This is a genomic window from Stenotrophomonas sp. KH_052, assembly GCF_057838755.1.
Map to the genome: position 1 here is coordinate 1,658,021 of NZ_CM174475.1, position 445,092 is coordinate 2,103,112.

Sequence of the window (445,092 nt, forward strand, 5' to 3'; positions counted from 1 at the left end):
CAGGCGCGCCTGCCCGAAGACGCTGGGCGTGGCGTGGCCAAGGTGGTGGAGTGCGTGCTGGAGTTCGACGGCGCGGCCAAGGCGCGGTTCGGCCAGCATGTGCGGGTGGAGTTCCGGAAGTAGGCGCTGGCCTCAGTTCCCGAGCCAGCGTCGCAGGCGAGGCCAGAGTGAGGCCGGCACAACCACGAGCAGTGCCAGCAGCAGGATGGCGCTCATGCCGAGCAGCCAGTTCGAATGGACGTCGCGCACGGGGGATTGATGCATGGCAGCCAAGCCCCATAGGACGTTCCACCCCAGCCATGGAATGAGGCTGATCAGGATCCGCAGCCACAGGCGGCGGAACCGCCATGGCCGCACAGCCAGGCCCAGCGCTGTCATTTCCACGAGGACGATCAGCGCGAACGTGATCACCGAGCCGATGGGATAGGGCAGTGTCCCGGACTCGGTGTGACGCAGTTGCCAGTAGTCTGGCTTGAAGCCGGCATGGATGAGTGCGCAGACGAGCAGCAGCCACACAACCAGTGCGAACTGCCAGAAGCCTCTTGATGCTGCAGGGGGCTGGGAAGAGGATTTCATCTACTGGGCCAGGTAACCCTGCCGCTTCCAGAAGTTCATCGCGAACGCATCATCTCTCGCGAAGTAGGGGGCTTCTCCGCTCAGCAGGTCAGCATTCGCACTGCGCATTTCCCTCGCGCCACGCTTGTAGATACGCAGTGCGCCTGCCAGTTCAGCCCCTCCAACGGGGTCCAGCTGAGCCGGAGAGTCCTCCAGATCCTGGTCGGCCTTGTAGCGGATTCGGACGCGCTCACTGCCATCCATGCAGGTTTCAACGTCGAAGTAATAGCTCTCGATCACGCTTGTGCCGTCAGGCTGATTCAGTTCGCGAGACAGGCGAAGTGTGGGCTCCACTGGATCTGGTCCCTGCTCCTGTTGGCGAAATGCCGCATGACAGTGACCGATCCAGAATCCGCAACGGTCATCATCGTCATAGTTGTCGTAGGGCTTGCAGATCTCCAGCGCAAGAAGATCCTTGATCTCGCTCGCTGGAATAATCTCCGCGGTCCAATGGCGGCTGGACGCCCCTTCCTGCAGAAATTGCCAGGCTTTTAGGACGAGTGAAACGTGGGCGGGCGGGATCTCATGCGCTTCCACTCGCGCCCATTCGCTCTGGTCGCTATTGACATCACTGCAGATGTAATTCCAGAGACCCCAGCCAGTCTCGGGCCTTCGTCCCTTGAGGCGATCAATTATTCCGACAGATGTCTCAACCCGCTCCATGACGAAGCGTGCGGCGATATTCCTTGATGGGTCTTCCATCTGCATGATGTAAGAGGGGGCACCAGCATCATCGATGTCCGCTCGTACTTGAAGTGAGAGGCCGTCACGATGGAAATCATAGCCGCAGATATTCATCGGAAGCATGTCCTCGGCGCAGATCCGCAGGAAGTTGTCTGGACTGATAGTGCCGTCGCCAAAAAGATTCACTGTGCATAGCAGCGGGTCCGGCGCTGACAGGCCCTCCGCACGGATGACGCTCTTTCCGGCAGTGAGCCTTTCCAGCATGGCTCCCGCGTCCAATGACCAGAAGCTGTCCGGATCCTCGGATTCGCGTGACAGACAGTCGGGTTCGATGATCTGCTCAATTCCGTCGTCAGTGATGGCTTCGTCGTCCATCCGACGCACGCAGTGAACCGAGCCATCGAATTGCATGGAGTAGTCGGTTTGAATGAGAACCGCCGCCTCGGTGTTCCCAACGACGTGCAGTTCCCCGTGGTTGTAGTCGCCCCAGAACAGCTCGCGGACCCGTAGGTTGCCGCCTACGCGGATTTCCTGCCCGCCGACGATGGCATTGGTTGTCGTCAGGTCGCCCGAGACAAGCAGTCCGCATGCGCCGTCGGTTTCAAGGCTATGAACATGGCGTGCGATCTCTGCATTGCCGCGAACCAGGATGAAACGGATGTAGGCACCAAGGTCCTCTTCCCGCCACGGGCCCAGCGGGTCGTCGAGATCCAGTGTGTCCAGCTTGAGGTCGCCATCAACCAGGAGAACCAACTCATCGGGATCATCCCAGACGTAGTGCTCTGGTGCGTATGTTGAGTCCTGCGGTACCTCAGCCTTTATGTCGGCGTATCGGGCGACCTGAAAGGGGCACTCCGGAGAAAGGTGAGCAACGATTTCCTCAGGTGTCGGTACGGGCGGTTGTCGCATGACGGCGACGAGTTCGCCATGCGACGCTTCACGGAAAAGCTGGAACTCGACAAGCTGGGCCAGTATCGAGAAGTGCACTGGTGCCTCAACCACCTGCAATGAGTCCAGTTGCGCAATGCCTCCCAAACCGAGTGCAGGGAAGAATCCGTAGCAATGTCCCACACCCAACAGACCATGCTTCAGCACTGCTGCATCGAACATTGGATGGCCGTCGTGGCCGATCAAGTCCAACCTCTCGTCAGGGAGCCGGAAGACAGAAGTTGCGCCTCCGCCGATATCACCCGGCGAGAATCTGCCCTCCGTCAATCGCCTGCAGAGGATTGAGCCGCTCAAGAGATCGATCTGGCCCGGACCGTACTGTGCATGCACGAAGTAGATGGTGCCGAACGCAGAGTAAGCGTAGGCGAGTGTGTCCTCTGGAGCGAGATCCGGATCGTGCCGTAGCACCAGCTCCATCACCATTGCGAGATCCTGCGGATGGCAGAGCTGGATTCGGCCGCTTCTGAAGACTGATCGGCCGCGTCGGATCAGAAGGTCGTGAAGTGCTGCTGGCAGTGCATTCTCGAGTGCGTCTGCTTCTGCGTTGCTGAGGGGTCGAGAAATCAGGTGGTTCGACTGCTGCATGGACGGTCCTGGATCGACAGGAGGTCATTGCGGGCGTGTAGATAGGAACGTTGCCGGCGCTGTAGACCTCGGGTCAGGTACTGTCCGTCACCGATCTACTGCGAGGCCATACAACTAGTCTGAAAACTGCGGAACGGGCGGATGTGCCTTCAGCGTTCGGGGCTGAACGTCATTGGCTACTTTGATCCAGCACTGTTGGCAGGCGACCGCCGAAGTCTTCGCCACGCACTCAGCAGCGACACCACGCACAGTGCCAGCAGCAGCCCCACGTCCAACAGCAGCAACCACAGCAGGTGCATTCCCTGCACCGGTGGTTGGTGCATCGCCGACAGCAGCCATGGTACCGACCAGGCCAGCAGCAGCAAGAAGGCGATCAGCAGGCGCAGCCACAGTCGCCCCAGTTTCCAGGGCTGCACGATCAGTGCAGCAACCACCAGCTCGACGGTGCTCAGCAGCGCGAACACGATCACGGTGCTGGTCGGGTAGGGCAGTGTGCCGCCTTCCAGGTGGCGCAGCAGCCAGTAGTCCGGCGTGAAGCCGGCATTGACCAGTGCGGCGATCAGCGCCAACCAGGTCAGTGCGACCAGCAGCCAGAACAGGCGGATGTAGCGCTCAGGCATGAGGGGCGTCCGGTGCAGGAAGTGCTGTGCCGCGTGATGCAAAGCGCAGGGTGGCGAAGATCGCGGCCAGTGTCAGCAGGCCTGGCCCGACGGTGAAGTACGCCATGCGCAGCGGGTGGTTGTGCATCAGCGTCCAGGTCGCGAACGCCAGCGGAACCGCCAGCACCAGCAGCTTGGCGAAGAGCGGCCGCAGCACCGCGATCATTGGCTGGGCGCCAAGGAACATCCAGAACAGGTAGAACTGCGCGATGCCCAGGCTGATGTCGCGATGGGAGGTGAAGCCGAAATGGTCGCGATACCAGTTCATTCCCAGTGGAATCAGCGCCCAGTACAGCAGGGCCACCAGCAGATGCAGCAGCAGGGCGATCAGCAGGGGCTTGCCACGAAGGAACATGGGCGTACCGGACCGGGCGGGGCAGCGTACCCCAGTGCGGGCGCCGCTGACTGCGTCGCGTGAAGACTGTTGACGACGTGAAGGAATTTGGACACAATAGCGCTCCTTCGACGCAGGTCGGAGAATCTGCGGGAATAGCTCAGTTGGTAGAGCGCAACCTTGCCAAGGTTGAGGTCGCGAGTTCGAGTCTCGTTTCCCGCTCCAGATTCTACAGGGCCCCGTCAGGGGCCTTGTTTTTCTCCCGCCACGGCAAGGCGGGGCCCGTTGAGCCACAAGGCTTTTCGCGCAGTCAGAAATGTGAAATCGCTGGTGTGTGTTCTGGATTTCCGGTACCATGTCGGCTTATGCGGGAATAGCTCAGTTGGTAGAGCGCAACCTTGCCAAGGTTGAGGTCGCGAGTTCGAGTCTCGTTTCCCGCTCCATGTTCCGACAGGCCCCATCGCGGGGTTTTGTCATGTCAGGGACTTCGTTCCTGGCGCGCAGTACGTTGGCCTCATGGCAGAGTGGCTATGCACCGGATTGCAAATCCGTTTACAGCGGTTCGATTCCGCTTGAGGCCTCCATATTGAAAAGCCCTGACTCCGGTCAGGGCTTTTTCTTTGGGCGCTTTCTGGCCGGTTCCGGTCGAGCCCTCCCATTCATGGGCATGTCACTAGAATCCGCCAACTTCTTCCCTGCCCGTGCTGGCGGCCGGCAGGTCCTTGTCGCCTGGCTCGGCAGCCGTACTCCCCCCACTTCTTGCATCCCGCCGCCATGCATCCTGCCCATCGCCGCCTTCTGGCCCTCGTTCTGAGCACCTGTCCACTGCTGCCCCTGGCCGCATGCGCGTCTGGATCCAACACAGGTCGTCCAGTGGAAGCAGCCCCCGCGGAAGGCCGCTTCATCGCCATCCATGAGAAGGCATCCACCAGGGAAAATCAGGCAGAGGCCCGGCTGTGGAAGGAACGGAAACTGCTCGAGGACTTCGTTGACGCGATGAACAGCTACATCCGCATCCCGCGTGACATCAAGGTCATCGCGAAGGAGTGCGGAGAGTCCAATGCCTACTTCGATCCGGAAACCAGCAGCATCGAGATGTGCTACGAGATGTCCGCGGAGGAGCGTGCGCGCTTTGAGGCGGCGGGCGATGCTGCTGAAGATATCGACAACGCGCTGTACCAGAGCGCGGTGGGTACGCTCTACCACGAGCTGGGCCATGCGCTGATCAGCGAACTGGAGCTGAAGATCACCGGCCGCGAGGAAGACGTTGCGGATCAGTTGGCCGCCTACATACTGACCGCAGACGATGAGTCCAGGGCGTTCCTGGTCACGGTTGCTGATACCTATGTGCTGTCCGCGCAGGAGCAGACCCGTATCGAGGATCTGCCCACGGCGGGCACCCATTCGCTGGACTTCCAGCGCGCCGTGAATTTCCTGTGCTACCTGTACGGCTCGGACGCGGGCACCTTCGGTTATCTGGTGAAGGACGGCACGCTGCCCGAGGAGCGTGCGGAGAACTGTGAGCACGAGTATGGGCAGCTGGTCGATGCCTGGGAGTCGCTGCTGAAGCCGTACCTCAAGCCGGAGTAGAGGGCTGTGCGGCTGGCCTTGCCTTGGCCCGGGTGAGCGGCCGCGGTAACGCATCGCCAGCCACCCCACAGATCGAGGTGCTGGCCGACGCGCTATACGCGCGCAATCGGGCCGCATTCAACACTGCTTGAGGTGGCCGCCAGCGCTGGCGTCTCCGCACGGAAGTTGCGCGCGACCGGTTCGCCCACGCCGGTGTAGTGGCGGAACAGGTAGATCAGCGGCTTCCAGCGGGTCACGTCGATGTGCTGGCTGCCCGCAACGGTGATGTCCTCGTGTGCATGCACGCAGCGGATGCGGCCTTCGGCAATCACGAAGCCCTGGCCATCGTCATCGCTGGGTGCATGCATCGCCATCATCGTGACTTCCACCTGCAGCGGGCATTCGGCAATCGTTGCCGGTGCCACCTGCGCTGAGGGCATGGCACTGAACCCGGCCAGCGCGAACTTGTCGCGCACATGCACATAGCCCATGGCCCGCTTGGCCTCGGGCACCGGATCGCGCCCGGTCGCGCGCGCGATGGCTTCCACCTGCTCGGCTTGTGTGGCTGCTGGGAAGTTCAGCACGCACTCGTTGCGCAGCTGCAGGTTGCGGTAGCCTTGGCCCTGCGTTCCCAGGCCCAGCACGACCCGGTTGCCTAGTGCCCAGAACGAAGACAACGGGCTGATGTTGCTGCTGCCATCGGGATTGAGCGTGGTCATCAGCACCACCGGGGTGCCCGGGTACATGACGGTCGGGGCGATGCGCCGGCGCGGGAAGGAAGGGATCGTCACTGCGGGTCTCACGATTGCGGGACGGCCACTGTGCGGGGTAGCTGCCGGTGGATGCTTCGGCCCGCATCGAACTGTCCGCGTGCCACTGCATGCCACAATGCCGGCATGGTCCATACCTCCGGTTCCCTTGTCAGCGTCGGTGCCCTGGTTGGCGACCAGGCACGCGCGGCCATGCTGCTGCAGCTGATGGATGGGCGGGCCTACACGGCGATGGAGCTGGCCCGCGTGGCAGGAGTGACGCCGCAGACGGCGAGCTCACACCTGCGCAGGTTGGTCGAGGGCGATCTGCTGGTGGCCGTCGCGCAGGGGCGCCATCGCTACCATCGGCTGGCCTCGCACGAGGTTGCCGATATGCTGGAGGGCATCCTGCGCGTTGCCGACCGCACGCCGTCCTGCACCGCTGCGGCATCACGCAGCATGCCGGCGCTGCGCAAGGCGCGCTCCTGCTACCGGCATCTGGCCGGCGTGCATGCGGTGGCCATCGCCGATCATCTGTTGCAGGTGGGGCATGTGCTTCCGTGCGAGGGGCATTGGCAGGTGAGCGCGGGTGGTGCCGACTTCCTGCGAGGGCTTGGCCAGCCGCTGGCCGATGTGTTTCAGCAGCCGCTGGCGGTCAAGCCGGCCCGCTACTGCCGGGGATGCCTGGACTGCACCGAGCGGCGCCCACACCTGGCGGGCGTGGTCGGCGAGGCGATGCTGGACAGCTTCGTGAAGAACGATTGGCTGCGGCGCGTCGAGGCACGGCGAGAGCTGCAGTTGACACCGCCCGGGCGCGAGGCCTTCTGGAGGTTGTTCGGTCTGGCGACCTGAGTCGCGCGATCAATCTCATCCGCCCGCGACATGGCAAGGCGCTATGGTCGAGGTCCAAGCCTCAGGGAGCAGCAATGTCGAGCAGGGACAAGATGGATCGCGGCATGCAGGCAGCAGGCCGACAATGAACAAATCTACTGCGGAAGTCCGCTGGCTGACGTTCCGGTTGATGAACGGCCAGTCGATCGGGCCGGATCAACTGAAGGATGGCTGGGTGACCGCTTCGGAAACCCGCCATTGTGGTGTGCGTCGCGAGTCCATTGAAGGCGCGGGCATGGTCTATGCGCTGTATGGGCCTGCCAACCTGGCCTCACCGCGACGCGCGGAAATGCGCATGCGCGAGTTTCTGATGAGCTCCGGCTACACCTTCACCATGGGCACGCTGGGCGGCTGACGCCGCCCGTCATCGTGGTCACGGACGTACCGTCAATGCCTGGGCGAGCGTCCCGATCGGGCCGCGCGCATCGTGCAGCACCGTGCTGGTCAGGCCCAGGCCCTGGCGGCCGAACGACACAGAAGTGTCAAAACCCAGCCACTCGCCTTCGGGCATGCCGAACAGGTGCGCGGTCAGGTCGAGGTTGGGGAAGGCGATTTCCTTGGGATCGGCGCGCACGGCCATGCCATTGGACAGATCGAACAGGGTGGCTGCACGGGCCAGCGGACTGACCGGTTCGCCGTCCAGCAGTGCGTGCTTTGCGCGCGCCCAGTAGCTGGCGCGTCCAGGCCCTTGGTCGTGTCGGCGGATCTCTACGCTTTGGATGAATCCCCCTGGCCAGACCGTGCCCGGATCCCACGCCGGCATCGACTCCGGTGGTGCAATGGTTGCTAGCGGTGTGCCGGCGATGGTCTCGGTATCGTTCGGACGCATCAGCCAGGCGCGCACGCGCAGTGCCGGCCGGCCGCCATGCTGCAGCGTGGCTTCGACCAGCTCGATGGTGCGACCGCTGCGCAGTACCTGCACGACGGCTTCCATCGCTTCGATAGGGATGGTGCCGAGAATGTCGTAGGACAGGCGCGCGATCAGGAAGCCGTGGCCACGTGCGGTGGCATCGCGCTCCAGATGATGCGCCAACAGGCCGATCGCAGGCGCGATATGTTGTTCGCGGATGTTCCAGGCGCCGCCGGTATGTTCGGTCGGCAGGTAGCGGGTGTCGCTGAGTCGTTCGAAGAAGGCCATCGTGCGCGTTGCTTCAGCAGGAAGGGAGGCGGCAGGTGCTGCACCGGTCCTTGCATCGTAAGCGTTTGGCAACGTGGCGGGCTGAGCCGGCTCCCGCAGGAGCCGGCCGGACGCCGGTCAGGGAGACGGGCAGTCCATTTCGCGGCACATCTTGTACTCGGCCAGACACTGCTCAGAGGTCTTGCCCAGCGGTCCATGTGACGTGCGCAGGCACTGCTCGTACTTCAGCGTGCAGAACTCGCAGGATCCTGCTGCGAAGGCCAGGCCGGTCACGGCCATGCCAAGGAACATCATGGTCTTCAAGGTCGTCTTGATCATCACGTCAGTCCTTTGTTCGCCCTTCATTGGGCCAGGCCACCATAGCAGTCCTCATGGCACGCCCCTGATGCGCTGCGGCACGCGATGGGCTCAGTGCTGCACCGCCTTCAAGGCCTCGACCACCTGCGCCTCAGAGAAGCCACAGTGACCTTCGCCCGCCGGCTGCAACACCCGTGGCCGTGGCCGTGCGCCGGCCCGTGCCGCCAACTGCGGGTACACCGCCTGCATGTGCGGCACGATGGTCGGGTCATTGTGGTTGAACTGGATCACCAGCGGTCGCTTCAATGCGCCGGTCAATGCCAGCGTGTTGCGAACGTGCGCCTGCGCCGCAGGCGCGGCAGCGATACGCTGCACGCCGGCGTTGAACGCGGCGTCGTCGCCGAAGCCGCTGTAGATCACGTCGATGTTGCCGACCGGCATGCCGTCGCTGCGCGTGACCAGTTCGTGCAGGACCAGCGCGTGCAGGCTGATCGTGCCGGCCAGTACATCAGGGGAGACCTGCAGCCGCCGCGCCAGCAATGCGGCGTGCGACGGATCGTGCTGCAGTGCAGTGGCAATGCCCTGGTACAACTCGCCCTGCGGCAGCGCCGCCGCCTCGCGCGATACCAGTCCTGCGCCCTGCAGGCCCTCGGCCTTGGGAAAGAAGTAATCGAACGCGACCAGTGTAGTCAGCAGTTCGGTCGCGATCTGTTCGCCACTGAGATTGGCGCCGCAGAGCGAAACACCGCCCGTGTAGTGCTGCGGGAAGCGTTCAAGGGTACTGATGGCGACAGTACCCCCCATCGAGAATCCGAGCATCCAGGTGTGGCGTACATGCTTGAGTTCAATCAGGGCATGTTGGCGCAGGTGTTCCATGTCGGTGATCGCATCGGCCACCGCCCAGCCCTGGCTTGCATAGGCACTCTGCGCGACCGCGTAGCCCGCAGCCAACAGTGGCGCGGTGCTGTCATTGGCGGCCATCGGCGTAGTGCGAGGCACACCCACCGGTTCGTAGCCATGGGCCAGCATCACCAGGTCGCCGTTCCAGGCTGCCGGCACATCCAGCCGCCAGGGCGCGCCCTGCAGCTCGCCACTGAGCGTGCGTGCCGCCGTGGGCGGTGCACCCAGCAAGACCGTCGATGGCAACAGCAGGCCGAGGGCGAGGGCACATCGAAGCAAGGGGCGCATCGGGGTCGTTCCATGCAGGAATGGCGCCGAGCATAGATGCCAGCGAAACGTTGCGCGCGCTGCACTGCCGCAGGCATTGCCGGTCGACCGTGCTGCGCTCTACGCTGGCGACATGGTCCTGCACACTTCCGCGTCGATTATCCGCATTCCCCTCGGGAAGGCGGGATAGCGCGCGGTCGTCACGGCCATGCAACCCGCCCGGGAAGGCGGGCTGCGCACAGCTCTCTCTCCCGGATATTGGAAACCAGCCTGGAGAGCGTAGATGCACCATCCTTCATCGATCGGCGATGCCCCGATCCTGCACCTGATGTGCGGCAAGATCGGCGCCGGCAAATCCACCTTGTCGCAGCAGTTGGCTGCACAGCCACGCAGCGTGCTGATCAGCGAAGACGCGTGGCTGGCGGCGCTGTATCCCGACCAGATCCATTCCATCGCCGATTACCTGCAGTGCGCGGCAGCCCTGCGCGACGTGCTGACGCAGCATGTACGCGCGATCCTGAAGGCAGGTGTTTCGGTCGTGCTCGATTTTCCGTTCAATACGCCGGCCAGCCGTGAATGGGGCCGCGAATTATTCGACTCGGCCGGCGTTGCCCATCAGCTCCATTTTCTCGACGTTCCCGACCCCATCTGCAAGGCGCGGCTGCGCGCACGCAACGCACGCGGTGAACACCCATTCCAGGCCAGCGACGAAGCGTTCGAGCAGATCACCCGCCACTTCGTGGCGCCTGCGGCGACGGAGGGCTTCGTGGTGATCCGCCATTTGCAGGATGGGTGAGAGTCCGGGGCGGACAGCGCTCAATTGTCCATCACAGGGGCGATTCCGATACGATCTGACGTATTGAACCCTTTCTGCTTGATCCGGAGTGCCGTCATGGTCGACCGTCTCGCCATTCTGCTTGAGCGCTTTTCGGTCACCGCTTCGGTGTTCCATGCGGGTGCGCTGTGCGGCATCAACAGCCTGGAGAGCGAAGATGAGGCCGGCCAGCTGCACCTGGTGCGGCGCGGGCCGGTGCAGGTCAGCCACGGCCAGCAGACCGTGCAGATCGAGGTGCCCAGCCTGCTGCTGTATCCGCGACCGACGCCGCACCGCTTCAGCACCGATCCACAGCATGGCGCCGACATGGCCTGTGCCAACCTGCATTTCGAAGGGGGCCGGCTGAATCCGATCAGCGCTGCGCTGCCCGATTTCATCTGCCTGCCCTTGGCGGATCTGTATGGCGGCCACGCGGCGCTGGAACTGCTGTTCGACGAGGCCTTCGAGCAGCGTTGTGGCCGTGCGGCCATGGTCAACCGCCTGTTCGAGGTGGTGATGATCCAGGTGCTGCGCCAGCTGATGGAAGGTGGCGAGATGCGTGGTGGCCTGTTTGCCGGGCTCGGCCATCCGCGGCTGCGGCTGGCGCTGGTGGCCATGCACGAAGCACCGGCACAGGCGTGGACGCTGGAAGATCTGGCCGACGTCGCCGGGATGTCGCGCAGTGTGTTCGCGGCCAGTTTCCGCGAGGCCATGGGAATCACTCCGGGCCAGTACCTGCAGGGCTGGCGGGTGGGCCTGGCGCAGCAGGCACTACGCCAGGGCAGGCCGCTGAAGCGGATTGCCGACGACGTGGGCTATGGCAGCGAAGCGGCGTTGTCGCGCGCGTTCAAGGCGCACACCGGGCAGTCGCCACGGCAGTGGCGCGGGCAGGCCCGTGCCACTGCGGCCTGAGCCTCAGCCCAGCACCAGCCTGGCCAGCTTCATCCCGCCGAACAGGCCAGCCAGGCCCAGTGCCACCGAGCCGCCGGCATACAACGCCGCCAGTCCGTGCTGGCCCCGCTGCAGCAGCAGGCCGATTTCCAGCGCGTAGGTGGAAAATGTGGTGTAGCCGCCGAGGATGCCGGTGGCCAGCAGCAGGCGAAGCTGCGGTGAGGCGCCATTGCGCATCGCGAAGACCTCGACCACCACGCCCATCAGCAGTGCGCCGCTGATGTTGATGAGGAAGGTCGACCACGGCCACGGGCTGCCGACTGCCACCCGTGCGCCGATCAAGTTGCAGGCATGGCGCAGGCAGGCACCGAGACCGCCGCCAATGAAGACCAGGAAGTAATTGTTCAGAGCTTGCATCGCGTGCCTCGAGTGCGGATTCGCAGGTTCGATGGCGAACGGCGAGGGCAGGCACGACCTGCCCTCGACGAACGCCGGGTTCGTCTTGGCAGGAGCCATCAGCCTTCTCAGGCGGTTATCGGGGGAGCCCCATCCCCATCGTCGCCCATGCTACCAGCGGCGGTGCGCTCACGTCATCGAGGTCATCAGCACGCGGGCGACCTTGCTGCGGCTGAAGCCATCCATCAGCAGCTCGAACGCGAGCAGGTCCAGCGCCGCGTGACGGCGGTGATCGATCTCCAGTCCGTTCTCGGCAACCAGGTGACTGACCAGTTCGTAGGCGTCCTGCCAGACGTCCAGGTGGGCCTGGCTGGGGATGTAGGCATTGCCGGGCTCACCTACGCCGAGCCCGCTGATGCCGTACAGCAGTTCACGCGCGTCCAGCTTGGCCGCATCGGCGATGCGGAACAGCTGTTCGGCCTTCACATGCGAGGGACTGACATGGTCGTTGAGCCAGTTGCTGATGGTTGCCGTCGTCGAATGCGCGGCGCGGGCCAGGTCGGCCGGGCGTGGATGCCCGGCTTTCTTCATGGCGGTGGCGAGTCGTTGGCCGAGAGTATTCATCTATGCAAGCCAGCTTAACGCGTGGAATGCGAAGAATCCTTGTCGCAAGAATAAGGCTGGTTAACAGAAGGACCGGCCATGACCGAATTCTGGAGCAAGGGACAGGTACGTAACCGGTTGGGCTTCCGGACCGACGCCGAACTGGCGCGTTTCTTCGGCATAAGCCGATCCGCAGTGTCGCAATGGCCCAGGGACTTTCCAATCCCGGCATTGCGGCAATACATCCTGCACCAGCGCTATCCGAATCTGTTCCCTGCAACTGAGGCGGCGGAAGGTAAATCCATCTGATCTGCGCCGCATTCTGTCGCATCTAGCACTCTAAGCACTTTTTGTTAAGTATGCTTAGCAACATAGGCAGATTCGATCAATCCGGGTTTGCCGATCAGTGATGTCTACTGGCGAGCGGAGCGGTCGAGGCAGGTCGCGTGTCGGCTTCGGACCATCCGGCGACCCCGTGGGCCCGTATGCAGTTTCGTGAACGATTAATAATTTCGATCACGAATGTCGCCGCATGTAATTGACCTGTCGTGAAATCTATGACTAATTGGCATCAACTGGGCGTGAAGCCCGGGAGTCTTTCAGTAGCACGCAAGTGAGTCGGTAGACCGTCAACAATGCAGAACAAGTCCAACGGAGGTCGTATGGAATACGGCATGCATGGCTTGGCTGAACGGGTACGCCGCGAACTGGAAGCCAGCTATCACAAACACGGATGCGGTCCGGCGTTCTGGGATACCTACCAGCAGGTGCTGGACCGCCTGGTCCCGCAGGGGACCGAGCGTACTGAAGTCACCAATGAAATGGCGTTGATCATCGAGCAGCTGGGCATCGTCCGACGAGCGCAGCTGGTCCCGCCGAACGCCAGCGGGCCGCGTTGATTCAGAGCAGGCGCCAGGCGCCGCAGGCAAGCAGCGCCAGCAGCATTGAAAGCAGGCCCAGGGTCCGCGGTCGCCACCAGCGCCGCGGTTGCCCGGCCATCGACTGTGGACTGCAGTAGCGCACCAGCCCCGGACCGAAGCCGGCCCGGTGCTGTTGCTGTGCGCAGGCTTCCAGGCAGGCGCCGCAGGCCAGGCAATCGGCCTGCGGCCCGTGGCGGATGTCCAGTTGCATCGGGCAGGCGCTGACGCAGGCAGCGCAGTCGGTACAGTCGCCCAGGCGGTTGGCGCTGAAGACGGGCATCGGCCCGGCCAGCAACGGATGCGCAGCACGGAACACGTAGTCCTGCGCAGTTGTTGGATCGAGCAGGCCACGACCGCGGCCGAGCACGCCGCCCAGGCCGGAGGGGCGCGAACCGCGTGGTTCACCCCGACGCGCGTCGTACATCATGCGCGGCGTGTGGGGATCGGTCAGCAACGGCTGCATGCGTGCGAACGGGCACAGCGAGCGGCAGACCTGCTCGCGCAGGAAGCCGGCATTGCCCCAGGTAGCGGCTGCATAGAACAGCACCCAGAACGTTTCCCAACGGCTCCAGCCCGCGTGCGGCAGCGCCGACACCAGTTCGCCGATTGGACTGAACAGTCCGACGAAGGTCATGCCGGTCCACAGTGACAACAGTCCCCAGGCCACCTGCGTGGCGGGGCGCGCCATTGATGCCGGCAGCACGCGGGCCACGGCGCGTGCGATCCAGTCGAAGGCGCGGCGCCACAGTGTCTGCGGGCAGGCGTGGCCGCACCAGATGCGCCCGGCAAGATGGGTGAGCAGCGCAAGGCCCACCGCCAGCGCTGCCAATAGTCCGATCAGTACGCCGACGTCGCCAGGCCACAGCGTCCAGCCGAACAGGTCGAAGCGTCGCGCATTGATGTCCAGCAGCAGGGCCTGGCGACCGTCCCAGCGCAGCCACGGCAGTGCGTAGAACAGCACCAGCAGGGCGGCGCTGAGCGGGCCGCGCCAGTGCCAGTGCCAGGGGCCGGGTGTCGTGGTGCAGTTCGTGCTCATCCCAGCGGCAGCTCGTCGTCGTCGTCGCTCGGCATCGGTCGTTGCAGGTACCAGGTGACTGCACTGGACAGCGCCGTCACTGCCCAGAACATGAAGAAGCCAGCGCTATAGCCAAGCTCGCGGCTGATCGCCGTGCCGGGGAAACTGATCGCCTGCAGGCGCAGCGGGTCGACGAAGGCGAAGAACACCACGCTGGCCACGCCGGCGGCAATGAAGCTGGGCCAGAGAATGGCGCCCCATTGCTGGATCAGTCGCTGGCGGCGGCTGGGAGAGGGTCTGTTCATGCTGTCCCGGTTCGAAAAGTGGGCGGCGCGTATACTTCGCCGGCTGGCGCAGCATCCGCAGGGCATGCTTCCTGCAAGCGTGCCAGCCTAGGTGCAGCGGACTGCGCCGACATTGATCTGGATCAACGGTGGTGATGGCCGGCTGCGGCACACTGCCGGCAAGCTTTGGGTACCCCGATGACCGCAATACCTCCGCCAGCCCTTCCCGTCGCCTCGCCGGAGTTGTGCACCGAGCAGGAAGTCACCCGCCTGGTCCACGACTTCTATGCCCGCGTGCGCGAGGAAGAACGGCTGGGGCCGGTGTTCGGCGCGCACGTCCATGATTGGCCGGAGCATCTGGCGCAGCTGGTCGACTTCTGGTCGGCGATGCTGCGTGGCACCCGCCGCTTCAAGGGCTCGCCGATGTCCAAGCACATGGCCATTGAACTGGACAAGGATCTGTTCGACCGCTGGCTGGTGCTGTTCCGGATCACCACTGCCGAATGCAACAACCCGCCGATGCAGGAACTGGCCAACGATGTGGCCGCACGCATCGGAGACACCTTCTGGAAGCGCTACCAGATGCTGCGCTGGCCGCAGGTCGGCCTGCCGGTGCTGGGGATCCCCGCCAAGGATTGATCTGGGTCAAGGCGGCGCAGGCCGCCCGGCGCGATGCTGGCGCCATGGACACGTTCTCTCCCGCCGCTGGCGGCCTGGCCTGGAATTTCGACCCCGACCTGCTGCGTCGGCACGACCGCCCGGGGCCGCGCTACACCTCGTATCCGACCGCGCCGCATTTCCATGATGGCTTCGACGCACCGGCGTTGCGCCAGGCAATCGCTGACAGCAACCAGCTGGCCCGCGCGCTGTCGCTGTACGTGCACGTGCCGTTCTGTTCCAGCCCGTGCTTCTACTGCGGCTGCAACCGGGTGATCAGCCGCGATCGCGGCCGCGGCCACAGCTATGTCTCGCGCGTGTTGGCCGAGGCCGACCTGCTGGCGCCGCAGTTCGAGGATGGTCGTGAAGTCATCCAGCTGCATCTGGGCGGCGGCACGCCGAACTTCCTCGATGCCGAGGCGATGACCACGCTGATCGAAGGGCTGCGCCGGCGTTTCGACTTCAGCGATTCGTCACAGCGCGATTTCTCCATCGAGCTCGATCCGCGCTTCATCGATACCCGCGACGTAGCGATGCTGGCCCGGCTGGGGTTCAACCGCGCAAGCCTGGGTGTGCAGGATTTCGACCCGCAGGTGCAGGAATCGATCAACCGCGTACAGGGCGTGCAGCAGACGCTGGACATCCTGCGCGCCTGCCGCGACAGCGGCATGCGCTCGGTCAACGTCGACCTGATCTATGGCCTGCCGGGGCAGAGTCTGGAGGGCTTCGGGCGCACATTGGAACTGGTGCTGGCGCTGCGCCCGGATCGTTTGGCGGTCTACGGATATGCGCACCTGCCGCATCTGTTCCGCGCGCAGAAGCAGATCGACGAAAGCCGGTTGCCGTCGCCGGAAGACAAGCTGGCGCTGCTGGGTCTGGCGGTGGAGAGGCTGTCGGCCGCCGGTTACCAGTACATCGGCATGGATCACTTCGCGTTGCCGGAAGAGGACCTGTCGCGCGCGCAGCGTGCCGGCCAGCTGCATCGCAACTTCATGGGCTACACCACCCACGCCGATACCGATCTGCTCGGCCTGGGCGTGAGTGCGATCAGCCACATCGGGGCGACCTACAGCCAGAATCCGCGTGACCTGCCGTCCTGGGAGGATGCGGTGGATCACGGCCAACTGCCAGTCTGGCGTGGCGTGGCACTGAGTGCCGACGATCAACTGCGCGCGGAACTGATCCAGCAGCTGATGTGCCAGGGCGAGGTGGATGGTGCCGTGCTGGGCCAGCGCCATGGTGTCGACTTCGAACAGTACTTCGCCGAAGACCTGCGTTCGGTGCAACGCCTGCAGGACGACGGTCTGGCCGAGTACCGTGAGGGTGTGGTGCGCGCCAGTGAACCGGGACGGCCGCTGCTGCGGCTGCTGGCAATGTGCTTCGATCCGTACCTGCGCGCGGCGCATGAGCAGCCGCGTTATTCGCGCGCGATCTGACGGCTCGCTGCGCTGTGCGTGTGTGGTGCCCGGAGCCGGAATCGAACCGGCATGGGGTTGCCCCCGGCGGATTTTAAGTCCGATGCGTCTACCAGTTTCGCCATCCGGGCCTGCAGCGCGGCGCCGATTGTAGCCCACCTGCCGCACGACGGCTGGATTGCACCGGAGCAGTGACCTGCGGGGACGTGCTTAACTGTTGTGCCTGTTCATGTCATAGTCCCAACCATCGTTCCCAGGGGGGGAGCCACCTGATGTCGCTGCACGCGATTGCCTATGCCAGTGAGGCCCGCGCCGATCTGCAGACAACCGATCTTGACCGCCTGCTGGCCGATGCCACGGCATTCAATCGTGTAGCCGGCGTCACCGGCGTGCTGATGTTCGACGGCACGCGCTTCCTGCAGTACCTGGAGGGTCCGGAAGATGGCATCGATTCGGTGTTCCCGCGCATCCTCAACGCGCGCAGTCATGGGCAGCTGAAGGTGTTGTGCCGCGCCCCGGTTGCGCAGCGTGCGTTCCCGCGCTGGTCGATGGGCACGCGCCGGATCGAAGCGGACCTGCTTGCGCAGATCATCGACGCCGCCTGGCCGGGCTTCCTGCTGGGCAGCGGTGGCTTCGAACGCCTGCGCCAGGCCTGGACCGGTGCTGATGGCGAGCTCGAACCGGCAGCGGTGGCACTGGGGTCCTGAACCGCCTTGGCGGCGGGGGGGCGAGGCCGTTACGCTGTAGTCTTTCCGGCGTGGGTTCCTCCGAGTGGTACAGCGAATGAGCGTATTGGCCGAAGCCATGGCTGCGAACGTGAAGCCTTGCCTGTTGCACAGGGCGTGCCGATGAGTGTGCCTGTTGCAGCGGCCGACGCACCCCGTTTTGCGGTGATCGGCCTGGGCTATGTCGGCCTGCCGCTGGCGGTGGCCTTCGGCCGGCACTGGCCGACGCTGGGTTTCGACATCGATGCCGGGCGCATCGCCGAGCTGCGCAACGGCGTGGATCACACGCTGGAAATGGAAGCCGACGAGCTGGTCACTGCGCAGCTGTTGGAGTACGGCAGTGATCCGGATCTGCTTGACGCGTGCAACGTCTACATCGTGACCGTGCCGACGCCGATCGATGCCTACGAGCAGCCCGACCTGGAGCCGCTGCGCTCGGCGACGCGGCTGATCGCCAGCCACCTGCGTGCCGGCGACCTGGTGATCTACGAATCCACGGTGTATCCAGGCACCACCGAAGAAGTGTGCGTGCCGCTGCTGGAGCAGGGCTCCGGCCTGCGCTTCAACGAAGATTTCTATTGCGGCTACAGCCCGGAACGGGTCAGCCCCGGTGATCGCCAGCGACGCCTGGCCGACATCCGCAAGATCACCTCCGGCTCGACCCCGGGCGTCGCTGCGGTGATCGACGGCCTGTACCAGCGCATCATCGCTGCCGGTACGTTCCCGGCGCCGTCGATGCGCGTGGCCGAAGCGGCCAAGGTGGTCGAGAACATCCAGCGTGACGTCAACATCGCGCTGGTCAACGAGCTGGCACTGATCTTCGACCGGCTCGGCATCGATACCCAGGACGTGCTCGACGCGGCGGGCAGCAAGTGGAACTTCCTGCCGTTCCGACCGGGCCTGGTTGGCGGCCACTGCATCGGCGTGGATCCGTATTACCTGCTGCACAAGTCCGAGAGCGTGGGTTTCCACCCGGACCTGATCCATACCGCGCGGCAGGTCAACAACCGCGTGGGTGAACACGTGGCGACGCGGGTGCTGGCAATGCTGGCCGAACGCGACCGCGCACCGGCGCAGGCGCGCATCCTGGTGCTGGGCGTGACCTTCAAGGAAGACTGCCCGGACCTGCGTAACAGCCGCGCGCTGGAACTTGCGCAGCGCCTGAGTGATGCCGGTGCCCAGGTCGAGGTCAGCGACCCATGGGTGGGTCCCGCCGCATTGGCCGACGAAGGCGTGCAGTGGCTGGCCGAGCCGGCAGCAGGCTGCTACGACGCGGTGGTGCTGGCCGTGGCCCATGCCCACTTCAGGGCGATGGATGAAGCACGGATCCGCAGCCTGCTGGCGCCCGGTGGCCTGGTCTACGACGTGAAATCGGCCTGGCCGCGCAACGTGGTTGATGATCGACTGTAAACCCTGCGGGCAGGCGGCGCGGTAGACTCGGGGGCAGTTGCAACCGAGGAAAGCCATGCACCGGTATATCGTCTACCTGCTCGCCATCCTGATGTTCCCGATCTGCCTGTGGCTGGCCGTGATATGGCCGGCCTGGTACTGGGGCGTCGGCCTGACTGCCGCGATGGTGGCGCTGGGGACCTGGGACCTGCTGCAGAAGCGCAGCACGCTGCGCCGCAATTATCCGGTGATGGCGCACTTCCGCTACGGCCTGGAATCGATCGGCCCGGAGATCCGCCAGTACTTCGTGCAGAGCGACCTGGAGGACGTGCCGTTCTCGCGGCAGCAGCGCGCGCTGATCTACCAGCGCGCCAAGAATGAGATGGACACGGTGCCGTTCGGTACCCTGCGCAGTACGTACGCTGTGGACTACGAGTGGATCAACCATTCGCTGGCGCCGACCGCCATCGCCAAGCATGATTTCCGAGTACTGATCGGTGCTGGCTGCGCCAAGCCCTATTCGGCCAGCGTGTTCAATATCTCGGCGATGAGCTTTGGCTCGTTGTCGGCCAATGCAATCCGTGCGCTGAACGAAGGCGCGCGCCGCGGCGGCTTCTACCACGACACCGGCGAAGGCTCGATTTCACCCTATCACCGCGAAATGGGGGGTGACCTGGTGTGGGAGATCGGCTCGGGCTACTTCGGTTGCCGCGACGAGAAGGGCGGTTTCAGCGAAGAGCGCTTCGTTGCCAACGCCACCCATGACCAGGTCAAGATGATCGAGATCAAGCTGTCGCAGGGTGCCAAGCCCGGCCACGGCGGCGTGCTGCCGGCGCCGAAGGTGACCGCCGAGATTTCGGTGACCCGTGGCGTCCCGATGGGCGTGGATTGCGTGTCGCCGTCGCGTCACTCGGCATTCTCCACGCCGGTCGAGCTGCTGCAGTTCGTCGCCCGCCTGCGCGAGTTGTCAGGCGGAAAGCCGGTCGGCTTCAAGCTGGCCATTGGCCATCCGTGGGAGTGGTTCGGCATCGCCAAGGCGATGCAGGAGACCGGCCTGCTGCCGGACTTCATCGTGGTCGATGGTGCCGAGGGTGGTACCGGCGCAGCCCCGGCCGAGTTCGTCGACCATGTCGGCGTGCCGATGCATGAAGCCCTTTTGCTGGTGCACAACACTCTGGTCGGTCTGGACCTGCGTGACCGCATCCGCATCGGCGCGGCGGGCAAGATCACCAGTGCCTTCGACATCGCGCGCACCATCGCGCTCGGGGCCGACTGGTGCAATGCCGGCCGTGGCTTCATGTTCGCGCTGGGCTGCATCCAGTCGCTGAGCTGCCACACCGACAAGTGCCCGACCGGCATCGCCACGCAGGACCCGGCACGCTGGAAGCACCTTGATGCGCCGGACAAGTCAACGCGTGTGTACAGCTACCACGAGCACACGTTGCACGCCTTGAAAGAGCTGCTCTGCGCTGCAGGCTTGAATGACCCGGCGGAGCTGGGCCCGGAGCACATCCTGCGTCGAGTTTCGCCGGTTGAGATCCGTTCGCTGGCGTCGCTGTACCGTTATCTGGAACCGGGCGAGCTGTTGCACAAGGTGCCGGACCACGCGGTGTTCCATGCGTTCTGGGCTGATGCACGCAGCGACTCGTTCCAGCCACCGCCGAAGATCCAGGCGTTGCGCGCCAGCAAGTCGCGGTAGCGCTTCGATAGAGTCGAGCCATGCTCGACTGCCTTTCGATCAGGCATCGCGATGTTGGAACGAAGAACAGCCGAGCATGGGCTTGGCTCTACAAGGAGATGTCATGCAGTTCAGGACCGGCACCATGGATGATGTGGCCAGGCTGTGGGCCCTGCGTACGCGCTGCGTGCGCGAGACCTGCAGTAGCCATTACCCACCCGAGGTCATCGCGCCCTGGTCTGCCTCGCCGCCACCGTCGCAGTACGCGCGGTTGTTGTCGCAGGGGGGCTGCGTGGTGGCCGAGGACGGGCAGGGTGTCCTGCTCGGGTTCGGCGTGTTTGATACCGATGCCAACGAGGTCGATGCGTTGTTCGTCGATCCGGATCGCGGCGGAAAGGGCATCGGCCAGGCGCTGATGCAGCGCCTGCTGGCGATGGCCGATCGTGATCGTGAGGTCGTGCTGTCGGCCTCGCTCAATGCCGTGCCGTTCTACCAGCGGCAGGGTTTCGTCAGCGTGCGCGAAGAGGCCTACCCGCATCCCAGCGGTGTGGCGCTGGCCTCGGTGAGCATGCGCCGGTCGTGGTGACCAGCGTGTAGAGCCGAGCCCACGCTCGGCTGCTTTTGTAGAGTCGAGCCATGCTCGACTGCTTTTGATTCAATCCGAGCATGGGCTCGGCTCTACAACGCAGTGCAGTCGAGCATGGCTCGACTCTACAACGCAGGTGTCACCGCCCGGCCAGCCACCCGATCACGCCCTCGGCGGCGCGCAGGCCACTGGCGTAGCACGCAGTCAGCAGGTAGCCACCCGTCGGCGCCTCCCAGTCCAGCATTTCGCCGGCACAGAACACGCCGGGCACTGCCCGCAGCATCAAGCCCTCATCCATCGCATCCAGGCGCACGCCACCGGCTGTGCTGATCACTTCGGCCATCGGCCGCGGGCGCAGCAGCCGCAGCGGCAGACGCTTGAGCGTGGCAACCACGGCGGTCAGATCGTTGCCCGCTTCCTTGCCGAGGAGCTCGAACACCAGCGCGGCCTTCACCGCATCCAGACCGGCCTGACGGCGCAGGTGTTCGCCGAAACTGCGACCCTTGCGCGGGCGCGACAGGTCGGCCAGCAGGCGTGCCTCGTCGCGTCCCGGCACAAGGTCCAGCCACAGCATGGCGTGGCCATCGCGGTTGATGGTCTCGCGCAGATCAGCCGCCAACGCGTAGACCAGGCTGCCTTCGATGCCGTACTCGCTGGCCACGCATTCGCCCTGCAGCGACCGCGGCTGGCCGGCCAGGTCGATCCAGTGCGCAACGACCGGCTTCAGCGGCGCGCCGGCGTTGCGCTGGGCAAAGAACGGCGTCCAGTCGACGTCGAAGCCGCAGTTGGCTGACTGCAGCGGCGCAATCTCCACACCCTGTGCCTGCAATGGTGTGACCCAGGCGCCGTCACTGCCGAGCTGCGGCCAGCTGCCACCACCGACGGCCAGCACGGTGGCATCGGCGTGGACCGCGATCTCACCCTCTTCCGTTGTGAAGCGCAGGGCGCCGTCGTCACTCCAGCCGATCCAGCGATGGTTGGCATGCAGGCGCACGCCCTGTTCCTTCAACCGGCGCACCCAGCCGCGCAGCAGCGGTGCCGCCTTGCGGTCGACCGGGAACACGCGCCCGGAGCTGCCGACGTAGGTTTCCACGCCGAAATCGGCGGCCCAATCGCGCAGCGCCTGCGCATCGAAGCTGTCCAGCCATCGACCGACCGTGGCCGCCTGCTCGCGGTAGCGGCTGTCGAACAACGGGCGCGGCTCGGAGTGGGTGAGGTTGAGCCCACCCTTGCCGGCGATCAGGAACTTGCGGCCGGGCGAACCCTTGGCCTCGTACAGGTCGACCTGCAGCCCGGCCGCGCGCAGGCGCTCGGCGGCGAACAGGCCGGCCGGACCACCGCCGACGACGGCGACCCGGGGTGGCATTGCGGTATTACGGTTTGACATCGAGCAGCTCGACATCGAACACCAGCGACGAGCCAGCCGGGATCGGGCCGACGCGACGGTCGCCGTAGCCGTAGTCCGGCGGAATCATCAGGGTGCGCTTGCCACCGACCTTCATGCCGGCCACGCCCTCATCCCAGCCGCGGATGACCTGGCCGGCGCCGAGCGCGAAGGTGAACGGTTCGCCACGGCTGACCGAGCTGTCGAAGGTCTTGCCGTGCTTGGTTTCGGTGCGGTTGTCGTAGATCCAGCCGGTGTAGTGCACGGTGACCTTGTTGCCGGCAACGGCTTCGGTGCCAGTGCCCGGGACGGTATCGATGCGCTCGAAGGTGGTCAGGGTGCCACCCGGCGGTGGGCCGGACGGTTCTGTCGAGCAGCCAACGGCGGCGAGGGACAGCAGCAGGGGAAGCAGCAGGCGGCGCATCGGGCGTCTCCGGAAGGGCGCAGGGCGAGGGCGGCAAGGGTAGCGCATCGGCGCCGGGTATCATGGGGCATGGCAAAACTCCTGCTCAATCTGCGCAATGTCGGCAACGACGAATATGCCGATGTCTGCACGCTGCTCGACCAGCACGGCATCGCCTGGTATCGCACCGAACCCAGCCCGTGGGGCATCTCCAACGGTGGCCTGTGGCTGCGCGAGGACGCCGATCATCCGCGCGCCAAGGCGCTGATGGCCGAGTACCAGGCCGAACGCGGGCCGCGCATCCGTGCCGAGCGCGAGCAGGCCCTGCGCGATGGCACCGCCGAGACTTTCGGCAGCCTGCTGCGGCGGCGGCCTGTGTATGTGGTACTGGTGCTGCTGGCGATGGCCGGTGCGGCGGCGCTGGTGCTGCTGCCGTTCGTGCTGCTGCGGGGATAAGGGGTTTCGGCCGGGTTGCACCCGGCACCCGCCGATGCCAGGGCAACTACAACAGCAACAGCAACAGCAGGCAATCCGTGGTGGGCAGGGCGGTGCGGGCAGGCGGGACACGCCGTAAACCCGTCCATGGGGGCTCGATGGCGCCATCCATGGCGCCAACGGTCCCGCCTGCCCACACCGCCCCGCCTCTGACAGATTCCGGGTATCTGCGGGGTCGGATCCCTCTGCCGCGCAGAGGGCTCTGACCCCCTGAATCTGTCCGTGCGGGCGGGAGGCGCTAAAATGGCAGGATGATCGCCAATACCGCTGCCTACCATTTCGCCGTCATCGACGCCCCCCAGGCCTTGTGCGACCAATTGCTGGCGCGCGCCGAGGCGGCGCAGCTGCGTGGCACGATCCTGGTGGCGGGCGAGGGGCTGAACCTGTTCCTGGCCGGTGCGCCGGAGGCGGTCGAAAGTTTCTATGCGGTGCTGCGTACCGATGCGCGCTTTGCCGATATGCGGGTCAAGACCAGTTTCAGCGAGCACCAGCCGTTCGTGCGGCTGAAGGCCAAGGTGAAGAACGAGATCATCAGCTTCCGTCGCGATGACGGCCAGCCGCTGGATTACCCGCGCGCACCTGCGGTCGACCCGGCCACCGTGCAGCGCTGGTTGCGCCAGGGTCATGACGACGCCGGTAAGCCGGTGGTGATGCTCGATACGCGCAATCTGCAGGAAGTGGAGTACGGCACCTTCAAGGATGCGCTGGTCTTGCCCATCGACAAGTTCACCGACCTGCCCGAGGCGTTGGCGCCGCACCGCGAAGCGTTGAAGGACAGCACGGTGGTCAGTTTCTGCACCGGCGGCATCCGTTGCGAGAAGGCGGCGCTGTGGATGGTCAACGACGGCATGGACAACGTGCTGCAGCTCGACGGCGGCATCCTCGGCTATTTCGAGGAGGTGGGGGGCGAAGGCTATGAAGGCCGCTGTTTCGTGTTCGACGAGCGCGTGGCGCTGGATGCCGAACTGAAGCCGATGGTCGACCAGCCGCTGCCGGAGCCGCGCCCCAGCGCGTTCTGATCCGCTCCGCTGTCGCGCCGGGCCATGCCTGGCGGAAATGTTGATTTCCGGGTAGAGCCGGCCGCTGGCCGGCTGCAAAGCGCTCTGCCTGCCGGCCAGCGGCCGGCACTACCGGATCAAGTGCGGTCAGCCCTGAACCCGCCCCACGGGAATCAGCATCCCGCTACCGTCACTGGCCGCCGCGCCTGACCGACCCCATGCATGGGGAATCCTGTGACGGAAAACCGCCTGATGATCCCGTTGTCGATTCTCGACCTGGCCCCGGTCTGCGAGGGCAGTGACACCACCGCTGCCTTCGCCAACATGCTGGAGCTGGCCCAGCATGCCGATGCGCTGGGCTACCGCCGCTACTGGCTGGCCGAACACCACAACATGCCCGGCATCGCCAGCGCCGCCACCGCAGTGCTGATCGGCCATGTCGCCGGTGGAACAAAGCGCATCCGCGTCGGTGCTGGCGGCATCATGCTACCCAATCATGCGCCGCTGCAGGTGGCCGAGCAGTTCGGCACGCTCGCCTCGTTGTATCCGGACCGCATCGATCTCGGCCTGGGCCGTGCGCCGGGCACCGATCAGCCGACCGCGCGTGCATTGCGCCGCTACTTCGACAGCGCTGACCAGTTCCCACAGGACGTGCGCGAGCTGCTGCACTACTTCGAGCCGGTGCAGCCCGGGCAGGCGGTGCAGGCCGTTCCGGGTGGTGGCCTGCGGGTGCCGACCTGGATCCTCGGTTCCAGCCTGTTCGGTGCGCGCATGGCCGCGTCGATGGGCCTGCCATACGCGTTTGCCTCGCACTTCGCACCGGATGTGATGGACGAAGCGCTGGCGGTGTACCGCCGCGAATTCCGCCCCTCGGGCACGCTGAAGCAGCCGCACGCGATGCTGGCCCTGAACGTCGTTGCCAGCGACAGCGAAGCCGAATCGCGGCGCCTGTTCACCAGCCAGCAGCAGAGTTTCGTGAACCTGCGTCGTGGCCGACCGGGCAAGATTCCGGCACCCATCGACGACATCGAGTCCTTCTGGGAGCCGCACGAAAAAGTGGGCGTGGAGCGGGCACTGGCCTGCACCGTGCTGGGGGATCCGCAGCAGGTGGCGGAAGGCATCGCCGCGTTTGTCGAGCGCCACAAGCCGGACGAGCTGATGCTCACCGCCAACCTGTACGACCACCGCGCGCGCCTGCGCTCGTTCGAACTGGCGATGCAGGCCTGGCACGCCCGCCACGCCGGCTGAACAATTGCGTCACGAGCTGTTGCAGCGATGCACGGTCTGATGGGGCTCCCACTCACGGAGCCCCACATGTCCAACGCCCGCACTGAACACATCGCCCAGCTGGCTGAATTGATCAGGGACGTGGAGGTGGCGATGTTCACCACCACCGGTGTCGATGGTCGCCTCTACAGCCGGCCGCTGGCCACCCAGCAGGTCGCCTTCGATGGTGACCTGTGGTTCGTCATTACCGCCGACAGTCCGAAGGTGGCTGAAATCGCGCTCGATCCGCACGTCAACGTGGCCTATGCCTCGCCGTCGAAGAACACCTACGTGTCGGTGGCGGGGCGTGCGCGCGTGGTCGACGACCGCGCGAAGGTCGATGAACTGTGGTCGCCGGCGATGAAGCTGTTCTTCCCCGGTGGCAAGGATGATCCCAACCTGCGCCTGATCCATGTGCGTGCCGATTCGGCCGAGTACTGGGATGGCCCGGGTACGTTGCTGGGCAAGGCGTTGACGTTCGTGTTGTCGGCAGTGCAGGACGAGCCCGGGCAGTTGGCCGACAACGGATTCATTGACCTTCGATGATGGCCGATGTCCGGTATTGGTAGTGCCGGCCGCTGGCCGGCAAACCTGGAAACGTGGCAGCCGGCCAGCGGCCGGCTCTACCGGATTCCGGCTCAGAACCAGCGCTGGAACAACTCCACCGTATAGCCCACCAGCTGCCCCGAACTGAAACCGAAGAAGGCGATCGCCGCCAATGCCGCGATCCAGTTGAACAGCATCAGTGCGCCATCGCGTTCCAGCAGCGCCAGCGCGAACAGCAGCAGCTGGAAGCCGAACAGGAAGTTGGTGAAGGGGATCGGCAACGACAGCAGCAGGCCCAGCAACACCAGCAGCAGGCCGCTGAAGGCGTGCGCCGGCAGCGGTGTCAGCAGCTGCGGCAGGCGCGGTTTCAGCATCTTGTCCAGGCGCCGCAGCGGGCGATCGATGCGGTCCAGGAAACGGTGCATGGTGCCGCGCTTGGGCCCGCGACGGGCGATGAAGCCGGGCAGCCACGGTCGGCGCAGGCAGAACAGCATCTGCAGGCCGATCAGGATCACCAGCGGGCCGCTGACCGCGCCGCCCATGCCCGGGATCGGGATGAACGACGGCAGGATCGCCACGAACAGGAACACGCCGAACGCGCTTTGCTGCAGGTTGCACAGGATCTGGCCGAGCGGCATGTGCTCGGCCGGGTCGCCGGAGGCGAACATCTCCAGCAGGGTGCGGATGCCCTCGTTGCGGTAGACCGGGCGCTCAGGGCCCGGTCCCTGGCCGGCCTCAGGCGGTGAGCTCATCGGCCTGCTCGTCCGACAGCGTGCGCAGCAGCAGCTTGTCCACGCGGGCACCGTCCAGGTCGACCACCTCGAAGCGCCAGCCAGCCCAGTCGAAGTATTCGCCCGCATGCGGGATGCGGCCGAAGTAGTGGATGCACATGCCGGCCAGGGTGTAGTAGTCGCCATCCTCGGCATCGGGCAGGTCGTTGCTGCCGATCAGCTCGCGCAGGTCCTCGATCGGCAACGAACCATCCACCAACAGCGAACCATCTTCGCGGGTCACCACCAGCGCATCTTCGTCGGCATTTTCGGTGGCCTGCAGACGGCCAACCACCGCGCCCATCAGATCGCTGATGGTCACCAGGCCCTGGATCTCGCCGTATTCGTCCACCACCAGCGCCATCGACTGCTGTTCCTCGCGGAAGATCTCCAGCAGCTTCATCGCGTGGGTGGATTCAGACACGTAAAGCGGCTCGCGCAGGGTCTGGAACAGCGCGTTGTCACCGCGCGCCATGCGCGTGGCCAGCGACTTCAGTTCCAGCACACCGACCACGTCCATGTCGTTGTCGCGGTACACCGGGTACCGCGAAAACTCATGCTCGGCCATGATCTCCAGGTTCTTGTCCAGACCGCCCTGCGTGTCCAGCCAGGCAATCCGGTTGCGCGGGGTCATCAGACTGTCGGCGGTACGATCGCCCAGGCGCATGACGCGGTTCATCATGTCGCGCTCGTGGGCGTCGATCACGCCGGCCTCGTGGCTTTCGGCCACCAGCATGCGGATCTCTTCTTCAGTTACCGAGGCGACTTCATCCTTGCCCAGGCCGAACAGGCGCAGCACCAGCTGGGTGGTCTTGGACAGCAGCCAGACGAAAGGCAGGGCCAGTTTGGCCAGCCAGCTCATCGGCATTGCCACCAGGCTGGCAATGGCCTCCGAACGGGTCAGCGCCAGTCGCTTGGGCACCAGTTCGCCGAAGATCAGCGTGATGAAGGTGATCAGGCTGACCGCCAGCGCGGTACCGACATTGCCGGCGTAGGCAAAGCCGGGCATCAGGCCCTGGATCCAGCCGGCGAAGGCCTCGCCCAGCGCTTCACCGCCGAGGTAGCCGGTCAGCACACCGATCACGGTGATGCCGATCTGCACGGTGGACAGGAAGCTTTCCGGCTTCTCCGACAGCTCCAGTGCCTTGGCGGCGCGCTTGGAGGTGCCGGCCATCTGCTTCAGGCGGCTCTTTCGCGAGGTCATGACCGACATCTCGGACATGGCGAAGAAGCCGTTCAACAGAACCAGCGCGAAGACAATCAGGATCATTTCAAACACGGGCATCGTCCCCGGTTGGTGGCAGGGAGGGCGGGTGCTTGCGATGGCGGCAGGCGCTCAGGAACCGGGTCCGGCGCGGCGCAGGGGGATAAGGGTCGTCGTCCATAAGGTGCGCCCGAGGGCGCGCTGGCATCTTAGCAAAGGGCCGTGGCAGGGTGGCAACTGCCTGTTCAGGTTGAGGGTCTCCAGGCCCCGAAAGGAGGCGGGGATACCCGAGATGGTCATCTAGCCGTCATAATTCCGTCTGGTGCCGTCCTTCCCGCGACGGCTGACAGGTTTCTCAATGTTCTCTCTGCAGACCATTTTCGGTTCCGGCAAACAGTTCTACACCCTGCTCGATGAGGCTGCCGTCGCGGCGTCCGACGCCGCCAAGGCGCTGCACTCCATGCTGCGCGAGGCCGACCGCCAGCCCGCGCTGGACGCTTTCAAGCTGGCCCGCCTGCGCGAACGCGCGGCCTCGGACAAGATCAGCCAGGCGCTGGTGGACAGCTTCATGACCCCGATCGAGCGCGAGGACATCGAGGCGCTGGGCTCGGCGCTGTACAAGATTCCCAAGCAGATCGAGAAGTTCGCCGATCGCTATTCGCTGGCCACGACCCACCTGGAGCACATCGACTTCGCGCCGCGCGCGGCGATGCTGGAGCAGGCTGCCGGCGTGGTGGTGGAGATGGTGGCCGACCTGCGCCACATGAACCTGGACCGGATGACCGCGCTCAACGAGAAGCTGCGCTCGCTGGAGAACGAGGCCGACCGCCTGATGCTCGAGCTGTACCGCGACATCTATTCGGGCCGCCTGGACAACCTGCAGATGTTCCTGCTGAAGGAATTCTTCGAGATCCTGGAAAAGGCCATCGACCGCTGCCGCGAGGCCGGCGTCGTGGCATACCAGATCGTGTTGAAGAACAGCTGACGGACGCCGCCGCATGTTGACCCTTGTCCTGGTGGTGATCCTGGCCGCACTCGTCTTCGAGTTCATCAACGGCTTCCACGACACCGCCAACTCCATTGCCACCGTGGTGGCGACCAAAGTGCTCTCGCCCGGCTGGGCGGTGATGCTGGCCGCTTTCATGAACCTCATCGGTGCACTGACCGGTACCGCGGTGGCGCTGACCATCGCTTCGGGCCTGCTCAACACCAACGTGGTCGACGTGACCCCGCAGGTGATCCTGTGCGCGCTGCTGGGCGGCATCATCTGGAACCTGATCACCTGGTGGAAGGGGCTGCCGTCCTCGTCCTCGCACGCGCTGATCGGCGGCCTCTGCGGCGCCGGCCTCGCGGCGGCCCACAACAACTGGGACGCGCTGATCTGGTCCGAGCGCCTGGGCAGCTGGGCGCAGAACAAGGGCCTGCTGTGGAAGGTGTTCGTGCCGATGATCACCTCGCCGATCGCCGGCTTCCTGCTCGGCATCGTGGTGATGGTGCTGCTGTGGGGCTTGATCGCCGGCCTGGCCAAGATCGGTGGTGCCATCGGCCGCCTGGCCCGTCCGCGCATCGTCAACGCCTTCTTCGGCAAGGCACAGATCGCCTCGGCGGCCTACATGGGCTTTGCCCACGGCCACAATGACGCGCAGAAGACCATGGGCATCATCGCGATGACCCTGATCGGTGCCGAAGCGACCGGCGCACTGAACGACCTGCCGTCGTGGCTGGCCTTCATGCACCCGGACGCGCATGCCGGCGACGGCATCGCCATGTGGATCGTGCTGACCTGCGCGGTGGTGATGGCTGCCGGTACCGCTTCGGGCGGCTGGAAGATCATCAAGACCCTGGGTCACAAGATGGTCAAGCTGCACCCCATCCATGGCTTCGCCGCAGAGACCAGCTCGGCAACCATCCTGACCCTGGCGGCCCACTTCGGCATGCCGGTCTCGACCACGCACAGCATCTCCACCGCGATCATGGGCGTCGGCTTCGCCAAGAACCCGCGTTCGCTGAAGTTCGGCGTGATCGAACGCATCGTCTGGGCCTGGATCCTGACCATTCCGGCAGCAGGTGGTTGTGCGTACCTGATCCTGAAGCTGTTCGAACTGTTCGGCTGGGCCTGATCGCCGCGCCAAGGTGCACACGAAAAAGCCCGCCGGATACCGGCGGGCTTTTTTCATGGGCAGAGCATTCTTCCGGACACATCGTGTCGACCAAGGTCGACACCTACCAGAGCAGAACCAGGGTCAGAGCCCGTTGCCAAGCAATGGGATCCGCCCCCGTGCCGACCAACGGTCGGCACCCACCAACAGCCGCAGGAATCTGTCAGCGGCGGGGTGGGGTGGGGTTGCAGGACCGTTGGCGCCATGGATGGCGCCATCGAGCCCCCATGGATGGGTTCACGGCGTGTCCTGCAACCCCACCCCACCTCGCCAGCCCACGGAAACCCGGCTTTTGACGCTGCCGTTGCCGTTGCCGTTGATCCGGCGGGTGCCGGGCCGCAGGCCCGGCCGAACCCCCTCAATTGCGCTGGAACAACGCCTGCACATCCTTCCGGAATGCCGCCTGGCTGTCCGCCCGGCTGTAGAACATGTGCCCGCCCGGATAACTGCGTACCTGCACCCGGTCCGGATTGCTGCCCATCGCCGGCATCTGGTCCACCGTCAGGATCGACCCCATGAACGGGCACGACAGGTCGTTCCAGCCATGCACGATCAAGACCTGAAGGTGCGGATCGATCGCCACCGCCTGGCGCAGCTGGGTCACCGCTCCCTGGCGCAGATCACTGTTGCGGTCCCACAACCGGTTCACCTCGTAGTTCAGCGCCTGGTAGCGGGAATCCACCTTCCAGCCGACCACGCGCGTGACGAAGTCGACCATCGCCGTGGTGGTCGGCGCGATGATGCTGTCCAGCAGCGGATCGTTGGCGCGCTGCTCCGGATCGTTCGGGAACGGATCGAACGCGGTCACGTTGGAATCGTAGCGGCTGCCCAGCGTGCCCTTGTCGCGGAACACCTCGCGCAGGTACGCCTGGGTTTCCAGACGACCACCGGCACGGCGCACGAACTGCGGATCCAGGCCGGTCAGCTCGGTCACCCGGCGCAGCATCGCCTCGGTGGCCTGCGGATCGCTGCGGCCCTTCATCAGCGCGGTGGCGTAGTCGCCGCGGGTGTACTCGACCACGTCACGCATCGCCGCGTCGGTCAGCTTGCCCTGGCGCTCCAGGTGCGCGGCGGCGATGGAGGGCAGCGTCTGCATCCACGCCATCGGCGAGACATCGGCGTTGTCTTCCAGGGTCGGGCTCAGGTACGGCGACACCAGCACCAGGCCGTTCATCGCCACGCCCAGCCGGGTCTGCAGGTAGTGGGTGATGCGCGGGCCGCGGTAGCCACCGTAGCTTTCGCCGGTCAGGTACTTGCGCGAGGCCATGCGCTGGTTGCGCAGCAACCAGTCGTAGATCGAACGTGACAGGTACTCGATGTCGGCGTTGGGGTTGTACAGCTGCTTCTTGGCCTCGTCATCGCCGATGCGCGTGCGGCTGAAGCCGGTGCCGACCGGATCGATGAATACCAGGTCGGTGAAGTCCAGCCAGGTGCCCGGGTTGTCGTGCAGGGTGGCCGGCGCCGAGGCGCTGTCGCCTTCCGAACCGAAGGTCACCACCTTGGGGCCGATCGCGCCCATGTTGAGGTAGACCGACGAAGCGCCGGGGCCGCCATTGAGCGCGAAGGTCACAGGCCGGTCCTTGCCGGGCATCGTGTAGGCGGTGAACACCACGTCGGCGATCACCTTGCCCTTCTCATCGCGCACCGGCAGGGTGCCGACGGTGGCCGTGTAGTCGAGGGTGCGGCCGGCCAGGCGGATGCTCTGGCGGGCGGACGCATCGGCCGGCAGCGCAGGTGCTTCGGTCTTGTCGTCCTTGGCATCGGACTTGGATTCGGCGGCGGGCGCGGCCAGTACGCTGGCAGGAGCAATGAGCAGGCCGACGCAGAGCGCGGCAGTGTGCAGCAGGGACTTCATGGCACCGGATCGGCAGCGGAAGGGGGTTCCGATGCTAGGCCGCTACGGTGCCGCACCGTATGTGTCCAAAGCCATGGACAGGCGTTGTCGCCCGTTGCAGCCAGATTGGGTCAAGCGGGCAGGGCAGCGGCGGCTTCGTCGTCGGCCAGCAGACCGTACACCGCCGAGTCGGCCAGTTCACCCTGGATGCGCCAGCGCTGGCGCAGCAGGCCCTCACGATGGAAGCCGAGGCGTTCAAGCACGTGCGCGGAGGCCGCGTTGCGCGGATCGATCTCGGCTTCCACGCGATGCAGGCGCAAGGTGCGGAACAGGTAGGCCAGCACCTGCTGCAACGCTTCGTGCATGTAACCCTGGCCCTGCAGGTCAGGTGCCAGCAGGTAGCCGATCTCGGCACGGGCAGCGTCACGGTCGACGGCAAACACCACGCAGATGCCCAGCAGCGGCCCCTCCAGCGACTCGCGCACGGCCAGCTTGAGCTGGGTGCCGATGGCGTGCGCGGCGAGGTCGTCGTCGATCTGTTCGCGGGCGTCGGCCGGTCGTTTCCACGCCGGATGGTTCCACCAGCGCATCACCGCCGGATTGGATTGCAGCGTGAACAACGCAGCCGCGTCATCACGGCGGATCGGGCTCAGGACCAGGCGCGCGCTGTGCAGCGGCAGGCCGGGGAACAGCAGCGAGTGGCTGGGCAATGCGGTGGTCCGCGCGGGTAGGCGCGCATTATGGACCCGCAGGGTTTGCCGATGGGGGTGTAATGCCGATGGGGGTGTAATGCCAATGGGGGTGTAATGCCAATGGGGGTGTAATGCCAAGGGCACATGAACCGGTAGTGCCGGCCGCTGGCCGGCAGATCTGCCTGAATCACGCTGATGTCGAGGGTGCCGGCCAGCGGCCGGCACTACCGGGCGATGGGGTCAGAGCCTTTTCCCGCTGGGAAACGGATCCGACCCCGGTCAGGGATCAGGCTTCCAACGAAGCGAGGTCGCCCTTGGTCTCCAGCCAGCCCTTGCGGTCAGACGCCCGCTTCTTGGCCAGCAGCATGTCCATCAAGGAACTGGTCTGCTCGCGATCGTCCACGGTCAGCTGCACCAGCCGGCGGGTATCCGGGTGGATGGTGGACTCACGCAGCTGCGGCGGGTTCATTTCGCCCAGGCCCTTGAAGCGGGTCACGTTGACCGCGCCCTTGATCTTTTCGCGTTCGATCTTGTCCAGCATCGAGCGCTTTTCTTCCTCGTCCAGGGCGTAGAACACCTGCTTGCCCACGTCGATGCGGAACAGCGGCGGCATTGCCACGAACACGTGGCCGGCATCGACCAGCGCCGGGAAGTGCTTCAGGAACAATGCGGTCAGCAGGGTGGCGATATGCAGGCCGTCCGAGTCGGCGTCGGCCAGGATGATCACCTTGCCGTAGCGCAGGCCGCTGATGTCATCCTTGCCCGGGTCGCAACCGATGGCGACGGCCAGGTTGTGCACTTCTTCCGAGGCCAGCACGCTGTTGGAGGACACTTCCCAGGTGTTCAGGATCTTGCCGCGCAACGGCAGGATCGCTTGGAAATCCTTGTCGCGGGCCTGCTTGGCGCTGCCACCTGCGGAGTCACCCTCCACCAGGAACAGCTCGGTACGGGAAAGATCCTGGCTGATGCAGTCGGCCAGCTTGCCTGGCAGGGCAGGGCCCTGGGTGACCTTCTTGCGGACGACCAGCTTTTCGGTCTTCAGGCGCGCGCTGGCGCGCTCGATGGCGATCTGCGCGATCTTCTCGCCCAGTTCCACGTTCTGGTTCAACAGCAGGCTGAACGCATCGTGCGCGGCGCCTTCGACGAAGCCGGCGGCCTGGCGCGAGGACAGGCGTTCCTTGGTCTGGCCGCTGAACTGCGGGTCGGTCATCTTCAGCGACAGCACGAACGACACACGGTCCCAGACGTCTTCCGGGGCCAGCTTGACGCCGCGCGGGAGCAGGTTGCGGAAGTCGCAGAACTCGCGCAGCGCTTCGGTCAGGCCGGTGCGCAGGCCATTGGCATGGGTGCCGTGCTGTGCGGTCGGGATCAGGTTGACGTAGCTTTCCTGCACCAGCTCGCCTTCCGGCAGCCACGCCACGGCCCAGTCGACGATCTCGGTATCCTTCTTCAGGTTGCCGACGAACAGATCGGCCGGCAGCGACTCACGATCGCCGAGCTCCAGCTTCAGGTAATCGCGCAGGCCGTCTTCGTAGTACCAGGTGTCGACGTCGCCCGTGGCTTCGTCGGTCAGCTTGACGGTCAGGCCCGGGCACAGCACGGCCTTGGCACGCAGCAGGTGCTTGAGCGCACGCACCGCGAACTTGGGCGTGTCGAAATACTTGGGGTCGGGCCAGAAGCGCAGGCGGGTGCCGGTGTTCTTCTTGCCAACGCTGCCAACCACTTCCAGCGGCGAGGCGCGGTCGCCGTTGCGGAAGGTGATGCGGTGCTCGGCACCTTCGCGCTTGATGTGGATTTCGACCAGGGTGGACAGCGCGTTGACCACGCTGACGCCGACGCCATGCAGGCCGCCGGAGAAGGTGTAGTTGTTGTTGTTGAACTTGCCGCCGGCATGCAGGCGGGTGAGGATCAGCTCGACGCCCGGGATCTTCTCTTCCGGATGGATGTCCACCGGCATGCCGCGGCCGTCATCGCTGACCTCTACGCTGCCGTCCTTGAACAGGGTGATCTCGATCGAACGGGCGTGGCCGGCGAGGGCCTCGTCCACCGAGTTGTCGATCACTTCCTGCGCCAGGTGGTTCGGGCGCGCGGTGTCGGTATACATGCCGGGGCGGCGCTTGACCGGGTCAAGGCCGGACAGGACTTCAATATCGGCGGCGTTATAGCGGGCGTTCATCTGTCTTCGAAAGCTTGGAGCGACGCGCAAGTGTGCGGTCTGGCCCGTGATTTTGCACGCCTGCGGTTCAGCCTCGGAGCGCGCAAGGGGGTAAAATGGCAGCCGCTGGAATCTGAACGCCGGCGCCCCTAGTTGGACCGATATGTCCAAGCCATACCGCGAGGAGGACTCCATGAAGAAGTTGCTGACCATTGCGATCCTGGCCGCCGCTGCCGTTGCAGTGCCGCTGGTGCTGGCGCAGAACGCCGGCCAGCCGGCCCCGCAGCAGGGCGACCAGGCCGACAAGGCGCAGTCCGAGGCCGACGCCAAGGCCAAGCGCCGCGCCCAGGCCAATGCCGAGATGAAGGCCAAGGGCCAGCCGGTCCCGCAGCAGGAAGAAGAGGAAGAAGCGCGGAAGAAGCGCTGATCCCACAACCTGCCAGGCGCCCTTGCGACAAGGGTTGCGCTCCAGAACGCCCCGCCCAGCGGGGCGTTTTTTGTTGGATGGGACGCACAAGCCCCTTGGGTTGGCGGCCATCAATCTGTAAACTATGGCTTTCCGGGAGTAAGTGCGTGTCCACCATTTGCGAATGGGCTGGAGCGGCCAAGCGTGGCTTCCAGCATGGCGGGTCGCAGGTGACGGTCGATTTGACCGGCACGGCCACCCCGACCTCGCACGGTGGTCCCCGTCCGGCGCCTGCCGCCGCACGGATCAGCACCTCCCTCGCTGTCCCAGCGGACCGGAAAACCCCCTCTGAGCACCATGCCCGCCCTCCGGGTGCGCGTGGTGCTGCCGTTTTCCATTTCCAGACAGGATGCTTGCAGCCATGACTCCCTTGATTTTCGTAACCGGCGGCGTGGTGTCCTCGCTCGGCAAAGGCATTGCCGCCGCGTCGCTGGCCGCCATTCTCGAAGCCCGTGGCCTCAAGGTCACGATGATGAAGCTCGACCCGTACATCAACGTCGACCCGGGCACCATGAGCCCGTTCCAGCACGGTGAGGTCTATGTCACCGACGATGGCGCCGAGACCGACCTCGACCTGGGCCACTACGAGCGCTTCGTGCGCACCCGCCTGAGCCGCAAGAACTCGGTTACCACCGGTCGCATCTACGAGAACGTGATCCGCAAGGAACGCCGCGGCGACTATCTGGGTGCGACCGTGCAGGTCATCCCGCACATCACCGACGAGATCCGTCGCTGCATCGATGAAGCCACCGAAGGCTACGACGTGGCCCTGGTCGAGATCGGCGGCACCGTCGGCGACATTGAATCGCTGCCGTTCCTGGAAGCGATCCGCCAGGTGCGCACCGAGCGCGGTCCGGAGAAGGCGCTGTTCATGCACCTCACCCTGGTGCCGTACATCGGCGCCGCCGGTGAGCTGAAGACCAAGCCGACCCAGCACTCGGTGAAGGAGCTGCGCTCGATCGGCATCCAGCCGGACGTGCTGCTGTGCCGCTCCGAGCAGGCCGTGCCGGATTCGGAGCGCCGCAAGATCGCCCAGTTCACCAACGTTTCCGAGCGCGCGGTGATCAGCGTGCCGGACGTGGACGTGCTGTACCGCATTCCGTCGGGCCTGCATGCGCAGGGCCTGGACGAGATCGTCGTCAACCAGCTGAAGCTGGCCGACAAGGTCGGTCCGGTCGACCTGTCGATGTGGGAAGACGCGGTCGACGCGACCCTGCACCCGCTGGATGAAGTGACCATCGCCGTGGTCGGCAAGTACGTCGACCACCAGGACGCCTACAAGTCGGTCGGCGAGGCACTCAAGCACGGCGGCCTGCGCCAGCGCACCAAGGTCAACCTGAAGTGGCTGGAAGCGCAGGATCTGGAAGGCACCGACATGGCCGCGCTGGCCGATGTCGATGGCATCCTGGTGCCGGGTGGTTTCGGCGACCGTGGTTTCGAAGGCAAGGTGCTGACCTCGAAGTTCGCCCGCGAGCAGCAGGTGCCGTACTTCGGCATCTGCTACGGCATGCAGGCGGCGGTCGTTGATTACGCCCGCAACGTGGTTGGCCTGGAAGGCGCCAACAGCACCGAAAACGACCGCCAGTCGCCGAACCCGGTGATCGGCCTGATCACCGAATGGCGCACCGCCACCGGCGACGTCGAGAAGCGTGACGACAAGAGCGACCTGGGCGGCACCATGCGCCTGGGCCTGCAGGAACAGCGCCTGAAGCCGGGCACGCTGGCGCGTGAGCTGTATGGCAAGGATGTGGTGGCCGAGCGCCATCGTCATCGCTACGAGTTCAACAACCGCTACCGTACCCAGCTGGAAGATGCGGGCCTGGTGTTCGCCGGCAAGTCGATGGACGACACCCTGGTGGAAGTGGTCGAGCTGCCGCGCGATGCGCACCCCTGGTTCCTGGCCTGCCAGGCGCACCCGGAATTCCTGTCCACGCCGCGTGATGGCCACCCGCTGTTCATCGGCTTCATCCGTGCCGCGCGCGAGCGCAAGGCCGGCGGCAAGCTGCTGCAGGAAGTCCGCGCCTGACTTGTGATGGGGGCCGTGAGCCCCCATCTTGCTCGCTTCAACCCCAGTGCATCGGCCCGGCCGATGCCGTGGACAACCAAGGAAATGCCATGAAACTGTGTGGATTCGAGGTCGGGCTGGATCAGCCCCTGTTCCTGATCGCCGGCCCCTGCGTGATCGAGTCGATGCAGCTGCAGCTCGATACCGCCGGCAAGTTGAAGGAAGTCACCGACAGGCTCGGTGTCAACTTCATCTTCAAGTCCAGCTTCGACAAGGCCAACCGCACCTCGGGCACCGCGTTCCGCGGCCCGGGCATGGAAGAGGGCCTGAAGGTCCTGGCCGAGGTCAAGAAGCAGATCGGCGTGCCGGTGCTGACCGACGTCCACGAATACACCCCGATGGATGAAGTGGCCTCGGTGGTGGACGTGCTGCAGACCCCGGCGTTCCTGGTCCGCCAGACCGACTTCATCCGCAAGGTGTGCTCGGCCGGCAAGCCGGTCAACATCAAGAAGGGCCAGTTCCTGGCGCCGTGGGACATGAAGCCGGTCGTGGAAAAGGCCAAGGCCACCGGCAACGAGCAGATCATGGTCTGCGAGCGCGGTGCCAGCTTCGGCTACAACAACCTGGTCAGCGACATGCGTTCGCTGGCGGTGATGCGCGATACCGGTTGCCCGGTGGTGTTCGACGCCACCCACTCCGTGCAGCTGCCGGGCGGGCAGGGCACCAGTTCCGGTGGCCAGCGTGAGCATGTGCCGGTGCTGGCGCGTGCCGCCGTGGCGGTGGGCATCTCCGGCCTGTTCGCCGAAACCCATCCGGACCCGTCCAAGGCGCTGTCCGATGGCCCCAATGCATGGCCGCTGGACCAGATGGAAGCCCTGCTCGAGACCCTGATGGAGCTCGATGCGGTGACCAAGAAGCACGGCTTCTCGCGCTTCGCGTGAGTCGTGACCCGCGGGCGGCGCTGGCAACCCAGCGTCGTCGCCGGCACTGGAAGCAGTGGCCGTGGGGCCTGATCGCACTTGGCCTGGCATTGCTGTCGCTGTCGGGTGCGTTCTTCATCTTCATGCTGGTGGGCGCGGCGATGCGCCCGCCCGGTGACGGCGCGGGCGTCAACCTGAAGCCCTATGTCATCGCCCTCGCCGTGGCCGAACTGTTCACTGTTTGCGCCGGCATCGTTGCGTCGGTGCTGGGCTGGCGACTGAACCGGGGCAGGGCGGCTGCGGCACTGGCGATGGTCCTGCTCTCGCTGTGGCTCGGCGTCCTGCTGCACGACCTGCTCTGATGAATGCGACGACGCCGCCACGAAGCTGGCCCTGGGGTCTGGTTGCCCTGGGATTGTCGGTGCTTGCCTGGAGCAGCCTGTTTACCGCCGTAGTGGCCTTTGCGGCCAGCTTCCGTCCCCCGGGGGACGGCGACAACGGCGTGCAGGCGATGCAGTGGTGGGTGCTGGGCGCGCTGGTCACGCTGGTACTGTCCTTTCTGGGCAGTCTGGTGGCGATGGTGCTGGCCTGGCGGCGGCAGCGAGGACCCATCTGGGCGGCGATTGCCGGTGCCCTGCTGGTGATGCTGGTGTCGCTGGTGCTGATCGTGATCGGGTCCAGCTGGGGCTGACGCCGATCAGGCCATTTGGCAAGCGGCGGGTAGCCGGGGATAATCACGCGGCATTCGTTTTTGTCGCCCCCTCTCCATACAGGTAACCGGCCCGACCATGAGTACGATCCGCAGCATCCATGCCCGTGAAATCCTCGACAGCCGTGGCAACCCCACGCTGGAAGCCGAAGTCACCCTGGAGGACGGTTCGTTCGGTCGCGCCGCAGTTCCCTCTGGTGCCTCCACCGGCACCAAGGAAGCGGTGGAGCTGCGCGACGGCGACAAGACCCGTTACCTGGGCAAGGGCGTGCGCAAGGCGGTCGACAACGTCAACACCACCATCGCCAACGCGCTGAAGGGCGTTGAAGCCTCCGACCAGGAAGGCCTCGACCGTCGCCTGATCGACCTCGACGGCACCGAGAACAAGGGCCGCCTCGGCGCCAACGCGCTGCTGGGTGTTTCGATGGCCGCCGCGCATGCCGCCGCTGCATCGAGCAAGCAGGCGCTGTGGCAGTACCTGGCCGCCAAGACCGGCGTGACCCCGTCGCTGCCGGTGCCGATGATGAACATCATCAACGGCGGCGCACATGCCGACAACAACGTCGACTTCCAGGAGTTCATGGTGCTGCCGGTCGGCTTCACCTCGTTCTCCGAAGCGCTGCGTGCCGGTACCGAGATCTTCCACTCGCTGAAGTCGGTGCTGAAGGGCCACGGCCTGAGCACGGCGGTTGGCGACGAAGGCGGCTTCGCGCCGGACTTCCGCAGCAACGTCGAGGCGCTGGACACCATCCTCGAAGCGATCGGCAAGGCCGGCTACACCGCCGGTGAAGATGTGCTGCTGGGCCTGGACGTGGCCTCCAGCGAATTCTTCGAGAACGGCAAGTACAACCTGGTCGGCGAGAACAAGCGCCTGACCTCCGAGCAGTTCGTCGACTTCCTCGCCGACTGGGCCGCGCAGTACCCGATCATCACCATCGAAGACGGCCTGGCCGAGAACGACTGGGCCGGCTGGAAGCTGCTGACCGACCGCATCGGCAAGAAGGTGCAGCTGGTGGGTGACGACCTGTTCGTGACCAACCCGAAGATCTTCCAGGAAGGCATCGACTCGGGCACCGCCAACGCGATCCTGATCAAGGTCAACCAGATCGGCACGCTCAGCGAGACCCTGGAAGCCATCGCGATGGCCGACCGCGCCGGTTATGCCGCCGTGGTCTCGCACCGCTCGGGCGAAACCGAAGACACCACCATTGCCGATATCTCGGTGGCCACCACCGCCACCCAGATCAAGACCGGCTCGCTGTGCCGCAGCGATCGCGTGGCCAAGTACAACCAGCTGCTGCGCATCGAGGAAGCTCTCGGCGCCGGCGCGCGTTACGCTGGTCGTGACGCGTTCGTTTCGCTGAAGCGCTGATCCGATGCGCGACTGGCGCTGGATGCTGCTGGTGCTGGCCCTGTTGCTGGGCTGGCTGCAGTATCGCTTCTGGTTTGGTCCGGGCAATTCGGGTGAAGTGATGATGCTCGAAGCCCAGGTCACCAACCAGGAGCGCGACAATGAGGGCCTGCAGCAGCGCAATGATGCGCTGGCTGCCGAAGTGAAGGACCTCAAGGAAGGCCAGTCCGCCATCGAAGAGCGCGCACGCAGCGAGCTGGGCATGATCAAGCCTGGCGAGAAGTTCTACCGCGTGGTCGAGGATGCACCGGTGCATCCGGTGCAGCCTGCGGCTGGGGTCAGCGCGCAGGTGGGCGAACACCCGGCGGACGTGCCATGAGCGCGGCGATCTGGGTGGTGGTTCCGGCCGCCGGTCGTGGCGCCCGTTTCGGTGCGCCGATGCCCAAGCAGTACCTGCAGGCGGGTGGGCAGATCCTGCTCGCCCATACCCTGGACGCACTGCTGGCACATCCGGCGGTGGCCGGAGCGATGGTGGTGATCGGCCCGGACGATGCCGACTGGCCGGGCTGGAGCGAATGGGCCGGCAAGCCGGTGCTGACCTGTATCGGTGGCGCTACCCGTGCGGCCTCGGTGCTGGCCGGGTTGCAGGCGCTGCCGGAGACGGTGCGCGCCGATGAATTCGTGCTGGTCCACGACGCGGCGCGCCCGAACCTGTCGCCGGCCGATCTCGGCCGCCTGCTCGAAGTTGGTCGTGCCGACCCGGTCGGCGCGATTCTCGCCGCACCGGTGCGTGACACCCTCAAGCGCGCTGGCGACGATGGTGGCATCGATGGTACCGAGCCGCGCGAGCGCCTGTGGCGCGCATTGACGCCGCAACTGTTCCGCCGCCATCAGCTCAGCCGCGCGCTGTCCGAAGCCGCCACCGCCGGTGTGGAAGTCACCGACGAGGCCATGGCCATGGAGCGCCAGGGCCAGCGCCCGCTGCTGGTCGAAGGCAGCGAGGACAACTTCAAGGTCACCACCCCGGCCGATCTGGACCGGTTTGAATTCGTACTTTCCCGCCGCGCCGGCTGATCGCCCGCGCGGCCCTGCTGCAAGGGCTGTATCCATGAGCACCGCACCGTTCCCGCCCGTCCGCATCGGCCAGGGCTACGACGTCCACGCCTTCGGTGAAGGCGACCACATCATGCTCGGCGGAGTGAACGTGCCGCACAGCTGCGGCGTGCTCGCACACAGCGATGGCGACGTGATCCTGCATGCGCTGTGCGATGCCATGCTGGGTGCGATCGCGCTGGGTGACATCGGCCAGCATTTCCCGCCCAGCGATGATCGCTGGAAGGGCGCCGACAGCAGCGATTTCGTGCGCCACTGCGACAGCCTGCTGCGCGAGCGCGGCTGGCGCGTCGGCAACACCGACATCACCGTGATCTGCGAGCGGCCGAAGGTCGGCCCGCACGCGTTGGCCATGCGCGAACGCATCGGCGAGCTGCTGCAGCTGCCGCTCGACGCGGTCAGCGTCAAGGCCACCACCTCGGAGAAGCTGGGCTTCACTGGCCGTGGCGAAGGCATCGCCGCGCAGGCGGTAGTGCTGCTGGTGGCGGCATGATTCCGCTGCCGCTCGCGTTCGGCGCGCCGCTGCTGAGCGCACGCATCCGCACCACGCCGGAAGATTTCCAGGTTGACGAACTGCCGGCCTTCGAGGCCACCGGCGAAGGCGAGCACCTGCTGCTGCACATCCGCAAGCGTGGAGCCAACACTGTGCACGTGGCCAAGTTGCTGGCCACATGGGCCGGCCTGCCGGAAATGGCGGTGAGCTATGCCGGCATGAAGGATCGGCACGCGGTCACCACCCAGCGCTTCAGCGTGCACCTGCCCAAGCGCGTGGCACCTGACCTGGCCACGCTGGCCAGTGATGAAATCGAAGTGATCGAATCCACCTGGCACAACCGCAAGCTGCAGCGTGGCGCGCTGGCCGGCAACCGCTTCAAGCTGGTGCTGCGCGACGTGCAGGGTGATGCCGCGGCGATCAGCGAGCGCCTGCAGCAGATCGCAGAGCGGGGCCTGCCGAACTGGTTCGGCGAGCAGCGTTTTGGCCGCGACGGTGGCAACGTGCCGGCGGCGCTGGCGATGTTCGGTGGCCGCCGCATGCGCAAGGACCAGCGTTCACTGCTGCTGTCGGCGGCCCGCTCGGCGCTGTTCAACCGCGTGCTGGCCGCGCGCGTGGAGCAGGGCAACTGGGACCAGCCGCTGGATGGCGAAGTGTGGATGCTCGATGGCAGCCGCAGCGTGTTCGGCCCCGAGCCGTATACCGACGTGCTGGCCGAGCGCCTGGCGCGCTTCGACATCCACCCCAGCGCACCGCTGTGGGGCGAGGGTGAACTGCGCAGCACCGAAGCGGCACACGCGCTGGAGCTGGCGGCGCTGGATGACGACGAATCCAGGGCGCTGCGTGCAGGTCTGGAAGACGCGCGCCTGAAGCAGGAGCGCCGCGCACTGCGCCTGCGTCCAGCGTTGCTGCAGCACCAGTGGCTGGCCGACGACGTGCTGGAACTATCGTTCGCGCTGCCGCCGGGCTGCTACGCCACCGCCGTGCTGCACGAACTCGGCCCCGTCGAAGACGCCTCGCAGGCCTGACAGAAAAAGGGGACGGAGGGAATTAAGTCGTTTGTGCCACAAACGACTTAATTCCCTCCGTCCCCTTTTTCATCTACGCGCCAGCAGCACCAGCACTGCGCCGGTGCCGCCTTGTCCGGTCGGCGCCGAATGGAATGCCAGCACGTCGTTGCGCAGCCGCAGCAGGCGATCGACCAGGTTTTTCAGTACCGGCGCGCCGCCATCGGATTGCAGGCCCTTCCCATGGATGATGCGCACGCAGCCGTATTCGTGCGCATGCGCTTCCAGCAGGAACTGGCGCAGCAACGCCTCTGCCTGCGACGCAGTGGCGCCATGCAGGTCCAGCTCGTCCTGCACCGAGTACTGGCCACGCTTGAGGCGCTGGAACACCCGCGGTGGCAGGTTGTCGCGTCGATAGCTGGCCACGTCGCCGGCTTCCAGCGGTGTACTGTCGCGCAGCAGCCGGGCGAACTCGCCGGCGGCTTCCGCCTCGTCGCGCTCTGCCATGCGCGCGCGCGGTTTCGGCCGCGGCGCGGCGGGTGCCGGCTCGACTTCCTTGCGCAGCGGCGTCACTTCGCCGATGGCCGCACGGAACAATGCGGCCGGATCTTCGTCTTCAGGGTGCGACATGCGCACAGGGTAAACCGCCGGCGCGAGCCTGCCTATGACGATTCGATGTCGGCCGTGACCGCCGGCAGGGTAGGACCGGCGGCTCGCATGCGGCACAATAGACGATGCCCTTGCAGGGTCGACCGCTTCCGCAGGGAAGCGCGACGGTCCCGCCCACACTGCACGGTGATGGAATCGAATTCTTGGAAAATCAAGCGGTTAAATCGAAGATGCGAATCCTGGTCAGCAATGACGATGGTGTCGACGCCGCAGGCATCCGGATGCTTGCCTCGGTCCTGCGCGAAGCCGGCCACGAAGTGACGGTGGTCGCACCCGATCGCGACCGTTCCGGCGCCAGCAACTCGTTGACCCTGGACCTGCCGATCCGCCTCAAGCGCATCGACCACTACACCGTCTCGGTAGCCGGCACGCCGACCGATTGCGTGCATCTGGCGCTGACCGGACTGCTTGAATTCGAACCCGACATTGTCGTGTCCGGCATCAACAACGCCGCCAACCTCGGCGACGACGTGATCTATTCCGGAACCGTCTCGGCGGCGATGGAAGGTCGCTTCCTCGGCCTGCCGGCAGTAGCGGTCTCACTGGTCAGCCGCAATCACGATCCGAAGCACTTCGAGACCGCCGCGCGTGCCGCAGTCGAGATCGTTGCCCGGCTCAAGGCCGACCCGCTGCCTGCCGACACCATCCTCAACGTCAACGTGCCGGATCTGCCGTGGAACGAGGTCAAGGGCTTCGAGGTCACCCGCCTCGGCAACCGCCATCGCGCCGAAGGCTGCATCGCGCAGAAAGACCCGCGCGGCAATGAGGTGTACTGGATCGGTCCGGCTGGCCGCGAGCAGGACTCCGGCCCCGGCACCGATTTCCATGCGGTGCGCACCGGCCACATCTCGATCACGCCGATCCAGGTTGACCTGACCCGCTACCAGGCGCTGGAGAAGGTGGCCAGCTGGGTCGGCGGCCTCAGTGCTGCGCTGGACCAGCCGGCATGAGCCCGCGCCTGCGCCTGCAACCGGAAGCCGTCGGTATCGGCATGACCTCGCAACGTGTGCGCGACCGTCTGGTCGACCGCCTGCGTGAAGCAGGCATCGTCGACGAATCAACCTTGAATGCGATCCGGGTGGTGCCGCGCCATCTGTTCATCGATGAGGCGCTGGCGTCACGCGCCTACGAAGACACCGCACTGCCGATCGGCCATGGCCAGACCATTTCGCAACCCTGGGTGGTGGCGCGGATGACCGAGGCCGTGCTGCAGGTGGCACCCAAGCGGGTGCTGGAAGTGGGTACCGGTTCGGGCTACCAGGCCGCCGTGCTCGGTGCACTGGGCCTGGAGGTGTACACCGTCGAGCGCATCGGCGACCTGCTGCGCCAGGCGCGCAAGCGCTTTCGTGCGCTGGGCATGAACATCCGTACCAAGCATGATGACGGCCGCGTCGGTTGGGCCGAGCACGGTCCGTTCGATGCCATCGTGGTCACTGCAGCGGCGCCGGCGCTGGTCGATGTTCTGATCGAGCAGCTCGCTGAAGGCGGCCGCCTGGTGGCCCCGGTCGGCGGCCCCAGTGCGCAGTCGCTGGTGCAGCTGGACCGCAGGGCCGACGGCAGCATCGAACAACACGTGCTGGCGCCGGTCACCTTCGTACCGCTGCTGTCTGGCATGCTGGACTAATCCACGGAGCAGGGTTGCATGAAGATTTTCGGGCCGCTGTACGAGCGGGCGATGAAGTGGGCGGCGCACGAACGCGCGCCGACCTATCTGACGGTATTGAGTTTCTTCGAGGCGATCATTTTTCCGGTGATGCCGGAAGTGATGCTGGCGCCGATGTGCGTGGCCCAGCCCAAGCGCGGCTGGTGGTTCGCGACTCTCAGCCTGGCCGGTTCAATGGTCGGTGCGGTGGTCGGCTATGCGCTGGGTCATTTCGCCTTCGAGGCGATCAAGCCACTATTCGAAGCACTGGGCATGCTGCCGGCGATCGAGCAGGGCATCACCACCGTGCAGGCCAAGATGGCCGAGTCGCCGTGGGCGGTGTTCACCTTCCTGGTGCTGGGCGGCTTCATGCCCATCCCGATGAAGGTCTTCACGTGGGCATCGGGTATCGTCGGCGTACCGATGCCGCAGTACCTGTTGAGCATGCTGATCGGTCGTGGCAAGCGCGTGTTTGTGCTGGCCGCGGTCATCCGTATCGGTGGTGCGCGTGCCGAAGCGGCGCTGCGCCGCTGGATTGAACCGCTGGGCTGGATCGCCACCGCGTTGGTGGTGGTGCTGATCGCCTGGCTTGTATGGAGGTCGAAGTTCGCATGAATCCTGATCGTCTGAGCAAGGGAGTGCGCATCGGCGCGCTGGCGTTGCTGGTTTCCACCCTGGCCGCCTGCGGCACCGCTACCGTGGTTCGTCCTGGTGGTGGCAGCACCGGTGGCGGCGTGAGCACGCCGAAGACCTCGGTGCCCAAGCCGGGGCAGACCGTGGTCGTGCGCAAGGGTGACACCATCTATGCGCTGGCCCGCATCCACGACATCACCCCGGCCGACCTGATTGCCTGGAACAGCCTGGACAACCCCTCGTCGATCCATCCGGGGCAGGTGATCCGGCTGTATCCGGCGGGTGCCAGCGGTGGCCGCGCACCGACCACGGTGGTGACCCCGCCACGTTCCGGCGGCAGCACCGCAGGCAGTACTGCACCGACCACGGCGCCGGCCGGTCCGGTGAAGAGCAACATCGCATGGCGCTGGCCGGCCGATGGCGCCGTCGTGGGCCGCTATGTGGCGGGTGATGCGACCAAGCAGGGCGTGGATATCGCGGGCACCAGCGGCCAGGCGGTCAAGGCCACTGCCAATGGCGTGGTGGTGTATTCCGGTGCCGGCCTGGTCGGCTACGGCGAGCTGATCATCATCAAGCACAGCGATCAGTGGTTGTCGGCCTACGGTCATAACCGCAAGCGACTGGTGAATGAAGGCCAGAGCGTGAAGGCCGGTGAGCAGATCGCGGAGATGGGCCGTACCGGCGCGAACCGCGACATGGTCCACTTCGAGATCCGCTACAACGGCAAGCCGGTCGACCCGCAGCAGTACCTGCCGGCGCGCTGATCAGCGCGCTACGAGTTGCCGCATTCACTGTAGAGCCGAGCCTAGGCTCGGCTGCCTGTCGTCGCCATGCGGCGCCGCCCGAGCATGGGCTCGGGCGCTGGGTGTCGCGTTTCAACCTTCCCGGCGAGCCGGGGACGCGGCATGCTTCTGCGTATCCCAACCGAGCCCGTTGCCGCGTATGAGTCGTCTTGCCTCCACTCTGCTGCTGCTCATCGTCGCGCCGCTGGCTGCCGCAGCCAGTGATCCGCGTGACGTGGTCACCCGCCTCTACGCCACAGTCCAGGCCCCTGCTTCGAGTGAAGAGGTCATCAGACCGTTGCTCGGCGATGCCCTGAGCGCGGCCATCAATGCGCAACGCGCATACGAGAGGGCTTGCACCGTGCTGGCCGCGCACGACGAGAAGCCGCATATGCTCGACCAGAGTCCCTACCTGATGGCCCCAGATCGACCGGAGACGGTGAGGGTGGGAAGGCCAGGGCCGATTGGCAGCGCGACGTGGGTCCAGGTCGACATGGCCGTGGGCGACTATCGCTGGACCGACCGGGTCCTGCTGCAAAGGCAGGGCCAGGACTGGAAGGTCATGGACATCCGCTGGGGCCAGGGCGGTAACCTGATCGGGCGGCTGAAGCAGTTCTCCGCCTTCCGATGCACCGCTTCTGGCAGCTAGCGCCGGGGTGCACCCGGCGGCTCGAAATCAGCCTTCCAGAATGAAGGCGGCCGCGACCTTGCGGCCTTCGCCGGCCAGGATGTTGAAGGTGCGCGCGGCGGCCGGGTTGTTCATCACTTCCAGACCGATGCCACGGCTCAGGCACGCAGCCATCACCACCGCCGGCGGGAACACCTGGCGGTCGCCGGTGCCCAACACGATCAGCGCCGGATTCAGCGCCAGGATCGGCTCAAGGTCAGCCAGCTGCAGCGCGGTGGCGCTCACTACCGGCCATTGCGTGACCAGCTGGTCCGGGGTCAGGAAGAAACTGCTGCCCAGCACCTGGTCATTCACCTTGGCCGAGCGGCCATCGGCGGCACGCAGGCTGTAGGCGTAATCGGGCGGTTCGTGGTTCAGCTGCATGGCAGTAAGGCGATCAGCCGCGCGGCAGCACGATCTGGCGCTGTTCCTTGCTCGGGCGATACAGCACGGCGACATGGCCGATGCGCTGCACCAATGCGCTCTCGGTGGCTTCGACGATCTCGCCGATCATCACGTCACGGGCGTCGCGGTCTTCGGCAGCGACCTTCACCTTGACCAGCTCGTGGCGCTCCAGCACTTCGTTCAGCTCAGCGATGAAGGCCGGGGTCACGCCCTTGCCGCCGGTCTGCAGCAGCGCCTTCAGGTCGTGGGCTTGGCCGCGCAGGAAACGGGTCTGGGAAGCGGTCAGGGCGATGGACATGCAGGAAAACACGGTTGAATGGGGCGATCAGGGTATCATGAGGACCCCATCAGCCCCTATTTTCAATGGCTACCCGCAGCAAAAGCAGCCAGCGCTGGCTCAAGGAACACTTCTCCGACCCCTTCGTGAAGAAGGCCCAGGCCGAAGGCATGCGCTCACGCGCCGCCTACAAGCTCGAAGAGCTGCTGGAACGTGACCGGTTGCTGAAGCCGCACATGGTGGTGGTCGACCTCGGCGCAGCCCCGGGCGGCTGGTCTCAGCAGGTTCGGAGACAGATCGGCGACACCGGCCGCGTCCTGGCATTGGACATCCTGGACATGCCGCCGCTGGCCGGCGTGGAGTTCCTTCATGGTGACTTCAGGGAAGAAACCGTTCTATCGCAGTTTGAAGCCATGCTCGGGGATCAGCCGGTAGACCTTGTGCTGTCGGACATGGCCCCCAATAAGAGTGGTGTAGGCGCGGTCGACCAGCCGCGGATGATGCACCTGGCGGAGCTGGCCCTGGATTTTGCCGACAACCACCTGAAGACCGGTGGGGCGTTCCTGATCAAGCTGTTCCAGGGTGAAGGCTTTGACGACTACGTGCGTGACATGCGCCGCCGGTACGACAAGGTCTCCATCCGCAAGCCGGAAGCGTCGCGCAAGCGCTCCCCCGAGGTGTATGCCTTGGGTCAGGGAAAACGCGCCCACATGAAGTAAGCTCGCAACGTACGCAAGTTCGACCCCAACGCAACGCCAGCACTGAGAGGAACACCGGAGCCAATGAGGATGAACGACTTGACCAAGAACCTCCTGCTATGGGTGGTCGTCGCCGTCGTGCTGATGGTGGTCTTCCAGAGCTTCTCGCCCAAGACCTCCGGGGCCGGGGCGCAGGGCGCGTCGTATTCGCAGTTCCTGGACCAGGTGGACAGCGGCAACGTGCAGAAGGTCGCCTTCGGCGGCGACATGCGCGGCGGCACCAGCCAGCTCACCTACACCACCCGCGGCGGCCAGTCGGCCACCATCACCGCACCGTTCGATCGTGACCTGATCAACGTGCTGCGTACCAAGAACGTGGAAATCGTGCAGGAAGAGCCGTCCAGTGGCATCTCCCTCGGCGCGATCCTGATGAATTTCCTGCCGGTCATCCTGATCATCGGCTTCTGGCTGTTCATCATGCGCCAGATGCAGGGCGGTGGCGGCGGCGCCAAGGGCGCGATGTCCTTCGGCAAGTCGCGCGCCAAGCTGCAGGGCGAGGACCAGATCAAGGTCACCTTCGCCGACGTCGCTGGCTGCGACGAGGCCAAGGAAGAAGTGGGCGAGCTGGTCGACTTCCTGCGCGACCCGTCCAAGTTCACCAAGCTGGGCGGCAAGATTCCGCGCGGCGTGCTGATGGTGGGCCCGCCGGGTACCGGCAAGACGCTGCTTGCCAAGGCCATCGCCGGCGAAGCCAAGGTGCCGTTCTTCTCGATCTCCGGTTCGGACTTCGTGGAAATGTTCGTCGGCGTCGGCGCCAGCCGCGTGCGCGACATGTTCGAGCAGGCCAAGAAGCACGCGCCGTGCATCATCTTCATCGACGAAATCGACGCTGTCGGCCGCCACCGTGGCGCCGGCCTGGGCGGCGGTCATGACGAGCGCGAGCAGACCCTGAACCAGCTGCTGGTCGAGATGGACGGTTTTGAAGGCGGCGAAGGCGTGATCGTGATCGCCGCGACCAACCGTCCGGACGTGCTGGACCCGGCGCTGCTGCGTCCCGGCCGTTTCGACCGCCAGGTGGTGGTCGGCCTGCCGGACGTGAAGGGCCGCGAGCACATCCTGAAGGTGCACATGCGCAAGCTGCCGCTGGCCGACGATGTCGAGCCGATGGTGATCGCGCGTGGTACCCCGGGCTTCTCCGGCGCCGACCTGGCCAACCTCTGCAACGAGGCCGCCCTGTTCGCCGCGCGTGGCAACGAGAAGGAAGTCCGCATGGACCACTTCGACCGTGCCCGCGACAAGATCCTGATGGGTGCCGAGCGCCGCTCGATGGCCATGAGCGAAGAAGAGAAGACACTCACCGCCTACCACGAAGCCGGTCATGCCATCGTCGGCCGCCTGGTGCCCGAGCATGACCCGGTCTACAAGGTCACCATCATCCCGCGCGGCCGTGCGCTGGGTGTGACCATGTACCTGCCGGAAGGCGACAAGTACTCGATGAACCGCGTGGCGATCAAGTCGCAGCTGTGCTCGCTGTACGGTGGCCGCGTGGCCGAGGAGCTGATCTTCGGTGCCGACAAGGTCACCACCGGCGCCTCCAACGACATCGAGCGCGCCACCAAGATGGCTCGCAACATGGTCACCAAGTGGGGCCTGTCCGACCAGCTCGGCCCGATCGCCTATGGCGAGGAGGACGACGAGGTGTTCCTGGGCCGTTCGGTCACCCAGCACAAGAGCGTGTCCAACGACACCGCGCGCCGCATTGACGAGGAAGTGCGCAACATCCTCGACGAGGCTTACGCACGCACCACCGAACTGATGACGGCTAACCTGGACAAGCTGCACGCGATGTCCCAGCTGCTGCTGCAGTACGAGACCATCGACGCGCCGCAGATCGACGCCATCATGGAAGGCCGCGATCCGCCGCCGCCGGCCGGCTGGAACAAGTCGAACAAGGACGGCGGCAACGACAAGGGCGGCGACGCCCGTCCGCTGCCGCCGATCGCAGGCCCGGCCGAATCGCACTGACGGCCCGCTGCAGGTAACACCAGACGAGGCCGGGGCAACCCGGCTTCGTCGTTTCCGGGCCACTGGCCCATCCCGAAGACCCGATCTGACGCTGGAGCCCGCATGTCCACCCCGAAGCCCGAACCGATTTCCCACACTGTCGAAATGGTCATCGCCACCGTGGTCGGCGTGGGTGTAGGCCTGGGTGCCGACAACCTGTTGCTGGGCTGTGTGGTGGGTATCGGTGTCGGCATCGTGCTGAGCATTGCCAAGACCCTGTACGTGGACCGCAAGCGCCGCCGTCGTTGAGGGGTATCGGCAGGGCTGCGCCCTGCACCTGCTACGAGCCGGAGCAACAGCAACAGCAGCATCAGGTTTCTGGGGATGGTGGGGCGGTGTGGGTTGGCAGGACACGCCGTAAACCCGTCCCTGGGGGCTCGATGGCGCCATCCATGGCGCCAACGGTCCTGCCAACCCACACCGCCCCACCTCTGACAGATTCCGGCAGCTGTTGGTAGGTGTCGACCTTGGTCGACACATCTGTCAGATATCGATGTACAAGAATGGGGTCAGATCCGTTTTCCGCAGGAAAACGGATCTGACGCCAAGAGCTGCTCCGAAAGATCGCAGAAATCTGTCGAAGGCGGGGTGGGTCCGGTTGCGGGAGTGTCCGCGGCACGGATGCCGCGGCCAAGCCCCCATGGATGGGTTTACGGCGTCTCCCGCAACCGGACCCACCCCGGCTACCCTCAGGAAACCAGCTTCTGCTGTTGCTTGGGCTCTTGCTGTGGCCGTTGCCTCTGCGGGTGCAGGGCGCCGCCCTGCCGAACTAAACTACCCGCCGTTGTCCCTGCAGGATTGCCCATGTTCGATACCTCGCCCCAGCTCGATTGCGCCGGCCGCATCCTGCGCCTCGACCGTGCCCGGGTCATGGGCATCGTCAACGTCACCCCGGACTCGTTCTCCGATGGCGGCGCGCACGACACCACCGAAGCGGCGGTCTCGCATGGCCTGAGGCTGGTCGAGGAGGGCGCTGACCTGCTCGACATCGGCGGCGAATCCACGCGCCCGGGCGCCGCGCCGGTCTCGATTGAAGAAGAACTGCGCCGCGTGATCCCGGTGATCGAGCAGTTGGCCGCCCGAACCCAGGTGCCGATCAGCATCGACACCTTCAAACCCGACGTGATGCGGGCGGCAGTGGCGGCCGGCGCCGGCATGATCAACGACATCTTTGGCCTGCGCCAGGAAGGTGCGTTGGACGCGGCTGCCGAGGCAGGCGTGCCGGTGGTGCTGATGCACATGCAGGGCGAGCCGGGCCACATGCAGGCCGATCCGCACTACGACGACGTGGTCGGCGAGGTGCATGGCTTCCTGGTGCAGCGCCTGTTCGCCGCGGAAATGGCCGGCATCGCAAAGAAGAACCTGCTGATCGACCTCGGTTTCGGCTTCGGCAAGACCACTGTCCACAACATGACCCTGCTGGCGCGTTCGGAGCGCTTCCTGGAACTGGGTGTGCCGATGCTGGCTGGCCTGTCCCGCAAGCGCAGCCTGGGAGAACTCACCGGCCGCGATACGCCCTCCGAACGGGTGGCGGCGTCGGTAGCCGCGCACCTGATTGCGGTCCAGCGTGGCGCGCGCATCGTGCGCGTGCATGACGTGGCCGCCACGGTCGACGCACTGAAGATCTGGCAGGCAGTGCAGGCCGTACCGACGCCGCGCGCCGACGCCACGCCGACGATCCGCTGGCCGGACGAAGACTGATGGGGATCGACCAGCGGCCGCTGGCGATCGCCGTGATGGGACCGACCGCCAGTGGCAAGACCGCGACTGCGATCGCCCTGGCCCGGCAGCTGGATGGCGAGATCGTGAGCGTCGATTCGGCACTGGTCTATCGCCACCTGGACATCGGCTCGGCCAAGCCCGACGCGGCTGAGCGCGCACAGGCACCCCACCACCTGCTGGACCTGCGCGATCCCTGGCAGACCTATTCGGCGGCCGAGTTCGCGGCCGATGCCAGTCGCGTCGTGGTCGACATCGTGGCGCGCGGCAAAATGCCGATCCTGGCCGGTGGCACGGGCCTTTATTTCCGCGCCCTGCTGCAGGGCCTCTCGCCGATGCCCGAAGCCGACCCGGCCATGCGTGCGGCACTGGCTGCCGAAGCCGCCGAACGTGGTTGGGCGGCGCTGCATGCTGAACTGGCACAGATCGACCCCGCCGCCGCTACGCGTATCCACGCGACCGACCCGCAACGTATCCAGCGCGCACTGGAGGTCTATCGCCTGACCGGCACGCCCATCACTGAATGGCAGCGTCGGCCGGGCGTAGCGCCGTTGCCGGTGCGCACCCTCAAGCTGATCCTGGCGCCGCATGATCGCGCGGTGCTGCACCAGCGTATCGAGGCGCGCTTCGACGCCATGCTGGCGCAGGGCTTTCTGGATGAGGTGCGGGCATTGCGCGCGATGCCGGAAATGGCCGCCGTGGAGGCGCCACTGGACCTGCCGGCGGTGCGCGCGGTCGGCTATCGGCAGGCCTGGGAGTACCTGGACGGGGAGGGCGATGCCGCCCGCTTCCGTGACAAGGCGATCTTCGCCACGCGCCAGCTGGCCAAGCGCCAGCTGACCTGGCTGCGCGGCGAGCTTGATGCGCGCTGGTTCGACCCCCATATCGACCAAGAGCGCCTGGCCGGCGCGGTGTCGACCTTCGTCGCACGCTGAACCCCCGCCAGCCGTGTAACATCATCGGTCGGCGGGCGGCTCGGGGGCCGTGGCAATCGTCGGCAACCCAATAAGAACAATAATCAGGAGTGTGCAATGTCCAAGGGGCAATCGCTGCAGGATCCTTTCTTGAACGCACTGCGGCGCGAACGCGTGCCGGTTTCGGTGTACCTGGTGAACGGCATCAAGCTGCAGGGCACGATCGAGTCGTTCGACCAGTTCGTGGTCCTGCTGCGCAACACGGTCAGTCAGATGGTCTACAAGCACGCCATTTCCACGGTCGTTCCAGCACGCAACGTGAAGGTCGGTCCGGGCGGTGGTTACGTGCAGTCGGGTGAAGGTGGTCAGGCAGGTGATGAAGCAGACGAGTAATACCGGAGCGGTGAATGTTTGACCGCTCGAAGAAGGGCGAACACGCCCTGTTGATCCAGCCCCATTTCGGCAAGCTGGAAGACGATGTGCTGGAAGAATTCGGTGATCTGGCCCGCTCGGCTGGGGCCAGCATCGCCGCGACGATCACCGCGCGCCTGGATCGTCCGAATCCGTCGACCCTGATCGGCAGCGGCAAGCTGGACGAGATCAAGGCTGCGGCCGATGCCAGCGGTGCCGACCTGATCCTGGTCAACCATGCGTTGAGCCCGGGCCAGGAGCGCAACCTGGAACGCTTCCTCGAGCGCCGGGTGATCGACCGTACCGGCCTGATCCTGGACATCTTCGCCCAGCGTGCGCACAGCCACGAAGGCAAGCTGCAGGTCGAGCTGGCGCAGCTGCGTCACCTGGCCACGCGGCTGGTGCGCGGCTGGACCCATCTGGAGCGCCAGCGCGGCGGTTCGATCGGCCTGCGTGGTCCGGGTGAAACCCAGCTGGAAACCGACCGCCGCCTGTTGCAGAAGCGGGTCGAGCAGCTGCAGAAGCGGCTGGAAAAGGTCGAGGTGCAGCGCACCCAGATGCGCCGTGCGCGCGTGCGCAGCGAGCTGCCGCGCGTGGCCCTGGTGGGCTACACCAACGCCGGCAAGTCGACGCTGTTCAACGCCATGACCGGCGCCGAGGCTTATGCCGCCGACCAGCTGTTTGCCACGCTGGACCCGACCGTGCGCCGCATCGCGGTGCCGGGCGGCAACGTGGTGCTGGCCGACACCGTCGGCTTCGTCCGCGACCTGCCGCATGACCTGGTCGCCGCGTTCCGCTCGACCTTGTCCGAGGCGCGCGAGGCCGACTTCCTGCTGCACGTGGTTGACGCCGCCGATCCGCACCGCGAGGAGCGCATCGCCCAGGTGGACGAGGTGCTGACCGCAGTCGGTGCCGGTGACCTGCCGCAGTTGCTGGTGTTCAACAAGATCGACCGGATCGAGGGCGCCGACGTCCGCCACGATGGCCAGGACGGTATCCCGGACGAGTCGCGCCGCGAGCGGGTGTGGATTTCCGCACGCGATGGGCAGGGCCTGGAGCTGCTGCAGAGCGTGCTGGGCAAGCGCCTGGGCCTGCAGCACGTGACCGGTGAGCTGCGCCTGCCGCCGGATGCCGGCCGCCTGCGTGCGCGCCTGCACCAGCTGGAAGTGATTCGCAGCGAGCAGGCCGATGAAGACGGCTGGCTGCTGCAGGTCGACCTGCCGATCGCCGAAGCCGAAAAGCTGGCCGCCAGTGTCGACGGCGCGCCGATCAGGGCGCTGCTGCCGGAGAAACTGCCGGAGTGGTGAGGTAGCGCCGGGCCAGGCCCGGCTGCTGTCATTGCGGTGGCCCGCGACATCCGGCTGTCATCTGCGGTACAACGTGCAGGTTCTTCACCCCACCGTCATGCCGATGTCCATTCCCACCGACGCTGAACTCAATGCCCAGTCCGCCGCGCTCGGGCAGCGCCTGCAGCAGGCCTCGCTGCAGCTGGTGACCGCTGAAAGCTGCAGTGGCGGCTGGATCGCCAAGTGCATGACCGACATCGCCGGTTCCTCGGCGTTCTTCGACTGCGGCATGGTGGTCTACAGCTACGAGGCCAAGCAGCGCCTGCTTGGCGTGCGCGCGCAGACGCTGGAGCAGTTTGGTGCGGTCAGCCGCGAAACCGTGCTGGAGATGGTGTCCGGTGCGCTGGTCAACTCTGGCGCCGGCATTGCCGTGGCGGTGACCGGTATCGCTGGCCCTGGTGGCGGCAGCCCTGACAAGCCGGTCGGCAGCGTCTGGATCGGCTGGAAGCGCCGTGGTGGTTACGCCCGCGCCGAATTGTTCCAGCTCGATGGCGACCGCGAAGCCATCCGCCGGCAAACCGTGGCCGCGGCATTGCGCGGTATCGACGCCCAGCTGTGACATGCTGCTCCGGTAATCGTCCGGAGCACGCATGATGTGGGAAACGCTGGGCACGGTCCGTGACCTGGGCCGACTGCAGGAAATCGCCGTCGTCCTGATCCGCTATGGCTTCGGCGACGTGGTGCGGCGCATCGGCCTGGCCACGGTGCTGGAACGGGCAGGGCGCCTGCTGCACTGGAACGAAGAGCGCCAGGAACTGCTGCGGATGACCGCACCGGTGCGCGTGCGCAGCGCAATGCAGGATCTCGGCCCGACCTTCGTCAAGCTTGGCCAGGTGCTGGCGACGCGCGTCGACCTGCTGCCGCCGGAATGGATCGCCGAGCTGTCCGAACTGCAGAACGCAGTGCCGGCGTTGCCGTACGCGGAAATCCGCGAGCAGCTCGAGTCCGACCTCGGTGCGTCGCCGCAGGAGGTGTTCGCCTTCCTTGATGAAACGCCCATGGCTGCGGCTTCGCTGGCGCAAGCCCATCGCGCGCGACTGCAGGACGGCCGGGAGGTGGTGCTGAAGGTGCGTCGCCCCGGCATCCGCGATGTGGTCGAGGCCGATCTGCGTCTGCTTGCCCGCCTTGCCGAGATCGTTGAAGCCCGCCTGCCGGACCTGCGCCGCTATCGTCCGGCCGAGGTCGTGCAGCAGTTCACCGTTTCATTGCGCCGCGAGCTGGATTTCGCCGCCGAGTGCCGCAACGCCGAACGCATCGCGCGCAACTTCAAAGGACGCGACGACATCCTGATCCCCAGCGTGCACTGGCAGTGGACCTGTGAAAGCCTGAACGTGCAGGACTTCGTTGATGGCATTCCCGGCCGCGACCTGGCCGGCGTCGATGCGGCGGGGCTGGATCGGCGCGAACTGGCGCGGCGTGGTGCTGACATCGTGCTGAAGATGGTGTTGGAGGACGGCAGCTTCCACGCCGATCCGCATCCGGGAAACATCATCTACCTGCGCGACGGCCGCATCGGCGTGATCGATTTCGGCATGGTCGGTGCGCTGTCGGAAGTGCGTCGTTTCCAGGTCGCGCAGCTGCTGCACGGGCTGGTCGAGCAGGACCCGCAGGGCGTGGCCGACGTGCTGCTGGACTGGGCCGGCGGCGTGGAAGTGGACGAAAACCGGCTGCAGCACGACATCAGCCAGTTCGTCGACCAGTACCGGGGCGTGCCGTTGAAGGACCTGCGCATCGGCCTGATGCTGGGCGACATCACCCAGTTGCTGCGCAGCTACAGCCTGACCCTGCCGGCCGATCTGGCGCTGATGATCAAGGCGTTCCTGACCCTGGAAGGCATGGGCCGGCAGTTGGACCCGGATTTCGACATGGCCAGCGCCGCGCGCCCGTTCCTGGAGCGGGTGGTGCTGCAGCGTTATGCGCCCAAGGCGCTGCTCAAGCGTGGCCGGCGCAGCCTGCTGGGCCTGGTCGATTTCGCCGGTGAACTGCCGCGCGACCTGCGCAAGCTGGTCCAGGCCGCGCGCCGTGGGCGCCTGCAGCTGAAGGTGGAAACCACGGCGTTGCAGGGCTTCGGCGAACAGGTCAACCGCGCCGCCAACCGGCTGGTGATGGGCATCGTTACCGCCGCTCTGATCATCGGCTCATCCATCGTGATGCACAGTGTAGGTGGCGTCTCCAGCCGCTGGCTGCTGGCGCTGGGCGTGTGCGGCTTCATCGGCGCCGGCTTCTGCGGCGTCTGGATCCTGTTTTCGATCTGGAGAAGCGGCAAGCACACATAGTGTGCTTGCCGCAGCGGTTCCCAACGGGAACCGCGGAATCGCCCAGCGATTCCTGTAGAGCCGACCGCTGGTCGGCTGCTTTTGCTCTCGCCTTTGCCTCTGCCTCTGCCAGCCGGGCCAATCCCGGCGACGATCGCCGAGCATGGCTCGGCACCACAGATGCCGCCGTGTCGCCCACGGCACTTGCAGTCCCGCCAGTTAGTAGTAATACTACTAATCATGGACCTGACCGACACCCAGCAGGCGATCCTGCAGTTGATCGCCGAGCGTATCGAGAGCGAAGGCGCACCGCCGTCGCAGACTGAAATCGCGCGTGCATTCGGCTTCAAGGGCGTCCGCGCGGCCCAGTACCACCTGGAAGCCCTGGAGCAGGCCGGTGCGATCCGTCGCATTCCGGGCCAGGCCCGTGGCATCCGCCTGGTGCAGGCGCCACCACTGGAGAAGCTGGCCGGGCCGGGCCTGCCCGACAACGTCCTGCGCCTGCCGGTGCTCGGCCGGGTCGCAGCTGGCCTGCCGATCGGTGCGGACATCGGCTCGGATGATTTCGTGGTGCTGGACCGGGTGTTCTTCTCGCCGGCGCCGGATTACCTGCTCAAGGTGCAGGGCGATTCGATGATCGACGAGGGCATCTTCGACGGTGACCTGATCGGCGTGCATCGCACCCGCGACGCCCATTCCGGGCAGATCGTAGTGGCCCGCATCGATGACGAGATCACCGTCAAGCTGCTGAAGATCGCCAAGGACCGTATCCGCCTGCTGCCACGCAACCCCGACTACAAGCCGATCGAGGTGCTGCCGGACCAGGACTTCTCGATCGAAGGCCTCTATTGCGGCCTGCTGCGGCCCAACCGTTGACCTGTTCCATAGCGCATTACCCCGCGGTCTTTTGTGGCGATTCTCTGGTTCCACTGAGGTTGGTACGGATGTCCGATAATTCTTTTCAGAGCGCCGGGCAGAATCTCAGCCTGTGCGATACGTCCGACTTAAAGTGAGCCCATGGCAAAGAAGACCCCCAAAGACAGCACCTCCAACGACACGACCTCTGCAAGGACCAATCCGATGGACGAGAACAAGAAGCGCGCCCTCGCTGCAGCTCTGGGCCAGATCGAAAAGCAGTTCGGCAAGGGCTCGGTGATGCGCATGGGCGACCGTGTGGTCGAACCCGTCGAAGCCATCCCGACCGGTTCGCTGATGCTCGACATCGCGCTCGGCATTGGTGGTCTGCCGAAGGGCCGTGTCGTTGAGATCTATGGTCCGGAGTCGTCGGGCAAGACCACCTTGACCCTGCAGGCCATCGCCGAGTGCCAGAAGCTGGGCGGCACCGCAGCCTTCATCGACGCCGAGCATGCGCTGGATCCGATCTACGCCGCCAAGCTGGGCGTCAACGTGGACGACCTGCTGCTGTCGCAGCCGGACACCGGCGAGCAGGCGCTGGAAATCGCCGACATGCTGGTCCGTTCGGGCTCGGTGGACATCCTGGTGGTCGACTCGGTTGCCGCGCTGACCCCGAAGGCCGAAATCGAAGGCGAGATGGGCGACCAGCTGCCGGGTCTGCAGGCCCGCCTGATGAGCCAGGCGCTGCGCAAGCTGACCGGCAACATCAAGCGCTCCAACACCCTGGTGGTCTTCATCAACCAGCTGCGCATGAAGATCGGCGTGATGATGCCGGGCCAGAGCCCGGAAGTGACCACTGGCGGCAACGCGCTGAAGTTCTATGCCTCGGTGCGCCTGGATATCCGTCGTATCGGCGCGATCAAGAAGGGCGACGAGATCATCGGCAACCAGACCAAGATCAAGGTCGTCAAGAACAAGCTGGCGCCGCCGTTCAAGCAGGTCATCACCGAGATCCTGTACGGCGAAGGCATCAGCCGCGAAGGCGAACTGATCGACATGGGCGTGGATGCCAAGCTGGTCGAGAAGGCCGGCGCCTGGTACAGCTACGGCGAAGAGCGTATCGGCCAGGGCAAGGACAATGCCCGTGGCTACCTGCGCGACAACCCGACCGTCGCCGCCAAGCTCGAAGCCGAGCTGCGCGAGAAGTTCCAGCCGTCTGAAGCTGCCCGCGAAGAAGGCGATGACGAAGGCGACGACGAATAAGGCTTGCTGTGGGGCAGGGTGGCGCCGTCAGTGACGTCGCCCTGCTCCGCAGGTTCGAATCGCCCATGGACGGGCAGGGCGCCACGGATGGCGCCACCCCTGGAGCACCGATGTCCGACGCCGAAGACATTCCCACCGGCCGCAAGCGCCGGCCGCGTGAGCAGACCCCGGTACAACGGGCGCTGGGCCTGCTGGTCCGCCGCGAACACTCGCGCAAAGAGCTGACCCGCAAGCTGACCGCCCGTGGCATCGAGGATGAGGCCGCGCAGGCCGCTGTTGCCAAGCTGACCGAGGCGGGCTGGCAGGATGACACCCGCTTTGCCGAGAACCTGGTGCGGATGCGTGCCAATACCGGCTACGGGCCGATCCACGTGCGCGCCGAGCTCGGCACCCATGGCCTGGACAGCGAGGCGATCGCCGCGGCAATGGACAGCTATGAAGGCGACTGGCAGGAGAACGCCCGCGACCTGGTCCGCCGCCGCTTCGGCGAAACCGGCCCGCAGGACCTGGCGCAGCGTCGCAAGGCTGCGGACCTGCTGGCCCGACGGGGCTTCGACGGTGACAGTATCCGCCGCGCGACCCGCTACGAGCCGGATGACTGAGACTGGCGGCGCCGGGCCTGATACCCTTTAGGTTTTCGGCGGTCCCGCGCGACCCTGGCCATTGCGGCCGGTGGTCCGGGTCCGCCGGCCCGCCGACTGCCAGCCCCCAATGAACGCATCCGCCAAATTCACGACTTCCCAGATCCGCAGCGACTTCCTTGAATTCTTCAAGGGCAAAGGCCACACCATCGTGCCGTCGGCGCCGCTGGTGCCGGGCAATGATCCGACCCTGCTGTTCACCAATTCCGGCATGGTGCAGTTCAAGGACGTGTTCCTTGGCGCGGAGAAGCGCAGCTACGTGCGCGCGGCCGACGTCCAGCGCTGCCTGCGCGCCGGCGGCAAGCACAACGACCTTGACCAGGTCGGCTACACCGCACGTCACCATACTTTCTTCGAAATGCTGGGCAACTGGTCCTTCGGCGACTACTTCAAGAAGGACGCGATCGCCTGGGCATGGGAGCTGCTGACCCAGGTCTGGAAACTGCCGGCCGAACGCCTGCTGGTCACCGTCTACCAGACCGACGACGAAGCGTATGCGCTGTGGCGCGACATGGTCGGCATCCCCGAGGAGCGCATCGTGCGCATCGGTGACAACAAGGGTGCGCCGTTCGCCTCGGACAATTTCTGGCAGATGGCCGATACCGGCCCGTGCGGCCCGTGCACCGAGATCTTCTACGACCACGGCGACCACATCGCCGGTGGCCCCCCGGGTTCCCCGGATGAAGACGGCGACCGCTTCATCGAAATCTGGAACCTGGTGTTCATGCAGTTCGATCGCCAGCCCGACGGCACCCTGGTGCCGCTGCCGGCACCGTGCGTGGATACCGGCATGGGCCTGGAGCGCCTGGCGGCGATCCTGCAGCACGTGCACACCAATTACGAGATCGACCTGTTCCAGGCGCTGATCCGCAAGGCGTCCGAACTGACCGGCACCGCCGATCTGGAGAACAAGTCGCTGCGGGTGATCGCCGATCACATCCGTGCCTGCTCGTTCCTGATCGTCGACGGCGTGCTGCCGTCCAACGAAGGCCGCGGCTACGTGCTGCGCCGTATCATCCGCCGCGCCCTGCGCCACGGCTGGATGCTGGGTGTGCGCCAGCCGTTCTTCAGCAAGCTGGTGCCGACTTTGGTCGAGCAGATGGGCGAGGCCTATCCGGAACTGCCGGCGGCGGTCGATACCGTCACCCGTGCGCTGCAGGCCGAAGAAGAGCGTTTCGCTGAAACCCTCGACGCCGGCATGAAGATCTTCGAAGACGTTGCCGGCAAGGCCAGCGATGGCGTGATTCCCGGCGTTGATGCGTTCCGCCTGTACGACACCTATGGCTTCCCGCTCGACCTGACCCAGGACATCGCCCGCGAGCGCGACCTGACCGTCGACATCGCCGGCTTCGATGCGGCGATGGAGCAGCAGCGCGAAACCGCGCGCGCGGCCGGCAAGTTCGGCGGTGGCGTGACCCTGCCGGCCGAGCTGGTGGCGACCCTCAGCCCGACCCGCTTCCTCGGCTACGACCGCCTGCAGGCCGATGACCTGACCGTGCTGGCCGTGCTCAAGGACGGCCGTCCGGTGCAGTCGGCCAATGCCGGTGATGCGGTCATCGTGATCACCAACCAGACCCCGTTCTACGCCGAGTCCGGCGGCCAGGTCGGTGACACCGGCGTGCTGACCGGCAACGGCGTGCGCCTGGCGGTGGACGACACCCAGAAGTTCGCCGGCCAGTTCCATGGCCACGTCGGCATCCTGTCCGAAGGCGGCCTGAAGGTTGGTGACGTGCTGTCCGGCCAGGTCGATGGCGAGCGCCGTGGCGCCACCATCCTCAACCACTCCGCCACCCACCTGCTGCATGCCGCCCTGCGCGAAGTGCTGGGTACCCACGTGCAGCAGAAGGGCTCGCTGGTGGCGCCGGATCGCCTGCGCTTCGACTTCTCGCACTTCCAGCCGATCAGCGCGGAAGAGCTGGCCGTGATCGAGCGCAAGGTCAACCAGCAGGTGCGTGCCAACAACGCTGCCGAAGTGCACAACATGGGCATGCAGGAAGCGCTGGACTTCGGCGCGATGGCCCTGTTCGGCGAGAAGTACGGTGAGCACGTGCGCGTGCTGAAGATGGGTGACTACTCCACCGAGCTGTGCGGCGGTACCCACGTCAACCGTACCGGCGACATCGGCCTGTTCAAGATCACCTCCGAGGGCGGCGTCTCCGCTGGCGTGCGCCGCATCGAGGCCGTTACCGGCCAGGGTGCCCTGGACTACGTGGATGCCGAAGAGGCCCGCCTGGCCGAGGCCGCCGACCTGCTCGGCGGCAGCGCTGCCGACGTGGTCGAGAAGATCCGCGCCCTTGGCCAGCGCCAGAAGCAGCTGGAACGCGAGCTGGAGTCCGTGAAGGCCAAGGTTGCCGCTGGCGCCACCGCCGACCTGTCCGGCCAGGCCGTCGAGGTTGCCGGTGTGAAGGTGCTGGCGGCGCGCCTGGAAGGCTTCGACGCCAAGGCCCTGCGTGACGCCATGGACCGCCTGAAGCAGCAGCTGGGCGACGCGGTGATCGTGCTGGCCGGTGCCCAGGACGGCAAGGCCGCCCTGGTCGCGGGTGTGAACGGCAGCGCAATGGGCAAGGTCAAGGCCGGGGAACTGTTGTCCCATATCGCCGGTCAGATCGGGGGCAAGGGCGGCGGACGCCCGGACCTCGCCCAGGGTGGTGGCGAGGACGGGCCCGCCCTTGCCACCGCGCTGGCTGCCGTCGTCGAATGGGTCAGCCCCCGCCTGTGATGAACCGCGCCGTCCCCCTCCTTGTAGGAGCGGGACGGCTGACGGTACCATTGCGAATCTTTTCCCTTTGTCGTGGTAGCGCTTCTTGACGGAGCGTCAAGCCGGTGGGGGATACCCTTCCACACGGTTCCATGGAGACTTACAAAAATGTTGATCCTGACTCGCCGCGTCGGCGAAACCCTGATGATCGGTGACTCGGTGAGCGTCACCGTGCTTGGCGTCAAGGGTAACCAGGTGCGTATCGGCATCACTGCGCCGAAGGACGTCGCTGTGCATCGCGAAGAGATCTACCAGCGCATCCAGCGTGGTGACGAAGCCGGTGGCACCGGCAGTGAAAATTCTGCCGAATAACGCTTTACCTTCGCACTCGATTAACGTTATGATTCACGCCCCGCTGAGGTGCAACGCACCAGACGCGGAGAAAACCCCGGAGTGATGCCCGAGCGGCTGAAGGGGCTCCCCTGCTAAGGGAGTATAGGGTCAAAAGCTCTATCGAGGGTTCGAATCCCTCTCACTCCGCCAGATACAAAGAAGCGCCTGCAGATCCTCGATCTGCAGGCGTTTTTCTTTGCTCCAATACTCATCCCTGAAGCACCATCCACCGATCATGGATCAGTGGATGGTGGCGGATCCATTCTCCGCTCAGAGCCTCACCGTCACCCCCACCTGGAAGCCACGCCCGGGCAACGGTGCGATGTACTTCAACGGCGAGTTGTGCGGACGTGCTTCTTCATTGAGCAGATTGCTGCCGTTGACGAACACCTCCATGCCGGCGATGTAGCTGTTGCGCACCGGCAGTTCGCGGCTGACCTGCAGGTCGACCATGTTGAACGCATCCAGTGGCACTTCCTCGCTGACATTGCGGCCGAGGTACTTCTGAGTGTCGTAGTAGGTGCTGGACAGCTGCGCCTTCCAGCCCTCGCGCTGCCACTGCAGGTTGGCGCCGTAGCGGTTGGTCGGCATGTTCGGCAGATACTCGCCGTCATTGTGGGCGCGCAGCGAATCGGGATGGTCGGCCTTGTTCTTCACCAGGTCGGCGAAGGCGGAGACGTTCAAAGAACCATAGCGGCCCAGGTCCACGGCCTGCGACACGTCGATCTCGAAGCCCTTCACCGTGGTGTCGGTCTGCTTCCAGTACTTCAGCGGCAGGCGGTTGGCGGTCTGCAGGCCGGAGTAGCCGAGGTAGAGATAATTCTCGTACTTCATCCGGTACGCGGTTGCCGACAGTTTGAAACCGTCGAGATGGAACAGGCCGGTCAGCTCCAGGTTCTTCGCGCGTTCCGGTTCCAGGTTCTGGTTGCCTTCTTCCTGGGTCATCACCGAGTAGTGCGCGTTGCTGGCATACAGCTCGTTGATCTCCGGGGCACGCTGTGAAGACGAGTAACGCACCTTGGCCGCGAACATCGGCCCCAGCTCGACATACGAACCCAGGCTGTAGCTGTTGAGCCGGTAGTCGCGGTCCTGCAGTTTCGTGTTGGAAGCATTGCGCGCGGTCTTGAAGCGGCTGGGCTGCAGCTCGTGATCCACGCGTTCGTGGCGCACGCCTGCGTCGAAGCTGGCCCAGCCGAAGTCCAGCGTTTCCTTCAGGAACACCGCGTTACTGCGGGTGTCGACGTCAGGCAGGTAGCGCAGCGAGCCGCTGCCGGTGACATCACGCGACTGATGGCTGAAACCGAGCTGGCCGCTGAGCGGGCCAACCCGCTGGTGGCTCAGCAGCAGCTCGGCCTGGGTGCTCTCGAAGTCGTAGTCGTTGGCTTTCTTTGCGCCCAGCCGCTCACCGGAGGTGTTGTCCAGCTTCGAGACCCGCAGCTCGGCGCGTTCAACGTAGGGCAGCGGATCGCGCAGCAGGGCTTCCAGTGCGTAGCGCTGCTGCTTGATCACCACGCCCACCGGCAGGCCGTCGGCATAGTTGGAGCCGAACGACAGGTTCTGCATCGAAAAGCCCGGCACGCCGTACTCGCTGTCCTTTGCATCGATGCTGACACCGATGTAGCCGCGGTCGAAGAACAGCGTCGAACCGAAGGCCACCTGCGAATTGCGTGCATAGCTGTTGCCCAGCCGGTGGTGGTAGTCGGGGGTGACATCGTTGTTGATCTGCTTCTGCACGTATGAAGGCGTGCCTGCAACGTAGGCCGGGTTGACCGGATTGACGTAGGTACGGCGCTGCCAGACCGATGTCGGATTGTTGGTGTAGAAGGAGAAATCACCATCGGCCCAGTCCGGGTTCTCGGTCATGAACTGGTCGATGTAGGGTTGCGAGGCCTTGTTGTAGATCTGCTGGACGCGCGCCTCTTTCTGGCAGGCGTCGGCCAGCGCCGAGTTGACGCCCCCGCCGGCCGGGAACAGTCCGGTGTTGCAGGCGCTGGCCTTGCTGTTGCCGGGGATGTCGTAGTGCGAGATGCGCTGCCGCGACACCTGCAGATTGGTGGAGATGTTGCGCTGGTTGTTGAAGTTCATGCGGAAGCCCTGCGCGTCGGCCGCGTTGAAGCCCTTGCGCAGGACCAGTTCCATCGACTGATCCTTGTCTTCCATGCTGCGCGAGATCAGGCCCGAGTCGATCTCCACGCTGCCGCCGATCGCATTGCCCCCATAGCGCACGGTGTCGGAGGACTTGTTGACGGTGACGCTTCGCACGAACAGCGGATCGAACGGGATGTTGATGTCACCGCTGATCGCGTTCATGCCCAGGATGGACTGGCCGTCCTGCAGGATCTGCACGCGGTTGCCGCTGAGGCTGCGGATGACCGGGGCGCCCGCATTCGGCCCGAAGGCGCTGCTCTGCACACCGGAGACGTGTTCGAGCAGGCCGCCGAGGGTGCGGTTCTGCGCCTGCGGGTTGTCCACGGTGACCCGGCTGTCGATGCGGGAGGGCTGCGAGGCCTGCACCTGGAGGGTGGGAAGGGTAGGTTCGTCCGCAGCCTGGGCGTTGTGAACGACGAACAGAATGGCGGCAGCAAGCAGGTGGCGACGCATGGAACGCTCCGTGAAAAAGATGTGAAATGTTATAACGTAACTATTTGTATCGGCAAGGGCAGATCGGGCCTTGCCACGAAGGCTGGAGATGAGAGCGGTTCTCATATGACAATGGCACTGGATTTCCCTCAGGCGCCCCATGCACACCCTTACCCTTGCCGACCTGGACCGCTTGGGCCGCAGCAGTGGTTTCCGCTATCGGCTGCCAGCACTCGCGTCCGCCGCCGATTCGGGCGCGCTGTGCGTGGTCGAGGGCAGGGTGGAACAGCGCTGCTTGCGCCCTGGCATCAGCCTGGCGCTGTCGGACGTGGTCGCGCACCAGCCGTTCGAGGCGACTTCGGAGGCCCCCCCGCCGTTCGCTGCGATCGTGATGCTGGAAGGTCGTGCCGGAGCACGCCTGGCAGGGCAGGCCGTGATCGGCATGAACCGCGGCGCCGGCGCGATGGTGTTGGCCGATGCCGCGCCGATGACTGCGATCCATCCGGCCGGCCAACGGATGCGCAGTCTGAATGTCTCGCTGGATGCACCGGCCGAGATGGATGATCCGGTGATCAGCGATCTGTTGTTGCAGGCTCGTCGCCATGGTCGGCGGCGGCTGCACAGTTGGCAGGTACCCGCGCATCTTGAACACGCCGCCGAACAGTTGCTGTCGGGGACCTGGCAAGGCGCGATGCATGCGCTGCTGTGCGAGGGTGTGGGACTGCAGATGCTGGCGATGGCGTTGGGTGCGTCTGCACAGGACGCGCTGCCGGATCTGCGTGTTTCACCGCGCGACCGCCGCATGCTGCAACGGGTGATCGACTGCCTGCAGGCATCACCTGCGGCTGACCACCGGCTGGAGGATCTGGCCCGCGTGGCCTGCATGAGCCCGAGCAGCCTGCGCCTGAAATTCCAGCAGGTGCACCACTGTTCGGTATTCGCGTGGCTGCGCGAGCGACGCCTGCAGTTGGCCTGCGAGCAGCTGCGGCAGGGCTGCAGCGTGCAGCAGGCCGCGCATTTCGTCGGCTATCGGCATGCCACCAATTTCGCAACCGCGTTCCGAACGCGCTACGGCATCGCCCCCAGCCAGATCCGCTGAATCCGGATCGCGGCTGGCAGTGCGCATACGCGTGCTGCGTGGGCGCATACGTGCGCTCACGCTCAAATGACAATAATTCTCATCCAGCCTTTCCCTCCCGCTGGATCTCCCATGCCTGCCTGTTTCCGCCCGTGTGCCCTGGCCACCGCCATCGGCACGACCCTGGCGCTGTTCAACGCTGCCCACGCCGCCGAACGCATTCCCTCCGTAACGCCTTCCCAGCTCCCAACCGTGCAGGTCACGGCCGACCTCGATGGCAGCACCGAAAGCTCGCGCTCCTACACCACCGATTCCATGGGCACGGCGACGGGGCTGTCGCTGACCTCGCGACAGACGCCGCAGTCGGTCAGCGTGGTCACCCGCCAACAGATCGAGGACCGCGGGCTGCTGAGCACCGCCGACGCCTTGTCGACCGCCCCGGGCATCTCGGTCACACGCAGCGATGCCAACCGCTATTCGTTCTCGGCGCGCGGCTTCGACATCGACAACTACCAGTTCGATGGCGTGGTGATGCCGGTGCTGTCGCCATGGAATTTCGGCGAGAACAATCTGGACATGGTGGTGTACGACCGTATCGAGATCGTGCGCGGTGCCAACGGCCTGATGACCGGTGCCGGTAATCCCTCGGCGGCGGTGAACTACGTGCGCAAGCGCCCGCTGCGTGAATTCGCTGCCAGTGGTGGCATCAGCCTCGGCAGCTGGGACGCGCGCCGTGCCTGGGTGGATGTGTCCAGTCCGTTGAGCCGGGAAGGACGTGTGCGCGGGCGCGTGGTTGCTGCGCAGGCAGAGGGCGACAGCTACACCGCTGGCCTGGACAGCACCGCGAAGACGCTCTACGGCGTGGTCAGCGTGGACCTGGGCGAGGACACCGGATTGATCGCCGGTATCTCCTACCAGGGCAACGACAACCGTGGCTTCGGCAGCGGCTTCGCGCTGTTCAACGCCGATGGCACGCGTACCCGTTTCGACCGCTCGGTATCAGCCACCGCGCCGTGGGCACGGATGACCACCGACACCCGCAACGGCTTCTTCGACTTCAACCATCGTTTCAGCAACGACTGGCAAGCGCGCGTGTCCTACAGCCGCTCGCATACCGACATGGAAATGAAGCATCTCTATCGCGGTGGCTACCCCGATCCGGCTACCGGCGCCATGCCCAATGGCAACAGCTTCACCCGCTACGACGGTCCGGTGCGCCGCGAAGCGATCAGTGCCAGCCTGTCCGGTCCGTTCCAGCTGTTCGGTCGCCAGCACACTGCGTCCATCGGCTGGTCGCGCTCACGCGATGAAATCGCGCTGGGGCAGTACCGCGCACTGGCACCGCTGCCGCCGTTGGCCAGCTATCTGGACTGGCACGGGCCGGGCACGCCGGAGCCGATCTGGGCCAGCAGCAAGACCCAGGCCGATGACCTGGACAACCAGCAGAGCGGTGCCTATGCCGTCGCGCGGCTGTCGTTGGCCGATTCGCTGCACGTGATCGTCGGTGGCCGCCTGAGCAACTGGGAGACCGACCAGGTGTACTTCGGAGCCAAGCGCAAGTACCGCTACCGCAACGAGTTCGTACCCTATGCTGGCGTGGTCTGGGACATCAACAACTACAGCAGCGTGTACGCCAGCTACACCGGTATCTTCAAGCCGCAGAACAACCGCAATGAATCCGGGCAGATCCTCGATCCGGTCCGCGGCCGCAGCTACGAGCTGGGCCTCAAGGGCAGCTGGCTGCAGGAGCGTTTGAACGCCTCAGCGGCGTTGTTCCGCACCCAGCAGGACAACCTGGCCGAAGCCACCGGCGGGCTGGTCGAAGGCAGCACGCAGGCGGCCTACCGCGCGGTGAAGGGCGCAACCGTGGACGGTCTGGAACTGGAACTGGCCGGCGAGCCGCTGCCGGGCTGGAGCCTGGGCACCAGCTTCACCACCTTCATCGCGCAGGACGCGCAGGGCCGGGCGATCAATACCGCCAAGCCGCGCAGCCTGTTCAAGCTGTTCACCACCTGGCGCCTGCCAGGTGCCTGGGACCAGCTGACGATCGGCGGTGGCGTGGACTGGCAGAACCGCATGTACCAGACCGCCACCGCGCCCGGAAATCGCCGGGTGCCCGTGGAGCAGCCCAGCTACGCACTGGTGAACCTGATGGCGCGCTACCAGTTCAGTTCCAACGTGTCGGCGGCGGTCAACATCAACAATCTGTTCGACCGCCACTATTACTCGCAGATCGGCTTCTACAACCAGGGCTGGTACGGTGCACCGCGAAACGTGATGCTCACGCTGAAGGTCGGCTACTGAGGATGACGTCGCGCCTTTCAGGGATCCAATGGATCCATCGGATCGATGCGCAGCGATTCGGGCGCTGGCACGAAGGTGATCGCGTACGGCGAAATGCGTGAACCGACCTTGCCTGGAACGTAGCCCAGCTCACGACGGTTGCGCTCGCTGAATCCGCTGCTGGCGACCGAATCGATATGCGATGGGCTGCTGACCACCAGTGCCGGTTGTCGTGGCGGTGCCTGCAGGGCCGCCAGCAACCGGGCTGCGTTGCGCAGGTTGGTGGTGGTGTGGCGGGCATAGGGCTCGATGAGGATCGCCTCTGCGGGAATGCCGAAGCGCGCGATCAGCGCTTCGCGCATCTGCACGGCTTCGACGCTGCGGGTGCCGCGCGGATGCACGGCGCCGCCGGAGACGATGATGAAAGGCGCATCGCCCGCTGCATAGCGCTGCGCAGCGGCTTTCAGGCGCAGCTTGCTGCCGGCGCTGAGCGGGGTGGTCAGCTCGTCTGGGCCCTGCCCAAGCACGATGATCGATGTGTATGGATGCGCGGTCCAATCCAGCTGCCGCGCGCGTGCGAATGGCGCGGCGTTCATTCCCGCGCTGATGGGCTCGAAGCGGATCGCATCGAGGCGGTCATTGGCATCAAGCAGGCCCACCGCCACCGCGATGCTGCGATCGAATGCGGTGTAGGCCGCGGCGGCGTCCACCTCGCTCATCTGCATGGCAATGGCAGCATCGCCAGCCAGGCGCGTGCTGCCCGCCGCGCCGACCGGGCCGTCGACGGCGTCGTAGCGGGGCGGCTGGCCGTGGCCGTAGACGGAGAGGATGTTGTTGAGGCCCGCCAGCTCCCTTTCGATGGCTGCAGCGCGCGCCGGAACCGCGGCGCTCAACAGGCCCGCCTGCGCGGGCGTCCAGCGTGCGGCCTCGAGTGTGCAGGCAGTGGTCCGGCAGGCCGACAGCTGCTGCATGCGTTCGGCCAGGGCGGCGCGCGCACGATCGGGCAACGTATCGTGATTCAGCTGCACGAGGGTCGGAAACAAGCGCGAGGCGAGGGCCGCGCTGTCGCGGTCGTCGGCGGCTGCCGCAAGCGGCAGCACAGCCGTGGCCAGCAGGGCGAGGGACAAGCTCAATCGTCGGTGCATCACCAGCTCCTGCTCACCATCAGGCGGACGTTGCGGCCGAACAGCGGCCGTCCATAGATTGCCTCGGCCGAACCCTGGCCAGCCAGTGCATCGGTACGGGTGTTGCCCTCGGTGAGCCCCTTTTCATTGGTCAGGTTGTCGCCCACCAGCTGTGCGCCCCAGTTGCCGCGCTTCCATGAAATGCCCAGGCCCAGGGTCTGGTAGGCCGGCAACGCGGTCTGGTTGAACAGATCGACATACGATTTGCCGACCACGTCATAGCGCAGCCAGGTCTCGAACTGGTCCTGGCCGTGCTGGAAGCTGAAGGTCGGCCGCAGGTTGCCGTAGAGCTTGGGCTCGCGGACGATCTGCTTGCCGTTGACCGCGGCCGGATCGGCGCCGGAATCGTTCTGCAGGCTGTCGTACTGCGGATCGCTGACCGTGATCGAGCCGGCGATGCTGAACCAGTCCAGCGGCCGGAACATGCCATCCAGCTCGATGCCCTTGGAGACGGCGGTGCCGATGAAGGGCACCGACTGGTCATTGCGGCCGGTCGTTGGATTGAAGGCGACGAAGGACGCATTGAGTGGATCGAACTTGGTGTAGAACGCGGTCAGGTAGAGATAGGACCGGCCGAACCCGGCCTTCAGGCCCAGCTCGTACTGGTCCAGCTGGGTCTGCACGATGGTGGGGTCGATCGAGCGCGCCACCGACGAATTGGGAACGATCTCCATGTGCGAGACGCGGGCGTAAGCACCCACTGAAGTGGTGAAATCGAAGTTCGCACCCACGGTCCAGTTGGTCGCGGACGGATTCAGGCGATGGTTCTGGACGACGCCGGTGAACCGGCGCGTGGTGTTGTCGGCCAGTGTGTTGCGGTCGCCGAGGTCGACCTGGGCAGTCTGCTCGGCATAGCCCTCGTAGCGGTAGCGCTCATGGCGGATGCCGGCATCAAGCTTGAAGCGGTCCGACAGTGCCCAGGTGTCATTGGCATACACCGCGAACATGCGGGCATCGACCTTGCCGCGATTGAGAGTGGTGGTGTAACGCAGCGTGCCCTTGTCGGTGACATAGCCCAGTGGGGCGCCATCGTTACCGTAGGCCACCAGATCAAGCAGGCGTGGCTTGCCGCGCATCTCCATCAGCATGTCCTGGTACAGGCTGAAGGACGTGGTGCCGAAGAAGGCGGTGTAAGCGCCGATGTTCAGATCGTGATTGCCCCAGGCCGTTTCAAACAGCCGCGTCGCACTCAAATCGGCCTGACCGGAGTAGAAGTCCGAATCAGCAGCACGGTACTGGGCTGAGATCACCAGGCCGGAGTCGGCGTAGGGATCGTAGGCAGTGGCGCCGTTGCTGCCGGCCAGCGCGTAGCCCATCCGCGCGACACCGGCACCGAAGGCGGTACGGGCAGCGCCCAGATAGCCGTTGGCGAAGCTGCGTGCGTCGACCGGATTGGTGGTCGAGTACAGCGCGTCGAAGGTATTACGGCCCTTGGTGTAGCCGGATTTCAGCGAGATCGTCCAATCGCTGGCGGTGTTCTCGTACTGGAAGCCGATGTTGCCGAAGCGCATGTGGCGTCCATCGGCCAGATCGCGGTTCATGCCCTGCAGGACACCGCCGCCATCGAGGTACTTCAGGTTGACACTGCGCAGCGAGGGCGAGTTCAGGGTGCCGTCGAAATAGTCGATGTACGGGTCCAGCGGAACGCTGGGATTGCGCGGATCGGCGACCGGGATCGGCAGGTAGAACGTATTGTGGTCATCAACGAAGGTACCGCTGACCTTGAACCAGCTGGTGTCGTCGAAGTAGTGCTTGATGTTGCCCCTGATCTGCCCGCCCTTGTCATTGGGGAAGCCGTTGTCGCGGTAGCCATCGTGCTGACGCAGGAATCCACCGACCGCATAGAAGGTGTCCTTGCCCAGCGCGCCCGACTGGTACATCTCACCGCGGTACAGGCCGGTATCGCCGATGGTCAGCTGCGCCTTGCCGTGGGTGTCTTCGGAACCCTCGGCCAGGATGTTGTTGACGATGGCACCACCGCTGCTCGCATAGATCGGTGCGGGGCCACCACGTACGATCTCTACCCGCTGGTTCATCACGTCGAACCGGTTCATGCCGTCGCCGGAATTGAAGAAGTGGCCGTCCAGCTCCTGGTAGAGCGGCAGGCCGTCCTGCTGGAAGGCAATGAAGCCGCGGTCAGTGGGAATGCCACGCAGCCGGGTGATGTTCTGTACTTCACCACCGGTGGCCTCGACATGGATGCCGGGCACCGACCCGAGCAGGTCGGCGTAGCTTTTCGGTGCGAGCTTCTGCACGTCTTCGCGGCTGAGTGAATTGACCGCGAAGGATGCATCGAAGCGACGCTGGGTGCGTGCCGCACCGGTAACCACCACCGCATCCAGTGTTGCTGCGTCGGCCGTGTCTTGCTTCTGCACCGGCGCGTCCTGCGCGGATGCAGTGCCGTGCAGGGATATCAGGACCAGGGAGATGCCCAGGACCAGGGGGCTGATGTTCATCGTAGGGCGGCCATGCAGGGAAGGGGGACCGCTGCACGGTAGGTCCGGGCGATGACGGAATTGTTTACTTCGGCGGAAATAAACAATTAAGCGGCGGCATCGGCACCCAGCTGGTGGATCGGCAGCAGGGCCGCGCCCACCGATACCGCAGACCCTCCCAGCCGCGACACATGCACCTGCGGCAGGCGCAGGCTGTCCAGCGCACTGCTCCAGCGTGCAGGCTGCTGCAGGTGTTGCCCCAACACTTCCAGCACCTGCCTCGGCAGTGAGCCGGACAGGATCACGGCGCCAGGATCGAGCCACGCCACACCGGTATTGGCGGCCGCGCCCAACTGGTTCCCCGCGCGTTCGGCCCAGGCGCTGATGATGCCGGCATGGGTTTCCAGGCAGGACTCCAGTTCGAACAGTGAGGGAATGCCGGCGCCGGCCTCGCGCAACGTGGCCAGCAGGTCGATGCCCGAGGGACGCGGTGCGTCCATGCGGAACAAGCGACCGATATCCCCGGCATTGCCGAACTCACCGCGCATCACGTCGCGCCGATGGATCACGCCGCCGCCCACGCCGTGGCCGACATACAGCAGCAGCGCCGAGGCGCAGTCCCGGATCAGTCCGCTGTCGTAGTACTCCGCCAGCGCCGCCAGGGTCGCATCGTTCTCCACCCAGACCGGGAAACCGAAGTAGTCTTCGAAGAACTGGTCGTTGTCGATATCGCGCCAACCGTGCAGCCAGTCCACCGCGTGCCTGCGCGCCGGCCCGGTTTCGACCACGGGCCCGGGAACCGCCACGCCGAGGCCCAGGAAGCGCGCGCGCATGAGCCCAGTGCGGCTGGTAAGGCTGCGCAGGCGCTGGTCCACTGCGTGCACGAAGTCGTAGGGATCTGCGCTGTCGAATGCGGTTGCATCGCGGGCGATGAGCTGGCCGGCAAAATCCACCAGCGCGATCTCCAGCCAACCGGGATGTACCGTGGCACCGGCGGCATAGCCGCCCCGCCCGGACAGCGCCAGTGGCACCGAGGGTCGGCCGCGCTGGCCATCGGACAGTTGCCCCTGTTCCTCGATCACCTCCAGCATCAGCAGTTCACGCGCCAGGCGGGTCAACGCGCCGTTGTGCATGCCCAGCTGGTGGGCAATGGTGATGCGGGGAACGGCGCCCATCGTGCGCAACAGCCAGATGATGCGCTTGTGGTCGGCATCCAGCGCGATCAGCGGTTTGCGGCGCAGCCGCGATGTGGGAGCCAGGTTCATGGGTGCAGGCCCTCGGTACGTGGCAGCGCGACCGGCCAGGCCAATGCGGCCAGCGACAGCAGGCTGCCGACGGCAACCAGCGAGACCAGTGCGGCAGAGGTGACCGGATCACCGGCCTGTATGCCGGGCAGCAGCTGGCCCAGCAGCAACGAGGAGGCGGCAATGGACAGTTTCATGGTTCCAGTGAGCAGGGCAAAACAGCTCAGGTCATCCTCACGTCCGCTGCGGGCGGCATGGCGACGGGCGATCAGCGCGGTGCGCCGCCACAGGACCAGGCCGACACTGGCCACCGCCGCCCCATGGACAGCGGCACACGCAATCGCTACAGGCAGGGAGGGCTTGGCCTGGTAAACGCAGACGGCAGCGATGGCCAGCACCGACATCAGCGCAATGAGGCCTGTCTCGCTGCACAGTGGGGGGCGCAGGCGCAGATGGAGCCAAGGCGCGACCACCATGCCCGCGACCATGGCGAAGGTCAGCGCTGCACCCTGGTCGGCAAAGGGAAACAAGCGCCCGGCCAGGCCCACCAGCGCCGTTTCTGCCGCTGCAGCCAGCAGAACCGGCAGCAGTGCCGGCAGCGGCAGGGCGCCGGCAAAGGGCCTGATGGCTGTGGCCGGCTGTGCGGGCGTGGCGACGCAGGCCAGGGGAAGCGCGGCGGCCACGATCAGGATGCCGATGATCATGCAGATCAGCAGCGCGCTGCCACTGCCTGCGGATGCAGGTGAACCGACCACGCCGAACAGTGCTGCAGCGATGCACAGCTTGGAGATCGGTACCACCACAGCGCGGGCGGAAACGTAGCGCATGGCCTCGTTCTCGTCGCGGGGCAACAGCGACGTCAGTGCATTCTGGGCTACGTCGTAAACCGCGTAGCAGGTACGGAACAACAGCGAGGCGGCCAGCAGCGGCAGGAAGGCGGGCTCGGTCGCGCTGCTCGGGCTGAACAGCAGGCAAGCGCTGGCGGCGGTGCCGAGCCCGCCGATGAGCTGCAGGCGCAGGGCGAGGCGCTGCTGGTTGCGAAGGCGGGTGAATACGGCGGCCAGCAGCAGGTCGAGAACGCTGCTGTAGGCCAGGGAGATCGCCAGCAGTTGGCCGGTGTGGGCAGCAGACAGTCCCAGCCGGACGTGCAGGTAGTAGCCCAGCGCCAGGTCCACGAACGACCAGGACAGAGTGCGGGCGAAGTGGCCGGCGGCATAGAGCTGCCGCGGCGATGGCTGCGCGTTCAACGCTGTTTTGGGGGGGAGGAAGCCGGAGATCCGGGATCGTTCTACTACCCCTGTGTGACAGCGGCCTGACATGGCGCGAGGTCGGCCATTCAGCGAGTGGCTTGCAGCACACGCCGTGGGCGAGCAGCATTGACCGTGCTGCGCCCCACAACGCCTCACGCAGAGCCTTCTTCGCCGAATGGAGCAACGTATGAAGCTGTTGTCCGCTGTGTTGTTGTCTGCGCTTTCACTCCCCGCCGTTCCGGCGCTGGCAGTGGAGGCGTCTCCTTCGCCGCTGTTGGGGCGCTGGTCGCTGGATATCGCTACGTCTGCGTTGCCCGAGGCGCAGCGCCCGAAGCAGGTGGTGCTGGAGTTCAAGGACGCCGGTGCGGGGCGTTGGAGTTCACATGTGGACATCGTCCTGCACGATGGCAATACCATGAAGTCCGACGGCACGCTGGCGCTGGATGGCACCCCAGGTCCCCTGTCCGGCACCTACGGTGCGGACAAGGCCAACCTGAAGCTGCCAGCGCCGAACACCCTGGTGATGCAGCTGGTGGACCACGGTACGCCGGCCTCCACCCGCATCTACACCGTGGCGGCCGATCGCTCGACGATGACCGAGACCAAGGCGTTCTACGGCCACGACGGTACGCCGATCCTGCAGACCAATCTGTTCAAGCGGATGCCCTAGCGTTGCCGCCGGCACCACGCCCGCAGAACGGACGTGGTGAACGCCGCAGCTTTACACAGCGGCCGGATCGCGCTTGCCGGTATCGATGCCGTACTTGTCGATGGCCTCCTGCATCCGCGAACGCTCGATGCGGCCCTCATCGGCCAGTGATTTCAAGGCCGCCAGCACGATGAAGTGGCGATCCACCTCGAAGAACGTACGCAGCGATTCACGCGTGTCGGAGCGGCCGAAACCATCGGTGCCCAACGCGGTGAAGCGGCGGTCGTTGATGAAGGGACGGATCTGGTCGCCGACGATCTTCATGTAGTCGGTGGCCACCACCAGGGGCCCTTCGTGGCCCTGCAGGCACTGCTGCACGTAGGGTACGCGCGGCTCCTCGGCCGGATGCAGCAGGTTCCGGCGTTCGGCGGCCAGGCCGTCGCGGCGCAGTTCGGTCAGGCTGGTCGCGCTCCACACATCGCTGGCGACGCCGAAGTCCTGCTGCAGCAGTTCCGCCGCGGCTTCCACTTCGCGCAGGATCGAGCCGCTGCCCATCAGCTGCACGCGTGGCTGCGAGGCGGCATCGGCGGCTGCCGGGCGCAGCAGGTACAGGCCCTTCAGGATCCCAGCCTCGGCGCCCTCGGGCAGTGCCGGTTGCGGGTAGTTCTCGTTGAGTACGGTGATGTAGTAGTAGATGTCTTCCTGCTCGACGTACATGCGGCGCAGGCCGTCGTGGATGATCACCGCGAGCTCGTAGTTGTAGGTCGGGTCGTAGGACACGCAGCTCGGGATCACCGACGACAGCACGTGGCTGTGGCCGTCATCGTGCTGCAGGCCTTCGCCCATCAGCGTGGTACGGCCGGAGGTGGCGCCGAGCAGGAAGCCGCGGGTGCGCGCATCGGCGGCGGCCCAGGCCAGGTCGCCGACGCGCTGCAGGCCGAACATCGAGTAGAAGATGTAGAACGGAATCGTCGCCAGCCCGTGGTTGCTGTAGGCGGTACCGGCGGCGATCCACGAACAGATCGCACCGGATTCGTTGATGCCTTCCTGCAGGATCTGGCCGTCCTTGGCTTCCTTGTAGTAGCTCAGCTGGCCGGCATCCTGCGGGGTGTACAGCTGGCCCAGGTACGAATGGATGCCGATCTGGCGGAACAGGCCTTCCATGCCGAAGGTGCGCGATTCATCGGGCACGATCGGAATCACCAGCTTGCCCAGTTCCGGGTCCTTCAGCAGGCTGGTGAGGATGCGCACGAAGCCCATGGTGGTGGACTGGCCGCGATCGCCGCTGCCCTGCAGCTGGGTGTTGAAGATCGACAGCGGCGGCAGCGGCAGCGGATCGACCTTGGCCAGGCGCGCCGGCAGCTGCCCGCCTTGGATGCGGCGGCGTTCGGCGAAGTAGGTCGCCTCGGCGCTGCCCGGCTCCGGACGCAGGTACGGCATTTCCTCCAGCTGCTCATCGCTGACCGGCAGGTTGAAACGGTCGCGGAACGCACGCACCGCGTCGGCGCTCATCTTCTTCAGCTGGTGGTTGATGTTCTGGCCTTCGCCGGCTTCGCCCATGCCGAAACCCTTGACCGTCTTGGCCAGGATCACGGTCGGCCGGCCGCTGGTATTCACGGCCTGCTGGTAGGCGGCGAACACCTTCTGCGGATCATGGCCACCACGTGCCAGCGCCCAGATGTCGTTGTCGCTCATGTGCGCGACCAGCTCCAGCAGCTCGGGATAGCGGCCGAAGAAATGCTCGCGCACGTAGGCACCGTTCTGTGACTTGAAGGTCTGGTAGTCGCCGTCCACGCATTCCATCATGCGCTGGCGCAGCAGGCCGCTGTGGTCGCGGGCCAGCAGCTCATCCCAGCCACTCCCCCAGATCAGCTTGATCACGTTCCAGCCGGCCGCGCGGAAGGTGCCTTCCAGTTCCTGGATCACCTTGGCGTTGCCGCGTACCGGTCCGTCCAGGCGCTGCAGGTTGCAGTTCACCACGAACACGATGTTGTCCAGCCGCTCGCGGCCGGCCAGCGAGATCGCCGCCAGCGATTCGGGCTGGTCCATCTCGCCGTCGCCGAGGAAGGCCCAGACTTTGCGGCCCTGGTGTTCTTTCAGGCCGCGGTATTCCAGGTAACGCATGTAGCGCGCCTGGTAGGCGGCGGTCAGCGGGCCCAGCCCCATCGACACGGTGGGGAACTGCCAGAACTCCGGCATCAGGCGAGGGTGCGGATACGAGGACAGGCCTTCGCGGCCCGCTTCGCGACGGAAGTTGTCCATGCGCGCCGGATCGATGCGGCCTTCCACATAGGCGCGTCCGTAGATGCCTGGCGCGGAGTGGCCCTGGATGTAGATCATGTCGCCGTCGAAGGTGTCGGTGCGGCCTCGGAAGAAATGATCGAAACCCACGTCGTACAGCACTGCCGCCGACTGGTAGGTGGCGATGTGGCCGCCGACGTTGGAATGCTTGCCGGCACGCAGCACCATCACCATCGCATTCCAGCGGATCATCGCGTTCAGGCGGCGCTCGATGGCCAGGTCACCTGGATAGGCCGGCTGGCGCTCGGGCGGAATGGTGTTGACGTAGGCGGTCCAGGCACGGGTATGCAGGTCGCCGTGCTGCTGTGCATCCAGCTCGCTGAGCTGGTCGATCAGGTAGTGCGCGCGCGGCCGGCCACCGGCCTGCATCACCGCTTCCAGTGATTCACGCCACTCGCGGGTTTCCAGTGGATCGGTATCGAAGGGAATGAGCGCTTGGTTCATGACTGTCTCCAGAGGGCGCCGGTCGGACTTCTGCCTGGGCGACAACACCGGCAGGGCGCACAGCTCTGGAGCGGGGTCGCAACGGCGGGGCCGTGACGCGAAGGGCGACCGTGGCGGCCGCCGAGAAGACAAGCGTAGGCCCGGCCACCCGGCTTCGATAGGCGGGCCCGGCTTGGGTCTCTGGCAAGCAAGGGTTGGCACGGCGCGCCGTATCATGGGCGGGCGTGCTGGGTGCGGCCGCTGATCAGGCCGGTGACAGGCCCGGGAAGAACATCGGGATGACCGCCACACCAATGCCCAGCAGGCACCAGGCCACGATCGGCAGCCAGCCCGAGAGCTGCTGGCAGCGTTCCGGCAAGCGGCGTCCTCCGATCCACAGCAGCAGGGTGAGCAGGCCCAGCGCGTAGGCGAGGGCGACGACCACCGGATGCACGTGGACGACACGGCTGGGCGGCCACATCTGCTGCTGGTAGGCGGTGGTGTGGGCGACCAGCAGCAGGAACAGCAGGCTGCTGAGGGTGTTGATGGCGGTGCGGGCGTTCATTGCGGGGCACTCCTTGTGCCGGCTGCTGGGAACTGCAGGGGCGGCATTCTAGCGGCTGCGTGCCGGCAGTTGAAACGCCACTGTCATCGATGGCCGTCACCCTGCGGGGCTTTCCAGCCTTGGGGTGGTTGGCCGGCCGTGAACAGCGTGAGGATCTGGGAGAAGAGCTATGCGCTGCGGCGGCGGCTGCTGCGCGGCTTCTTCCTGCGCCGGGGTTCTGCCAGCGAAGATGCCGAGGATCTGGCGCAGGAGGTTTACCTGCGGCTGCTGCACAGCACCGGCGAGAATGCCGCAGCGATCGAGAATCCGGAAGCCTACCTGTTCGCCGTCGCGGCCAACCTGGCGCGCGAGCATGCACGCTCACGTTCGTCGCTGCCGCCGCTGGAAGACGTTGATCTACTGGCGGAAGTGCTGAAAAGCGAAGAAGACATCGAAGGCGAGTTCGAGCGCGCGCAGCGCTGGAACGGTATCCGCAGCACCATCGCTCGGCTGCCTGCGACGACGCGGCGGGTGATGGAGCTGCATTACCGCGACGGGCTGGACTGCCCGGCAATCAGCCAGCAGCTGCAGGTGTCGGTGCATATGGTGCGCAAGCATATCGGCAAGGGGCTGGAGGCCTGCAGGAAGGCGCTGGGCGCCAGGGAGATCAGATGAACTGGCATCCATTGCGTGCGGCCGACGATGAGATCGCCCGTGAGGCCGAGGACTGGTTCCTGCGCAATCGAGAGGGGAGTATGGGCGAGGCCGAGCGCGCTGCGTTCCTGCACTGGATGAAGCGTTCGCCCGAACACGTGCGCGCCTATATGCACGCTCTCACGCTGCACCGGCAGGTCGGTGCAGCGCTGCAATCGCCATTGCCTGAAGAGGCGCAGGCGCCGCCACGGCAGGCGGCCGCCAAGGTGGTGCCGCTGTTCGGTAGCGCGCCCGCCGCGTCGCGCGCTGCACCGCGTCGCGGCCGCGCGCGCTGGTGGGCGGTGGCTGCCGCAGCCTGTGTCGCCCTGCTCGGCGTGGGCCTGGTTCCGCAGTTGATGCCCACCGAACAGCTATACAGCGCCGACCACGGTGAACTGCGCGACCTGGTGCTGCCTGACCAGACCCAGGTGCGGCTCAACGCGGACAGCCGCCTGCGGGTACGCATGAGCTGGTTCAGCCGCAAAGTGGAGCTGCTGCAGGGCGAGGCCACGTTCGACATCGCCCGCGACCGCCGTCCGTTCGAAGTGCAGGTGAACGGGCTGCAGATCCGTGACATCGGCACCGTATTCGACGTCTCGCGACGCCTGCAGGGCACGCGCATCGGCGTGGTCTCCGGCGAAGTGGAGGTGTGGAGCCAGGGCAGGGATGCAACGCGTCTTGCGCAGCTGGGCGAAGGCCGGGTGGTGCAGGTCGACGCGCGCAGCCATGCGGTGGAGTCGCTGGATGTGCCGCTGTCGATGCTGCTGGACTGGCAGCAGCGCAAGGTGTCCTTCCTTGATGAGCGGCTGGATGAAGTGGCTGCCGCCTTCAACCGTCACAACCAGGTGCAGGTGCGCGTGCTGGACGAGGGCGCGGCAGCGGCACGGCTTTCCGGCAGCCTGGATGCACATCGCATTGGGGCGCTGCAGGCGTTCCTCGAACGCGATCCGCGCTTCGTCGTCCGCCGCGAGGGTGACACGATGCGGGTCGGCAGCCGCTGAGGCCGGCGTGGCCGTGCGCTGTCAGAAAAGATTCATCGAATCCGCGTTCTCCACTTCGGTGGAAGCGGGCTCTTACATGGGAGAAGCCGCTGTCGAATCGCTCAGCGGCACCTGCTGCCTTCTCTCTTCCAAGGACCCGTGATGCGCAACACGCTCTACCTGTCGATCATCCTCGCCCTGTCTCCCTGCAGCGTACCGCTGGCAGCCGCGGCCACTGCCGATGGCCTCGAGGCGCGCGTGCCGGCTCCGATCGCGGCGCAGCCGCTGGCGCGTGCGCTGGAGCAGTTGTCGCGCAGTTCCGGCGTGCAGTTCCTGTACTCGGGCAGCGGTGAAGCACGCATGGCCGGGGCGGTGCCGCGTGGTGCGACCGTCAAGCAGGCACTGGACGCGCTGCTGGCAGGAACCGGCCTGGGCTACACCGTGGTGGACGGCAACGTCATCGCCATCGATCCGGCGCCCGCACGCAACGAACCGAAGCCGGCCGCGCCGAAGCCGCGCGAGGCCGAGGCGGTGGTGGCGCCGACCCTGGACACGGTGAAGGTGATTGCCGCGCATGAGGTGATCGACCAGAAAAAGACCTCGCCGGTGATCAAGGATTCGGTGGTCTACGACGAGATGGACAGCTACGGCGACGAAACCCTGGCCGAGAGCCTGATGGCCGCGCCGGGGCTGAGCGCGGTGGAAGACGCCGGCGAGCCGCGTTACGTGACGGTGCGTGGTGTGCAGGCCAACCTCAACTACACGACGATCGATGGCATCGCGATTGCCAGTGTCGGTGGCAGTGGCTCGGGTGAGCGCATGAACAACCTGCAGCTGATTCCCAGCGACATCGGTACCCGCACCGATATCTACAAGAGCTTCAGTGCCGAGCAGGCGCCGGATGCCATCGGCGGCGTGATCGACATCATCAGCCGCAGCGCGTTCGACCGGTCCGGCAAGTACGTGTTCGCCGATATCGCCGGCATCTATTCCACCGCTGAAACCAACGTCGAGCGCAGCGCCGGTGGCAACCACCAGACCCTCGGCCACTTCGGCAAGAGCGCCAAGATGGTGTTCTCCAACCAGTTCGGCGCCGACCAGGAATTCGGCATCGTTGCGGTGGCCCGCTATGAGCAGCGTTCGCGCAACAGCGTCAAGCGCTGGGTGGAGTCGAACTACTACTACAACGACGCCGGCAAGTACCTCACCGACGGCACCACTGGGCCGGACGAGGCCAAGGGCTGGAACGGGCTGCGTGCGCCCGGCAATTTCAGTACCGGTACCTACACCAACTTCATCACCAATTTCGGTGGATCGGCCAAGCTGGAATGGAAACCGTCGGACGATCCGTTCTACGCGTCGCTGCTGCTGTACTCGTACCGGTTCTACGAGAACTCGACGATGAACAAGACCGATCTGTATGGCAACGCCAAGTTTCCGATCCGCAACCAGACCGATGACAGCGGCACCACTCAGATAAACAGCATCTACATCAAGAACCGGCATGATCGCTGGGATCGCAGCAATCGCGGCGCCATCGCCAGCTTCAACTGGGACATCGGCGACCGTTCGCGGTTGACCCTGCGTGGCGGCCACACCGAAGAAACCTTCCACAACAGCCAGGTCTACTGGGGTGTACGCGCTTACCCGAGCAACCTGTTCGTCGACTTCGAGAACGACAGTCACGGCTTCCCCAACGCGGTGGCGGTGTCCGATTCCAGCCTGTTGACCAGCTCCGCGTTCAAGCTCAACCCGGCACAGGCCTATGTCTCGCCGCGTGATGCCAAGGAGAGCATCGACAACCTGCGCGCCGACTTCAGCTACAACATTGATGCCGATGCGCGCGGCTTCGGCCTGGCTGCCGGTGCCGAATACCGCCACCTGAAGATCTGGCAGGACATCGACTTCGACTACTTCAAGAGCAGCGCGACGCTGAACGACTATCTGTACCCCGGCTCGACACTGCTGGGCAGCGTGCCGGGCTTTCCGCTGATCGACAATAGCAAATGGAATGACGAACTCGCGCCCACGCTTGGCGGCAACGACGCGGCCTATCCGAATGCCGATTTCACCAGTGACTACAAGTACGTTGAGGACATCACCAATGCCTATGTCTCCGCGCACTATGCCTGGGATCGGCTGTTGCTGATCGGTGGCCTGCGCTACGACCACACCACCTTCGATGCATTCAGCCCTTTCAGTGATGATGGCGGTGCCACCTATACCTCCGCGTTCCGCAGGACCAGTGGTGGCTACAACAACCTGCTGCCGTCGTTGAACGCAACCTTCAAGCTGACCGACGACCAGCGCCTGCGCTTCTCCGCCAGCCGCACCCTGGGCCGGCCGACGCCAAGCAACATCGCCCAGGCCACCAGCACCAGCTGTGGCGATGACGAGGAGGGCAGGGGCTTCTGCACGATCAAACAGGGCAACGCCAACCTGCAGCCGCGCCGTTCCACCAACATCGACCTGGCCTGGGACCTGTATTTCAACGACAACAACGGACTGGTCTCGGTCGCGCTGTTCGACAAAGTGATCAAGGACGACATCTACACCCTGACCACGTTCGAGAACGTGGGTGATACCCGCTACCGGGTCACCCAGCCGATGAACACCGACGCGTCCAAGCTGCGCGGCGTCGAGTTCGCGGTGGCCAACCGCAACCTGCAGTGGGGCCGCCAGCGCTTTGATATGTATTTCAACGCCACGCGGCTGGAAGGCCAGACCAACTACCGCATCAGTGATGGCAGCGAGCGCCGCCTGGACCGCCTGCTGTACCAGCCGGACTGGTCGCTCAATGGGTCGGTGATCTGGCGCATGCCGTGGAAGAGCGCACAGCTGCGCATGTCCGGCACCTACCGCAGCCGGATGCTGGTCGACTTCGGTGATACCCAGTGGCTGGACTCGTACTACGACCCGTACATGACCTTCAACATGGCCTTCAGCCACAAGGTCAGCAAGCACGTGACGCTGAAGTACGAGGCCAAGAACCTGTTCAACACGCAGCCGACCTACAGCACTGGTCCCAACGGTCGCTTCCGCACCGAGATCGACGACTACGGCCGCTTCTTCTACTTCCACATCATCTACAACTGAGGGCGCACCCGTGGATACGATCAATCGCAGGCGATTCCTGGCCCTGGCCGGTCTGTCCGCCGCCGGCGCCTGGATGGGCACGGCACGGGCGCTGGCCGCGCAGACTGATGCCACCGCGCTGAACCCGCGCAACCTGCTGGCCTCGCCGCGGTTCGCCAGTACACCGTTCACCCTGGGCGTGGCCTCGGGTGATCCCTCGGCCGATGGCATGGTGCTGTGGACACGCCTGGCAACGGAGCCGCTGGTGTTCGGTGGTGGCATGCCGACACAACCGATGGCGGTCCAGTGGCAGCTGGCGGCCGACGATGGCATGCGCAAGGTGGTGCGCCAGGGTTCGGCGATGGCCCACCCCGAGCTTGGCCATGCCGTGCACGTGGAGCTGGACGGGCTGGCACCGGGCCGTCCGTACTGGTATCGCTTCAGCGTGGGCGGCCACGCCAGTGCGGTGGGCCACACCCGCACGCTGCCGGCAGCAAGCGCTGCGGTTGATCGTGTCCGTTTCGCCGTGGCCGGTTGCCAGCACTATGAGGAGGGCCATTACACCGCGTGGCGGCGCATCGCCGAGGAGCCGCTGGACTTCGTCTTCCACTACGGCGACTACATCTACGAGGGCGCAAGCCAACCGGGCGCGCGCCGGATGAACGGCCAGCCGTTCACCAACCTGCGCAACCATGTGGGCCCGCAGATCTATACGCTGGACGATTACCGTCGCCGCTACGCCCAGTACAAGAGCGATTCCGACCTGCAGGCCGCGCATGCATCGGCACCGTGGTTCGTCACCTTCGATGACCATGAAGTGGACAACAACTGGGCCGGTGCCGAAGACCAGGACGACACCCCCAGCGAAGTGTTCCTGCTGCGCCGCGCACAGGCCTTCCAGGCTTACTACGAGAACATGCCGCTGCGTCGATCGGCGCTTCCCCGCAACGGCCACATGCAGATGTATCGGCGTGCCAGCTATGGCACGCTGATGGACCTGCACCTGCTCGACACCCGCCAGTACCGCAGCAAGCAGGTGAACATGGCGCTGCGTGAGGAAGTGGAATCACCGGCGCGCAGCATCGTCGGTGCGAAGCAGGAGCGCTGGCTGTTCGACGGACTGGCCGATGCCACGCCACGTTGGCACACCATCGCCCACCAAGTGGCACTGGGCAACTACATGCGCGAGAAGGATGGTGTGGTGCAGTCGTCCGACGACCAGTGGTCGGGCTATCTGGACAGCCGCCGGCGCCTGCTTGACCACATCCAGAAGGTTGGCTTCGGCAATGTAGTGACCGCCTGCGGCGACGCGCATCGGCACTACGCCAGCGACCTGGTGCAGGACCATCGTGATTCAGGCGTGGTCTCCAGCGAATTCCTCGCCACCTCGATCACCTCCGGTGCCGACGGCCAGGGCGTGGATGCATATGCCGAGAACCAGCTTGCGCACAGCCCTTACTTGAAGGCGACCACCGACAAGCGTGGCTATGTGCTGTGCGATGTCACCCGTGATGCGTGGATCGGCGACATGAAGACGCTGGATACCGTGATGCAGCCGAACGGAACGGTGCAGAGCTGGAAGCGCTACGCGGTGGAACACGGCCGGCCGGGGTTGCAGGAGGCCTGAATCTACCGGTCTACCCTGTAGAGCCGAGCCCATGCTCGGCTGCTCTTCGATAACTGACCGGAAAAGCAGCCGAGCATGGGCTCGGCTCTACAGAGATCCTTCAATCGTGCTCGAACCGCAATGGCTCGTTGCCCATCGCCGGGTCGCTGGTGCCTGGGCGTCCGTCCTCGGCACGCCCGGCCAGACGCAGCATGCTCTCACCCGCGCCGACCTGCAGGTCATACCAGCCCGCGGTAGGCGCTGCATCCCACGCCAGTGCGGTCTCTGCATGCGCCGGCAGCGCCAGCGTCTGTTCCGGCATGTGCCCGGCATAGGCGCCGGCATGCACGCGCAGCTGCTGTGCGGCATCGCTGAGATTGCGCAGGTGCAGCCGCAGCTGGCCGTCGACGCGCTCGACCGACGCCTGCACGACGGGCCCTTTGGCAGCACCCTGGAAGTGACGGTGGAAGCCGTTCGGGCCAAGCAGCCACAGGTCGTAACGCCCCTGTGCATCCAGCGCCCAGCGTTCGCGCAGCGGCGTGCCCGGTACCAGCGTATAGCGGCGTGGCACCGCACCCAGCCGCAGTCGGTCGTACACATGCAGCACCGCCGCTGCACCTTCGCAGGACAACGTCAGATCCACGCCCGATGCGTCGAGGGCGGCGATCGATGCCTGCGGCCGATAGGGCAGGGCACGCGCCGGGCGTACGCCGCTTTCCTGTTTCGCCGGCTTCAGTCCCTCCGGCAATGCCGGCACGGTGCGTCCAGGCAGGGCGGCAGCACGTGCGGCAACGGCGCTCACGTCGGGCAGGCCGCGTACGAACGGGCGGGTATCACGCTGGGCGAAGTCGAAGGCATTGCTGAGGTCACCGCAGACCGCGCGGCGCCATGGCGAGATGTCCGCGGCGGCCACGCCGAAGCGGCGTTCGATCAGGCGTATGACCGAGGTGTGGTCGTACACCTGCGAATCGACCCAGCCACCGCGGCTCCAGGGCGAGATCACGTACAGCGGCACGCGCGGCCCCAGCCCATACGGGCGACCGCGCAGTTCTGCGGCGTCGTACTTCTCATCCCCCGGTGCCGGATGACGGTGATACTCGCCTTCGGTACTGACCGAAGACACACCCGCCCAGCCACCGTTTTCCGGTGAAGGCGGTGCCGGTGGCGGCATGTGGTCGAAGAAGCCGTCGTTCTCGTCGAACATCAGCAGCAGGGCGGTGCGGCTCCAGACCTCCGGATCGGCGGTCAGTGCATCCAGCACGCGAGCGGTATAGGCCGCGCCCTGGGCCGGGCTGGAAGGGCCGGGATGCTCGCTGCCGGCCGCGTCGGCGATGATGAAGCTGACCTGCGGCAGGCGCCCATCGACCACGTCCTGGCGCAGGTGTGCCAGCCCACGCGTGCTGACCCCACGCGCGCGCAGCTGCGGGTCATGCCCCGGCGCAGCACGGTAGGCCTGGCGGAAAGACTCGAAGCCGGCCAGTGGGTTGTCGGTGAAGTTGTCAGCCATGTCCTGGTAGATCTGCCAGGACACCCCGGCCTTCTGCAGGCGTTCGACATAGCTGCTCCATCGGTACGACGCCGGATGCCCGCCATGTTCCGGGAAGTTGTCGTGCGAGTTGGCGATCACCGGGCCACCGGCGCGCGCGGCCGCATCGTTGTGGCCCGTCCACAGGAACACCCGGTTCGGGTTGGTCCCGGCCTGCATCGCGCAGTGGTAGGCGTCGCAGATCGTGAAGGCATCGGCCAGGGCAAACTGGAAGGGCAGGTCGCTGCGCTGGAAGTAGCCCATCGAGTGGTTCTGCTTGGCTTTCGGCCATTGCCCCATGCGTCCATGGTCCCAGGCGCGCTGTGCATCGGGCCAGGTATGCGGCGTGCCCTCCACCCGCATGTAGCCGAAGTGCGCAGCGGTATCCAGCGGGAACGGTGCGATCGCGCGCTGGCCGCTGGCATCGGGCTGCAGCCACAGGCTGCGCGCGCGGCCACCGGCCTGCAGCGCAGCGGCCGGGGCCACGAAGCGGTCGCCGAAGCCACGTACCCCCGGCAGCGTGCCGAAGTAGTGGTCGAACGAACGGTTCTCCTGCATGAACACCACGATGTGCTGCAGGTCTTCCAGGCTGCGTGTCTGCGCGGCAGGTGCGATCGCAGCAGCCCGGGCGATGCTGGGCAGCAGCGGGGAAAGGCCGGCGGCAGCGCCGGCCTGCAACAACCGGCGTCGGCCGATATCGGTCACGGGTTCACTCACAGGTCCACACGGAAGGAGATGCCGACGGTACGCGGTGCGCCGATGAAGGCGTTGTCGCGGCCATCCACCCCTGCAAGATACCGCTTGTCGGTGAGGTTGCTCACCACCAGGTTGGCACCCATGCCCTTCAGGCGCGGCGACAGGCCCTGCAGGTCGAAGCCGATATTGGCGTTGAACACGGTGGCCGAGGGCAGCTTGTTGACGTTGGCGGCATCGAGGTAGCGCGTGCCCAGGTAGCGGCCGGACAGGCCGAAGTTCCAGTTTTCGCCCTGCCAGTCGGCCGACAGCACCAGGGTCTGTTCGGGCTGTCCGATCACCTTGGCGCCGTCGACGATGCCCAGCTGGGTATCGCGCGCGGCATCGCCGCTGCCCAGGTACTTGGAGCGGTTGTAAGTGTAGGCAGCGTTGAGTCGCCAGCCATTGTCCCAGCCGTAGCCGAAGGCGGCTTCCAGGCCGTTGCTCTCAACGCCGCCGAAGTTCTCGTAGACGCCGTCGGTCTCGCCCAGGTAGTCGATGCCGCTGACAAAGCCGGCCGGCAGGTAGACGATGCGATTGTCGAACTTGATGTTGTACAGGGTGACCGACGCGGTCAGCGGCCAGCGGCTGATGCGCATGCCGACTTCGATGTTGTCGGCGGTTTCCGGTTCCACATTGCGGAAGCGCTGCGGATCGGTCTCGCCGAGCACGCCGGAAGGAATGGCGGCGAAGTTCTGCGAGAAGCCGGCAAACAATTCCATGCCTTCCACGCCCGGTGCCCAGGTGAAGCCGGTGGACAGCAGCGGATCGGACTTGGAATCGGATTTCACGTGCTCATTGGCACCGATCACGCGGCGGCGCGACTGGTCGACGAAGAACTGCTTCACGCCCAGGCGCGCGCTGAACGGGCCGAAGCGCGCGACATCCTCGACGTAGTACATCTGCTCATCAACCTTGTACTTGTCCTCGAACTGCACCCAGTACGGCTGGTGGTCGAAGGCGATGTCCTGGCCGACGTTGAGCAGGCGGTGCCAGTCGCGGCGCGCCGAGCGGTCCAGCTTCTCCACCCACAGGCCGCCACGGATCGTGTTGTCGACGGCACCGAAGGTCTGCCGCCACTCGACGTCGGCGGTCACGCCCTTGCGGTTGTTGTCGTAGTGGGTGTGGCGGTAGGACTGCGCGCCCAGCACGTTGCCGGCGTAGCAGTTCGGGTCGTACTCGGCAGTGAAGCCCAGCCGTGGGGTGCAGCTGGCCAGGCGCTGTGCGGCGCTGCCATCGGGATTGACGAAGAAGATCTGGCCGCGGTTGCTGCCGCCGTACACGGTCTTTCCACCGATGTACTCCGACTCCGGGCGACCGGCACCATCATCGCTGACCTGGGCCAGGTAGGGTGGCAGCCAGTCGCCACGACCCTCCATGCGGTGCCCGTAAGCCGCCACCGAGGCCTTGAAGCCGTTGCCGCCGTCGAAGGCCGCGCGCAGGTAGCCGAAGGTGTTCTCGCGCAGCGCACGCGAGCCGGAACGGTAGTTCTGGTCCAGGTACGGAATGCCGGTGAGGGTGCCGACCAGGTTGTCGCGGTCCGGGTTGGTGGCGAAGCCCTTCGGCGAGACGCTGGTGTACTCCGGCTCGTCGGCATCGTTGTAGGACAGGTAGCCGGTCAGGGTCCAACGGTCCAGTTCGGTGATGAACTTGCCGGCGATGTGGTCGTTGCTGGTCTTGCCGCTGCCGTCGATCCAGTCGTGCACGCGCGCGGAGGAAGCGCTGACCCAGGCGCGGGTATGGCCACCAAGCAGGCCGGTGTCGTAGCGCACGTAGTACTTGCGGGCCTCGTTGTCACCGGCGCCCACCACGAAACGCAGGCGGCTGTCCTGCAGCGGATCGCTGGTGAGGAAGTTGAGGGTGCCGCCGAGGGCCTCGTTCGAGCGCGAGGAGATGTCGGCGGTGCCCTGGCTGACTTCCACCGTTTCCAGATCGAGGGTGTCGATGTAGCGGTTGGCCAGCGAGCCGCCGCCGTAGCCCGAGCCGCCATTGGGCAGGCCATCGATGGTGGTGCCGATCTGCTGCGTATCGCGATTGGTGACGAAACCGCGCATGCTGATCTGCGTGCCCCACACCGACGAACCGGTGGCGTCGGCTTCACTGACCACCACCCCGGGTACTTCATTGAGTGCGTCGTTGACGCTGCTCATCACGGTCTGCCGGTTCAACGTTTCCGCACGTACCGAGGTCTTGGCGTAGCTGGTGGCCTGGCCGATCACCTGCACCTGGTCCAGGGTACGGGCATCGCTGCTGCGCGATTCGGCCGCGTCGCCCTGCGGTGCTTCGGCCAGGGCATCCAGTGCGGGGGCGATCAGCAGGGCAAGCAGGGAGACACGGGGAAAGCGCGCAATCGTTCGCATCGAGACCGGACCTTGAGGGGAGTGAAGCCCCGGAGTGTCGGCAGCGCCAATGACATCGGCATGACGCGCAGATGCAGGAACCGTGTTGTGTGACGGCCGGTGCCTGCGGCCGCCTGCCTCAGTAGCGCGCGTCCTTGGGTTTCGGGTCACGCGGCCAGTCCTTGGCCTTGTTGGCGAAATCCGGACGCGGCTGGTTGATGAAGTAGCTGGCGATGTCCACCGCATCCTGGTCGGGCATCACCTGCTGCCCCAGCGGGGGCTCGCGGGTCACCGCCGGTGGCATGTTGTGCTTGACGAAACCGGCGGCCTTGTACAGGCGCGCCATGCCGGCGCCGATGTTGAAGCTGTGGTCACCCCACAGCGGCGGGAAGGCGATATCACCGCTGGCATCACGTCGGCCTTCGCCGTTGTCACCATGACAGGAGGCGCATTGCGCGGCGTACAGCGCCTGGCCGCGGATCGGATCAGGTGTCAGTGAGCTGTCGATCGGCCCTTCGCTGGGTGCCGCCACGCGCGCGCCTTCGGGAACGGGGCGGTTCAACCAGGTCATGTATTCCAGCATGGCGCGCATTTCCGGCGCGTCCTTGGCCAGCGGCTTGCCGTTCATCGAGCGCTGCAGGCAGCCGTTGATGCGCTCGGTCAGCCCGATCACCTTGCCCGGCCGTGGCATGTAGCGTGGGTAGGCACCACCACCCGTGTTGAAGTAGTGGTTGCCGAACGGCCGCTTGCCCTCGGCCATGTGGCACGAATTGCAGTTCAGATCGTTGCCGACGTTGTCCGGCAGCAGCCGCGCGGTCTCGTTGAGGAGGCGGCGGCCGAGCATCACCGACCCGGCATTGCCCAGCCCGGCAATTTCTTCGGCACTGGGGGCGTGGTACTGGCCGACCACCGTGCCCTGCGCATCGAGAATGTCGATCGTGCTGGCCACGGCGGCATCCAGGTCCGGGTACAGATGGCGATAGGCGAGGGTGCCGGCACCGGCCAGCAGCACGACAACGATCGCACTGCCGAGCAGCAGGCGGGAACGTTTGCGCGAACGCTTCATCGTGCAGCCTCCTGCGGAACGTAATGCACCGGCTTGTCACGCACCACCCGGCGCATCCTCGCCACGTCGACCTCGCTGACCGCGCTGGCCTGGTTGCCCCAGCTGTTGCGGATGAAGGTCAGGATCTGTGCCAGTTGTGCATTCGGCAGCTGCTCGAAACCGGGCATGGTGAACGCCATGCGGTCGTGCGGGGTATGCGGGGTGCGGCCCCCGATCAGGGTCACCTGCACCAGCGAACTGGGATCATCGGCGAACACGATCGAGTTGCCGGCCAGCGCCGGGTAGACCCGTGGCATGCCGCGGCCGTCGGCGCGATGGCAGGCCTGGCAATGCTCGGCATAGGCCAGCGAGCCGGCCACGCGATAGTCACCACTGCGCAGCGCGGCGGTGGTGGTGTTGGTACCCGGCGACCACTGTGCGCTGCGGCCCTCGCGCGCCGGCAGCTGTTTCAGGTAGCGGGCCATCGCCAACAGGTCGGCGTCGGACAGGTACTGGGTGCTGTGCTCGACCACATCGGCCATGCCACCGAAGGCCGCCGAGCGATCAGTGCGGCCGGTGCGCAGGAAGTCGACGATCTCGCCCTCGCTCCAACTGGCCAGGCCGGTCGATTCGTTGCGCAGGTTCTTCGCATACCAGCCTTCCAGCACCGAGCCGGACAAGTACTGGCGGCTGCCATCATCGGCCATCGCCTTTTCCTGGAACGCCAGGCCGCGTGGCGTGTGGCAGGCGCCGCAGTGGGCCAGGCCTTCCACCAGTTCGGCGCCGCGCTGCTGGCTGGCATCCAGCGACGGATCCGGGTTGAACGTACGCGGGCGTGCAAACAGCAGCTGCCACCAGGCCAGTGGCCAGCGCATGTTGGCCGGCCACGGAATCGTGCTGTCGGCGTTGTCCTGCTTCACCGGCTGCACCGAGCCCATGAAATAGGCGTACAGCGCCTTGATCTCGGCGTCGCTGGCGATCACGTACGAGGCGTATGGCATCGCCGGATACAGCGGCTGGCCATCGTGGCGGATGCCCCGGCGCACCGCGCGTTCGAAGTCGGCGTAATCGTAGGCACCGATGCCGGTGTCCGCATCGGGCGTGATGTTGGTCGAGTAGATCGTGCCCATCGGCGTCTGTATGCCCAGGCCACCGGCGAACGGCTTGCCGCCCGGCGCTGTGTGGCAGGCCGCGCAGTCGGCAGCACGCGACAGGTATTGCCCCTGCGCGATCAGCGCCGGATCGTGGATGTCGACCTGCGCCGCCTGTCGCGGTGCGAACCAGTAGGGCGTGGTGCGGGCGATGCCGTAGGCGGCGGCCACGGTGGCGGCCAGGGCAATGGCGAGCTTGAACGAGGTGCGCATGGCGGCACTGTGGGCAATCGCGCACGCGCGTTCATTGATCCGGATCAATGACTGAACGGATACAGCTTGTACACCAAGCTGAATCGTTCCTGCGTTGTCATCAAGCCGTCATCCGCGCGCGATAGATGGCCGGTCTATTGGGGCGTTAACGTCACAACTTGTCTGATTCACCCCTACGACGTGATATGAAGCGCCTGCTGCTGTTGCTGCTGGCGTGCGCCGGCCTGTGGCTGGCTGCATGCTCATCCTCGATCAATGCCTCGTCCACCTCGCTTGCCGATCGGCTGATCGCGCCGGGTGGCGTGTCGACCCTGCTTGATCGCCCGCGCATAGCCGCGGCCATCGCCGAACTGCCGAACCGCCATGGCTTCGCGCCGGGGCGCGATGGCGTGCCGATCTTCTGGCGCGTGTTCGATCCGGGCAACTATGGTGCGCGCTATCACTACCTGCCGCAGCGCCACGAGAATGGCCTGCCGCTGGATACCGGCTTGAGCCTGGCCGTGCCACAGCCCTTCCACGCGCAGGCACCGCGCGGCACCGTGGTGCTGCTGCACGGCTGGATGATGAATGGTGATTCGATGCTGCCGTGGTCGCTGCAGCTGGCGGAGTCCGGCTACCGCGTGGTCACCCTCGACCTGCGCAACCACGGCCAGTCCGGTGCCGGTCCGTCCGGCTATGGCACCTATGAATCGGATGACGTGGTCGATGTGATCAGCGAGCTGCGTGCACGTGGTGAAGTGACCGGCCCGCTGTACCTGTTCGGCGTGTCCTATGGCGCCGCCACAGCGGTATTCACCGCCGACAAGCTCGGCGACCAGGTGGAAGGCGTGGTAGCGATGGAGTCGTTCGCCAATGCCGGCGTGGCCATCCGCACGATGATCCCGCACCTGATGGGACTGCAGCCGGAAGGGTTGAAGGCGCAGGCGGTAGCCTCCTACGCGCGCTGGCGTTACGGTGGCCAGGACATCGACCAGGTGGTCGCCGCGGCAAGCCGCCGCATCGACGTCGATCTCGACCGTGTGGATGTGGCGCGCGCGCTGGCCGATACCCGCGCCTGCGTACTGCTGCTGCACGGGCAGGGCGACCAGCACATCCCGGTCAGCCAGGGCCGCGAACTGGCGCAGGCCAATCCGCGCGCGCACTACATCGAGATGCGCGGCGAGGACCACATCACCCTGCCGTTGCGGCTGGACCTGCTGGCCGGTGTGGTCGACGACTGGATGGCGCGCGACGAGCACCATCCGCAGAGTGCCTGCCCGGCTCCCCAGCTGCCGGCCCAGGCCGAGTGGCTGACGCGCAGCTGAAAAAAGGGGACGGAGGGGATTAAGTCGTTTGCAGCACACCCAGGGCAGAAACGACTTAATCCCCTCCGTCCCCTTTTTCTGTCAGGGCAGGCGCCGTGCCAGTGAGCGCGCCGACGCGGCTACACCGAGCAGCAGCGCGGCCACGCACAGGAAGGCGAAGCCGAGGCTGGTGGCGTGTGCCAGTGCACCGATCGCTGCCGGGCCGGCGAGGATGCCGGCGTACCCCAGCGTGGTAACCGCAGTGATGGCGATGCTCTCCGGCATCACCCGCTGCTGGCCCGCCATGGAAAACAGCGCTGGCACGATGTTGGCGCAGCCCAGCCCGACCAGCACGTAGCCGGCCAGCGCCACCGGGAATGACGGCACCAACGTGGCCAGGGTGAAACCGGCCGCAGCGGTGATGCCGCCGAAGACCATGGTGCGGGTGCGGCCGAGGCGTTCGACGATACCGTCGCCGAACAGGCGCATCGCGGTCATCGCCAGGGTGAACAGCGCGAAGCCGGCGCCAGCCTGGTCGCGTGGCACCTGCCGTACTTCGGCCAGGAACACCGCGCTCCAGTCCAGCATCGAACCTTCGCCGAGGAACACCACGAAGGCCAGCACGCCGATGAACAGCACCACGCCATGTGGCAGTGCCAGCAGCGGCCCTTCGTGCAGGATCCGCTGTGGGCGCCAGTGAGGCGCCGACAGCGCCGCGACCAGCAGCAGTGCCGCCACCGACACCAGCGCGGCCAGCCACAGCGGCGTACCCAGGATCAGCAGGCCGGTCATGCAGCCGGCACCGATAAAACCACCGATGCTGTAGAAGGCGTGGAAGCCGGACATCATCGCGCGCCCGGCGTCGCGTTCGACCGCCACCGCCTGCATGTTCACCGTGCAGTCCATCGCGCCCACGCCGGCACCGAATACGAACAGAGCAGCGCCCAGCGCGAAAGGCGAGGGCGCAAGCGCCAGCAGTGGCAATGCCAGCAGCACCATCGCGCAGGTCACCATCAGCAGCCGCCGGCAGCCGAGGCGGCCGGTCAGCGCACCGGCCAACGGCATCGCCAGCAACGAGCCCAGGCCGAGGCACAGCAGTACCGCGCCTAGGCTGGCATCGGACAACCCGGCCTTGGCTTTGGCATAGGGCACCATCGGCGCCCAGGCGGCGGTGGCGAATCCGGGAATGAAGAAGGCGGCACGGGTGGCGTGCTGCTGGGCACGTGGGGATGAGGGCGTCATGCGCGGTGCGAAGCTCCAAGGATCATCCATGAAAACGTTTTCAGACTGGTTCGGCAAGTGCCCTGCATGACATCGAGCGACGCATACGATTGCAGTGACCCGAATGCGTCACCGCTGATTAACGCCCTGCGCGGACAGTGGCGACACGGTCGGCATTCCGCCGGCCGCTGCCGGAGATCCGTACATGAGCACGACACCGACCATCCTCCTCGTCCATGGTTTCTGGGGCGGGGCCGCACACTGGGCCAAAGTGATCCTGGAGCTGCATCGCAACGGCCATGACCGCGTGCAGGCGGTGGAATTGCCACTCACCTCGCTGGCCGATGATGCCGGCCGTACCCAGAAAATGATCCGGCAGATCGACGGGCCGGTGCTGCTGGTCGGCCACTCCTACGGCGGCGCGGTGATCAGCCAGGCCGGCAACGAGGCCAACGTGAAGGGCCTGGTCTACATCGCGGCGTTCGCCCCGGATGCTGGCGAAAGCCCCGGTGGCATCACCCAGCAGCATCTGCCGGAAGCGGCACCGAACCTGGCGCCGGACAGTGATGGTTACCTGTGGCTGCGTGCCGACACGTTCCATGAAAGCTTCTGCCAGGACCTGAGCGACGACGAAGGCTGGGTGATGGCGGTGACCCAGAAGGCGCCGCTGGCCAGCACTTTCGGTGATGCAGTGAGCGACCCGGCGTGGAAGCACAAGCCGAGCTGGTACCAGCTGTCCCGCCACGACCGGATGATCGCGCCGGAGAACCAGAAGACCATGGCCGGACGGATGCAGCCCAAGCGTCTTCTGGAACTGGATGCCAGCCATGCCTCGCTGGCCTCGAAGCCTGCCGAGGTGACTGCGTTGATTCTCGAGGCCTGTGCCGCCGTAGGCGGCTGATCCGGCGCCTTCGCGACGCGCGACAGCACACCTCACGACAGCCGGGGCGCAGGGGAGTAAACTCCTGCGCCTGCGGCCATCCGGCCTCATTCCCATCCCGCCTCCAGCCGCCGCCAGAGGATCCCACCCGATCGTGGAGGTCCCGTCGTGTCGTCTGTGCCTGTCCGTTTTCCGCTCCCGTTTCCACGTCGCCTGCCGCTGTCGCGTGCGCTGGCCCAGGGCCTGCTGCTGCTTGCGCTGAGCGGCGGCACCGCGGCCGCCCAGTCCTCCCAGGACGAGGACAAGGCCAAGCCGGCGCCCGCCTCGCAGACCCTGCAGACCGTACAGGTCACCGCCAACCAGCTCGGCACCATCACCGAAGGCAGCGGCGCCTACACGCCGGGCACCATCGCCACCGCCACCCGGCTGGTGCTGACCCCGCGGCAGACCCCGCAGACCATCAGCGTGATCACCCGCGCACAGATGGACGACTTCGGCCTGGACGGCATCGATGACGTGATGCGGGTGACCCCGGGCATCAGCATCGTGACCTACGACAGCGAGCGCACTGAGTACTACGCACGCGGATTCGCCGTGCAGAACTTCCAGTACGACGGCATCCCGATGTCGCGCGACTCGGCCTACTCGGCCGGCAATACGCTCAGCGACACCGCCATCTACGACCGCATTGAAGTGCTCAAGGGCGCGACCGGCCTGCTCACCGGCATGGGCGATCCCGGCGCGACCATCAACCTGGTACGCAAGAAGCCGGGCAAGGACTTCGCAGGCAGTGCGACGCTGGGTGTGGGCCGCTGGGACGACTATCGTGCCGAGATCGATGTTGGCGGCCCGTTGACCGCCGATGGACGCGTGCGCGGTCGTGCGGTGGGCGCCTGGCAGGACAAGCATTCCAATCTCGACTTCTACCAGCGCACCAGCAAGGTGGGCTACGCGGTGCTGGAAGCAGATCTGGGCGAGCGCACGCTGCTGACCGTGGGTGGCGATGCGATGGACAGCGACCCGAAGGGCTCGACCTGGGGTGGCATCCCTCTTCTGGACAGTGCCGGCAACTTCAATGACATGCCGCGTTCGTTCAACAACGGCACGCGCTGGAGTGGCTGGCGCCAGTATGTGCGCACCGGCTTCGCCACGCTCGAGCACACCTTCGCCAGCGACTGGGTGGCCAAGCTGCAGCTCAACCACCAGGTCAACGGCTATGACGCGGCACTGGCCGGTGCCGCCGCCGGCAATCCCGATCCGTTGACCGGCGAGGGCGTCAGCCTGTGGCTCGGCAAGTACGTTGGCAAGACCGTCAGCAATGCGGCCGACTTCTACCTGAGCGGTCATTTCGGCCTGTTCGGCCGCGAGCATGAGCTGGTCGTCGGTGGCAGCGCCTCGCGCAAGCGCTGGACCAACACCGGCTACGGCCCGCAGGCGGGGTTCCCGGATACCGTGCCGGACTACAGAACCTGGAATGGCGACATTCCCGAGCCGGAGTGGCAGCGCAGCTACAGCAACAACGAAGTGACGCGTGAGAACGGCCTGTACGTGGTCGGCCGCTTCGACGTGGCCGATCCGTTGAAGGTGATCGTCGGCAGCCGCCTGGCCAGCTACCGCTCGCCGCAGACGCGCGAAACCGGCGTGTTCGTACCGTATGCCGGCGTGGTCTACGACCTCGGTGAGCACTATTCGGTGTATGCCAGCTACAGCACCATCTTCAAGCCGCACAGCGAACGCGACGAGCAGGGCAAGGCGCTGGATCCGCTGGAAGGCCGCAGCTACGAGGTGGGCCTGAAGGCCGAGTTCCTCGATGGGCGCTTCAACGCCAGTGCGGCGCTGTTCCAGCTAGATCAGGACAACTTCGCCCAGCCCACCGGCGGCAAGACGCCGGACGGGCAGGATGCCTATCGCGCGCTGATGGGCGTGCGTACCAAGGGCTACGAGCTTGAAATGTCGGGCCAGCTGGCGGAAGGCTGGCAGGTGCAGGGTGGGTTCTCGCACAAGATCGCCCGCCAGGCTGGTGCCAAGGTCACCACGCTGGAGCCGGAAAACCAGTTCAGCCTGCACACCAGCTATCGCCTGCGTGGCGACTGGAAGGGCCTGACGCTGGGCGGTGGTGCGCGCTGGCAGGATTCCACTTTCGGCGAGATCACCAACCCGGCCACGCAGGCCAAGGTGGTGCATCGTACCCAACCCTACTGGCTGCTCGATGCAATGGCGCGCTATGAATTCAACGATCGCCTGTCGGCTACGCTCAACGTCAACAACCTGCTGGACAAGCGGTACTACACGATCTTCAGCTGGTACAGCACCTATACCTGGGGTGAGCCGCGCAACGTGCGCCTGGCGATGACGTACAAGTTCTGACGTCGGTGGTGCTGTAGAGCCGAGCCCGCGCTCGGCTGGCTGTCAAACCGCAGCCGAGCATGGCTCGGCTCTACAAATACGCCCGCGATGCTTTTCGGCATCGCGGGCGTTGTCGTTACAGCGGCAGGTCGAACACCAGCACTTCGGCGTCGTTGCCGTTTTCCAGGGTCAGCTGCGCTTCGTCGCTGATCTGCAGTGCATCACCGGCTTCCAGTGTGATGCCATTGACCTGCAGCTGGCCTCGGGCCACCTGCACATAGGCGCCACGACCGTTGCCGAGGGCGTGGTGCAGCTTCTGGCCGCCATCGAGGATGGTGGCGAAGATGCGGGCATCCTGGTGGATGCGCAGCGAACCGTCGGCACCGTCCGGCGAGGCGATCAGGCGCAGCTGGCCGCGCTTGGTTTCCGGGGCGAAGTGGGTCTCTTCGTAGGACGGCGTGATGTTCTCCGCGTCCGGGAAGACCCAGATCTGCAGGAAGTGCACGGTCTCGTCGGCGGAGTGATTGAACTCGCTGTGGCTGACACCGCTGCCGGCACTCATGCGCTGCACGTCGCCGTAACGCAGCACCGAACCGGTGCCCATCGAGTCCTTGTGCTCCAGCGCGCCGCCCAGCACATAGGAAACGATCTCCATGTTGCTGTGGCTGTGGGTGCCGAAGCCCTGGCCGCCGATCACCTTGTCTTCGTTGATCACCCGCAGCGGGCCGAAGCTGACGTAGCGGGGGTCGTAGTAGTTGGCAAAGGAGAAGGTATGGCGCGAGGACAGCCAGCCATGCTCGGCCAGGCCACGGGTAGCGCTCTTGCGGATCTGCAGCATGATGGAATCTCCTTGTTCGATGGTTTCGATGGGGCGGGGTGGGCTGGTAGCCGCTGTGTTTCCCCGTTGGAGAGAAGTATCCGCTTGCGCCCGGGGTTTGAAAAACGGATAGTTTTGACAGCCATCATCGAAAAATTCGAATGCTCAAACTCAGTCTCGATGCCCTGCAGATCCTGGACGCCATCGACCGCCGCGGCTCGTTCGCCGGCGCCGGCAAGGCTCTGCACAAAGTGCCTTCGACCATCTCCTACACCGTGGCCAAGCTGGAGGAGGACCTGGGTGTACAGCTGTTCGACCGGGTCGGCCCGCGCGCCGAGCCGACCGAGGCTGGCCGCGCGCTGCTGGACGAAGGACGGCACCTGCTGCGCGCGGCCCGGGAGCTGGAACTGCGGGTGCGCCGGGTGGCGTCGGGCTGGGAGACCGAACTGACCCTGGCGGTGGACTCGGTGTTCCCGACCTGGCTGCTCGGCCCGGACATCGCCGCGTTTCGTGAGGCCGAGGCACCGACCCGGCTGCGGTTGATCGGCGAAGCCCTGTCCGGTACCTGGGAGGCCTTGCTGGACCGCCGTGCCGACCTGCTGGTCGGTGCGCCGGGCGAGGGTCCCAGCGGCGGCGGTTACGTGGTCGAGCCGCTGGGCACGGTGGAGTTCGTGTTCGCGGTCGCCCCCGACCATCCGTTGGCTGCAGTGCCGGGTGTGCTCGGTCGCGAGCAGCTGGTCGAACACTGCGCGATCGCGGTCTCCGATTCGGCGCGACGGCTGCTGCCGCGCACGGTCGGCCTGTTGATGGGACAGGAAATGCTCACGGTGCCGGACATGGCCAGCAAGCTGAAGCTGCAATGCGAGGGTGTGGGCTTCGGATTCCTGCCCGAGCCGTGCGCACGCGCTGCGGTGGCGCGTGGTCAGCTGGTGATCCGTGAGGTGGAGGAGCACAAGCCGGAAGAGACCTTCTGGCTGGCCTGGCGCACCGGTGAGGATGGCGCCGCACTGCGCTGGTGGCGCGAGCGCCTGCGCAGGCCGGAGCTGCTGTCGCAGTGGTGGCAGTCAATGGCACGGGGTTAGGGGTACGGCAGGGCTGCGCCCTGCACCCGCTACGAGCTGGAGCAACAGCAACAGCAACAGCAGAAGCTGGTTTCCTGAGGGATGGCGGGGTGGGTCCGGTTGCGGGGGCGTGAGCCGCATGGATGCGGCGACCCAGCTTACATGGACGTACTTGCAGCGTCCCCCGCAACCGGACCCACCCCGCCTTCGACAGATTTCCGCGATCTGTCGGAACGGCATGGACCGCTGTTGGTAGGTGTCGACCTTGGTCGACACAGTAGATCCACGCCATGCGTGGATGCTTTTCGATCTCGATTCGAAATATTCGATTCCGATGAAGATTCATCCACGCATGGCGTTGATCCATCAGATCGCGGAAATCTGTCAGAGGTGGGGCGGTGTCGGAGTGCGGGGTGTCCGCGGCATGGATGCCGCGGCCAAGCCTCCATGGACGGGTTCACGGCGTCCCCGCACTCCGACACCGCCCCGCCATCCCACGGAACACCAGCTTCTGCTGTTGCCGTTGCCTTGGCTTGAAGCATCTGCGGGTGCAGGGCGCAGCCCTGCCGAAAAACACACATAAAAAAACAGCAGGCCGAGGCCTGCTGTTTCGGTGTAATGGTGCGCCCGGAGAGATTCGAACTCCCGACCGCCTGGTTCGTAGCCAGGTACTCTATCCAACTGAGCTACGGGCGCCAATTACATAAACTTGTTGTGCTGACTGTGTGTGGTGCGCCCGGAGAGATTCGAACTCCCGACCGCCTGGTTCGTAGCCAGGTACTCTATCCAACTGAGCTACGGGCGCGCGGTACACAATCAACTTACTGCCTAATTTTACTGCATTTCCAGCGGCGGATGCTGGAAACCTGTCGAGTGGTGCGCCCGGAGAGATTCGAACTCCCGACCGCCTGGTTCGTAGCCAGGTACTCTATCCAACTGAGCTACGGGCGCCCTGCGACAGGAGCGGAATTATGCGGATCTCGGCGCGGACCGTCAACAGTTTTGTGAAAATTTTCACCCAACTGAATGAAAAAGCTGTCAGCCACGGCGTCCGGTGCCTTCAGCCAGGCGAAATGATCGGCACGCGTGCCCAGTTCCTGCGCGGAAAGCACGCGCAGCTGCGCGGCCACATTCGGCAGCTTCGCCAGCAACGTCTGCATCGATCCGGTCGGTGCCAACCAGTCGTGTTCCATCAGCACCGCCTGTGCGCTGCCATGCACGCGTGCCATCTGTGCGTCGAGGTCTTCGGCCATGCCCGCGGCGGCGTAGTGATTGTTCAGGCCCACGCGCGCCCAGTCGGCGATCAGCCCACGTGCTTCGGTGCCACCGAAGCCGAGGCGACGGCCATGCAGCACGCCTTGGCGTTGTGCGATCCACGGCAGGAAGCGATAGACCAGCGGCAGCAGCCAGCCGCGTGGCGGCGGGAAGCTGCGCCAGAACGGTGAGCCACTGGCGGCCAGCCACAGCCGATTGAAGTGCTGCGGATGTCGACCGGCGTGTACGCAGGCCAGCTGCCCACCCAGGCTGTGGCCACCGATGATCCAGGGCAGGGCGCCCGTTTCGTGGTCCGCTGCGGCCAATACGCCCTGGCTGCTCGGCAGATCCTGATCGAGTACTTCGCGATAGCCCCAATCCTGGGTGCGTGACGGACGCAGCGAGCTGCTGCCGTTGCCACGCCACTCGTGCAGGTACACCGCCACCCCCTTGGCCGCCAGCGCCTGTGCCAGCGGCAGGTAATGGCGTGCGGCCACGCCCAGCGCCGGCAGCCACAGCAGGCGTGCGATCGGCTGTGCCGGAACGCATGCGATCACTTCATATCGATGGCCATCACCGCACTGCACGGCAACAACCTGCGGTGTCACGCTCATGCGTGTGGTGCCGCGCCGAAGTGGTCGAGCACCAGTACCTCGCTGCGGCCCGGTGCGTAGCCTTTCTGCAGCCCGCGTGCGACGTAGTCGATGCCGGCTTCGCAGGCGTTGGCCAGGCTCAGGCCATTGCACAGCTGCGCGGCAATGGCCGAGGCCAGCGTGCAGCCAGTGCCGTGCGCATCCAGCGGCAGGCGGGCATGGATGAACTCTTCGCTGCTGACGCCGTCGAAGTAACGGTCGATCACCCGGTTGCCTTCATGCAGGTGCCCGCCCTTGAGCAGCACCGCGCCAGCGCCGAGGTCGAGCAGGGCCGAGGCGGCGCGTTCTGCATCTTCGGCATTGCCGATGCGGCGGCCGATCAGCAGCTCGGCTTCCGGGGTATTCGGGGTGACCAGCGTCGCCAACGGCAGCAACCGTTCGCGCATTGCGTTCAGGGCACTTTCTTCGAGCAGGCGCGCGCCACTGGTGGCCACCATCACCGGGTCCAGCACCACATGCGGCGGGCGGTGCTTCTCCAGTGCGTCGGCAACGGCGTTGATCACTTCGGCATTGGCCAGCATGCCGAGTTTCACGGCGTGGATGTCGAAGTCGTCGAAGCAGGCTTCGATCTGTGCACGCAGGAATTCGACCGGCGGCACGTGCACGGCGGTGACGCCGCGGGTGTTCTGCGCGGTCAGTGCAGCGAACACGGCCAGGCCATGCACGCGATGTGCGGCGAAGGCCTTGAGATCGGCAGGGACGCCGGCGCCACCGCCTGAGTCGGAGCCGGCGATGGTGAGGGCGGAAACGGGAGTGGTCGGGCTCATCAGGTGATTGTGCCGTGGTCGCCGTCAAGGCGGTAGCGTCGATCCGGTAGACGGGGTCAGATCCCGTTTCCGCGGGAAAAGGGATCTGAGCCCAAGCGCGGACGGTTCAATGCCGCCAGCGCGCCCACTGCTGGTACAGCACATAGCCCAGCCCGGTCAGGCCGGTCAGCAGGGCGGGCGCGAGCAGGGCGTCGTACTGCCAGCGCATGAACAGCCAGGCGCCGAGGATGCCGCCGGCGAGGAAGCCGCTGATGATCAGGCCGCTGAGGGTCAGCCGTCGTACCTGCAGCGGCAGCCCGCGGAGCAGGTGGCCGAGGCCGATGCCGAGGTCGGTGAACATGCCGCTGAGGTGGGTGGTGCGCACCACCGCGCCACTGAAGGTGGTGGCCATCGCGTTCTGCAGGCCGCAGGCCATGGCGGCGGCCAGTGCACCCCATATCTGATGCTGTTCGAACAGGGGGATGGCGACCAGCAGCAGTGCTGATTCCAGTGCCAGCGCCACGCCGTAGCGGCGGCCCAGCTGCAGGGCGCTGTCCTGGATCAGCAGGCCGCTGAGCATCGCGCCCAGCGAGAACGCGATCAGCAGCCCCCACAGGTGGCCGACCGCACGCCAGTCGCCCTGTGCCAGGGCCATGCCCAGCTGGCTGGTGCTGCCGGTCATGTGGCTGACGGCCTGGTGTTCGAAACCGAGGAAGCCGACCACATTGACCATGCCAGCCACGCACGAAAGCGCGACCGCGCCGATCCAGACCCAGGTGGGCAGGCGTATTCCCATCGGCGGGGCCCCTCAGGGCCCGCCGAAGCCGCCGTTGAACTGCAGCTCGCTGAAGGTGTTGCTGGCGGGATCGAACACGGCGCCCCAGAACTGCGCGCCGCCATCGCAGACGCGGATCGCTTCACGGGCCGGATTGATGCTGCCATCGTCAGGCAGGTGGAAGGCGTTGATGTAGATCAGCCGCTTGCCGGCGCTTTCGATGCCGACGTACTGGCGATCGAAATCCAGCACCTTGGGAACCTGTGCTTCCAGCGAAGGCAGCTTCGCCTCCAGCTGGTCGATCTGCTGCCGGCTGGGCGCCCAGTAGCCGCTGACCCGCCCGGCCTCGCGGCCGGGGCTGGCGCGCGAGCAGGTGTCGAGCACCTGCGCGGCGATGATCGGGCGGGTGACCACCCAGGACTGGCCGGTACGCTCGGCGGTCGGCACGCTGGCCGGGCCGCGCGTGGTGGTGCAGGCGCCGAGCACGGCTGCGAGGGTGATCGCAGCCGTGGGCAGCAGCAGGCGGGTGCAGCGGTTCACAACACCTCCGAGGCGTAGTCGGCCAGGCGCGAGCGCTCGCCACGACGCAGCGTGATGTGCGCGCTGTGCGGCCAGTTCTTGAAACGGTCCACCGCGTAGGTCAGGCCCGAGGTGGTCTCGGTCAGGTACGGGGTGTCGATTTGCTCGACGTTGCCCAGGCAGACGATCTTGGTGCCGGGGCCGGCACGGGTGATCAGCGTCTTCATCTGCTTCGGGGTGAGGTTCTGCGCCTCGTCCAGGATCAGGTAGCGCGACAGGAAGGTGCGGCCGCGCATGAAGTTCATCGAGCGGATCTTGATGCGGCTGGCGAGCAGGTCGTTGGTGGCCTGGCGGCCCCAGGTGCCGCCTTCCTGGTTGTGGGTGAGCACTTCCAGGTTGTCGGTCAACGCGCCCATCCACGGCGTCATTTTCTCTTCCTCGGTGCCGGGCAGGAAGCCGATGTCTTCGCCGACGCTGACCGTGGCGCGGGTCATGATGATCTCGCGATAGCGCTGCTGGTCCATCGTCTGCGCCAGGCCAGCCGCCAACGCGAGCAGGGTCTTGCCGGTGCCAGCGGTGCCAAGCAGGGTGACGAAGTCGATTTCCGGATCCATCAGCGCATTGAGCGCGAAGTTCTGTTCGCGGTTGCGCGCGCTGATGCCCCACACGGCGTGGCTGCCGTGGCGGAAATCATCGACCAGCGACAGCACCACCTTGCCATCGCCGACCACGCGGCTGACACGCAGCTCGACTTCGTCTTCGCCGGGCAGGTAGACGTACTGGTTCGGGTACCACTCCTCGCCATCCTGCGCCAGGATTTCGTAATGCGTGCGGCCCTTGTCGCTCCAGCTGCGCAGGTCATCGCCGTGGCGCTTCCAGAAGTCTTCCGGCAGCTCGGTGGCGCCGGTGTAGAGCAGGCTGAAATCATCCAGCGCGCGGTCGTTCTCGTAGTCCTCGGACACGATGCCGGCGATCGCTGCCTTGATCCGCAGGTTGATGTCCTTGGATACGAACACCACCGGGATCTCCGGGGTCTCTTCCTTCAGGGCCAGGATCGCGCCGAGGATGGCGTTGTCCGGGATCACCTTGCCGAAGCTCTTGCCGGCATCGAAATGGCTGGTCTGGAAGCGCAGCAGGCCCACGCTCTGCTTGCCGCGCAGCTGCAGGCCCTGCGGCCGCTGCAGCGGAATGCCGTCGGCCAGGTTGTCCAGGCCCGACGCCTGCACCAGCTCGTTGAGGAAGCGGCTGACCTGGCGGGCGTTGCGGCTCGCCTCGGTGGTGCCCTTCTTGCCGTTGTCCAGCTCTTCGATCACCTGCATCGGCAGGTAGACGTCGTGCTCCTCGAATTTGAACAGCGCGGTGGGATCGTGCATCAGCACGTTGGTATCCAGCACGTAGATGCGCTTGCCTCGGGTCATCGTCGATTCCTGGTTACGGACAGGGAAAAACCATCACGGCCTGCTGCGGGGCAGGGTGATGGCAGACACAGTAGGCAGTGGGACTCACTTGGACTGGGAGGCCTTCAGTTCGGCGAGAACGGCATCGGCATGGCCGGCGACCTTGACCTTGCGCCAGGACTGCACGATGCGGCTGTCGGGGGAAATCAGGAAGGTGCTGCGCTCGATACCACGTACCTGCTTGCCGTACATGTTCTTCATCTTGATCACGTCGAAGGCGCTGCACAGCGCTTCGTCGCCATCGCTGACCAGCGGGAAGCTGAACCCCTGCTTGGCACAGAAGTTGTCGTGCGACTTCACCGAATCACGCGACACGCCCAGCACGACGGCACCGGCCTTCCTGAATTTCGGCAGCAGCGCGTTGAAGTCGATGCCTTCGGTGGTGCAGCCGGGGGTGCTGTCTTTCGGGTAGAAGTACAGCACCAGCCATTGGCCGGCGTAGTCGCCGAGGGTGGCCTGTTCGCCGCCGGACAGTGCCAGCGGCAGGGAAAGAGTGGTGCTGTCCAGGGTGTCGCCGTTGTTCATGAGGTCCTTCTGTCGAGCCTGGGTTCTTTCCAAGACAATTGCATGAAACGCCACGCGCCTGTGAGAGGCGCGCGAAATTCAGAACTTCATCGGGTCCATGATCGCGTCCAGGTTCAAGTGGTCGCAGAACTCGAGGAAATCGTCGCGCAGTGCGGCGATGTGCATGTTGGCTGGCACGCCGATGGTGACCTGCGCGCTGAACATTTCCGCACCGGTCTGCATGGCGCGGTAACGCGTGCTCTGCAGGCTCTCGATGGTGATGCCCTGGCGGTCGAAGAAGTCGGCCAGCTGGAACAGAATGCCCGGCTTGTCGGCGGCGATCACCTCCACGATGTACGGCAGCAGGTTGGACTGCGCCTGCTTGGCCGCGGTGCGGTACCAGACCAGCTTCAGGCCTTCTTCGCGCTCGAGCCGGGTCAGCATCGCTTCCAGCTTGGCCACCGAATCCCAGGAGCCAGTGGCCAGGGCGGTGACCGAGACATCGCGGCCGACCGTGGCCAGGCGTGCGTCCACCAGATTGCAGCCGCTGTCGGCAATGCGGCGGGTGACGGACAGCAGGGGGGACTCCGGATGCGTCGTATAGGCGTTGATCAGGAGGTGGTTTTCGCTCGGCGCGGGGCGCGGGGTGGTGTCGGTCAAGGCGATTCCGGGTAATGCATGCGTTAGTCTGAATGCCCGCCAGAGGCGGGGATCCACCGGTGTCCAGCATACTTGCCCGTGGTTTCGCGCCGCAAGTAACATTCAGGTCGCCCCCGGCCTTTCGTGGCGGGCGTTTTCCCTTTCCAGCCAAGAGCAGCACGTCCTTGTCCCTTTCCGGCCTCATCACCGCGCTGGCGACCCCGTTCCGGGCCGACGGCGCCCTCGACCCCGACGGTTGGCAGCGCCTGCTGCATCTGCAACTGGAAGGTGGTGTCCATGGCGTTGTCGTTGCCGGCTCGACCGGTGAAGCGGCAACCCTCACCGATGCCGAGTACGACCAGCTGCTGGCCAGCGCGGTCGAGCGCATCGGCGGCCGCATCCCGGTCATGGCCGGTACCGGCCTGTCGGGTACCGCCAAAACCATCGAACAGACCCGCCGCGCCGCCGCGCTCGGTGCCAGCCACGCGCTGGTGGTCACCCCGCCGTATGTACGGCCGACCCAGGCCGGCCTGATCGCGCACTACCGCGCCGTCGCCGACCAGGGCGGGCTGCCGGTCGTGCTGTACAACGTGCCCGGACGTACCGGTTGCGACATGCAGCCGGAGACCGTGGCCGAGCTGGCCAGCCATCCCAACATCGTCGGCATCAAGGAAGCCGTGGGTGACACCGGCCGGGTGCAGGCGCTGCTGGCGTTGCGCAGCGCGCAGTTCGCCGTGCTCAGCGGCGATGACGGTACCGCTGCGCGTTCGATCCGGGCTGGCATCGATGGCCTGATCTCGGTCGGTTCCAACGTGCTGCCGGGCGCCTATCGCCGGATGTGCGAGCTGGCGGCCGCCCACGACCACGAAGCCACCGAATCATGGGATGGGCGCCTGCAGCCGTTCCATGAGTTCTGTGGCGTCGAACCGAACCCGATTCCGGTCAAGGCGCTGCTGCGCCGCATCGGCATCGGCCACGACCTGCGCCTGCCGCTGCTGCCGTTGTCGGCAGTGCATCATCCGGCTGCCGATCACCTTGCCGGCGACATCGCCGCCCTCGAAGCCCTTTCCAGCCACTGACCTTTCGTCTTGGTCTGACCCAGGAGATTCACATGCGTCAATCCGTTTCCACTGTCCGCGTGCTGTCCTACGCCCTGCTTGCTGTGGCCGTCGCCGCCGGCACCACCGGTTGCTTCAAGCGTGGCGTCAAGGGCGACTACGCCTTGGCGCCGGAAATGCGTCCGCTGGAAGTGCCGCCGGACCTGAACCTGCCGGCCACCACCGGTGACAACAAGCTGCCGGCTGCGGCTTCGGTGACCAAGCCGGCTGCGCCGGTTGCGGCGGCTCCGGCCGTGGGCAACACCGGCTTCACCATTGCCGGAGGCAAGGATGAAGCCTTTGCCAAGGTGGGTACCGCGCTGGAAGGCGTGGAAGGCGTGACCATCGCCAGCCGCGCGCAGCTGCTGGGCTCGTACGACGTGGCCTACGAAGGCAGCAACTTCCTGGTGCGTGTGGTTGCCGTCGACGCCGGTGCTTACATCTCCGCGGTCGACCCGCGTGGCCTGCCGGCCACCGCCGAGGCCCCGGTGAAGCTGATTGCCGCGCTGAAGGCGAAGCTGGCGCAGTAAGCGCGGGTCGGGTGGGGGCGGGCCCAGGTCCGCACCTGCCTTGGGTAGCGCCGGGCCATGCCCGGCGAGCGTGAAGCGCGGCCCAGGATCCGCCGGGCATGGCCCGGCGCTATCGAAAAAAAGGGCGCCGATGGCGCCCTTTTCCTTGCCGCAACAAGCGCTTCTCAGCGCTTCAGCAGCTTCAGCTTGTCCGGCTTGCCGTCCCATTCGCCGGCGTCGGCAGGTGGGTCCTTGCGCACGGTCAGCACCGGCCATTCTTTGGCCAGTTCGGCATTGAGGGCGACGAAGCTTTCCTGGCCGGCGGGGACATCGTCCTCCGGGAAGATCGCATTGACCGGGCACTCCGGTTCGCAGAGGGTGCAGTCGATGCACTCATCCGGGTCGATCACCAGGAAGTTCGGGCCTTCGTGGAAACAATCCACGGGGCACACTTCCACGCAATCGGTGTGTTTGCACTTGATGCAGTTTTCGGTGACGACAAAGGGCATGGGCTGGGGGTGGATCGATTCCTGAACCCGACAATTCTAGAACAGGTTGGCCCCCGGTGTCGGCGCAGGGCGGAAAACGGGCGTCTGGCAGGCCCGGCCATGGCTGGTTGGCGGCAGGGCAACGCCCATGCGACGCTGTGGCGCAGCCGGTCATCCGCGATGGCCGGCGCCCCTTCCCAGCAGGAACGTCCATGTCCCAGATCCAGACCGGATCCGCCTTGCACCGCGGTGAGAACACCGCGTTCATCGTCCTGATCAGCTGCGTGGCCACCCTCGGTGGATTCCTGTTCGGCTTCGACAGTGGTGTCATCAACGGCACGGTTGATGGCCTGCGCCAGGCCTTCAATTCCAGTGAGGCGGCGCTGGGCTTCGAAGTCGCCTCGATGCTGCTGGGCTGCGCGATCGGTGCATTCCTGGCCGGTTGGCTGGGCGACCGCCTGGGCCGTCGCGGCGTGCTGATCGTGTCCGCGCTGTTGTTCCTGGTCTCGGCGCTGGGTGCCGGTGCTGCGCATGCCTCCTGGCTGTTCATCGCCGCACGCGTGCTCGGCGGATTCGCAGTGGGCGCGGCCAGTGTGATGTCGCCGGCCTACATCGCCGAAGTGGCGTCGGCACGCTATCGCGGTCGCCTGGCCACGGTGCAGCAGATGGCGATCATCTGCGGCCTGTTTGCCGCCTTCCTCAGCAATTACCTGCTGGCCCGTGCCGCCGGGGCCTCCACCGAGCCATTGTGGCTGGGGCATGAGGCCTGGCGCTGGATGTTCTGGATGCAGGCGCTGCCGTCGGGCCTGTTCCTGCTGCTGTTGCTGGTGATCCCGGAGAGCCCGCGCTTCCTGGTGCTGAAGGGCCGGCAGGCGCAGGCGAGGGCGGTGCTGGCACGGTTGTATGGCGAGGACGCGGCGGTGGCCAAGCAGGCCGAGATCGAGGCCAGCCTGGCCCAGGACCAGCACAAGCCTCGCTTCGGCGATCTGCTCGACAAGGCCACCGGCAAACTGCGCCCGATCCTCTGGGTGGGTATCGGCCTGGCGATGTTCCAGCAACTGGTTGGCATCAACGTGGTGTTCTACTACGGCGCGGTGCTGTGGCAGGCGGTGGGCTTCTCGGAAAGCGACGCGCTGCTGATCAATGTGTTGTCCGGTGGGCTGAGCATCGGTGCCTGCCTGCTGACCGTGCTGCTGATCGACCGCATCGGGCGCAAGCCGCTGCTGTGGATCGGCTCGGTCGGCATGTCGGTGGCGCTGGTGCTGATGGTGGTCGCCTTCGCCAGCGGCAGCCTGGTCGACGGTCGCCTGCAGCTGTCCGATGGCATGGGCCGGCTGGCCCTGGTTGCGGCCAATGCCTACGTGGTGTTCTTCAACATGTCCTGGGGCCCGGTGATGTGGGTGATGCTGGGTGAGATGTTCCCCAACCAGATCCGCGGCCCGGCGCTGGCGGTGGCCGGCGCGGCGCAATGGACCTCGAACTTCGCCATCACCGTGACCTTCCCGATGCTGCTGGCTGGCATCGGCCTGGCCGGTGCCTACGGCATCTATATGGTCGTGGCGATCCTTTCGATCTTCTTCGTGGTCCGCTACGTGCGCGAGACCAAGGGCAAGGAACTGGAGCAGATGGAAGGCTGACGAGTTACAGCTTCGGTTGCATCCAGTTGGCGCCTGGTTGTCCCGAGTTTGAGGGGGCAGGCCGCCCTCTCCAGGACACGCAAAAGCCCATCCATGGTGCTCGGTGGCGCCATCCATGGCGCCAACGGTCCTGGAGAGGGCGGCCTGCCCCCTCCTGACAGTTTCATGGTGCGTGCGGACGCGGCGAAGCGCTGGTCGGTTGTTGCCGGGGTTCGCGGGAAACCGTCCAGAGCCGGTGGGGTCACCCAGGGCGGGACCGTTGGCGCCATGGGTTGGGCGCATGCGCCCGACGGGTTGGGCAGGAGCCCAACCCCGGTCTTGCGGTGTGCGCAGGACAGCGCACGCGAGCAAGGCGCCATCGAGCCCCCATGGATGGGTTCACGGCGTGTCCTGCCCTGGGTGACCCCACCGGCTCAAGCCGATTGCAGGGAAGCGCCGATGCGACCAACCCGACCGCAGTCACTGCAATCCCGGAAAACAGAAAAGCCCGCACAAGGGCGGGCTTTCTCGGTTCCTGCTGCGGCGACTGGTGCTCCCTAGGGGACTCGAACCCCTGTTTTAGCCTTGAGAGGGCCACGTCCTAACCACTAGACGAAGGGAGCAGTGTGTCGCTGCCGATGCAGGAGCGCTAGTATATGCACCTCGATGCCATTGGGCAATCCCGAAACTTCAACCGGAAGCGCCAACATCATTTCCTCTGCTCCATCACCGTTCAGCCTGCGCGTCATCCCGCGCGACCAGCACACGATCTCCCGCAAGGACATCAGCCCGAACGCCCTGCGCGTGCTTTATCGCCTGCGCGATGCCGGCTTCGGCGCCTACCTTGTGGGTGGCGCGGTGCGCGATCTGCTGGTCAATGGCCAACCCAAGGATTTCGACGTGGCCACCGATGCCACGCCCGAGCAGGTCAAGCAGTTGTTCCGCAACTGCCGCCTGATCGGCCGCCGATTCCGCCTGGCCCATGTTGTGTTCGGCCGCGAGATCATCGAAGTGGCCACGTTCCGTGCCAACAGCGATGACGGCAGCGGCGACCGCGAGATGGAAAACGGCATGCTCGTGCGCGACAACGTGTACGGCACCATCGAAGACGACGCCATCCGCCGCGACTTCACCTGCAACGCCCTGTATTACGCCATCGAGGACTTCTCGGTGCGTGACTACACCGGCGGCTTCGAAGACGTGCAGGCACGCCTGATGAAGTTGATCGGCGACCCGGTGCAGCGCTACCAGGAAGATCCGGTGCGCATGCTGCGTGCGGTGCGCCTGGCGGCCAAGCTTGGTTTCCAGATCGAAGAGGGCACCGCCGCACCGATCCCGCAGCTGGCCGGCCTGCTCAATGAGGCCGCGCCGGCGCGCCTGTTCGAGGAAGTGCTCAAGCTGTTCCTGTCCGGGCACGGCGTGGCCAGCTTCGAAGGCCTGGAGCGTTACGGCCTGCTGGATGTGCTGTTCCCGGAAAGTGCCAAAGCCCTCAAGTCCAACCGCACCGGCGCGCTGCGCCGCATGCTGGTGGAAGGCCTGGCCAACACCGATGCGCGTGTGGCCAATGACGAGCCGGTCTCGCCGGCATTCCTGTTCGCGCTGTTGCTGTGGCCGGCGTACTGCCGTGCGCAGGCGACCCTGCTCAAGCAGGGCGTGGCGCCGGAAGAGGCGCAGCGTCGCGCCGCCGACCGCGTCACCGTGCAGCAGCTGAGCACCATCGCATTGCCGCGCCGCTTCTCGCTGCCGATGCAGGAGATCTGGCTGCTGCAGTCGCGCTTCGGTTCGCGCCAGCGCAAGCGCGTGTTCCGCACCCTGACCCACCCGCGCTTCCGCGCCGCGTTCGATTTCCTGGCCCTGCGCCAGGTGGCCTCGGCCGAGCACGAGGCCGATGTCGCGTTCTGGCGCGAAGCGCAGGCGCAATCCGGGCATGAGCTGGAATCGTCGCTGGATTCGCTGCACCACGAGGGGGTTGACGAAGAGGGTGGGGTGCCGCGCAAGCGCCGCCGTCGCCGTCGCCGTCCGGGTGCCCCGGCTGGTGCTGCGGGCGAGTAAGCGATGACCCTTGCCTGGATCGGCCTCGGCGCCAACCTTGGCGACGCGGCTGCAACCGTCCGCGCAGCGATTGCTGCGCTGGATGGCCTGCCCGGCACCCGCGTGGACAGGGCGTCGCGCCTGTACGCCACGCCGGCCTGGGGTAATGAAGACCAGCCGCCGTTCGTCAACGCGGTGGCTGCGGTCGAAACCGATCTGTCGGCCGACGAACTGCTGCAGGCGATGCTGTCGCTGGAGCGGCACTTCGGCCGCGTGCGCGATCCGCAGGTGCACTGGGGGCCGCGCGCGCTGGATCTGGACCTGCTGCTGCATGGCGCGCAGGTGATCGATCAGCCCGGCCTGCAGGTGCCGCATCCCTATATGCACGAGCGCGCCTTCGTATTGGTGCCACTGGCCGAAATCGCGCCGGATCTGGCCATTCCCGGCCACGGCCGCGTGCAGGATGCAGTGATGCGGGTGGATGCCTGCGGGATCGCGCCGATAGGGTGATAATGCCCGGGTTATCTCCCCCGGTTATCAGCACATGAGCACCCACGCAGACAGCAAGCCCTGGACCGTTCCCGCCCTGGCCGAGGCCAAGCGCAATGGCCAGAAGCTGGTCATGTTGACCGCCTACGACGCCGGCTTCGCCCGCACTTTCGATGCCAACGGCGTCGACCTGATCCTGATCGGCGATTCGCTGGGCATGGTCGTGCAGGGTCATGACTCCACCTTGCCGGTGACCGTGGCCGACATGGTCTACCACACCCGCGCCGTGGCCCGCGTGCTGCAGCGTGCGCTGCTGGTGGCCGACCTGCCGTTCGGCGCCGATGCCACCCCGGAGCGCGCGCTGGATGCCTCGCTGCAGCTGCTGCAGGCCGGCGCGGAGATGGTCAAGATCGAAGGTGCCGGCTTCAAGGTCGACATCATCCGCTACCTGGTCGAACGCGAGATTCCGGTCTGCGCGCATCTGGGCCTGACCCCGCAGTCGGTGCTGCGCCTGGGCGGCTTCAAGATCCAGGGCCGTGGCGATGCTGCGCGCCAGCTGGTGGAAGATGCCAGGGCCGTGGCTGCTGCCGGCGCCAGCATCATGGTGCTCGAATGCGTGCCGACTCCGGTCGCCGCCGAAGTCACCGCTGCGGTGGACGTGCCGACCATCGGCATCGGTGCCGGCCCGCAGTGCGATGGCCAGGTACTGGTGCTGCACGATTTCCTCGGCCTGGACAGCGGCCATCGCCGTCCGAAGTTCGTCAAGGACTTCCTCGCCGAAGGCGGTTCGGTGGCCGGTGCCACCCGCGCCTATGCCGACGCCGTGCGCGACGGCAGCTTCCCCGACGAACAGCACGCCTACGCCCAATGATCCAGACCTTCAACGAGCTCGGCGCACTGCGCGGGCAGATCGCCGAGTGGAAGCGCGAAGGCCTGCGCGTTGCGCTGGTGCCGACCATGGGCAACCTGCACGGGGGCCACCACTCGCTGGTGACCCTGGCCCGCCAGTACGCCGACAAGGTGGTGGCAAGCATCTTCGTCAACCCGACCCAGTTCGGCCCCAACGAGGATTTCAGCCGCTACCCGCGCACGCCCGAGGCCGACGTGGCCGGGTTGGAGCAGGCCGGCTGCGATGCGGTGTGGCTGCCCAGCGTCGAGGCGATGTACCCGCTGGGCGTGGACAAGACCACGCGCATGCACGCGCCGGGTGTCAGTGAAGTGCTGGAGGGCGCCAGCCGCCCGGGTCACTTCGATGGCGTCTGCACGGTGGTCGCGCGCCTGTTCCTGCAGGTGCAGCCGGACGTGGCCGTGTTTGGTCGCAAGGACTACCAGCAGCTGGCCGTCATCAAGCAGATGGTGGCCGAGCTGTCGTTCCCGATCCAGATCGTCGGCGCGGACATCGTGCGTGACGACGATGGCTTGGCCAAGAGCTCGCGCAACCAGTACCTGAGCGCCGAACAGCGCCCGGTCGCGACCAGCATCCATCGCACCCTGCTGGGCATGCGCGAGGGCTACGTGGCTGGCCAGTCGCGCGCGCAGATCGAGGCCGACGCAACGGCCGCGCTGCAGGCGGATGGTTTCCAGGTCGACTACGCCGTGTTGCGCACACCGGAACTGGCCGAGCCGACCTTCGATGGCGGCGGCCGTGTAGCGCTGATCGCCGCGCGCCTGGGTACGACCCGGTTGATCGACAACCTGGAATTTTGAGCCGCCAAGCGCAGCATGGGAGGGCGCCCGCAACGGGCGCCTTTCACCTTCCCACGGACGGGAGATCGGAAATGAAGACCCCCACCACTGATACCGGCCGCCTTGCCCAAGCCTCGATCCTGGCGGTGCTGGCGGCCGGCATGCTGCCGGCCCAGCTGTTTGGCGGCCTGTTGTTCGCGCTCGAATTCCGGCGCACGCCGGTGCCCGCGCTCACCGGGGGTGGGCTGATGTTCGTGCTGGCCGCCTGCAACGCGATCGCCGTGCTGCTGCCGATGGCGCTGATCCTGCAGTCTCAGCAGCGCCTGCGCCGGATCGGCTTCGTCCTGGTCGGGTTTGGGCTGGGCGCGTTGGCCATGGCCACGTGCGCCTGGCCGGGCGCGGATAGCGGCCCGCTGCTGCAGCGCCTGCGCTATGTCGACACCTTCGACGTGATCAGCTACGGCCTGACGGTGCTGGCCGCAGGGGGCTTCGGCGTGGTCGCCGGGCTGGCCTTCCACACGGTCTTCCGCCTGTCGCTGCACGGCACTTCCGGCGCTGTCCCGGCAGTCCCGCCGGGCGAGGGCGCCTGAACGGCCTTCAGCGTCCTGCCGCAGGCCCCTGACGACAGCCAAGCGGGTGCTAGAATCCGCTCTTTCCTTTGCCGTTGCAGCGCCCCCATGCACCTGTCCCTGCTCAAGACCAAGATCCACCGCGCCACCGTCACCCATTCCGAGCTGAACTACGAAGGCTCGATCGCCATCGATGACAACCTGCTGGCTGCCACCGGCATCCGCGAGTTCGAGCAGGTGCACATCTGGGACGTGACCAACGGTGCGCGCTTCTCGACCTATGCCATCCGCGCCGAAGCCGGCAGCGGCGTTGTCTCGCTCAACGGTGGTGCCGCGCGCCACGTGCAGGTCGGTGACATCATCATCATCGCCGCGTTCGCCAGCATGACCGAGCAGGAAGCTGACAGCTTCAAGCCGAAGCTGGTGTACGTTGATGGCAACAACCAGATCTCCCACACCAACGACACGATCCCGACACAGGCCGCATGACAACGAACAACGGATTCGACTCGCTGCATTCCCACGCCCAGCGCCTGAAAGGCGCAAGCATTCCCAGCCTGCTCGCCGCCGAACCCGGCCGCGTCCAGGAGCTGGCGCTGCGGGTCGGTCCGTTGTATGTCAATTTCGCCCGGCAGACGTACGATGCCGCGGCGCTGCAGGCGTTGCTGGCGCTGGCTGCCGAACGTGATGTCGGCACTGCCATCACCCGCCTGTTCCGTGGCGAACAGGTCAACCTGACCGAAGGTCGCGCGGCGCTGCATACCGCGCTGCGTGGCGATGTGGTCGATGCGCCGGTGGCGGCCGAGGCCTATGCCACTGCGCGCGACATCCGCCAGCGCATGGGCGTGCTGGTACGTGCGCTGGAAGACAGCGGCGTCACCGACGTGGTCAGTGTCGGCATCGGTGGTTCCGATCTCGGTCCGCGGCTGGTCGCCGATGCACTGCGCCCGGTCACCGGTGCGCGCCTGCGCGTGCATTTCGTGTCGAACGTGGATGGCGCCGCCATGCAGCGCACGCTGGCTACGCTGGATCCGGCGAAGACTGCCGGCATCCTGATCTCCAAGACCTTCGGCACGCAGGAAACCCTGCTCAACGGTCAGATCCTGCACGACTGGCTGGGTGGCAGCGAGCGCCTGTATGCAGTCAGCGCCAATCCGGAACGCGCCGCCAAGGCCTTCGCCATCGCCGCCGATCGCGTGCTGCCGATGTGGGACTGGGTCGGTGGCCGCTATTCGCTGTGGTCGGCGGTCGGTTTCCCGATCGCGCTGGCAATCGGCTTCGAGCGCTTCGAACAGCTGCTGGAAGGTGCCGCGCAGATGGACGCGCACGCACTGGACGCGCCGCTGGAGCGCAACCTGCCGGTGCTGCATGCCCTGACCGACATCTGGAACCGCAACCTGCTGGGCTATGCCACGCATGCGGTGATGACCTACGACCAGCGCCTGGCGCTGCTGCCGGCCTACCTGCAGCAGCTGGTGATGGAAAGCCTGGGCAAGCGCGTGCAGCGCGACGGTCAGCCGGTTACCACCGATACCGTGCCGGTGTGGTGGGGTGGGGCAGGCACCGACGTGCAGCACAGTTTCTTCCAGGCGCTGCACCAGGGCACCAGCATCATCCCGGCCGATTTCATCGGCTGCGTGCACAACGATGATCCGTACACGATCAATCACCAGGCACTGCTGGCCAACCTGCTGGCGCAGACCGAGGCGCTGGCCAATGGCCAGAGCAGCGACGACCCGCATCGCGATTACCCGGGCGGTCGCCCGAGCACGCTGATCCTGCTGGATGCGCTGACTCCGCAGGCGCTGGGCGCGCTGATCGCGATGTACGAACACGCGGTGTACGTGCAGTCGGTGATCTGGAACATCAATGCCTTCGACCAGTTTGGTGTCGAGCTGGGCAAGCAGCTGGCCAGCGGCCTGCTGCCGGCGCTGCAGGGCGAGGACGTGGCGGTTGCCGATCCGATGACCCGCGAGATCCTGGCGCAGCTGAAGCGCTGAGGTTCTGGTGCCGGCCAGCGGCCGGCACTACCGGTGGTCCTGCCTTCTGGTAGTGCCGGCCGCTGGCCGGCATTCTGGCGATGCCTTCACCGTTCATGAGGTTGCCGGCCAGCGGCCGGCACTACCGCGTCACCGGCTCGGATCGCGCTCCGGGCTCGGCCGCTTGGCCAGCTTGCGCTGCAGCGAACGCCGGTGCATGCCGAGCAGGCGCGCGGCCGCCGACACATTGCCGCCGGTCTCGTGCATCGCCTGCTGGATGTGTTCCCACTGCAGGCGGCTGATCGGCGTCATCGCGTCGGGCACTTCCATTTCGCCATCGTCAGCCGGACCATCGTCTTCCTCGCCGAGTGCGCGCAGGATCATCGGCACTGTGGCCGGCTTCGGCAGGTAGTCGTCCGCGCCCAGCTTGATCGCTTCCACGGCGGTGGCGATGCTGGCGTAGCCGGTTACCAGCAGGATCCGCATGTCCGCGCGCAGGGCGCGCAGCGGTTGGATCAGGGCCAGGCCGGAATCGCTGCCCAGCTTCAGGTCGATCAGCGCGAACGCCGGCGGGTGCTGGCGAGCCAGTGCAAGCGCGCTGGCGGCATCCTGTGCGGTCTGCGTTTCCAGCCCCTTGCGGGCCAGGCTGCGCTGCAGCGTGCGCAGGTACAGTTCGTCATCGTCGACCAGCAGGCCGAGGGTGGAGTGGTGAAGGCTCATGGGGTGTCCTCGCGTGGGGCCAGCGGCAGGCGGAAGCCGACGCGGCTGCCGGCCCCCTGGGCCGGGCGCATCCACATCTCGCCGTCGAGGCGTTCGATGGTGGCATGGGACAGGGCCAGGCCGACGCCCATGCCCTCGCTCTTGCTGCTGCCGAACAGCTTGCCCGGCAGGACGGCGGCACGGGCGTCGAAGCCATGGCCGTAGTCGCGTACTTCGCCGATCAGGTCGTCGCCTTCGATGCGCAGGTCCAGGTCCACGCGCGGCCGGCCGGCCTGTTCGCCGGCATCGGCGGCATTGTTGAGCAGGACCATCAGCAGATGGCCCACGCCCGGATCCAGCGGCAGCCGCAACGGCGCATCGTCGTTGCGGTGCAGGTCGATGGTCGGACGCACCAAACGCCACTGCTCCAGCACCTGCTGGGCGCTGGAATGGCTGCGCCCCGGTGCATCAGCCGAGGCCGGCGCGGCCAGCGCCAGCACCCGTTCACGGCATTGCACCAGCAGCTCGCGCAGGGTTTCCATGTCTTCGCGTACTTCCGGCTCTTCGCTGCGCTCGGCGACGTCATCGGCGAGCAGGGTCATGGTCGCCAGCGGCGTGTTCAGTTCATGCGCCACCGAGGCGGCATGGGTGGCCAGGGCGACGATGCCCTCGTTGCGGGCGAAGCGCTCGCGCAGTGCCGACAGTTCAAGCTCACGCTGGCGCAGCGCCAACGCCAGGCGGGTGGAGAAGGTCAGCACGACCGCAGCGGAAATCAGGAAATTGGCGACCACGCCCCAGCGGTTGAGGTCCTGCGCGCGGAAATAACCGTCCGGCAACGGCTGCCCGAAGATGCCGCTGGCGGCATAGCCGAGCAGGCAGGCCAGTGCCACCGCCAGCGCCCAGCGCAGGGGCAGGGCGAACGCGGCCAGCGCGATCAGGATCAGGAACAGCGAGCTGAACGGGTTGGCCATGCCGCCGCTCCAGCCCACCATCCAGGTCAGGATGATCACGTCCACCAGGATGTGACCGAATGCGGTCAGCGGTGCTGTGTCAGCCGCTTCCGGGCGCAGCTGGGTGTAGATGTTGAACAGGGTCAGTACGGCCACGCCGGCCCACAGCGGCAGCTGCGGCAACGGCAGGCCCAGCACCCAGGTGGCAACCAGGATGGTGGCGGCCTGGCCACCTACGGCAAGCCAGCGCAGGCTGCACAGGGTTCGGAGAAACGGGGCGTCGGGACCGGTCATTCACGCTCATCGTATGCGTTCACGCGTGACCGTGCCTGCGACAATCGGCCGCAGCCGTGCCGCCGACTGAATGCGAGTCACCCGGAATGCGGAGGCGGGCGGTAGAATGCGCCCATGCACGACGCCGTTACCCGCCCGACGCCCCCTTCCGATGCCACTGCCTGGCCCCGCCGCCAGACCCATGCCGTCCAGATCGGCGGGGTCACCGTAGGCGGAGGCAAGCCGGTCGTGGTGCAGTCGATGACCAACACCGATACCTCCGACGTGGCCTCCAGCGTGAAGCAGGTGGCCGAGTTGTGGCGTGCGGGTTCGGAAATGGTGCGGCTGACCGTCAATACCGTGGAAGCCGCTGCGGCGATCCCGCGCATTGTCGACAAGCTGGCGATGATGGGCATCGACGTGCCGCTGATCGGTGACTTCCATTACAACGGCCACCAGCTGCTGACCGCCGAGCCGGCGTGTGCCGAAGCGCTGGCCAAGTACCGCATCAACCCGGGCAACGTCGGCTTCGGCAAGAAGAAGGACCTGCAGTTCGCCCAGCTGATCGAGTTCGCGATCCGCTACAACAAGCCGGTGCGCATCGGCGCCAACTGGGGCTCGCTGGACCAGGCCCTGGCGGCAAGGCTGATGGACGAGAACAACCTGCGTGAGCAGCCGTGGGACGCCGGCCGCGTGCTGCGCGAGGCGCTGATCCGCTCGGCGCTGGATTCGGCAGAGCAGGCGGTGGAGCTCGGCCTGCCGCGCGACCGCATCGTGCTGTCGGCCAAGGTCAGTGGCGTGCAGGAGCTGATCGCGGTGTACCGCGACCTGGCCCAGCGCTCGGATTTCGCCCTGCACCTGGGCCTGACCGAGGCCGGTATCGGCAGCAAGGGCATCGTCGCCTCGTCCGCGGCGCTGAGCGTGCTGCTGCAGGAGGGCATCGGTGACACCATCCGCATCTCGCTGACCCCGGAACCGGGCCAGTCGCGTACGCAGGAAGTGATCGTCGCCCAGGAGCTGCTGCAGACCACCGGCCAGCGCGCCTTCACGCCGCTGGTCACGGCCTGCCCGGGCTGCGGCCGCACCACCTCCGAGTTCTTCCAGGAGCTGGCCAAGGTGGTACAGAACCACGTGCGCGAGAAGATGCCGCTGTGGAAGATCCACCACCCGGGTGCGGAGAACATGACCCTGGCGGTGATGGGCTGCATCGTCAACGGGCCGGGTGAGTCGCGCCATGCCAATATCGGCATCTCGCTGCCCGGCACGGGTGAAACACCTGCAGCGCCGGTGTTCGTCGATGGCGAAAAGAAGGTGACCCTGCGTGGCGAGAACATCGCCCAGGAATTCGTCGCCCTGATCGACGATTACGTCGAACGCACCTATGTCCGAAGCGCCGGATAAGCCTGCGATCCTCGCTGCACCGGAGTCCGCCTCCGGCTTCCGCCACTGGATGGCGCGCAATGCCTGGCGCCTGGTCCTGTTGTTCGGTGGCGTGCTGCTGCCGCTGGCCGGCTTCGTCGCCCTGGCTGACGAGGTGCACGAGTTTGAATCGTTCCATTTCGATGCGCCGCTGCTGTGGCAGATGCATGGCCTGCATTCGCCGCTGCTGGACCGCTTCTTCGTGCTCATCTCCAAGCTGGGCTACGAGTGGTTCCTGATTCCGGCCGACGTGCTGATCATCGGCGTGCTGCTGGGCTACCGGCGATGGCGCGAAGCCACCTTCGTGGCGGTCAGCTTCGTGGGCTCGGCGCTGTTGAACATGGGCAGCAAGCACTTCTTCCAGCGCCAGCGGCCCAGCCTGTGGGAATCGATCGCGCCGGAATCGACGTTCAGCTTCCCCAGCGGCCATGCGATGGGCTCGATGACCCTGGCGGTGACCCTGGTGCTGCTGGCCTGGAACACCCGCTGGCGCTGGCCGGTGCTGCTGCTGGCACCGGCGTTCAGCCTGCTGGTCAGCGTGTCCCGGGTCTACCTGGGGGTGCATTACCCCTCCGACATCCTGGCCGGATGGTGTGCCGCGCTGGTTTGGGTGGTAGGGTGCTATCTGGTCATGTTCAGTCGCCGGCACCCATGGCGACGTCACTGCTCGCCGCCAGCGAAGGCCAGCGAAGCATCATCACAGGGGGATTGACGTGGATGGCCCCTCCGGGACGTCTACGTAATAGATCAGTTGTTTCGTTGCAGCAGGTTCTGCAAGACAGGGGGCAAGCACAACGCGCGGTAATGTGATGCGCAAGGCAGATCGCCAGCGCCGCATTCCGGACGCACTTGCAGGGTATCGGCACCCTGCCTAGCTTGACCTGCAATGGCCGCATTCGAAGAGGTACGTGAATGACGATTCGAGTCTACCTGGTGGATGACCACGCGCTGGTCCGCACCGGGATGAAGATGATTCTGTCGGGGGAAACCGACATCGAGGTGGTGGGCGAAGCCGAGACCGGTGAAGACGCGCTGCGTGAGGTCCGCCAGCTGCTGCCGGACGTGGTGTTGTGCGATCTGCACCTGCCGGGCGTGAGCGGCATGGAAGTGACCGAGCGCATCGTCCGCAGCCACCGCAACACCCGCGTGGTGATCGTGTCGGTGCTGGAAGACGGCCCGCTGCCGAAGCGCCTGCTGGAAGCTGGTGCTGCCGGGTACATCGGCAAGGGCTGCGATGCGCAGGAACTGCTGCGCGCGGTGCGCGACGTGGCCGGTGGCCGCCGCTACCTGGGCACCAGCATCGCGCAGAACCTGGCGTTGTCGACGGTGGAGGGCAACGGTTCGCCGTTCGACAGCCTGTCACCGCGCGAGCTGGTAGTGGCACTGCTGCTGACCCAGGGCCTGCGTCAGGAAGACATCGCGCGGCGCCTGAGCCTGAGTGCGAAGACGGTGAACACGCACAAGGCGCGGTTGTTCGAGAAGATGGGGATCCACGACAACATCGCGCTGGCGCGGATGGCCAGCCAGTATGGGCTGGTGGATCCGGCACGGCCGCTGTAAGGGTTTCGGCCAACGGCTGAGCCCCTCGCGGTGTGCGGCAGGATTCGTGGGGTTGGCCCTGCGGAGGGATTGCGCAGGGGACGCCGTGAATCCATCCCTGGAGGCTCGGGCGCGCCATCCATGGCGCTTACGCCCCTGCGCAATCCCTCCGCAGGGCCATGGACAGGTTCCGTGCTCGTCCACCGCGGAATGAAGAAGGAAGAGCAGGAGCGGGTCGCGCGCTGTGCGCGCTCGTCGCCTGGGGTCGGATCCCTTTCCCGGTGGGAAAGGGCTCTGACCCTTGATGATGCCGGAGCCGAGCGTCGGCTCGGCTCTTGTGTCTTGGATCGTGCCCTGATCAGGCACAATCCCCCGGTGACCCGGGAGGCTCCGATGACGCTGCCTCGGCTCTTAAGCCTTCGAGCTTGCAAAGTAGATTCAGCGCGTCGGCGGCCTGACACCGCCATGGAACTTGAACGGTATCTTAGGCCCGCCATCGGGTGAGAGCCTGTACTCACAAGGGCAAGTCTGGCGGCTTCCGATCACGATCGTAAGTTCAAGCTGGAGCGAAATCATGCAATTTATCGGCATCGACGCAGCCAAGGCGACTTTTGACATCGCCCTGCCTCTATCTCACGGCAAGTATCGAACCAAGGCCAAACTCCCCAATACGCCAAAGGGTTTTGATGAGCTTCTGGCCTGGCGCGCCAAACATGCGCCGAACGCGGCGGTAGGTATGGAGGCTACAGGCATCTATCACGAGGCCTTGGCTCAAGCACTGGTGGAAGCGGGGGTAGTGGTTCATGTGGCCAATCCCGCCCGAGTAAAGGCGTTTGGGCAGGCGGAGGGGATGCGGACCAAGACTGACCGCAGCGACGCCAAGCTGATTGCCCGGTTTTTTGAGGCACAACGCTCGGAAAAGCTGTATCCCTACGTTCCACCGACGCCCTCGGAGGTGAAGCTGCGCGCCTTGGTACGGCGTCGAGATGACCTCCAGGAAATGCTGCAGATGGAGCACAACCGCCTGGACGTTGCCGATATCTCGGTCCAGCAAGGGATCAAGGATGTGATCCGGACGTTGGAAGAGCAGATCAAGCAGGTCCAGAAGGCGATTGAGGACCATATCGATAACGATCCGGACCTGCGCCGGCGTCATCAACTGCTTACCAGCATCCCCGGTGTAGGCAACACCAGCAGTGCCCAGCTGTTGGCCATGCTGGGGGATCTAAGCAAATACAGCGACGTGCGCCAGGTGGTTGCCCACGCGGGCCTGAATCCGGCCCAGCGTCAATCAGGAAACTACGAAGGCAAATGCCGGATATCACGCGTCGGCGACGCCAATTTCCGCAAAAAGCTGTACATGCCGGCGCTGACCGGGAAGACCCACAACCCCACACTGAAGTCCTTTGCAGACCGGCTCAGCGCGAAAGGCAAGCCCTTCAAGGTCGTCATGTGCGCAGTGATGCGCAAGCTCATCCATCTGATTTGGGGCGTACTGAGAAGTGGCCGACCCTTTGAGCCTGACGTCGCCCTTGCCTAGGCGAGGGCGACACGGTATCTACACCTTGATCTGCTCAGTGGCCGCGCACGCGCTTGATGATCTTGGCGGCGTCGGCGGCGCTGGCGCGCACCTTGTCCCATTCGCCGTTGGCGATCCAGTTGCCCGGCACCATCCACGAACCGCCGATGCAGACCACGTTCTTCTGCTCCAGGTATTCGGCGGCGGTGTTTTCGGTGATGCCACCGGTCGGGCACAGCTTCAGGTCCGCCACCGGGCCGGCCAGGCCCTTGATCATCGCCAGCCCACCCACGGCGGTGGCCGGGAACAGCTTGCACACACGGAAGCCACGCGCATACAGCGACAGCAGCTCGGTCGGCGTCGCCGCACCCGGCACTACCGGCAGCGGTGCCGCCGCCAGTGCATCGGCCAGCGCCGGTGGCGTACCCGGCGTCACCAGGAAGTCCGCGCCCGCATCGATCGACTGCTGCATCTGCTCCACGGTCAGCACCGTACCGGCACCCACCACCACGTCCGGCAGCTCACGCTTGAGCATCGCCAGCGCTTCCATCGCCACCGGCGTACGCAGCGTCAACTCGATCGCCGGCAGGCCACCTTCCAGCAACGCCGCACTGACCGCACGCGCCTGGTCCAGCGTATGAATCGTCACCACCGGCAGGATGCCCGCCGCACGCAACAGCTCCGCCGCCTTCACCTGATGTTGTTCGATACCCATAGCTCTGCTTCTGCCTTTGCTTCTGCTTTTGAATTTGATTTTCAGTGATCACTTCGCGGCGTCGATGCGCCGCAGAGTGTCAGGAGGGCGCGGGTAGCCCCAGCCGGGACCGTGAGCGGCATGGATGCCGCGACCGAGCCCCCATGGAAGGGTTTACGGCGTGTCCCGGCTGGGGCTACCCGCGCCCTCAACCAGGAAACTCACCGCCACATAGAACCCGCAACGCTCCTCAACCCTCAGGCGTCTTTCGCCTCATGCGGCGCCGCCGCCGCCGCTGCGTCATGCCCCAGCTCGTACTCCGCATCGTAGTCCCACGGCCCGCCATCGGCCGCCGCCGGTCCGCACGAAATCGAAATCGCACCCTGGTCGGCCGGCCCCACCACGCGACGGTTGATCGCGAACAGGTTGCGGCCCAGGTCGTGCGCTGCCGGCGCGGTGTTCGGCGCCAGCGAACGTGCGGCCCATTCGGCCGCGTCCACCAGCACTTCCAGCGTGCCGGCCTCACCATCAAGGCGGATGATGTCGCCCTCGCGCACCTTGCCCAGCGGACCACCGCGCGCCGCTTCCGGCGTCACATGGATCGCCGCCGGAATCTTGCCCGAGGCACCGGACAGGCGGCCGTCGGTGACCAGCGCCACGCGCCGGCCCTGGTTCTGCAGCAGGCCCAGCAGCGGCGCCAGCGAATGCAGTTCCGGCATGCCGTTGGCGCGCGGGCCCTGGTAGCGCACCACCGCCACGAAATGCTCCGGCAGCATGCCAGCGGCGTGCAGCTTGTTCAGCACCTGCGGCGCATCGACCACTACCGCCGGTGCTTCAATCGTGCGGTACTGCGGCTTCACCGCCGACAGCTTGATCAGTGATTTGCCAAGGTTGCCGCGCAACAGGCGCAGGCCCCCCTGATGTTCGAATGGATTGTCTACGCCACGCACCACCTCTTCGTCGGCGCTGCGTTCCAGGCCCGGCAGGTAGACCAGCTTGCCGTCGCGCAGCTGCGGCTCGCGCGCATAGTCGGCCATGCCGCCGCGCGCCACGCTGACCAGGTCGCCGTGCATCAGGCCGGCCTTGATCAGTTCGCCGAACACAAAGGCCGGGCCGCCTGCTGCGGCGAAGCGGTTTACATCGGCTTCGCCGTTCGGATAGACGCGGGCCAGCAGCGGAATCAGCTGCGACAGCTCGTCGAAGTCGTCCCAGGTCAGCACGATGCCGGCCGCGCGTGCCACCGCGATCCAGTGGATGGTGTGGTTGGTCGAGCCGCCGGTCGCCATCAGCGCAATGACCGCGTTGATGATCGCGCGCTCGTCGATGATCCGGCCGAGCGGACGGAAATCGTCGCCCAGTGCGGTGATGTCCAGCGCGCGTTCGGTGGCTTCGCGGGTCAGGGCATCGCGCAGCGGCGTGTCCGGGTTGACGAACGAGGCGCCCGGCAGCTGCACGCCCATCGCTTCCAGCAGCACCTGGTTGGAATTGGCGGTGCCGTAGAAGGTACAGGTGCCCGCACCGTGGTAAGAGGCCGATTCCGCTTCCAGCAGTTCCTCGCGGGTGGCCTCGCCGGCGGCGTAGCGCTCGCGCACTTCGGCCTTCTGCTTGTTCGGAATTCCCGGCGTCATCGGGCCGGCCGGCACGAACACCGCCGGCAGGTGGCCGAAGGCCAGCGCACCGATCAGCAGGCCGGGCACGATCTTGTCGCACACGCCGAGATGGATGGTGGTGTCGAACATGTCGTGGCTGAGGCCGATGGCGGTCGCCTGCGCGATCACATCGCGCGAGAACAGCGACAGCTCCATGCCGCCGCGGCCCTGGGTGACGCCGTCACACATCGCCGGTACCGCGCCGGCCACCTGTGCCGTTGCGCCCAGCTCACGGGCCATCGCGCGGATCTGATCGGGATAGGTTTCGAACGGCTGGTGCGCCGACAGCATGTCGTTGTAGGCGGTGATGATGCCGAGGTTCGGCGTCACGCCACCGCGCAGGCGGCTCTTGTCAGTGCCACCGCAGGCGGCGAAACCGTGGGCGAGGTTGCCGCAGCTCAGGCGGCTGCGGAACGGGCCATCGCGCAGTGCGGCGTCGATCGCGGCCAGATAGGCGGCGCGCGAGGCGGCGCTGCGGCGGATGACACGTTCGGTGATGGCTTGCAGTTGCGGATGGAGGCTCATTGGCTACCGGCGTTCGTGGTGGCGAGAGGCAAGCGGCGGCAGAGCGCCGCCGCCAACATCAATCAGCCCAGTGGACGCGCAGGCGCGCGCCTTCCAGGTTGATCGCATTGAGGATCGGGTACTGCTGGGCATCGTTGCTGTCCAGCGCCTGGCGCAGCACCTGCAGCTTCTGCTTGCCGCGCAGCAGCAGCAGGCGCTGGCGGCACTGGCGCAGGCCATGCGGGGTCAGGGTGATGCGCAGCGGCCACTGGTTGGCACCCGGGCAGCCGGTGGCGTCCAGCGCGGCATAGGGCAGGGTGCTTTCCAGTGCACGGGCCAGGTCCTTCGAGCCGGGGAACAGCGAGGCGGTGTGGCCGTCGTTGCCCATGCCCAGCGCCACCAGGCTCGGCGGCTGGCTGTGCTGCGCCTGCAGGTTGGCGGTGTACACGCATTCCGGAAGCGGCTTGCCGATCCGCACCAGCGGATCGAAATGCGCACCTTCGGCGCGCTTGAGCAGATTCTCGCGCACCAGCCAGGCATTGCTGTCGCGATCCTGCGGCGACAGCCAGCGCTCATCGGCCAGGCTCACTTCCACCCGGTCCCAGTGCACGTCCAGCTCGGCCAGTGCCTGGTATACCGGTGCCGGCGTGGTGCCGCCAGACAACAGGATGCGGGCGCGGCCCACTTCGTTGATGTCGTGGTTGAGGGTCTGCGCCATCTCGGCGGCCACCGCCTCGATCCAGCCATCGGCATCGCCGTGCTGGATGAACTCGATGCGGTCGTCGTGGAAGGTGGTGGGGCTCATGCGGCAACTCCAGGTGCGTCACGTTCGGCGTCGGCGGCATAGGCGGCGGCGCCCAGCAGTCCGGCGTGGGGGTGCATCACGGCCAACGAGGGAACCCGCGCCATGATCGAGGAGAAGCGGCCCTTGTGTTCGAAGCGCTGGCGGAAACCGGAGTGCTGCAGCGAATCGAGCATCTTCGGGGTCAGCCCGCCGGTCAGGAACACGCCGTCCCACGCGCCCTGGGTCAGCACCAGGTCGCCGGCGATGGCGCCGAACACCGCGCAGAACACGTCCACGGTGCGCATCGCCTGCGGATCGCCGTGCAGGGCACGCGCGGTCACGTCCACCGGCTGCAGCTGGCCCGGATCGATGCCGGCCATCTCGCACACGGCACGATGGATGTTGACCAGGCCAGGGCCACAGATCAGGCGCTCGTTGGAGACGCGGCCGAACTGTTCGGACAGGATCTCCAGGATGCGGATTTCCTCCGGGGTTCCCGGCGGGAAGCTGACATGGCCACCCTCGGTCTCCAACGGATAGCAGCGGCCATGGCGCAGGATCAGGCCGCCGACACCGAGCCCGGTACCCGGCCCGATCACCGCGTAGTTGCGCGGCTGACCGGGCTTGCCCGGCACCCATGCAGCGCCGCCGACCTGGACCACGTCATCGGGCTGCAGCAGTGAAATCGCCATCGCCTGCGCGGCGAAGTCGTTGATCAGGTGCAGTTCGTCGAAACCGAGCATGGCCGCGGTGCGGCTGCGCGAGATCACCCACGGATGGTTGGTGATGCGTGCTTCGTCACCGTCGACGCGACCAGCGACCGCGAACACGCCGCGGCTGGCGGTAGCGCCGATCTGTTCCAGATGGTGGCGCGCGGCATCACCCAGCGACGGGAACTCCGCCACCGCGTACTCACGGATGCTGTCCTGCTGCAGCGGTGCATCGAGCGAGGTGTCGGCCAGGGCGAAGCGGGCGTTGGTGCCACCGATGTCGGCGACCAGCACCGGCTGCGAGCTGGCACTCATGCCGACGCCTCGCTGTCCGGCGCATCCACGCCCTGCGGCAGGAAGCCGGTCGCGTTGTCCGGGCCCCACTGGCCGGCGGGGTAGGGTTCCAGCGGCAGCTTTGCTTCCTTCCAGGCATCGGCCACGCTGTCGATCCACGCCCAGGCCGCGCGCACTTCGTCGTCGCGCACGAACAGCGTGTGGTTGCCGTTGAAGGCGTCCAGGAACAGGCGCTCGTAGGCGATGCGGCGATGCAGGCCGGTCGGCACCGACAGTTCCAGTTCCAGCGGGTGAAGTTCCAGCGCGCCCCATTCGGGGCCGGCCAGGCTGCTCATCAGGCCCAGTTCGATGTTTTCCTGCGGCTGCAGCTGGAACACCAGGCGGTTCGGTGCGGCCTGCGCACGCTGCGGGCGCTCGAACAGCCAGTGGGTGACCGGCTTCAGCGTGACCACCACGCGGGTGGTGCGCTCGGGCAGGCGCTTGCCGGTGACCAGGTGGAACGGCACGCCGCTCCAGCGCCAGTTGTCGATATGTGCGGTGACACCGGCGAAGGTCTCCACGTCGCTGCCTTCCGGCGGCTGGTAGGCCTGTGCCGGCTGGCCATTGATGGTGCCGGCGGTGTAGCGGCCGCGGATGCTGTCACGTGCGGCATGCTTCGCATCGAGCGGGCGCAGGGCGCGCAGCACCTTGACCTTCTCATCGCGGATGCGGTCGGCTTCCAGCGAGGCCGGCGGTTCCATCGCCACCATGCACAGCAGCTGCAGGATGTGGCTCTGCACCATGTCGCGCAGCGCACCGGAGCGCGCGTAGTAGGCGTCACGGCCGTCCACGCCTTCGCTCTCGGCCACCAGGATGTGGACCGACTCGATGTAGTTTCGGTTCCACACCGCTTCCAGCAGCGTGTTGCCGAAGCGCAGCGCGATCAGGTTCTGCACCGCCGCCTTGCCCAGGTAGTGGTCGAGGCGGAACACACGATCCTCGTCGATCCACTGGCCGATGGTGCTGATGATTTCCTCGGCGCTTTCGCTGTCGCTGCCGATCGGCTTCTCAAGCATCAGCCGTGCCGGCGCGGCAAGGGCGCCGCCCTTGGCCAGGCCTTCGCAGGTGGAGATGTACAGGCCTGGCGGGATGGCCAGGTAGCTGACGCACTTGCGGTCCACCAGGTCGGAGACCGCGGCGGCGACCGAGTCGACGTCGCGCAGGTCGACCGAACGGTAGTCGATGCGGCGCAGCAGCGCGGCGATGTCGTCCTGGCTGGCCATCGGCATGGCCTGCTGCAGGCGCGGCCGCAGGATGTCATGGAAGGCTTCGGTGTCATGCCCGGACAACGCCAGTGCGCGGATGCGGAAGTCCTCCGGCAGCAGGCCGTCGCCAAGCAGGCGAAGCAGCGAAGGGAACAGATAGCGCTGGGCCAGATCACCTGTGGCACCGAACAGGAAGAGGGTGTCGTGCATCGCTCGAGTTTCAGATCCGGGTGACATCGTTGTCAATCGCTTCATGGCTGGGTTCGGGGGACATCCGCGCAACTGCCTGTCCGAGGTTCGTCCGGGGCGTTCTCCGGAGCTCCGGAAGACCGTTCCATTCGAAACCACTGCTTCGGCAGAACCTTCGTTCAACCGCCGACGCAGATCGGTGCGCACCGATCATCGGATAGTGCCACGTGAAAACGTTTACATGGCAGAATGGGCAACTGTATTCGATTGCAGTGCTCGCCGTCATGCGGCAGGCGCGCAATCATCACTGCCATCGGGAGGGCCGAGGCAGTCCCAAAAGACAGCCCGGCTTCGGGCGGACCGGATAGGTGATATGGCAAAAGTGCAGTTGCAGGGTGTGCGCAAGGTCTACGACAACGGCCAGGTCGCGGTGAAGGACGCCACCTTCGAGGTCGCCGATGGCGAACTGATGGTGCTGGTCGGTCCCTCCGGCTGCGGCAAGTCGACCCTGTTGCGGATGGTTGCCGGCCTGGAAGAGATCAGTGGCGGCACGCTCACCATCGGCGACCGTGTGGTCAATGATGTGGCGCCGAAGGACCGCGACATCGCCATGGTGTTCCAGAGCTACGCGCTGTACCCGCACATGACCGTGGCCGAGAACCTGGCCTTCGGCCTGAAGCTGCGTGGCCATGACAAAGCCACGATCGACAAGCGCATCAGCGAGGCGGCGCAGACGCTGGGCCTGACCGAGATGATGGACAAGCTGCCCAAGGCGATGTCCGGTGGCCAGCGCCAGCGTGTCGCGCTGGGCCGTGCGCTGGTGCGCGAGCCGGCGGTATTCCTGCTTGACGAGCCGCTGTCCAACCTCGATGCCAAGCTGCGCCACAGTGTGCGTACCGAGATCGCGCAGCTGCACCGCAAGCTGGGCACCACCATGATCTACGTGACGCATGATCAGGTCGAAGCGATGACCCTGGGCCAGCGCATCGTGGTGCTGAAGGACGGAATCATCCAGCAGATCGATACACCGATGGCGCTGTATGACCGCCCGGCCAACCTGTTCGTGGCCGGTTTCCTCGGCAGCCCGGCGATGAATGTGCTGCGTGGCACCCTTGAGGGCGATGCCGGCGGGGTGACCGTGGTCGATGGCGAATGGCGTGCTCCGCTGGGCCAGGCCACGATCGATCCGGTCTGGCTGCAGAAGCCGATCGCGGTGGGTGTGCGTCCGGAACACCTGCAGCCGGCCAGTGCCGATGATGCGCATGCATTCACCGCGCGTATCGAGGGCATCGAACCGGTCGGCAACGAGATCTTCGTCAACCTGAGCAGTGGCCAGCACGCGCTGACCATGCGCGTGGCGCCGCAGTCGCTGCCGGCGGTGGGCGAGCAGATCCGCGTGGCGATCCACCCGCAGGGCCTGCACTTCTTCAACCCGGAATCCGGCGAGCGGCTGTAACGGGTAGTGCCGGCCGCTGGCCGGCAACTTCAACCATGCATGGTTGCCGGCCAGCGGCCGGCACTACCATTCCTTCATCCACCGGGTTCAGCGCGCCAATCCATCCAGCAACGGCATGCGCTGCGCGATCGCATCACCCACCTGCAGATCAGCGTCGCTGGCCTCCAGCGGCAGCACCGCCAGCGCCAGATCGCCGGCCACGCTGGCAATGGTGCCCAGCGCCGTACCGTCCTGCTGCACGCCATCACCGGCCTGCGCCGGTGCTGCGGTATGCAGCAGCTGCACCGCGCGCTTGGCCTTGCCGAGGAAGTGGGTGCGGGCGACGATTTCCTGGCCCGGGTAGCAGCCTTTCTTCACGCTGTAGCCATTCAGGCGGTCCAGGCCCAGCTGCTGCGGGGTCCACACTTCGCGCTGGCTTTCTTCCAGCCGCGGCAGGCCATGGCGCAGGTCGGCCTGGCGCCAGGCAAGCGCGAAAGTGGCCTCATCGGCCTCGCTGCCGGCGGCGAAGGCCTCGGTGGCGCCGATGCGCAGGGTGCGCGGCAGCGCGTCGCTGCCCAGGTCCAGCTCCCAGCCGTCACCTGTGGTCTGCGCAATGGCGGCGCCGCTGGCGGCCTCGGGCGCAGTGAACGCACCGGCCACGGCCAGATCGCTGCGCACCAGTACCTTCACCTTGCGGCGGAACACGAAGCGCTGCAGTTGCGACGCAATCGCATCGGCATCACCGTCGGCCAGCACCAGCATCACATGGTCTTCGGCCAGCCGAAGCAGCTGGAACACCGTCAGGGTGCGGCCCTTGGCGCTCAGCCAGGCGCTCCACTGCCAGTGCAGCAGGGGCAGGGCAGTGACATCGCCACTGAACTGGGCATGGGCGAATACGGCCGCATCCGGGCCCTGCAGGCTCAGCAACTGGTGGCCGGGCAGGCGCGGATATCCGACGAAAGCAGGGGGCAGGTTGTCAGGCACGTGAACGAGGTCTAAAATTTGTGCGTTGCGAGACCAACAATGATAGGCCAAACAACCCCCACTCCCGACGACGAATCTGAAGCCCCGCTGGTCCCCGCGGCACCCGTGCCCGTGGAACAGGAAAAAGCAGAGGAATTCGGCGGCCGCGGCGGACTTGATCCGGTGCGGTATGGCGATTGGGAGAAAAACGGACGCTGCATCGATTTCTGATCAGCATTGAGCCAACGCGGCCGTGTGCCGCCCAGCCGAGACAACGAGCCCAGCGAATGGCGACCAGACAACGCCCACTTTCCCCGCACCTTCAGGTGTATCGCTGGCAGATTCAGATGGCCACCTCGATCCTGCATCGAGCCACTGGCGTCTTTCTGTCTGTTGGTGCCCTCATCATCGCCGCCGGCCTGCTGGCCCTGATGATGGGGCCCGATTCCTGGAACTGCTTCACCGGCCATGCCGGGGCCTGGTATGGCCGCGTGTTCCTGTTCGCGTGGACATGGTCGTTCGCCTATCACCTGTGCAATGGCATCCGCCATGTGGTGCAGGACTTCGCCATCGGCTTCAGCATCCCCGCCTTCATCCGCAGCAGCTGGCTGTCGGTCATCGGCAGCCTGGTGATCACCCTGCTGGTGTGGGCCTATGTGATGTTCGGAGGTGCCGCGTGAGCAAGTTCCGTACTCCGCTGAAGGGTGTGCGCGGCCTTGGTTCGGCCAAGACCGGCACCGAGCACTTCGTGCACCAGCGCCTGACCGCCGCCGCCCTGGTGGCGCTGGGCATCTGGTTCCTGGTCTTCGTGCTGGGCCTGCTGGGCTCGGACTACGCGACCGCCGCCGCCGCCGTGGCCAAGCCGTGGAACGCAGTGCCGCTGATCGGCCTGCTGATCGCCATGTTCTGGCACGCGCAGCTCGGCATGCAGGTCGTGCTGGAAGACTACATCCACGAATCGCTGCTGGCCCTGGTGCTGCAGACCGCGGTGAAGTTCGTCGCCGTGCTCGGCATGATCGTCAGTGTGTTTGCGGTGGGCCGCATCGCCCTCGGCGTTGCCTGAGCCCAGGCACCTACACAGGAATCCAGATTAGATGTCCGCTTACAAGATCACCGAACACAAGTACGACATGGTCGTGGTGGGCGCCGGCGGCGCCGGCCTGCGCGCCACGTTCGGCCTGGCCGCCAAGGGCCTGCAGACCGTGTGCCTGACCAAGGTCTTCCCGACCCGTTCGCACACCGTTGCCGCCCAGGGCGGTATCTCGGCCGCACTCGCCAACATGGGCGAGGACGACTGGCGTTACCACTTCTTCGACACCATCAAGGGCTCGGACTGGCTGGGCGACCAGGACGCCATCGAGTACATGTGCCGTGAGGCCATCCCGGCCATCATCGAACTCGAACACTACGGCGTGCCGTTCTCGCGTACGGCCGAAGGCAAGATCTACCAGCGTCCGTTCGGTGGCATGACCACCAAGTACGGCGAAGGCCCGGCGGCGCAGCGTACCTGCGCGGCGGCCGACCGTACCGGCCACGCGATGCTGCACACCCTGTACCAGCAGTCGCTGAAGCACGACGCGCGCTTCATGATCGAGTACTTCGCGCTCGACCTGATCTTCGATGACGAAGGTGCCTGCCGCGGCGTGCTGGCCCTGGACATGTCCGACGGTACCCTGCACCTGTTCCGCGCCCAGGGCGTGGTGCTGGCCACCGGCGGCTACGGCCGTGCCTACTTCAGCGCCACCTCGGCGCACACCTGCACCGGCGACGGTGGTGGCCTGGCCATGCGTGCCGGCATCGCCATGCAGGACATGGAGTTCGTGCAGTTCCACCCGACCGGCATCTATGGCGCCGGCTGCCTGATCACCGAGGGTGTCCGCGGTGAAGGTGGCATCCTGCGCAACAGCAGTGGCGAGCGCTTCATGGAGCGTTACGCACCGCACTACAAGGATCTGGCCTCGCGCGACGTGGTCAGTCGTTCGATGACCATCGAGATCCGCGAAGGCCGCGGCGTTGGCGAGCACAAGGACCACATCCTGCTCGACCTGACCCACCTCGGCCCGGGCGTGATCGACGAGAAGCTGCCGGGCATCGCCGAGAGCGCCCGCATCTTCGCCGGCGTCGACGTGCACAAGCAGCCGATCCCGGTGATCCCGACCGTGCACTACAACATGGGCGGTATTCCGACCAATTACCACGGCGAAGTGGTGCGCAAGGATGGCGACAACCCCGATGCGGTGATCCCTGGCCTGTACGCGATCGGCGAAGCCGCCTGCGTGTCGGTGCATGGTGCCAACCGCCTGGGCTCGAACTCGCTGCTGGATCTGGTGGTGTTCGGTCGTGCGGTGGCCAACCGCTGCGCCGAGACCATCAAGCCGGGCGCGTCGCACAAGCCGCTGGCGTCTGATGCCTGCGACAAGGCACTGGGCCTGCTGGACAAGCTGCGCCACGCCAACGGCGATACCCCGACCTCGGTCATCCGCGATCGCATGCAGCGCACCATGCAGGCCGACGCGGCCGTCTTCCGCACCAGCCAGACGCTGAAGGAAGGCTGCGAGAAGATGGACAAGATCTTCGACTCGTTCCAGGACGTGAAGGTCTCCGACCGTTCGCTGGTATGGAACTCGGACCTGATCGAGACCTACGAGCTGAACAACCTGCTGCTGAACGCGGTGGCGACGATCAACTCGGCCGAACAGCGCAAGGAAAGCCGCGGCGCGCATGCGCACGAGGACTTCCCGGACCGCGACGACGTCAACTGGCAGAAGCACACCCTGGTCAGCGTCGACGAGAAGGGCAAGTGCAGCTTCGACTACCGTCCGGTGCACATGTACACGTTGACCGACGACGTGTCCGTGGTGCCGCCGAAGCCGCGCGTGTACTGATCCGACCCCGCCTACCGTGCAATCCGCGCCCACGGGCGCGGGCCGCCTGAGCCAACGAGAGCAGCCATGGCCGAGTTTTCACTCCCCAAGAATTCCAAGATCACGAAGGGCAAGCACTTCCCCGTCAAGAACGGCGGCAAGAACGTGCGCACCTTCAAGATCTACCGCTGGAGTCCGGACGACGACAGCAACCCGCGCACCGACACCTATGAAGTCGATCTGGACGCCTGTGGCCCGATGGTCCTGGACGCCCTGATCAAGATCAAGAACGAGATCGACCCGACCCTGACCTTCCGTCGCTCCTGCCGCGAAGGTATCTGTGGTTCGTGCGCGATGAACATTGACGGCACCAACACCCTGGCCTGCACCCGAGCCATCTCGGACTGCGGCAAGAAGGAAGTGCCGATCTACCCGCTGCCGCACATGAACGTGGTCAAGGATCTGGTTCCGGACCTGACCCACTTCTACGCGCAGTACGCGTCGATCAAGCCGTGGATCCGCACCCAGACCCCGGCACCGCCGGACCGTGAGCGCCTGCAGTCGCCGGAAGACCGCAAGAAGCTGGACGGCCTGTACGAGTGCATCCTGTGCGCCTGCTGCTCGACCAGCTGCCCGAGCTACTGGTGGAACGGCGAGCGTTACCTGGGCCCGGCGATCCTGCTGCAGGCCTACCGCTGGATCATCGACTCGCGCGATGAGGACACCGGTGCGCGCCTGGACGATCTGGAAGATCCGTTCAAGCTGTACCGCTGCCACACCATCATGAACTGCGCCCGGACCTGCCCGAAGGGCCTGAACCCGGCGCTGGCGATCGCCGAGATCAAGAAGCTGATGATGGAACGCCGCGCCTGATCGGGCCTGGCTGTACCTGGTAGAGCCACGCCATGCGTGGCTGTGCCACCCCAGTAGAGCCACGCCATGCGTGGCTTTGCTGTATCTGGAGAAACACGATGGATGAAGAAACCCTGCTGAAGAAGCTGCGCTGGCGCTGCCGCCGCGGCATGCGCGAGCTGGACCAGCTGTTCGGTCGCTATCTGGACCACGAATGGAGCACTGCGCCGACCGAAGAGCGCGAGGTTTTCCTGTTCCTGCTCGACTGCGAGGACGATAAATTGTGGCGCTGGTTCATGGGCTATGAGGCCTGCCCGCATGCGCACGCGATCCCCCTCATGCAGAAGATCCTCGCCCTCAAGCCTTGAGTGGCGCCCCTCGCGGCTGCAGGCCGCCGCCCAGTTGGCGGTGCTGCTGGCCGCGCCCTGGCTGCTGCGCGCGACGGAGTTGCCGCCGCGCCTGCTGATGCCGGCCGTGCTGCTGGCCTGGGCCATGGGACTGGCGGAGCTGGCCTGGCGCTTTCGCCGGCCACGCGTTGCCCTGTGCCTGCCAGCGCCGCCCGACCCGATGCAGGTTGCCGGTCAGGACATCGAAAGCCCGCAGCTGGTCGTGCGTGGGCCTTGGCTGCTGTTGCTGTGGCGTGAGGATCGGCGCCGCCGGCGCCTGTTGTTCTGGCCCGATGTGCTCGATCCCGGGCAGCGACGTGAACTGCGACTGGCCGTGGCCGCACGTGCCGTTTCCCGTAGGCCCCGTACGATGGCACCATAAGCTGAATTGACTGGCGTGCCTGCATGTTCAAACCCCTTCCCGTGGCGATCGGCCTGCGCTACCTGCGCGCCAAGCGCCGCAACGGCTTCATCTCCTTCATCTCGATGGCATCGATCCTGGGCATCGCGCTCGGCGTCACCGTGCTGATCACCACCCTGGCGGTGATGAGCGGTTTCCAGAAGGAAATCCGCAGTCGCCTGCTGCAGATGACCGCGCACACCACCATCAGCCGCGACGGCGAGCCGATGCCGGACTGGATGCGCGTGGTCGACGTGGCCCGCAAGGACCCGCGCGTGGCCGGTGCCGCGCCTTACATCGAGATCCAGTCGATGATCAGCGGCCCGCGCGTGCAGGGCGCGATCATCCAGGGCATCGACCCGGCGCTTGAGCCGAAGGTGTCGGTGATCGACAAGAAGGTCACCAAGGGCAGCTACGACAGCCTCAAGCCAGGCAGCTTCAACCTGCTGCTGGGCAAGGAACTGGCGATCTGGCTGGGCGTGGATGTCGGCGATCAGGTGCTGGTGACCTTCGCCGAAGTGCAGGGCACGCCTGCCGGTGCGGTGCCACGGATGAAGCGCTTTACCGTGAGCGGCCTCTTCGAGGCCGGCTACAACGAGGTCGACCGAGGTGTCGGCTTCGCCAACATGAAGGACCTGGAGCGCGTGCTGCGTTCCGATGGTGCTACCGGCGTGCGGCTGAAACTGCACGACATGGACCGCTCGCTGGAAGTGGGCGTGGACCTGGCGCAGAACCTCGGTGGTGCGTACCGGGTGAGTGACTGGACCCAGCAGAACGCCAACCTCTACCACTCGCTGCGCATGGAGAAGGTGGTGATGGGCATCCTGCTGTCGTTGATCATCGCCATGGGCGCGTTCAACCTGGTGTCCTCGCAGGTGATGCTGGTCACCGACAAGCAGGCCGACATCGCCATCCTGCGCACGCTAGGCCTGACCCCGGGCGGGGTGATGCAGGTGTTCATGGTGCAGGGTTCGCTGATCGGCATCTTCGGCACGCTGGCCGGCTTGATCGGCGGCATCACCCTGACCCTCAATCTGGAACGCATCCTCGGCGCCATCGAGAGCGTGTTCAACGTCAAGCTGATGCCGGAGGATGTCTACTACATCACCGGCCTGCCGACCGACATGCAGACCGGCGACGTGGTGGCGATCACCGTGGTCGCGCTGCTGATGAGTTTCCTGGCCACCCTGTATCCCGCCTGGCGGGCAGCACGCACCCAGCCGGCGGAGGCCCTGCGTTATGAATAAGGTCTTCAACCGCGGCGATGAAGTGATCCGCGCCGAGGCACTGGGCAAAACCTATGCCGAGGGACGCATGCAGACCCCGGTGTTCGATGGTCTGGGCCTGACCGTGACCGCAGGCGAGACGGTGGCGATCATCGGCGCCTCCGGCGCCGGCAAGAGCACGCTGCTGCACCTGCTGGGCGGGCTGGATACTCCGACCGCCGGTGAGGTGTACGTGACCGGCCAGCGCATGTCGGCGCTGTCTGATACCGCGCGCGGCCTGCTGCGTAACCAGGCGCTGGGCTTCGTGTACCAGTTCCACCACCTGCTGCCGGAATTCACCGCGTTGGAAAACGTGATGATGCCGGTGCTGCTGGCCGGCACCGCGGTGGCCGAAGCGAGCAGTCGTGCAACGACCCTGCTGGAGGCGGTCGGCCTTGGCCATCGTCTGGACCACAAGCCGGGCGAACTGTCCGGTGGTGAGCGCCAGCGTGCGGCCGTGGCGCGTGCGCTGGTCAACCATCCGGCCTGCGTGCTCGGCGATGAGCCGACCGGCAACCTCGATGACCGTACTGCGGCCACCGTGTTCGAGCTGATGCTGGAGCTCAACCGGGCACGGCATACCAGCCTGGTGCTGGTGACCCACGACCGCAGCCTGGCGCGGCGCCTGGACCGTGTGCTGGAGCTGCGCGAAGGGCGCCTGCATGCACTGGCCCACGCCGACGTCTGAGGCGCTGGGCACGCTTTGGTAGAAGCCGACCTTGGTCGGCTGCTCTTGCAGGGCAAGCGCCAACCAAGGTTGGCGACTACCGTGGTCCGGCCAGCAGCCGCCGACCGGCTGCTGAATGGGGCTCCGGCTGTCGCGCCGGCGTTGTCTGCGCAGGCGCATGATGGCGACAGTTCCCCGAGGAGATCGCCATGAAGACCCCGATCCTGATGGCCGGACTCTGCCTGGCGCTGGCCGCCTGCGCGACCACCGGCCGGCTCAGCTCTGCCGAGAAACTTGACCTGTACCGTGCCCATGCCGGCGCGCCGCAGAACGACATGCAGTTCTTCGGCAGCCTCAATGGCTGGACCGAGCTGGGCGACAGCGCGCTGGCAGTGTGGACCCGTCCCAGCGAAGCCTACCTGCTGGAATTGAGAGGTCCCTGCCAGGACCTGCCGTATGCCACCGCCATCGGCCTGACCAGCCAGATGAACCGTGTTTCGGCGCGTTTTGACAAAGTGCTGGTGCGCGACCCGACCGGCGGCCCGCGCATGCCGTGCTTCATCGACAGCATCCGCAAACTGGACGTGAAGGCGCTGCGTGCCTCCGAACAGGAGCTGCGCCAGGCGCAGGTGCAGGAGCGCGAGGAAAGCACGAAATAGCGTGATAGTGCCGGCCGCTGGCCGGCATCGCGCGGATGCCAGGTTGCCGGCCAGCGGCCGGCACTACCTGTGTGTCAGGCTTCCGGGGTGAAGCCGGCCGGCTTTTCCGCGTCCTTCTCGAACAGGAACTTGACCAGCTCGCCTTCAAGGAACGCGCGATGCTCCGGCGTGCGTGGCGACAGGCGGTTTTCGTTGATCAGCATGGTCTGGTGCGCCAGCCATGCCGCCCAGGCCTGCTTGCCGATGTTGTTGAAGATGCGCTGGCCCAGCTCGCCGGGGTAGGGCACGAAGTCCAGGCCCTCGGCATCGCGTTGTTCGTACTGGCAGAAGACGGTTCGGGGCATGGCACTCACTCGTGGTTGCGGGGCTTTGTGGATTTTCGTTTCGGTGCCTTGATCACGGCGCCGTCGAGTAGTTTGCGGATCGGTGCCGGCAGGCCCAGCGCGGGCAGTTCGTCGGCGGCCACCCAGCGTAGTGTGGGTTCTTCGACGCGCAGGCCGTGCACTTGCCGCGACAGTACCTGCAGATGCAGCTTGTAGTGACTGAAAGTGTGCTGCAGCACTGGCAGCTCTTCGGCCTCTTCCAGCGAGCCGTCGACGTGCAGGTCGAACCAGTCCTGCAGCACGCTGCCGGCCTCGGCCTGTGGCAGCGTCCACAGCTGCGCCCAGATGCCGGTATCCGGCCGCTTCTGCAGCAGCACGCGCTGCTGGGCGTCGCGCAGCAGCAGCGCAACGGCCTCGCGCTCGGGCAGGGTCTTGCTGGGCTTGGGGGTCGGCAGTTCGGCGCTGCGGCCTTCGCGCCGTGCCACGCAGTCATCCTGCAGCGGGCAGATCACGCAGGCCGGTTTGGCGCGGCTGCACACCGTCGCGCCCAGATCCATCTGCGCCTGGGTGTAGTCGGCCATGCGCCCGGCCGGCACCTGCGCCACGTGCGTCTCGGCGATCGCCCACAACCGCTTCTCGATCGCGGGCAGGCCGGGGAAACCCTCGATGCCGTGGTAGCGGCTGAGCACGCGCTTGACGTTGCCATCGAGGATCGCGAACGGGTCATTCCAGGCCTGGCTGAGGATCGCGCCGGCGGTGCTGCGGCCGATGCCGGGCAGGGCATGCAATGCATCGAAGTCGCGCGGCAGGTCGCCGTCGTGCAGTTCCACGCACCGTTTGGCTGCGGCATGCAGGTTGCGTGCGCGGGCGTAGTAGCCGAGCCCGGCCCACTGCGCCATCACCGCGTCGTTGCTGGCGGCGGCAAGGTCGGGCAGGGTCGGGAAGTGCTGCAGGAACCGCTGGAAATACGGGATGACCGTACTCACCTGGGTCTGCTGCAGCATGATTTCCGACAGCCAGACCCGGTAGGGACTGCGCGGGTGCTGCCAGGGCAGGTCGTGGCGGCCGTGGTCGTCGAACCAATGCAGCAGGTGGGCGACGAAGCCGTCTTCCTGGGCAGTGTTGGCGCTGGCGTGCGGCTGGCGGGGCATCGGTGTTCCGGAGGTTGGCAGCCACCCATGGGGTGGCTCTACCGGTTTCAGTAGAGCCACGCGACGCGTGGCTGCACGGTGTATCAGGCGCCCAGCGCCTCAGGCAGCAGGGCGTCGACGAAGGCTTCCGGATCGAACACGCGCAGGTCTTCCGGGCGCTCGCCGATGCCGGCGAAACGGATCGGAATGCCGAACTCGCGGGCTAGCGCGAACACCACGCCGCCCTTGGCGGTGCCGTCCAGCTTGGTCACCACCAGGCCGGTCACGTTCACGGCGGCGTTGAACTGGCGCAGCTGCGACAGCGCGTTCTGGCCAGTGGTGCCGTCGATCACCATCAGCACTTCGTGCGGTGCAGTGGGGTCGATCTTGCCGAGCACGCGGCGGATCTTGCCCAGCTCGTTCATCAGGCCGGACTGGGTATGCAGGCGGCCGGCGGTATCGGCGATCAGTACCGAGGTGCCGCGAGCCTTGCCGGCCTGCAGCGCGTCGAATGCCACTGAAGCGGCATCAGCGTTCTGACCCTGCGCGACCACGGCCACGCCGTTGCGCTCGCCCCAGGCCTGCAGCTGGGCCACGGCAGCGGCGCGGAAGGTGTCACCGGCGGCCAGCATCAGGCTGTGGCCTTCGTCCTTGAAGCGCTTGGCCAGCTTGCCGATGGTGGTGGTCTTGCCGACGCCGTTGACGCCGACGGTCAGCACCACGAAGGGCTTGGCGGTGCGGTCGATCACCAGCGGCTTGGCCACCGGCTGCAGGATCGCGATCAGTTCGGCACGCAGCGCGGCAAGCAAAGCGTTGGCATCGACGAATTCACGCGCCTTCATGCGCTTGCGCAGGCCCTCCACCAGGTCGGTGGTGGCACCAACGCCGACATCGGCAGTGATCAGTGCGGTTTCCAGCTCGTCCAGCAGGTCGTCGTCGAGCTTGGGATTGCGCGAGAACAGGCCGCCGAAGCTGCGCGCGATGACGCTGTTGCGCAGGCGCTCCCGCCAGCCGGGCTTGCCAGCCGTAGCCGGCACGGCGTCGACAGAGGCGGCGGCAGGCAGGTCGTCGGTGACCGGTGCCGGGGTGGGCTCAGGCAGCGGTGAGGGTACCGGTTCGATGGCCGGGGTCGCGACGGGGGCGACGTCGATCTGCGTAATCGGGCTCGGAGCGGTGGGAGCCGGGACTGCCGGGACCACCGGCGCTGTAGCCACCGGGGAGGGCTCGATCGTTACCGGTGCGACCGCTGCCGGGGGCGGCTCGACGGGGGCGGGTGCGGTTGGCGCAGCTACCGGCGCCGGTTCCTTGTCCTCGGCGGGCGCGGCCGACGGGAACGCCGCCGCCAGCTCTTCAGCCGAGTAGTGCTGGGTCTTGGGAGCCTCCGTTGCGGGGGCATCCTGGGGCTTCTTGCGGCGGAAAAAACTGAGCATTGGCAAAAGGCGCTGAAATCAGAGGGATATGCTACCACTCGGGCCTGTCGGGCCGATGTGGACTCAAGGTCGCGGCCCGTCGGCCGTTAACCGGTCCGGAGGGCTGCGCAGGGCGGCCCGGAGACCGCCATGAACAACGTGATGGGAATCGCCCTCAGCGGGATGCGCGTGGCCCAGCAGGGCGTGCAGGTAGCCGCGCACAACGTGGCCAACCTGGCGACCCCGGATGCCCAGCGCCTGCAGCTGCAGCGCGGTGCTGCGGAGCAGGGCGGGGTGCAGGCCGCGGTGGTCCCTGCCGACGCCGATCCTGGTGCGCCATTGGGGGATCTTCTGGCGGCAAAGGCCGAGGTGGTGGCCTTCGCTGCCAATGCCGCGGTGATCCGCCGCCAGGACCAGATGCTGGGCTCGCTGCTGGATCGGGACGCCTGAGCAACACCGCTTTGGCAGGTGCCAACCGCCGCCCCTGGTGGGTGCCAACCTTGGTCGGCACGCTTCGACCCAGCCTGGTAGGTGCCAACCTTGGTCGGCACGCTCGACCCGCCCTGGTAGGTGCCAACCTTGGTTGGCACGCTTCGACCCAGCCTGGTAGGTGCCAACCTTGGTCGGCACGCTCGACCCGCCCTGGTAGGTGCCAACCTTGGTTGGCACGCTTTTGGGGCGCCAACCAAGGTTGGCCTCTACCAGGGCAGCAGTGCCAACCAAGGTTGGCATCTACCAGAGCAGCGCCGGGCCATGCCCGGCAACCACCGCTTCGATCAGGCCGACAATTCCAGCAGCAGCTTGTTCAGGCGTGCCACGTAGGCACCCGGGTCCTTCAGGCTGTCGCCGGCGGCCAGCGCGGCCTGGTCGAACAGCACCCGGCCCAGGTCGTCGAAACGTGCGCCATCGGCTTCCGCATCCAGCTTCGCGATCAACGGGTGGCCCGGATTGATCTCCAGCACCGGCTTGCTGTCCGGCACCTTTTGCCCGCTGGCTTCCAGGATCTGGCGCATCTGCAGGCCCAGGTCCTGCTCGCCGATGGCCAGCACCGCCGGCGAATCGGTCAGGCGGTGCGAGACGCGCACTTCGGCCACGTCATCGCCCAGCACGCTCTTCAAGCGCTCGACCAGGCCCTGCTTGTCCTTGGCTGCCGCTTCCTGCTCCTGTTTGTCGGCTTCGCTTTCCAGCGCACCCAGGTCGAGGTCACCACGCGCGATATCGACGAAGCCCTTGCCATCGAAATCGGTCAGGTAGCCCATCAGCCACTCGTCGATGCGGTCGGTCAGCAGCAGCACTTCCACGCCCTTCTTGCGGAACACTTCCAGGTGCGGGCTGTTGCGTACCTGGCTGTAGCTCTCGCCGGTCAGGTAGTAGATCTTGTCCTGGCCTTCGGCCATGCGGCCGATGTAGTCGGCCAGCGACACGCTCTGTGCATCGCCGTCGCCACGGGTGGAGGCAAAGCGCAGCAGGCCAGCGACCTTCTCGCGGTTGTTGTAGTCCTCGGCCGGACCTTCCTTCAGCACCTGGCCGAACTCCTTCCAGAACGTGGCGTACTGCTCAGGCTTGTCGTTGGCCAGTTTCTCCAGCATGTCCAGCGAGCGCTTGGTCAGCGCGGCCTTCATCGAATCGATGACCGGGCCGGACTGCAGGATCTCGCGCGAAACGTTCAGCGACAGATCATTGGAATCAACCACGCCCTTGATGAAGCGCAGGTACAGCGGCAGGAACTGCTCGGCCTGGTCCATCACGAACACGCGCTGCACATACAGCTTCAGGCCCTTGGGCGCGTCGCGGTGGTACAGGTCGAAGGGCGCGCGACCGGGCACGTACAGCAGCGAGGTGTACTCGAGCTTGCCTTCGACCTTGTTGTGGCTCCACGCCAGCGGGTCGCTGTGGTCGTGCGCCACGTGCTTGTAGAACTCTGTGTACTCGGCGTCGCTGATTTCAGTACGCGGACGGGTCCACAGCGCGCTGGCGCGGTTGACGGTCTCCCACTCGACGGCCGCGCCTTCTTCGGCGTCTTCCTTCGGCATCTGGATCGGCAGGCCGATATGGTCCGAGTACTTCTTGAGGATGCTGCGCAGGCGCCAACCGTCGGCGAAGTCATGCTCGCCATCCTTCAGGTGCAGCATGATCTGGGTGCCGCGCTCGGCCTTGTCGACGGTGGCGACGTCGAAATCGCCTTCGCCACGCGAGGTCCAGCGCACACCTTCGCCTGCAGCCAGGCCGGCACGGCGCGAGGTGACTTCCACTTTGTCGGCGACGATGAAAGCGCTGTAGAAGCCGACGCCGAACTGGCCGATCAGCTGCGAATCCTTCTTCTGGTCGCCGGACAGCTGGCGCAGGAAGTCGCCGGTGCCGGACTTTGCAATCGTGCCCAGGTGGGCAATCGCTTCGGCGCGGCTCATGCCGATGCCGTTGTCTTCGATGGTGATGGTGTGGGCGGCGGGGTCGAAGCTGACGCGCACGCGCAGTTCGCTGTCGCCTTCCAGCAGGGCGGGCTGGGTCAGGGCCTCGAAGCGCAGCTTGTCGGCGGCATCGGCGGCGTTGGAGACCAGCTCGCGCAGGAAGATCTCCTTGTTGGAGTACAGCGAGTGGATCATCAGCTGCAGCAGCTGCTTGACTTCGGTCTGGAAGCCAAGGGTTTCGGTCTGGGTGGTCTCGGTCATCGATAAGGCTCCGTGTGCAATGCCGCGCCAGCGCGTGCGGCCTCGCCAAGGGGTATGGCTGATTGTCCCGAAATCAAGGGGTTGGTCGGCCGGGCTGCGCCCGGCACCCGCTCAGTGCAACTGCAACTGCCAGAGCCAGAGCCAGAGCGGCATTCCGTGGGATGGCGGGGCACTGTGGGTTCGCGGGGACGGCGCAAGTACGTCCATGTAGCCTTGGTCGCCGCATCCATGCGGCTCACACCCCGCGAACCCACAGTGCCCCGCCTCTGACAGGTTCACGCGGCTGTTGGTAGGTGTCGACCTTGGTCGACACATCTGTCAGATATCGATACATCCAATGGGGTCAGATCCGTTTTTCGCAGGAAAACGGATCTGACTCCAAGAGAGTTCCGACAGATCGCAGAAAACTGTCGAAGGCGGGGTGGGTCCGGTTGAGGGGGCGTGAGCCGCATGGATGCGGCGACCGAGCTTACATGGACGTACTTGCAGCGTCCCCCTCGACCGGACCCACCCCGCCATCCCAAGGAATGCCCGCTGTTGCTGTTGCTTCGGCCGTTGCTGTGGCTTCTGCGGGTGCCGGGCGCCGCCCGGCCGAACTACAATCCCGCTCATGCTGAAATTCTCGAATACCTCCCGCCGGGGGCGCCGATGAGCGGCCGTGGCGGCAATGACGGCCAGGTCCGCATCATCGGTGGTCGCTGGCGCAATACCCGCCTGCCGGTGCCGACCCTGCCGGGCCTGCGGCCCAGCAGCGACCGCGTGCGCGAGACCCTTTTCAACTGGTTGATGCCCAGGTTGGGCGGTGCGCGGGTGCTCGATCTGTTCGCCGGCAGTGGTGCGCTGGGCCTGGAGGCGGTCTCGCGCGGTGCCGCCCACGCCACTATGGTCGAGCGCGACGCGCAGCTGGGACGCAATCTGACCACCGCCGTGGCCAAGCTGCAGGCCACCGACCAGATCACGGTCGTGCAGTCCGACGCCGTGCGCTGGCTGCAGGGTGCGCACGCGCAGCAGGCCGACCTGGTCTTCATCGACCCGCCGTTCGCCGACGGCCTGTGGCAGGACGTGCTGGCCCAGCTGCCGCGGCACCTGGCCGCCGATGCCTGGCTGTACCTGGAGTCGCCGGCCGGCCACGTGCCGGTGCTGCCGCCGGAATGGCTGCTGCACCGCGAGGGCAGTACCCGCGAGGTGCGCTTTGCCCTGTACCGCCGCGCCACTGCTACACTTTGACCTCATCTGAACATCTGCAACCGCCCATGACCGTGGCCAACCGCCGCATCGCCGTCTATCCCGGCACGTTCGACCCCATCACCAATGGTCATATCGACCTGGTGAGCCGGGCCGCGCCGCTGTTTGAAAAGGTCGTGGTCGGTGTGGCGCAGAGCCCGTCCAAGGGCCCGGCGCTGCCGCTGGAGCAGCGCGTGCAGCTGGCGCGTGGCGCATTGGGCCACCACAGCAATGTCGAGGTGATCGGTTTCGATACGCTGCTGGCGCATTTCGTACGTTCGGTGCAGGGGGGGGTCCTGCTGCGCGGCCTGCGCGCGGTGTCCGACTTCGAGTACGAATTCCAGATGGCCAGCATGAACCGCCATCTGATTCCCGAAGTCGAGACCCTGTTCCTGACCCCGGCCGAGCAGCACAGCTTCATTTCGTCATCGCTGGTCCGCGAGATCGCGCGCCTGGGCGGCGACGTGTCCGGTTTCGTGCCGGCCGCGGTGCTGGAAGCCCTGCGCAAGGTCCGCGAGGCGAAGTCGGCGCAGTCGTAAGCCCCGCGGTACCCGCACCCCCTTTACGTACAACACCACGCACCATTCCGGGAGGAAACCCATGAACACCACCATGCGCGCGATGCTGATCGCTTCGTTGGCCCTGGCCTTCACCGCCTGCAAGAAGGAAGAGGCCGCTCCGGTCGACGAGGCCAAGCAGGCCTTGGTCGCTCCGTCCAAGGACGACGATGCAGGCTGGAAGAAGTACCTGCAGGAAGTGGCGATCCAGAACATGGGCAACATCACCAACAGCCCGTTCCTGTACTACCTCTCGCCGGAATCGGACCCGGACTTCCAGGCCAAGTACGAGCGCCAGACCGAGAGCGCGACCCAGGCCGTGGCCCGTGGCGTGCAGCCGGGCAACATGCTGGCCTTCGGTTCGTCGGCCTCGGGCAAGATGGCTGACATGATCCAGGCCGTGTTCAAGGACGTGTCGCCGGATTCGATGAAGGGCGTGCGCGTCGTCTTCATCGGCCAGTCGGCCGACAACGCCCGTGTGCAGGCTGCGATCCAGCCGACCGGTGCCGAGTACATTTTCGTCGAAGCCAAGTAATACCGAGCCATGGCGGCCATGCTCCGGCATGGCCCGGGCGGCGTCCTGCAAGGGCGCCGCTGATGACCTGACCGGCCCGCGCGCCCGCGTTGGCCGGTCCTTTGTCCCAGGGCGCGGGCGAGGAGTATCGCCGTGTCGCTGAAAATCAACGAGCTCTGCGTCAACTGCGACGTATGCGAGCCGGCCTGCCCGAACCAGGCCATTGCGATGGGTGAAACCATCTACGTGATCGACCCTGCGCGCTGCACCGAATGCGTGGGTCATTTCGACGAGCCACAGTGCGTGGTCGTCTGCCCGGTCGAATGCATCGACCCGGACCCGGAGATCGTGGAAACGGAAGACCAGCTGCTGGCCAAGCTGCGCCAGCTGCAGCACGATCACCCTGAACTCTATGCGGAGCCCCCATCCGAATGAAGACGCTGATCGTCCGCCCCCTGTTGCTGCTCGGCCTGCTGCTGAGCCCGATGGCTTGGGCCGACAGCCCGGTCCGTGCCGAGCGCCCCGATGGTGCCGCTATCGCCAGTGGCCACCGGCTGGCCACCCAGGCCGGCATCGACATCCTGGCGCAGGGCGGCAACGCCTTCGACGCTGCAGTGGCGGTGTCGTCCACGCTGGCGGTGGTCGAGCCGATCAGCTCGGGCCTGGGCGGCGGCGGTTTCTTCCTGCTGCATGATGCGGCCACCGGCAAGGACGTGATGCTGGACGCGCGCGAGACCGCGCCGGCCGCTGCGACTCCGCAGGCCTACCTGGACAAAAAGGGCGACCTCGACCGTGACCGCTCGGTCAACGGGCCGTGGTCGGCCGGCATTCCCGGCCTGCCTGCGGCGCTGGTCGAGCTGTCGGCCAAGCACGGCAAGCTGCCGTTGTCGGCTTCGCTGCAACCGGCGATCCGCATCGCGCGCGACGGTTTCCCGGTGTACGACCGCATGGCCAAGGGCTATGCCTCGCGCCGTGAAGTGATGGAGCGCTACCCGGGGACGCGCGAAGTCTACCTGCGCAACGGCAAGCCGATCGCCACCGGCGACCTGTTCCAGCAGCCGGAACTGGCGCAGACCCTGGAACGCCTCGCCGCTGACGGCTTCGATGGTTTCTACAAGGGCCAGACCGGCAAGCTGCTGCTGGCCGGCGTGAAGCAGGCCGGTGGCAAATGGACCGCCGAGGAGCTGTCGGGCTACCGCGTGAAGCTGCGCGAGCCGATCGTCTTCAACTACCGCGACTGGAAGATCACCACGGCGTCGCCGCCGTCTTCCGGTGGCATCGCGCTGGCCAGCATGCTGCAGATCCTGGAAGGCTGGGACATCAGGAAAATGGACCCGGCGCACCGCACCCATCTGGTGGTGGAATCGATGCGCCGCGCCTACCGTGACCGCACCTTCTTCCTCGGAGATCCGGACTTCGTGCAGATCCCGCAGAAGGTGCTGGTCAGCAAGGATTACGCGCAGGGCCTGCGCGCCACCATCCATCCTGAGAAGGCCACGCCCAGCGACCTGCTGTCGGGCAACCCGACCCCGCTGGAGGACGACGAGACCACCCATTTCTCGATCATCGACCGCGACGGCAACCGCGTCGGTGCCACCCAGACCGTCAACCTGCTGTATGGCTCGGGCCTGATTCCGAAGGGCACCGGCGTGCTGCTGAACAACGAGATGGACGACTTCGCACTGAAGCCGGGTACGCCCAACGCGTTCGGCGTGATGGGCTATGAGGCCAATGCGCCGAAGCCGGGCAAGCGCATGCTCAGCTCGATGACGCCGACCTTCATGGAGAACGCCGACAAGGTGGTGGTACTGGGCACGCCGGGTGGCAGCCGCATCATCACCATGGTGCTGCTGGGCATCCTTGGCTACGACGCGGGCCTGGACGCGCAGCAGGTCGCTGCGCTGCCGCGCTACCACCACCAGTGGCTGCCGGACCTGATCGAAGCCGAGAACGATGCGTTCGACGCCGACACGGTAAAGCAGCTGCAGGCGATGGGCCACAAGATCGACCTGCCGGGCAATGTCGCCGCCGGTGGCCGTGGCTCCAGCCACGTCTGGGGCAACCTGCAGACCGTGGAATGGGACTGCAAGGCGAACAAACTGTTCGGTGGCAGCGACCCGCGTAACCCGGTGGGCAGTGCCCAGGTTGTACCGGCACGCTGATGCTCCGGTAGCGCCGGGCCATGCCCGGCGGACGGAGAGCCTGAAGACCCCACCTTTACCGGCGGGGTTTTCCGTTTCCAATCTAGCGATTATTTAACGAGCCGGCGCCGATAATTGGCGCATGAAACTCTGGTCGATTCGTGGAAACTCGCAGCGCCTCGATGGCGGTGCGATGTTTGGTAACGCGCCGCGCGCGTTGTGGGAAAAATGGGCGGCACCGGACGAGCTCAATCGCATCGAGCTGGCCTGCCGTGCGCTGCTTGCCAGCCCGCTGGAAGGCAAGACGGTGCTGTTTGAAACCGGTATTGGTGCCTTCTTCGATCCACGCATGCGCGAACGCTACGGCGTGCAGGAAAGCCAGCACGTGCTGATCGATTCGCTGCGCGAAGCGGGGTTCGAGCACGAGGATATCGACGTGGTGGTGCTCAGCCACCTGCACTTCGATCACGCCGGTGGCCTGCTCGCGGCCTGGAGCGAAGGGCGTGAGCCGGAGCTGCTGTTCCCCAACGCGACCTACGTGGTCGGTGCGCAGCACTGGCAGCGTGCGCTGCAGCCGCACCCGCGCGACCGCGCCAGCTTCATTCCGGAACTGCCGGGCCTGCTGCAGGCCAGTGGCCGCCTGGAAGTGGTGGACGGCGAATATTCGAAGGCGCTGGGGCGCACCGTGCGTTTCAGTTACAGCGACGGCCACACGCCGGGGCTGATGCTGGCCGAAATTGTCGGCCACGCGCGCGCCGATGAATCACCGAAGGGCGGCGTGGTGTTCTGCGCCGATCTGATTCCGGGCCGCTCGTGGGTGCACGTGCCGATCACCATGGGCTACGACCGCAACGCCGAGCTGCTGATCGACGAGAAACGGCAGTTCCTCGAAGACAAGCTGGCGCGCAACGTGCATCTGTTCTTCACCCACGACCCGCAGGTGGCGCTGGCGCAGCTGGGCCGCGATGACAAGGGCCGTTTCGTGACCCTGCACGAGCAGGGCGAGCTGAAGGCGCGCGCCCTGGGGTAAGGGTAGAGCCGAGCCTACGCTCGGCTGCTCCCCTGAACGGTCATGCACGTTACGGATTCCTGAGCCGAGCATGGGCTCGGCTCTACGTCACTGCCATTACGACGCCTTCAGGCAGCTGCTCATGAAGGTCTTGCGTGCATCACCGGCCAGCTTCTTCGTACCCGCATCGGCGTTGCACTTGCGCATGCGTTCCTGCGGCGTGGTCGCAGCCTTGCTGTCGGTAGCGTGGCCGCTGAGGCAGGAGCTCTGCGCGGTCTTGTAGGCGTCGCCCTTGAGCCCCTTGTTCTTGGCCGAGCAGTCGGCCATGCGCTGCTGCTGCGGAGTGGTGGCGTTGGCAGCCAAGGGCAGGCCGACCAGCAGGACGGCGGCCAGCAGGAAAGAGGCTTTCATCGGGAGCTCCAAGGGTGGCGGGTGCGCGGAGCATTCGCTTCCCGGCGCCAAGAGCACGTGAAGAATCGCAACGCGGCCGCGACGCCCCGCGCTGTTGGGGTCAGAACCCTTTCGGCACGAAAGGGCTCTGACCCCGCTGGCATTCAGCCGACGCGGGTGCCGAAGATGCGATCACCGGCATCGCCCAGGCCAGGCAGGATGTAACCCTTGTCGTTGAGCTGGGCATCGATGGCCGCGGTGTAGATCTCCACGTCCGGGTGCACGGCCTTGACCGCCTCGATGCCTTCCGGCGCGGCGACCAGGAAGATGCCCTTGATGCGGCGGGCACCGGCACGCTTGAGCATGTCGATGGTGGCGATCAGGGTGCCGCCGGTAGCCAGCATCGGATCCAGGATCAGCGCATCGCGCTCTTCCAGGCGACCGGTCAGGCGCTCGAAGTAGGGTACCGGCTGCAGGGTTTCCTCATCGCGCTGCAGGCCGACTACGCTTACGCGGGCCGCAGGAATCAGCGACAGCACGCCGCTCAGCATGCCCAGGCCGGCGCGCAGGATCGGCACCACGGTGATCTTGGCCCCGGCAATGCGTTGTACGGTGACCGGGCCGGCCCAGCCGGGCAGGGTGTGCGGTTCGGTCTCCAGGTCAGCGGTGGCCTCGTAGGCCAGCAGCGTGCCCAGCTCGTTGGCCAGTTCGCGGAAATCCTTTGTGCTGAGCGCGGCGTTGCGCATCAGGCCGATCTTGTGCTGCACCAGCGGGTGGCGCACTTCGACGATCTTCATGGTCGGGAAGGGGGAAGAAGGAGAGAGGACGCCATTTTGCCGGATCGGCGGGCCGAACCCAAACCTGGCCTGGAGCGGCCCTACATGAAATGTGCAGGCGCATGTCACGGCCATGCAACCTTGCGGACATACCGTGCAGACCCATTCTTAACAGGAATGGGGATTCCCAGTGCATATCAAGACTCCGTTGGCCGTTGCCATCACCCTGACCCTGGCGATGGGGGCCGCAGCCCCGCTGCAGGCGGCCGGGCAGCAGGCGGTTGCCGCCACCGGCGCCGTGGCCGCTGATGCGGTCGACCTGGACCGCATCGAAGTGCGCGCCCAGCTCGAATCACAGATCCGCGCGGTCGACCTCAAGCGCAGCAGCGACGCCATCGAAGATGCGGTGTCCTCCGATGCACTGGGCCAGTACCCGGACAAGAACGTGGCCGAGTCGCTGCAGCGCCTGCCGGGCATCAGCGTGACCCGCGACCAGGGCGAAGGGCGCTTCGTGGTCATCCGCGGCCTGGACGCCAACCTCAACAGCGTCAGCGTGGACGGCATTGCCATCGGTACGCCGGAAGATTCCAGTCGTGCCGCACCTCTGGATGTGATTCCGTCCGATTCCACCGAGCGCCTGCGCGTGGTCAAGTCGCCGACCCCGGACATGCCGGGTGATGCCATCGGTGGCGCCGTGCTCGTGGAGTCGGCCTCGGCCTTCGACCGCGACGGTCGCAGCCTGCGTGGCAAGATCGAAGGCAGCCACCAGCAGTTGTCCGGTGAGACCAGCCCCAAGGCTGCCTTCAACTACAGCGAAGTGTTCAACGACACCTTCGGTGTGGCGCTGGGCGTGAACTACCAGAAGCGCAAGTTCGAGTCGGACAACACCGAAGTGGAGTATGACGGCGAGGACGATGCCGTCCCCGGCGATGTCACCGCGATCAACCTGCAGCACCGCAAGTATGAGATCGAGCGCAAGCGCATCGGTGCCAACCTCAACCTCGACTGGCGCCCGAATGAAGACAGCAAGTACTACCTGCGGACGCTGTACAGCCAGTTCGACGATGCGGAGACCCGCCAGCGCGTGATCTTCAACTTCGACGACGCAAAGATGGTCAAGACCGGCACCGACCAATATCGGCTGGATGGCATGCCGAAAGATTCCATCGACAAGCGCATGCGCTACCGCACCAAGAAGGAAAACACCTTCGCGGCAAGTCTCGGTGGCGAGAACAAGCTGACCAACGCCGTGGTCGATTACCGGATCGGCTACACCCGCACCGAAGAGCGGGTGAACGACGAGATGGAGGCCCGTTTCAAGCTTGATGGCAAGGCCTTCAATGGCACCCTCGACCAGCGCAGCCGCCTGCCCAGCTACAGCTTCGACAACCCGCAGTGGCTGGACAACGGCAACTACGCGTTCGACCGCTTCGTGCTCTCGCCCAAGCAGGTCAACGACAAGGAACACAGCGCGCAGGTCAACGTACGCTTCGACGGCGACAGCAGCAGCATCAAATTCGGCCTGCTGGGCCGCTGGCGCGACCGCGACGTGAACGTCGACGAACGCGAACTGCGTGTCGGCCCGAAGGTGGCGCTGTCGAGCTGGACAACCTCCTCGCCGGAACACCGCCACGGCAACCTGGGTGACGGCATGGATTCGGCCGCGATGCGTGCTTTCTGGGCGGCCAATGGCGGCCAGTACAGCGCCCGTCCCCAGGATGCCGGTGGCAACGCGATGACATCGCTGGAAGAGGACTACGTGGCCAGTGAAGACATCTTCGCCAGCTACGCCATGGGTACCTGGGATGTGGGCGCGCTGCGCATCATCGGCGGTGTGCGCGTGGAAAACACCCAGTTCAAGGCGATCGGCAACCAGGTGGACGTGGCCGCCAACGGGCGCAGCTTCACGGTTACCCCGCGCGTGGCCAACAGCAGCTACACCAACGTGCTGCCGGGCCTGCACCTGCGCTACGACGCGGCCGATGACTGGGTACTGCGCGCCTCGGCCAACAAGACCGTATCGCGTCCTTCCTTCGGCGATGTCTCGCCACGTGTGGGCTACAGCCGCGGCGACGAGGAAGTGCGCCTGGGTAATCCGGAACTGGATCCGTACGAGTCGAAGAACATCGACCTGTCGGTGGAGAAGTACATCGGCAGCACCGGTATCGTTTCACTTGGCCTGTTCCACAAGTCGATCGATGGCTACATCGTGCAAACGGTGCGGACCAATGATCCCGCTTATGGCGGCTTCGACGTGACCCAGCCGATCAATGGCCGCAAGGCCACCGTGCGCGGTGCGGAATTCAACTGGCAGCAGCAACTGGCCTTCCTGCCAGCCGGCCTGGACGGCCTGCTGGTCGGCGCCAGCGGTACCTGGCTGGATACCAAGTTCGATGCCGGCATCAAGGACCGTGCCGGGGAGGATTTCACCCTGCCGCGCGCCTCCAAGCATGTCTACAGCGCCCACATCGGCTATGAAAAATATGGTGTCAGTACGCGGCTGGCGGCGGTGTACCGCAGCGAGTACCTGGACAGCATCGGCAAGGGCCGCGCGTTCGATATCTTCGTGGCGCCCAACACCCAGCTCGATTTCTCGCTGGACTACAAGTTCACCCCGCGGGTGAGCATGTACTTCGAAGCACAGAACCTGCTGGACAAGCCGCTGGAGCTGTACCAGGGCACGCGCTCGCGCACCCTGCAGATGGAAGAGTACGGCCGTACCTACGCGCTGGGCCTGAAGGTGGCGCTGTGATGGGGCGCCGCATCCCGGTCCTTGCCGCGGCATTGGCGGCTGCTCTGCTGGCAGGCTGCACGCCGGCCACCGGCAATGATCCGGCCGTGGCCGCCACAGCAGCGAAGCCCGCGGCACAGCGGGCGGTGGCGACCATCGCCGAGGCATTTGTCACTCCACTGACCCCGGCCGACAACATCGATTCGCCGGCGGCGTGGCGTGCACCGGATGGCAAGCTGTGGCTGATTGCCACCGCCAAGGCCACCGACAAGCTGGTGGTCTACGATGGCAGCACCGGCCAGCACCTGCGTGACGTTGGTAGCAGCGGCACCGGGCCAGGGCAGTTCGATCGCCCAAACGGCATCGCGGTGACCGACGACCTGCTGTGGATCGTGGAGCGCGACAATCATCGCGTGCAGGTGCTGAGCCTGCCGGACTTCATCCCGCTGGCAACGTTCGCTGCCGAGGATCTGCGCAAACCGTACGGGTTGTGGGTCGACCGCCGTGCCGATGGCTACAGCGTCTACGTCACCGACTCCTGGGACAACGGCGAGGATGCGCAGGGCCGTGACATCCTGCCGCCGCTGGCCGAACTGGACAAGCGCGTGCGCCAGTACCACGTGACCCGCGACGGTGCGAAGGTCGAGGCGAAGCTGGTGGCCAGCATCGGCGATACCACCGAGGCGGGAGCGTTGCGCGTGGTCGAGTCGATCTGGGGCGATCCGGAGAACGATCGCCTGTTGATCGCCGAAGAGGACGAGAGCTACGCCAGCGAGTTCAAGGTCTACACCCTGGCGGGCCGTTTCACGGGTACCACCTTCGGCCGCGATGTGTTCAAGGCGCAGGCTGAAGGCGTGACCCTGCGCACCTGTGGCAAGGACGGCTGGTGGATCACCACCGAGCAGGGCAAGCAGCGCAGTGTGTTCCACCTGTTCGACCGGCATACGTTGAAGCCTGTGGGTGCGTTCCAGGGCAATACGGTGGCCAACACCGACGGCATCTGGTTGATGCAGCCGGCCAGCCCACGCTTCCCGCACGGTGCGCTGTACGCAGTGCATGACGACCAGGGCGTGGTCGCGTTCGACTGGGAAAGCATCGCCAAGCAACTGGCGCTGCCATTGGAGTGTGGCGAATGAGCCGCCATTGCGTGATGCGTTCATTGGCGCTCGGCCTGCTGCTGGTGTTGCCGTCGCTGTCACCTGCTGCGGTCGAGCCGAATACCCAGGTGCCGGCGGGCAGCCGCTACTACGCAGCATCCACGGTGCCGGACCGCATCGTGGCATCGCCCGCGGCCGATCCCAGCCATGGCTTTGCCGTGGCATGGCGTACCGATGGCAGCGTGCAGGCGCCGCTGCTGGAGATTGCCGTGGCAGGTGATTCGCCGGCCATCGAGGACATCCGCCAGGTGCGTGCGACGACCCGCGCGCTGCAGACCGAGAACGGGCTGTCGCATCATCATCGCGCGGACATCAGCGGCCTGCAGCCGGATACCCAGTATGTCTACCGCGTGCAGGGCAATGGCAGCTGGAGCGCCTGGAACCAGCTGCGTACGCTGGCCGCCGCCGACCAGCCGTTGACGCTGTTGTACTTCGGAGACACCCAGAACAAGAACGTCAGCCATGTCAGCCGCGTGCTCCGGGCCGCGCAGAAGGCCGCGCCGGAGGCACGCATGAGCCTGTTCGCCGGTGACCTGGTCAGCGGCGGCGACAACATGGATGACAGCGAGTGGGGCGAGTGGTTTGCTGCTACCAGCTGGCTGGCGCAGGAAACCCTGGTGGCGCCGGCGATCGGCAACCATGAGTACTTCGAGGAATTCGAGGACACCCCGCAGGAGCGCCGCGTGCTGGGCAAGCATTGGCCGGTGACGTTCGCGCTGCCGGGCAATGGCACCACCGCCGCGCAGCAGACCAGCTACTGGTTCGATGCGCAGGGCGTGCGCGTGGCCGTGGTTGATGGTACTTCGGCACTCGACCTTGGCACGGCCAAGGCACAGGCGCAGTGGCTGGACAGGGTGCTGACCGGCAATCCGCAGCCATGGACCATCGTGCTGCTGCACCAGCCGTTCTACTCACCGCGCGAGGGCCGCGAGAACGCGGCGCTGCGTGATGTGCTGTTGCCGGTGGTGCGCCGCCACAACGTGGACCTGGTGCTGCAGGGCCACGATCACACCTACGGCCGCCGTGGTGAAGGGCAGGCCGCCACGCCGCAGTATGTGGTGACCGTGGCCGGGCCCAAGCAGTACCGCCTTTCCGACGAAGCACGCAGGACGATGGATCCGGTGGCCGAAGACACCCAGCTGTTCCAGGTGTTGCACATCGACCCGCAGCAATTGCGTTACGAGGCACGCACGGTGACCGGTCGCCTGTACGACGCGTTCGAGCTGCGTCGTGATGCCACGGGCGGCAAGCAGCGGCTGGAGCAGCGCGAGGGCCGCATCACTTCGCGTGAATGCCCCCGTGCGCAGACTGCCAAAGGTCGCGCAGACCGTTGTTGGGAGTGAGAGGAAACGCCATGACGACACGCCGTATCGTCCCGATGGCCGCCATCGGCGGTGCACTGCTGATTCTGGCCGGTGCGGTTGCTGCCGCCGACGCGGTGCTGCATCCGTTCCTGGTCGCACAGCCGAAGCAGGCCCCGCAGGAGGTAAACCTGGCGGTGGAGATCCCCGCTGGCAGCTTCACCAAGTATGAGATCAAGGAAGATGGTCTGGTGCATGTGGACCGCTTCCAGTCGATGCCGGTCGCCTATCCGGCCAACTACGGTTCGATGCCGCGCACCTTGGCCGGCGACAACGATCCGCTGGATGCGCTGGTGTTGACCCGCGAGCCACTGCATCCGGGCGTGATCGTGCGCTTCCGGCCGATCGGCTACCTGAAGATGATCGACGGCGGCGAGCATGACGAGAAGATCATCGGTGTTCCCACCGACAAGGTCGACCCGACCTACGCCAACATCCGTGACCTGAAGGATCTGCCGGAGGTCGAGCGCCAGCGCATCGAGGCCTTCTTCCGGGTCTACAAGGACCTGCCGGCGGGGCGCAATCCGGTGCAGCTCAACGGCTGGGGCGATGCCGCCGAAGCGCGTGTGCTGATCAGCGAGGCGATGCAGCGTTTCGAGAAGTAGATCCATGCCATGCATGGATTCAGCCTCGCAGTGTCTCCAGCAGGCACTCGGCATCCAGGCGGTTGCCAAGCACCTGCGCAACGGCCTGCACCGCGGCTTCCTCGTGCACGGCACGGATGCCCCCATCGTCATCATCGTCGTAGAGGTCGTCGCCGGCCTCCAGATACACGGTGCCGGCCGCGGCCAGAACCGCCATCAGGGTGGGTACATCGGCAACAATCTCGCCGGCATCCAGCAGACCGGCACCGTGGTGACTGAACAGCACGCGGCCGTCGTCCAGGTCGAGGATGAACGGGTCAGCGCCGCGATCGGCAATCACCAGCCAGTTGGAGGGCCAGCTGTCGATGGGCTCGCCGCTGACGCCGTTCCAGCGGTAACCGGCTTGGTGGCGCCACAGACGCTGCAGCGGGGGTATCCAGACATCGAGGCCCGGAATGGTGATGCCGGAGTTGCCCACCTTCGAATTGATCTCATGACCCAGCGGTCCCACCTGCGCGTAGAAGCGCGCCAGCACCGGTGGTAACGGGAGCGGTCCCTGCCAGTCACCTTCGTGCTGGGCCCGCAGCAGCCCGAAGCGGGCGAATGAGGCGTGCAGATCATCCATGGCGGGGTCCAAAGAGGAGCGGCTCAGCAGACTAGCAGACGGGGTCTGCGTGCAACGCCTTCACCGCCGCTGGCTATCATGACCGCCTTCCACAACGAAGGCGGTGCATGTGTCGGTAGCGTTGGTATGGTTCCGCCGTGATCTGCGGCTGCAGGACAATCCGGCCCTGCAGGCCGCGCTGGATGCCGGCCACGATGTGGTGCCGGTCTACATCCACGCGCCGCACGAGGAAGGCGAGTGGGTACCCGGTGCGGCCTCGGATGCGTGGCGCCACCGTTCGCTGGCGGCACTGGATGCCTACCTGCGTTCGCGCGGTTCTTCGCTGGTACTGCGCAGCGGCGACAGCCTAGCCACGCTGCAGGCACTGATCAAACAGACCGGCGCCGAGGCGGTGTTCTGGAACCGCAAGTACGAGCCAGCCACCCAGCCGCGCGACGCCACCATCAAGCGCACGCTGCGCGAGCAGGGCATCGACGCACAGAGCTGCAATGGCAGCCTGCTGTTCGAGCCGTGGGACATCGCCACCCAGCAGGGCCAGCCGTACAAAGTATTCACGCCGTACTGGCGCAACGTGCTCAGCCACTGGCGCCTGCCCGCGCTGCAGGCCGCACCGAAGGCGCTGACGGCGCATTCGGTCGACAGCCTCGGGTTGGAGGAGCTGCGGCTCGCGCCCACGCTGGACTGGGACATCGGCTTCTGGGAGCACTGGCAGCCGGGCGAGGCCGGTGCGCTGGAGGCGTTGTCCGTGTTCGAGGACGGCGCGTTGCGCGGTTACCGCGAGCAGCGTGACCTGCCGGATCGCGTGGGCACCTCGCGGATGTCGCCGCACCTGCATTTCGGCGAGATCGCGCCGTGGCGCATCGCCCATGCGCTGGAAGGGCTGCGCAGTGCCAGGACCGATGCCGATATCGATGGCTACCTGCGCCAGTTGGGCTGGCGCGATTTCGCCTACCACCTGCTGCACCACTTCCCGAAGACGCCCACCGAAAACCTCAACCCACGCTTTGACCGTTTCCCGTGGGCCACACCGAGTGCCGCGCAGCTGCATGACTGGCAGCGCGGCAACACCGGCGTACCGATCGTCGATGCTGGCCTGCGCGAGCTGTGGCACACCGGCTACATGCACAACCGGGTGCGGATGATCGTGGCCAGCTATCTGTGCAAGCACCTGCGCGCGCACTGGCTGCATGGCGCACGCTGGTTCTGGGACACCCTGGTCGATGCCGACCTGGCCAACAACACGATGGGCTGGCAATGGGTGGCCGGGACCGGTGCCGATGCCGCGCCGTACTTCCGCGTGTTCAACCCGGTCACCCAGGCCGAGAAGTTCGACCCGCAGGCCCGCTACATCAGCCGCTGGGTGCCCGAACTGGCGGCGCTGCCGGTGAAGGCGCGCTTCGCGCCGTGGCAGCATCCGCTGCTGCTGGCGGCGCATGCCCCGGGCTATCCGCGTACGCCGCTGGTGGATCTGGCGGTTGGCCGCGATGCCGCGCTGGCTGCTTACCGGCAGTCGGGAGCGGGGTAAAGTGCGGGCTGGGCGATCCGGTCAGTTAGCTGAACGCGGCCCTGTCGGCGTGCCCGATCATCATTCCGGCATCGCACCGGGCTGTTTATTCTCTTTGCGCCCGCAGGCCGCCGGCCGACCGGAAACCAAGGAGAACCTCATGATCCGCAACACCACCCGCAACGTCGCACTGGCCCTGATGAGTGCGGCCGTCCTGTCGGCCTGCGCCACCGGCGGCTCCTACGTACAGAGTGACCAGTACGGCAACCCGACCGAGCAGCAGAACCGCACCGGCCGCAACGCGCTGATCGGTACCGCCATCGGCGTGGCCGCCGGCCTGCTGACCGGTGACAGCGCCACGGAGCGTCGTCAGCACGCGCTGATCGGCGCCGGTATCGGCGCGCTCAGCGGCGCGGCCGTTGGCCAGTACCAGGACCGCCAGGAACGTGCACTGCGCGAGCGCACCGCCAACACCGGCATCGATGTGCAGCGCCAGGGCGACAACATCATGCTGAACCTGCCGGACGGCATCACCTTCGACTTCGGCAAGGCGACCCTGAAGCCGCAGTTCTACGGCTCGCTCAACGGTGTTGCAGGTACCCTGCGTGACTACAACCAGACCATGATCGAAGTGGTCGGCCACACCGACAGCATCGGCAGTGACGCAGTGAACAACCGCCTGTCCAAGGAACGCGCCGACTCGGTCGCGCAGTACCTGGTCGGCCAAGGTGTGCAGAGCGTGCGCATCGAAACCCTGGGCGCAGGCAAGTCCTACCCGATTGCCGACAACAGCACCGATGCCGGCCGCGCCAAGAACCGCCGCGTCGAGATTCGTGTGATTCCGCTCAAGCAATAACGCTACGCGTTATTGCTTGAGCCGGTCCGGCCATCGGCCGGAACGAAAATGCCGCCCTTGCAGGCGGCATTTTTGTGGGTACCGAGCGTTGCTCGGCACGCCGATAGCGCTTCCGGTTGCGGCTTCTCCGAACGGCGCCGACCAAGGTCGGCGCCGTTCCAACAGCAGTCGAGCATGGCTCGACTCTACATGGAGCTGCACCGCGCGCCGGATAGATCCATGCCGTGCGTGGATGCGTCCGGTCATGCCGCCGAAGCGGCCACCTTCTCCAGAATCCGCTTGCCGCTGCTTTCCAGCGCGGCGTCTTCCTTTTCCCGCTGCTGCTGCGCCAGTTTCGCGCCCGGGCACTGGGCCAGCATGTAGTTCGCGTCGAAGTTGAGCTTCTCGACCAGGAAGTCGACGAATGCACGCACCTTCGGCGAGACCAGGCGGCCGCCGGCGAACACGGCATTGAAGTCCACCTCCGGCCCGGTCCAGCCAGCCAGAACGCGGCGCACCATGCCTGATTCGACGAACGGCTTGGCCATCACGTCGCCGGTCAGCAGCAGGCCTTCGCCACACACCAGCGCACCATTGAGCGCGGACATGTCGTTGGCGGTCATCAGCGGCGTGACCGGGAAGTCACGCAGCTCGCCACCGTTCTCGCCCAGCTGCCAGGTGAAGCGCGGCGAGTTGCCGGTGTGGTACGGCTTGCGCATCGCCAGGATGCGATGGAACTGCAGCTCTTCCGGATGCAGCGGCTCACCATAGCGTTCGATGTAGGCCGGGCTGGCGAACACCTGCGTGCGCAGGCTGCCGAGCTTGCGTGCCACCAGGTTGGAATCGGGCAGGGCACCCACGCGCAAAGCCAGATCGGCTTCGCCGGCAATCAGGTCCAGCTTCTCGTTGCCCATATGCATGTCGAGGCGGATCTCCGGGTACTGCGCATGGAACTGGCCCAGTAGTGGTGCGATCCAGGTGATGCCGATCGAGTAGGGCACGGTGAAGCGCAGCCAGCCGCGTGGGCCGGACTGCAGCTGGCTGACCGCGCTCTCGGCTTCTTCCAGTTCGCGCGCGATGCGCTGGCAGTGTTCGTGGTAGATCGAGCCGGCTTCGGTCAGGCCAAGGCGGCGCGTGGTCCGGTGCAGCAGGCGCGCACCCAGGCGCGTCTCCAGTTCCTGCACCTTGCGGCTGACCGTGGTCTTGGGTAGGCCGAGCGATTTGGCAGCGGCAATGAAACTGCCTTGCTCGACCACTTTGACGAAGATCAGCGTCTCGTTGAGATCGTGGGACATGGTCGGGGATCCTGGACGTCGGGGATGGGACAATCGTGACAGAACGATTGGACCGGGAGCGGGATGATTATTCCCCTTAATCAGGACTAATCAAGTAAAGGTTTGAGGTCTATCGTGGCGCCATTCGTTATTTGGAGCCCGTCCGCCATGAGCCTGCGCAACATTCTTGCCCGTCTCCGGAACGCCGGCCAGAGCACCCTGGACCTGGCAATGACCGTTGAAGTCCGCCCGAGTTCCTTGGTTCACAAGGACTTCCGTGAGTTTACCGCGCCCATGCGTCAGCAGCGTGGCGGTGCCATCCGCCTGGTCCCACACAAGGGCGACCGACTGCGCCGAATTGGGACTATCCCGGATTTGGGAGGAAATGTCCCGTGAATGGGATGCTGACGCCCGAAGTTCTGGTTCTCGGCGGCACCGGTGCCGTGGGTCAGGGCGTGGTTGGCGCACTGTTGGAAGCCGGTAGCCCGGTGCTGGTGGTTGGCCGCGATCCGGGCCGACTGGCGGCGCTGCATGAGCAGTTCGCCGATGAGCCAGGCCTGGAAACGCTGCTCGGCTCGCTCAGCGACGATGGTTCGGCGCGCGCGCTGGCTGAGCGCGTCGCGCAGCGGCCGCGCCCGCTGGCTGCCGTGATCGCGGCCATGGGCGGTCCTTACCGGCGTGGCCGCGTGGTCGATCGCAATGGCAATGAACTGCTCGGCGCGCTGCAGGCTGACCTGATGCCGCACGTGCACGCGGTGCGCCACCTGCTGCCGTTGCTGCAGGAGAACGTGCACGCACGTCGCTACGTGATGATCGGCAGCCCGGCCGCCGTGAAGCCATGGGCCGGTTACGGCGAAAGCTCGATCACGGCTGCCGCGATGCGCATGTACGCGCAGGTGGTGCACCAGGAAGCGCAGGCGATCGGCGTGCGCGCGCAGATGCTGGAAGTCTGCAGCCCGGTGTGTACCCCGGCCAACGCGGCCAATGCCTGCATCGAGTGGCCGAGCTCGCTGCTGGTCGGCCGCCGCGTGGTCTCGCTGCTGGATGGATGCCGCGACAACCGCGCCGTCGTCCGTTGTGACAGCAGTGATGCCGAACTGCCGCGTGGCCTGCTGCACCTGGAAATTCCACCTTTGTGGCGCGATACCGCAGGCGTTGCTTGACCTCGACCTTGGTTGAGGTCGCAGGATACGCCGCCCGTTTTTGCAACACGTTCTCATCTAGCTGTACCACCCCTCCGTACGGATGCATGCCATGACTTCCCCCAATACCACCCCACATCGTTTCGGCCATCGCATCGCGATGGTCGGCGTGTCGATCCTCGCCGCAGCCGTGCTTGCGGCCTGCAGCGGCGGCCACGCCGAAGAAGCGGGCGCACCGCCGCCGCCGCAGGTCAGTGCCGCGCCGGTCCTGGTCAAGCAGGTCAGCCAGTGGGACGAGTTCAGCGGCCGCGTCGAGGCGGTGCAGAGCGTTGAACTTCGCCCGCGCGTGTCCGGCTACATCGACAAGGTCAACTACGTCGAAGGCCAGGAAGTGAAGAAGGGCGAAGTGCTCTTCACCATCGACGCGCGCAGCTACCAGGCCGAGTACGACCGCGCTGCTGCCGAACTGGCCCGCGCTCGCACCCAGGCCACCCTGGCCCGCAGCGAGTCCGAGCGTGCCAAGCGGCTGTCCGAGCAGCAGGCCATTTCCACCGAGACGGCCGAGCAGCGTCGCGCTGCGGCCGACCAGTCCGGTGCGGCCGTGCAGGCGGCGCAGGCGGCGCTGGATGCCGCTCGCCTCAACCTGGAGTTCACCAAGGTGCGGGCCCCGATCGACGGCCGTGCCGGCCGCGCGATGGTTACCGCCGGCAACCTGGTCACCGCCGGCGACAGCGCCAGCGTGCTGACCACGCTGGTGTCGCTGGATACCGTGTTCGTCTACTTCGATGCCGACGAAAGCACCTTCCTGCGCTACGCACAGATGGCACGCAAGGGCGAACGCCCGAGCGAGCGTGACAGCGATCTGCCGGTGAAGGTCGGCCTGTCCGGTGAAGAGGGCTACCCACATTCGGGCAAGGTCGACTTCCTCGACAACCAGGTGGCCCGCAGCACCGGCACCATCCGCGTCCGTGCACTGCTGGACAATGCCGACCGCCAGTTCACCCCGGGCCTGTTCGCCCGTGTGCAACTGCTCGGCAGCGGCCAGTTCCAGGCCCTGCTGATCGACGACAAGGCGGTGCTGACCGACCAGGACCGCAAGTACGTGTACGTGGTCGACAAGGATGGCAAGGCCCAGCGCCGTGACATCCAGCTCGGTCGCACCGCCGACGGCCTGCGCATCGTCGAACACGGCCTGGCGGCCGGCGACAAGGTGATCATCGACGGCGTGCAGAAGGTCTTCATGCCGGGCATGCCGGTGCAGGCCAAGGCCGTGGCGATGCAGCCGCAGGCTGCGCCGCCGGCACCGGGTCGCGATGCCACCGCTGCACTGAACCACTGAACCGCGTCCCCGCTTAGCTGCCGGCGCCAGCGGCAGCCTTCCCTGCCTTCGTCATATCGGCGAGGGGCAGGGTGGCTGTTGCCCGCCGAACGCCTTTTCCAGGAATTCCTCCATGGACTTTTCCCGTTTCTTCATCGACAGGCCGATCTTCGCGGCGGTGCTGTCGATCGTGATCTTCGCCGCAGGCCTGATCACAATTCCCATCCTGCCGATCAGCGAGTACCCGGAAGTGGTGCCGCCGTCGGTGGTGGTGCGCACGGTGTATCCGGGCGCCAACCCCAAGGTCATTGCCGAGACCGTTGCCACGCCGCTTGAAGAAGCAATCAACGGCGTCGAAGGCATGATGTACCTGAAGTCGGTTGCCGGTTCCGACGGCGTGCTGCAGATGACCGTCACCTTCCGCCCGGGCACCGACCCGGACGCGGCCGCGGTGAAGGTGCAGAACCGCGTGGCGCAGGCGCAGGCGCGCCTGCCCGAGGACGTGCGCCGGCAGGGCGTGACCACGCAGAAGCAGTCGCCGACCTTCCTGATGGTGGTGCACCTGACCTCGCCGCAAGGCAAGTACGACACCCTGTACCTGCGCAACTACGCCCGCCTGCACGTCAAGGATGCGCTGGCGCGTATTCCGGGCGTGGGTGATGCGCAGATCTTCGGTGGTGGCGACTACGCCATGCGTGCCTGGCTGGACCCGGACAAGGTCGCATCGCGCGGCCTGACCGCCAGTGACGTGGTGCGCGCCATGCGCGAGCAGAACGTGCAGGTCTCGGCCGGCCAGCTCGGCGCCGAACCGCTGCCGAACAGCCAGTTCCTGACCCTGATCAATGCCCAGGGCCGCCTCAAGTCCGAGAAGGAATTCGGCGACATCGTGCTCAAGAGCGGTGTGGATGGCGAGATCGTGCGCCTGGCCGACGTGGCCCGCCTGGAACTGGGCGCCGGTGACTACACCCTGCGCTCGCAGCTGGACGGCAAGAACGCGGTGGGTATCGGTATCTTCCAGTCGCCGGGTGCCAATGCACTGGAGATCCGTGACCAGGTCATCTCGACGATGGACGAGATGCAGAAGACCATGCCGGCCGACGTGAAGTACGAAGCGGTGTATGACACCACCATCTTCGTGCGCGACTCGATCAAGGCCGTGGTCTCCACGCTGCTGGAAGCCATCGCCCTGGTGGTGCTGGTGGTGATCCTGTTCCTGCAGACCTGGCGTGCTTCGATCATCCCGTTGATTGCGGTGCCGGTGTCGGTGGTGGGTACCTTCGCCGCGCTGTACCTGCTGGGCTTCTCGATCAATACGCTGAGCCTGTTCGGCCTGGTGCTGGCGATCGGCATCGTGGTCGACGACGCGATCGTGGTGGTGGAGAACGTCGAGCGCAACATCGAGGAAGGCCTGTCGCCCACTGCGGCGGCACACCAGGCCATGCGTGAGGTGTCCGGCCCGATCGTGGCGATCGCGCTGGTGCTGTGTGCCGTGTTCGTGCCGATGGCGTTCCTGTCCGGTGTCACCGGCCAGTTCTACAAGCAGTTCGCGGTCACCATCGCCATTTCCACGGTGATCTCGGCGATCAATTCGCTGACCCTGTCGCCGGCCCTGGCCGCGCGCCTGTTGAAGCCGCATGACGCGGCCAAGGACGCTCCGACCCGGATCATCGACCGCCTGTTCGGCTGGGTGTTCCGTCCGTTCAACCGCTTCTTCAAGTCCAGCTCGGAGAAGTACGAGCGTGGCGTGTCGAAGATCCTCGGCCGTCGCGGTGCGGTGTTCGTGGTCTACGCGATCCTGCTGGTCGGTACCGGCGTGATCTTCAAGCTGGTGCCGCCGGGCTTCATCCCGACCCAGGACAAGCTGTACCTGATCGCGGGCGTGAAGCTGCCGGAAGGTTCGTCGATCGCGCGTACCGATGAAATGCTGCGCAAGGTTGCCAAGATCGCCCAGGAAACCGATGGCGTGGCCCACACCATTTCGTTCCCGGGCCTGAACGCGCTGCAGTTCACCAATACCCCGAATACCGGTGTGGCATTCATTCCGCTCAAGCCGTTCGCCGAGCGTCATGGCCGTACCGCCGCGCAGATCAATGCCGAGATCAACCAGAAGATCGCCGGCCTGCAGGAGGGCTTCGCGTTCGCGATGATGCCGCCGCCGATCCTCGGCCTGGGCAACGGCAACGGCTACCAGATGTTCATCGAGGACCGTGGCAACCTGGGTTACGGCGCGCTGCAGAACGCCGTGCAGGCGATGCAGGGTACCGTCGCGCAGACCCCGGGCATGGCCTTCCCGATCAGCAGTTACCAGGCCAACGTGCCGCAGCTGGATGCTGAAGTGGACCGCGTCAAGGCCAAGGCGCAGGGCGTGCAGCTCACCGAGCTGTTCGACACGCTGCAGACCTATCTCGGTTCGGCCTACGTCAACGACTTCAACCAGTTCGGTCGTACCTGGCAGGTGATCGCCCAGGCCGACGGCCCGTTCCGCGAGAGCGTCGAGGACATCGGCAAGCTGCGTACCCGCAACGACCGTGGCGAGATGGTGCCGATCGGTTCGATGGTCACCATCAAGCAGACCTTCGGCCCGGACCCGGTGCTGCGCTTCAACGGCTACCCGGCGGCGGACCTGGCCGGTGAAGCCGACCCGCGCCTGCTGTCTTCGGCCGAGGCGATGAACAAGCTGACCGAGATCGCCGGCAAGGTGCTGCCGGTAGGCATGACCACCGAATGGACCGACCTGAGCTACCAGCAGGCGACCCAGGGCAAGGCGGCCTTCATCGTGTTCCCGGTGGCGATCATGCTGGCCTTCCTGGTGCTGGCCGCGCTGTACGAGAGCTGGTCGCTGCCGCTGGCGGTGATCCTGATCGTGCCGATGACCCTGTTGTCCGCGCTGTTCGGCGTGTGGCTGACCGGCGGTGACAACAACGTGTTCGTGCAGGTCGGCCTGGTGGTGTTGATGGGCCTGGCGTGCAAGAACGCGATCCTGATCGTCGAATTCGCCAGAGAGCTGGAGATGGGCGGCAAGGGCATCGTTGAATCGGCACTGGAAGCCTGCCGCCTGCGTCTGCGCCCGATCGTGATGACCTCCATCGCGTTCATCGCCGGCACGGTGCCGCTGGTGCTGTCGCATGGTGCGGGCGCTGAAGTGCGCTCGGTGACCGGTATCACCGTGTTCGCCGGCATGCTGGGCGTGACCCTGTTCGGCCTGTTCCTGACGCCGGTCTTCTACGTGGCCCTGCGCAAGTTCGTCACCCGCAATGGCGGTGGCAAGCTGGTGCAGCACGGCGAGCCGACCATTCATCACTGACATGGAACCCCGTCGCCGCCGGTCACTGGCCGGCGGCGGCTTCCCCCCTCACAAGGCATGAATCCATGAACTCCCATCAGAACAAGATCGCGCTGGTTACCGGCGCTACCCGCGGCATCGGCGCCGAGACCGTGCGCCAGCTGGCCCAGGCCGGTGTGCACACGCTGCTGGCCGGCCGCAAGCGCGAGACCGCCGTCGAGCAGGCACTGAAGCTGCAGGCCGAGGGCCTGCCGGTGGAAGCCATCCAGCTGGACGTGACCGACGCGGCCAGCATCGCCGAAGCGGTCGAGCAGGTACGCCAGCGCCACGGGCGCCTGGATATCCTGGTCAACAACGCCGGCATCATGATCGAGAACCCGGCACAGGCGCCGTCCGAACAGTCGCTGGATACCTGGAAGCGCACCTTCGACACCAACGTGTACGCACTGGTCGCGGTGACCCAGGCCTTCCTGCCGCTGGTCAGGCAGGCCAAGTCCGGGCGCATCGTCAACGTATCGAGCATGCTCGGCTCGCAGACCCTGCACGCTGATCCGACCTCGGGCATCTACGATTTCAAGATCCCCGCGTACAACGCCTCCAAGGCAGCGGTAAACAGCTGGACGCTGGCGCTGGCCCATGAACTGCGCAGCACCCAGATCAAGGTCAATACCGTGCATCCGGGTTACGTGAAAACCGATATGAACGGCGGCCACGGCGAGATCGAGATCAGCGAAGGCGCGCGCTCCAGCGTGCAGATGGCACTGATCGGCCATGAAGGTCCGAACGGCAGCTTCACCTACCTGGGTGAGGTGCTGCCATGGTGATCCGCACGTTGGCGATGGCCGTCTCCAGCCTGGTGCTGGCAGGCTGTGTCAGCGTCGGACCGAACTACAAGGCGCCGGTGCAGGAACCGGTGGTGCTGCAGGGTGCGCAGCAGCCGGTATTCAGCACCACTTCGCCGGTCGCCAGCTGGTGGGCGCAGTTCGATGATCCGGTGCTGGAAGAGCTGGTGCATGGCGCACTGTCGGACAACCTGGACCTGCGTGTGGCCGTGGCCCGCGTCAGCCAGGCCCGTGCGGTGTTCGTCGAGAGCCGCTTCGACCAGGCGCCGCATGTCACCGCAGGCGGCAGCTACGATCGCCGCAAGCAACCCGATCCGCAGCTGGGTGGGCAGCGGGTGTTCAGTGAAAGCTACCAGCTCGGCTTCGATGCGGGCTGGGAGCTGGATCTGTTCGGCCGCAAGCGCCGTGCTGCAGAAGCCGCGCGTGCCGACCTCGATGCCGAGCAGGCCAACCTGGCCGACGCACAGGTGCTGGTCGCCGCCGAAGTGGCTCGCAACTACTTCGAACTGCGCGGCACGCAGAAGCGCATCGCCGTGGCCCAGCACACTCTCGTCAATCTGCGCGAAACGCAGAAGCTGACCGAGGCGCGCTGGGAACTGGGCGCCGGCAGCGAACTGGACGTGCAGAGCAGTCGTGCCCGGCTGAAGGCCATCGAGGCCGACATTCCGCTGCTGGAAGTGGCCGAAACGCAGTCGCGCAACCGCCTGGCGGTTCTGCTGGGCCAGCGTCCGGAAACGCTGACCGCCATGCTTGCGCCGCACGAAGTGCCGGCATTCGCCAAGGCGTTGCCGCTGGGTGATACCCGCGAGCTGCTGCGCCAGCGTGCCGACGTGCGCGTGGCCGAGCGTCGCCTGGCGGCGGCGACCGCACGTGTGGGCGTGGCCACTGCCGATCTGTTCCCGCGGCTGTCGCTGTCCGGTTTCGTCGGCTTCCTCGGCGGTGACGCCAGCGGGCTGGTCAACGGCAACAACAAAGCCTGGTCGCTGACCCCGTCGTTGAGCTGGGCGGCGTTCGACTTCGGCACCGTGCGTGCACGCCTGCGTGCAAGCAAGGCCGAGGCTGAAGGTGTCGCCGCGCAATACGAACAGGCCGTGCTGCTGGCACTGGAAGACACCGAGAACGCGCTGACCCGCTACTCCAAGCAGCAGGCGCGCCTGGCCATCGTGGTCGAGCAGGCGCAGGCGGCACGGCGTGCCGAGTCGCTGGCGCAGATCCGCTACCGCGAGGGTTCGGAGGACTTCCTGACCCTGCTGGATGCACAGCGCACCCAGCTGTCCGCTGATGATGCGTTGGCCGCGGCCGAAGCCGAGGTCAATGTCAGCGTAGTGGGTGTGTACAAGGCGCTGGGCGGTTGGGGCCAATCACCTCAACAGCCGAGTGTGGCGCAGGTGCAGTAAAGGGGAGGGGACGGACGCGAAGGCTTCCGTCCCTTTCTTCTTCAGGGCCGGCGATGGGCTGGCACGGTGCAGCCGTGCACCTGGTCACAGTCGTGACGTTTCTGACTCTGCCGAAAGCCGTGTCCGCCGTGTAACTAGTGGGGCAGGCTCTTGGGAGGACAGGTGATGGTCGACGGTAAACGGGATACCCGGCGGATGTTGTTCGGCGATCCGGGGCCGCCTGGCGCCGGGCTGTCGGTAGCGGTCGTGGTGTTGCTGGTACTGGCGACGACGGCCGCTGCGATCGGGTTCCTGCGCTTGCCCGATCAGATGCTGGGCCTTGGCCTGATCGGAGTTGCCGTGTTCCTGGCGATCGGCGCGCGCATCTGCCAGGCACGCAACCAGCATCAGGCGTTGTATCGGTTGTTGTCGCGGCAGCCGCCACCGTAGCTGCGGCTGCCGCGCGGGTTCAGCGCGCTGGCCAGTCCAGCTCGACCACCAGCGGGAAATGATCGGATGGCAGTACGCCGTCGATGCGCCGGTCATCGGTGAGGAAGCTGCGCGCATGGAAACCACGCACCAGCACCCAATCCAGCTGTGAGGTGGCCTTGCCGGTGAAGTCATGGAAGGTCAGGCGTGGGCCCTGCGGCGCCTTCACCTGGGGACGGGTGTCCTGCAGCACGCGGGAGAACGCTTTGTAGGTATCCCCGCCGGGCTCGCTGTTGAAGTCTCCGGTCAGCACCACCGGCAGGTCGGCCGGCAGCGATGCCAGGCGTTTGCCGATCAGTTCGGCACCCTTGACCCGGCGCGGCTCATCTTCGTCGCGGTAGGGCAGGTGGGTGTCCATGAAGTAGAAACGACGGTCATCATCAAGGCGCCGGAATACGGCCCAGGTGACCATGCGCGGATACAGGTTGCCCCAGCTGATGCTGCCGGGCACGTCGGGCGTATCGGACAGCCAGAAGTTGCCTGACTCCTCGATGGTCAGCACCTTGCTGTCGTAGAACACGCCCATGTGCTCGTCGCCGCTGCCACCACGGCGGCCTTCGCCGAACCAGCGGTAGCCGGGCAGGTGCTCGGACAGGTAGTCGGCCTGTTCCTTCACCAGCTCCTGGGTGCCGATCACTGCCGGGTGTGCATCGAGGATGACCTTGACCATCGCATCACGGCGGTCGGGCCAGCGTTTGCCGGGCTCGGTATCGGCCGGGGTGCGGACATTGAACGACATCACTTTCAGTGGCGCAGGTGTGGCAGCCCAGGCGACGGCAGGCAGAGCTAGTGCCAGCAGCGCACACAGCGCAGGGCGATGGAAACGCAACAACATCGTGGAATCCCTCCATTCCATGAAAACGGTTTCACGGAGCATCGCATGGATTGCCGGTTCCCGGTTGTGCCCGCACTGGCGGTATCCGCTGGCTGTCCCCAGCGTATTCAGGTCAACGTTGACGGCGTATTGACCTGCCTGCGCGGGTTCGCGTGCTAGAACGGCGCTGCCGGGCCGTTGATTCCGGCACCCGCAACAGCAACCCACAATGGATCGACAAGGAGCTGTGCCATGACACGATTGATTCGCGCTCTTCAGGTATCGCTGAACCTGCGTTCGGACAATTCCACGCAGTGCATCCGTTCCAAGTACCGCTACTGGAACATCTTCTGAGCGGAAGGACTCCACGTATTCGATGACACATCGCCAGGGATGGCCGGTGGCCATCCCTGGCCTCAGGAGCGGGGCATGGATGAGCGTGCAGCGGATGCGGAAGTCGTGTCCATCAACGACCTGCTTGAGCGGGTGCGGCGCGAAGGACCGGTACTGCGGTTCCAGAATGATGTGGTTGGCATCTTCGACCCGGCATTGGCGGTAAAGATCGACAAGGCCAATACCGACCAGCATACCGTGCCGGATTCGTTGATCGATTTTCTTGGCCTGCGCGGTTCAAAGGATCCGGTTGCATGGCGCGAGGTGCGTGCGTTGTTGAGCGAACAGGCCGGGCGCCTGGCCAGTCCTGCGCACATGCGTTCACTGTTTGCACGAATGCAGGGTTTCCTCACCGAGCGCGCAGGCCGCCCGCACGACCTGAGCGCGCTGAGCTGGTGGACGATCTCGCAGTCGTTGCTGCCATTGCTGATCGACGGCCTCAGCCGATCCGATGTCGATGCGCTCATCGGCGAGCAGAAGACCCGCTACAACGCGATCGTGCTGCAGAACTTCTCGTTCTGGCGGCGCGTCATTGATTTCCACCTTTCCCGCCGCGCGGCTCGCACGGTGTCACGCCATATCCGCCGCCGGTCACGCGAGACGCAGCCGCGCGAGGATTTCCTGCAATCCCTGCTGCCGTTGGTACAGCGGGTGGGTGTGGATCGCGTGGCTTACCTGGTGTCCATGGTACTGGCTGGCATGTCGGGGTTGCCGGGCATCACCGCCGCCAGCCTGCTGTATGCCATGCATCGCTTCCCGCAGTGGCATGCACGGATCCGCGAGGAAACCTCGGCGCTCAGCCTGGACGAACTGTATGCGCTGCCGATCAAGTCGCTGCCGTGCACATCGCGATTCGTGAAGGAAACGTTGCGACTGTGGCCTGGGCTGTTCGCCCTGCATCGCCCGGCGTCGCATGACATCGATATTGACGGGGTCTGCATCCGCAAGGGAGGTGCCTATGAGTTGTCGTCGTACTTCCAGCACCATTCGCCGGACTACTGGCAGTCGCCTGACAGCTTCGATCCGGACCGCTGGTTGCCCGAGCGCCGGCAGCCGAACAAGGGGGCCTACGTCCCGTTCGGTTTTTCTTCCCGTGCGTGCATCGGCAGCGCGGTCGGCCATGCACAGCTGCTGTTGTTCTGTGCGCTGGTGACGCGTGATTTCGAGCTGCAGGTACAGGATCAGCCGGCCCCGTGGATGCAGCTGGAAGGGTTCGCGATTCCCGTCGATTTCATCGGCACGCTGACGCCGCGTCGCGCTTGAAGCCCGCAGCTGCAGCCGTGCAGACCGGGCGGGCGATGGACGCCCACCCGGTGAATTGGACATACAGTCGCTCAGTCGGCCGGGAGGTACCACTGGCCATTCTGGTCAATCCAGTACACGCGGACGTAAGGTTCGCCGTTCTCGTCGAAGTACGTTACTTCACAGCGCTGATGGTAGTAGGGCCCCATTTTCACTGGAACGCAGTTCGTGTTCTCTGGGCCGCCTCCACCGGGACGGGCGTCCGCCACCGGGGCCAGGGTCGCAGTTGCCACTACCAGAGCGGCCATCGCGGCCAGTTGCAGTTTCATAAGCATCATCCTTGCTTTCTGCAATCGCGCACATGCGCATGGCGTGTGTAACACGTGAACCCCACCGCAGGAAGTGCCTTGCCAGGATCAGTCCTCGATCTCGCCGCGACGGCTGGCAGCGCGTACCGCCTGCGCGGTGGTCGCCACGCCCAGGCGCTGGCGCGCGCGCCGCAGGTGGTTTTCCACGGTGCGTGCAGACAACCCCAGCGTGGCGGCGATCTCTGCTTGGCGCCGGCCCGCGGCAACCCAACGCAGCACTTCGCGTTCGCGCGCGCTCAGTGCGCCGACTGGCAGTTCGGCGGGGGCTTCGGCCAATCGTCGCGCCGTGCGGAATGCTGCGGTCGCAACAGCCTCCAGCAGCAGGCGCGCGCGTGCGGATGCATCGACCGCGGCCCCGGCGAAGCTGATCGCCCCCTCCAGACCCGTGGTGCCGAACACCGGCACCTGCAGACCGTGCAGGCCATCGCCACGTGGCTGCTTCACCACCTGGTAGCGCTCGCCGCGCGCACCCTGGCGCTTGCTCCAGAAGAACGGCGCATCACTGTCCAGCACGTGGCGGTTGACCGGGCAGGTATGCAGGTAGCGGGCGAGGTCGGTATCGCTGCCATCGCCGAGCCAGTCGCCCTCTATCCAGTACACGCGCTGCGCGTCGCGCTCCAGCCCGGTGCCGGTGGCGAACACCAGCACACGGTCGTAGCCAAGCGGTGCGGCGACACTGCGCAGTATTGCGCCTACCTCGGTCAACGAGTCGGCGCGTTCAAGCCCCAGCAGCGCCTGCACCAGCTCGGCCATCGGGATCAGCGCCCGGCCAGAGTGTCGAGCAGGGTGCGTGCAGCCAGCTTGCCCAGCGCGTTGCCGGCCAGCGGGCTGTCGCCGGTCAGTAGCAGGCGGTCCTGCAGGACGCTGCCATCGATACCCTCGTTGACGATCTGCACACCCTGCTGCGCCAGCCGTTCACCGAAGAACCACTGCAGCTGCCCCGGCATGTAGCCGATGTCGGGTGTCTGCCGGTCCATTGCATCGGGGAAGGCACAGATACGATAGCCACGGAACAGCGAGCCGCCATCGGCTTCGTCGACGCCCGCGGCCAGCAACGCAGCAGGTCCGTGGCAGAGGGTGATGATGTGGCGTTGCTGGGCCATCGCCCACTGCAGGGTGGCCTTCACCGCGCGGCTTTCCGGCAGGCCGATCAACGCGCCATGGCCACCGGGGATGAATACCGCTGCGTAGTCCGAATCGGGACCGAGGCCGGCCACCACGTCGTCCAGCTGCAGCGGCTGGCGGAAGCGTTCTTCATAGCGCTCATACAGTCCGCCGATCTCCTTGTCCTCGCGCGGGAATGCCCACCACTCGAACTTGGCGGCGTTGCCCGAAAGCGTGGCTACATCGATGTCGAAGCCGGCTTTGTCGAGGTGGTACATCGGCAGCAGGGTTTCCACCGGGTGGTTGCCGGTGGAGAAAAGATGGCCGTTGGCGGTCGGCAGATAGCGCTCGTCGGCGGCGATCATCAGCACCTTCCAGCGGCCATCGCGGCGCGCATCCGGGTAGTCGGCGCCGGACAGGTCACTCTTCGCCGAAGTGAACTGCGACAGCGAGTACGGGGAAGGGAAGAAGGCATCGCGCTCGGCCGGATCAGGGCTGGGCTGGCGGCTGGGCTCTTGCGTGTTCATGCGGACCTCCTGCGGGAATGTGTGGCCAGCATAGAAGGGCCGCTGCGCACGCGCGATGAGGGAATTCCCTCAAGCGCCGCGGGCTCCCGTGGCGGCGCGCAGGCCTCAGGCGGCCCCCTGCGCCGACTTCACGCAGCGATAGGCTTCATCCAGCGCAGACAGGAACGCCTGCTGCTGCGCCGCATCCAACGTCACCGAGCGTTCGAAGGCCGTCAGGCGTTCGCTCCAGTCCGGCAGGGCGTCGTCGCTGTACAGCGCCTGGTGAGCGTCCCAGCAATCAGCAGCCTTCAGCAGCATCCACGGCGCATACAGCGGCAACCGGGTACCGTCCTTGAGGATCAGCGGGCGCGTGGTCTGCGAATGTGCCAGCACAGCATGCAGGGAAGGGTCATCCTGCACCTGGCTCTTCCAGATGTGATTGTGGAGGCGCTGCTTGGTGAAATGGAGGATGGCTTCATGGTCCTCACCCGGTCCCGCGGCCCGGAGGGCATCGGTGAGCTTCAGATGCCCGCGTTCGAACAGCCAGCGCACCAGCAGGGTCGAGGCCTGCTTGAACGTGTTGTGTTCGTTGTCCGGGTCGAAATCGTGATGGCCGATGAACTGGCGGTCCTCGACCAGATTGATCTGCAGCTCCTGCACGTGCTGGCGGCGCTGATCGAACCAGAGCTTCATCTGCACATCGTCAGCGAGCACTTTCTCAAAGTAGGCCGTGTCACCGAAGTCCTGCATCTGGCCGTCGAACCCGTCCAGGCAATCCTGAAGCGATGCCTCCGGTCCGACGTATCCACTCCAGAATCCTGCGGGCACGGCAGGAGCGTTCCGCGGCCGATGGGAATACAGGGTGACCGACTTCAGATGGCTCGCCCAGCTCCCGCGCTTGGCCTCCCGCGGTGGGTAGAAGCGATCATGGATGATGTCGAAGGCAAAGTGGTACTCCATGCCATGTGCCTTGTCCCTGGCCGACTTCTGGCCCTGGTTGGCGGTGATCGTGGCAGGTGGAGATGCCAGTCCGTGCTGCGCGAACCAGGCGGCCAGCGCCGGATCGGAACCGCGCAGGCCGATCAGGCCGATGATGTCCTTGATATGCATTCCGTTGCCTTGTCCTGTTGAAATGAGGGCAGCCCACACGCCGTGGTGGCGTCCCGGTAGCGCTAGTTCGCCGCGGCACCGTGCTCCTGCATGTCCTCGTGCAGGATCCGCCGCAGTTCGACGATTGCCGGGGTTGCCTCCTGCACGCTGTGCCCGGACACGATCACCTTTTCCGAAACCGCATGCGGCAGGTGCGAGCTCCAGTACGGCACCAACCCATCGTCGGTCTTATCCAGCGGGCCGTCGGCCTTGGCGCGGGCGATGATCGAGTGGTAGTGCACCTTCGGCGCCATTGGCAGGTCGGCCACGGCGCGCACGAAGGGATCGTCCTTGTCCAGGTTCTGGATGCTGTTCATCTGGTAGCCGTGCTTGCCGTCATTGCGATCGATCTTGCCGTCGTTGGCGATGGTGGCCACGTCTTCCAATACGGTCAGCGGCAGCCGAACCAGGCGGCCGATCCAGCGGCCCAGGCGGGTGCTTGCCACATCGGTACCGCGGTGCGGTGTGGCGATGAACACCACGCGCGATACTTCCGGTTCCGGCAGGAAGGTCAACACCGGCGCGCCCTTGGTACGCAGCAGTTCCTGCTGCGCCGGCGTCATCTGTGCAGTGGCCAGCAGGGTATCGACCAGGTGGTCGCCTGAAGAGGAGATCATCAGCCGCGCAATCACGCCGCCCATGCTGTGCCCGACCAGCACCATGTCATGCGAGGCCTGCGCCTTGCCGCTGGGGTCGAAGTGCTGGAAGACTTCGGCCAGCGTATGACGCATCGCATCGTGGCTCATCGCGATCGGCATGTTGGTCGGGTAGTAGAACTGCCAGATCTGGAAATCCTGGCGGATCTCCTCGTCGCGCATCAGTTCGTTGGCGACGTTGACCCAGGCTTCCGGACTGCTGGCCAGGCCGTGGATCATCAGCAGCACGCGACGGTTCGGATCATACGGTTGCATCATGTACAGATGCGGCGTATCGATGCCGCCCTTGCCGCCGAACAGCGAGCGAAGCGACTGGTGGCTGAAGTTCGAGCGTGCCAGCCACAGTGCGTAGCCAGCGGTGAAGTTCGCCGCCAGCGGCACTTCCTGTCCGTGCAGGGTGACTTCGGTGACCTGGTAGGGATCGTGGATCTCCAGTTCCGGCTCGTCGTCGTGCAGCACTTCCCACAGGTTCTTTCCGGAGAAGCGCAGCAGCACTGTCATCGACGGCGAGGGCATCTCGCTCCAACTGCGTGGCGTCGCTGCCGTCGCCACGGTAGAAGTAGAGGTCGTAGTTGGCGTCGCGCTGGCATTGGCTGGATCATCCATCACCGCCACCAGCTCCGCGCCGAAGCCATCGCGGCGGTGCACGCTGCGCAGCGTGCCGGTGAACGACAGTGACGCGGCGGGCACCAGCTCGGTGGGGGTACGCGTGTCCAGTGGCGAAGCTTCGCCTGATGGGGCCAGCACAAAGGTCCAGCGGCCGAGCTGGAAATGGCTGGCTTCACTGTGCACGCGGCCGGTGGCATAGGCGTTGTACAGCTGCACCGAGGCTTCCTGCACGGCCAGGTTGTAATAGTCACGCACCTGGGTCTGGCGATCTTCGAAGCCACGCTGGTTGGCGGTGCGCTCGGTGAAGAACAGATACCCGTAAGCCTGCCGCGCGACCTGCATCCAGGCATCCAGGCGCGGCTGGAAGTCGGCGTCCAGTTCGGTGATGGTGGTCTTGGCCCGGCCCGAGGCGGAGTACTCGCGTTTCGGTGCGGGCAGGGTCATGGCGTACTGCAGCCACAACTCGGCCAGGCTCGAGCGCTTGTCCTCCTCGCGCACCAGGATGGTGGCTTCCATCGCTTCGATGCAGGGTAGGCCAGGCTTGGCGCAGACGCCTTCGTCGAGGCCGGCCACGCGCAGGGTTTCCGTAGTTGCCGAGCTGAGCTTGCCGGTGGTGAGGATGTCACCGCGCTTGAGCGCGATGTACTGGCCGGGCGTGACCGAGGCCACCTGCACCGACGGTCCGAACTGGCGCAGCGTCGCGCAGCCACCGAGGGTGAGCAGCACGGTGATGATGAGGGTCGTGCGGCCGATGAAGCCCAAGCCCGTGGTTGCCATACGATCCTCCTGCGCGGTGGCGACACTCTAACGACAGGCCTGTCAAAGCGGAAGATACCGGGCGGTCGGTTTGTCTGGCCAAAGCACCGCCACCCGGGCGATTCAGGCATTTCCGTGTGACACTGGGGTGAATGGGGTGATGCAGGGACTGCGATGCGGTGGCTTGAAACCCGTATTCCACCACCGCTGGTGATGCTGCTGTGTGCCGCTGCCGGTTACCTGGCCAGCCGCCTGTGGCCGGGCACGGTGTTGCCACTACCGATGCCGGCGCTGCTGGCGGGCGGGGTGATGGCCATCGGCCTGGCGCTGAACCTGCTGCCGAAGCTGGCCTTCCAGCGTGCGCATACCACGGTGAACCCGCTGCGTCCCTCGGCGTCGAGCGCGCTGGTCACGCACGGGGTGTATCGCTACACGCGCAATCCGATGTATCTGGGCCAGGCGACCGTCCTGGCCGGTGCGATGCTGTACCTGCAGAACCTGACCGCGCTGCTGGCCGTGCCGCTGTTCGTGATCTACATCACCCGCTTGCAGATCGTGCCGGAAGAGCGGGCACTGTCGGCCCGCTTTCCCGAGGCCTATGCAGGCTTCCGCCAACGCGTGCGGCGCTGGCTGTAGACCTGCGCCGTTACGGAGTGATCTGGCACTTCACCGCCGCCGAATAACCTTCGTAGTCGTCGCCGGCGATGACGTGCAGGGTGTGGCGCTTGTCGATGGCCTTCACGTAGGAGGACGCTTCGGTGTTGGCGTGCTCGTTGACCGTGGTTACCGACCAGGCCTTGGCCAAGCGCTGCGAATCGACACCGTTCAAGTACACGAAGATGCTCTTTTCACCCGCGGCCACGTTCACATCGGCGCTGCTGACGGTGCCGCCGAACAGGGCAACCGGCGAGCTCTCAGGCTCGAACGTACCGCCCGGCTTTTTAGCCAGGCCGGCTGCCTGCAGTGCGTCGATCGCCTCGGCCTCACTGAAGTTCGAACCGGCTTTGCAGGCGAGCAGGGCTTCCAGCGTGGCGGTGCCGGGTGGGGCGATGGCGGGTGCGGCGGCGCAGGCAGCAGGGCCTGCAGCCCACGTGGCCAGGAACAGGGAGGCAGTGAGGATGGCTTTCATGGCAGGGCCTTCGACAAGCGTGGGAGTCGGCTGGAAGATATCCGGTGGCGGGGAGGAATCCCGCCACCGGCCTCATGCAAGGTGATGGTCAGTCGAACCAGACCAGAGGCATGTCAGCATTGAGCGACATGTGGCGGAAATCCCCGAGCACCTGTGCCACGGCCTGCACGGTGTGGCAGCCGGTTCCCAGTGCGGAGGTTCCCGCACTCATGTAGCTGGCTGAAATGGTTCGGGTGCTCACGGCGTCCGGCTTGGAACCCAGCTGTTGTGTACCGAGGCTTCCGACCTGCTGGCCATCGATCTTCAGGAACAGGAACACGCTGCCGCCACCGTCGTTCGGATCTCCCTGCACGCGTGACTTGGTAGAGAACAGCACGACACCGTTGTGCCCCTGCGGGATGCAGACCTGGCCCTCGCCGATGACCACCTGTGAGCCCACCGATGGACAGTCCGGCGCGAATCCATTGGTCCCGACGCAGACATAGGCGAAGCGGCGGTAGGGACCTGCGGCGGCGTAGTTGAATCCAGGATTCAATCCCTTGCCGACCACGCCAAAACCGTTGGACAGCGTCACCAGTCGTGAATTGGCGCCGAACTTGTACTTCACGTTGTTGGTATTGGCGTCCTGCGGCTGGTAGTAAGGCGATTCGGATGCGGCGAAGCTGACGCTGCTGTAAGCCGGCGGATTGACGAACAGGCCCTGTGAATAGAACGGCGCCTGCGTTTCGGCACCCGTGAAGATGTCATTGATCGACCAGGTCATCGAATCGATGCCGGGCTCCTGCTCGTTCAGGAAAATGCCCAGCATGCCATCGCCATAGTTTCCCCACGCGAACGCACGGCCTGAGGCCATGGCTACGATGGGGCCGCCAGGATTGCCTGCCTGGGCGGTCAACAGCAGCTTGCGGTCCTTGGCCTGCAATGCCATTCCCTCCGGGCTGCCGGCGGTATTGAAATCCAGCTGCGCGGTATCGCTCGGAAGGCGGCTGTTGGTGACTGAGCCTGCAGCGGTGACCAGTACGGAGAGGTTGCTGGCGGATCCGAAGTTCACGGCCGAACCGATGGCCTGCCCGGCCAGGTTGACCGTATGCCGGCCGGCAGGCAGGTACTTGGCACCGATGACGTTGAACGAATGCTGTTGGGCCGACGTCGACTGCCGCCAGTCGATGTAGCTGTCGTTGGAGACGATCTCGCCGTTGATGGTGATGTAGGCATTGGCGGCGGAGTTGCCACCGGGGAAGTAACGCCCGTCCGACTGTACGTATACCCAGCCCGGTGCGCTCAGCTCGACGACACTCGACAGCAGGGTTGATGTGCCGGGCTGTACCCGCTGATCAGCAGCGAGCTGCAGATAACTGGATCCGGGCGTAGCAGCAGAGGCTTGCCCCAGTGCCAGGCCCACGGTCAGGCCCACAAACAGTGCGATGCGCTTCATCTGATGTCCTTTCAGTTGTAGGGTCACGTCGTGTGACCCAAGGACTCTACTGGATCTGGATCTCAGCTTCTGTGACTGCCTGCGGATGTACGCGGCTTGGCGAGTTGTGGCGGATTGACAGGAGTAGACGGCAGGGTCTGCGTGCAGTTGCCGACCAGGATCGTATCGCTGGGTTACCGTGGCTGCCGGTGGAGGAAAGCCCATGGCCGGCGCAGGTCGAGAAGATGATGGTGTTCATGTTCGGCGAGGCAGCCAGGATATCGCCACCACCGCTGGAGCACGTGTCACAGCAGGTGCAGCGGCCAGTGACGCCGCCACGGCCTTCCACTGGGTCGGTTGTGCAGTAGCAGTCAACGCTGCTCAGGGCCGCCCATCGCAAGGTCTTTTCCTGGCGCCGGCGATTTTCAAAGGTTATGACAGGGAAGCAGGGCCAACGAAAAAGCCGGAACCCCTTATTTGACGAGGGATTCCGGCTTTTCGTGGACCCTTGCGGACCCGGTATTGGTGGAGGTGGGCGGAATTGAACCGCCGTCCGAAGGCACTCCATCCCCAGCACTACATGCTTAGCTCACCGTTGAATCTCATCCCCGAGCAGCACGGTGTGCAAAGCGCACCCGGGAACCAGCCTGTTGTGTTCTAGTGCCGGACTGACAGGCAGCCGCCCAGCGCGATTCCATGATAATGACTCTACGCTGCGAGCATGGACACAAGCAGTTTCGAGGCTCCGCCTAAGTCGGCAGAAGGTCACGCACCGCAGTTTTTAGGCTGCGAGAGCGACCGGAGCGTAGTTGTCGTCGTTGGCAACTAGAGTTTTGCAGCTGGATTTACGAGGAAAGCTACCCCCTCGGCATGCGCCAGGCGACTTCACAACCCCCGTCGAAACCAATGCACCCCCGGTTTCTTCAAGTCTTGCAAGGCTTTCAGGTTCCAGGTTGACCTAAAGTCGCCCAGGAGCCTGCCTAACGCTGCGAATGGTACGGCAATCTTCCTGAACAGTCACGCGCGGGGTGGTCTCGTGCCCCTGCCGCTTGGCACGTTGCCATCCCCGGGGAGGCATGCTCGAATTTCCTGACGTCACTCCACGGGCCTCCCATGGTCGTTTCCGTCAGCTCCGGCAAGATGCGACTGGGATGGGCGCGGGCGCTCGCCGCGGCCGTTCTGGCAATGCAGGCATGGCCCGTCGTAGCGGTCGAATCGCCGCAGGCGACGGTGGAGGTGGCTTACAGTCCATCGCTGGACCTGTTCAACCTGCTCGACAACCTGCCTGATTGGCTGCCGGGATACACCGCTTCGGTCTACCAGCAGGAGTGGCAGCGGCGCTTCGGCCTGGACGAGCAGGACCGCGCGTTGTTGGCTGCCTATGCAGCATTCCGCCAGCGCACGTCACCACTGGCGCGGGATCACGAGGTAATGGCCGCGGCAGCCGAGCGGGTGTTCGCAGGTGCAGACACCCGCGACGGCGATCCGTTCGCCAACCATTTCCTGGCGGCAGAATCGTTCGACGTAGCCGTCAAGGCTGCAATTGCCGGCCAGGACCACCATGACCAGGCCTTGCTGCGGCGGTATTACGCGCGCTTCGCCCCGCATGCACGCCAGCTGCTGGCAGGGCAGGCGCCATTCAACGCGCAGAAGCGCGAACTCGCACGGCAGCTGGCATCCGACCCGGTCGGCGGGCTTGCAGCGCAGATGCAGGCGTTCTTCAGGGTGGATGCGCCAGCCACCTTCCAGGTGCGTTTCCTCTGGTGGCCGGATGCGACGCAGACCCAGGCCAAGCTGCGGGACGGATACATTTTTCTGTTCTCGATGTTCGATGCCGAGGAAGACTGGGCACCGATCGTGATGCACGAGTACAGCCACTTTCTTTCAGCCGGGCAGCCGCCGGCGCAACGAAAGGCGTTGGCCGAAGCCTTTACGGCGTTGTGTCCCGCCGCGCTGACGCTGCGCAACCCATTGAATGCACTGGAGGAACCGCTGGCGATCTACTGGGGCCAGTACCGGTTCGAGCAGGAGGTGCGCGGTGACACGCTGTCGCCGGAGTCGTCCTGGTACATCCAGCCCCATGCAGACCAGGCAGCGAAGGCGCTCGCGGCAGCGTTCCCGGCAACAGGTCCTGCGCCACGCCTGGAGGCCGGCCCGCTGTTGGATGCAGCGGCATCTGTCTGTGCTGACGCCAAGGTGAAATAGCGTTGGGCGCTGCGCCGGGTGCACGCAGGGTTGATAGGATCAGGATCCCGGATATGCAGCTTATGGACGGATCCGATGTCGCTTGAAATCGCTGTAACGGATGAACCCAGCAACGAGGCGCTGGACCTGATTGGCAGTGGCCTGGACCAGTTCAATCTGGAGGCTGCAGGGTATGCCGATCGACGCGCGCTGGCGGTACTGGTTACCGATCCAGCCAGCGGCAAGGTGGTAGGGGGCCTCACAGGGCGAACGTCGCTGGGCCTGTGGTTTGTCGATCTGTTCCATCTGCCACCGGCATACCGCGGCAGCGGGCTGGGCTCGCGTGTGCTGAAGGCTGCGGAAGACGAGGCACGGCGGCGGGGTTGCCGCTCCGGTGTGCTTTACACCATCAGCTTCCAGGCGCCGGACTTCTATGTGAAGCATGGCTGGACCGTATTCGGTGAAGTGCCGTGCAATCCGCCCGGTACGTGCAGGGTGTTCCTCAGCAAGGATCTGTCAGCGGGGTGAGCGCGGCCGCCGCCCACGCGCCTTGTCAATCCGCAACTTGTTGTAGAGCACCTGTCATAGCGGATTGCTAACTTCGTGGGCACGAATTTGCGACACACTGGCAACGACCATCCGGGCCAGGACAGACACGGAGACTGTGGGTGACCGATGCAAGCCAACAACGCAGCCTGCGGCAGCTGGTCGGGCCGGTCGGCGCCGATTACCAGAGACGCGCTGTGCCGCCGGGCTGGGTCTGGGCGGTGCTGACGGTGCTGCTGGCGGCCACCTGGCTGACCGAGCTGCCGGCTACCGCCGCCGCCGCGTTGGTGGCCAGTGCGGTGGTGGTGCATTGGTCGCAGCGGGGCCGGTTCCATTGGCTGGGCTGGCGCTTGCCGGCGCTGGCGGTGCTGGCCGCCCTGCTGTGGGGGCCGGAGGTGCTGTCGCAGTGGTTCGAACACGGGCTGGCCGTGGTCCTGATGTCGCTGGCCAGCCTCAGTATCGGTGTGCATGTGTGGCAGTCGCGGCAGATGGCCCGGCAGCTGCAGGGTGCGGCTGATTCGCTGGATGACGCCCAGTTGCTGGCGCTATTGCCGGCTGATGCGGCTGAACTGGCCCGGAAGTGGCGGGCGGGTGATGACCGCTACGCGCCGGAACTGGCCGTGGTGATGCACCTGGCGGTGATGCATGCGGCGCTGGCGCCGCGGATGCGCAGGCAGGGCATGCTGGCGGGGTGACCCGCCTTTTGTAGAGTCGAGCGATGCTCGACTGCTTTTCTTGCCGAAGCCGAGCATGGCTCGGCTCTACAGAAAGCCAAGGCAGTCGAGCATGGCTCGACTCTACAGGGGGATGCGCAGACGCCTTACGCGTCGCGGTTGCCGCGACGCATCACACGCTGCTTCTCGATCGCCCAGTCACGATCCTTGGCGGCATCGCGCTTGTCGTGGGTCTGCTTGCCCTTGGCCAGCGCCACTTCCAGCTTGATCTTGTTCTTGCTCCAGTACATCGCCGTCGGCACGATCGTGTAGCCATCGCGCTCGACCTTGCCCACCAGCTTGTCGATCTCGCTCCGGTGCAGCAGCAGCTTGCGCTCGCGCCGGTCATTGGCCACCACATGGGTCGAGGCCTGGATCAACGGGGTGATCTGCGCGCCGATCAGGAAGATCTCACCATCCTTGACGTAGGCATAGGCGTCGACGATGTTGCCGCGGCCAGCACGGATCGACTTCACCTCCCAGCCCTGCAGGGCCAGGCCGGCTTCGAAGCGCTCCTCGATGTGGTACTCGTGGCGGGCACGCTTGTTCAACGCGATGGTTTTGTTGGCCGTCGCGCTCTTTGCTTTATCCTTGACGCTGTTCTTGCTCATTTCCGTATTGTCTCCGATTCGGGCCCGCCCGGTCGATTGCCGAAACGTCCTGTATTCATGCCAACTATCCGCCGCAGCGCCCTGGTCGAACATTCGGCCGCACGCATGTTCGACCTGGTCAACGATGTCCAGGCTTATCCGCGCCGCTTCCGCTGGTGCTCGGCTGCCCAGATCCTGGAGCAGGGCGAGGACCGCCTTGTCGCGCGCTTGGACCTGGGCCTGGGCTCGTTCAGTACCTGGTTCCAGACCGAAAACACCCTGCAGCGCCCGCACAGCATCGACATGCAGCTGCGTGACGGTCCGTTCAAGCAACTGCACGGCCGCTGGGAATTCCATGTGCTGGCCGAGGATGCCTGCAAGGTGACCCTGACCCTGGAGTTCGAGCCCAGCTCGCGGCTGCTTGGCCCGGCATTGGCGATCGGCTTCCAGGGGCTGGCCGACCGCATGGTCAACGACTTCGTCCGCGTCGCCGACGAGGCCTGAACGATGATCGAGGTCGAGGTGGTGCTGGCCTGGCCGCGACAGGTGCTCTCGCGCCGGCTGCAGCTGGAAGAGGGCGCCACCGTGGCTGAAGCCATTGTCGCTGCCGCGTTGGAAGGCAGTGCTGGATGCCCGGCCGTGGCCGTGCACGGCGTACTGGCGCGCCCGCAGCAGGTACTGCTGGATGGCGACCGCATCGAGCTGCTACGCCCGCTGCTGGCCGACCCCAAGGACAACCGCCGGCGTCGCGCGCTCGGCGGTTGATTCCCGCAACCCGTCCGCGTGGACGGGCAGGGGGCCTCAGCGGCCCTTCTTCTTCTTGTCCTTCGGCAGGTTGCGGCCGAACTGGCGGACGGTCTGCTGGGCCAGGGCCTTGTCGTTGCCCGGGAAATACTCGCCTTCCCAACGGGTCACGTTGTCGTTCTCGAAGAACACGGTGAAGTTCTTCACCTCGGTACGGCCCAGGCGGTTCACGCGCTGGCTGGCGGTGTAGTCCCAGCGCTGCGCATGGAACGGGTCGGGAATGGACGGGGTGCCCAGCAGCGCGGTGACCTGCTGCTTGCTTTGCCCGACCTGCAGCTTGGCCACGGCATCTTCCCGGATCAGGTTGCCCTGATAGATGGGTTGCTTGTAGATGATGCCGCACCCGGTGGTGGACAGGGCGACGGCGGCGACCAACAGGAGATTGCGCATCGGGACTGGCGGTTGGGGAAATCAAACCGATGATACACTCCCGGCGTGCCACCGCGACCCAATCCGAGGCAGCTGGCGCTAAATCGCCAATGAACGGAGACCTATGGAAACCCACGACCTGCGTAAAGTCGGCCTGAAGGTGACCCATCCGCGGATGCGGATCCTGGCGCTGCTCGAGCAGCGCAACGCCCAGCACCACATGACCGCCGAAGATATCTACCGCCAGCTCCTCGAGCACGGCGACGAGATCGGCCTTGCCACGGTGTACCGGGTGCTGACCCAGTTCGAGGCTGCCGGCCTCGTGCTCAAGCACAATTTCGAAGGCGGCCAGGCCGTCTACGAGCTGGACCGTGGTGGCCACCATGACCACATGGTCGACGTGGACAGCGGCAAGATCATCGAGTTCGAAAGCCACGAGATCGAGGAGCTGCAGCGCAAGATCGCAGCCGACCACGGCTACGAGCTGGAAGAGCACTCGCTGGTGCTGTACGTGCGCAAGAAGCGCAAGTAAGCCGTTCCGGCTAGCTGGATGCGACAAGACCCCGGGCTTGCCCGGGGTTTTTCGTTGATGGGGTCAGCGCCCTTTCCCTGCGGGAAGGAGATCCGACCCCGGCCGGCCCCGTGGGGTCAGATCCCTTTTCCACCAGGAAAGGGCTCTGACCCCGGGCTGCCCAGCAAGGCGTCCAGATCCACCGCCTCGGCCATCGCCTTGTTGCCTGCATCGCCCGGATGCAGGTGGTCGCCGGAGTCATAGGCGGCAGCCATCCGTGACGGATCCGCCGGCTCGCGCAGGGCGGCATCCAGATCGATCACCGCGTCGAACGGGCTCCCGGTACGCAGCCAGGCATTGAGTTGCTGGCGCAGCGCTTCTTTTTCCGGCAGGTAGTAGTCGTCCAGCGGCGTGCCGGGCAGGGCGCCAGCGAACGGCGCCAGGGTCGAACCCAGGATGCGCAGGCCCCGGTCATGGGCCTGCTCGGCCAAGGCGCGATAGCCGGCCTGCAGCTCGGGCAGCGTTGGCCGGGCCTGGTTACGGGCGAACGCGGTGCCGGGCCAGCTGATGTCGTTGATGCCGATCAGCACGATCACGCTGGCCACGCCGGCTTGGTCCAGCGCGTCACGCTGGAAGCGACTGAGGGCGGCGTCCCCCATCCCGTCGCGCAGCAACCGGCCACCGGAGATGCCGGCGTTGACCACGGCCACGCCTTGCGGTGCCAGGCGCGCCGCCAGATGGTCGGTCCAGCGCTGGTCCTGGTCGAGGCTGGCGGTAGCGCCGTCGGTGATTGAATCGCCGATCACCACCACGCTGCGCGCGCTGGCCGCCGCCTCGACCTCGATGCCTGTCAGGAACAGGCGGGCAGTGGTGCTGCTGGCCCCGCTCAGTGCCTGGGCTTGGCTCTGGTCGCCGGGCGCAATCCAACTGGTCTGGCGGCCTTCCCAATGGAACGTCTGCAGCGGCGTCGGCCCCGGCACGAAGACGCTGACCTGCAGCGCCTGGCGGTCATCCGTGGCCAGTGGTAGTGGATCGCTCAGCCGTTCCTGGCCGGGATCGATCAGCACGCTGGGCTGACCGTCGAAACGGAGTGGCTGCGGCGTTGCGCCTGCCTGTGCCGCCACGCTCGCCGCTCCGATTCGCAACGGCTGGGTGCCATAGGCATTGCTCAGCCGAACCCGCAGCCGAGGGCCGCCCAGGCTGATACGCGCGGTCTGGCGGAAGGTCTGGTCATGCAGCACGGCCGGAATCAGGGTGGGAAACAGGAAACCCGCGTCCCACACCCGTTGCGGGCTGGCCTGCCAGCTGGCGACCCACAGTGGGGGCGGGGCGGCGCTGGCAGCGCCGGACAGGGCGATCAACGCGGCGGCGGTGAGCTGGCTGAAGCGGTTCATCGGGCGGTCCAGAATGGGGGGGGCGGCCATGGTGAATCCGCAGTAGCCTGTGAACTAGACTGCGCATGGACAATCATCTGTGAACTGCATTCATAGTCATGGCACGACCCGACATCAACCGATCCGGCGAACTGGAAGTGTTCGTGCGGGTGATCGAGACCGGTGGCTTTTCCGCCGCCGCGCGTACGCTGGATATGACGCCGTCGGCAGTCAGCAAGCTGGTGGCACGGCTGGAGCAACGGCTGGGCACGCGCCTGCTGCAGCGTTCCACCCGCCAGCTGCAGCTGACCCCGGAGGGCTGCGCGTTCTACGAGCGTGGCCTGCGCGTGCTGGCCGACCTGGAGGAGGCCGAGCGTTGCGCCAGCGCGCATGCCGAGCCGCGCGGACGGCTGCGGGTCAATTCCAACGTGCCGTTCGGCCAGCATTTCCTGTTGCCGCTGCTGCCGGCGTTCCTCGAGCGCAACCCGCAGGTGGGCGTCGATCTGACCTTGAACGACGAGGTGATCGATCTGCTCGAGCAGAGAACCGACGTGGCGGTGCGCGCCGGCCCGCTGAAGAGTTCCAGCCTGGTGGCACGACGGCTGGGCGCAACGCGGATGATGATCGTGGCCGCACCGGCCTATGCGCAGCGGCACGGCCTGCCGCGCACCCCCGAGGAGCTGCAGTCGCACAACCGTCTGGACATCGGTCATGCGCGTGCGATGCAGGGCTGGCCGCTGCTGCAGGATGGTCGTGAGCGGATGTTGCTGCCCAGCGGCAATGCACGCGCCAGCAACGGCAACGCACTGCGTCAGCTGGTGCTGGGGGGCCTGGGCCTGGCGCGGCTGGCGACCTATCAGGTGCAGGAGGACATCGCTGCCGGACGCCTGTTGCCGGTGCTGGAAGAGGCCAATCCCGGTGACCTCGAAGAGGTGCACGCAGTGTTCCTGGGGCAGGGCGGTTACCTGCCGCTACGCGTACGCGCGTTCCTCGATTTCCTGGTGGAAACGGTGGATCTGGCGCGGCCACGGGGGTAGTGCCGGCCGCTGGCCGGCAACCTCACGATCTTCGTTCACCTGTGTTGTATTGGGTTGCCGGCCAGCGGCCGGCACTACCGTGCGGAAGTCGAGCATGGCCCGACGCTACAAAAGCGGGCCTCAGACCTGCAGCAGCTTGCGCGCGGCGGCGCGCGCTTCCTTGCTCACTTCCACGCCGCCCAGCATGCGCGCCAGTTCTTCTTCGCGTGCCTTGCTGTCCAGCTTCTCCACTGCGCTCTGGGTCATGCCTTCCACCGGCGCCTTGCTGACCCGGTAGTGCGCATGGCCCTTCGAGGCGACCTGCGGCAGGTGGGTCACGCACAGCACCTGGCGCTTCTCGCCCAGCGCGCGCAGCTTCTGCCCGACGATGTCGGCCACCGCACCGCCGATGCCCGAGTCGACTTCGTCGAACACCATGGTCGGCACCGCATCCAGGTCCAGCGCGGCCACTTCGATGGCCAGCGAGATGCGCGACAGTTCACCGCCGGAGGCCACCTTGCGCAGCGCGCGCGGCGGTTGGCCGGCGTTGGCCGCGACCAGGAATTCCACGCGTTCGGCACCCTGCGGATCGGGCTTGCCGGCGTCCTGCGGCTCCAGCTCGATCAGGAACTGGCCGCCGCCCATGCCCAGCTCGGCAATGATGCCGGTGGTGGTGGCCGACAGTTCGGCAGCAGCGCTGCGGCGGCTGGCGGACAGCACGTCGGCCTGTACGCGCCAGGCGGCGACGGCCTTGTCGATCTCGCCGGCCAGGCGCTGCAGGCGCTCGTCGGCGCCGCGCAGCTGTTCCACTTCGGCATGCATGCGCTCGCGCTGCGCGCCGAGCTCGTCCATCGGCACGCGGTGCTTGCGGGCCAGGTCGTGCAGTCGGCCGAGGCGGCGCTCGTTCTCCTCGAACTGTTCGGGGTCGGCGTCGAGGTCGTCGTGCACCCGGTCCAGCAGCGACAGGGCTTCGTGCAGCTGGATCGAGGCGTTCTCGATCAGGCCGTCCACCTCGCCCAGGCGCGGGTCGTGCTCGATCAGCCGCGACAGCTCGTGGCGGACCTGTTGCAGCAGGTCCAGCGCGGAACTGCCGTCGTCGCCGTTGAGCTGGTTGCTGGCGGCCTGGCAGGCACTCAGCAACGCGCTGGCATGGGCCTGGCGGCGGTGGCTGGCGCCGAGTGCGGCGATCGACTCCGGCTCAAGGTCCTCGCGGTCGAGCTCGCGCAGCTGGTGTTCAAGGAAGCCGATACGGTCACTGACGTCGCCCTGTTGCGACAGGGCAAGTGATTCGTCGACCAGCGTCTGCCAGGCGGCAGCGGCACGGCGCACCTGGCGGCGCTCGTCCTCGTTGCCGGCATAGGCGTCGAGCAGGGCCAGCTGCGACGGACGCGTCAGCAGGGCCTGCTGCTCATGCTGGCCATGGATTTCGACCAGCAATCCGGCCAGGTCTGCCAGCTGTGCCAGCGTCACCGGGCGGCCGTTGATCCACGAACGTGAACCGCCATCGGCGCGGATCACCCGCCGCAGCTGGCACTGTTCCTCATCGTCCAGCTCGTTGTCGGCCAGCCATTGGCGCGCGGCCTGCAGCTGGTCCAGCGCGAATTCGGCGGAAAGCTCGGCGCGCGCGGCACCGTGGCGGACCACGCCACTGTCGGCGCGCAGGCCGGACAGGAAGCCCAGGGCGTCGACCATCAGCGACTTGCCGGCGCCGGTCTCGCCTGAAACGACCGTCATGCCGGGCCCGAACTCCAGTTCGGTGGCGCGGACGACGGCAAAATCCTTGATCGAAAGATGTCTGAGCATGGGTAAGGGGTATCAGCAGCCGCGCAACGCTAGCACGTGGGCGAGGGAGGTCCAATGACTTGCCAAGGTGATGCGCCGCCATTATCTAGTGTCCGTGTCTCACAGGTTGATTCCATGCACGGTTCTCCCGACCAGCTTGCCCCGCGTGCGCGCCATCTGCTGCGCACGCTGATCGCGCGTTACATCCAGGACGGCGAGCCGGTCGGCTCGCAGACGCTGGCGCGCGTGGCCGGCCTGGAGGTCAGCCCGGCCACCATCCGCAACATCCTTGGCGACCTCGAAGACCTGGGGCTGCTGGCGTCGCCGCATACCTCGGCCGGGCGTGTCCCGACCGCGCATGGCTACCGGGTGTTCGTCGACAGCCTGCTGCAGATGCAGCCACCGGGTGAGGGCGAGCTGGCCCGCCTGCGTCAGGAGCTGGCGGGCGGCGGCAGCACCCAGGCCCTGCTCGGCAGCGCCTCGGAACTGCTGTCGGCGATGAGCCATTTCGTCGGCGTGGTCAGCGCGCCACGACGCGAGCAGTTCGCCTTCCGCCAGATCGATTTCGTGGCGCTGGACGGACGCCGGGTGCTGGCGATCCTGGTGTTCGCCGACAACGAGGTGCAGAACCGGGTCATCGAGACCCGTCAGGACTTCGCGCCAGGCCAGCTGGAGCAGGTCGCCAACTACCTCAATGCCCATTTCGCCGGCCTGCCAATGGCCGAGATCCGTACCCGCCTGCTGCTGGAGCTGCGCGACGCCCGCTCGGAGCTGGAGCAGCTGCTGGCGCACAGCATCGAGCTGGCCGAGCAGGCCCTGCAGCCGCCGGCCGACGACATGCTGGTGGCCGGCCAGACCCGGCTGATGGGAGTACAGGACCTGTCCGACCTGGAGCGACTGCGTGAGCTGTTCGAGCTGTTTTCCAGCAAACGCGAGATCCTGCAGCTGCTGGAGCGCACCATCCAGGCCCCGGGCGTGCGCATCTTCATCGGTGAGGAGACAGGGATGATGCCGCTGCAGGGCGTCTCGCTGGTCACCGCCCCATACACCGCCAATGGCCAGGTGCTGGGCGTGCTGGGCGTGATCGGGCCCAAGCGGATGGCCTACGACCGCATGATCCCGCTGGTCCAGGCCACCGCCGATGTGCTCGGCGCGGCCTTTTCACCGGCCGGGCGTACTCCCGGAACATCCGACGCTTGAAACGCAGCATCCCGCCCACACTAGGGTGGGTGGAGGCGGAGATTGACCGCCAGGGACCCAGACATGAACCACGAACATCCAGATATCGAATCCCAGCAGAGTGCCGCCGATGCGGCCGCCGCCGCCGGCGCGAACGACGAAGTGGAGCGCCTGCGCGCCGAGCTTGAGCAGGTCAAGGCCGATGTATTGCGCGAACGCGCCGACCTCGAGAACCAGCGCAAGCGCGTTGCCCGCGACATCGAGCAGGCCCGCAAGTTCGCCAACGAGAAGCTGCTGGGCGAGCTGCTGCCGGTGTTCGACAGCCTGGATGCCGGCCTGAAGGCCGCCGGCGATGATGCCCATCCGCTGCGTGAAGGCCTGGAGCTGACCTACCGGCAGCTGCTGAAGGTCGCCGGCGACAACGGCCTGGTCCTGCTGGACCCGACCGGCCAGCCGTTCAATCCGGAGCATCACCAGGCCATCAGCCAGGTGCCGACTCCGGGTGCCGCCCCGGGCAGCGTGGTGACCGTGTTCCAGAAGGGCTACCTGCTCAACGAGCGCCTGCTGCGGCCGGCGCTGGTGGTGGTGGCGGCTGACTGACCCCCGCGGCGCCGGGAGGCGGGCACGAACCGCGCCCGACCCGACGCTGAACGCGCCGGACAACCGGAAACACAGCGTTCGGGGGATGGCTTGAATGTTCCACGAGCCTCCCCCACATCCCATTCATCCACCGGCCGAACGGCCGGACTGACAAAAACAACATCCTTCAAGGAGTCTCCCCCATGGGCAAGATCATTGGTATCGACCTCGGCACCACCAACTCGTGCGTGGCGATCATGGACGGCGGCAAGGCCCGCGTCATCGAAAATTCGGAAGGCGATCGCACCACCCCGTCGATCGTCGCCTACACCAAGGACGGCGAAGTCCTGGTGGGCGCCTCGGCCAAGCGCCAGGCCGTCACCAACCCCAAGAACACCTTCTACGCGGTGAAGCGCCTGATCGGCCGCAAGTTCACCGACGCCGAAGTGCAGAAGGACATCGCGCACGTCCCGTACAGCATCCTGGCCCATGACAATGGCGATGCCTGGGTGGCCACCAGCGATGCCAAGAAGATGGCGCCGCAGGAAATCTCGGCCAAGGTGCTGGAGAAGATGAAGAAGACCGCCGAGGACTTCCTCGGTGAGAAGGTCACCGAAGCGGTCATCACCGTGCCGGCCTACTTCAACGACAGCCAGCGCCAGGCAACCAAGGACGCGGGTCGCATCGCCGGCCTGGACGTCAAGCGCATCATCAACGAGCCGACCGCGGCCGCGCTGGCCTATGGCCTGGACAAGGGCGACAACAAGGATCGCAAGATCGTGGTGTACGACCTGGGCGGCGGCACCTTCGACGTTTCGGTGATCGAGATCGCCAACGTCGATGGTGAAAAGCAGTTCGAAGTGCTGGCCACCAACGGTGACACTTTCCTGGGCGGCGAAGATTTCGACAACCGCGTCATCGAGTACCTGGTTGAAGAGTTCAACAAGGACCAGGGCATCGACCTGCGCAAGGATCCGCTGGCCCTGCAGCGCCTGAAGGATGCTGCCGAGCGCGCCAAGATCGAGCTGTCCAGCGCCCAGCAGACCGAAGTGAACCTGCCGTACGTCACCGCTGACGCGTCGGGCCCGAAGCACCTGAACATCAAGCTGACCCGCGCCAAGCTGGAGTCGCTGGTGGAAGAACTGATCAAGAAGTCGATCGAGCCGTGCCGCGTCGCCCTGAACGATGCCGGCCTGCGTTCGAGCGACATCAGCGAAGTGATCCTGGTCGGCGGCCAGACCCGCATGCCGAAGGTGCAGCAGGCGGTGACCGAGTTCTTCGGCAAGGAACCGCGCAAGGACGTCAACCCGGACGAAGCCGTGGCACTGGGTGCTGCGATCCAGGGCGGCGTGCTGGGCGGCGACGTCAAGGACGTGCTGCTGCTGGACGTGACCCCGCTGTCGCTGGGTATCGAAACCATGGGTGGTGTGTTCACCAAGATCATCGAGAAGAACACCACCATCCCGACCAAGGCCTCGCAGGTGTTCTCCACCGCCGAGGACAACCAGTCGGCCGTGACCGTGCACGTGCTGCAGGGTGAGCGCGAGCAGGCCCGCTTCAACAAGTCGCTGGCCAAGTTCGACCTGTCCGGCATCGAGCCGGCCCCGCGCGGCCTGCCGCAGGTGGAAGTGTCCTTCGACATCGACGCCAACGGCATCCTGCACGTGTCGGCCAAGGACAAGAAGACCAACAAGGAACAGAAGGTCGAGATCAAGGCCGGTTCGGGCCTGTCCGAGGAAGAGATCGCGCGCATGGTCGCCGACGCGGAAGCCAACCGCGAAGAAGACAAGAAGTTCCAGGAACTGGTGCAGGCCCGCAACCAGGCCGACGCCCTGATCCACGGCACCCGCAGCGCCATCACCGAGCACGGCAGCAAGGTTGGCGGCGATGTCATCGGCAAGGTGGAAGCGGCCCTGGCCGACCTGGAAACCGCGATGAAGGGTGACGACAAGGCACAGATCGAAGCCAAGTCGAAGGTGCTGGAGGAAGCTGGCCAGTCGCTGTTCGCCGCCGCTTCGGCCGAGCAGGGCGGTGCCGCCCCGGGCGCCGACGCCGGCAATGCGGGCAAGGCGCAGGATGACGTGGTGGATGCCGAGTTCACCGAAGTCAAGGACGACAAGAAGTCCTGATCCGGACCGACGCGGGACGCTGCCTGCCAGCGTCCCGTTGTCGTATCAGGGTCCTGGCCGCCCTCTGGCGTGTCGGGGCGCCCGACGCAAGAGCGGACCTGGTTCCGCTCTTCCGCTTTGACGAATCCCGACTTTCCGGAATGCGATCCACGATATGAGCAAGCGCGATTACTACGAAGTGCTGGGCGTTGCCCGCACTGCCAACGACGAAGAGCTGAAGAAGGCCTACCGCCGTTGCGCGATGAAGTTCCACCCGGACCGCAACCCGGGTGATGCGGCGGCCGAAGCCTCCTTCAAGGAGTGCAAGGAAGCCTACGAAGTGCTGTCCGACGGCAACAAGCGCCGCATGTACGACAGCCACGGCCACGCCGCGTTCGAGCACGGCATGGGCGGTGGCGGCGGTCCGGGCGGCCCGGACATGAACGATATTTTCGGCGACATCTTCGGCAACATCTTTGGTGGTGCAGGCGGCGGTGGCCCGCGCCAGGCCCGTCGTGGTGCCGATATCGGTTACGTGATGGAGCTGGACCTGGAAGAAGCGGTGCGTGGCGTCGAGCGCCGCATCGAGATTCCAACCCTGGCCGAATGCGGTGACTGCGATGGTAGCGGCTCCGAAGACGGCAAGGTCGAGACCTGCAACGTCTGCCATGGTCGCGGCCAGGTGCGCATCCAGCGCGGCATCTTCGCCATGCAGCAGGCCTGCCACAACTGCGGCGGCCGCGGCCAGATCATCGCCAAGCCCTGCAAGACCTGCCATGGCAACGGCCGTGTCGAGGAAGACAAGGTGCTGTCGGTGAAGGTGCCGGCGGGCGTGGATACCGGCGACCGCATCCGTTTGTCGGGCGAAGGCGAGGCCGGTCCGGCCGGTACACCGCCGGGCGATCTGTACGTGGAAGTGCGGGTACGCGAGCACGCGATCTTCCAGCGCGATGGCGACGACCTGCACTGCGAAGTGCCGATCCGCATCTCGCAGGCCGCGCTGGGCGACACCGTGCGCGTGGCAACCCTCGGCGGTGAAGCGGAAATCCGCATCCCGGCCGAGACCCAGACCGGCAAGCTGTTCCGCCTGCGCGGCAAGGGCGTACGTTCGGTGCGCAGCCGCAGCGAAGGCGACCTGTACTGCCGCGTGGTGGTGGAGACCCCGGTCAACCTCACCAACGACCAGCGCAAGCTGCTGGAGCAGTTCGAAGCGACCTTCAACGGTGAAGATGCGCGCAAGCACTCGCCGAAGTCGGCGACCTTCATCGATGGCGTGAAGGGCTTCTGGGACCGGATGACGTCCTGAGTCTTCAACGGAAACGTTGAGCGGTAGCGCCGGGCCATGCCCGGCGTTTTCGTTTGTGGTGCCGCACTGCCGCCGTCGGGCATGGCCCGGCGCTACCGGAAAAACGCCGCCGGGGTCTGCCCGAGCTGGCGCTTGAACATGCTGGTGAATGCACTCGGGCTGTCGTAGCCCATCGCCAGTGCGACATCGATGACCTTGTCGCCGAGCGCCAGCCGTTCCATCGCTGCCAGCAGCCGCGCCTGCTGCCGCCACTGGCCGAAGGTCATGCCCAGTTCGCTGGCGAAATGGCGCTGGATGGTTTTCACGTCCACCGCCAGTGCCTGCGCCCAGTCCTGCAGGGTTGCGTCGTCCGCAGGATGCTTCTGGATATGCAGGCAGATCTTCAGCAGGCGGGGATCGGACGGTTCCGGCAGGTGCAGCGGCAGCGCATCCATCCGTCGCAGTTCGTCCAGCAGCAGGCGCACCACACGGCCATCGCGGCTGTCGTCCTCGTGTGGACCCTCGATCAAGCTGGCAGCCAGCAGCAGTTCGCGCAGCAGGGGGGCCACCTGTATCGCGAAGGCTTCGGCAGGCAGGTGTGGCGCGAACTCCGGCTCCACATACAGGCTGCGCATGTGCACCTCGGCAATGCAGTCCACCGCATGGGCAATGCCTGCAGGTACCCAGATCGCACGGGTGGAAGGCACTACCCAGCGGCCGACCTCCGAGCGCACCACCATCAACCCGGACTGTGCATAGACCAACTGGTGACGGCGGTGCTTGTGCGGCGAGATATGGGTGCCGGCCTGGTAATGGCGGGCACGGCAGGTCACCGGCCGTTGTATCGGCACCTCCCGCCAGGGAGCGGTTTCGCGGACCGGGCAGGGGATGTCCTTTTTGCGATAGTCCATGACCAGAACGCGGCAGAAGGGAGGGAGGTGCAACCGTAGCATGCGTGGCTCGCCCCCAACCTGACTGTGTCCATGTCGACCCTGGCTTCCCCCGCAACGACCTCACGCCCGGTGGCTCCCGGCGTGTTGGCCGCCATTTCCACCTCGCATGTCGTCAACGACATGATGCAGTCGCTGATCCTGGCCATCTATCCGGTGATCAAGGGCGGCTTCAATCTCAGCTTCACCCAGATCGGCCTGATCACGCTGACCTACCAGCTCACCGCCTCGATCTTCCAGCCGCTGATCGGCATCGCCACCGATCGCCGCCCGGCGCCGTACTCGCTGCCGATCGGCATGGCCTCGACCCTGTGCGGCATGCTGCTGCTCGGCTTCGCGCCGAACTACACGATGGTGCTGCTGGCCGCCGCGATGGTCGGCATTGGTTCGGCGATCTTCCATCCCGAGGCCTCGCGTATCGCACGCCTGGCATCGGGTGGCCGACATGGCTTTGCACAGTCTGTGTTCCAGGTTGGCGGCAACTTCGGCACCGCGCTGGGCCCGCTGATTGCCGCCGCGGTGATCGTGCCGTATGGCCAGCACGCCGCATCGTGGTTTGCTGGCGCTGCCCTGATCGGCATCGCATTGCTGACCTATGTCGGTCGCTGGTACGCGCTGCACCTGGGTACACCGCGTCCGGCCAGCACCGCATCGATGGCCCCGCGCCATCCGCCGCGCACCGTGGCCAGGGTGCTGGCGATCCTGCTCGTGCTGATCTTCAGCAAGTACTTCTACATGGCCAGCATCGGCAGTTACTTCACCTTCTACCTGATCCACCACTTCGGCATTCCGGTGGCGCAGGCGCAGCTGCACCTGTTCGCCTTCCTGGTGGCCTCCGCCGCCGGCGGATTCCTTGGTGGCCCGCTGGGCGACCGCATCGGCCGCAAGCCGATCATCTGGACCTCGATCCTGGGCGTGGCACCGTTCGCGATGATGCTGCCGCATGCCGACCTGCTGTGGACCACGGTGCTGGCGGTGCTGATCGGCTTTGTGCTGTCCTCGGCGTTCTCGGCCATCGTGGTGTATGCGCAGGAGATGATGCCGCACCGCATCGGCATGGTGTCGGGGTTGTTCTTCGGCTTCGCGTTCGGCATGGGCGGGCTGGGTGCTGCCGTGCTCGGCCTGCTGGCGGACAAGACCAGCATTGAGTACGTCTACCAGCTGACGGCGTTCCTGCCGCTGCTCGGTATCGTGGCGGCATGGCTGCCGCCGTCGCGGCCTGCTGCTCACTGAGGGAGTGTAGGTTTGCAGGGCTTGCAGCCCTGCACCTGCCGAATCAACGTCAACGTCAAAAGCCTGCATTCCGCGGGTTGGCGGGGTGGGTCCGGTTGAGGGGGACGCTGCAAGTACGTCCATGTAAGCTCGGTCGCCGCTTGCTCGTGTGCGCTGTCCTGCGCACACGGCAAGACCGGGGTTGGGCCTCCTGCCCAACCCGCCCGAGGCATGCCTCGGGCCCATGCGGCTCACGCCCCCTCAACCGGACCCACCCCGCCTTCGACAGTTGGCCGCGATCTGTCGGAACGGCGTCCGGCTCTGGTAGGTGTCGACCTTGGTCGACACATCTGTCAGATATCGAACGAATTCATCCGTGTCGACCAAGGTCGACACCTACCAACAGCCGCGCGGAACAACAGCCGCAGTTACCAACAGCCGCGTGAACCTGTCGAAGGTGGGGCGGTGTCGGATTGCGGGGTGTCAGCGGCATGGATGCCGCTGCCAAGCCTTATCTGATCGGAATCTGGCAGCGTAGGCGTCGAGAGCCGGCGTGGGCCGCCGTGCGAGCCTAGATCTCGACGATCCGTAACCAGGATCGCGACGATCGCCATGTAGCTTGGCGCCCACGCCGGAATCTCCCTTGATCCGCCCGAACAGTTGCTGGAGCGACCACTCGAAGCGATAAGACTGGGCAAGCGGGGGAGCTCTCGACCCTTCCAGACTATACGGAGTCAGGTGATGAACGGGATCGGGATTGATGTCAGCAAGCGTCAGCTGGATATCGGTACGACGGACGGAGAAACCCTGCAGGTCGGCAACAACCGCTCCGGGTTTTCTGAACTGGATGTTTGGCTGAAGAAGCGTCCGACCAGCCAGATCGTGCTTGAAGCCACAGGTGGCTATGAGCAGCCTGTGCTGGATTTCCTGCACAAGGCCGGTCATCCGGTGGTCCGTGCCAATGCCTTGCGCGCCCGGAAACTGGCTCAGGGTCTGGGTCAGATTGCCAAAACCGACCGTTTGGATGCCTACGCGTTGGCGCAGATGGCCGCCCTGGTGAAGCTGCCTCCCTATCAGCCGCTGCAGTCTTGGCAGCAGAAGATGCGGGAGTTCGTTCGGGCACGTCGGCAGGCGATGGACGCCCTGACCATCGCGCGGCAGCAGCAGGAAATGGTGCTTGATCGTGAACTGCGCCGACTACTGCAAGGCAACATCACCCGCCTACAAACGTTGGTTGAGCGTCTGGGCAAGCAGATCGTCGAGCAGGTTGGTCAGCAGCCTCAACTGAAGATGCTGAAGTCGATGAAGGGCGTAGGGCCTGTGCTGCAGGCAGTTCTAGCCAGCTATCTGCCAGAGCTTGGCAGGATCACTGGCAAGCGCATCGCCAGCCTGGTCGGGGTAGCCCCGATGTCCCACGACAGCGGCACGATGAGAGGAAAACGAAGCATCCACGGTGGAAGAGCCGAAATCCGGCAAGTGCTCTACATGGCGGCAATGTCGGCCATGCGGCATGAACCTCGGCTGCGCGATTTTTACCAGTCGCTACGAGCCCGCGGCAAGGAAGGCAAGGTGGCCATCGTGGCAGTGATGCGGAAGATGCTGGTCATCCTCAACGCCCGTGTGCGCGACGCTGAAAGCGGGCTAGTCCCCGCCTGAGGCGAGCCAGGGCGAAAGACCAAAGGCTGCCGGCCAGCGGCCGGCACTACCGTGCCCGTTTACCTGACGGGCCTGAGACTCTCCAGCAACACAGTTGCTACAAGGACGTACTTGCGGCGTCCCCGCACTCCGACACCGCCCCGCCACCCCACGGAATGCCGCTTTGGCTTCGGCCGTTGCCGTTGCATTGAGCAGGTGCAGGGCTGCAAGCCCTGCCGAAAACCCCCTTGGGCGTAGAATGCGGGCATGAGCGAATCCCTTGATAACCACCTGGTCCACGGCCGCCGCCAGCGGCCGGACGGGCCCTCGCCGATCGACGTCATCTCGGTCCAGTCGCAACTTGTCTACGGCCACGCCGGCAACAGCGCCGCCGTGCCGCCAATGCGTGCACTGGGCGTGCGCGTGGCGGAGATCCCGACCGTGCTGCTCAGCAATGCGCCGTTCTACGACACCACCCGCGGCCGTGTGCTGCCCGCCGACTGGTTCGCCGATCTGCTGCTCGGCACCCGCGAACGCGGCCTGCCGCAGCGGGCGAAGATGCTGGTCTCCGGCTACTTCGGCAGCACCGCCAATGGCGCTGCGTTCGCCGATTGGCTGGATGAAATCCTGCCGGCCTGCCCGCAGCTGCGCTACTGCCTGGACCCGGTGATCGGCGATACCCATACCGGGCCCTACGTGGAACCGGGCCTGGAGGCGATCTTCGCCGAACGCCTGCTGCCGCACGCTTGGCTGGTGACGCCGAACGCCTTCGAACTGAATCGCCTGACCGGCATGCCGGCACTGGCCGAGGCCGATGCCATCGCTGCCGCTCGCACGTTGCTGGACCGCGGTCCGCACTGGGTGATCGCGCACAGCGTCGGCGGCAACCCGGGTGAGCTGGTGACGTTGGCCGTCGGCCGCGAGGAAACCTGGCGCTGGACCTCGCCGCTGCTGCCGGTGGACGTGGCCGGCACCGGCGACGTGCTGATGTCGCTGGTGGTGTCGTTCCTGCTGCGCGGTGAGTCGATGCAGCAGGCGATCTCGCGCGCCATCGCCGGTACTCACGCGGCATTGGAAGCGACCCTGGACAACGGCTTCGAGGAATTCGACGTAATCGCCGCGGCACCTGCCGCGCTGGCCGAAGGCACGCGCTTCCGCGCCGAACGCGTGGCATGAGCGGCCTGCAGGAACGCGCGCCGCGCACGGTCGGCATCATTGGTAGCGCCGGCGCCTATGGGCGCTGGTTGACCCGCTTCTTCCAGCAGCACATGCAGTTGCAGGTGATCGGCCACGACCCGGCCGATGCCACCTCGCATACGCCGGAGCAGCTGTTGGCGCAGGCCGATGTGCTGGTGTTCTCGGCGCCGATCCGGCACATGCCGGCGCTGATCGCCGAATACGTGCGGGAATCGGCTGGTCGCGAGCGGGACCGCCTGTGGCTGGATGTGACTTCGGTAAAGGAGGCGCCGGTACAGGCGATGCTGGCCTCGCAGGCCGAAGTGGTCGGGCTGCACCCGATGACCGCTCCGCCCAAGGCGCCGACACTGAAGGGCCGGGTGATGGTGGTCTGCGAAGCACGGCTGCAGCACTGGCAGCCGTGGGTCGACGCGTTGTGCGCGGCGCTGCAGGCCGAGTGCGTGCGCGCCACGCCGCAGCACCACGACCAGATGATGGCGCTGGTGCAGGCGATGGTGCATGCCACCCATCTGGCCCAGGCCGGCGTGCTGCGCCAGTACCAGCCGCAGTTGGGTGACCTTGCCGCGATGATGCCGTACCGCTCCGCGTCATTCGAGCTGGATACGGCGATCATCTCGCGGATCCTGTCGCTGAACCCGGCGATCTACGAGGACATCCAGTTCGGCAACCCGTACGTGGCGCCGATGCTGGAGCGCCTGGTAGGCCAGTTGCAGGCCCTGCAGGTACAGGTCGGGCAGGGTGACGACACCGCGCGTGCTGCGTTCCGCGAGCAGTCGCTGTCGGCCAACCACAATGCCTTCGGTGAGCAGGCGCTGGCCGCAGGCAACTACACCTTTGAACGGGTGGGCTACCTGCTGGCCGACCTGACCGAGCGCAACGCGTTGTCGGTTCACCTTCCGGAAGATCGTCCAGGTTCGTTGCGCGAGCTGCTGAACGTGTTCGAGCAGCATCGCATCAGCCTGGCCTCGATCCATTCCTCGCGCACCCCGGGCGGCGAAGTGCATTTCCGTATCGGCTTTGTGGCGGGAAGTGATCCGGCCGCCATCGCGCTGGCGGCGGCCGAGGTGGATGCCAGCGGCATTGGGCGGGTGCTGGGCTGATCATATTCATCCACAGGCGGTGTGGATGGTTTCTGAGCAAACATGTGGATAACCGCGTGCAGCCCTTGGCAGGAAAGGCTGTCAAGATGGTTGGTCAAAAAATGGCCACGCTTTTTTATGGCGTCGGGCCATGCTCGACTACCCTTGGCAAAGAGCGTGTCGACCAAGGTCGACACCTACCAGGGCGGGGCGATACGAATTCCGGTAGCGCCGGGCCATGCCCGGCGAACCTCAGATCGTCAGCCGCACATCACCGCCGCTGGTGGTGAACTCACGGCCATTGCGGACCAGCAGGCGTCCGTCATCCAGCTCGTAGCGCGGCGTGGACTCGGAGTTGTGCCCGCTGCCATTCGCCTCGGGCTTGAACTCGATGATGATGTGGCTGTCGCCATTGCTGTCGACGGCGGGGAACTGTCGGAACGACATCGTGCACCTCCTTTCAGCAGGTGTTGCTGACGCGCGACCAGCTTGGCCCGCTTGGTGTTAGCCGGCCGTCATCAATCGATGAACTGCAGCCTTGCCAGTTCAGCGTACAGACCACCTTCGGCCAGCAATTGTGCGTGCGTGCCCTCGGCGACGATGCGGCCCTGGTCCATCACCACGATGCGGTCGGCCTTGAGCACGGTGGCCAGGCGGTGGGCGATGACCAGCGTGGTACGGCCGGCCATCAACCGCTCCAGCGCCTGCTGCACGCCATGTTCGCTCTGCGCATCCAGCGCGCTGGTGGCTTCATCCAGCAGCAGGATCGGTGCGTCCTTCAGCAGCGCACGGGCGATCGCCACACGCTGCTGCTGGCCGCCGGACAGGCGCGCGCCACGCTCACCCAGTTCGCTGTCGTAGCCCTGCGGCAACGCACGCAGGAAGCCGTCGGCCTCGGCTGCGCGCGCAGCATCCTCGACCTCGGCGTCGCTGGCCTGCAGGCGGCCGTAACGGATGTTGTCGCGTGCGCTGGCCGCGAACAGGGTCGGCTGCTGTGGCACCAGCGCCAGCTGGTCGCGCAGTTCGGCCGGATCGACCTCGCGTACATCGATGCCGTCCACGCAGATGCGGCCAGCAGCCGGATCGTGGAAGCGCAGCAGCATCGACAGCACCGTACTCTTGCCGGCGCCGGACGGCCCCACCAGCGCCACGGTCTCGCCCGGGCGCACGTGCAGGTTGAAATGATCCAGCGCAGCCTGGTCCGGCCGCTGCGGGTAGTGGAACACCACGTCGTTGAACTGGATCTCGCCGCGCAGTGGCTGCGGCAACACGTGCGGCTGTGCCGGTGCGCGGATCTCGATGTCTTCCTGCAGCAGCTCGCCGATGCGGCCCATGCCGCCAGCCGCGCGCTGCAGCTCGTTCCATACTTCGGCCAGGGCGCCGACGGATCCACCGCCGATCAACGCGTAAAGCACGAACTGGCCCAGCGTGCCTGCACTGAGGCGACCGTCGATGACGTCGTGCGCGCCCAGCCACAACACGCCGACGATGGCACCAAACACCAACAGGATGGCGCTGGCGGTGACCAGAGACTGTGCACCGATGCGCCGGCGCGCGGCACCGATGGCGTCACCCAGGGCCTTGTCGAAGCGGCCGCGCTCGTACGGTTCGCGCGCGTGCGCTTGTACCGTGCGGACCGCGCCCAGGGTTTCGCTGGCCAGGCTGTTGGCATCGGCGATGCGGTCCTGGCTGCTGCGCGCGACGGTGCGCAGCTTGCGTGCGCCAATGATGATCGGCAGCACCGCCAACGGGATGCCCAGCAGTGACCATGCCGCCAGCCGCGGGCTGGTGACGAACAGCATCGCCAGGCTGCCGACCACGGTCACGCTGCTGCGCAGGGCCACCGACATGGTTGACCCGACCACGCTGCGCAGCAGTTCGCTGTCGGCGGTCAGGCGAGAGACCAGCTCACCGCTGCGACTGCGGTCGTGGAAGCCGGCACCGAGTTGGATCAGGTGCGCGTACAGGCGGCTGCGCAGATCGGCCACCACCTTTTCGCCCAGCAGCGACACGAAGTAGAAGCGTGCCGCCGTGGCGAGGGCCAGCACCACCGCCACCAGCATCAGCAGGGCGAAGGCGCGGTTGATCTGGCCGCCACTGGTGAAGCCGTGGTCAATCATCTGCTTCACTGCCGGTGGCAGGCTCAGCGTTGCCGCCGAGGACACCGCCAGAGCCAGCAGCCAGGCGGTGAACAGGCCACTGTGGCGGCGCACGAACGGCCACAGCGTGCGCAGGCTGCCGAGGCGGCGCAGCGGCGGGGTCGAGGCGGGGGCGTCGTCCTTGTCAGTCATCCTGGTCGTCGTCTTGTATGCGGATACGGTCACGGGTGGCGTCGCGCAGGCGGATTTTCAATGCGTCGACCTGATCGGCAGGCAATTCGACCCGCAGGCAGACACCGTCGGCATCGAACTGTTCATCACGCTTCTCTGCGGCGAAGGCGGGCAGGGTAGCGTGCAGGATGCCCAGATCCTCGAAGCCGGCCAGCAGCCGCAGCCGGGTCATGGCCACCAGCGGCAGCCGCGGTGCGGTACGCAGGCATTCGGCTGCGGCCCCGCCGTAGGCACGCACCAGGCCGCCGGCGCCCAGCTTGATACCGCCGAACCAGCGCGTCACCACCACCATCACCCGATCGAAGCCCTGGCCGTCAATGGCAGCCAGGATCGGCCGGCCGGCGGTGCCAGCAGGCTCGCCATCGTCGCTGGAGCGATAGTCCTGGCCGTGCCGGTAGGCCCAGCAGTTGTGCGTGGCATCGGCCACCGCCACCTGCTGCAGGAATGCCATCGCCGCCACCGCACCGTCGATTGGCGCGGCATGGGCGATGAAGCGGCTGTGCTTGACTTCCAGCGTGTGGTTGACCGGCTGGGCGAGGGTATCGGGCATCCCCACCATTCTACGGGGTTGCTGCAGGACCCGGTCCCGCTCAGTCGTCCAGCAGCGGACGCAGGTCGCGCGGCAGGCGCGATTCCGGATACTGCTGGATGTAGCGCTCCAGGCTGGCGCGGGCGAGGTCGCGCTGACCATCGTCGCGACGTTCGCGGATCTTCTGCAGCCACTGCCTCCGTGGCAGCAGGGCGTCGGCAGCCACTTCAGCCTGCACCGTGTCCGCACTCAGGCTAGCATCGCTGCCGCGGCGCATGACCCCCGGTGCGGAACGGCTGGGGGCTTCGCGCTTCGTCGAAGTGATCTCCACCCGATCCAACGCCGGGGCCTGCTCGGCCTGCACGCTGTTGGGTTCTGCCGCGGCTGCCGAGCGCGCCTTCAGCGAACCACTGGCGACAACCGGCGCCATCAGTGGCGCGGGTGCCGAATAGGCGGCGGGCGCGGGCGGCGCAGGGGGCGCCGGTGGCGCCGCAGCCGGGGCCGGCGGCAGTGCTGCGAAGGCACTGTCGGCAGCGGGTTCTGCCGCCATCGAGCGCGCGGCCGGTGCCGGTGCATCGGTGGATTCTACTGGTGCCGGCTTGCGCTCGTGTGCGATGGCCGCTGCCGGGGCTACAACGGATGCGGCCTCCGGCATTGCCGGCGCAGCAGCCGGTTCTGCAGCGGCAGTGGCGCTGTCTGCGGCGCTGCTTTCAATCGTCTGCTCGGTGGCGGCGACATCGGCAGCTGCAGGCGCTGCCACCATCTGGGCTTCGCCGGCCGGAACCGGCGGCGGTTCCGGGCGCAGCTGCCAGGCAATACCGATCGCGAACACCATCGAGGCCGCAATGCCGAACACCGCCGGCCACCGCGGGCGCGTACGCTGCGCGCGCGGGGCGTCGGGCGAGGCAACGGCGGCGTCGGCCGGCGCATCCACGGCGGCACGTGCCGCGGCCAGGATGGCGGCGTCCAGCGCGGCCGGCGGTGCCTGCTCGGCGCGACGGCCGAGCAGCTGGGCCAGCTCGCGTTCTTCCGGCGTCAGGGGGTCGTTTCGGTTCATGCGTTCAATCCCGCACGCAGCTTGTCCATCGCATAGCGCAGCCGCGATTTCACGGTTTCCCGGCCCACGCCGGTGATCTGGCCGATCTCCTCCAGGCTCAGTTCCTGATCCAGCCGCAGCTGCAGCACTTCGCGCTGCTCGGGCGGCAGTTGCTCCATCGCCAGCTGGATGCGGCGACGCTGTTCGAATTCGGAAAGCTCGGCTTCCGGGGTCTGCCCGTCCTCGATCGCGGCCAGGCGCAGGTCGGCGTCGGCAGGTGCAGCGGGGCGATGGCGGGCGGCGCGCCAGTGGTCGTTCAAGCGGTTATGGGCGATGCGGAACAGCCAGGTACTGAACGCCGCTTCGGGCTGCCAGCCGGCGCGAGCGCTGATCACCCGCTGCCACACATCCTGGAAGATCTCCTCGGCCAGCGCGTTGTCGCGCAGTTGCCGCAGCAGGAAGCCGAACAGGCGCTTGCGATGGCGCGCATACAGGCTTTCGAACGCACGCAGGTCGCCACCGGCCCAGGCCAGCATCAAGGCTTCATCGGTTGGCAGTGCGCTGGCTTCCACGGCGTACAGGGTAAGGCCTGCAGGCGGTGGCGCATAGCCGGTGGCGGTGGTGGGAAGGGCGAGGGTCATGGCTCGGAAGGGGCTACGGTCGGCAGGAAAAACGTACGGGCGCACGATTCGGGGTTTACGGGCTTCCATTGCCCCCCGGGTGGCGCGCTATGCTCGGCGGCTCAGGGGAGGCGACGCACAGACGGCGCCAAGAGATTGTCATTTGTCCACGCATGCTGAACCGGCGGAAGAACCACTACACGAGGCCGTGCTGAGCACGGCGCTGGTGCGCGCGCTGCATGCGCTGCTGCCGGAAACGGCGGTGGTCCGGGTCGGCTGGGACGACCTGCAGCTGGGGCGTGGCGAGGGCGGCTGGCCGCCCGTCAGCGGTGACCGGCCTGCAGTACCTGCTGGCATCGGCGATGGCCAGCATGGCTGGGACTACGACGGTGCGCGCCTGCTGCTGTCGGTGGAGGGCGCGATCCCCTCGCCAGCGTGGTGGGGGCTGGCCCGGCAGGCGATGGAGCTGGCCCTGCAGCGTGGCCGCCAGGCGGGACAGATCAAGGCGCTGGAGGAGGCCGAGCGGCTGCAGCAGGCGCTGTTCCAGATCGCCGACCTGGCCGGTGCCGACCTGGAGATGGGCGAGATGCTGCGCCACGTGCACGGTGTGCTGGGCACGCTGATGTACGCCGAGAACTGCTACATCGTCGAGTACGACGATGTGCGCGACCAGATCCGGTTCCTGTACTTCGCCGACCAGGTCGATGACTTCGTTGCCAACCCGGCGCAGAGCCACGACGCCAGCGAGATGCCGCGCAGCCTGACGGTGGCGCTGCTGCGCCATGGCAAGCCGCTCAGTGGCCCGTCACGCGAGCTGCTGGCGCGGGTGGTCGAGCAGGAGCACGATCCGCAGCGTGGCCCGGAAAGCCTGGACTGGCTGGGCGTGCCGATGCTGCGCGATGGCCGCGTGTGCGGTGCCATCGTGGTGCAGAGCTACGAACACGCGGCCCGCTATGGTGAGTCCGAGCGTGCCCTGCTGGGTTTTGTCGCCCAGCACGTGCAGACCGCGATGGACCGGCGCCAGGCGCAGGTGCGGCTGGAGCAGCAGGTCGAGCGGCGCACGCAGCAGCTGCAGCGTGCCAACCACAGCCTGCAGGACGAGGTGGCCGAACGGCGCCGTGCCGAGCAGCTGCAGACCGCGTTGTACAACATCGCCGAGATGGCGATGTCGGCCGACAGCCTGGCCCAGTTCTACGGGCGGGTACACGGTGTGGTCGGGCGCCTGCTCGACGCGCGCAATTTCTACATCGCGCTGGTCAACGCGGCCGGCAACGGCCTGGATTTCGTCTATTCGGTGGACGAGCACAATGCCAGCCGCGCGCCACGGCCGTTCAGCCGTGGCCTGACCGAATACGTGGTACGCAACCGGCGGCCGCTGTTGGCTTCGCGCGCGCAGATCGATGCGCTGCTGGCCAACGGCGAGGTGCGTGAATCCGGTGCGCGTTCGCACTGCTGGCTGGGCGTGCCGCTGCTGCGCGACGACGAAGTGGTCGGCGCGATCGTGGTGCAGAGTTACAGCCAGAACAGCACCTTCAGCGTGCACGACCAGCGCCTGCTGACCTTCGTCGCGCAGAACATCGGTACCGGCCTGGCCCGCCAGCGCGACCAGCAACGGCTGCGTTCGGCGCATGCCGAGTTGGAAAAACGGGTGGAAGAGCGCACCCGGGAGCTGGCCGAGGTCAACGAGAAACTGCTCGGCCAGATCGGCGAGCGGTTGCGCGCAGAACAACGGCTTACCCACCAGGCCATGCATGATGCGCTGACCGGGCTGCCCAATCGCCTGCATCTGCTCGACCGCCTGCAGGACGCATTGGCGCTGGCCCGGCGCGAGGGTGGACCGGTGTTCGCCGTGTTGTTCCTTGACCTGGACCGCTTCAAGCTGGTCAACGACAGCATCGGCCATGCCGCGGGCGATCGCATGCTGGTGGAGGTTGCCAAGCGCATCGTGTCGATGGCCGGCACCGACGATGTGGTGGCACGGCTGGGCGGTGACGAATTCGCAGTGCTGCTGCAGTGTCCGCAGGGCCTGGCGCAGGCACTGGATTTTGGTCAGCGACTGCTGCTGGCGCTGCAGGAATCGATGTGGATCGCCGGCCGCGAACTGTTCCCGTCCGGCAGCCTGGGCATCGCCCTGTGGAACCCGCGCTACCGTACCGGCGAAGAACTGCTGCGCGATGCCGACGCCGCGATGTACCGGGCCAAGGCGCAGGGCCATGACCGCTGCGCGATCTTCGACGAGGACATGCGCGAGCAGGCCATGCGCAGCCTCGACTTGGAAGCCGATCTGCGCCGCGCGATCAATAACCACGATTTCCTGCCGTTCTACCAGCCGATCGTGCGCCTCTCCGATGGCGAGGTGGTCGGGCACGAGGCGCTGCTGCGCTGGCAGCACGAGCGCCGTGGTCTGCTGCTGCCGGGCGCGTTCCTGGAGCTGGGTGAGGAGAGTGGGCTGATCGAACAGGTCGACTGGCTGATCTACGAACAGGTCATCGCCGGCCTGGCCGAAGGCGGCCACACCTATGTGTCGGTGAACGTGTCACCGCGTCATTTCCGCTCTGCGGAGTTCAGCGGCCGGCTGTTCGGCCTGCTGGATGCGTACGGTGCCGATCCGCAACGGCTGCGGCTGGAGATCACCGAGGTCGCACTGCTGGATGACGGCCCGCACACGCTGCGCATCCTGCAGGGCCTGCGCGAGCGCGGCATCCAGGTGCAGCTGGACGATTTCGGTACCGGCTTCTCGGCGCTGTCCTACCTGCACCGCTTCCCGATCAGCACGCTGAAGATCGACCAGAGTTTCATCGCTGGCCTGCATGGACCGGAAGTGCAGAGCACGCGCGCATTGGTCGAGGGCGTGCTGTCGCTGGCGCGCACGCTGGGCATCGAGACCATCGGCGAGGGCATCGAGACCGAGGCGCAGCAGCAGACGCTGCGCGAACTCGGCTGCGACTATGGCCAGGGCTACCTGCTGGGGCGGCCGGCACCGTGGGGCTGCGCGGCGGCCTGAGCCGCCGCGCAGGGAAGCATCAGCGCAGGGCGGCGCGACGCTTTTCGTCGATCCACTTCGAGGCCTGGGCCGGCTGGTAGTTCTTCATCCACGCCAGCATTTCTTCGATGTCCGAGCCGTACCACAGGTCCTGGCGCTGGTCCGGGTGCAGGAAGCGCTCTTCCACCATGCGATCGATCATGCCGATCAGCGGTGCGTAGAAGCCTTCCACGTCGAGGAACGCGCACGGCTTGTTGCCGATGCCCAGCTGGCGCCAGGTCAGCATCTCGAAGATTTCTTCCATGGTGCCGAAGCCGCCGGGCAGGGTGACGAAGCCATCGGCCAGGTCGAACATGCGCGACTTGCGCTCATGCATCGAGCCTACGATTTCCAGTTCGGTGAGGCCGCGATGTGCCACTTCCCAGTCGGCCAGCTGGCGCGGAATCACGCCGGTCACTTCGCCGCCGGCAGCGAGCACGGCATTGGCCACGGTTCCCATCAGACCGACGTTGCCGCCGCCGTACACCAGGCGCATCCCGTCGCGGGCGATGCGGTCGCCCAGGGCGAGGGCGCGTTCGGTATAGGCCGGCTTGCTGCCAGCGTTGGAACCACAGTACACACAGATCGATTTCATGGATCTTCCTGTCTCTTGGCCGGAAACGAAAACGCCCCATCGCCGACCGCAGAGCGGTCAGGGACGGGGTGTCTATGGATTATGGACCTTCGCGGTTGCCGCCTGTAGAGCCGAGCCGCGCTCGGCTGCTCTTCGTTCAGACCGCGGTGCGCCCCTGTAGAGCCGAGCCATGCTCGGCTGCTCTTCGTTCAGATCGCGGTGCGCCCCTGTAGAGCCGAGCCATGCTCGGCTGCTCTTCGTTCAGATCGCGGCTACGGCTGAGTCGAGCAAGCTCGACTCTACAAAGAACGGGGCTTACGCCGCGGCGGCCTGCTCGCGGCGCGGACCTTCACGCAGGGCGCGGCCGACCAGGCCCACCAGCAGGTCCAGCTCTTCACTGTCCATGCCGAAGTGCGGAGTGAAGCGCAGCGAGTTCTCTCCACCGTGGATCACGTTGATGCCGTGCTGGCGCAGCCATTCCTCGGTGGAATCGGCGCCGTAGCACTTGAACTGCGGGGCCAGCTCGCAGGAGAACAGCAGGCCGGTGCCCTGCACCTTGGTGATCAGGCCGCCCAGTTCGCCCTTGAGCTGCTCCAGCTTGCGCACCGCCTCGGCACCGCGCTCGGCGATGTTGGCGCGTACCTGCGGGGTCAGCTGGGCCAGGGTGGCGCAGGCCACGTCCAGCGCACGTGGGTTGCTGGTCATGGTGTTGCCGTAGATGCCCTTGCGGTACAGCTGCGCGGCATGCTCGGTCACGGCCAGCACCGACAGCGGGTACTGCGCGGCGTTGAGCGCCTTGGAATAGGTTTCCATGTCCGGCGGATCGAGGCCTTCAAAGCCCGGGTAGTCGACCACCGACAGCACGCCATGCGCGCGCAGGCCGGCCTGGATCGAGTCCAGCAGCAACAGGCTGCCATGGGCACGGGTCAGTTCGCGGGCCACCGCATAGAACGACGGCGGCACCGAACGGCCCGGGTCGCCTTCGCCCATCACCGGCTCCAGGAACACCGCCTCGATGAACCACTGGTTGCGTGCGGCGTCCTCGAACACCTTGCGCAGGCCGGCTTCGTCGTACGGCGCCACGGTGATCACCGAGTCCTCGCCACGGTAGCTGGCCAGGTGCTGCATGTAGCTCTTGCGGCTGGAATCGGAATACAGGGCAGGGCGGTCGGTGCGGCCATGGAAGCTGCCCTTGACCACCACGCGCTTGATCGCAGCACCGGCGTGGCGTGCGCCGGGGTCGGTCTGCAGCTTGGCGTTGACGTCGGCGATGCGCGCGGCCAGGCCGACCGCCTCGGAACCGGAATTCAGGCACATGAAACGGGTGAACGGGCAACCGCCACGGCGGTGGCCGATCTCGGCACGCAGGGCGGTGATGAAGCGCTGCTGCGACAGGCTGGGGGTCATGATGTTGGCCATCACCTGCGGGCGGGCCATTGCCTCCAGCACGGCGTCCGGGGTGTGCCCGAAGCCGAGCATGCCGTAGCCGCCGGCGTCGTACAGCACGGCGCCCTTCAGGGTGACCACCCAGGGGCCGCGTGCGGCCAGTGCCACGTACGGAGTTACCGCGTCATCGGCATAGAAATTGACGAAGCCGTCCTGCATCGCGTCGATCTGCGCCTGTTCGTCCTGCGCCAGCAGCGGCCCCAGGTCGGCCTGCACGCGCGCGAATTCCTCGGCGGCGGCGTCCACCGCGGCGATCAGCTGCGGGTGGTTGGCGGACAGGGCGGTCAGGGTGGCATCGTCCAGGCCGGAGGTGAGGCGGGTGCCGGGCTGGCTGCGCAGGGGGGCGAGGCGTTCGATGAAGCTCATTGCAGATCTCCTGAAACAATGGGTCGCACGGGTCTTCAAAAGCAAAACGCGCGTCATCACGCGCGCTTGGGGCAGGCTCGTGCAGCGGACTTCCAACTCGATGCTAGCACTTGTTTTTTTGCGCGATAACCCCGCGGAAACCTGCTGCATAGCAGCATTTTGCGCGACGTTCGCCGCGAAGCGCGCTGGCTCGCAGACGCTGGACGTACAATGCGCGCCATTGTCGACCTGTTGCCGCCCACTGCCTTGAAGAAGTCCGATTTCAACTACGACCTGCCGGCTGAACTGATCGCGCAGGCGCCCCTGGCCGAACGTTCCGCAAGCCGCCTGCTGCTGGTGCCGCCGGCGCCGGATGCCTTCACCGACCTGCAGGTGCGTGACCTGCCGTCGCTGCTGCAGCCGGGCGATCTGCTGGTGTTCAACGACACCCGGGTGATCCCGGCGCGCCTGTTCGGGCAGAAGGCCAGCGGTGGCCGCGTCGAGATCCTGATCGAGCGCCTGCTCGGCGGCCAGCAGGCGCGTGCCCAGGTGGGCGCCAGCAAGTCGCCGAAGGCCGGCAGCCGCATTGCGCTGGATGCCGGTGGCGAAGCCGAGGTGCTGGGCCGCGACGGCGAGTTCTACGTGCTGCAGTTCCATGTGCCGGAATCGTTGGAGCAGTGGCTGCTGCATGCCGGCCGCCTGCCGCTGCCGCCCTACATCCAGCGCGAGCCGGGTGTGGACGACCGCGAGCGCTACCAGACTGTGTTCGCGCGTGAAGTAGGCGCGGTGGCCGCGCCGACCGCGGGCCTGCATTTCGACGAACCGCTGCTGGCAGCGCTGAAGAACAAGGGCGTGGACTTCGGTCACGTCACCCTGCACGTGGGTGCGGGCACCTTCCAGCCGGTGCGTGCCGATGACCTGAAGGACCATGTGATGCACCGCGAGTGGCTGAACGTGGGTGCCGAGCTGGTGCAGCAGGTACGGCGCACGCGCACCGCCGGCGGCCGGGTGATCGGCGTCGGCACCACCGTGGTGCGCGCCCTGGAAAGCGCGATGCGCGATGGCGAACTGCTGCCGTTCGCGGGTGAAACGCAGATCTTCATCACCCCCGGCTACCGCATCCGCAGCGTCGACGCGATGGTGACCAACTTCCATCTACCGGAAAGCACGCTGCTGATGATGATTTCCGCGTTCGCCGGCAAGGCGCGCGTGTTCGAGGCCTACCAGCACGCGATCGCGCAGCGCTACCGTTTCTTCAGTTACGGCGACGCAATGTTGTTGTTCCCGCAGGCGGGGTAGGGGGCTGACCTCTGCCTGCTTGTGGTGGGTGCGCACCGTTGGTGCGCACTTGCAGGTGCCTGGAGGCCAGGGAAGCCATGCATGGCGTGGCTCCACTGCCTCCGGGGCCGTGGTAGATCCACGCCATGCGTGGACAATCCTTTCCGCAAGTGGGTTCCGGCGGGCTGCTCAGCCCAAATCCACCTTGCATTCGCTGAGCGGAACGGACTGGCCGTCGCAGATGATCAGATGGTCATCTTCAATGCGGGCCAGGCGAAGGCCGAGGTTGCGTGCCCCGGCTTCCACCGCCTTCCGCCATCCATCCAGATCGCCGTGGAAGGAAAGGGCGAGGAAGCACTGGCCGTTGGGCAGGGCTATCCGGCAACTGTCCGATAAGGTGCCGCCGCTGCTCGCGGCGATTTCGCCAGCAGAATCCAGCAACGCGTTGAACTGACTGGAAGCGCTGCGAATTCCGTCATCTTCGTAGTAGATGAACTCCACTCCGGCCACGGAATTGATGCCTGGGGCGGTTCGATCGGCTCTTTGCTCGATTCTTCCCCCGAGGATTCTTTCCAGATTTTTTCGGTCGTTGCTCATTGCTTGCTTCGGCTCATTGTGGCTTCTCTCGCGCAATCGACTGATTGACGAAGGGGGTCTCGTCCTGAAGGTCCCCATCTGAGAGTGGATGCTGCTGGGCAAGTCTTTCTTCGTGGGTCGAAATCTCTGAAGCATCAACCTCAAAGCGACCCATCCACTGATCGGCGAGCCGGCCGACAAGCCTGGGTTCTGCGGACTTCGGATTGAAATGGAGACTGCCAACCGATGCGGGTCGGATGCCACGGAGTTGATGGTCGAGCAGCACATAGGCCGGCGGTCGAAGATCACCTGCGTCAACGAGGGCAAGGGGCCTTGGCCCAGCTTGGATCATGACGCCGTTACCGTAGTCGTGAAGAGAGAAATGCTGCTCGGGAAGAGCGCTGCGGAGCTGATCAAGCCCGCCGGCCGCTTCCAGCCGGGCATGATCCACCAGGGTCAGCCAACTGACCGTCTTGATCTTGAGGTGCGCCAATTGCGTCTGGTTGGCCAGGAAGGGAGCGCATCCCGCGTCCAGGCCGGGATAACGCTGTGCCAGTATTGCCTCAACGGGTTCGTTTCGCTCGCGGCGAACGTCACTGAGATTCAGGGCGTAGCCGGCATGCCCATGTTCGGCACTCAGCCAGCGCGCACATCTGGTCGCCAATTCAATGAAGTCTTCTCGATGCGTTGGCAGAAAGCTGATTGGGACCGACAGTTCGAGCACGCTCATATCGTTGCGGATACGGGCTTCCCAGGCGCGCGCGCCAAAGATCAGGAACTTCCAGGCACCGGCATCCTCGGCCTTGGCACCGCTGGTATAGCAGAAGCTCAGGTGGTCATCTTCCGACATGGTTTCGATCATGTCGCACAAGGGCTTGCAGTTCTTGACGCGTTGCTTTGGCATCCCGCGATTCGGCTTCTCGCGCCACAGCCATGACAGGGCGTCTCCAGCCAGCTCGCAGAATGCGGCAAAGCAGAGACACAGATTTTTTCTGGTCGCGGCAGTATGTGCATTCTTGAAGTACAGCGTCAGGCGCAGGCACATCGCCGCACCTACATAGTTCTGGGGGCCGCTCGGAAGGAGCAGGTCGCCAGGGAATTCGAGTGCTCCCGGAGGCCATTGCAGTACGACGGGAATCTGGTGCGGGGAGGGCACGAATAATGTCTCAGCTATCTGGCCAGTCACCCTAGGAAACTGGCTTGCACCCGCCAAGGCTAAATGCGTCAGCAAGGCGGGCGGGTTGATGCTCATTCAGGCCTGAATGGGCGGCCGCGCCGATTTTGGGAGACAATAGACAACTATTTGCCCGAATGACCGCTCCATGTCCCGATTGCAGTTCCAGCTCCAGACCCGCGACGGCCGTGCCCGCCGTGGCCGCCTGACCTTCCCGCGTGGCACGGTGGAAACGCCGGCCTTCATGCCGGTGGGGACCTATGGCTCGGTCAAGGGCATCCTGCCGGACCAGGTGCGTGCGCTGGGCGCCGAGATCATCCTCGGCAATACCTTCCACCTGTACCTGCGCCCGGGCCTGGACATCATCGCCGACCACGGCGGCCTGCACGGCTTCTGCCGCTGGGATGGCCCGATCCTGACCGACTCCGGCGGCTTCCAGGTGTTCTCGCTGGCCCACCGCCGCAAGATCACCGAGCAGGGCGTGACCTTCGCTTCGCCAACCGACGGCGCCCGGGTGTTCCTGGGCCCGGAAGAGAGCATGAAGATCCAGAAGGTGCTCGATTCGGACGTGGTGATGATCTTCGACGAGTGCACCCCGTACCCGGCCACCGAAGACGTTGCCCGCCGTTCGATGGAGCTGAGCCTGCGCTGGGCCCAGCGCAGCCGCAACGCACATGACGAGCTCGGCAACGACGCGGCCCTGTTCGGCATCGTCCAGGGCGGCGTGCATACCGACCTGCGCAGCCGCTCGGCCGATGCCCTGCAGGCGATCGGTTTCGACGGCTATGCCATTGGCGGCCTGGCCGTGGGCGAGCCGGAAGACGAGCGCAACGCCATGCTCGACCACCTGGACCCGGAACTGCCCGCCGACCGCCCGCGCTACCTGATGGGCGTTGGCCGGCCGGAGGACCTGGTCGAGGGTGTCGCACGTGGCGTGGACATGTTCGACTGCGTGATGCCGACCCGCAATGCGCGCAACGGCCACTATTTCACCTCGTTCGGCACCGTTCGCATCCGTAATTCCCAATACGCGCGCGACATGGACCCGATCGAGCCGGGTTGCGGCTGCGTGGCCTGCACCGGCGGCTACACCCGGTCCTACCTGCGCCACCTGGACCGCTGCAACGAGATGCTGGCGCCGATGCTGGGCACCCTGCACAACCTGTTCTATTACGAAAAGCTCATGGCCGACATCCGTGCGGCCATCGAGGCGGGAACCTTCCTGGCCTTCCGTGAGTCTTTCTACGCGGCACGCGGGGCGGTAGCACCGCCCTTGTAACCCGAACACCCCCTGCCAAACGGCCCAAGGACGAACGCCCGGGGCCGTGGCATACTTCAAGGCTGACCCAGATCCGCGGTCGACACCCCGTGCCCGTGAAAGGGCCGGAGCGCCGCCCAACCAAAGGACCAACGATGAACCTGCTTGCCTTCCTGATTCCCGCCGCCCACGCCCAGGCCGCCGGCGGCCAACCGCAGGGCATGGGCCTGACCACGCTGCTGTTCCCGGTCATCCTGATCGCCATCATGTACTTCCTGATGATCCGCCCGCAGATGAAGCGGCAGAAGGAACACAAGTCCATGCTGGAGAAGATCAAGCGTGGTGACGAAGTGCTGACCAATGGCGGCATCGCCGGCAAGGTCACCGACATCGGCGACAACTTCATCACCATCGAAGTGGCCGAGAACGTGCGCATCCGCGTGCAGAAGGGCGCTGTTGGCAGCGTGCTGCCGACCGGCACCCTGGATTCGGCCAAGTAAGCCACTCCCTTTCCGAAGCACAACCGCGGCGCCGGGGATGGCGCCGCGCGGGACCCAAGCAATGCTCGAATTTCCACGCTGGAAGTACGTCGTCATCCTGATCGTACTGGCGCTCAGCGCGCTGTACGCGCTGCCCAACATCTACCAGAAGGACCCGGCCATCCAGATCACCGCCAACCGTGGCGGGCAGATCGACGATGCGCTGCGCGACCGTGTGCTGGCCGACCTGAAGAAGGCCGGTGTGGACGCCGTTGGTGCCGAGAAGGAGGGGGAGAGCCTGATCGTCCGCCTGACGGACCTGAAGGCGCAGTCCGCTGCCAGCGACGCCCTGCGTGACACCGTCGGTGAGAACTACACCGTGGCCCTGAACCTGGCCTCCACCGTGCCGGACTGGCTGGCCAACCTCGGCGGTCGCCCCATGGTGCTGGGCCTGGACCTGCAGGGTGGCGTGCACTTCGTGCTGCAGGTCGACCAGAAGGCCGCCCTGGACAAGCGTCTGGATGCCTACACCGAAGACGTGCGCAGCACCCTGCGTGATGCGCGCATCCCGTACCAGTCGGTGGAACGCCGCGCTGACAACAGCATCGTGGCCAACCTGAGCCCGTCCGCTGGTGACGATGCCGCGCAGCGCGCCCGTGCCGCCCTGGTCAAGGCGCAGCCGACCCTCGGCTACGACGTCAGTGGCAACCGCATCACGGTGACCGTGCCGGAAACCGAGATCACACAGATCGCCAACGGTGCCATCGAACAGAACATCAACACCCTGCGCAACCGTGTGAACCAGCTCGGCGTGGCCGAGCCGATCATCCAGCGCCAGGGTGCCGACCGCGTGGTCGTGCAGCTGCCGGGCGTGCAGGACACCGCCGAAGCCAAGCGCATGATCGGCGCCACCGCCACCCTGGAGTACCGTGCGGTGGTCGAGGGCAATGCGCAGGACGCCATCACCGCCGGCCGCATCCCGCCGGAAGCGAAGGTCTACCAGCAGCGTGATGGCCGCGGCCCGATCCTGCTGAACAAGCGCGTGATCGTCACCGGTGACCAGATGGTCGGCGCGCAGGCGGTAACCGATTCGAACAGTGGCTCACCGGCGGTCAGCGTGACGCTGAACAATGTCGGCGGCCAGCGCATGTTCGACTTCACCAGTGCCAACGTGAACAAGCCGATGGCGGTGGTCTACACCGAGCGCGTGCCGACCGTGACCGTCGTTGACGGCCAGGAAGTGCGTGGCTTCAAGGTCAACGAGGAAGTGATCTCGGTGGCCAACATCAATGGCGTGTTCGGCAAGAACTTCCAGACCACCGGACTGCAGAAGAAGGAAGCCGAGGACCTGGCCAAGCTGCTGAAGTCCGGCTCGCTGGCCGCGCCGATGGACTTCGTCGAAGAGCGCGTGGTCGGCCCGAGCCTGGGTGCCGAGAACGTCAAGAACGGTATGCGCGCGGTCGTGTTCGCGTTCCTGTTCACCCTGGTGTTCTTCAGCGTCTACTACCGCATGTTCGGCGTGATCACCTCGATCGCGATGCTGTTCAACCTGCTGATCGTGGTGGCGGTGATGTCGCTGTTCGGCGCGACCATGACCCTGCCGGGCTTCGCCGGCCTGGCGTTGTCGGTCGGCCTGTCGGTGGACGCCAACGTGCTGATCAACGAACGTATCCGTGAAGAACTGCGTGCCGGCGTGCCGGGCAAGACCGCGATCGTGACCGGTTACGAACGTGCTTCGGGCACCATCCTCGACGCCAACCTGACCGGCCTGATCGTCGGTGTGGCGCTGTTCGCATTCGGTACCGGTCCGCTGAAGGGCTTCGCGCTGACCATGATCATCGGTATTTTCGCCTCCATGTTCACCGCGATCACCGTGTCGCGTGCACTGGCGACGCTGATCTACGGCCGCCGCAAGAAGCTCCAGAACGTGGCCATCTGACGGGACGACACGCACATGAAACTGTTTCCGCTGCACATCCTCCCGAACGACACCAAGATCGACTTCATGCGCTGGCGCCATGTCGCGATGGTCGTCACGATCATCGTGTTTCTGGCCTCGATCTCCATCATCGGCTTCAAGGGCTTCAACTACGCCCTGGACTTCACCGGCGGCACCCTGATCGAAGCCCGCTTCGACAAGGCGGTGGACGTCGAGCAGGTCCGTACCAAGCTCGAAGAGAACGGCTTCGACGGCGCCCAGGTACAGAGCGTCGGTGGCAACACCGACCTGCTGATCCGCCTGGCCCCGCACGGTGAGCACGCCCCGGGTACCGGCGATGCCGCGCACGAGGACAAGGCCACCGCCGCGGCCGTGGTGAAGGCGCTGTCCACCGCCGACAACCAGGCTACGGTGCTGCGCAATGAGTTCGTGGGTCCGCAGATCGGCAAGGACCTGGCGATGAATGGCCTGTACGCCACCATCTTCATGCTGGCCGGCTTCCTGATCTACATCGCCGTGCGCTTCGAATGGAAGTTCGCGGTCACCGCCAGCATCGTGGCGATGTTCGACCTGATCGTGACGGTGGCTTATGTGTCCCTGCTGGGCCGTGAGTTCGACCTGACCGTGCTGGCCGGCCTGCTGTCGGTGATGGGCTTTGCGATCAACGACATCATCGTGGTCTTCGACCGCGTCCGCGAGAACTTCCGCAGCCTGCGCGTGGACTCGATGGAAGTGCTCAACCGTTCGATCAACCAGACGCTGTCGCGTACGGTGATCACGGCTGTGATGTTCTTCCTGTCAGCGCTTGCCCTGTACATGTACGGCGGCAGCTCGATGGAAGGCCTGGCCGAGACGCACATGATCGGCGCGGTGATCGTCGTGCTGTCCTCGATCCTGGTGGCGGTGCCGATGCTGACGATCGGTTTCCTGCGCGTCAGCAAGCAGGACCTGCTGCCGAAGGCGAAGGACGTCGAGGCATTGGCCCGTCGCCCGTAAGCACCTGCTGTATGCAGCACACAGAGAACCCCGCGCAAGCGGGGTTTTTTGTTGGCAGGGCTGCGCCCTGCACCCGCTCAATGCAACGGCAACGTCAAAAGCCGGAGCTGGCTTTCTGCTGGTTGGGCGGGGCCATGTGGGTTGGCAGGACACGCCGTAAACCCGTCCTTGGGGGCTCGATGGCGCCATCCATGGCGCCAACGGTCCTGCCAACCCACATGGCCCCACCTCTGACAGATTCCGGCGGCTGTTGGTAGGTGTCGACCTTGGTCGACACATCTGTCAGATATTGAACAATCAAGATGGGGTCAGATCCGTTTTCCTTCGGAAAACGGATCTGACCCCCAAGAACTGCCCTGACAGATCGCGGAAATCTGTCGAAGGCGGGGTGGGTCCGGTTGAGGGGGCGTGAGCCGCATGGATGCGGCGACCGAGCTTACATGGATGTACTTGCAGCGTCCCCCTCAACCGGACCCACCCCGCCAACCCACAGGAACCCAGTTTTTGACGTTGCTCCGGCTCTGGTCGTTGCTCCGGCCTCTGCAGGTGCAGGGTGCAACCCTGCAGAACAAACCCCACCCTACGCCGCCGTCGGTTGTGCAATCTTCCCCCGCGCACTACGATCCTGCGGTTCGCGCGCGCAGGCGCGCGCCCGTATTCCTGCTGAGCGCCCCGCGCGCCGCATCTGCCAACCCGAGGTATCCATGGTCATCAAACCGCGCGTCCGCGGCTTCATCTGTGTCACCACCCACCCGACCGGCTGCGAGGCCGCGGTCAAACAGCAGATCGACTACATCCGTGCGCGCCCGCCGATCCAGAACGGCCCCAAGCGCGTGCTGGTGATCGGTGCCTCTACCGGCTACGGCTTGGCTGCGCGCATCACCGCGGCGTTCGGCAGCGGCGCGGCGACCCTGGGCATCTTCTTCGAGCGCCCTGGCACCGAGAGCAAGCCGGGCACTGCGGGCTGGTACAACTCCGCCGCGTTCCACAAGTACGCCGACGAAGCCGGCCTGTACGCCAAGAGCATCAACGGCGATGCCTTCTCCGATGAAGTGAAGGCCAGGACCATCGAGATGATCAAGGCCGATCTCGGCCAGGTCGATCAGGTGGTCTACAGCCTTGCCGCGCCGCGTCGCAAGCACCCGAAGACCGGTGAAATCATCAGCTCGACGCTGAAGCCGATCGGCGAGCCGATCACCCTGCGCGGGCTGGACACCGACAAGGAAGTGCTGACCGAGACCCATCTGCAGCCGGCCACCCCGGAAGAAATCGCCGGCACGGTCGCGGTGATGGGTGGCGAGGACTGGCAGATGTGGATCGAGGCGCTGGCCGATGCCGGCGTGCTGGCCAACGGCTGCACCACCACGGCCTTCACCTACGTGGGCGAAGAGATCACCCAGGCCATTTACTGGAACGGTTCGATCGGCGCGGCCAAGAAAGACCTGGACACCAAGGTGCTGAGCCTGCGCGAGAAGTTGGCCAAGATCGGTGGCGACGCCCGGGTGTCGGTGCTGAAGGCGGTGGTCACCCAGGCCAGCTCGGCCATTCCGACCATGCCGCTGTACCTGTCGCTGCTGTTCAAGGTGATGAAGGAAAAGGGCACGCACGAAGGCTGCATCGAACAGCTCGATGTGCTCTACGACATCCTCTACGGTGCCAGCGCCGATGGTGTGGCGGTCGATCGCCTGCGCCACGACCTGGTTGATGGTGACGGCAACAAGGTCACGCTCATCGACGAAGAAGGCCGCCTGCGTGCGGACTACAAGGAAATGGCGGCGGACGTGCAGGGCAAGGTCGTTGCGCTGTGGCCGCAGGTGACCAATGAGAACCTGTACGAGATCAGCGACCTGGCCGGTTACAAGGCCGACTTCCTGCGCCTGTTTGGTTTTGGCGTGGACGGCGTCGACTACGAGGCCGACGTCAATCCGGACGTGAAGATCGACAACCTGGTCGATCTGACCTGATCAAGCAAAAGGCCGGCGAAAGCCGGCCTTCTTGTTTCGGTAGCGCCGGGCCATGCCCGGCGGATGACTGGCAGGCCGCTGCGCTCGCCGGGCATGGCCCGGCGCTACCGGTCACCCGAACTCGAAGCCCATTTCCGCCAGCGCGGGGCCGACAAAGTCGCCCTGCACATAGTCCACGCCGGCGCTGAACAGCAGGGTCATCGAATTGGCATCGCTGACGAACTCGGCGATGGTGCGGATGCCGGCTTCCTGCGCACGCGCGGTGATCTGGCTGATGCGGTCGATGTTCTCGCGGGTGGCCGCCAGGTCACTGGTGAAGCCGCGGTCCAGCTTGAGGAACTGCGGCTGGAAGTGGGCCAGCAACTGGAACGAATCCAGCCCCGAGCCGAACTGCTCCAGGCCGATCCGGCAACCCAGCGGTGCCACTTCGGCAAGGAACTGCTGGGCGCTGCGCAGGTGGGTGAACACCTTCGCTTCCGGCGCATGCAGCCACAGCCGCTCGCCAGGCACACCCTGTGCCTGCAGCTCGCGGCGAAGGGTGGCGATCATCTGCGGGTCGTCGAACGATTCCGGGGTCACCTTCACCAGCATCTGGGTGGCATGCCCTTCGCGGGCGCGCTGGCCAAGCACGGCGATCGCCTGCGAGACCACCCAGCGGTTGATGTCGGCCAGCAGGCCGTGCTCCTCGGCGATGCCCAGGAACGCAGTCGGGCTCAGCAGTTCGCCGTTATGCTCCAGGCGCAGATACGCCTCGTACAGCTCCAGTGACTCGCCCTGCAGGTTCAGTACCGGCTGGTAGTGCAGCTGGAAGCCGTCGCCAGCCAGTGCTTCACGGATGCGCGCGACCCAGCGCAGCACGCGTTCTTCCTCCACGCGGTCAGCGGCGGCCGGGTCGAAGATGCGGCAGGTGTTGCCCAGCTCGGCGGCGGCATGCGTGCATTCGCTGGCGCGCGCCAGTACCTGGCCGATGCTGGCGATCTTCTCGCCCACCTGCACGCCGCCGATGCTCACCGTCACCGTGGCCGAGCGGGCGCCGATGCTGAACACATGCGCGGCGTAGGCCTCGCGGATGCGCTCGGCCAGCGCCACGGTCTGCGCATACGGGCCGGCCTGCAGCACGGCGAAATTGTGCTCGCCGAAACGGGCCAGTTGCGCATCCTCGCCCACCACTTCGGCCAGCAGGCCGGCGAGGGCGCCGATCAGGGTGTCGGCCGACGCCAAGCCGATGTCCGGCAGCAGGCGCGCATAGTGGTCCGGCTCGATCAGCAGCAGGCCGAACTGGCCTTCGCTGCGGCCGGCCTGGGCTACCGCGCTTTCCAGCTGCAGCATGAAGGTCGGGCGGTTGAGCAGGCCGGTGACCTGGTCGCGCTGGCGCAGGTCCTCGACCTCGCGCGCCAGTTCCGGGTCGAACTCCATGCGGCGGCGGAGCACCACCTGCAGGCAGGACTCGCCTTCATAGGTGGCGGCAGTGAATTCCATCGTCGCCGGAAACGCGCTGCCGTCCTCGTGACGGGCATCGAGCTGGTACTGCGGCGGCGGCGCCTCGCCACGGCTCAGGCCCTTCAGCAGCTGCTTGAAGCCCTCCACGTGCTGGGCGGCGACCATGTCCAGCAGGGAGATGCCTTCGATGTCGTCGAAATGCTCGTAGCCGAACATCTCCAGATAGGCATCGTTGGCGCGGATATGCATGCCTTCGTGCACGTAGGCGATGGGATCGCGCGAGGAGGCAATCAACGCATCGCAGCGGCGCTCGGTCTCGCGCATCTGTGCCTCGATGCGGCGCAGGCCGCGACGCGCCTGCAGGTCCACCCACTGGTCACGGATCACCGCAAGCAGATGCTCGGGGCGCTGGCGCAGGGCGAGGGCGCGGATACCATGGCTGCTGGCCTGCACCAGCTCGTCCTCGTCGATGCGCTCGGCCAGCAGCACCAGCGGAATGTCCTTGCCGCTGGCAGCGATATGTTGTGCGGCCAACGGCAGTGGAATGCCCTGCGAGGGTGACGCCAGCACCAGGTCGATGGCCTGGCTGGCCAGCACCTGCGCCAGTTCGGCCGCGTCCTGCGGGCGCCATGGGCGCACCGCGATGCCGCTGTTGCGCAGGGTGCTGACGATGGCTTCGGCATTCTCGCCGCTGTCATCGACGATCAGCAGGCGGATGGTGATGTCGTTCGCGTTCTGCATGCACTGCTCCCCAATCTGCGAACCTAGATACACGATGCGCGGCGAACCGTCCATGCGCGCACCCCTTGCGCGCATCGAACGGCGATGTGGTTCACACCACGCCGCCGGCCGCGTGGCCGCTGGCCCAGGCCCACTGGAAGTTGTAGCCGCCCAGCCAGCCGGTCACATCCAGCACCTCACCGACGAAATGCAGGCCGGGCACGCGCTTGGATTCCAGCGTCGAAGACGAGACTTCGGCCGTATCCACGCCGCCCAGGGTGACTTCGGCGGTGCGGTAGCCCTCGGTGCCACTGGCCACCAGCGGGAACGCGCCCAGCAACTGTGCAGCCTGGCGCAGCACCGGCTCGTCCAGCTGGCGTACCGGGCGGTCGGGCAGCCAGTGCTCGCACAGGCGCTGCGCCAGCCGCTTCGGCAGCACCTCGCCCAGCACCGTGCGCAGTTCGGCGGCGGGCCGCTCCTGCTTCATCTGGCGCAGCCAGTCACCGGCATCCTGGCCGGGCAGCAGGTCCAGCTCCAGCGCGTCACCGGGTTGCCAGAACGAAGAGATCTGCAGGATCGCCGGGCCACTCACGCCGCGGTGGGTCAGCAGCATGAAGTTCTGGAAGCTCTTTCCATTGCAGCGCGCCTCGATCGGCAGCGCCACGCCGCTGAGATCGGCCAACCGCTCCTGGTGCTTGCCGCTGAGAGTGAGCGGTACCAGTCCGGCGCGGGTCGGCAGCACCTGGTGGCCGAACTGGCGGGCGATCTCATAGCCGAAACCGGTGGCGCCAAGGCTGGGAATCGACAGGCCACCGGTGGCCACCACCAGCGAGGCGCAATGGAACAAGCCCTGCGTGGTGTGTACGCGGAAACCATCGGTGCCATGCTCGATGCGCTCTACGCTGCACTGGGTACGGATCTGCACGCCCGCCGTCTGGCATTCGTCCACCAGCATCTTCACGATCTGCTTGGACGAAATGTCGCAGAACAGCTGGCCCAGCTCTTTTTCGTGATACGTGATGCCGTGCTTGTTGACCAGCTCGATGAAATGCCAGGGTGTGTAGCGCGCCAGCGCCGACTTGCAGAAGTGCGGGTTGGCCGACAGGAAGTTGGCCGGGGTGGTGCCGGTGTTGGTGAAATTGCAGCGGCCACCACCGGACATCAGGATCTTCTTGCCGATCTTGTTGGCATGGTCGATCACCTGCACTTGGCGGCCGCGCTGGCCGGCCGTGATCGCGGTCATCAGCCCGGCTGCACCGGCACCGATCACCACCACATCGCAACGGATCGCGCTCATGCCTTGGCGCGCTTGCGCCAGTTCGGGATCACGTCAAGCTGGATCTGATCGTCCAGCAGCTGCACCTCGCCGTCCTGGATCAGCACGCTCCAGCGCATCGCACGCTTGATCTGCTGGCCCCAGCGCTCGACGAAGTCGCCGTCCAGATCAACCACGGACAGGTTGTCGAAGCGCGCCAGGCCCTTGCCCTGCTTGCCCCACCAGATCTCCGAAGCGTTGCCGCCATAGTTGATCACCTGCACCTGGCGGCTGCGGTTGCTGGCCTTGCGGATGCGCGATTCGTCGGGATGGCCCAGGTCGATCCACTGCAGGATGTCGCCGGTGTAGTCGTGTTCCCAGAGGTCCGGTTCGTCATCGGTGCTCAGGCCGCGGCCGAACTCCAGGCGGTCGCCAGCGTTCAGCGCGAAGGCGAGCAGGCGCACCATCAGGCGGTCGTCGGTCTCGGACGGGTGCTGGGCCAAGGTCAGGTTGTGGGTCGCGTAATAGCCGCGATCCATGTCGCTGATCTGCAGTTCGGCCTTGCGGATGGTGGCGGTGAGAGCCATGGGGGTACCGTGGACTAAAGAGGACCATGATAGAGGTTTGCTCCGGGGGTGTCCGTGGCGGGGCTGTCTGTGCAGCGTCAACGTGGCACGCTTGGGCTCTTTTCCGTTGCCTGAGTGGACCTGATGATCCTGCCCAGCCGCCTGCAGCTTCCGCCCGGCCACTGGGCCACGCTTCTCGACGGCCTGTGCGCGCGTTTTCCGCGCATCGATCGTGAGCAATGGCAGGATCGCTTCACGCGCGGCCGGGTGCAGGACGCGCAGGGCAGGGCGCTGGCAGCGGACATGCCCTGGCAGGTGGGGCTGGAGATCCGGTATTTCCGGGAGGTGGTGGACGAGCCGGTGATCCCCTTCGCCGAGACCATCGTCCATCTCGATGCGCACCTGCTGGTGGCCGACAAGCCGCACTTCCTGCCGGTCACGCCAGCGGGAGGTTATGTGCGCGAGACGTTGCTGGCACGCCTGGTCGCGAGTACCGGTAATACCGATCTGGTGCCGCTGCATCGGCTGGACCGGCTGACTGCAGGCCTGGTGCTGTTCTCCACGCAGGCTGCATCGCGCGACGCCTACCAGCGGCTGTTCCGCGAACGCCGCATCGACAAGACCTACGAGGCGCTGGCGCCGGCGCTGCCCGCGGCGACGTTCCCGCTGCATCGGCACAGCCGCTTGGCTCCGGCCGAACCGTTCTTCCGAATGGCCGAAGTGCCCGGGGAGCCCAATGCGCGCAGCCGGATCGAGCTGATCGAGGGTGAGGGACCGATCTGGCGTTATCGGCTGCTGCCGGAAACCGGCCGCAAGCACCAGCTGCGCGTGCACATGGCGATGCTGGGCGCGCCGATCGAGGGCGATGACCTGTATCCGCAGTTGCGGCAGCGGCCGGTAGGCACGGCCGAGGTGCCGCTGCAGCTGCTGGCGCAGGGGCTGGCCTTCGACGACCCGTTGAGCGGCGAGCGTCGGGTGTTCAGCAGCCAGCGCTGCCTGCGCCTGCCGGATCCGGAAGGCTAGACGCGTTCAGCGGGCCGGATGCCGCGCCAGCCAGCGGTCCAGCTCAGCCGCAAACAGCTGCCGGTCGCGTGGCCCCAATGGCGGAGGCCCCCCGGTCTGTACCCCGGCGCCGCGAAGTTCCTCCATGAAATTGCGCATCGACAGCCGTTCGGCCATGTTGTTCGGGGTGTACAGCTGGCCGCGCGGGTTCAGGGCCACCGCCTTCTTTTCCAGCACCAGTGCGGCCAGCGGGATGTCCTGGGTGACCACCAGGTCGCCGGCGGCCACCCGCTCGACGATGGCGCTGTCGGCCACGTCCAGGCCCTGCGGCACCTGGATCGAGCGCAGCCAGCGTGAGGGCGGGGTACGGATCCACTGGTTGGCGACCAGGGTCAGTTCGATCCCGACCCGTTCAGCCGCCCGGAACAGGATGTCGCGAATGACGGTGGGGCAGGCATCTGCATCCACCCAGATACGGGGGCGGGCGTGTTCAGCTTGGGTTTCAGCTTCAGTCATTTACCCAGTGTAGGGTAGGAAAAACCTGAATGGGGACTCGGGGTTAGCCGCGGAAAGGCGCCAACCCTTGCCACGCCTAGCGGGCGGCGTTTGTCGATGAACGTCCGGGCTATCGCTTTTTGCAGAAAACACGCGTATCGTTCGTCCCACTGTGTTTGCTAGGGTCACCGTGAATCGTGGCCTGGTGCAGTTGATCTCACGATCCGCTCATCGATCCGCTTTACCAACGCCTGCAACTCAGTCTCGGCCCCGATACCCGGTGGCTGCGATTTTTTCAACATGTGTTTCAGGAGTTAGTCAAATGTCTGATCGTCAGACCGGCACCGTCAAGTGGTTCAACGACGCCAAGGGCTTCGGCTTCATCACCCCGGAAAGCGGCCCGGACCTGTTTGTGCACTTCCGTGCCATCCAGGGCACCGGCTTCAAGACCCTGCAGGAAGGCCAGAAGGTTACCTTCATCGCCGTCCAGGGTCAGAAGGGTATGCAGGCTGACCAGGTGCAGGCGGTCTAATCCGTCTGCTACCGTTTGGTAGCCAGAACGCCGGAAGCGAAAGCTTCCGGCGTTTTTTATTGCCCGCTGCTTTGTAGAGTCGAGCTTGCCCGACTGTCTCTGGAAAGCAGTCGAGCAAGCTCGACTCTACAAAGGGCATGCACCGTGCGCGGTAGGATGCAGGTCCCCCCAAGGATCGTCCCCATGCGCATCGTCCACCATCTGGAAAACTCCCGTTCACTACGCGTGCTGTGGATGCTGGAGGAGCTGGGGCTGGACTACGAGCTGCGCCGCTATCCGCGCGATCCGAAGACGCTGCTGGCACCGCCGGAACTGCGTCAGGTGCATCCGCTGGGCAAGTCGCCGGTACTGCAGGATGGTGAACTGGTGCTGGCCGAATCCGGTGCCATCCTCGATTACCTTGCCGACCGCTACGACACCCAGCGCCAGCTGTCGCCGTCGCCGACGCCTGCCGATGGTGCTGAACGCATCGCCTACCGCTACTGGCTGCACTACGCCGAAGGCTCGGCGATGCCGCCGCTGCTGCTGACCCTGGTGATCGGTCGCATCCGCAGCGCACCGATGCCGTTCTTCGCGCGCCCGATCGCACGCAGCATCGCCGACAAGGCCGAGCGTGGCTTCATCGGCCCGCAGCGGCGTCTGCACCTGGACTGGATGGAGCGCCGCCTGACCGAAAGCCCGTGGTTCGCCGGCGAGCGCTTCAGTGCCGCCGACATCCAGATGAGCTTCCCGATCCAGGCTGCGGCCGCGCGCGGTGGTGGCCTCGACGACAAGCCGGCACTGCGTGGCTTCCTCAAGCGCATCGGTGAACGCCCGGCCTATCAGCGTGCCGAGGCCCACGGCGGTCACCTGCAGGCACTCAGCGGCAATTGAGGAGGGTGGCCGTCGCCCCCATCTTCAGCACCATGGATACCGACAGCCCCCGTTTCGACAACCGCCTGCTGCACACGCTGCCAGGCGACCCCGAATCCGGCCCACGCCGCCGCGAAGTGCTGGGCGCCGCCTGGTCGCCAGTGATGCCGACCCCGGTGACGGCGCCCACGCTGCTGGCCTGGGCACCGGACGTCGCCGAGATGCTTGGCTTCGATATCGCTGAGGTCGAGAGCGAAGGCTTCGCGCGTGTATTCGGCGGTAACGCGCTGTACGCCGGCATGCAGCCTTGGGCGGCCAACTACGGTGGCCATCAGTTTGGTCACTGGGCCGGTCAGCTCGGCGATGGGCGTGCGATCTCGCTGGGTGAACTGGTTGCGCCGGATGGCCGTCACTGGGAGCTGCAGCTGAAGGGGGCCGGCCCGACGCCGTACTCACGCGGGGCGGATGGTCGTGCCGTGCTGCGCTCTTCGATCCGCGAATTCCTGTGCAGCGAGGCGATGCATCATCTGGGTGTGCCGACCACGCGCGCGCTGTCGCTGGTAGGCACCGGCGAAGACGTGATGCGTGACATGTTCTATGACGGCCATCCGCGCGCCGAGCCCGGCGCCATCGTATGCCGGGTGTCGCCGTCGTTCCTGCGCTTCGGTTCGTTCGAGCTGCCTGCGTCGCGTGGTGAAACCGCGTTGCTGCAGCAGCTGGTTGATGCCTGCATCGCCCGCGATTTCCCCGAGCTGGAAGGGGAGGGCGAGACGCTGTACGGCGACTGGTTCGCGCAGATCGCGGTGCGCACCGCCGAGATGATCGCGCACTGGATGCGCGTGGGTTTCGTGCATGGCGTGATGAACACCGACAACCTGTCCGTGCTCGGCCTCACACTCGATTACGGCCCTTACGGTTGGGTCGAGGACTTCGATCCGGATTGGACGCCGAACACCACCGACGCACAGGGCCGCCGTTATCGTTTCGGTACCCAGCCGCAGGTGGCGTACTGGAACCTGAGCCGATTGGCGCAGGCACTGTCGCCGTTGTTTGCCGATGTTGCGCCACTGCAGGCGGGCTTGGCGGCGTATCAGTCCACCTTCGTGGCCTGCACGCGTCGCGATGCTGCCGCCAAGCTCGGCCTGGCCGCGGCCGACGATGACGACCTGCAGCTCTACCTGCGCTGGCAGCAGCTGATGCAGGACGGTGCCATGGACATGACCCTGGCTTGGCGCGCGCTGATGCGCCTCGATCCGGCCGCACCGGATGCGGCGCTGCTGGACGCGGTGTACTACGACGAGGCGCGCCAGCAGGCGGTGCAGGCACCGTTGCAGCAGTGGCTGCAGGACTACGCGGCACGGTTGCAGGCCGATCCGCTGTCGGCCACTGAGCGCACGGCGAAGATGGCCGCGGCCAATCCGCTGTACGTGCTGCGCAACTGGTTGGCGCAGGAAGCCATCGATCGTGCAGAGCAGGGCGACCTCGGTGGCGTTCACGCACTGCAGGACGTGCTGCGTGATCCGTACACCGAGCGTGCCGGGCTGGAGCATTTCGCCGGCAAGCGCCCGGCGTGGGCAGACAACCGCGCCGGCTGCTCGATGCTGTCCTGCAGCTCCTGAGGGTGGGTTTCGGCAGGGCTGCGCCCTGCACCTGCAGAGGCCAGGGCAACAGCCAGAGCAAAAGCGGATTCCGTGGTCTGGCGGGGCGGTGTGGGGCTGCAGGACACGCCGTAAACCCGTCCATGGGGGCTCGATGGCGCCATCCATGGCGCCAACGGTCCTGCAGCCCCACACCGCCCCGCCTCCGACAGATTCCCGCTGCTGTGGGTAGGTGTCGACCTTGGTCGACACGGTAGATCCACGCCATGCGTGGATGCTCTTCGTTCAATTTTCGAAATATTGGATTTCGATGAAGATTCATCCACGCATGGCGTGGATCTACGACAGATCGCAGAAATCTGTCGAAGGCGGGGTGGGTCCGGTTGCGGGGGCGTGAGCCGCATGGGCCCGAGGCATGCCTCGGGCGGGTTGGGCAGGAGGCCCAACCCCGGTCTTGCCGTGTGCGCAGGACAGCGCACACGAGCAAGCGGCGACCGAGCTTACATGGACGTACTTGCAGCGCCCCCCGCAACCGGACCCACCCCGCCATCCCTCGGAATGCGGCTTTTGCTTTCGCTTTTGCTTGCGCGGTGGCCTCTGCAGGTGCCGGGCGCAGCCCGGCCGACCCCTCAACAGGCAGGCGGCGCCCGGAACAGGTACCCTATGCCGCCATCAGATAGCCAACGTGACATGACCGACGCCATCGTCGCTCCGCAGTGGGCCTCCCGCCTGCGCGACATCGCCGACTTCCCCAAGCCCGGCATCCTCTTCAAGGACATCATGCCGCTGCTCGCCCACGGCGAGGACTTCCGCGGTGCCATCACCGCGATGGCCAACCATTGGCGCGACCAGAAGCTGGACGCGGTGATCGGCATCGAATCGCGTGGCTTCATCCTCGGCGCCGCGATGGCGCTGGAACTGGGTGTCGGCTTCGTGCCGGTGCGCAAGCCGGGCAAGCTGCCGGGCCAGGTGCTGCGCGAGGAATACACGCTGGAATACCGCAGCGACTGCATCGAAGTGCACGCCGATGCGCTGCCGGCCGGTGCCCGCGTGGCGATCATCGACGACGTGCTGGCCACTGGCGGCACGCTGGTTGCGGCGCTGTCGCTGGTGCGCCGCCTGGGCGTTGACGTGGTCGGTGCCGGCGTATTGGTCGAGCTCGACGGCCTCGGCGGCCGCGCGCGCTGGGAAGCGGATCTGCCGCTGCACACCGAACTGGTGTTCTGATTAGAGGGTAGGTGCCAACCAAGGTTGGCATCTACCAGAGCGAATGGCCGGGAGCCGGTAGTTGCCAACCTTGGTTGGCAGCGCTGTTGCCGTTCGCTGTTCCCACAGAGTCGAGCATGGCTCGACTCTACAGGTCACCCGGTTACATCATCCGCACGCGGAAACGTCGGCCCTTGATCTTGCCGGCTTCCAGCTTGGCCACGGCCTTGTTGGCCTGCTCACGCGCGATCGCCACATAGGAGCGGGTCGGGAAGATCGCGATCTTGCCGATGAACTTGCTCGACAGGCCGGCGTCGCCGGTCAGTGCACCGAGGATATCGCCCGGGCGCAGCTTGTCGGTCTTGCCACCGTCGATACGCAGCGTGCGCATCGCGGCCTGCGGCAGCTCGGCCGGGCGCGAAGTCGCCAGCGGCGTCTTCTGCCAGTCCAGCGGCTGCCCCATCTGCGCTTCGATGGCTTCGGCGCGGGTCTTCTCGCGGCCGGCCACCAGGCTGATCGCCAGGCCGCTGGCACCGGCACGGCCAGTACGGCCCACGCGGTGCTGATAGCTCTCCACGTCGGTCGGCAGCTCGTAGTTGATCACCGCCGCCAGCTCTTCCACGTCCAGGCCGCGTGCGGCCACGTCGCTGGCCACCAACACGTTGCAGCTGCGGTTGGCCAGCAACAACAAGACTTCCTCGCGGTCGCGCTGCTCCATGTCGCCGTGCAGGGCCAGTGCGGAGAAGCCGAACTGCTGCAGCGAGTTGGCTACTTCGTCCACGTCCTTGCGGGTGTTGCAGAACACCACCGCCGATTCCGGCGTGTACTTCAGCAGCAGGCCGGCCAGTGCCTTCTGGCGGTGCGCCGGTTCCACCTCGCAGAACATGTGGCGGATGGCCGGTGCCTGGTCGGCGCCTTCCACGGTCACTTCCACTGCCTCGCGCAGCAGGTCACGCGCCATGGCGCGGATGCTGTCCGGGAAGGTGGCGGAGAACAGCAGGCTCTGGCGGTCCTTGTGGGTGCGGCCGGCGATCTCGCGGATCGGCTCCTCGAAGCCCATGTCGAGCATGCGGTCGGCCTCGTCCAGCACCAGCGTGCGCACCGCGCCAAGATTCAGCGCGCGCTTGCGTGCCAGCTCCTGCACACGGCCGGGCGTGCCGACCACCACGTGCGGATCATGCCCTTCCAGCGACGCCAGCTGCGGACCCAGCGGCACGCCGCCCACCAGCAGCAGCAGCTTCAGGTTGGGAATGCCGGTGGCCAGCTTGCGGATCTGCTTGCCGACCTGGTCGGCCAGTTCGCGGGTCGGGCACAGCACCAGCGCCTGCACGCGGATCAGGCTGGGGTCGATGGCCTGCAGCAGGCCCAGGCCGAAGGCGGCGGTCTTGCCGCTGCCGGTCGGTGCCTGTGCGATCACATCGCGGCCATCGAGGATGGCCGGCAGGCTCTGCGCCTGCACGGGGGTGAGAGTGGTGTAGCCGAGGGCATCCAGGCCGGGCTGCAGGGCCGGGCTCAGCGGCAGGGTCGAGAAGTCAGTCATGGCGCATTGTACCCGTCCGCGCGGCCGCTCCCGCCTAATGGGGTGGGGTCGGATCCCTTTCCGCAGGAAAGGGCTCTGACCCCCAATTGGAGCCGCCATCCACGCATGGCGTGGATCTACTGGTGGGTGCCGACTCGGTCGGCACGGGCCCGCTCAGCCCAGCACCGCCAGCACGCCCTGGTGGATCGCCAGCCCGCCGAACAGCAGCCAGCCGAACAGGATCAACGCCAGCAGCAGCGGCTTCAGGCCGGCCTGGCGCAGCGCCGAAACGTGGGTGGTCAGGCCCAGCGCGGCCATCGCCATCGCCAGCAGCACGGTATCCAGCTGCACCAGCCCGGCCTGCAGGCCGGCCGGCAGCAGATGCAACGAGTTGAAACCGGCCACGGCCACGAAACCGAAGGCGAACCACGGCACCACGATGCGCGCCTTGCTGCCATCGGCGCTGGCCTTGCCGCCACGCGCCAGCCACAGTGACAGCGCGACCAGGAACGGTGCCAGCAGCATCACCCGCACCATCTTGGTGATCACTGCGGTATCGGCCGCCGCTTCGTTGACCGCGCGGCCAGCGGCCACCACCTGTGCCACTTCATGCACCGTCGCACCGGTGAACAGACCGTACTGGCGCGCGTCCATCGCCAGCCAGCCGTGCGACTGCACCAGCGCATACAGGGCGGGATACAGGAACATCGCCAACGTGCCGAACACCACCACCGTCGACACCGCTACCGTGACCTGCGCAGCACGGCCGCGCACCACTGGTTCGGCGGCCATCACCGCCGCCGCGCCGCAGATCGCGCTGCCGGCACCGATCAGCATCGCCGCCTCGCGTTCCATCTTGAACACGCGCATGCCCAGCCAGCAGGCCAGGCCGAAGGTGCTGGCGACCACCAGCACGTCCATCAGCACGCCGGTGACGCCGACATGGCCGATGTCCTGGAAGGTCAGGCGCAGGCCATACAGCACGATGCCGGCGCGCAGCAGCCAGTGCTTGGAGAAGCCCACGCCGGCCGCGCTGCTCGGCGCCAGCCGCGGGTAGAGGGTGTTGCCGACCACGATGCCGGCGACGATGGCCACGGTCAGCGCGCTCAGACCGTGCGCCTGCAGCCAGGGCAGCTCGGCCAGGTACAGCGACGCCGCCGCGATCAGGCCCACCAGCAGCAGGCCGGGCAGGCGTGGCTGCCAGCGTTGACGCAGGGCGGGCAGGGACCAGGAGGAGAGAGCGGGGGCGTTCATGGCAGGAGCAGGGCTGGGGTGACGTGGCAAGCGTGCGCGCCAGACGATGACCTGTAAAACGAATAATATGGGTGAAACCTACCTATCAAGAAGGTAAGTGCCATGCGCCTGACCTTGCGCCAGCTGCAGGTCTTTGTTGCCATCGCCGACCACGGCAGCACCACTGCCGCCGGCCAGGCCATTGCGCTCTCGCAGTCGGCCAGCAGCGCCGCCCTGCAGGAGCTGGAGGCGCACTTCGGCACCCCGCTGTTCGACCGCATCGGCCGCCGCCTGGCGCTGAACGGCCACGGCCGCGCCCTGTTGGAACCCGCGCGCACGCTGCTGGTCAACGCCGCCGACCTCGAGCGCCAGCTCGCCGCCGGCGGTGACCCCGCGCAAGGCGCACCACTGCGGCTGGTGCTGGCCGCCAGTACCACCATCGGCAACTACCTGCTGCCGCCACGCATCGCCGAACTGCTGCGGCAGGCGCCACAGGCCGAGGTCGACCTGCGTATCGACAACAGTGCCGGCGTGGTCGCCGCCGTGCAGCGCCTGGATGTGGACGCTGGCCTGATCGAAGGCCCGTGCCACGAGCGCGGCCTGCAGGTCACGGCCTGGCAGCAGGACCCGTTGGTGATTGTGGCTGCCGCCGACGCCCCCGCGCGCTGGACGCTGGATCAACTGCGCCGCGCACGCTGGCTGCTGCGCGAGCCCGGCTCAGGCACCCGCGAGGCCGTCGAACAGGCGTTGTTGGCGCATCTGCGCGGTTTCGCGCAGACCCTGCAGCTGGGCAATACCGAAGCGATCAAGCAGGCCGCCATCGCCGGTCTTGGCCTGGCCTGCCTCTCGCGTCATGCACTGGAAGAGCCGCTGGCTCTCGGCCGCCTGCGCGTGCTCGAGACCCCGATGCCCGCCCTGCAGCGCACCCTGTGGCTGGTACGTCACCCGGGCAAGCAATGGTTGCCGGGGTTGCAGGCGTTGTTGGGTGAAGTGCAGTAGCAGACATCCATCTCTCGCGATGCAAATTCCATGAAGGGGTCAGAGCCCGTTGCGCAGCAACGGGATCCGACCCCGACAGATCGCGGGAGGCTGTCAGAGGCGGGACGGTGTGGGTCTGCAGGACCGTTGGCGCCATGGATGGCGCCATCGAGCCCCCAGGGATGGGTTTACGGCGTGTCCTGCAGACCCACACCGTCCCGCCTCCCACAGGAAACCAGCTTTTGACGTTGCTCTGGCTGCGGCCGTTGCCTCTGCGGGTGCCGGGTGCAACCCGGCCGACGCCCCCAACCGGTACAATGGCCGGATGCCTCTGATTACCCTACAGAACGTCGACTTCAGCGTCGGCGGCCCGTTGTTGCTGGAAAAGGCCGAACTGTCGATCGAGCCGGGCGAACGCATCGCCCTGATCGGCCGCAACGGCGCCGGCAAATCCACCCTGCTCAAGCTGCTGTCCGGCGACCACAAGCCCGATGATGGCGAAGTCCGCGTGCAGCAGGGCGTGCGTGTCACCCGCCTGGAGCAGGAAGTGCCGCATGGCGCCGCCGGCTCGGTGTTCGACGTCGTCGCCGATGGCCTCGGCGAACTGGGCCAGTGGCTGGCCGAATTCCACCACCTCAGCCATGCCGAGGTGTTCGATGGCGAAGCGCTCGGCAGCGTGCAGGCCAAGATCGACGCCGCCAACGGCTGGGGCCTGGACCAGCGCGTCAGCGAAACCCTGACCAAGCTCGACCTGGACGGCGAGGCCGAGTTCGGCCGCCTGTCCGGCGGCATGAAGCGCCGCGTGCTGCTGGCCCGCGCGCTGGTGTCCAGCCCGGACGTACTGCTGCTGGACGAACCGACCAACCACCTCGACATCGAAGCCATTGATTGGCTGGAAGCGTTCCTGAAGGGCTGGAGCGGCAGCGTGGTGTTCGTCACCCATGACCGCCGCTTCCTGCGCGCATTGGCCACCCGCATCGTCGAGATCGACCGCGGCCAGGTCACCAGCTGGCCGGGCGACTGGGCCAACTACGAGCGCCGCCGCGAGGAACGCCTCAACGCGCAGGCGCAGGAAAACGCCCGCTTCGACAAGCTGCTGGCGCAGGAAGAAGTCTGGATCCGGCAGGGCATCAAGGCCCGCCGTACCCGCGACGAAGGCCGCGTACGTCGCCTGAAGGCGATGCGCAACGAGCGCTCCGCGCGCCGCGACCTCAGTGGCAACGTCAAGATGGAAGCGGCCCAGGGCGTCAGCTCGGGCAAGAAGGTCATCGACGTCAAGGACATTTCGTTCGCCTTCGGCGAGCGCACCATGGTCCGTGACTTCAGCACCACCATCCTGCGCGGCGACCGCATCGGCCTGATCGGTCCCAACGGCAGCGGCAAGACCACGCTGCTGAAGCTGCTGCTGGGCGAATTGCAGCCGCAGAAGGGTGAAGTCAATCCCGGCACCAATCTGCAGATCGCCTATTTCGACCAGTACCGCGCGGTGCTGCGTGAAGACTGGAGCGCGATCGAGAACGTGGCCGAAGGCCGCGATTTCCTCGAGTTCAACGGCAAGCGCAAGCACGTGCATGCCTACCTGCAGGACTTCATGTTCACCCCGGAACGTGCGCGTGCGCCGATCACCCGCCTGTCCGGTGGCGAGCGCAACCGCCTGTTGCTGGCCAAGCTGTTCGCACAGCCGTCCAACCTGCTGGTGATGGACGAACCGACCAACGACCTGGACGTGGAAACCCTGGAGCTGCTGGAAGAGCTGCTGGGCGAGTACACCGGCACCCTGCTGCTGGTCAGCCACGATCGTGACTTCATCGACAACGTGGTGACCTCCACGCTGGTGATGGAAGGCGACGGTGTGATCGGTGAGTACGTCGGTGGCTACAGCGACTGGCAGCGGTACGCCAGCAGCATTGCCGCCGCGCCGACGGCGGTGGCTGCTGCCAAGCCGGCCACCGCCGCACCCGCTGCAGCGGCCGCTACGCCGGCAGCCCCCAAGCGCAAGCTGGCCTACAAGGAAGCGCGCGAGCTGGAACAGCTGCCGAAGACCATCGAGAAGCTGGAAGGCGACGTCGAAGGGCTGACCTCGGCGATGAACGACCCGTCGTTCTACACCCGCAGCAGTGCCGAAGTAACCGCGCACACCCAGCAGCTGGCCAAGGTGCAGGCCGAGCTGGATGCGGCTTACGCGCGCTGGGAAGAGCTGGAAGGCTGAGTATCGGTCGGCGCCAGCGGTTGCGCCGATTGATGTAGAGCCGAGCCCACGCTCGGCTCATTAGATCCACGCCATGCGTGGATATCCGGATCCGTGCGGACCAACGGTCCGCACCCACCAATCAACGGTCCGTGCGGACCAAGGTCCGCACCCACCGGGGCGCCGGCGGTCATTTGACCCCGTGCAGATCCCGCAGCTGGCTCGGTCGGCTGCCGAAATACGCCGCCAGATCGGCGATGTCCTGATCACTCAGGTCCTTCGCTTGTGGCGTCATCAGCGCATGCTGGCGGTCGCCGGCACGGTAGGCCTGCAGCGCATGCGCCAGGTAGTCACCGTACTGCCCACCCAGCTTCGGATAGGTCGCATCGATCGGCGCATTGCCGTCAGCGCCGTGGCAGTCGATGCAGCTCTGGTTGGTGGCCTTGCTCTTCACCTTGGCGCGGGCCTCGCCGGCGGCCTCGCGGCCCGGCGGCAGGCCGGCGGAGGATGAAGAGCCGTGTTCGCCGCTGGCATGGCCGGGGTCGGCGGCGGATTTCTCGCTGTTTTCCACCTGCGACTGTGAACAGGCGGCCAGCAGCAGGGCAACGGACAGGGCGATGGCGTGACGCATCGGATGCGCGGCTTTCGACATGGGCGGGCCTTACTTGACGGTGGACAGGTAAACAGAGAGATCGGCGATCTCCTGTTCGCTGAAACTCATCGACTGCGCCTGCATCGTCGGATGCCTGCGCTTGCCCTGCCGGTACTCGGTCAGGGCCTGGGCCAGGTACTGCTGGGTCTGGCCGCCGATCTTCGGCACCCGGTAGCTGGGGTAGGCGTTCTTGTAGCCGGTGATGCCGTGGCACCCCTGGCAGGTATAGGCCAGTACCCGGCCATTGTCGAAATTGCCGGTGGGAGCGGTGGCCTGCGGCGCGGCGGCGGGCGCCTGGGCCGGGGCGGGTGTGGCAGGAGCAGGAGCGGGCTGTGCGGCGGCCCCGAGGGGCAGGAGGACGGCCAGAGCGAGACAAGCGGCGAGCGGCTGCGGGCGCATGGTGTCTTTTCCGGGGATTCGGGTCTGGTCGTTCCGGCGTGGGGTACGGAACGACCCGAGTATAGCCTCAGGTTTCATCTAGCTGAAATGGGGGGGGGCCGACCGGTGGCATGAAGGCACCATGACCTTTGGGATATGGTGTGGCCGTGAAGTGGTGCATTACTTTGCTACCACACCTGTCCACGCATCCTCCAGGGATCTGACGATGTCGCACCCAACCTTCCTGTCCGGCCGTCGCAGCGGAATCTGCGCTGCCGCACTGCTGATCTCCACCTCCCTGCTGCTGGGCGGTTGCGCCGCAGGGCCCAATTCCGAAGCCAAGGCCGCCGAGACCAAGGAGGAGAAGAAGGTCGATGCGGTCCCGGTCGAAGTGGCCGTGGCCAGCCACCGTGCCGTCGCCGCCAGCTACACCGGCACCGCTGCGCTGGAGCCGCGTGCCGAATCGCAGGTGGTCGCCAAGACCTCCGGCGTGGCGCTGGCGGTGCTGGTCGAAGAAGGCCAGCGGGTCACTGCCGGCCAGCCGCTGGTACGTCTGGACCCGGACCGCGCTCGGCTGGCTGTGGCGCAGAGCGAAGCGCAGATGCGCAAGCTGGAAAACAACTACCAGCGCGCGCAGAAACTGGTTGGCCAGCAGATGGTCAGCGCCGCCGACGTCGACCAGCTGCGTTACGACCTGGAAAACGTACGCGCGCAGTACCGCCTGGCCACGCTGGAACTGTCCTACACCACGGTGGTGGCGCCGATCTCCGGCGTGATCGCGTCGCGCTCGATCAAGACCGGCAACTTCGTGCAGATCAACACGCCGATCTTCCGCATCGTCGACAACTCGCGGCTGGAAGCCACCCTCAACGTGCCCGAGCGCGAGCTGGCCACCCTGCGCGCTGGCCAGCCGGTGACGCTGGCCGCCGACGCGCTGCCGGGCCAGAGCTTCACCGGTACGGTCGATCGCATCGCGCCGGTGGTGGATTCGGGCAGTGGCACGTTTCGCGTGGTCAGCGCCTTCGACGGCGCCGCGCACGCGCTGCAGCCCGGCATGTTCGGTCGCATCCGCATCGATTACGACCAGCGTGCCGATGCGCTCGTGGTGCCGCGCCTGGCGTTGCTCGACGACGGTGAACCGGCGGTGTTCCGGGTGCGCGAAGGCAAGGTCGCACGCGTTCCGGTCAAGCTGGGTTACGCCGAGGGCCCGTGGGTGGAGATCCGTGATGGCCTGGCGGCCGGTGATCAGGTGGTCACCGCCGGCAAGGTCGCCCTGCGCGACGGCACCGCAGTGCAGGTGATCGCCGATCCGAAGGCAAAGGCGAAGACGGTCGCAGCGGCCGCCAAGCCGGCAGACAAGGCCGGGAGCAAGCAATGACCGCCCCGGGCCACGACCACGGTGCCTCGCCGGCGAGCGACGGCGCCGCCGCCGGCATGCGCGGCGGACTTGTGGAATTCGCCACCCGTCGCCGCGTGACCATCGCCATGTGCACGGTCACCCTGCTGCTGTTCGGCGTGATCGCCCTCGGTAACCTCAAGGTCAACCTGCTGCCGGACCTGAGCTACCCGACGCTGACCGTGCGCACCGAGTACACCGGTGCGGCACCGACCGAAATCGAAACCCTGATCACCCAGCCGGTCGAAGAGGCCGTGGGCGTGGTCAAGAACCTGCGCAAGCTGAAATCGGTCTCGCGCACCGGCCAGAGCGATGTGGTGCTGGAGTTCGCCTGGGGCACCAACATGGACCAGGCCAGCCTGGAAGTGCGCGACAAGATGGAAGCGCTGAACCTGCCACTGGAGGCCAAGGCACCGGTGCTGCTGCGCTTCAATCCGTCCACCGAGCCGATCATGCGCCTGGTGCTGTCGAACAAGGCAGCGCCGACCAGCGATGCCGATGCGGTCCGCGAGCTGACCGGCCTGCGCCGCTACGCCGATGAAGACCTGAAGAAGAAGCTGGAGCCGGTCAGCGGCGTGGCGGCAGTCAAGGTCGGTGGTGGTCTGGAGGACGAGATCCAGGTCGACATCGACCAGCAGAAGCTGGCCCAGCTGAACCTGCCGATCGACACCGTCATCAAGCGCCTGAAGGACGAGAACATCAACATCTCCGGCGGCCGCCTGGAGGAGGGTTCACAGCGCTTCCTGGTGCGTACCGTCAACCAGTTCGCCGATCTGGAAGAGATCCGCAACCTGCTGGTCACCACCCAGGCGTCGAACGGCAGCGCGGCTGACTCGGCGTTGCAGCAGATGTTCAACATCGCCGCGTCGACCGGTTCGGCGGCGGCCATCGCGGCGGCGTCGGCGGCGCAGAGCGCATCGTCCGGTGGTGGCTCCAGCGTGGTTGCCAACGGTGTGCCGGTGCGCCTGAAGGACGTGGCCACCGTGCGCCAGGGTTACAAGGAGCGTGAAGCGGTGATCCGCCTCGGCGGCAAGGAATCGGTGGAACTGGCGATCTACAAGGAAGGCGACGCCAACACCGTGTCCACCGCCGAAGCGCTGCGCAAGCGCCTGGAGCAGATCAAGGGCACGTTCCCCTCCGATGTGGAGATGACCACCATCGAGGACCAGTCGCGCTTCATCGAGCACGCCATTGCCGACGTCAAGAAGGATGCAGTGATCGGTGGCCTGCTGGCGATCCTGATCATCTTCCTGTTCCTGCGTGATGGCTGGAGCACGTTCGTGATCAGCCTGTCGCTGCCGGTCTCGATCATCGCCACGTTCTTCTTCATGGGCCAGCTCGGCCTCAGCTTGAACGTGATGTCACTGGGCGGCCTGGCACTGGCCACCGGCCTGGTGGTGGATGACTCGATCGTGGTGCTGGAAAGCATTGCCAAGGCGCGTGAGCGTGGCCTGGGCATCCTGCAGGCGGCGATCGTCGGTACCCGCGAAGTGAGCATGGCGGTGGTCGCCTCCACCCTGACCACCATCGCGGTGTTCCTGCCGCTGGTGTTCGTCGAGGGCATCGCCGGCCAGCTGTTCCGCGACCAGGCATTGACCGTGGCGATCGCCATCGCGATCTCGCTGCTGGTGTCGATGACCCTGATCCCGATGCTGAGCTCGCTGAAGGGGCGCCCGCCGCTGGCGTTCCCGGAAGAAGCGCCGAACGCACCGTGGCAGCCGCAGAGCCGCTGGCAGAAGCCGGTCGCGCTGGGCCGCCGTGGCGTGGTCGCGACCGCGCGCTGGAGCTTCTACGCACTGGCCTGGCTGGTGGTGCGGGTGTGGCGTGGCGTGGTGGCCGTGGTGGGTCCGGTGATGCGCAAGGCCAGCGATCTGGCAATGAAGCCCTATGCCGGTGCCGAGCGTGGCTACCTGCGCCTGCTGCCGAGCGCACTGGCGCATCCGGGCAAGGTATTGGGCGTTGCCTCGATCATCTTCGTGGCGACCATGGCGCTGGTGCCGATGCTCGGTGCCGACCTGATCCCGCAGCTGGCGCAGGACCGTTTCGAGATGACGGTGAAGCTGCCGGCCGGCACGCCGCTGAAGCAGACCGATGCACTGGTGCGCGAGCTGCAGCTGGCACACGGCAAGGGCGAAGGCGTGGCGTCGCTGTACGGTGTCAGCGGCAGCGGCACCCGCCTGGATGCCAGCCCCACCGAGAGCGGCGAGAACATCGGCAAGCTGACCGTGGTGATGGAAGGCGGAGGCAATGCACGCAGCGAGGCCGAGATCACCGAGCGCCTGCGTGACACCATGGGCCAGCATCCGGGTGCACAGGTCGATTTCGCGCGGCCGGCGTTGTTCAGCTTCTCCACGCCGCTGGAAATCGAGTTGCGCGGGCAGGACATGGCAACCCTGGAAGTGGCCGGCCAGCGCCTGGCGGCGATGCTGCGCGGCAACGCGCACTACGCCGATGTGAAGTCGACGGTGGAAGAGGGCTTCCCGGAAATCCAGATCCGCTTCGATCAGGAACGCGCCGGTGCGCTCGGTCTGACCACGCGCCAGATCGCCGATGTGGTGGTGAAGAAGGTGCGCGGCGACGTGGCGACACGCTACAGCTTCCGTGACCGCAAGATCGATGTGCTGGTGCGTGCGCAGGAAGGCGACCGCGCCAGCGTGGAGAGCATCCGTCGGCTGATCGTCAATCCCGGCAGCACCCGCCCGGTGACACTGGACGCGGTGGCCGAGGTGGTGGCCACCACCGGTCCCAGCGAGATCCATCGCGCCGACCAGACGCGGGTGGCGGTGGTGTCGGCCAACCTGCGCGACATCGATCTTGGCGCGGCCATGCGCGAAGTGCAGCAGATGGTGTCAGAACAGCCGCTGGGCGCGGGCGTCGGCCTGCACATCGGTGGCCAGGGTGAGGAGCTGGCCCAGGCGGCGAAGTCGCTGATCTTCGCCTTCGGCCTGGCGATCTTCCTGGTCTACCTGGTGATGGCTTCGCAGTTCGAGTCGCTGCTGCATCCGTTCGTGATCCTGTTCACCATCCCGCTGGCGCTGGTCGGTGCGATCCTGGCGCTGATGTTGACCGGCAAGCCCATTTCGGTGGTGGTGTTCATCGGCCTGATCCTGCTGGTCGGCCTGGTCACCAAGAACGCGATCATCCTGATCGACAAGGTCAACCAGCTGCGCGAGGCTGGCGTGGCCAAGCACGAGGCGCTGGTGGAAGGTGCGCGCTCGCGCCTGCGCCCGATCATCATGACCACCCTGTGCACGCTGTTCGGCTTCCTGCCGCTGGCGGTGGCGATGGGCGAGGGCGCCGAGGTGCGCGCACCGATGGCGATCACCGTGATCGGTGGCCTGCTGGTGTCGACCCTGCTGACCCTGCTGGTCATTCCGGTGGTGTACGACCTGATGGACCGTCGCGGCGATGCGTATTACCGCGAACGTGGCCGCAAGCATGCCGGTGCGATCGAGCCGGGCGCAGCGGACAGTGCGGCGGGTGCGGAGGAACCGGCATGAGTGTTGCCGAGTTCTCCATCCGCCGTCCGGTCACCACCATCATGTGTTTCGTGTCGCTGGTGGTGATCGGCCTGATCGCCTCGTTCCGGCTGCCGTTGGAAGCGCTGCCGGACATCTCGGCGCCGTTCCTGTTCGTGCAGATCCCGTACACCGGCTCGACCCCGGAGGAAGTGGAGCGGACCATCATCCGCCCGGTTGAGGAATCGCTGGCGACAATGACCGGCATCAAGCGCATGCGCTCGTCGGCCACCTCCGAGGCGGCGCTGATCTACATCGAGTTCAGCGACTGGGACCGCGACATTGCGATCGCCGCGTCCGACGCGCGCGAGCGCATCGATGCGATCCGCAGCGACCTGCCCGACGACCTGCAGCGCTACAACGTGTTCAAGTGGTCCAGCAGTGATCAGCCGGTGCTGAAGGTGCGCCTGGCCAGCACCACCGACCTGACCACCGCCTATGACATGCTCGACCGCGAGTTCAAGCGGCGCATCGAACGCATTCCCGGCGTGGCGCGTGTCGACATCACCGGCGCGCCGCCGAACGAGGTGGAGATCGCCATCGATCCGAACCGGCTCAACGCGCACGGGCTGAGCATCAACGAGCTGAGCGAGCGCCTGCGCACGCTGAACTTCTCGATCTCGGCCGGGCAGATTGACGACAACGGCCAGCGCGTGCGCGTGCAGCCGGTGGGCGAAATCACCGACCTGCAGGAAATGCGCGACCTGGTGATCAACGCCAAGGGCCTGCGCCTGGGTGATATCGCCGAGATTCGGCTGAAGCCGGCGCGGATGAGCTATGGGCGCCGCCTGGACGGCAACCCGGCGGTCGGCCTGGACATCTTCAAGGAGCGCAGCGCCAATCTGGTGGAGGTTTCGCGCGCGGCACTGGCCGAGGTCGAGGCGATCCGCGCGGAGGCGTCGATGCGCGACGTGCAGATCAAGGTGATCGACAACCAGGGCAAGGCGGTGACCTCCTCGTTGCTGGAACTGGCCGAGGCCGGCGGCGTCGGCCTGATCCTGTCGGTGACCGTGCTGTTCTTCTTCCTGCGCCACTGGCCATCCACGCTGATGGTGTCCCTGGCCATTCCGATCTGCTTCACCATCACCCTGGGTTTCATGTACTTCGCCGGGGTGACGTTGAACATCCTGACCATGATGGGCCTGCTGCTGGCGGTCGGCATGCTGGTCGACAACGCCGTGGTGGTGGTGGAGAGCATCTACCAGGAGCGCGAGCGCATGCCCGGGCAGCCGCGGCTGGCCTCGATCATCGGCACCCGCAACGTGGCCATCGCACTCAGCGCGGGCACGCTGTGCCACTGCATCGTATTCGTGCCGAACCTGTTCGGCGAGACCAACAACATCAGCATCTTCATGGCGCAGATCGCGATCACCATCTCGGTCTCGCTGCTGGCCTCGTGGCTGGTGGCGGTCAGCCTGATCCCGATGCTGTCCGCGCGCATGACCACGCCGAAGCTGGTGCATTCGAAGACCGGCCTGATCGGGCGCCTGCAGCACCGCTACGCACAGCTGCTGGATTGGTCACTGCGCCATCGCGGCTGGAGCCTGCTCGGCATCCTGCTGGTGGTGCTGATCAGCCTGGTGCCGATGAAGCTGACCAAGATCGATATGTTCGGCGGCGAAGGCGGCAAGGACATCTTCATCGGCTACATGTGGAAGGGCGCCTATACCTACCGGCAGATGTCCGAAGAAGTGGCGCGGGTGGAGAGCTGGATCGACCAGAACCGCGAACGCCTGCACGTGAAGCAGGTGTACTCCTGGTACAGCGAGCAGGAAGGCAGCTCGACCGTGGTCACTCTGGACGAGAAGTACGCTAAGGACATCAAGGCGCTGCAGGAAGAGCTGCGCAAAGGCCTGCCGAAGTCGGCCCGCACCGACTACTTCGTCGGCAACCAGGGCGGTGACGGCGGTGGTGGGGGCAACCAGGGCGTGCAGGTGCAGCTGGTCGGCGACTCCAGTTCGATGCTGCAGGAGATCGGCCAGGAAGTGGTGCCGCTGCTGGCCCAGCGTGCCGAGCTGCGCGACGTGCGCATCGACAATGGCGAGAAGGGCGGTGAACTGAAGGTGCGTGTCGATCGTGAGCGTGCCGCAGCGTTCGGCTTCAATGCCGAGCAGGTGGCCAGCTTCGTTGGCCTCGCACTGCGCGGTGCGCCGATGCGCGAGTTCCGCCGTGGTGACAACGAAGTGCCGGTATGGGTGCGCTTCGCCGGTGCCGAACAGAGCAGTCCCGAGGATCTGGCTGGCTTCAGCGTACGTACCGGCGATGGCCGCAGCGTGCCGCTGCTGAGCCTGGTCAGTGTCGACGTCGGCTCGTCGGCCACCCAGATCGGCCGTACCAACCGCCAGACCACGTTGACCATCAAGGCCAACCTGGCCGAGAAGATCACCGCGCCGGACGGCCGCAAGGCGATGGAATCGGTGCTCAAGCCAATGAACTTCCCGGCCGGCTATGGCTTCACCTTCGATGGCGGCGACTACGGCAACGACGACGAAGCGATGCAGCAGATGGTGTTCAACCTGCTCATCGCACTGGTGATGATCTACGTGATGATGGCCGCAGTATTCGAGTCGCTGTTGTTCCCGGCGGCGATCATGAGTGGGGTGCTGTTCTCGATCTTCGGCGTGTTCTGGCTGTTCTGGATCACCGGTACCTCGTTCGGAATCATGTCCTTCATCGGCATCCTGGTGCTGATGGGCGTGGTGGTGAACAACGGCATCGTGATGATCGAGCACATCAACAATCTGCGGCGCGGCGGCATGGGACGCACCCAGGCGCTGGTGGAGGGCTCACGCGAGCGCTTGCGGCCGATCATGATGACCATGGGCACGGCGATCCTGGCGATGGTGCCGATCTCGCTGACCAATACGCAGATGTTCGGCAACGGCCCGGAGTACGCGCCGATGGCACGCGCGATTGCCGGCGGCCTGGCGTTCTCGACGGTGGTCAGCCTGCTGTTCCTGCCGACCATCTACGCGGTGCTGGATGACCTGCGCAGTGCGGTCACACGACTGATCCGGCGTGCGCGCGGTCTGGAGATGGTAGAGCCGGGCGCTGCCCGGCTGTAATGCACGACAGCGTGTTGTGGTGTGGGGGGAGGCCGGTCGTAGTGGGGCGGTCTCCCCCCATTTTTTCGCCGGGCATGGCCCGGCGCTACCCCATCAGTGCCTCTCGGAAATGCTGTGCCAACCAAGGTTGGCACCTACCGGTAGCGCCGGGCCATGCCCGGCGGGAGCATCAACCCGCCACCTTGCCCCAGACCTTGAACGTGGTCAGCCACAGGCCGAGCATGCTGCCCAGGTTGGTCAGCATGAAGGTCAGCACCACGCGGGTGACGCGGTTGCGGTACCAGCCCTTCAGGCTCTGCGCATCGTCGCGCAGTTTCAGGAAGTCCTCGTACGCCGGCTTGCGCAGGCGTGCTTCCACCAGCGCCGAGAACGCGCCGGTTGGAATGCTCAAGCGGAACGGCTTGAACGGCGCCACCGCGATCGCGGTCAGGATGCTCAGCGGATGTCCACCGGCCAGCAGGCAGCCCAGGCCGGCCAGGCCGCCGGTGTACATCGCCCAGGTCGCCAGCAGCTCGGTGCCCACGCCCAGTCCGCCGCGGTAGAAGCCCACGCCGATGCCAGTCGCTACGATGGCCAGGATGCCCAGCGTGAACCACGGGATGTTGCGCTTCTTCGGCACCGATTCCAGCTCGGCGCGCAGCGGTGCCGGTGCCTCGGTGTCGGTTTCCAGATAGCGTGCCAGCCCGGCCAGGTGACCGGCACCGACCACCGCCAGCACTTCGCGCTGCTGCGGGTCGTGCGCTTCGCGCAGGCGCGTGGCCATGTAGCGGTCGCGCTCGCCGATGATGGTCTCGTACAGCGCCGGGCTCTCGCTGGCGAACTCGCCGAAGCTCGACTCCAGCATGTCGCCCTGCTTGAGCTTCTCGATCTCGTTCTCGCCCACTTCCTCCGACGAGAACAGGCCGGCGCCAAGCCCGGCGACCAGCTTCAGCTTGCCGAAGAAGCCCAGCCGCTGCGATGCACGGCGGAAGGTCAGGCCGACTTCACGGTCGATCAGGTGCACCGGCAGATCGCGCTCGCGGGCCAGCTCCACCGCGCGTTTGAGTTCGGCACCCGGCTCGATGTCGAGCTGTTCTGCCAGGCGCCGCTGGTAGGCGGACAGCGCCAGGTTGGCGGCGAACAGGGCGACGCGGCCCTTGCGGATCACCTCGACCAGGTCGAGCTTGGCCAGCGTGTCCGGGTCGCTCAGGGCCTGCAGGCGCTGCGGATCGAGCTCGACGGCCACCGCGTCGAAGCGGCCACTGTCGATCGCTTTTTCCACCGCTTCGACGCTGGCGCGGGAAACGTGCGCGGTGCCGAGCAGGGTGTAGCGCACGCCGTCGCGTTCAACGATGCGTACCGGCTGGCCGGCGAACAGGTCGTCGCCGGTGTCAGGAAGGGTTTCAGTCATGGATTCATTCATTGGAAGGTGCGGTGTCGGCGCCATCGCCGAGCGCGCGCTGCATCTGCACGGTATCCAGCCAGCGGCCGTGCTTGCGGCCGAGGCCACGGAACACACCCACCAGCTCGAAGCCGAAGCGTTCGTGCAGCTTGATGGAGGCGGCATTGGTCGGCTCCCCGATCACCGCCACCATCTGCCGGTAGCCACGCGCCACGCAGGCGTCGATGAGGGCCTGGAGCAGGCCAGTGCCCACGCCCTGGCCCTGGAAGCGGGCATCGACGTAGACCGAATTTTCCACGGTCCACTGGTAGGCGATGCGGGTGCGGTAGGTGTTGGCGTAGGCATAGCCGGCCACCTGGCCGTCGATCTCGGCGACCAGGTAGGGGAAGCCACGGTCGATGATGTCGCGCATGCGGCGCAGCATCTCCGACGTGTCGGGGATGTCGTACTCGTAGGTGTTGACGAAGTCGGTCACTTCCACCGCATAGATCGCGGTGATCGCGTCGATGTCGGCCGGGCCGGCATCACGGATGAGGACGGCCATGCGCGGGCTCCGGCTCAGTCGATGTAGCGCTTGAGCAGGTCGCCGTATGCATCGATGCGGCGATCACGCAGGAACGGCCAGATGCGGCGCACATGCTCGCTGCGCTGCAGGTCGACGTCGCACAGCAGCACGGTGGCGTCGGTGCCGGCCTCGGCCAGGAATTCGCCCTGCGGGCCGAGCACGTGGCTGTTGCCCCAGAACTGGATGCCCGAAGCACCCAGCGGCGAGGCTTCGTGACCGACGCGGTTGCAGCTCAGCACCGGCAGGCCGTTGGCCACGGCGTGGCCGCGGTGGCTCAGCACCCAGGCGTCGCGCTGGCGGGTCTTCTCGTCCTGCACATCGTCCGGGTCCCAGCCGATCGCGGTCGGGTACAGCAGCAGTTCGGCGCCGGCCAGCGCCATCAGGCGTGCCGCTTCCGGATACCACTGGTCCCAGCACACCAGTACGCCGAGGCGGCCCACCGAGGTGTCGATCGGCTTGAAGCCGATGTCGCCCGGGGTGAAGTAGAACTTTTCGTAGAAGCCCGGGTCGTCCGGAATGTGCATTTTGCGGTACTTGCCGAGCAGCGTGCCGTCTTTCTCGAACACCACGGCGGTGTTGTGGTACAGGCCGGCGGCGCGGCGCTCGAACAGCGAGCCGACCAGCACCACGCCATGCTTCTTCGCCAGCGCGCCCAGGCGCTCGGTGCTCGGGCCCGGGATCGGCTCGGCCAGGTCGAACTCATCGACCGACTCGTGCTGGCAGAAATAAGGACCGTTGTGCAGTTCCTGCAGCAGCACCAGCTTGGCACCCTGGGCAGCCGCCTCGGCCACGCGTGCTTCGATCACCGCCAGGTTGGCGGCGGCATCACCGTGGTTGCGCTCCTGGATCAGGGCGACGGTAAGGGGGCTGCGCGAGTTCATGCGGGGCGTTCCTGCGGGGGAAAACCTGCATGTTAGCGCGGATGGGCGGCGACGGCGTGTCGCGCGCTGAATGGGTGCTGGTAGTGCCGGCCGCTGGCCGGCAACCCCGTCAATCCATCAGGCATTGCATGGTTGCCGGCCAGCGGCCGGCACTACCCATCCTCAGGCCTTCAACAACCCGGCCGGCAGCTGCATGGTGATGCAGTGCAGGCTGCCGTTCTGCCAGATCAGCGAGCGGCAGGGCACCTGCACGATCTCGCGGCCCGGGTGCGCCTGCGCCAGTACATCGCGGGCCAGGTCATCGGCCGGATCGCCATAGGCCGGCATCAGCACCGCGCCGTTGACGATCAGGTAGTTGGCGTACGACGCAGCCAGGCGGCGGCCTTCGTCGATCACCGGCTGTGCCCACGGCAGCGGGAACAAGCGGTACGGCTGCCCATCCTTGGTACGCAGTGCGGCCAGCTCGTTGCCCATCGCCTGCAGCTCGGCGTAATGCGAGTCGCTTTCGTCGTCGCAGGCCTGGTAGACGATGCTGTCGGCCGAGGCGAAGCGGGCGAGGGTGTCGATGTGGGCGTCGGTGTCGTCGCCTTCCAGGTAACCGTGGTCCAGCCACAGCACGCGGTCCTGCTGCAGCCAGCCGGCCAGGTCGGCGGTCAGGCTTGCCCGGTCGCGGTCCGGGTGGCGCTCGTGCAGGCACTTCCAGGTGGTCAGCAGGGTGCCTTCACCGTCGGTCTCGATGCCGCCGCCTTCCAGCGCGAACGGGATGCTGCGCACCGGTGCGTCGTTGAACACGCCGGCCTGGTCGAGCACGCCCACCAACTGGTCATCCAGGGTGGCATCGAACTTGCCGCCCCAGCCGGTGAAGCGGAAGTCCAGAAGCTGGAAGCTGCCATCGGCACGGCGCAGGGTGATCGGGCCGGAGTCACGCAGCCAGGTATCGTCGTAGGCCGCCGTGGTGAAGTGGACCTTGTCCATGTCGATGCGGTTGGAGCGCAGCCGCATTTCGGCATAGGTCTCCACATCGTCGTCGGCCACGCAGATCAGCACCGGCTGGAAGCGGGTGATGGCCGCGACCAGCGCGATGTAGGTCTCTTCCACCTGGCCCAGGCGGTCGGCCCAGTCGGTGTCGGCGGTGGGCCAGGCAATCAGGATGCCGCTCTGGGCTTCCCATTCGGCAGGAAAACGAAGGGTCTGGTTCATGGTCTCGCTACACAGGCCCGCGCACGGCGGGTAAAGGGATCAACGGATCGGCGGTTTCGGGCCGATTTCGTTCGGGTCCGCCTGGTTGGCCACCACGTTGATCACCTTCTGCTTCTCGAAGTAGACGGTGAACTGCGGGTACACCCAGCGGTTGATGGTCGGCCATTGGCGCTTCTGCCCGCCACGCGGCTGCAGCTGCTCGCTCGGCGCACCGAACTGCGACTGCACCTGCTGCATGCTCTGGCCGCGCACGGGCAGGGCACCGGCCGGTTTTTCGCGGGCGCGGTCGACAAGCAGGGTATCGGCCAGCGCCGGTGTGGCGACGGCCAGGGTGGCCAACATGGCCAGGGCGGACAGGTAACGCTTCATCTCGAACTACTCCCCAGTGGTCAAGAACGGCGATTACAGCAAAAACGGCAGGAAAAAGCCGCATAAACAAAAAACCGCCCGAAGGCGGCTTTTTGCATCGGGTCGGCCCCGCGTAGGGCCAGCCGCAGCCGCGAGGGCTGTGAGGCTTAGCGCTGACGCGCCTTGAAACGCGGGTTCGACTTGCAGATGACGAAGATCTTGCCACGACGACGCACGACCTTGCAGTCACGGTGACGGGCCTTCGCCGACTTCAGGGAGGACAGGACTTTCATGGCATACCTCGGCGTAAACAGTAGTTGTTCGGGTGGAGCGTGGCCGCGATATGCGAAAGACAATCGGCAGTTGACGCTCGTTCAAGCCCGCCATTCTACCGGGCTTTTCCTCGTGGTTTCAAGTGGTTGCACAAAAGATCCTGCTGGGGGCGTCTGGCAGGGGCTAGAATGGCCTCTTCACACGCTCTGGGACCCCCATGAATCCACTCGCTCCCGTCCTGACCATCGACGGCCCATCCGGGGCCGGCAAGGGTACCATCAGTCGCATCGTGGCGCGCCGGATGGGCTGGCATTACCTGGATTCAGGCGCGCTGTACCGGGCGGTGGGCGTGGCTGCCAGCTGGGCCGACATCGATACCTCCGACGCCTCGGCGCTGGTCCGCTGCACCTTCGATACCCACGTTCAGTTTGTCGAGCAGGGTGAAGCCATGCGGGTCATGGTCAACGGCACCGATGCCACCGACGAGCTGCGCCTGGAGACCACGGGCGCACTGGCCTCGGCCATTGCGGCCATCCCGGAGGTCCGTGCCGCCCTGAAGGAGCGCCAGCGCGCATTCAGGGAGCTGCCGGGCCTGGTCGCCGACGGCCGCGACATGGGCACGGTGATCTTCCCGGATGCCTCCTGCAAGGTCTTTCTGACCGCCAGTGCCGAGGAACGCGCCGAGCGCCGGCATAAGCAGTTGAAAGACAAGGGGGTTTCTGTTAACTTTGATGACCTCCTGCGCGAGATCATGGCCCGCGACGCCCGTGATGCTCAGCGTACCGTGGCGCCCCTGAAGCCGGCAGACGATGCTGTCCTCATCGACACCACAGGCATCGGCATCGATGATGTCGTTGCCCGAGTGATGGATCTGCTTCCGGTTCCGGCTGCCTGATCCGTTCGCGCGGGAGTACTGCCAGCAACACCGGTGGTGGTCGCGCAAAGCAGTGCTGTACCAGCTCCGTCGCGCAATGATGCGTGGCGGTTTTCCTACTACACACGACCTGCGTTTCCGGGGTCGACCAACAGGCGGGCGGTCGCCATTCCCCTGAAGGGGACGCCACCGACCCATGTGTCCAACAGAGTAAATCTAATGACCGAATCATTTGCCGAACTGTTTGAAGCCAGCCAGGCCAACCTGGCCAAGCTGAAGCCGGGCGCCATCGTCAGCGGTACCGTTGTTGAAGTCCGCGGCGACGTCGTGGTGATCAACGCTGGCCTGAAGTCTGAAGGCATCGTGCCGATCGAACAGTTCCGTAACGACGCTGGCGAAATCGACGTCGCCGAAGGCGACATCGTCAAGGTCGCCCTCGACTCGATCGAGAACGGCTTCGGCGAAACCGTCCTGTCGCGCGAGAAGGCCAAGCGCGCGATGGTGTGGGACGAGCTGGAAGAAGCGTTGGAAAAGAACGAAACCATCACCGGCCGCATCAGCGGCAAGGTCAAGGGTGGTTTCACCGTGGACATCAAGGATGTCCGCGCCTTCCTGCCGGGTTCCCTGGTCGATGTGCGCCCGGTGCGCGATCCGGCCTACCTGGAAGGCAAGGAGCTCGAGTTCAAGCTCATCAAGCTGGACCGCAAGCGTAACAACGTCGTGGTTTCGCGCCGCGCTGTCGTCGAAAGCGAGCACTCGGAAGAGCGCGAGCAGCTGATGGACAAGCTGCAGGAAGGCGCGATCCTGAAGGGTGTCGTCAAGAACCTGACCGACTACGGCGCATTCGTGGACCTGGGCGGTATCGACGGCCTGCTGCACATCACCGACATGGCATGGAAGCGCGTGCGCCATCCGTCCGAAGTCGTGAACGTCGGCGACGAGCTGGACGTGCGCGTGCTGAAGTTCGACCGCGAGCGCAACCGCGTTTCGCTGGGCCTGAAGCAGCTGGGCGAAGATCCGTGGGATAACATCGCCCGTCGTTACCCGGCCAACAGCCGCGTGTTCGGCAAGGTCTCCAACGTCACCGATTACGGCGCGTTCGTCGAGATCGAGCCGGGCGTCGAAGGCCTGGTGCACGTTTCCGAAATGGATTGGACCAACAAGAACGTCAACCCGTCCAAGGTCGTGCAGGTCGGTGACGAAGTTGAAGTCATGGTCCTGGACGTGGACGAGGAGCGTCGCCGCATCTCGCTGGGCATGAAGCAGGTTGCCGCCAATCCGTGGGAAACCTTCGCTGCCACCCACAAGAAGGGTGACAAGGTGTCGGGCCAGATCAAGTCGATCACCGACTTCGGCATCTTCATCGGCCTGGACGGCGGCATCGACGGCCTGGTTCACCTGTCCGACATCAGCTGGGCGACCACTGGCGAAGACATCGTTCGCAACTTCAAGAAGGGCGACACCCTGGACGCGGTTGTCCTGGCTGTCGATCCGGAGCGTGAGCGCATCTCGCTGGGCGTCAAGCAGCTGGAGCAGGATCCGTTCGGCCAGTACATGGCTGCCAATCCGAAGGGCTCCAAGGTTGAAGGTGTGGTGAAGGAAGTCGACGCCAAGGGCGCGATCATCGAGCTGGCTGACGGCATCGAAGGTTACGTTTCGGCTCGCGACATCGCCAACGAGCGCGTTGACGACGCCACCCAGCACCTGAAGGTCGGCGACAAGGTCGAAGCCAAGTTCGTGGGCATGGACCGCAAGGGCCGTACCCTGCAGCTGTCGATCAAGGCCAAGGACGACGCGGAAATGCGCGAAGTGCTGGAGGAATACCAGTCCTCTTCGGCTGCCAGCGGCACCACCCAGCTGGGCGCGCTGCTGCGTGCACAGCTGAGCGGCAACAAGTCCGAGTAATCGGCCTTACGCTGTTCGTTGTTTCCTGGACGGCCCGGGCATTGCCCGGGCCGTTTCAGGCTGAGATGCCCCTGATGTGAGCCGGTAATGACCAAATCCGAACTGATCGAAATCCTTGCGCGCCGGCAGGCGCACCTGAAGGCCGATGATGTCGATCTGGCGGTCAAGTCATTGCTGGAAATGATGGGCGGTTCCCTCTCTGCCGGGGATCGCATCGAAATCCGCGGCTTTGGCAGCTTCTCGCTGCACTATCGTCCGCCACGCCTGGGTCGCAACCCGAAGACCGGCGAATCGGTTGCCCTTCCGGGCAAGCACGTCCCCCATTTCAAGCCGGGCAAGGAACTGCGCGAGCGGGTCAGCAGTGTGCTGCCGCTGGACGCCGATCCGGCCTGAGCCCGCCGTCGCGCCACCGCGTGCGAATCGAGCCGCGAGTCGGATAAGCTACGGTCTCCTGCCACTGGAGCTGTCGCATGAAGGTTTTTCGTCTGCTGGTGCTGCTGGCGGTGCTGATCCTTGGACTGATCATTGGTGCGGTCAACATGACGGCCATGTCGATCAACCTGTTGTTCACCCAATTGAATACGTCCGTCGGCGTGGCGCTGATTGCCGCGCTGCTGATCGGCGTGATCGTCGGTGCAGGCCTGGTGCTGGTGAGCGTGGTCATTCCGCTCTACAGCCAGCTGCGCCGCGCCAACAAGTCCGTTGCCGCCACGCCGGCGCCGGTGGTTCCCCCGCAATCTTTTGATGGACGCTGACCGAAGATGGATTTCGTCACCGAGTGGCTGTGGTTTTTCCTGTTCGTTCCCCTGGCCGCATTGGCCGGATGGGTGATCGGCCGGCGTGGCGGGCAACGCCACGGTGACAACCAGGTCAGCCGCCTGTCCAGCACCTATTTCCGCGGCCTGAACTACCTGCTCAACGAGCAGCCGGACAAGGCCATCGAGCTGTTCCTGCACATCGCCGAGCTGGACAAGGAAACCTTCGAGACCCAGGTCGCGTTGGGTCATCTGTTCCGCCGCCGCGGTGAGGTCGATCGCGCCATCCGCCTGCACCAGGGCCTGGTCAACCGCCACGACCTGAGCGACGCGCAGCGCGTGCAGGCACTGCTGGCACTGGGCGAGGACTACATGAAGTCCGGCCTGCTGGATCGCGCCGAGACCGTGTTCACCGAACTGGCACAGCTGGACCAGCGTGCTCCGCAGGCGCTCAAGCACCTGATCGGCATTTACCAGGCCGAGCGTGACTGGGAAAAGGCGATCGACAATGCCACCCGCTTCGAGGACGTGACCGGCGAGCCGATGGGCAAGCTGATCGGCCAGTTCGAGTGCGAGCTGGCCGAGCGCTTCCGCGGTGCCGGCAAGCTGGAAGAGGCGAGGGCGGCGATTGCCCGCGCCTACCAGGCCGACGCGATGTCGGTGCGTGCCGGCATCATCGAGGGCCGCCTGGAAACGGATGCCGGCAACGCAGAAGCAGCCGTGCGCGCGTTCGAGCGCGCGGCCCGCAACGATCCCGAGTACCTGCCCGAGCTGCTGCCGGCGCTGATGGCCAACTACCGCAAGGTCGGTGACCTCGGCGGTGCGCGTGCCTTCCTGTCGGAAATGACCGAGCACTATCGCGGCATCGCCCCGGTGCTGGCGCTGACCCGCCTGATGGAAGAGCAGGAGGGCGTGGCCCCGGCCCGTGCCTACCTCGGCCGCCAGCTCAAGGATCGTCCTTCGGTACGTGGCGAGTCCGCGCTGATCGACCTGACCCTGGCAGAAGGCGCCGATTCCACGGCGACCCTGCACGACCTCAAGCACATCACCGACCAGCTGCTGGTCCGCAACCCCGCTTACCGCTGCACCCGCTGCGGCTTCGGTGCGCGCACCCACCACTGGCAGTGCCCGAGCTGCAAGGAGTGGGGCACGGTCAAGCCACTGCTGAACTACGCGGTGCTCTGATCCATGCCGTGGTTTGTGATGGGGGCGCTGCTGGGATTGGCCCTGCTGAGTGCGGCGCTGACCTGGGCGGCACGCGGTTACGCGCTGCGCCGGCAGCTGATGGACCAGCCCGGCGAGCGCCGCAGCCATAGCGTGGCAACCCCGCGCGGTGGCGGCATTGCCATCGTCATCAGCCTGCTCGTTACGGCGGGCGTGGCGATGTGGGCCTGGCCCGAAGCAACGCCCAGCCTGCTGGTTGCCAGTCTCGGCCTGGTCCTGGTCGCGGGCATCGGCTGGTGGGACGACCACAAGCCGCTTCCGGCCATGCGCCGGCTGATGGTGCACTTCATCGCCGCCGCACTGCTGGCGGCGTTGGTCAAGGTTCATGGTGGCAGCTGGGTGCTGGCCGTACTGGTGCTGCTGTTCACTGCCTCGCTGATCAACATCTGGAACTTCATGGATGGGATCAACGGTATTGCCGCCAGCCAGGCCATCGTGGTCGCTCTGGGCCTGGCGCCGGTGCTGCCCTGGCCGTATTCGCTCGCAGCCGTGGCGTTGGGCCTGGCCTGCCTGGGATTCCTGCCGTTCAACTTTCCGCGGGCACGGATCTTCATGGGTGATGTCGGAAGTGGCGCGCTGGGGTACGCCGTGGCGGTGGTTCTGGCGATCGCCAGCGTGCGTACCGACATCAACTGGATCCTGCTGCTGGTGCCGGCCTCGGCGTTCCTTGTGGACGCAGGCTTCACACTGCTGGCGCGCATCATTTCGGGGCAACGCTGGACGGAACCCCATACCCAGCACGTCTACCAGAGGGCGGTGCAGGCAGGAGCCAGCCACGCCCTGGTGACAGGGATGTACTTTGCTTTGGGCCTGTTCAGTATTACAGTGCTTAATGTCTGCTCGAATTTGCAGCCGAGGTGGGAGGCTGTCGTGGCGATCGCGTGGTTCATTGCGCTGAGCGTCCTTTGGCTCCTCCTGCGCAATGGATTGCGTCACCGACAAGGAACTATCTGACTCATGGCTTCACCCTGGCGGGACAGAATCCTCGGCCTGATGCCGCGTTCGGCCATCGTCTGCCACGACCTCTTCATGGTCTGGGCATGCTGGCAGCTGCTCCATGCGGGGCGCTACTCGATCCTTCCCAACGCGCCTGCGCTTCCCCTGTGGAACGTCGACACCACCCTGGTACTGCTGCTGCAGGGCCTGGTGTTCTGGCGCATAGGCCTGTATCGCGGGCTGTGGCGTTTCGCCAGCGTCAGCGACCTGCTGAACATCTTCAAGGCCAGCTTCATCGGCATGGTCGCCATCGTGCTGGTGCTGATGTGGAAGCGCTTCGACGGCGTGCCGATGTCGGTGCTGGTGATCTATCCGTTCGCGCTGTCGGCGCTGCTGGGCGCGCCGCGGTTGCTGTACCGGGCATGGAAGGATTACCAGTCGCTGCAGTCGGATTCGTCCGCGCGGCGCGTGTTGATCCTGGGTGCCGGCCAGGCCGCCGAGACCCTGGTCCGCGACCTGCGCCGGTCGGGCAACTTCGAACCGGTGGGCCTGCTGGATGATGCGCCGCATCTGCGCGGGGCCAAGCTGCAGGGCCTGCCCATCCTGGGTGGCCTGGACGACGCGCCGGCAGTAGTGCGCGAAACCGCGGCCAAGCTGCTGGTGATTGCGATGCCCTCGCTTGACGCTGCAGGCATGCAGCGCGTGGTCGCCATCTGTGAAAGCACCGGCGTACCATTCCGCACCGTGCCAAAGCTCAGCGACATCCTGCAGGGCCAGTCGCTGCCAGGGCAGTTGAAGGAAGTGGCGATCGAGGACCTGCTCGGTCGCAAGCCGATCATGCCGGACTGGAACCTGATCCGCGGCTGGTTGGGCGGGCGTACGGTGATGGTCACCGGTGCCGGTGGCTCGATCGGCTCGGAGCTGTGCCGCCAGTGCGCGCGCCACGGCGCCGGCCGCATCATCCTGCTGGAGATCAGCGAGCTGCTGTTGCTGACCATTGAAGGTGAACTGCGCCGCAGCTTCCCCGATGTCGAGATCGAAGCGGTACTGGGTGACTGTGGCGACCCGGCGGTGATCCGCCACGCGTTGTCGCTGCATCCGGTCGATACCGCGTTCCACGCCGCTGCCTACAAGCATGTGCCGGTGCTGGAGCGCCAGCTGCGCGAAGCGGTACGCAACAACATCCTGGCCACCGAGAACGTGGCCCGTGCCTGCATGGAGGCACGCGTCGAGCATTTCGTGTTCATCTCCACCGACAAGGCAGTGGACCCGGTCAACGCACTGGGCGCCAGCAAGCGCTACGCCGAGATGATCTGCCAGAGCCTGGACCAGAAGTCCACGCACACCCGGTTCGTCACCGTACGCTTCGGCAACGTGCTGGCCTCGGCCGGCAGTGTGGTGCCGTTGTTCCGCGAACAGATCCTGCGCGGCGGGCCGGTCACCGTCACCGACCCGGAAGTCAGCCGCTACTTCATGACCATTCCGGAGGCTTGCCAGCTGATCCTGCAGGCCGCTGCGTCGGCGTCGCATGGTGCGATCTACACGCTCGACATGGGCGAGCCGGTGCCGATCCGCGTGCTGGCCGAACAGATGATCCGCCTGGCCGGCAAGCAGCCGTACAAGGACGTCCAGATCATCTACACCGGCCTGCGCCCGGGCGAGAAGCTGCACGAGACGCTGTTCTATTCGGACGAGGACTATCGTTCGACCGCACACCCGAAGATCCTTGAGGCCGGTGTGCGCACGTTCGCGCGCGATGTGGTGCTGGGCAATGTCCCGCGCCTGCGCGAGGCGGTGTGCAGCTACGACACGACCAGCATCCAGGAGATCCTGTTCGCGACGATGCCGGAGTTCTCTCCCATCGAACAGGATGCTTACATTTCATCCGCTAAAGTTGTGCCCTTTCCGGCACGTGAGGCCAACAGGCACCAATGAGCAAGCGAATTCGCAAGGCAGTTTTCCCGGTGGCAGGGCTGGGGACGCGTTTTCTGCCAGCAACCAAGACCGTTCCGAAGGAAATGCTGCCGATCATCGACCGGCCGCTGATCCAGTACGCGGTGGATGAAGCGATCGAGGCGGGCTGCGACACGCTGGTGTTCATCACCAACCGCTACAAGCATGCGGTGGCCGATTATTTCGACAAGGCCTACGAACTGGAGCAGAAGCTCGAGCGCGCTGGCAAGCTGGAGCAGCTGGAGTTGATCCGTCATGTGCTGCCCAACGGCGTCCGCGCGATCTTCGTGACCCAGGCTGAAGCACTGGGCCTGGGCCATGCGGTGCTGTGTGCCAAGGCGGTGATCGGCGACGAACCGTTCGCGGTGCTGCTGCCGGACGACCTGATCTGGAACCGTGGCGATGGCGCGCTGAAGCAGATGGCCGACCTCAACGAAGCCAGCGGTGCCAGCGTGATCGCGGTGGAAGACGTGCCGCATGACAAGACCGCCAGCTACGGCATCGTTGCCACCGATGCGTTCGATGGCCGCAAGGGCCGTATCTCTCAGATCGTGGAGAAGCCGAAGCCGGAGGACGCGCCGAGCGACCTGGCCGTGGTCGGCCGCTACGTGCTGAGCCCGAAGATCTTCGAGCTGCTGGAGCAGACCGGCAGTGGTGCCGGTGGCGAGATCCAGCTGACCGATGCGATCGCGCAGCTGCTGAAGTCCGAAGAGGTGGATGCCTATCGTTTCGAGGGCACCCGTTTCGACTGCGGTACGCACCTGGGGCTGGTGGAGGCGACGATCCGCTTCGCGCTGGACAACCCGAAGCTGGCTGGCCCGGCGCGGGAGAAACTGACGGCGATGTTGGCGGAATAAGGTTTTTCGAGCGCTCCGTTCGCGCTTTGATTGATACGTGATGGCGGGATGGGTGGGCCTTTGCAGGACACGCCGTAAACCCGTCCTTGGGGGCTCGATGGCGCCATCCATGGCGCCAACGGTCCTGCAAAGGCCCACCCATCCCACCTGTCAGGTCTCCTGCGGGCGCGGACGGGAAGGGCGGAATCAAGGGCAAGAGCAAAAGCAAAAAAGGCAGCCGATGGCTGCCTTTTCTGTTTCCGCGAGCGTCGAGTCGGGGTCGGATCCCTTTGCGCCGCAAAGGGCTCTGACCCCAGCTCTTGATCCTGCCTTTGCTCACCCTCCGCCGCGGGGAGGCTGGAAGGGCCGGGTCGGCAGGGCTGCCCGGGACCGTTGGCGCCATGGATGGCGCCATCGAGCCCCCATGGATGGGTTCACGGCGTGTCCCGGGCAGCCCTGCCGACCCGGCTCACGCCATGACGCCCAACGAGGCAACGCTTTGAACCTTACAGCGCCTCGAAAATACCCGCTGCGCCCATGCCGGTGCCGATGCACATCGTCACCATGCCGTACTTCTGCTGGCGACGACGCAGGCCGTGCAGCAGGGTCGCGGTACGGATCGCGCCGGTCGCACCCAGCGGGTGGCCCAGGGCGATCGCGCCGCCCAGCGGGTTGACCTTGCTCGGGTCCAGGCCGCAATCGCGGATCACCGCCAGCGACTGCGCGGCGAACGCTTCGTTCAGTTCAATCCAGTCCAGCTGGTCCTGGGTCAGGCCGGCCTGCTTGAGTGCCTTCGGAATCGCGGCGATCGGGCCGATGCCCATCACTTCCGGACGAACGCCGGCCACCGAGAAGCTGACGAAACGCGCCAGCGGGGTCAGGCCGTAGTCCTTGATCGCCTGCTCCGAGGCCAGCAGCACGGCGCCAGCGCCATCGCTCATCTGCGACGAGTTGCCGGCGGTGACGGTACCGCCGAACTGGCCGTTGCGGAACACCGGGCGCAGCTTGGCCAGGCCTTCGGCCGAGGAATCCGGGCGCGGGCCTTCGTCGGTGTCGGCCAGCTTGTTGCGGGTGAGGATGCGCTTGCCGTCAGCCAGGTCCGGCTGGTGCGAGATGATCTCGTACGGGCTGATCTCGTCCTTGAAGTCACCGTTCTGGATCGCGGCCATCGCCTTCTGGTGCGAGGCCAGGGCGAAGGCGTCCTGGTCTTCGCGCGAGACCTTCCACTCTTCGGCGACCTTTTCGGCGGTGATGCCCATGCCGTAGGCGATGGCCACGTGGTCGTTGTCGAACACGCTCGGCGCCATCGCTATCTTGTTGCCCATCATCGGCACCATCGACATCGACTCGGTGCCGCCGGCCAGCATCAGGTCGGCGTTGCCCAGGCGGATCGCGTCGGCGGCCTGCGCCACGGCCTGCAGGCCGGACGAGCAGAAGCGGTTCACGGTCTGCGCGGCGATGGTGTTCGGCAGGCCGGCCAACAGCACGCCGATACGCGCCACGTTCATGCCCTGCTCGGCTTCCGGCATCGCGCAGCCGATGATTGCGTCATCGATGCGGTTGACGTCCACGCCCGGGGCCTGGGCGACGACGCTGCGCAGTACGTGCGCCAGCATGTCGTCGGGGCGGGTGTTGCGGAACATGCCCTTGGGTGCCTTGCCAACCGGGGTACGGGTAGCGGCGACGATGTAGGCGTCCTGGATTTGCTTGGTCATTGCAGTGATCTCTTGAATAGGTTTTGTAGAGTCGAGCCATGCTCGACTGCCACATCAGGGAGTGCCGACCAACGGTCGGCACCCACCAGAGGCAGAGGGATGCCGACCTGGGGTCGGCACCCGCCATCAATCAGTTACGCAGCGGCTTGCCGGTCTTCAGCATGTGCGCGATGCGGGCCTGGGTCTTTTCCTGCTGGGCCAGTTCGACGAAGTGCTTGCGCTCCAGGGTCAGCAGCCACTCTTCGTCGACCAGGGTGCCGCGGTCGACCTTGCCGCCGCACAGCACGGTGGCGATGCGCTCGGCGATCTCGTAGTCGTACGGGCTGATGAAACGGCCTTCCAGCATGTTGACCAGCATCATCTTGAAGGTGGCGATACCGACGTCACCGGCGACCTGGATGCGGCGTGCCGGCAGCGGCGGACGGTAGCCCGCTTCGGCCAGGGCGCGCGCTTCGGCCTTGGCGATGTGCAGCGCCTCGTAGCTGTTGAACACCACCTTGTCGGTGCTGCGCAGCAGGCCCAGTTCCTGGGCGTTGACCGCCGAGTTGGACACCTTGGCCATCGCCACGGTCTCGAAGGTCTTCTTCAGTTCGGCGAACACGTCGCCGCCCGGGCCCGCGGCCTGCGAGGCGCGCACGGCCAGTTCCTTCAGGCCACCACCGGCCGGCAGCAGGCCGACGCCAGCTTCGACCAGGCCGATGTAGCTTTCCAGGAAGGCCACGGTCTTGGCGCTGTGCATCTGGAATTCGCAGCCGCCACCCAGGGCCAGGCCGCGCACGGCAGCCACCACCGGCACCAGCGAGTACTTGATGCGCTGGCTGGTGCGCTGGAAGTTGGCGACCATTTCCTCGAACTGGTCGACCTTGCCGGCCTGCAGCAGGCCCAGCGCGCCGGCCAGGTCGGCACCGGCGGAGAAGGGTTCCTTCTGCTGCCAGATCACCAGGCCCTGGAAGTCCTTCTCGGCGCGGCTGACGCATTCCTGCAGGCCGTCCAGCACCTGGTCGGACACGGTGTTCATCTTGGTCTTGAAGCTGACCACGGCGATGCCATCACCGTCGTGCCACATGCGCAGGCCGTCGTTCTCGAACACGGTCTCGCCCGGCGCGAACTTCTCGCCCAGCAGCGGATCCGGGAAACGCTGGCGCTGGTATACCGGCAGCGACGAGCGCGGCAGCTTGGCGTTGCGCGACGGGCTGTAGCTGCCTTCGGCGGCATGCACGCCGTCGCGGCCATCGAACACCCAGTCCGGCAGCGGGGCGTTGCTCATGCTCTTGCCGGCGACGATGTCATCGGCGATCCACTGCGCGACCTGCTTCCAGCCGGCGGCCTGCCAGGTTTCGAACGGGCCCAGCGACCAGCCGTAGCCCCAGCGGATGGCCAGGTCGACGTCGCGCGCGGTCTCGGCGATGTCGGCCAGGTGGTAGGCGCTGTAGTGGAACAGGTCGCGGAAGGTCGCCCACAGGAACTGTGCCTGCGGGTGCTGGCTCTCGCGCAGCTTGGCGAACTTCTCGGCCGGGTTCTTGATCTTCAGGATCTCGACCACTTCCGGTGCGGCTGCGCGGTCGGCCGGACGGTAGTCCTGCTTCTCCAGGTCCAGCACCACGATGTCCTTGCCGACCTTGCGGAAGATGCCGGCGCCGGTCTTCTGGCCCAGTGCGCCCTTGGAAATCAGCGCGTCCAGCCACTTCGGCGACTTGAAGAACTCGTGCCACGGGTCGTTCGGCAGGGTGTCGCCCATGGTCTTGATGACGTGCGCCATGGTGTCCAGGCCGACCACGTCGGAGGTGCGGTAGGTGGCCGACTTCGGGCGGCCGACCAGCGGGCCGGTCAGACCGTCCACTTCATCGAAGCCCAGGCCGAACTGCTGGGTGTGGTGGATGGTGGACAGGATCGAGAACACGCCGATGCGGTTGCCGATGAAGTTCGGGGTGTCCTTGGCGTACACCACGCCCTTGCCCAGGGTGGTGACCAGGAATTCTTCCAGGCCTTCCAGCACGGCGGCATCGGTGGTGGTGGCCGGGATCAGCTCGGCCAGGTGCATGTAGCGCGGCGGGTTGAAGAAGTGCACGCCGCAGAAGCGATGGCGCAGCTGCTCGGGCAGCACGTCGGCCAGCTTGTTGATGCCCAGGCCCGAGGTGTTGGAAGCCAGCACGGCGTGGTCGGCCACGAACGGCGCGATCTTCTTGTACAGGTCCTGCTTCCAGTCCATGCGCTCGGCGATGGCCTCGATGATCAGGTCGCAGTCCTTCAGCTGCTCCAGGCCGGACTCGTAGTTGGCCGGGGTGATGGCTTCGGCCAGCGACTTGCTGGCCAGCGGTGCCGGGCTCAGCTTGCCCAGGTTGGCGATCGCCTTCAGCACGATGCCGTCAGCCGGACCTTCCTTGGCGGGCAGGTCGAACAGCACGGTGTCGACGCCAGCGTTGGTGAGGTGGGCGGCGATCTGGGCACCCATGACGCCGGCACCCAGCACGGCGGCGCGGCGGACTAGCAGGGAATTGGACATGGTGTAGGGCCTTTGTTGGTCAGCAGTTACTGGGTGGAATCAAAGGGAAGCGGGCAGGGCGCTGGCGCGAGCGGCGGCGCGGAACCCGGCTTCGGCGAAATGGATCAGTTCGTGGGCGGCATGGGCACGATGCGCCGCTTCGGTGACACCGGCGGGACGCTTGATCAGCCCGAAGTCGGCCATGGCGTAGGTGAGCGAGCCGGCCAGGAAGTCCAGGCGCCAGTACAGCTCTTCCTTGCTCAGGTCGGGCACGCATTCGCCGATGGCCTTGCCGAACGCGCGCAGCACGTGGCCGTAATGGTCGGACAGGAACTTGCGCAGGTTGTCGTTCTTCTCGGCGTAGGCGCGGGCGATCACGCGCACGAAGGCGCCGCCGCTCTGGCGGTCCTGGGCCATCGCCAGCGCAGGCTCGACGAAGGCGGCCAGCACCGGGCGCAGCTGGCCGGGGTGCTCGCTGCGGGCGCGCTCGAGCTGCGACAGGCGGGCGCCGGTCATCTCGTCCATGCGGCGGCGGAACACCTCGTTGACCAGGTTTTCCTTGGAACCGAAGTGGTAGTTCACCGCAGCGATGTTGACGTCGGCCTGGCTGGTGACCTGGCGCAGGGAGGTGCCGGCGAAGCCGTGCTGGGCGAACAGCTCCTCGGCGGCGCCGAGGATCCGGTCCTTGGTCGAGAAGTGGGCGGGCTTGGCCATCGGGCAGGCGGACCTTAATCAAACGATTGTTTGATACTAGAACCAGACGGTAGCGTATGGCATTTTGCAGTGCAGCAAAAATGGACCGGGTGGTCAGAATCCGCTCAGGTGGGTGAATGGGGTGGGGCGGGGTCGGATCCCCGAACGGGGCTCCGACCCCGACCTTGGGCCAGGAACGGGGTCAGAGCCCCTGCGGGGATCCGACCCTGGCCCCTCACGGGGTTGCCGGCCAGCGGCCGGCACTACCACCACGCCGCGATATCTTTTACAATCCGCGCACGTTTATCAGGCTAAGCCCGCGTTTCGACGCGGCTTTTTTTTTGTTACCCTTCGGGCCATCAGCGGCCCGATTCCATTGGAGACATCCCATGGCGCTGGAGCGCACCCTTTCGATCATCAAGCCGGACGCCGTTGCCAAGAACGTCATCGGCGAAATCTACGCCCGCTTTGAAAAGGCTGGCCTGAAGGTCGTGGCCGCCAAGTACAAGCAGCTGTCGCGCCGTGAAGCCGAAGGCTTCTACGCCGTGCACCGCGAGCGTCCGTTCTTCAACGCGCTGGTCGAGTTCATGATCTCCGGCCCGGTGATGATCCAGGCCCTGGAAGGCGAGAACGCCGTCCTGGCCCACCGCGACCTGCTGGGCGCCACCAACCCGAAGGAAGCCGCGCCGGGCACCATCCGCGCCGACTTCGCCGAATCCATCGATGCCAACGCCGCCCACGGCTCGGACTCGGTCGAGAATGCAGCGATTGAAATCGCCTACTTCTTCGCCGCCACCGAAGTCGTTTCGCGCTGAGAGTAATGCCGTGAACGAGGTCGTACAGACACCCGCCATCCAGCCGCTGCCGAAGTCGGCACCCACGGCTGGCAAGCAGAACCTGCTCGACCTCGATCGCGCGGGCCTGGAGAAGTTTTTCGTCGAGGTTCTTGGCGAGAAGAAGTTCCGTGCCCATCAGGTGATGAAGTGGATCCACCATCGCTACGTCACCGAGTTCGATGAGATGACCGACCTCGGCAAGGTCCTGCGCGCCAAGCTGCAGGAGCATGCCGAGGTCCTCGTCCCGAACATCGTGTTCGACAAGCCCTCCGCCGACGGCACCCACAAGTGGCTGCTGGCGATGGGCGTGGATGGCAAGAACGCCATCGAGACCGTGTACATCCCCGACAAGACCCGCGGCACGCTGTGCGTGTCCTCGCAGGTCGGTTGTGGCCTGAACTGCACGTTCTGTTCCACTGCCACCCAGGGCTTCAACCGCAACCTGACCACCGCCGAGATCATCGGCCAGGTGTGGGTTGCCGCACGCCACCTGGGCAACGTGCCGCACCAGATGCGCCGTCTTACCAACGTGGTGATGATGGGCATGGGCGAGCCGTTGATGAATTTCGACAACGTCGTGCGCGCCATGAGCGTGATGCGCGACGACCTGGGCTACGGCCTGGCCAACAAGCGCGTGACCCTGTCGACCTCCGGCCTGGTGCCGCAGATCGACCGCCTGTCCACCGAAAGCGACGTGTCGCTGGCGGTGTCGCTGCATGCGCCCAACGATGCGCTGCGCGAGACGCTGGTGCCGCTCAACAAGAAGTACCCGATTGCCGAGCTGATGGCTTCGTGCGCACGCTACCTGCGCGCCAACAAGCGCCGCGAATCGGTGACCTTCGAGTACACCCTGATGAAGGGCATCAACGACAAGCCCGAGCATGCCCGCGAGTTGGCGCGCCTGATGCGCCAGTTCGACAACGCGGTGCAGGCCAAGGACTCGGGCAAGGTCAACCTGATCCCGTTCAACCCGTTCCCGGGCACCCGCTACGAGCGTTCGGAAGAAGCGCATATCCGCGCCTTCCAGAAGATCCTGCTCGACAGCAACGTGCTGACCATGGTCCGCCGCACCCGTGGCGACGACATCGACGCCGCCTGTGGCCAGCTCAAGGGCCAAGTGATGGACCGCACACGCCGCCAGGCCGAGTTCAACAAGACGCTTCAGGCGGGGAAGGGGAGCGATGCCGCGGCCTGACCGCCTCTGGCTGGTCCTGATCGCAGGCGTGCTGGCCATTTCGGTCGGCGGCTGCAAATCCCACTCCAAGGCCAAGCTGGGCCCCAGCATGGCGCCGGTGTACTCCGTGCGTGACCCGGACAACGTCCGGCGCCAGGTGCGCTGGCAGGATCTGCTGTCCCTGGCGGCGCGCGACCTGCAGGTCGGCAACCTTGATGCTGCCGAGCGCAAGGTCCGCGAGGCGCAGAAGCTGGCCCCGGATGCGCCGGACGGTGTGGTGCTGCTGGCTGGCATCGACGAGCGCCGCGGCCGTACCCAGCAGGCTGGCGAGAACTTCCGCCGGGCTGCTGAGTTGGCGCCGCAGCGCGGCGACGTGCTCAACAATTACGGCGCCTGGCTGTGCCAGCAGGGGCGGCCGGCCGAGTCGCTGGTCTGGTTCGATCGCGCATTGCAGGCCCCCGGCTATGCTGCAGCGGCCGAAGCGCAGGCCAATGCGGGCGGTTGTGCGCTGGATGCCGGCCAGCTCGAGCGTGCCGAGCGCGACCTGCGCGCGGCACTCGCAGTGCTGCCCGGCAACCCGGTTGCGCTGGAGGCGATGGCTCAGTTGAGCTTCCGCCAGGGCCGCTTCATGGAGGCCCGGGCCTTCGCCGAACGTAGGATTGCAGCTGCACCCGCAACGCGTTCCGTGTTACAACTTGCGTCTCAAATCGAAGCGCGGCTGGGTGATCGGGCGGCATCTGATCGCTATCTTCAGCGGATTCGACAGGAATTTCCGCAGGAAGCGGGCTCCTAACTCCAGGGTTGATGCATTGTGATTGATGACCAGACTGTGAGCGCTCTCGAGACTGCGGCCGGCTGCGGCACCCGCCTGCGCCAGGCCCGTGAGGCGGCCGGACTGACCCTCGAAGATGTCGGCTCGCGCCTGCGCATGCCGATCCAGGTGGTCAGGTCGCTGGAAGAAGAACAATGGCAGAAGCTCGGCGCGCCGGTGTTCGTGCGCGGCCAGCTGCGCAGCTATGCGCGCCTGCTCGACGTGGACGTGGGCCAGCTGCTGGAGCAGGCCCAGGTCGGGCCGGTGGTCCCGCCCACCCTGGTCAGCCATACCCATACCCCGCGTGCGCGCCGTATCGCCGAGAACCTCGGTCGGCGCGTGCTCTATGTCGGTATCACCGCGGTGCTGGCCGTGCCGGTGTGGTTCGCCACCCGTGGCCACTTCGATGGCAGTGCCCCCCCGGCGCCGAATACCGCGTCGCTGGATGCGCTGCCGGCCGCCGTGCCGGTGACCCCGTCGGCGGCAGGCATCGAGCCGTCCGCGCCGGTCGAAGTGGCGGCTGCTCCGGCCAGCAAGCCGGCGGCAACCCCGTACGTGGCCTCGCTGGCTCCGGTGCCGCGTTCGGCCCCGGCCGCCGCTGCGGCCAATTCGCTGGACATGCAGTTCAACGGCGACAGCTGGGTCGATATCGGTGGCCCGGATGGCACCAGCGTCGAGAAGGCGCTGATCAAGTCCGGCGAGAGCCGCAGCTTCACCCCGGGCCAGGTTGCCCGGGTCACGCTGGGCAATGCCTCGGCGGTCCAGGTTCAGCAGAATGGCGCTATCGTCGATCTGACCCCCTACCAGCGAGCCAACGTGGCACGCTTTCAGGTATCCTCTGAAGGCTCCGTAGTCCCGGTTTCGCACTGAGGCGCGGTTTCACCACCTTCGATTAATCCCAATGGTCCCTCCCGACGGGCGGGGCGAGAGTACGCATGGCGATCGACGACCTGCTCGACGAGCACGAACAAAGTGAACGCGTCCGCAGTTGGCTGCGGAAGAATGGCGCCAGCATCCTCGGTGGCGTAGTCATCGCCATCGGTGCCATTGCCGGCTGGCAGTGGTACCAGAAGGATCAGGGCGGCAAGCTGGCCTCGGCCAATGTCGAGTACCAGAAGGCCCTGGTCGGCCTTCAGCAGAACAAGCTTGACGACGCCTCCAAGGCGGTCAAGGCGCTCGAAGCTGGTCCGTCCAGCATCTACGGCGACCTCGCGGCGCTGCAGCTGGCCAAGGCCCAGGTCGACGCCGGCAAGAACGAAGAAGCGCTGGCCACCCTGCGCGCCGTGAAGGTCGAAGGCGACCTGCAGCGTGTGGTCGACCAGCGCGTGGCCCGCCTGCTGGTGGCGACCGGCAAGAGCGACGAGGCCATCAAGCTGCTCGGCAGTGCCACTGACAGCAGCAGCCTGGAGATCCATGGCGACGCGCTGATGGCGCAGGGCAAGCGCGATGACGCCCGTGCACAGTACGAGAAGGCGCTGAAGTCGCTGGACGTGGCAGCGCCGCAGCGGCGCCTGCTGGAAACCAAGGTTATGGATGCTGGCGGCACGGTCGCCGCCCCTGCGGAGTCGGTTTGATGAGTCAGAAGGTCATGATCACCCGCGTCGCCACCGTGCTCCTGATGGGCATGGCGTTGACTGGCTGCAGCACCGTGAAGGGCTGGTTCGCCGGTAAGGACGCGGCAGCGAAGAAGGCCCAGGAGCCGGCTGAACTGGTCAAGTTCGAGCCCTCCGTGAAGGTCAACAAGGCCTGGTCGGTCAACCTCGGCAAGGGCGAGCGCCGCATCGGCGTGCGCCAGGGCCCGGCAGTGGCCAACGGCCACGTGTTCGCCGCGGCGATCACCGGTGGCGTCCACGCCATCGACCTGCAGACCGGCAAGAAGGTCTGGACCTGGGAGCCGAAGAAGGAAAAGAAGAAGGCCAAGCTGCGCCTGTCCGGTGGCCCGGGTGTCGGTGAGAATCTGGTCGTGATCGGCACGCTCGATGGCCAGGTCATCGCCCTGGACATCAACGACGGCAGCGAGAAGTGGCGCGCCCGTGTTCCGGGTGAAGTCATTGCCGCGCCGGCCGTTGCCCAGGGCATGGTCTTCGTGCGCAGCAATGATGGCCGTGTGACCGCTTTCGATGTCGGCAACGGCACCCAGAAGTGGTTCAACCCGAGCGAGCTGCCGGCGCTGACCGTGCGTGGCAACGCGCCGGTGGTGACCGGTCCGGGCGTGCTGTTCATCGGCAAGGATGAAGGCGCGGTTGCCGCGCTTGCCATGCAGGATGGCCGCACCCTGTGGGAACAGAACCTCGGCAACGGCGAAGGCCGTACCGAGCTGGAGCGCATGGCCGACGTCGATGGCGCCCCGGTGCTGGAGGGCAACACCCTCTATGTGAGCAGCTTCAAGAACCAGACCATGGCCATCGAAGGCCCGACCGGTCGCCCGCTGTGGGCGCGCGACCATGGCGGCGCGGGTGGCGTGGCGGTTTCGTCTGGCAATGTTTTCGTTACCGACAACAAGGGCGGCGTGTTCGGCCTGGACAAGGCGACCGGCGCAGCAATGTGGTCGCAGACCGAGCTGGCGCGTCGTTCGCTGACCGGCCCGGCGCTGCACGGCGACTACGTGGTGGTCGGTGACTACAAGGGATACGTGCACTGGTTGAAGACCGCCGATGGGGCGATGGCTGCACGGGCAAAGAGCGGCGGTGACGCCCTGCTTGCCCAGCCAATCGTCGTAGACGGGGTGCTGCTGGTGCAGAACGTGGATGGCAAGCTGACCGCCTTCCGGTTGGCAAATTAAAAATGGAGTAATCGCGATGCTGCCTTTGGTCGCCCTGGTTGGACGGCCGAATGTCGGCAAGTCGACTATTTTCAATGCGCTTACGCGCACCCGTGACGCCCTGGTCCACGACCAGCCCGGCGTCACCCGCGACCGCAACTACGGCGTCTGCCGTCTCGACGAGGACAATCATTTCCTCGTCGTCGACACCGGCGGCATCGCGGAAGAGGAAGAAGGCCTGGCTGGCGCTACCACGCGCCAGGCCCGTGCCGCCGCTGCGGAAGCCGATCTGATCCTGTTCGTGGTCGATGCCCGTGACGGCAGCTCGGCCATGGACGATGAGATCCTGGCCTGGCTGCGCAAGCTGTCGCGCCCGACGCTGCTGCTGATCAACAAGATCGACGGCACCGACGAGGACAGCGTGCGTTCGGAGTTCGCCCGTTACGGCTTCAGCGAAATGCTGACCGTCTCGGCCGCGCATCGCCAGGGCCTGGATGACCTGCTCGAAGAAGTGGTGCAGCGCCTGCCGGAAGAAGGCAGCGGCGAAGAGCTGGACAACGATCCGAACCGCATCCGCATTGCCTTTGTCGGCCGCCCGAACGTGGGCAAGTCGACCCTGGTCAACCGCATCCTCGGCGAGGAGCGCATGATCGCCTCCGACGTGCCGGGTACCACCCGCGACTCGATCGCCGTGGACCTGGAGCGTGATGGCCGCGAGTACCGCCTGATCGACACCGCCGGCCTGCGCCGCCGTTCGCGCGTGGACGAGGTCGTCGAGAAGTTCTCGGTGGTCAAGACCATGCAGTCGATCGAGCAGTGCCAGGTGGCGGTGCTGATGCTGGACGCCACCGAAGGTGTGACCGACCAGGACGCCACCGTACTCGGCGCGGTGCTCGATGCCGGCCGCGCGCTGGTGATCGCCATCAACAAGTGGGATGGCCTGACCGAGTACCAGCGCGAGCAGGCCGAAACCATGCTGTCGCTTCGCCTGGGCTTCGTGCCATGGGCCGAATCGGTGCGCATCTCGGCCAAGCATGGCTCGGGCCTGCGTGAGCTGTTCCGTGCGGTGCACCGCGCGCACGAATCGGCGAACAAGACCTTCACCACCAGCGAAGTGAACAAGGCGCTGGAAGTGGCCTACGAGACCAACCCGCCGCCGACCATCCGCGGCCATGTCTCCAAGCTGCGTTACGTGCACCCGGCCGGTGCCAACCCGCCGACCTTCATCGTGCACGGCACCCGCCTGAAGGAACTGCAGGAGTCGTACAAGCGCTACCTGGAGAACTTCTTCCGCAAGCGCTTCAAGCTGATCGGCACGCCGGTGAGCTTCATCTTCCGCGAGGGTACCAACCCGTACGAGGGCAAGAAGAACGTCCTCACCGAGCGGCAGGTCAAGGCCAAGCGGCGCTTGATGAAGCACGTCAAGGGCAAGTGATGCAGAGAAAGGCGGCCGCAGGGCCGCCTTTCTTGTTTGTGGTAGTGCCGGCCGCTGGCCGGCAACCCGATGATGCCTGGCGTGTTCACGAGGTTGCCGGCCGGCGGCCGGCACTACCCCCACGTCTACAGATCTCGATCAGGGCGGAGTGCTGCGACGAGCGCGGCAATGCGGCAACGCGCATGGCATGCCTCGGCCGCGCCGCGATGTTGAAGCCGGTTGCATCTGGCTTGTGGCAGGGATCGATTCCGGCAGCTGCACCTGCCCCGTGATGCTTGCCCAGACCAGGGTCGTACCCAGTGCACCTGCCAGGTACGCCACCGACACCGCCCCGATCAGCAGGCCCGCAGCATGCTCCAGCCATGGAAGCAATCGGCAACACCCCTGTGCCCAGCGCGGATGGCTGCCGAGCCACGCCATCAGCAGGCCGAGCGACAGTGCGACGCCACTCAGGCAGGCCACGTAAGCGGCCTGGGTGCCAGTGTCGGCTACGAGGCCGGTAACCAGGGCTGCAATCGCGAACTGCAGCATCCAGTTGCTGCTGCTGGCGAACGCCAGCAGGCATCCTGCTTCGGCGAGCGGGCAACGGGAGCGGGCGCGCAGGCCCAAGGGCATCTGCAGGGAAAGCGGAGAGAACGGGGTCAAGCCGGCGTCGCGCAGGCACATACCCGCCAGGCGCAGCAGCAGGAGGCAGCCCACACACTGCATCGCCAGCGTCCACAGGCCGCGGTTTCCCAGCATGCCCGCTGCAACGAAAGCCGTCGCACAGATGACGCCCGTACCGACGGCGATACCGAACGACGTGGCCATGGCGGCGTGCCTGCCCGCGCCCATCGCGGTGCGCAGGATCTTCGCGTGATGCGAAGCAGGCAGGAGCATGGCGAAGCCGTACAACACCGCGACGATGAAGAACTGCTGCACGTAAACCTGCCACTGACCTACAGAAAGTGCAGAGTGTGGGCGGGTGTGAACGCGCCGTATTGAACGCCATTGCGACAGGCGCGAATCGCCGGCATCAGCCGGCCCACAGCGACACGACGATCCATAGCGCCAGTGCGATCATCAGAAGCCCTGCGGCCCGCTCCAGCCAGGGCAGGGCGCGTGCGAACCGACGCAGCACCCACGGGTGGCCGACCAGCGCGGCGACCAGCAGATCCCAAAGCAGGACAATGCCGAACATCCACGCGCCATAGAAGAATTTCGTTGTGGCGTTGGCCTGCGGGCCGTTGAGCATTGCCGCCAGCGTTGCGTAGAACAGCGCATTCTTCGGGTTCAGCAGCGCAGACAGGGCGCCCAGCCCTGCCGCCTTCCACCACCCGTGCGTATCGCCTGCGCGCGATTCCGTGGCAGGTGCCTGCAGCGTCGTAGAACCCGCATGGCGCAGGAACAGCGTGCCGAGGTACAGCAGGAAGCCGCAGCCCGCCAACTGCACCGCAATGAACCCTGCGCTGCCCGCGCGCAGCATGGCCATTCCAGTGAAAGCCGCGACGATGAAGACGCCGTTGCCAACGGCGATGCCTGCGCAGGCGCCACTGGCGGTGCGCCAGCCAGAGGTGATCGCGGTGCGTGCAACGAGGAAGAAATCGGGACCGGGTGAGAGCAGGGCGAGAAAATGTACGGTGGCGATGATCAGGAACTGTTCCATCGGGTCCGGCGGCGGCTGGCTGGGGCGCCAGTCTGGGGACGTGCCGCGCGGTGGTATTGAACGTTATTGCAGGCTCAGCGCCGGTACTGGCCTGGGGTCGCACCGGCGTGGGCCTTGAAGACCCGCTGGAAATGACTCTGGTCGGCAAAGCCCAGTGCATGCGCGACCACGGCTAGTGCCTGGCCTTCGCACAACCGTCGGCGAGCCTCCTGGATGCGCTGGTCGATCTGCCAGGCGTGTGGGGTCAGGCCCGTGGCACGTCGGAAGGCGCGGATCAGCTGGTAACGGCTCATGCCTGCCAGCGATGCGAGCTCCTGCAGGGCCGGGGTGTGTTCGAGCCGCTGGCGCAGAAGGTCCATCACCGGCTGCACCCGCTGCTGTAGTGCGGCGTCTTCAGGCGGGCCGGCGACGGCTACACCATCGAGTTCATCCAGATCGCCGACGAACGCGATCAGGGCGGCCTCTTTGGCGCTGACCGGATCGTCGGAGAAGAGTGTCTCGTTGAGCTGGCAGTACTGCTGGTAGCGCCGTTGGTGGTTCGAAATCCTGATCGGCTCGAGCTGCCAGTCGGGCCCGGGCTGGTTGCCGTACTCCTCGCGCACCTGGGTAATCCAGTGCGCATCCAGGTGCAGCATCTGGTAGCTCCAGGCCTGGCCGGGCAGGGGGTTGCAGGCATGCACGCGGCCCGCGGGTACGCCGACCAGGCTGCCGGGCTGCAGCAGGCGTGGTCCTTCCGCCGCGCCGGTGAACAGGCTGCTGCCGGCATCCACGGCACCGATCGAAAAGGTGTCATGGCTGTGCGCGCGATGGCAGGCGTGGCTGTCGCAGGCCCGTCGGCTTTCGACGAAGGGCATGCGCGGGTCGCGCCAGAATTCGGTGGCAGAGTGCATGCAGCGATTCCGGAATGCAGGGGGCAGCGCCCGCATGGTGCCATGTTGGGGCAGGGGCACGGCGCGGATGGGGTCGGCGCGGATGGTGTCAGATCCCATTTCCGATGGAAAAGGGATCTGACACCGGACAGCCCCACGCGCAGGGTCTGCGCGATAATGCCGCCATGAGCATCCAAGAGCTTTCACCCGTGCAGGCACGAGAGCGCCTGGCCCACGGCGCCGTGCTGATCGATGTGCGCGAGGCGCATGAACGAGCCGGCGGGATGGCCGAGGGCGCGCGCGGCGTGGCCAAGGGCGAGCTGCAGGCCGACCCGGTTGCGCATCTGCCGCGGCACGACCAGGAAATCCTGCTGATCTGCCAGAGCGGCAAGCGCTCGGCCGATGCCGCGCAGTTCCTGCAGGAGGCCGGCTACACCCACGTCGCGTCCGTGGCCGGCGGTACCGTGGCCTGGCGCGAGCAGTCGCTGCCGCTGGTGCAGCCGCTGGCCAGCGCCGCCGACCGCGATTTCTTTGATCGCTACTCGCGGCATCTGCTGCTGCCGCAGGTGGGTGAGGCCGGCCAGCGCACGTTGCAGCAGTCGCGCGTGCTGGTGCTGGGCGCGGGTGGGCTGGGCGCCCCGGCCGGCTTCTATCTGGCTGCGGCTGGGGTAGGGCACCTGCGCTTCGCCGACCACGACCGCGTGGAGCGCAGCAACCTGCACCGGCAGATCGTGCATACCGAAGCCAGCGTCGGCCAGCTCAAGGTCGATTCGGCGCGCGAGCGGCTGCTGGCGCTGAACCCGTCGATCGAGGTCGAGGCGGTGCCGGAGCGGGTCACGTCCGAGAACGTGGATGCGCTGCTGGAGGGCGTGGACGTGGTGCTGGACGGCTCAGACAACTTCCCGCTGCGCTACCTGCTCAACGACGCCTGCATCAAGCACGCCAAGCCGCTGGTGTACGCCGCCATCGAGCGCTTTGACGGCCAGGTGAGCGTGTTTGATGCCGGCCGCCAGCGTGGCGTGGCGCCGTGCTACCGCTGCCTGTTCCCCGAGCCACCGCCGCCGGAGTTCGCGCCGAACTGTTCCGAGGCGGGTGTGCTGGGTGTGCTGCCTGGCCTGGCTGGGGTGCTGCAGGCCACCGAGGTGCTGAAGCTGCTGCTGGGCATCGGCGAACCGCTGGTTGGCCGCCTGCTGCGTTTCGATGCGCTGGGCATGCGCTTCCGCGAGACCGGCATCCGGCCGGACCCGCACTGCCCGGTATGCGCGCCGGGCGTGCCGTTCCCGGGGTACATCGATTACGCCGCGTTCTGCCGGGGCAGGTGAACCCGGCCGGGGAGTGGATTGGTAGATGCCGACCTTGGTCGGCGCTCTTGTGCCAACCAAGGTTGGCACCTACCGAAGCGGGTGCATGGTTGGCGCCCGCCGATGCGCATGCATGGTTTCGGAATCCGGCATCCGGCCGGACCCGCATTGCCCGGTATGCGCGCCGGGCGTGCCGTTCCCGGGGTATATCGATTACGCCGCGTTCTGCCGGGGCGGGTGAACCCGGTAGCGCCGGGCCATGCCCGGCGAGCGCAGCGGCGCGCGCAGGTACATCCGCCGGGCATGGCCCGGCGCTACCGTTTATGGTTTCGGGATGATGCTGGGGGTCGCTCCCGGCATCGTTCCACCTCCAAGACAATCCGGCGCAACATGCGTGCTATTGCCGTCATCGGCATTGCTCTATTGTTGAACCCGATTCTGGATCTTGGGGAAAACACCGCATGGCGGTAGAAGCAGCGACCAGCGAGCTGGTCAAGGTCGTGGCCCTGTTGGGCGCGGCGGTGGTGATGGTGCCTTTGTTCCGCCGGGCCGGCCTGGGCTCGGTGCTGGGCTACTTCGCTGCCGGCCTGGCGATCGGACCGTTCGGGCTGGGCTGGTTCTCCGACCCGCAGTCGATCCTGCATACCGCCGAGCTCGGCGTGGTGATGTTCCTGTTCGTGATCGGCCTGGAAATGCGGCCGTCGCACCTGTGGAGCCTGCGCAAGGAAATCTTCGGGCTGGGCACGCTGCAGATCGTCACCTGTGCGGTGGTGCTGACCAGCATCGCCAAGCTGTTCGGCCTGCCGTGGCAGGTCGCCTTCATCGGCGCCACCGGCTTCGTGCTGACCTCCACCGCAGTGGTGATGCAGCTGCTGGCCGAGCGCGGTGACATCGCGTTGCCGTCGGGGCAGAAGATCGTCTCCATCCTGCTGTTCGAAGACCTGCTGATCGTGCCGTTGCTGGCGCTGGTGGCTTGGATGGGACCGAGTGCGGGCAGTGCCGATGGCGAGGGCTCGCGCTGGCTGTCGGTGGCGATCGGCGTCGGTGCCATCGTCGGCCTGGTGCTGGTCGGCCGCTTCCTGCTCAACCCGCTGTTCCGCGTGCTGGCCGAATCGAAGGCGCGCGAGGTGATGACCGCCGCCGCATTGCTGGTGGTGCTGGGCGCGGCGCTGCTGATGCAGCTGTCCGGACTGTCGATGGCGATGGGCGCGTTCCTCGCCGGCGTGCTGCTGAGTGAGTCGACCTTCCGTCACCAGATCGAGGCGGACATCGAGCCGTTCCGCGGCATCCTGCTCGGCCTGTTCTTCCTCAGCGTGGGCATGGCGCTGGACCTGAGCGTGGTGGCCGCGCACTGGCAGCTGATCCTCGGCCTGGTGCTGGCGCTGATGGCGGCCAAGGCGCTGTGCATCTACGTGGTGGCGCGCATCATGGGCAGCGACCACGCGCAGGCGCTGGACCGTGGCGTGCTGATGGCGCAGGGCGGCGAGTTCGCCTTCGTACTGTTCTCTGCTGCCGCATCGGCCGGCGTGATCGACCTGGAGATCAATGCCAACTTCACCGCCGTGGTGGTGCTGTCGATGGCGCTGACCCCGCTGGTGGTGCTGGTCTACAAGCGCATCGCGCCGAAGCCGACGGTGAACATGGACGGCGTGGACGAGGCCGATGGCCTGTCCGGCAGCGTGCTGCTGATCGGCTTCGGCCGCTTCGGCCAGGTCGCCAGCCAGTCGCTGCTGGCGCGCGACGTGGACGTGACCATCATCGACAATGATGTGGAGATGATCCAGAGCGCGGCGCGGTTCGGTTTCAAGATCTACTACGGCGACGGCACGCGTCTGGATGTGCTGCACGCCTCCGGCGCGGCCAACGCACGTGCGATTGCGGTGTGCGTGGACAAGGCCGATGCCGCCGACCGCATCGTGGAATTGGTGGCGCACGAGTTCCCGCAGGCCAAGCTGATGGTGCGCTCGTTCGACCGCGAGCATTCGCTGCGGCTGATCCATGCCGGTGTCGATTTCCAGATTCGCGAGACCTTTGAATCGGCAGTGCTGTTTGGCCAGGCCGCGCTGGTGGAACTGGGGGCGGACGAGGACGACGCGATCGAGATCGCCGAGCAGATCCGTCGCCGCGATGCCGAGCGCTTCGAGTTGGAAATTGCCGGCGGTGGTTTGAATGCTGGTGCACGGATGATCTACGGCAACAGCCCGCAGGGCGTGCCGACGCCGACGCCGTTTACCGCGCCGAAGCGGGAGAGCAAGACGCTGAACCCGCAGGATGTGCCGGAAGAGGAAGAGTAGCCCCCGGTAGTGCCGGCCGCTGGCCGGCAGATACGGGAACGTTCCGACGTCATGAGGTTGCCGGCCAGCGGCCGGCACTACCGGAGGTTGGCAATTTGCGTCACCCCGGGGTCAGAGCCCTTTGCCTGCGGCAAAGGGATCCGACCCCATCAGGACCCCATTCTGCGGTGGGCGAGGGGGCCTGAATCGGGGACAATAGCGTCCCCGCCGCCCCACGCCTGCTCCCGATGACCGATTCCGCCTCCCAGCTTCCTGCCCGCATCCTTGATGGCCGCCGTATCGCCGAGGACCTGCTCGACAGCCTGAAGGTGCGCGTCGACGCCCGCGTGGCCGCCGGCGGCAGCCGCCCGGGCCTGGCCGTGGTGCTGGTCGGTGGCGACCCGGCTTCGACCGTGTACGTGCGCAACAAGCGCCGTGCCGCCGAGAAGGTCGGCATCGAAGCACATGACTACGACCTGCCGGCCGGTACCACCGAAGCCGAACTGCTCGACCTGATCGACCAGCTCAACGCCGACCCCAAGATCAACGGCATCCTGATCCAGCTGCCGCTGCCGGGCATCCCCGACGCACGCCGGCTGATCCAGCGCATCGACCCGCGCAAGGACGTGGACGGTTTCCACCCGGAAAACGTCGGCCACCTGGCCCTGCGCGAGTTCGGCCTGCGCCCGTGCACCCCGCGCGGTATCACCACGCTGCTGGGCCACACCGACCAGCCGGTGCGCGGCCGCAACGCCACCATCGTGGGCGTGAGCAACCACGTTGGCCGCCCGATGGGCCTGGAGCTGCTGATTGCCGGCTGCACGGTGACCAGCTGCCACAAGTTCACCCCCAAGGACGTGCTGGAACAGGCCGTGCGCAATGCCGACATCCTGGTGGTGGCGGTGGGCCGTCCGGACATCGTGCCGGGCGAGTGGGTGAAGCCGGGCGCGGTGGTGATCGACGTGGGCATCAACCGGTTGGATGACGGCCGCCTGGTGGGCGACGTCGGGTTTGAAGCGGCCGCCCAACGGGCCAGCTGGATTACCCCGGTGCCGGGTGGTGTCGGTCCGATGACCGTGGCCACGTTGATGCAGAACACCCTGGAAGCCGCGGAAGCGCTGAGCTGACCTTTTGGGGTGGGTGCCGACCGTTGGTCGGCACAATGCCGGCAGGCCGATGACCCGCTCCTGGTAGGTGCCAACCTTGGTTGGCACGATCCGTCCGGCGCCTGTGCCCCAGATGGGGTGAAGGCAGCTCCCTGATTGTGCCAACCAAGGTTGGCACCTACCAAAGGCGGTTCCGTGGCGATTCCATGTCCATGGCGGTTCCATGGGTGCCAACCTTGGTTGGCACGATCCGTCCGGCGCCTGTGCCCCAGATGGGGTGATGGCCTCTCCCTGTTTGTGCCAACCAAGGTTGGCACCTACCAAAGGCGGTTCCGAGGCGGTTCCATGTCCATGGTGAACAGGGGTGAGATATATCAGGGGTGTTGGCGAGATATATGCCGGACAACCCCGGACAACGCGGGATTACCGCTCACCTTCATTCAACACTCATTGCGCGTGGCGCAATCACTCGCCGGCCTGTTCCAGGTTAGCGAGTTGCGTGAGGATCTGATGCTCTCGAACTCTAAGCTGCCCCAATTCGACCAGTAGCCCGATCTTGCTGCTGCTCAAGGCCCCAGACTTCCGACGACGCTGCATCATCGTGGCGATGATATCTCCATCTTCAGCGTCCAAAGTGCGGAGTTGCTGTGAGTAGTCGTTGACCGTCGTCTTGCTGATGGAAAAGCCGAGCTCAGCCAGCCATTGGGAGATTTCGACAGACTGCGAATACCCGTTGTTCCGCAGTCTCTCCTGTACCTCGGCCAGGACTGCAGGTGGCAGCGTGGTCATTTTGGGCGGTCTGGGCATGGCTTCTCTCGAAAGTTGCAGTCAGGGCGATGAGCGGAACAGATCCAGTTGATCAAGCCCGCCGGCACGATCCTGAGCCCGACGGATCAGCCGGCGAATGCTTCTTTCGTGCATCCCGGTCTCGTGGGCCAGTTTAGCGGTCGAAGCGCCGGCCAGGTAGGCGCGCAAGATCTCGATCTCCCGCTGCGTAGCTTTGAAGTGCGCATCCTTCGGGTACGTGATGGTCTGCCCGCCCCAGTGTTCAGCCAGGCTATCGGCCACCGCTGCTCCCACCAGGTCAGCAACCTCGGCTGGAAGCGCATGCTCACGACTCAGCAGACCTGCCACCACTTCGGCAATCTCGCTGAGAAGCTCATGACGGCGGGCCTCCATCGACCTCATGCCGAAGGGGCCTCCCGCCGGGCGCGGCGATTGGCATCGATCTGAAGAGCGGCAATCACTTTGGACAACTGATCCGGGTTGCACCATTCCAGGCGTCCTACCTTGAACATGTGGCGGGCCACCGAGTGGGCATATTCCCACTCACGCCCCGAATCAGCCAGCAGGGCTTCGATCTTGGACAGCTGAGGGGATAGGTCGCCCTTGGGGCGGCCTGCCCATCGTTTGGCTGCGTACGCCGCCTTGGCGGGAATTCCACCCAGGCGACGCAGCTCGTTGGCGATCGCATCGAGCTGCCGGCGATCGCACTTGCCGGCGCTTCGCTGGGCGGCCCCGTGCTCCTTGGAGACGCGCTCAACCAGGTCACGGTAGACGTCCTCGGAGAGGCCGAGCTTCTTGGCGCCGGCGTGGATCGCGGCCAGCACCCGGTTACGGCCGTCGCCGGCCTTGCGAACGCGCGTCATGCCTTGCTCCTTGCGCCCTGAGCGGCCCGGAGGGCGGTCTGCCATGCCGGCACTTCCTGACCGGCATGATCCAAGAGCCGCCGCAGTCCTTCGCGCGCACCAGGCACGATACGGCCGCCGTCCTTCAGGACGGCGGCCACCTGGGACTTCTTCGTCAGCGGATTGCGGCGGATCAGCGGCCCCTCGCTCGCGGCCAGCTCTGGCGGGAGCCGGAAAAGCGGGACGGTGTAGGTTGCCCGCATGGCCGGCCAGTGGCCGCGCTGGCTCTCACTGCCCATCTCCATGAGGTCCGCCGGCACTGCCCGCCGCAGTTTGCGGTCGGCGAAGAACGCTGGCGTCGAACCAGGCGGCATCAGGTAGCCAAGAACCGCATCCACCGCCGCTCGAACGGCTGAGCGTGACGGGCCGTTGGCCACGGCGCGAGGCGCGGACTTGTAGGCCCGCCATGCCGCGTCGTACACGGTCTCATCCATGAGACACCTCCACTTCCTCGACCTGCATGAGGCAGGAATCGAGATCGGGCCGGTCGTCCCAATCGACCAAGCGGATGCCGTGGGGCGACGGCCAGCCCTCCAGCTGATCGAACTCACGCTGCATACCCTCGGTCGAGTAGCTGGAGTTCACGTCCAGCACCCACCCCATGAACTCGGCACCCGCCATCTTGATGACGGCCAGTACCGCGTCGCCGTCGGCTTCTCCAAGGCGCTCATCGGCACCGGTCCAGAACTTGTTGATTTCCGTCGCCAGCTTCGGCGTCAAGATGCTGTGGTCGATCTCAAGCTGTACCTGGCCTTCGCCCCAGTCACGTTCAATCTTGTAGCGCTTGATGGTCATGCCGGGCCTCACGGGTTCGTTGAAAGGTGGAAGGCCTGTTCCAGCAGCACGAACAGGTAGCGAATCTCACCGCTCTGGAGGGCGAAGCGGGCATCGAACTCGGCGCGATGGCTATCGGCGTCGGCTTGCTCCAACTGCGAGAGCGCACCGTCCAGGAACTTCAGCTTTCGCACCACCAGGTCATCGCCCAGCTCGAAGGACAGCGCGTCCTCCAGCACCAGGGCCAACTTGGTGACCTGCTTGCCGGCATCCAGGTGCTTGTCGATCTCGTCGCTGCGCAGTTCCTGGTCGCTGCAGCGCACCTTGGCGCCACCCTCGACCGGATCGCGCAGCTCGGCGGACTCTCCAAGGGATAGCCCGTCCGGCAGCGGCTCGCCAGCGATCCAGCCGGTCAGGATCGAGCGCGGCGCGACCTGGGCATTCAGCGGGATTGCCGGGAAGCTGCCCAGCAGGCCACGGATATCGGACACGAAGGCCTCGCCCACCTTGCGGCTGGAGGTATCCACGGCCACATAGCCGTGGGTGAGGTCCAGGATCGCGTCGTGGCGAGTGTTCTTGACGAAGGCCTTGGGCAGCAGCTCGTGCAGGATGTCGTCCTTCATGCGCTTGCGCTCGCGGCCACCGGGTCGGCGCCCCTGTTCCTGCTCCATGACCTGAAGACGGCTCTCCAGCGCACGGTTGACCACCGCTCCGGGCAGAATCTTGTCCTCGCCACCCACCGTCAGCCAGAGGAAGTTGCCCTGCCGGCACGACAGGTGCTCCTGCTCCTCGCGACCGAAGGGGGAAATGAAGCCGCGCGAGTTCATTTCCAGCGGACCGACCGGCTTCAGAACGCCATACGGCAGCACGGATTCGACTTCGGAGAAGTCGGTGCTGGTCGGAAAGCGGAACAGCACCAGGTTACGCATGAACATGGCGGTTCTCCTTTGAGTCGGTGTTGCGGTTGCTGGCGCGCAGTGCGCCCCAGCGCAGCCGACGCGGATGCTGGGAACACCACGCAAGCCAAGCCCCAAGCGCGTCACCCTTTGCCCGCTGCGTCTGCGCCTCTGGCACACCCGGTACAAGCAGCATCCCCTGCATCATTCCCTTTCCGTGCCTGGCTGCGACGCTGATCACCTTGCGCAGCTGCGCGCTGCTCCCTTCGGCAATGAAGATTGCGCCGTCCGGCACGTTTGTTCCGAAGCCGATCTGGCCATTGGCCCAGCAGTACGCGATCACAATTGCACCTCGCAGATGGATTTCTGAACCTCGTGGATCAGATCCAAACGTTGGTTGGCGGCAGCCAGCGCGGCGGCCATCGCGCCCACCGCCTGCTGAGCGCAGGGGCCGCACATGGGCGACTCGGGCGCACCGGTGGGCATGTCGCAGTTGACGCAGGCATGACGCGGCCCGGTGGTGGCCACCTCGGGGTCGGTGCGATCTTCGAAGTGCAGCAGCGCCGGCTGGGAGATGTGGCGCTTCAGGCGCCAGGGCAACGCGTCTCCGCGCGCCTCGATGTACCGCACTGCCTGACGGACGGCATAGCGAGCAGCGGTCGCGTCTTCGCCTTGGACGTTGCCGCAGGTGGCGTCGAAAAAGCGCAACCCGTCCAGCTCGACGGCCAGAGCGTGGATCTCGACGTCGGCCCGCGCCGCTCGGTCGGCGATCTCCACCGCCAGGGCCAAGGTGCTGGCATTGAGTGCACCGCGAACACCGTCGAAGCGGAAGGTGCAGGTGTCTCGGATCTTCGGCATGTCAGACTCCGGCCACGTCGAGGGAAATCGGCTGGTACTGACCCCGTGCATCGCGCTCGTAGAAGCGCACGTAGGTCTTGCTGCACACCACCGTCACCGCATCACTGATCGCGGTCATTGCCCGCTGCCAGCGGGCGTCATCGAACTGCAGCCGGCGCAGTGACAGCACCTCTGCCGTCTTGATGCTGCCGTCCTGGCCCACCTTGAAGGCGCTGTTGACCAGGGTGCGCAGCTCGGCGCGTGAGCCTTCGGTCCAGTCGTTCAGGCACTCATCGATGAGGGCCTTGGCGGCCTGCAGGCGCTCATCGAACTGGATGGTGTCCTGGCAGGCGCGCAGGATCTTGAAGCGGCCATCGTAGGAATACAGGCTGACGTTGCCCTTGTCGCCGCCGATCTTGGCGCCGTACTGCTCGCCGCTGAGCTGCACGAACGCGCCGATATCGGCGAACGTATCCGCCTTGAACGTGCGCAGTGCTTCGCGCAGTTCCAGGGCGCGCTGGATCTTCTCCTGCACCAGCTGGTCACGCGCCAGATCGATCGGCTTGATCTGTGCCTCGGGCACCAGCCGACCGTTACGGTCCTCGCGGTAGCCTTCGGGAATGGATGGGGTCATTGGGCGCCTCCTTGGGCGGCGGGGGTGACAAACGGTTGAGTGGGCCGAAGGACATCGGGGACTCCTTCGACATGGATAGGGCTGGTGGCGGTGAACCAGTCGGCGCGCCAGCGGCGGGCGGCATCCAGCGAGATGCCGAGCAGGCCGGAAATGCGCTGTGGTGTGAGCTGGCGCGGGTTCTGCGTACGCGCCCACAGCGCAAAGCGCATCGCGCGCAGGTGGTCGTAGCGCTGGCGGCCGGTGCGTGCCATCACTCCACCCCACCGAAGATGCGATCGAAGTGGCTATGCAGCGAATCGACCAAGCGACCACCGAGGTAAGGCGGCAGCTCGCCTTCCAGATCCTCCTGGGACTGGCACACGGTGCCGATGGAGGGCGTCAGCGGGCCTTTGTCGAAGGCGGGACCTTCGTAGCCCCCGGCAGCAGATCGGGCCTTCTGCGCCCCTGTCGTACCCGGGCGAATGCCGCGCACGCGCTGTGCCTGCGCGGCCGCCAGCGCCACCTGGTCGATCTTCCAGTCGGGGTTGAGGCGGTAGTTGCGGGCCAGCCCTTCGCCGACGCGCAGGATCATTCCGCACCGCACCGCCTTGGCGACCGCGTTGGACACATAGCCGCGGTAATGGAAGCCGTGCTCCATCACCCGATCGATCAGATCCGCAGAACGGACCACGCTGGCGCCCAGTGATAGGGCGATAGCGTGCTGCAGTGCGACGCTGGGGATGGCGCTCATGGCTGAACAACCTGCGGTTGGGTGATGCCGGCTTCCGTACGCGTCAGCACGATGACCGGTGCAGGGCTGGGCGTGGTGCGAGCGACTACGCAAACCACCGCGCGGTGCTTGCCGTCGACCTTGCTGCGGGCCTGGGCGTCTTCGATCGCCTTGGCCGAGTCGGTGAAGGTGTCGCCACCCACCCACTCAGCAGGGACCACCAGGAACTGGCCGCGCTCAGCCATGAGCCACCTCCCGCAGCATCGGAGAACGCTGGGTCCACTCCAGCTGAACGCCCTGGTACTCAGCGGCCATCACGCGGTCCTGCCCGCCGCTGCCGTTGGGCTGGCGGCGCTTGAGGTGGCCACCCACCATCGTGGGAGGGCGGTCCAGAATCAGCACCGCGCGACGGCCGTTGCTGTGCAGGCCCAGGATCTCGATGCCGCTGTTCTCCAGCTCGCGGGCAGTGTTCGCGGCGGCATACAGCACATCGGAGTTACGTTCATGGTTCATGGTTGGATTCCTCGTCGGTAGCGGGCTTGTCCAGCCCGAGTTGTCCGTACAGATCCGGGAGCGCAACGCGCTTCATCGCGCTGACCTGCTCCAGGGAGGTCATGGCGCGCCCGACCAGGAAGGTGCAGGCGCGGTCCAGTTCGGCCGCACTGGCGGCAAGGTGGTAACCGTGAGCCGGGTGGGCGCAGATCGGGTGCCCCTCGCGCCGCAGCTGCTCGATGATCTGGCGCAGGCGGCGCTCGTCGGCGGAGCTGGTACGTGAGGTGATCTGCTGCACCAGGTCGCGGGCGGTGATGCCGTTGACGGCGCCGCGACGGCCCTGCAGCTGCAAAAGCACCGTCCGTGGGGACAGCTCTTGCGGTAGCAGGGCCAGCTGCATGTCAGATGGCCCCCCGATCAATGCCGGCGGCGATCGCCAGGTCCAGGATCTCGTCCAGTTCCAGTAGCCAGCGCTTGTCGGTGCTCTTCGAGATCACCAGCACGCCGCTGTGGATCCATACCTCGACCAGGTACTCACGCCTGGAGTCAGGGTCCTGCACTTGGACGGTTCCCACTCGCGACGCTGTGGGGAACATGTGGCAGTCCTGCACCAGCACCCCGATGGACTTCTTTCGCTGGGGGTGCTGGGCGCTGTGGCGCTTGCGGTTGTGCACCTGGCCAAGGCAACGCTGGAGGGTCGGAACGGCCATCATTCCTCCTCGTCGTCGTCGCCGTCGCGCAGCTGGTCGACCAGCGCTCGCAGCTGCTGCAGGTTGAGGCTGTCCAGCAGCGAGGCCATGCTCTGGCCGTCGCGCCATTCGATGCCGGCACGGCGGAACAGGTCGCGGTGCATCACCGTTACCTGCCGGTCGGGCAGCTCGGCATCGCGCATCAAGTAGAAAGCGAAGCTGCGCAGGTACTGCGACCCAGAGCTGTTGAAATCAGCCATGAGCCACCCCTTCACGCCGCAGCACATCGGCCGGAACATGGGCAGTGATGCGCTCCCAGTTGGCGCGCGGCACGATCACTACCTGCAGGATGTCCACGTTTACCGGTGCAGGACGGTCTTGCATCTCGAAGGGAACCGCCACAACGCGCGTTGCAAGCGGCCACTGCGCCGTCATCGGCTCAACCACCATGCCTTCTACGGCCGGCCAGCCTTCAGTTCGAATGGCCATCTCACACCCCCCGCACGACGTCGGCGGTGACGGTCGGCACGCCCAGGTCAGCGGCGCGGTTCATCGCGGCGGTGAGCGCGTTCTGGACGGCCAGCGGGTAGAGCAGCGAGCCCGCACCGCGCGAGGGAACCAGCTTGGCGCGCAGCGCGTCGATGGCGCTCTGTTCCACCACCTTGTCCAGCGGCACCTGGGCGCGCTTGAAGCGGTGAGTCAGGTAGGCGCCCAGCTCATTGTCCAGCGGCGGCAGCGTGATGATTTCAATGCGCTGTACTACTTCGCGCACCTCCGGGTTGTGTTCGGAGAGCTTCACGCCCAGCTCGGGCTGGCCGATCAGGATCACCGACAGCAGTGGGCGCAGGCCGTCCTTCAGCTCGCGGAAGCGCTTGAGGTGCTTCAGGGTTGGCAGCGGCAGGCTGTGGGCCTCTTCAATCACCAGAACGTGGCTGTGACCGGCGCGGGCGCTGTCACGCAGCGATTCGTGCAGTTGGCGGAAGCGGGCTTCGGGGCTGCTCTTCGGCTTGGCCAGCGGCGCGACGGCGGCCATGATCGCCTCAGCGATGTGGTGGCTGCGCAGGGTCTTGCCCACCGCATCGCTGCCTTCGCTGGCCAGCACGTAGGGCTTGATCACAATGACGGCCTGTTCCTCGCGCTGGATGCGATCGACCAGGTCTTCGCACAGCGTGCTCTTGCCGGCACCGCTCTCGCCGATCACCGCAGCGAAGCCGCCGTGGCGGGCAACCTGGTACATGCTCTCGCGGACATAGCGGATATCCGGAGAGAGGAACACGTCTTCGGCGCTGGCTGGATCGGCGAAGGGATTGGTGGTCAGGCCGAAGTGGCGCTTGGCCTGTGGGGTCAATGCCTGAAAACGCAGTAGCATGGGATCTTCCTCGTCGTGAATGTCGTTGTCGCTATCGGTGTCTTGCGTTGGGGAAACCGGGGCCGGCGTGTTGGAGCACGTCGGCCCCTCCTTTTCATGCCAGTGGGCGTCGGTCACGCCGTGCTGGGTCAGGCAGGAACTGATGGCAGCGCGCACCGCTGCTGGATCGCAGCTGGTGGGCAGCTGGCCGTGATTGATCAGGGCATTGAGGGCCGGTCGGCTCAGGCCGGCGGCTGTGGCCAGCACGCCCTGCTTGATGCCGGCATCGGTGAGCAGGCGCTTCAGGCGCAGCGTCATGCCGCACCTCCTTCCACCAGGCGCAGGCCGCCGCGCTCCGGCGTCGCCAAGGTTTGTGCCCAGGACTCGACCTGATCCACCGGCAGGCCTTCAGGCCAGCGCTGGGCGGTGCGTGCGTAGTGGTCGGGCAACCAGGCCGAACCGGCTGCCTCCACCAGTGGCTTCAGGCGCATTGCCGCTTCCACGTGGTTCAGTGGCGGCAGTTCGGCGCGGATCGGCGTAATGGAATCGACGTTGAAGCGAGGCGCTTCCACCACATCGGGGACGGCAACATCGACTCGGTGTCCGCGGCGCGGCAGGTGCTGGATCTCCGGTGCCTGCTGCACCGATTTGTACGGATCGATCCGTCCCCCGAACGGCATTGCCTTGCCCTTACGCTGCGCCTTGGCCTGCTCGTCGGTCTGCGCATCCATCGCCAGACGTTCGACCCGCTTGCGGTTGGTATCGGCCGGCGTATCGGACTGCGCACGGTAGGTACCGACCGCCACTGCGCCGGTAAAGCCGTAGGCGTCGGCCTCCAGCGGCTCCATCGTGTACCAGGTATCGCGCCCAGCGTCGTCGGTGAACAGGGCCTGCGCTCCGAATTCGCTGCCGAAGGCATTGCGGGCCACAGTCAGCTTCTGGCCCACGATCACACCCGGGACGCCGGATACATCAAAGCTCTTGCCCAGGAAGCTGATCCGCAGCAGCGGGCTGACCTTGCGCAGTTCCGGTGCTCGGGTAGCAAGCTTCATGCAATCCTCGACAGCCGGTACCAACCGCAGCTGATCCGGTTTGATCGTCATCCACGCCTGATAGCGCGAGGATTTGTGCCGGGTGTGCTGAGCGGTGGCATTGAAGTTGCGCATCCAGCGCCATGCCGAGTCATTGAGCTGCTCCAGGCTCTGTACGTTGTCAAAGCGCAGGCGATGCTCGAACTTGCGCTCGATCAGGTCGTTGGTCTTCTCGACCTGGCCCTTGGCCCACGGCTGGCCGGGCTGGTTGATCCAGATACGGATGCCCAGCGCGGCACACAGGTTCTTGAACATCGCGCCGGTATTGGCGCTGCCCGGATCCACCATCACCATCATCGGCGCACCGCACAGCGGGTCAGCCGCGCCGCGATACTGCATGGCATTGATGAACGTACGGCACAGGTTCTCGCCGCTCTCCGCGCCCAGCACGTACTCCACGTAGAAGGCACCGCTGGTGTGGTCGGTGAACACGTAGCGCCAGACGCGCTCGTTCTCTACGCGCGCCAGGTTCTTCGGCTTGTTCTTGTAGAACTCGCTGGCAGGCATCGCGTGCAGGCCATCCTGCCGCTTGAGGTAATACAGCACGCACAGGCTGGGATCGGCCTGCCACACCTGGTTGGGGTGTTCGCTGGCCAGCTGCACCTTCGGGGCCGGCGCTGACAGCTGATCCGGGTGTAGGCGATTGACGCGCAGAGCCTTGGCCGCCGAGCTCTCGCTCAGCTGACGGATCTCACCCGTTTCACCATCGATCACCTCGCCGCGCACCATGTCGTTGGCGCGAAGCATGTCGATGGCCTCGCCGATGCTGGCCAGGCGCTTGCCGGTGCCGCGGCGTGATTCGAGCAGCACTGCCGAAATCAGCTCCAGTTCCTCAAGGGTCCATCCCGAATTGCCGCGATCGCTGCGGCGCTTGCGAGGCTTCAGCGAACAGGTCAGCTTCGAGACCTGTCGATACAGTGTCTGCACGCTGCAGCCCCATTCGGCGGCGTATCGCTCGGCAATGGCGCGCTTCTGGCCGTGGCCGGCGCAGAGCAGGTCAGCAGCGGCCTGCTCGATCAAGCTGGCGCTGAGGGCCATATCAGCCCTCCCGCTTCCAGTCGGCCAGGCGGCGGTCATGGATCACCGTCACGCCGACCTCCTGGTGGTCGCGGACAAGGCGCAGGTCGTTGATCAGGCTGGCGATCAGGCCGGCAACCTGCTCTTCGACATTGAGGTCGTGCTGTTCGGCGTGCCGCAGCAGCGCGATCACCGCGCCACTGAAGCCGGCTTCTTCACTGCCACTGGCAATGGCGATGCGCACTTGGGATGCGGCCTGCTCCAGTTGGGAAAGCAGCTCCTGAGACTGCTCGTCGGGAGTAGCCTTCTTCCACTTTCGCTGCGCTTTTGCCGTCTTCTCCTCCGCCTTGTTGAGATCGTCGCTCAACTTGGTGATGCGCTGGTCCTTGGCATCGGCATCGGCGCGCGTTTCACGGAGCGCTTGCCGAAGCTGACTGGCACTCATGCGCTCAACGTCGTCGAGGGTGATCCCGGCTACGGACTCGCCGGAATCCAAGGCCTCGAGCTCTTCATCGTCCAGTACCGCCAGCTCCAGCACCTTGGTCTGGGTGCCAGCTGCGGCCAAAAGCGACTTCGAGTCGCTTTTGGAGAACTTGAGGGCAACCGTCATGAACTTTTGAGCCATGCGCGGATGGATGCCTCGCGCCTGGGCCTGCTGCTGGAACTCACCATGCGCGGTTTGTTCTTTGATCAGCAGCAGACCTCGCCCCATCTCCAGAACGTCTTCTACCGAGCGACGCTGGCGGTACTCAACCATGCTCCACAACGAGTCGGTGTCCAGGGCGCCGACATAGCCGAGGGTGGTGGCCAGGGTCTTTACCTGTGCCTCGGCCTGCGCCAGAACCTGAAGCTCCTGATTGCGCTGGACCAGATTGCCTGCATCAAGATCCTGGCTTGCCGGCTCGGCCTGAGCGAGCGGCTTGGCGCCGCGCTTGTTGGGTTGCTTCTCTGCCATTTCGATCCTCGTCATCAGTTGGGGCTACGGCTGTAGCGGTTCTTGAAGTCGTTCAGCTGCTGCTCTTCGCGGAGCACCTCGGCTAGATGTGCCAAGGCGATCTGGACAATTCGGGGGGACAGGCGCCAGTTGTCCTGGTCGTAGGGGGAGCGCTCGACCAGGCCGTCTTCGGCCATGCGTTGCAGGTTGCGCAGCGTGGTGCTGGGGGATTCGCCGATACCGTCGGCAATGGGCTTCAGACGCAGGCCGTTGCGGCTATGCCCGGCCAGAGCGAACAGCAGGCGGGCGAAGATGCTCTGCTCGCTCATGCCGCAGCTCCCTGCTGGCGGCGGGCCAGCTCCTTCAGGATGCGAGCGGCGCGGCGATCGGCCGCGTCCACGGCACCCGCCAGCGGCAGGGTGTTGGCCAGCGGCTCGTCCGATTCGACGGCGCACTGCCAGTTGTTCACAGCGGTGGCGTACTGGTCACGGGCCGAGGCAAGCAACAGCTCCAGTTCGCGGGTGGGCACCTCATCCAGGGGGCGGCCGGAAGTGTTCATGCCACGTCCCTCACGCCGGCTGCCTTGAGCAGTTGGGCGCGCAGCGCCTGGCCCTTCGGGCCCGCCCAAGTGCCGTAGATAGCCTGACGGGCTGCGCTGGGGTTCACGCCGTGCTGGCGGCACCAGGCGCTGACGGTAGTGTTCTGGAGGGTCATGCCGGCGCGGACCTTGTTCATCAGATCGCGTCCGGGAGGTAGGTGCTGAACCATGTCGTATCCTTGCGGTGTTGTTTAAACCGGGCAGGACAAGAATGGTGCAGATATCTGCACCTGTCAACACTTATGAGTGAATTAATCTGCACCATCGGGTCGCGCCTTCGCGACGAGCGATCACGTCTTGGGCTAAGCCAGACCGCCCTTGGCGAAATCGTTGGCGCTTCGAAGCGGACCGTGATCGATTGGGAGAAGGGTGCTACGTCCCCCACTTCAGCCCAGCTCGCTGATTTGGCGGAGATCGGGCTGGACCCTCTCTACGTTCTAGTCGGCCAGCGCAGCGTAGCCAGGCCTGGTTTGGCCCAGGAACAGATCGCGATGTTCAACGAGGTCATTGACACGTTCTGGGCACTTTCCGACGACAGTCGCGCGATAGCTCTGACGATGCTCGGGGGCCTGTTGCGAAAAGACGTCCAAGCTGAAGCATCTCGAAGTGTCCGTAAGCGGACGCCTAACTAAGGAGAGTGGAATGATTCGATTGAAAAAGAAGGTGGTACTCGGTTTCTGTTTAGCGATCTCGGCGTATGCGTATGCGCATGCGAGTGGGGGCGTGCGAGAGGCTACTCCGAAGGAGCTTGCCGCTATTAAGGCGGGACTTGAAACTCAGCTTAAGGATGCCTCTAGTGCTCGGTTCAGTAATGTCCGGGTCAATGGAGAAGGCTCATTCTGTGGTCTGGTGAATTCCAAGAACGGCTTCGGCGCCTATGGCGGCTACACCCCAATGACTGGGTTGCTGTTCGATCTAAATGGAAAGTTGACTGCTCATGTAATGGGCCTCGACTCTCCGGAGGCAGTCCAAATGGTATGTGAGGACAAGGGGCTAAGCCTCCCGCCGGCTTGACTTCCATTGTGTCGAGCGTCGATGTCCCGAGCATTGATCTTTCAAAGCTCCCAATTACCTGTCGGCTGCCGCAAGCGCTCACTCTTCCACGCAGGCCGCAGTGGCTCATGCGGACCGCGGTCCCAAGACTACCTCCCAATAGAAATTGACACTCTGCCCATCGGTTTGGTGCGCACTGGCGCACCTGGCCGACGGGCATCCTCGTCTGCCCGTCGGCCATTTTTCCTTGGAGATGGCGCATGGCAGCAGAGCAACCCAGTAACAAGGCACTGCCCATCGCGGGCGGAATGCTGGCGAGCATGCTGGCGTTGCTGCTCGGGTTGGTACAGCCCTTTGAGGGCTACTCGGCCCAGCCCTACCGTGATGTAGTCGGCAAGCTGACGGTCTGCTACGGCCATACGGCAAAGGTCGAACAGCGCACCTACACCCGCGCAGAGTGCGAGCGCCTGCTCCAGTCGGACCTTGGTGTCGCCTGGAACACCGTTCAGAGCTGCATCAAGGTGCCGATGGCGGACTACCAGGCAGCCGCACTGACGTCGTTCGCGTTCAACGTTGGCCCTGGTGGTGCTGGCGTCAAGGACGGCCTGTGCACCCTGCGCAACGGCCAGCAGCCACGCATCCGCATCTACGCCAACCAAGGCCGATGGGATCTTGCATGCGCCCAGCTGAGCAACTGGGCCAACGCCGGTGGCCGGCCATACAAGGGGCTTGAACGCCGCCGCACGGCCGAGCGCGCGATGTGCGAGGGCCGGTACTGATGATTCGCGCCCTGATCGCAACGGTCGCCCTGCTGCTGGTGCTCCTGCTGGTGGCCATTGCCGCAGCACTTCTCTACCGCGGCAATGCCCTGGATGCGCAGGCTCGTGACGCCACGGCGCAGCAGCGTCTGACCACGCTTGAATCGCAGCTTGAAGACGAGCGCAGCGCTCGTGGCATCGAGCACACCCAGGCCAAGGCGATGGCCCAGATCGGAGACGAACATGAAAATGATCGGGAGGCGTCCGCGTCCGTCCCTGCTGCCGTTGTGGCTGACGTGCGTACTGGCGATCTCAGGCTGCGCAACGACCTCGCCACCTGCCACACCGCTCGCCTGTCCCAAGCCGTCTCTGGCGCCGTCGAACGTAATGCGAGCGCCCAACTACGAGCAGAGGTCGCGGGCGATCTTGTTCGAGTCGGACGCGACGCCGACAACCACGTCCGGGCCTGCCAGCGCGTCATCGGTGTCCTCACCGGACAGCACCCTTCCGTCGAGGCCAACCCATGATCGTTGAAGTGCAGCCGCTCTACCTGGTGTGGTTCGCCGGCATCGGCATCACCCTGCTCGGCGGCCTGATCGCCGGCGGTCGCTGGCTGGTCAACCAGCTGCAGCAACGCACTGATCAGCAGTTGGCCATCCTGATTAACGACAGCAAGCGTTGGCGCGAGGTTGAGAGCCACCTCACCGACTTCCGCCTGGAAGTTGCGAAGGAATACGTCCGCCGCGAGGACTATGCCCGCGGGCAGAGCGTCATCGAGGCAAAGCTCGATGCAGTGGCCTCGAAGATCACGAACATGCAAAGCAAGGGGAACACGCCGTGAGTCACGGAAATCAGGGCCCGGATCTGGGCAAGTTGCGCCGGGAGCAGCTGCGCTGGCTGATGCTGCTGGTGCTGGATCGCTCTCGCCCCTATCCGATCGGCGAAGCCGTCCTGGCCGGCGCCGCCCAGGACATGTATCCGGATGCCACCGCTTTGGAAGTGCGCAGGGAGCTGGATTACCTGGACACCCGCCGCCTGATCGACATCACCAAATCCCCTTCGGGGCCGTGGTCGGCTGAGCTGACGCGCCACGGTGTGGATATTGTCGAGTACAGCATCGACTGCGGGCCGGGCATCGCGCGCCCACCGAAGTACTGGTGATCCCATGCCTCCCGTGAGCAAGATCGACCTATTGCCGGCCGAGGTGCGCGACGAGCTGGATCGGCGCCTGGTCGCCAATGCCTTCGGCGGCAGCATCTCGCTGTCCGAATGGCTGGGCGAGCAGGGCTATGAGATCAGCAAGACCACCGTCAACGAGCGGGCCAAGCGGCTCAAGCGCCGCCTGGCCTCGATCAGTGCCAGCACCGAGGCCATGAAGCTGGTGGCCGAGCAGGCGCCGGATAATGCCGCCGAGCGCGGCAGTGCACTGCTGGGCCTGCTGCAGACCGACCTGTTCGAAGCGCTGCTGCAGTTCCAGGAAGCGGCCGACCAGGACGATGAGAGCATTTCCCCAGCCGATCGCATTGCGCTGTACAGCAAGGCGGCCAAGGCCATTGCTGAACTGACCCGCTCTTCCATCGTGCGCGAGAAATGGGCCGGCGAGATCCGCCAGAAGGCGCTGGTCGACGCGGCCAGCCGGGTCGAGGAGGCTGCACGGGCCAAGGGCCTGGACGCCGAGGGCGTGGAGTTCTGGCGCAACAAAGTGCTGCATGGAGTCGGCTAAGTGAGTGCACTGGGCCCCCTGCCGGATACCGAGCGCGTCCTGGACTGGGAGGAGTTGCCCGAGAGCGTGCGCTCGATCTCGGCCAACTTTGACCCGAGCAAGGCCGGTGTGCTGATGGCCCACCAGTCCGAATGGATCCGGATGCAGGAAGGGCTGGATATCGCGGTCTGCGAGAAGGGGCGTCGTACCGGCATCACCTTCGCCCAGGCGTTGAGCGACACCATCACCGCAGCCTCTGCCAAGGACGCCGGCGGCGACAACGTGTGGTACATGGCCGACACCAAGGAAAAGGGTCTGGAGTTCATCGGCTACGTGGCCAAGTTCGCGCCGATCATTGCCCAGGGCCAAGCGTCAAGGATTGAGCAGCACATCTTCCAGGACCAGCAGCCCGATGGCACCAGTCGGCAGATCCAGGCGTTCCGGGTTCGCTTCGCCAGTGGCTTCCGTATCACGGCACTGTCCTCGCGCCCGGAGAACATCCACGGCCTGCAGGGCGTGGTCGACCTGGACGAAGCGGCGCTGCACAAGGACGTGGCCAAGGTGCTCGAGTCGGCCACCGCGCTGCTGATCTGGGGTGGCCGCATCCGCGTGTGGTCCACCCACCGTGGCAAGAAGAACCCGTTCAATCAGCTGGTACAGGACGTCCAGGCAGGTCGCTACGGCAAGAAGGCCGGGGTCATCCGCATCAGCTTCGATGATGCGGTGTCCAATGGCCTGTACGAGCGGGTCTGCGCCATGCGTGGCAAGGCGGCCACCGCCGAGGGCAAGAAGGAGTGGTACACCGCCATCCGCTCGGCCTACGGCCCGCGCAAGGCCGCCATGCGCGAGGAGCTGGACGTCATCCCGCGCGATGGCGATGGCTCAGCCATCCCTTCGGTCTGGATCGATCGGGCCATGCCCGAGGTCCGGCCCGTGCTGCGCCTGGTCTTCGATGACGACTTCCCCAAGCGCTCTGAGAAGGAGCGCGAGATCTGGTGCTCGGTCTGGATTGCTACCACGTTGCTGCCGGTGCTCCGTGCTGCGGTGGCCGGGTTCACCGGGCGCTGGGCGATCGGCATGGACTTCGCGCGCCACCGTCACTTCTCGGTCATCAAGCCTGCCAAGGTCGGGCAGGATCTGCGCCGCGACGTGCCGTTCCTGATCGAGATGGCCAACGCGCCCACCCGCCAGCAGGAGCAGATCCTGTGGGCGCTGCTGGACGCGCTGAAGGAAGGATTCCCTGGTCGCTGGTCATTTGCCGGCGATGCCACTGGTCCCGGCCAGACCTTGATGGAGTACACCGGCGACCGCTACGGCCGGGCTGAGCTCGATACCGAGACGGGCCGCTACATCGGTGGCCCAATCCACGAGGTCACCCTGTCGCGCCCCTGGTACGGCGAATGGATGCCCAAGTACATCGCGCTGTTCGAAGACGGCTTCCTCAGCCTACCCAGGGACGCGTCCCTGGAAGACGACCACCGCGCAGTGGAGTACGTCGACGGCATCCCGATGGTGCCGCGTCTGGAGCGAAAGGACCTGCAGGATCCGGAGCTGGTGCGCCACGGCGACGGCGCGATCGCCGGCGTGCTGATGCAGTTTGCCGCACTCAACCACGTCACCTCGGTGCCCATCGAGTTCCAGGCGGCCGGCGCGCGCGCCTACATCGGCGACGGCCGAGCCGACGGCGTGGCCACCGTCGTGACCGATGATGCCTTCGGCACGGTCAGCGGCGGAAATGATTTTGGAGGATATGCATGACCACCGCCCGCCCAGAGATCGGCCGCGAGATTGCCACCACTGCCGATGGCATCGACATCACCCGTGGTTACACCGGGCCACTGCTGCTGCCCTTTGACAGTGTCCTGCGCAACCGCGGCGGCTACGACCTTCAGATCTACGAACAGGTGCTGTCCGACCCGGAGGTGAAGACCACCTTCGGCTCTCGCCAGGATTCGGTGGTGGCCTGCGAATGGCAGGTGGAGCCCGGCGGCGAGAAGCGCATCGACCGCCAGGCGGCAGAGTATCTGCAGGAGCAGCTGCATGGCATCGGCTGGGACAACGTCACCCGCAAGATGCTCTTCGGCGTGTTCTACGGCTATGGCGTGGCGGAGATCCTGTACAAGGTCGACGGTACTCGCATCGGCCTGAAGGACATCAAGGTCCGTAACCGTCGGCGCTTCCGTTACGGCAAGGAAGGTGATCTGCGCCTGCTCACCCAGACCCAGATGACCGAGGGCGTGCCGGCGCACGCGCCCTATTTCTGGAACTTCTGCTCCGGTGCCGACCACGACGATGAGCCGTACGGCCTCGGCTTGGCGCACTGGCTGTACTGGCCGGTGCTGTTCAAGCGCAACGGGCTCAAGTTCTGGCTGATCTTCCTTGAGAAGTTCGGCATGCCCACCGCGGTGGGCAAGTACGACACCAACGCAACCGATCCGGAGAAGGCCAAGCTGCTGCAGGCCACCCGCGCGATCCAGACCGACAGCGGCATCATCATGCCCAAGGGAATGGAGCTGGCGTTGCTGGAGGCCGGACGTAGTGGCACGGCCGACTACAAGGCCCTGCAGGACTACATGGATGCCACCATCCAGAAGGTGGTGCTGGGCCAGACCGCCAGTACCCAAGGCACGCCAGGCAAGTTGGGCAACGACCAGCTGCAGCGCGAGGTGCGCCGCGACATCATCACCTCCGATGCCGACCTGGTGTGCGAGTCCTTCAACAAGGGGCCAGCGCGCTGGCTCACCGAATGGAACTTCCCTGGCGCGGCCATTCCTCGGGTCTATCGCGTCACGGAAGAGCCGGAGGATCTGGACGCTACCGCCAGCCGTGACAAGAAGATCCTTGACCTGGGCTACAAGCCCAAGCAGGTCTACATGGATCAGACCTACGGCGACAACTACGAGCCTGTCCAGGCGCCGCAGGATCCGCCTGCGGTACCGACGGCGATCGATGGCGCCCAGTTCGCCGACGCCGGCGGTGCGGTGGTCAGCTTGCTGCGCAGGCACTATCCCGCCGCCTTTGCCGACGGCACCCCGAAGACGCCCGATCCCGCTGTCGAGCTGGGCCAGCAGCTCGATCGCCGGCTGTCGCCCATTGGTGCTGGATGGGTCGAGCAGATCCGCCAGCTGGTCGATGAGGTCGACTCGCTGGAGCAATTGCGCGACCGGCTGTTTGAGCTGCACCCGAACATGACCCTGGACGACTACGCCTCGGTGATGGCCGATGCGATGACGGCCGCGACGCTGGCTGGCCGTACCGACATCCAGGGCGCGGGAGACTGATCAATGGCCGGTGTTGCCTACGCTCAACTTCCGTTCCGGGAGCAGATCGAGTTCTTCCGTCGCAAGAAGAACGTGCTCACCGAGAGCTACCTGGACGTTTGGGAGTCGGAGCACGACTCCAGCTTCATGGTGGCCGGTGCCAACCGTGACGCTCTGCTGGCGGACTTCCGGCAATCCATTGATCGGGTCATTGCTGAGGGGCGGACTCTTCAGCAGTTCCGGGAGGACTTCGACCGGATCGTGGCCACGCATGGTTGGGACTACAACGGCGGTCGGAACTGGCGCTCGCGGGTGATCTACGAGACCAATCTGCGCCAGAGCTACAACGCAGGCCGCTGGGCCCAGCTGCAGCAGCTGATCAAGGTGCGGCCGTTCTGGCGCTATAACCACAACGATGCTGTCGAGCACCCTCGGCCGTTGCACGTGTCGTGGAATGGCCTGGTGCTGCGCCACGACGATCCGTGGTGGCGTTACCACTATCCAGCCAACGGCTGGGGCTGCCAGTGCTATGTCGATGCGCTCAACGAGCGCGACCTGCGCCGGTTGGGCAAGAATGGTCCGGACAAGGCTCCCGAGATCGTGATGCAGTCGGTGACCGTCGGGCAGCGCAGTCCTGGTGGGCCGCGCACCGTATTGACGCCGGCAGGCGTCGATCCTGGGTTCGGCTACGCACCCGGCGCAACGGCCGATCACTGGCCCGGCGGGCGTGGTGGTCCGGTCACCCCGCCATCGTTGACCGGGCAACTCACCTCCGCTCTGCAGAACGCACTGGAGACGGGAGCACGGTTGCCCGCGGCGCCAGCGGCTGCCAGCGCTGCTCAGGCCTTGGCGCGGCCGCGCGCCAGGGATGCACTGCAGGCCGGCTATGCCAGCTGGCTGACCAGCATTGATGCCGATGCTGCCCACGCTGCCCGCTACCTGGCCGGAGCACTGTCGCCCGGACTGGTTTCGCAGCTGCAGCGTGCCGCCGTTCGCCCAGCGACGGCGGCCTTTGCCGTGTTGGCCGAGCAGCTCCCCATCACTCGGCCTGGCGCGGTGGCCATCGCCGCAGCCGAGCTGCCGATCCGCCTTCTCGATGCGGTGGCCATCCTGCTGAACGCTGCCGCAGGCCGCTTGCGCTATGTGCTGGCGGTGGGGCGTCCTGCCTTTATGGTGGTCGATGTGGCCATCTCGGAAACGGGCGTCAGCACGGTGCAGTCCCAGCTGCAGATGCTGATGCCGGCCGAGCTCCAACGCGGCGTTGCCGATGGCACGCTGCAGCTGCTGCAGGGGACGCTCTGATGGCGCATCTTGAAGTCACCCTTGATTCGGCAACACCTGGTCTGGCCGATGCGCTGCGGCAGCTGGAGGGCGAGGCGCGCCAACTGATCTTGAAGGACTGGGGCGAGTACCTGCTGAGATCCACACGCGAGCGGGCCGCAAAGGAGCGGGACCCGACTGGACGTCGATGGCGCGCGCTTGAGCCCAGCTACAAACGCTGGAAACAGAAGAAGCGCCCCGGCGTGCCGATTCTGGAGTTCGATTTCCACATGCTCGGTGACATGGCTTCATGGCAAACGGACGGGAACGATGCCGTCCTGGTCGGTACCAATGCACCCTATGGCGCCATCCACCAATTCGGCGGCACCATTCAACGCGCCGCGCGTCCGGCCAACATCCACCTGAAGACGGGTAAGGGCGGCAGCCGGTTCGTCAAAGCCAGTCGTAGGAACGCGCGCTACAAGCGCTCGGTCACAATGCCTGCGTACACGAACACCATCGCCGCTCGCCCGTGGCTCGGTGTCAGTCGCGAGGATGAGAAGGAGCTGCTGGATATCGCGCAGGATCACGTGAGCGGCGCCTTCGAGTGATCATCGCGTAGGAGGCGCTGTGCGCGCCTCCATGCCGGGGCCGCCACACTCGGACGTCATCGGGGACTGCTTGGTGTCTGACACGCCTCTCTGGCGTGTTCGCGGCCAAGAGCGCGCGGGGTCTTAACTGCTGCTTCCTGCAATGTCGCAAGAGTGATCATTTCTTGCGGACCGCGGTCCCAATACATGAGACAGCGGTGCGGGAAAACTGGCGGCATGAACCAGCCCGCCGCCACCCTGCAGATCTTCAAAGCCGGCACGCACGTTGCCGAAGACGGCCGCACGCTGACCTTCAGCGAAGCGGATGTGCAGCAGATCGCCGATAGCTACGATCCGGCACTGCATGAAGCACCCATCGTGGTGGGCCATCCCAAGACCGACGATCCGGCCTATGGCTGGGGCAAAACCCTTCAGGCCAAGGACGGCCTCCTGATGGCCGAACCGCATCAGGTCGATCCTGCGTTCGCGGAGCTGGCCAACAACGGTCGCTTCAAGAAGATCAGCGCTTCGATCTTCATGCCCGATTCGCCGGGCAACCCGACGCCGGGCAAGTACTACCTGCGCCACATCGGCTTCCTGGGCGCGCAGCCGCCTGCAGTGAAGGGACTCAAGTCGGCCTCGTTCGCCGAGGGCGATGACGCCGCCTGCTTTGCCATGTCGCTGGCCCCGCTGGGCTGGACGCTGACGGATCTGTTCCGCCGCTTCCGCGACTGGCTGATCGACACCCAAGGCCTTGAGACGGCCGACCAGGTCATTCCCGACTGGCAGATCCGTGGGATCGAGAGCAGCACACGCGATGACGACGAAGCGCGCAACTCGGCCCTCTTTGCGTCGCCATTGCTCACCCAGTTCCCGCGCAGCGCCATCGGCGCGCCAGCGCCCATCCCGGCAACGCCTCCCACTCGTGAAAAGGTCAAATCGGAGATCGACCCCATGTCCCAGCAGAACACCCCGGAGCACGCCCAGCGTCAGCAGCAGCTCGACCAGCAGGCTTCCACCCTGGACGCTCGCGAGAAGGCCCTCGCCGCCCGTGAGCAGTCCGCCCGACGCGAAGATGCGGTGGCGTTCGCCGAAGGCCTGGTGAAGGAAGGCAAGTTGCTGCCCCGTCAGCAGCCGGCCGTGGTGGAGCTGCTGCTGGCCCAGCCGAATGGCAAGGAACCGCTGAACTTCGCTGAGGGCGAAACGACGGTGTCCAAGCCGGCTGAGTCGGTCCTGCGCGAGCTGCTGACCAGCCTGCCCAAGGCTGTGGACTTCGGCGAGAAGTCCGGTGGCGACGCACCCAACGCAGCGGCGAACTTCGCCGCGCCCCCGGGCACGCATGTCGATGCCGGCCGCGCGGATCTGTTCAACCAGGCCAAGGCCTACCAGCAGCAGCACCCCGGCACGTCCTGGGCGGCTGCAGTCGCCGCGGTCGGCGGCTGACCTTTCCATCCAGGAGCCCACCATGTCCCAGAACATCGCTCTGCTCACGCTGTCCGTGCTGGCCGCGGCAGCCCTCACCCACAACCGCTTCGTCTCGCCGACCGGTGAAGTCGCCGCTGCCGGCGGCAACGCCTGCGGGGTTGCGCGCTCGGATGCCGCCGTCGGGCAGTTGGCGCCGGTCGACGTCTTGGGCACCACGCAAGTGACCGCAGGTGGCGCAATCGCTGCCGGCGCTGCCCTCCAGGTGGGTGCCGATGGCAAGGCCATCACCGCCGACGCCGGCAAGGTCGTTGCCCGTGCGGCGCCTGGCGCCACGGCCACCGCCGATGGCGATGTCCTCGAAGTGATCCTCATCCCGAACTGACCGGCTAGTGCCGTAGGAGATTTACATGTCTGGACAAATGACCCCCGGCCAGGTTCGCGTCGTTGACCCGATCCTTTCCGAACACGCCCGTGGCTACCGCCAGGCGCAGCTCGTGGCCACCGCGCTGTTCCCCTTCGCCGACGTCGCCGCCTATGGTGGCCAGGTGATCGAGTTCGGCAAGGAATCCTTCAAGATCTACAACGCCAAGCGTGCCCCCGGTGCCAATACCAAGCGCATCCGCTTCGGCTATGAGGGCAAGCCGTACGCCATCGTCCCGAGCGCACTGGAAGCGCCGGTGCCGCGTGAACACATGCGAGATGCGAGCCAGGTGCCTGGGATCAACCTGAGCACCCGGGCCGTGAACACCGTGCTGCGCTCGCTGCTGCTGGAATACGAAGTGGACAGCGCCAAGATCGCCACCAACGCAGCCAACTACGACAACGACCACAAGGTCGCGCTGGCTGGCAACAACGTGTGGTCCAACGCCGCCTCCAATCCGGCGCAGGATGTGGAAACCGGCAAGGAAGCGGTGCGAGACAGTATTGGCCTGTACCCCAACACCATGCTGTTGTCTGCCAAGGCGTTCAAGCAGCTCAAGCAGCATCCGAAGCTGGTTGATCGCTCGGCCAACACCGGCATTCGCAAGGTCACCCTGGACCTGCTCAAGCAGGTGTTCGAGATCGACAACATTGTCGTCGGCGGCGGTGTGGTGGCCGATGACAGTGGCGCATTCGGCGATGTCTGGGGTACTTCGGCTGTTCTGGCCTACGTCAGCCCCGGCGCTGATGTGAACGCCAACGTCGAGGAGCCCAGCTACGGCTATGGCTATCGCATCGAAGGCATGCCCCTGGTCGAAGTTCCCTACTGGGACAACAGCGCCAAGAGCTGGATCTACGGGGTCAGCAACGATGCCACCCCGGTCCTGGCAGGCATGGCCGCCGGCTATCTGATCAGCGGCGCAGGCAACTGATGACCGGCGCCGGCGAAGGATAGTCGGCGCAGTTGCCACCTTACCCGTACAACCCAGCGAGCGGCAGCACCAGGCAAACGCGGGCCTGGCCGTGCGGAGCACAGCAGAACCATGCGTGACAGCCGGAGAGCACGGCACCACACCTATTCGGAGAACTCGTCGTGGCCAAGCCCCGCACTGCGCCGCCCAGCGCACCCAAGACCGTCCAGGACGACCAACCGGCCGACGTGCCAGTCGTCACGGAAGACAAGACTGCCGACGCACCGCCGGCGACGGCCGGCTTGGTGCCGGAGCAAGGCCAGAGCGAGCTGCAGTCCGCCGCGTCGATTGTCTCTGCAGCCGATGGTGCTGCCGTCGACCAATCGCAGGCCAACCATCCGGCAGCGCACCAGGACGCTATCGACGTGGGTGCTCCGTCGCCGGAAGCCGACACCTCCATTGGGGGTGCCGCCGGTGGGGGCGATTCGCCCAATGCACTGGTTTCTGATGGTCTCTGGCTGTCTATGTGCTTTGAAGTGCTCAGCCCGTTCAAGCACAACGACGTCGTCGTCAAGCCGCCGGCGTGGATCGAGATGACGTGGGAAGAGGCGCAGGCCTACCAGGATGCCGGTGTCCTCGGTGACGAACCGGCCGCCCCGGAAGAGCTGGAGTAACCGGCCGTCATGTCCTACTGCACGCTCGCACTGCTGTCGGCGGCCAAGCTCGCCCAGGAACTGGCGCAGGTGGCCACCCCGGAGCGCTATCCGGTTGTGGACGATGCGCTGATGGACGCCACGCTGCTCGGCAGCGATCGCAGCGCATTCGACCCGGCCGACGTGGCGATCGCCGATGAGGCGGCCGCGCACGTGCAGCGCGCCCTGGACGATGCCGATGGCGTGATCAACGGCTACCTGGTCATGCGCAAGCCCAAGCCCTATCCGGTGCCGCTGCCGGCGCCGGTACCGGGGAACGTGTCCACCTGGGCCCGATGGATTGCGCGCTACCTGCTGCACAAGGATCGGGTTAACACCGAGGAACGCACCGATCCGGTGGTACGCGATTACAAGGAAGCGCTGCGCTTTCTGGAGCTGGTGCGCGACGGCAAGTTCAGCCTCGGCGCCGACGACCCGCTGCCTGCGCCCAGCGGCGGTGCACCGGAGGTCTGTGCACCACCGCGAGAGTTCAGCCATCGAACCCTGCAGGACTACGGCCGGTGAGCACCCAGCCCTTCGACACTGGCCTGGTGCGCGATCGCATCCGACAGGGCGTCAGCGAGAAGGAGCTGCGCCAGGTGCAGGGCAGCGCCGACTACGCCGCCGTTACAGCGCTGCGCGACTTCCCCGCGCCGTGCTGCTACGTGCTGCTGGCCCGGGAGATGCCGCTGGAGACCAAAACCGGCGTTTCGATCCCCGGCCAGCAGTCGCGCCTGGCGCAGTTGGTCGAAGTGAACTTCGCGGTGGTGACCGTCTGCCGCAACTACCGCGAGCAGCGTGGGGCGCAGGTGATCGATGAGCTGCGCCTGCTGCTGGGCAAGGTTCGTCAGCCGCTGCTGGGCTGGACGCCGCCCATTCCTGGTGGCCGTGCCTGCCAGCTCATCGAGGGCAACCTCGTGGACTACGACGCTGCCACCGCCCTGTGGGTCGACGTATGGAAGACCCAAGCCGTTCTTCAACCCGAGATTCCGCGATGACAACCCAGACCACTCAGAAGCACACGATCAAGAAGGCGGGCCTGACGCTTGCGAGCAAGCCCATTGCGGAAGGCGAAACGGTGGAGCTTCCTGCCGACCTGGTGCCCTGGGCGGTGGAGCGCGGCTTCATCGACGTTCCCGACGCCGATTCTTCCCCCAATCCGTCGCGCAAGGCCAACGGCCAGGCGCCTACTGCCAGCGCCCAGGAGGCGAAGTAAGCCATGTCCAATACCGAATATTTCTCGTTCCAGGGCCGCGTCTATCTGGGTCTGCGCAATGCCGACGGCAGCCGCGCGCCGGCGCGCTGGGTGTATGACAGCAGCGTCCTGGAGCTGGCCATGTCCAGCACCCGTGAAACCAAGAAGGAGAGTTGGTCGGGTGTGCGCGGCGTCGCCGCTACCATGACCACCGAGCGCAACCTGGGTGTGAGGCTGACGCTGGGTCAGATCAACACCGACAATCTGGCCCTGGCCACCGATGGCACGCTTCTGGATTTGGCTTCGGGCTCGGTCGCCAACGAGGCCATCGGTGCCGTCAAGCCCGGCGACGTGGTCGCGTTGGAGTACGCTGCGATCAGCGCGCTGGTGCTGGAGGGTGGTACGCCGGCAGCACCGCTGGTGGCCGACACCGACTACACCTTCAACCGGGCCACCGGCATCATCACCTTCTTGACCGCCAAGGCCGCGGTGGTCGCTAAGACCTACGAGTACGCTGCCCACAGCGTGGTCAAGGTGTTCGAGAGCAGCAAGTCGGAGTACTACGCGCTGTTCGACGCGGTCAACAGTGTCGACGGTACCACTCAGCGCATCCGCGCCGACGTGAACCGCATTTCGTTCCCGGCGGCTGAATCCCTGGCGCTGATCAACGATACCTTCGGTGAGATCGTGCTCAATGGCGAAGCCAAGATCGATCCGGTCCGCCAGTCCGATCCGCGCTTCGGTCTGTACGCCCGCGTCCTGCTGGTGGATGCGGCCTGATGGCTACCCGCATCGGTAACCAGGCCGAGCTGCCCTCCGGATCCGGTGCGCCGGAACCGGAGGGCATTGCCGACGAACTGGACATTCTGGCCGGACAGCAGCAGGGCCAGGTCGACGGTAAGACCATCATCGTGCGCGAATACGGCTTCTTCGAAGGGGCCCGCATCCTGCCTGTGGCCGCCCCTCTGCTGGCCGACCTGCAGCCGCTGTTTGAAGGGCGCGAGCCGGCTTCGATGCTGCAGGTCACCGATGTCCTGCTCTCGCATCCGGATGTATTCCGCCACCTGTTGGCCTGCGCTATTGCCCCTCCGCCGGGCGAGGGCGCCGATACCGCGGCCGAGGTGCGGGCGCAGGAAGCCTGGCTGGAAACGCTAAATGAAACCGATGGCGAGCAGATGCTGCTGTTGTGGTGGCAGGCCAACGGAAATTTTTTGCTGCGCCGGCTGCTGCGCAACGCCGTCGGCAAAAGGGTGAGCCAGTCGGCTACGGACGCGTCTTCACCGACCTGATCTGTGCCGGCTACGGGCGCTGCTTTGCCGATATCGGTCGGATGACGCAGCGCCAGATCCTGCTCGCTTGGGAGCATGTCCAAGCCCAACAGCGGCGAGCACGGCGGGAGCGCATTACCGACACCAACGCTGCCTATGCCGGGGGTGATCCGGCGACCACCTTGCTGAAGGAACTGAAGTAACAATGGCCGCCACCCGCAACCTTGAACTGGCGATGCGCATCGCCCTGGATATCGAGCAGGCGCAGAAGAGCCTGCCGGTGCTGCAGCGGGGGCTGGCCTCGATCAAGGATGCTGGCACCGCCGCTGGCGCAGGTCTGGAGGGTGTCACCAAGGGTGCCGACAAGGTGGCCGGCGCGCTGGACCAGGCCAGCCGCAGTAGCGCTTCAGCCGCGGATCGGGTGCGCACGGCCGGCGCATCCATGCAGAAGACGGTGGCCGATGAGATCCGCTCGATCTCCGAGCTCGATGCTCGTCTGCAGCAGGGCGCGGCCAGCATGTCCGAGCTGGCTGACACCGAGGCTCTGCTCGATCGGGTCATGGCGCGCGGGCTGATCACCACCGAGGACTACAACAGCGCACTGAAGACGCTGGACAAGCAGGAAGCATCGCTGAGCCGCACTGAGCAGCAGCGTCAACGCTCCCTGGAAGGCGTCATGGGCCGGTACGACGGTGCGTCGGCCAAGCTGCAGAAACTCGAGCGCGACGAGCAGGAGCTCAAGGCAGCGGTGGATGCCGGTCGCATCAGCCGCGAGCAGTACAACCGCGCCCTTGCGGGCATCAACATCCAGCGTAACGCCGTCAACCTGGCCGAAATCAACAATCGCGGCCGCGGGCCGGGCGCTATCTCCGCCGGGCAGTACCAGATGGCCATGCGCCAGCTGCCGGCGCAGATCACCGATATCACCACCAGCATCGTCAGCGGCATGCCGATCTGGATGGTGGCCATCCAGCAGGGTGGCCAGCTGAAGGATTCCTTTGGCGGTGTGGTGCCGGCCGCGCGTGCGCTGGTTGGCGCTATTACCCCCACCATCGCCGTGGTCGGCGGACTGGCCGCGGCGGTGGGCGGCCTGGTGCTGGCCTGGAAACAGGCGGCCGACGAAGAGATGGCTTTCCAGCGGGCGTTGATCGTCACCAACAACTATGCAGCCACCAGCACTGCCAACCTGCAGGCCCGGCGCGATCAGCTCACCGGCCTTCAAGGCGTTTCCCGAGGCAATGCTGCTGAGGCGCTGACGAAGGTGGCGCAAACCGGTCGTTTCACCGGTGAGCAGTTCGAGCTCGTCGCCCGCAGCGCTGCGAAGATGCAGGCCTCCGCCGGCCAGGCCATCGATACCACCGTCGCCAAGTTCCTCTCTCTGAAGAAGGATCCGGTCGAGGGTCTACTTACGCTCACCGAGTCGGAGAACTTCCTGACAGAAGCCCAGCTCGCGCGCGTGCGCGCCCTGGTCAAAGAGGGCAACCAGCAGGAGGCAGTGGCGGAGGCGATCAAGATCTATTCCGATCGCCTCGATGAGGTCGCAGATCAGAGCGATGAGACGATGCCGGCGCTCGCCCGCGGTTGGCGGGATGTCAAGAAGGACGTCAGCGGCGCCTGGGGCGCGCTGGGCGACTTCACCAACGCGGTGGTCCAGCTGGCTGGCGAATGGGGTGTGCTGGCCAGGCTGCCGCGGCTGTCCGATCTGTTGGGGATGGGCGTGGTCGGCAGCACGCTGGCCAAGAACTTCGGGCTCCCTTCCTTTGCTGACCTGACCGGCAAGATGGCTGCGCGCATCCGGGCGGCCTCTGGAACCAACGCGCCTGTGAAGGTGCAGATGGCTGGCATCTATGCCCCCCTGACGCCGGAGGAAGAAAAGGCGAGGGAAGAGTTCGAGCGCCTTCGCATAAGCAATCTGAGCAAGGTGAAGAAGCTTGAAGAGGAGATCGCCAAGATCCGGGCACTGGGCAAGGCCGGCCGCATGGACGATAAGGCGATCAAGGCCTTGGAGGCGGAGGCCCGAGCACGTTATGCCGAAAGCCTGCCTAAGAAGCCAAAGGGCCCCAAGAACGAGGCCCAGAAGGATGAGGCAGCTGCGCTGCGCGAACTGGAGCGCCTGAAGCAACAGATCGAGCTGGTCGGCACGCTCGATGAGACACGCAAGAAGGCCACGGAGGTTTCCCGCGTCCAGGCTGCCATCGATGAGGGCAACTTCCAGAATGCGTCGTCGAAGACTAAGCAGGAGCTGCTGGATAGCGCGAAGAAGCTTGATGCTGCGAACGCTCTGGTTGAATCCAATCGGAAGCTGCTGGAGGTGCGGGATCAGATTGCCAACCTTGAAGGGCGCGGTCCCGATGCACAGCAGGCCAAGAGCTTGCGCGAGCTCGAGGTCACACGCCGGCAGATGGTCGAGGCTGGCAACCAGTCCGGTGTGGCCGAGGTCGACCGTGCCAAGGAGCTGGTCCGCCTCACGGCCGAACTGCAGAAGATGCAGGAGACCTACAACCGCGCAATGGGCGAAATGGGCTTGGCTCAGCAGCGCATCCAGGTTGAGTTGCAGGCTGGGCTGATCACCGAAGCGCAGGCGCGCCAGAAGCTGGTAGATCTGTCCCGGCAACAGCTGACCGCCCTGGTCGATCTTCCCGATCGCATGCGCGCCACCGCCGAGGCGCTGAACAATCCCGAAGCGCTGCAGGCTGCCGAGCAGATGGCCGTCAAGCTCAAGGAGATGGCCGCCACCACCAACCTGCTGCAGCAGAACGTGCGCACCACGTTCCAGAGCGCATTCCGTGATGCCCTCATGTCGCTGGCCAATGGCAATGCCACCCTGGGTGAGATCGTGCGCAGCTTCTTCCAGTCCATCGCCAGTGGCCTGGCTGGGTATGTGGCCGATGAGCTGTCCGCCAAGCTGGCGTCCACCCTGACTGGCAAGCTGTTCGATAAAGGCGCCGAAGTCGGCACGCAGGCCGCGGCGGCGACCGCGACGCAGGCGTCGGCGGCCGCATTGTCCTCTGCTGGCGGTGTTGTCACCGCCGGTGCAAGTGCCGTGACCAGTAGCGCCTCGGCCTTGGCGGGCGCCGGCGGCGGTCTGATCACCGGTGCAGGGGCTCTGTCTGCGGCCGCAGTCCAACTCAAGCAAGCCGCCATCGCACTGGCTGCGGCCAACAATGCCAAGGCCGTTGTCAGTATGGTCGGTAGTATTGCTGGTGCGGCCAGCAACACCGGCACGGTCAGTGTGGGTACGCCTACTCCCGTCAGTAGAGCGCAGGGTGGTCCCGTTTGGGGTGCAGGTACAGGTACCAGTGACAGCATTCCTGCCTGGCTCTCCAACGGTGAATTCGTAGCCCGGGCCAAGGTTGTTTCTCAGCCCGGTGCACTCGCATTCCTGCATGCCTTCAACGCCATCGGGATGGATGCCGTCCGGCGATGGGGTGCCTATGCCTTTGCCGACGGCGGCCTGGTCAGCCAGATGCCCTCGCTGCAGCGCTCGCCAGTGTTCAACACAGTGGCGGCGGCTCCGACCGGCTCGCCTACTCAGCTGGGTATACGCCTGATCAATCAGGTATCGCCGGGTCTGTTCGAGGACTACATCGACGATCCAGGCAGCGACAGAACCATCATCAACAAGATCAACCGCAACTCTGCGGCGATCCGCCAAGTATTGGGATTCTGAGCATGGTCTGGGTAACCGACACCGCATCCAACATCACCGACCTCATGACCCGGCTGCGGGACTTCCTGACCTCCAATGCCGCCTTGGTGGCTGCCAATCAGCACTGGCAGGTTGTGGGCGGCGTCGCCAGCGGCCCGATCGCGGCCAACGATTTTGTGTCACTGAAGGGGCGCGGGCTCGCCGGTGAAGATGAGATCTACCTGTCGCTGCAGGCGTGGGTAGTGCCGGCGAGCAACTACTACAACATGTGCATGCGCGGCCACACCGCATACAACCCCGCATTGCCGGGAATGACCCAGGCGGGGGCAAACTCCGAGTACGTATCTATCCTTGGCGTCAACTCGCCGATCAAATACTGGTTCATAGCCAACGGCCGTTGCTTCAAGGTCATCGCCCGCACCAACGGCCGCTACGATGCCCTGTATGGCGGCTTCATCCTGCCGGAGCACCTTCCGAGTGACTGGAGCTATCCGCTGTTCATCGGCGGGGCACACCTTGGCAGGGACGCGGTTGCGTCCTTGGATACCTACGAGCATTCCAACTTCTGGAACGCCCATGCCAGAGGCCGTGCCAACAATGCGTACAGCCAGGCCTACCTGTTCACGCCGATGCAAGCGTGGCTGCCCATTCGCAACAGCTACACCGGCTCCAAACTGGCCACTGGCCGGCTCATCGTGCCGTGGGCGTCGTACATCTCCAATACGAATGTTCGCAACTGCCTGGACGGCCAGCGCTGGCTGAAGCGTGGACAGCTGATGGGTATCGGCTGGAAGTCCGAGGGTAGTGAGCCCAGCTCGCGCGTGGACGAGATGCCGGAAGGCGGGCAGTTCTACGGCAGCTTCGACGGGGTGTTCTACACGCCATCCTTTGGCGCCACGGCCGAGCAGATCGTCACGTTGGGCGGCGTGGACCACCTGCTCATCCCCAATGTGTATCGAACTGGCGACGGCGAATACGCCGCATTTGCTCTGGAGTAAGAGATGGCCTACGCCGAGTTCACCAACGTTTCGAACGTCCAGACCCTGATCGACCTGGTCGTCCAGTTTGCACAGGCCAACGGCTGGACCGTCGAGCGCAACAGCCTCTCAGGCGCCAATCGCACCGCCACACTCCGCATTCCTGGTGTGTCCGACTACGTACATCTGTTCAACTACGATCAGCAAAGTCTGCTCTCGCGGATCTCAATTGGTTACGACGGCGGCCAGCCGCCGAGTACGCAGCCCTTGGTTTCGCCTCGCGATGTGAGCACCTACCAGCTTGTTGGGCCGTTTCCGCGCCTGAAGCTGTTTGCAAATGGCAACGCGATCCACGTTGCGATCGCGCAGGCGGTTGCCGGTGAGTATCGCCACCATGCGTTCGGTGTCCTGGATAAGGCCGGTGACTACGCCGGCGGCACCTACGTGGAGGGAACGTATTGGGCGCGGACAGGTTCCTGGAGCGGCATGATCACCTCCAGCGCGCCCAACGTGGTTCTGTTCGGACACACCACCCAGACAACCGGCGGCGGTCATGTTCGTGCGGATTCAATCGAGGAAGGTCGCGCCAACTGCTACCACCTGATTTGCGGCTACTACGGCTGGTCGCTGGGTGCCGAAGGCCATGCGGGAAGTGGGGTCGGAACAATCGATCAGGCAAATGGGATTACCGGCAATTCGAGCTACGACAGCCTGTGGCTTGGATACGCGCTGCGTGGCACCGACGACAACACCTTCTCCGGTCGCAGTGTTCTCCACCCCATCCAGTTGACCGTGCGACGCGTTGGCTCAACCCCCTACCATTCCGCCATCGGCCAGGTCCTGGGCCTGCGCGCCTGTTACATGGAGAAGCTGGAGCCGGAGCAGGAGATCACTGTCGGCGATGAAACCTGGGTGGTGTTCCCGTGGCTACGCAAGCTGGCCATGAGCAATGTCACCAATGCTCCGCCAGCAAGCGGCAACTATGGTTGGGCGGTGAAGAAGTCCTGATGACCATCCTCCTCGGAAACCAAACGAGCACGGGGCCGAACTGGCGCAGCGCCAATCTGGCAACGCCGCGCACGCGCATTCCAGTTCAGTTTCGCGCAGCCGATGCGAAATCCGGCTTCGGCGTGGGTGTGCCCAGAGAGTCCACCATTGTCGAACCCGAGCAGCGGTCGATCGGCCCGGCGCTGCGCACGTCGTTCGATGACTGGTACTACCGTATCCACGTCCTGCCGCTGCGCATCGACTTGGGCAACCTGGTCACCAATCAGGTGCGCTACGTCCAGGTCTGGAATGCGTACCTGCAGCCGCAGACGCTGAACTCGGTGGCTCTGGAGAACGGAGAGGGCGTCGAGCTGGTGGGGCCTGGCGCGCCGCCACTGCCCTTCGCGCCGCTGCAGCTGCGCCGCTGGCAGCTCTCGATCACCACCGATGGACCGCCGGTTATTGCAGCCACGCTGTCCTACCAGTTCGTGGCGCTGGGCCGGCGTACCGTCACGATTACCGGCAATCGCATGTCGGCATGGATGCTGCCCCCGGACTGGGAGCGGCCGGTCACCGAAACGCTGGCCTGGGCAACGGACGTGCAGCAGTCTGTCGGTGGCAGCGAGGCGCGCTACCCGCTTCGGGGCTCGCCGAGACGCTCTTGGGAATTCAGCGTGCTCGCCGATCGCCGCGAGCGCCAGGTGCTGGAGCACGCGCTGTTCGACTGGTCGGCTCGGACCTGGGCGCTGCCGATCTGGAATGACGTTTCCTGGCTGCGGGCGCGCCTGGTGTTGGGCGTGCAGTCGATTCCGGTACCGGCGGCCACCCAGCGCGACTACCGGATTGGCGGCTTGGCCATGCTCTGGAAGGACGTCACCACCTACGAGCTGGTGGAGGTGGCCAGCATTACCGCCGACGGCCTGCAGCTGGCCCGCCCCACGGCAAATGTCTGGGCGGCGGGCACCCGCGTGCTGCCCTGCAGGACCGCGCGCATCGCCGAAACCCCCAGCCTGGAACGGGTGACCGACCAGGTCATGCGGTCGACCGTGCGCCTGGCTGCAGTGGAGACCTGCGATTGGCCAGCGGTACCGCCGGCAGCGACCTATCGTGGTCGACCGGTGCTGGAGCAACGCCCTGACCTTGACCAGGCGCAGACGGCCGAGTTCGGCCGGCAGCTGGTGGTGATCGATGGCGACGTCGGGCCGGTGGCGGTCGATGACATCACCGGCAAGGCTTGGCCGCTGCAGTCGCATGCCTGGCAGACCTGGGGGCGCACGGAACAGACCAACCTGCGCAGTCTGCTGTACTGGCTGCAGGGACGCGTATCGGCGCTATGGGTGCCATCCTGGGCTGATGACCTGGAGCTGGTTGAACCGGCGTTGTCCACCTCCGGTGGCATCGTGGTCGCCTGGGCAGGTGTGGCCCGCTTCGGGCGTGCCCAGGCCGGTCGCCGGTACCTGCGCATCGAGCTGTTCAATGGCCAGATTCTCTACAGGCAGCTGGTCGAAGCCACCGAGCTGGATCCCCAGCGGGAATTCCTGCAGCTGGACGTGCCGCACGGGATCGCCCTGCAGCCGAGCGCCATTCGCTTGATCAGCTGGATGGTGCTGGCCCGTCTCAGCTCCGACACCGTCGAGCTGTCCCACGAAACCGATGGCGAGGGTGTGGCGCGCTGCCGGGTGTCCTTCGCCGGCATCGGCGCCGAGGAGAGTGAACCATGAGCCTGTTCTCCCGCCACGTCGAGCTGTACGAGTTTGGGCGCGGTTCCCAGCGCTGGCGCTACACCTCCAGCGATCGGGCCGAAACCTACGATTCGCAGCAGTTCACCGCCGAGGCCATCAAGCGCGGCCGCCTTGGGCAATCGGCCCAAGAGGCCCGGTCAAATCTGGAGGTGACCGTGCCGCTGTCGCTCCCACTGGCATCGGTGCTTCGCCCCTATCCGCCGACCGAACGCATCATCGTCCGGTGGCGGCGGATCCGGAAGAGCGATGGCGCTATCCGGGGCACGTGGAATGGCGTACTGAGCGATTTCACCGAGCGGCAGAATGACCTGGTCTTGACCTGCCAGAGCAACATCGGCGCCGCCGCGACCAACGGCCTTCGCCGGTGCTGGCAGGGACAGTGCCCCTTCGCGCTGTTCGACGCCGACTGCGGGGTGAATCCGGAGCTGTTCCGGGTCGACGGCATGTTGTCCGCCGCATCCACTCAGACGATCACGTCTACTGCCTTTGCAGCGAAGCCGGACGGCTGGTTCGTGGGCGGCTTCATCAAGTGGGTCCAGGGCACAGCCGTCGAGTACCGCTTCGTCGTTGGTCACGTTGGCCCGACCCTCACGCTGCTGACCGCAGCGCCGCTCGCTGCAGGCGCACTGGTATCCGCCTACCCCGGCTGTGGCCACGCCCTGCAGATCTGCCACGAGAAGTTCAACAACGCGCTGCTTTACGGCGGCCAGCACACCATTCCGCCGAAGAACCCCTTCGGACCCGACCCCATCTTCTAAAGGAGCCTTCCATGTGGGTTCAAATCGTCGTAATGATCGTGGCGCTGATCGTCAGCTACGTGATGCGCCCGAAGCCTACGGTGCCGAAGCCGGCCGCGCTGGAAGACTTCAATGTCCCCACCGCCGAGGATGGTCGCGAATGCAGCATGACCTTCGGCACGAACTGGATCGATGATCCCAATGTGCTGTTCTACGGCGATTTGCGCACCACGCCGATCAAGGTCAAGGGCGGCAAGAAGTGATGGATCGTCCTGTCCTGGTCACCGTCGAACACGCGCGCGCGGCCAAGCTGGGCGAGCACAGTGGCGTGCTGTGCGCCGCAGGCATCCGCACCTGGATGGATCGTCATGGGCTGGATCTACGCCGGTTCCTGGATGACGGCTTGCCGGTAGAGCAGTTCGAAGCCTTGGATGACGCATTCGCACAGCGCCTGGCCGCGCTTGCCCGCGAGGAGGCCGGTCGTGGGTAGTGGCAAGAAGCAAACCGTCGGCTATCGCTACTACATGGGTCTCTACATGGGCGAATGCCTTGGCCCGGTCGACGCTCTGCGGGAGATCCGCGTGGGCGATCGCAAGGTATGGGACGGTAGCGCGCAAACGGCGTGGACCACGGTTCTCGGGATGAACATCCCCAGGACAGTTCCGGCCACCGGTCCGATCACGGCGTCTCGTTCGATCACCATCCTGGCGCCGGAGATCTTCGGCGGCGACAAGGGCGAAGGTGGCATCGTCGGCACGCTGGAGGTGCGTATGGGCGAGCCCACCCAGATGCCCAGCGCCTACCTGCAGTCGCTTGTGCCCGGCCCGTGGCCAGCGGCACGCGGCCTGTTCACGACGGTTTTCAATGGCCAGGTGTCGGCCATGAACCCGTACATCAAGAACTGGACGAAGAAGGTCTCGCGCTGGCGCCAAGGCTGGAAGAACGGACTTTGGCAGGGTGACCTGGTGCAGATCGATGAGGGGATGAACCCGGCCCACATTGTCTATCAGGTACGCACTGAAGGCATGGGCCACCCGATCGACGTGATCAACGATGAGAGCTTCCGCAAGGCGGCACAGACGTTGAAGAACGAAGGGTTCGGCCTGTGCCTGAAGTGGTCCCGATCAGTTCCTGCAGGCGAGTTCATGGACATGGTGTGCGACCACATCGGTGGCATGCGGATCGAGGATCCAGTGACGGGGCTGACCGAGTTGGTGCTGGTGCGGCCGGACTACGATCCTGCCACCCTGGAGGAGATCGGCCCGGCGAACATCATCGAGCTGATGGAGTGGCAGCAGCCGATGCTGGAGGGCAGCGTCAATGAGATCACGGTCGTCTACCGGGATATCGCCACCAACAAGGACGCGGCAGTCACCTATCAGAACCTGGCCAGCGTTCAGGCCCAGGGGCGGGTTGTAAGCAGCCGCAAGAACTATCCGGGGCTATGGAACTCCGCGCTCGCTGCGCGCGTTGCGGCACGTGAGGTGGCCGCCGTGAGCAGCCTGCCTTGCAGGGTCAAGATTCGGGTGCGCCTGGACGCTGGCCCGTTCAAGCGCGGGCAGGCGCGGGCCCTGTCGTGGCCACGGCGGGGCGTGGCCCGCATGCCGGTGCGGATCCTGGATATCGACGACGGCACGCAGACCGAGACGGCCGTGGTGCTGACCGTTGTCCAGGACGTCGCCGGCATGGCGTCAGCCAGCTACATCCAGCCTTCGGACAGCGCATGGGTCGAGCCCGATACCAAGCCCAAGCCGGTCACGGTGCAGCGCCTGCAGGAAGCCAGCTACCGCGACCTGGCCACCACCCTTGGGGCAACGGAGCTGGCCGCCGTCTCGGCCGACGTTGGCTACCTGACCTCGATCGGCGTGCGGCCGTCCTCGGTGGCATTCGGCTACACGCTGCAGACCCGGCTGGGCGGTGCGGCGTTCGCCGAGGCAGGTGCGGCCGACTTTGCCCCCACCGGCCTGCTGATCACCGCTATGACGGCCACCACGGCAGCCATTGCGTTGTCGGCCGGCGTCAGCCTGGACATGATTGAGGTCGGCACCGAGGCGCTGATCGATGACGAGCTGGTCCGGGTGGTGTCCATCGATCCGGTGGCGGCGACGCTGACCGTGGCCCGTGGCTGCGTGGACACTGTGCCGGTGCCCCATGCCGTGGGTACGCGGGTGTGGTTCACCGATGAATATGTCGGCTTCGATGGCCGTGAGTACTTGGCCAGCGAATCTCCCGAAGCCAAGCTGCTCACCCGTACCAGCCAGGGCGAGCTGAACCCGGATCTGGCCACAGCGATCGCGCTGACGATGCGCCGGCGTCAGGTCCGGCCGTATCCACCAGGCCGGCTGCGCATCAACGGCGACACCTATCCTGCTGAGGCCTGGGGCACCGGCGGCAACGTGGTTGCCACCTGGGCACATCGCGATCGCCTCCTGCAGGCCGATCAGCTGGTCGACTCCGAGCAGTCCAGCATTGGCCCGGAGCCAGGCACCACCTACACCGCTCGCTGGTACCTGCAGGGCAGCCTGGTGCGCACGCAGGCTGGCATCACCGCCGCGACCGACAGCTACCTGCCACCGGTCGGCAGCGGTGGCAAGACGCTGCGGGTTGAGATCGAGGCCGTCCGCGACGGCTTCACCAGCTGGCAGCGCCTGCAGCACACCTTCCTCTACCGCGCCCAGCTGGTGACCGAAGCGGGCGACCGCATCGTCACGGAAGCCGGCGATCCGATCATCCTGGAGTAACCCCAATGCCCGACGTCAAACTCTCCCAACTCGCCGCCGCCAGTGCGGCCTCGGTCGCCGCCGGGGCCGGCCTGTGGACGATGGCTGGCCATATCCTTGGCCTGCGCATGGAGTACGTGGGGCCGGCTGCGGTTCGTGTTTCCAGTGGCAGCGCCTGGATTCCGTCGTTGCAGCAGGCCATCGAGCTGCCGGCCGCGCTGACCCTCAGCGGTCTGACGCTTGCGGCGAACACCTGGTACCACCTCTATCTGTACCTCAACGGCTCAACGCCGGCGATCGAGGCCGTCACCGATGCCCCGGCCGCTCCCTACAGCGGGACCGCCCGCGCCAAGACTGGTGCCGCCTCGCGGCGTTACATCGGAAGTGTGCGAACCAATGCCAGCGGAAGGTTCTATGAGTTCGATCACAACGCCGCAAAGGGTGAGGTGGTCTACCGCATGGCGGGTAGCCAGCTTCGCGTGCTGAGCAACGGAGCCTCAACAGCGCCGGTAATCGTGGCCTGTGGTTCCGCGATTCCCACCACCTCAAGGTCGGTCTGCGCTCGGGTGCTGAACCTGTCAGCTTCAGCGAATCTCGTCGTTGGGCCCGGCGACGCCGCTCTGACCACCAATGATCACTTCATCGGGGTGAGCTATGGCGGGCAGGCGGTGGTGGCCTACCTTCCTACGGATTCGACCCAGCAGCTGCTCTACATGATGAGCGCCGCGCAGGCCGGCGCCTACATCGACGTCTATGGGTACGCCTATGAACGATGAGACCTATGCGGTTTCCGGCACCGGATTCCGCAGGATCAGCGCAGATGCGGAGCTTCAGGGGGGCGAAGTCCGGGCTGGCACTGTTCCTCCTGCAGTGCTCAACGCCATTCAGGCCGCACAGGGGCGAGCGATGCGAACCGCGTTGCTCCGTGGATCGGATTGGACTCAGGCGCCTGACAGCCCGCTGGAACCCCAAGCCAAGGCGGCATGGGCGGTCTACCGCCAAGAGCTTCGCGATCTGCCGGAGCGGGCGGACTTCCCCAACTGCGCCTGGCCAGCACCGCCGGCTCTTCCTGAAGGTGCAGCCGGACTAGAACGGCTCCCTCTCCACATCTAGAACAGGGCGCCAGGCCGGCAGCTCCAACTGCCTGCCTGGCGCCGCAACACACGCGTACAGCCCGCGTGCAATTGGCCGAGGCCCTGCTCCCCGCGCGGGGGACACAAGCCTGGCCTAGAACCATCGCAGAGGCTGAGAATGAAGACGACCACGCTGTTCCCCTGGCCGGGCGGGAAGACCCGCCTGCTGCCCCACTTGCTGCCCTTGGTAGCCGATACTCCGCACCGGACCTACGTAGAGGCCTTCGCCGGCGGCGCTGCTCTCCTGTTCGCGAGAGAGCCGGCCAAGGCTGAGGTGCTCAATGACTGTCACGGCGAGCTGGTGCGCCTCTATCGGGTGGTGGCCAACCATCTTGAGGAGTTCGTCCGGCAGTTCAAATGGGCTCTGACGAGCCGGGAAATGTTCCGTTGGTGCCAGCTCCAGCACCCCGACACCCTCACTGACATCCAGCGAGCTGCACGCTTCTACTATCTGCAGAGGCTGGCCTGGGGCGGTAAGGCGACCGGCCAGACCCCCGGCTTCGGCCGGGGTGGCAAGGGCCTGAACCTGTTGCGCATAGAGGAGGATCTGAGCGCCGCGCACCTCCGGCTCCACAAGGTCACGGTCGAACACCTGGCCTGGCAGCAGTGCATGGCCAAGTACGATGCCGCGGACACCCTGTTCTTCCTCGATCCGCCGTACTGGGAGACCGAGGGGTACGGCGCACCCTTTGGGATGGAGCAGTACCAGGAGCTGGCCAGTCAGATGGCAGGGCTGCGCGGCGCGGCCATCCTGACGATCAACGACCACCCGGCCATGAGGGAGGTGTTCGGGCAGTTCCGTGACCGCGTGGTGCCGATTCGCTACACGATCGGTCGACAGGCGGTCCAGCGGCGGGAGCTGATCTACACGACCTGGTAGGTCAGCGTGGGCACGGGGCGGTTTCCGCCCCGTGCAATTTCATTCCGCTGGGCGCAACATGAGCGCCCCAACGTTTATCTCGCCTGCGGCGGGCGATTTATCGCGCGCCGTTACACCATGGCGGTTCCGTGGGTACCAACCAAGGTTGGTACCCACCCAGGCCCCCCTGAACCAATTACCGCGCGCGCGACACTGCGTCGCATCTACCCCCTGCCACACGGCGCGAAAACAGGGTAAAATGTCGCGCTTCCCCACATCTCGGGTATGCCGATGCTGCGCATCCAGGCTGAAGCACTCACTTACGACGACGTCTCGCTCGTCCCCGCCCATTCGACCATCCTGCCCAAGGACGTCAACCTCGAAACGCGGTTGACTCGCGACCTGAAGCTCAAGCTTCCGATCCTGTCCGCAGCCATGGATACCGTCACCGAAGCCCGCCTGGCCATCGCCATGGCCCAGCTCGGCGGCATGGGCATCATCCACAAGAATCTCAGCCTGGAACAGCAGGCCGCGGAAGTGGCCAAGGTCAAGAAGTTCGAGGCCGGTGTCATCCGCGACCCGATCACCGTCGGCCCGGAAACCACCATCCGCGACGTGCTGGCCCTGACCCAGGCGCACAACATCTCCGGCGTGCCGGTGGTGGGCAGCGACGGCCTGCTGGCCGGCATCGTGACCCATCGCGACATGCGCTTCGAGACCGAGCTGGACGATCCGGTCCGCCACATCATGACCAAGAAGGATCGCCTGATCACGGTCAAGGAAGGCGCCGCCTCCGATGAAGTGCTGCAGCTGCTGCACCGCAACCGCATCGAAAAGGTGCTGGTGGTCAATGATTCGTTCGAACTGCGTGGCCTGATCACCGTCAAGGACATCCAGAAGAACACCGACTTCCCGAACGCTGCCAAGGATCTGTCGACCCGCCTGCTGGTCGGCGCGGCCGTCGGCGTCGGTGGCGATACCGATCGCCGCGTGGAAGCGCTGGTCGCCGCCGGCGTGGACGTGATCGTGGTCGATACCGCGCACGGCCACTCGCAGGGCGTGCTGGACCGCGTCAGCTGGGTCAAGAAGAACTTCCCGCAGGTGCAGGTCATCGGTGGCAACATCTGCACCGGCGAAGCCGCACTGGCGCTGCTGGACAGCGGCGCGGACGCAGTCAAGGTCGGCATCGGCCCGGGCTCGATCTGCACCACCCGCGTCGTCGCCGGCGTCGGCGTGCCGCAGGTCACCGCCATTGATCTGGTGGCCGAAGCCCTGCAGGACCGCATCCCGCTGATCGCCGACGGTGGCATCCGCTACTCGGGCGATATCGGCAAGGCGCTGGCTGCCGGTGCCTCGACCATCATGGTCGGTGGCCTGCTGGCCGGTACCGAGGAATCGCCGGGCGAGACCGAACTGTACCAGGGCCGTTCGTACAAGAGCTACCGCGGCATGGGTTCGCTGGCCGCGATGGAAAAGGGGTCCAAGGACCGCTATTTCCAGGACGGCGCCACCGCCGACAAGCTGGTGCCCGAAGGCATCGAAGGCCGCGTGCCGTACCGCGGCCCGGTGGGCGGCATCGTCCACCAGCTGATGGGCGGCCTGCGCGCCACCATGGGCTACGTGGGCTGCGCCACCGTCGAGGACATGCGCAGCAAGCCCAAGTTCGTGAAGATCAGCGGCGCCGGCCAGCGTGAGAGCCACGTCCACGACGTGACGATCACCAAAGAGCCGCCGAACTACCGCTCCTGATGCGATTCCGCACCGTCCTTGCGGTCACGAGCAGCCTGCTGATGGCAGGCTGCTCGTTGTCCGAACCGCCGCCGCGCTCCGGGTCCCCGGGCGCGGCGGTTTCGCAATTGCAGGACGTGCAGGCGTGCCAGAACGCGTTCTCGCTGCCGAAGGGCTGGCAGGTGCAGGCCGCCGGCGAGCAGCGCACGCTGCTGAAAGGTTCCGGCGAGCGCCCGCTGCAGGTCACGTTGCAATGCATTACCGAGCCGCTGCATGGGCCGGATGATCCGGTGCTGACGCCGGTACTGGGCGCGCTGGAGCCCGCACGGATGAGCGTGCGCTGGGCGTCCTGGGGCGCTGCGGATTCGGGCTTCTCGATGGCGGCGCTGCAACGGCGCATCGTGCCCGGCACCGAAGTGCAGGAAATCGCCGAGCTGCCGCGCGCCGACCGCTCCAACCCCAACGCACCGCACGGCCTGCTGATGCTGCGCTGGGACGAGGAAGACCCCTCACATATTCAACAACGCGAGGCGTTCATCGCCACGCTGACGCAGAGCCTTGAAGCGCCGGGCGCTGCGAAAAACACCACTGGAACGGCACCATGACCAACATCCATAACGACAAGATCCTCATCCTCGATTTCGGCGCGCAGTACACGCAGCTGATCGCCCGCCGCATCCGCGAGCTGGGCGTCTACTGCGAAATCTGGGCGTGGGACCACAACCCGGCCGAGATCGCCGGCTTCGGCGCCAAGGGCATCATCCTGTCCGGTGGCCCGGAATCGACCACGCTGCCGGGTGCGCCGGCCGCGCCGCAGGAAGTGTTCGACAGCGGCCTTCCGATCTTCGGCATCTGCTACGGCATGCAGACCCTGGCTGCCCAGCTGGGCGGTGCCACCGAAGCGGCGGACCAGCGCGAGTTCGGTCACGCCGAAGTGAACGTGATCAACCCGGATGCACTGTTCAAGGGCCTGAGCGACCACGGCGGCGAGCCGAAGCTGAATGTCTGGATGAGCCACGGCGACCACGTCTCCGTTGCACCGCCGGGCTTCACCATCACCGCCACCACCGACCGCATTCCGGTGGCCGCCATGGCCAACGAAGAAAAGCGCTGGTACGGCGTGCAGTTCCACCCGGAAGTGACCCACACCCTGCAGGGCCAGGCGCTGCTGCGCCGCTTCGTGGTGGACGTGTGCGGCTGCCAGACCCTGTGGACTGCCGCCAACATCATCGACGACCAGATCGCCCGTGTGCGCGAACAGGTGGGCGATGACGAAGTGATCCTGGGCCTGTCCGGCGGCGTCGATTCGTCCGTGGTGGCTGCGCTGCTGCACAAGGCCATCGGCGAGAAGCTGACCTGCGTGTTCGTGGATACCGGCCTGCTGCGCTGGCAGGAAGGCGACCAGGTGATGGCGATGTTCGCCGAGCACATGGGCGTAAAGGTGGTGCGCGTGAATGCCGCCGACCGTTACTTCGCCGCGCTGGAAGGCGTGAGCGACCCGGAGGCCAAGCGCAAGATCATCGGCAACCTGTTCGTTGAGATCTTCGACGAAGAGTCGAACAAGCTGAAGAACGCCAAGTGGCTGGCGCAGGGCACCATCTACCCGGACGTGATCGAGTCGGCCGGCAGCAAGACCGGCAAGGCGCATGTGATCAAGAGCCACCACAACGTGGGCGGCCTGCCGGAGCACATGAAGCTGGGCCTGGTGGAGCCGCTGCGCGAGCTGTTCAAGGACGAAGTGCGCCGCCTGGGCGTTGAGCTCGGCCTGCCGCGCACCATGGTCTACCGCCATCCGTTCCCGGGCCCGGGCCTGGGCGTGCGCATTCTGGGTGAAGTGAAGCGCGAATACGCCGAGCTGCTGGCCAAGGCCGATGCCATCTTCATTGATGAGCTGCGCAAGGCCGACCTGTACGACAAGACCAGCCAGGCGTTTGCCGTGTTCCTGCCGGTGAAGTCGGTGGGCGTGGTGGGCGATGCGCGGGCGTATGAGTGGGTGATTGCGCTGCGGGCCGTGGAGACGATCGACTTCATGACCGCGCACTGGGCGCATCTGCCGTATGAGTTCCTGGGTACGGTGAGTAACCGGATCATCAATGAGTTGCGGGGGGTGTCGCGGGTTGTCTATGACATCTCGGGGAAGCCGCCGGCTACCATTGAGTGGGAATGAGTTGAAAGAAAGAGGGCGCCGAGAGGCGCCCTTTTCTTATCATCGCTGGCACATCGGTGGGCGAGGCAGTTTGGCCGAGTCCAGTGCTGCAGGTCCAACGCATCAGTGGCTGCAAGGTGGCAATCAAGGCATTCGGAACAGATGCGAAATCGAAAGAAGTACTTATGAAACGGGGCGGGACACTGAAACGTCTGCAGTCTCAGGAACCGGAGCACATCCATGGTTATGATTGTCCCTTTCAATAGAAGGTTGATCAATGGAAATAAACTGTGCTCGACCAGAGAAACTCTACCGCTACTCGGAGCGGAAGTGGCTGGACAGGTCTCTTCGCCTGGGAGAGTTCCGGCTCATGCCAGCATCCTTCTACACGGAACTTGAGGGCGACGCTGCCCGCCAAGACTATGAGCTATGCCGCAGCCGAGCGGTGGCGCCAGAGCTCGTCTATATCTCTCGCGAAGATGGTCAGTTCATACGTCCCATAGGTGAGGTGATGTTAACTAATCGCTTGCTCCGAGACTATCTAATGATCTGCTTTTCTTCTCATCGATATCCTGAAGATGCAGGCGGATTCAGTGGTGCCGATGCCTGTCTAGTGATTCATGATCCAGGGGAGCTGCTAGAGCGATTGCATGCAAAGATCGAAACAGCTGTGCGGGGCGGAATCAGTATGGATGCTTCTGTTAGCTATGGCGTGCCACATGAACTTGGGGTGGCGTACTCAAAGCCTGAAGCATACGCAGCTCAATGCGAGTATCGCCTAACCGTACTTCCGCCGGATGATCGCTTGCTCTCACCATTGCTTATTAGCATTGGAAGCATTGAAGCGATTGCAGAGATTGTTCCAATTGAAGCGACTCGCTAAGAGCGATTTCGGGTAGCACGGGCTAGTGAGGCCCGAAACGTACATTGGCAAAGCAAATGTTTCCCTTCTCTGAATCTAGATCGGTTGACGAAGTAGAAGTACTGGTGCCGCACGCAGTCTAGGTGAGCCGGGATAGGCGCAAATACTTACCCGCTGACCAGCCGCTGGGTTGCCTGGGCCGTAGAATTCGCTGGCGTGGTAGAAGTATGACTTTGAAGGGACGTCGTCCTGAATTGTGCCAGTTTGGCTTCGTCCACCGCCAGCATATGTGACGCCAAAGTTAAGGATGGAGCCTAGTCGTCTCTCAGCTGTCGCATAGCACCAGATGCCACAGGACGTGAGCAGGTCAGATGCAGTGGGCCGTGCTTGTGGGTCAACAGCCAGGCACCGCGTAATCAAGCTCCAGAGCTCTTCCTCCAAGCCGCGAGTCGCGGCTGAACGCCCGAACAAAGGGGGGCGGGGGAGGTTCACTGCGCCAATCTGCTCCATTCTGACGACTTCAGCAATTGCTCTGCGACCGGAGCCGAACGGTAGGTTCCCAGTAACAAGCTGGTAGGCAATGCATCCAATTGCCCAGATGTCCATCGGCTTTCCTGCATCGATCCAGCTTCGCCAGCACTCTGGAGCCATGTATGGGATCGCGCCGAGCAATGTGCTGGAGGTTGTAAGGGTGGATTCATCACGCTCGAACTCAGCCATTTCCTCCCTAATCTCACTCTCAGCCAACTTCGCAATTCCGAAGTCGGTTAACTTGATCGATGACAAGGCGTAGTCGTCCGATGTCATGATGTTGCTCGGCTTTAGGTCTCGATGGCAAATTCCCGCGCGATGGGCTTCGTGTACTGCGCGAATTACGTTGTGAAGCACGTGCGCCGCCAGCGAAGGGTCGAGGAACTGGAACTGATTCGCCAATCTGTTACCTAGATCTGTTCCGTCGACGAGCTCCTCAACCAGGAATGTCCTTTGACTATCCTCATGATAATCAAAGGTGGATGCTATGTTGTGGTGATTGATGCGCGCACTCATCTCGGCGCCTCGCTTGAAGCGCCTATCGCGAACTCCACCCTTTGGAATCTTGACCACCGCACGACGTCCAAGCTTGAGGTCAGTGCAGGCATACACTTCCTGCATCGCCCCTGCGTTCAAGTATTCGTCCACTCGATATCGGTCTATGAGGACTTCGCCTTGGGCCAGAAGGATTCCGTTCACAGCACTATCTCCGGTTTGGAGCAAAGGAAACTGATGTACTGGCGATTGCGGCCAATATCGAAAGAGCCAAATGTGACTACACACGCATCGTGAAGTGGTCGTCCTACCACTGCGGCGACGTTGTTGATGTACACGTTTCCAGTAACGCCTGTCACCTTAAATTCAGTCCCGTCATAGGCTGCGCGAATCTCGCCCAAAGGAGCGATATTTATTCGAACAGTAGGCTTCTGGGCCGAAAGCTCATAAACCGTAGAGCGTTCGCTGAAGAACAAACCTTTGTGCTGGCCCTTCAATAGTAGGGTTTCGCAGCGCTCCATCACCTGCTGAGCGCTAGGTCTAATCGCAGGGTCCGGATCAATGCATGCGTGGATGATCTCTACGAGCTCGCTGTCCATAAATGGGGCGAGTGTCCCTAGAAGAGGGGGCGGTCCAGATTTCTGTGGTGGCCGCTCAGTCAGCTGGGCAGGGAATTGATTTGTTGCCAGTTTCCAGCAGCAGATCCCAAGGGAATAGACGTCCGATGCACGCGTTACAACGCCGTTTGGAGTGAATAGTTCCGGCGCCGCGTAGTCAAGCGTGCCTCGATTCTGAGTGGTTACATGAGTTCCCGAAGCGGACGATATGCCGAAATCGTACAGCTTGACGATTCCTGCATCAGATGCCTTGAAGTTGTCCAGCTTGAGGTCGCGATGGATTATGTTGGCTGAGTGGAGATCATTCACAGCGCAAGCAAGCTGGTAGATCACCTTTGTGAGTTCTGCGGGGCTCTGTGCAGCCTCCGCATGAAAATTCAGAAAGTCTCTGCCACGGAGATTCTCAATGATTATTCCCGTTAGCATGCCGCGCTCGTCGGTATCAACATCGTAGATATCAATGATATGTCTCGATCTGGTGCGCGTTAGTGCTGCAACCTCCGCAACGAGTTGATTGTTATTCGCAGGATCGTGCATTTGCTTGAACAGTACTGAGCGATCTAGATAGCGGTCGTGGACTTCTATCACTGAGCCGTAGCCGCCAGCCATTTGCTGTGGCGCGATTGCATACCTCCGTGTATCCATATCGTGTCTCCTACTCGTCGTCCGGACCAGCAACTATGTTATTGCCTCTCATTGCTACATCTGAGTCAGGTAGCTCCAACTGAGTGGGCTTGGCGCCAGTCTTCTTTCGGCGCTTCTTTGTCTGCTTCTCTATCGGCGGCTTGTATGATTCCGCGAATTCAGCTGTGGACCGATAGGTAACAACCTGCTTATCTGCGAGCCACAAAGTTATGCGTGTACTGCGAGGGAGAGAGTCCACGGTTTCCGGCATTTGCTGTGGATCTCTAATGGCTATGGCTGAAGCGTTGTCGATTCCTCCAAGCCAGGATGCGCAAGTTAGCAGGCGGCGGATGAGCTCGCCTGGACCACGAGAATGCCTGGTAATCAAGTTGAATGCGTTTGCATCATTAATCCAGATTCCGTCCGTAGCTAGCAGTATTCCGCCAGGAGGGAAGCTCCGATCAGTCAGTACATGGATACTGAGCTCGTTGCTCGTTCTGCCTGGCTCGCCGAGGGCTTGCGATAGGCTTCCCTCCAGGCCACGTGCGTTGAGATATGCTTGCGCATGCTCCAGCTTGTGGTGCTTAATTTCATTGGCAAGCGTGTCGTCTTCGGTCAGCTGAATAAGTTCGCTGCCTTGATCCCACGAATAAGCGCGACTATCACCAATGCTTGCCAAGGCGCACTGTCCGTCATTTGAATTGAGCAGCATGCAGAGGGTGGATTGTCCTGCGCCGCCGAGCAGAAGTCGTACCGCATCATCTGCAGTTCTGATCAATTCAGGCATTAGCTGGGCGGGCGAGCGATAGCGCGTTTGGGAGCTCAACTGTGACACAATCGACGCGCAAGCAATCGCCGCCGCTTCGTCGCCCCGCTGTGATCCTCCTACCCCGTCGCAGATAATGTGCGCTGAGTAGGCCATTTGAGAGGCAACATCTACTCGTGCAATTGCGACCCTATCCTCGTTCCTTGAACGCTTATTTCCTATGTGCGTTCCGATCGCGAATCCATCGCCAATCTGGAATAGTTTGGGTACTGGTGTCGCGGGCGCAGGCAATAGCTCTGCCAGCAACTGTTCGCCGATTTCATCAAGGGTGGAGTGGAGTGGCATGCCGATTCCTTCTGAGGCAGCCAGAGCATAACCAACGATAGTCAGTTAAACCAGCTGGCATCAATGTTTGGTACGGCTGGGGTCGTCTTGCGGCGAGGCGTGGCCAGCATAGATGACTGCTGACGCCGCTTCTGGCTTGAAGCGGACACTGAGTGTGCGGGCAAGTCCGTACTGTTGCCTATTGAGAGCGGTTGAGGGTCACTCCGGCCTAACTTCCCGACAAGCCCACTCAACCAACCCCCGGCAAGCCAGAAACAGTCCATCCACCACCCCCTCATCCAAATGCCGCTCCGGGTCCGCTGCGACCCGGCAGCGGTCGGCAGCGTGCAGCAGCTCCAGCACTGTCAGGGCCCCCACCATTGCACGCTCGCTCCTGGCCAGGCTCACGCGGCGGCCGGGTGACACATCGTTCTCAGGCCAAGGGTGCCCATCGGCCCCTTCGCAGCCGCGCATCCGCTTGAGGATGCCGAGCAGGCAGTTCAGGTCGGGCAGGGGAGTGTCGTCGTTGATGGGCTCAACAACGGTGTACGCGGAGAGGATGTCGGAATCGTTCATGGCGTCGGTTTCCTTTGCTGTGCTTAACAGCGCCACCGCGTAGCGGGGTGGCGGACGATGCGTGGCTGCAAACCGGGATGAAGCAACGAATGACCGGTGGGTCCGAAGACCCCCACGCACCGCCCGCCAGATAGGCCGACGGATTGCCCGCCGGCACCGGTTAAGGACGGTGCCGACGGGCAAGCGTAAACAACAGTCGTTGCTCATCGCGGGTTTGCAGACCCGGAGCCACCCGTTGTCGGTGGCACGTCATGGTGTTTACGCAGCCGCTTCGAATGCCAATAGAAATTCGCGAAGGAATCGGCGAACTCGAGAGCGAAGGACTATTGTTGCACGCACCATTCGTGCAGCACGCGACGCCAGCAGACGCATTCGCGCGGCTGCTCTGCTGATAGCGAATCAAAGTGGCGCAATCGCCCGCGCCACAAGCGAATAGCGCGACGGCCTTCTTTGCAACAGTTCTTAGTTCGCCTCGCCAACCAACGGCGTCGAACCAGCCGCACGCCCCGAAAATCGGTTCAAACCCGACAGCGTTAACAAGCTCGTAGCTTCAACCAGCGCGATTCTCACCCGCATTCCCCACCAGCAACTCAATCATCGCCCGCGCCGCCGCCGACTGCCGCCGATGCGGCGCATAGATCACCGAGAACGGTCGCAATCTCCCGCGCAGCTGTGGCAGCACTTCCACCAGCTGCCCGCGCTGCAATCGCTCACGCACGATGAACTCATAGCTCTGGCAGATGCCGATGCCCTGTTCGGCCAGCGACACCACGCCCAGCACATCGTCGGAAGTCTCGATGGACGAACGCGGCAGCCAGTCCACGTCGCGCCCGTCGTCGCGAAAGATCCACGGCGCCAGCCGCCCGGTGCGCGGCATCACGAAGGGCAGGCACAGGTGCTGCTGCAGGTCGTCCAGCGTCTGCGGCGTACCCCGGCGCCGCAGGTAGTCCGGCGCGGCCACCAGCAGCAGTGGGGCGTCTTCAAGCTTGCGCGCCACCAGCCCGCTGTCCGGCAGCTGGCCCAGGCGGATGGCCAGATCGAAGCCTTCGGCCACCAGGTCCACGTTGCGGTTGGTGATGTTCAGTTCCACCTGCACCTGCGGGTACTGCTGCGCAAAGCGCGCCAGCACGGGCGGCAGCCGGTAGTGGCCATAGGTGGTGGGCACGCTCAGGCGCACGCGGCCGGCCAGCGCACCGTCCTGGGCCAGTACGTCGCGCTCGGCGTCGTCCAGCAGGCCGAAGGCGGTGCGCACCTGTTCCAGATAGAGCCGCCCGGCGTCGGTCAGGCCCACGCGGCGGGTGGTCCGCTGCAGCAGCTGCCGGCCCAGCCGCGCTTCCAGGCGGGTGACCGCGCGGCTCAGCACCGAGGGCGTGGTGGACAGCGCCACCGCGCCGGCCGTGAACGAGCCGTGCTCGACCACCGCCAGGAACACCTCCACATCGCCCAGGTAGTCGAACTTGCGGCTCATTTGGCTCTCCAGGGAACAGATGTTTTGCGATGGGGCCAATTTATCGCCGCTGGGGCGATGAATAAAGTGGCCGCCATTCCCCGATAGGAGCGACCTCATGAACCTGATGACCCGGCTGGCCGCAGCGCTGGCCCTGACCCTGGCCGCCAGCGGCGCGCAGGCCGCCAACGTGCTGGTGGTGCTGTCCGACGAAAACCACCTGGACCTGAAGGACGGCATGGTGCTGTCCACCGGCTTCTATCTCAACGAGCTGATGCAGCCGGTCAAGCTGCTGCTGGACGCGGGCCACGAGGTGACCTTTGCCACGCCGCAGGGGCGGGCGCCGACGGTGGATGCGTCCTCGGTGACGCCGGCGTACTTCGGCAACGATGCCGCGCAGCTGACCCTGCACAAGGAGCTGCTGGAGAAACTGGCGCTGACCTCGCCGACCGCCTCGCCGGTGGTCAGCCTGGCGCGCGTCGAGCAGCAGGGCTACGCGCGTTTCGATGCGGTCTACATTCCCGGTGGCCACGCGCCGATGCAGGACCTGCTGAAGAGCCCGGCGCTGGGCCGGCTGCTGGCCGACTTCCACCAGCGCAACAAGACTACTGCGCTGGTCTGCCACGGGCCGATCGCGCTGCTGTCCACGCTGCCGGATGCCGCGGGTTTCGTGGCAAAGCTGGAGGCGGGCGCGACGCCGGCCACGCCGAAGTGGATCTACAGCGGCTACCAGATGACGGTGATCAGCAACCAGGAGGAAGAGCAGGCCAAGCCGCTGCTGGGCGGCGGTGAGATGAAGTTCTACCCGCAGACCGCGTTGCAGCGGGCGGGTGCGAAGTTCAGCAGCAATGCCACGCCGTGGACCGGGCATGTGGTGGTGGACCGCGAGCTGATTACCGGGCAGAACCCGGCTTCGGCGCTGGAGGTGGGGCAGCGGTTGGTTGAGCGGTTGAAGTAAGGCGGGCTCTGCATCGCGTGCGGTGCCGTGGCACCATGGCGGACTGGCCCCGTCCTAATCGGCGAGGCCGGTTTTCCAAGGAAGCCATTCAACACGACATGCGAACGTCCATCCTCTTCACTCTCTCCGTCTTGTGCCTGACCCTGCTGTCTGGCTGCGCCAGTGGGCCGGACTACCACCATTCCAATCGCGAGATTACCGGCGCCTTCGTGGCCGACGACGGCAAGCTGTACCTGCTGCCGGTCTATGACGAGCCGATGCGCTTCGACGCCGCGCCGTTCCGTGATTACCGTGCCCTGATGGACAGCCCGCTGCGCGAAGCCGTGGTCTGCGCGCAGATGTACTTCCGTGAGGACTGGCGCGTTCCGGCCGACAGGACCAAGGTGCATGGCAGCTACGCGCTGCTGCTGCGGCCGGAGCAGGTGACGCCGGAACAGGCGGCGCAGTTCAAGCTGGAGCGGTTGGAGATCAGCCCGCGGGTGGCCAAGGCCATCGATGAGTTGACGCGCCGGCCGTACATCCTTGAAGCCCGGAGCCGCTACGAGCTGGCGGCCAACCCGGACTGCAACCTTTCCAGGCAGGGTGGTAGCTACTACAGCGCGCTGTTTGAGAGTGAGGGCGAGCGGGTGAAGTTGCCGGATGCTGCGGCGCTGGCCGAGAAGGCGAAGCTGCCGCAGTCGATTACCGCGCGGGCTGAGCGGATCCGGCCGGACGATACGGACAAGCCGGGTGTTGGAACGGCCGCCGGCAAGGTGCTGGGCGCGGCGTTGATTCCTGTGGCGGTTCCGGTGTTTGTGTTGAGCCTGCCGTTCTTGGGGCCAGATCATTGGAAGTGATGGGGCGTTGAGGGAGAGCATCCACGCGTGGCGTGGATCTACTGGCACCTCTGCTTACCGCCAGCCACGCAGCTTGCCCGCCAATGTTCCCATGCCTTGGCATCGATGCCGGCCTTCATCGCGATGCCCTGCAGCTCCGCCCAGTTCCTCGGCGAAGTCGAGGCCAGCAGCCCACGCATGAAGGCCTGCATCTTCGCCTCACCCGCCTGCTTTTCCAGCGAGAGCAACAGCAAGGGGCCGTAGCCATAGCGGTACAGTTCGCCCAAGTCCGAGTCGCCGTCGATGGCATCGAACGCGGGCAGCGGCGTGTCCGTCTTATCGATGGCCGATTGCAGGCGCGAAATGTAGCGATCCGCCGCGGCATCGCCACTGATCTCGCGCAGCGCCTTGATCGACAGGAATTCGGCGCTGGATTCCAGCAGCACCCAGAAGTAGGGGCCCTGCGGACGATTCAGCGTCCCGAAGTAGTAGTGGCCCATTTCATGCGCGATGTACTGCACGCGTCGCTCGGCATTCTCGCCCCCGGCCAGCAGTGAATCGGCCACGTTGCCGATGCTGCCGCTCATGGCGATGGTTGGCCAGGTGGCAAAGCCCCACTCGCTGCCCTCGCGGTCGCGCTCGATCTGGTTGAGCGTGACCATGCGCAGGAAGGTGGGGCGGTCGGCCAGCGGCACGCCGATGTAGCGGCTGTGCACGTCGGCTATTTTCTGCACCGTACTGGACAGTGCATCGACCTTGGCCGGGGGCAGGGTCTCATTGAGGATCGTGACCTGCGCGGTGCGGGTGATCGGGCCGCTGCCGCCGAACAGCAGGATCGGTCGTGCGTTGTCGCTGCGGAAGCGGCCCTGCGCGCCTTCGATGGCCGGGCTGCCGTTGAGATACAGGAACCGGCAGCCGCTGCAGTCCACCTGCAGGTCGTAGCGGCTTTCGCTGCTGCGCACGCGCACCTTGGGGTCGAACGCCTGCGGAAGCCATGCGGACTGTTCGGTGAAGCGGGCGCTGTCGCCGTTGAAGGCCATCAGGCCTTTGAAGTCGGTGGGGGCATCGTGCCGGGCGTAGACCGGGAAGGCGCCCACGTACTGCACGCAGAGCGTGGCGGGTGGCTTGGCCACGGTGTACACGCGTGCTTCGCCATCCACGCCGGGGTCGTACCAGCCTTCGAAGTCCAGCGGCGCGCCATCGCCATCGGTGATCCGTGCGACATTCAGGCCGGCGTTGAGCACGAAGTGGCCTTGGGCGCTGGCGGGGCGATTGGAAACGCAGACTTCGCCCTCCACACGGCCGCTGGCAATATCCAGCCGCACGTTGCCGGTGGTGAGTGGCGTGGCGTCCTGAGCAGGCGGTGCGGCCTGGCTGATGGCAGGGGCAAGCAGTGCGGCAACTACGGCGGGCAGCAGGGCCTTGCAGGGGTTCATCGGGCCATCCATGGGTGGATTGGGGTGACTATAGGGGCAATGTGAATTTCTGCCGAGAGGGGAGCATCCACGCATGGCGTGGATCTGCTGATCCGCGCGTGGAGTGGATCTAGAGGACTACACTGGCTGCCTGTGCCCGATGGAAGCTCGCCCATGTTCAGTGGAAAGGTCACGGTGGTTACCGGCTCGACCAGTGGTATCGGTCTTGGCATTGCGACCGCGCTGGCGCGGCAGGGTGCCGACATCGTGCTGAATGGCTTCGGCGATGCGGCGGAGATCGAACGCATCCGTTCCAACCTTGAGGCTGAGTTCGGTGTGCGAGTGGTGCACGATGGTGCCGATCTTTCCCGTGGCGAGGCGGTGCGCGAAATGATCGCCCGCACTGTTGCGACGATGGGGCGCATCGACATCCTTGTGAATAACGCGGGCATCCAGCACACCGCGTCGATCGAGGAATTTCCGGTCGAGAAGTGGGATGCGATCCTGGCGTTGAATCTGTCGGCGGTGTTCCATGCAACGGCAGCGGCCTTGCCTTACATGAAGCAGCAGGGTGCCGGTCGCATCATCAATATTGCATCGGTACACGGCCTGGTGGGCTCGGTGAACAAGTCGGCCTATGTGGCGGCCAAGCATGGCGTGGTGGGGTTCACCAAGGTGACAGCGCTGGAGAACGCGGGCACCGGCATCACCGCCAATGCGATCTGCCCGGGCTGGGTGCGGACGGCGCTGGTCGAGCAACAGATCACTGCGTTGGCCGAGCGCGAAGGCACGGATCAGGAGACCGCTGCGCGCGCGCTGCTGGCCGAGAAACAGCCCTCTCTGCAGTTCGTGACGCCCGAGCAGCTGGGGGAAATGGTGGTGTTCCTGGCCTCGGACGCCGCGGCGCAGATCACCGGCACGGCGTTGCCGGTCGATGGTGGCTGGACCGCCCGCTAGCGGACCCGCATCGGCCGCATTGCCGACGCCGCAGCAGCCAAGGCGCCTGCGGCGTCGTCCCGACGCAGCCGTTTACTGCGGCTTCGCAAAAACATCCAGCCCCTTGCCCGTCTCCAACAGCGACTTCAGGCTCGACAGCACGATCGGCCAGCCCTGGCGGATGCCGGTATCCATGCCGCTGCCCGGTTCCAGCTCGTCGTGGGTGACGGTCAGCCGCACCATGTCCTGGTAGGGCACGATATCGAAGGTGACGCGACTATAGGCATTCGGGTTTTCGGCCTGCGAGGCGGCGGCCCAGGTGATGATCAGCCGCGAGGGTGGAGTGCTTTCCACCACTTCGCCGACCAGTTCAACCGAGCGCGTTTCGTTCGCACGTACATGCTGCCAGCGCGAGCCGGGTTTCCAGTCCGAGACGTTCTCGTGGCCCCAGTAGCGACTGGCGATTTCGGGCCGCGTGATGGCCTCGAACACCTTCTGCGGCGTGGAGGCGATGTAGATCACGTGGATGAAGCGGGTGGACTCTGCGGACATCGTCATTCTCCTTCCAGTTCTCGTTTCAGGTCATGCAGCAGGCTCAGGCGCTGCTGCTCGAACTTGCGTACCCAGCGCTCGTACACCTCGTGCAGTGGCACCGGGTTGATGAAGTGCAGCTTCTCGCGGCCGCGGCGCACGGTGCTGATCAGGTTGGCGTCTTCCAGCAGGCCCAGGTGCTGGGTGACCGATTGCCGGGCCATGTCCAAGTGTTCGCAGAGCTGGCCCAGCGTCTGCCCGTTGTCTTCGCAGAGCAGGTCCAGCAGCGTCCTGCGCGTGGGGTCGGCCAGTGCCTTGAACACCTTGTCTGCATTCATGCGGGGCGTCTTCAGTTCCAGTTGTCGATCCTGACGTCGTGTGGGTTGGGCTGGCCATTGCCGGTTTCCACCAGCGCTTTGAGGCTGAGCAGGAACACCGCCCACTTGGTGCTGCAGTGGGAGGTGAACTCGACGCGCTCTTTCCAGCCTTCATGGGTGAACAGCACGATGCAGTAGTCACCTTCCTGTTTCAGCACAAAGCGCGCGTGGGTGCCGATCCATTCGGCAGGGCCGGCGAGGAACCGCCACAGCACGAGCTCGCCTGGAACAAGCTGCTCAAGTTTCATTTCCATGGCGCCGATTTCCTGGCCGTTGTTCGTGAAGCGCACGTTGACCGTGCCGCCGGCCACGCGGTCGCCATGGGTGTCTTCAGCCCACCAGGCGGCGACGCCTTCGGGGGTTGCCAGAGCTTGGTACACCTGGCTTGCAGGGGCCTTGATGCCGACCCTGTGTGCGATATCGACCATTGCAGGTTCCTCGCGTGGGCGGACAGGCGCCGTCCTTGGATGGACTATAGGCAGGCAAATGCCTGCATGTCAAATCCGGCTCACGGACTTCCAGCCCTGGTAGTGCGGGCCGCTGGCCGGCATCCTCGTCGCAATTGATTGAAGCGTTGAAAGGAATGCGCACATGACTGAAGCAGGAAAGGAAATCTTGAACATCCGCCGTGCGAACGTGGACGATGCCCCTGCGGTGCTGACGCTCTTCGACGAAGTCATCGAATGGTTCGTGTCGATCGGCAATGTGCAGCAATGGGGCAGTGAGCCGTGGTCCACGGTGCCGCGCCGGATCACCCAGGTGACCGATGCGTGCGCGCTGCCGGGCGCATGGGTTGCGCAGAACGAGCAGGGTAAGGTGCGCGCGTTCCTGGCGCTGGGCGAGTCGATGCCCTATGTGCCTGCGCCCACCGGCCCGGAACTGTATGTGCGGGTGCTGGTGGCATCGCGCGATGCGCGCGTGCGTGGCATTGGCCGCCGCCTGATGGCCTTTGCCGATGAGCAGGCGCGCGCTGCCGGCCTCGACCATCTGCGCGTGGACTGCTACGGCGGTGGTAATGGTGATCTGGTGTGCTTCTATGAATCCTGTGGCTACACGCGCATCGCACCGTTCAATGTGGATGGCTGGCCGGGGATGTTGCTGGGGCGAGAGCTCTGACGTGGCTGCGTCATTCGGTCGCAGCGTGCGTGCAGGAATTGGTACATCGGTTCGGCGCTAGAGTAGGGGCATGACCTGCATGGAATGGCTGTGTCATTCCACCGTGGGTTCCTGATGACCCCTCCAGGAAGGAGCAACGCATGTACTACAGCAGTGGCAACTACGAAGCCTTTGCGCGCCCGCGCAAGCCCGCCGGTGTCGATGGCAAGCGCGCATGGTTCGTCGGTTCGGGCCTGGCCTCGCTGGCCGGCGCCGCGTTCCTGGTGCGTGATGGCCGCATGGCCGGTGAGCGCATCACCATTCTCGAGCAGCAGCAGATTGCCGGTGGCGCGCTGGATGGCCTGAAGGTGCCTGAAAAGGGTTTCGTGATCCGCGGCGGCCGCGAGATGGAAGACCATTTCGAGTGCCTGTGGGATCTGTTCCGCTCGATTCCGTCGCTGGAGATCGAGGATGCCAGTGTGCTGGACGAGTTCTACTGGTTGAACAAGGATGATCCGAACTACTCCCTGCAGCGCGCCACCATCAATCGCGGTGAAGATGCACACACCGACGGCCTGTTCACCCTGACCGAACAGGCACAGAAGGACATCATCGCGCTGTTCCTGGCCACCCGGCAGGAAATGGAGAACAAGCGCATCGACGAGGTGCTGGGCCGTGATTTCCTCGACAGCAACTTCTGGCTGTACTGGCGCACCATGTTCGCGTTCGAGGAATGGCATTCGGCGCTGGAGATGAAGCTGTACCTGCATCGCTTCATCCATCATATCGGCGGCCTGCCGGATTTCTCGGCGTTGAAGTTCACCAAGTACAACCAGTACGAATCGCTGGTGCTGCCGCTGGTGAAGTGGCTGCAGGACCACGGCGTGGTGTTCCAGTACGGGACCGAGGTGACCGATGTTGACTTTGATCTGGCGGCCGGCCGCAAGCAGGCCACGCGCATCCACTGGACGCGCGAGGGCGTGGCGGGTGGCGTGGATCTGAGCGCAGATGATCTTGTTTTCATGACAATCGGTTCGTTGACCGAGAATTCGGACAACGGCGATCACCAGACCGCTGCGCGTTTGAACGAGGGGCCGGCACCGGCCTGGGATCTGTGGCGACGCATTGCCGCCAGGGATCCCGCGTTCGGCCGCCCGGATGTGTTTGGCGCGCATATCCCGCAGACCAAGTGGGAATCGGCGACGGTGACCACGCTGGATGCGCGCATTCCGGCCTACATCCAGAAGATCGCCAAGCGTGACCCGTTCAGTGGCAAGGTGGTGACCGGCGGCATCGTCAGCGTGCGCGATTCGCGCTGGTTGATGAGCTGGACCGTGAACCGCCAGCCGCATTTCAAGAACCAGCCCAAGGACCAGGTCGTGGTCTGGGTGTATTCGCTGTTCGTGGATACGCCCGGCGACTACGTTAAGAAGCCGATGCAGGACTGCACCGGTGAGGAGATCACCCGCGAGTGGCTGTACCACCTGGGCGTGCCGGTGGAAGAAATCGACGAACTGGCCGCGACCGGCGCAAAGACGGTACCGGTGATGATGCCGTACATCACCGCGTTCTTCATGCCACGCCAGGCCGGTGACCGCCCGGACGTGGTGCCGGACGGGGCGGTGAACTTCGCCTTCATCGGCCAGTTCGCCGAGTCGAAGCAGCGTGACTGCATCTTCACCACCGAGTACTCGGTGCGCACACCGATGGAAGCGGTGTACACGCTGCTGGGTATCGAACGCGGTGTGCCTGAGGTGTTCAATTCCACCTATGACGTGCGATCGCTGCTGGCCGCCACCGGTCGCCTGCGCGATGGCAAGGAACTGGACATTCCCGGTCCCGCGTTCATGCGCAATCTGCTGATGAACAAGCTGGACAAGACCCAGATCGGCGGCCTGCTGCGCGAGTTCAAGCTGGTGCAGGAGGACTGAGCGGGGCGCCGGTAACGCCGGGCCATGCCTGGCGTCTTGCGCCGCAGTGGCCGCTTCGCTCGCCGGGCATGGCCCGGTGCTACCGCAACGTTGCGCTGTCGGTCGAGCGGCTCAGCTGTTCCCAGGCGTCGATGTTGTCGCCCATCGACGCCAGCTTCGCGCGTACCAGCTGCAGTGCGTCACTGCCCAGCAGCAGGTGGCTGGGCGGCGCGTCGCTGTCGATGATCTGCAGCATGGCCTGTGCAGCCTTCACCGGATCACCCAGCTGGTGGCCACTCTTCGCCTCGCGCGCGCTGCGGATGGGATCGAACAGCGCATCGTAGTCGTCAATGCTGCGCGGTGCCCGCGCCATTGAGCGGCCTGCCCAGTCGGTGCGGAAGGAACCCGGCGCGACGGCGGTGACATGGATGCCGAACGGGGCAACCTCCTTGCCAAGCACTTCGCTGATGCCCTCCAGCGCGAACTTGCTACCGCAGTACCAGGCGATGCCGGGCATTGTGATGAAGCCGCCCATGGACGTGATGTTGAGGATGTGGCCGCGGCGGCGCGCGCGCATGTGCGGCAGCACGGCCTTGATCAGCGCGGCCGGGCCGAACACGTTCACCTCGAACTGCTGCCGCAGCTCGGCCAGCGTGGATTCTTCGAGGATGCCTTCGTGTCCGTAGCCGGCGTTGTTGACCAGCACGTCGATGCTGCCGATGTTGGTTTCGATATCGGCAACAAGTGCATCGATGGTGGCGATATCGGTTACGTCCAGCAGGCGGCCGAATGCGCGGCCGGGAGCCAGTGTTTCGAATGCCTGGCGGGCGGTTTCGTTGCGCATGGTGCCGACTACGCGATGGCCGGCCAGCAGCGCCTGCTGGGCAAGGGCACGGCCGAAGCCGCTGCTGACGCCGGTGATGAGGAGAAGGCAGGACGGGGGCATGGGGAGGCGCTCGTGGTGGGCAGGGTTTGCACGTTAATTCTTGAGCGGACCCCGCCACAGGCCTAGGATTCGTCCATTCTTGCCTATTCCTCTGGAGTGCCCGTGGTCGAATCCCTGCAACGGCAGGTGCAGGCGCGCATGGTCGGCCTGCTGCAGACCTTGGCGCTGGAGGAGGGCTATACGCTCACGCCGCTGCCCGGGGTGCGGCTGCTGCGCTCCGACCGTCCTCTGGCACGCACGCCGGTGCTGTATGACCCCGGCATCGTGATCGTCTGCCAGGGCGTGAAGCGTGGCTACCTGGGCGGGCAGGTCTACCAGTACGACGCGCAGCACTATCTGGCGGTGTCCGTGCCGGTGCCGTTCACGATGGAAACCGATGCCTCTGCAGAGGCGCCGCTGCTGGCGATCTACCTGCATCTGGATCTGCAGTTGGCGGCGGATCTGCTGATTGAACTGGGCGAACAAGTGGACACATCGGAGGCCCCGGCACAGAACATGATGTCCAGCCCGATGCAGGCGCCGATGCAGGCCACGGTGCTGCGGTTGCTGGAGGCGCTGGCTGACCCGCTCGAAGCGGCGGTGCTGGGCCCGGCACTGGTGCGCGAACTGTACTTCCGCGTGTTGACCGGGGCGCAGGGCGGCGCGATGCGCGCGGCGCTGGCCATGCGCGGTCGCTTCGGCAGCATTGGCAGGGTGCTGCGTATGATCCACTCCTCGTATGCCACCGCCCTGGACGTGGGGCAACTGGCCGCCGAAGCGGGCATGAGCGTGGCGACTTTCCACGACCACTTCCGCGCGATCACCGCCACGTCGCCGATGCAGTACGTGAAGTCGACCCGCCTGCACCAGGCACGGCTGCTGATGCTGCGGCAGGGGATGACCGCCGAAGCGGCATCGCTGGCGGTGGGGTATGCCAGCCCGTCCCAGTTCAACCGCGAGTTCAAGCGGTTGTTCGCGCTGCCGCCGGCGGCCGAGGTGGCGCGGATGCGGCGCAGTTTTGCGCTGCCACCCCCGCCAGCGGATGCGGTGTACGTGTCTTCGCATTGAGGAGCCCGCCGTTGCACTCGCCGGGCATGGCCCGGCGCTACCTGAAACGGGTTTCCCCGGTAGCGCCGGGCCATGCCCGGCGAGCCCAGCGGAGGGATTGACAGGGAATCTACCTACTAGTAGGTTAATGGTCATGAAAGAGTCGTTCTCGCCCAAGGCCCAGGAAATCCTGGCCCACGCCCGCTCGCTGCTGGAAGCTGGTGGCTACAACGGTTTCAGCTATGCCGACGTGTCGGCACGGGTGAACATCAGCAAGGCCAGCATCCATCACCATTTCCCCAGCAAGGCGGATCTGGTGCGCACGGTGGTTGAGCTGTATCGGGCCGAGGCACGCGAGGGCCTGGCACTGCTGGACCGGCAGCTGGATGACCCGCTGCAGGAGCTCAACGCCTATGTGGACTATTGGTCCAGCTGCATCGCGGGTGGCACGTCGTCGTTCTGCATCTGCGCGATGCTGGCGGCAGAGGCGCCGATGATCCCTGCGGAGATTGCCGATGAAGTACGCGGGCATTTCGAGGATCTGAGCGGGTGGCTGACCGTCACACTGGAGAAGGGCGCCGCGCAGGGCCAGTTGCGACTGCAGGGTTCGGCCGCGGACGAGGCCAAGGCGTTCATGTCATCGGTGCATGGCGCGATGCTGGCAGCCCGTGGTTTTGGTGATGCAGCGACGTTCGCGGCGCTGGCGCGGTTGGCGATCGCGCGGGTGAGTGCGGCGGCCTGAGGTGATGTGTAGTGGCCTGCGGCAGCGCGGGCCTTCTTTTTGCCCCCATAGCCTACCTACTAGTAGGTCCATTCAATCAATGGAGGTTCCCATGGCCCATCCCCTTTCCCTTCTCGGAGCGATTCATACCGCCATCAGCCTGGTGCCGATCCTGGCCGGCCTGCATGGCTTCATCCGCCAGCGGGCGATCGATCCGGGCACGCGCTCGGGCAAGATTTATCTGATTGGCCTGGTGCTGTCGGTGGCGACCTCGTTCACCGTCTCCAGCACGGGCGGGCTCAATCCAGGCCATGCCTTCGGCGTGATCGTGCTGCTGGTGGCGTTCGGCGGTGTGCTGGCGGCACGCCTACGCTGGCTGGGACGCTCGGGGCGTTACCTGTCGACGTTCGCGTTGTCCTTCAGTTTCCTGCTGTCATTGGTGCCGGGTGTAAATGAAACGCTGACGCGCTTGCCGGTTGCGCATCCGCTGGCAGCTGCGCCGATGGCACCGGTGGTGTTGCAGACCTTGCTCGGGTGCCTGGCGATCTTTGTGATCGGGTTCGTGGCGCAGTGCTGGTGGATCCATCGACGCGCCATCCGGTCGTGAACCCTGCCGGCCAGCGGCCGGCACTACCTGGAATCAGCAGCCCACCAAGCGGTCCGCACCGATGCCACTGCGATGATGGCTGCGGTATTCGGTGGGGCTGGCATCCACCTGCAAACGGAAGTGGCGGCGGAACGATTCCTGCGAACCAAAACCGGCCTGCTCTGCGATCCATTGCAATGGCCGGTCGGTGGTTTCCAGCAGGTCGCGGGCGAAGGCCACGCGCTCACGGATCAGCCAGTCGATGGGCGACAGGCCGGTGGCTTCCAGGAACTGACGTTGCAGGGTGCGCTGGCTGAGTGAGGCCTGCTCGGCAAGGCTGCCGAGTGAGTGTGGCTCGCGCAGGTTGCGGCGCATCCATTCCATCAGCTTTGCCAGCCGCGTTGGCTCGCCATTGGGAATGGCCCGGCTGACGCGCTGGCTGCGCCCGGCGTCACGCCATGGCGCCAGCACCAATCGCTCGGCTACCAGGTTGGCCACGCGGGCACCGTAGTCCTTGCGCACCATGTGCAGCATCATGTCCATGCCGGTGGCCGAACCAGCCGAAGTGATGATGCTGCCGGTGTCCACGTACAGCACATCCTCGCGCACATCGATGCGCGGAAACTCACGTGCCAGCGCTTCGGTGAGGCGCCAATGGGTGGTGGCCTGGCGGCCATCGAGCAGCCCGGCCCAGGCCAGCACGAACGCGCCGGAGCAGATCGAAGCGATGCGCGCGCCGCGTGCGTGAGCGCGGATCAGTGCATCGAGCAGTGCCTGCGGCGGACGCTCGCTGGGCTCGCGCCAACCGGGGATGACGATGATGTCGGCGTCATCGACGCTGCCGAGATCGTAGGGCAGTTGCACCTGGGTGCTGCCGAGCATGCGCAGCGCGCCGGGTTCGCCCGCGCACAGCTGGGTGCGATACCAGGCCACGCCCAGCTCTGGCCGTATCGGTGCGAACAGGCCCACCGCACAGCCGAACTCGAACAGCCCCTGGCCGTGGCAGGCAACGATGGCGACGAGCGGCGCGGTGGGATCGGCGGGTGGGCTGGGCATGGCTTGATGCTACGGGTAGCGGTGCGTGGCGCTGCGTGGTGGGCGGGCATGAGGTGATGCCGGGTGGGCATATGGAGGCCGGGGTCGGATCCCTTCCGCAGGAAGGGCTCTGACCCCGTGGAGGGATGCGTGCCTGGGGTCAGAGCCCTTTCCTTTGGAAAGGGATCCGACCCCGTGTGCGCAGGCCGCCTAACGTCATTACCAGCGGTCATGTGGCTGGCCGGATATGACGGTTGGGTGACGCGATCCCGCCTGTCGCCGTGGGTGAACAGGCCCTTGAATGGAAGCGTGTTTCCGGCCCACCCCCACGAGCCCCCATGCCTGCCGCCTACGCACCAGCCTTGAGCACTCTTGCCGTCCTGATCGCGGCCGTCCTTGCTGCATCACCCAGCCACGCAGCGGAAGCCGATGCAGACCCTGCGACCACTGCAGCCACCGCCAATGTGGCGGCCTCCACGCTGGATGCGGTGGTGGTCACCGGTTCGCGCACCAGCACGCGCACGGTGAAGAACAGCTCCACACCGATCGATGTGATTTCCGCAGAGGACCTTGCTGCGACCGGCCAGGGTAACCTGCTGGAAGCCCTGCAGCGCAGCCTGCCGTCGCTGAGCCAGATCGGCGGCTACCAGAGCGATCAGGAGAGCCTGATCCGCGGCTATCAGCTGCGCAACCTGTCTCCGGGCTACACGCTGGTACTGGTCAACGGCAAGCGCCGCAATGCCAGCGCCTATGTAAGCGGGGCCAATGGTGGCGGCTTCCCAGGGCATGCGTGGTCGGACCTGGCGTTGATTCCGGTCTCGGCCATCGACCATGTGGAAGTGCTGCGCGATGGCGCTTCGGCCATCTACGGCTCGGATGCGATCACCGGCGTGGTCAACGTGATCCTGAAGTCGCAGGCACACGGTGGTGATGTGTCGGTGGAGAGCGGGCAGAGCATCGATGGTGATGGTTCGCGTACCAGCGTGCGCGCCAATGTCGGCCTGCCGTGGGGCGAGGATGGCTTCATCAATCTGTCCGGCGAGACCACCCGCCAGCATCATGCGATCCGTACCCGCCGCTATATCGATGGCTACCTGAGTTATCCGGCAGTGGATGGCAGCGGCAACCTGGTGGCGTTGCGGCCGAACAATCGATTGCCGGGCGGCGCGTCGCCGAATCCGGCCGAGGCCAACCGCAATGCCGAGGCCAACACCATTCTCAGCTCGCCGTCGTATGCGCTGAAGGCCTTCGCGGTGAACGTGGGCCATGGCCTGGGCGAGAGCGCGCAGTTCTACGCCAATGCTACGGCCAGCGATCGCACCGCGCAGGCGATCCAGAATTTCCGCCTGCCGGCGACCATCTTCACTACCTACAAGGCACCCGGCGTACTGAGCGTGTTTCCGGATGGCTTCCTGCCGGTGCTGGAAACCAAGGAAAAGCAGTACACCGGTACCGCCGGGGTAAAGGGCCAGATCGCTGGCTGGGATTACGACGCCAGCCTGACCGGAAACCGCAGCACGGTGCGTACCTACACGCGCAACTCGGTGAACTACTCGCTGCCGTACCCCGGTTCGCCCACTGATTTCTATGACGGCAAGCTGGATTACCAGCAAGGCATCGCCAACCTGGACCTGCGTCGCGGCTTCGAGGTGGCGGCATTCGCTTCGCCGCTGGAGGTGAGCGCCGGCGCCGAGTATCAGCACGAGCAGTACGAGCGAGGGGCAGGGCAGTGGGAGTCGTATACCGGCTTCGGCGCTGCAGCCTTCGTCGGCTATTCAACTGCCGACGCGGTGAAGGCGACCCGCAACAGCAAGGCGGTGTACGTGGGTGCGGCCACCAACATCACCTCGCGCTGGTACCTGGACGCGGCCGCGCGCTGGGAAGACCATTCCGATTTCGGCAGTGTCTCCACCGGCCGCCTGACCACGCGCTTCGACTTCACCGACGCGCTGGGTGTGCGTGCTACGGTCAGCAACGGCTTCCATGCGCCCAGCCTGGGCGCGCAGTTCTACCAGGCCACCGGCAGTTGCCCGTGCGGGACCACGCTGGTGGCGCAGGTATCTTCGCCGGCGGCGATTGCGTTGGGTGCCACGCCGCTGAAGCCGGAGAAGGCCACCAACTACAGCCTGGGCGTGACCTGGGACCCGAGCCCGGCGTTCCATCTGGCGGTGGATGCCTATCAGATCGACATCCGCGGCCAGCTCGGCCAGTCCAGCCAGATCGGCTACAACGCGCAGGATCCGGCGCGCATCACCGACAACAGCGGGACGGTGCTGAGTGCGGCGCAGAAGAACACCATCGATGCGCTGCTGGGTTCGGCCGGCATCAGCATCCTGCCGGGCGATGCGTTCTATGCCAGCTATTTCACCAACGTGGGCAATACCCGCACACGCGGTGTGGAGCTGACCCTGGAAGCGAACCAGGAAACGGCGTGGGGCAAGCTGCGCTGGAGCTACGCGGCCAACGTCGGCCGCACCACCATCCAGAAGGTCAGCGACATTCCGGCGGCGCTGCAGGGGCTGCCGAACATCAACCTGCTGACCAGATCCAGCGAGTACGCGCTGCGCTTCCGCACGCCCAGCTATACGCAGGTGGCAGGGCTTGGCTGGCAGAACGGGCGCTGGCGCTCGAACGTGGACTTCACCTACTACGGCCCGATCAAGCGCCTGAACAACGGTGTGGAGTACAAGCAGCCGCCGGTGCTGGTGACCAATCTTTCCGGTGCTGTGGAGCTGGGCGCGGGCTGGAGTGCAGCGCTGGGCATCAACAACGTGTTCGACAAGCGAACCCGCAAGGTGCCCGAGTACGCACGCAGTGCCACCGATGTGGCCAGCATCCAGACCACCTGGGACAGCGGTGATGTGCTGGGCAACGTTGGTACGTACTGGTATGGGCGGATCAATTACCGGTTCTGATGTTCAGGCGAAGCGTCGCCGGGCATGGCCCGGCGCTACCGAGGAGAGGGTCATGTCTTCTGCATTGAGGGTGGTTGCATTGGTGGGGTCGCCGACCAGCTCGGCGACGTCGCGCACGCTGTTGCTGGTGCGGCATCTGCTGGGCTCGCTGCAGCAATGGGTGCATGCCAGCGTGGAGCTGGTGGAGCTGGCGCCGATCGCGCGTTCGCTGGGCCAGTCGCTGTCGCGCGGCGAGGCGGAGCCGGCGGTGGAACGGGCACTGCAGACCATCGAAGCGGCGGAGCTGCTGGTGGTGGCCGCGCCGGTGTATCGCGGCTCCTATCCCGGGTTGTTCAAGCACCTGGTCGACTTCATCGAGCTGGAGGCGCTGGTGGATACGCCGGTGCTGCTGGCAGCCACCGGCGGTAGCGAGCGACATGCGCTGGTGATCGACCACCAGCTGCGGCCGTTGTTCAGTTTCCTGCAGGCGCACACGCTGCCGATCGGGGTGTATGCCACACCGGCCGACTTCGAGGGCGAGCACATCAGCAGTGCAGCCTTGCAGGCACGCATCGAACTGGCGACCGAGCGTGCAGCGGGGCATCTGGCCACGCAGGCACTGGCGGTAGCGGCGCCGCTGCGACGTATTGCCTGACGCCATAACCGGCGGCGCTTTGCTTATGGCTACACCGCATCTGCGTGGCCGGATCTGACCGCCGATTGTCGCCAGCCGTCGCTGCTGCGGCCGCCGGCATCTCTAGCATCGATATCGAAGCGGCATCGCATTGCCGGCCCTGATGAGGACACTCCCGTGGCGTTGGACGAAGCAAGCAAACCCATCCTGTTCCTGCTCGACCGTGAGTTCGAGGACGGCCAGATTCCTGGCCAACGCTTTTTCTGCCGGCACAGCCTGTTGCTGGAGGGCGCGCTGTCGAGCATCGACGGCCTGGACGCGCAGCTGGACGTGCGTCGCATCGGCTTCGCGCGGCCGCGCCGCGAGGTGATTGCCGAGATCGGCGAGCAGGACCAGTCGCTGCCGAAGCTGGTGCTGCCGCAGGGCGTGCGCAGCGAGCTTGCCAGTGGCGCGCACCAGGACCGCCAGTACATCTCCGGTGCCGAGCCGATCCTGGCTGCGCTGAACGGGTTGCTCGGCATTCCCGTGGTCCACCCCTGAGCGAGGACACGACCATGAGCTATCAGATCAGCGTGCTGGACAAGAGTCCGGTGGCCGAAGGGGCGTCGCCGGAGCAGGCGCTGCGCAACAGCCTGCAGCTGGCGCAGCGCGCCGAACAGCTGGGCTATCACCGCTACTGGTTTGCCGAACACCACGCCGCACCGACCCTGGCCAGCCCCGCACCGGAAGTGCTGGCCGCGTGGGTGCTGGCGCAGACCCGGCGCATCCGCATCGGCAGTGGTGGGGTGATGCTGCGCCACTACGCGCCCTACAAAGTGGCGGAGAACTTCAACCTGCTGTCGGCGCTGGCGCCGGGGCGTGTCGATCTGGGCGTGGGCAAGGCCCCCGGTGGCCTGCCGGCCTCGACTGCCGCGCTGGCAGCCGGGCGTCCGGCGTTCGCCGACTTCGACCAGCAACTGCGTGACCTGGAAGGCTATCTGTCCGGGGCCGACACCGAGGCACAGGCTCGGCCGGTTCCGCAGCAGGCACCGGAGCGCTTCCTGCTCGGGGCCAGCCCGCAGAGCGCGCAGCAGGCGGCCGAGCTGGGCTGGCGCTTCGTCTACGCCGCGCACTTCGATGGTGACCCGAAGCATATCGAGGCCGCGTTCGATGCCTACCGCAACGTTTCAAAGCAGCCGCCGCTGCTGGCCACGGTGGCCTTCGCCGCACCAACTGCCGAAGCCGCAGCGCGTCATATCGGCGCGCTGCGCGTCTACAAGCTGCACCTCGGCCCCGGCCAGACGGTGAATCTGCCCAGTCCCGAGGCGGCTGCCGAGTACGCGCGGCAGGTGGGCGTGGCTGACTTCCGCATCGAGGAGACACGCCCGAGCGTGTTGTCCGGTGATGCGCAGCACGTGCGTGACGAACTGGATGCGCTGCACCGGCGCTTCGGCGTGGGCGAGTTCATCCTCGATGCGCCGGTGGCTGACCTCGACGCACGCCTCACATCCCTTGAACTGCTGTCGCCCGCGCCGCGCGCGGCGGTGGCCTGACCTGCAGGAGCGATTCCCATGAGCACGACCCCGCGCCACATTCCGTTCGGCATCATGCTGCAGGGCCCCGGCAGCCACATGCACGCGTGGAAGCATCCATCCAATCCGGCCGATGCCAGCGTCAACCTGCAGTTCTACATCGACATCGCGCGTACCGCCGAGGACAACGGCATCGCCTTCGGCTTCGTGGCCGACGGCCTGTACATCAATGAGAAGTCGATCCCGCACTTCCTCAACCGCTTCGAGCCGATCTCGCTGCTGTCGGCGCTGGCCACCGCAACGAAGAAGATCGGCCTGGCCGGCACGCTGTCGACCTCCTACAGCGACCCGTTCACCGTGGCCCGCCAGTTCGCTTCGCTGGATCTGCTCAGCGGCGGCCGCGCCGGCTGGAATGTGGTGACCTCGCCACTGGAGGGCTCAGGCCGCAACTACGGCCGGCCGCATCCGGAGCACGCGCTGCGCTACCAGATCGCCGACGAGTACCTGGACGTGGTGCAAGGGCTGTGGGATTCCTGGGATGACGATGCCTTCGTGCGCGAGCGCGATAGCGGCACGTTCTTCGCGCCGGAAAAGTTCCGCCGCCTCGACCACAAGGGACGCTTCTTCCAGGTGGAAGGGCCGCTCAACATCCAGCGTTCGCCGCAGGGCCAGCCGGTGATCTTCCAGGCGGGTTCGTCCGACGATGGCATCGCGCTGGCCGGCAAGTATGCCGATGCGGTGTTTACCCATTCGCCGTCGCTGGAAGAAACCCGCGCGTTCACCCAGAAGGTGAAGAATTCTGCGATCGCGCACGGCCGCAGCGGCAATGACGTGAAGATCTTCCCGGGCATCGGCCCCATCGTTGGCCGCACCGCCGAGGAGGCTGAGGCCAAGTACCAGGCAATCGCCACGCTGGCCACGTTGGAGGATGCGCTGGCCTATCTCGGCCGCTTCTTCGACCACCACGATTTCAGCCAGTACGATCCGGACGCGCCGTTCCCGGAGCTGGGTGACATCGGCAGCAACTCGTTCCGCTCCACCACCGACCGCATCAAGCAGGACGCGCGCGCGAAGGGCCTGAGCCTCCGCCAGGTAGCACTGGAAGCGGTCAGCCCCCGGCCGAATTTCATCGGCACGCCGGAGCATGTGGCCGATGAGCTGATCCGCTGGTTCGATGCCGGCGCCAGCGATGGCTTCATCCTTGGTTTCGCGGCACAGCGCGAAGGCCTGGACGATTTCGTGACCCAGGTGCTGCCGATCCTGCAGGCGCGCGGCTACCACCAGCGCGAGCTGGAAGGACAGACCCTGCGCGAGCATCTGGGCCTGCCGTACAAGGCCAGCCGCCATGCAAGCGACGCCGAGCCGGCGCGGAAGGCAGGGTAAGGCGATGAGCGGAGACACATCGGTAGCGCCGGGCCACGCCCGGCGGAACTCGCCGGCAGCAGGCGTATTGCCCGAGATCGCCGCACGCGCCGAGGCGGCCATCGCGATTCGCCATGACCTGCACCGCCACCCGGAGCTGGCCTTCGAGGAACACCGCACCAGCGCTCGCGTGGCCGAGCTGTTGCAGCAGTGGGGCTATGAGGTGACCACCGGCCTCGGCGGCACCGGCGTGGTCGGTACGCTGCAGCGCGGGCAGGGCAGCCGTCGCCTTGGGCTGCGTGCCGACATCGATGCACTGCCGATCCACGAGGAGTCCGGGTTGGCCTACGCCAGCCAGACCGAGGGGCTGATGCACGCCTGCGGCCACGACGGGCATACCGCCATCCTGCTGTCTGCCGCGCACTACCTGGCCCACCACGGCCGTATCGACGGCACCCTGCAGCTGGTGTTCCAGCCGGCCGAGGAAACCGGCTCGGGTGCTTCGAAGATGATCGCCGATGGCTTGTTCGAGCGCTTCCCGGTGGATGCGATCTATGGCCTGCACAACTGGCCGGGCGTGCCGGTGGGTCACTTCGGCTTCGTCGATGGTCCGGCAATGGCGTCGGTGGACTGGGCGCGGCTGAAGGTGATCGGCAAGGGCGGCCACGGTGCCGAGCCGCAGGGCAGTGTCGATCCGATTCTGGTGGCAGCGCACATCGTCACCGCGCTGCAGAGCGTGGTGTCACGCAATGTCGATCCGCGGCAGATGGGCGTGGTCACCGTAGGTTCGATCCACGGCGGGCAGGCCGCCAATGTGATTCCGGACGTGGTCGATCTGAAGCTGACTGTGCGCGCCTATCTGCCGGAGGTGCGCGACACGCTGCGGCGTCGGGTCACCGAGATTGCCGAGCAGACCGCCGCCGTGTTCGGCGCGCGCGCCGAGATCGAGTTCCCGCGCGGCTTCCCCAGTGTGATCAACCACCCTGAGCAGACCGCCTACATCCGTGAGGTGGCCGTACTGGGCTTCGGCAGCGAACACGTGGTGCCCGAATTCGCACCACGCACGGCCAGCGAGGATTTCGCCTTCCTGCTGCAGGCGCGGCCGGGCAGTTTCGTGTTCGTCGGCAACGGCGACAGCGCGCCGCTGCACAGCCCGCGGTATGTGTTCAACGACGCCGCCATCGCACCCGCCGCCAGCCTGTGGGCGCGGCTGGCCGAAGACTATCTGGTGAAGGACGCGACATGAGCAGCAACGAACGCTTCCTCTATACCTCGGTGGATGATCCGCTGGCGCAGCCTCTGTTCGATGGACTGGAAGAGGAGTACGACAGCCGCTATGCCGACGTGCGCCGCCGCATCGGTGGCAGCGCCCGCGAGGAGCTGCAGCGCTACCCGGCACAGGCGTTCGCGGCACCGGTAGGGTCGTTCGTGTTGCTGCTGCGCGACGGTGTGGCGATCTCCGGCGGTGCCTTCATGCCGCACCGGGATGCGGACACTGCCGAGTTCAAGCGCATCTGGACGCTGCCGGGACTGCGTCGCCAGGGCATCGCGCGGCGCGTGCTGCAGGAACTGGAAGATCAGGCGGCGCGACAGGGTTACCGCCGGGTTTTCCTGACCACCGGCTTCCGCCAGCCCGAAGCGGTTGGCCTGTATCTCAGCCACGGCTACACCGCGCTGTTCGATCTGGATGCCGATCCGGAATCCATCGCCCACTTGCCGTTCGAGAAGCGCCTTGGCGTATCGGCGCCCGCCGTTGTGCCATCACAGACCGTGCTGCACGGAGCCCACGCATGAGCACGCCTTCGACCGCGCTGGATGGAATTGCCACACGCCCGGCACCGGCACCGGCGTTGAAGATCGTGCCGGCCCGGCACCCGTTGCAGGTGATCGGTACGGTGCTGGCCCTGGCCTTGATCCTGATCGCGCTGCAGTCGGTGCTGGGCAATCCGCGCTGGGGCTGGGGCACCTTTGCCGAATGGTTCTTCGCACGCCCGGTGCTGGAAGGCCTGGGGCGCACGCTGCTGCTGACCGCACTCGGTACCGGACTCGGCTTCGCACTGGGCACCTTGCTCGCCCTGGCCCGCGTCTCCGGTTCGCCGTTGCTGTCGGCGGTGTCGTGGGGCTATGTGTGGCTGTTCCGCTCGATCCCGCTGCTGGTGCTGTTGTTGCTGCTGAACAACCTGGGCTATCTGTACAGCACCATCGAACTGGGCGTACCGTTCACCGGCATCAACCTGTTCTCGTACCCGACCACGCAGCTGATCGGTGTGTTCACCGCCGCGGTGCTGGGCCTGACCCTGAACCAGGCCGCGTTCTCGGCCGAGGTGATCCGTGGCGGCATTCTTTCGGTCGACCACGGCCAGTACGAGGCCGCGGCCGCGCTGGGCCTGCCACGTGGCCGCCAGGTGCGCCGCATCATCCTGCCGCAGGCGATGCGCTCGATCCTGCCGGCGGCGTTCAACGATGTGATCGGCCTGGCCAAGAGCACGTCGGTGGTCTACGTGCTGGCGCTGCCGGAGCTGTTTTACACGGTACAGGTGATCTACCGACGCAACCTGGAAGTGGTGCCGTTGCTGATGGTGGCCACGGTCTGGTACCTGGTGATCCTGACCGTGCTGTCGCTGCTGCAGCGGCGGGTGGAGCAGCGGTTCGCGCGCGGCCAGCTGCAGCGCGAGCGCAGCGTTTCGCGGGTATCGTCGCCGACGCGCACAGCCAGTGATGCCGCACCGCGCGTGGCCAATCGTCCGCGCATCGCCACCCAGGTGGAAGCGGGCGAGGGTGCGGCGGTGTCGCTGCATGGCGTAGGCAAGGTGTTCGACGACCAGCCGGTGCTGGAAGACGTGAACCTGGACCTGCGCGCTGGCAGCGTGACGGTGCTGATCGGCCCGTCCGGCGCTGGCAAGTCCACGTTGCTGCGGCTGATCAACCACCTGGAACGTGCCGACAGCGGTTACGTGACCGTCGGCGGGCAGCTGATCGGCTACCGCCGCGATGGCGACACCCTGTACGAGCTGCCCGAGCGTGAGATCCGCCGCCGTCGTGCGGAGGTGGGCATGGTGTTCCAGGGGTTCAACCTGTTCCCGCACCTGACCGCGCTGGAGAACATCATCGAAGCACCAATCGCGGTGCGTGGCGTGTCACGCGCGCAGGCCGAGCAGCAGGCGCGCACGCTGCTGGAACGGGTTGGTCTGGCCGACAAGGCCGATGCCTTCCCGCGCCAGCTGTCCGGTGGCCAGCAGCAGCGCATTGCGATTGCCCGCGCACTGGCGCTGCAGCCGAAGGTGCTGCTGTTCGACGAACCGACTTCGGCACTTGATCCGGAACTGGTGGCCGAGGTGCTCAGCGTGATCGAGGAGCTGGCAAGCTCCGGCACCACGCTGGTGATTGTCACCCACGAACTGAGCTTCGCCCGCCGCGTGGCCGACCACGTGGTGATGATGGACCAGGGGCGGGTGATCGAGCAGGGCACGCCCGAAGCCCTGTTCGAGCGTCCGCACCAGCAACGCACCGCCGATTTCCTCGCCAAAACACTGTAACCCCGAAAGGAACGCCATGAGCCCTGCCGCACCGCGTCGCCCCTCGCGCAGCACCCTGTTGATCGTGGGCGTGCTGGTCATTGGCATTGCCGGCATCGTCTACTCGCGCGTGCGCCAGGCACCGGACGCGAGCGTCGTGGCCGCGACCAGCCTTGCCGGTGCGAATACGGCGCTGCTGAAAGGAACGCTCGATCCCAAGGCGCAGGCATTGATCCCGGCCGGCTACCGCTTCGTCACGCCCGGTGCGTTCACCATCGCCACCCATCCCGGTCAGCTGCCCTTGGCCGACTACGGCGCCGACAGCAAGGACGTGGTCGGCGTGGAGCCGGATATCGCCCGCCTGATCGCCGATGGGCTGGGGTTGAAACTGGTGGTGGTGCCGGTGGCCTGGGCCGACTGGCCGCTGGGGCTGGAGTCGGGCAAGTACGATGCGGTGCTGTCCAATGTGACCGTCACTGAAGAGCGCAAGAAGAAGTTCGACTTCTCCAGTTACCGCTACGATCTGCTTGGCATCTACACGCGCAGTGATGGGCCGATCCAGAAGATCGAAAAGCCGGCCGACGTGGCCGGGCTGAAGGTGGTGGTCGGTGCCAGCACCAACCAGGACCAGATCCTGCGCCAGTGGGACCAGCAGAACATCGCCGCTGGCTTGAAGCCGGTGGAATACCAGTACTTCGATGACGCCGTGGTCGGGCGGCTGGCGGTGATCACCGGGCGCGCCGATGTGTCGTTCGAACCCAATGCCACCGGCGCTTACTCGGCACGCGACGGCAAGGTGCGGCGTGTGGGCCTGTTCCCCGGTGGCTGGCCGAACGCCGCGGCGATTTCGGTCACCACACGCAAGGGTAGCGGCTTGGCCGATGCAGTGACCCAGGCGTTGAACACCCAGATCAGCAGCGGCACCTACGCCCAGGCGCTGGCACGCTGGAACGTGGCCGAGGAGGCCGTGCCGCAGTCGCAGACCAATCCGCCGGGCCTGCCGGCGTTGTAGATGACGCCGGGCATGGCCCGGCGCTACCGCTGCTTTTGTAGAGCCGAGCCATGCTCGGCTGCTCTACCAACGCGCCTCCAGCGTTTTGAACGGCTTTGCCAGCCGAACACCTTCAGCATCGAAGTCGGAAACGCTACGTCCATCCACGCGCACAGACTTCGGCGCGGTCCGGCTCGGCCACCACATGCGCACGGCGGTCCCGTTGCGCAGCCCTTCGCCAAGCGTGACCGTCAGCGTGCCGTCGCGCTGCCGCGCCTGCATCTGCAACGTGCCATACGCTGTCGGCAGGCGTTCCACCGCCAACCCTTCGCCAGCGACCCACGACGGCGGTGTGCCCGGCAGCAGCGACAACGCGTCATCGTCCTCGCGCATCAGCATGCCGAACAGCGTGCGGCCGTACTCGGCACCGATCCAGGTGTGCGGCATGTCGCCCAGGTAGCGCGGGAAGCGCAGCCGTGAATGCACTACTTCGGCCAGCACCTGCCATTCAAGCGGGCGTCGATCATGCAGCAGGCCCTGCAGCAGTTCATCGGCTGCTTCGGGCTGACCCAGGTGCACATAGCTCAGCACGTTGCGGATTTCGTAGGGCGTATAGGCGTACAGCGCGCCTGGCTGGTTGCGCTTCCGCACATCGTCCAGATAGCGGGCGAAGGTGGTTCGCAGCGCCTCGGCCGGCAGCACGCTCTGCGCGCCGGTGGGATCCAGCGCGATCGATACGCCGGTGGGATCACCATCCCCAAGATCCGCGGAGGAAGGAATGAAGTCGATGCCTTTCCACGCCATCGTTGCGCGGATCGACGCATGCAGGGCGTCGTACAGCGCCTTGTACTGCTCACGCGCCCAGCGTGCGGTCTCGTGGTCGCCCAGCGATTCGGCCAGCCATGCACCGTCGTGCCATCCCTTCAGGCCCCAGTAGTCATCCCAGTAGCTGTGGGTGGGCGACGGATAGCCTTCATGGCTGATCGACGGCGCAAGAATGCCCGCGAATCGCTCCGGCGCCGGCTGGTCGGCCTTGTAACCGGGCACCAGCGTGCGCTCGCGCAGTTCCTGCAGGAAGCGCAGTGCGGCCTTCACTTTCGGCAGGTACGCGCGCACCGACTCCGGGCCACCATCGAGGCGGGCGACGTCGGCGACCAGCGCCACATACTGGCCCTGGCTGTCGTACTCGATATCCGAACCGAAGCCGGTGTTGACGCTGCCATCGTCGTTGAGGATGGGTGAGACCAGGCCGTTGCCGTGCACGCCATGTTCGCTGTACCAGGCCAGATAGTCGCGTGCGACCTTGGCCTCGCCCATGCGCAGCAGCACTGCCGAGGTGGCCATGCCATCGCGGATGAAGGAGCGGTTGTAGTTGCGCGGGCCCGGTTGCATCGCCGGGCCGGTCTGGTTGATCAGCATGTAGGCGGCCTGCGCGCGCAGCATGTCGACCAGCGAGGGATCGGGCAGGCGCAGGCCGACCTGGCCCAGCCGTGCCTGCCAATCGGCCGAGGCCTGGTTGGCCAGGGTGTCGAAGGCATCGTTGCCGTTGCGAGGCAGCGAGGAAAGGTCAAGCGCGGGGGCTTCGGGCAGCACGCCATTGGCATCGGCAGCGGCGGTGCCGAGTGGGAACGCCACCACCACCGCATCACTTGCACCGGGCGCGAGGTGGATCCGGTAGCTCATTGCGGCTGCGGCCAATCCTTGCTCATCGCGTGCCTGCTGGGTGGCAGGCAGACGCCCGGCTGCGATGCCGGCGGTGATTTCCGTTGCACCTTCGTTGCCGAACGGCGCGGCGCCGGCAGCATCCACCGACGTGAGCGAGCGCAGCAGCGTGCGGCCGTTTACGCGCACCGTGTTGGCTTCGACGGCGACCTCGCGGATCGGCGACAGCCCGCCGTTCTGCCACGGCGGGTTCATCTGCATCGGTCGTACCGCCAGGGTCAGCGTGCCGTCGATCGCGGTGGTGCCGGTGTTGTGCAGGCGGTGGCGGACCAGGGTGACCGGCTGCCCGTCGCGTTCGATGGCGAAGGCCTCGCTACGTAGTTCCAGTCCCGGCTGGGGTGCCCAGGTAGCCGACGGCATCGGTTTCCAGCCGTCGCGCAGCGCGTGCTGCACCTTCTGCCCGGCGGCACCGGCTGTGCTGCCGTCGGCATTGCGCCAGATCGGCTGCACCAGTGGTGCGCCCTTGAAGGCCTCGACGTTGCCGTACTCGTCGAAGATCGACTTCTGCCGGCCCGCGTGCACACCCACGGCGGTCCAGTAGGTCTGCTGCATCTGCAGCGAGGCGGGGAACAACGCGCGCTGTGCACCGCTGGCGGCGATCTGGTAACGCTTCATCGGCGTCATCACTGCCTTCGGGCCCAGCAGGCGGATGCGGGCGATCTGCGCAGCGCCGCCGTGTACCGTCAGCTGCAGCGCCTGGATGTCGAGCGGCGCGCTGGCGGCGAGCCAGCTCTGCTGCCGGGTCGCGGCCTGCGCATCCATCGCCAGCGGATGCCAGCGGCCTTTTGCATCCTGGGCCTGCAGGTCTGCGGCACCATGCACGTTGGCCCAGTCCACCGCCAGCCCTGTGCTCGGTTGCGAGCGTGGCAGCGTGATCTGCAGCGTCTGGACGCCGCCCTTGCCCGCAGGAATCGACACTGCACTGCCGCCTTGCCACAGCGCCGCGGACTGCGTGGCATCGAGTCCGGCCACGCGCGCACTGAGCGTGGTGTCCAGCGGCTCCATTTCGAAGATGGACACGCCCCAGTCGGACGTGCGCTGCGGGCTGGCCAGGCGCAGGTAGCGGGCCTGGCGCGGTGCGAAGTACAGCGTTTCGATGCCGCCGAGCGAATCGGCCATGGTGTAGGCGGTCTGCCACTGCATGCCGTCCAGCGAGGTCTGCAGCGAATAGCCTTCCGGGTTGGAGACATCCCAGGTGAGGCGTGCGCCGGCCAGCATTGTTGGCGCGCCGAGGTCGATCTGGAACCAGTGGCCCGGACTGAAGGCACCGCCGGTCACCGTTTTCGGATCGTTGTCGATCAGGTGACTGATGGCCATCGCCGGAACCTGTTGCGACGACGCACTGGCCTGCCACTGGTCGCGGGCTGGCAGGTTCTGGGCATGCGAGGACATGGCCAGCGCGACAAACAGCAGGACCGCGGGGGGGCGGAAAGAGGAGGGCAGCTTGAGGACCGTGGAGCGTTCAACGCGAAATGCCATTACAGACAGCCTCGCAGGTTCGGCCGGGATCGGGCGAGCGCCACGCTAGCAAGAGATGTAACCGTTTACATGACGCGCTGCGGTAAGGGATGCAGCGGGCGTTGACGGATGTGGCTCTGGACGCATGGCCAGGATCGCCTAGGGTCATTGCCCAAGGTCGAATTGCCAGGGTTGTCATTTGACAACCCGGGTATGTCATGTGCAGACTAGGGAGAACAAGGAATGTCTCGTGCTCGTCATCCCGACAAGGACATCGAATGGGTACTGCGGTTCGCGGAAGCTCGAGGTTGGACCCTCCGTGTAGGTGGGAGCCATGCGTGGGGCCGCATGTATTGCCCTTACAACGACACCGACTGCCGATGTGGAGAGTTCTGCGTCGTGAGCATCTGGAGCACGCCGCGCAGTCCTGGCAATCACGCGCGCGCCTTGCGCCGTGTGGTCGAGAACTGCAGTCGTGAGCAATGAAATCAGGCGTTGATGGAAGTGAGGTGGCAGATGATGGAATTCAATTTCACCCTGAAGTACCGCTTGCCGGACATCTGCGATGACGTGGGTGTGCTCGAGCGGCGGCTGGTAGAGGCGGGGTGTGACGATGCCCTTCTGGGCAGCGGCCTGCCCGGAAGGATGGCGCTGGCCTTCTGCCGTGACGCCGACAGCGCGGTGGCTGCGTTGTGCTCGGCCGTCGATGACGTGCAACGGGCCGTGCCGGGTGCCGAACTGGTGGAAGTGAGCCCCGATCTGGTGGGGCTCACGGACGTGGCCGATCTGCTCGGGGTGTCACGCCAGAACATGCGCAAGCTCATGCTGGCCAACCCGCAGTCGTTTCCATCCCCGGTGCACGACGGCTCAACCTCCATCTGGCATCTCGCCGACATTCTGGGGTGGATGCGCGCGCGCGGCAGCGAGAAAGTCACCACGGAAATGTCCGATCTCGCCGCCGCCGCACTGCAGCTGAATCTGGCACGCGAAGGGCGCAGGCTGCAGCCCAAGGTGTAGTGCAGGGCGACCGCATCAGCGCCGTCATCACCGCTGGCGTCCTGCAGGGCGCTCGAAGGCGCCTTGCAGGTGCGCTGCCACTCCCGCTTCAGCCTCGTGGCGAGAGCAGGTCTGCGAGACCGATGGCGGTGTACATCTCGCGTCGCATGCGATCGGCAACGGCATTGACCACTTCGGCGCCGTCCTGTGAGGGGTCTACATGTACCCGGAACGGCCGATGTCCGTGTGGCAGGCCCACGACCCGCACGATCTGCCGCGCGACCTCCTCGGGATCGGCATCTGCAGGCTCCAACCCTACCAGGCCCTTCAGCGCCTGGTCGGCGACACCGGCGTAGGGACCGTTCTCATAGTCGGCCGCGATGGCGGTATCGGCGGGCGTGCCCGAATGCAGGAAATGGTTGGTGCCCTTGGTGAATGCACCCGGCACCATGATGGTGGTCTCGATGCCCCACCGCGACAGTTCGGTTGAATAGGACACGGCCAGTGCATCCATGGCTGCCTTGGCGGCGAAATAGGGCGCAAGGAACGGAGGAGTGCCACCGCGTGTGGAGGACGAGCCGATCCAGACGAGCAGGCCGTTGCCACGGCGGCGCAGGTGCGGAAGCGCGGCGCGGTTCACCCGCTGTGTGCCCAGTACGTTGACGTCGTACTGCTGCATCAGCTGTTCCGGGGTGAACGCTTCAGCCGGCCCGAACACCATGTGCCCGGCGTTATGCACGATGACGTCGAGCGCGCCTGCGTCGGTCAGCACCTGTTCGACCGCCGCCTGGCTGGACGCGTCCGACTGTACGTCCAGTTCGACGCTGCGAAGGTCGGCGTGATGCGCGTCTGCCCACTGTGCGATGTCGGCCACCCGCGTTGCATTGCGCCCGCGTGTTTCGCGCATCGAGGCGTAGACGACGTGGCCGGCAAGGGCCAGTGCCTTGGCGGTCATCAGGCCGAAGCCGGAGGATGCGCCGGTGATCAGGATGGTGTGTGACATGGGAGCTCCAGAAGAAGAGAGGGTCATGGCCGGGCGCGGGCCAACAGGCGCTGCGGCACGGTGTGTGCGGTCCAGGCGGCCAGTGAACCGAGGGCGCTGGCCGCGGCCAGCTCGGAGAGATGGGCCAGCGAGGGCTCAAGGTGGGCCGCGAACCAGCTGACCAGTCCGAGGAAGTACCCCAGCAGGTTGTTCAACACCGGCAGGCCACGCAGGGCAACCACGCACAGCGCTACGACCAGTACAACGACGGGCACGGCCAACGAGGGATCCAATGGGTGAGAGAGCAGGCCCACTGCAAGTGTTGCCAATGCGCCGATGCCCAGCCCGAACCAGACGCAGGCCAGGTTTTCGATCGTGGAGCGCGTGCCCTGCAGCTGGGTGAAAAAGGCAATCCAACCGATGAACATCGTCCACACTGGCCAGCCGGCATGCAGCGCTCCGGCTGCGGCGAAGGCAGCGGTGACCGCTGCGGTCACGGTGACGAGGGCGTAAGCGCTGCGGGAAACGGGGATCGGATTCATGGCGTCTCTCCGTGGTTCAGACCGCGCCGCCGTTGGCACGCAGAACCTGACCGTTGATCCACCCGCCGTCGGTACCGGCCAGGAAGGCCACAGCAGCGGCGATGTCATCCGGCGTACCCAGGCGTTCAAGCGGGCTCATCTTTGCCAACCGGTCGATCAGTTCGGCTGACTTGCCTTCCAGGAACAGGCTCGTTGCCGTCGGGCCCGGTGCGACGGCGTTCACGGTGATGCCGCGGCCGCGCAGCTCCTTGCTGAGGATGGCGCTCATGGTTTCCACCGCCGCCTTGCTTGCCGCATAGACGCCATAACGCTCGAGCTTGAATCCGACCACGCTGGTGGACAGGGTGACGATGCGGCCGCCATCGCGAACCCGTCGTGCGCTCTCGCGCAGCACATTGAACGCACCCTTCAGGTTGATGGCGATGAGGCGGTCGAACAGCGCGTCTTCGCTTTCGGCCAGCGCAGCGAGTTCCAGTACCCCGGCACTGTTCACGACCACATCGATACCGCCGAAGCGGGCCTCAATGGCATTGAACAGGGATTGCACCGCCTGAGGATTGGCAACATCGGCTTGAAGTGCGATGGCCTGGCCGCCGTTGGCCATCAGTTCGGCGGCCAGTGCTTCGGCTTCTTCGTGACGGCCGGCATAGTTGATGGCAACCGAGAAGCCATCGGCGGCGAGGCGGCGGGAGATGGCGGCACCGATACCGCGCGAGCCGCCGGTGACAAGGGCAACGGGGGCTGAGGAAGCGATGTTCATGTTCAGATCCAGGAAGGTGCACCCACATGGCGCACGATCATCCTGAGCGTAATTTCCTGACGGATAATCCCCCTTGATCCGCCAATATTATCCGGATGGTCGAACAATCAGGCGGCCGACCCGCTGCAGGTCCCCGTCCGGGCCCCCAGAGGCGGCTGCGCCTGCTGCAACACCCGCGCGAGGCGGGTGCGGCAGAGGGTTCCAGGCAAGGGCGGTTGCTGGTTACAGCTGCACCTGCTCCCACCAGCGCGTGCCGGCGCTAGGCGCCTGCATGTCCAGCGCTTCGCCCATCATCGGCGTGGCCACCGGAACACTCTTTGCGGCGGCCAAGGCGGTGATGCGTTCGAAGGGCTGCTGCCATGCGTGCAGGGCCAGGTCGAAGGTGCCGTTGTGGATCGGCAGCAGCCACTTGCCGCGCAGGTCCAGGTGCGCCTGCAGGGTCTGTTCGGGCTGCATGTGCACGAACGCCCAGCGCGGGTCGTAGGCACCGGTTTCGATCATGGTCAGGTCGAACGGGCCGTACTTCTCACCGATGGCCTTGAAACCGTCAAAGTAGCCGGTATCGCCACTGAAGAAGATGCGGAAGTCGCCGTCCTGGATCACCCACGACGCCCACAGGCTGCGATCGCTGTCGCCCAGCCCACGGCCGGAGAAATGCTGGCCCGGGGTGGCGGTCAGGCGCAGGCCGCTGGCTTCGGTGGACTGCCACCAATCCAGCTGTTCCACCTTGCTGGCGTCCACGCCCCACGCAATCAGCTGGTCGCCCACACCCAGCGGTGCGATGAAGCGCGCGGTCTTGCCGGCCAGCTGCATCACCGCGGCATGGTCCAGGTGGTCGTAGTGGTTGTGCGAGAGGATCACGCCGGCGATCGGCGGCAGTTGGTCGATGCTGATCGGCGGCGCGTGGAAGCGGGCCGGGCCCATCCATTGCACCGGCGAAGCGCGCTCGGAGAACACCGGATCGGTCAGCCAGTACTGCCCGCGCAGCTTCAGCAGGATTGTGGAATGCCCAAGCCGGAACAGGCTGCGATCAGGCGCGGCGTCCAGGGTGGCGCGGTCCAGCGGCAGCACCGGAATGGGGTGGGCGGGCACGGTGCCCTTGGGCTTGTTGAACAGGAACGTCCACCAGATCTCCGCGCCATCGCGCAGGCCCATCGCCGGACGCGGCAGGGCATTACGGAACTTGCCGTCGCGGTACTGCGGCGATTCGGGGAAGTCGGGGAGGGACCAGGACTTGCAGAAGGTGTAGGCGGTCACGGCGAGGATTCCAAGCAAAAGGACAAGGAGCAGGCGCTTCATGGGTGACGTCCGCTGGGTACACTGCACAGTGTAGTTTCGTGTTTTTCAAAAGTACACTGAACGGTGTAAAATGTGCAGATCCGTTCAGCTATCTGGTTCCTGCCATGCCCCGTGCCCCGCAACGCCTGACCGACCGCAAACGCGACGCCATCGTGCGCGCGGCGGTGGAGGAGTTCCGTGCGGCGGGGTACGAGGCGACCAGCATGGACCGCATCGCCGAAGTGGCCGGGGTCTCCAAGCGCACCGTCTACAACCACTTCCCGAGCAAGGAAGCGTTGTTCTCGATGATCCTGGAGGAGCTGTGGGAGCGCAGCGTGGCCAGCGACGCACTGCCGTACCGCGCCGACCAGCCGCTGCAGGCGCAGCTGATGCAGCTGCTGGGGCAGAAGCTGGAACTGCTCAGCGATGCCAACTTCATCGACCTGGCACGGGTGGCAATGGCCGAGATCATCCATTCGCCGGAACGTGCGCAGGCCATCGTCTGCCGCATGGGCGAGAAGGAAAGTGGCGAGAGTGCCTGGATCCGCGCGGCGATCGCCGACGGCCGGCTGCGCAAGGTGGATCCGGAGTTCGCCGGTCACCAGCTGCACGGCCTGGTGAAGAGCTTTGCGTTCTGGCCGCAGGTGACGATGGGTCAGGCGCCGTTGAACGAACAGGAGCGTGCACGCGTGGCCGAATCAGCGGTAGCGATGTTCCTGGGTTTCTACGCGATCTAGCTGGCAGCGAAGCGGCGGAACTCGTCGGCCGGCAATGCCGCCGAGTACAGATAACCCTGGCCGACATCGACCCCCAGTGCGCGCAGTTGCTGTTCCTGGGCCAGGGTTTCAGTGCCTTCGGCCACCACGATGGCGCCGCAGCGGTGCGCGACTTCGACGATGAAGCGCACGATCGACTGCGACTTGGCATCGGACAGCGTGGCGATCAACGCCTGCTCGATCTTGACCTCGGCGATGGCCAGCTGCGAAAGCAGGATCAGGGTCGAATAGCCCGCGCCGAAATCATCCAGCGACAGGGTGACCCCGGCTGCCAACAGCTGTGCGATGTTGGCATCGACCACGTCGCGCTCGACGATCTCGGTCCACTCGACGATTTCCAGCCGCAGCATCGCACCGGGGATGTCGTGCAGCTGCAGCAGCTCCTGCAGGCGCAGACCGAAGTCGGGCAGGCGCAGGGATTCGGCGGAAACATTGACCGCGATCGTCAGCTTGCTGCCTTCCTGATGGCAGCGCTGCAGGAACTGGATGGCTGACTGCAGCGTGGCCCATTCCAGATCGGCCAGCCGGCCGTGCCGGCGCAGCAACGAGATCACCCGCATCGGCGCGATCAAGCGGTTCTCGCCGTCACGCATGCGCAGCAATGCTTCGGCGCCGACCAGCTGGCGGTCCTGCAGGCGATGCTTGGGCTGGTAGCACAGCGGCGCGTCGCCATGCTGCAGCCAGTGCTCGAGTGCGCGCTCGATCAATGCGTCGATCTCGCTGTCGCGCTGGACCGGATCATCGAAAAACACCACGCCCGACTCGATCGCACTCAGCGCCAGGGTGATCGCGCGGAACGGGAGATGGCCATCGTCGGCAGTGGCCGGTGGCTTCAGCTCGACTACCGCACAGCGGAACAGTGGCCGGAAGCCCGGCCAGTCGCGGCCGACCAGATCAGCCAGGTTGCGGGCCAGATCGGTGATCTGCGACTGCGTGCGCAGCTCGGGCAGCGAGGTGTCACGTACCAGGATCGCCAGCGCAGCGTCGCCGAACTGGTAGATCTCCAGTTGGTGCGCCGGTAGCGAGGGCAGCAGCTGATGCACTTCGTCGGTGCTGTCATGCCGCCACAGGCCGTTGTCCTGCAGCGGCCCATAGCGCAGGCGGAGGTCGCGCAGGTTGCCCATCTCGGCCACCACCAGGCAGGCCTTGCCGACGCCATCATTGTCACGCCAGTAGTGCTTCAGCCGTTCGCCGAGCGCGCGCATGTTGGGCAGGCCACTGATCGGGTCGATGCGCAACCAGGCTTGCTCACGCTGCCGCTGCGTATCGATCTGTGCATCGTTGTAGACCAGCGCGAACACTGCGCCGAGCACCAGCAGCGACACCGGCAGTGCCAGTACGCGCTGGATCGCCAGCTCGGCAACCGGCAACTGCGCGGCACCGATGATGGCCACGCCCAGCGCCAGCCCCAGCGCTGTCACTGCGATGCGCACGCCCCATGCCTGCAGGATCATGCGCGCTGACAGCTCGCTGAGCATGCGTGGGTGCAGGCGCGTGCGCAGCCAGATGCCGGCCATCACCTGCAACGTGGCTTCGATGCTGGCGGGAAGGAAGTACTGGGTGCCTGAGAACTGGTAACGGGCCAGCAGGCTGGCGGCCAGGCAGGCCAGACCGCCGCGCCAGCCACCGAGCAGGCCACTGATCAGCAGGACGTCGAAGCCGAGGTTGAGCTTGACCACGCCCTGGGTGTAGCCGGCGACGAACCAGGCGTTGAACAGGTAGATCAGGCCGAGTGCTACGCCTACATACAGGCGGCGGCCTTCAATAGCGTGGCCGGAGCGGCGGGTGGCGATCAGCAGTACGCCGATCATGCCGATCACCGCCGTGGCCTGCAGCAGGTACAACGGCAGGCTGGGCAGGGCGCTGTCCAGGACCTGGGCCGAGACCCGTGAAAGCGCATCCATAGCAGGTTCCCGCCTGTGACCGACGGCCAATGACGAGCAGGGTAGTCGCAGCAGCTCGCAGGTTCAATTGTGACCGCCGCCCTCAGGGAGAAGGTGGCCGGCCATGAAATCGACGAACACACGCACGCGCGGTTGCAGATGACGATGGCTTGGCCAGAGTGCCCAGAAGGTGCTTTGTTCGGTGGTCCATTCGTCCAGGATGCTGACCAGCGTACCGTTGCCAAGCGCGTCCCGTGTGGCGAAGTCGGGCAGGCACGCAATGCCGTGGCCATCAATGGCCATGTGCAGGATTGTCTCAAGATGATTGGCGGTCATTGCAGGCATCAGCCGCACGTCCTGGCCTGCAGCGTTTGCCTGAAGCGGCCATCGCTCGATCAGGCCGGTGCCGGGAAAACGATGGAGAAGGCATGCGTGGCCGCCCAGCTCGTCCGGGTGCCGTGGCGTGCCTCGGTTCGCGAAGTACGCAGGGGCACCCACGCAGAGCAGCCGGGTGCTGCCCAGGTTGCGGCCGTGCAGCCGGGAGTCGGCGGGACTGCCTGTCCGAACGACGACGTCGAAGCCTTCCTCGATGACATCGACAAGACGATCACTGAAGTGCAGGTCCAGTTCTATGGCCGGAAAGCGGTGCGCGAATGCGGAAAGCAGCGGCAGCATCAGGCCGCTTACAAGAGGAAGACTTGCTTTCAGGCGCCCGCTGGGCGCGGCGTGGGCATCGGTCAACTCACGCTCGGCGGCCGCGACCTCGACCATGATGCGGCGGCAGCGTTCAAGGAACTGCTCGCCTTCGGCAGTCAGGCTGACACTGCGGGTATTGCGATTCAGCAGGCGGGTTCCCAGGCGCTCCTCCAGTCGGGCAATGGTCTTGCTTGCCGCCGAAGGGGTGATGCCACGCTGTCGTGCTGCGGCCGCGAAGCTGCGCGCCTCGGCGACCAGAACGAAGAGACTGAGACCGGCAAGGCTGTCCATGATCGGTGATTGATGACGTTGGTGTCATGAAAGTATGGACCTGATGTGGGATTTTTCCAGAATCATGTCGTCGATAGCATCAATCCCATGGCGCTTGGCCATGCTGAAGCTTCATCCACATGTCTGTTCCCTATTCGCGGGCTGCCGAATCGTCCGCTCGGGGGCTGGTCCTTGCCGGCTGCCTGACCGCCCTCATCATTCCACTGAGCATCGCCAGCCCCGCGGTGGCCATCCCTGCGATACGTGCTGCATTGGGCGGGTCTCCCACAGAGCTGTCCTGGATGATCAACGCCTATCTGCTGACCTACGGCAGTACGACGCTGGTGGCCGGTGGATTGGCCGATCTGTACGGCAGGCGCAGGATCTGGATCCTGGGTGCCCTGCTGTTTGCGATCGTCACCGGCCTGATTCCCTTGATGCCCGATGTGGCATGGATGAATGGCATGAGGCTGCTGCAGGGAATGGCCGCGGCGGCAGCGTTTGCCGGCGCGATGGCGTCGTTGGCACAGGTGTTCGACGGCCAGGCGCGGGCCAGGGTGTTCAGTCTGATCGGGACCACCTTCGGCGCAGGGGCTGCGGGCGGGCCCTTGCTGGCCGGCGGGCTGATCGATGGCCTGGGCTGGGAGTGGGTGTTCTTTCTGCCCGCGCTGCTGGCCGCGCTGACCGTACCGTTGATCGCCGTTACATCCGTCGAATCGAAGAATTCAGGCTCGCCCCGGTTGGATTGGCTGGGGGCGGCAACCTTCACGCTTTCCCTGGGTTCACTCACCTACGCGATGATCGTGCTTCCAGAGTTCGGTGGACTGCATCCGCAGACGCTTGTACCGCTACTGCTCTCGGTCGTTCTGCTGGCAGCATTCATTGCGGTGGAGCGGTCCCATCGCACGCCGCTGCTGGACCTCGAACTGCTCCGCAACCGGCGCTTTGTCGGGGTGCAGATTCTGGCCGTGGCGCCCGCGTTCTGCTACGTGGTGCTGCTGGTCATGCTGCCGGCGGGCTTCATTGGTGTGGAAGGCCTGCGGCCAACCGAAGCCGGGCTGGCGATGGCAGCATTGTCGGGTCCATTGCTTGTCGTTCCGCTGGCGTCCGGTTATCTGCTGCGATGGATTCCCGCGCGGGCGTTGTGCTGTGCCGGTCTGTTGATCGCTGCGGCTGGTCTCGCGTGGCTGGCACAGGTGTTCGAGTCCCCGCCGCAACGGTGGATGCCGATGTTGGCCATCGGTATCGGTATCGGGCTTCCGTGGGGAATCATGGATGGTCTTGCGGTCAGCGTGGTCGGCAAGGAGCAGGCAGGCATGGCTGCTGGCATCTTCAACGCGATGCGATTGGCCGGTGATGCAATCGCGCTCGCCGTGGTCGGCATCATGCTCTCGGCCGGTATCAGTCGGAGCATGATGCTGGAGGTCGGTCACGTGGCCCGTGCCACATCGCACAAGCTGTCCATGGGCGACCTTGCCGGTGTTGCGCAGGAGCTGCCCGGCGTATCCAGAACGGTTCTGGCCCAGGCGTACCTGGGCGCGGTCCACAGCCAGCTGTTGATCCTGGCCGCTGCCACGGTAATTTCAGCCCTCGTGCTGTGGTACCTGCTGCGCGACGAGGTTGAGCCCACGCCGGGCCGATGCAGTCAGTAGCGCGGGTCGGCGATGGCCGGCAGTACCAGTTCGCGCACGAAGCCGGACGGTGACAGCTGCAGCAGCGCCCGCACCATCGTCACCACGTCATGCACCGGCACCAGCTCGCCTTCACCGCGTGTGGCGGCTTCGGATACCGGCACCGAAAGCGCATCGTCGGTATTGAGATACCCCAGCTGCAAGCTGGTCACCGCCAGCCGACGGTCGCGGAAGCCTTCGCGCAACGCATCGGCAATACCGTTGAGGGCGAACTTGGAGGCGCCGAATGCCACTTCCGGGCGGCCACTGCGCGGCAGCGCGGAGGTCGAGCCGGTCAGCACCAGCTGCGGACGCGGCGAGGTCAGCACGCGGGGCAACAGGCGCTGCAGCAGCACCAGGGTCGCGCTGATGTTGACGTCGACCAGCTGCGTGAGCGCCGCATCACTTTCATCGAGGAAGTCGTACGCGTCGCTGAAGGCCCTGTCTTCCCAGATGCCCAGGTTGTGGATCAGCACATCGATATCGGCCGGTGCCTGCGCCGCGATGTGGTCGGCAGCCACGGTCGGCTGGGACAGGTCTGCTTCGATCCATTGCAGGGTGACGCCTTCGGGGCAGGCGATGTCGCGTGGGCGGGTACGCGAGACACCGATGACGGTGTCACCTGGGCCGCACAGGCCTTCCACGAACGCGCGCCCCAGGCCCCGGCTGGCGCCGATGATCATCAACTTCATGTTGCTTCCTTGTTGTGCTGCGGCGGCCTCACGCGGCCGCCAGAATGATGTCCCAGTCACCGAACGCGCGCAGGCCGGCGCGTTCGGCGGTGATGAGCGATGCCATGTTGTCGAGCTGGCAGCGGTACTGCGGCTGCAGCCCGGACACCTGCGCGGACAGGGCCATGGCCTGCACCAGATGGCGTGCATGACCGCAGCCACGGGCCTCCGGCAGGGTCAGCACGCCCATGTCGGCAAGCGTCGGATCCAGGCTCCACGGATACACGCTGCCGGCAGCGGCCAGCCGCTCGCCGTCGAAGGCGCCGAATACCTGCCAGTGTTCGAGTTCGACCCAGGCGGCATCGAGATCCTCCTCACTGGCGCTGGCCTGGAACACGTCAAACGCAGCAGCGTCGGCTGGGCCGAGACGGCGGATGTGGGGTGGAGCAGGGTGTTCGGCCAGTGCCGCCAGGGATGCGGTAGGGAAATAGAAAATGCGGTCTGCGCCATGCGTGCGCTGGCCGATGTCGATCAGGCGCTGTTGCAGATGTTCCAGGGTCCAGTGTGCGCGTGCCTGCAGTTGCAGGCGTTCAGCCAGGGCAGGGCGCAGCAGTGCGCGCGCAGGGCCGGAAACCGGCTGCAGCAGCATGCCGTCCTCGCTCTCGTCGAGGTCGTCGCTGCAGGCAATGTGCAGCGCTGGGTCATCCTGCAGGATTCGTTCGCCCGCGAACAGGCGCCGCCAGCAGTTGTCGATCAACGGGGAGAACACATCATCCATGACACGCAACTCACTATCCATGACACGCAACTCACTCAGTGCTGGGGTAGATCGACCTGCAGGCCCGCGGCTTTCCATTCGGGGTAGCCTGCGGCGAGCCGCTGCGCGGTCAGTCCGGCCTCGCGCAGCATCGCCACCGCATCGTTGGAAAGCACGCAGTAGGGCCCGCGGCAATAGGCCACAATGTGGACGGCACGCGGCAGTTCGTCCATCCGTGCATGCAGTTCCGTAACGGGAATGTTCAGCGCGCCGGGCAGGTGCCCCAGCGAGAATTCTTCCTGCGGCCGCACATCCAGCAACACCACACTGTCTCGTTGCTGCAGCAGCTGTTCCACCGTCAGCCCATCCAATGCATCGCGGCGCAGCACGCTGTCGGCAATCACATCGTGCATTTCGCTGCGCTGGTGGTCGGCGTAGTCGCGCAGCGCGGCCATCAGGTTGCCCAGCGGGCCATCACCACTGCGGTACAGGATGCGCTTGCCGTCGCGACGGGTCTGCACCAGGCCAGCGCGGCGCAGCTGCTGCAGATGCTGGGAGGTATTGGCCACCGACAGCCCTGTCAGTTCGGCCAGCCGTTCCACCGCGCGTTCACCCTGGGCGATGTGTTCCAGCAGGGCCAGGCGGTGGGCATGGCCGAGGGTGCGGGCGATCTCGGCCAGTGCTTCCAGCGGCGAGGGGGGCGGCTCGGTTGCGGCGTTCATGCGGCGCACGCTAGCATCGCTCTATCATTCAAGCAAATAATTGAAGGTGCGCGATATGAGCGGGTTGGCGACATGGGTAGTGGACGCGGTGCTGATCGGTGTGGGCGCGACCGCAGTGATGGATCTGTGGGCGCTGTTGCAGCGGCGCCTGCTCGGCATTCCTTCGTTGGACTTCGCGATGGTGGGCCGCTGGCTGGGCCATCTGCCGCGCGGGCGCTTCCGCCACGATGGCATCGGCCGCTCGGCGGTGGTCGGCGGTGAACGCGCGCTGGGCTGGACCGCGCATTACCTGATCGGGGTGATCTTCGCCGGGCTGCTGCTGGCGGTGGTCGGCGTTGACTGGGTGCGTGCACCGACCCTGCTGCCGGCGCTGGCCTTCGGCATTCTCAGTGTGGCCGCGCCCTTCTTCATCCTGCAACCGGGCATGGGCGCGGGCATTGCGGCATCGAAAACGCCAGCGCCGGGCAAGGCGCGCATGCGCAGCCTGGTGGCGCACAGTGTGTTCGGTCTCGGCCTGTATCTTGCGGCCGCGCTGTTGGCGGCGGTCGGCGCGGAATGAGCGAGAATCCATGGGGTCACCGGCAACTGGAGCACCCCGGCATGCAGGCAACACACGCAAGCAGCGACGGCATGCCGTTGCCATCGGCGTGGCGCGAAGCGCTGGCCGGCGCGCGCATCGAGCGGCAGTCGATCGGGGTTTCGCGTGCGGACGTCGCCCGCGTGCATCGACCGGGGCAGGCCGATGCCTTCCTGAAATCGGAAGTGATCGATGCCTTCAGTGAGCTGGGTCATGAGATCGCCCGCCTGCGTTGGCTGCAGGCGCAGGGCCAGCCGGCGCCGACGGTGATCGCCACCGCCGAGGACGCTGGCCGGCGCTGGTTGCTGATGAGCGCGCTGCCCGGCCGTGACCTGGCGTCCTCGCCGGAACTCGTCCCGCAGCGGCTGATGGAGGTGCTGGCCGATGCGTTGCGCGGGCTGCATGCGTTGCCGGTGGCAGCATGTCCGTTCGATCAGCGCCTGGCCTCGCGCGTGCAGGCCGCGGTGGCGCGCGCCGAAGCAGGCCTGGTCGATGCCGATGATTTCGATGATGAGCGCCTGGGGCAGAGCGCGCAGCAGGTGCTTGCCGAGCTGCTCGCCAGCCAGCCCGCACATGAAGATCTGGTGGTCAGCCACGGTGATGCCTGCCTGCCCAACCTGATGGTGGCCGAGGGCCGCTTCAGTGGTTTCATCGATTGTGGCCGGCTGGGTGTGGCCGACCGCTATCAGGACCTTGCGCTGGCCGCGCGCAGCCTGGTCCACAACTTCGGCGACACGCGTTGGGTCGCGCCGTTGTTCCAACGCTACGGCGCGGTGGCCGACGAGCGCCGGCTGGCGTTCTACCGGTTGCTCGACGAGTTCTTCTGAGCCCGCGCATGGCTGGCGATGGCCGCGCAGATCAGGCCACCGACCACGCTCAGGTGTTCCAGCGCGAAGAACAGGGCCAGCTGCTGTTCGGCGCCGTGCTTGTTCCAGAAGGTATGCACGATGACGATGGTCAGCAGCATGAACACCGCCAGCGCGCCGCTGCCCAGCCAGAGCAGGCGATCAAGCAGCAGGCACACTGCGCCGCCCAGCAGCACCACGGCGCTGGCGATGTTGAACATAACAGGCGGTTGCAGCCCGGCCGCCTGCATTTCGGCCACGCTGTTGTCCCACGCCAGCAGCTTGGCCAGGCCCGAGGACAGGAACACCACGGCCAACAGCAGTCGGGCGAGGAACCACAGCACGCGGCTGTCGAGCAGGGTGGTGATCATCCGTGGCATGCAGGAACTCCGGGTTGAGCGTGGGACAGGCCGCGCAGCATCGGGCCTCAACCGCAGTTGAGGTCAAGGCTGGCTGAACGGAGCCCGACCTCGGCCGGATCGTCAGCTTCTAATTGGACGAACGTTCGTTCACTATTTTCGCCATGAACCGAGCCGACCGCAACGAGCAACGCATCGCGCAGATCCTGCAGGCCGCCCTGCAGTGCTTCCTCGTGAAGGGATTCCACCAGACCAGCATGCGTGACATCGCGCAGGCGGCCGGCGTCAGCCTGGGCAATCTCTACAACCACTTCCCGGGCAAGGAAGCGATCATCCTTGCAGTGGCGGTGGCCGAGAGCGAAGAACTGGCACCGTTGCTGCAGCGACTGGCCGCGTCCGATGGCGAACGCACACAGGTGATGGCCTTCCTGCAGGACTTCCATGCGCTGTGCCGGCAGCCGGAATGGGCAACACTTGCGGTCGAGGTGCTGGCCGAGAGTGCACGCAACCCTGCCGTGGCCGAGGCCTTTGCGACCAACCGCAGGCAGCTGCAGCAGGCGCTGGGCGATGCCCTGCAGCGTGTTGCGCGGCGCGAGCGGCGGCGACCCGCGCTGGCCCCGGCGCTGCAGGCGCAGGTGCTGTTGGATGCGATCGAAAGCGATGCGCTGCGTCGGGGACTGGGCGAAGCCGATGGCACCGACGATGCATCGCTGGATCTTGGCCTGCTCGCGCTGCTGCTGGGGGCGCGTGCATGAGCACCGTGGACCGGCGGTTGCACGGGCTGGACCTGGCGCGTTACCTCGCACTGGCCGGCATGGTGCTGGTCAACTTCCGTCTGGCGATGGCCGTGCCTGCACAGGGTACGAGCTGGTTGGCAGGCTTCTTCCATCTGCTGGAAGGCAAGGCCTCGGCGACGTTCGTCACCCTGGCCGGGCTGGGCCTGGTGCTGGCAACGCAGCGGCAGCCCTGGTGGCAGGCCAGCGTGCAGACCTGGCGGCGCGCCGTGTTCCTGCTGGTGCTGGGCCTGCTCAACCTGACCCTGTTCCCGGCCGATATCCTGCACTACTACGCGGTGTACTTCGCGCTGGCGGTGCTGTGGCTGCGAGCATCGCCGCGCATCCTGCTGGCCAGCATCGTGGCGTTGGCATTGGTTTCGTTCTGGGCGCTGCTGCACTGGAACTACAGCGAAGGCTGGAACTGGCAGACGCTGGAGTACGCCGGCCTGTGGCAGTGGCCGGGTGCGGCGCGAAACCTGTTGTTCAACGGTTTCCACCCGTTGATGCCATGGCTGTGCTTCTTCCTGCTGGGCATGCTGCTGGCGCGCATGCCACTGGCGCAGCCGCGGGTGCAACGCGGGTTGCTGGTGCTGGGCCTGCTGCTGATCGGCGCCGGCCATGGTGTGCAGCATCTGGCGCAGGGAACGCCGTGGCAGGCATGGCTGGGAACGCAGCCGATGCCGCCGGGTCCTGCCTATGTACTGACCGGGGCGGGCGCGGCCTGCAGTGTGATTGCCGCCTGCCTGTGGCTCACGCGGGTACACCCGGGTGACTGGCTGGAACCCTTCACGGCGGCGGGACGCATGACCTTGACCCTGTATGTCGGCCACATCCTGCTGGGCATGGGCACGCTGGAAAGCCTGGGCCTCCTGGACGGCAGCGCGTCATTGGCCTCGGTACTGCTATGGGCACTGCTGTTCCTGATGCTCGCGACCGCTGCGGCGTGGCTGTGGTCATGGCAGTTTGCGCGCGGTCCGCTGGAGGCAGTGATGCGGCGCATCGCAGGCTAGTTCTTTGGTTGCACCGCACGATGTTGTGACGGACATGTCTGTGTCGCAGCGAAGTCATCTGCGATAGTGGCGGCAGGTAATACTCTCCGTTTGCATCCATGTCATTCGCTTCGGCGCAGCATCTCGGCGAAGTCCTTCAGCAATCCTATGGCATCACCGCCACTGCGGTGGTGCCGCGCCCGGTGGGCGCCGACGCCAATGCCAGCGTGTATCGCATTGATGCACGGCACGGGCAATGGTGGCTGAAATGCCGGAACTACCAGGTTGATCCCTCGGTATGGGACAGCCTGCATTGGCTGCGCGGCACCCTCGGCATAGACGAAATCGTCGCGCCATGGCCGGCGCTGACCGGCGGCGCGTCGGTGCAGCGCTGGGGCCTGCAGTTCACCCTGTTCCCCTATATCGAAGGCCAGTCCGGCTTCGAGGCGGCGCTGAGCCGCACGCAGTGGCGGCGGCTGGGGGAGGTGCTGCGGCGCCTGCACGGCGCGCAGCTGCCAGTGGCGCTGCAACAGGCGCTGCCGATCGTACGGCTGGAAACTCCGGCGCTGGAGACGGTGGGGCAATGGTTGGCCGGTGAAGGGCTGGCGGTGGCGCAGGACGGGCTGGGGCGCGCATTCGCTTCGGTCTGGGATCAACAGCATGCGCGCATCGCTGCGCTGCATGCGCACGCGCTGGAGCTGCACGCTGCGTTGAAGGATGCGCCGGTCGACCTGCATCTGTGCCACACCGATCTGCATGCCGGCAATCTGCTGATGGGCAACGACGGCGGTCTGCATCTGATCGACTGGGATGGCCTGTCACTGGCGCCGCGTGAGCGCGACCTGATGTTCATCGGTGGCGCCGTGGGCGGTCGCTGGGGCCGCGAGAATCCGCTCGATTTCGCGGAGGGCTATGGCGGCGACCTCGGGGATCCGCGCTGGATCGCGTGGTACCGGCATTGGCGGATCCTGCAGGACCTGATCGAGTTCCAGCAGGTGCTGCTGGGCAGCGACGGTGAGGAGCGTTCGCCGCAACTTCGCCGGCAGTCGCTGCATTACCTGGGAGAGCAGTTCGCGCCGGGCAATGTGTTCGATGCGGCGGAGCGGGTGTATCGGGCGTTGGATTAGATTCTGGGCCGTTGCCAGGATCGCGCCGGGTAGAGTCGACTGTTAGTCGACTGCTCTTCGATTGGAACGGGCAAAGCCCGCGCTGCGCGCGATAGTCGACTAACAGTCGACTCTACCAAGGGCTTGTCCATCGAGGCGGTTTTCATTCGGCGGGCTTGGCTGCTGATGAGGCCGCAGCGCTCGCTGCGCGGCGCGACAGCACCGCTTCGCGGTGGGCGATGTAGGCGTTGGCGGCGAGGATGATGCCGGCACCGACGATCGTCCATCGATCCACGGTTTCATTGAACAGCAGCCAGCCGCACAGCGTCACCAGTGGCAGCTGCAGGAAGCTGATCGGGGTCAGCGCCGAGACTTCGCCCAGGCGCAGCGCACGTGTCCACAGCAGCTGGCCGATGGTGCCGAGCACGCCGGTGGCCAGCAGCCACAGCCAGGCCACGCCGGTCGGCCAGACCCAGACGAACACTGCCGGGATCAGCGACAGCGGCACCCAGAACACGTAGGTATAGAGCACCACGGTGTCGGCGCTGTCGATGCGGGTCAGCTGCTTGATCTGGATCGCCACCAGCGAACTGAGCACGGCCGCACCCACCGCCACCAGGCTGCCCGCAGTGAAGCCCGCGGTACCGGGGCGGACGATCACCAGCACGCCGATGAAACCGACCACCACCGCGGCCCAGCGGCGCACGCGCACGACCTCGCCCAGCCACAGCACGGCGGCGATGGTGACGAACAGCGGCGTGGAGTAGGAGAGCGAGACCGCCTGCGCCAATGGCAGATGGCCCAGCGCCCAGAATGCGCACAGCATTGAGCCGAGGCCAATCGCACTGCGTACGAAGTAGCGCGGCAGCTGCTGCGTCTTCAGCGGCGCGTGGCCCGGCCGCAGCAGCATCGGCAGCAGCGCGAGCAGTCCGAAGGCGTTGCGGAAGAACGCCACTTCCTGGGTGGGCACGTAACGGGTGGCATAGCGGATCGCCACCGCCATCAGGCCGAACGCCAGGGTGCTGCCGAGCATCAACAGCGCCGCCCGCATCGGGGTGGCGCTGGGGGAGAGGACGGGGGTGTTCACCACTGTGCGCCGAGCAGGCGGGGCTCCGGTTCGATCGGCACGCCGAACTTTTCCAGCACCGAGGCCGAGATGCGGCGGGCCAATGCCAGCAGTTCAGCGCCGGTGGCGTTGCCGTGGTTGACCAGCACCAGCGCGTGGCTCGGCGCCACGCCGGCATCGCCTTCGCGGAAGCCCTTCCAGCCGCAGGACTCGATCATCCATGCCGCCGAGACCTTGCGCTTGCCGTCCTGGTCGGACGGAAACACCGGCAGTTCGGGGAAGTGCTGCAGCAGCACGTCGACCTGCTCCAGCGGCAGCACCGGGTTCTTGAAGAAGCTGCCGGCATTGCCGAGCACATCCGGGTCGGGCAGCTTGCGGCGGCGGATCGCGATCACCGCATTGGCCACGTCCACCGCGCTCGGCAATTCCACGCCCTGCGCCTGCAGTTCCTCGCGGATGCCGGCGTAGTCCATGCGCAGGTCATGCAGCAGCGGCAGCTTCAATTCGATGGCGGTGATCAGGTAGCGATCGGGCTGTTGCTTGAACACGCTGTCGCGGTAGGCGAAACCACATTGTTCGTTGTCCAGCCGTATCCAGGCCTGTTCCTGGCAGTCCCAGGCTTCGACGGCCTGGATGAACTCGCCGACCTGCGCGCCATAGGCGCCGATGTTCTGGATCGGCGCGGCACCGGCCGTACCGGGAATCAGGGCCAGGTTCTCCAGCCCGGACAGGCCTTCCTGCAGCGACCACATCACCAGGCCGTGCCAGGGCACGCCGGCGCCGGCGCGGATCACCGCATGGTCGGCGCGGTGCTCAAGGAAACTGATGTCACGGTTGCCGAACACCAGCACGGTGCCGGGGAGGTCTTCGGCGATCAGCACGTTGCTGCCTGCACCCAACACCAGCAGCGGGCCGCTGGCCACGTCGGGCAGGGCGAGTACTTCCGGCAGCAGCGCCGCATCGTGCAGTTCCAGCAGCTGAGCCGCGCTGGCCTGCACGTGGAAGGTGTTCAGTGCCTGCAGCGGCGCGTTGCGGGTGAGCGTCCAGCGCAGCGGGGCATTGCCATCGACGGTATCCATGGGCGCGCTCACAGCGGGGCCACCGCGCCGCGGCTCGGCGCTTCGCGGCGGCGACGGATCGCCTCCACGCACTCCGATACCAGCGACGGGCCGCGGAAGATCAGGCCGCTGTAGCACTGCACCAGCGCCGCACCGGCAGCCATCTTGGCCACCGCGTCGGCACCGGACAGGATGCCGCCAACGCCGATCAGCGGCACCGATTCGGGCAGGCGCGCGCGCAGGCGGCGCAGCACCAGCGTGGACTGTTCCAGCACAGGCGCACCGGATAGGCCACCGGCTTCGTTGGCCAGCGGGTCGCCGGCCACCTTGCTGTGGTCGACGGTGGTGTTGGTGGCGATCACGCCGTCCACCTGCAGTTCGCCCAGTACGCGCGCGGCGGCATCGATGTCGCGTTCGCTGAGGTCCGGTGCAACCTTCACCAACATCGGCACGCGGCGGCCATGCCGGGCGGCCAGGCTTTCCTGGCGCTCACGCAGCTGGCTGACCAGCTGGCGCAGCGAGGTTTCTTCCTGCAGTTCGCGCAGGCCGGCGGTGTTCGGCGAGGAAATGTTGACGGTGATGTAGTCGGCCAGCGGGTACACCTTGTCCAGGCAGGCGATGTAGTCATCTGCGGCCCGTTCGTTGGGGGTGTCCTTGTTCTTGCCGATGTTGATGCCGAGCATGCCGCGACGGTTGCGCGCGCGCTCGACGTTGCGCACCAGCGCGTCCACGCCCGCATTGTTGAAGCCCATGCGGTTGATGATCGCGTTGTGTGCCGGCAGGCGGAACAGGCGCGGCTGCGGATTGCCGGCCTGCGGGCGCGGGGTGATGGTGCCGATCTCGACGAAGCCGAAACCCAGCGCGAACAGCGCATCGATGTGCTCGCCGTTCTTGTCCAGGCCGGCGGCCAGGCCGACCGGATTGGGGAAGGTCAGCCCGAACACCGTGCTGGGCATCGGCGCGATGCGTGCGGCCAGCAGCGGCGTGGTGCCGGTGCGATAGGCCAGGTCCAGTGCGGACAGGCCGAGGCCGTGGGCGCGCTCGGCGTCGAGCGAGAACAGGAAGGGGCGGGCAAGCGAATACATGCGTCGGTTCAGTCCAGCGTGCCGAGGAAGGCTCGGGTTCGATATTCAAAAGCAACCTGGCCGTCGACCGCGTGGGCGGCGAACAGGTCCTGCAGAGCATCGATCATCGACGCGTGGCGCGGATGACCGGATTGGGGAGCATAGGAGGAGGACAGCAGGCGCCCGCGCAGGGCATCGAAGTCCAGATGCTGTACGTTCGGCAGCTCGACCATGCCGCGCAGGCCGGGGCCGAACCAGGCCTGCATGGTGGCATCGTCCTGGTAGCGCTCGGCCACGGCGGAGTAGTCGGTGCCGTAGTCCAGCAGCAGCTGTTCGTAGCCGACCAGGAACGGGCTGGCATCGAGCAGGCGCGAATTCCAGTAGATCAGCGCTTGGCCGCCGGGGTGCAGGATGCGCTGCCATTCGGCGCGCACCGCCACGGTATCGAACCAGTGGAAGGCCTGCGCGACGCTGACCAGATCAATGCTGGCATCGGCCAGTCCGGTGGCCTCGGCGCGGCCGTCGACCGCGCGGAACCGTGGGTACTGCGGTACCAGCCATTGCTCAGCCGCGCCCCGCATGGCCGCATTGGGCTCAACCGCAACAACGGGATGACCGCTGGCCAGGAACTGGCGGCTGGAAATGCCGGTGCCGGCGCCGATATCGGCGACCAGCGCCTCGCGGTTGACACCCATCGGGCCGTGCAGCCAGTCCAGCAGGGCCGGCGGGTAATCGGGCCGGTAGCGGACGTAATCGGCGACGCGGCTGCTGAAGCGTTCAGTGCTGTCGGAGGCGGTCATGGCGCTCAGTTCGACATCGCAGCGAGCCAGGCCAGGCCGCCGAAGAACAGGATGAAGACCAGGATGGCGGCGATCACCGCGCCGACCATCACCCAGCCCAGTACCAGGCCGGTGACGGCCAGGCCATCGCCTTCCAGCTCATGCGGGCGGCGGCGGATCTCGGCGCGGGCCATGTGCCCGGTGATGATGGCCACGATGCTGGCCACGAAGGGCAGGACGGTCCAGCTGGCGATGCCCATGACCAGGCTGACCACGGCCAGGGCGCTTGTCTGTCGGGGTGCCACGCTCATCGGGGTCCTCCTTGGCAGTGTGCACATGATAGTGCCTCTGCCCTGGCAATCCCATGCCCGGAGGATACGATGGTAGGCGTCGACCTTGGTCGACGAAAGGCATGCCAACCAAGGTTGGCAGCTACAGGTATGCCGGTGTCAGCCCATCAACACCTGGCCGCCATCCACGTTGAGCACGCTGCCGGTGACCCAGCGCGCCAGCGGCGAGCACAGGAACAGGGCGGCATCGGCGATCTCGCGCGGGTGGCCGAAGCGGCCGAACGGAATCTTCGCCAGCGTACCGTGGTACAGGGCGGGATCTTCGGTGCGGCGGCGGTCCCAGAGGCCGTCATCGAACTCGATCGAACCCGGTGCGATGGCATTGACCCGGATCCGATCCTTGGCCAGCGCCAGTGCCTGCGAGGTGGTGTAGTGCGACAGCGCGGCCTTGGCGGCGGCGTAGGGCGCAGCACCGGGACGCGGCTGCTGCGCGGCAATCGAAGAGAGATTGAGAATGCAGGCGTCACTGGACGCACGCAGCCAGGGCAGGGCCAGGCGCGAGGCCCTAACGGCGGCCATCAGATCGATCTGCAGGCTGGCCGCCCAGCCATCCTCGTCGTCGGCCATGCCATAGCCGGTGGCGTTGTTGACCAGCACGTCGATGCCGCCGAGTGTGTCGGCGGCTGTTTGCAGCCAAGCCTGGATCTGGCCAGCGTCGGCCAGATCGGCGGAGAACGTATGCAGTTCGAAGTTCTGCGCCCGCGCATCGGCGCGCAGTGCATCCAGACCGACCTGGCCTCGGGCGCAGACCGAAACCTGCGCACCGGCGCCGGCAAACGCCAGCGCCATTTCACGACCGATGCCCTTGCTGCCGCCGGCGATCAACACACGGCGGCCGGTGAAATCGAGGATCGGAGCCCCTGCGGGGATCCGACCCTTCTCTTGGGTCAGATCCCCGGAGGGGCTCTGACCCACGGACGTGGCCGGATCCGTTGCCATCACAGATCGAACTTGATGCCCTGGGCCAGCGGCAGCGAATCGGAGTAGTTGATGGTGTTGGTCTGGCGGCGCATGTAGACCTTCCACGCATCCGAGCCGGACTCGCGGCCACCGCCGGTGTCCTTCTCGCCACCGAACGCGCCGCCGATTTCCGCACCGGACGTGCCGATGTTGATGTTGGCGATGCCGCAGTCGCTGCCGGCCGCCGACAGGAACTTCTCGGCGGTCTTCAGGTTGGCGGTGAAGATGGAGGACGACAGGCCCTGCGGCACGCCGTTCTGCATGTCGATGGCTTCGTCGATGGTGTCGTACGGCATCACGTACAGGATCGGCGCGAAGGTCTCATGCTGAACCACGGCGTCGCTGTTCTTCAGGCCGGAGACAATCGCCGGCAGCACGAAGTTGCCAGCGCGATCGATGCGGGTACCACCAGTTTCGATGGTGCCGCCGGCGGCCTTGGCCTGGGCGATGGCATCGAGGAACTGCTGCACGGCGCCATCGCTGTTCAGCGGGCCCATCAGGTTGGCGGCGTCGGTCGGGTCGCCGATCTTGCCTTCCACCTGCTTGTAGGCCTTGACCAGGGTGGCCAGCACGTCGGCGTAGATCGAGCGGTGCACGATCAGGCGGCGGGTGGTGGTGCAGCGCTGGCCGGCGGTACCGACCGCGCCGAACACGATGCCCGGCACGGCCAGCTTCAGGTCGGCGGTTTCGTCCAGGATGATGGCGTTGTTGCCACCCAGCTCCAGCAGGCAGCGGCCGAGGCGACGCGCGACCTTCTCGTTGACGGTGCGGCCAACCTGGGTCGAGCCGGTGAAGCTGATCAGCGGCACGCGACGGTCATCGACCATCTTTTCCGACAGCGCGGTACCGGCATCGTTGATCAGGAAGAAGATGTCCGGGAAACCGGCTTCGCGAAGAGCGTCGTTGCAGATCTTCATCGAAGCGATGGCGGTCAGCGGCGTCTTGTTGGACGGCTTCCAGATGCACACGTCGCCACAGATGGCGGCCAGGAATGCATTCCAGCTCCACACCGCGACCGGGAAGTTGAAGGCCGAGATGATGCCGACCAGGCCCAGCGGGTGGTACTGCTCGTACATGCGGTGGCCGGGGCGCTCGGAATGCATGGTGTAGCCGTACAGCATGCGGCTCTGGCCCACGGCGAAATCGGCGATGTCGATCATCTCCTGCACCTCGCCATCGCCTTCCGGCTTACTCTTGCCCATTTCCAGGGCGACCAGCGAACCCAGCGCGTCCTTGTGTTTGCGCAGTGCTTCACCGCACAGGCGCACGGCTTCACCGCGGCGCGGCGCCGGCGTGGTACGCCAGACCTTGAAGGCTTCCTGGGCGCGGGCGACGACGGTGTCGTACTCGGCCTCGGTGGTCGCGCGGACCTGCGCGATCGGCTCGCCGGTGGTCGGGTTGACCGGGGTGATCAGCTCACCGCTGGTCGCGCTCGACCACTCCCCGTTGCCCAGGTACGTGCCAGCGTTGATCGCGTCCAGGCCAAGGGACTTGAGCAGCTCGGAAGACATGCAGACTCCTGTATTTCGTTACGTTGTTTGGTGCCATCGCGGGCAGGTGGGGGACGCGATGAACTGAGCCGCCGATGGTAGCAGAGCAACCCGCACAGCCATGGTGCAACGCGCCAGTAAAATGCGATGGAACACGAACGCTTGGAGGGCAGGGGCGCTTACCTGTAAACTTCCCGGCTGCATGGCCCCGTAGCTCAGCTGGATAGAGCGTCCCCCTCCTAAGGGGAAGGTCGCCCGTTCGAATCGGGCCGGGGTCACCATCCGCTGCAGCCTCCTGACAGGTGCTCGCCGGGGTTTCACCGTAACCCGAGCCCGCCCAGCACCGTCGCGACCTCTTCCCGCTCGCCATCACGCAGCCCCTGCAACGGCAGTGGCAGGCAGTCCTCGCCGCACAGCCCCAGCAGCGCCGCCGAGCAGGCCATGACGCGAATCCCGCCGAACCGGTCGTACAGTGACCAAAGCGGTGCCAGCCGCGCAGACAGGGCAATAGCGCCCTCCGCATCGCCGCTACCCACGGCCCGCGTGATCTGCAGCGCAACCTCGGGGAACAGCCCGGCGGTCACCGAATACCAGCCATCGCACCCCGCCAGTAGTCCACGCACCGCAGATGCGTCACCACTGACGCCCAACGTCACATGTGCGGGAACGCACGCACGGAGTGCCGCAACACGCGCGGCCGCATCGGCCGGATCATCAGCAAGGCGCGGAATCTTGATCGAAGCGATGTTGGGCAGCGCGGCAATCCGGCCATGCAGTGCATCGGTGAAGCGGAAGTGCGTGGTGCCTGGGTTGTCATAGACGCAGATCGGCGTGCGCACCGCCGCACAGATGGTTTCAAACAGCGCTTGCACCTCATGATCCTTCAGGGGCTGGTAGGACACGGGCGCGAGCAGCAGGCCTGCGGCACCCGCATCTTCGGCATCCAGGGCCAGCTCCAGCACATCCCGGGTGCGTAGTGCGCCGATGCCAGCGATGACCGGTACGCCTCCTGCGTGGGCCAGGGCCTCGCGCAGCACGCGCTTGCGTTCACGCTTCTCCAGATAGGCATAGCTGCCGGTGGAGCCAAGCACGCCCATCGAGTCAACTCCGGAATCGGCCAGGCGCTCGACCAATCCCGCAAATGCCCGAAAGTCGATGTTGGATTCAGAGAGGGGCGTAAGTGGAAACGCGCTGAGGCCTTTGAACATGGGATCTCCCGAATCTGGGGTGGGCTGGGTGCTACCGCGCTTGGGGCGTGGCGTCTGGACGCCTGGAATTGTTTATTGTCCTATGACAAAACTCAAGCGCCACCGTGCAGCGTGTCTGCCCGGTGCAAATGGCGCACCATGAGCGTCATGAAGCCGAGCCTTTGCCCTGTCCAGCCTCCGCACTACGCCACCATCGCCGATTGGCTTGATTCCGCCGAGGCCACCCAGCGCTGGGCAGGCCCCGGTGTGCCGTTTCCCTTACCGTCGGAACGGTTCGCGCAGGTGCTCGAACTCGGGTTGCGGCCGGGCTGGGCGCTGCTGGACGAGCAGGGCCAGTGCCTTGGCTTTGGCCAGTACTGGATGACCGACGCCTGCACCGCACACCTGGGCCGCATCATTGTTTCGCCATTGGCGCGCGGGCGCGGCCTTGGCCGGCTGCTCATGCAGTCCCTGGGGGAACAGGCGCTGCGCGAAGACGGTATGCAACGCCTCACCCTGCGCGTCTATCGTGACAACGCAGCCGCCGTTGCCCTGTATCGCGACCTCGGTTTCCAGCAGGTCGACGCGTCCTCGACGCCAGAACTTCTATTCATGCAGCACATGGCGGGCTGAGACCGCTCAGGCCGGTGTGGCGGCCTGCAGGGCAAACCACTGCTCGCGGGTGATGCGGCTGATGTGCTCGGTGCGGTAGTCGCCGAGAAAGCTGTTGAACTTGTCCACTTCGGTATGGTGATGCTGAAAACCGCATTTGCTCTGTGCGCTGAGCGATTGCAGGTTGTCAGCGAAGTAGCCGCACCACAGTGCGTCCAGTTCCAGCTGCATGAAGGCGTGTCGCATCACTTCGCGCACCGCTTCGGGGACCAGCCCGCGGCCCCAGTACGGGACGCCGATCCAGTAGGCGATCTCACCCTCTCGATTGCTGATCTCGAAATTGCTGTCAGCGCCGATCAGGATGCCGACACAGCCGATCGCGTGGCCGTCCTCGCGGCTCTGCAGGGCGTAAACCTCCGGCCGGTTGAAGACAGTGCGGATGATTTCGGTACTTTCCTCGACGCTGGCGTGCACCGGCCAGCCGGCGATCGGCCCGACGCGCGGGTCGCGGGCGTACTCGTACAGATCGGCGGCATCGGTGTCGCGCCAGGGGCGCAGGATCAGGCGTTCAGTGTGCAGCTGCATGGCAGTTCGCGTGGCCGTTCCAGGTACAGAAAGAGAGTGCAGAGGCTAAGTTCCGGCGCATCGCGGGCACAGGGCGGGACCTTGATGATTCCGGTACTTTTGACAACTCAATGCCGAGGGCCGCTATGCTGTGCCCCGGAATCCAGCCGGAAGGGCCCATGGACCGCATACCCCAGCTTCTGGATCAGGACGAATCCATGCGCCTGGAGGTCAGCACGCTGGCCGAGGGGCAGGGCGTCCCGTTGTCGTTCGGCCACGCCTATCTGGCGGTACTGGTATGCGTATCGGGGTGCGCACGCTTTGCACTGAACTTCCGCGAGGTGGCGATGCAACGGCACGATGTGCTGGTGCTGGCCGAGGACACGCTGGCGCTGCTGCGGCAGCGCTCACGCGGCTTTCTGGCCGTGGTCTGCCTGATGCCCAAGGCGCTGGCGTCGGAGGTGGCTTATGTACTGCCCAATGCGCTGTTCCAGTTCCTGCACGAACAGCCGCACTGTCGGCCGTCAGCGCTGGATCTGCCGCTGCTGCAGGGCTGGCTGCAGCTGATGATGGACGCGCAGCACAACGGCGGACGGCACCGCCATGTGATGCTGCGCAATCTGCTGCAGAGCTTCTTCCTGAAGATGGCCACGCTGCTGCCGAAGCAGAAGCGGGTGCCGGCACAGGTCAGCCGGCGCGAGCGCCTGGCCTGGAACTTCTGGGAGCTGGTGGGCCAGCGCAGCACGCGCCAGCGTGACGTGCAGTCCTATGCGGAGGCGCTGTGCATCACCCCGTTCTATCTCTCGCAGCTCACCCGCGAATGCTTCGATGAAACGCCGAAGGCGTTGATCGACCGCCAGGTGGTGCTGGAGATCAAGGCGCTGCTCACGTACAGCGAGTTGCCGATCGGACGCATTGCCGATCGCCTGCAGTTCGAGGATGCGTCGTACCTGTGCCGGTATTTCCGGCGACATACCGGTCAATCGCTGACCGGCTACCGCCGAGCGGGGCAGGGCGGGACTAGTGCGATACGAACAGCGGCGCCGGCACTTCGGCCAGCAGATCCTCGGTGACCCCGCCAAGCACGCGCTCCACCACCCGGCTGCGGCTGTAGGGGCCCAGAACCAGCAGATCGGCTTCGGCGTCCAGCACGTGCTGGCGGATGGTTGCGGCGATGCCGCCCTGGCTCGAGTTGATCGCCTGTACTTCCACTTCAACGCCGTGCCGCGCCAGATGCTGGGCCATCTCGGTACCGGGTGCGCCTTCGGTCTTGGGCGTGTCGACCATCAGCAGGTGCACGGCCTGTGCACGGGCGAGCAGCGGCAGCGCATCGGCCACCGCGCGACGCGCCTGTTTGCTGGCATTCCAGGCCACCACGATGCGACGACCGACCTGTTCACCGCGCCAGTGTGGAGGCACCAGCAGCATTGGCACGCCGGTCTGGCGCAGCGTGCCCAGGGGCCGCCAGCCGCTGGGGGCGCCGGGCGTGTGCGGATAGCCGGCGATGATCAGGTCGCAGTACAGCGATTGCAGGGCCAGGTCGGCACCGCCCAGATAATCCGAAACGATGCGTAGCTCGGTGCTGATCTGCAGTGGTTCGGACACGGCACGCAGGTTCTGCATCAACTGCGCGGTACAGGCCGCGTCGGCGCGCGCTTCATGATCGAGCGCTGCGGCAATGCCGGCGCCACGCGCGAACCCGTTGGCGATGTCGGTGGGATGCTGGGCAGTGGACACTGCGACCAGATGCGCCTGCTGTGCCTGCGCCAAGTGGGAGGCGATGTTCAGTACGCGTTGTCCGGTGTCGCTGGCATCGAACAGCACAGCGATATCGCGTAGGGGATGCAGCATGGCCTTTCTCCTTCGATGCCTGTGACGCGTTCCCTGCCATGCACCGACCCGGGTGCACCGGACGCAGCTCCCTTGTAGCGCATCTGCGATTCGGATGAATCACTTTTGATTCAGTTTATTAATTGATGATTCATGCTAGCGTGGCCGTATTCCCGGTTTCCGACCCTTTCATGCGACCCGCCACCGCCCGCCCACGCCGCGACCTGCACCACGCCCTGGCGGCCACCCTGGTCAGTCATCCGCGCTGCACGCTCAGCGAGCTGGCGAGGGGGGCCGGCATCAGTCGCGCCACCCTGTACCGGTTCGCGCCGACCCGCGAGGCGATCGACGAGGCGTTGTTCGCCGCGGGCTTCGAGCGCCTGGAGGCAGCGGCCAGCTGGTTCGACAAGGGCGCTGATGCGCAGCACGTGCTGGAGCAGGTCACCACCACGCTGCTCGCCGATTGGGAGCTGGTGACCCTGGTGTTCGCGAGGATGATGGAAGAGCAGCAGCGGCAGGGTGACCTGCATCTGCTGCCAGAGCGCTGGGCACCGATCGGCGATCGCTTCGAGGCGTTTTTCCTGGATGGCCAGAAGGCCGGTGTGTTCAACGTCGAGTTCAGCGCGGTGTGGCTGGCGGACTTTTACTGGACCTGCTTCTACGGCATCACCTGGTCGCTTGCGCGCGGTCGCATGGCACCGGCATCTGCAGCGTCCACGCTGCTGGCCTCGTTCCGTCATGGTGCGATGAAAGGGTGACCGTCGTGCTGCCCACGCAGCTGGGCAGGCCTCACGCCTGTTTCAACAGCTCCACCAGCTGGCGCAGGCGATAGGGCTTGGGCAGGAACTCAACCTGCTCGGGTAGCGGCGGCAGCTGCGAGCGGGCGTAGCCGGATGACAGGATCATCCGCGCCTGCGGTTGATCGCGGGCCACGTGTTCGCTGAGTTCGATGCCGGACATGCCGTTGGGCATGCTGATGTCGCTGAACACCACGTCGAAGCGTGCTTCACCCTTCAACAGGGCGGCCGCTTCGTGTGCATCGGCGGTCGTGGCCACGTCGATGCCGAAATCGCGCAGGGCCAGGCCGATCATTTCGCGAAGATCGGTCTGATCCTCCACCATCAATACGCGGATCGGGTCATCGGTCATGGGCAGGTTCCTCCATTGCGGGAAGCAGCAGGCTGACCGTGGTGCCGACACCGGGCGTGGTGGACACGTCGACGAAGCCGCCGCTCTGGGTAGTGAATCCGAACACCTGGCTCAGGCCCAGGCCGCTGCCTTTGCCGATGTCCTTGGTGGTGAAGAACGGTTCGGTAGCCCGTTCGGCGATGTCGGCCGCCATCCCGTGGCCCTCATCGCAGACGCTGAGGGTGACATAGCCACGTTGCAGCGTGGAGTCCGCATCCGGGTCGAGGCGATGCTCCAGCGCGGTGCCGATCAGGATGCGGCCGCCTTCAAGGGTAGCATCTGCGGCATTGGCGACCAGATTGGCCAGCGCCGTCTGCAGCTGCAGCGCATCGGTGTTGATCGCAGGCAGGCCGGGCGCCAGCTGGGCATCCAGCACCACCGTGGGCGGGCAGGCGCGTTGCAGGTCCGGCAGCCACTGCCGTATCAGCGCATTGATATCCAGTGGTTCGCGGATCAGGGTCTGCCCGGTGCTGAAGGCCAACAGCTGGCGGGTCAGCAGCGCACCGCGATCGGTCGCAGTCTGCGCCGCATCAAGCAGTTCGGCGGCACGTGCATCGTCACCGTTCACGCGCAGGGACAGCAGGTCCAGCGCATTGCCAATGGTGGTCAGCAGATTGTTGAACTCGTGCGACAGCCCGCGGCTGAGGCGGCCGACGGTCTCGAACTGTTGGGTATTGCGCAGCGCGCGCTGGGCATCACGCAGCAACCGCTGTGCCTGCCACTGCTCGGTGATGTCGCGGGTGATCTTGACGAAGCCGAGTAGCTCGCCCGCTTCGACGACCGGCTCGATGACCACGCTGGCACGGAAAGACGAGCCATCGCGGCGCACTCGCCAGCCTTCACTGGCGACGTGGCCCTGCTGCGCTGCGAGGCGGAGCAAGCGCTGCGGTTCCCCGGCTTCGCGATCGGCAGCCAGATAGAAACGGCCAAAGTGCGTGCCGACCACTTCATCGGCTGAATAGCCCTTGATGCGCTCCGCGCCCGGGTTCCAGCTGCAGACGATGCCATCAGGATCAAGCAGGTACAGCGCATGGTCGCGCACGCTGTCGATCAGCAGTCGCAGTTGGCGAGAAGGGTCCGTCAGCACGGACGTCGTAGAGGCATCAGCGTCCACGTACAAATAAGTGTTACCCCTGTGAGGGACGTGAAGCTAGGCATTCAAGTGTGAAGGCGGTGTGGAGGCGCGGCACGTGCCAATGGTCCTGTGCGGCTGAATACGACACGGAGTACCATCACCCACCTTTTTGTCTACTGGAGCCGACCTGCATGCGTCCTGGTGCGACCACGCGTGACCGCTGGATCTGGATGACCTCTGCTGTGCTGCTGGGCGCGACCATTGCACTGGAGCTGGTGGTGCCGCTGGGCTACGCGGTATGGCTGGCTTACTTCCTTGCCGTGGGCGTGACGGTGTTCCAGCGCAGTGCGCGGGCTCCATTCATCGTGGCGGTGCTCGCCTGCATTCTGTTGATTGTCGGCTATAACGTTGCACCGGCCAGCTCGAACTCGGCATTCTCGTTTGTCAATCGCAGCATCGGCGGCGGCGCATTCCTGATGATCGCGCTGATTGTTTCCCGAGCGATCCAGGCCCGGCGCCAGGCGATGCGGGCGTTGTGGCTGCAGGAAGCCGAGAATGCAGTGGCGATGAGCCTGCGCGGCGACCTGGGCCCGGAGCAGATCGCCGACGCGGCGGTGACCCGCCTGGCGGAGCAGCTGCGCGCCGACGTAGGGGCGGTCTATCGGCTGGAGGGCGGACGGCTGCAGCTCACCGGTGGCATGGCGCTGCCATCCGGCACACCCGCCTCGTTGTCGTTGCAGGAAGGGCTGGCCGGGCAGGTCGCGCGTGATGAGCGCATCCGTCACCTGCACGGCGACGAGGCAGCTGTGCTCGAACTGCAGACCAGCCTGGGCCGGTTGCCGGTGCGCGAACGCATCCTGGCGCCGATCAACAGCGATGGCAGCGTGGTGGGTGTCATCGAGCTGGGCCGGGCGCGCATCGGTGACCAGCAGGGCCTGGACGACGAACTGCTGGAGCGCTGCGCCGAGACCATCGGCATGGCCCTGCGCGCGTCATTGCTGAGGGCGCAGCTGGTGGTCCTGCTGGAAGAATCGCAGCGTCAGGGCGAAGAACTGCAGGCCCAGCAGGAAGAGCTGCGCGTGGCCAACGAGGAGCTGGAAGAGCAGAGCCGCAGCCTGTTGCAGTCGCAGAGCCATCTGGAAGAGCAGCAAGCCGAGCTGGAGCAGAGCAATGTCCAGCTGGAAGAGCGTACCCATGAACTGGAGGCACAGAAGCAGGCGCTGCTGGTTGCGCAGGGGCAGTTGGTCCGCAACAGCAATGAGCTGGCTGCCACCTCGCGTTACAAGTCCGAGTTCCTCGCCAACATGTCGCACGAGCTGCGCACGCCACTGAACAGCTCGCTGATCCTGGCCAAGCTGCTGGCTGACAACAAGGACGGCACGCTGACCGAAGAGCAGGTGAAGTATGCCCGCGCGATCCTGTCGTCCAACAACGATCTGCTGGCGCTGATCAATGACATCCTGGACCTGTCGCGCATCGAGGCCGGCCACGTCGAGCTGGCCGATGAAGTGGTGGTGACGGGCAGCGTACTGCAGCGCCTGCGTGAGACCTTCGAGCCGATGGCGCGGCAGAAGGGCCTGGCCCTGCAGATCGAGGCCGATGCGATGGCACCGACCCAACTGGTGGCCGACAACCAGCGCCTGCAGCAGATCCTGAAGAACCTGCTGGCCAATGCCCTGAAGTTCACCGAGCACGGCAAGGTCAGCCTGCACGTGCGCGCTGGCGGCAATGGGCGCGTGCGTTTCGATGTCTGTGATACCGGCATCGGCATTGCCCGCGAGCAGCTGCCGGTCATCTTCGAGGCGTTCCGCCAGGCCGATGGCAGCACGCGTCGCCGCTACGGCGGCACCGGCCTGGGCCTGTCGATCTCGCGCGACCTGGCCGAGCGCATGGGCGGCAGCATCCAGGTTGACAGCGAGCCGGGACGCGGCAGCTGCTTCATTCTTGAGCTGCCGCTGCAGGGTGCGCCGGCGTCCGAAGCTCTCCCGGCGATGGCGACGGAAGCTGTTCCGTTGCCAGTGGCAGCACCGGCGCCCGCTCGTGTTGTGGCTGCGCCTGCGGCTGTGCCCCCCGCTGCTGTGTCGATGGCAGTTGCGAGCGTGGCGGATGACCGGGGCCGGCGCCAGCGCGCCGGTCGGCTGATCCTCGCAGTGGAGGATGACACCACCTTCGCCGAGGCGCTTGTGTCACTGGCCCATGAGCTGGACTTCGACTGCGTGGTAGCCAGTACGGCCGAAGAGGCCCTGGCGCTGGCCGCCGAGCTGCGTCCGAACGGCATCCTGCTCGATATCGGCCTGCCCGACGTTTCCGGTCTGAGCGTGCTGGAGCGGCTGAAGCGCAATCCGGACACGCGCCACATCCCGGTGCATGTGGTTTCGGCGATGGATCGCAGCCAGGTCGCGCGCGAGTTGGGCGCGATCGGCTTCGCGATCAAGCCGACCACACGTGAGCGACTGGCAGCGGCCATCGAGCAGCTGGAACAGACCAGCCGGCGCGATGTGCGGCGCCTGCTGATCGTCGAGGACGACAGCGAGCTGCGCCGCAACCTGGAGCTGCTGCTGGGCCGCGAGCAACTGCAGATTGTCGCCGTCGGTACTCTCGCCGGCGCGCTGGAACAGCTCAGCACGGTTACCTTCGATTGCATGGTGATGGATCTGTCGTTGCCGGATGGCAGCGGTTACGACCTGCTCGAGCATATGGCCAGCAACGATGACGTCGGCTTCCCGCCGGTGATCGTCTACACCGGCCGTGCGCTCAGCCGCGAGGAAGAGCAGAGTCTGCGACGCTACTCGAAGAGCATCATCATCAAGGGCGCGCGCTCCCCGGAGCGACTGCTGGACGAGGTGACCCTGTTCCTGCACAGCGTCGAGGCCAGCCTACCCAGCGACCAGCAGCGCCTGCTGCGCGAGGCACGCCGCCGCGATACCGTGCTCGATGGCCGTACCGTGCTGCTGGCCGAGGATGACGTGCGCAACATCTTCGCGCTGTCCAGCGTGCTCGAGCCGCTGGGCGTGACGTTGGAGATCGCGCGCAACGGCCAGGAGGCGGTGGATCGCCTGGCTGAGCGCGAGGTCGACCTGGTGCTGATGGACATCATGATGCCGGAGAAGGACGGCCTGGCCGCGATGCGCGAGATCCGCGCGCAGCGCCACTTGCAGGACCTGCCGATCATTGCGCTGACCGCCAAGGCCATGCCGGACGACCGCGAACGTTGCCTGCAGGCCGGTGCCAATGACTACATCGCCAAGCCGATCGATGTCGACAAGCTGGTCTCGCTGTGCCGGGTCTGGTGCTCGCGGCAATGAACGAGCAGGCGCTGTTCGATCTGGAACTGAAGGTGTTGCTGGAGGCGTTGTACCAGCGCTACCACTACGACTTCCGCAGCTATGCGGTGTCGTCGCTGCGCCGGCGCATCCGCCAGGCCATGCAGCGTTACGAGTGCGAGCGCCTGGCGGACCTGCAGCATCGCCTGCTGCATGAGCCGGAGCTGTTCGCCCAGGCCATGCAGTTTTTCACCGTGCAGGTCTCGGAGATGTTCCGTGACCCCGCCTATTTCCGTGAGCTGCGCGAACAGGTGGTGCCGGTGCTGCGCACCTATCCGTCGGTGAAACTGTGGGTGGCCGGTTGCAGCACCGGCGAGGAAGTGTGGTCACTGGCGATCCTGCTGCATGAGGAAGGCCTGCTTGATCGCAGCATCGTCTATGCCACCGACATCAATCCGGCCGCGTTGGCCACCGCCGAGGCGGGTGCCTATGGCATCGACCGGATGGCCCAGTTCAGCCGCAACTACCTGGCCGCCGGTGGCACCGCGTCGCTGTCCGACTACTACGCCACGGCCTACGATGGCGCGGTGTTCGACCGTCAGCTGCGCCGCAACGTGGTGTTCGCCGACCACAGCCTGGCCACCGATACCGTGTTCTCCGAAGTGCACCTGGTGTCGTGCCGCAACGTATTGATCTATTTCAACCGTGATCTTCAGGACCGGGCCGTGGGCCTGTTCCGGGAGGCGCTGGTGCACCGCGGATTCCTCGGCCTGGGTAGCAAGGAGTCGCTGCAGTTCGGGCGCCACCACGATGCCTTCGCGGTCTGTTCGCGCGAGCATCGCCTGTACCGGAAGGTTGCCTGATGGCGGTGCAGGCTCGCCCTGCGGTGCTGGTGGTCGGCGCCTCCGCGGGAGGTGTTGCCGCGCTGCAGGTGGTACTCGGCGCACTTCCGGCCCGGTTGCCGGCGCCGGTGCTGGCCGTGCTGCACCTGCCGCGAGACCGTACCAGCCGCATTGCCGAAGTGCTGGCGCCCTACTGCGCGCTGCCGGTGCGCGAGGCGGAAGACAAGCAGCCGCTGCAGCCCGGCACGGTGACGTTCGCCCCGCCGGACTATCACCTGCTGGTGGAGGACGCCGGCGCGGTGGCGTTGTCGGTGGATGCGCCAGTGCTGTTCTCGCGCCCGGCCATCGACCCGCTGTTTGAATCGGCCGCTGCGGTGTTTGGTCCGCAGGTGCTGGCGCTGCTGCTGACCGGTGCGAGCAGTGACGGCAGCGAAGGGGTGGCCGCCGTGCGCGCCGCTGGCGGCCGCGCCTGGCTGCAATGTCCCGAGGAGGCCGAGGCATCGATGATGCCGGCCTCCGCCCTGCAGCACGCTGGCGCCGATGCCGTGCTGCCCCTTGAACTGATGTGTCGTCGCCTGAAGGAGTTGTTTGCATGAACCTGCTGCCACCGGACCCTGCGCAGTCGCAGTCCCCGGTCAACCTGCTGATCGTCGATGACGTGCCGCAGAACCTGGTGGCCATGCAGGCGCTGCTGCAGCGCGAGGGCGTGAATCTGCTGCTGGCCGGTTCCGGCGCGCAGGCGCTGGAGCTGCTGCTGGAGCATGAGGTCGCGCTGGCCCTGCTGGACGTGCACATGCCGGAGATCGATGGCTTCACCCTGGCCGAGCTGATGCGCGGTTCGCATCGCAGCCGCACGGTACCGATCATATTCCTGACCGCCTCGCCGGATGATCCGGTGCGCGCGTTCAAGGGCTACGAAACCGGCGCGGTGGATTTCCTGCACAAGCCGGTGGCGCCGCAGGTGATCCTGAGCAAGGTCAACGTCTTCATCGAGCTGTACCAGCAACGGCAGTTGCTGAAGGCGCGCAACGAGGCGCTGGAGCGCGCGCTCAAGCTCAACGAGACGATGGCTGCGGTACTGACCCACGACCTGCGTACGCCGCTGTCGGCGATCCTGCTGTGCGCCGACAAGCTGGCGCTGGACCTTCCGCAAGGCAACGCGGGTGCGCAGCAGACGCTGCAGTATCTGGAGGCCAGCACCCTGCGCATGGCGCGGATGGTGGAGCAGCTGCTGGACTTCTCTCGGATCCGCAGCGGCGGCCTGCGCCTGCAGGCCAGTACCTGCGATCTGGCCGAGGTCACCCGCGCGGTGGTGGCGGAGGTGGGCAGTGCGCATGGTGCAGGCCGGATCCGACTGGATACACACGGCGATACGCAGCTTCAGGGCGACCTGGATCGACTGGGACAGGTTGCAGCAAACCTGATCGGCAATGCACTGACGCATGGCAACGAGGCACAGGTCGAGGTGGATGGCCGTGACCCGCGCAACGTGCTGCTGCGGGTGCGCAATGCCGGTGAGATAGATGCGGCGCTGCTGCCGCGCCTGTTCGAACCGTTCAAGGCCAGCTTCCACCAGAGCAATGGACTTGGCCTCGGCCTGTACATCGTCGATCAGTTCGTGCGGGCGCATGGAGGCCGTATAGGTGCCCGCAACGAAGCAGGGCAGGTGGTGTTCGAGGCGTTGTTGCCAAGGCGCAATGACGGGGCGCTGGCGGCTGCAAGCTGAATTCTTCAGCAAACGTTTCCGGATACTGAGACGGGCTCGTCCGCAACTGCTACCGTGGCGACTCACGTTGCCAAGGAAGCTCCATGCCATTGCGTGCCATCGCCTACGTCAGCAAGGTGCTGCCGGATCTTTCCGCCGAACGCCTGCATGTATTGGTCGAGGATGCGGCACGCTTCAACAAGCTGGCCGGGGTGACCGGCGTGCTGCTGCATGACGGTGACCGTTTCCTGCAGTACATCGAGGGACCACCGGACGGCATCGATTCGGTGTATGAGCGCATCCTGCAGGCGGGCAGCCATATCGACATCGTCGAGCTGGCGCGCGGCCGGCTGGGCCAGCGCCAGTTCCCGTACTGGTCGATGCGCGCGCTGCCGGTGGAGGCGGCGCTGTTGCGTCAGCTGTCTGCCAGTGACTGGTCCGGCTTTACCCGCGCACTGCAGGGCGATCGTTCCGCGCCGACGCCGGTGGACCTGCTCGACAGGGTGGTGCAGCCGGTCCTTCACGTCGGCTGACCCCGAACCACAGGCTCAGCGTGGATCGCCACCACAGTAGGCGGCATGCAACGCCTTCAGTACACCCAGCGCCGGGCCATCGACCACGCGGTAGTGGATGGCCTGCGCCTGGCGGCGGGTCGCCACGATATCCAGTTCGCGCAGCACCGCCAGATGCTGCGACAGCGCCGATGCACTGAGCCCGGTCAGCGCCTGTAGTTCCGGCACCGGCGCTTCGCCTTCCACCAGTCGGCACAGCACGCGCAGCCGCGCAGGATGGGCCAGGCTCTTAAGCAGCGTTGCAGCCTCGGCGGCGTGTTCGGCCATGGCGGCGCTGTCGAGCGGGGTGCGGGCCATGGTTGACCTTTTTGTTTAGAAGTGTCTAATTTAGATAAATCTAAATCAAAGGGCAATCCCATGAGCGGCGTGAAAGAGGGCAGGGCATGAACCTGCCATGGACCGCGGTGGCTGGCGGAGCGCTGATCGGCGCCGCCGCGGTGTTGCTGCTCGCCACTGTCGGGCGCGTGGCGGGTATCAGTGGGATCGCCGCGGGCAGCCTGCGCGCAGCAGAAGGCGAGCGCGGCTGGCGCTGGGCATTCCTGCTGGGCCTGCTCACAGCAGCGGGGCTGGTGCTGTGGTGGCAGGCGTTGCCCGAGGCCTCGCCACGCGTGCTGTTGCGCGATGCCTTGCCGGCCTGGCAGTTGATCTGCGCCGGCCTGCTGGTGGGCTTCGGCACGCGCCTGGGCAGTGGTTGTACCAGTGGTCATGGCGTCTGTGGCATGGCCCGCGGCTCGAAGCGTTCGCTGCTGGCAGTGCTGGTGTTCATGGCCTGCGCAATGCTGACCACGTTCCTGATCCGGCACGGCGGAGGGCTGGCATGAGTCGCGCACTATGGGCCGCCGCTGCGGCCGGTGTGCTGTTTGGCGCTGGGCTGGCGCTTTCCGGGATGACCGACGCGCGTCGCGTGCTCGGCTTCCTCGATGTCGCCGGTGATTTTGATCCGACGTTGATGTGGGTGCTGGCCTCGGCGCTGCTGGTCAGTGCGGTCGGGCAGCGCTGGGTGCTGCGACGCGCGCGTCCCGGGTATGCGGCCCGCTTCCAGCTGCCCACCGCACGTGATGTCGATGCGCGCCTGCTGCTGGGCGCCGCGCTGTTCGGTATCGGCTGGGGATGGGCTGGTTACTGCCCCGGACCGGCCATCGCGGGGCTGGCGGTGGCATCGCGCGAAGCGCTGTGGTTCGTACCCGCGATGCTGTTGGGCTTCTGGCTGCACGACCGCTTCGTGCGCTGAGGCTTCACCCCTGTGTCACCTTGGATCGGGTCAGATCCATGGACCACGGGGAAAGGAGCGTAGTGATATGGCACGGATGAAGTGGAAGGGAAGGGCGATGCTGGCCATGGCGCTGGCCGCCGCGATCACACCGGCACTGGCCTGCACGCGCGCGGTGTACCTGGGCGACAACGGTGATGTGATCACCGCGCGTTCGATGGACTGGAAGGTTGATGTAGCGACCAATCTCTACGTCCTGCCGCGCGGCATTGCGCGCACCGGCCAGGCCGGCCCGAAATCGCTTGCGTGGACCGCGCGCTACGGCAGCGTGGTGGCCACCGGCTACGACGTGTCGACCACCGATGGCATGAACGAGAAGGGCCTGGTCGCCAACCTGCTGTGGCTGGTGGAGTCGGAGTACCCGCAGCAGCGCGGCAACAAGCCCGGCCTGTCCATCTCGCTGTGGGCGCAGTACGTGCTCGACAATTTCGCAACGGTGGAAGAGGCGGTGGCGGCGCTGAAGCGCGAGCCGTACTCGATCGTCACCGACAAGGTTCCCGGCGAAGACCGCCAGGCGACGCTGCATCTGTCACTGTCCGACGCGAGTGGCGACAGCGCTATCGTCGAGTACATCGGTGGCCGCCAGGTGATCCATCACGATCGTCGCTACCAGGTGATGACCAACTCGCCGATCTTCGAGCAGCAGCTGGCACTCAACAGCTACTGGCAGCAGATCGGTGGCACGGTGATGCTGCCGGGCACCAACCGCTCGTCCGACCGCTTTGCGCGGGCTTCGTTCTACATCAATGCCATTCCCAAGGCGGAAGACCCGGTGGAGGCCCTGGCCAGTGTGTTCAGCGTGATCCGCAATACCTCGGTGCCGTACGGCATCACCACCCCGGGCGAGCCGAACATCTCGTCCACGCGCTGGCGCACCGTGGCCGACCACAAGCGGCGGCTGTACTTCTTCGAATCGGCGTTGACCCCGAACACGTTCTGGGTGGATCTGAACAAGGTCGATTTCGGCGGCCAGGTGCTCAAGCTCGAGCTCGGCAAGGACCAGCGCAACACGTTCGCCGGCGACGCACTCGGCCACTTCGTGCCCAGCGCGCCGTTCACCTTCCTCGGCGTCGAAAGTTAGTTCGACGCCTGGCTGGAGGCCGGATAGACCGCCTGGATCGTGCAGCTGCCGCGGGTGTATTGCGGCAGCGGCGCCAGGGCATCGTTGCGCAGGTCGCCGTTCTCGAAATCGGCGGTGAGGATGCGATCGCCGGGGTTGCCGCAGATCAGCCCGTTCTGCATGCCGGAGCGGAAGCTGAGCTGCGGCGCGCGGTCGAGCTGACGGCAGTGGCCGCCGAGTTCGACGCGGTAGTAGCGATGGCCGCCATTGCGAAGCGGATTGGTCTCCACCAGCATGCCCTGCGGGTCGGACGACCAGGCACGGACGTTGCGGGTGGCGAAGCAGTAGGACGGTGACCCGCCGAAGCTGCGGCGGACGTCCTTGCGTTCGCTGATGGTCAGGGTGGGCAGCGTGGCCGTGCGCAGGCGGTCACTGTTGCGGGCGACGCTGGCGTAGTCGCGATCCTGCACCGGGGTAACCGCGCTGACCGCACAGCTGCGGCCATCGACCACGACGCGTTCGCTGGGACGACCGCAGGCCCAGCCAGCCGGCGCTTCCAGTTTCAGCGTGGTGGCACCGCGGACACCGGGGCAATCCTCGCTGAAATCGATGCGATAGGCCTGGCCGGAGGCGGCGCGCAATGCGATCGAGCGCGGCGATGCCTGTTCCACTTCCTGCACGCCGACCGCATCCATGCAGTGCGGGGCCGGCGGGGTGCGTTCCTGTGCCGATACCGAGGTGGCGAGCGCCAGGCCGAGGCCGGCGGCCAGCACCACAAAGACATGTTGATGGGTCATGGCCTGCACTCCCTGCGTTGGATGACGGCCCGACTATAGCAGCGGTTTGCACGGCCGTTGTTACACGCGCACACTGCCCGGATGGGCGCCATCTTCCACCTGCGGCACTACGGACAGGCCACCGGCCTGGACCGCCATGACTATGCGCAGTGGGTGCTGCCGCTACAGGGCGAACTGCAGTTCGAAATGGAAGGCCGCGGTGGTCGCCTGGACCTGCTGCAGGGCGCTTTCGTGGCTGCTGGTGAAGCGCATGACCAGATGGCCGATGGCCCGAACGGTTTCGTGATCGTCGATTGCCCCCCGGGCGTGCTTGATGACGGCACGCAGGAGCACCTGCGCCGGCAGCGCTGGCTGCACCTGCCGCTGGCGCTCCGGCACCGCTTGGCGGGTGTGCAGGGCGGCCAGCCGATGCCGGCCCTGCTGCCGCAGCTGCTGCAGGTATTTGCACCGGCCGGCAGTGGCGCGCGCATGCAGGGGCTGTGTGCGGCAGTGCAGGCCGATCCGGGCCAGGCGTGGCCGGTGGCGCGCATGGCCGCGTCTGTCGGGGTCAGCGAGAGCCGCTTGCACGCGCTGTTCCAGCGTGAGTTCGGGCTCAGTCCGCAGGCCTGGCTCAGTGCGTGCCGGCTACGCTGGGCCAAGCACCAGCTGCGTACGAGCGCCGCGCCGATCAGCGATATCGCGCTGGCCGCAGGCTATTCCGAGCAGAGCGCACTGACCCGCGCGCTGCGTCGTGAGTGTGGGCAGACCCCGGCCGCGTGGCGCAGGGGCGCCGGACTGTAGCGTCGAGCCATGCTCGACTGCTTCTGCACCGGCCACCTCGCGAGCGGCAGTCGAGCATGGCTCGACTCTACATGGGCGGGAGGGCAGTAGCCTCGGTCAAGAGCGCCCCGCTGGCCACCGCTTACACTGCGCAGCCTGTTCTCCCCCCCCCAAGAACCCGAAATGCGCAACAACCCGATGGCCCTGGGCATCGCCAATGGCGTTGCCGCCGGCGCGCTGTGGGGCGTAGTCTTCCTCGCGCCCGCCGTGCTGCAGTCGTTCAACGCCCTGCAACTGTCAGCCGGCCGCTACCTGGTCTACGGCTTGATCGCCGTGGTACTGCTGCTGCCGCGCTGGAAGCGATTGGCCCCGCGGTTGGGTCGTGCCGAGTGGATCGGTCTGCTGTGGCTGAGCCTGGCCGGCAACCTGGTGTACTTCCTGCTGCTGGCCACGGCCGTGCAGTGGGCCGGAGGTGCGGCGGCGTCGTTGATTGTCGGCCTGATTCCGGTGGTTGTGACGCTGGTTGGCGTGCGCGAGCAGGGCGCGGTGCCGTTGAAGCAGCTGTTGCCGGCACTGGGGCTGTGCGTGCTGGGCGTGGCGCTGGTTGGCTGGGAAGCACTGATGTCCGAGCATCTGGCAACGCCCTGGCGGCAGCGCCTGATCGGCCTGCTGTGCGCGTTTGGTGCGCTGTTCTCCTGGGCGCTGTACTCGATCGGCAACAGCCGCTGGCTGGCGCGCCGTTCCGATCTGTCCAGCCACGACTGGTCACTGCTGACCGGCGTCACCACTGGCGGCCTGGCCCTGCTGCTGGTGCCGATGGCGTTCATCGGCCACACCGGCAGCCACACGTCAGCGCAATGGGGTGGTTTCTGGGCGATCAGTGCCGGCGTGGCGGTGGTGGCCTCGATCCTTGGCAATGCATTCTGGAACCGCGCCAGCCGCCTGCTGCCGTTGACCCTGACCGGTCAGATGATCGTGTTCGAAACCCTGTTCGCGCTGCTCTACGCATTCGCCTGGCAGCAGCGCTGGCCGAGCCTTCTTGAAGCGCTGGCGATCGTGTTCCTGGTGGCAGGCGTGATGCTGTGTGCGCACGCCCACCGCACACCACGGGCGATCGCCGAACATGCCGGCTGAATGCCGTCGTCAAGCGCGCTGATGCCGGTTTTGTCACAGATGCAACCAAATGGCGGCACGATGGCCGATGATCGCTGCAGCGGTTTTTTGCATCGCAGCACTTGACAGCACCCCGGCGGCCGGTGTTTTCTGTGCGTCATGGTTCTTGATGCCGCCCACGCCAGCCTGATCGCCCCTGCCACCGCGGGCCGTTCAACTGCGCCGGTCGCCACCACCACCATTACCACCACCACCGTCACCACTGCCCTGGTGCGGCCCGTCGTCTTCGTGTAACTCCCGAAAACCACGGCCCCGCACCATACAGGTGACGGGGAAACTCGACACCTGCATGCGACGGGGCCTCCTACCGAGGTCTGCATGTCTTCCCACGCCCCCGCCCATCTCGCTGCTCCGTCCGATCTGGCTGCGCCGTCCACTGTCGTGCACAAGTTCGGTGGCACCTCGGTGGCCGACGCCGAGCGCTACCGCCATGTTGCTGGCCTGCTGCTCGCCCGCCCCGAATCGCTGCAGGTCGCCGTTGTCTCGGCGATGAAGGGCGTCACCGACGCGCTGATCGAACTGGCCCAGATGGCGGCAAAGGGTGACGAAGGCTGGCGCGAGGCCTGGCATGCCCTGCGCGCCCGCCATCGTGGCGCGGCGGTGGCCCTGCTCGGCGAGCAGGTGGGCGAGACCGTGGAATGGATTGACGTGCGTTTCGATCAGCTGGCCGACGTGCTGGCGGCACTGGCGGTGATCGGCGAACTGCCGCGCGAGGTACTCGATCGCGTGCAGGGCCTGGGCGAAGTGTTCTCCGCGCAGCTGCTCGGTACCCACCTGCGCGCGCTGGGTGAAGACTGCGCGGTGCTTGATGCGCGCGACGTGCTGGTGGTCGCGCACGGCGAGCTGGGTGTCGACGTCGACTGGGAAGCCAGTGCCGATCGCCTGGCCAGATGGCGCCTGCAGCATCCGCAGTCGCGCCTGGTCGCCACCGGTTTCGTTGCCCGTGACCGCCACGATCGCATCACCACGCTCGGCCGCAATGGCAGCGACTACTCCGGCGCGATCTTCGCGGCACTGTTCAACGCCGACCAACTGCACATCTGGACCGACGTCGACGGCGTGCTGTCGGCGGACCCGCGGCTGGTCCCGGAAGCGGTGCAGCTGGAATCACTGAGCTACGACGAAGCCTGCGAGCTGGCCTATTTCGGCGCCAAGGTGGTGCACCCGCAGACGATGTCGCCGGCGATCCGCCTTGGCTTGCCGATTTTCATCCGCAACACCTTCCAGCCGGCGCATCCGGGTACGCGCATCAGTGCCGAGCGCTCGCCGCGCGGGCCCGTGAAAGGCCTGACCCTGAGTCCCGGACTGGCCCTGCTCAACCTGGAGGGTACCGGCCTGATCGGCGTCCCCGGCACCGCCGAACGCGTTTTTGCGGCACTGCGCCAGGCGCAGGTCTCAGTGGTGATGATCTCGCAGGGGTCGTCCGAACATTCGATCTGCTGCGTGGTGCGTGCGGCCGAAGCCGCTCGCGGTCGTGAGGCGCTGCTGCAGGCATTCGCGCATGAACTCTCGGTCGGCCACGTGCAGCGTGTGCAGGTCAGCGACGGTGTCAGCGTGCTGGCGGCGGTGGGCGACGGCATGGCGGGCCAGCCCGGCGTCGCCGCGCGCCTGTTCGAGGCCCTCGGCCGGGCGCAGGTGAACATCCTGGCGATCGCGCAGGGCTCGTCGGAACGCAACATCTCGGTGGCGGTGGACAGTGCCGATGCCACCCGTGCGCTGCGCGCCGCACATGCCGGCTTCTGGCTGTCGCCGCAGACGTTTGCGGTGGGTGTGATCGGGCCGGGCAATGTCGGTGCCGCACTGCTGGACCAGTTGCTGTCGGCGCGCCCGCAGCTGCTGGCCAAGGCCAATGTCGACCTGCGCCTGCGCGCGCTGGCCTCGCGTTCGCGCATGCGGCTGGAGGCTGATGGCCTGCATGCCGATTGGCGGCAGGCACTGCAGCAGGCGGGCGAGGCCAGTGACCTGGACCGTTTCACCGAGCACCTGCTGGCCGCGCACCTGCCGCACGCGGTGGTGATCGATTGCAGTGGCAGTGCCGAGGTGGCCGAGCGCTACGAGGGCTGGCTGGCCGCCGGCATCCACGTGGTCACCCCGAACAAACAGGCCGGTGCCGGTCCGCTGGCGCGCTATCAGCGCATCCGCGCTGCCGCCGCTGCCAGCGGTGCGCGTTTCCGCTACGAAGCCACGGTCGGCGCCGGGCTGCCGGTGATCACCACGCTGCGCGACCTGGTCGATACCGGCGACGAGGTGCTGGCCATCGAAGGCATCTTCTCCGGCACGCTGGCCTGGCTGTTCAACCGTTACGACGGCAGCCAGCCGTTCTCGGCCTTGGTCGCGCAGGCGCGTTCGATGGGCTACACCGAGCCGGATCCGCGTGACGATCTGTCCGGCATCGATGTCGCGCGCAAGCTGGTGATCCTGGCCCGCGAAGCCGGTCATCCGCTGAGCCTGGAACAGGTCGAGGTGGAAAGCCTGGTGCCAGCGCTGCTGCGCGAGGGCGGCGTGGATGATTTCATGGCGCGCCTGGGCGAGTCCGATGCCAGCCTGTTGCAGCGCCTGCAGGACGCACGGCAGCGCGGTGCGGTGTTGCGCTACGTGGCGCGGCTGGGTGCCGACGGTGCCTCGGTCGGCCTGCAGGAACTGCCCATCGAGCATGCGTTCGCCAATCTGCGGCTGACCGACAACGTGGTGCAGTTCCGTACCCGCCGTTACTGCGACAACCCGCTGGTGGTGCAGGGACCAGGCGCCGGCCCGGAAGTCACCGCCGCAGGCGTGTTCGCCGACCTGCTGCGGGTGGCCGCCGGCGAAGGAGCGCGGCTGTGATCGCACGTGCGTTCGCACCGGCCTCGGTGGCCAACGTGGCGGTGGGCTTCGATATTCTCGGCCATGCCATTGCCGGTGTCGGCGATACCGTGAGCGTGCGTCGCATCGATGAACCGGTGGTGCGGATCGAGGCAATCCGTGGCAGTGCGGTCGAGCTGCCGCTGGACGCTGCCGGCAATACCGCAGGGGCCGCGCTCATGTCGTTGCGCGAAGGGCTGGGTCTGGACTTCGGCTTCGCGGTCGAGATCGACAAGGGCATTCCGTTTGGCTCCGGCATGGGCGGTTCGGCGGCGTCGAGCGTTGCAGCGCTGGTCGCTGCCAATGCACTGCTGGACGCACCGCTGGCGCGCGAGGCGTTGTACCCGTTTGCGCTGGACGGCGAGGCGGTGGCCAGTGGCGGTCGCCACGGTGACAACGTCGGCCCGCTGCTGCTGGGCGGCTTGGCGTTGTGCACCGCTGATCGCCTGCTGCCGGTTCCGGTGCCGGCCAGCTGGCACAGCCTTCTGGTGCATCCGCATGCAGTGCTGGAAACGCGCCGTGCACGCCAGGCGCTGCAGGGCAGCTATGCGTTGGGTGAGTTCGTCGCACAGAGTGCCAATCTTGCGCTGGTCCTGAGTGGCTGCCATCGCAGCGATGCCTCGCTGGTGCGTGCGGGCCTGCGCGACGTTCTGGTGGAGCCGCGCCGCGCCGGACTGATTATCGGTTTCGAAGCAGCACGCGACGCAGCGCTGTCGGCCCATGCGATGGGCGCGGGCATCTCAGGTGCAGGACCCAGCGTGTTCGCCTGGTTCGAGGATGCCGACCAGGCCCATGCCGCAGCGGCGCCGGTGCGCGCAGCATTTGCAGCGGCCGGCTTTGACAGCGATGCCTGGGTGTCGCCGCTGGACGCACCGGGAGCGGGCCTGTGCTGAATCCTTCCCCTCTACTGGATACCTTGCCCATGCATTTCGTTTCGACCCGTGGCCAGTCACCTGCTGTCGGCCTCAGTGCGGCAATCGCCGCAGGATTGGCGCCCGATGGCGGGCTGTATGTGCCCGAGGTTCTGCCTGCACCTCGTGAAATGCAGGCCGGTGCAACCCTTGCCGATACCGCCGCTGATCTGCTGGCGCCGTTCTTTGCCGGCGATGCGCTGGAAGGCGCGCTGCCGTCGATCTGCCGCGAGGCCTTCGACTTCCCGGTCCCGCTGCGCGCTCTCGGCGATGGTGACCACGTGCTGGAGCTGTTCCATGGACCGACCGCGGCGTTCAAGGACATCGGCGCGCGATTCCTGGCCGGTACGCTGTCGCAGTTGCAGGCCGGCAAGGACCGCGATCTGACGATTGTCGTCGCCACCTCCGGCGATACCGGCGCAGCAGTGGCCGCGGCCTTCCATCGCCAGCCCGGCGTGCGCGTGGTGGTGCTGTATCCCGACGGGCGCGTGTCGCCGCGACAGGCGCATCAGCTCGGTTGCTTCGGTGACAACATCCAGGCACTGCGCGTGGCCGGTTCGTTCGACGACTGCCAGGCCATGGTCAAGCAGGCGCTGGCCGACCGCGAGCTGCAGGCACAGGTGCCGTTGAGTTCGGCCAACAGCATCAGCCTGGGCCGCCTGCTGCCGCAGATGAGCTACTACGCGCATGCGGCGTTGACCCATCATGCCGCACATCGACGCCGGCTCAACCTGGTGGTGCCCACCGGCAACCTCGGCAACGCAATGGCGGCAGTGCTGGCGCGCGCGCTGGGCGTGCCGATCGGGCAGATCGTGCTGGCCACCAATGCCAATGCCGTACTGCCGGCCTACTTCAATGGCGACGACTATCAGCCGCAGGCCAGTGTTGCCACCGTGGCCAACGCGATGGACGTGGGGGCACCCAGCAACTTCGAGCGCCTGCGCTGGCTCTACCACGGAGATGATGCCGAGCTGCGCGCTGCGTTCCGTGCGTTTGCGGTAGATGACGTGACCATCCGCGCGACGATTGCGGCTGAGCATGCCAGCCATGGCGAGCTGTTCTGCCCGCACACGGCCACCGCAGTGAAGGTGCTGCAGGATCTGCGCAGTGGCGGTGCCAAGGGGGACTGGGCGGTAGTGGCCACCGCGCATCCGGCCAAGTTCGAAGCCGTGGTCGAGCCGTTGATCGGCGAGGCGGTGGCGGTGCCGCCTGCGCTGGATGCGTTGCTGCAGCGACCGGCGCACGCCGAGCCATTGGCGGCCGATTATGCGGCGTTGCGTGAGGTGCTGCTGCGCTGACCCGGAGATGGGTACGGTTGCCGGCCAGCGGCCGGCACTACCGGGGGAATGCAATTCGGGTAGTGCCGGCCGCTGGCCGGCAACCCCACGGACCGCGATACGGTCAGATCAACCCTTCACCGGCCAGCGTGCGCAGCCCATCCTCGTCGAGGATCTCCACCACGTTCAGGTGGGGCAGGGCGATCAGCTCCTGTTGGCGCAGCTTGGTGAAGGTGCGGCTGACCGTTTCCATGGTCAGGCCCAGATGGTCGGCAATATCGCCGCGGCCCATCGGCAGCGATACGCGCAGGCCGTCGCCACCTAGCTTGGCCTCGCGTGCGGCCAGTCGCAGCAGGAAATCGGCCAGCTTCTCGGCCGGCTGCAGGCGTGCCAGCGCCAGTGCGGCATCCTGTGCGGCGTCCAGTTCCTGGCAGGCGCGCTGCAGCAGCTTGCGCTCCAGGTGCGGGTAGCGGCTGCGCAGCGCCTTCATCTGCGGCAGCGCGACGCGGCACACGCGGCTGTCGGCGATGGCTTCGATATCGTAGCGGTGGTGGTCGCTGCCGCTCAGGCCCAGGTAATCGCCGGGCAGCACGAAACCGTTGATCTGGCGGCGGCCATCGGCCAGGGTGCGCACCAGGCGCAGCGCGCCGCCGGTCAATGTATAGACATGCTGGCGTTCTTCACCGGTGCGGGCCAGGGTACTGCCCATCGTCACCTGCTGCGAAACGGTGACCTGTTCCAGCGCCTGTACTTCATCGGGCGACAGCGCCGAGCAGACCGCCAGGTGGCGAACCGAGCAGTGCAGGCAGTCCTGCGTGACGCAGGACGGCGCGGCGGAGTCATTGGTGGCGGGCGGAGCGCCGGAAGGCCGTGACATGTTGCGGGGGGCGTATCGCGGTCGGGGAGGGCCTTATGATACTTCAAGCGGGCGTTCGACCCTGCCCGAGGCGGGGGCGCTAGAATGTCGCCCCCTCCCACGTCCCGTTCCAGCAGGAGTTCCGCCCGTGATCAAGCCCCGTACCCCGCCCGGCACCCTTGAACTGCTGCCGCGCGAGCAGATCGCGTTCCAGCGCATGCTGGACGTGATCCGCCGCAATTACGAGCGCTTCGGGTTCCTGCCGGTGGAGACGCCGGTGTTCGAGCTGTCCGATGTGCTGCTGACCAAGTCCGGTGGCGAGACCGAGCGCCAGGTGTATTTCGTGCAGTCCACCGGCGCGCTGGCCAATGCGGCCGAATCGGGCGACCGTTCACTGCCGGAAATGGCGCTGCGCTTCGACCTCACCGTGCCGCTGGCGCGCTACGTGGCCGAGCACGAACACGAACTGACCTTCCCGTTCCGTCGCTACCAGATGCAGCGCGTGTACCGCGGCGAGCGTGCGCAGCGCGGTCGTTTCCGCGAGTTCTACCAGTGCGACATCGATGTGATCGGCAAGGACAGCCTGAGCGTGCGTTACGACGCCGAAGTGCTGGCGGTCATCCATGCGGTGTTCTCGGAGCTGCGCATCGGTGATTTCAGCATCCAGCTGAACAACCGCAATCTGCTGCGTGGTTACTTCGAGAGCCTGGGCGTGGCCGAAGGCGAACGCCAGCTGGCGGTGCTGCGCGAAGTGGACAAGCTGGACAAGCGCGGCGCCGACTACGTGCGCGAGACGCTGGTTGGCGAGGGCTTCGGGATTCCGGCCGAACAGGTCGAGAAGATCCTGGCCTTCGTCGCCGTGCGTTCGAAGGGCCACGACGATGCGCTGGCGCAGCTGGCCGCGCTGGAAGCGGCGGCGGAATCGTCGGAAACCCTGCGTGCCGGCGTGGCCGAACTGCGCGAAGTGCTGCAGCTGGTGCAGGCGCTGGGCGTGCCGGAAACCGCGTACTGCCTGAACTTCTCCATCGCGCGCGGCCTGGATTACTACACCGGTACCGTGTACGAGACCACGCTGACCGACCACCCGCAGATCGGCTCGATCTGCTCGGGCGGCCGCTACGAAGACCTGGCCAGCCACTACAGCAAGTCGAAGCTGCCGGGCGTCGGTATCTCCATCGGCCTGTCGCGCCTGTTCTGGCAGCTGCGCGAGGCCGGCCTGATCGACGGCATCGAAGCCAGCAGCGTGCAGGCGCTGGTGGCGCTGATGGACGAGCAGGGCATGCCGCAGTCGCTGGACATCGCGCGCCGCCTGCGCGCCGGTGGCATCAACACCGAAGTGCAGATGGAGCCGAAGAAGATCGGCAAGCAGTTCCAGTACGCGGCCAAGGCTGGCATCCGCTTCGTGGTGCTGGCGGGTGAGGATGAACTGGCGCGCGGCGTGGTGGCAGTGAAGGACCTGCTGCGCGAACAGCAGTTCGAAGTGTCGCGCGACGAGCTGGCCAGCACCCTGCTGGTGGAGCTGGAGCAGTCCAGGGCGATGGTGTGATGCGTGCCGCCGCAGGAGTGCTGAGCGTGCTCCTGCTGGCGGGCTGCCAGAGTGACCCGGTGCTGCGCAGTGCCCGGCTGGGTCCGACGCAGTACCGGCTGCAGGTTGATCGCTGCCACGTGGTCGACCGTGCGCAGCTGGAGGGTGACCTGCAGGTCCTGGCGGCACGGAAGTGCCCGGCGGGTGCAGGGGCGTTGGAGAGTATCCAGCCCCTGCCGAGCCGGCAGGGCAGCCTGTTCGGCGAATGCCTGCGGCGCGGAGCGCTGCAGGCTGAGGTGCGTTGCCTGCCCTGAGTCTGGCCAGGTTGTTGATTTGAAAGCATAACGCCCGCCCTTTGGTGGGCGTTTTGCGTTTGTGGACCAAGAGCAGTCGAGCATGGCTCGACTCTACAAAAGCCGGTTCCAATCCGATCCATGCCGTTCTGACAGATCACGGCCAACTGTCGAAGGCGGGGCGGGTCCGGTTGAGGGGGCGTGAGCGCCATGGATGGCGCGACCGAGCTTACATGGACGTACTTGCAGCGTCTCCCTCAACCGGACCCGCCCCGCCAACGCTCAGGAAACCAGCTTTTGCTCTGGCTCTTAGCGGGTGCAGGGCTGCAGCCCTGCCGCCCCCTCAATCCTCGATTTGACGCACTGCGCAAGAATGCGTTAATGTACTAGCGCGCTATTACATTGATGCAAGAGCCCTGCCTGTGAAAGCCCGTCCCGATATCACCGCCAAAGACCCGAAGGCCGACCTGGAAGCCCTGGCCGAGGCCTTTGCCGCACTGCGCGAGCCGGAACAGGTCGAGGCCTTCCTGCGCGACCTGTGCACCCCGGCCGAGCTGGAAGCCATGGCCGACCGCTGGAAAGTGGTGCCGCTGCTGCAGCAGGGCGTGCCGTACCGCGAGATCCACGAGCGCACCGGCGTCAGCGTGACCACCACCGGACGGGTGGCACGCACGCTCGAGCATGGCCATCGAGGCTATGCCGCCGCCATCGACCGCCTTGCTTCGCGCTGATCCGCGCCCCGTTCCGAACTTCGAGACCTCCCCCATGAGTGCAACCCAGGCAGCGCCGGCACGTGACCGGTTGCGTATCGCCATCCAGAAGAGTGGCCGGCTGGCCGAACCCGCCCGCAACCTGCTCAGCGCCTGCGGCCTGAGCTGGCGCGAGAGCCGCGACAAGCTGTTCTGCTACGGCGAATCGCTGCCGGTGGACCTGCTGCTGGTGCGCGACGACGACATTCCCGGCCTGATTGCCGATGGCGTCTGCGACCTCGGCATCGTCGGCCGCAATGAGCTGGACGAACAGGCCGCCGCGCGCCGCCAGATCGGCCTGCCGGATGCCTACCAGGCGTTGCGCGGGCTGGGCTTCGGCCAGTGCCGGCTGATGCTGGCGGTGCCCGAGGAATGGCAGTGGCAAGGCCCGGCCCAGCTGGCCGGCACCCGCATCGCCACCAGCTACCCGGCCATCCTCAAGCAGTGGCTGGCGGAGCAGGGCGTGGACGCGCAGGTAGTCGAACTGTCTGGCTCGGTCGAGATCGCACCGCGTCTGGGCACTGCGGATCTGATCTGCGACCTGGTCTCCAGCGGTGCCACGCTGCGTGCGAACCAGTTGGCACCGGTGCACAACCTGCTGGACAGCGAAGCAGTACTGGCCGGCGCGGTGCGCGCGCCGGACGATGCCCGTGGCGCGCTGCGCAGCATGCTGCTGCGCCGTCTTGATGGCGTGGTGCAGCGCCAGGACCGCAAGCTGCTGATGTTCCGCGCCAGCGAAGACCGTGTCGATGCATTGGCACAGTTGCTGGTCGATGCCGAACCGCTGGTGCGTTTGCCGGCCGATGGCGGCGCACTACGTCTGCAGACCATGTGCCCTGGCCCGTTGAGCTGGCAGCGCATGGAAGAGCTGGAGCGCGCGGGTGCGCAGGGCCTGATGGTGCTGAGTGTGGAGCGATCGCTGGCATGAACCGTCTGATATGGTCCCGACTTGATGAGGCCGCGCGCAGCGCGGCACTGACCCGCCCGGTGCAGACCGTCGCGCAGCAGACCCGTGACGCCGTGGCTGCGCTGATTGCACAGGTGCGTGCACAGGGCGACGATGCGCTACGTGCAATCACCGCGCGCTTCGATGGTGTCGAGCTGGCCTCGTTCGAAGTTTCCGAAGCCGAATTCGCCGCTGCCGACGCAGCGGTGCCGGCCGAATTGCGGCAGGCGATGGTCGAAGCCGCAGAACGCATCGCGCGCTTCCACGCCGCCGGTATGGGCAAAGGCTATGCGGTGGAAACCGCACCGGGCGTGGTCTGCGAACGCATGCTGCGTCCGATCGGCCGGGTGGGTCTGTACGTACCGGCCGGCAGTGCGCCGCTGCCGTCCACCGCGTTGATGCTGGGCGTACCGGCACAGCTGGCCGGCTGCCCGCAGGTGGTGCTGTGCACGCCGCCGCGCGCCGACGGCAGTGCCGATCCTGCAGTGCTGGTGGCCGCGCGCCTGACCGGAGTGCAGCGCGTGTTCAAGCTGGGCGGCGCGCAGGCAATCGCGGCGATGGCCTACGGCACCGCCAGCATTCCGGCCTGTGACAAGCTGTTCGGACCGGGCAACAGCTTCGTTACCGAGGCCAAGCAGCAGATTGCACAGGACGGCGCGGCGGCCATCGACATGCCGGCCGGTCCGTCGGAAGTGCTGGTCATTGCCGACGCCGGTGCCAATCCCGCTTTCGTGGCGGCCGACTTGCTGTCGCAGGCCGAGCACGGCCCGGATTCGCAGGTCCTGCTGTTGACCGACGACGCGGCGATGCTGGCCGCAGTGGAAGCCGAAGTGGAGCGCCAGGTCGCCTTGCTGCCGCGCCAGCAGATCGCACGTCAGGCGCTGTCTGCGTCGCGCCTGATCCAGGTCGATGCGCTGCCTGAAGCCTTCGCCATCAGCAACCGTTATGCACCCGAGCACCTGATCCTGGCCCTGCGTGAACCGCGCGACTGGCTCGGCCAGGTGCAGGCCGCCGGCTCAGTCTTCCTTGGCGACTACACCCCCGAAGCGCTGGGCGACTACTGCAGCGGCACCAACCACGTGCTGCCGACGGCCGGTGCCGCGCGCGCCTACAGCGGCGTCAGCGTGGCCAGCTTCCAGAACCTGATCAGCGTGCAGAGCGCCAGCGCTGCCGGCCTGGCGGCGATTGGCGGCTGCGCGCGCATCATCGCCAGCGCCGAAGGCCTGGATGCGCATGAGCGTGCGGTTGCGCTTCGCATGGAGGCGGCGGCATGAACGCGGATATCGATGATGTGCTGGCGCTGGTGCGCCCCGATCTGCAGGCCTTTGCCGGCTACAGTTCGGCGCGCAGCGCGGCGGTGCAGGGCGAGGTCTGGTTGAATGCCAACGAATCGGCCTGGGCCAATCCGGCTGATGCGGCGGGCAACAGCCGGCGCTATCCGGAACCGCAGCCGTTGGCATTGCGCGAGGGCCTGGCGGCGCTGTACGGCGTGACGCCGCCGCAGCTGCTGATCGGTCGTGGCAGCGACGAAGCCATTGATCTGCTGGTGCGTGCCCTGTGCGTGCCGGGCCGCGATGGCGTGCTGGTCACGCCGCCGGTGTTTGGCATGTACGCGGTCTGCGCGCGCCTGCAGGGCGCCGCACTGATTGAAGTGCCCCTGGTGGATACCGAAGACGGCCTGCGTGCCGATCTGGATGCTGTGATCGATACGGCAAAGTCGCGCAACGCCAAGCTGGTGTTCCTGTGCGCACCGTCCAACCCGGCCGGCAGTGACATCGCCCTGGACGAGATCGAGCGCGTGGCCACTGCTCTGCGTGGGCAGGCGCTGGTGGTGGTGGACGAGGCCTATGTCGAGTATGCGCAGCGCCCGTCAGCGGCCACGCTGCTGGCCGCGCATGCCAACCTGGCGGTGCTGCGCACGCTGTCGAAGGCGCACGCACTCGCGGCCGCCCGCATTGGCAGCCTGATCGCTGCTCCGGAGCTGATTGCCGTGCTGCGCCGCTGCCAGGCGCCGTACCCGGTGCCGACCCCGTGCGCGGAGCTGGCCGTGCAGGCACTGCAGCCGGCCGGGCTGGCACGCACCGCCGAGCGCGTAGCGACGGTCATCGCCGAGCGCGAACGCCTGTTCGCGGCGTTGCCGGGCCTGCCCGGCGTTCGTCGCGTGTACCGCTCGGCCGGCAACTACCTGCTGGTCCGCTTCGCCGATGCCCAGGCCGCGTTCGATACGCTGCTGGCTGCTGGTGTGGTGGTGCGCGATCAGCGCGCCGCGCCGCAGCTGGGTGATGCGCTGCGCATCAGTATCGGCAGCCCCGAAGAGAATGACCGCGTGCTTGCGGCCCTGTCGGCGCGGAGGGCCGCAGCATGACCCCGATCCTGTTCATCGACCGCGACGGCACCCTCATAGAGGAGCCTTCCGATTTCCAGATCGACGCCTACGAGAAGCTGCGCTTCGTGCCGCAGGTGATCCCGGCGCTGCTGAAGCTGCGGGATGCCGGCTACCAGTTCGTGATCGTCACCAACCAGGATGGCCTCGGCAGCGACAGCTACCCGCGCGCCAGCTTCGATGGCCCCAACGAGCTGATGCTGCAGATCTTCGAGAGCCAGGGCATCACCTTCCGTGACGTGCTGATCGACTGCAGTTGGCCGCAGGACAACGCGCCGACCCGCAAACCGGGCATCGGCCTGATGACCGCCTACCTGCAGGACCGCAGCATCGACTGGGCGCGCTCGGGCATGGTCGGCGACCGCATCACCGACCTGCAGTTTGCCGAGAACCTCAACATCCGCGGTTTCCAGCTGCGCACCGAGCAGTTCGGTGGCGAGTGGGACTGGCCGGGCATCGCCCACGCGCTGGCCGATGCGCCGCGCATCGCGGTGGTCCAGCGCGATACCAAGGAAACGAAGATCCGCGTCGAACTGGACCTGGATCGGGCCGGTGATGCACGCATCGACACCGGGCTGCCGTTCTTCGACCACATGCTGGAGCAGATCGGCAAGCATGGTGGCTTCGCGCTGGACATCCAGGCCGAGGGCGACCTGCACATCGACGAGCACCACACCATCGAGGACACCGGGCTTGCACTCGGCCAGGCACTGCGTGAGGCGCTTGGCGACAAGCGCGGCATCGGCCGCTACGGTTTCACCCTGCCGATGGATGAGACCCTGGCCAGTGCCGCGCTGGACTTCAGTGGCCGCCCCTATTTCGTGTTCGAGGGCGAGTTCAAGCGCGAGCGCGTGGGCGACATGCCGACCGAGCTGGTACCGCACTTCTTCCGTTCGCTGTGCGACGCCAGCGGCCTGAACCTCAACCTGCAGGTGCGCGGCGACAACGACCACCACAAGGTCGAGGCCTGCTTCAAGGCACTGGCGCGGGCATTGCGCCCGGCGTTGGCCCGCCAGGGCACGGCGCTTCCCACCACCAAGGGGGCACTGTGAGCGACGTCGCGCTGATCGATGCCGGTGGTGCCAACCTGGGCTCGGTGCGCTATGCATTGGAGCGCCTGGGTGCAACGGTGCGGCTGGTGCGCGACGCCGACAGTCTGGTTGGCGCGCAGCGGGTGATCCTGCCCGGCGTCGGCGCTGCCGGTCCCGGCATGCAGCGCCTGCATGCGCAGGGTCTGGTGGAACCATTGCAGCGGCTGGAAGTGCCGTTGATGGGCATCTGTCTGGGCATGCAGCTGCTGTTCGAGCGCTCCGAAGAGACCGGCGTAGAAGCGCTGGGACTGATTCCCGGCGTGGTGCGCAAGCTGGTACCGGCCTGTGGCATCCGCGTGCCGCACATGGGCTGGAACCGGTTGCTGCCATTGCGCGAATCGCTGCTGCTGCAGGGCGTGCCGGAGCGCGCCAGCGCCTATTTCGTGCACAGCTATGCGGCACCACTCAACGCCCACACGGTAGCCGCCTGCGATCACGGCGGCCTGTTCACCGCGGTGGTGGAGCAGGGGCGCTACTTCGGCGCGCAGTTCCATCCCGAGCGCTCCGGCGATACCGGTTCGTTGATGCTGCGCAATTTCCTCGAGGGCACTGCTGCATGAGTTTCATCGTCTACCCCGCGCTGGATATCCGCGATGGCCGCGTGGTGCGGCTGCGCCAGGGCGACTACGCGCAGGAAACCTCCTATGGCGACGATCCGCTGCCGCGCACGCAGGCCTTTGCCGCGCAGGGCGCGCAGTGGATGCACCTGGTCGACCTGGATGCCGCGCGCGCCGGGGGCTACACGCTGGCACCGCTGCTGTCGTCGATCCGCGCGCAGACCACGCTGCAGGTGCAGACCGGTGGCGGCGTGCGTGGCCGTGACGATGTGGCGCGCATCCTCGATGCCGGCGCTGGCCGTGTGGTGGTCGGCTCACTGGCGGTGCGTCGTCCGGATGAAGTGGTCGGCTGGCTGGAGGAGTTCGGCGCCGAGCGCATCACCATCGCGCTGGATGCCCGTCAGGACGCGCAGGGCCAATGGCAATTGCCGGTGCATGGCTGGACCGAGAACGCCGACGTGACCCTGGATGATCTGGCCCGGCGCTATGCGCGTGCGGGTATGCGCCACCTGTTGTGCACCGACATTGCCCGCGACGGCATGCTGGCTGGGCCCAACATCAGCCTCTACCAGCACCTGTCGGCGCTGCTGCCGGGCGTGGCGGTGCAGGCCTCCGGTGGCATCCGTGACGTGGCCGATGTGGCCGAGGCGCGTGCCGCCGGCTGCGGTGGCGCGATCCTCGGCAAGGCACTGCTGGAGCAGCGCATGGACCTGGCGGAGGCGCTGGCATGTTGAGCCGTCGCATCATTCCCTGCCTGGACGTGCGCGACGGCCGCGTGGTCAAGGGTGTGCGCTTCCGCGACCACGTCGACATGGGCGACATCGCCGAGTTGGCGCAGCGCTATCGCGACCAGGGGGCGGACGAGTTGGTGTTCTATGACATCGGCGCCAGCCCCGAGGCGCGTTCGGTCGACGTGGCGTGGATCGAGCGCATCGCACGGCTGATCGACATTCCGTTCTGCGTGGCCGGTGGCATCGACAGCGTGGAAACCGCGCGCCGTGTGCTGTTCGCCGGTGCCGACAAGGTGTCGATCAATTCGCCGGCGCTGGGCCGCCCGGAACTGATCACCGAGCTGGCAGACGAGTTCGGCGTGCAGTGCGTGGTGGTCGGTGTCGATTCGGTGCGCGAGGCTGATGGCCAGTGGCGGGTGCGTCGTTTCAGTGGCGACCCGGACAAGACCCAGGCGGTGCCGCTGCGCACGCTGGACTGGATCGTCGAAGCACAACGGCGTGGCGCAGGCGAGATCGTGCTGAACTGCATGGACAGCGATGGCGTACGCCGTGGCTACGATGTCGTGCAGCTGCAGCAGGCGCGGGCCCTGTGCCAGGTGCCGCTGATCGCTTCCGGTGGCGCCGGTGCGATGGAACACTTCGCCGAGGCCTTCGACCAGGCCGACGTCGACGGTGTGCTGGCGGCCAGTGTGTTCCACAGCGGCGCCATCGCCATTCCGGAATTGAAGCGCTACCTGCGCGGGCAGCAGATCGAGGTGCGGGATGTCTATTGAAGTGAAGCCATCACTGGATGCACTGCAGGCGCTGGACTGGGGCAAGGGCGAAGGCCTGTTGCCGGCGGTGGTGCAGGATGCCGACACCCTGCAGGTGTTGATGCTGGGCTATGTCAGTGCCGAGTCGCTGGCGGCCACGCTGGCCATCGGTCACATGACCTTCTTCAGCCGCAGCAAGCAGCGGTTGTGGACCAAGGGCGAGCAGTCCGGCAACGTGCTGGTGGTGCAGTCGATCAGTGTCGACTGCGATGCCGACACGTTGCTGGTGATGGCACGCCCGGCGGGGCCAACCTGCCACACCGGCGCCGAGAGCTGTTTCGACCAGGCGCCGAAGGACTTCCTGGGTGGGTTGGGCCAGCTGGTGGCGGTGCGCGAGGCGCAGCGCCCGCCAGGCAGCTACACCACCAGTCTGTTCGAGGGCGGCATCCGCCGCATCGCACAGAAGGTGGGCGAGGAGGGCGTGGAGACGGCTCTGGCGGCGGTGGCACAGGACGACGAGGCGCTGCTGGGCGAGGCCTCGGACCTGCTGTATCACCTGCTGGTGCTGCTGCGCGCGCGCGGCTTGTCGCTGGATGATGCGCGGGCGGTACTGGAAAAACGCCATCGTTGAGCTGCGGTAGTGCCGGCCGCTGGCCGGCAACCACCAGATGCCCGACGATCATGAGGTTGCCGGCCAGCGGCCGGCACTACCGGCAATGCGCCACCGCGTGCGCGATGTCATCAACGGAATCTACAATAGGCGGTCTTCTTTTTCCCCGGACCGCCCATGAAACTGCCTGCCACCTGGCTGTGCTGCCTGTTGCTGACCTCGCCGGCCTGGGCCGCGGATACCGTGGTCAGCGGCAAGGTCTACCTGGAGCGCGACGGCAAACCCGGGCGCGGTGCGACCGATCCGGGCCTGGCCGGGGTGCAGGTCTCCAACGGCGAGACCATCGTCAAGACCGCCGCCGATGGCAGCTATAGCCTGCCACTGCGCGACGGCCAGACCGTATTTGTGATCAAGCCCGATGCCTACACCTTCCCGAAGGCCACCGACGGCCTGCCATCGTTCTGGCGCCACTACCGCCCGAACGGTTCGCCGGCGCTGAAGTACGGCGGCATCGCCGCCACCAGTGACGTCACCCGCAACTGGGATTTCGCCCTGCAGTCGGACCGCCATGACAGCCGCCGTGGTTTCCAGATGCTGGTGTTCACCGATTCGCAGACCGCCAGCCTGAAGGACATCGGCTACTACCAGCAGTCGATCGTGGCACCGCTGATCGGCCAGACCAACGCGCGCATGGGCACCACCCTGGGCGACATCGTCAACGACGACCTGGCCCTGTACCCGGCGATCAACAAGGTCACCACCGAGCTCGGCGTGCCGTGGTTCCACGTGCCGGGCAACCACGACCTCGACTTCGATGCGGCCAGCGACGAGCATTCGCTGGACAGCTGGCGCAACATCTACGGCCCGGACACCTACGCGGTGGAAGAGGGTGGCGCCAGCTTCGTGTTCCTGGACGACGTGGTCTACGACCCCAAGGCCAAGCCGAAGTACATCGGCGGCCTGCGCGAGGATCAGTTCGCCTTCCTTGCCAGTTACCTGAAGGGCCTGCACAAGGACCGCCTGCTGGTGCTGGGCATGCACATCCCGTTGTTCGACGCCGCGCCGGGGCGCGAGACCTTCCGCCACGCCGACCGCCAGCGCCTGTTCGACCTGCTGAAGGACTTCCGCAACGTGCTGGTGCTCAGCGGCCACAGCCACACCCAGCAGCACGTCTACCACGGCAAGGCCGAGGGCTGGAACGGCGACAAGCCGCTGCACGAATACAACGTCGGTGCCAACTGCGGTGCGTTCTGGTCGGGCGTGAAGAATGCCGCCGGCGTGCCGGACAGCACCATGAGCGATGGCACGCCGAAGGGTTATGCGCTGCTCGACGTGGCTGGCAATGGCAGCTACAAGCTGCAGTACCGCGTGGCCGGCCAACCGGCCAGTGAGCAGATCGGCCTGCATGCCCCCAAGGTGCTGCGCCAGGGCGCCTACCCGGCGTGGGGTGTCTACGCCAATGTCTACATGGGTGAGGATGCCAGCGTGGTCGAGTACCGCGTGGATGGCGGCGCCTGGCAGCCGATGAAGCAGGTCAGCCAGCCCGATCCGCGTCTGATGGTGGAGAACGTGGCCGACGATCTTGCAAACAACCTGCGTGGCTACGATCGCTCGCCGGAGGCCACCGCATCGCCGCACCTGTGGCGCGGCGCGTTGCCGACCGATCTGGCGGTGGGCAGCCACAAGATTGAAGTGCGTTCGACCCAGCCCGACGGCGCGGTGTTCACCGCCACCACCAGCTACAGCCTGCAGACTGCCCAGCCCTGATCCAGGGCGCTGCTGCCCAACGCGAAAGGACCCCGCATGGATATCCGCTTCATGGCCGGCACCACGCCGGTGACCCTCAGCCGCCACTGGTTCACCGGTGCGATGCTGCTGCAGAGCGCCACCGAGAAGGTCTGGGTGCAGCACCCGCTGCATCCGGGCACCCACTTCTCGTTCTCGCTGGTACAGTCGTGGCTGCGTCACATCGCCGGCCACGAAGTGCTGGTCGAGCGCACCCGGCCGCTGCTGTTTGCCGGCTTCCGCCCGCAGCGGCTGCGCGTGCTGGTGGATGGTGTGCAGGTGGCCGAACAGGAAGGCATGTAGGCCAACCTGAACCATCGGCGTGCTAGGCAAAGCCGCCCCGATGCCTGAGAATCGGGGCGATTCAATCGATCCAAGCAGGCCAGCGTGACCATCGCAGCAGCGTCCCCGGTTTCCACCGACTCCGCCCGCGGCGGTCTTCCGCGCAGTCTCGTTGTCGCCGATGTCGGCGGCACCTTCGCCCGTCTGGCCTTGGCTGAGACCCAACCCGGCCAGGCGCCGCTGCTGGGCAGCCATCGCACCTATGCCTGCGCCGAGCACCCCAGCCTGGCCGCGATCCTGGCCGATTTCACCGCTGGTCTCGGCCAGCCGGTGCAGACCGCAGTGGTGGCCATCGCCGGTCTGCTCGATGGCGATGTGCTGATCAATGCCAACCTGCCGTGGACGGTCTCGCTGTCGACCACGCGCGAACAGTCTGGGCTGCGCGAACTGCAGCTGATCAATGATTTCGAGGCGGTGGCGCTGGCCATCCCGTACCTGCAGCCGGAAACCCTGGTGCCGCTGAACGGCGATGCTGATCCGGCGCAGGCGTTCCCGGCACTGGTGCTGGGCGCCGGTACCGGCCTGGGCGCCGCACTGCGCTTCGCCGATGGCGAGCGGCCGGTGCTGGCCAGCGAGATCGGCCATGCCGCGCTCGGTGCAGGCAACGCGCTGGAACTGCAGGTGTTGGGCAAGCTGCTGCAGCGCTGGGCGCACGTGGACAACGAGCGCGTGCTGTCCGGTAGTGGCCTGATGAACCTGTACCCGTGCCTGTGCGAGCTGCGCGGTGCCACCCCGGTGTGGACCAGCACCGAAGCACTGATCGGTGCCGCCCGCAGCGGTGAGGACGCTCTTGCTGTGGAAACGTTGCAGGTGTTCTGTGCCTGGCTGGGCAGCCTGGCCGGCGACGCGGCGATCGCCGTCGGCGCGCGCTCGGTGTATCTGGCCGGGGGCATTTCCGCGCATGTGCAGGATTTCCTGGCCGATGGCCGCTTCCGTGAGCGATTCCTCAACAAGGGTGTGCTGACCGAGGTGCTGCGCCAGGTACCGGTGTGGCGGGTGGAGCACGGCCAGCTGGGCGTGCTCGGTGCAGCGGTCTGGCACGCCGCACGGCAGCCCACGCACGACTGATCGGCAGGGCCGGCATCGGGCCGGCCATGCATTGCAGACTGGGAGGGGAAGATGGTGGATCGCAGGCAGTTCCTGCAGGCCGGTGCACTGGCCGCAGGCATGGCGGCATTGCCGGGCGTGCAGGCACGCACGCAGGGTGGGGCCAAGGTGGTTTCGACCTGGGACTTCGGCGTACCGGCCAACCAGGCCGCATGGAAGGTACTGGCGCAGGGCGGCAGCGCGCTGGATGCGGTCGAAGCGGGCGCACGCTGGGCCGAGAGCGAGTTGTGCAACCCCACCGTCGGCCATTGCGGCAATCCGGATCGCGACGGCGTGCTGAGCTTGGACGCGAGCATCATGGACGGCGATGGCCGCTGTGGCGCGGTGGCCGCGCTGGTCGACATCCTGCATCCGGTATCGGTGGCCCGCAAAGTGATGGAGAACAGCCCGCACGTGCTGCTGGTGGGCGAGGGCGCGCAGCAGTTCGCGGTGCAGCAGGGTTTCGAGCGCAAGCACTTGCTGACGCCGCAGGCTGAAGCCGCCTGGCACGAGTGGCTGAAGACCGAGAAGTACCAGCCGCAGATCAATGCCGAGCGCCGCGGTATTCCCGGCAACAGCGACAACCACGACACCATCGGCATGCTGGCACTGGATGCCAAGGGCCACCTGGCCGGTGCCTGCACCACCAGCGGCATGGCCTGGAAACTGCATGGCCGCGTCGGCGACAGCCCGATCATCGGTGCCGGCCTGTACGTCGACAACGACGTGGGTGCAGCCACTGCCTCGGGCGTGGGCGAGGAGATGATCCGCAATGCCGCCTCGTTCCTGGTGGTCGAGCTGATGCGCCAGGGACGCTCTCCCGCGCAGGCCTGCCGCGAAGCGATCGACCGTGTGGTGCGCAAGCGCCCGGAAGCGAGCAAGACGCTGCAGGTGTGCTTCCTGGCCATGAACAAGCAGGGCGAGGTCGGCGCTTACGCGCTGCATCGCGGCTTTGTCTACGCAGTGTGCGATGCGCAGCGCCAGGATGACCTGCGCGATTCGCCGTCGATCTACACGAGCACCCAGGCGTGAGCACGCGGCTGACCCTGGAAATCGCCAGCAACTCGCTGGCCTCGGCGCTGGCCGCCCAGGCCGGCGGCGCCGACCGCATCGAGCTGTTCGACAACCTGGCCGAGGGCGGCACCACACCGTCGTTCGCCAGCATTGCGATTGCCCGCGAACGCCTGTCGATCCCGCTGTTCGTGCTGGTGCGGCCACGCCCGGGCGACTTCCACTACGACGCGCTGGAAACCGAGCTGATGCTGCGTGACATCGCGCAGTGCCGCGCGCTCGGCTGCGATGGCGTGGTGATCGGTGCGCTGGACGTGCAGGGCGACATCGACGTGCCGCTGTGCCGCGAACTGGTGCAGGCTGCCGGGCCGCTGCAGGTAACCTTCCACCGCGCCTTTGATGCTGCCCGTGATCTGCCCGCCGCGCTGGAGCAGGTGATCGGGCTGGGTTGCCAGCGCGTGCTGACCTCGGGCGGCCAGGTCAGTGCCGAGGCAGGTGCCGATGTGCTTGCGGGTCTGGTCACACAAGCGGCGGGGCGCATCAGTGTGATGGCCGGCGCGGGGCTGGGCCCGGCCAATATCGCCGCCGTGGCACGACGGAGCGGCTGTACTGAATTGCACGCCTCGGCCAAGGGCCTGCGGCGCTCCGCCATGCAGTTCCAGAACCCGGCGCTGCGCGGACTGGACCCGGACTGGAGCCAGACCGCCACCGCCACCGTAGCCGCGCTGCGGCAGGCGATGGACAGCTGAGGGCTGCCCGGGGTCGGATCCCTCCGTAGGAGGGCTCTGACCCCACCCGAGGCAATCGGGTCAGAGCCCCTCTGCGAGGGGATCCGACCCCGTACGCCGGCCCGCCACGGACAAAATAGTTCCGCGCACGATTGTCGCGATCGTGTCATTGACGTGTGCGCCGTCGTCTCAGCGATGTTTCGCAACCCTTTGATTGTTCTGGATACCGGCAGCCGATAACGCCACTCCGCCGCACGTTGCTGCGTCGCCGCATGCCGGGCGCGGTTCAGCTGTGCTTTAGTTTGGATCGATCCATAGGGGAGGGTGTCGGGACGGTCTTGAACCGATCCAGGTGCCCGGATCAGCCGTAGTGCCGCGCCACCACCCGTCCGTGCGTCCACACTTTCGAAGAGCAACCACCCATGGCTCAGTCCGTTCGCAAGCGTCGTCACCTGCTGTCCCAGGCGTTGATCCTGGCCCTGTTGCCCCTGGCTGCCAGTGCGCAGGAGGCCACCAGTTCGTCCACCAAGGATCTCGATGCGGTCACCGTCACCGGTTCGCGCATCAAGCGCGCCAGCGTTGAAGGCCCGGCGCCGGTCAACGTGATCACCGCCGCGCAGATCCAGAAGGAAGGCTTCGTCAGCGTGTACGACGCGCTGAAGACGCTCACTGAAGCCACCGGCACCGTTGAAGCGGCCTCGCAGTGGGGATCGCATACGCCCAATGCCAGCGGCCTGAACCTGCGCGGGATGGGCCCGAACCGCTCGCTGCTGCTGGTCAACGGTCGCCGCGTGGCGGACTACCCGTTGCCCTACGGTGGCGAAACCAACTTCTCCAACTACGGGAACATTCCCGCTGCCGCGGTGGAGCGCATCGAAGTGCTGACCGGTGGTGCCTCGGCCATCTATGGCTCGGATGCGATCGCCGGTGTGGTCAACGTCATCCTGAAGACCAACTACGACGGCGACGAAGTACGCGTGCGCGGTGGCACCTCCACCGAAGGCGGCCGCGATACCTGGGATCTGTCCTGGGCCGGCGGCAGGACCGGCGACAACTGGAGCGTGACCTACGCACTGCAGTACACCAAGCGCGATCCGCTGTTCGGGCGTGATCGCCCGCAGATGGACGATGCCGACGACGCACCGTACGCGTCCTGGAACATGGAACAACGCAAGGTCGGCTTCCGTCCCACCGCCGGTCTGGCGCTGATCGATCCGACCACCGGCCAGCGCCTGGCGCCGCCCACCGGCACCTGCGAGAAGTTCGACGGGGAGTACTACACCGCCGATCGCCTGGTCTACAACTACGCCGCCAACACCATCACCAACACCGGCCGCCTGTGCGGCATGAGCGCCGACTACGCCAACTGGCTGCTCACCGGCGGTGCCGAGAACGTGTCCGGCAACCTGTATGCCACCTTCGATTTCAGCAACGACCTGCAGGCCTGGACCAACCTGGCGGTATATCGCTCCGAAGCGATCTGGGGCACCAATCCGCCCAGCGTGTCGCTGATCGACGATGACAATGGCTACTACTGGGATGCCAACCGCAACCGCCCGATCCTCGGCGTGCGCCAGTTCACTCCGAACGAGGTGGGCGGCCTGGATACGCTGCGTAACACCAACCGCGAACTGTCCTGGGACTGGAGTGCGGGCCTGCGCGGCCGCCTGGCCGGCCGCTTCGACTGGAGCGCGACGGTGGGGCGTTCCTACTACCGCGTGGAAGAGCGGCAGAACGTGGTTGACAAGCAGAAGTCGTACGACTATTTCCTCGGCCCGAAGCTGGGTACCACCGCCGACGGCGAGGCGATCTACGCACTGAACGAATCGCGCTGGTGGAACCCGTTGACGCCGGAGCAGTACTGGCAGATGGGCACGGTGGCGAAGAACCGTGCATCCTCATGGGTCAACCAGGCTTCGGCGGACATCACCGGCGAACTGTTCCAGGGATGGGCCGGCCCGATCTCGTTCGCGGCGGTGGCTGAAGTCGCACAGCAGGGCTATCACCTCAGTCCCGATCCACGCGCCGGCATCGACTTCGACCTGCAGAACGTCGATCGCGGTGGCGGCGAGCGCACGCGCTATTCGGCCGGCGTCGAGTTCAAGATCCCGCTGCTGGAAAGCGTGACCGCCACTGCGGCCGCGCGCTATGACCGCTATGGCAGCTACAAGGCTGACAGCAGCAGTGAAGCGCTGAACATTGGCAGCCAGAAGGAGACCACCTGGAACGTCGGCCTGGAATGGCGCCCGGTGGAGTCGCTGCTGGTGCGTGGCTCCTATGCCACCAGCTTCCATGCGCCGGACATGCACTACCTGCTCGGTCAACCGAGCAGCTCCGAAGTGCAGACCTATGACCGCCTGCGCTGCATCCAGAGCGGCGCTTACCTGGTCAACAACTGTGGCGTGGGCAATACCGATGTCTGGTACACCTTTGACGTGAACCGGCGCGGCACGCCTCTGCTGCGCTCGGAAACCGGCGATTCGTGGACGGTCGGTTTCGTCTGGGACGTGATGCCGAACCTGTCGGTCAGTGCAGATTACTGGGCAATCAAGCTGGAAGACATGATCGTCGACGTTGGCGCCGACGAGGTGCTGGCCAGCGAAGCAGGCTGCCTGACCGGCAAGAACATGGACGGTACGCCGTGGGCCAATCCGGCCGGTGGCGAATACTGTGCGGGCATCCTGGCCCGCGTGAACCGTGACAGCAACGGCCGCCTGGTATCGATCGAGCGCGGCCCGTTCAACCTGGCCAGCCGCGAAGTGCGCGGCATCGACCTGACCGCGCGCTATCGCCTGGAAACCGCGCAGTGGGGCAGCTTCCAGCTCGGCCTGAACTACACCAACCAGATCTCAACCAAGGAACAGCGTTACGCCAACGATCCGAACCCGGAGCGTCGTGACCGTGACCTGCGCAGCAAGCTGCGCGCGAGCCTGGCCTGGCAGCGTGGCAACTGGAATGCCAACGTCTATGCCGATCGCATCGGTTCGGTGCCGGGCGTGCGCTACCACTGGGGCACCGATCGCCTGAACAATCCTGGCGGCTGCCTGCCGTTCGCCGATGGTTACGTGCCCAGCGACAGCCCGTCGCTCAACTGCCTGGAGCCGGCCACGCGTCCGGACGGCTCGCCGAATCCGAATCCCAATGCCGGCCAGCAGACGGCGCGCTACTACGGGCGGGTCGGGCCGTTCATCACCTGGAACTTCAACGTGGGCTACCAGGTGACCGAACGCGCCAAGGTCAATGTCTACGTCAACAACGTGTTCAATTCGGCCAGTTGGAACCACAAGGATCCGTACAAGCTGGACTACGACTTCGCTCCGACCCGCCTGCTCGGCGCGGTTGGCCGCGAGTTCGCGTTGGAATACGTGTTCACCTTCTGAGGTGGACGGCGGGGGCGTCGGGCCTTGATCCGCAAGGCGCCCCCGTCCGCCCGGTAGATCCACGCCATGCGTGGATGAACCCCTTCATGAACCCCGGGGTGGCTGGATTTGACCTTCCCACGATGGCAAGGTTTAGCCTGTCCGCATCCAGAAGGAACCCCGGGAATCCGATCATGAGCACGCCCCGCGCCACTGCAGTCCCCGCAAGCCCGTCCACCATCAGCCTGCCCATCGAGGGCATGACCTGCGCCAGCTGCGTCGGCCGTGTCGAAGCGGCGCTGTCCAAGGTCGAGGGCGTGGGCAGTGTCTCGGTCAACCTGGCCACCGAACGTGCGGATATCCGCGCGTCCGGTCCGGTCGATCGCGCCGCGCTGATCCAGGCGGTGGAGCGGGTGGGTTATGACGTGCCGGCCGGCACCATCGAGCTGGCAGTGGAAGGCATGACCTGTGCCTCCTGCGTCGGTCGCGTCGAGCGCGCGCTGCTGGCGGTACCGGGCGTCAGCCAGGCCAGCGTCAACCTGGCCACCGAACGCGCCACGGTACGCGGCGTGGCTGCTGTGGATGCGCTGGTAGCGGCCATCGACAAGGTCGGTTATGCCGCCCGTGCCATCGAAGCAGGCGTTCAGTCCGATGACGAAGCGGCGGAAAAGAAGGATGCCGAGCGCGCCGAACTGAAACGCGACCTGATCGTGGCCACCGCACTTGCACTTCCGGTGTTCGTGCTGGAAATGGGGTCGCACCTGATTCCCGGCATGCACGAATGGGTGATGGCCACCATCGGCATGCAGGCCAGCTGGTACCTGCAGTTCGTACTGACCCTGCTGGTGCTGGCCATTCCCGGCCGCCGTTTCTACCAGAAGGGTTTCCCGGCACTGCTGCGGCTGGCACCGGACATGAACTCGCTGGTGGCGGTGGGTACCGCCGCAGCGTTCGGTTACTCGGTGGTGGCGACCTTTGCACCGCGGTTGCTGCCGCCGGGCACGGTGAACGTCTACTACGAAGCAGCGGCGGTGATCGTCGCGCTGATCCTGCTCGGCCGCTTCCTTGAAGCGCGCGCGAAGGGCCGTACCTCCGAGGCGATCAAGCGCCTGGTCAACCTGCAGGCCAAGGTCGCGCATGTGATCCGTGACGGCCGCACGATCGAGATCCCGGTCAACGAGGTTCTGAGCGGCGATGTGGTGGAAGTGCGCCCGGGCGAGCGCGTGCCGGTCGATGGCGAGGTGATCGAGGGCCGCAGCTACATCGACGAGTCGATGATCAGCGGCGAACCGATTCCGGTCGAGAAGCAGCCGGGCAGCAGCGTGGTGGGCGGCACGGTCAACCAGAAAGGTGCATTGACCGTGCGTGCCACGGCGGTGGGCGCGCAGACCATGCTGGCGCAGATCATCCGCATGGTCGAACAGGCACAGGGCTCGAAGCTGCCGATCCAGGCGGTGGTCGACAAGGTCACCCTGTGGTTCGTGCCGGCGGTGATGCTGGCCGCACTGGCCACGTTCCTGGTCTGGTTGATCTTCGGCCCATCGCCGGCGCTGAGCTTCGCGCTGGTCAATGCGGTGGCGGTGCTGATCATTGCCTGCCCGTGCGCGATGGGCCTGGCGACGCCGACGTCGATCATGGTCGGTACCGGCCGTGGCGCCGAAATGGGCGTGCTGTTCCGCAAGGGTGAAGCGCTGCAGTTGCTGAAGGACGCGCAGGTGGTGGCGGTGGACAAGACCGGCACGCTGACCGAAGGTCGCCCGCGCCTGACCGACCTGGAGATCGCCGACGGCTTCGATCGCGCCACGGTACTGGCCGCGGTGGCTACCGTGGAGTCACGTTCGGAGCATCCGATCGCCCGTGCCATTGTCGATGCAGCCACCGAGCAGGGCCTCGCGCTGCCGTCGATGATTGATTTCGAGTCGGTCACCGGCATGGGCGTGCGTGCCAGCGTAGAGGGCGCACGGGTAGAGGTCGGCGCCGATCGTTTCATGCGTGATCTTGGCGTGGATACCACCGCGTTTGCAGCGTTGGCGGCCGAACTCGGCGCGCAGGGCAAGTCGCCGTTGTACGCTGCCATCGATGGACGCCTGGCAGCGATCATCGCAGTATCCGATCCGATCAAGCCGAGCACGCCGGCCGCGATCGCGGCGCTGCACCAGCTTGGCCTGAAGGTGGCGATGATCACCGGTGACAATGCCGGCACCGCGCAGGCGATCGCACGCCAGCTGGGTATCGATGAAGTGGTGGCCGAGGTGCTGCCGGAAGGCAAGGTAGAAGCGGTGCGCCGCCTGAAGGCCACCCATGGCCATGTCGCCTTCGTCGGTGACGGCATCAACGATGCGCCGGCGCTGGCCGAGGCCGATGTCGGCCTGGCGATCGGGACCGGCACCGATATCGCGGTGGAGTCGGCCGATGTGGTGCTGATGTCGGGCAACCTGCAGGGCGTGCCGAATGCCATCGCGCTTTCGAAGGCAACGCTGGGCAACATCCGGCAGAACCTGTTCTGGGCCTTCGCCTACAACACCGCGTTGATTCCGGTAGCGGCCGGCGTGCTGTACCCGGTCTGGGGCGTGCTGCTGTCGCCGGTGTTCGCCGCCGGTGCGATGGCGCTGTCCAGCGTGTTCGTGCTGGGCAACGCACTGCGCCTGCGCCGCTTCCAGGCGCCGATGGCGGATGTACCTGCCGCCAGTCATTGAAGGAGAACCGCATGAACATCGGTGAAGCCGCCAAGGCGTCCAGCGTTTCGGCGAAGATGATCCGCTACTACGAACAGATCGGCCTGATTCCCGCGGCCGATCGCACCGAGTCCGGCTACCGGGCGTACTCGCAGGCGGACATTCACCGCCTGCGTTTCATTCGCCGCGCGCGCGATCTCGGCTTCCAGGTCGCCGAGATCACCGACCTGCTGGGTCTGTGGAACGACACCTCGCGGCACAGTGCCGACGTCAAGCATCTTGCCGAACAGCACATCGCCGACCTGGAACAGCGTATCGAAAGCATGCGACAGATGGCCGACACGCTGAAGTCGTTGATCAGCTGCTGTGCGGGCGATGAGCGCCCGGAATGCCCGATTCTGCAGCGGCTGGGCGAAGACGAAGAAACCCTGGCACCGCCAGAGACCGCGAAGACCGGTGCGGTACGGCGCCGCGCGCACAAGCACTGACCCGGCGTCGCATGCATGAAGAAAACCCGCCCGGTGCAGATGCACCGGGCGGGTTTTTCGTTGCAGGCGCAGGGTAGGGAATCAGGCCGTGCGCGGCGGGAAGCCGGCATCGGTCAGTGCCGCCACGATCTGCGCTTCGCTGGCCGAAGTCTGCACCTGCACGCGACGGCTGGCCGGATCTGCCTGCACGCTGGCCTGCGGATCGACCAGCTCGATCGCCTTGGTCACGCTGCGTGCGCAACCGCCGCAGGTCATGCCTTCAACGTGGAATTCCATCTGTAGCTCCTTCGGTGCTCTTGGGGGTGAAGCCAGTGTGCACCTTCCAACATTGGCAGGGTCAAGCGCAGGGCTGAACCGAAGAAAAAGCACCAATGAAAACGGCAGCCACCTGTACCAGCGTGGCTGCCGTGGAGGAACGTCCCCGCCAGGGCGGGGCGTGGGTCGCACCGGGGCGGGCCCGGGCAACCCGGTGTTGCCTTAGAACTTCCAGGTCAGGCCGACGTAGTACTGGCGGCCGGAGTAGGTGTTGGACAGCAGGCGCGCCCTGGTGTCGTTGCCCAGGTGCACGCGCTGCTCGGACTTGGTGACGTTGAGCACCGAGGCCGTCAGCGCCAGGTCTTCGCGGATGTTGTAGGCCGCGTTCAAGTCCAGCTGGTCGTACGGCTCGGAATACGAGCTGAAACCGTTGTTGAGTCCACCGACCACCACGCCACGACGGTTGTACGAGGCGCGCGCCAGGAACTTCTCGTTCTCGTAGAACATGGTGAAGTTGGCCTGGTTCTTGGCACTCCCCACCAGCGGCGAAGAACCGATCTGCTCGCCGTTGATCTCCACCGACGCCATGTTGGTGTCGTTGTAGGTGTAGTTGGCCTGGAAGCCGAGGCCAAAGTCGAGGGTGTACTGGCCGTAGATTTCCACGCCCTGCGACACGCCATCGCGGCCGTTGGCCTGGGTCTCGTACTTCTGCACGGTCACGTTCTGGCCGCCGACGTTCATCTGCTGGTCGCGGACCACCGGCACGGTGAAGTTCTTCACGTCCTTGCGGAACAGGCCGACACCGGCCACTGCGCCCGGCTTGAAGTACCACTCCAGGCTCAGGTCGTACTGGGTGGCCTTGAACGGCTCCAGTTCCTTGTTGCTGCCCGAACCGTACCAGCCCGGGTTGGTGGCGCCGCCGGCGACGCGGCGGTCGTTGCTGTACTCGTCGGAGTAGTAGCTCAGGCCGCCCGGGTAGGCGATGTTGGTGTAGCTGGGGCGGGCGATGACCTTCGACGCGGCACCACGCAGCACCAGCGAATCGGTGATGTCCCAGGCGATGTTGAAGCTCGGCAGGATGTCGGTGTAGGTCTTGTCCAGCGAGGACTGCTCGTAGGTCTTGGCGCGTGCCAGATCGTCCGGCAGGCGCACGAAGCCGCTCTCGCAGCCATAGCCGCTGTTGGAGCCGAGCAGCGCGGCCGCCGACGGATCGGTGCAGGCCAACGGCGAACCGGCGGCGTTGTCGGCGAAGTAGTCATTGAAGCGCTCGACCGAATCGCTCGAGGATGCATGCTGCTTGGTCCGTGCCACGCGCACGCCGACATTGCCGCGCAGTCGCTCGGTGCGGAAGTTGGCCTGCAGGTAACCCGAGTACACCTTCTCCTGCACGTCGTAGACGAAGTCTTCCTCGGTGCGGTTCTGCACGCCGCCGTAGCGGTTGTTCAGATAGTCGATGTACGCGGGGTAGTTGATGCCCGGGAACACATTGGCGTTGAACCCACCGGCAATGTTGTCCATCGGCTGCGACAGGAAGAAGCCCGGCTGCGCGATACCGGCGGTCGAATCACAGCCTGCCTGGTAACGCTTGCTGTAGTCGCCAGGGTCGGCACCCTGGCAGACCCAGTAGGTATTGCCGGTGTTGCGGTGGACCTTGCCGTCGCTGTACTTGGCGCCGAACTGGATCGAGTCCAGCCAGCCGGCCTCGAACATCTTGGTCACGTCGGCCTGGAAGTGGTTCTGCTTGACCTCGGTACGCTTCCACGACGAGTCGGTCGAACCGGTATCCACCTCGGCTATGCCGGCCATCAGCTGCTGCTGCAGGTCCGGCGAGAAGTTCACCGACGGGGTGCCGGTCAGGTCCCAGGACGTGGCCGTATTGCCGGCCTGCCACTGGCCATCGACCTGGCGACGCGGCTTGGCCGACATGCGGAAATTCATCGACGGGCCGCCCTCCGACCAGGTCCTGCCACCAGCGAAGCTGGCTTTCCACAGCGGGCTGATGTCCCAGTCGATGGTCAGGTCGGCCGTCTGCGACAGCGCTTTTTCCTTGCTGTAGGTGCCGGTCAGCTGCGGGGTGGGGATGGTGCAGTCATCCGGACCCCAGCCGCCCGGACGCAGGCCGGCTGCGGCCGCCTGATCCTCGCTGCAGATGTAGTTGCGGCCTGGCTGCATCTGGTACTGCGCGCCGGTCACGATGGTGCCGCTGGGGTCCATGGTGAAGCCGTTGAGCATGCGGCCGCCTTCCCAGTTGCCGTCGCCGGCCACGCGCGCCAGGTTCCATTCCGGAACCTTCAGCATGTTCTGGGTGTAGTTGCCCTGCAGCTCGAAGCGGAAGTAATTCGCCGTCATCGTGACGTTGTCGAGCGGCTTGAACTGGAACGTCAGCTGGCCACCGGTGCGCTCGCGGCGCTCGTCACGCACGGCGAAGTTGACCGAGGTCGGCATGAAGAAGCCGGAGTAATGGCCGCCATTCTGGTTGTAGATGCCCGAGCGGCCCCAGAACTGCGATGCATCCGGCAACGCGTTGCCGTACACGTCGACGGCCGGATTGCGGGTGCGGCCGGCAGCATTCCAGACATAGTCATGGATGACGCCGCCATTGGCGTCCACACGGTCGCTGTACCACTGCCAGTCTTCGGTGCTGACTTCCATGCTGCGGTTGGTACGGACCTGCCGGGTCGCACCGATCAGCAGGCCGAAGCGCTCGTCCTTGCTGTGCCAGGAGTACATCGCCGACGCCTGCGGGTCGACGCCGCTGCTGGTGTCGGAAGAGGTACCTTCGATCGAGGCGAAGCCGGAGTTGGCTTTCATGTCCAGCGGACGGCGGGTGCGCAGGATCACGGTGCCGCCGATGCCGCCTTCGTCGATGCGTGCTTCCGGCGTCTTGTACAGCTCCGCCGCCGACAGCATGTTCGAGGGCAGCAGGGTGTAGTTGAACGAACGCGATGCTTCGTCGTTGGTTTCCGAGGTGGCGACGTAGTTGCCGTTCAACTGGGTCAGGGTCAGGTCCGAGGCCAGGCCACGCACGCTGACGTTCTTACCTTCGCCACCACTGCGGGTGATGATCACGCCGGGCACGCGCTGCAGTGCGTCGGCGACGTTCTTGTCGGGGAACTTGCCGACATCTTCAGCGGTGATCACTTCGACCACGGCGTTGGCGTCGCGCTTCTGTTCGAGGCTCTTCTCGATGGCGTAGCGATAGCCGGTGACCTGGACGCTGTCCAGGGTGGTGGCGTCCTGCGCGCCGGTGGAGGCAGCCTGCTGTGCGGCGGCGCCTGCCGGCACGATGGCGGCGGCCAGGGCCAGCGCGATGGCCAGCGACAGTGCGTCGTGACCATGCGTGCGTGTTGAATGCTTCATTCCCATCTCTCCCTCTCTCCTGGATTGATCCGGTGACGTGGCACGGACAACTTGAATCGATCTAATTTGAAGTGACATTGTCGCTATTGCCATGCAGTGGCAGTAGCACCGTGCGCGTGGCCTGGTACGTCCTGTTGCTGCTCCCCCAACTCCCGGCCATCGCAATGTCGTTCTTGGATCGATCTAAGCGATGGGCGGGCGATTTTTAGCATGGGTCGCCCGTGGGCGCATGCTGCTCCGCAATATGGTACTGGCGTGGCGAAGGGATGACGGTTTGCTGAAATCAGTGAAATCGTTTTCGTGCGCAGGGGAGGGTGGGGTGGCAGGGCTGCGCCCTGCACCTGCTGTGAGCTAGGGCAACAGCCAAAGCCAAAGCCAAAGCGGCTCTGGGTTGTCTGTGTGTTGGGCGGGGCGGTGTCGGATTGCGGGGACGCCGTAAACCCGTCCATGGGGGCTTGGCCGCGGCATCCATGCCGCGGACACCCCGCAATCCGACACCGTCCCGCCTTTGGCAGTTTCCCGGTGACGGTTGGATGGGTCCTGGAATCACGCGGGGTCATGGGGTCAGATCCGTTTTCCGTTGGAAAACGGATCTGACCCCAATTGATTTCGTTATCTGACAGAGATTCATCCACGCGTGGCGTGGATCCACAGATCGCGGAAATCTGTCGAAGGCGGGGTGGGTCCGGTTGCGGGGGCGTGAGCGCCATGGATGGCGCGACCGAGCCTTATCTGATCGGAATCTGGCAGCGTAGGCGTCGAGAGCCGGCGTGGGCCGCCGTGCGAGCCTAGATCTCGACGATCCGTAACCAGGATCGCGACGATCGCCATGTAGCTTGGCGCCCACGCCGGAATCTCCCTTGATCCGCCCGAACAGTTGCTGGAGCGACCACTCGAAGCGATAAGACTGGGCAAGCGGGGGAGCTCTCGACCCTTCCAGACTATACGGAGTCAGGTGATGAACGGGATCGGGATTGATGTCAGCAAGCGTCAGCTGGATATCGGTACGACGGACGGAGAAACCCTGCAGGTCGGCAACAACCGCTCCGGGTTTTCTGAACTGGATGTTTGGCTGAAGAAGCGTCCGACCAGCCAGATCGTGCTTGAAGCCACAGGTGGCTATGAGCAGCCTGTGCTGGATTTCCTGCACAAGGCCGGTCATCCGGTGGTCCGTGCCAATGCCTTGCGCGCCCGGAAACTGGCTCAGGGTCTGGGTCAGATTGCCAAAACCGACCGTTTGGATGCCTACGCGTTGGCGCAGATGGCCGCCCTGGTGAAGCTGCCTCCCTATCAGCCGCTGCAGTCTTGGCAGCAGAAGATGCGGGAGTTCGTTCGGGCACGTCGGCAGGCGATGGACGCCCTGACCATCGCGCGGCAGCAGCAGGAAATGGTGCTTGATCGTGAACTGCGCCGACTACTGCAAGGCAACATCACCCGCCTACAAACGTTGGTTGAGCGTCTGGGCAAGCAGATCGTCGAGCAGGTTGGTCAGCAGCCTCAACTGAAGATGCTGAAGTCGATGAAGGGCGTAGGGCCTGTGCTGCAGGCAGTTCTAGCCAGCTATCTGCCAGAGCTTGGCAGGATCACTGGCAAGCGCATCGCCAGCCTGGTCGGGGTAGCCCCGATGTCCCACGACAGCGGCACGATGAGAGGAAAACGAAGCATCCACGGTGGAAGAGCCGAAATCCGGCAAGTGCTCTACATGGCGGCAATGTCGGCCATGCGGCATGAACCTCGGCTGCGCGATTTTTACCAGTCGCTACGAGCCCGCGGCAAGGAAGGCAAGGTGGCCATCGTGGCAGTGATGCGGAAGATGCTGGTCATCCTCAACGCCCGTGTGCGCGACGCTGAAAGCGGGCTAGTCCCCGCCTGAGGCGAGCCAGGGCGAAAGACCAAAGGCTGCCGGCCAGCGGCCGGCACTACCGTGCCCGTTTACCTGACGGGCCTGAGACTCTCCAGCAACACAGTTGCTACATGGACGTATTTACGGCGTCCCCCGCAACCGGACCCACCCCGACTCCCCGCAGGAAACCGGCTTTTGCTGTTGCTTCGGCTTCGGCAGGTGCAGGGCGCAGCCCTGCCGAACACCCCCTCTCATGCTGCGCCGCAGAATGCATTCGGCTGAACCTGCATGCTCTACTTGAATCGATCTAAATCCACGGTCTGGTGGGTCGGGCGTCATTCCAGGGGGAGCTTTCAGCCAGTCATGGCGGGGCTCAGCGGAACGGTGCCGGACGGCCCCGGCCGTCTGCCTCCGCGTCATCGACTACAGGAACCCGACATGCGTCCAGTGCCGTCCGCTCCCGCCGTCCCATTGTCTTTGCGCCCGCTGGCGCGCCTGGCCTGCCTGCTCGCACTTTCGGCGTCGCCGATGCTGCTGCAGGCCGCGCCGGCCGCGCTGGAGCGCGAGGTCAATACCTTCATAGGCAGCAAGGACGACGGCAACACGTTCCCGGGTGCGTCGGCACCGTTCGGCCTGATCCAGGTCAGCCCGATCGGCAGCCACTATTCGGGTTGGCGCTACGACGACGAGAAAATCCGCGGCTTCGGTCATTCGTTCATCTCCGGCGCCGGTTGCTGGGAGCAGGGTGGGCAGGTGTCGGTGCTGCCGGTCACCGGGTCGATCGGTCCGGGTGGCGATTTCGATACCGGCAACGCGAAGGAGTTCGACCACAAGGCCTATGCCGCGTCCTACACCCACGACGGCGAGGTCGGCCAGGCCGGCTACTACAAGGTGCGGCTGACCAGCTACGGCGGCATCGATGCCGAGACCACCGCGCGTACGCGTGCCGCCGCCGAGCGCTACACCTTCAGCCAGCGCCAGGGCGATGGCCACGTGCTGGTCAATGTCGGCCAGGCCAACGAGCGCCACTCGGTGATCGGCAGCGTGGTCGATGTGGTCGGCGACCGCGTGGTGGAAGGCAAGCTGGTCACCAAGAGTTTCTGCGGCGGCCATCAGTACACCACCTGGTTCCGCATCGAGTTCGACCGCCCTTTCAAGGCGCATGGCACCTGGGGTGAGGGCGGTGGCCTGCCGGGTGCGCGCCACAGCATGGAAGGCGAGCAGAAGCCGAACGGTGCCTGGCTCAGCTTCGACCTGGCCAAGGGCCAGTCGGTGACGGCGGTCAGCGCGATCTCGCATGTGGATGCCGAAGGCGCGCGCATCAATCTGCGCGCGGACGGCATGCAGGGTGGGGCGCTGCTCGGCTTCGACCGCATGCGCGCACTGTCCCAGCAGTCCTGGCGCGAGCAGCTGGGTCGGGTGCGTGTGCAGGGCGGTACGTCTGATGACCGCACTGTGTTCTACAGTGCGGCCTACCACGCGCTGCTGCAGCCGATGACCGGCAACGATGCCGACGGCCGCTATCGCGGCTATGACGATGGTATCCACCGCGCCGATGGCTGGACCTACTACGAGTACTTCTCGTTGTGGGATACCTACCGCGCGCAGAACCAGTGGCTGGCGCTGACCCGCCCGGACGTGGCGCGTGACATCGGCCGCACCCTGCTGGCGATCGACGAGCAGGGGGGCTGGCTGCCGCGCTGGGGCTATGCCAACTTCGAGACCAACATCATGACCGGCGATCCGGTCACGCCGTTCATGGTCGACCTGTGGCGCTTCGGTGCGCTCAAGGGCCGTGAATCGCAGGCGTGGGATGCGCTGCGCCGCAACGCGTTCGGCACGCCGCCGCTGAACTCGCGGATGGCCGGCCGTTCCGGTAACCCGACCTACCTGGACAAGGGCTACGTGGTCTACGACCGCGCGTTCCCGTCCAAGGGCATGGACGTCGATCCGCACCACGGCGGCTCGGCCACGTTGGAATATGCGCTGGCCGACTGTGCGCTCTCGCAGATGGCCGATGGCCTGGGCCACGCGCAGGACGCGGCGACGCTGCGTGAGCGCGGCCGCAACTGGCGCAAGGTGTGGGACCCGCAGGTGCGTGACGCCGAGACCGGCTTCACCGGTTTCCCGCGCCCGCGTACCGAGGACGGCCAGTGGTACACGCCGGCCGATGGCCACTACAGCCCGCGCTCGCACCATGGTTTCCATGAAGGCACGGCGTGGCAGTACCAGTGGCTGGCGCAGCAGGACGTGCCGGGCCTGGTCGAAGCGATGGACGGCCGCGAACAGGCCGGCCGCCGCCTCGATGCGTTCTTCGCGATGGACGCGCTGCAGGCCGATCCGCTCAATGCCGCCCGCAAGGAGTGGGTGGTCGGGCCGTACAGCTATTACAACCAGTTCCGCTACAACCCGAACAACGAGCCGGACCTCCACTCGCCGTGGCTGTACACGCTGATCGGCCAGCCGTGGAAGACCGCCGCCGTGGTGCGCGCCGCGCAGCAGTTGTTCACCAATGCGCCCAACGGCGTGACCGGCAACGATGACCTCGGCACGATGTCGGCCTGGTACCTGTTCAGTGCCATCGGTGTGTATCCGGCGGTGCCGGGCAGCGGCCAGTTCCTGCTGCACACCCCGCGTTTCAGCAAGGTGGAAGTGGACATGGGCAATGGCCGCACGCTGCGCATCGACGCGCCGGGCGCCGATGGCCGCCGCCTGCAGTACGTGCAGGGCGTGCAGGTCGATGGCCAGGTGCATGCACCGGTGTGGCTGGACTGGAACCGCCTGCAGCAGGGCCCGCGCCTGCAGTTCGCACTCGATGCGAAGGCGCCGGAGCAGGGCTGGGGCACGGCGGTGAAGGACCTGCCGGTATCCTGGTGCGCGGCACCGGGCAGCCAGCTGCGCTGAGACGGACTGTGCCGTTCGCGGTCACCCAGCGAACGGCACGGCACGACAGGGCCCTGATCCATTAGGCTTGAGCCTCCAGCGGAGTCCGGGAAGACGATGAACGACAACGGCAGCAGCAGTCCCAGCAAGCGCGCCGGCAAGGCGGTGACGGTGACCGACATCGCGCGTGCCATCGGCGTGTCACGGGCAACCGTGTCGCTGGTGCTGCGCGGCAGCCCGCTGGTCAACGTCGATACCCGCGCCAAGGTCGAGGCCGAACTGCGCCGCCAGCGCTATGTCTACAACCGCGCGGCGGCCAATCTGCGTCGCCGTACCTCGTCGAGCATCGCGCTGGTGATCAACGATCTGTCCAACCCGTTCTTCGCCGAATTCGCTTCGGGCGTGGACGAGGCGCTCGGCGGGCGTGGCTACGTAACCCTGCTGGGCAGTACGGGTGAATCGCCGGAGCGCCAGCAGGCGGTGCTTTCGACACTGATGGAACACACCCCGGCCGGCCTGATCCTGTCGCCGGCCGAAGGCAGTGACACTGCGCAGCTGCGCCAGGCGCTGGGCGCCAATGCCAACGTACTGCTGTTCAACCGCGAACTGGAAGGGGCCGACTGGGACTTCCTGACCCTGGACAACCAGCACGGCGCCTACCTGGCCACGCGCCACTTGATCGAGCGCGGCCATCGCCAGATCGCCTTCTTCGGTGGCCACGCCGCGTCCAGTTCGTGCCACCAGCGCCGTGCCGGTTTCCAGCAGGCGCTGGCCGAGGCTGGGCTGTCGTTGCCGCCGGGTTGGATGATCGAGTCGGCGCCGAACCGCCTGGAAGCTGCGGCGCGCACCGATGAGCTGTTTGCCGACGGACATCGCCCGAGTGCAGCGGTCTGCTACAACGACACCGTCGCGCTGGGCCTGATGCTGGGCTTGAATTCTCGTGGCATCCGTCCGGGCGGTGACTTTGCCGTTACCGGATTCGATGATATTTCCGAGGCATCTGTCGCGGTGCCGCCGTTGACCACGCTCACCGCCGACCCGCGCGAGCGTGGCCGGCAAGCTGCCGCGTTGCTGCTGCAACGACTGGACGAGCCGGACGCGCCGCCACGGCGCACGGTCGCACCGGTGCAGCTGCGCATCCGCGAAAGCAGTGCCGCACGACCGAACTGATTTCCTTCCTACACCCCTTCCACGCAACAACGACCTTCCGCGCATCGAGGCGCGTACCGCATGCCGATCTCCGCAACGCCCCGTCCATCGGGTTCCTCGGGCAACGCACCTGCCGTCACCAACGGCAAGGCGCTGGCTGTCGTCACCACGATCTTCTTCATGTGGGGCTTCCTGACCTGCCTCAATGACATCCTGATCCCGCACCTGAAGGCGGTGTTCGAGCTGAACTATGCCAAGGCGATGCTGGTGCAGTTCACCTTCTTCGGCACCTATTTCCTGATGTCGCTGCCAGCGGGTCGGCTGGTGGCGGCGCTGGGTTACAAGAAGGGCATCGTTGCCGGTCTGGTGATCGCTGGTATCGGCGCGCTGGGCTTCTGGCCGGCGGCCGAGCTGCGCGTGTACGGCGCCTTCCTCGGCGCGCTGTTCGTGCTGGCCACTGGCATTACCGTGCTGCAGGTCGCTGCCAACCCCTACGTTGCGCTGCTGGGTCCGGAGCAGACCAGCTCCAGCCGCCTGACCCTGGCGCAGGCGCTGAACTCGCTGGGCACGGCCATTGCGCCGATTTTCGGCGGCATGCTGATCCTGTCCAACACGGTCAAGAGCGCCGATGAACTGAACGCGCTGCCGGCCGCCGAACAGCTGGCCTACCGCGCCGCCGAGGCGCAGGCCGTGCAGGGCCCGTACGTGGGCCTGGCAGTGGCGCTGGTGCTGCTGGCGCTGTTCGTGTTCCTGTTCCGCCTGCCGGCGCTGAGCGACGCCACCGAGCAGGCCGACCAGGGCCACCACCACAGCTATCTGGATGCGCTGCGCAAGCGCCACCTGTTGCTGGGTGTGCTGGGCATCTTCTTCTACGTCGGCGCCGAAGTGTCGATCGGCAGCTTCCTGGTCAACTATCTGTCGATGCCGAGCATCGGCGGCTTCAGCGAACAGGAAGCCACGCACTACGTGTCGGCCTACTGGACGATGGCGATGATCGGCCGCTTTGCGGGCTCGGCGCTGCTGGCGCGCTTCTCGCCCAGCCGTCTGCTGGCGATCTTCGCGCTGGTCAACGTGGGCCTGCTGGCCACGACCATGCTGACCTCCGGCAACGTCGCGCTGTACTCGGTGGTGGCGATCGGCCTGTTCAACTCGATCATGTTCCCGACCATCTTCGCGCTGAGCATCGAGCGCCTGGGCCCGCTGACCAACAAGGGTTCCAGCCTGCTGATCATGGCCATCGTCGGCGGTGCCGTGGTGCCGTACCTGCAGGGCGTGCTGGCCGACCACATCGGCGTGCAGGCCAGCTTCATCCTGCCGCTGCTGTGCTACGGCTACATCATTTTCTACGGACTGGTCGGCGCGCGTACGCCGGCTTCCGCAACGCAGGGAGGCTGAGTCCGGAATGGGTGCCATTGTCTGCTTCGGCGAAATTTTGATCGATCTACTAGCGCAACCGCCGGCCTCGGCCGATACTCCGCGCGCGTTCCTGCAGTACGCCGGTGGTGCACCGGCGAACGTCGCGGTGGCGGCTGCACGGCTGGGTGCAGAGACCCAGTTCGTCGGCATGCTCGGCCGCGACATGTTCGGTGACTTCCTCGCCGACAGCCTGGTCGAGCACGGCGTGGGCACGGATTACATCGTGCGCACCGACGCCGCCAAGACCGCGCTGGCCTTCGTCGCGCTGGATGCCAGTGGCGAGCGCAGCTTCAGCTTCTACCGCCCGCCGGCGGCTGACCTGCTGTTCCGTGACAACGATTTCCAGGCCGCGTGCCTCGACAGCGCGCAGTGCTTCCACGTCTGTTCCAACAGCTTGACTGAACCGGCCATCGCCGAGGCGACCTTCGCCGGCATGGACCGCGCCCGCGCCGCCGGTGCGGTGGTCAGCCTCGACCTCAACCTGCGTCCGGCCCTGTGGCCGGCGAACGAGGATCCGACGCCGAGGCTGTGGCAGGCACTGGAACGTGCCGACCTGGTCAAGCTCTCGCGCGAGGAACTGGACTACCTGGCAGCACCGCTCGGCGATGACGGAGAGGCGCTGGTGCTACGTCGCCTGCTGGCCGCGCAGGCGCGCTGGGTGATCGTCACCGATGGCGCGGCCACGCTGCACTGGTACACCCGCGACAACCACGGCACGGTCACCAGTTTCCGCGTGGCCACGGTCGATACCACGGCCGCCGGTGATGCCTTCGTCGGTGGCGTGCTGGTCGGCCTGCTGGAGCGGGGCGGGGCGGGCGCTGGTTTCGCCGCGTTCTGCCAGGACCCGGAGGCGATCGCCGCCACGCTGCGCTTCGGCGCCGCCGTGGGTGCGCTGGCGGTTACCCGCAAGGGCGCGTTCGCCGCGATGCCCTCGCTCGATGAAGTGCAGCAGCTGCTGCAGGCACAGGACATTCCCGCATGAGCACCTCGCCCGATTTCCGTTCGCCCGCGTTCCTGCGCGCGCACATCGCCGACACGATGGCGTTCTACCACCCGCGCTGCATCGACCCGAAGGGTGGCTTCTTCCATTATTTCCGCGACGACGGTAGCATCTACGATGCCAGCCACCGCCACCTGGTGAGCAGCACCCGTTTCGTCTTCAACTATGCGATGGCCTACCGTGAATTCGGCAATGCCGAGTACCGCGAGGCGGTCGAGCATGGCGTGCGCTACCTGCGCGAGGTGCACCGTAACCCGGCCACCGGCGGCTATGCCTGGACCCTGCGCGACGGCAAGGTCGAGGACGACATGAACCACTGCTACGGCGTGGCGTTCGTGCTGCTGGCCTACAGCTGCGCACTGAAAGCCGGTGTCGAGCAGGCCCGCGAGTGGATGGATGAGACCTGGCAGCTGCTGGAAGCACGCTTCTGGGAGCCGCAGCACGGCCTGTACAAGGACGAGGCTGACGGCCAGTGGAACTTCACCGGCTACCGTGGCCAGAACGCCAACATGCACATGTGCGAGGCGATGCTGGCCGCGTTCGAGGCCAGTGGCGAGCAGCGCTATGTCGAGCGCGCGCTGCAGCTGGCCGACAACATGACCCGCCGCCAGGCCGCCAAGGCCGGTGGCCTGGTCTGGGAGCATTACGATTCCAACTGGGAAATCGACTGGGACTACAACCTGGACGACCCCAAGCACCTGTTCCGCCCATGGGGCTTCCAGCCGGGGCATCAGACCGAGTGGGCCAAGCTGCTGCTGATCCTCGATCGCCACGTGCAGGCCGACTGGCTGGTGCCGACCGCGCAGCATCTGTTCGACGTGGCCGTAGCGCGCAGCTGGGACGACGCCCGGGGCGGCCTGTATTACGGCTTCGCACCGGAATCGCGCCGGCAGCCCGGCATGGACGGCGCACCGATCGGTGGCGACAGCTTCGTCTGCGACGACGACAAGTACTTCTGGGTGCAGGCCGAAACGCTGGCCACCGCCGCGCTGATGGCCAAGCGTACCGGCGACGACCGCTACTGGCAGTGGTACGACCGCTTCTGGGCGTACTCCTGGGAGCATTTCGTCGATCACCAGTACGGTGCCTGGTTCCGCATCCTCGATGCGGACAACCGCAAGTACAGCGACGAGAAGAGCCCGGCTGGCAAGGTCGATTACCACACCATGGGCGCGTGCTACGAAGTGTTGAACGTCGTGCGTTGAGGCGCGTGTCGCCGTACGCATGATGAATCGGAATCGGTAGCGCCGGGCCGCGCCGCGCCGCGCCTCGGTCCGGGCGCCGGGATGATGAACGCATCGCCATGCGCGCGGAGCCAGCCGCAGGCAATGGACACTCGCTTTGGCCTTCAGCAGAGAAACAGGAGTATCACGTGCATCGCCTTTCCCTCGTTGTCCGTCTGCTCCTGCTGCTGATCGCAGCGTCGGCCTTCCCGGCAGCTGCAGCGCCTCTGCAGGCACAGTGGCAGTTCCGCATGCTGCCCGGCGACGCGCAGGGCGCCGCGCGTCCAGGCCTGCAGCAATGGCGGGCGGCGAAGGTGCCGGGCAGCGTGCACACCGACCTGCTGGCGCATGGGCTGATCCGCGATCCGTACGTCGGTGCGCCTGAGGCCGAGCTGCAATGGATCGGCCTGGCTGATTGGGAGTACCGCGCCCGCTTCGACGTGGATGCGGCGACGCTGGCCAAGCCCAATGCCGAGCTGCGCTTCGATGGGCTGGACACCTACGCCGAAGTCAGTCTCAACGGCAAGCCGCTGCTGCGTGCAGACAATGCGCACCGTACCTGGACCGCGCGCGTGGAAGGGCGTCTGCGGGCGAAAGGCAATGAACTGCAGATCGTGTTCCGCTCGCCGATTCGCACCCTGCTGCCGGGCGTGCAGGCGATGCCGCACAAGATCGCCGGCAATTACCCGTCGCCGTATGGCGATGAACCGAAGGACGCGATGGTCGGCAACTTCGCGCGCAAGCCGGCCTACCACTTCGGTTGGGACTGGGGCCCGCGCTATGTCACTGCCGGGGTCTGGCGCGGCGTCGATCTGCAGGCCTGGGATGCGCACCGGCTGACAGATCTGGCGGTGCGCACCGATGCATTGAACGCGGAGCAGGCGAAGCTGGCAGTGCTGCTGCAGGTGGAGCAGGGTGCTGCGGCGGGTTCGGCCGTGGTCAATGTGTATGTACATGATCCGGAAGGCCGCAGCGTGGCCCAGAAGCAGCGCACGGTTCTGCTGAAGCCCGGCCAGAACAGTGTTGAACTACCGATTGAACTGGCGGAACCGAAGCGTTGGTGGCCGGTCGGCCACGGTGCACAGGACCGCTACACCGTGCAGGCTCGCCTGGACGGCGGCGCAGATACAACGCTGGCCCGCGAGCAGCGTATCGGCCTGCGCACGGTCGAACTGCGTCGCGAGGAAGACGGTAAGGGCGGGCAGGGCTTTGCTTTCGTCATCAACGGCGTGGAGATCTTCGCCAAGGGCGCCAACGTCATTCCGTTCGATGCCTTCCCCGCACGGGTCGATGCCGCACGCCTGCGCCAGGTGCTGACCGCCGCGCGCGACGCCAACATGAACATGCTGCGCAACTGGGGCGGCGGCTACTACGAGGACGATGCGTTCTTCGACATCGCCGATGAGCTGGGCCTGCTGGTCTGGCAGGACTTCATGTTCGGTGGTGGCATGCAGCCGGGCTACGATCAGGCGTTCCGCGCCAGCGTGGTGGCCGAGGCGCGCGACAACGTACGCCGCCTGCGCCATCACCCCAGCATCGTGCTGTGGTGTGGCAACAACGAGGAAGAGACCGCCTGGAAGGACTGGGGCCACGGCCGCGACCTGAAGGCGGCCGACCCGGCGTTTGCAGCGAGGGTCTGGCAGGGCTACGTCGACCTGTTCGGCAACGACCTGCGCCAGGTGGTGGGCGAGGAGGGGTTGGGCGTGCCGTACTGGTCCAGCTCGCCCAGCAATGATCTGGATGAGAAGGCCAACGACTCGACCCGCGGCGACAAGCACTACTGGCAGGTCTGGGGCAATCCAGCGCTGCCGGTGCAGGCCTACCTGCGTGAGACGCCGCGCTTCATGTCCGAATACGGACTGCAGGCGTGGCCGTCGGTGGCGACGGTGGACCAGATCGCCACCCGCGCCGAGCAGCGCATCGACAGCCCGGTAATCCGCGCGCACCAGAAATTCATGGCCGGCGAGGGCAACAGCCGCCTGCTGCACTACATCGAACTGGGCTACGGCACGCCGAAGGACTTCGAGGACTTCGTCTACCTGAGCCAGGTGATGCAGGCCGATGGCATCGCGCTGGCGGCGCTGCATCATCGCGCCTCGCGGCCGTACACGATGGGCTCGCTGTACTGGCAGCTCAACGACGTCTGGCCAGGTGCTTCATGGTCCAGCGTGGACTACTTCGGTCGCTGGAAGGCGCTGCACTTCGCCGCGCGGCGCTTCTTTGCGCCGGTGACGGTGGCGGCGTTGCGCGATGAGGGCAGCACGCGGGTGCGCCTGATCAACGACGGTGCCGCGCTGGATGCAAGCTGGCGGTTGCGGGTGATGGATGTAGACGGCAAGGTGCTGCGTCGTCGCGAGGACGCGGTGACGCTGGCCGCTGCCGGTGTCACCTCGATCGGTGATTTCCGCGATGCCGAATTGTTGGCCGGTGCCGACCCGAAGCGCACCATTGCGGTGTTCGAGCTGCTGCAGGAAGGCAGGGTGAGCGCGCGACAGGTGCTTGGCTTCGTAGAGGCCAAGGATCAGATCCTGCCGCGGCAGAAGCTCAAGGCCAGCCTGTCCATTGAAGGCGACCACTATCGTCTGCGATTGGAAAGCGCGGCCTACGTGCGTTCGGCGTGGATCGACTTCGGTGCATTGGACGTGCAGGTGGAAGACAACCTGCTCGACCTGCTGCCCGGCGAAACCCGCGACATTGCGGTTCGCGGCCCGGTGGACCTGGTGACCCTGCGCGAAGCGCTGAAGATGAAGTCCCTCAACGATCGTTGAGGGCGGCGCATCCTGATCTGGTAGGTGCCAACCTTGGTTGGCACACCCGGAACATGCCAACCAAGGTTGGCATCTACCAGAAGCGCGGCCCGGCCGCCCGGTGGGTGCGGACCGTTGGTCCGCGCACCTGTTTACAGCTGGATCTGCTGGAAATTCTCGACGCGCTCGTGGCCGTTGGCGGCCTGGCCGGTGCGCGGCAGCGGGTAGTCATCCAGGCGATCGATCAGGCGGGTCTGCAACCCGGCTTCGCGGGCGGCATCCAGTTCTTCCACCACATCCGACAGGAACAGGATCTCGCCGGCCGGCACGTCGATGGCCTGCACGATGCGGCGGTAGCTGTCGGCCTCGCGCTTGCCGCCGATCTCGGTATCGAACCAGCCCGACACCAGCGGGCTGAGGTCACCGGCATCGCTGAAGCCGAAGAACAGCTTCTGCGCCGGCACCGAGCCGGAGGAATACACATACAGCGGCAGGCCGGAGGCGTGCCAGCCCTTCAGCACCGGCGCCACTTCCGGGTAGAAGTGCGCGGTGTAGTCGCCGCGGCGGTAACCTTCGTCCCAGATCAGGCCCTGCAGCGCCTTCAGTGCAGTGTGCTTGCGGTCCTGGTCGATCCAGCCCTGCAGCGTCTCGGCTACCAGGCTGTCCTGGCAGGCGCCGCCGATCTCGGTGGCCACCGCATCCAGCCAACGGCGGACTTCCGGCTGCTGGCCGTGCTCGGCGACGAACGCGGGCAGCGCCTTGCGGGCATAGGGGAACAGCACGTTCTTGACGAACGAGATGCTGCTGGTGGTGCCTTCGATGTCGGTCAGGATGACGCGGGGCTGCATGGATCAGGACGCCTGGGTAGGTACGTAACGGGGGAACTTCTGCGCGATGTCGGTGCCGGTGAAGTGGCCGACCCAGCCGTCCGGCTCGGTGAAGAAGCGGATCGCCACGAAGCTGGGCTCATCGCCCATGTCGAACCAGTGGGTGGTGCCGTCGGGCACGGCGATCAGGTCGTCCTTCACGCACTCGATCTCATAGACCTTGTCACCCACGTGCAGGGTGAACAGGCCGGAGCCTGCGACGAAGAAGCGCACCTCGTCTTCCTTGTGGAAGTGTTCGTCGAGGAACTTCCTGCGCAGCTCGGCGCGGTTCGGGTTGTCCGGGGCGATCGAGGCCACGTCCACGCTCTTGAAGCCGCGCTCGGCCACCAGGCGGTCGATGTCGGCGCGGTAAGCGGCGAACACTTCCTCCTGGCTGGCGCCCGGCGCGACCGGCGCGGTGGCCTGCCAGCGCTCGAAGGTGACGCCGATCTTCTGCAGCTCGGCAGCGATGACCGCGCCGTCCTGGGTATCCAGCAGCGGCGATTCGGGGCGGGTGTCGTCGTAGATGCGCAGTCGGCTCATGGCGGCAGCTTGAACGTCTCGGGGGGAAGACAGGGTAGCAGGGTGGGGGCAGGGCGCAGATTCCGGATCGGCATCTGCACCTGCGCGCGGGTTCAGCCGCGCAGCTTGCGCAGTTCCAGCTCGCAGTGGAACAGGAACTCGAAGGCTTCCAGGTGGCGGCGCGCTTCGGCCATGTCGCGGCCCCAGGCATACAGGCCGTGCCCGTCGATCAGGTAGCCCCACAGGTTCTGCCGGTCGAGCAGGTCATCGACCTGCTTCGAAAGCACGTTCATGTCCTGGGTGTTGGCGAACACCGGAATGTCGATGGCCATTTCATGGGTGCTGTTGCCGGCGAAGGCCTTCAGCAGCTCGTAGCCTTCGACCCGGATGTGGCCCTGCGGCGCGTACAGGCGCGAGGCAATGGTCTGCACCGGCGAGTGGGTGTGCAGCACGCAGCCGATCTCGGGGAAGCGACGGTACAACTGGGTGTGCAGCAGGGTCTCGGCAGACGGGCGCAGCGGGCGGCCGACGGCCTGGCCGTCGAAGTCCACCACCATGATGTCGTCCTCGATCAGCCGCCCCTTGTCCTTGCCGGACACGGTGATCGCGGCGTGGCGGTCGTCCAGGCGGTGGGAGAAGTTGCTGCTGGTGGCCGGGGTCCAGCCGGCGTGGGCCAGCTCGCGGACGTTGTCGATCAGCAGCTGGGCCAGTTCGCTCAGGCGCGCGGTGTCGTACGGGAAGGTGGGGGCGTTCATGCGGGCGATTTTACTGGATTCGGCCAACGGCTGAGCCCCTCGTGGCTGGCGTCAGAAGCAGATTCCGTGGGTTGGCCGGTTGGGTGGGCTGCGCAGGGGACGCCGTGAACCCGTCCATGGGGGCTTGGCCGCGGCATCCATGCCGCGGACACCCCTGCGCAGCCCACCCAGCCGGCCACGGACAGGTTCCGTGCGCGCCAGCCACGGAGTGAAGAAGGAAAAGCGAAAAGCGGGTCGCGGCGCTGCGCTTGCTCGGAGCCGAGCATGGCTCGGCTCTACAGGGAATTCATCTCCCAGACGCAATTCATCCACGCATGGCGTGGATTTACCGGACGCGCAGGGAGAGTGTCAGGGGGGGGGAGGCATGGGTTCGCGGGGGTGTCCGCGGCATGGATGCCGCGGCCAAGCCTCCAGGGATGGATTCACGGCGTCCCCCGCGAACCCATGCCTCCCCGCCAAACCCTCAACCCAGCTGTTGCCGTTGCTCCGGCTCCAGCGGGTGCAGGGCCGCAGGCCCTGCAATACAAAAAAACCTACTGACCCCGCAGGCGGCTGTGTCTGAAGCCGTAGCAGAAATAGATCACGAAGCCGACGAATGTCCACACGCCCATCAGCATCCAGTTGTGCATCGTCATCGCCGACAGCAGGGCAAGGCAACTCAGCACGCCCAGGCTGCAGATCAGCCATGCCATCGGCATGCGGAACGGACGCGGCAGGTCCGGCTGGGTGCGGCGCAGGATCAGCACGCCCGCGCACACCGCCGCGAACGCGATCAGCGTGCCCATCGAGGTCAGTTCACCGAGGATGTCCAGCGGGAACAGCGCCGCCAGCAGGGCGATGCCGATGCCGGTGATCACGGTGTTGATGTGCGGGGTGCGGTACTTCGGGTGGATCTTGGTGAACACCGGCGGCAGCAGGCCGTCGCGGCCCATGATCATGAAGATGCGCGGCTGGCCGATGATCATCACCAGCACCACCGAGGACAGGCCCACCAGGGCGCCTACCTCGACCACCCAGCGCAACCAGCCCAGCTGCGGATGCGCGGCCACCGCGGTCACCACCGGCTCGTCGGTGCCCAGCAGCTGGAACGGCACCAGGCCGGTCATCACTGCGGCCATCGCGATGTACAGCACGGTGCAGATCACCAGCGACAGCATCATGCCGAACGGCATGTCGCGCTGCGGGTTCTTCGACTCCTGCGCCGCCACCGATACCGCCTCGAAACCGATGTAGGCGAAGAACACCATCGCCGCGCCGCGCAGCACGCCTTCCATGCCGTACTTGCCGGGGCCTTCGTTGGCCGGAATGAACGGGGTCCAGTTGCTGGTGTCCACGTACTTCCAGCCCACCACGATGACCAGCACGATCAGGCCGGTCTTGAGCACGACCATCGCCATGTTCATCGCCGAGGACTTGCTGATGCCGACGTAGCACAGCCAGGTCAGCAGCAGCACCAGTGCGGCGGCGGGCAGGTTGGCGATCGCCCCGGTCGGGCGCAGCTGCGCGTCGAGTGGCGCGCTGACCAGCGCCGCCGGTAGATGGATGTCGAACTGGCTGAGCAGGCTGAGGAAATAGCCGGTCCAGCTGACCGCTACCGCCGAGGCCGAGACACCATATTCGAGCACCAGCATCCAGCCGATGAACCAGGCTGAGAGCTCGCCGAAGGTGGCGTAGGTGTAGGTGTAGGCGCTGCCGGAGACCGGCACCATCGAGGCGAACTCGGCGTACGCCAGCGCGCAGAAGGCGCAGCAGATCGCGGCCAGCACGAAGGACAGCATGATGGCCGGGCCGGCGTGGTTGGCGGCGGCCTGGCCGGTGATGACGAAGATGCCGCCGCCGATCACCGCGCCGATGCCGAGGGCGGTCAGGCCCCAGGGGCCGAGGTGGCGGCGCAGGCTCAGGCCGTTGGCGTCTTCATGGGCGGCATGCGGGTGCTTGGTGGCCCACAGTTGCTTGAACATGTGTGGTGGTCTTGTCGAAGCGCGCCGCAACGGGCGCGCGGGGAAAACGGACGGGCCGGCGCGAGGCCGGCCCGTAGGCGGATCAGGAGGACTTGGCCAGCTTGCTGTTGCGGATGCCGTAGCCCAGGTAGATCAGCAGGCCGAGCAGGGTCCAACCGACGAACAGGTGCCAATGCACCACGAACGCCTGCCAGAACAGGAACAGGCAGGTAGCCGCGCCGAGCGGGCAGATGATCCACACCGCCGGCACGCGGAACGGGCGGTGCAGGTCCGGCTTGGAATAGCGCAGCACCAGCACGCCGATGCAGACCGTGGCGAAGGCCAGCAGGGTGCCCATCGACACCAGTTCACCCAGCACGTTCAGCGGCACCATGCCGGCCAGTGCCGCGGCGATCACGCCGACCACGATGGTGGCGACGTACGGGGTGCGGAAGCGGGCGTGGACCCTGCCGAAGAACTTCGGCAGCAGGCCGTCGCGGGAGATGGTGTAGGCGATGCGGGTCTGGCCCATCATCATCACCAGCACCACCGAGGACAGGCCGGCGATGGCGCCGATCTCGACCAGGGTCTTCAGCCAGGACAGGGTCGGGTAGGGTTCCAGCGCGGTGGCCACCGGCTTGTCGGTGCCCAGCAGGTGGTACGGCATCATGCCGGTCAGCACCGCACAGACGATGATGTAGACGATGGTGCACACCGCCAGCGAGCCGAGCAGGCCGATCGGCATGTTGCGCTGCGGGTCCTTGGTTTCGCCGGCGGCGGTGGAGACCGCATCGAAGCCGATGTAGGCGAAGAACACGATGGTGGCCGCACGGAACACACCGCTCCAGCCGAACTCACCCGCCACGCCGGTGTTTTCCGGGATGAACGGCTGCCAGTTGGCCGGGTCGATGTGGGCCGCGCCGATGCCGATGAACAGGCAGATGACGGTGACCTTGATCGCCACGATGATCGCGTTGACGAAGGCCGACTGGGTCACGCCCACGTACAGCAGGCCGGACACCGCCGCCACGATCAGTACTGCCGGCAGGTTGAACAGCTTGCCCGAGGCGATGAACTCGCTGCCGGTCCAGGCGATCGGGGCTGCGCTGAGCGCATCCGGGAACGGCATGTGCAGCGTGGTGGTGATGAAGCTGATCAGGTATGCCGACCAGCCCACCGCGACCGAGGCCGAGGCGAACAGGTATTCCAGTACCAGGCACCAGCCGATGAACCAGGCCATGCCCTCGCCGAGGGTGGCGTAGGAGTAGGAGTAGGCGCTGCCGGAGACCGGCATCATCGCCGCGAATTCGGCGTAGCACAGGCCCGCCAGGGCGCAGGCGAAACCGGCGATCACGAACGACAGCATCACTGCCGGGCCAGCGTGGTTGGCCGCAGCCTGGCCGGTCAGCACGAAGATACCTGCGCCGATCACCGCACCCACGCCAAGCAGGATGAGGTGTTTAGCCGTGAGGGTCCGTTTCAACGTGGCTTCGCCGTCCAGGCTGCCTTCGATGGGTTCGCCAGCATCGACGTGCCCGGCCGGTTCAACCGGCTTGACCCTCAACAGAGCTTTCAGCATGCAGTACTTCCTAGTGATCGGATTGGGTGGGCCGCCGATACGTTGCCGGCAACCCTGGAATGGTGAAGGCCGCGCGAACGGCCCGCTGTACCTTAGCCAAAGCTGAAGCCAACGCACAAGCGCAATCGCAACAATGAACGGCGATAATGAGCAGTATTTTTCCAGACCGCCCCCATTCATGCGCCAGACCGCCGAAACCCTTGCCGTGCTTGACGATCGCCTGCGCGACCTGCTGCGGGACTACGCCCGCCGTGAGCCCGCCCACGACGCACTGGCTGCCGAATTCGGCACATTGCTGGATGATCCGGAAGACCCGTTCCGGCGTGAACGGCTGGCCGGCCACTTCACCGCCAGCTGCTGGCTGGTCAGTGCCGATGGCCAGCGCCTGCTGCTGACCCATCACCGCAAGCTGCAGCGCTGGCTGCAGCTGGGCGGCCACGCCGACGGCGACCGCGACCTGGCCCAGGTGGCGCTGAAGGAAGCCGAGGAGGAGTCGGGCCTGAGCGGCCTGGTACTGGAAGACCCGGCCATCTTCGATCTGGACAAGCATTGGATTCCGGAGCGCAAGGACGTGCCGGGGCACTGGCACTACGACGTGCGTTTCGTGATCCGGGCGCTGGGTGGCGAGGCCTTCGTGCTCAGCGAGGAGTCACTCGACCTGGCCTGGCGGCCGGTGACCGAAGTCGCGGCCGATCCGGAATCGGACGAGTCCATGCAGCGCATGGCGCGCCGGTGGTTGGCGCGTTGATGCATTCCGCCGGGCACGGCCCGGCGCTACCGTCATCGTGCGGCACGGGACAATGCCCGGCGAATCAGAACGTGCGGGTAGCGCCGGGCCATGCCCGGCGACGCCTCAGTCAATACAGCTCGGTCAATACAGAATGCGCGTCCGCAGCGTGCCCGGAATCGCGGCCAGCTCGTCGCGCACCGCAGCAGCCTGTTCCTCGCTGGCAGTGATGTCGATCACCACGTAGCCCACCTTCGGGTCGGTGCGCAGGAACTGGCCGTCGATGTTGACGTTGTGGCGCGAGAAGATCTCGTTGACCTTGGACAGCACGCCCGGCACGTTCTGGTGGATGTGCAGCAGGCGCAGGCTGTCTTCGTGTTCGGGCAGGGTCACTTCCGGGAAGTTGACCGCCGACAGGGTGCTGCCGTTGTCGCTGTAGCGCACCAGCTTGGCCGCCACCTCCACGCCGATGTTGTCCTGCGCCTCCAGCGTGCTGCCGCCCACGTGCGGGGTCAGGATCACATTGTCGTGGCGGGTCAGCGGCGATTCGAAGATATCGCCATTGCCCTTCGGCTCGACCGGGAACACGTCCAGCGCGGCACCGCCGACGTGGCCGCTGGCCAGCGCCGCGTCCAGCGCATCGATGTCGACCACGGTGCCGCGCGCGGCGTTGATCAGGTGCGCGCCCTTGCGCATCTTCGCCAGCTCGGTGCTGCCGATCATCCACTGCGTGGCCGGGGTCTCCGGCACGTGCAGGGTGACGATGTCGGCGCGGGCCAGCAGGTCGTCCAGGCTGGCCGCAGCACGCGCATTGCCCAGCGCCAGCTTGGTTTCCACGTCGTTGAAGATCACCTGCATGCCCAGCGATTCGGCCAGCACGCCGACCTGGGTGCCGATGTGGCCATAGCCGATGATGCCCAGGGTCTTGCCACGCACCTCATGGCTGCCGCTGGCCGACTTCGACCAGCCGCCGCGATGGCACTCGGCATTCTTCTGCGGAATGCCACGGGTCAGCATGATCGCCTCGGCAATCACCAGCTCGGCCACGCTGCGGGTGTTCGAATAGGGCGCGTTGAACACCGGGATGCCGGCCAGCTCGGCCGCGTCCAGGTCGACCTGGTTGGTGCCGATGCAGAAGCAGCCCACCGCGATCAGGCGCTTGGCCTCGGCCAGCACCTCGGCGCTGAGCTGGGTGCGCGAGCGGATGCCGACGATGTGCGCCTCGGCGATGCGCGCCTTCAGTTCGTCCTCGGGCAGCGCCTTGGTGTGCGCCTCGATCTGGCTGTAGCCGGCGGCGCTGAACACCTCCACGGCGGTCTGGCTGACCCCCTCCAGCAACAGCACGCGGATATCCTGCTTGGGGAACGAGGTCTTCTTCGGCGACATGGGGCGACACGGCCAGTGGGACAGGGGCTGACCACTATGCCAGATCGAAGCGCCCATGGTGCA

429 protein-coding genes, 10 tRNA genes, 1 other RNA gene and 1 riboswitch (1 of these 441 running past the window's edge) are annotated in these 445,092 nt (G+C 65.9%); of the genes, 265 read left to right on the forward strand and 175 right to left on the reverse strand.

Annotated elements, in window-relative coordinates:
• Positions 1 to 123, forward strand: partial view of an HlyD family secretion protein gene (locus AC3ITW_RS07620; protein WP_489390198.1) — the 3' portion only. 792 nt of this gene lie to the left of the window's left edge; only the last 123 of its 915 coding nucleotides appear in the window; its start codon lies off the left edge, out of view; the stop codon is at positions 121 to 123.
• 9 nt (positions 124 to 132) lie between these two features.
• Here the strand turns inward: AC3ITW_RS07620 and AC3ITW_RS07625 are convergent, their stop codons facing one another.
• From AC3ITW_RS07625 to AC3ITW_RS07640, 4 genes are all read right to left on the reverse strand, one after another.
• On the reverse strand, positions 133 to 576 hold the full coding sequence (locus tag AC3ITW_RS07625) for a hypothetical protein (protein WP_489390199.1): 444 nt from the start codon (positions 574 to 576) through the stop codon (positions 133 to 135).
• Complete coding sequence (locus AC3ITW_RS07630) at positions 577 to 2,832, reverse strand: T6SS immunity protein Tdi1 domain-containing protein (RefSeq protein ID WP_489390200.1); 2,256 nt, start codon at positions 2,830 to 2,832, stop codon at positions 577 to 579.
• Positions 2,833 to 3,008: 176 nt separating this feature from the next.
• Positions 3,009 to 3,452 carry a hypothetical protein gene (locus tag AC3ITW_RS07635; protein WP_489390201.1) on the reverse strand — a complete coding sequence of 148 codons (444 nt, stop codon included), beginning with the start codon at positions 3,450 to 3,452 and terminating at the stop codon, positions 3,009 to 3,011.
• Positions 3,445 to 3,846, reverse strand: coding sequence for a hypothetical protein (locus tag AC3ITW_RS07640; protein ID WP_489390202.1), 402 nt, complete (start codon positions 3,844 to 3,846; stop codon positions 3,445 to 3,447). Before AC3ITW_RS07640 ends, AC3ITW_RS07635 begins: the two co-directional genes overlap by 8 nt.
• A gap of 128 nt (positions 3,847 to 3,974) precedes the next feature.
• Here AC3ITW_RS07640 and AC3ITW_RS07645 point away from each other — a divergent pair.
• The 4 genes from AC3ITW_RS07645 to AC3ITW_RS07660 all read left to right on the forward strand — a co-directional run bounded on the left by AC3ITW_RS07645 (position 3,975) and on the right by AC3ITW_RS07660 (position 5,415).
• Positions 3,975 to 4,050, forward strand: a tRNA-Gly gene (locus AC3ITW_RS07645).
• 142 nt (positions 4,051 to 4,192) lie between these two features.
• Positions 4,193 to 4,268, forward strand: a tRNA-Gly gene (locus tag AC3ITW_RS07650).
• A gap of 67 nt (positions 4,269 to 4,335) precedes the next feature.
• Positions 4,336 to 4,409, forward strand: a tRNA-Cys gene (locus AC3ITW_RS07655).
• Between the two features lie 289 nt (positions 4,410 to 4,698).
• Positions 4,699 to 5,415 carry a DUF4344 domain-containing metallopeptidase gene (locus AC3ITW_RS07660; protein WP_489390203.1) on the forward strand — a complete coding sequence of 239 codons (717 nt, stop codon included), beginning with the start codon at positions 4,699 to 4,701 and terminating at the stop codon, positions 5,413 to 5,415.
• Between the two features lie 92 nt (positions 5,416 to 5,507).
• Here AC3ITW_RS07660 and AC3ITW_RS07665 read toward each other — a convergent pair whose 3' ends face one another.
• The gene (locus tag AC3ITW_RS07665; RefSeq protein WP_232054028.1) at positions 5,508 to 6,185 is read right to left on the reverse strand and encodes a flavin reductase family protein; all 678 of its coding nucleotides are present in this window, start codon (positions 6,183 to 6,185) and stop codon (positions 5,508 to 5,510) included.
• Positions 6,186 to 6,290: 105 nt separating this feature from the next.
• Between AC3ITW_RS07665 and AC3ITW_RS07670 the strand changes: the two genes are divergently transcribed.
• Both AC3ITW_RS07670 and AC3ITW_RS07675 read left to right on the forward strand, forming a co-directional pair.
• Positions 6,291 to 6,995, forward strand: a complete 705-nt coding sequence (locus tag AC3ITW_RS07670; RefSeq protein WP_012510625.1) for an ArsR/SmtB family transcription factor — start codon at positions 6,291 to 6,293, stop codon at positions 6,993 to 6,995.
• A gap of 124 nt (positions 6,996 to 7,119) precedes the next feature.
• A complete protein-coding gene (locus AC3ITW_RS07675; RefSeq protein WP_012510626.1) occupies positions 7,120 to 7,389 on the forward strand; it encodes a hypothetical protein in 270 nt (89 codons plus the stop codon).
• 18 nt (positions 7,390 to 7,407) lie between these two features.
• On the opposite strand, the gene AC3ITW_RS07680 is transcribed toward AC3ITW_RS07675, so the two are convergent.
• From AC3ITW_RS07680 to AC3ITW_RS07690, 3 genes are all read right to left on the reverse strand, one after another.
• Positions 7,408 to 8,172 (reverse strand): thioesterase family protein, encoded by a 765-nt coding sequence (locus AC3ITW_RS07680; protein ID WP_012510627.1) that lies wholly within the window; start codon positions 8,170 to 8,172, stop codon positions 7,408 to 7,410.
• Positions 8,173 to 8,289: 117 nt separating this feature from the next.
• Positions 8,290 to 8,490: a hypothetical protein gene (locus AC3ITW_RS07685; RefSeq protein ID WP_012510628.1), complete on the reverse strand. Its 201-nt coding sequence runs from the start codon at positions 8,488 to 8,490 to the stop codon at positions 8,290 to 8,292.
• 90 nt (positions 8,491 to 8,580) lie between these two features.
• Positions 8,581 to 9,657 carry an alpha/beta hydrolase family protein gene (locus AC3ITW_RS07690; protein ID WP_012510629.1) on the reverse strand — a complete coding sequence of 359 codons (1,077 nt, stop codon included), beginning with the start codon at positions 9,655 to 9,657 and terminating at the stop codon, positions 8,581 to 8,583.
• A gap of 262 nt (positions 9,658 to 9,919) precedes the next feature.
• Between AC3ITW_RS07690 and AC3ITW_RS07695 the strand changes: the two genes are divergently transcribed.
• Both AC3ITW_RS07695 and AC3ITW_RS07700 read left to right on the forward strand, forming a co-directional pair.
• Positions 9,920 to 10,432: a P-loop nucleotide/nucleoside kinase family protein gene (locus AC3ITW_RS07695; protein ID WP_012510630.1), complete on the forward strand. Its 513-nt coding sequence runs from the start codon at positions 9,920 to 9,922 to the stop codon at positions 10,430 to 10,432.
• Positions 10,433 to 10,528: 96 nt separating this feature from the next.
• Positions 10,529 to 11,362 carry an AraC family transcriptional regulator gene (locus tag AC3ITW_RS07700; protein WP_489390204.1) on the forward strand — a complete coding sequence of 278 codons (834 nt, stop codon included), beginning with the start codon at positions 10,529 to 10,531 and terminating at the stop codon, positions 11,360 to 11,362.
• A gap of 3 nt (positions 11,363 to 11,365) precedes the next feature.
• Here AC3ITW_RS07700 and crcB read toward each other — a convergent pair whose 3' ends face one another.
• Together crcB and AC3ITW_RS07710 are read right to left on the reverse strand one after the other, a co-directional pair.
• A complete protein-coding gene (gene crcB, locus AC3ITW_RS07705; protein ID WP_012510632.1) occupies positions 11,366 to 11,758 on the reverse strand; it encodes a fluoride efflux transporter CrcB in 393 nt (130 codons plus the stop codon).
• 82 nt (positions 11,759 to 11,840) lie between these two features.
• A riboswitch (Fluoride riboswitch) is annotated at positions 11,841 to 11,904 on the reverse strand.
• A gap of 22 nt (positions 11,905 to 11,926) precedes the next feature.
• Positions 11,927 to 12,328: a helix-turn-helix domain-containing protein gene (locus AC3ITW_RS07710; RefSeq protein WP_012510633.1), complete on the reverse strand. Its 402-nt coding sequence runs from the start codon at positions 12,326 to 12,328 to the stop codon at positions 11,927 to 11,929.
• A 111-nt stretch (positions 12,329 to 12,439) separates the two neighbouring features.
• Here AC3ITW_RS07710 and AC3ITW_RS07715 point away from each other — a divergent pair, with 111 nt between their 5' ends.
• Positions 12,440 to 12,649 (forward strand): helix-turn-helix domain-containing protein, encoded by a 210-nt coding sequence (locus AC3ITW_RS07715; protein ID WP_489390205.1) that lies wholly within the window; start codon positions 12,440 to 12,442, stop codon positions 12,647 to 12,649.
• A 353-nt stretch (positions 12,650 to 13,002) separates the two neighbouring features.
• Positions 13,003 to 13,239, forward strand: coding sequence for a hypothetical protein (locus tag AC3ITW_RS07720; protein ID WP_012510634.1), 237 nt, complete (start codon positions 13,003 to 13,005; stop codon positions 13,237 to 13,239).
• A 1-nt stretch (position 13,240) separates the two neighbouring features.
• Here AC3ITW_RS07720 and AC3ITW_RS07725 read toward each other — a convergent pair whose 3' ends face one another.
• Positions 13,241 to 14,296, reverse strand: a complete 1,056-nt coding sequence (locus tag AC3ITW_RS07725) for a 4Fe-4S dicluster domain-containing protein (protein ID WP_489390206.1) — start codon at positions 14,294 to 14,296, stop codon at positions 13,241 to 13,243.
• A complete protein-coding gene (locus tag AC3ITW_RS07730) occupies positions 14,293 to 14,580 on the reverse strand; it encodes a hypothetical protein (protein WP_004152793.1) in 288 nt (95 codons plus the stop codon). The genes AC3ITW_RS07725 and AC3ITW_RS07730 overlap by 4 nt, the downstream gene beginning before the upstream one ends.
• A 177-nt stretch (positions 14,581 to 14,757) precedes the next feature.
• Between AC3ITW_RS07730 and AC3ITW_RS07735 the strand changes: the two genes are divergently transcribed.
• Positions 14,758 to 15,198, forward strand: coding sequence for a group III truncated hemoglobin (locus tag AC3ITW_RS07735; RefSeq protein WP_100434400.1), 441 nt, complete (start codon positions 14,758 to 14,760; stop codon positions 15,196 to 15,198).
• 44 nt (positions 15,199 to 15,242) lie between these two features.
• On the forward strand, positions 15,243 to 16,652 hold the full coding sequence (gene hemN, locus AC3ITW_RS07740) for an oxygen-independent coproporphyrinogen III oxidase (RefSeq protein ID WP_004152795.1): 1,410 nt from the start codon (positions 15,243 to 15,245) through the stop codon (positions 16,650 to 16,652).
• Positions 16,653 to 16,675: 23 nt separating this feature from the next.
• On the opposite strand, the gene AC3ITW_RS07745 is transcribed toward hemN, so the two are convergent.
• Positions 16,676 to 16,762 (reverse strand) — tRNA-Leu (locus tag AC3ITW_RS07745).
• 141 nt (positions 16,763 to 16,903) lie between these two features.
• Here AC3ITW_RS07745 and AC3ITW_RS07750 point away from each other — a divergent pair.
• From AC3ITW_RS07750 to AC3ITW_RS07765, 4 genes are all read left to right on the forward strand, one after another.
• Positions 16,904 to 17,338 (forward strand): BLUF domain-containing protein, encoded by a 435-nt coding sequence (locus tag AC3ITW_RS07750; RefSeq protein ID WP_004152797.1) that lies wholly within the window; start codon positions 16,904 to 16,906, stop codon positions 17,336 to 17,338.
• Positions 17,339 to 17,479: 141 nt separating this feature from the next.
• On the forward strand, positions 17,480 to 18,766 hold the full coding sequence (locus tag AC3ITW_RS07755; protein WP_032969501.1) for a nucleotide sugar dehydrogenase: 1,287 nt from the start codon (positions 17,480 to 17,482) through the stop codon (positions 18,764 to 18,766).
• Between the two features lie 55 nt (positions 18,767 to 18,821).
• A complete protein-coding gene (locus AC3ITW_RS07760; protein ID WP_485618320.1) occupies positions 18,822 to 20,444 on the forward strand; it encodes an FMN-binding glutamate synthase family protein in 1,623 nt (540 codons plus the stop codon).
• 103 nt (positions 20,445 to 20,547) lie between these two features.
• Positions 20,548 to 21,009, forward strand: coding sequence for a GNAT family N-acetyltransferase (locus AC3ITW_RS07765; protein WP_004152801.1), 462 nt, complete (start codon positions 20,548 to 20,550; stop codon positions 21,007 to 21,009).
• A gap of 139 nt (positions 21,010 to 21,148) precedes the next feature.
• Here AC3ITW_RS07765 and AC3ITW_RS07770 read toward each other — a convergent pair whose 3' ends face one another.
• Together AC3ITW_RS07770 and AC3ITW_RS07775 are read right to left on the reverse strand one after the other, a co-directional pair.
• Positions 21,149 to 22,396, reverse strand: a complete 1,248-nt coding sequence (locus tag AC3ITW_RS07770) for a TIGR03862 family flavoprotein (protein WP_485618323.1) — start codon at positions 22,394 to 22,396, stop codon at positions 21,149 to 21,151.
• Positions 22,383 to 22,817 carry an FKBP-type peptidyl-prolyl cis-trans isomerase gene (locus tag AC3ITW_RS07775; protein WP_004152813.1) on the reverse strand — a complete coding sequence of 145 codons (435 nt, stop codon included), beginning with the start codon at positions 22,815 to 22,817 and terminating at the stop codon, positions 22,383 to 22,385. Before AC3ITW_RS07775 ends, AC3ITW_RS07770 begins: the two co-directional genes overlap by 14 nt.
• Positions 22,818 to 22,886: 69 nt before the next feature.
• On the opposite strand from AC3ITW_RS07775, the gene AC3ITW_RS07780 reads away from it, so the two are divergent.
• The 4 genes from AC3ITW_RS07780 (at position 22,887) to AC3ITW_RS07795 (ending at position 26,101) form a co-directional block, all read left to right on the forward strand.
• Positions 22,887 to 23,252, forward strand: coding sequence for a DUF6164 family protein (locus AC3ITW_RS07780; RefSeq protein ID WP_012510642.1), 366 nt, complete (start codon positions 22,887 to 22,889; stop codon positions 23,250 to 23,252).
• Between the two features lie 290 nt (positions 23,253 to 23,542).
• Positions 23,543 to 24,310, forward strand: a complete 768-nt coding sequence (locus tag AC3ITW_RS07785) for a sulfurtransferase (RefSeq protein WP_100434403.1) — start codon at positions 23,543 to 23,545, stop codon at positions 24,308 to 24,310.
• Positions 24,311 to 24,541: 231 nt separating this feature from the next.
• The gene (locus tag AC3ITW_RS07790; RefSeq protein ID WP_012510644.1) at positions 24,542 to 25,537 is read left to right on the forward strand and encodes an LLM class flavin-dependent oxidoreductase; all 996 of its coding nucleotides are present in this window, start codon (positions 24,542 to 24,544) and stop codon (positions 25,535 to 25,537) included.
• A gap of 66 nt (positions 25,538 to 25,603) precedes the next feature.
• Complete coding sequence (locus tag AC3ITW_RS07795) at positions 25,604 to 26,101, forward strand: pyridoxamine 5'-phosphate oxidase family protein (protein ID WP_065722304.1); 498 nt, start codon at positions 25,604 to 25,606, stop codon at positions 26,099 to 26,101.
• A 92-nt stretch (positions 26,102 to 26,193) separates the two neighbouring features.
• Here AC3ITW_RS07795 and AC3ITW_RS07800 read toward each other — a convergent pair whose 3' ends face one another.
• Both AC3ITW_RS07800 and AC3ITW_RS07805 read right to left on the reverse strand, forming a co-directional pair.
• On the reverse strand, positions 26,194 to 26,853 hold the full coding sequence (locus tag AC3ITW_RS07800) for an exopolysaccharide biosynthesis protein (protein WP_489390207.1): 660 nt from the start codon (positions 26,851 to 26,853) through the stop codon (positions 26,194 to 26,196).
• A complete protein-coding gene (locus tag AC3ITW_RS07805; protein ID WP_041864498.1) occupies positions 26,837 to 28,141 on the reverse strand; it encodes a hemolysin family protein in 1,305 nt (434 codons plus the stop codon). Before AC3ITW_RS07805 ends, AC3ITW_RS07800 begins: the two co-directional genes overlap by 17 nt.
• 292 nt (positions 28,142 to 28,433) lie before the next feature.
• Between AC3ITW_RS07805 and AC3ITW_RS07810 the strand changes: the two genes are divergently transcribed.
• Positions 28,434 to 29,060 carry a DUF47 domain-containing protein gene (locus tag AC3ITW_RS07810; protein WP_004152833.1) on the forward strand — a complete coding sequence of 209 codons (627 nt, stop codon included), beginning with the start codon at positions 28,434 to 28,436 and terminating at the stop codon, positions 29,058 to 29,060.
• Between the two features lie 13 nt (positions 29,061 to 29,073).
• Positions 29,074 to 30,195, forward strand: coding sequence for an inorganic phosphate transporter (locus AC3ITW_RS07815; protein WP_012510648.1), 1,122 nt, complete (start codon positions 29,074 to 29,076; stop codon positions 30,193 to 30,195).
• A 397-nt stretch (positions 30,196 to 30,592) separates the two neighbouring features.
• Here AC3ITW_RS07815 and AC3ITW_RS07820 read toward each other — a convergent pair whose 3' ends face one another.
• The 3 genes from AC3ITW_RS07820 to parE all read right to left on the reverse strand — a co-directional run bounded on the left by AC3ITW_RS07820 (position 30,593) and on the right by parE (position 34,936).
• Positions 30,593 to 32,089: a S10 family peptidase gene (locus AC3ITW_RS07820; RefSeq protein WP_100434405.1), complete on the reverse strand. Its 1,497-nt coding sequence runs from the start codon at positions 32,087 to 32,089 to the stop codon at positions 30,593 to 30,595.
• Positions 32,090 to 32,199: 110 nt separating this feature from the next.
• Positions 32,200 to 32,778 (reverse strand): GNAT family N-acetyltransferase, encoded by a 579-nt coding sequence (locus AC3ITW_RS07825; RefSeq protein WP_012510649.1) that lies wholly within the window; start codon positions 32,776 to 32,778, stop codon positions 32,200 to 32,202.
• A 268-nt stretch (positions 32,779 to 33,046) separates the two neighbouring features.
• A complete protein-coding gene (gene parE / locus AC3ITW_RS07830) occupies positions 33,047 to 34,936 on the reverse strand; it encodes a DNA topoisomerase IV subunit B (protein WP_012510650.1) in 1,890 nt (629 codons plus the stop codon).
• Positions 34,937 to 35,108: 172 nt separating this feature from the next.
• Between parE and AC3ITW_RS07835 the strand changes: the two genes are divergently transcribed.
• The 10 genes from AC3ITW_RS07835 to truD all read left to right on the forward strand — a co-directional run bounded on the left by AC3ITW_RS07835 (position 35,109) and on the right by truD (position 43,000).
• Positions 35,109 to 35,342: a hypothetical protein gene (locus AC3ITW_RS07835; RefSeq protein WP_032969519.1), complete on the forward strand. Its 234-nt coding sequence runs from the start codon at positions 35,109 to 35,111 to the stop codon at positions 35,340 to 35,342.
• A gap of 400 nt (positions 35,343 to 35,742) precedes the next feature.
• Positions 35,743 to 37,407 carry a CTP synthase gene (gene pyrG, locus AC3ITW_RS07840; protein WP_489390208.1) on the forward strand — a complete coding sequence of 555 codons (1,665 nt, stop codon included), beginning with the start codon at positions 35,743 to 35,745 and terminating at the stop codon, positions 37,405 to 37,407.
• A gap of 89 nt (positions 37,408 to 37,496) precedes the next feature.
• Positions 37,497 to 38,327 carry a 3-deoxy-8-phosphooctulonate synthase gene (kdsA, locus tag AC3ITW_RS07845; protein ID WP_012510652.1) on the forward strand — a complete coding sequence of 277 codons (831 nt, stop codon included), beginning with the start codon at positions 37,497 to 37,499 and terminating at the stop codon, positions 38,325 to 38,327.
• Positions 38,324 to 38,668 carry a hypothetical protein gene (locus AC3ITW_RS07850; protein ID WP_489390209.1) on the forward strand — a complete coding sequence of 115 codons (345 nt, stop codon included), beginning with the start codon at positions 38,324 to 38,326 and terminating at the stop codon, positions 38,666 to 38,668. The genes kdsA and AC3ITW_RS07850 overlap by 4 nt, the downstream gene beginning before the upstream one ends.
• A complete protein-coding gene (locus AC3ITW_RS07855; protein ID WP_153675260.1) occupies positions 38,668 to 38,997 on the forward strand; it encodes a hypothetical protein in 330 nt (109 codons plus the stop codon). Before AC3ITW_RS07850 ends, AC3ITW_RS07855 begins: the two co-directional genes overlap by 1 nt.
• Before the next feature lie 97 nt (positions 38,998 to 39,094).
• On the forward strand, positions 39,095 to 40,387 hold the full coding sequence (eno, locus tag AC3ITW_RS07860) for a phosphopyruvate hydratase (RefSeq protein WP_004152845.1): 1,293 nt from the start codon (positions 39,095 to 39,097) through the stop codon (positions 40,385 to 40,387).
• A 4-nt stretch (positions 40,388 to 40,391) separates the two neighbouring features.
• Positions 40,392 to 40,745 carry a cell division protein FtsB gene (gene ftsB / locus AC3ITW_RS07865; RefSeq protein ID WP_004152846.1) on the forward strand — a complete coding sequence of 118 codons (354 nt, stop codon included), beginning with the start codon at positions 40,392 to 40,394 and terminating at the stop codon, positions 40,743 to 40,745.
• The gene (gene ispD / locus AC3ITW_RS07870; RefSeq protein WP_004152847.1) at positions 40,742 to 41,440 is read left to right on the forward strand and encodes a 2-C-methyl-D-erythritol 4-phosphate cytidylyltransferase; all 699 of its coding nucleotides are present in this window, start codon (positions 40,742 to 40,744) and stop codon (positions 41,438 to 41,440) included. Before ftsB ends, ispD begins: the two co-directional genes overlap by 4 nt.
• Positions 41,441 to 41,474: 34 nt before the next feature.
• Positions 41,475 to 41,972 (forward strand): 2-C-methyl-D-erythritol 2,4-cyclodiphosphate synthase, encoded by a 498-nt coding sequence (gene ispF, locus AC3ITW_RS07875; protein ID WP_065722302.1) that lies wholly within the window; start codon positions 41,475 to 41,477, stop codon positions 41,970 to 41,972.
• Complete coding sequence (truD, locus tag AC3ITW_RS07880) at positions 41,969 to 43,000, forward strand: tRNA pseudouridine(13) synthase TruD (protein WP_004152849.1); 1,032 nt, start codon at positions 41,969 to 41,971, stop codon at positions 42,998 to 43,000. The genes ispF and truD overlap by 4 nt, the downstream gene beginning before the upstream one ends.
• 69 nt (positions 43,001 to 43,069) lie before the next feature.
• On the opposite strand, the gene AC3ITW_RS07885 is transcribed toward truD, so the two are convergent.
• Positions 43,070 to 43,609: a Smr/MutS family protein gene (locus AC3ITW_RS07885; protein WP_012510654.1), complete on the reverse strand. Its 540-nt coding sequence runs from the start codon at positions 43,607 to 43,609 to the stop codon at positions 43,070 to 43,072.
• A 209-nt stretch (positions 43,610 to 43,818) separates the two neighbouring features.
• On the opposite strand from AC3ITW_RS07885, the gene surE reads away from it, so the two are divergent.
• From surE to AC3ITW_RS07910, 5 genes are all read left to right on the forward strand, one after another.
• Positions 43,819 to 44,598 (forward strand): 5'/3'-nucleotidase SurE, encoded by a 780-nt coding sequence (gene surE / locus AC3ITW_RS07890; RefSeq protein WP_012510655.1) that lies wholly within the window; start codon positions 43,819 to 43,821, stop codon positions 44,596 to 44,598.
• The gene (locus AC3ITW_RS07895; protein ID WP_012510656.1) at positions 44,595 to 45,272 is read left to right on the forward strand and encodes a protein-L-isoaspartate(D-aspartate) O-methyltransferase; all 678 of its coding nucleotides are present in this window, start codon (positions 44,595 to 44,597) and stop codon (positions 45,270 to 45,272) included. The genes surE and AC3ITW_RS07895 overlap by 4 nt, the downstream gene beginning before the upstream one ends.
• 18 nt (positions 45,273 to 45,290) lie before the next feature.
• Positions 45,291 to 45,905: a YqaA family protein gene (locus tag AC3ITW_RS07900; RefSeq protein ID WP_004152860.1), complete on the forward strand. Its 615-nt coding sequence runs from the start codon at positions 45,291 to 45,293 to the stop codon at positions 45,903 to 45,905.
• On the forward strand, positions 45,902 to 46,687 hold the full coding sequence (locus AC3ITW_RS07905; protein ID WP_004152861.1) for a peptidoglycan DD-metalloendopeptidase family protein: 786 nt from the start codon (positions 45,902 to 45,904) through the stop codon (positions 46,685 to 46,687). The genes AC3ITW_RS07900 and AC3ITW_RS07905 overlap by 4 nt, the downstream gene beginning before the upstream one ends.
• Positions 46,688 to 46,865: 178 nt before the next feature.
• Positions 46,866 to 47,354 (forward strand): hypothetical protein, encoded by a 489-nt coding sequence (locus tag AC3ITW_RS07910; RefSeq protein ID WP_012510658.1) that lies wholly within the window; start codon positions 46,866 to 46,868, stop codon positions 47,352 to 47,354.
• Positions 47,355 to 47,381: 27 nt separating this feature from the next.
• Here the strand turns inward: AC3ITW_RS07910 and AC3ITW_RS07915 are convergent, their stop codons facing one another.
• Together AC3ITW_RS07915 and yhbY are read right to left on the reverse strand one after the other, a co-directional pair.
• Positions 47,382 to 47,756, reverse strand: a complete 375-nt coding sequence (locus AC3ITW_RS07915) for an Mth938-like domain-containing protein (protein WP_012510659.1) — start codon at positions 47,754 to 47,756, stop codon at positions 47,382 to 47,384.
• A gap of 13 nt (positions 47,757 to 47,769) precedes the next feature.
• Positions 47,770 to 48,075, reverse strand: coding sequence for a ribosome assembly RNA-binding protein YhbY (gene yhbY, locus AC3ITW_RS07920; RefSeq protein ID WP_004152868.1), 306 nt, complete (start codon positions 48,073 to 48,075; stop codon positions 47,770 to 47,772).
• A 65-nt stretch (positions 48,076 to 48,140) separates the two neighbouring features.
• On the opposite strand from yhbY, the gene rlmE reads away from it, so the two are divergent.
• From rlmE to AC3ITW_RS07995, 15 genes are all read left to right on the forward strand, one after another.
• Positions 48,141 to 48,773 carry a 23S rRNA (uridine(2552)-2'-O)-methyltransferase RlmE gene (gene rlmE, locus AC3ITW_RS07925; protein ID WP_004152870.1) on the forward strand — a complete coding sequence of 211 codons (633 nt, stop codon included), beginning with the start codon at positions 48,141 to 48,143 and terminating at the stop codon, positions 48,771 to 48,773.
• A 69-nt stretch (positions 48,774 to 48,842) separates the two neighbouring features.
• Positions 48,843 to 50,777, forward strand: coding sequence for an ATP-dependent zinc metalloprotease FtsH (ftsH, locus tag AC3ITW_RS07930; protein ID WP_004152871.1), 1,935 nt, complete (start codon positions 48,843 to 48,845; stop codon positions 50,775 to 50,777).
• Between the two features lie 102 nt (positions 50,778 to 50,879).
• A complete protein-coding gene (locus tag AC3ITW_RS07935) occupies positions 50,880 to 51,065 on the forward strand; it encodes a hypothetical protein (RefSeq protein ID WP_004152872.1) in 186 nt (61 codons plus the stop codon).
• 555 nt (positions 51,066 to 51,620) lie between these two features.
• The gene (folP, locus tag AC3ITW_RS07940) at positions 51,621 to 52,517 is read left to right on the forward strand and encodes a dihydropteroate synthase (RefSeq protein WP_489390210.1); all 897 of its coding nucleotides are present in this window, start codon (positions 51,621 to 51,623) and stop codon (positions 52,515 to 52,517) included.
• Positions 52,517 to 53,470, forward strand: a complete 954-nt coding sequence (gene miaA, locus AC3ITW_RS07945; protein WP_012510661.1) for a tRNA (adenosine(37)-N6)-dimethylallyltransferase MiaA — start codon at positions 52,517 to 52,519, stop codon at positions 53,468 to 53,470. The genes folP and miaA overlap by 1 nt, the downstream gene beginning before the upstream one ends.
• Before the next feature lie 96 nt (positions 53,471 to 53,566).
• A complete protein-coding gene (gene hfq / locus AC3ITW_RS07950) occupies positions 53,567 to 53,842 on the forward strand; it encodes an RNA chaperone Hfq (protein ID WP_004152891.1) in 276 nt (91 codons plus the stop codon).
• 14 nt (positions 53,843 to 53,856) lie between these two features.
• The gene (hflX, locus tag AC3ITW_RS07955) at positions 53,857 to 55,167 is read left to right on the forward strand and encodes a ribosome rescue GTPase HflX (RefSeq protein WP_012510662.1); all 1,311 of its coding nucleotides are present in this window, start codon (positions 53,857 to 53,859) and stop codon (positions 55,165 to 55,167) included.
• A 103-nt stretch (positions 55,168 to 55,270) separates the two neighbouring features.
• Entirely contained in the window at positions 55,271 to 55,765 is a 495-nt protein-coding gene (locus AC3ITW_RS07960) for a CinA family protein (protein WP_100434777.1), read from the forward strand.
• A 34-nt stretch (positions 55,766 to 55,799) separates the two neighbouring features.
• Positions 55,800 to 57,482 (forward strand): 2-polyprenylphenol 6-hydroxylase, encoded by a 1,683-nt coding sequence (gene ubiB / locus AC3ITW_RS07965; RefSeq protein ID WP_041864637.1) that lies wholly within the window; start codon positions 55,800 to 55,802, stop codon positions 57,480 to 57,482.
• Positions 57,483 to 57,701: 219 nt separating this feature from the next.
• The gene (gene lexA / locus AC3ITW_RS07970) at positions 57,702 to 58,337 is read left to right on the forward strand and encodes a transcriptional repressor LexA (protein WP_100434413.1); all 636 of its coding nucleotides are present in this window, start codon (positions 57,702 to 57,704) and stop codon (positions 58,335 to 58,337) included.
• A 204-nt stretch (positions 58,338 to 58,541) separates the two neighbouring features.
• Positions 58,542 to 59,579, forward strand: a complete 1,038-nt coding sequence (gene recA, locus AC3ITW_RS07975; RefSeq protein ID WP_012510666.1) for a recombinase RecA — start codon at positions 58,542 to 58,544, stop codon at positions 59,577 to 59,579.
• A 110-nt stretch (positions 59,580 to 59,689) separates the two neighbouring features.
• Entirely contained in the window at positions 59,690 to 60,181 is a 492-nt protein-coding gene (gene recX, locus AC3ITW_RS07980; protein ID WP_485618423.1) for a recombination regulator RecX, read from the forward strand.
• A 109-nt stretch (positions 60,182 to 60,290) separates the two neighbouring features.
• On the forward strand, positions 60,291 to 62,939 hold the full coding sequence (gene alaS, locus AC3ITW_RS07985; RefSeq protein WP_100434414.1) for an alanine--tRNA ligase: 2,649 nt from the start codon (positions 60,291 to 60,293) through the stop codon (positions 62,937 to 62,939).
• Between the two features lie 147 nt (positions 62,940 to 63,086).
• Positions 63,087 to 63,290 (forward strand): carbon storage regulator CsrA, encoded by a 204-nt coding sequence (gene csrA / locus AC3ITW_RS07990; RefSeq protein WP_004152909.1) that lies wholly within the window; start codon positions 63,087 to 63,089, stop codon positions 63,288 to 63,290.
• 78 nt (positions 63,291 to 63,368) lie between these two features.
• A tRNA-Ser gene (locus AC3ITW_RS07995) sits at positions 63,369 to 63,461 on the forward strand.
• Between the two features lie 120 nt (positions 63,462 to 63,581).
• On the opposite strand, the gene AC3ITW_RS08000 is transcribed toward AC3ITW_RS07995, so the two are convergent.
• Complete coding sequence (locus AC3ITW_RS08000) at positions 63,582 to 65,912, reverse strand: TonB-dependent receptor (RefSeq protein WP_489390211.1); 2,331 nt, start codon at positions 65,910 to 65,912, stop codon at positions 63,582 to 63,584.
• 139 nt (positions 65,913 to 66,051) lie between these two features.
• On the opposite strand from AC3ITW_RS08000, the gene AC3ITW_RS08005 reads away from it, so the two are divergent.
• On the forward strand, positions 66,052 to 66,990 hold the full coding sequence (locus tag AC3ITW_RS08005) for a helix-turn-helix transcriptional regulator (RefSeq protein ID WP_065723139.1): 939 nt from the start codon (positions 66,052 to 66,054) through the stop codon (positions 66,988 to 66,990).
• Between the two features lie 111 nt (positions 66,991 to 67,101).
• Positions 67,102 to 69,273: a TonB-dependent alcaligin siderophore receptor FauA gene (gene fauA / locus AC3ITW_RS08010; RefSeq protein ID WP_489390212.1), complete on the forward strand. Its 2,172-nt coding sequence runs from the start codon at positions 67,102 to 67,104 to the stop codon at positions 69,271 to 69,273.
• Between the two features lie 17 nt (positions 69,274 to 69,290).
• Here fauA and AC3ITW_RS08015 read toward each other — a convergent pair whose 3' ends face one another.
• The 4 genes from AC3ITW_RS08015 to AC3ITW_RS08030 all read right to left on the reverse strand — a co-directional run bounded on the left by AC3ITW_RS08015 (position 69,291) and on the right by AC3ITW_RS08030 (position 75,362).
• Positions 69,291 to 70,397 carry a YdcF family protein gene (locus tag AC3ITW_RS08015; RefSeq protein WP_012510672.1) on the reverse strand — a complete coding sequence of 369 codons (1,107 nt, stop codon included), beginning with the start codon at positions 70,395 to 70,397 and terminating at the stop codon, positions 69,291 to 69,293.
• On the reverse strand, positions 70,397 to 72,892 hold the full coding sequence (locus tag AC3ITW_RS08020) for a TonB-dependent receptor (protein ID WP_489390213.1): 2,496 nt from the start codon (positions 72,890 to 72,892) through the stop codon (positions 70,397 to 70,399). Before AC3ITW_RS08020 ends, AC3ITW_RS08015 begins: the two co-directional genes overlap by 1 nt.
• An 86-nt stretch (positions 72,893 to 72,978) precedes the next feature.
• Positions 72,979 to 74,136: an ROK family protein gene (locus AC3ITW_RS08025; protein WP_012510674.1), complete on the reverse strand. Its 1,158-nt coding sequence runs from the start codon at positions 74,134 to 74,136 to the stop codon at positions 72,979 to 72,981.
• On the reverse strand, positions 74,133 to 75,362 hold the full coding sequence (locus tag AC3ITW_RS08030) for an MFS transporter (protein WP_100468141.1): 1,230 nt from the start codon (positions 75,360 to 75,362) through the stop codon (positions 74,133 to 74,135). The genes AC3ITW_RS08025 and AC3ITW_RS08030 overlap by 4 nt, the downstream gene beginning before the upstream one ends.
• A 190-nt stretch (positions 75,363 to 75,552) precedes the next feature.
• Between AC3ITW_RS08030 and AC3ITW_RS08035 the strand changes: the two genes are divergently transcribed.
• The gene (locus AC3ITW_RS08035) at positions 75,553 to 76,035 is read left to right on the forward strand and encodes a LuxR family transcriptional regulator (protein ID WP_485618410.1); all 483 of its coding nucleotides are present in this window, start codon (positions 75,553 to 75,555) and stop codon (positions 76,033 to 76,035) included.
• A gap of 51 nt (positions 76,036 to 76,086) precedes the next feature.
• Here AC3ITW_RS08035 and aceE read toward each other — a convergent pair whose 3' ends face one another.
• Together aceE and AC3ITW_RS08045 are read right to left on the reverse strand one after the other, a co-directional pair.
• A complete protein-coding gene (gene aceE, locus AC3ITW_RS08040) occupies positions 76,087 to 78,759 on the reverse strand; it encodes a pyruvate dehydrogenase (acetyl-transferring), homodimeric type (RefSeq protein WP_489390214.1) in 2,673 nt (890 codons plus the stop codon).
• Positions 78,760 to 79,003: 244 nt separating this feature from the next.
• On the reverse strand, positions 79,004 to 79,303 hold the full coding sequence (locus tag AC3ITW_RS08045) for a hypothetical protein (protein ID WP_049422680.1): 300 nt from the start codon (positions 79,301 to 79,303) through the stop codon (positions 79,004 to 79,006).
• 138 nt (positions 79,304 to 79,441) lie between these two features.
• Between AC3ITW_RS08045 and AC3ITW_RS08050 the strand changes: the two genes are divergently transcribed.
• The 4 genes from AC3ITW_RS08050 to AC3ITW_RS08065 all read left to right on the forward strand — a co-directional run bounded on the left by AC3ITW_RS08050 (position 79,442) and on the right by AC3ITW_RS08065 (position 85,657).
• Entirely contained in the window at positions 79,442 to 79,957 is a 516-nt protein-coding gene (locus tag AC3ITW_RS08050) for an RNA polymerase sigma factor (RefSeq protein ID WP_489390215.1), read from the forward strand.
• A complete protein-coding gene (locus AC3ITW_RS08055) occupies positions 79,954 to 80,976 on the forward strand; it encodes a FecR family protein (protein ID WP_004152963.1) in 1,023 nt (340 codons plus the stop codon). Before AC3ITW_RS08050 ends, AC3ITW_RS08055 begins: the two co-directional genes overlap by 4 nt.
• Positions 80,977 to 81,117: 141 nt before the next feature.
• Positions 81,118 to 84,051, forward strand: coding sequence for a TonB-dependent receptor (locus tag AC3ITW_RS08060; protein WP_100468144.1), 2,934 nt, complete (start codon positions 81,118 to 81,120; stop codon positions 84,049 to 84,051).
• Between the two features lie 10 nt (positions 84,052 to 84,061).
• Positions 84,062 to 85,657, forward strand: a complete 1,596-nt coding sequence (locus AC3ITW_RS08065) for an alkaline phosphatase D family protein (RefSeq protein ID WP_100434422.1) — start codon at positions 84,062 to 84,064, stop codon at positions 85,655 to 85,657.
• Positions 85,658 to 85,757: 100 nt separating this feature from the next.
• Here the strand turns inward: AC3ITW_RS08065 and AC3ITW_RS08070 are convergent, their stop codons facing one another.
• The 4 genes from AC3ITW_RS08070 to AC3ITW_RS08085 form a co-directional block, all read right to left on the reverse strand.
• Entirely contained in the window at positions 85,758 to 87,866 is a 2,109-nt protein-coding gene (locus tag AC3ITW_RS08070) for a phosphocholine-specific phospholipase C (RefSeq protein WP_489390216.1), read from the reverse strand.
• 8 nt (positions 87,867 to 87,874) lie between these two features.
• Positions 87,875 to 90,253, reverse strand: a complete 2,379-nt coding sequence (locus AC3ITW_RS08075; protein WP_100434424.1) for a TonB-dependent receptor domain-containing protein — start codon at positions 90,251 to 90,253, stop codon at positions 87,875 to 87,877.
• A 118-nt stretch (positions 90,254 to 90,371) separates the two neighbouring features.
• The gene (locus AC3ITW_RS08080; protein ID WP_012510683.1) at positions 90,372 to 91,298 is read right to left on the reverse strand and encodes a c-type cytochrome; all 927 of its coding nucleotides are present in this window, start codon (positions 91,296 to 91,298) and stop codon (positions 90,372 to 90,374) included.
• On the reverse strand, positions 91,295 to 92,641 hold the full coding sequence (locus AC3ITW_RS08085; protein WP_489390217.1) for a c-type cytochrome: 1,347 nt from the start codon (positions 92,639 to 92,641) through the stop codon (positions 91,295 to 91,297). Before AC3ITW_RS08085 ends, AC3ITW_RS08080 begins: the two co-directional genes overlap by 4 nt.
• Before the next feature lie 185 nt (positions 92,642 to 92,826).
• On the opposite strand from AC3ITW_RS08085, the gene AC3ITW_RS08090 reads away from it, so the two are divergent.
• Positions 92,827 to 93,945: an alpha/beta fold hydrolase gene (locus AC3ITW_RS08090; protein ID WP_012510685.1), complete on the forward strand. Its 1,119-nt coding sequence runs from the start codon at positions 92,827 to 92,829 to the stop codon at positions 93,943 to 93,945.
• An 81-nt stretch (positions 93,946 to 94,026) separates the two neighbouring features.
• On the opposite strand, the gene AC3ITW_RS08095 is transcribed toward AC3ITW_RS08090, so the two are convergent.
• Positions 94,027 to 95,166: an MFS transporter gene (locus AC3ITW_RS08095; protein WP_012510686.1), complete on the reverse strand. Its 1,140-nt coding sequence runs from the start codon at positions 95,164 to 95,166 to the stop codon at positions 94,027 to 94,029.
• Positions 95,167 to 95,350: 184 nt separating this feature from the next.
• Between AC3ITW_RS08095 and AC3ITW_RS08100 the strand changes: the two genes are divergently transcribed.
• A complete protein-coding gene (locus AC3ITW_RS08100) occupies positions 95,351 to 96,046 on the forward strand; it encodes an alpha/beta hydrolase (RefSeq protein WP_100434427.1) in 696 nt (231 codons plus the stop codon).
• A 147-nt stretch (positions 96,047 to 96,193) separates the two neighbouring features.
• Complete coding sequence (locus AC3ITW_RS08105; protein ID WP_100434428.1) at positions 96,194 to 98,392, forward strand: TonB-dependent siderophore receptor; 2,199 nt, start codon at positions 96,194 to 96,196, stop codon at positions 98,390 to 98,392.
• Between the two features lie 115 nt (positions 98,393 to 98,507).
• Here the strand turns inward: AC3ITW_RS08105 and AC3ITW_RS08110 are convergent, their stop codons facing one another.
• Positions 98,508 to 99,209: a pirin family protein gene (locus tag AC3ITW_RS08110; protein WP_153675284.1), complete on the reverse strand. Its 702-nt coding sequence runs from the start codon at positions 99,207 to 99,209 to the stop codon at positions 98,508 to 98,510.
• Between the two features lie 140 nt (positions 99,210 to 99,349).
• On the opposite strand from AC3ITW_RS08110, the gene AC3ITW_RS08115 reads away from it, so the two are divergent.
• Positions 99,350 to 100,270, forward strand: coding sequence for a LysR family transcriptional regulator (locus AC3ITW_RS08115; protein WP_049400457.1), 921 nt, complete (start codon positions 99,350 to 99,352; stop codon positions 100,268 to 100,270).
• A 598-nt stretch (positions 100,271 to 100,868) separates the two neighbouring features.
• Here AC3ITW_RS08115 and AC3ITW_RS08120 read toward each other — a convergent pair.
• The 10 genes from AC3ITW_RS08120 to AC3ITW_RS08165 all read right to left on the reverse strand — a co-directional run bounded on the left by AC3ITW_RS08120 (position 100,869) and on the right by AC3ITW_RS08165 (position 106,817).
• Positions 100,869 to 100,945, reverse strand: a tRNA-Arg gene (locus AC3ITW_RS08120).
• 32 nt (positions 100,946 to 100,977) lie between these two features.
• A tRNA-Arg gene (locus AC3ITW_RS08125) sits at positions 100,978 to 101,054 on the reverse strand.
• A 69-nt stretch (positions 101,055 to 101,123) separates the two neighbouring features.
• Positions 101,124 to 101,200 (reverse strand) — tRNA-Arg (locus AC3ITW_RS08130).
• The gene (locus tag AC3ITW_RS08135; protein ID WP_100468148.1) at positions 101,191 to 102,117 is read right to left on the reverse strand and encodes an alpha/beta hydrolase family protein; all 927 of its coding nucleotides are present in this window, start codon (positions 102,115 to 102,117) and stop codon (positions 101,191 to 101,193) included. Before AC3ITW_RS08135 ends, AC3ITW_RS08130 begins: the two co-directional genes overlap by 10 nt.
• On the reverse strand, positions 102,114 to 102,923 hold the full coding sequence (gene thiD / locus AC3ITW_RS08140) for a bifunctional hydroxymethylpyrimidine kinase/phosphomethylpyrimidine kinase (protein WP_065722889.1): 810 nt from the start codon (positions 102,921 to 102,923) through the stop codon (positions 102,114 to 102,116). The genes AC3ITW_RS08135 and thiD overlap by 4 nt, the downstream gene beginning before the upstream one ends.
• A gap of 106 nt (positions 102,924 to 103,029) precedes the next feature.
• Positions 103,030 to 103,698 (reverse strand): YoaK family protein, encoded by a 669-nt coding sequence (locus tag AC3ITW_RS08145; protein WP_012479756.1) that lies wholly within the window; start codon positions 103,696 to 103,698, stop codon positions 103,030 to 103,032.
• 12 nt (positions 103,699 to 103,710) lie between these two features.
• Positions 103,711 to 104,217 (reverse strand): hypothetical protein, encoded by a 507-nt coding sequence (locus AC3ITW_RS08150; protein WP_065722890.1) that lies wholly within the window; start codon positions 104,215 to 104,217, stop codon positions 103,711 to 103,713.
• Entirely contained in the window at positions 104,214 to 105,614 is a 1,401-nt protein-coding gene (locus AC3ITW_RS08155; RefSeq protein WP_489390218.1) for a PhoH family protein, read from the reverse strand. The genes AC3ITW_RS08150 and AC3ITW_RS08155 overlap by 4 nt, the downstream gene beginning before the upstream one ends.
• 84 nt (positions 105,615 to 105,698) lie before the next feature.
• A complete protein-coding gene (locus tag AC3ITW_RS08160) occupies positions 105,699 to 106,178 on the reverse strand; it encodes a peroxiredoxin (protein ID WP_004153048.1) in 480 nt (159 codons plus the stop codon).
• A 78-nt stretch (positions 106,179 to 106,256) separates the two neighbouring features.
• Entirely contained in the window at positions 106,257 to 106,817 is a 561-nt protein-coding gene (locus tag AC3ITW_RS08165; protein WP_012510695.1) for a glycine cleavage system transcriptional repressor, read from the reverse strand.
• Between the two features lie 164 nt (positions 106,818 to 106,981).
• Here AC3ITW_RS08165 and dapA point away from each other — a divergent pair, with 164 nt between their 5' ends.
• Complete coding sequence (gene dapA, locus AC3ITW_RS08170) at positions 106,982 to 107,875, forward strand: 4-hydroxy-tetrahydrodipicolinate synthase (protein WP_012510696.1); 894 nt, start codon at positions 106,982 to 106,984, stop codon at positions 107,873 to 107,875.
• 32 nt (positions 107,876 to 107,907) lie between these two features.
• Positions 107,908 to 108,423: a hypothetical protein gene (locus AC3ITW_RS08175; RefSeq protein WP_004153055.1), complete on the forward strand. Its 516-nt coding sequence runs from the start codon at positions 107,908 to 107,910 to the stop codon at positions 108,421 to 108,423.
• 164 nt (positions 108,424 to 108,587) lie between these two features.
• Here the strand turns inward: AC3ITW_RS08175 and fdxA are convergent, their stop codons facing one another.
• Positions 108,588 to 108,911 carry a ferredoxin FdxA gene (fdxA, locus tag AC3ITW_RS08180; protein WP_489390219.1) on the reverse strand — a complete coding sequence of 108 codons (324 nt, stop codon included), beginning with the start codon at positions 108,909 to 108,911 and terminating at the stop codon, positions 108,588 to 108,590.
• Positions 108,912 to 109,102: 191 nt separating this feature from the next.
• On the opposite strand from fdxA, the gene AC3ITW_RS08185 reads away from it, so the two are divergent.
• A complete protein-coding gene (locus AC3ITW_RS08185; protein WP_100434430.1) occupies positions 109,103 to 110,527 on the forward strand; it encodes a sugar porter family MFS transporter in 1,425 nt (474 codons plus the stop codon).
• Between the two features lie 527 nt (positions 110,528 to 111,054).
• On the opposite strand, the gene AC3ITW_RS08190 is transcribed toward AC3ITW_RS08185, so the two are convergent.
• A tRNA-Glu gene (locus AC3ITW_RS08190) sits at positions 111,055 to 111,129 on the reverse strand.
• A 49-nt stretch (positions 111,130 to 111,178) separates the two neighbouring features.
• Here AC3ITW_RS08190 and pcnB point away from each other — a divergent pair.
• The 7 genes from pcnB to pgi all read left to right on the forward strand — a co-directional run bounded on the left by pcnB (position 111,179) and on the right by pgi (position 117,281).
• Complete coding sequence (gene pcnB / locus AC3ITW_RS08195) at positions 111,179 to 112,558, forward strand: polynucleotide adenylyltransferase PcnB (protein WP_489390220.1); 1,380 nt, start codon at positions 111,179 to 111,181, stop codon at positions 112,556 to 112,558.
• Between the two features lie 3 nt (positions 112,559 to 112,561).
• Positions 112,562 to 113,047, forward strand: a complete 486-nt coding sequence (gene folK / locus AC3ITW_RS08200; protein WP_489390221.1) for a 2-amino-4-hydroxy-6-hydroxymethyldihydropteridine diphosphokinase — start codon at positions 112,562 to 112,564, stop codon at positions 113,045 to 113,047.
• Positions 113,048 to 113,081: 34 nt separating this feature from the next.
• Positions 113,082 to 113,897 (forward strand): 3-methyl-2-oxobutanoate hydroxymethyltransferase, encoded by an 816-nt coding sequence (gene panB / locus AC3ITW_RS08205; RefSeq protein ID WP_004153072.1) that lies wholly within the window; start codon positions 113,082 to 113,084, stop codon positions 113,895 to 113,897.
• Entirely contained in the window at positions 113,894 to 114,733 is an 840-nt protein-coding gene (gene panC / locus AC3ITW_RS08210) for a pantoate--beta-alanine ligase (RefSeq protein ID WP_004153073.1), read from the forward strand. Before panB ends, panC begins: the two co-directional genes overlap by 4 nt.
• Before the next feature lie 71 nt (positions 114,734 to 114,804).
• On the forward strand, positions 114,805 to 115,302 hold the full coding sequence (locus AC3ITW_RS08215; protein WP_100468149.1) for a hypothetical protein: 498 nt from the start codon (positions 114,805 to 114,807) through the stop codon (positions 115,300 to 115,302).
• An 87-nt stretch (positions 115,303 to 115,389) separates the two neighbouring features.
• Positions 115,390 to 115,770, forward strand: coding sequence for an aspartate 1-decarboxylase (gene panD, locus AC3ITW_RS08220; protein ID WP_004153087.1), 381 nt, complete (start codon positions 115,390 to 115,392; stop codon positions 115,768 to 115,770).
• Complete coding sequence (gene pgi / locus AC3ITW_RS08225) at positions 115,767 to 117,281, forward strand: glucose-6-phosphate isomerase (RefSeq protein ID WP_489390222.1); 1,515 nt, start codon at positions 115,767 to 115,769, stop codon at positions 117,279 to 117,281. Before panD ends, pgi begins: the two co-directional genes overlap by 4 nt.
• Positions 117,282 to 117,410: 129 nt before the next feature.
• Here the strand turns inward: pgi and AC3ITW_RS08230 are convergent, their stop codons facing one another.
• Positions 117,411 to 117,980, reverse strand: a complete 570-nt coding sequence (locus tag AC3ITW_RS08230) for a response regulator transcription factor (protein ID WP_012510702.1) — start codon at positions 117,978 to 117,980, stop codon at positions 117,411 to 117,413.
• Positions 117,977 to 119,203, reverse strand: coding sequence for an ATP-binding protein (locus AC3ITW_RS08235; RefSeq protein ID WP_012510703.1), 1,227 nt, complete (start codon positions 119,201 to 119,203; stop codon positions 117,977 to 117,979). Before AC3ITW_RS08235 ends, AC3ITW_RS08230 begins: the two co-directional genes overlap by 4 nt.
• Before the next feature lie 114 nt (positions 119,204 to 119,317).
• Between AC3ITW_RS08235 and ispG the strand changes: the two genes are divergently transcribed.
• From ispG to AC3ITW_RS08255, 4 genes are all read left to right on the forward strand, one after another.
• Complete coding sequence (ispG, locus tag AC3ITW_RS08240) at positions 119,318 to 120,583, forward strand: flavodoxin-dependent (E)-4-hydroxy-3-methylbut-2-enyl-diphosphate synthase (protein ID WP_489390223.1); 1,266 nt, start codon at positions 119,318 to 119,320, stop codon at positions 120,581 to 120,583.
• Positions 120,564 to 121,313, forward strand: coding sequence for a phosphatase PAP2 family protein (locus tag AC3ITW_RS08245; RefSeq protein ID WP_489390224.1), 750 nt, complete (start codon positions 120,564 to 120,566; stop codon positions 121,311 to 121,313). Before ispG ends, AC3ITW_RS08245 begins: the two co-directional genes overlap by 20 nt.
• A gap of 200 nt (positions 121,314 to 121,513) precedes the next feature.
• A complete protein-coding gene (locus AC3ITW_RS08250; RefSeq protein ID WP_489390225.1) occupies positions 121,514 to 122,161 on the forward strand; it encodes a response regulator in 648 nt (215 codons plus the stop codon).
• 553 nt (positions 122,162 to 122,714) lie between these two features.
• Positions 122,715 to 123,680: an IS110-like element ISStma4 family transposase gene (locus tag AC3ITW_RS08255; RefSeq protein WP_012510657.1), complete on the forward strand. Its 966-nt coding sequence runs from the start codon at positions 122,715 to 122,717 to the stop codon at positions 123,678 to 123,680.
• A gap of 34 nt (positions 123,681 to 123,714) precedes the next feature.
• Here AC3ITW_RS08255 and AC3ITW_RS08260 read toward each other — a convergent pair whose 3' ends face one another.
• From AC3ITW_RS08260 to zwf, 5 genes are all read right to left on the reverse strand, one after another.
• The gene (locus AC3ITW_RS08260; protein WP_004153124.1) at positions 123,715 to 124,374 is read right to left on the reverse strand and encodes a bifunctional 4-hydroxy-2-oxoglutarate aldolase/2-dehydro-3-deoxy-phosphogluconate aldolase; all 660 of its coding nucleotides are present in this window, start codon (positions 124,372 to 124,374) and stop codon (positions 123,715 to 123,717) included.
• 236 nt (positions 124,375 to 124,610) lie between these two features.
• A complete protein-coding gene (gene edd, locus AC3ITW_RS08265; protein ID WP_448122798.1) occupies positions 124,611 to 126,527 on the reverse strand; it encodes a phosphogluconate dehydratase in 1,917 nt (638 codons plus the stop codon).
• Between the two features lie 58 nt (positions 126,528 to 126,585).
• Positions 126,586 to 127,311 carry a 6-phosphogluconolactonase gene (gene pgl, locus AC3ITW_RS08270; protein ID WP_012510707.1) on the reverse strand — a complete coding sequence of 242 codons (726 nt, stop codon included), beginning with the start codon at positions 127,309 to 127,311 and terminating at the stop codon, positions 126,586 to 126,588.
• Positions 127,308 to 128,315, reverse strand: a complete 1,008-nt coding sequence (glk, locus tag AC3ITW_RS08275) for a glucokinase (protein ID WP_004153139.1) — start codon at positions 128,313 to 128,315, stop codon at positions 127,308 to 127,310. The genes pgl and glk overlap by 4 nt, the downstream gene beginning before the upstream one ends.
• Complete coding sequence (gene zwf, locus AC3ITW_RS08280) at positions 128,312 to 129,748, reverse strand: glucose-6-phosphate dehydrogenase (RefSeq protein WP_100434437.1); 1,437 nt, start codon at positions 129,746 to 129,748, stop codon at positions 128,312 to 128,314. The genes glk and zwf overlap by 4 nt, the downstream gene beginning before the upstream one ends.
• Positions 129,749 to 130,100: 352 nt before the next feature.
• Between zwf and AC3ITW_RS08285 the strand changes: the two genes are divergently transcribed.
• Positions 130,101 to 131,183 (forward strand): ABC transporter ATP-binding protein, encoded by a 1,083-nt coding sequence (locus tag AC3ITW_RS08285; protein WP_100434438.1) that lies wholly within the window; start codon positions 130,101 to 130,103, stop codon positions 131,181 to 131,183.
• A gap of 87 nt (positions 131,184 to 131,270) precedes the next feature.
• On the opposite strand, the gene ygfZ is transcribed toward AC3ITW_RS08285, so the two are convergent.
• Entirely contained in the window at positions 131,271 to 132,146 is an 876-nt protein-coding gene (ygfZ, locus tag AC3ITW_RS08290) for a CAF17-like 4Fe-4S cluster assembly/insertion protein YgfZ (RefSeq protein ID WP_100434439.1), read from the reverse strand.
• A 39-nt stretch (positions 132,147 to 132,185) separates the two neighbouring features.
• Between ygfZ and AC3ITW_RS08295 the strand changes: the two genes are divergently transcribed.
• The 10 genes from AC3ITW_RS08295 to AC3ITW_RS08340 all read left to right on the forward strand — a co-directional run bounded on the left by AC3ITW_RS08295 (position 132,186) and on the right by AC3ITW_RS08340 (position 139,218).
• Positions 132,186 to 132,356 carry a DUF1674 domain-containing protein gene (locus tag AC3ITW_RS08295; RefSeq protein ID WP_005409075.1) on the forward strand — a complete coding sequence of 57 codons (171 nt, stop codon included), beginning with the start codon at positions 132,186 to 132,188 and terminating at the stop codon, positions 132,354 to 132,356.
• Between the two features lie 56 nt (positions 132,357 to 132,412).
• A complete protein-coding gene (sdhC, locus tag AC3ITW_RS08300) occupies positions 132,413 to 132,805 on the forward strand; it encodes a succinate dehydrogenase, cytochrome b556 subunit (protein WP_004153151.1) in 393 nt (130 codons plus the stop codon).
• Positions 132,802 to 133,188: a succinate dehydrogenase, hydrophobic membrane anchor protein gene (gene sdhD, locus AC3ITW_RS08305; protein WP_004153152.1), complete on the forward strand. Its 387-nt coding sequence runs from the start codon at positions 132,802 to 132,804 to the stop codon at positions 133,186 to 133,188. The genes sdhC and sdhD overlap by 4 nt, the downstream gene beginning before the upstream one ends.
• Positions 133,189 to 133,219: 31 nt before the next feature.
• The gene (sdhA, locus tag AC3ITW_RS08310; protein WP_004153153.1) at positions 133,220 to 135,010 is read left to right on the forward strand and encodes a succinate dehydrogenase flavoprotein subunit; all 1,791 of its coding nucleotides are present in this window, start codon (positions 133,220 to 133,222) and stop codon (positions 135,008 to 135,010) included.
• A gap of 66 nt (positions 135,011 to 135,076) precedes the next feature.
• Positions 135,077 to 135,862, forward strand: coding sequence for a succinate dehydrogenase iron-sulfur subunit (locus AC3ITW_RS08315; RefSeq protein WP_005409079.1), 786 nt, complete (start codon positions 135,077 to 135,079; stop codon positions 135,860 to 135,862).
• 98 nt (positions 135,863 to 135,960) lie between these two features.
• A complete protein-coding gene (locus tag AC3ITW_RS08320) occupies positions 135,961 to 136,209 on the forward strand; it encodes an FAD assembly factor SdhE (protein WP_065722897.1) in 249 nt (82 codons plus the stop codon).
• Positions 136,160 to 136,609, forward strand: a complete 450-nt coding sequence (locus AC3ITW_RS08325) for a hypothetical protein (protein WP_004153156.1) — start codon at positions 136,160 to 136,162, stop codon at positions 136,607 to 136,609. The genes AC3ITW_RS08320 and AC3ITW_RS08325 overlap by 50 nt, the downstream gene beginning before the upstream one ends.
• 23 nt (positions 136,610 to 136,632) lie before the next feature.
• Entirely contained in the window at positions 136,633 to 137,874 is a 1,242-nt protein-coding gene (locus tag AC3ITW_RS08330) for a lipoprotein-releasing ABC transporter permease subunit (protein WP_004153157.1), read from the forward strand.
• Positions 137,867 to 138,580: a lipoprotein-releasing ABC transporter ATP-binding protein LolD gene (gene lolD, locus AC3ITW_RS08335; protein ID WP_004153158.1), complete on the forward strand. Its 714-nt coding sequence runs from the start codon at positions 137,867 to 137,869 to the stop codon at positions 138,578 to 138,580. Before AC3ITW_RS08330 ends, lolD begins: the two co-directional genes overlap by 8 nt.
• Positions 138,581 to 138,768: 188 nt before the next feature.
• Complete coding sequence (locus tag AC3ITW_RS08340) at positions 138,769 to 139,218, forward strand: DUF6491 family protein (protein ID WP_032128869.1); 450 nt, start codon at positions 138,769 to 138,771, stop codon at positions 139,216 to 139,218.
• A gap of 74 nt (positions 139,219 to 139,292) precedes the next feature.
• Here AC3ITW_RS08340 and AC3ITW_RS08345 read toward each other — a convergent pair whose 3' ends face one another.
• The 3 genes from AC3ITW_RS08345 to ftsY form a co-directional block, all read right to left on the reverse strand.
• Positions 139,293 to 139,562 carry an oxidative damage protection protein gene (locus AC3ITW_RS08345; RefSeq protein ID WP_014036808.1) on the reverse strand — a complete coding sequence of 90 codons (270 nt, stop codon included), beginning with the start codon at positions 139,560 to 139,562 and terminating at the stop codon, positions 139,293 to 139,295.
• A gap of 5 nt (positions 139,563 to 139,567) precedes the next feature.
• Positions 139,568 to 140,692 (reverse strand): A/G-specific adenine glycosylase, encoded by a 1,125-nt coding sequence (gene mutY, locus AC3ITW_RS08350; protein WP_489390226.1) that lies wholly within the window; start codon positions 140,690 to 140,692, stop codon positions 139,568 to 139,570.
• Positions 140,693 to 140,775: 83 nt separating this feature from the next.
• Positions 140,776 to 142,101: a signal recognition particle-docking protein FtsY gene (ftsY, locus tag AC3ITW_RS08355; RefSeq protein WP_489390227.1), complete on the reverse strand. Its 1,326-nt coding sequence runs from the start codon at positions 142,099 to 142,101 to the stop codon at positions 140,776 to 140,778.
• Between the two features lie 129 nt (positions 142,102 to 142,230).
• Here ftsY and AC3ITW_RS08360 point away from each other — a divergent pair, with 129 nt between their 5' ends.
• A complete protein-coding gene (locus AC3ITW_RS08360; protein ID WP_004153163.1) occupies positions 142,231 to 142,530 on the forward strand; it encodes a hypothetical protein in 300 nt (99 codons plus the stop codon).
• A 326-nt stretch (positions 142,531 to 142,856) separates the two neighbouring features.
• Here AC3ITW_RS08360 and htpG read toward each other — a convergent pair whose 3' ends face one another.
• Positions 142,857 to 144,749, reverse strand: coding sequence for a molecular chaperone HtpG (gene htpG, locus AC3ITW_RS08365; RefSeq protein ID WP_012510716.1), 1,893 nt, complete (start codon positions 144,747 to 144,749; stop codon positions 142,857 to 142,859).
• 648 nt (positions 144,750 to 145,397) lie between these two features.
• Between htpG and rsmD the strand changes: the two genes are divergently transcribed.
• From rsmD to AC3ITW_RS08395, 6 genes are all read left to right on the forward strand, one after another.
• Positions 145,398 to 145,976, forward strand: a complete 579-nt coding sequence (gene rsmD, locus AC3ITW_RS08370; RefSeq protein ID WP_489390228.1) for a 16S rRNA (guanine(966)-N(2))-methyltransferase RsmD — start codon at positions 145,398 to 145,400, stop codon at positions 145,974 to 145,976.
• A 26-nt stretch (positions 145,977 to 146,002) separates the two neighbouring features.
• Positions 146,003 to 146,512: a pantetheine-phosphate adenylyltransferase gene (gene coaD, locus AC3ITW_RS08375; protein ID WP_008267036.1), complete on the forward strand. Its 510-nt coding sequence runs from the start codon at positions 146,003 to 146,005 to the stop codon at positions 146,510 to 146,512.
• Positions 146,513 to 146,573: 61 nt separating this feature from the next.
• The gene (locus tag AC3ITW_RS08380; RefSeq protein WP_004153167.1) at positions 146,574 to 147,065 is read left to right on the forward strand and encodes a hypothetical protein; all 492 of its coding nucleotides are present in this window, start codon (positions 146,574 to 146,576) and stop codon (positions 147,063 to 147,065) included.
• Positions 147,066 to 147,197: 132 nt separating this feature from the next.
• Positions 147,198 to 147,479, forward strand: a complete 282-nt coding sequence (locus AC3ITW_RS08385; protein ID WP_004153175.1) for a YfhL family 4Fe-4S dicluster ferredoxin — start codon at positions 147,198 to 147,200, stop codon at positions 147,477 to 147,479.
• Positions 147,476 to 149,206, forward strand: a complete 1,731-nt coding sequence (gene ggt / locus AC3ITW_RS08390; protein ID WP_489390229.1) for a gamma-glutamyltransferase — start codon at positions 147,476 to 147,478, stop codon at positions 149,204 to 149,206. The genes AC3ITW_RS08385 and ggt overlap by 4 nt, the downstream gene beginning before the upstream one ends.
• A 121-nt stretch (positions 149,207 to 149,327) precedes the next feature.
• On the forward strand, positions 149,328 to 150,215 hold the full coding sequence (locus tag AC3ITW_RS08395; protein ID WP_004153182.1) for an MBL fold metallo-hydrolase: 888 nt from the start codon (positions 149,328 to 149,330) through the stop codon (positions 150,213 to 150,215).
• A gap of 96 nt (positions 150,216 to 150,311) precedes the next feature.
• On the opposite strand, the gene AC3ITW_RS08400 is transcribed toward AC3ITW_RS08395, so the two are convergent.
• Both AC3ITW_RS08400 and upp read right to left on the reverse strand, forming a co-directional pair.
• Positions 150,312 to 150,605, reverse strand: coding sequence for a PsiF family protein (locus tag AC3ITW_RS08400; protein ID WP_004153183.1), 294 nt, complete (start codon positions 150,603 to 150,605; stop codon positions 150,312 to 150,314).
• 143 nt (positions 150,606 to 150,748) lie between these two features.
• On the reverse strand, positions 150,749 to 151,381 hold the full coding sequence (gene upp, locus AC3ITW_RS08405) for a uracil phosphoribosyltransferase (RefSeq protein ID WP_004153184.1): 633 nt from the start codon (positions 151,379 to 151,381) through the stop codon (positions 150,749 to 150,751).
• A gap of 217 nt (positions 151,382 to 151,598) precedes the next feature.
• On the opposite strand from upp, the gene AC3ITW_RS08410 reads away from it, so the two are divergent.
• Genes AC3ITW_RS08410 through AC3ITW_RS08425 form a run of 4 tightly spaced genes read left to right on the forward strand, consistent with a single transcriptional unit; the run spans position 151,599 to position 157,214 of the window.
• Positions 151,599 to 154,112 (forward strand): TonB-dependent receptor, encoded by a 2,514-nt coding sequence (locus AC3ITW_RS08410; RefSeq protein WP_428993285.1) that lies wholly within the window; start codon positions 151,599 to 151,601, stop codon positions 154,110 to 154,112.
• Positions 154,112 to 155,227, forward strand: coding sequence for an NHL repeat-containing protein (locus AC3ITW_RS08415; protein ID WP_004153186.1), 1,116 nt, complete (start codon positions 154,112 to 154,114; stop codon positions 155,225 to 155,227). Before AC3ITW_RS08410 ends, AC3ITW_RS08415 begins: the two co-directional genes overlap by 1 nt.
• Positions 155,228 to 155,241: 14 nt before the next feature.
• On the forward strand, positions 155,242 to 156,591 hold the full coding sequence (locus AC3ITW_RS08420; protein WP_489390353.1) for a purple acid phosphatase family protein: 1,350 nt from the start codon (positions 155,242 to 155,244) through the stop codon (positions 156,589 to 156,591).
• Between the two features lie 11 nt (positions 156,592 to 156,602).
• Positions 156,603 to 157,214 carry an inorganic diphosphatase gene (locus tag AC3ITW_RS08425; RefSeq protein ID WP_489390230.1) on the forward strand — a complete coding sequence of 204 codons (612 nt, stop codon included), beginning with the start codon at positions 156,603 to 156,605 and terminating at the stop codon, positions 157,212 to 157,214.
• Between the two features lie 19 nt (positions 157,215 to 157,233).
• Here the strand turns inward: AC3ITW_RS08425 and AC3ITW_RS08430 are convergent, their stop codons facing one another.
• On the reverse strand, positions 157,234 to 157,818 hold the full coding sequence (locus AC3ITW_RS08430) for a hypothetical protein (RefSeq protein WP_012510722.1): 585 nt from the start codon (positions 157,816 to 157,818) through the stop codon (positions 157,234 to 157,236).
• Between the two features lie 109 nt (positions 157,819 to 157,927).
• On the opposite strand from AC3ITW_RS08430, the gene AC3ITW_RS08435 reads away from it, so the two are divergent.
• Complete coding sequence (locus AC3ITW_RS08435) at positions 157,928 to 159,343, forward strand: cryptochrome/photolyase family protein (RefSeq protein ID WP_489390231.1); 1,416 nt, start codon at positions 157,928 to 157,930, stop codon at positions 159,341 to 159,343.
• A 139-nt stretch (positions 159,344 to 159,482) separates the two neighbouring features.
• Positions 159,483 to 160,178: a YiaD family glycine zipper/OmpA-like lipoprotein gene (locus AC3ITW_RS08440; RefSeq protein ID WP_012510724.1), complete on the forward strand. Its 696-nt coding sequence runs from the start codon at positions 159,483 to 159,485 to the stop codon at positions 160,176 to 160,178.
• Between the two features lie 242 nt (positions 160,179 to 160,420).
• Here the strand turns inward: AC3ITW_RS08440 and AC3ITW_RS08445 are convergent, their stop codons facing one another.
• Positions 160,421 to 161,452, reverse strand: coding sequence for a LysR family transcriptional regulator (locus AC3ITW_RS08445; protein WP_012510725.1), 1,032 nt, complete (start codon positions 161,450 to 161,452; stop codon positions 160,421 to 160,423).
• A gap of 147 nt (positions 161,453 to 161,599) precedes the next feature.
• Between AC3ITW_RS08445 and AC3ITW_RS08450 the strand changes: the two genes are divergently transcribed.
• The 7 genes from AC3ITW_RS08450 (at position 161,600) to AC3ITW_RS08480 (ending at position 169,842) form a co-directional block, all read left to right on the forward strand.
• Entirely contained in the window at positions 161,600 to 161,827 is a 228-nt protein-coding gene (locus AC3ITW_RS08450) for a hypothetical protein (RefSeq protein ID WP_012510726.1), read from the forward strand.
• Entirely contained in the window at positions 161,824 to 162,594 is a 771-nt protein-coding gene (locus AC3ITW_RS08455) for an SDR family NAD(P)-dependent oxidoreductase (protein ID WP_012510727.1), read from the forward strand. The genes AC3ITW_RS08450 and AC3ITW_RS08455 overlap by 4 nt, the downstream gene beginning before the upstream one ends.
• Positions 162,595 to 162,685: 91 nt before the next feature.
• Complete coding sequence (locus AC3ITW_RS08460) at positions 162,686 to 163,912, forward strand: efflux RND transporter periplasmic adaptor subunit (protein WP_012510728.1); 1,227 nt, start codon at positions 162,686 to 162,688, stop codon at positions 163,910 to 163,912.
• 112 nt (positions 163,913 to 164,024) lie between these two features.
• A complete protein-coding gene (locus AC3ITW_RS08465; protein WP_012510729.1) occupies positions 164,025 to 167,195 on the forward strand; it encodes an efflux RND transporter permease subunit in 3,171 nt (1,056 codons plus the stop codon).
• Between the two features lie 65 nt (positions 167,196 to 167,260).
• Positions 167,261 to 167,998: an SDR family oxidoreductase gene (locus AC3ITW_RS08470; RefSeq protein WP_012510730.1), complete on the forward strand. Its 738-nt coding sequence runs from the start codon at positions 167,261 to 167,263 to the stop codon at positions 167,996 to 167,998.
• A complete protein-coding gene (locus tag AC3ITW_RS08475) occupies positions 167,992 to 169,413 on the forward strand; it encodes an efflux transporter outer membrane subunit (RefSeq protein ID WP_100468168.1) in 1,422 nt (473 codons plus the stop codon). Before AC3ITW_RS08470 ends, AC3ITW_RS08475 begins: the two co-directional genes overlap by 7 nt.
• Positions 169,414 to 169,578: 165 nt before the next feature.
• A complete protein-coding gene (locus AC3ITW_RS08480; RefSeq protein ID WP_012510731.1) occupies positions 169,579 to 169,842 on the forward strand; it encodes a hypothetical protein in 264 nt (87 codons plus the stop codon).
• 19 nt (positions 169,843 to 169,861) lie between these two features.
• Here AC3ITW_RS08480 and AC3ITW_RS08485 read toward each other — a convergent pair whose 3' ends face one another.
• Complete coding sequence (locus AC3ITW_RS08485) at positions 169,862 to 170,716, reverse strand: endonuclease/exonuclease/phosphatase family protein (RefSeq protein WP_012510732.1); 855 nt, start codon at positions 170,714 to 170,716, stop codon at positions 169,862 to 169,864.
• Between the two features lie 408 nt (positions 170,717 to 171,124).
• Here AC3ITW_RS08485 and AC3ITW_RS08490 point away from each other — a divergent pair, with 408 nt between their 5' ends.
• The gene (locus AC3ITW_RS08490) at positions 171,125 to 172,351 is read left to right on the forward strand and encodes a cytochrome P450 (RefSeq protein ID WP_489390232.1); all 1,227 of its coding nucleotides are present in this window, start codon (positions 171,125 to 171,127) and stop codon (positions 172,349 to 172,351) included.
• A gap of 71 nt (positions 172,352 to 172,422) precedes the next feature.
• On the opposite strand, the gene AC3ITW_RS08495 is transcribed toward AC3ITW_RS08490, so the two are convergent.
• The 5 genes from AC3ITW_RS08495 to AC3ITW_RS08515 form a co-directional block, all read right to left on the reverse strand.
• The gene (locus AC3ITW_RS08495) at positions 172,423 to 172,659 is read right to left on the reverse strand and encodes a hypothetical protein (RefSeq protein ID WP_012510734.1); all 237 of its coding nucleotides are present in this window, start codon (positions 172,657 to 172,659) and stop codon (positions 172,423 to 172,425) included.
• 87 nt (positions 172,660 to 172,746) lie between these two features.
• Positions 172,747 to 173,451 (reverse strand): PA1136 family autoinducer-binding transcriptional regulator, encoded by a 705-nt coding sequence (locus AC3ITW_RS08500; protein WP_489390233.1) that lies wholly within the window; start codon positions 173,449 to 173,451, stop codon positions 172,747 to 172,749.
• A gap of 5 nt (positions 173,452 to 173,456) precedes the next feature.
• Positions 173,457 to 174,329 carry a glyoxalase III HchA gene (hchA, locus tag AC3ITW_RS08505; RefSeq protein ID WP_100434443.1) on the reverse strand — a complete coding sequence of 291 codons (873 nt, stop codon included), beginning with the start codon at positions 174,327 to 174,329 and terminating at the stop codon, positions 173,457 to 173,459.
• A 105-nt stretch (positions 174,330 to 174,434) separates the two neighbouring features.
• On the reverse strand, positions 174,435 to 175,418 hold the full coding sequence (locus AC3ITW_RS08510; protein WP_448122809.1) for a hypothetical protein: 984 nt from the start codon (positions 175,416 to 175,418) through the stop codon (positions 174,435 to 174,437).
• Positions 175,419 to 175,480: 62 nt separating this feature from the next.
• Positions 175,481 to 177,499, reverse strand: coding sequence for an esterase/lipase family protein (locus tag AC3ITW_RS08515; protein WP_004153219.1), 2,019 nt, complete (start codon positions 177,497 to 177,499; stop codon positions 175,481 to 175,483).
• A 153-nt stretch (positions 177,500 to 177,652) separates the two neighbouring features.
• Between AC3ITW_RS08515 and AC3ITW_RS08520 the strand changes: the two genes are divergently transcribed.
• Positions 177,653 to 178,114, forward strand: a complete 462-nt coding sequence (locus tag AC3ITW_RS08520; protein ID WP_100468172.1) for a methyltransferase family protein — start codon at positions 177,653 to 177,655, stop codon at positions 178,112 to 178,114.
• 10 nt (positions 178,115 to 178,124) lie between these two features.
• Here AC3ITW_RS08520 and AC3ITW_RS08525 read toward each other — a convergent pair whose 3' ends face one another.
• The 3 genes from AC3ITW_RS08525 to ssrA all read right to left on the reverse strand — a co-directional run bounded on the left by AC3ITW_RS08525 (position 178,125) and on the right by ssrA (position 180,937).
• Positions 178,125 to 178,607, reverse strand: a complete 483-nt coding sequence (locus tag AC3ITW_RS08525) for a hypothetical protein (protein WP_100468173.1) — start codon at positions 178,605 to 178,607, stop codon at positions 178,125 to 178,127.
• Positions 178,608 to 178,695: 88 nt separating this feature from the next.
• Entirely contained in the window at positions 178,696 to 180,042 is a 1,347-nt protein-coding gene (locus tag AC3ITW_RS08530) for a hypothetical protein (RefSeq protein ID WP_100468174.1), read from the reverse strand.
• 502 nt (positions 180,043 to 180,544) lie between these two features.
• Positions 180,545 to 180,937: a transfer-messenger RNA gene (ssrA, locus tag AC3ITW_RS08535) on the reverse strand.
• Between the two features lie 320 nt (positions 180,938 to 181,257).
• Here ssrA and AC3ITW_RS08540 point away from each other — a divergent pair.
• The 3 genes from AC3ITW_RS08540 to AC3ITW_RS08550 all read left to right on the forward strand — a co-directional run bounded on the left by AC3ITW_RS08540 (position 181,258) and on the right by AC3ITW_RS08550 (position 183,446).
• Entirely contained in the window at positions 181,258 to 182,226 is a 969-nt protein-coding gene (locus tag AC3ITW_RS08540; RefSeq protein WP_232274012.1) for a hypothetical protein, read from the forward strand.
• A 75-nt stretch (positions 182,227 to 182,301) separates the two neighbouring features.
• Complete coding sequence (locus AC3ITW_RS08545; RefSeq protein WP_100468241.1) at positions 182,302 to 182,733, forward strand: GNAT family N-acetyltransferase; 432 nt, start codon at positions 182,302 to 182,304, stop codon at positions 182,731 to 182,733.
• A 140-nt stretch (positions 182,734 to 182,873) separates the two neighbouring features.
• A complete protein-coding gene (locus tag AC3ITW_RS08550; RefSeq protein WP_004153252.1) occupies positions 182,874 to 183,446 on the forward strand; it encodes a hypothetical protein in 573 nt (190 codons plus the stop codon).
• A gap of 125 nt (positions 183,447 to 183,571) precedes the next feature.
• Here the strand turns inward: AC3ITW_RS08550 and smpB are convergent, their stop codons facing one another.
• Positions 183,572 to 184,075, reverse strand: coding sequence for an SsrA-binding protein SmpB (smpB, locus tag AC3ITW_RS08555; protein WP_100468242.1), 504 nt, complete (start codon positions 184,073 to 184,075; stop codon positions 183,572 to 183,574).
• A 57-nt stretch (positions 184,076 to 184,132) separates the two neighbouring features.
• Here smpB and AC3ITW_RS08560 point away from each other — a divergent pair, with 57 nt between their 5' ends.
• The gene (locus tag AC3ITW_RS08560) at positions 184,133 to 184,558 is read left to right on the forward strand and encodes a type II toxin-antitoxin system RatA family toxin (RefSeq protein WP_012510750.1); all 426 of its coding nucleotides are present in this window, start codon (positions 184,133 to 184,135) and stop codon (positions 184,556 to 184,558) included.
• Between the two features lie 3 nt (positions 184,559 to 184,561).
• Positions 184,562 to 184,819, forward strand: coding sequence for an RnfH family protein (locus AC3ITW_RS08565; RefSeq protein WP_100468243.1), 258 nt, complete (start codon positions 184,562 to 184,564; stop codon positions 184,817 to 184,819).
• Between the two features lie 36 nt (positions 184,820 to 184,855).
• Here AC3ITW_RS08565 and AC3ITW_RS08570 read toward each other — a convergent pair whose 3' ends face one another.
• Complete coding sequence (locus AC3ITW_RS08570; RefSeq protein WP_012510752.1) at positions 184,856 to 185,248, reverse strand: outer membrane protein assembly factor BamE; 393 nt, start codon at positions 185,246 to 185,248, stop codon at positions 184,856 to 184,858.
• A gap of 103 nt (positions 185,249 to 185,351) precedes the next feature.
• Between AC3ITW_RS08570 and fur the strand changes: the two genes are divergently transcribed.
• Complete coding sequence (gene fur / locus AC3ITW_RS08575; RefSeq protein ID WP_005409235.1) at positions 185,352 to 185,759, forward strand: ferric iron uptake transcriptional regulator; 408 nt, start codon at positions 185,352 to 185,354, stop codon at positions 185,757 to 185,759.
• Between the two features lie 116 nt (positions 185,760 to 185,875).
• On the opposite strand, the gene AC3ITW_RS08580 is transcribed toward fur, so the two are convergent.
• The gene (locus tag AC3ITW_RS08580; protein ID WP_100468244.1) at positions 185,876 to 187,132 is read right to left on the reverse strand and encodes an SGNH/GDSL hydrolase family protein; all 1,257 of its coding nucleotides are present in this window, start codon (positions 187,130 to 187,132) and stop codon (positions 185,876 to 185,878) included.
• A 98-nt stretch (positions 187,133 to 187,230) separates the two neighbouring features.
• Here AC3ITW_RS08580 and AC3ITW_RS08585 point away from each other — a divergent pair, with 98 nt between their 5' ends.
• Positions 187,231 to 188,148 carry a LysR family transcriptional regulator gene (locus AC3ITW_RS08585; RefSeq protein WP_489390234.1) on the forward strand — a complete coding sequence of 306 codons (918 nt, stop codon included), beginning with the start codon at positions 187,231 to 187,233 and terminating at the stop codon, positions 188,146 to 188,148.
• A gap of 120 nt (positions 188,149 to 188,268) precedes the next feature.
• On the opposite strand, the gene recN is transcribed toward AC3ITW_RS08585, so the two are convergent.
• Positions 188,269 to 189,930 (reverse strand): DNA repair protein RecN, encoded by a 1,662-nt coding sequence (gene recN / locus AC3ITW_RS08590; protein WP_012510755.1) that lies wholly within the window; start codon positions 189,928 to 189,930, stop codon positions 188,269 to 188,271.
• Between the two features lie 114 nt (positions 189,931 to 190,044).
• On the opposite strand from recN, the gene hrcA reads away from it, so the two are divergent.
• The 4 genes from hrcA (at position 190,045) to dnaJ (ending at position 195,081) form a co-directional block, all read left to right on the forward strand.
• On the forward strand, positions 190,045 to 191,109 hold the full coding sequence (gene hrcA / locus AC3ITW_RS08595; protein WP_046983365.1) for a heat-inducible transcriptional repressor HrcA: 1,065 nt from the start codon (positions 190,045 to 190,047) through the stop codon (positions 191,107 to 191,109).
• Positions 191,110 to 191,172: 63 nt separating this feature from the next.
• Complete coding sequence (gene grpE / locus AC3ITW_RS08600) at positions 191,173 to 191,688, forward strand: nucleotide exchange factor GrpE (RefSeq protein WP_100434450.1); 516 nt, start codon at positions 191,173 to 191,175, stop codon at positions 191,686 to 191,688.
• Between the two features lie 182 nt (positions 191,689 to 191,870).
• Complete coding sequence (dnaK, locus tag AC3ITW_RS08605; RefSeq protein ID WP_100434451.1) at positions 191,871 to 193,796, forward strand: molecular chaperone DnaK; 1,926 nt, start codon at positions 191,871 to 191,873, stop codon at positions 193,794 to 193,796.
• 154 nt (positions 193,797 to 193,950) lie between these two features.
• On the forward strand, positions 193,951 to 195,081 hold the full coding sequence (gene dnaJ / locus AC3ITW_RS08610; RefSeq protein ID WP_004153270.1) for a molecular chaperone DnaJ: 1,131 nt from the start codon (positions 193,951 to 193,953) through the stop codon (positions 195,079 to 195,081).
• A gap of 92 nt (positions 195,082 to 195,173) precedes the next feature.
• On the opposite strand, the gene AC3ITW_RS08615 is transcribed toward dnaJ, so the two are convergent.
• On the reverse strand, positions 195,174 to 195,971 hold the full coding sequence (locus AC3ITW_RS08615) for an AraC family transcriptional regulator (protein ID WP_100434452.1): 798 nt from the start codon (positions 195,969 to 195,971) through the stop codon (positions 195,174 to 195,176).
• Between the two features lie 72 nt (positions 195,972 to 196,043).
• Here AC3ITW_RS08615 and AC3ITW_RS08620 point away from each other — a divergent pair, with 72 nt between their 5' ends.
• The 4 genes from AC3ITW_RS08620 to AC3ITW_RS08635 all read left to right on the forward strand — a co-directional run bounded on the left by AC3ITW_RS08620 (position 196,044) and on the right by AC3ITW_RS08635 (position 201,154).
• Positions 196,044 to 197,243: an MFS transporter gene (locus AC3ITW_RS08620; RefSeq protein ID WP_012510759.1), complete on the forward strand. Its 1,200-nt coding sequence runs from the start codon at positions 196,044 to 196,046 to the stop codon at positions 197,241 to 197,243.
• A 720-nt stretch (positions 197,244 to 197,963) separates the two neighbouring features.
• Positions 197,964 to 198,878, forward strand: a complete 915-nt coding sequence (locus AC3ITW_RS08625) for an IS110 family RNA-guided transposase (protein WP_489389826.1) — start codon at positions 197,964 to 197,966, stop codon at positions 198,876 to 198,878.
• 246 nt (positions 198,879 to 199,124) lie between these two features.
• Positions 199,125 to 200,033: a pyridoxal kinase gene (gene pdxY / locus AC3ITW_RS08630; protein WP_004153277.1), complete on the forward strand. Its 909-nt coding sequence runs from the start codon at positions 199,125 to 199,127 to the stop codon at positions 200,031 to 200,033.
• A complete protein-coding gene (locus tag AC3ITW_RS08635; protein ID WP_100468246.1) occupies positions 200,030 to 201,154 on the forward strand; it encodes a prephenate dehydrogenase in 1,125 nt (374 codons plus the stop codon). Before pdxY ends, AC3ITW_RS08635 begins: the two co-directional genes overlap by 4 nt.
• Before the next feature lie 231 nt (positions 201,155 to 201,385).
• Here the strand turns inward: AC3ITW_RS08635 and AC3ITW_RS08640 are convergent, their stop codons facing one another.
• The 5 genes from AC3ITW_RS08640 to AC3ITW_RS08660 form a co-directional block, all read right to left on the reverse strand.
• On the reverse strand, positions 201,386 to 201,580 hold the full coding sequence (locus AC3ITW_RS08640) for a hypothetical protein (protein WP_004153279.1): 195 nt from the start codon (positions 201,578 to 201,580) through the stop codon (positions 201,386 to 201,388).
• A gap of 71 nt (positions 201,581 to 201,651) precedes the next feature.
• A complete protein-coding gene (locus AC3ITW_RS08645) occupies positions 201,652 to 203,424 on the reverse strand; it encodes an ABC transporter transmembrane domain-containing protein (RefSeq protein WP_100434454.1) in 1,773 nt (590 codons plus the stop codon).
• Complete coding sequence (locus AC3ITW_RS08650; RefSeq protein ID WP_100434778.1) at positions 203,417 to 204,013, reverse strand: IMPACT family protein; 597 nt, start codon at positions 204,011 to 204,013, stop codon at positions 203,417 to 203,419. Before AC3ITW_RS08650 ends, AC3ITW_RS08645 begins: the two co-directional genes overlap by 8 nt.
• Before the next feature lie 40 nt (positions 204,014 to 204,053).
• Complete coding sequence (locus AC3ITW_RS08655; protein WP_489390235.1) at positions 204,054 to 205,049, reverse strand: hypothetical protein; 996 nt, start codon at positions 205,047 to 205,049, stop codon at positions 204,054 to 204,056.
• On the reverse strand, positions 205,046 to 205,564 hold the full coding sequence (locus AC3ITW_RS08660; protein ID WP_229298213.1) for an RNA polymerase sigma factor: 519 nt from the start codon (positions 205,562 to 205,564) through the stop codon (positions 205,046 to 205,048). The genes AC3ITW_RS08655 and AC3ITW_RS08660 overlap by 4 nt, the downstream gene beginning before the upstream one ends.
• A 247-nt stretch (positions 205,565 to 205,811) precedes the next feature.
• Between AC3ITW_RS08660 and AC3ITW_RS08665 the strand changes: the two genes are divergently transcribed.
• Entirely contained in the window at positions 205,812 to 208,652 is a 2,841-nt protein-coding gene (locus tag AC3ITW_RS08665; RefSeq protein ID WP_012510765.1) for a bifunctional diguanylate cyclase/phosphodiesterase, read from the forward strand.
• 19 nt (positions 208,653 to 208,671) lie between these two features.
• Here AC3ITW_RS08665 and AC3ITW_RS08670 read toward each other — a convergent pair whose 3' ends face one another.
• Both AC3ITW_RS08670 and AC3ITW_RS08675 read right to left on the reverse strand, forming a co-directional pair.
• Entirely contained in the window at positions 208,672 to 209,265 is a 594-nt protein-coding gene (locus AC3ITW_RS08670; RefSeq protein ID WP_012510766.1) for an LOG family protein, read from the reverse strand.
• A gap of 294 nt (positions 209,266 to 209,559) precedes the next feature.
• Positions 209,560 to 211,056 (reverse strand): aminotransferase class III-fold pyridoxal phosphate-dependent enzyme, encoded by a 1,497-nt coding sequence (locus AC3ITW_RS08675; RefSeq protein ID WP_100434457.1) that lies wholly within the window; start codon positions 211,054 to 211,056, stop codon positions 209,560 to 209,562.
• Positions 211,057 to 211,266: 210 nt separating this feature from the next.
• On the opposite strand from AC3ITW_RS08675, the gene queA reads away from it, so the two are divergent.
• Positions 211,267 to 212,334, forward strand: a complete 1,068-nt coding sequence (queA, locus tag AC3ITW_RS08680) for a tRNA preQ1(34) S-adenosylmethionine ribosyltransferase-isomerase QueA (RefSeq protein WP_100434458.1) — start codon at positions 211,267 to 211,269, stop codon at positions 212,332 to 212,334.
• A 168-nt stretch (positions 212,335 to 212,502) separates the two neighbouring features.
• Here the strand turns inward: queA and AC3ITW_RS08685 are convergent, their stop codons facing one another.
• On the reverse strand, positions 212,503 to 212,910 hold the full coding sequence (locus AC3ITW_RS08685; RefSeq protein WP_032969757.1) for a hypothetical protein: 408 nt from the start codon (positions 212,908 to 212,910) through the stop codon (positions 212,503 to 212,505).
• A 13-nt stretch (positions 212,911 to 212,923) separates the two neighbouring features.
• Positions 212,924 to 214,141 carry a type VI immunity family protein gene (locus tag AC3ITW_RS08690; RefSeq protein WP_080103049.1) on the reverse strand — a complete coding sequence of 406 codons (1,218 nt, stop codon included), beginning with the start codon at positions 214,139 to 214,141 and terminating at the stop codon, positions 212,924 to 212,926.
• A 70-nt stretch (positions 214,142 to 214,211) separates the two neighbouring features.
• On the opposite strand from AC3ITW_RS08690, the gene tgt reads away from it, so the two are divergent.
• The 5 genes from tgt (at position 214,212) to fabV (ending at position 220,699) form a co-directional block, all read left to right on the forward strand.
• Positions 214,212 to 215,342, forward strand: a complete 1,131-nt coding sequence (gene tgt / locus AC3ITW_RS08695; protein WP_012510768.1) for a tRNA guanosine(34) transglycosylase Tgt — start codon at positions 214,212 to 214,214, stop codon at positions 215,340 to 215,342.
• 134 nt (positions 215,343 to 215,476) lie between these two features.
• Positions 215,477 to 215,821, forward strand: coding sequence for a preprotein translocase subunit YajC (yajC, locus tag AC3ITW_RS08700; protein WP_046430173.1), 345 nt, complete (start codon positions 215,477 to 215,479; stop codon positions 215,819 to 215,821).
• A 61-nt stretch (positions 215,822 to 215,882) separates the two neighbouring features.
• Complete coding sequence (secD, locus tag AC3ITW_RS08705; protein ID WP_100434459.1) at positions 215,883 to 217,739, forward strand: protein translocase subunit SecD; 1,857 nt, start codon at positions 215,883 to 215,885, stop codon at positions 217,737 to 217,739.
• A gap of 15 nt (positions 217,740 to 217,754) precedes the next feature.
• The gene (secF, locus tag AC3ITW_RS08710) at positions 217,755 to 218,735 is read left to right on the forward strand and encodes a protein translocase subunit SecF (RefSeq protein ID WP_004153298.1); all 981 of its coding nucleotides are present in this window, start codon (positions 217,755 to 217,757) and stop codon (positions 218,733 to 218,735) included.
• A gap of 704 nt (positions 218,736 to 219,439) precedes the next feature.
• On the forward strand, positions 219,440 to 220,699 hold the full coding sequence (gene fabV, locus AC3ITW_RS08715; protein ID WP_100434460.1) for an enoyl-ACP reductase FabV: 1,260 nt from the start codon (positions 219,440 to 219,442) through the stop codon (positions 220,697 to 220,699).
• Between the two features lie 111 nt (positions 220,700 to 220,810).
• On the opposite strand, the gene AC3ITW_RS08720 is transcribed toward fabV, so the two are convergent.
• The 3 genes from AC3ITW_RS08720 to AC3ITW_RS08730 form a co-directional block, all read right to left on the reverse strand.
• A complete protein-coding gene (locus AC3ITW_RS08720) occupies positions 220,811 to 222,880 on the reverse strand; it encodes an EAL domain-containing response regulator (RefSeq protein ID WP_012510772.1) in 2,070 nt (689 codons plus the stop codon).
• 91 nt (positions 222,881 to 222,971) lie between these two features.
• Positions 222,972 to 224,156 carry a BaiN/RdsA family NAD(P)/FAD-dependent oxidoreductase gene (locus AC3ITW_RS08725; RefSeq protein WP_004153303.1) on the reverse strand — a complete coding sequence of 395 codons (1,185 nt, stop codon included), beginning with the start codon at positions 224,154 to 224,156 and terminating at the stop codon, positions 222,972 to 222,974.
• Entirely contained in the window at positions 224,153 to 224,701 is a 549-nt protein-coding gene (locus tag AC3ITW_RS08730; RefSeq protein WP_032969767.1) for a YaeQ family protein, read from the reverse strand. The genes AC3ITW_RS08725 and AC3ITW_RS08730 overlap by 4 nt, the downstream gene beginning before the upstream one ends.
• Positions 224,702 to 224,824: 123 nt before the next feature.
• Between AC3ITW_RS08730 and AC3ITW_RS08735 the strand changes: the two genes are divergently transcribed.
• The gene (locus tag AC3ITW_RS08735) at positions 224,825 to 225,703 is read left to right on the forward strand and encodes a pseudouridine synthase (RefSeq protein WP_004153305.1); all 879 of its coding nucleotides are present in this window, start codon (positions 224,825 to 224,827) and stop codon (positions 225,701 to 225,703) included.
• 6 nt (positions 225,704 to 225,709) lie between these two features.
• Here the strand turns inward: AC3ITW_RS08735 and AC3ITW_RS08740 are convergent, their stop codons facing one another.
• Positions 225,710 to 226,198, reverse strand: a complete 489-nt coding sequence (locus AC3ITW_RS08740; RefSeq protein WP_004153306.1) for a YaiI/YqxD family protein — start codon at positions 226,196 to 226,198, stop codon at positions 225,710 to 225,712.
• 301 nt (positions 226,199 to 226,499) lie between these two features.
• On the opposite strand from AC3ITW_RS08740, the gene AC3ITW_RS08745 reads away from it, so the two are divergent.
• The 4 genes from AC3ITW_RS08745 (at position 226,500) to AC3ITW_RS08760 (ending at position 230,386) form a co-directional block, all read left to right on the forward strand.
• The gene (locus AC3ITW_RS08745) at positions 226,500 to 226,709 is read left to right on the forward strand and encodes a cold-shock protein (protein WP_004153307.1); all 210 of its coding nucleotides are present in this window, start codon (positions 226,500 to 226,502) and stop codon (positions 226,707 to 226,709) included.
• 183 nt (positions 226,710 to 226,892) lie between these two features.
• The gene (locus tag AC3ITW_RS08750) at positions 226,893 to 227,582 is read left to right on the forward strand and encodes a glutathione S-transferase family protein (RefSeq protein WP_012510777.1); all 690 of its coding nucleotides are present in this window, start codon (positions 226,893 to 226,895) and stop codon (positions 227,580 to 227,582) included.
• Positions 227,583 to 227,614: 32 nt separating this feature from the next.
• The gene (locus AC3ITW_RS08755) at positions 227,615 to 229,180 is read left to right on the forward strand and encodes a protein adenylyltransferase SelO (protein WP_489390354.1); all 1,566 of its coding nucleotides are present in this window, start codon (positions 227,615 to 227,617) and stop codon (positions 229,178 to 229,180) included.
• Positions 229,181 to 229,849: 669 nt separating this feature from the next.
• Complete coding sequence (locus tag AC3ITW_RS08760) at positions 229,850 to 230,386, forward strand: adenine phosphoribosyltransferase (protein WP_489390236.1); 537 nt, start codon at positions 229,850 to 229,852, stop codon at positions 230,384 to 230,386.
• 142 nt (positions 230,387 to 230,528) lie between these two features.
• Here AC3ITW_RS08760 and dbpA read toward each other — a convergent pair whose 3' ends face one another.
• Together dbpA and AC3ITW_RS08770 are read right to left on the reverse strand one after the other, a co-directional pair.
• Positions 230,529 to 231,905, reverse strand: coding sequence for an ATP-dependent RNA helicase DbpA (gene dbpA / locus AC3ITW_RS08765; protein ID WP_012510779.1), 1,377 nt, complete (start codon positions 231,903 to 231,905; stop codon positions 230,529 to 230,531).
• 153 nt (positions 231,906 to 232,058) lie between these two features.
• The gene (locus AC3ITW_RS08770) at positions 232,059 to 233,138 is read right to left on the reverse strand and encodes a YeiH family protein (RefSeq protein WP_485616695.1); all 1,080 of its coding nucleotides are present in this window, start codon (positions 233,136 to 233,138) and stop codon (positions 232,059 to 232,061) included.
• 102 nt (positions 233,139 to 233,240) lie between these two features.
• Here AC3ITW_RS08770 and AC3ITW_RS08775 point away from each other — a divergent pair, with 102 nt between their 5' ends.
• Positions 233,241 to 234,116: a LysR family transcriptional regulator gene (locus AC3ITW_RS08775; RefSeq protein WP_489390237.1), complete on the forward strand. Its 876-nt coding sequence runs from the start codon at positions 233,241 to 233,243 to the stop codon at positions 234,114 to 234,116.
• A 304-nt stretch (positions 234,117 to 234,420) separates the two neighbouring features.
• A complete protein-coding gene (locus AC3ITW_RS08780) occupies positions 234,421 to 236,304 on the forward strand; it encodes an ATP-binding cassette domain-containing protein (RefSeq protein WP_489390238.1) in 1,884 nt (627 codons plus the stop codon).
• Between the two features lie 169 nt (positions 236,305 to 236,473).
• On the opposite strand, the gene AC3ITW_RS08785 is transcribed toward AC3ITW_RS08780, so the two are convergent.
• Entirely contained in the window at positions 236,474 to 236,935 is a 462-nt protein-coding gene (locus AC3ITW_RS08785; protein WP_006361215.1) for a c-type cytochrome, read from the reverse strand.
• Positions 236,936 to 236,944: 9 nt separating this feature from the next.
• Positions 236,945 to 237,334, reverse strand: a complete 390-nt coding sequence (locus AC3ITW_RS08790; protein WP_100434467.1) for a c-type cytochrome — start codon at positions 237,332 to 237,334, stop codon at positions 236,945 to 236,947.
• A 205-nt stretch (positions 237,335 to 237,539) separates the two neighbouring features.
• On the opposite strand from AC3ITW_RS08790, the gene AC3ITW_RS08795 reads away from it, so the two are divergent.
• Genes AC3ITW_RS08795 through AC3ITW_RS08805 form a run of 3 tightly spaced genes read left to right on the forward strand, consistent with a single transcriptional unit; the run spans position 237,540 to position 245,292 of the window.
• Positions 237,540 to 238,691 (forward strand): efflux RND transporter periplasmic adaptor subunit, encoded by a 1,152-nt coding sequence (locus tag AC3ITW_RS08795; protein WP_012510783.1) that lies wholly within the window; start codon positions 237,540 to 237,542, stop codon positions 238,689 to 238,691.
• Positions 238,688 to 242,209: an efflux RND transporter permease subunit gene (locus AC3ITW_RS08800; RefSeq protein ID WP_489390239.1), complete on the forward strand. Its 3,522-nt coding sequence runs from the start codon at positions 238,688 to 238,690 to the stop codon at positions 242,207 to 242,209. The genes AC3ITW_RS08795 and AC3ITW_RS08800 overlap by 4 nt, the downstream gene beginning before the upstream one ends.
• The gene (locus AC3ITW_RS08805) at positions 242,206 to 245,292 is read left to right on the forward strand and encodes an efflux RND transporter permease subunit (RefSeq protein WP_489390240.1); all 3,087 of its coding nucleotides are present in this window, start codon (positions 242,206 to 242,208) and stop codon (positions 245,290 to 245,292) included. Before AC3ITW_RS08800 ends, AC3ITW_RS08805 begins: the two co-directional genes overlap by 4 nt.
• A 169-nt stretch (positions 245,293 to 245,461) precedes the next feature.
• Here AC3ITW_RS08805 and AC3ITW_RS08810 read toward each other — a convergent pair whose 3' ends face one another.
• From AC3ITW_RS08810 to ykgO, 6 genes are all read right to left on the reverse strand, one after another.
• Complete coding sequence (locus AC3ITW_RS08810) at positions 245,462 to 246,682, reverse strand: TraB/GumN family protein (protein WP_087943700.1); 1,221 nt, start codon at positions 246,680 to 246,682, stop codon at positions 245,462 to 245,464.
• Positions 246,683 to 246,686: 4 nt separating this feature from the next.
• A complete protein-coding gene (locus AC3ITW_RS08815) occupies positions 246,687 to 247,217 on the reverse strand; it encodes a GNAT family N-acetyltransferase (protein WP_012510787.1) in 531 nt (176 codons plus the stop codon).
• 14 nt (positions 247,218 to 247,231) lie between these two features.
• Entirely contained in the window at positions 247,232 to 248,119 is an 888-nt protein-coding gene (locus tag AC3ITW_RS08820; RefSeq protein WP_005409280.1) for a carbon-nitrogen hydrolase, read from the reverse strand.
• Between the two features lie 162 nt (positions 248,120 to 248,281).
• Entirely contained in the window at positions 248,282 to 249,319 is a 1,038-nt protein-coding gene (locus tag AC3ITW_RS08825) for an agmatine deiminase family protein (protein ID WP_100434470.1), read from the reverse strand.
• Between the two features lie 39 nt (positions 249,320 to 249,358).
• Positions 249,359 to 249,688: a hypothetical protein gene (locus AC3ITW_RS08830; RefSeq protein WP_012510789.1), complete on the reverse strand. Its 330-nt coding sequence runs from the start codon at positions 249,686 to 249,688 to the stop codon at positions 249,359 to 249,361.
• Positions 249,689 to 249,834: 146 nt separating this feature from the next.
• Positions 249,835 to 249,960 (reverse strand): type B 50S ribosomal protein L36, encoded by a 126-nt coding sequence (gene ykgO, locus AC3ITW_RS08835; RefSeq protein WP_005409283.1) that lies wholly within the window; start codon positions 249,958 to 249,960, stop codon positions 249,835 to 249,837.
• Positions 249,961 to 250,157: 197 nt separating this feature from the next.
• Here ykgO and cmk point away from each other — a divergent pair, with 197 nt between their 5' ends.
• From cmk to galU, 8 genes are all read left to right on the forward strand, one after another.
• Positions 250,158 to 250,835 carry a (d)CMP kinase gene (gene cmk / locus AC3ITW_RS08840; protein ID WP_100434472.1) on the forward strand — a complete coding sequence of 226 codons (678 nt, stop codon included), beginning with the start codon at positions 250,158 to 250,160 and terminating at the stop codon, positions 250,833 to 250,835.
• 198 nt (positions 250,836 to 251,033) lie between these two features.
• Positions 251,034 to 252,719: a 30S ribosomal protein S1 gene (rpsA, locus tag AC3ITW_RS08845; RefSeq protein WP_012510790.1), complete on the forward strand. Its 1,686-nt coding sequence runs from the start codon at positions 251,034 to 251,036 to the stop codon at positions 252,717 to 252,719.
• Positions 252,720 to 252,806: 87 nt separating this feature from the next.
• Positions 252,807 to 253,112 (forward strand): integration host factor subunit beta, encoded by a 306-nt coding sequence (locus AC3ITW_RS08850; RefSeq protein WP_005409286.1) that lies wholly within the window; start codon positions 252,807 to 252,809, stop codon positions 253,110 to 253,112.
• Between the two features lie 77 nt (positions 253,113 to 253,189).
• Positions 253,190 to 253,474, forward strand: a complete 285-nt coding sequence (locus tag AC3ITW_RS08855) for a LapA family protein (RefSeq protein WP_006361595.1) — start codon at positions 253,190 to 253,192, stop codon at positions 253,472 to 253,474.
• Between the two features lie 6 nt (positions 253,475 to 253,480).
• Positions 253,481 to 254,659, forward strand: a complete 1,179-nt coding sequence (gene lapB, locus AC3ITW_RS08860) for a lipopolysaccharide assembly protein LapB (protein WP_012510791.1) — start codon at positions 253,481 to 253,483, stop codon at positions 254,657 to 254,659.
• A gap of 3 nt (positions 254,660 to 254,662) precedes the next feature.
• Positions 254,663 to 255,652 carry an MraY family glycosyltransferase gene (locus AC3ITW_RS08865; protein ID WP_448122831.1) on the forward strand — a complete coding sequence of 330 codons (990 nt, stop codon included), beginning with the start codon at positions 254,663 to 254,665 and terminating at the stop codon, positions 255,650 to 255,652.
• Between the two features lie 3 nt (positions 255,653 to 255,655).
• Entirely contained in the window at positions 255,656 to 257,569 is a 1,914-nt protein-coding gene (locus AC3ITW_RS08870; protein WP_065723016.1) for a polysaccharide biosynthesis protein, read from the forward strand.
• Positions 257,566 to 258,444 carry a UTP--glucose-1-phosphate uridylyltransferase GalU gene (gene galU / locus AC3ITW_RS08875; protein ID WP_448122833.1) on the forward strand — a complete coding sequence of 293 codons (879 nt, stop codon included), beginning with the start codon at positions 257,566 to 257,568 and terminating at the stop codon, positions 258,442 to 258,444. Before AC3ITW_RS08870 ends, galU begins: the two co-directional genes overlap by 4 nt.
• 485 nt (positions 258,445 to 258,929) lie before the next feature.
• Here the strand turns inward: galU and AC3ITW_RS08880 are convergent, their stop codons facing one another.
• The 3 genes from AC3ITW_RS08880 to AC3ITW_RS08890 form a co-directional block, all read right to left on the reverse strand.
• Positions 258,930 to 260,138, reverse strand: coding sequence for an acetyl-CoA C-acyltransferase (locus tag AC3ITW_RS08880; protein WP_012510794.1), 1,209 nt, complete (start codon positions 260,136 to 260,138; stop codon positions 258,930 to 258,932).
• Between the two features lie 130 nt (positions 260,139 to 260,268).
• Positions 260,269 to 262,641 (reverse strand): 3-hydroxyacyl-CoA dehydrogenase/enoyl-CoA hydratase family protein, encoded by a 2,373-nt coding sequence (locus tag AC3ITW_RS08885; RefSeq protein WP_489390241.1) that lies wholly within the window; start codon positions 262,639 to 262,641, stop codon positions 260,269 to 260,271.
• Between the two features lie 39 nt (positions 262,642 to 262,680).
• On the reverse strand, positions 262,681 to 263,334 hold the full coding sequence (locus tag AC3ITW_RS08890; protein ID WP_489390242.1) for a TetR/AcrR family transcriptional regulator: 654 nt from the start codon (positions 263,332 to 263,334) through the stop codon (positions 262,681 to 262,683).
• A gap of 368 nt (positions 263,335 to 263,702) precedes the next feature.
• Here AC3ITW_RS08890 and ndk point away from each other — a divergent pair, with 368 nt between their 5' ends.
• The 7 genes from ndk (at position 263,703) to der (ending at position 270,330) form a co-directional block, all read left to right on the forward strand.
• On the forward strand, positions 263,703 to 264,128 hold the full coding sequence (gene ndk / locus AC3ITW_RS08895; RefSeq protein WP_005409295.1) for a nucleoside-diphosphate kinase: 426 nt from the start codon (positions 263,703 to 263,705) through the stop codon (positions 264,126 to 264,128).
• A gap of 10 nt (positions 264,129 to 264,138) precedes the next feature.
• Positions 264,139 to 265,344: a dual-specificity RNA methyltransferase RlmN gene (rlmN, locus tag AC3ITW_RS08900; RefSeq protein ID WP_065723019.1), complete on the forward strand. Its 1,206-nt coding sequence runs from the start codon at positions 264,139 to 264,141 to the stop codon at positions 265,342 to 265,344.
• Positions 265,331 to 266,116 (forward strand): type IV pilus biogenesis/stability protein PilW, encoded by a 786-nt coding sequence (gene pilW, locus AC3ITW_RS08905; protein ID WP_100468254.1) that lies wholly within the window; start codon positions 265,331 to 265,333, stop codon positions 266,114 to 266,116. The genes rlmN and pilW overlap by 14 nt, the downstream gene beginning before the upstream one ends.
• Positions 266,117 to 266,134: 18 nt before the next feature.
• The gene (locus AC3ITW_RS08910; protein WP_100468255.1) at positions 266,135 to 267,004 is read left to right on the forward strand and encodes a RodZ domain-containing protein; all 870 of its coding nucleotides are present in this window, start codon (positions 266,135 to 266,137) and stop codon (positions 267,002 to 267,004) included.
• A 65-nt stretch (positions 267,005 to 267,069) separates the two neighbouring features.
• Positions 267,070 to 267,708 carry a YfgM family protein gene (locus AC3ITW_RS08915; RefSeq protein WP_012510799.1) on the forward strand — a complete coding sequence of 213 codons (639 nt, stop codon included), beginning with the start codon at positions 267,070 to 267,072 and terminating at the stop codon, positions 267,706 to 267,708.
• A complete protein-coding gene (bamB, locus tag AC3ITW_RS08920; protein ID WP_012510800.1) occupies positions 267,708 to 268,916 on the forward strand; it encodes an outer membrane protein assembly factor BamB in 1,209 nt (402 codons plus the stop codon). The genes AC3ITW_RS08915 and bamB overlap by 1 nt, the downstream gene beginning before the upstream one ends.
• 16 nt (positions 268,917 to 268,932) lie before the next feature.
• On the forward strand, positions 268,933 to 270,330 hold the full coding sequence (der, locus tag AC3ITW_RS08925) for a ribosome biogenesis GTPase Der (protein ID WP_006361683.1): 1,398 nt from the start codon (positions 268,933 to 268,935) through the stop codon (positions 270,328 to 270,330).
• Between the two features lie 138 nt (positions 270,331 to 270,468).
• Here the strand turns inward: der and AC3ITW_RS08930 are convergent, their stop codons facing one another.
• The 3 genes from AC3ITW_RS08930 to AC3ITW_RS08940 form a co-directional block, all read right to left on the reverse strand.
• Entirely contained in the window at positions 270,469 to 271,251 is a 783-nt protein-coding gene (locus AC3ITW_RS08930) for a hypothetical protein (RefSeq protein ID WP_012510801.1), read from the reverse strand.
• A gap of 94 nt (positions 271,252 to 271,345) precedes the next feature.
• Positions 271,346 to 271,975, reverse strand: a complete 630-nt coding sequence (locus tag AC3ITW_RS08935; protein WP_006361782.1) for a LysE family translocator — start codon at positions 271,973 to 271,975, stop codon at positions 271,346 to 271,348.
• A 74-nt stretch (positions 271,976 to 272,049) separates the two neighbouring features.
• Positions 272,050 to 272,865, reverse strand: coding sequence for a helix-turn-helix domain-containing protein (locus AC3ITW_RS08940; protein ID WP_489390243.1), 816 nt, complete (start codon positions 272,863 to 272,865; stop codon positions 272,050 to 272,052).
• A 164-nt stretch (positions 272,866 to 273,029) separates the two neighbouring features.
• Between AC3ITW_RS08940 and moeB the strand changes: the two genes are divergently transcribed.
• From moeB to folD, 3 genes are all read left to right on the forward strand, one after another.
• The gene (gene moeB, locus AC3ITW_RS08945) at positions 273,030 to 274,166 is read left to right on the forward strand and encodes a molybdopterin-synthase adenylyltransferase MoeB (protein WP_489390244.1); all 1,137 of its coding nucleotides are present in this window, start codon (positions 273,030 to 273,032) and stop codon (positions 274,164 to 274,166) included.
• Between the two features lie 440 nt (positions 274,167 to 274,606).
• Entirely contained in the window at positions 274,607 to 276,439 is a 1,833-nt protein-coding gene (locus AC3ITW_RS08950) for a monovalent cation:proton antiporter-2 (CPA2) family protein (RefSeq protein WP_489390245.1), read from the forward strand.
• Positions 276,440 to 276,666: 227 nt separating this feature from the next.
• Positions 276,667 to 277,545, forward strand: coding sequence for a bifunctional methylenetetrahydrofolate dehydrogenase/methenyltetrahydrofolate cyclohydrolase FolD (gene folD / locus AC3ITW_RS08955; protein ID WP_485616684.1), 879 nt, complete (start codon positions 276,667 to 276,669; stop codon positions 277,543 to 277,545).
• A gap of 444 nt (positions 277,546 to 277,989) precedes the next feature.
• Here folD and AC3ITW_RS08960 read toward each other — a convergent pair whose 3' ends face one another.
• Genes AC3ITW_RS08960 through AC3ITW_RS09070 form a run of 23 tightly spaced genes read right to left on the reverse strand, consistent with a single transcriptional unit; the run spans position 277,990 to position 289,368 of the window.
• Positions 277,990 to 278,313 carry a phage protein Gp27 family protein gene (locus AC3ITW_RS08960; RefSeq protein WP_485617711.1) on the reverse strand — a complete coding sequence of 108 codons (324 nt, stop codon included), beginning with the start codon at positions 278,311 to 278,313 and terminating at the stop codon, positions 277,990 to 277,992.
• A gap of 39 nt (positions 278,314 to 278,352) precedes the next feature.
• Complete coding sequence (locus AC3ITW_RS08965) at positions 278,353 to 278,703, reverse strand: Mor transcription activator family protein (protein ID WP_049440566.1); 351 nt, start codon at positions 278,701 to 278,703, stop codon at positions 278,353 to 278,355.
• Positions 278,704 to 278,708: 5 nt separating this feature from the next.
• Positions 278,709 to 279,173, reverse strand: coding sequence for a regulatory protein GemA (locus AC3ITW_RS08970; protein ID WP_049403076.1), 465 nt, complete (start codon positions 279,171 to 279,173; stop codon positions 278,709 to 278,711).
• Positions 279,170 to 279,646, reverse strand: a complete 477-nt coding sequence (locus tag AC3ITW_RS08975; protein ID WP_485617708.1) for a hypothetical protein — start codon at positions 279,644 to 279,646, stop codon at positions 279,170 to 279,172. The genes AC3ITW_RS08970 and AC3ITW_RS08975 overlap by 4 nt, the downstream gene beginning before the upstream one ends.
• Positions 279,639 to 280,007, reverse strand: a complete 369-nt coding sequence (locus tag AC3ITW_RS08980; RefSeq protein ID WP_049403075.1) for a DUF2528 family protein — start codon at positions 280,005 to 280,007, stop codon at positions 279,639 to 279,641. Before AC3ITW_RS08980 ends, AC3ITW_RS08975 begins: the two co-directional genes overlap by 8 nt.
• Before the next feature lie 8 nt (positions 280,008 to 280,015).
• Positions 280,016 to 280,921: a recombination-associated protein RdgC gene (locus tag AC3ITW_RS08985; RefSeq protein ID WP_049440562.1), complete on the reverse strand. Its 906-nt coding sequence runs from the start codon at positions 280,919 to 280,921 to the stop codon at positions 280,016 to 280,018.
• A complete protein-coding gene (locus AC3ITW_RS08990) occupies positions 280,908 to 281,225 on the reverse strand; it encodes a hypothetical protein (protein ID WP_065428103.1) in 318 nt (105 codons plus the stop codon). The genes AC3ITW_RS08985 and AC3ITW_RS08990 overlap by 14 nt, the downstream gene beginning before the upstream one ends.
• Positions 281,222 to 281,740 (reverse strand): hypothetical protein, encoded by a 519-nt coding sequence (locus AC3ITW_RS08995; protein WP_049440560.1) that lies wholly within the window; start codon positions 281,738 to 281,740, stop codon positions 281,222 to 281,224. The genes AC3ITW_RS08990 and AC3ITW_RS08995 overlap by 4 nt, the downstream gene beginning before the upstream one ends.
• Before the next feature lies 1 nt (position 281,741).
• Positions 281,742 to 282,353, reverse strand: coding sequence for a DUF3164 family protein (locus AC3ITW_RS09000; protein WP_489390246.1), 612 nt, complete (start codon positions 282,351 to 282,353; stop codon positions 281,742 to 281,744).
• Complete coding sequence (locus AC3ITW_RS09005; RefSeq protein WP_126929422.1) at positions 282,350 to 282,607, reverse strand: hypothetical protein; 258 nt, start codon at positions 282,605 to 282,607, stop codon at positions 282,350 to 282,352. Before AC3ITW_RS09005 ends, AC3ITW_RS09000 begins: the two co-directional genes overlap by 4 nt.
• The gene (locus AC3ITW_RS09010; protein WP_485617705.1) at positions 282,604 to 283,083 is read right to left on the reverse strand and encodes a hypothetical protein; all 480 of its coding nucleotides are present in this window, start codon (positions 283,081 to 283,083) and stop codon (positions 282,604 to 282,606) included. The genes AC3ITW_RS09005 and AC3ITW_RS09010 overlap by 4 nt, the downstream gene beginning before the upstream one ends.
• Positions 283,080 to 283,307 carry a hypothetical protein gene (locus AC3ITW_RS09015; RefSeq protein WP_049397735.1) on the reverse strand — a complete coding sequence of 76 codons (228 nt, stop codon included), beginning with the start codon at positions 283,305 to 283,307 and terminating at the stop codon, positions 283,080 to 283,082. Before AC3ITW_RS09015 ends, AC3ITW_RS09010 begins: the two co-directional genes overlap by 4 nt.
• Positions 283,300 to 283,575: a hypothetical protein gene (locus AC3ITW_RS09020; protein WP_164171611.1), complete on the reverse strand. Its 276-nt coding sequence runs from the start codon at positions 283,573 to 283,575 to the stop codon at positions 283,300 to 283,302. The genes AC3ITW_RS09015 and AC3ITW_RS09020 overlap by 8 nt, the downstream gene beginning before the upstream one ends.
• Positions 283,565 to 283,906: a hypothetical protein gene (locus AC3ITW_RS09025; RefSeq protein WP_485619583.1), complete on the reverse strand. Its 342-nt coding sequence runs from the start codon at positions 283,904 to 283,906 to the stop codon at positions 283,565 to 283,567. The genes AC3ITW_RS09020 and AC3ITW_RS09025 overlap by 11 nt, the downstream gene beginning before the upstream one ends.
• A gap of 49 nt (positions 283,907 to 283,955) precedes the next feature.
• Positions 283,956 to 284,264: a hypothetical protein gene (locus tag AC3ITW_RS09030; RefSeq protein ID WP_485617701.1), complete on the reverse strand. Its 309-nt coding sequence runs from the start codon at positions 284,262 to 284,264 to the stop codon at positions 283,956 to 283,958.
• Positions 284,264 to 284,503, reverse strand: a complete 240-nt coding sequence (locus AC3ITW_RS09035) for a hypothetical protein (RefSeq protein ID WP_100470009.1) — start codon at positions 284,501 to 284,503, stop codon at positions 284,264 to 284,266. The genes AC3ITW_RS09030 and AC3ITW_RS09035 overlap by 1 nt, the downstream gene beginning before the upstream one ends.
• The gene (locus AC3ITW_RS09040; RefSeq protein ID WP_489390247.1) at positions 284,496 to 284,732 is read right to left on the reverse strand and encodes a hypothetical protein; all 237 of its coding nucleotides are present in this window, start codon (positions 284,730 to 284,732) and stop codon (positions 284,496 to 284,498) included. The genes AC3ITW_RS09035 and AC3ITW_RS09040 overlap by 8 nt, the downstream gene beginning before the upstream one ends.
• Before the next feature lies 1 nt (position 284,733).
• Positions 284,734 to 285,909: an ExeA family protein gene (locus tag AC3ITW_RS09045; protein WP_485617699.1), complete on the reverse strand. Its 1,176-nt coding sequence runs from the start codon at positions 285,907 to 285,909 to the stop codon at positions 284,734 to 284,736.
• Positions 285,906 to 287,720, reverse strand: coding sequence for a DDE-type integrase/transposase/recombinase (locus AC3ITW_RS09050; RefSeq protein ID WP_049440548.1), 1,815 nt, complete (start codon positions 287,718 to 287,720; stop codon positions 285,906 to 285,908). The genes AC3ITW_RS09045 and AC3ITW_RS09050 overlap by 4 nt, the downstream gene beginning before the upstream one ends.
• A gap of 1 nt (position 287,721) precedes the next feature.
• A complete protein-coding gene (locus AC3ITW_RS09055) occupies positions 287,722 to 288,669 on the reverse strand; it encodes a hypothetical protein (protein WP_485617697.1) in 948 nt (315 codons plus the stop codon).
• Positions 288,669 to 288,962 carry a helix-turn-helix domain-containing protein gene (locus AC3ITW_RS09060; protein WP_485617695.1) on the reverse strand — a complete coding sequence of 98 codons (294 nt, stop codon included), beginning with the start codon at positions 288,960 to 288,962 and terminating at the stop codon, positions 288,669 to 288,671. The genes AC3ITW_RS09055 and AC3ITW_RS09060 overlap by 1 nt, the downstream gene beginning before the upstream one ends.
• Positions 288,959 to 289,192 (reverse strand): hypothetical protein, encoded by a 234-nt coding sequence (locus AC3ITW_RS09065; protein ID WP_485617693.1) that lies wholly within the window; start codon positions 289,190 to 289,192, stop codon positions 288,959 to 288,961. Before AC3ITW_RS09065 ends, AC3ITW_RS09060 begins: the two co-directional genes overlap by 4 nt.
• Entirely contained in the window at positions 289,189 to 289,368 is a 180-nt protein-coding gene (locus AC3ITW_RS09070; protein WP_152906961.1) for a hypothetical protein, read from the reverse strand. The genes AC3ITW_RS09065 and AC3ITW_RS09070 overlap by 4 nt, the downstream gene beginning before the upstream one ends.
• A gap of 105 nt (positions 289,369 to 289,473) precedes the next feature.
• Between AC3ITW_RS09070 and AC3ITW_RS09075 the strand changes: the two genes are divergently transcribed.
• The 35 genes from AC3ITW_RS09075 to AC3ITW_RS09245 all read left to right on the forward strand — a co-directional run bounded on the left by AC3ITW_RS09075 (position 289,474) and on the right by AC3ITW_RS09245 (position 321,266).
• Positions 289,474 to 289,863, forward strand: coding sequence for a helix-turn-helix domain-containing protein (locus AC3ITW_RS09075; protein ID WP_053092055.1), 390 nt, complete (start codon positions 289,474 to 289,476; stop codon positions 289,861 to 289,863).
• A gap of 10 nt (positions 289,864 to 289,873) precedes the next feature.
• Positions 289,874 to 290,245 (forward strand): hypothetical protein, encoded by a 372-nt coding sequence (locus AC3ITW_RS09080; protein ID WP_152906960.1) that lies wholly within the window; start codon positions 289,874 to 289,876, stop codon positions 290,243 to 290,245.
• Positions 290,246 to 290,484: 239 nt separating this feature from the next.
• Positions 290,485 to 291,003, forward strand: a complete 519-nt coding sequence (locus AC3ITW_RS09085; protein ID WP_197655132.1) for a lysozyme — start codon at positions 290,485 to 290,487, stop codon at positions 291,001 to 291,003.
• Positions 291,003 to 291,509, forward strand: coding sequence for a lysis system spanin subunit (locus AC3ITW_RS09090; RefSeq protein ID WP_049440600.1), 507 nt, complete (start codon positions 291,003 to 291,005; stop codon positions 291,507 to 291,509). Before AC3ITW_RS09085 ends, AC3ITW_RS09090 begins: the two co-directional genes overlap by 1 nt.
• A complete protein-coding gene (locus tag AC3ITW_RS09095; RefSeq protein ID WP_049397725.1) occupies positions 291,506 to 291,823 on the forward strand; it encodes a hypothetical protein in 318 nt (105 codons plus the stop codon). The genes AC3ITW_RS09090 and AC3ITW_RS09095 overlap by 4 nt, the downstream gene beginning before the upstream one ends.
• Positions 291,820 to 292,143, forward strand: a complete 324-nt coding sequence (locus AC3ITW_RS09100) for a hypothetical protein (protein WP_024957611.1) — start codon at positions 291,820 to 291,822, stop codon at positions 292,141 to 292,143. The genes AC3ITW_RS09095 and AC3ITW_RS09100 overlap by 4 nt, the downstream gene beginning before the upstream one ends.
• Before the next feature lie 4 nt (positions 292,144 to 292,147).
• Positions 292,148 to 292,705 (forward strand): DUF3486 family protein, encoded by a 558-nt coding sequence (locus tag AC3ITW_RS09105; RefSeq protein ID WP_065428102.1) that lies wholly within the window; start codon positions 292,148 to 292,150, stop codon positions 292,703 to 292,705.
• Entirely contained in the window at positions 292,706 to 294,442 is a 1,737-nt protein-coding gene (locus tag AC3ITW_RS09110) for a phage protein (protein WP_049440535.1), read from the forward strand.
• On the forward strand, positions 294,439 to 295,965 hold the full coding sequence (locus AC3ITW_RS09115; protein WP_049440533.1) for a DUF935 domain-containing protein: 1,527 nt from the start codon (positions 294,439 to 294,441) through the stop codon (positions 295,963 to 295,965). Before AC3ITW_RS09110 ends, AC3ITW_RS09115 begins: the two co-directional genes overlap by 4 nt.
• 3 nt (positions 295,966 to 295,968) lie before the next feature.
• Positions 295,969 to 297,246, forward strand: a complete 1,278-nt coding sequence (locus AC3ITW_RS09120; protein ID WP_049440531.1) for a phage head morphogenesis protein — start codon at positions 295,969 to 295,971, stop codon at positions 297,244 to 297,246.
• Positions 297,246 to 297,815, forward strand: coding sequence for a phage virion morphogenesis protein (locus AC3ITW_RS09125; RefSeq protein WP_485617686.1), 570 nt, complete (start codon positions 297,246 to 297,248; stop codon positions 297,813 to 297,815). Before AC3ITW_RS09120 ends, AC3ITW_RS09125 begins: the two co-directional genes overlap by 1 nt.
• Positions 297,816 to 298,031: 216 nt before the next feature.
• On the forward strand, positions 298,032 to 299,237 hold the full coding sequence (locus AC3ITW_RS09130) for a hypothetical protein (protein WP_485617684.1): 1,206 nt from the start codon (positions 298,032 to 298,034) through the stop codon (positions 299,235 to 299,237).
• A gap of 22 nt (positions 299,238 to 299,259) precedes the next feature.
• A complete protein-coding gene (locus AC3ITW_RS09135) occupies positions 299,260 to 299,601 on the forward strand; it encodes a capsid cement protein (protein ID WP_024957618.1) in 342 nt (113 codons plus the stop codon).
• A gap of 25 nt (positions 299,602 to 299,626) precedes the next feature.
• Positions 299,627 to 300,571 (forward strand): major capsid protein, encoded by a 945-nt coding sequence (locus AC3ITW_RS09140; RefSeq protein WP_485617681.1) that lies wholly within the window; start codon positions 299,627 to 299,629, stop codon positions 300,569 to 300,571.
• Between the two features lie 161 nt (positions 300,572 to 300,732).
• A complete protein-coding gene (locus AC3ITW_RS09145; protein ID WP_485617679.1) occupies positions 300,733 to 301,224 on the forward strand; it encodes a hypothetical protein in 492 nt (163 codons plus the stop codon).
• Positions 301,225 to 301,233: 9 nt separating this feature from the next.
• Positions 301,234 to 301,767: a gp436 family protein gene (locus AC3ITW_RS09150; RefSeq protein WP_485617677.1), complete on the forward strand. Its 534-nt coding sequence runs from the start codon at positions 301,234 to 301,236 to the stop codon at positions 301,765 to 301,767.
• Positions 301,764 to 302,240: a phage tail terminator protein gene (locus AC3ITW_RS09155; protein ID WP_485617676.1), complete on the forward strand. Its 477-nt coding sequence runs from the start codon at positions 301,764 to 301,766 to the stop codon at positions 302,238 to 302,240. The genes AC3ITW_RS09150 and AC3ITW_RS09155 overlap by 4 nt, the downstream gene beginning before the upstream one ends.
• Positions 302,237 to 302,458 carry a hypothetical protein gene (locus AC3ITW_RS09160; RefSeq protein ID WP_485617674.1) on the forward strand — a complete coding sequence of 74 codons (222 nt, stop codon included), beginning with the start codon at positions 302,237 to 302,239 and terminating at the stop codon, positions 302,456 to 302,458. The genes AC3ITW_RS09155 and AC3ITW_RS09160 overlap by 4 nt, the downstream gene beginning before the upstream one ends.
• Positions 302,459 to 302,461: 3 nt before the next feature.
• On the forward strand, positions 302,462 to 303,217 hold the full coding sequence (locus AC3ITW_RS09165; RefSeq protein ID WP_485617672.1) for a phage tail tube protein: 756 nt from the start codon (positions 302,462 to 302,464) through the stop codon (positions 303,215 to 303,217).
• On the forward strand, positions 303,217 to 303,726 hold the full coding sequence (locus tag AC3ITW_RS09170) for a DUF6631 family protein (protein WP_485617670.1): 510 nt from the start codon (positions 303,217 to 303,219) through the stop codon (positions 303,724 to 303,726). The genes AC3ITW_RS09165 and AC3ITW_RS09170 overlap by 1 nt, the downstream gene beginning before the upstream one ends.
• Before the next feature lie 184 nt (positions 303,727 to 303,910).
• On the forward strand, positions 303,911 to 307,375 hold the full coding sequence (locus tag AC3ITW_RS09175) for a phage tail length tape measure family protein (RefSeq protein ID WP_485617668.1): 3,465 nt from the start codon (positions 303,911 to 303,913) through the stop codon (positions 307,373 to 307,375).
• A gap of 2 nt (positions 307,376 to 307,377) precedes the next feature.
• Positions 307,378 to 308,352, forward strand: coding sequence for a hypothetical protein (locus AC3ITW_RS09180; protein WP_485617666.1), 975 nt, complete (start codon positions 307,378 to 307,380; stop codon positions 308,350 to 308,352).
• A gap of 3 nt (positions 308,353 to 308,355) precedes the next feature.
• Positions 308,356 to 309,339, forward strand: coding sequence for a hypothetical protein (locus tag AC3ITW_RS09185; RefSeq protein WP_489390248.1), 984 nt, complete (start codon positions 308,356 to 308,358; stop codon positions 309,337 to 309,339).
• Positions 309,339 to 311,039, forward strand: a complete 1,701-nt coding sequence (locus tag AC3ITW_RS09190) for a hypothetical protein (protein WP_065722693.1) — start codon at positions 309,339 to 309,341, stop codon at positions 311,037 to 311,039. The genes AC3ITW_RS09185 and AC3ITW_RS09190 overlap by 1 nt, the downstream gene beginning before the upstream one ends.
• Positions 311,036 to 311,818 (forward strand): phage BR0599 family protein, encoded by a 783-nt coding sequence (locus tag AC3ITW_RS09195; RefSeq protein WP_065722694.1) that lies wholly within the window; start codon positions 311,036 to 311,038, stop codon positions 311,816 to 311,818. Before AC3ITW_RS09190 ends, AC3ITW_RS09195 begins: the two co-directional genes overlap by 4 nt.
• A gap of 11 nt (positions 311,819 to 311,829) precedes the next feature.
• A complete protein-coding gene (locus AC3ITW_RS09200) occupies positions 311,830 to 312,060 on the forward strand; it encodes a hypothetical protein (protein ID WP_065722695.1) in 231 nt (76 codons plus the stop codon).
• Positions 312,060 to 312,287: a hypothetical protein gene (locus AC3ITW_RS09205; RefSeq protein WP_065722696.1), complete on the forward strand. Its 228-nt coding sequence runs from the start codon at positions 312,060 to 312,062 to the stop codon at positions 312,285 to 312,287. Before AC3ITW_RS09200 ends, AC3ITW_RS09205 begins: the two co-directional genes overlap by 1 nt.
• Positions 312,280 to 314,538: a hypothetical protein gene (locus AC3ITW_RS09210; RefSeq protein WP_065722697.1), complete on the forward strand. Its 2,259-nt coding sequence runs from the start codon at positions 312,280 to 312,282 to the stop codon at positions 314,536 to 314,538. Before AC3ITW_RS09205 ends, AC3ITW_RS09210 begins: the two co-directional genes overlap by 8 nt.
• A gap of 5 nt (positions 314,539 to 314,543) precedes the next feature.
• Positions 314,544 to 315,293, forward strand: coding sequence for a hypothetical protein (locus AC3ITW_RS09215; RefSeq protein WP_489390249.1), 750 nt, complete (start codon positions 314,544 to 314,546; stop codon positions 315,291 to 315,293).
• Between the two features lie 130 nt (positions 315,294 to 315,423).
• The gene (locus tag AC3ITW_RS09220) at positions 315,424 to 315,630 is read left to right on the forward strand and encodes a phage tail assembly chaperone (protein WP_489390355.1); all 207 of its coding nucleotides are present in this window, start codon (positions 315,424 to 315,426) and stop codon (positions 315,628 to 315,630) included.
• A gap of 138 nt (positions 315,631 to 315,768) precedes the next feature.
• Complete coding sequence (locus AC3ITW_RS09225) at positions 315,769 to 316,530, forward strand: DNA adenine methylase (RefSeq protein ID WP_065722699.1); 762 nt, start codon at positions 315,769 to 315,771, stop codon at positions 316,528 to 316,530.
• 270 nt (positions 316,531 to 316,800) lie between these two features.
• Positions 316,801 to 318,258, forward strand: a complete 1,458-nt coding sequence (guaB, locus tag AC3ITW_RS09230; protein WP_489390250.1) for an IMP dehydrogenase — start codon at positions 316,801 to 316,803, stop codon at positions 318,256 to 318,258.
• 107 nt (positions 318,259 to 318,365) lie between these two features.
• On the forward strand, positions 318,366 to 318,842 hold the full coding sequence (locus tag AC3ITW_RS09235) for a hypothetical protein (RefSeq protein WP_202908186.1): 477 nt from the start codon (positions 318,366 to 318,368) through the stop codon (positions 318,840 to 318,842).
• The gene (guaA, locus tag AC3ITW_RS09240) at positions 318,839 to 320,404 is read left to right on the forward strand and encodes a glutamine-hydrolyzing GMP synthase (RefSeq protein WP_012479957.1); all 1,566 of its coding nucleotides are present in this window, start codon (positions 318,839 to 318,841) and stop codon (positions 320,402 to 320,404) included. Before AC3ITW_RS09235 ends, guaA begins: the two co-directional genes overlap by 4 nt.
• Before the next feature lie 349 nt (positions 320,405 to 320,753).
• Positions 320,754 to 321,266 (forward strand): hypothetical protein, encoded by a 513-nt coding sequence (locus AC3ITW_RS09245; protein ID WP_489390251.1) that lies wholly within the window; start codon positions 320,754 to 320,756, stop codon positions 321,264 to 321,266.
• Between the two features lie 75 nt (positions 321,267 to 321,341).
• Here the strand turns inward: AC3ITW_RS09245 and AC3ITW_RS09250 are convergent, their stop codons facing one another.
• The 5 genes from AC3ITW_RS09250 to AC3ITW_RS09270 all read right to left on the reverse strand — a co-directional run bounded on the left by AC3ITW_RS09250 (position 321,342) and on the right by AC3ITW_RS09270 (position 326,646).
• Positions 321,342 to 322,475: a serine/threonine-protein kinase gene (locus AC3ITW_RS09250; protein WP_489390252.1), complete on the reverse strand. Its 1,134-nt coding sequence runs from the start codon at positions 322,473 to 322,475 to the stop codon at positions 321,342 to 321,344.
• Entirely contained in the window at positions 322,472 to 323,533 is a 1,062-nt protein-coding gene (locus AC3ITW_RS09255) for a serine/threonine-protein kinase (RefSeq protein ID WP_489390253.1), read from the reverse strand. Before AC3ITW_RS09255 ends, AC3ITW_RS09250 begins: the two co-directional genes overlap by 4 nt.
• A 10-nt stretch (positions 323,534 to 323,543) precedes the next feature.
• Positions 323,544 to 324,623, reverse strand: coding sequence for a PP2C family protein-serine/threonine phosphatase (locus AC3ITW_RS09260; protein WP_489390254.1), 1,080 nt, complete (start codon positions 324,621 to 324,623; stop codon positions 323,544 to 323,546).
• Between the two features lie 198 nt (positions 324,624 to 324,821).
• Complete coding sequence (locus AC3ITW_RS09265) at positions 324,822 to 325,178, reverse strand: hypothetical protein (protein ID WP_489390255.1); 357 nt, start codon at positions 325,176 to 325,178, stop codon at positions 324,822 to 324,824.
• Positions 325,179 to 325,728: 550 nt separating this feature from the next.
• A complete protein-coding gene (locus AC3ITW_RS09270) occupies positions 325,729 to 326,646 on the reverse strand; it encodes a LysR family transcriptional regulator (RefSeq protein ID WP_489390256.1) in 918 nt (305 codons plus the stop codon).
• Positions 326,647 to 326,743: 97 nt separating this feature from the next.
• Here AC3ITW_RS09270 and AC3ITW_RS09275 point away from each other — a divergent pair, with 97 nt between their 5' ends.
• Together AC3ITW_RS09275 and AC3ITW_RS09280 are read left to right on the forward strand one after the other, a co-directional pair.
• A complete protein-coding gene (locus AC3ITW_RS09275) occupies positions 326,744 to 327,583 on the forward strand; it encodes a type 1 glutamine amidotransferase domain-containing protein (RefSeq protein ID WP_489390257.1) in 840 nt (279 codons plus the stop codon).
• Positions 327,584 to 327,681: 98 nt separating this feature from the next.
• Entirely contained in the window at positions 327,682 to 328,419 is a 738-nt protein-coding gene (locus AC3ITW_RS09280; RefSeq protein ID WP_489390356.1) for a hypothetical protein, read from the forward strand.
• A gap of 38 nt (positions 328,420 to 328,457) precedes the next feature.
• On the opposite strand, the gene AC3ITW_RS09285 is transcribed toward AC3ITW_RS09280, so the two are convergent.
• Positions 328,458 to 329,834 carry a M1 aminopeptidase family protein gene (locus AC3ITW_RS09285; RefSeq protein WP_489390258.1) on the reverse strand — a complete coding sequence of 459 codons (1,377 nt, stop codon included), beginning with the start codon at positions 329,832 to 329,834 and terminating at the stop codon, positions 328,458 to 328,460.
• Positions 329,835 to 329,987: 153 nt separating this feature from the next.
• Between AC3ITW_RS09285 and AC3ITW_RS09290 the strand changes: the two genes are divergently transcribed.
• Positions 329,988 to 330,770 (forward strand): 3-hydroxybutyrate dehydrogenase, encoded by a 783-nt coding sequence (locus AC3ITW_RS09290; RefSeq protein WP_489390259.1) that lies wholly within the window; start codon positions 329,988 to 329,990, stop codon positions 330,768 to 330,770.
• 72 nt (positions 330,771 to 330,842) lie between these two features.
• Here the strand turns inward: AC3ITW_RS09290 and AC3ITW_RS09295 are convergent, their stop codons facing one another.
• From AC3ITW_RS09295 to AC3ITW_RS09305, 3 genes are read right to left on the reverse strand one after another with little or no spacing between them, the layout of a single operon-like run.
• On the reverse strand, positions 330,843 to 331,301 hold the full coding sequence (locus AC3ITW_RS09295; RefSeq protein ID WP_489390260.1) for an SRPBCC family protein: 459 nt from the start codon (positions 331,299 to 331,301) through the stop codon (positions 330,843 to 330,845).
• 2 nt (positions 331,302 to 331,303) lie between these two features.
• On the reverse strand, positions 331,304 to 331,618 hold the full coding sequence (locus tag AC3ITW_RS09300) for an ArsR/SmtB family transcription factor (RefSeq protein WP_005416268.1): 315 nt from the start codon (positions 331,616 to 331,618) through the stop codon (positions 331,304 to 331,306).
• 11 nt (positions 331,619 to 331,629) lie between these two features.
• Positions 331,630 to 332,085, reverse strand: a complete 456-nt coding sequence (locus AC3ITW_RS09305) for an SRPBCC family protein (protein ID WP_012510820.1) — start codon at positions 332,083 to 332,085, stop codon at positions 331,630 to 331,632.
• A gap of 163 nt (positions 332,086 to 332,248) precedes the next feature.
• On the opposite strand from AC3ITW_RS09305, the gene AC3ITW_RS09310 reads away from it, so the two are divergent.
• Both AC3ITW_RS09310 and AC3ITW_RS09315 read left to right on the forward strand, forming a co-directional pair.
• Positions 332,249 to 332,773: a GNAT family N-acetyltransferase gene (locus AC3ITW_RS09310; RefSeq protein WP_489390261.1), complete on the forward strand. Its 525-nt coding sequence runs from the start codon at positions 332,249 to 332,251 to the stop codon at positions 332,771 to 332,773.
• A gap of 140 nt (positions 332,774 to 332,913) precedes the next feature.
• Entirely contained in the window at positions 332,914 to 334,683 is a 1,770-nt protein-coding gene (locus AC3ITW_RS09315; protein ID WP_100468262.1) for an oleate hydratase, read from the forward strand.
• A 79-nt stretch (positions 334,684 to 334,762) separates the two neighbouring features.
• Here the strand turns inward: AC3ITW_RS09315 and AC3ITW_RS09320 are convergent, their stop codons facing one another.
• Positions 334,763 to 335,608 carry an oxidoreductase gene (locus tag AC3ITW_RS09320; protein WP_489390262.1) on the reverse strand — a complete coding sequence of 282 codons (846 nt, stop codon included), beginning with the start codon at positions 335,606 to 335,608 and terminating at the stop codon, positions 334,763 to 334,765.
• Between the two features lie 102 nt (positions 335,609 to 335,710).
• Between AC3ITW_RS09320 and AC3ITW_RS09325 the strand changes: the two genes are divergently transcribed.
• The 3 genes from AC3ITW_RS09325 to AC3ITW_RS09335 all read left to right on the forward strand — a co-directional run bounded on the left by AC3ITW_RS09325 (position 335,711) and on the right by AC3ITW_RS09335 (position 337,962).
• A complete protein-coding gene (locus AC3ITW_RS09325; protein WP_489390263.1) occupies positions 335,711 to 336,655 on the forward strand; it encodes an AraC family transcriptional regulator in 945 nt (314 codons plus the stop codon).
• 133 nt (positions 336,656 to 336,788) lie between these two features.
• Positions 336,789 to 337,376, forward strand: a complete 588-nt coding sequence (locus tag AC3ITW_RS09330; protein WP_153675406.1) for a TetR/AcrR family transcriptional regulator — start codon at positions 336,789 to 336,791, stop codon at positions 337,374 to 337,376.
• A gap of 91 nt (positions 337,377 to 337,467) precedes the next feature.
• Complete coding sequence (locus tag AC3ITW_RS09335) at positions 337,468 to 337,962, forward strand: hypothetical protein (protein WP_032969870.1); 495 nt, start codon at positions 337,468 to 337,470, stop codon at positions 337,960 to 337,962.
• A gap of 33 nt (positions 337,963 to 337,995) precedes the next feature.
• Here the strand turns inward: AC3ITW_RS09335 and AC3ITW_RS09340 are convergent, their stop codons facing one another.
• Positions 337,996 to 338,997 carry a helix-turn-helix domain-containing protein gene (locus tag AC3ITW_RS09340; RefSeq protein ID WP_489390264.1) on the reverse strand — a complete coding sequence of 334 codons (1,002 nt, stop codon included), beginning with the start codon at positions 338,995 to 338,997 and terminating at the stop codon, positions 337,996 to 337,998.
• Between the two features lie 317 nt (positions 338,998 to 339,314).
• Between AC3ITW_RS09340 and AC3ITW_RS09345 the strand changes: the two genes are divergently transcribed.
• From AC3ITW_RS09345 to AC3ITW_RS09385, 9 genes are all read left to right on the forward strand, one after another.
• The gene (locus tag AC3ITW_RS09345) at positions 339,315 to 341,891 is read left to right on the forward strand and encodes a TonB-dependent receptor plug domain-containing protein (protein WP_489390265.1); all 2,577 of its coding nucleotides are present in this window, start codon (positions 339,315 to 339,317) and stop codon (positions 341,889 to 341,891) included.
• Positions 341,892 to 341,943: 52 nt separating this feature from the next.
• On the forward strand, positions 341,944 to 342,525 hold the full coding sequence (gene msuE, locus AC3ITW_RS09350) for an FMN reductase (protein WP_100468268.1): 582 nt from the start codon (positions 341,944 to 341,946) through the stop codon (positions 342,523 to 342,525).
• 156 nt (positions 342,526 to 342,681) lie between these two features.
• Complete coding sequence (locus tag AC3ITW_RS09355; RefSeq protein ID WP_153675413.1) at positions 342,682 to 343,044, forward strand: DUF3088 family protein; 363 nt, start codon at positions 342,682 to 342,684, stop codon at positions 343,042 to 343,044.
• 14 nt (positions 343,045 to 343,058) lie between these two features.
• Positions 343,059 to 344,036: an MsnO8 family LLM class oxidoreductase gene (locus AC3ITW_RS09360; protein ID WP_478478147.1), complete on the forward strand. Its 978-nt coding sequence runs from the start codon at positions 343,059 to 343,061 to the stop codon at positions 344,034 to 344,036.
• A gap of 18 nt (positions 344,037 to 344,054) precedes the next feature.
• On the forward strand, positions 344,055 to 345,398 hold the full coding sequence (locus tag AC3ITW_RS09365; RefSeq protein WP_489390266.1) for an LLM class flavin-dependent oxidoreductase: 1,344 nt from the start codon (positions 344,055 to 344,057) through the stop codon (positions 345,396 to 345,398).
• 4 nt (positions 345,399 to 345,402) lie between these two features.
• A complete protein-coding gene (locus AC3ITW_RS09370) occupies positions 345,403 to 346,623 on the forward strand; it encodes a M20 aminoacylase family protein (protein WP_489390267.1) in 1,221 nt (406 codons plus the stop codon).
• A complete protein-coding gene (locus AC3ITW_RS09375; RefSeq protein WP_489390268.1) occupies positions 346,620 to 347,171 on the forward strand; it encodes a GNAT family N-acetyltransferase in 552 nt (183 codons plus the stop codon). The genes AC3ITW_RS09370 and AC3ITW_RS09375 overlap by 4 nt, the downstream gene beginning before the upstream one ends.
• A complete protein-coding gene (locus AC3ITW_RS09380; protein WP_489390269.1) occupies positions 347,168 to 348,913 on the forward strand; it encodes an amino acid ABC transporter permease/ATP-binding protein in 1,746 nt (581 codons plus the stop codon). The genes AC3ITW_RS09375 and AC3ITW_RS09380 overlap by 4 nt, the downstream gene beginning before the upstream one ends.
• Positions 348,914 to 348,929: 16 nt before the next feature.
• Entirely contained in the window at positions 348,930 to 349,904 is a 975-nt protein-coding gene (locus AC3ITW_RS09385; protein ID WP_012510835.1) for an ABC transporter substrate-binding protein, read from the forward strand.
• Between the two features lie 63 nt (positions 349,905 to 349,967).
• Here the strand turns inward: AC3ITW_RS09385 and AC3ITW_RS09390 are convergent, their stop codons facing one another.
• Positions 349,968 to 353,084, reverse strand: coding sequence for a discoidin domain-containing protein (locus tag AC3ITW_RS09390; protein ID WP_489390270.1), 3,117 nt, complete (start codon positions 353,082 to 353,084; stop codon positions 349,968 to 349,970).
• A gap of 498 nt (positions 353,085 to 353,582) precedes the next feature.
• Between AC3ITW_RS09390 and AC3ITW_RS09395 the strand changes: the two genes are divergently transcribed.
• Positions 353,583 to 354,080, forward strand: coding sequence for a helix-turn-helix transcriptional regulator (locus tag AC3ITW_RS09395; RefSeq protein WP_041864643.1), 498 nt, complete (start codon positions 353,583 to 353,585; stop codon positions 354,078 to 354,080).
• Between the two features lie 88 nt (positions 354,081 to 354,168).
• Here the strand turns inward: AC3ITW_RS09395 and AC3ITW_RS09400 are convergent, their stop codons facing one another.
• The 4 genes from AC3ITW_RS09400 to AC3ITW_RS09415 form a co-directional block, all read right to left on the reverse strand.
• On the reverse strand, positions 354,169 to 355,062 hold the full coding sequence (locus tag AC3ITW_RS09400; protein ID WP_012510839.1) for an SDR family oxidoreductase: 894 nt from the start codon (positions 355,060 to 355,062) through the stop codon (positions 354,169 to 354,171).
• 23 nt (positions 355,063 to 355,085) lie between these two features.
• Positions 355,086 to 355,583 carry a DUF1097 domain-containing protein gene (locus AC3ITW_RS09405; protein WP_012510840.1) on the reverse strand — a complete coding sequence of 166 codons (498 nt, stop codon included), beginning with the start codon at positions 355,581 to 355,583 and terminating at the stop codon, positions 355,086 to 355,088.
• 16 nt (positions 355,584 to 355,599) lie between these two features.
• A complete protein-coding gene (locus AC3ITW_RS09410) occupies positions 355,600 to 356,343 on the reverse strand; it encodes an SDR family oxidoreductase (protein WP_100468275.1) in 744 nt (247 codons plus the stop codon).
• A gap of 222 nt (positions 356,344 to 356,565) precedes the next feature.
• A complete protein-coding gene (locus AC3ITW_RS09415) occupies positions 356,566 to 357,642 on the reverse strand; it encodes an MBL fold metallo-hydrolase (protein ID WP_100468276.1) in 1,077 nt (358 codons plus the stop codon).
• Between the two features lie 104 nt (positions 357,643 to 357,746).
• Here AC3ITW_RS09415 and AC3ITW_RS09420 point away from each other — a divergent pair, with 104 nt between their 5' ends.
• Positions 357,747 to 358,358: a TetR/AcrR family transcriptional regulator gene (locus AC3ITW_RS09420; protein ID WP_012510843.1), complete on the forward strand. Its 612-nt coding sequence runs from the start codon at positions 357,747 to 357,749 to the stop codon at positions 358,356 to 358,358.
• Here AC3ITW_RS09420 and AC3ITW_RS09425 read toward each other — a convergent pair.
• Together AC3ITW_RS09425 and AC3ITW_RS09430 are read right to left on the reverse strand one after the other, a co-directional pair.
• Entirely contained in the window at positions 358,355 to 360,301 is a 1,947-nt protein-coding gene (locus tag AC3ITW_RS09425) for an EAL domain-containing protein (RefSeq protein ID WP_065723051.1), read from the reverse strand. The two genes, AC3ITW_RS09420 and AC3ITW_RS09425, sit on opposite strands and share 4 nt — an antisense overlap.
• 63 nt (positions 360,302 to 360,364) lie before the next feature.
• Positions 360,365 to 361,267 carry a LysR substrate-binding domain-containing protein gene (locus AC3ITW_RS09430; protein WP_448122863.1) on the reverse strand — a complete coding sequence of 301 codons (903 nt, stop codon included), beginning with the start codon at positions 361,265 to 361,267 and terminating at the stop codon, positions 360,365 to 360,367.
• Positions 361,268 to 361,386: 119 nt separating this feature from the next.
• Here AC3ITW_RS09430 and AC3ITW_RS09435 point away from each other — a divergent pair, with 119 nt between their 5' ends.
• Positions 361,387 to 362,898, forward strand: coding sequence for an MFS transporter (locus AC3ITW_RS09435; protein WP_489390271.1), 1,512 nt, complete (start codon positions 361,387 to 361,389; stop codon positions 362,896 to 362,898).
• Here the strand turns inward: AC3ITW_RS09435 and AC3ITW_RS09440 are convergent.
• From AC3ITW_RS09440 to AC3ITW_RS09450, 3 genes are read right to left on the reverse strand one after another with little or no spacing between them, the layout of a single operon-like run.
• Positions 362,892 to 363,608, reverse strand: a complete 717-nt coding sequence (locus tag AC3ITW_RS09440) for an SDR family NAD(P)-dependent oxidoreductase (protein ID WP_006362652.1) — start codon at positions 363,606 to 363,608, stop codon at positions 362,892 to 362,894. The genes AC3ITW_RS09435 and AC3ITW_RS09440 overlap by 7 nt on opposite strands.
• A 28-nt stretch (positions 363,609 to 363,636) precedes the next feature.
• Positions 363,637 to 364,365: a GNAT family N-acetyltransferase gene (locus AC3ITW_RS09445; RefSeq protein ID WP_180889731.1), complete on the reverse strand. Its 729-nt coding sequence runs from the start codon at positions 364,363 to 364,365 to the stop codon at positions 363,637 to 363,639.
• Positions 364,366 to 364,400: 35 nt separating this feature from the next.
• Entirely contained in the window at positions 364,401 to 365,066 is a 666-nt protein-coding gene (locus AC3ITW_RS09450; RefSeq protein ID WP_100434524.1) for an ArsR/SmtB family transcription factor, read from the reverse strand.
• A 55-nt stretch (positions 365,067 to 365,121) separates the two neighbouring features.
• On the opposite strand from AC3ITW_RS09450, the gene AC3ITW_RS09455 reads away from it, so the two are divergent.
• Both AC3ITW_RS09455 and AC3ITW_RS09460 read left to right on the forward strand, forming a co-directional pair.
• Complete coding sequence (locus AC3ITW_RS09455) at positions 365,122 to 365,625, forward strand: DUF2938 domain-containing protein (protein WP_006362676.1); 504 nt, start codon at positions 365,122 to 365,124, stop codon at positions 365,623 to 365,625.
• Positions 365,626 to 365,666: 41 nt separating this feature from the next.
• Entirely contained in the window at positions 365,667 to 366,470 is an 804-nt protein-coding gene (locus AC3ITW_RS09460) for an APH(3')-II family aminoglycoside O-phosphotransferase (protein WP_489390272.1), read from the forward strand.
• On the opposite strand, the gene AC3ITW_RS09465 is transcribed toward AC3ITW_RS09460, so the two are convergent.
• On the reverse strand, positions 366,443 to 366,868 hold the full coding sequence (locus AC3ITW_RS09465; RefSeq protein WP_012510850.1) for a DoxX family protein: 426 nt from the start codon (positions 366,866 to 366,868) through the stop codon (positions 366,443 to 366,445). The genes AC3ITW_RS09460 and AC3ITW_RS09465 overlap by 28 nt on opposite strands.
• 143 nt (positions 366,869 to 367,011) lie before the next feature.
• Here AC3ITW_RS09465 and AC3ITW_RS09470 point away from each other — a divergent pair, with 143 nt between their 5' ends.
• The 3 genes from AC3ITW_RS09470 (at position 367,012) to AC3ITW_RS09480 (ending at position 369,739) form a co-directional block, all read left to right on the forward strand.
• Positions 367,012 to 367,602 (forward strand): TetR/AcrR family transcriptional regulator, encoded by a 591-nt coding sequence (locus AC3ITW_RS09470; protein ID WP_489390273.1) that lies wholly within the window; start codon positions 367,012 to 367,014, stop codon positions 367,600 to 367,602.
• The gene (locus AC3ITW_RS09475; RefSeq protein WP_489390274.1) at positions 367,599 to 368,633 is read left to right on the forward strand and encodes a DUF418 domain-containing protein; all 1,035 of its coding nucleotides are present in this window, start codon (positions 367,599 to 367,601) and stop codon (positions 368,631 to 368,633) included. The genes AC3ITW_RS09470 and AC3ITW_RS09475 overlap by 4 nt, the downstream gene beginning before the upstream one ends.
• Before the next feature lie 98 nt (positions 368,634 to 368,731).
• Positions 368,732 to 369,739, forward strand: a complete 1,008-nt coding sequence (locus AC3ITW_RS09480) for an aminoglycoside phosphotransferase family protein (protein WP_197584490.1) — start codon at positions 368,732 to 368,734, stop codon at positions 369,737 to 369,739.
• 142 nt (positions 369,740 to 369,881) lie between these two features.
• Here AC3ITW_RS09480 and AC3ITW_RS09485 read toward each other — a convergent pair whose 3' ends face one another.
• From AC3ITW_RS09485 to amaB, 7 genes are all read right to left on the reverse strand, one after another.
• Positions 369,882 to 370,769 carry a DMT family transporter gene (locus tag AC3ITW_RS09485; protein ID WP_041864507.1) on the reverse strand — a complete coding sequence of 296 codons (888 nt, stop codon included), beginning with the start codon at positions 370,767 to 370,769 and terminating at the stop codon, positions 369,882 to 369,884.
• Between the two features lie 32 nt (positions 370,770 to 370,801).
• Positions 370,802 to 371,863 carry a UDP-N-acetylmuramate dehydrogenase gene (murB, locus tag AC3ITW_RS09490; protein WP_012510855.1) on the reverse strand — a complete coding sequence of 354 codons (1,062 nt, stop codon included), beginning with the start codon at positions 371,861 to 371,863 and terminating at the stop codon, positions 370,802 to 370,804.
• An 8-nt stretch (positions 371,864 to 371,871) separates the two neighbouring features.
• Complete coding sequence (locus tag AC3ITW_RS09495) at positions 371,872 to 372,927, reverse strand: quinone-dependent dihydroorotate dehydrogenase (protein WP_100434528.1); 1,056 nt, start codon at positions 372,925 to 372,927, stop codon at positions 371,872 to 371,874.
• An 8-nt stretch (positions 372,928 to 372,935) separates the two neighbouring features.
• Complete coding sequence (locus AC3ITW_RS09500) at positions 372,936 to 373,706, reverse strand: class I SAM-dependent methyltransferase (RefSeq protein WP_489390275.1); 771 nt, start codon at positions 373,704 to 373,706, stop codon at positions 372,936 to 372,938.
• A 5-nt stretch (positions 373,707 to 373,711) separates the two neighbouring features.
• Positions 373,712 to 373,996, reverse strand: coding sequence for a DUF4190 domain-containing protein (locus AC3ITW_RS09505; protein WP_010484694.1), 285 nt, complete (start codon positions 373,994 to 373,996; stop codon positions 373,712 to 373,714).
• A 138-nt stretch (positions 373,997 to 374,134) separates the two neighbouring features.
• Positions 374,135 to 374,974: an SDR family NAD(P)-dependent oxidoreductase gene (locus AC3ITW_RS09510; RefSeq protein WP_448122871.1), complete on the reverse strand. Its 840-nt coding sequence runs from the start codon at positions 374,972 to 374,974 to the stop codon at positions 374,135 to 374,137.
• Positions 374,974 to 376,506, reverse strand: coding sequence for an L-piperidine-6-carboxylate dehydrogenase (amaB, locus tag AC3ITW_RS09515; protein WP_012510860.1), 1,533 nt, complete (start codon positions 376,504 to 376,506; stop codon positions 374,974 to 374,976). The genes AC3ITW_RS09510 and amaB overlap by 1 nt, the downstream gene beginning before the upstream one ends.
• Positions 376,507 to 376,689: 183 nt before the next feature.
• Between amaB and AC3ITW_RS09520 the strand changes: the two genes are divergently transcribed.
• A tRNA-Arg gene (locus AC3ITW_RS09520) sits at positions 376,690 to 376,766 on the forward strand.
• Positions 376,767 to 376,802: 36 nt separating this feature from the next.
• On the opposite strand, the gene AC3ITW_RS09525 is transcribed toward AC3ITW_RS09520, so the two are convergent.
• Positions 376,803 to 377,693, reverse strand: coding sequence for a dihydrodipicolinate synthase family protein (locus AC3ITW_RS09525; protein WP_012510861.1), 891 nt, complete (start codon positions 377,691 to 377,693; stop codon positions 376,803 to 376,805).
• A gap of 138 nt (positions 377,694 to 377,831) precedes the next feature.
• Here AC3ITW_RS09525 and AC3ITW_RS09530 point away from each other — a divergent pair, with 138 nt between their 5' ends.
• A complete protein-coding gene (locus AC3ITW_RS09530; protein WP_006362963.1) occupies positions 377,832 to 378,305 on the forward strand; it encodes a GNAT family N-acetyltransferase in 474 nt (157 codons plus the stop codon).
• Between the two features lie 6 nt (positions 378,306 to 378,311).
• On the opposite strand, the gene AC3ITW_RS09535 is transcribed toward AC3ITW_RS09530, so the two are convergent.
• Positions 378,312 to 378,869, reverse strand: coding sequence for a GNAT family N-acetyltransferase (locus AC3ITW_RS09535; RefSeq protein ID WP_100468300.1), 558 nt, complete (start codon positions 378,867 to 378,869; stop codon positions 378,312 to 378,314).
• Positions 378,870 to 379,027: 158 nt separating this feature from the next.
• Here AC3ITW_RS09535 and AC3ITW_RS09540 point away from each other — a divergent pair, with 158 nt between their 5' ends.
• Positions 379,028 to 379,921 carry a helix-turn-helix domain-containing protein gene (locus AC3ITW_RS09540; protein WP_489390276.1) on the forward strand — a complete coding sequence of 298 codons (894 nt, stop codon included), beginning with the start codon at positions 379,028 to 379,030 and terminating at the stop codon, positions 379,919 to 379,921.
• On the opposite strand, the gene AC3ITW_RS09545 is transcribed toward AC3ITW_RS09540, so the two are convergent.
• On the reverse strand, positions 379,869 to 380,699 hold the full coding sequence (locus tag AC3ITW_RS09545) for a universal stress protein (RefSeq protein ID WP_012510865.1): 831 nt from the start codon (positions 380,697 to 380,699) through the stop codon (positions 379,869 to 379,871). The genes AC3ITW_RS09540 and AC3ITW_RS09545 overlap by 53 nt on opposite strands.
• A gap of 170 nt (positions 380,700 to 380,869) precedes the next feature.
• Between AC3ITW_RS09545 and AC3ITW_RS09550 the strand changes: the two genes are divergently transcribed.
• On the forward strand, positions 380,870 to 381,436 hold the full coding sequence (locus AC3ITW_RS09550) for a TetR/AcrR family transcriptional regulator (protein ID WP_012510866.1): 567 nt from the start codon (positions 380,870 to 380,872) through the stop codon (positions 381,434 to 381,436).
• Between the two features lie 31 nt (positions 381,437 to 381,467).
• Here AC3ITW_RS09550 and AC3ITW_RS09555 read toward each other — a convergent pair whose 3' ends face one another.
• Positions 381,468 to 381,827 carry a response regulator gene (locus AC3ITW_RS09555; protein WP_006362973.1) on the reverse strand — a complete coding sequence of 120 codons (360 nt, stop codon included), beginning with the start codon at positions 381,825 to 381,827 and terminating at the stop codon, positions 381,468 to 381,470.
• The gene (locus AC3ITW_RS09560) at positions 381,817 to 382,980 is read right to left on the reverse strand and encodes a two-component system sensor histidine kinase NtrB (protein ID WP_012510867.1); all 1,164 of its coding nucleotides are present in this window, start codon (positions 382,978 to 382,980) and stop codon (positions 381,817 to 381,819) included. The genes AC3ITW_RS09555 and AC3ITW_RS09560 overlap by 11 nt, the downstream gene beginning before the upstream one ends.
• A gap of 152 nt (positions 382,981 to 383,132) precedes the next feature.
• Between AC3ITW_RS09560 and AC3ITW_RS09565 the strand changes: the two genes are divergently transcribed.
• The 5 genes from AC3ITW_RS09565 (at position 383,133) to AC3ITW_RS09585 (ending at position 389,284) form a co-directional block, all read left to right on the forward strand.
• Entirely contained in the window at positions 383,133 to 386,246 is a 3,114-nt protein-coding gene (locus AC3ITW_RS09565) for a response regulator (protein ID WP_489390277.1), read from the forward strand.
• Positions 386,243 to 387,067 (forward strand): CheR family methyltransferase, encoded by an 825-nt coding sequence (locus AC3ITW_RS09570; protein WP_006362979.1) that lies wholly within the window; start codon positions 386,243 to 386,245, stop codon positions 387,065 to 387,067. Before AC3ITW_RS09565 ends, AC3ITW_RS09570 begins: the two co-directional genes overlap by 4 nt.
• On the forward strand, positions 387,067 to 387,642 hold the full coding sequence (locus tag AC3ITW_RS09575; RefSeq protein WP_012510869.1) for a chemotaxis protein CheB: 576 nt from the start codon (positions 387,067 to 387,069) through the stop codon (positions 387,640 to 387,642). The genes AC3ITW_RS09570 and AC3ITW_RS09575 overlap by 1 nt, the downstream gene beginning before the upstream one ends.
• Positions 387,639 to 388,772 carry a hybrid sensor histidine kinase/response regulator gene (locus AC3ITW_RS09580; RefSeq protein WP_489390278.1) on the forward strand — a complete coding sequence of 378 codons (1,134 nt, stop codon included), beginning with the start codon at positions 387,639 to 387,641 and terminating at the stop codon, positions 388,770 to 388,772. Before AC3ITW_RS09575 ends, AC3ITW_RS09580 begins: the two co-directional genes overlap by 4 nt.
• Before the next feature lie 83 nt (positions 388,773 to 388,855).
• Positions 388,856 to 389,284 carry a BLUF domain-containing protein gene (locus tag AC3ITW_RS09585; protein WP_448122880.1) on the forward strand — a complete coding sequence of 143 codons (429 nt, stop codon included), beginning with the start codon at positions 388,856 to 388,858 and terminating at the stop codon, positions 389,282 to 389,284.
• Between the two features lie 15 nt (positions 389,285 to 389,299).
• Here the strand turns inward: AC3ITW_RS09585 and AC3ITW_RS09590 are convergent, their stop codons facing one another.
• Positions 389,300 to 389,620 carry an ArsR/SmtB family transcription factor gene (locus AC3ITW_RS09590; RefSeq protein WP_012510872.1) on the reverse strand — a complete coding sequence of 107 codons (321 nt, stop codon included), beginning with the start codon at positions 389,618 to 389,620 and terminating at the stop codon, positions 389,300 to 389,302.
• Positions 389,621 to 389,706: 86 nt separating this feature from the next.
• On the opposite strand from AC3ITW_RS09590, the gene AC3ITW_RS09595 reads away from it, so the two are divergent.
• The 3 genes from AC3ITW_RS09595 to AC3ITW_RS09605 all read left to right on the forward strand — a co-directional run bounded on the left by AC3ITW_RS09595 (position 389,707) and on the right by AC3ITW_RS09605 (position 391,674).
• A complete protein-coding gene (locus AC3ITW_RS09595; protein WP_012510873.1) occupies positions 389,707 to 390,144 on the forward strand; it encodes a YeeE/YedE family protein in 438 nt (145 codons plus the stop codon).
• Entirely contained in the window at positions 390,141 to 390,554 is a 414-nt protein-coding gene (locus AC3ITW_RS09600) for a DUF6691 family protein (protein ID WP_012510874.1), read from the forward strand. Before AC3ITW_RS09595 ends, AC3ITW_RS09600 begins: the two co-directional genes overlap by 4 nt.
• A gap of 67 nt (positions 390,555 to 390,621) precedes the next feature.
• On the forward strand, positions 390,622 to 391,674 hold the full coding sequence (locus AC3ITW_RS09605; protein ID WP_100468307.1) for a linear amide C-N hydrolase: 1,053 nt from the start codon (positions 390,622 to 390,624) through the stop codon (positions 391,672 to 391,674).
• On the opposite strand, the gene AC3ITW_RS09610 is transcribed toward AC3ITW_RS09605, so the two are convergent.
• The gene (locus tag AC3ITW_RS09610; RefSeq protein ID WP_100468308.1) at positions 391,671 to 392,450 is read right to left on the reverse strand and encodes a DUF6491 family protein; all 780 of its coding nucleotides are present in this window, start codon (positions 392,448 to 392,450) and stop codon (positions 391,671 to 391,673) included. The genes AC3ITW_RS09605 and AC3ITW_RS09610 overlap by 4 nt on opposite strands.
• Positions 392,451 to 392,531: 81 nt before the next feature.
• Here AC3ITW_RS09610 and AC3ITW_RS09615 point away from each other — a divergent pair, with 81 nt between their 5' ends.
• The 5 genes from AC3ITW_RS09615 (at position 392,532) to thrC (ending at position 399,432) form a co-directional block, all read left to right on the forward strand.
• A complete protein-coding gene (locus tag AC3ITW_RS09615; RefSeq protein WP_489390279.1) occupies positions 392,532 to 393,230 on the forward strand; it encodes a helix-turn-helix domain-containing protein in 699 nt (232 codons plus the stop codon).
• Positions 393,231 to 393,392: 162 nt separating this feature from the next.
• Positions 393,393 to 394,343 (forward strand): DMT family transporter, encoded by a 951-nt coding sequence (locus AC3ITW_RS09620; protein WP_153675478.1) that lies wholly within the window; start codon positions 393,393 to 393,395, stop codon positions 394,341 to 394,343.
• Positions 394,344 to 394,700: 357 nt separating this feature from the next.
• Entirely contained in the window at positions 394,701 to 397,205 is a 2,505-nt protein-coding gene (thrA, locus tag AC3ITW_RS09625) for a bifunctional aspartate kinase/homoserine dehydrogenase I (protein ID WP_489390280.1), read from the forward strand.
• Positions 397,202 to 398,116 carry a homoserine kinase gene (locus AC3ITW_RS09630; protein WP_489390281.1) on the forward strand — a complete coding sequence of 305 codons (915 nt, stop codon included), beginning with the start codon at positions 397,202 to 397,204 and terminating at the stop codon, positions 398,114 to 398,116. Before thrA ends, AC3ITW_RS09630 begins: the two co-directional genes overlap by 4 nt.
• Positions 398,117 to 398,145: 29 nt before the next feature.
• Complete coding sequence (gene thrC / locus AC3ITW_RS09635) at positions 398,146 to 399,432, forward strand: threonine synthase (protein WP_489390282.1); 1,287 nt, start codon at positions 398,146 to 398,148, stop codon at positions 399,430 to 399,432.
• A 103-nt stretch (positions 399,433 to 399,535) separates the two neighbouring features.
• Here thrC and AC3ITW_RS09640 read toward each other — a convergent pair whose 3' ends face one another.
• Positions 399,536 to 400,288 carry a Crp/Fnr family transcriptional regulator gene (locus AC3ITW_RS09640; RefSeq protein ID WP_006363184.1) on the reverse strand — a complete coding sequence of 251 codons (753 nt, stop codon included), beginning with the start codon at positions 400,286 to 400,288 and terminating at the stop codon, positions 399,536 to 399,538.
• 127 nt (positions 400,289 to 400,415) lie between these two features.
• Here AC3ITW_RS09640 and hisS point away from each other — a divergent pair, with 127 nt between their 5' ends.
• The 19 genes from hisS to cueR all read left to right on the forward strand — a co-directional run bounded on the left by hisS (position 400,416) and on the right by cueR (position 421,378).
• Positions 400,416 to 401,813: a histidine--tRNA ligase gene (hisS, locus tag AC3ITW_RS09645; protein ID WP_006363186.1), complete on the forward strand. Its 1,398-nt coding sequence runs from the start codon at positions 400,416 to 400,418 to the stop codon at positions 401,811 to 401,813.
• A 26-nt stretch (positions 401,814 to 401,839) separates the two neighbouring features.
• Positions 401,840 to 402,106 (forward strand): hypothetical protein, encoded by a 267-nt coding sequence (locus tag AC3ITW_RS09650; protein WP_229298197.1) that lies wholly within the window; start codon positions 401,840 to 401,842, stop codon positions 402,104 to 402,106.
• Between the two features lie 401 nt (positions 402,107 to 402,507).
• Entirely contained in the window at positions 402,508 to 402,816 is a 309-nt protein-coding gene (locus AC3ITW_RS09655; RefSeq protein ID WP_006363215.1) for a YerC/YecD family TrpR-related protein, read from the forward strand.
• 34 nt (positions 402,817 to 402,850) lie between these two features.
• Positions 402,851 to 403,762 (forward strand): ATP phosphoribosyltransferase, encoded by a 912-nt coding sequence (hisG, locus tag AC3ITW_RS09660; protein ID WP_012510883.1) that lies wholly within the window; start codon positions 402,851 to 402,853, stop codon positions 403,760 to 403,762.
• The gene (gene hisD, locus AC3ITW_RS09665; RefSeq protein WP_006363219.1) at positions 403,759 to 405,054 is read left to right on the forward strand and encodes a histidinol dehydrogenase; all 1,296 of its coding nucleotides are present in this window, start codon (positions 403,759 to 403,761) and stop codon (positions 405,052 to 405,054) included. Before hisG ends, hisD begins: the two co-directional genes overlap by 4 nt.
• Complete coding sequence (hisC, locus tag AC3ITW_RS09670; protein ID WP_012510884.1) at positions 405,051 to 406,145, forward strand: histidinol-phosphate transaminase; 1,095 nt, start codon at positions 405,051 to 405,053, stop codon at positions 406,143 to 406,145. The genes hisD and hisC overlap by 4 nt, the downstream gene beginning before the upstream one ends.
• On the forward strand, positions 406,142 to 407,215 hold the full coding sequence (gene hisB / locus AC3ITW_RS09675) for a bifunctional histidinol-phosphatase/imidazoleglycerol-phosphate dehydratase HisB (protein ID WP_006363222.1): 1,074 nt from the start codon (positions 406,142 to 406,144) through the stop codon (positions 407,213 to 407,215). Before hisC ends, hisB begins: the two co-directional genes overlap by 4 nt.
• A complete protein-coding gene (hisH, locus tag AC3ITW_RS09680) occupies positions 407,212 to 407,814 on the forward strand; it encodes an imidazole glycerol phosphate synthase subunit HisH (RefSeq protein ID WP_100468314.1) in 603 nt (200 codons plus the stop codon). The genes hisB and hisH overlap by 4 nt, the downstream gene beginning before the upstream one ends.
• Positions 407,811 to 408,545 carry a 1-(5-phosphoribosyl)-5-[(5-phosphoribosylamino)methylideneamino]imidazole-4-carboxamide isomerase gene (gene hisA / locus AC3ITW_RS09685; RefSeq protein WP_012510886.1) on the forward strand — a complete coding sequence of 245 codons (735 nt, stop codon included), beginning with the start codon at positions 407,811 to 407,813 and terminating at the stop codon, positions 408,543 to 408,545. The genes hisH and hisA overlap by 4 nt, the downstream gene beginning before the upstream one ends.
• The gene (hisF, locus tag AC3ITW_RS09690) at positions 408,539 to 409,315 is read left to right on the forward strand and encodes an imidazole glycerol phosphate synthase subunit HisF (RefSeq protein WP_032969936.1); all 777 of its coding nucleotides are present in this window, start codon (positions 408,539 to 408,541) and stop codon (positions 409,313 to 409,315) included. The genes hisA and hisF overlap by 7 nt, the downstream gene beginning before the upstream one ends.
• The gene (gene hisIE / locus AC3ITW_RS09695) at positions 409,305 to 409,925 is read left to right on the forward strand and encodes a bifunctional phosphoribosyl-AMP cyclohydrolase/phosphoribosyl-ATP diphosphatase HisIE (RefSeq protein WP_006363293.1); all 621 of its coding nucleotides are present in this window, start codon (positions 409,305 to 409,307) and stop codon (positions 409,923 to 409,925) included. The genes hisF and hisIE overlap by 11 nt, the downstream gene beginning before the upstream one ends.
• Before the next feature lie 156 nt (positions 409,926 to 410,081).
• Positions 410,082 to 411,671, forward strand: a complete 1,590-nt coding sequence (locus tag AC3ITW_RS09700; protein WP_153675492.1) for a calcineurin-like phosphoesterase C-terminal domain-containing protein — start codon at positions 410,082 to 410,084, stop codon at positions 411,669 to 411,671.
• Between the two features lie 36 nt (positions 411,672 to 411,707).
• On the forward strand, positions 411,708 to 411,992 hold the full coding sequence (locus AC3ITW_RS09705) for a hypothetical protein (RefSeq protein ID WP_005409434.1): 285 nt from the start codon (positions 411,708 to 411,710) through the stop codon (positions 411,990 to 411,992).
• 84 nt (positions 411,993 to 412,076) lie between these two features.
• Entirely contained in the window at positions 412,077 to 413,099 is a 1,023-nt protein-coding gene (locus AC3ITW_RS09710) for a glucokinase (protein WP_012510890.1), read from the forward strand.
• Between the two features lie 51 nt (positions 413,100 to 413,150).
• Positions 413,151 to 414,149 (forward strand): glycosylasparaginase, encoded by a 999-nt coding sequence (locus AC3ITW_RS09715; RefSeq protein ID WP_489390283.1) that lies wholly within the window; start codon positions 413,151 to 413,153, stop codon positions 414,147 to 414,149.
• Entirely contained in the window at positions 414,146 to 414,877 is a 732-nt protein-coding gene (locus tag AC3ITW_RS09720; RefSeq protein ID WP_006363362.1) for a copper homeostasis protein CutC, read from the forward strand. Before AC3ITW_RS09715 ends, AC3ITW_RS09720 begins: the two co-directional genes overlap by 4 nt.
• Positions 414,878 to 415,278: 401 nt before the next feature.
• Entirely contained in the window at positions 415,279 to 418,236 is a 2,958-nt protein-coding gene (locus AC3ITW_RS09725; RefSeq protein ID WP_489390284.1) for a TonB-dependent receptor plug domain-containing protein, read from the forward strand.
• Between the two features lie 173 nt (positions 418,237 to 418,409).
• Positions 418,410 to 420,911 carry a heavy metal translocating P-type ATPase gene (locus AC3ITW_RS09730; RefSeq protein WP_489390285.1) on the forward strand — a complete coding sequence of 834 codons (2,502 nt, stop codon included), beginning with the start codon at positions 418,410 to 418,412 and terminating at the stop codon, positions 420,909 to 420,911.
• Between the two features lie 11 nt (positions 420,912 to 420,922).
• Positions 420,923 to 421,378: a Cu(I)-responsive transcriptional regulator gene (gene cueR, locus AC3ITW_RS09735; RefSeq protein ID WP_006363367.1), complete on the forward strand. Its 456-nt coding sequence runs from the start codon at positions 420,923 to 420,925 to the stop codon at positions 421,376 to 421,378.
• An 81-nt stretch (positions 421,379 to 421,459) separates the two neighbouring features.
• Here the strand turns inward: cueR and AC3ITW_RS09740 are convergent, their stop codons facing one another.
• Together AC3ITW_RS09740 and AC3ITW_RS09745 are read right to left on the reverse strand one after the other, a co-directional pair.
• Positions 421,460 to 421,654 carry a heavy-metal-associated domain-containing protein gene (locus AC3ITW_RS09740; protein WP_021204511.1) on the reverse strand — a complete coding sequence of 65 codons (195 nt, stop codon included), beginning with the start codon at positions 421,652 to 421,654 and terminating at the stop codon, positions 421,460 to 421,462.
• 201 nt (positions 421,655 to 421,855) lie between these two features.
• A complete protein-coding gene (locus AC3ITW_RS09745) occupies positions 421,856 to 424,999 on the reverse strand; it encodes a TonB-dependent receptor (RefSeq protein ID WP_100468320.1) in 3,144 nt (1,047 codons plus the stop codon).
• 952 nt (positions 425,000 to 425,951) lie between these two features.
• Here AC3ITW_RS09745 and AC3ITW_RS09750 point away from each other — a divergent pair.
• The 7 genes from AC3ITW_RS09750 (at position 425,952) to AC3ITW_RS09780 (ending at position 437,275) form a co-directional block, all read left to right on the forward strand.
• The gene (locus tag AC3ITW_RS09750) at positions 425,952 to 426,866 is read left to right on the forward strand and encodes an IS110 family RNA-guided transposase (protein WP_489389826.1); all 915 of its coding nucleotides are present in this window, start codon (positions 425,952 to 425,954) and stop codon (positions 426,864 to 426,866) included.
• A gap of 408 nt (positions 426,867 to 427,274) precedes the next feature.
• Positions 427,275 to 429,740 carry a GH92 family glycosyl hydrolase gene (locus AC3ITW_RS09755; protein ID WP_489390286.1) on the forward strand — a complete coding sequence of 822 codons (2,466 nt, stop codon included), beginning with the start codon at positions 427,275 to 427,277 and terminating at the stop codon, positions 429,738 to 429,740.
• A 96-nt stretch (positions 429,741 to 429,836) separates the two neighbouring features.
• Positions 429,837 to 430,889 carry a LacI family DNA-binding transcriptional regulator gene (locus AC3ITW_RS09760; protein ID WP_012510898.1) on the forward strand — a complete coding sequence of 351 codons (1,053 nt, stop codon included), beginning with the start codon at positions 429,837 to 429,839 and terminating at the stop codon, positions 430,887 to 430,889.
• Positions 430,890 to 430,949: 60 nt separating this feature from the next.
• Positions 430,950 to 432,263 carry an L-fucose:H+ symporter permease gene (fucP, locus tag AC3ITW_RS09765; RefSeq protein ID WP_012510899.1) on the forward strand — a complete coding sequence of 438 codons (1,314 nt, stop codon included), beginning with the start codon at positions 430,950 to 430,952 and terminating at the stop codon, positions 432,261 to 432,263.
• Between the two features lie 7 nt (positions 432,264 to 432,270).
• On the forward strand, positions 432,271 to 433,266 hold the full coding sequence (locus AC3ITW_RS09770) for a carbohydrate kinase family protein (protein WP_012510900.1): 996 nt from the start codon (positions 432,271 to 432,273) through the stop codon (positions 433,264 to 433,266).
• Positions 433,263 to 434,489: an AGE family epimerase/isomerase gene (locus AC3ITW_RS09775; protein ID WP_065723189.1), complete on the forward strand. Its 1,227-nt coding sequence runs from the start codon at positions 433,263 to 433,265 to the stop codon at positions 434,487 to 434,489. The genes AC3ITW_RS09770 and AC3ITW_RS09775 overlap by 4 nt, the downstream gene beginning before the upstream one ends.
• A 167-nt stretch (positions 434,490 to 434,656) precedes the next feature.
• Entirely contained in the window at positions 434,657 to 437,275 is a 2,619-nt protein-coding gene (locus tag AC3ITW_RS09780; protein WP_100434548.1) for a beta-mannosidase, read from the forward strand.
• A gap of 131 nt (positions 437,276 to 437,406) precedes the next feature.
• On the opposite strand, the gene mtnC is transcribed toward AC3ITW_RS09780, so the two are convergent.
• The 5 genes from mtnC to AC3ITW_RS09805 form a co-directional block, all read right to left on the reverse strand.
• Positions 437,407 to 438,102 (reverse strand): acireductone synthase, encoded by a 696-nt coding sequence (gene mtnC / locus AC3ITW_RS09785; RefSeq protein ID WP_012510902.1) that lies wholly within the window; start codon positions 438,100 to 438,102, stop codon positions 437,407 to 437,409.
• A 3-nt stretch (positions 438,103 to 438,105) separates the two neighbouring features.
• Positions 438,106 to 438,663 (reverse strand): 1,2-dihydroxy-3-keto-5-methylthiopentene dioxygenase, encoded by a 558-nt coding sequence (locus AC3ITW_RS09790; RefSeq protein WP_100434549.1) that lies wholly within the window; start codon positions 438,661 to 438,663, stop codon positions 438,106 to 438,108.
• Positions 438,664 to 438,755: 92 nt separating this feature from the next.
• The gene (locus AC3ITW_RS09795; RefSeq protein WP_100434550.1) at positions 438,756 to 439,397 is read right to left on the reverse strand and encodes a methylthioribulose 1-phosphate dehydratase; all 642 of its coding nucleotides are present in this window, start codon (positions 439,395 to 439,397) and stop codon (positions 438,756 to 438,758) included.
• A gap of 533 nt (positions 439,398 to 439,930) precedes the next feature.
• Complete coding sequence (locus AC3ITW_RS09800; protein ID WP_075674591.1) at positions 439,931 to 441,358, reverse strand: amino acid permease; 1,428 nt, start codon at positions 441,356 to 441,358, stop codon at positions 439,931 to 439,933.
• Positions 441,359 to 441,440: 82 nt separating this feature from the next.
• On the reverse strand, positions 441,441 to 442,916 hold the full coding sequence (locus AC3ITW_RS09805) for an amino acid permease (protein WP_100468328.1): 1,476 nt from the start codon (positions 442,914 to 442,916) through the stop codon (positions 441,441 to 441,443).
• A gap of 133 nt (positions 442,917 to 443,049) precedes the next feature.
• Between AC3ITW_RS09805 and AC3ITW_RS09810 the strand changes: the two genes are divergently transcribed.
• Entirely contained in the window at positions 443,050 to 443,664 is a 615-nt protein-coding gene (locus AC3ITW_RS09810; protein WP_024958329.1) for an NUDIX hydrolase, read from the forward strand.
• 123 nt (positions 443,665 to 443,787) lie between these two features.
• On the opposite strand, the gene serA is transcribed toward AC3ITW_RS09810, so the two are convergent.
• The gene (gene serA / locus AC3ITW_RS09815; protein ID WP_100468329.1) at positions 443,788 to 445,029 is read right to left on the reverse strand and encodes a phosphoglycerate dehydrogenase; all 1,242 of its coding nucleotides are present in this window, start codon (positions 445,027 to 445,029) and stop codon (positions 443,788 to 443,790) included.
• Positions 445,030 to 445,092: the final 63 nt, after the last annotated feature.

Bases quoted from the DNA above. Each gene is read 5' to 3' on its own strand.
- AC3ITW_RS08830 (WP_012510789.1), bottom strand. From the start codon at position 249,688: ATGAAGCGTTACCTGTCCGCCCTGGCCATGTTGGCCACCCTGGCCGTC.
- mtnC (WP_012510902.1), bottom strand. From the start codon at position 438,102: ATGCAGCCCCGCGTCATCCTGACCGACATCGAAGGCACCACCAGCAGC.
- AC3ITW_RS09330 (WP_153675406.1), top strand. From the start codon at position 336,789: ATGAAAGAGTCGTTCTCGCCCAAGGCCCAGGAAATCCTGGCCCACGCC.
- AC3ITW_RS08825 (WP_100434470.1), bottom strand. From the start codon at position 249,319: ATGAACCAGACCCTTCGTTTTCCTGCCGAATGGGAAGCCCAGAGCGGC.
- AC3ITW_RS08940 (WP_489390243.1), bottom strand. From the start codon at position 272,865: ATGCACTCTGCCACCGAATTCTGGCGCGACCCGCGCATGCCCTTCGTC.
- AC3ITW_RS09120 (WP_049440531.1), top strand. From the start codon at position 295,969: ATGGCCGGTGTTGCCTACGCTCAACTTCCGTTCCGGGAGCAGATCGAG.
- AC3ITW_RS09215 (WP_489390249.1), top strand. From the start codon at position 314,544: ATGCCCGACGTCAAACTCTCCCAACTCGCCGCCGCCAGTGCGGCCTCG.
- AC3ITW_RS09745 (WP_100468320.1), bottom strand. From the start codon at position 424,999: ATGGGAATGAAGCATTCAACACGCACGCATGGTCACGACGCACTGTCG.
- ftsY (WP_489390227.1), bottom strand. From the start codon at position 142,101: ATGCTCAGTTTTTTCCGCCGCAAGAAGCCCCAGGATGCCCCCGCAACG.
- AC3ITW_RS08805 (WP_489390240.1), top strand. From the start codon at position 242,206: ATGAGTGTTGCCGAGTTCTCCATCCGCCGTCCGGTCACCACCATCATG.
- serA (WP_100468329.1), bottom strand. From the start codon at position 445,029: ATGTCGCCGAAGAAGACCTCGTTCCCCAAGCAGGATATCCGCGTGCTG.
- AC3ITW_RS09075 (WP_053092055.1), top strand. From the start codon at position 289,474: ATGAGTGAATTAATCTGCACCATCGGGTCGCGCCTTCGCGACGAGCGA.
- AC3ITW_RS08965 (WP_049440566.1), bottom strand. From the start codon at position 278,703: ATGGAGGCCCGCCGTCATGAGCTTCTCAGCGAGATTGCCGAAGTGGTG.
- AC3ITW_RS08960 (WP_485617711.1), bottom strand. From the start codon at position 278,313: ATGACCACGCTGCCACCTGCAGTCCTGGCCGAGGTACAGGAGAGACTG.
- AC3ITW_RS09455 (WP_006362676.1), top strand. From the start codon at position 365,122: ATGAGCGGGTTGGCGACATGGGTAGTGGACGCGGTGCTGATCGGTGTG.
- AC3ITW_RS08975 (WP_485617708.1), bottom strand. From the start codon at position 279,646: ATGGATGAGACCGTGTACGACGCGGCATGGCGGGCCTACAAGTCCGCG.
- rsmD (WP_489390228.1), top strand. From the start codon at position 145,398: ATGAGCGGCCGTGGCGGCAATGACGGCCAGGTCCGCATCATCGGTGGT.
- hrcA (WP_046983365.1), top strand. From the start codon at position 190,045: ATGCACGGTTCTCCCGACCAGCTTGCCCCGCGTGCGCGCCATCTGCTG.
- AC3ITW_RS09410 (WP_100468275.1), bottom strand. From the start codon at position 356,343: ATGAACATCGCTTCCTCAGCCCCCGTTGCCCTTGTCACCGGCGGCTCG.
- hisIE (WP_006363293.1), top strand. From the start codon at position 409,305: ATGTCTATTGAAGTGAAGCCATCACTGGATGCACTGCAGGCGCTGGAC.
- AC3ITW_RS08640 (WP_004153279.1), bottom strand. From the start codon at position 201,580: ATGTCGTTCCGACAGTTCCCCGCCGTCGACAGCAATGGCGACAGCCAC.
- AC3ITW_RS09605 (WP_100468307.1), top strand. From the start codon at position 390,622: ATGGCACGGATGAAGTGGAAGGGAAGGGCGATGCTGGCCATGGCGCTG.
- AC3ITW_RS08820 (WP_005409280.1), bottom strand. From the start codon at position 248,119: ATGAACTCGCGCAGCCCCCTTACCGTCGCCCTGATCCAGGAGCGCAAC.
- parE (WP_012510650.1), bottom strand. From the start codon at position 34,936: ATGAACGCCCGCTATAACGCCGCCGATATTGAAGTCCTGTCCGGCCTT.
- dnaJ (WP_004153270.1), top strand. From the start codon at position 193,951: ATGAGCAAGCGCGATTACTACGAAGTGCTGGGCGTTGCCCGCACTGCC.
- AC3ITW_RS07915 (WP_012510659.1), bottom strand. From the start codon at position 47,756: ATGCAGCTGAACCACGAACCGCCCGATTACGCCTACAGCCTGCGTGCC.
- AC3ITW_RS08460 (WP_012510728.1), top strand. From the start codon at position 162,686: ATGACTTCCCCCAATACCACCCCACATCGTTTCGGCCATCGCATCGCG.
- AC3ITW_RS08855 (WP_006361595.1), top strand. From the start codon at position 253,190: ATGAAGGTTTTTCGTCTGCTGGTGCTGCTGGCGGTGCTGATCCTTGGA.
- AC3ITW_RS09140 (WP_485617681.1), top strand. From the start codon at position 299,627: ATGTCTGGACAAATGACCCCCGGCCAGGTTCGCGTCGTTGACCCGATC.
- AC3ITW_RS08565 (WP_100468243.1), top strand. From the start codon at position 184,562: ATGATCGAGGTCGAGGTGGTGCTGGCCTGGCCGCGACAGGTGCTCTCG.
- AC3ITW_RS08255 (WP_012510657.1), top strand. From the start codon at position 122,715: ATGCAATTTATCGGCATCGACGCAGCCAAGGCGACTTTTGACATCGCC.
- AC3ITW_RS08730 (WP_032969767.1), bottom strand. From the start codon at position 224,701: ATGGCTCTCACCGCCACCATCCGCAAGGCCGAACTGCAGATCAGCGAC.
- AC3ITW_RS09135 (WP_024957618.1), top strand. From the start codon at position 299,260: ATGTCCCAGAACATCGCTCTGCTCACGCTGTCCGTGCTGGCCGCGGCA.
- AC3ITW_RS09450 (WP_100434524.1), bottom strand. From the start codon at position 365,066: ATGAACGCCGCAACCGAGCCGCCCCCCTCGCCGCTGGAAGCACTGGCC.
- AC3ITW_RS07735 (WP_100434400.1), top strand. From the start codon at position 14,758: ATGACCGCAATACCTCCGCCAGCCCTTCCCGTCGCCTCGCCGGAGTTG.
- AC3ITW_RS08740 (WP_004153306.1), bottom strand. From the start codon at position 226,198: ATGACTGAAGCTGAAACCCAAGCTGAACACGCCCGCCCCCGTATCTGG.
- AC3ITW_RS08495 (WP_012510734.1), bottom strand. From the start codon at position 172,659: ATGAAACTGCAACTGGCCGCGATGGCCGCTCTGGTAGTGGCAACTGCG.
- secD (WP_100434459.1), top strand. From the start codon at position 215,883: ATGCTCGAATTTCCACGCTGGAAGTACGTCGTCATCCTGATCGTACTG.
- AC3ITW_RS08985 (WP_049440562.1), bottom strand. From the start codon at position 280,921: ATGTTCATGCGTAACCTGGTGCTGTTCCGCTTTCCGACCAGCACCGAC.
- AC3ITW_RS09045 (WP_485617699.1), bottom strand. From the start codon at position 285,909: ATGACGCTGCGCCTGAAGCGCCTGCTCACCGATGCCGGCATCAAGCAG.
- AC3ITW_RS09565 (WP_489390277.1), top strand. From the start codon at position 383,133: ATGCGTCCTGGTGCGACCACGCGTGACCGCTGGATCTGGATGACCTCT.
- AC3ITW_RS08095 (WP_012510686.1), bottom strand. From the start codon at position 95,166: ATGACGCCCTCATCCCCACGTGCCCAGCAGCACGCCACCCGTGCCGCC.
- AC3ITW_RS09495 (WP_100434528.1), bottom strand. From the start codon at position 372,927: ATGTATTCGCTTGCCCGCCCCTTCCTGTTCTCGCTCGACGCCGAGCGC.
- AC3ITW_RS08915 (WP_012510799.1), top strand. From the start codon at position 267,070: ATGGCGATCGACGACCTGCTCGACGAGCACGAACAAAGTGAACGCGTC.
- AC3ITW_RS08670 (WP_012510766.1), bottom strand. From the start codon at position 209,265: ATGAAATCGATCTGTGTGTACTGTGGTTCCAACGCTGGCAGCAAGCCG.
- AC3ITW_RS09480 (WP_197584490.1), top strand. From the start codon at position 368,732: ATGTCATTCGCTTCGGCGCAGCATCTCGGCGAAGTCCTTCAGCAATCC.
- AC3ITW_RS07775 (WP_004152813.1), bottom strand. From the start codon at position 22,817: ATGCGCCGCCTGCTGCTTCCCCTGCTGCTGTCCCTCGCCGCCGTTGGC.
- AC3ITW_RS07855 (WP_153675260.1), top strand. From the start codon at position 38,668: ATGAATGCGACGACGCCGCCACGAAGCTGGCCCTGGGGTCTGGTTGCC.
- guaB (WP_489390250.1), top strand. From the start codon at position 316,801: ATGCTGCGCATCCAGGCTGAAGCACTCACTTACGACGACGTCTCGCTC.
- AC3ITW_RS08315 (WP_005409079.1), top strand. From the start codon at position 135,077: ATGGCCGAGTTTTCACTCCCCAAGAATTCCAAGATCACGAAGGGCAAG.
- AC3ITW_RS08725 (WP_004153303.1), bottom strand. From the start codon at position 224,156: ATGAGCGCGATCCGTTGCGATGTGGTGGTGATCGGTGCCGGTGCAGCC.
- AC3ITW_RS09580 (WP_489390278.1), top strand. From the start codon at position 387,639: ATGAACCTGCTGCCACCGGACCCTGCGCAGTCGCAGTCCCCGGTCAAC.
- AC3ITW_RS08580 (WP_100468244.1), bottom strand. From the start codon at position 187,132: ATGAACCGCTTCAGCCAGCTCACCGCCGCCGCGTTGATCGCCCTGTCC.
- AC3ITW_RS07810 (WP_004152833.1), top strand. From the start codon at position 28,434: ATGTTCTCTCTGCAGACCATTTTCGGTTCCGGCAAACAGTTCTACACC.
- AC3ITW_RS07760 (WP_485618320.1), top strand. From the start codon at position 18,822: ATGCACCGGTATATCGTCTACCTGCTCGCCATCCTGATGTTCCCGATC.
- AC3ITW_RS09575 (WP_012510869.1), top strand. From the start codon at position 387,067: ATGGCGGTGCAGGCTCGCCCTGCGGTGCTGGTGGTCGGCGCCTCCGCG.
- AC3ITW_RS08660 (WP_229298213.1), bottom strand. From the start codon at position 205,564: ATGCTGGCCTGGGCCGGTGGCGACCTGCGTGCGTTCGAAAGCCTGTAT.
- AC3ITW_RS08465 (WP_012510729.1), top strand. From the start codon at position 164,025: ATGGACTTTTCCCGTTTCTTCATCGACAGGCCGATCTTCGCGGCGGTG.
- AC3ITW_RS08750 (WP_012510777.1), top strand. From the start codon at position 226,893: ATGCGCATCGTCCACCATCTGGAAAACTCCCGTTCACTACGCGTGCTG.
- rpsA (WP_012510790.1), top strand. From the start codon at position 251,034: ATGACCGAATCATTTGCCGAACTGTTTGAAGCCAGCCAGGCCAACCTG.
- AC3ITW_RS07675 (WP_012510626.1), top strand. From the start codon at position 7,120: ATGAACAAATCTACTGCGGAAGTCCGCTGGCTGACGTTCCGGTTGATG.
- AC3ITW_RS08005 (WP_065723139.1), top strand. From the start codon at position 66,052: ATGCACACCCTTACCCTTGCCGACCTGGACCGCTTGGGCCGCAGCAGT.
- AC3ITW_RS09740 (WP_021204511.1), bottom strand. From the start codon at position 421,654: ATGGAATTCCACGTTGAAGGCATGACCTGCGGCGGTTGCGCACGCAGC.
- AC3ITW_RS09030 (WP_485617701.1), bottom strand. From the start codon at position 284,264: ATGGCCGTTCCGACCCTCCAGCGTTGCCTTGGCCAGGTGCACAACCGC.
- AC3ITW_RS09345 (WP_489390265.1), top strand. From the start codon at position 339,315: ATGCCTGCCGCCTACGCACCAGCCTTGAGCACTCTTGCCGTCCTGATC.
- AC3ITW_RS09465 (WP_012510850.1), bottom strand. From the start codon at position 366,868: ATGCCACGGATGATCACCACCCTGCTCGACAGCCGCGTGCTGTGGTTC.
- AC3ITW_RS08650 (WP_100434778.1), bottom strand. From the start codon at position 204,013: ATGCCCGATACCCTCGCCCAGCCGGTCAACCACACGCTGGAAGTCAAG.
- AC3ITW_RS07720 (WP_012510634.1), top strand. From the start codon at position 13,003: ATGGAATACGGCATGCATGGCTTGGCTGAACGGGTACGCCGCGAACTG.
- AC3ITW_RS09770 (WP_012510900.1), top strand. From the start codon at position 432,271: ATGGGTGCCATTGTCTGCTTCGGCGAAATTTTGATCGATCTACTAGCG.
- AC3ITW_RS09265 (WP_489390255.1), bottom strand. From the start codon at position 325,178: ATGAACGATTCCGACATCCTCTCCGCGTACACCGTTGTTGAGCCCATC.
- AC3ITW_RS08330 (WP_004153157.1), top strand. From the start codon at position 136,633: ATGTTCAAACCCCTTCCCGTGGCGATCGGCCTGCGCTACCTGCGCGCC.
- ndk (WP_005409295.1), top strand. From the start codon at position 263,703: ATGGCGCTGGAGCGCACCCTTTCGATCATCAAGCCGGACGCCGTTGCC.
- AC3ITW_RS09255 (WP_489390253.1), bottom strand. From the start codon at position 323,533: ATGGATACACGGAGGTATGCAATCGCGCCACAGCAAATGGCTGGCGGC.
- AC3ITW_RS07715 (WP_489390205.1), top strand. From the start codon at position 12,440: ATGACCGAATTCTGGAGCAAGGGACAGGTACGTAACCGGTTGGGCTTC.
- AC3ITW_RS08870 (WP_065723016.1), top strand. From the start codon at position 255,656: ATGGCTTCACCCTGGCGGGACAGAATCCTCGGCCTGATGCCGCGTTCG.
- AC3ITW_RS08770 (WP_485616695.1), bottom strand. From the start codon at position 233,138: ATGAACGCCCCCGCTCTCTCCTCCTGGTCCCTGCCCGCCCTGCGTCAA.
- pgl (WP_012510707.1), bottom strand. From the start codon at position 127,311: ATGAGCCCCACCACCTTCCACGACGACCGCATCGAGTTCATCCAGCAC.
- AC3ITW_RS09130 (WP_485617684.1), top strand. From the start codon at position 298,032: ATGAACCAGCCCGCCGCCACCCTGCAGATCTTCAAAGCCGGCACGCAC.
- AC3ITW_RS07805 (WP_041864498.1), bottom strand. From the start codon at position 28,141: ATGATCCTGATTGTCTTCGCGCTGGTTCTGTTGAACGGCTTCTTCGCC.
- AC3ITW_RS08810 (WP_087943700.1), bottom strand. From the start codon at position 246,682: ATGACTGAAACCCTTCCTGACACCGGCGACGACCTGTTCGCCGGCCAG.
- AC3ITW_RS08185 (WP_100434430.1), top strand. From the start codon at position 109,103: ATGTCCCAGATCCAGACCGGATCCGCCTTGCACCGCGGTGAGAACACC.
- AC3ITW_RS08345 (WP_014036808.1), bottom strand. From the start codon at position 139,562: ATGCCCCGAACCGTCTTCTGCCAGTACGAACAACGCGATGCCGAGGGC.
- sdhA (WP_004153153.1), top strand. From the start codon at position 133,220: ATGTCCGCTTACAAGATCACCGAACACAAGTACGACATGGTCGTGGTG.
- AC3ITW_RS08425 (WP_489390230.1), top strand. From the start codon at position 156,603: ATGACGACACGCCGTATCGTCCCGATGGCCGCCATCGGCGGTGCACTG.
- surE (WP_012510655.1), top strand. From the start codon at position 43,819: ATGCGAATCCTGGTCAGCAATGACGATGGTGTCGACGCCGCAGGCATC.
- recA (WP_012510666.1), top strand. From the start codon at position 58,542: ATGGACGAGAACAAGAAGCGCGCCCTCGCTGCAGCTCTGGGCCAGATC.
- coaD (WP_008267036.1), top strand. From the start codon at position 146,003: ATGACCGTGGCCAACCGCCGCATCGCCGTCTATCCCGGCACGTTCGAC.
- moeB (WP_489390244.1), top strand. From the start codon at position 273,030: ATGAGCATCCAAGAGCTTTCACCCGTGCAGGCACGAGAGCGCCTGGCC.
- AC3ITW_RS07690 (WP_012510629.1), bottom strand. From the start codon at position 9,657: ATGCGCCCCTTGCTTCGATGTGCCCTCGCCCTCGGCCTGCTGTTGCCA.
- AC3ITW_RS08545 (WP_100468241.1), top strand. From the start codon at position 182,302: ATGTCGCTTGAAATCGCTGTAACGGATGAACCCAGCAACGAGGCGCTG.
- AC3ITW_RS07670 (WP_012510625.1), top strand. From the start codon at position 6,291: ATGGTCCATACCTCCGGTTCCCTTGTCAGCGTCGGTGCCCTGGTTGGC.
- ubiB (WP_041864637.1), top strand. From the start codon at position 55,800: ATGTGGGAAACGCTGGGCACGGTCCGTGACCTGGGCCGACTGCAGGAA.
- pgi (WP_489390222.1), top strand. From the start codon at position 115,767: ATGACAACGAACAACGGATTCGACTCGCTGCATTCCCACGCCCAGCGC.
- AC3ITW_RS08325 (WP_004153156.1), top strand. From the start codon at position 136,160: ATGCGCACGCGATCCCCCTCATGCAGAAGATCCTCGCCCTCAAGCCTT.
- ykgO (WP_005409283.1), bottom strand. From the start codon at position 249,960: ATGAAAGTCCTGTCCTCCCTGAAGTCGGCGAAGGCCCGTCACCGTGAC.
- panD (WP_004153087.1), top strand. From the start codon at position 115,390: ATGCACCTGTCCCTGCTCAAGACCAAGATCCACCGCGCCACCGTCACC.
- AC3ITW_RS09590 (WP_012510872.1), bottom strand. From the start codon at position 389,620: ATGGCCCGCACCCCGCTCGACAGCGCCGCCATGGCCGAACACGCCGCC.
- thiD (WP_065722889.1), bottom strand. From the start codon at position 102,923: ATGAGCCCGACCACTCCCGTTTCCGCCCTCACCATCGCCGGCTCCGAC.
- AC3ITW_RS08035 (WP_485618410.1), top strand. From the start codon at position 75,553: ATGAAGCTGTTGTCCGCTGTGTTGTTGTCTGCGCTTTCACTCCCCGCC.
- AC3ITW_RS09725 (WP_489390284.1), top strand. From the start codon at position 415,279: ATGGCTCAGTCCGTTCGCAAGCGTCGTCACCTGCTGTCCCAGGCGTTG.
- AC3ITW_RS09600 (WP_012510874.1), top strand. From the start codon at position 390,141: ATGAGTCGCGCACTATGGGCCGCCGCTGCGGCCGGTGTGCTGTTTGGC.
- kdsA (WP_012510652.1), top strand. From the start codon at position 37,497: ATGAAACTGTGTGGATTCGAGGTCGGGCTGGATCAGCCCCTGTTCCTG.
- lapB (WP_012510791.1), top strand. From the start codon at position 253,481: ATGGATTTCGTCACCGAGTGGCTGTGGTTTTTCCTGTTCGTTCCCCTG.
- hemN (WP_004152795.1), top strand. From the start codon at position 15,243: ATGGACACGTTCTCTCCCGCCGCTGGCGGCCTGGCCTGGAATTTCGAC.
- AC3ITW_RS07895 (WP_012510656.1), top strand. From the start codon at position 44,595: ATGAGCCCGCGCCTGCGCCTGCAACCGGAAGCCGTCGGTATCGGCATG.
- AC3ITW_RS08055 (WP_004152963.1), top strand. From the start codon at position 79,954: ATGAACTGGCATCCATTGCGTGCGGCCGACGATGAGATCGCCCGTGAG.
- hisF (WP_032969936.1), top strand. From the start codon at position 408,539: ATGTTGAGCCGTCGCATCATTCCCTGCCTGGACGTGCGCGACGGCCGC.
- AC3ITW_RS08025 (WP_012510674.1), bottom strand. From the start codon at position 74,136: ATGAACCTGGCTCCCACATCGCGGCTGCGCCGCAAACCGCTGATCGCG.
- AC3ITW_RS08655 (WP_489390235.1), bottom strand. From the start codon at position 205,049: ATGAACCGAAACGACCCCCTGACGCCGGAAGAACGCGAGCTGGCCCAG.
- AC3ITW_RS07695 (WP_012510630.1), top strand. From the start codon at position 9,920: ATGCACCATCCTTCATCGATCGGCGATGCCCCGATCCTGCACCTGATG.
- AC3ITW_RS08850 (WP_005409286.1), top strand. From the start codon at position 252,807: ATGACCAAATCCGAACTGATCGAAATCCTTGCGCGCCGGCAGGCGCAC.
- AC3ITW_RS08720 (WP_012510772.1), bottom strand. From the start codon at position 222,880: ATGCAGAACGCGAACGACATCACCATCCGCCTGCTGATCGTCGATGAC.
- AC3ITW_RS09300 (WP_005416268.1), bottom strand. From the start codon at position 331,618: ATGAATGCAGACAAGGTGTTCAAGGCACTGGCCGACCCCACGCGCAGG.
- AC3ITW_RS09380 (WP_489390269.1), top strand. From the start codon at position 347,168: ATGAGCACGCCTTCGACCGCGCTGGATGGAATTGCCACACGCCCGGCA.
- AC3ITW_RS09080 (WP_152906960.1), top strand. From the start codon at position 289,874: ATGATTCGATTGAAAAAGAAGGTGGTACTCGGTTTCTGTTTAGCGATC.
- AC3ITW_RS08045 (WP_049422680.1), bottom strand. From the start codon at position 79,303: ATGAACGCCCGCACCGCCATCAACACCCTCAGCAGCCTGCTGTTCCTG.
- AC3ITW_RS09305 (WP_012510820.1), bottom strand. From the start codon at position 332,085: ATGGTCGATATCGCACACAGGGTCGGCATCAAGGCCCCTGCAAGCCAG.
- AC3ITW_RS08395 (WP_004153182.1), top strand. From the start codon at position 149,328: ATGAAACTCTGGTCGATTCGTGGAAACTCGCAGCGCCTCGATGGCGGT.
- AC3ITW_RS09505 (WP_010484694.1), bottom strand. From the start codon at position 373,996: ATGAGCGTGGCACCCCGACAGACAAGCGCCCTGGCCGTGGTCAGCCTG.
- AC3ITW_RS08175 (WP_004153055.1), top strand. From the start codon at position 107,908: ATGCGTCAATCCGTTTCCACTGTCCGCGTGCTGTCCTACGCCCTGCTT.
- cmk (WP_100434472.1), top strand. From the start codon at position 250,158: ATGAATCCACTCGCTCCCGTCCTGACCATCGACGGCCCATCCGGGGCC.
- hchA (WP_100434443.1), bottom strand. From the start codon at position 174,329: ATGAACACGCAAGAGCCCAGCCGCCAGCCCAGCCCTGATCCGGCCGAG.
- AC3ITW_RS09105 (WP_065428102.1), top strand. From the start codon at position 292,148: ATGCCTCCCGTGAGCAAGATCGACCTATTGCCGGCCGAGGTGCGCGAC.
- AC3ITW_RS09615 (WP_489390279.1), top strand. From the start codon at position 392,532: ATGGGCGCCATCTTCCACCTGCGGCACTACGGACAGGCCACCGGCCTG.
- AC3ITW_RS08790 (WP_100434467.1), bottom strand. From the start codon at position 237,334: ATGCGCCCGCAGCCGCTCGCCGCTTGTCTCGCTCTGGCCGTCCTCCTG.
- AC3ITW_RS08890 (WP_489390242.1), bottom strand. From the start codon at position 263,334: ATGGCCAAGCCCGCCCACTTCTCGACCAAGGACCGGATCCTCGGCGCC.
- AC3ITW_RS09285 (WP_489390258.1), bottom strand. From the start codon at position 329,834: ATGAACCCCTGCAAGGCCCTGCTGCCCGCCGTAGTTGCCGCACTGCTT.
- AC3ITW_RS09540 (WP_489390276.1), top strand. From the start codon at position 379,028: ATGGACCGCATACCCCAGCTTCTGGATCAGGACGAATCCATGCGCCTG.
- AC3ITW_RS09415 (WP_100468276.1), bottom strand. From the start codon at position 357,642: ATGAAGCGCCTGCTCCTTGTCCTTTTGCTTGGAATCCTCGCCGTGACC.
- fauA (WP_489390212.1), top strand. From the start codon at position 67,102: ATGCCTGCCTGTTTCCGCCCGTGTGCCCTGGCCACCGCCATCGGCACG.
- AC3ITW_RS09640 (WP_006363184.1), bottom strand. From the start codon at position 400,288: ATGTCACGGCCTTCCGGCGCTCCGCCCGCCACCAATGACTCCGCCGCG.
- AC3ITW_RS08285 (WP_100434438.1), top strand. From the start codon at position 130,101: ATGGCAAAAGTGCAGTTGCAGGGTGTGCGCAAGGTCTACGACAACGGC.
- AC3ITW_RS08755 (WP_489390354.1), top strand. From the start codon at position 227,615: ATGGATACCGACAGCCCCCGTTTCGACAACCGCCTGCTGCACACGCTG.
- ftsB (WP_004152846.1), top strand. From the start codon at position 40,392: ATGCGCGACTGGCGCTGGATGCTGCTGGTGCTGGCCCTGTTGCTGGGC.
- AC3ITW_RS09245 (WP_489390251.1), top strand. From the start codon at position 320,754: ATGCCAGCATCCTTCTACACGGAACTTGAGGGCGACGCTGCCCGCCAA.
- AC3ITW_RS09595 (WP_012510873.1), top strand. From the start codon at position 389,707: ATGAACCTGCCATGGACCGCGGTGGCTGGCGGAGCGCTGATCGGCGCC.
- AC3ITW_RS07885 (WP_012510654.1), bottom strand. From the start codon at position 43,609: ATGTCGCACCCTGAAGACGAAGATCCGGCCGCATTGTTCCGTGCGGCC.
- AC3ITW_RS08430 (WP_012510722.1), bottom strand. From the start codon at position 157,818: ATGGATGATCTGCACGCCTCATTCGCCCGCTTCGGGCTGCTGCGGGCC.
- AC3ITW_RS08260 (WP_004153124.1), bottom strand. From the start codon at position 124,374: ATGGGTATCGAACAACATCAGGTGAAGGCGGCGGAGCTGTTGCGTGCG.
- AC3ITW_RS09550 (WP_012510866.1), top strand. From the start codon at position 380,870: ATGCGACCCGCCACCGCCCGCCCACGCCGCGACCTGCACCACGCCCTG.
- AC3ITW_RS09040 (WP_489390247.1), bottom strand. From the start codon at position 284,732: ATGGCCATTCGAACTGAAGGCTGGCCGGCCGTAGAAGGCATGGTGGTT.
- AC3ITW_RS07640 (WP_489390202.1), bottom strand. From the start codon at position 3,846: ATGTTCCTTCGTGGCAAGCCCCTGCTGATCGCCCTGCTGCTGCATCTG.
- AC3ITW_RS08510 (WP_448122809.1), bottom strand. From the start codon at position 175,418: ATGCATATCAAGGACATCATCGGCCTGATCGGCCTGCGCGGTTCCGAT.
- AC3ITW_RS07935 (WP_004152872.1), top strand. From the start codon at position 50,880: ATGTCCACCCCGAAGCCCGAACCGATTTCCCACACTGTCGAAATGGTC.
- AC3ITW_RS07910 (WP_012510658.1), top strand. From the start codon at position 46,866: ATGAGTCGTCTTGCCTCCACTCTGCTGCTGCTCATCGTCGCGCCGCTG.
- glk (WP_004153139.1), bottom strand. From the start codon at position 128,315: ATGAGTGCCAGCTCGCAGCCGGTGCTGGTCGCCGACATCGGTGGCACC.
- AC3ITW_RS08865 (WP_448122831.1), top strand. From the start codon at position 254,663: ATGCCGTGGTTTGTGATGGGGGCGCTGCTGGGATTGGCCCTGCTGAGT.
- AC3ITW_RS09525 (WP_012510861.1), bottom strand. From the start codon at position 377,693: ATGTTCAAAGGCCTCAGCGCGTTTCCACTTACGCCCCTCTCTGAATCC.
- AC3ITW_RS08780 (WP_489390238.1), top strand. From the start codon at position 234,421: ATGCCTCTGATTACCCTACAGAACGTCGACTTCAGCGTCGGCGGCCCG.
- fucP (WP_012510899.1), top strand. From the start codon at position 430,950: ATGCCGATCTCCGCAACGCCCCGTCCATCGGGTTCCTCGGGCAACGCA.
- AC3ITW_RS07835 (WP_032969519.1), top strand. From the start codon at position 35,109: ATGAAGAAGTTGCTGACCATTGCGATCCTGGCCGCCGCTGCCGTTGCA.
- crcB (WP_012510632.1), bottom strand. From the start codon at position 11,758: ATGCAAGCTCTGAACAATTACTTCCTGGTCTTCATTGGCGGCGGTCTC.
- AC3ITW_RS09500 (WP_489390275.1), bottom strand. From the start codon at position 373,706: ATGACCGCCTCCGACAGCACTGAACGCTTCAGCAGCCGCGTCGCCGAT.
- pyrG (WP_489390208.1), top strand. From the start codon at position 35,743: ATGACTCCCTTGATTTTCGTAACCGGCGGCGTGGTGTCCTCGCTCGGC.
- hisB (WP_006363222.1), top strand. From the start codon at position 406,142: ATGACCCCGATCCTGTTCATCGACCGCGACGGCACCCTCATAGAGGAG.
- AC3ITW_RS07680 (WP_012510627.1), bottom strand. From the start codon at position 8,172: ATGGCCTTCTTCGAACGACTCAGCGACACCCGCTACCTGCCGACCGAA.
- AC3ITW_RS09545 (WP_012510865.1), bottom strand. From the start codon at position 380,699: ATGCTGCATCCCCTACGCGATATCGCTGTGCTGTTCGATGCCAGCGAC.
- AC3ITW_RS08635 (WP_100468246.1), top strand. From the start codon at position 200,030: ATGAGCGGCCTGCAGGAACGCGCGCCGCGCACGGTCGGCATCATTGGT.
- AC3ITW_RS08800 (WP_489390239.1), top strand. From the start codon at position 238,688: ATGACCGCCCCGGGCCACGACCACGGTGCCTCGCCGGCGAGCGACGGC.
- AC3ITW_RS08450 (WP_012510726.1), top strand. From the start codon at position 161,600: ATGAGCCTGCGCAACATTCTTGCCCGTCTCCGGAACGCCGGCCAGAGC.
- AC3ITW_RS07635 (WP_489390201.1), bottom strand. From the start codon at position 3,452: ATGCCTGAGCGCTACATCCGCCTGTTCTGGCTGCTGGTCGCACTGACC.
- AC3ITW_RS08060 (WP_100468144.1), top strand. From the start codon at position 81,118: ATGCGCAACACGCTCTACCTGTCGATCATCCTCGCCCTGTCTCCCTGC.
- AC3ITW_RS09280 (WP_489390356.1), top strand. From the start codon at position 327,682: ATGCGAACGTCCATCCTCTTCACTCTCTCCGTCTTGTGCCTGACCCTG.
- hisC (WP_012510884.1), top strand. From the start codon at position 405,051: ATGAACGCGGATATCGATGATGTGCTGGCGCTGGTGCGCCCCGATCTG.
- AC3ITW_RS09805 (WP_100468328.1), bottom strand. From the start codon at position 442,916: ATGCTGAAAGCTCTGTTGAGGGTCAAGCCGGTTGAACCGGCCGGGCAC.
- der (WP_006361683.1), top strand. From the start codon at position 268,933: ATGCTGCCTTTGGTCGCCCTGGTTGGACGGCCGAATGTCGGCAAGTCG.
- bamB (WP_012510800.1), top strand. From the start codon at position 267,708: ATGAGTCAGAAGGTCATGATCACCCGCGTCGCCACCGTGCTCCTGATG.
- AC3ITW_RS07630 (WP_489390200.1), bottom strand. From the start codon at position 2,832: ATGCAGCAGTCGAACCACCTGATTTCTCGACCCCTCAGCAACGCAGAA.
- AC3ITW_RS08625 (WP_489389826.1), top strand. From the start codon at position 197,964: ATGAACGGGATCGGGATTGATGTCAGCAAGCGTCAGCTGGATATCGGT.
- AC3ITW_RS07625 (WP_489390199.1), bottom strand. From the start codon at position 576: ATGAAATCCTCTTCCCAGCCCCCTGCAGCATCAAGAGGCTTCTGGCAG.
- fabV (WP_100434460.1), top strand. From the start codon at position 219,440: ATGGTCATCAAACCGCGCGTCCGCGGCTTCATCTGTGTCACCACCCAC.
- edd (WP_448122798.1), bottom strand. From the start codon at position 126,527: ATGAGCCTCCATCCGCAACTGCAAGCCATCACCGAACGTGTCATCCGC.
- AC3ITW_RS08230 (WP_012510702.1), bottom strand. From the start codon at position 117,980: ATGAGCCTTCACCACTCCACCCTCGGCCTGCTGGTCGACGATGACGAA.
- AC3ITW_RS07755 (WP_032969501.1), top strand. From the start codon at position 17,480: ATGAGTGTGCCTGTTGCAGCGGCCGACGCACCCCGTTTTGCGGTGATC.
- recX (WP_485618423.1), top strand. From the start codon at position 59,690: ATGTCCGACGCCGAAGACATTCCCACCGGCCGCAAGCGCCGGCCGCGT.
- AC3ITW_RS08485 (WP_012510732.1), bottom strand. From the start codon at position 170,716: ATGTTGTTGCGTTTCCATCGCCCTGCGCTGTGTGCGCTGCTGGCACTA.
- smpB (WP_100468242.1), bottom strand. From the start codon at position 184,075: ATGAGCAAGAACAGCGTCAAGGATAAAGCAAAGAGCGCGACGGCCAAC.
- AC3ITW_RS08250 (WP_489390225.1), top strand. From the start codon at position 121,514: ATGACGATTCGAGTCTACCTGGTGGATGACCACGCGCTGGTCCGCACC.
- AC3ITW_RS08775 (WP_489390237.1), top strand. From the start codon at position 233,241: ATGCGCCTGACCTTGCGCCAGCTGCAGGTCTTTGTTGCCATCGCCGAC.
- AC3ITW_RS08500 (WP_489390233.1), bottom strand. From the start codon at position 173,451: ATGGCCGAGCTGGTGCAGGCGCTGCTGGGGCTTGAACGCGCCGACTCG.
- AC3ITW_RS09190 (WP_065722693.1), top strand. From the start codon at position 309,339: ATGACCATCCTCCTCGGAAACCAAACGAGCACGGGGCCGAACTGGCGC.
- AC3ITW_RS09200 (WP_065722695.1), top strand. From the start codon at position 311,830: ATGTGGGTTCAAATCGTCGTAATGATCGTGGCGCTGATCGTCAGCTAC.
- AC3ITW_RS09160 (WP_485617674.1), top strand. From the start codon at position 302,237: ATGACAACCCAGACCACTCAGAAGCACACGATCAAGAAGGCGGGCCTG.
- AC3ITW_RS08515 (WP_004153219.1), bottom strand. From the start codon at position 177,499: ATGGCAACCACGGGCTTGGGCTTCATCGGCCGCACGACCCTCATCATC.
- AC3ITW_RS08490 (WP_489390232.1), top strand. From the start codon at position 171,125: ATGGATGAGCGTGCAGCGGATGCGGAAGTCGTGTCCATCAACGACCTG.
- hisG (WP_012510883.1), top strand. From the start codon at position 402,851: ATGAGTGCAACCCAGGCAGCGCCGGCACGTGACCGGTTGCGTATCGCC.
- AC3ITW_RS08950 (WP_489390245.1), top strand. From the start codon at position 274,607: ATGGCGGTAGAAGCAGCGACCAGCGAGCTGGTCAAGGTCGTGGCCCTG.
- AC3ITW_RS09425 (WP_065723051.1), bottom strand. From the start codon at position 360,301: ATGGATGCGCTTTCACGGGTCTCGGCCCAGGTCCTGGACAGCGCCCTG.
- AC3ITW_RS08785 (WP_006361215.1), bottom strand. From the start codon at position 236,935: ATGTCGAAAGCCGCGCATCCGATGCGTCACGCCATCGCCCTGTCCGTT.
- AC3ITW_RS07960 (WP_100434777.1), top strand. From the start codon at position 55,271: ATGTCCATTCCCACCGACGCTGAACTCAATGCCCAGTCCGCCGCGCTC.
- AC3ITW_RS08645 (WP_100434454.1), bottom strand. From the start codon at position 203,424: ATGACTGACAAGGACGACGCCCCCGCCTCGACCCCGCCGCTGCGCCGC.
- AC3ITW_RS08085 (WP_489390217.1), bottom strand. From the start codon at position 92,641: ATGCGCACCTCGTTCAAGCTCGCCATTGCCCTGGCCGCCACCGTGGCC.
- AC3ITW_RS08110 (WP_153675284.1), bottom strand. From the start codon at position 99,209: ATGCTGCAGATCCGCAAGAGCGCTACCCGTGGCCTGGCCGAGCATGGC.
- yhbY (WP_004152868.1), bottom strand. From the start codon at position 48,075: ATGTCCATCGCCCTGACCGCTTCCCAGACCCGTTTCCTGCGCGGCCAA.
- AC3ITW_RS09730 (WP_489390285.1), top strand. From the start codon at position 418,410: ATGAGCACGCCCCGCGCCACTGCAGTCCCCGCAAGCCCGTCCACCATC.
- AC3ITW_RS08530 (WP_100468174.1), bottom strand. From the start codon at position 180,042: ATGAAGCGCATCGCACTGTTTGTGGGCCTGACCGTGGGCCTGGCACTG.
- AC3ITW_RS08970 (WP_049403076.1), bottom strand. From the start codon at position 279,173: ATGACGCGCGTTCGCAAGGCCGGCGACGGCCGTAACCGGGTGCTGGCC.
- AC3ITW_RS08520 (WP_100468172.1), top strand. From the start codon at position 177,653: ATGCGGTGGCTTGAAACCCGTATTCCACCACCGCTGGTGATGCTGCTG.
- recN (WP_012510755.1), bottom strand. From the start codon at position 189,930: ATGCTCAGACATCTTTCGATCAAGGATTTTGCCGTCGTCCGCGCCACC.
- AC3ITW_RS08620 (WP_012510759.1), top strand. From the start codon at position 196,044: ATGTCGACCCTGGCTTCCCCCGCAACGACCTCACGCCCGGTGGCTCCC.
- AC3ITW_RS09170 (WP_485617670.1), top strand. From the start codon at position 303,217: ATGGCTACCCGCATCGGTAACCAGGCCGAGCTGCCCTCCGGATCCGGT.
- AC3ITW_RS08160 (WP_004153048.1), bottom strand. From the start codon at position 106,178: ATGAACAACGGCGACACCCTGGACAGCACCACTCTTTCCCTGCCGCTG.
- AC3ITW_RS09750 (WP_489389826.1), top strand. From the start codon at position 425,952: ATGAACGGGATCGGGATTGATGTCAGCAAGCGTCAGCTGGATATCGGT.
- guaA (WP_012479957.1), top strand. From the start codon at position 318,839: ATGACCAACATCCATAACGACAAGATCCTCATCCTCGATTTCGGCGCG.
- AC3ITW_RS09340 (WP_489390264.1), bottom strand. From the start codon at position 338,997: ATGCCCAGCCCACCCGCCGATCCCACCGCGCCGCTCGTCGCCATCGTT.
- thrA (WP_489390280.1), top strand. From the start codon at position 394,701: ATGTCTTCCCACGCCCCCGCCCATCTCGCTGCTCCGTCCGATCTGGCT.
- AC3ITW_RS08155 (WP_489390218.1), bottom strand. From the start codon at position 105,614: ATGACCCGAGGCAAGCGCATCTACGTGCTGGATACCAACGTGCTGATG.
- AC3ITW_RS09755 (WP_489390286.1), top strand. From the start codon at position 427,275: ATGCGTCCAGTGCCGTCCGCTCCCGCCGTCCCATTGTCTTTGCGCCCG.
- AC3ITW_RS09220 (WP_489390355.1), top strand. From the start codon at position 315,424: ATGCGAACCGCGTTGCTCCGTGGATCGGATTGGACTCAGGCGCCTGAC.
- AC3ITW_RS09125 (WP_485617686.1), top strand. From the start codon at position 297,246: ATGGCGCATCTTGAAGTCACCCTTGATTCGGCAACACCTGGTCTGGCC.
- AC3ITW_RS09175 (WP_485617668.1), top strand. From the start codon at position 303,911: ATGGCCGCCACCCGCAACCTTGAACTGGCGATGCGCATCGCCCTGGAT.
- hisA (WP_012510886.1), top strand. From the start codon at position 407,811: ATGAGTTTCATCGTCTACCCCGCGCTGGATATCCGCGATGGCCGCGTG.
- AC3ITW_RS09095 (WP_049397725.1), top strand. From the start codon at position 291,506: ATGATCGTTGAAGTGCAGCCGCTCTACCTGGTGTGGTTCGCCGGCATC.
- AC3ITW_RS09225 (WP_065722699.1), top strand. From the start codon at position 315,769: ATGAAGACGACCACGCTGTTCCCCTGGCCGGGCGGGAAGACCCGCCTG.
- pilW (WP_100468254.1), top strand. From the start codon at position 265,331: ATGCCGCGGCCTGACCGCCTCTGGCTGGTCCTGATCGCAGGCGTGCTG.
- AC3ITW_RS08585 (WP_489390234.1), top strand. From the start codon at position 187,231: ATGGCACGACCCGACATCAACCGATCCGGCGAACTGGAAGTGTTCGTG.
- AC3ITW_RS08445 (WP_012510725.1), bottom strand. From the start codon at position 161,452: ATGTCCCACGATCTCAACGAGACGCTGATCTTCGTCAAAGTGGTCGAG.
- AC3ITW_RS09400 (WP_012510839.1), bottom strand. From the start codon at position 355,062: ATGTCACACACCATCCTGATCACCGGCGCATCCTCCGGCTTCGGCCTG.
- AC3ITW_RS09760 (WP_012510898.1), top strand. From the start codon at position 429,837: ATGAACGACAACGGCAGCAGCAGTCCCAGCAAGCGCGCCGGCAAGGCG.
- AC3ITW_RS09335 (WP_032969870.1), top strand. From the start codon at position 337,468: ATGGCCCATCCCCTTTCCCTTCTCGGAGCGATTCATACCGCCATCAGC.
- AC3ITW_RS08360 (WP_004153163.1), top strand. From the start codon at position 142,231: ATGAACAACGTGATGGGAATCGCCCTCAGCGGGATGCGCGTGGCCCAG.
- AC3ITW_RS08440 (WP_012510724.1), top strand. From the start codon at position 159,483: ATGATCCGCAACACCACCCGCAACGTCGCACTGGCCCTGATGAGTGCG.
- AC3ITW_RS09610 (WP_100468308.1), bottom strand. From the start codon at position 392,450: ATGACCCATCAACATGTCTTTGTGGTGCTGGCCGCCGGCCTCGGCCTG.
- AC3ITW_RS08560 (WP_012510750.1), top strand. From the start codon at position 184,133: ATGCCAACTATCCGCCGCAGCGCCCTGGTCGAACATTCGGCCGCACGC.
- upp (WP_004153184.1), bottom strand. From the start codon at position 151,381: ATGAAGATCGTCGAAGTGCGCCACCCGCTGGTGCAGCACAAGATCGGC.
- panC (WP_004153073.1), top strand. From the start codon at position 113,894: ATGATCCAGACCTTCAACGAGCTCGGCGCACTGCGCGGGCAGATCGCC.
- AC3ITW_RS08080 (WP_012510683.1), bottom strand. From the start codon at position 91,298: ATGAAGCGTTCGCGCAAACGTTCCCGCCTGCTGCTCGGCAGTGCGATC.
- hisD (WP_006363219.1), top strand. From the start codon at position 403,759: ATGAACCGTCTGATATGGTCCCGACTTGATGAGGCCGCGCGCAGCGCG.
- csrA (WP_004152909.1), top strand. From the start codon at position 63,087: ATGTTGATCCTGACTCGCCGCGTCGGCGAAACCCTGATGATCGGTGAC.
- AC3ITW_RS08410 (WP_428993285.1), top strand. From the start codon at position 151,599: ATGGGGGCCGCAGCCCCGCTGCAGGCGGCCGGGCAGCAGGCGGTTGCC.
- fdxA (WP_489390219.1), bottom strand. From the start codon at position 108,911: ATGCCCTTTGTCGTCACCGAAAACTGCATCAAGTGCAAACACACCGAT.
- AC3ITW_RS08215 (WP_100468149.1), top strand. From the start codon at position 114,805: ATGAAGACCCCCACCACTGATACCGGCCGCCTTGCCCAAGCCTCGATC.
- AC3ITW_RS07765 (WP_004152801.1), top strand. From the start codon at position 20,548: ATGCAGTTCAGGACCGGCACCATGGATGATGTGGCCAGGCTGTGGGCC.
- ispF (WP_065722302.1), top strand. From the start codon at position 41,475: ATGAGCACCGCACCGTTCCCGCCCGTCCGCATCGGCCAGGGCTACGAC.
- AC3ITW_RS09020 (WP_164171611.1), bottom strand. From the start codon at position 283,575: ATGAACCATGAACGTAACTCCGATGTGCTGTATGCCGCCGCGAACACT.
- AC3ITW_RS09775 (WP_065723189.1), top strand. From the start codon at position 433,263: ATGAGCACCTCGCCCGATTTCCGTTCGCCCGCGTTCCTGCGCGCGCAC.
- AC3ITW_RS07900 (WP_004152860.1), top strand. From the start codon at position 45,291: ATGAAGATTTTCGGGCCGCTGTACGAGCGGGCGATGAAGTGGGCGGCG.
- AC3ITW_RS08525 (WP_100468173.1), bottom strand. From the start codon at position 178,607: ATGAAAGCCATCCTCACTGCCTCCCTGTTCCTGGCCACGTGGGCTGCA.
- AC3ITW_RS08380 (WP_004153167.1), top strand. From the start codon at position 146,574: ATGAACACCACCATGCGCGCGATGCTGATCGCTTCGTTGGCCCTGGCC.
- AC3ITW_RS09270 (WP_489390256.1), bottom strand. From the start codon at position 326,646: ATGAGCCGCAAGTTCGACTACCTGGGCGATGTGGAGGTGTTCCTGGCG.
- yajC (WP_046430173.1), top strand. From the start codon at position 215,477: ATGAACCTGCTTGCCTTCCTGATTCCCGCCGCCCACGCCCAGGCCGCC.
- AC3ITW_RS09705 (WP_005409434.1), top strand. From the start codon at position 411,708: ATGGATATCCGCTTCATGGCCGGCACCACGCCGGTGACCCTCAGCCGC.
- AC3ITW_RS09085 (WP_197655132.1), top strand. From the start codon at position 290,485: ATGGCAGCAGAGCAACCCAGTAACAAGGCACTGCCCATCGCGGGCGGA.
- AC3ITW_RS09065 (WP_485617693.1), bottom strand. From the start codon at position 289,192: ATGAACACTTCCGGCCGCCCCCTGGATGAGGTGCCCACCCGCGAACTG.
- AC3ITW_RS08135 (WP_100468148.1), bottom strand. From the start codon at position 102,117: ATGAGCGTGACACCGCAGGTTGTTGCCGTGCAGTGCGGTGATGGCCAT.
- grpE (WP_100434450.1), top strand. From the start codon at position 191,173: ATGAACCACGAACATCCAGATATCGAATCCCAGCAGAGTGCCGCCGAT.
- AC3ITW_RS09395 (WP_041864643.1), top strand. From the start codon at position 353,583: ATGGAATTCAATTTCACCCTGAAGTACCGCTTGCCGGACATCTGCGAT.
- thrC (WP_489390282.1), top strand. From the start codon at position 398,146: ATGCATTTCGTTTCGACCCGTGGCCAGTCACCTGCTGTCGGCCTCAGT.
- AC3ITW_RS07905 (WP_004152861.1), top strand. From the start codon at position 45,902: ATGAATCCTGATCGTCTGAGCAAGGGAGTGCGCATCGGCGCGCTGGCG.
- ispG (WP_489390223.1), top strand. From the start codon at position 119,318: ATGCACGACGCCGTTACCCGCCCGACGCCCCCTTCCGATGCCACTGCC.
- AC3ITW_RS09620 (WP_153675478.1), top strand. From the start codon at position 393,393: ATGCGCAACAACCCGATGGCCCTGGGCATCGCCAATGGCGTTGCCGCC.
- AC3ITW_RS09050 (WP_049440548.1), bottom strand. From the start codon at position 287,720: ATGGCCCTCAGCGCCAGCTTGATCGAGCAGGCCGCTGCTGACCTGCTC.
- AC3ITW_RS08340 (WP_032128869.1), top strand. From the start codon at position 138,769: ATGAAGACCCCGATCCTGATGGCCGGACTCTGCCTGGCGCTGGCCGCC.
- AC3ITW_RS07800 (WP_489390207.1), bottom strand. From the start codon at position 26,853: ATGAGCTCACCGCCTGAGGCCGGCCAGGGACCGGGCCCTGAGCGCCCG.
- AC3ITW_RS07730 (WP_004152793.1), bottom strand. From the start codon at position 14,580: ATGAACAGACCCTCTCCCAGCCGCCGCCAGCGACTGATCCAGCAATGG.
- AC3ITW_RS09570 (WP_006362979.1), top strand. From the start codon at position 386,243: ATGAACGAGCAGGCGCTGTTCGATCTGGAACTGAAGGTGTTGCTGGAG.
- AC3ITW_RS09015 (WP_049397735.1), bottom strand. From the start codon at position 283,307: ATGGCTGAGCGCGGCCAGTTCCTGGTGGTCCCTGCTGAGTGGGTGGGT.
- AC3ITW_RS08760 (WP_489390236.1), top strand. From the start codon at position 229,850: ATGACCGACGCCATCGTCGCTCCGCAGTGGGCCTCCCGCCTGCGCGAC.
- AC3ITW_RS08145 (WP_012479756.1), bottom strand. From the start codon at position 103,698: ATGGGAATACGCCTGCCCACCTGGGTCTGGATCGGCGCGGTCGCGCTT.
- AC3ITW_RS09530 (WP_006362963.1), top strand. From the start codon at position 377,832: ATGAGCGTCATGAAGCCGAGCCTTTGCCCTGTCCAGCCTCCGCACTAC.
- AC3ITW_RS08415 (WP_004153186.1), top strand. From the start codon at position 154,112: ATGGGGCGCCGCATCCCGGTCCTTGCCGCGGCATTGGCGGCTGCTCTG.
- lexA (WP_100434413.1), top strand. From the start codon at position 57,702: ATGGACCTGACCGACACCCAGCAGGCGATCCTGCAGTTGATCGCCGAG.
- folP (WP_489390210.1), top strand. From the start codon at position 51,621: ATGTTCGATACCTCGCCCCAGCTCGATTGCGCCGGCCGCATCCTGCGC.
- AC3ITW_RS08400 (WP_004153183.1), bottom strand. From the start codon at position 150,605: ATGAAAGCCTCTTTCCTGCTGGCCGCCGTCCTGCTGGTCGGCCTGCCC.
- AC3ITW_RS09295 (WP_489390260.1), bottom strand. From the start codon at position 331,301: ATGTCCGCAGAGTCCACCCGCTTCATCCACGTGATCTACATCGCCTCC.
- AC3ITW_RS09010 (WP_485617705.1), bottom strand. From the start codon at position 283,083: ATGAGCGCCATCCCCAGCGTCGCACTGCAGCACGCTATCGCCCTATCA.
- hflX (WP_012510662.1), top strand. From the start codon at position 53,857: ATGTTTGACCGCTCGAAGAAGGGCGAACACGCCCTGTTGATCCAGCCC.
- AC3ITW_RS09315 (WP_100468262.1), top strand. From the start codon at position 332,914: ATGTACTACAGCAGTGGCAACTACGAAGCCTTTGCGCGCCCGCGCAAG.
- AC3ITW_RS08935 (WP_006361782.1), bottom strand. From the start codon at position 271,975: ATGGAACAGTTCCTGATCATCGCCACCGTACATTTTCTCGCCCTGCTC.
- AC3ITW_RS07780 (WP_012510642.1), top strand. From the start codon at position 22,887: ATGGCAAAACTCCTGCTCAATCTGCGCAATGTCGGCAACGACGAATAT.
- AC3ITW_RS09445 (WP_180889731.1), bottom strand. From the start codon at position 364,365: ATGGATGATGTGTTCTCCCCGTTGATCGACAACTGCTGGCGGCGCCTG.
- AC3ITW_RS08470 (WP_012510730.1), top strand. From the start codon at position 167,261: ATGAACTCCCATCAGAACAAGATCGCGCTGGTTACCGGCGCTACCCGC.
- AC3ITW_RS09000 (WP_489390246.1), bottom strand. From the start codon at position 282,353: ATGACCCCATCCATTCCCGAAGGCTACCGCGAGGACCGTAACGGTCGG.
- ftsH (WP_004152871.1), top strand. From the start codon at position 48,843: ATGAACGACTTGACCAAGAACCTCCTGCTATGGGTGGTCGTCGCCGTC.
- AC3ITW_RS08090 (WP_012510685.1), top strand. From the start codon at position 92,827: ATGAAGCGCCTGCTGCTGTTGCTGCTGGCGTGCGCCGGCCTGTGGCTG.
- eno (WP_004152845.1), top strand. From the start codon at position 39,095: ATGAGTACGATCCGCAGCATCCATGCCCGTGAAATCCTCGACAGCCGT.
- AC3ITW_RS08100 (WP_100434427.1), top strand. From the start codon at position 95,351: ATGAGCACGACACCGACCATCCTCCTCGTCCATGGTTTCTGGGGCGGG.
- AC3ITW_RS08420 (WP_489390353.1), top strand. From the start codon at position 155,242: ATGCGTTCATTGGCGCTCGGCCTGCTGCTGGTGTTGCCGTCGCTGTCA.
- AC3ITW_RS09180 (WP_485617666.1), top strand. From the start codon at position 307,378: ATGGTCTGGGTAACCGACACCGCATCCAACATCACCGACCTCATGACC.
- AC3ITW_RS09165 (WP_485617672.1), top strand. From the start codon at position 302,462: ATGTCCAATACCGAATATTTCTCGTTCCAGGGCCGCGTCTATCTGGGT.
- htpG (WP_012510716.1), bottom strand. From the start codon at position 144,749: ATGACCGAGACCACCCAGACCGAAACCCTTGGCTTCCAGACCGAAGTC.
- AC3ITW_RS07790 (WP_012510644.1), top strand. From the start codon at position 24,542: ATGATCCCGTTGTCGATTCTCGACCTGGCCCCGGTCTGCGAGGGCAGT.
- folD (WP_485616684.1), top strand. From the start codon at position 276,667: ATGACCGATTCCGCCTCCCAGCTTCCTGCCCGCATCCTTGATGGCCGC.
- AC3ITW_RS09090 (WP_049440600.1), top strand. From the start codon at position 291,003: ATGATTCGCGCCCTGATCGCAACGGTCGCCCTGCTGCTGGTGCTCCTG.
- sdhC (WP_004153151.1), top strand. From the start codon at position 132,413: ATGGCGACCAGACAACGCCCACTTTCCCCGCACCTTCAGGTGTATCGC.
- ggt (WP_489390229.1), top strand. From the start codon at position 147,476: ATGAAGACGCTGATCGTCCGCCCCCTGTTGCTGCTCGGCCTGCTGCTG.
- AC3ITW_RS08615 (WP_100434452.1), bottom strand. From the start codon at position 195,971: ATGGACTATCGCAAAAAGGACATCCCCTGCCCGGTCCGCGAAACCGCT.
- AC3ITW_RS07710 (WP_012510633.1), bottom strand. From the start codon at position 12,328: ATGAAGAAAGCCGGGCATCCACGCCCGGCCGACCTGGCCCGCGCCGCG.
- mutY (WP_489390226.1), bottom strand. From the start codon at position 140,692: ATGCCCCGCCAGCCGCACGCCAGCGCCAACACTGCCCAGGAAGACGGC.
- AC3ITW_RS09205 (WP_065722696.1), top strand. From the start codon at position 312,060: ATGGATCGTCCTGTCCTGGTCACCGTCGAACACGCGCGCGCGGCCAAG.
- AC3ITW_RS08245 (WP_489390224.1), top strand. From the start codon at position 120,564: ATGTCCGAAGCGCCGGATAAGCCTGCGATCCTCGCTGCACCGGAGTCC.
- AC3ITW_RS07795 (WP_065722304.1), top strand. From the start codon at position 25,604: ATGTCCAACGCCCGCACTGAACACATCGCCCAGCTGGCTGAATTGATC.
- AC3ITW_RS08815 (WP_012510787.1), bottom strand. From the start codon at position 247,217: ATGGCCGTCCTCATCCGTGATGCCGGCCCGGCCGACATCGACGCGATC.
- AC3ITW_RS08675 (WP_100434457.1), bottom strand. From the start codon at position 211,056: ATGAGCTTCATCGAACGCCTCGCCCCCCTGCGCAGCCAGCCCGGCACC.
- pdxY (WP_004153277.1), top strand. From the start codon at position 199,125: ATGAGCGAATCCCTTGATAACCACCTGGTCCACGGCCGCCGCCAGCGG.
- AC3ITW_RS09440 (WP_006362652.1), bottom strand. From the start codon at position 363,608: ATGAAGTTGATGATCATCGGCGCCAGCCGGGGCCTGGGGCGCGCGTTC.
- AC3ITW_RS07685 (WP_012510628.1), bottom strand. From the start codon at position 8,490: ATGATCAAGACGACCTTGAAGACCATGATGTTCCTTGGCATGGCCGTG.
- AC3ITW_RS09055 (WP_485617697.1), bottom strand. From the start codon at position 288,669: ATGACGAGGATCGAAATGGCAGAGAAGCAACCCAACAAGCGCGGCGCC.
- AC3ITW_RS09420 (WP_012510843.1), top strand. From the start codon at position 357,747: ATGCCCCGTGCCCCGCAACGCCTGACCGACCGCAAACGCGACGCCATC.
- cueR (WP_006363367.1), top strand. From the start codon at position 420,923: ATGAACATCGGTGAAGCCGCCAAGGCGTCCAGCGTTTCGGCGAAGATG.
- dbpA (WP_012510779.1), bottom strand. From the start codon at position 231,905: ATGACTGACTTCTCGACCCTGCCGCTGAGCCCGGCCCTGCAGCCCGGC.
- AC3ITW_RS09195 (WP_065722694.1), top strand. From the start codon at position 311,036: ATGAGCCTGTTCTCCCGCCACGTCGAGCTGTACGAGTTTGGGCGCGGT.
- dnaK (WP_100434451.1), top strand. From the start codon at position 191,871: ATGGGCAAGATCATTGGTATCGACCTCGGCACCACCAACTCGTGCGTG.
- alaS (WP_100434414.1), top strand. From the start codon at position 60,291: ATGAACGCATCCGCCAAATTCACGACTTCCCAGATCCGCAGCGACTTC.
- miaA (WP_012510661.1), top strand. From the start codon at position 52,517: ATGGGGATCGACCAGCGGCCGCTGGCGATCGCCGTGATGGGACCGACC.
- AC3ITW_RS09290 (WP_489390259.1), top strand. From the start codon at position 329,988: ATGTTCAGTGGAAAGGTCACGGTGGTTACCGGCTCGACCAGTGGTATC.
- AC3ITW_RS09260 (WP_489390254.1), bottom strand. From the start codon at position 324,623: ATGCCACTCCACTCCACCCTTGATGAAATCGGCGAACAGTTGCTGGCA.
- msuE (WP_100468268.1), top strand. From the start codon at position 341,944: ATGTCTTCTGCATTGAGGGTGGTTGCATTGGTGGGGTCGCCGACCAGC.
- AC3ITW_RS09375 (WP_489390268.1), top strand. From the start codon at position 346,620: ATGAGCAGCAACGAACGCTTCCTCTATACCTCGGTGGATGATCCGCTG.
- AC3ITW_RS08880 (WP_012510794.1), bottom strand. From the start codon at position 260,138: ATGACCAAGCAAATCCAGGACGCCTACATCGTCGCCGCTACCCGTACC.
- AC3ITW_RS09370 (WP_489390267.1), top strand. From the start codon at position 345,403: ATGAGCGGAGACACATCGGTAGCGCCGGGCCACGCCCGGCGGAACTCG.
- tgt (WP_012510768.1), top strand. From the start codon at position 214,212: ATGTCCCGATTGCAGTTCCAGCTCCAGACCCGCGACGGCCGTGCCCGC.
- AC3ITW_RS09485 (WP_041864507.1), bottom strand. From the start codon at position 370,769: ATGCGGGCGGCGCTGTTGATGCTCGGCAGCACCCTGGCGTTCGGCCTG.
- AC3ITW_RS08075 (WP_100434424.1), bottom strand. From the start codon at position 90,253: ATGCGAACGATTGCGCGCTTTCCCCGTGTCTCCCTGCTTGCCCTGCTG.
- AC3ITW_RS07750 (WP_004152797.1), top strand. From the start codon at position 16,904: ATGTCGCTGCACGCGATTGCCTATGCCAGTGAGGCCCGCGCCGATCTG.
- AC3ITW_RS09060 (WP_485617695.1), bottom strand. From the start codon at position 288,962: ATGAGCGAGCAGAGCATCTTCGCCCGCCTGCTGTTCGCTCTGGCCGGG.
- AC3ITW_RS08475 (WP_100468168.1), top strand. From the start codon at position 167,992: ATGGTGATCCGCACGTTGGCGATGGCCGTCTCCAGCCTGGTGCTGGCA.
- AC3ITW_RS09310 (WP_489390261.1), top strand. From the start codon at position 332,249: ATGACTGAAGCAGGAAAGGAAATCTTGAACATCCGCCGTGCGAACGTG.
- AC3ITW_RS09715 (WP_489390283.1), top strand. From the start codon at position 413,151: ATGGTGGATCGCAGGCAGTTCCTGCAGGCCGGTGCACTGGCCGCAGGC.
- ispD (WP_004152847.1), top strand. From the start codon at position 40,742: ATGAGCGCGGCGATCTGGGTGGTGGTTCCGGCCGCCGGTCGTGGCGCC.
- AC3ITW_RS09700 (WP_153675492.1), top strand. From the start codon at position 410,082: ATGAAACTGCCTGCCACCTGGCTGTGCTGCCTGTTGCTGACCTCGCCG.
- AC3ITW_RS08115 (WP_049400457.1), top strand. From the start codon at position 99,350: ATGCTCAAACTCAGTCTCGATGCCCTGCAGATCCTGGACGCCATCGAC.
- AC3ITW_RS09460 (WP_489390272.1), top strand. From the start codon at position 365,667: ATGCAGGCAACACACGCAAGCAGCGACGGCATGCCGTTGCCATCGGCG.
- AC3ITW_RS07725 (WP_489390206.1), bottom strand. From the start codon at position 14,296: ATGAGCACGAACTGCACCACGACACCCGGCCCCTGGCACTGGCACTGG.
- queA (WP_100434458.1), top strand. From the start codon at position 211,267: ATGCGCGCCATTGTCGACCTGTTGCCGCCCACTGCCTTGAAGAAGTCC.
- folK (WP_489390221.1), top strand. From the start codon at position 112,562: ATGACCCTTGCCTGGATCGGCCTCGGCGCCAACCTTGGCGACGCGGCT.
- fur (WP_005409235.1), top strand. From the start codon at position 185,352: ATGGAAACCCACGACCTGCGTAAAGTCGGCCTGAAGGTGACCCATCCG.
- panB (WP_004153072.1), top strand. From the start codon at position 113,082: ATGAGCACCCACGCAGACAGCAAGCCCTGGACCGTTCCCGCCCTGGCC.
- AC3ITW_RS09795 (WP_100434550.1), bottom strand. From the start codon at position 439,397: ATGAACGCCCCCACCTTCCCGTACGACACCGCGCGCCTGAGCGAACTG.
- AC3ITW_RS09385 (WP_012510835.1), top strand. From the start codon at position 348,930: ATGAGCCCTGCCGCACCGCGTCGCCCCTCGCGCAGCACCCTGTTGATC.
- AC3ITW_RS09115 (WP_049440533.1), top strand. From the start codon at position 294,439: ATGACCACCGCCCGCCCAGAGATCGGCCGCGAGATTGCCACCACTGCC.
- AC3ITW_RS09390 (WP_489390270.1), bottom strand. From the start codon at position 353,084: ATGGCATTTCGCGTTGAACGCTCCACGGTCCTCAAGCTGCCCTCCTCT.
- AC3ITW_RS08745 (WP_004153307.1), top strand. From the start codon at position 226,500: ATGTCTGATCGTCAGACCGGCACCGTCAAGTGGTTCAACGACGCCAAG.
- AC3ITW_RS09365 (WP_489390266.1), top strand. From the start codon at position 344,055: ATGAGCACGACCCCGCGCCACATTCCGTTCGGCATCATGCTGCAGGGC.
- AC3ITW_RS09555 (WP_006362973.1), bottom strand. From the start codon at position 381,827: ATGACCGATGACCCGATCCGCGTATTGATGGTGGAGGATCAGACCGAT.
- AC3ITW_RS07700 (WP_489390204.1), top strand. From the start codon at position 10,529: ATGGTCGACCGTCTCGCCATTCTGCTTGAGCGCTTTTCGGTCACCGCT.
- galU (WP_448122833.1), top strand. From the start codon at position 257,566: ATGAGCAAGCGAATTCGCAAGGCAGTTTTCCCGGTGGCAGGGCTGGGG.
- secF (WP_004153298.1), top strand. From the start codon at position 217,755: ATGAAACTGTTTCCGCTGCACATCCTCCCGAACGACACCAAGATCGAC.
- AC3ITW_RS08885 (WP_489390241.1), bottom strand. From the start codon at position 262,641: ATGTCCAATTCCCTGCTAGTCCGCCGCGCCGCCGTGCTGGGTGCCGGC.
- AC3ITW_RS09320 (WP_489390262.1), bottom strand. From the start codon at position 335,608: ATGCCCCCGTCCTGCCTTCTCCTCATCACCGGCGTCAGCAGCGGCTTC.
- AC3ITW_RS09435 (WP_489390271.1), top strand. From the start codon at position 361,387: ATGTCTGTTCCCTATTCGCGGGCTGCCGAATCGTCCGCTCGGGGGCTG.
- AC3ITW_RS09360 (WP_478478147.1), top strand. From the start codon at position 343,059: ATGAGCTATCAGATCAGCGTGCTGGACAAGAGTCCGGTGGCCGAAGGG.
- AC3ITW_RS08295 (WP_005409075.1), top strand. From the start codon at position 132,186: ATGATAGGCCAAACAACCCCCACTCCCGACGACGAATCTGAAGCCCCG.
- AC3ITW_RS08000 (WP_489390211.1), bottom strand. From the start codon at position 65,912: ATGCGTCGCCACCTGCTTGCTGCCGCCATTCTGTTCGTCGTTCACAAC.
- AC3ITW_RS08735 (WP_004153305.1), top strand. From the start codon at position 224,825: ATGATCCTGCCCAGCCGCCTGCAGCTTCCGCCCGGCCACTGGGCCACG.
- murB (WP_012510855.1), bottom strand. From the start codon at position 371,863: ATGGATACCGTCGATGGCAATGCCCCGCTGCGCTGGACGCTCACCCGC.
- AC3ITW_RS08685 (WP_032969757.1), bottom strand. From the start codon at position 212,910: ATGAGCAACGACCGAAAAAATCTGGAAAGAATCCTCGGGGGAAGAATC.
- AC3ITW_RS08980 (WP_049403075.1), bottom strand. From the start codon at position 280,007: ATGACCATCAAGCGCTACAAGATTGAACGTGACTGGGGCGAAGGCCAG.
- amaB (WP_012510860.1), bottom strand. From the start codon at position 376,506: ATGTCTTCCGAGCTGCTCAAGTCCCTTGGCCTGGACGCGATCAACGCT.
- AC3ITW_RS09585 (WP_448122880.1), top strand. From the start codon at position 388,856: ATGCCATTGCGTGCCATCGCCTACGTCAGCAAGGTGCTGCCGGATCTT.
- AC3ITW_RS08795 (WP_012510783.1), top strand. From the start codon at position 237,540: ATGTCGCACCCAACCTTCCTGTCCGGCCGTCGCAGCGGAATCTGCGCT.
- rlmE (WP_004152870.1), top strand. From the start codon at position 48,141: ATGGCTACCCGCAGCAAAAGCAGCCAGCGCTGGCTCAAGGAACACTTC.
- truD (WP_004152849.1), top strand. From the start codon at position 41,969: ATGATTCCGCTGCCGCTCGCGTTCGGCGCGCCGCTGCTGAGCGCACGC.
- AC3ITW_RS07770 (WP_485618323.1), bottom strand. From the start codon at position 22,396: ATGTCAAACCGTAATACCGCAATGCCACCCCGGGTCGCCGTCGTCGGC.
- lolD (WP_004153158.1), top strand. From the start codon at position 137,867: ATGAATAAGGTCTTCAACCGCGGCGATGAAGTGATCCGCGCCGAGGCA.
- AC3ITW_RS09275 (WP_489390257.1), top strand. From the start codon at position 326,744: ATGAACCTGATGACCCGGCTGGCCGCAGCGCTGGCCCTGACCCTGGCC.
- AC3ITW_RS09475 (WP_489390274.1), top strand. From the start codon at position 367,599: ATGAGCACCGTGGACCGGCGGTTGCACGGGCTGGACCTGGCGCGTTAC.
- AC3ITW_RS08320 (WP_065722897.1), top strand. From the start codon at position 135,961: ATGGATGAAGAAACCCTGCTGAAGAAGCTGCGCTGGCGCTGCCGCCGC.
- AC3ITW_RS09790 (WP_100434549.1), bottom strand. From the start codon at position 438,663: ATGAGCCGACTGCGCATCTACGACGACACCCGCCCCGAATCGCCGCTG.
- AC3ITW_RS07815 (WP_012510648.1), top strand. From the start codon at position 29,074: ATGTTGACCCTTGTCCTGGTGGTGATCCTGGCCGCACTCGTCTTCGAG.
- AC3ITW_RS08235 (WP_012510703.1), bottom strand. From the start codon at position 119,203: ATGACCGGTCCCGACGCCCCGTTTCTCCGAACCCTGTGCAGCCTGCGC.
- AC3ITW_RS09510 (WP_448122871.1), bottom strand. From the start codon at position 374,974: ATGGCAACGGATCCGGCCACGTCCGTGGGTCAGAGCCCCTCCGGGGAT.
- AC3ITW_RS09035 (WP_100470009.1), bottom strand. From the start codon at position 284,503: ATGGCTGATTTCAACAGCTCTGGGTCGCAGTACCTGCGCAGCTTCGCT.
- AC3ITW_RS09800 (WP_075674591.1), bottom strand. From the start codon at position 441,358: ATGTTCAAGCAACTGTGGGCCACCAAGCACCCGCATGCCGCCCATGAA.
- AC3ITW_RS07820 (WP_100434405.1), bottom strand. From the start codon at position 32,089: ATGAAGTCCCTGCTGCACACTGCCGCGCTCTGCGTCGGCCTGCTCATT.
- AC3ITW_RS08015 (WP_012510672.1), bottom strand. From the start codon at position 70,397: ATGCACCGACGATTGAGCTTGTCCCTCGCCCTGCTGGCCACGGCTGTG.
- AC3ITW_RS09070 (WP_152906961.1), bottom strand. From the start codon at position 289,368: ATGAACAAGGTCCGCGCCGGCATGACCCTCCAGAACACTACCGTCAGC.
- AC3ITW_RS08690 (WP_080103049.1), bottom strand. From the start codon at position 214,141: ATGAGCATCAACCCGCCCGCCTTGCTGACGCATTTAGCCTTGGCGGGT.
- AC3ITW_RS09810 (WP_024958329.1), top strand. From the start codon at position 443,050: ATGAACGGCGATAATGAGCAGTATTTTTCCAGACCGCCCCCATTCATG.
- AC3ITW_RS09150 (WP_485617677.1), top strand. From the start codon at position 301,234: ATGTCCTACTGCACGCTCGCACTGCTGTCGGCGGCCAAGCTCGCCCAG.
- AC3ITW_RS08570 (WP_012510752.1), bottom strand. From the start codon at position 185,248: ATGCGCAATCTCCTGTTGGTCGCCGCCGTCGCCCTGTCCACCACCGGG.
- AC3ITW_RS08020 (WP_489390213.1), bottom strand. From the start codon at position 72,892: ATGAACATCAGCCCCCTGGTCCTGGGCATCTCCCTGGTCCTGATATCC.
- AC3ITW_RS09470 (WP_489390273.1), top strand. From the start codon at position 367,012: ATGAACCGAGCCGACCGCAACGAGCAACGCATCGCGCAGATCCTGCAG.
- AC3ITW_RS09405 (WP_012510840.1), bottom strand. From the start codon at position 355,583: ATGAATCCGATCCCCGTTTCCCGCAGCGCTTACGCCCTCGTCACCGTG.
- AC3ITW_RS09430 (WP_448122863.1), bottom strand. From the start codon at position 361,267: ATGGACAGCCTTGCCGGTCTCAGTCTCTTCGTTCTGGTCGCCGAGGCG.
- hfq (WP_004152891.1), top strand. From the start codon at position 53,567: ATGTCCAAGGGGCAATCGCTGCAGGATCCTTTCTTGAACGCACTGCGG.
- zwf (WP_100434437.1), bottom strand. From the start codon at position 129,748: ATGCACGACACCCTCTTCCTGTTCGGTGCCACAGGTGATCTGGCCCAG.
- AC3ITW_RS08995 (WP_049440560.1), bottom strand. From the start codon at position 281,740: ATGCCGAAGATCCGAGACACCTGCACCTTCCGCTTCGACGGTGTTCGC.
- AC3ITW_RS09535 (WP_100468300.1), bottom strand. From the start codon at position 378,869: ATGCAGCTGCACACTGAACGCCTGATCCTGCGCCCCTGGCGCGACACC.
- aceE (WP_489390214.1), bottom strand. From the start codon at position 78,759: ATGAACCAAGCGCTCATTCCCTTCGATACCGATCCACTGGAAACCCGC.
- AC3ITW_RS09185 (WP_489390248.1), top strand. From the start codon at position 308,356: ATGGCCTACGCCGAGTTCACCAACGTTTCGAACGTCCAGACCCTGATC.
- AC3ITW_RS07785 (WP_100434403.1), top strand. From the start codon at position 23,543: ATGATCGCCAATACCGCTGCCTACCATTTCGCCGTCATCGACGCCCCC.
- AC3ITW_RS08480 (WP_012510731.1), top strand. From the start codon at position 169,579: ATGGTCGACGGTAAACGGGATACCCGGCGGATGTTGTTCGGCGATCCG.